Below are 461,373 nucleotides of genomic sequence, written 5' to 3'. Positions count from 1 at the left end.
CGGTGTGTCCTGGCCGCCGTGTGCCCGGCCTGGAATGCCTTCGGCGCCCGTACGGGCAGCCTCGTCGTCGAAGGAGAATTCCGTGCCGAGTACCCGAACGAGAGCCGCCGCGCTGGCCGTGATCGCCGCGGCCACCGCGGCCGTAGCCGCACCGCCCGCGTCGGCCGGTGACCGGTCCGCCCACGTCCTGCTCATCTCCGTGGACGGCCTGCACCAGTCGGATCTCGCCCGCTACACCGCCACCCACCCGGGCTCGGCACTGACCGCGCTGCTCAGCCACGGCACCGAGTACACCCACGCCCGCACGCCGGTGCCCTCGGATTCCTTCCCCGGCCTGCTCGCCCAGGTCACCGGCGGCACCCCGGCGACGACCGGGGTCTACTACGACGCGAGCTACAACCGTGCCCTCCTCCCGCCCGGCACGACCTCCTGCGCCGGCGCACGGCCCGGGACGGCGGTGAACTACACCGAAGACCTCGACCGCGCCAAGGACGCCATCGACGCCGGACAGGGCCTTCCCGGCCTGCCCGACAATGTCCTGGCCATGACCGGGGCACCGCAGACGCTGCTCGACCCGGCCGGGCTGCCCGTGGACCCGCGGACCTGCACGCCCATCTACCCGCACCAGTACCTCAAGGTCAACACCGTGTTCGAGGTCGCCCGGCAGGCCGGCCTGCGCACCGCGTGGGCCGACAAGCATCCCGCGTACGAGATCCTCGACGGGCCGTCCGGGACCGGCGTGCAGGACCTGTTCACCCCGGAGATCAACAGCCTGGTCCCCGGCGGGCCGGGCGACTGGACCGCCGACAACGCCGCGACTCAGCGCTACGACTCCTACAAGGTCCGTGCGGTGCTCAACGAGATCGGCGGCTACGACCACAGCGGTACGCACCGGGTGGGCACGCCGGCCGTTTTCGGGCTCAACTTCCAGTCCGTGTCCACCGCGCAGAAGCTGCCGCGCTCCGGCGGCCGCCCGGGCGGCTACCTGCCCGGCGACGGCGGACCGGGCCCGGTGCTGAGTTCGGCACTGGACTTCGTGGACCAGCAGGTCGCCGCCATCACCACCGAACTGAAACAGCGTCACCTCGACCGGAGCACCACCATCATCCTGTCGGCCAAGCACGGCCAGTCCCCCACCGATCCCGCCGCGCTGACCAGGATCGACGACGGCGCCCTGCTCGACGGCCTCAACGCCACATGGCGGGCGGTTCGTCCCGGAGCGGCCGACCTCGTCGCCCAAGCCACCGACGACGACGCCATGCTGCTGTGGCTGACCGATCGTTCCCCCGCCGCGGCGACGTTCGCCAAGAACTACCTGCTGACGCGCTCCGGGCTCGGCAACGACATCTCCGGAGCGCCGAAGCCGTTCGTCCATTCCGGACTGGATCAGGTCTATTCCGGCGACGATGCCGCCCGGTACTTCCACGCCCGGCCCGGCGACCCGCGCGTGCCCGACCTCGTCGGCATCGCCCACTACGGCGTCGTCTACACGGGTGGTACCAAGAAGATCGCCGAACACGGCGGCGCCGCGCCTGACGACCGCGACGTCCCCCTCGTGATCAGCGGAACCGGCCGTCCCCACACGATCGCCGCGCCGGTCGGGACCACGCAAATCGCCCCGACCATCCTGCACCTGCTCGGCCTGCGGCCGGACGCGCTTCAGGCGGTACGCATCGAGTGCACCCAGATTCTCCCCGGATAGCGTCCCGCCCGGCCGGAGCCTCGCCCCGGCCGGGCGGCCCGCTCAGGGAGTGAGGGCGCCGGTCACCAGCAGACCCAGCAGCCCGACACCGACCACGACCCGGTAGATCACGAACGCCGTGAACGTGTGCCCGGCCACGAACTTCAGCAGCCACGCGATGGACGCGTACGCGACGACGAACGACACCACCGTCCCGACGAGCAACGGCACCACGTCCAGCCCGCCACCGACCGCGTCCTTCAGCTCGTACACACCGGCGCCGGTCAACGCGGGAATGGACAGGAAGAACGACAGCCGTGTCGCCGCGACACGGTCCAGCCCACGCAGCAGCCCTGTCGAAATGGTAGCCCCGGATCGGGAGAAACCCGGGAACAGCAGGGCCAGGATTTGCGACGAGCCGACCAGCATCGCGTCCGGCAGCGTCGTCTCCGGCTCCCCACGCTTTCCCGTCCCGAAGCGGTCCGCGGCCCACATGACGACACTGCCCGCGATCAACGATCCCGCGACCACCCACAGGGAAGCCAGTGGTCCCTTGATCAGCGGCTGGAACAGCAGGCCCGCCACGACGATCGGCACCGTGGCGAAGATGATCCACCACGCGAACTTGTAGTCGTGCTCCTGCCGTGCTTCCGGCCGCGCCAGCCCGCGGCCCCACGCCGCGGCGAACCGGACGATGTCCCGGAAGAAATACACCAAGACCGCCGCGATGGCGCCGACCTGGATCACCGCGGTGAAACCCACCACCGCCTGATCGTCCACCGGAATGCCGAGAAACCCTTCGGTGATCTTCAGGTGCCCGGTCGAAGAGACCGGCAGGAACTCGGTCAACCCTTCGACCACTCCCAGGACCACGGCCTGGCCGATGTCGATCACGGTCAAAGTGATTCCTTCGCTACCGGCGGAAGTGTGCGCGGATCGAACAGTAGCGAACCGGACCCCCGCCAAGGCGCACTGCCCCACCGGTTTGACCGTCCGTTTACCTCCCTCGGCGCCGGACCTGCCGGCTACCGGGGACGGGCGTCAGTTCACGCTCATGCCCGCGCCCCGGTTCGCGCCGTCAGCCGACCTTTTCGATCTTCGCCTTGCGGATCAGCTGCTTGCCAGGCTGGTGAATCTTCGCGAACGCCGCGTTGTTCAGCAGCGCGCAGCTGCCGGACGTCGCGGTCACCGGCACGGTGATGGACTTGGCGTTGTCCAGGTTGGTGACCTTCAGCATGGTGCCGACCGGGAACTGGTTGCTGGCCGCGGCGGGTGCACCCGACTCGCCCGACAGCGTCACTGTCGCTCCCTTGCAAACGACGTCACCCGCGGCCGCGGCGCCGGACTGGTCCGCGGCGCCGGCCGCCGGGGCCAGACCATCATTGGCCGCGGTGGCACAATTGGCATCGGCGGCCGCTTCGCCGGCTGCGGCGTTCGGGTCCTTCGCCGCGGCATTCTTCTTGTCCTTCGCGGCGTCCTTCTTGTTCTGGGCCTTGTTCTCGGCGGCAGCCTTGTCGTCCTTGGCAGCCTTCTTGTCCTTGGCCGCAGCCTTGTCCTTGGCGGCCATGCCGTTCTGGTTCGCCATGCCGTTCTGATCGGCGGCCATCCCGTTGGCCGCGACATTGGGATCAACGGCGGCCGCGTTGGCTTGGCAAGCCTCGAGAGCAGCGCAGTCGGCAGCGTTGACTACGTTGTTGTCGGCGGCCGCACCGTTCTGGTCGGCGGTCGCACCGTTCTGGTCGACCTTGCCGTTGTTGTTGGCCATGCCGTTCTGGTCAGCCATGCCGTTGTTGGCCATGCCGTTGTTGGCCATGCCGTTCTGGTCGGCGGCGGCGCCGTTCTGGTTCGCCATGCCGTTGTTGTCGGCCATGCCGTTCTGATCGGCGGCCATCCCGTTGGCCGCGACATTGGGATCAGCTGCGGCAGCGCTTGCCTGGCAGGCTGCCAGCGCGGCGCAATCGGCTCCGTTGACAGCGGCGTTGTCGCCCGCGGCCGCACCGTTCTGATCGGCGGCCATCCCGTTCTGGTTCGCCATACCTTTGCCGTTGTGAGCCATACCGTTGTTGTTCGCCATGCCCTGCTGACTGGCCATACCGTCGGCAGCGGCGCTGGGGTCGGCCATCGCGCTCTGGCCGGCTGCAGCCACGGCGTCATTGGCCGCGCAGTTCAAGGCGGCCGCGGCCGCCTTGACCGCGGCGGCGCCCTTCGCCGCGCACCCCGCGGCCGTCAGCCTTTGCTGGATCAGATCCGCCACCGCCTGCCGGTTGGTGATCCTCGCGGCGGGCTGTACGTCCGGGTTCGCCTTCTGCCCCGCGATGAAGGTCAGATTGTTCTGTAACGCCGTCTCGAGACCCTGACAGCTCGCCGTCTGGGCCGTGGCGGCGTTGCCGTCCGGGCTGCTCAACGCGAGCACCGTCGCGGTGACTCCCGCAACTCCCAACAGGGCGGCGAGTCCGATCGTCGCCTGTTTGCGGTGTCGGCCGGAACTACGCAAGCGGGGCATGTGGGCCCCTCCTCTCTGGTCGCCACCTCACCTCCGGGACACGGCTGGGCGACACGAGTGGTTCAGACGGATTTCCCGCACTTCGTAACGAAAGTCCACGGCAATGCGACCGTGACGGCACGAAACATGCTCTGCCAACGGTGTTTTCGCGGATCCAACTGACAAGCGCGACAGAAATCCTTTGAGGGAGGAGATTTCACTCCGATGACGCCCACGCGATCCACAATGGACACTCTATCCTGCGGTCCGGGAAATTCACCGGGACGGCACGAGCGACGCTCAGGAGCCACGTGCTGCCTACTACTTCTACACCAATGTAGTAACGATGGCAAGTCGATACCTGTCCTGAGCACCTGGATCAAGGTTATCCGGAGGTTAACGGCACCTACTCGGCACTACGTCCTCGCGAACAACGACAGGAGAAGCGCAAGCCGGTAGTCCGCCGTCAAGGCCAGGACAGCGAAGCCGGCGGCCGCGAACACGGGACGACACGCTCATCACCCCACATCACCACCCCACGAACACGAGGATCCCGATCAAAGCCAGGACGAAGCGGAACGACGCGAGCGGCCACATCAGCCACCCGGCCGGCCTCTGCCGGACGACGGTCACCAGGGTCGAGTGACCGGCGAGCGGCGGCGGAGGCCGGCGACGGTCCTCGGTGCGGCAAGCTCACGACGTTCCCCGGTGAGGCGGCGAGAGCGGCATTCGTGATCGCCGTACTCGCCGTCGCGGCCTCCTACGACGTCTACCGCATCGGCGGCTCCGGGGCACAAGCCAGCCGGCAGGGTCAGTTCAGCGAGTCACCAACGTCACCGCCACCAGGTGGGGCGAACCGGTGACGCGCACCGTGAACGTGCTCGACCGGGTTCGGGTTACGGCTGATCGGTCAGCTGTCACTAGACCGGGGCGTCCGCACCGACGCCCCCGGCAAGACCGTCTGGGCGCTGGTTCTCTTGGACGTTTACCCCGCTAGCCTCTCGCAGACATAACCCGGCATCAACCCCCGCTCGCGAGCCAGTTCGTGTAATCCCATGGTCAGGGGCGCCGGTCGTCCATGACTTGTCTGCGCTCCTGTCATCTGCCCCTGGCAGCTCTTCGCGGTCGGCACCACGGATGTCACGAGACGACGGTGACCTCCACCTGAAATTTTCCGGCAGCCAATCCGTCGGTATCGACGGCGATGTACCAATGCCCGTCAGAGGGGACTTCAATGTCCAGCTGCGGCGTCGTCGCGACGCCTCCCATCATCCGATAGGCGCTCCTACGTCGATAACGCTCAACATTCTGCGCACTCAACAGGCGAACGTTCACGACGGCGTCGACGTGCACGCGCACAGTGGCAGATCGACGGAGCCAACCGAGGTCCAAAACGACCGGTTCCCAAAGCACCACAACCCTCCCGCGATGGTTGTTTACGCGCCAGAGTCCACACGGGAACCATGCAACAGCTTATTCACGAATCGTCGCTTTTCAATATCTTTGTGTTACAAGAGAAGCAGGACGAAATAAACGGACCGAATATTAGCTGCTGGGAACAGATGTCGCGCGCACTTCCGGGCCCCCGCCGCGGACAGCGTCGGCGACGTCCTCGGTCTCGACCTTCACAGTCCGACAGCGGGTTCACCGTCTCGGCCACCGGGTAACCAACCCCGACATCGACTCCTCGAAACAGACGCGGAGCCGCGGATCAGGAAGGGGTCCCGCCCCGATGCCGACCGAACAGCAGACAACGGAGCTGGACGACTCACTGCGCGTGGTCGCTCTCGAGGTCACCGACGACCTCGCCGAGCTGGCAAGGGTGCGCGCCTGGGCCGAGCGGTTGCTGCAGGACCTGCCCGAAGACCAGCGGGTCGACGCACTCATGGTCGTCGACGAGCTGACCTCCAACGCTCTCCGGCACGGGAAGCCACCCCGTCAAGTCCGCCTGCTGCGCAAACGCGACTGGCTCTCCGTCGAAGTCGACGACACCTGCATCGACCCCGCCTGCCCACGGCCACCTTCATCCGACGGCGGGCACGGCCTCAAACTGGTCGCCGCCATGAGCGTGTCCTGGGGACAATGGCAACGCCCCACGGGGAAGACCGTGTGGGCCGAACTCGACCTCACCCGCACCGCCGCACCCGATCACACACCCTGAGCGCGCCACTCAGCTCGCGGCCGCCGGACCGCTCGACTGCGCGCGATCCGGCGGCCGGCGTAGTCATCAGGCGTGGACCAGAACGTGGTCGACTACCCGGCAGTCAGCTGCAGGGGTGACTGATTCCCATCGCAGCCAGTTGCAGATGGCCCGGCTCCCTGGAGGGCGAGGGGTGCAGGTCATCGGCGATGTCGACCTGAGCACCCGCGACATCTGGCAGCGAGCCCTGGAAGCAGCGACCGCCAACGCGGCGCCCGCCCTGCTGGATCTGTCCCACCTGACGTTCATCGACGCCCGCGGCGCTGCCATGCTGGTCGACGCCGCACGCCACCAGCCCGACACGGCACCGCTCACACTCACCCGCCCACCAGCGATCCTGTCCCGGATGCTGACCTTGCTGTACCGGCCGCGGCAGTGAACATCGTGATCGAAGAACTGGAACTGTCATGAGCACGCCCGTCGCCGCACGCGATCACGAGCCGTTCATCCATCCGGCCCGAACTGGCCGCCAACGCCTACCTCCACGGCGGTGGACCGGTCCGAGCCCGCATCACCGCCCTGACCACGCCGTGCCGGGTCGTCGTCGAAGTCGACGACCTCTCACCCACACACCCACTCGCATCGCGATCGGGCTCCCCCGGCGACGTCTCCGAGTGCGGCATGACCGTGATCCACGAACTCGCCGACACCTGGAGCGTCCACGACAACCCGGACTCCGACGGCAAGACAGTCTGGGCCCGGCTCACCTGCGGCAGCCAGGCCCGAGCGCCCTGCCCCTGACAACGATCGGTTCACCCCCAAACGGCCACGGCGCACCGTCGTCTACGGCGCACCGGGCCCTCCGGCATCACGAGAGCGGACGGCGTCGAAGTCGTCGGTGAGGGTGTACCAGGGCTGTCCCAGCCCATCTTGGAACAGTCCCGGCGGCGCCTCCCCGCGCGCTCAACCAGGGGGGGGGCATGGGCGAGTGTTGTCAACGCCGATATCGCCGTAGCGTTAGCCGAGTGGTTTCCTCGATCGGCGGGAGTCTTCGGTGGCACGGGTAGTCCGAGGCTGGTGGTTGGTCACCGCGGCGGCCATGATCACCGCGGCACTCACAGCGGTCGGCAAGATCTACACGGGTGCGATAGTGGCGGGTGTAGTTGCTGCCGCTGGTGCGGTTGTCGCGGTGATCGCCGAACGCGGTAAAACACACATCGCCGAACGCGCCGCCAGCCGCTCGAAGAAGTTGTACGTCGAGCGCGTGGACCGGATCAGCGATCCGATCAGACTGGGTGTGCACCCTGCCGCATGGCTCAAGCATGCGGACGGTCACGCCGACCAGGTCCCGCCGTTCGTGGCGCGGGATCGCATGCCGGATGTCGAGGCTGCACTGAAGGCGGGTGGGTTCGTCCTCGTCGTGGGGGATTCCACGGCCGGCAAATCCCGGCTCGCGTATGAGGCGATGCGGGCTTGTCTGCCCCAGCACGCCTGTGTCCGGCCGATCGACTCGGCTGCGTTGGCAGCGGCAATCGTTGTCGCGAAACAGAAGCGGCGCAGTGTGCTGTGGCTCGACGATCTGGACGAGTACCTGGGTGCGGACGGCTTGACCCGGTCCGACCTGGATGGTCTCGGGGATCGAGTGGTGGTGGTGGCGACCTTGCGGGCACATCTCCGGGACGAGTTCAGCGCCCGCTACGACCCGGGACGACCGGCAAGCGAACGTACGGCAGTACGCGCAGGGCGTGACGTGCTCGATGCGGCGACGGCGGAAGTCCGCCTCGACCGCACATGGTCACCGACCGAGGTGAATGCGGCGCGTGAATCGTCAGACCCGCGTGTCGCGCTGGCGGTCGTCGTTGCGGACAAGCATGGCGTGGCCGAGACGATGGCTGCCGGGCCTGCTCTGCTCCGCGACTGGCACGATGCGTGGTCCGCGACACCTCGCGCGGCCGACCGCATTCATGGAGACGCGCGTGGAGCCGCCTTGGTGTCAGCGGCGGTGGACATCCGGCGCGCGGGGTATCACCGTCCGCTGGAGTTGCCCATGCTGCGGGCCTTGCACGAGGTCTACCTCGCCGATCGCGGTGGCGCGTTACTACACCCCGGCAGTTGGGAGAACGCCGTCGAGTGGGCGACGGCGGCGTTGCACGCCACCAGCAGTTTGATCGACCCGCAGACCTATCAGGCTTTCGACTACCTGGTGAACGAAGCATCACTGGATCCTGCGACTCCGACCATTCCGGAAGCGGTGTGGCGCACGCTGCTGGAACGGCTGGCCCCCGATGATGTGGTCGAAGTCGCCTGGAGAGCGAATTACGCCGGCTACGTACAGCACGTTGAGCCGGCATTTCATCGCGTTCTCGATTCCCGCCACTACCGTGCAGCCGCTGTTCTGGCGGAAATCCTGGACGACGCGGCCCAGAGCCACGCTCCAGACCTGCTCGAGTTGACCATCAGCCGTGCCGAGAGCGAGGAGGGCGTGTCGACCGAGGACCTCCTCGCCATGCGGCACAGCCTGGCGTGGATGCTGGGGGAGCGAATCGGTGGCCATGGCGATCCCGAGCGTGCGCTGGGCATGATCCGGCAGGTCGTGCGGGACGGCGAGTCGGTGCTGGGCCGGACCCATCCCCAAGTCCTGCAAGCCCGGCTCACCCTTGCCCGTCAACTGGGAGCATGTGGCGCGCACCAGGAAGCACTGTCGATCGCCAACGATCTGATCGCCCTTGCCAGTGAAGACAACGGTCCACAAGATCCTCTGACACTGAATGCGCGCTTCGAAGCGGCCGTCTGGACACGGCATCTTCAGGGGGCCGCGGCCGGCGCTGAATTGTTCGGCGAGTTGCTGGAAGACGCCCAAGCGATCGACACGACCTCCTGGTCGTTTGTCCTCGACACAGCATGGAATCTGGGCGGAGCGCTGCTCGACTCCGGAGATGTCGTCGCCGCAGTCTCGATCTTGGATCAGCTCGTCGTCGAAAGCGAGCGTGCCTACGGCCGCAAACACGCGCAGACCCTGCCGTTCCGTCGGACCCATGCCAACGCGATCGGCACGGCAGGAGACCCGGTCAAGGCTCTCGAATTGACGCGCGAGCTGGTGGAGGATGCCACACAGATCCTGGGTGAGACACACCTGACGACACTCCAGACCAAGGCCCAGTTGGCCGGCTGGATCAGTGACACCGGCGACAGGTCGGCGGCAATCGAACTGTTCGACAGCGTCCTCACTGAAGGCACTCGGCTGTTCGGCGAGGACCACTGGCTGATGACCGAAATCCGCGCCGACCTGGCCCAGCTTCATGATAATCGGTGAGCACACCGATCGGAGATCGTAGGGTCACGGTTCAGGTTGCGCTGCTGGTCCACGAATTTCACTCTCTCATCGGCATTTCCAGACGTTCGGTTGCCGCCGTGATCGGTCCGCAACGTGGATCCGGAGCCCTGGGCAGGGCTCGCGCAGCGACGAGGGATCTGCGCCCAACACGCCTCCAAACCGGACGGAGAACTGCACCTACCTGAACCTCACGCAGCTTCAATGACAGGTTCTCGTCCCGGGACATCCGCAGCGATGCGGTGTTCGGGCGTGACGGAGAACCCGCTTCACCAGTGTGGGGCCGCAGGGGCGAGCACTGTTCCTGAAGGCCGGGTACCAGGAATACATGACGGTGAACTGGCCTTATTGACGGTCACTGCAGGCCGTTGAGTCCGTCACGCATGATCGGGTAGACGACTTCTGGCTGGTTGAGGCCGTTCTGGATGGAGTCGAAGATCTCTATCCACAGGTCGTTGCCGATGTTGCGGCCACTGCTGTCGGTGGCTCCGCTGAACAGGGCACGCAGCTGTTCGGACCGCATCCCTGTTCCGTGCAGTGCGCGGTCGACGACGAGGTCTTGGATCATGTGGGTGGTGGCGCCGTGCTCGGGGGAGATGTCGAGCACGGACAGGTCGAGGAAACGGTTTCCCCGCAACACGACGTCGTTGTAGAACGCATCGGGGGAGAAGCTGGTTCCACGCGGCAGAACGACCACGGGGGCACCGGCTCGGCGTGACAACACCATGGCGGCTTGACCGTAACGGGACGCGGCGTCCCGGGGTGCCATGAGGCCGAGCAGGTGCTCTTCCAGCCAGATGTCGGCCAGCGCGTTCGCGATGGCGTCCGGGTCACGCACCGCACGCCATGCTCCCGGCAGCGCCCGGCGGAGTTGGTCGTTGGTGCCGATCCCAGGGTTGGCCGCGAGTTCGCCTTGCAGTTGGTCAAACAGGAGTTGGGCGTTGGGGGAGCCATTGGCGGCGGCGGCGCGCAGGCGGGGCAGGATCGCTTGACGCAGCCGGTCCGCGCCGCGTGCCTCGAAGCCGCCGCCGATCGCGCCCAACGTGGTGCCTGCCGCCGCGCCGACGACGAACCCACGCTCCATCGCCGTCATGATGCCGTTCATGTCCTGTCCCTGGATGGCGGCGTTCAGGCCGGCCTGCAGCGCGCCGATGACCGAGCCGGTGGCACCGCCGGAGATCGCCCGGGTCAGGGCTCGGCGGATGATCAACGACATCAGGCTGGAGTTGGCGGGCCCGAGCGCGGCCCGGACGGCCTGGCTGGCGTAGCTGGCCGCCACCCGCTCGGCCTGTGCGCCGGCGAAGGCCAGGACGCCGTCGACGAAGCCGCGGCGCATCCCTTCCCAGCCTTGCTCTGCGACCTGGCCGAAGTCGAAGTTGTCGGCGGCGTGCTCACTGCCGCGGATGAGGTCGACCACCGCGGCGCTGGCCTGAGCACCCAGCGTGCCCAACGCCTGCCCTGTTCCCTCGATGCCGGCCCCCAACGCGCCCATCCCCACAGCCGTACCGCCGTAGGTGAACGCGGTGAGTGCCGTGCTTCCCGCGCTCAGTCCCAAGGTGCCGGTGCCGAACGTGGTCAACGCACCGGCCACGACCGGCGCGGCAACCACCACAGCCAGCGCCACCGCGGTCGCGAACGACACGTCCCGAACGATCGTGGACACCCTGAGGATGCCCTCGGCGGAGTGGCTGAACCCCGTCAGGTACCGCTGGTACTCGTCGCGGTACTGGCTGGTCAGCTGCGCGGCTTCCTCGAACGTGGCACGCGCGTCCACGCTGGCCTGGCCGGTGTCGTTGATCCCAGCCGTGGTGACTTGTCCGGAGATGGCCGCGTCGAACCCACTGGCCGCCCGGTCCCACATCGGATACACCCGGGCCCAGCGCGTCGGGTCGGTCTCGTGCTCGGAGTTGAACCAGTCGATGACGCTGCCGGTGACACCGAGGTTGGTGTACCAGTTCTGCTCGTCCCGTTGGGTCGACTGGGCGCCTTCCCGCTCGAAGTCCACGAGCCGCCTGTAGTTGCGGTTGCGGATTTGCAGGTCAGCGCCCACGTCAGCGACGGACCGTCCGTCGACCTCCACGTTCGACGAATTCATCCGGGCCTCTTCCGGCCGGCACACCAACGCCTCCGGCGACGGCGCCGGACTGGACAACGGTGCCGGACCGGACGGTGCCGGACTGGACAGCAGCGAGTCCCGTTGGACGACCAGTCGCCCGAACGCGCCGTTGCCGCCGACACCCGCCAGCCATAGCGCACCCACCTGCTGTCGCGGAGCAGGCGCCTCACCGGAACCTTGCTCCGGCTCAGGACCCAACTGCCGGGCATACCGCACGTCTCATCTGTAGCACCGGCGAGCGCCGGTCGTCCAGCCCATCAGGGCAGTGCTTGGTGCCCGGCGCACGCTCAACCACCGCCACGTGTCGATCGACAACGTCAGTGGCTATAGGGGAAATTGTTGTCAGCATGCCTGGCATCATCGGATTCACGCCACCGGAGATCCGGCACCTGCTCACCAGACTGGTCTTGCGTGTCACCGACGCCGCCGAGCACATCTGGGCCCGACCATACCTCCGCCGGCGACGACAATATCAAGCCCGCGCCAGTCACTACGAACGATGGGCCGCCAAATCGCTTAACAGCCGTTACAGTATTAGACCAAATGTGGCATCTGAAGCCGACCTCATTGCGGTGGCCACGCTTCCTGAACGTGGCTGCATCCAAGACGGGACGCGCGGAAGCCTGAGTAGCACCTGACAACCGCTGGCAAGCGGGTCCGGGCAACAACGGACCAACATAGGCGCGACTCCCACATGGCAGTCATGATCGGCCAGCACAGCAGTGAGGGGTCAAGTCCGGGCGCGCAGGCCGGCATCGTCGCGACTGCTCCGCACCGCCATCATCGCGGTTGACACCACGGAGCTCACTGCGCGGCGAGGAGGCCGCGCGAGCGCGCGGCCTCAGTCGGCAACCTCCGCGCGATACCGCGGTGTCCCCGTGCGGCCGCAGTCCAGTGTGGCCGATCGACGCCTTCCTTCCCGCCGCTGGCCACTTCTGGAACTCGGCGACGATCACCGACTTCCCGCATCCGCGCGTCGAAGTCAGGGCCGCGACGCGTTCGGACTGCTACCCCGAGGCGGATTCTCGCCGGGTCTCCTTCTCAGCACTGGCAATGGCCTATTCCGCGAACGTGTCCGATTGCTCTCACCCGTTCAGGCTCTCCTAGCCGGGAGTGCTTTGCCCAGAGACTTGAGCGTATGGCTGTCGTGCGTGTTGGCGTGGAGATTCCGACAGTCAAGGGCAGGCCTGTCCGGTCGGATAGCACGTAGATCTTCGAACCTGGCCTGGCACGACCCACCAGGCTCGGACCGGCGCGGTGGTGGGTGCCCTTGAATTGGGCGCCCGGCCGGAGTAAGCCGTTGAGTGCGGGAAGGACAACTCTTGGGGGGCTGAGACGTGGAGTTCCGGCTGCTCGGAGCCGTGGAGGCGGACATCGGTGGACAGCCCGTGGAGCTGGGCCCGGTCCGTCAACGGTGTCTGTTCGTGACGTTCCTGGTTGAGGCGAACCATATCTTGCCGGTCGACCGATTGGCGGACCGGGTTTGGGAGGGCGCCCAACCGAATCTCGCAACGCTTTACAGCTACGTATCCCGACTCCGTCACGCGCTGGCCACCGCGGAAGGCGTCGCGATCGTCCGTCGCTCCGGTGGCTACGTGCTGACCGTCGATCCTGAGACGGTGGACTTGCACCGGTTCCGCCGGCTGGTGCAGGTCGCCCGTCAGACGCGCGACGCCGACCAGGCTGCAGCCGGTTACAGCGAAGCGCTGGCGCTGTGGCGGGACCGGGCATTCTCCGGACTGGACACGCCGTGGATCAATCAGTTGCGCGCCACCCTGGATGCCGAACGGCACGCCGCCAGGTTGGAGCGCAACGATCTGATGCTGGGATTGGGCCGGCACACCGACGTGCTCGCCGACATCACCGCTCTGGCGGCAGAGCACCCGTTGGACGAACGCCTCGCCTGTCAGCTCGTGCTGGCCCTCTACCGGACCGGACGCCGAGCGGACGCGCTACGCGCTTACCAGGACATCCGCAGCCTTCTGCTGGAGGAACTCGGGCTGGATACCGGACCGGAACTGCGGCAACTGCACCAGCTCGTGTTGAACGACGAGGTCGCCGAGTGGGGCCGAAAACCTGAACGGGTGATTCCGCGTCAACTTCCGGCCGATACGGCCCACTTCACCGGTCGCGCGTTGCACTTGGCGGCGCTACGCGCTGATTGGGAGCAGGCGCGGCTGACCGCGACGGCGGCCGTAGTGGTGATCTGCGGGATGGCAGGCGTTGGGAAGACGAGCTTGGCAGTGCGCTTCGCCCACGAGGTGGTCGAGTGGTTCCCGGATGGGCAGCTGTACCTCGACCTGCGGGGTAGCACTTCACCTCTCGCCCCTGTGGAGGCCCTGGGCCGGCTGTTGCGCGGCTTGGACGCCGAGCATGGTCATATCCCTGCGCATGAGCAGGAGCTGACGGCCGCCTACCGCTCGCTGTTGGCTGGCAGACGTGTGCTGTTCCTGCTCGACGACGCGCGCAATGCGGAGCAGATCAGTCCGCTGCTGCCCGGTACGCCCGGCTGCCTGGTTGTGGTCACCAGCCGCGCGACGCCTTCGACGCTGGAAAACGTCCACCACGTTGACCTGGACGTCCTGACCGATGAGGAAGCACTGACTCTGCTGTCCCGGCTGGTCGGCCGCGAACGGGTGGAGCGAGAGCCGGACACGGCGATGGGCGTGGTCCGGATGTGCGCCGGTCTGCCGCTGGCAGTGCGCATCGCGGGCGCCCGGCTGGTTGCGCGGCCGACGTGGGATGTCGCCACGCTCGCCGACCGGTTCGCCGACGAGCAGAGCAGGCTCGACGAACTGCGGTCGGGCGACCGGGCCGTGCGGGCGGGATTCGCGCTCAGCTACGAGGCGCTGCTGGCCAGTGACAATGCCGTGGACCGCGCCGCGGCACGGGCTTTTCGGTTGCTGGGTGCGCTGGACTGGATCGACTTGGACGTGCCGATCGCCGCCGCGCTGCTGGACGTGGAGGGGGTTGCCGCGCGCGAGGCGCTGGAGCGTTTGGTCGACGACCACCTCCTGGACTCGACCGCCTCCGGCCGCTACGACTGCCACGACCTGTTGCGGTTGTATGGCCGTGACCTCGCCCTGCGCCGGGAGTCCGAACACGACCGCCGCGACGCCTTGCTCCGGGTGCTGCACTGCTACCTCGACGCCGCCGAGCAGGCCAACCTCCTGGTCAACCCGCACACCGCCCACTCGTCGGCGCAGGCCCGAAAGCTGCGCGCCAGATTCTCGCTGACCACTGAGGCCGAGGCGACCACCTGGGTCGACGCCGAGCACGCCAATCTGATGGCTGTCGCGCGCCAGGCGCTTCAAGCGCCCGATCCCACGCCCGCCCACGCCGTACGGCTCACCGCCGTGCTGAATCGGCTGTTCGATCTGAGAGGTTATTGGCGTGAGCTGATCCCCGTGCGTGAAGCCGCCGCCGAAGTCGCCCGCCGACTGGGTGATCGGCGCGGGGAGGCCTTCGCTCTCCAGGACGTGGCGTGGGCCTCCGTCTCGACCGCCGGGCAACCGGAACGGGGCATTGCCTGTGGCCGTGCCGCGCTCGGCTTGTGGAGGGAACTCGACGAGCCTCGCAGCGCGCAAGCCTGCCTGAACATCCTGGGGTACGCGCTGCGGCAAATGGGCCGCCTGGACGAGGCGCTCGAGTGCCTCGAGGAGGCTGCCGGCATCTGCCGCCACATCGGCCACCGCTACGGCCTGGCGGCCACCGAGAACCACCTGGGGTTGGTGCACCAGCACTTGCGGCGGTTCGACGAGGCGATCGATTGCCACGAGCGCGCACTTGCACTCAACCGGGAAGTGGGCGACCGCTCGGGCGAGTCGGTCGCGCTGGCCAACCTCGGCTGGGCCTGGTCCCGCGCGGGCCAACCGGACCAAGCCGTCGGCTGGTTCCAGCGCGGTGCGTCGCAGGCGCATGACACAGGCGACCGCTACCAGGAAGCCGAGGCGCTGTGGGGCCTCGGAGGGGTCCATCACCTGGTGGGCAACCACGGCCAGGCACGCGCCTGCTGGCACCGGTCGATCACGATCCTCCGCGAGATCGGCGCCATCACCGGCGACCACGCCGCCGGATTGCTCCGGCAGCCCGTTCCGGACACGCCGGAGATCATCCTGCGCAACACCTGATCGCGCCCGTGACCTGCCCCGTCAAGCTTTCGCAAGGGCTCTGCCAGCCGCGCCGACTAGCGTCTCGGAAGGTGGGCGTAACGGCCGCCGGAACGGGGAAGCGCCACAGTCAGGCACGAACCTGCCGTGGAGTCCACACGAGGGGAGGTACACGGTTTGTGCCATGGCCGGAGCTGAGCGAAGGCGTAAATCCGCTCGCAGTGCCGACTGGGGTGCCGCGAAACCTTCCACGCACGCAGTCGGCGAAGCGGCTTACCAATTATGCAATACCTTGGCCAGCCGGCCGCGACGACCGATGGAGCCGACACGGAACTCGCCCAATTACGTGTTCGCCAGCGAGTGTCGGCGCCAACGGACGTGGCGGATGCACGCGTAACTTGTCAGCCTCGTCTGGGGGCTCGATGAAGTTTTTGCGGGGCCAATGGTGCTGAACCACGATGTCGACGGGCACTTCTGCAAAGCGTTGCGGGAAGTCGGCAGCGGATGGGGTCACGACTTTCGCCACGTGACGGTTCTTCCGAAACCGCGGCGTCGACGAGTTACACCAGCAATCGGAGTCCGTTGCCATCGGAGTGATGAATTTCTTCGACGGAAACTATTCGGGGGCTAGTACTAACGGCGAAACATCTGGGGAGTCATCGTGCGCTCACCGTCGCGGCCACCGGGCCGCCGGACGACCATCGCTCTGCTCGCCCTCGGCCTGACGTCGGCCATCCTGGTGGCGCCGGCCGGCGGAGCGGCCGCCGCGCCGCCCGGCGGGCCACCAGGTGCGGCCGCGCCGGCTGGCTCCGCCCTCCCGCTCACGGAACGAGCGGAATGGCTCCACAAGATCAGGATCGACGCGAACGGCGAAGGCGACTTCCACAACGGGGACAAGCCCAGCCCGTTCTGCTTCGGGTTCTCCGAAGTGCCTGCCTGAGTCGCGAGTCGTTCCACCCCAACGGGGACGGCACGACCGGGTACGCGATGGTCCTCCGCCGCAAGCTCGACGGAATCGGTTACCCCTGAGTTGTCCCGAAGAAAGGAAAGTCCGATGAAACGTGCCCTGACTGCCGCAGCGGCGCTCACGCTCGGGGCGGCGGCGGTGACCGTCGCCGGTGCGCCACCGGCCACCGCGACCTGTGCCCTGAGCTACTACTGCGGCTACCAAGGAGTCGACTACGGACCCAAGGAATGCGCCTGGGCGGGCAGTGACAGCAACTACAACACACCACGGTCCTGCCTGCAGCTCAACGGAATTCGCAACGGCTCGGCCAACGACATGATCAGCTCCTATCAGAACTGGGGGACCGGTACCTACAACTGTCTCCGGTCCTTCAAGTACGCCAACTATTCCTACGAAACCTGGTTCACGCCGAGCGAATTCGTCTACCCCGGCAACGGGAAGGTCAGTTGGGTCGGCACAGTCGACAACGACGAGGCGTCGAGCCACTACTGGCAGAGCTGCTGAGGAGGACCGCGATGAGCAGAAGAATCCGCATCACCCTGGCGCTGGTCGCGCTCGGCGTTTCCGGCTGCGGCGTCGCCACAGGCGCGCCGACGCCGTCGGGTGAGCCGCCGATCGACACGCTCCCGGCGATCACCGCTTATTCCGCCGTATCGTTCCCATTGGCCGCGTACCGCACGCGACCCGGCGAGCAGCTCACCCTGAGCCTGGCCCACGACCAGGCCGTCCGGAACTGCCTGGGCCGGTACGGGATTGACTACCCGCTCCCCCAGCGCACCGCCACCCCGAACTTCGACCGGCCGATCGGCGTGATCTCGGCCAGCGACGCCGCGCGGTTCGGGTACAAGAGCCCGCACGCCGCCGACATCGCCGCGACGGACCGGGCGAAAGCCGCTGAGAAGGCGCCGGACGCCGTGACGCTGGGGGTGCTGAGCGGCACCGGCAAGAGCACGGTCAACGGCGTGCCGGTTCCGGCCGGCGGCTGCGCGACCCAGGTGCAGCACGAACTGGCGGATCACAACCCGAGCCAGGAGAACCGTGTGATCTCGCTGGCTTCGGAATCCTACGCCCGCGCGGAGGCGGACAGCCGGGTGGTCACCGCGTTTGGCCGCTGGCGCACCTGCATGACGGCGGCGGGCTTCGACTACCGCGACCCGTGGGCCGCCAACAACGATCCGGTCTTCGGCGCCGGTGAACCCACGGCGCAGGAGATCGCGACCGCGCGCGCGGATGTCGCCTGCCGCATCGCGGAGAACGTGACCGGCACGTGGCTGGCGGTCATCATCGCGTACCAGAAGCGGCTGGTTTCCCAGCACCACGCCGAACTGGACCGGTACCGATCGGAGACCGAAACACAGCTGAAGGCAGCGGCGCCGTTGCTGGGCCGGTAGCGCGCCCGCCATCGGAGTCCGGGGCCCGCCGTGCCCGGCGGGCCCCGGACTTCAACGATTAGCCAGTAGCGTGTCGCTGCTTAGTCCTGGCATGCGTGGCTGGGATGCTGTTGTGTGGCAGGTCGTTCCCTGCCGGACAAGGACGATTCTCGCGGCCTCGCAGAAGAAGCGGCCGGTCAGGTTGACCGCGCGGGATCGTGACGAGCTGGTCCGGATGCTTCGCCTGCGTGACCGCTTGGCGGCGCGTGACCACGATCTTGCCGTGGACGTGGCGGCCGGTCACGCAGGCCTGACCTTCGTGGGAGCTGCCTCGGCCACGTTCACCGACATGCTCACGATCAACGCGCCTCATCACCCGCTCGACACACGTTGACGCGCCGGCGCACGTCAACTGTGACGGCATTGCAGCGGGAAACTCTGGAGAGTCGACGGTTTCTTTTTTCGATGAACGCCTGGAGCTCAATAGTCGTTGCCCGAAAACGTTTGCGAAGCGCCGAGATCGGTATCGCGAACGGTGTCGCGGGAGGCCTTGCCAGTCTGAGTCGGTGGCCTCGCGGAGAAGCTGCTCCAACCGCCCGTTACGCTCCCCGACATGAAACCAAGACCGGCGTGGCATGTGTACCGCATGGTGCTGCGGTTGTGCGCCGTGGCACTGCTCGTCGTCGGCGTGCTGGCCTACGGCTTCGGGGTCCTGACCTGGTTGATCGGTGAAACCGATGAAGCCTGCGCTCAAGGCCTCGTGTACGACGGCGCCGATTTCGTGCGGATGCGGACGAGCCTGCTCCCGCTGGAGAACACCTGCCTGTTCGCGGACGGCACCACGCGTTCCGGAATCCCGGACTGGGTGAACCCCCTTTTTTTCACTGGAATCATCGGCGCGGTCGTCTGTGCGTCGGTGTCCGTCTGGCTCAACCGCAACAGCAACGGTCGGCCGACCGACTGAAGCATTCGCACAATTCGGCAAATTCGCGCCTATCACCCGTTCAGCTGTACAGCCCTGCTCGCGACTGGCTTAGTCTTGCAGACTAGGGTTGCTCGGACGTGCCACGTTCGCCGCCGAGCTGGATTCTGTGGGGGAAACCATGACCAATGCTCTCCGCGTCGTGCACTGCCGTTCGCCAAGACGGGGTTGATCCCGTGGCCGACGAGAAGGTGCGCCTGGCGCAGCGATTCATCAACTCGTACAACGTACCCGGCATCCCGAAGCTCGACGAGGACGGGAAGACGAGCTGGTCCGTCATGTACGCGCTCACCCGTGCGCTGCAGTACGAACTCGGGATCACGGCGTTGTCGGATTCCTTCGGCCCGACCACTGTCGCCACGCTGCAGCAACAGTTTCCGGTGATCGACGGCCTGAACACGCACGGCAACGTCAACCGGATCGTGGCGTACGGCTTGTACTGCAAGGGATATCCCGGCGGAGACCTCAAGGGCGTTTACGACGACGAGGTCGCGGAATCGGTGACGCGCCTCAAGCAGGACATGGGCGTCGCGGGCACCTACCCCGGCGACGGGCTCGTCCCGAAGGTGTTCAAGGGCCTGTTGACGATGGACCCGTACGTCGTGGTGAACAACGGCCGCGACCAGGTGCGCGCGGTCCAGCAGTGGCTCAACGGCACCTTCATCACCCGCCGCGACTTCTTCGTCATCCCGTGCGACGGGCACTTCTCACGCGACGTGCAGAAGGCGCTGCTACTGGCGATCCAGTTCCAGCTCGGGATGAGCGACGACGTCGCCAACGGCCGGTTCGGACCCGCCACCAAGGCCGGCATCCGCAGCAACCAGTTGTCTGTCGGCTCGTCGGGGCGCTGGGTGCAGCTGTTCAGCGGCGCCATGATCTTCAACCAACGCGACGGCGTGGCGTTCGCGACTTCGTTCACCAGTGAACTCGCCGCGCGCGTGCGGGAATTCCAGCGGTTCGTTGCCCTTCCTGAGAGCGGTGACGGCGACTTCGCGACCTGGGCGTCGCTGCTGGTTTCGACCGGCGATGATACGCGGCGCGGCACGGCGTGCGACTCGGTGAGCGAGGTGACCACGTTCCGCGCCGCGGCGCTGCGAAGCGCAGGCTATCAGGTAGTCGGACGCTACCTGTGCAACGTAACGGGATCCTCGCTGAACAAGATGATCCAGCCGTTCGAGCTGGACACGATCGTCGCGGCGGGACTGCGAGTGTTCCCGATCTACCAAACCTACGGCGGCGAGGCGGCGTACTTCCGCCGTGAGCAGGGCATGGGCGACGCGTTCGCGGCGATCAGCTGGGCCCGCTACCACGGTTTCCAGGCGGGAACCCGAATCTACTTCGCCGTCGACTTCGACGCCCTCGACTACCAGATCACCGAGAACGTCATCCCGCACTTCACCGGCATCAAGACGATCCTCGACGAGCACGGTGCCGAGTACTCGCTCGGTATCTACGGGGCACGCAACGTGTGCAGCCGCGTCCGGGCGGCGGGGCTCAGCACCGGGAGCTTCGTCTCCGACATGTCGACCGGGTTCTCCGGCAACCTGGGCTTCCCGATGCCTTCCGACTGGGCGTTCGACCAAATCGCCACCGTCCAGGTCGGCTCGGGCACCGGCGCCATCGAGATCGACAACAACATCGCCAACGGCCGTGATCTCGGGCAGAACAGCTTCTCGTCGCAGGTCTACTTCGGACTGGACGTCGGCTTCGACATGAGCTGGCGTGACGCGATGCTGCGGGATGTCCAGGCATATCTGGAGTCGATCAACGTGCCCGAGTCCGGAGGCCCCGGCGGCGAGGCATTGACACTGCACACCACCACGGAGAGCTACAATGCGACGCTCGCGGTCGACGGGCTGATCACCTCGCTGGCGCGGACACTGCGAATGCGCAAGGCGCTGATCCAGTGCCCACTGCTGTGGGAGATCCGCAAGCTGAACATCGCAGACCCACCCGCCGACGACGCAGTGCGCCTCGGGCTGAAAGACGACAGCAGCACCGGGCTGGCGCAGATTTTCGCGGCCACGGCCATCCGTGCCCGTAATCACTGCATTCGCCAGGGCATCATCGGCGGCACCATCATGGACTTCGGCAACGACGACGACCGGCTCTCCGTGTGGCACAAGCTGAACGAGGACAACATCTACAACATCAGCACAGTGCCGCTGGTACTGATCGAAGGCGCGGCCGACGTCGGACTCCGCCGGCCGGACGTGTTCTTCACCGAGGACGAGACCCGCCGAACCCTGGCCCGCTACAATGGAACCGGGGACGCGGCCGAAAACTACGGCCGGCAACTGCTCGGCCTCTATCGAGTGTTCGAGAAGTACCACAAGCCGTTGCGTGAGGCGTCGTGATGACCGCGAACCAGGGAACCAACGTCAGCCGCCGCACCGCATTGCGCGTCGGCGTGAGCTTGGCCGTCGCGGCGACCGTGGCCCCGTTGCCGACCGGTATCGCCGAGGCGCAGCAGCAGCCGGGTCCGGCCGGCCCAGACCGGCTCGCGCAGGTGCGCACCGGCGCCGTCAGCACCAACGGCTGGCCCATCGAGAAGAACGCTGACATCGGTGGCGCCGTCTGGACCCGGGAGATCGACGGCACAGGACTGTCGGTCGCGCTGTCCATCGGCGAGGTGCAAACCGTGCTCGGACATGTCGTACGACGCTACTGCTACGAGATCGACGTAGTGCAGCCGGGCGAGGTGGTCGGCCACATACCTGTCGAACAGCTCCCGCCTTCCACTTCGGACAATCACGCATCGGGCACGGCCGTGGACATCCGTCCGGGCTGGTACCCAGCCGGGACGCGGGGCAACTTCTTCCCCTCGCAGCTGAACTCCGTCCACACGATCTTGGCCGAATGCCACGGAGTCGTCGCCTGGGGTGGCTACCGCACCGTCGCCGACGAGGGGCACTTCGAGATCGCGGTACCTCCCCGTGATCCGCGGCTCGTCGACCTCGCGGCGGAGCTTCGCGAATGGAAGTACTGACACCGCAAAGAGATCATCGAGCATCCCGAAGGAGAGATGATGGGGGCACTAAGCATCCACAGGTAGCCCAACCGCACGTCATGGACGCCATTGCCAAGTACAACACGCAGACGCCTCTCGATGACCTCGAGCCGGCTCGGCTCACCGAGCAACTCGGCCAAGTCGACGAGGGTGTGCACGTCGCTGTCGGCGCTCGGTGCCACCGCCGGCGGCGGGCGGTTCCGGCCGGAAGCCACGATCTTCGCCAACGCCCAGCGCCTCGACAACGGTTCCGGAGCGTCCCGCCCGGCCGCCGCCCGGTCCGGTCCGCCCTGGCCGGGGGCCATCAACGGCGGCTCCCGCAAATACTGCCCGCCGTGCCCGAACGCCCAGGCGTAGTTGACCTTGTCAACGCGGATGAACAGAGCAGCAGACGCTGTCGTGGCCGTGAAGCCAAGATCAATTCCTGTGAGCGATGTGACCGCCGCTGCCCACTCGACCGCCGCCGCAGCTGCGGCTGAGCAGGTCCACAGGCATGCGGAGTGAACGCTTGCTCAGCCCACCTTCAGCTCAAAGGCGTCCAGCCCAGCAGTCGCCGGTCACCACCGCGCCCGCGATCACGGTCTCGGTACGGATCCAGGTCCCACGATCCGTAGCCGCGCCGATCGACCGGCAGTTCCGTACCAGACCCGTCCGGTCCAACTGCTCATCCGGGGGCCTTCTCGACCCGCTCCGCACCTCGGCCCAGGAATGGGACCTCATATTCGACGCAGCAGGGTCGTCGAGGCACGCGCCGACGCCCTGGACCGCGGACGCCCTATGCCTGCCCGGGCTGTAGCGGGATCGGCTCGAACACGCCTCCAGCCAGAACACCGGCCGCAGCGAGGTGAGCGCGTAGCTGGTCGGCGAGGTCGGTGGTGTCGTCGCCCAGGTCGTCGCCGACACACTCGACGGCTGGACGGTGAACGGCCGATACCCGGCCACGGCGGGCAAGTCGAAGTGGTCGAACCGGCCGGACCGCAGGTCCCAGCGCACCAGCCGGCTCCCGCCGCCGCGCTCGCGGGCGGTGCCACTGTTCGAGACCGTTCCGGACGGCTTTCCGCAGGCTCGCCGGCGGTCAGTGCGGCAGCGCGTCGAAGATCTTCCGGGCGGTGCCGGCGAGGTCACCGGCCGACGGGTGGTCGGCGCGGTACTCGAGCAGCACACGGTCGCGGCCGGCGCGGAACAGGATCTGGTGGTGGCCGCCGGTGCCCGGCGAAACACAGCTGTAGTCGCCGATCGGGACCGGCAGGGCCGTCCAGCCCGGCTGGTGCTCGCACAAGAAGCGCGTCTCGGCCACGGCCGCGTCCGCGTCCCGGTAGATCATCTGCGTGACCGCCACGGTCTCCCCGGCCGTCGACGCGCGGGCGCAGCTGATCTTGACGTCCGAGCCGGAGACGGAGAGCACCTCGTGCTGGGCCAGCGTCTCGCTTTCGGTCCCGTCGGTCGGATGACCCGTGAGCGCGCGGAAAAGCTCCGCCGGCAGGGCGTCGCACGGCTTGGCCACCAGGTCGTACGGCGCTGGGTACCGGTACTCCGGCGCCGGCTTCGGCCCTTCGGCGAGCCGGGCCGCGATGCCGTCGATCAGCTTGGCCACAGCGGTTTCGCCGTCGGCGAGCTCGGCGAAGCGGGTCATCTTCAGCCGCGCCGCGGGAAACGTCACCACGGCGTCGGCCGGGCTTTCGCCGGTACCCCGGTCGTACGGCACACCGTGACTCGTCGCGGTGCCGCGGACCTGCTGCTCCCCCACCGTGAGGAGGACGACCGGGGGCACGCTCCCGCTCTGAGGTCCGACCGGGCCACCGCACGAGTTCGTCCCCAGCGGCCTGCCGGGTTCCGGACCGGTCCGCACGATCCCGGAAGGGTACCTCAGGCCGGCCGCGGCGACGACGTCCGGACTCAGCACGGAACAGGCGTCGAACCCGGCGGCGGGACCGGTCCCGGGCACCGTCAGGATGTCCACATCGGCCGGCCTCGGATCCGGTGTGGCCGGGGCAGCGCCCGGCGCACCGACGCCCGAGATCAGCCCGTGCACCAAGGGGAACAGGAAGATCACCAGCAGAACGGCGAGCGCCAGCAGGAACTTCCAGTTCCGCCCGCCACGGGACAGCTCGGTCATCGGCTCCTCCCCCGGTACGATGAACCGCGCCAGCCTACTCCCGGCCGGTTTCCCTTTGCCGCAGCCCTCCGCCTCGGCCCGGACGGCCGGGTCCACTCGGAACCACGCGGCACCGGCTGGCGGGCCATGGCTTCGCTCGCCCTTATCGCGGACGCCCAGGCGGCCGGCACCTGGCGCCGTCTCAAGACGTGCCGCAACCCCCGGTGCGAGGCCGCGTTCCACGACCGCTCGCGCAACAACAGCGGCACCTGGCCCGATCGCCGGCTCCCGGGCGGTCGCGCCGTCCCCGAGCAGGGCCAGGTGTTCGCTGAGCGGCTCCGGGTCGAGGCACGGGCCCGGCGGCATTGCCGGGGTCACATCCGGTCCGGATGCTGATCTGCCGGCCTTCGGTGGCACCGCGCCGAGGACCGCGACTTTGATCTGGACTGCCTTCCGGGGCCTGTCAGGTTTGCCAGCAGGGGACCGGATTTCTAGGATCTCGGCATCACGAGCCGGAGTGCTCGATCGTCTGGGAGTTCGGAGGTTCACCGATGGCGCGTGCCGGCCGGCGAAGAGCCCACAGCAGGCTTGACCGTCGAGGAGGTGCTGCGGAAGGCCTCGGGTGGGCCCATCCGATGGAGACAGTCGAGCTGCCGGTGATCCCCCGGGAGCCGGGGAAAGCGGACGCCGACCCGGACGGACGCCGAGCGCGGCTGGAACGGCAGGCCAGGGAAGCAGCCGACGCGCAGCTGCGCGCGGGGGCGCGGATCCGCTTGGCGGTCGTGGTCGTCGGCGCGGCCGTGGTGGTGGCGGCGAGCATCGTCGCACTGACGACGGTGTCCCGCCCGGCTCCGCCGCCGCGCGAGGCGGCGTTGTCGGCGGAGCCGCTCGAGCCGGCCGCCCCGCTGCCGCTGCCGACGTCGAGCGCCATCCCGGCTCAGTCCGCCGCGCCCACGACCTCGGCCACGCTCCCGGCCACGACGACGCACTCGCCGACCCGGCGGAGCGTCGCCCCACCGCCACCGCCGGCTGCCCCGGTCACCCCCGCCCCGCACTGCCCGACCGCCGAGACGGCGACGCTCAACGACGACGCGAACGGCATCGTCTACAGCGGATCGTGGTACGTCGCCGGCAGGCGCGGCTTGGGCGACTTCCACGACGACGTCCACGCCACGATGGCGAACGGCAGCTCAGTCGGCTACGCCTTCACCGGGACCGGCATCGCGCTCTTCAGCGAGACCTACTCCGACGAGGGCCGGATGGACATCTACCTCGACGAAGTCTTCCAGCGCACCGTCGACACCACGAGCCAGGCCCGGCACGCCCAGCAGAGCGTGTTCAGCGCCTGCGGCCTGTCGCCGGGCCGCCACACCATCCGGGCCGTCAAGCGCAGCGGCACCTACATGCTGCTGGACCGCTTCGACGTCACGCCGTGAGCCGCTGGACTCGCACGATCCACACCGGACAATCGCCAGTGCCGGGCCCACCGCACCGATGCAAACCCACGCGAACGCGGCCACGTCCTTGGCGAGCTCGTCGGCCCCTTTGGGCTGGTCCAGACGGTAGATGCCCTCCTTCACGTCGAGCCAGGCACATTCCCGCTCCCCGAGCAGGGCCTCGGGATCTCCCCGACGCAGAGCCTGCCGTGCGCGTTCCAGACCGGAAGCCGTCATGCCCGTCATCTTCCCGCGCGGCGACGGGTGCCCGGCTCGCCGGGTGCCCGTCTCTCGCCGATTTGTCCCGCTCGAGAGGGGCAACCTTGCGGCCCGACCGGGAGCGGTGGACGCCCCGAAAGCCGCCCGCCGCTCGCGCACTCTCTCCCTCGGACCGTCGCCACACGGCTATCGATTCGCCTTGGCTTCGCGACGGCCGCCGTGACGGTTTCCCTTGCTGTGCTTGTCCGAGGTGGACTTGCTCTTACCCTTCGTTCGTGATCATCAAGCGGCGAAGGCGGCTGGTTTCGTACCCCATCGAACGGGTTCCGCCTACACGGCGGACTCATCGCACCAGGCGGACACCATCAAGCTGCCGGGTGGTACCGCATCAGCGCGGACTCCCGGCAAATGCACACGCGCCGGAGCGGAGGCATGGCGGTGCTGGTCGTCCAGGCGCGTGACGTCGAGGACGGACCGGCCGGTCGTGGTGTGGCATTCCGCGCGGTGCGGGCCTGCCGGGAAGTGACCGACCGCCATTCCGGCAGCGAGAGCACCGTCCTCATGGTCATCGATCTCGTCGACCATGAACAACCAGCATTCGCCCCCTTCGACGAGCTGGAAGGCAGTCTGGGCGTCAAGCGACCGCACAATTTCCGGGCGGGCTTGAAGGCCGTTGTGAACGAGGTAAGTGACGGCACAACAGACAGGCACCGCGTCCGCGTAGGAAGTACGGACCCGGTCATAACCTTTGACCGCCCATCCCCGTTTCGACAGCAATCTCGCTGCCGCCCCCCGGCCCGCCGGATGCGAGCCAGACTCGGCGATGTCGAGCAGGAAAGGGACTGCGGACACCGCCGCTGGATAGAGCTGACCGCTGTGATCGTGACAGATGCCGGAGTTCTGCATCATGGAGTACGCCAGGGAGATGGCTGCCGGATCGGTGGAGCGCGCCAACGTCCGAAGACTGGGTGCCACGACCTTCGGGTCGTACCAATCCGGGCGACCGGGGATGACGTGCCAATCGACGGAGTCGTACTCGTCGGGAGACGACGCCATCAGCAACTCGGGACGCTGTGCCTTCAGACGCTGCGCCTTCGGATGCCGGACCCGAGGTGGCGGACCAAGCCGACGCCACCTCACCCGCAGCGCGTAGAGGCAAATCCCCGCCAGCGCCGCGAGCGGCACAATCGGCGCCGCGGCGCTCAAGGCATGGTTCATCGCCGTACTATGCCGCATTCCGCACGCTGCCTGTACCGAATATCGCCGCCCCGAGACCGACTGTGCCCTATCCGGCAGCGTCAGCGCGACCTCGCCCTGGCGCACTAGGGCGCGTATCGAGTCGTGATCAATCGGCGGTTTTGGCCTGCGTGGCGGATCATGATCCGGTAGATCTTCTCGGTTTGTCGAGCCGTACCTGCCAATCGGCGAGTACGGCCCGCACCCCGAGCGGCTGCGGCAGCAGTTCGAGGGCGTGATCTGGCGGTTCAAGACCGGTCAGCATTGACTCCACCACCGCGCGGGCCCACCACGATACCGCCGGGATGCACTTGTCCGAGGACGTACTCACTGCTCTGGAGAAGACCGCCGCCGAGGAGGAGAAGACCAAGTCAAAGGGGGCGGTCTCGAAGAACAAAGCGGGCAGGACGCCGAAGCCGACCCCGTGCGGGAGGACCGACGACGCGTCCGGCATCGTCGAAAGCTCCGGTTGAAGGCTGCCCTGCTCGGGCGCTCACGAGGCGGCAGACCTCCAAGATCCACCTGGCCGCCGACCGCAGGTGTCGCCCGTTGGCGTTCGTCCTGACTGCGGGTCAGGCAGCCGACAGCCCGCAGTTCATTCCTGTGCTGGAGAAAATCCGCGTTCGCGGGCCCGTGGGACGCCCTCGCACCCGGCCGGACGCGGTCGCCGGGGACAAGGCTTACTCGTCCCGTGGAAACCGCGCCCACCTGCGCAATCGCGATATCAAGGCGGTCATCCCAGAGAAGTTGGACCAGGCTGCCAATCGGAAGAAGAAGGGCTCCCGAGGCGGCCGGCCCGTCGGCCACGACGCCGACCTCTACAAGGAGAGGAACACCGTGGAGCGCCTGATCAACAAGCTCAAGGCATGGCGAGGCATCGCGACCCGGTACGACAAGACCTCGGACAGCTACCTCGCCGGCCTGCACCTGCGCGCCTCGATGATCTGGATCAAAGACCTCACCTGAGGCGCCTCTTGATCACAGCCCTGTCATGCCCTATGGGCGGGCGTAAGGCCGAGTCATGACCTCCATGTTGTGACCGTCCGGGTCATCGAAATAGGCGCCGCGACCACCGAACAGATCGTTGATCCGGCCAGGGTCGGCGTGGCCGGGGTCCGCGTAGTAGGTGATCCCGACCGCCTCCAGACGCGCGATTACGGCGTCGAACTGCTCGTCAGGGACGAGGAAAGCGTAGTGCTGTGACTGGATCGGCCCGTCCCTCTTCTCGCAGTAGTCGAGTGTCACGCCGTTGCCGAGATCGACGGGCAGGAACGGCCCAAACGGGGCGCCGACCGTCAGACCCAGGATCACGGCGAGGAACTCGGCAGACAGGTACCGGTCGCTTGCGTAGACGGCTGTGTGGTTCAGCGCAACACCGGTCGTCGGCAGCTCGGATTCACGTGGGTACTGCTGGGCATAGGACATCAGTGGTATTTCTCCGATCTTGGGATCCGCTGTAGCGGGGCGCCGGATGCGGGCGCCGGGAGCGAAGACACGGAGAAAGGGGCGGGCCTCTCGCCCGCCTTGTGCTCACGCCGAGGCCGGGCGCCTCACTCGTGCGTGGCCCATGGCCGACCCGGTAGTCACCCGGCTGACCTTAGTGACCATCACAGGCGGGGACAACACCGTTTATCGCCCGCGCTCCGGCCGGCGGCGATGGTGCCGACGTAGCGGTATCCACGCCTCTCACAGCGGGTCGGCCAGACTCTACTGATCACAACCCGATACGCGCCCTAGTAGCGTGTCGCGGCTAACTCTTGGGGTATAGGTGGCGGAGTTTGACGCGTGCGTCGTCGGTGGTGAACTGCCAGCGGACCTTGCGTTGCTCGGTGTTGGTGGCGTGTTGCCAGGCGGTGAGTTCGGTGTTGAGGGTGTCGAGGTCGCTGATGCGGCGGTCGCTCGTGATCGACTGCAAGGTCTCGCAGAACGGATGGCGAACGGCGTCACTCCGGGAGATACTCAAGAATAAGTGCTTGCTGCTCCCAAACAAGGGGCTCGACTTCACCACTACCGACTGCAGCGTCTCGTACCCGTACGACGTGAAGTGGAAGGTGCTGAACCGCGGAGACGAAGCCGAGCATCGGAACAAAATCCGCGGGGAGATCATCTCGCCCAACCGTGCCGGCAACGCTCGACACGAGCGAACCAGCTTCCGCGGCGAGCACGTCGCCGAGTGTTACATTATCAAGGACGGGATCGTGGTCGCACGGGATGTCATTGACGTGCCGATCAGCACCCATACGGCCGGCGTGACCACACCGACGGCGACCGCCGCGGTGAGCAGGCTCAACCGAGCCCCTTCTGTGACTCATCAACCCTCCAGTTACCTCACAGCGACACCTCGCCGGTCGCCGTTCTGGCTAGTGATCAGTACGTCACAGAGTGTTGCCCGGTTGCCTACCTCGCGTTCACGGTTGCCGTTTGTGGCTACTTCAGCGCGTACGCCCTGATGATCGTCTGCTTCGCCGTGTGCCCGTCCGCGTCGGTGATGCTCGACCGCAGCGACACGAACTGCGCACCGGCCGGATGGTCGACCGTCGCCTTCCAGCAGTCGCCGTCACGCGCCACCTTCGCCGGTCCCCACGTCTTGCCGTCGTCGTAGGAGACGTCGATGGCAGACATGCCAACCTTGCCGACGGTGTCGGACCCGTTGCGCTGCACGTAGACCGGGATGGTGAACCGCTTCCCGGCCGGCGCGGCGTTGTGGTCGTCGAGGTTCGGCGCGAACCGCACCGCCAGCAACGGAAGGAGAGGGGGGTCGTCCTCGGAGCCGTGCTCCGAGGCGAACGTCCACTCCGCACTGACCTGCGTGGACAGTCGGGCATAGGCGGACCGGTCGGCGGTCGTGCGCAGGGTGTACTCGGCACGCTCCGGCCCGACCGTGAACAAGCCGACGCCCGCACTCTGGTACTCGCCGACGACCTTGCCGTCCCGCAGGAGCGTCGAGACACCCTCGGAGTTGGCGCTACCCGCGCGGCCCGTGCCCTGGTCGGTGAACATCGGCATGACGAACCTGAGGCGGTCACCGATTCGGGCGGCGAAGTACAGCTTCTCGTTCAGACCGTTCGGGAACGCGGGCCCGAACACGCCGACGTTCCAGCGTTCCGTCGTCGTGCGGCCGAGCTTGAAGCTCCTCGGCCGGACCTGGTCGACGACCGACACGAAGTCGAAGGTGGCCGGGTCGACCATCTCGATGAACTGGCTGTCCCACGGCTCGTTCGGCGTGTAGTACTCGGTCAGCGTGCCGGGCAGCGGCACGACGAGGAAGTTCTCCCGGAAGCCGACCACACCGGGCGTGGCCGCGGCGTGCTCCGACCGCACCTTCGCGAGCTGCGAGTCGTGGAAGGTCCAGTGGAGATTACTCGGCACGGCGCCGTTCTCCGTGTGCCGAACGTGGTACAGGTAGGTGCCGCCGTCGAACGACGTGCCGTTCCACTCACCCATGCGGGCCTCGGCGACGAAGGTGAACCTGTCCTTCTTCGACGAGGTGGACGGCTTGAAGAGGAAGTCGTCGAAGTTCTGGATGAACCTCGTGGACGAGTAACTGCCATAGGCCGTCGTCACGGTGGTCTGGAACAGTGCGTCGCCGACCTTGGCGTTCGGCTTGTCCACCGTGAAGCTGACTGGCTTGGCGTCACGTGCGTCGAAGACCAACGACGTGGCGCCCGTGATGGTGACCGACGGTTCCGCGAACTCGGCGTACTTCCACTTGTTCTCGCCGTTCGGTGTCTCGACGAAGGCCGTGAGGTAGAACTCGCCCTTCGGCATCCGAGTGACGACCGTGCCGGACTCGTCGTACGCGTTGTACGCGGCAGGGTGGTTGACGTCCATGAACTGGTAGAAGTACTGGCCGGTCGGCGCACCGTTCAGGTCGACGAACTTCATGGTCACGTCATATCTCTCGACCTCACGGTTCACCGTCAGCGGCGTACGCACCGACTGGCCGCCACCGGTCGCGGTCACCACACCGCTGTAGACACCGTCCGCCCCGTCGACCTTCGTGTCGGTCGTGACGGTCGCGGACGCCTGACCGCCGGCCGGCACCGTGAGCTGCGCCGGCGACACGGTGAACATCCCCTGCGGGGCAGCGGATCCGTTCGGACCCTTGATGTCCGCGGCGAGGTCGAGCGTGACCGGCGCCGTGCCCGTGTTGGTGTAGGTCAAGGTCTTCGTGATCGGCTGGTCGTCGGTGTGCGGCCACTGGACCGTGCCGAGGCTGAAGCTTCCCGCCGACGCGAACACGGTCGACGAGGTGGCCTTGGCGACATCGACGCGGCCGGCGCCTTCCTCGAACAGGTTCGACGTGCCGTTCGGCTTGGCACTGCCCATCAACGCCGGCTTCAGCTGGTCAGTCTTCCAGTCCGGGTGCTCACCAGCGAGAATCGCCGCGGCACCCGCGACATGCGGCGCGGCCATCGACGTGCCGGACAGCTTCACGTAGCCGTCCGCGGCCGGGTCGCCGATGACACCGTTCTTCGCCTTGGCGGCCACGATGTCCACACCGGGCGCGGTGATGTCCGGCTTGATAGCGCCGTCCTCACGGGTGCGGCTCGAGAAGCTCGCGAGCTGGTCGTTCCGGTCGACAGCGCCGACCGTCAACGCCGCGTCCGCAGCACCCGGGCTGCCGATCTGCCCACCGGAGTTGCCGGCCGCGATGACGAATAACGTGCCCGTCTCAGCCGTCATCCGGTTGACCGCCTGCGACATCGGGTCCGTGCCATCGCTCGGGAACGGGCTGCCGAGACTCATGTTCACCACGTCGGCGCCGCTCTGTGCGGCCCACTCCATGCCCGCGATGATCCAGGAGTCCAACCCGCCACCGGAGTCGTTCAACACCTTGCCGTTGAGCAGCTTCGCATCAGGCGCGACACCCTTGTACTTGCCGCCGCTGGCCGCGCCACTGCCGGTGATGACCGACGCGACATGTGTGCCATGCCCGAACCGGTCATCGGTGGTGTCGCTGTCGGTGAAGTTCTTCTCACCCGTCACCGCGTCCGACAGATCCGGGTGCGTCACATCGATACCGGTGTCCAGCACCGCCACCGTCGTGCCGGCGCCGGTGTAGCCAGCCGCCCACGCCTCCGGTGCGCCGATCTGCGGCACGGACTGGTCCAGGCTCGCCCTGACTGGCCCGTCGAGCCAGATGTGATCGGCATTCTTCGCGGTGGACCAGAAATCGGGCGTCCGGTCCACCGACACGGCCGCCGCGCTCATCGCCGGCAGCTCCCGGCTGACCTGCGCACTCGCCATCTTCGGGGTCCTGCCCGGGTAGTCGACGATCAACGGCAGCTTGTCGCGAGAGGCGTCGTCGTAGCCGATCCGGGCCAGCTCGGTGACGTCGAACAGACGTGGGTCCAGCTTTCCCTTGGCCAGCAGGACAGCGGCGTCGGACGGGATGACGTGCGTGTCGCCGTCGAGGTCCTTCTGCGTGAAGAAGCTGACGTTCTCGCGACCTTTCGCCGCGTGCGCGGTCACACCACGCATGCCGCCGATGGTGACCTTGTCCCCGGTCAGCAAGGTGATCGTGGGTCCAGCAGGCGCGACGTCGGGTGTCACGACAGCCCCCGCGACACCCGGCGCCCCCACGGCTGGCGCGACCACGCCCGCGACCAAAGCCGCGGTGAGCAGGCTCAACCGAGCCCGTTTGTGGGTCATCAACCCTCCAGAAAACACGCGACAACTCCTCGCCGGCCGCCGCTAACCATGATCAGCACGTTGTCGGGGCCTGATCTGGTTGCACCGAATCGGCGAGGAGCGTTGTCACCTCAGCGCGTATGCCCGGATGATCGTCTGGCGCTCGGTGTTCCCGTCCGGGTCGGTGACGGTCGACCGCAGCGACGCGAACTTCCCCGCCAGCGCCGCGTTGTGACCGTCGAGGTTCGGCGCGAACCGCAGCGCCAGCAGCGGCAACGCGAACAGGTCCGACCCGTCGTTGTGCTCGGACGCGAACGTCCACTCCACGTCGATCTGGTTGGACAGCCCCGCCCGTGTGTCGACATCGACTTCCCCCTCCTCGATAGCCGGGACGGTAGCCATCTATCGTTGCAGGTTCGGGGCCTCAGCCAGCGCCGCGAGCGCGACGTGGCAGACGACGCTGCTGCTGGCGGGTTGCAGTGGGTGGATTGGTGGTGACGTGCCTGAGCGGGGATCTCCGTGCCACCCTGCATTCGAGCGGCTGCGCCGGGTGACAGGGCAAGGGGGTACCCGGCACGCGGGCCAAGCGTCCGCGCAGAGGGATCTGTTGCGCGACATGCCTCGTGAACGACTGGGACAGTGACCTTGTCGAGCTGATCGGCTCGGGCTACTGGCTCGGGCTACGCACTGTCCAGGTCGTCCTCGTCCTGGTCCTCGTCGTCGGCTGGCAGGCCCAGGATGCGGGCGATCTTGCCCAGCGACTCTTCTTCGAGCCCGGCCAGCACTTTGGCGTATACCTCGTGCAGAACGGCAACCGAGTGCCCCGCCCACATCGCTACCTGCGCTGAGATCCCCCCGCCGGCGAGCCAGGTCGACACACACGCGTGCCGCAAATCGTACGGCCGACGCGCCAGCGGCGATCGGTACTCCTCCGCCGACAGCGCCGCCTTGCGCGCCTTGTCCCACACCCGCGCCAGCGTCGACTCGGCAACATCACCGCCGTCCAAGCTCCTGAACAGCCGGCCGTCGTCGACGACGCCGTACTGCTCGAGGTGCTGCTGCAGCATCGCCGTCAGCGGCGGCGGGCACGGCACCGGCCGCACAAGCGCGGGCCCTGGATGTGTTGACGACGACGCGCGTGTCGATCGCCCGGACCCGCTTCGGCGCCGTCCACTTCACCTCCGGCAACCGGTTCGCCGGCAACAGGTCCCGCTCCACCGCGTACTCCAGCGCATTGAACACCACCGCGCGCTTGCGGAACACCGTCTTCGCCGCAGCGGCCGTCCCGTCCATCTTCAGCGCCAGCTGGTCCAGCACACCCCGCAGCGTCGTCAGATCGCCCAGCCGCGACACGTTCACGGTGTTCGTGCTCAGCCACACCAGCGCGCCCTCGATCGCCGACGGCTTGTCGATCTCGCGCCGGACCGTGTTGAACGCCCAGCCCGTCATGGGGAGGGATCGCAGCGTCGACAGGCGGACTCCCGTGCCGATGTGGATATGGCCACTTCGCGGCCACCAGTCGACGGTGCCGGCGCCCGATCGTACGGGGTAACCAGGGTGTGTTCGCAGCACCTTGGGCAGCAGCCGGACCAGCGGCGGCGACCACAGCCCGGGCGGCCCAGTCCAGGCGAGGTTTCGGGTTGCTTCGGCGCAGCACGGCGACCTCGTGGCGTAACACCAGCAACTCGACGTCCTTGGACGCCGACGAGCGCCCGAGCAACACCAGCAGACCCACAAACCGGAGGAAGATCAGCCAGAGCAAACGCAGCGCCACGGCCGGCGATCATGCCCAGCCCGTTGAACGTGCCCAACGCCGGGTCGGATCCGTGAACCGACTTCTGGAACCCCACAAACCCTGTAGTACTAGTAGTCGAGGTGGTCGCGGATGAGGGGGCAGGTCATGCAGTGGCCGCCACCGCGGCCACGACCGAGTTCGGCTCCGACGATGGTGATGACCTCGATACCTTCCTCGCGTAGCAACGAGTTGGTGTAGGTGTTGCGGTCGTAGGCGACCACCACGCCGGGCTCGACGGCGACGAGGTTGTTGCCGCTGTCCCATTGGCCCCGCTCGGCGGCGTACACGTCGCCACCGGTCTCGACGACGCGCAGCGCATTCAGGTTGAGTGCGCCGGCCACGACGTCGACAAAGGGCAGCTTGTCCTCGGTCACCTCGATCGGGTCGCCCGGCCGGAGGGTGAACGTGTGGATCCCGTCGACGATGTTGGGGTACACGGTCACCAGGTCGCGGTCGGCGAAGGTGAAGATCGTGTCCAGGTGCATGGCAGCGCGCAGCTTGGGCATCCCGGCGATGATCACCCGCTCGGCAGCGCCGGCTTCGAACAGCGCTGCGGCGAGCTGCGTGATCGCCTGCCGGGAAGTGCGCTCGCTCATGCCGACCAGCACAACGCCGTTGCCCACCGGCATCACGTCCCCACCCTCGAGCGTCGCTGTGCCCCAGCCCCGTTCCGGGTCGCCCCACCACACAGTGGAGTCGGCGAAGTCCGGGTGGAACTCGTAGATCGCCTTCATCAGCAGCGTCTCGTCGTGGCGGGCCGGCCAGTACAGCGGGTTGAGCGTCACGCCACCATAGAGCCAGCAGGTGGTGTCGCGGGTGTAGAGCGTGTTCGGCAGCGGCGGCATCAAGTAACACGGCACGCCCGCCGACTCGCGCGCCAGCGCCACGTATCCAGGCCGGAGCTGATCCGGAAGGTCTACTGTGGATAGACCGCCGATCAGGTACTCGGCGAGGCGCTGATACTCGAGGCTCTCCAGGAACGCACGGGTATCGTCAACGAGGCCGAGCCCGACCTCGTTGGCGACGATCTTGCGGTCGAGCAACCAGGCTTTCGCCTCGGGGATCGCCATGGTCTCGGCGAGAACATCGTGCAGTTCGACGACCTCCACGCCGCGCTCGCGCATCTTGGCGACGAAGTCGAAGTGGTCGCGGCGGGCGTTCTGCACCCACATCACGTCGTCGAACAGCAGATCGCCGCTGTTCGTCGGGGTCAGTCGCAAGTGTGCCAGGCCCGGCGCGCAGACCAGCACCTTGCGCAACTTCCCCACCTCGGAGTGCACCCCGTGTGCCGTGCCGGTTTTCTGTGTCGACATTTTTCCTCTTTCGTCGAGTGTGTGGTTCGGGTGCTCCTCGTAGGCATCAGATCGTGAGCGCGCCGGTTGCGAGGGCGGCAACGCCGACCACCGCGCCCACGACGGAAATCGCCAGGATCACGATTTCGGCCGGGGAGAACAGGCGCCTGCCCTGCTCGCGGCGGGCCATCACGAACAGGATCGTCGCCGGGGCGTAGATGACGAACGACAGCAGGATGAACTTCGGGCCCGCCGCGAAGAGCAGGAACACCGTGTAGATCGTGGCGAGCGCGCCCACCACGATCTCTCGGCCGCGGCCGCGCGGATTGCCGGCGTAGGTCTCCCCGGTGAGCGCCAGCTTGAGCGCGTACCCGGCCGCGAACAGGAACGGCAGCAAAGTCAGCGCACTGGTCAGGTCGAGGGTGAAGCCGAAGGCGTCGCCGGAGAACATCGCCACGATCAGCATGACCTGGACGAGGATCGTCGACATCAACAGCGACGCTGTCGGTACGTCGGCCGCGTTGGCCGCCCGTAAGAACCGCGGCATGTCGTCATCCTTGGCGGCCACGAACAACACCTCGGCAGCCATCAGTGTCCACGCCAGGTAGGCGCCGAGCACCGAGACGATGAGACCCACGCTCACGAGGATCTTCCCCCACGGGCCGACCGCCGTTTCGAGCACGCCGGCCATGGACGGTTGCCGCAGGTGCGCGATCTCGCTGTACGGCATGATTCCGTAGGACACGATCGTGACCGAGGCGAACACGGACGCCACGCTGACGAAACCCAGCACGGTCGCGCGTCCGACATGCTCGCGTTGCTGGGCGTGCCGGGAGTAGACGCTGGCGCCCTCGACGCCCAGGAACACGAAGACGGTGACCAGCATCGTCCCCCTTACCTGTTCGAACAACGATCCGACGTCCCCGTCGCCGCCCCAGTTGGCTGCGAACACGTCCGGGTCCAACGCGAACAGCGCCAGCAACACGAAGATCAGGATGGGGACGACCTTGGCGACCGTGACGATCCGGTTCAGGCTCGCCGCTTCCCGCGCTCCACGCCGAATGAGGTAGTAGAACAACCACACGCCGGCCGTGGACAGCATCAGCGCGAGAAACGTGTCACCGTCGCCGAGTGCGGGCCAGATCGCGCCGAGCGTGGACATGACCAGCACCCAGTAGGTCACGTTGCCGACGCAGGCGCTGGCCCAGTAGCCGAACGCGGAGAAGAACCCGATGTACTCCCCGAAACCGGCCTTCGCGTATGCGTAGACCCCGGAGTCCAGGTCCGGCTTGCGGTTCGCCAGTGTCTGGAAGACGAAGGCCAGCATCAACATGCCACCACCGGCGATGGCCCACGCGACGAGGGCTCCGGCGATGCCGGTCTCCTGAGCGAACCTGGCGGGCAGCGAGAAGACGCCGGCGCCCACCATGGACCCGACGACCATCGCGGTCATCGTCCAGAAGGTGAGCTTGGCGGCGGGGGTGGCCGCCGTTTCGGTCGTGCTCATCGGTCTTCGTCCCTTCGGCCCGATCCGGCAGGTTCGATTCGCTCGATCTTGAAACCAGTGCACCCGTAGATGACGCTGAGCAACGGGCTGGCGATGTTGAAGAAGCAGAAAGGCAGGTAGACCAGCGTCGGCACGCCGAGGACGGCGGCCATGAAGGCGCCGCAGGAGTTCCACGGCACCAGCGGTGAGGTGACCGTGCCGCTGTCGGCGGTCAGGCGTGACAGGTTGGTCGGGGCCAGGCCGCGCCGGGCGAACTCGGCGCGGTAGATCTTGGCCGGCAGCACCAGGGCGATGTACTGGTCGCCGGCGACGATGTTGAGCCCGAAGGCGGTCGCGAATACCGTGAGATACAACCGCCCGGTGCTCTTGGCGGCCCGGATCACCGGGTCGATCAGGCGGTTGACGAGGCCGAACTCCTCGAGGATCGTGCCGAACGTGACCGCGCCGATGATCAGCCACAAGGTCAGCAGCATGCTGTCCATGCCGCCGCGGGACAGCAGCCGGTCGATGTCGCCGATCCCGGAGTCCTTCGAGAAGCCGGTGGCCATCGCCTGCCACATGGCCTGGATGGCCGCCCGCAGCGGGCCGGCGCCGGGGTCGGCCAGGAAGTTGCGCACCACGTCGTACTGGGTGAACGGGGCGAGGATCCCGGCGAAGATCGCCGAGGCGGCCAGTGCCAGCGACGCAGGGGTCTTGCGGATGGACAGTCCGACCAGCAGTACCAGCGGCAGCAGGTTGATCGGTGTGATCCAGTAAATGTGGCCGAGTGCGGTGAGTTCCGAGGATGTGTCACCCGCGTGGGTCGGCGCCGGCCCCCAGAACAGGCCGATCAACCCGAACAGCACGAAGGCGATGCCGAACGCCGGCACCGATGTCCAGGCCTGGCGCTTGATGTGCTCGTAGACGTTGGCCTTGACCAGTTGCGCGGTCAGCACGGTCGTCTCCGAGAGCGGGGACAGCTTGTCGCCCAGGTAGGCTCCCGAGATCACCGCCCCGGCCGTGATCCCCGGTGACACGCCCAGCATCGCGGCGATGCCGACCAGCCCGACGCCGATCGTGCCCGCGGTCGTCCACGAGCTGCCGATCGACATCGCGACGATGCCGCAGATCAGCGCGGTCGCCGCGTAGTACCAGGATGGCGACAACACCTGGATTCCGTAGTAGACCAGTGTCGGGATCGTGCCGGACAGGTTCCACGTGCCGATCAGCGCCCCCACCGCGAGCAGGATGAAGATCGCGCTGGTGATCGAGGCGACGGCCCGCTGCGCCGAGACCTGGATGTCCTCCCAGCGGTGGCCGTTCTTGAGCACGACGAGCGCCGCGACCATGGCGCACAACACCAGCGCCACCTGGAGCGGCCCGTCCAGTGCCCCCAACCCGAACAGCGCCAGCGCCCCGCCGATCAGCACCACCAGCGTGACGATCGGGACCACCGCGTCGACCAGTGATGGCCGGCGGACGGCACGGTTTCCCTCGGTAGCAGTCATGTTCCCTCGGTAGCAGTCATGGCACCTACCGAGCCTGTGCGCTACTCACGGCGTCGGCATCACCCGATACTGGTTAGTTCGCTCTGCGGCTACGCGGGCCGCGTTCGGCGAGGACGGCGTTGAGGACCTGGCCGAGTACGACGAGGCGGGCGATGAGGGCCAGCCACACCAGGATGGCCGCAGCGGCGCCGAGGGTGCCGAAGACCTGGGAGGCGCTGGCCAGTTGGCCGGGCAGGTAGAGCACGGACACCAGATGCAGACCCTCGATGCCGAGCGCGATGAGCGCGGCGCCAGGAAGGATGCGGCACCAGCGCGGCGGCCACTCGACGGTGAGCAGGACGGCCCCGGATCCGAAGTAGAGCGCCAGTGACGACACGACGATCACGAGGATCGGCTGGCCGACGGCCGCGCCGACGCCCGGGGCCACGAGGTTGCCGACGACGATCCCCAGCACTGCGGTGTTGTACCGGGCGGCCCGGGCCAGCGCCGGCCACAGCCGGCGGTCCGCGGCGGTCCGCCGGACCCGGGCGTGGATCCCGTCCAGCGCATGGCCAAGCTTGATTCCCGCAACGCCCATGGGTACCAAGCCGATCAGTGCGGTGACGTACCAGCCATGCTCGGCCTGCGCACCGATCTGGCCGATCACGTTGGTGATCAGCGGGCTCATCCCGATCCGCCGGGTGAGCTCCGCCAGCGAGCGGCCCCCGGACGCGGTGAGCCCCAGCAACGCGGTCAGGAGCAGGCCGCACGGCAGCAGCCAGATGAATATCCGGAACGCCAGCGCCGCGGCCACCAACATGCCGTCCACCTCCGCGTCCCGGCGCCACACCCGCAGCGCGACGTCGATCGACCGGTGCCGGTCGGCCATGGACAGCAATCGCCCGTGCAGCCGCCGCGCGTGTTCACCACGACACCTCATGACCCGATACCCGCGACGCCATCCGTCGCGGACGTACGTGATCGGGACGGTGCCGCCCGGGTCGTATCCACGAATGGCGACGCGCAGTTCGTCGACACTACTGCCCGCCCACCACAATGGTTGTGGTGCTCTGCGAGCCATTTCGTACGTAGCCGACCTGGGCGGAGTCGCCCGGGTCGTACCCACGAACGGCGACCAGCATCTGATCGACGCTGGTCACGGTGGCGGTCCCGATTCTGGTGATCACGTCACCGGGGCCGATGCCGGCGCGGCCGGCGCCGAGGCCGGTGACGACCTGTTCGACGAGAGCGCCCCGAGGCAAGCCGGTCGCAGTGGCCATCTCGGCGGTCACGGTGACGGCAAGCACGCCGATGGTCGGGTGGCCGGCCCGGCCGGTCCGAACCAGCTGGTCGGCTACGGAACGGGCGAAGTCCATTGGGATGGCGAAGTTGAGCCCGATGCTGCCACCGCCGCCGGTGCCGGGAGCTTGGGCGCCCGCGGAGTTGACCCCGACCTGACGGCCGGCGCAGTCGGTGAGCGGGCCGCCGCTGTTGCCCGGGTTGATGGCCGCGTCGGTCTGGATGGCGTTGATCAGAGTAGCCGGTGCCTGGCCCTGGCCGACGTCGATGTAGCGGTTGAGGGCGCTCACCGTGCCCGACGTGATCGTGCCGGTCAGGCCGAGCGGGGAGCCCGCGGCGACCACCGGCTGCCCCACCACCAGCGCGGCCGACTCACCGACCGCAATCGGGGTGAGCGTGACCGCGTCCGGCGCCACCCCGATCACCGCCAGGTCGGTCGCCGGGTCCCGCCCGACGATGCGTGCCGGAACCCGTGCGTGTCCCCTGGCGAAGTCGACGGTGATGCCGCCGGCATCGGCCGTCTCGATGACGTGGTCGTTGGTCAGAATGTTGCCCTGCGTATCGAGCACCGACCCGGAGCCCGTCCCGGATCCGCCGGCACCCTGCACGGTGATCGTGACCAGGGACGGGAAAACCTGGGCCGCCACCTCGGTGACGTCACACGGCGTACCGGCCGTGGCCGGGACACCCGACCCGCCCGAGTCCGAGCCAACCAGGAGGCCGACCACAGCACCGGTCCCGCCCACCACCAGAGCCAGCACCACCGCCCCGACCGCGATGCGCCCACGGGATGTCATCGACCCACCATTCCCGATCCTTCGGACAACACGCCAACACGATCGCCCGTCCACACGGTGCCCGTCCTCACCCGTACCGGATCAGAACGTCCGATCCGATCCGTGGGGGGACGGTAAAACGTTCGGGGTAACTCCGATCATGGAAGTGCACCTGATGTCAGGCGTGGAGAACGCTGAGGACTCGAAGCCCGAGAGCGGGCTGGACGGCCTGGACGAGCAGCTCGTCGCGCAGCTGGTGGGCCGCGCTTGGTGGTCGGTTTCGGAAGTTCTTCGGGGGTGGTTGTGGCTGTTATGCCGGATTGCCTAGGCAGAGGCGGCAGGCGCAATCGAGGGCTTCTTCGGGGCTGCCGCTGGGGAATCCGGAGGGCAGGATCTGGTTTTCGTAGCGGTCGCTGCTGGCCAGGTAGAGCCCGAAGCCCCAGTGGCGGGCTGAGCCGCCGTAGCGCAGCCGGATCAACGGCTGTGTCGTGCCGTCGGGCAGGTGCGCCTCGACGTAGACGAATGCACCCCGGTAGCGGAACTCCAGCTCGCCTGTCTGGGGCCAGTGCGCGGCAGCGTGGGCGCGCAACCGTTGCCCGACAGAGATCTTGGTGGACTCTGGTGGGGTAGCCATGACGACATCGTGCCCGATCGGGATCCTGATCGCGGATAAGGAACCGGAATCGGGAGGTTCCCTCGCCGAAGTTCATCAGCAGGTTGCGGGCGGCTCGGGTGGTCCAGGCCACGGCGTCCCGGCCAGTTCGGGTAGGTCCACGGACGATCAGACGGCGATGCCACCGGCAGCGTGCCCGGTGTCACGATGCGGTGCCGACGCAGTTGACGGGGCAGCAGCCGCGTCAGTGCCGACAAGATCGCACGATCCGGCCACAGGACCGATAGCTCATGGCGCAGCACCAGGATAGACAATTTAGGTTACCCGCGACACCTCGCGTGCCACTCAGCGCGCCGGAACCGCCAGCTCGACAAGGTGTTCGAGCAGCGTCACCAGCACTTCTTTGCTGGATTCCCGCTGCCGGACGTCGCACAGCCGGACGGGCACGCCGTCGTCGAGGCCGAGCGCGTCACGCACTTCCCACTCGTCGTAGCTTTCGCCGCCGTCGAAGCAGTTGACCCCCACCACGAAGGGGATTCCACTGCGTTCGAAGAAGTCGATCGCCGGAAAGCAGCCATCCAACCGCCGGGTGTCGGCCAGCACCACCGCTCCCAGCGCGCCGGCGGAGAGCTCCTTCCACATGAACCAGAACCTGTCCTGGCCCGGTGTGCCGAACAGGTAGAGCACGAGCGCCGGGTTGATCGTGATCCGGCCGAAGTCGAGCGCGACCGTGGTGGTCGTCTTGCCTTCCACGCCGCTCAGGTCGTCGACACCGGCGCTGAGCTCGGTGAGCTGTTCCTCGGTACGCAGCGGTTCGATTTCGCTGACCGCGCCGACCATCGTCGTTTTGCCGACGCCGAAACCCCCCGATACGAGGATCTTCGCGGCGTGCACTTGCCCGGCGCCCGGCCGGACGCCGCTGTCAAAGCCTACGGACACCATCAAGCACCGCCTGGAGTAGTTCCGGGTTCGGGGGAACCGGTCGCGCCGGGGACTGCAGGACCAGGGCACCGACGTCGAGGAGATCGCCGACGAGCACCTTCACGGCGGCGAGCAGGAGGTCGAGCCTGGCCGAGATCTCGACCAGCGAGAGCGGCCGCACCACGCACATCAGCAGGATCTCGTTGTGCTCCCACTGCAACCGGTTCCGATGCGCGTCAGGGTGCACCGTCCGGACGAGCGTCAGCATGTCCAAGTCGCCCCGGTTGACGCGGACACGTCCCCTGGTCACGGCGAACGGCCGCACCGACGGCCCGTAGTCATCCTCGTACCAGGACGTGCCGCCATCGATCATCGCGACTGGGAAAGCATCCGCAGTTCTGCCGCGACATCGCGAGGCGCCGCGCTCAGGTAGCGCCCGACCTGCTGGACGATCACGTTCATCTCGTAGGCCACCACGCCCATGTCCGCGTCCAGCGAAGCCAGCAGCGCGAGCCCCGCGCCGTCACCGGCTTCGGTGATCACGAGGAAACCCTCGTCGAGCTCGACGACGGTCTGCTGCACCTGGCCCATCGTGAACTTCCGGCCGACTCCGCGCGCGAGGCTCTGGAAGGCCGACGCCATCGCGGCGAGGTGTTCACCGTCCTCCTTCGTCAACGCGCTGGAGCGGCCCAGCAGCAGACCGTCGCTCGTGAGCACGACCGCCCGCTGCGCATCGGCCAGCCGCCGGACGAAGTCGTCGAGCAGCCAGTCGAGGCGGGCGGCGCTGGATTCGGCCATGAAATATCTTCACCTTTCACTCTGTCTCCGGTCATCGGCTCGTGCCGGAGCCTGCGTCACGGCCTTGCCGGGTGCCGCGTCGCATCGCGGACATCAACGCCTGGGCTTGTTCCGGACTCCGCGCTCCGCGCCGCGGAGCGGGCTGTTCGCCGCTGGTCCCGGCTGCCGCCTCGTTCGCCAGTTCCGCGGCCAGCTGCGGCGCCAGGTTCGCCTGTCGTTCACGGCGCGGCAGCGGACGCTTGCCCGGGCTTCGCTCCGGCCTCGGCACCGGGTCCGCGCCCGGAGGCTTGCCGTTCGCCCGGATGCCCGGTGACTCGCGTGGAGCCACCGGAAGACGGCGTGCGGGCTCTTCCCTCGGCCAGTCGGGCTGCTGCGGCGCGCCACCGGAGGCTTGCGGTACCGGCTCGACGGCCGCATCGTGACCGCCGGGCCGGGCTTCGCGCCGCCTCGGGCGTTCACTCGGCCTGCGACTCGCGGGAACAGCCGCCGCGGCACTTTCCGGCTCCTCCTCGCCCGCGACCAGAGTGCTGGGGATCAGCACGATCGCGGTCACCCCGCCGTAGGCGGACTCGGTCAGTGTCACGCTGATCCCTTGCCGCTGGGAGAGCTGCCCGACGACGAACAGGCCCAGGGTCCGCCGCCGGGTCAGCGCCATGAACTCGAAGTCGGGCGGGTTGCGGAGGTTCTCGTTGTACAACGCCCTGTCTTCGGCGGGAATCCCCAGGCCCTGGTCCTGGATCTCGATGACGACACCCTTGCCGACGACGTTGCCCAGCACTGTCACGTGCGAATCCGGTGGCGAGAACGTCGTGGCGTTGTCCACCAGCTCGGCGATCAGGTGCGTGAGGTCCGCGACCGCGGCCGCGACGACCGACTGCCGGGGCAACCGGTGCGTGTCCACCCGCGCGAAGTCCTCGGTCTCGGACACCGCACTCCGCACGATCTCCCGAAGCGGCACAGGGCTGCGCCAGCGCCGGCCCGGCTGACCGCCGCCGAGGATCACCAGGTTCTCCGCGTTGCGCCGCGCACGGGTCGCGAGGTGGTCGAGCTCGAACAGCAGTTCCAGCTGTTCCGGATCCTGCTGTCCCGCCTCGGCCTGGTCCAGCACCTGCAGCTGGCGACGCACGACGAGCTGGCTGCGGTGGGCGATGTCGAGGAACACGGCGTTGACCCCGTCCCTCGTCTTCGCCTCCGAAGCCGCCGCCTCGAAAGCGACGCGCTGCGCCTTGATGAACGCACCCGCCACTTCGCCGAGTTCGTCCTTGCCCTGGTCGAGCGCGTCGATCTCGGCGTCGATGTCGACGGCCTGGCCGGCGTGCAACCTGCCGACGATGTCGGGCAGCCGGTGGTCGGCCAGCTCCAGCGTTTTCGCCCGCAGGTCGCGCAGGCGGCGCACCAGCGCGTTCGCGAGCCGAACCGCGGCCACGAACGCGGCGACGATGACGACCAGCAGGATGAACCCGCCGACGAGGGAGCGGGTCAGGGCACTCGCGGCCGTAGAAGCGGCGGTCGCCTGCGCCTCGTGGTACTGCGCGCCCCACAGGTCGAGCAAGGAAGACGCCACCTGGTCGGCCGCCGCCTGCCAGTCCTGCTGCCCCACCGGCAGCGATCCGGCGGTGATGAGGGCGCTCTCCACCGCGGTGAGCGTCTGCCAGGCCGGGCTCTGCACAAGCGCGTCGATCCGTACTCGCACGGCAGGCGCGACGTGGTTGTGCAGCGCGGTCAGCTGCACGTGGTAGGAACCGACCAGCTGCGCGTACTGCAGGAGCTGGTCACCACTCAGCTTTCCCCGGTACAGCACCCCGGCGGCGAGCGCGTTGCCCCGGGCCATCGCGTCGGCGACTTGGAAGACGTCCGACGCGGCCGTGTCGCCCTCGGCGGCTCGCGCGTCCGGGGCGGTCGCCACCGTGCCGTCCAGGCCCGTCACGACGACCCCGGTGAACCGTGAGTAGAAGTCGTCCACTCCCGCCACCGTGGCGGTGTGCAGATCCACCTGCTGCCGGATGCCGGGCAGCTGGGCGAGCGAAGCGCCGAAGGCGGCGTTCGCGGCCCCGACCGCATCCGGGTTGAGCTTCTCCAGAGCCGGCCCGATCGGACCGACCGCGGCGAGCGCGCCGTCGGTCTTCTTGCGGGTGGTCTCGACGCGCGCGACGGCGGCCGGATCCCCGGCGAGAGCGAGCTGGCTGTCCCGGCGCTCGTTTTCCAGCGTGCGGACGAAGCCGGTGCCCGGATCGATCGTCAGCAACTGGGTCGCCGCCCAGTCCCGCGCCTCGACACCGGTCCACACCAGGTAGGAGGCGAAGCCGACCCCGACGACCAGCAGCACGACACTCGGGATGAGCACGATCGTCAGCACCCTCGTGCGAATGCTCGTTCTCCCGGGCGACGCCAGTCGCGTCGCCGCTCTTCGTCGCCTGCCGCGGGCGACCACACCGTTGCGCCTCGTCATAGGGCGAGCAGCTTAATCAGATAACTCAATTAACTGAAGGGGTATGACCGATTGAAGTGTCCACCTCACGGACTGTCAGGAACAGCATTTCCGATCTTCCCCGCAGGTTGCTCCGGCTGTGAACCGCTCGGCTACGGCCAGAAGGAGTGTGCGGCGGCCCGCACGCGTGCTTCCTTCGTGACGGATGCCCCGGCAGCAACGGTGGTGCCGGCAGCCTGTGCGTCAGCCGGAACCGATGGGCGCGGTTCATCCCCGCATTCCGACCTCGACGGTGGCAGCACGCCGTTGATCAGGTAGTCGTCGATTTTGGCGGTGACGCAGGGGTTGGTGCCGTCGTGCCCGTGCTTGCCGCTGTCGCGCACGGAAATCAGCTGGTCGCCAAGCGCCGCGGCCATCGCGGGGCCGCCGTCGTACTGGGTCGCGGGGTCGCCGTCGGCCTGGATCACCACGCCGACCGGATAACCCTCGCGCTTCAGCGGGACGAGTTTCTCCGGCGGGGTGAAGGAACGGAACGTGCAGTTGCTCGGTGCGGCCAGTAGCCGGGCCAGTTTTCCGGCCGCCCGCGGGTGAACGGAACCGATCGGGTGGCGAGCTGAGCCGCCAGCGCCTCGGTGGTGGCCGGACTTCCACCGGGGACTTGCCGAGGTGGTAGGTGCGATCCCGCCGGCCTACCCAGGTCGCCCACTGCTCGACGTTGAACCGGTTCGCCACCGACTGCTGTTCGGCCTGCTCCCGCCAGAGCCAGGAGGGATGCACCGAGGAGTCGAGCACACTGCGGTTCAGCCGCCGGGGGAACAGGCTGCCGTACACCGCGCCCAGGTAGGTGCCGTAGGAGTACCCCAGGTAGTTGATCCGCGATTCGCCCAGCGCGGCACGGATGACGTCCATGTCCCGCGCCGTGTTGGCCGTGTTGATGAACGGCCGGATGCCGCCGCCCGCCGGCCGGCAGGCGGCTTCGTGGGCTCGGGCGTACTCGGCGAAGGCGGTGAAGCCCGCATCGGCCGGCCGGGACGTGGCCGGTCTGGTGTCCGGGATCCGTTCGCACTTGAGCGCGCTGGATCGGCCGACCCCGCGGGGGTCGAAGCCGATCACGTCGAAGTGCCTCGCCAGCTCGGATCCGCGAGTCTCGAGCGGCATGGCGAGCCCGCCTCCGCCCGGACCACCTGGGTTGAGCAGCACGACCCCCTGGCGCAGCGCGGGGTCGCTCGCCTTGGTCCGGCTGATCTCGATGCGCAGGTCCACCGCCGCATCGGCAGACCGCTCGTAGACCGTCGTCGGGCTCCCGTCGAAGCCGAACAGCTCCGTCGCCACGGGAGCACCGATGAGCGCCGCCCGGTCGAGGTCCGGCGCGAGCGCGACCGGTTCGAGCATGCCGACAACGGTGAAGTACCGGCCCCCCAGCCAGACCTGCGTCCCGGGTGAGACGACCCCGAGGCGCTCGGCGGCGGCCTGTCCGAGGACCACGGCCGGGAAGCGGGCGGTCGCCGGGTTGAGCCACGTCCCGGTCCGCACGCCGCCGGACACGACGCGCAGGAGCGATTCGTCCGCGACCGTCGTCGTGATCCCGCCCGTCGCGCCGGGCTCCGACAGCGGGCTCCGATACACCGGGACCGGCAGCACACGACGCACAACGGTGCATCAAACGCGCCCTCGAGCGACCGGGCAGCCCGCGACACCGCAGGCCGCCCGGCGCGGGATCACTGCCCCCAGAAAAAGAACAGGTTCTCCAGCAGCAAGGCCTCCCATGGGGTGAGGTGGACGTGCGCGGCCCGGAGCGCCGCCTTCACCTGGTCCATGTCGAGCTGCGGGAACCCCTGCTGGTCGGCCAGTTGCCCAGCGACGACGGCCAGCCGGTGCCAGACCAGCCGTTCGAGCGACTCGACCGGGGTCGCGGCGCTCAGGGCTGGCTGCATGTCCTGAGCGAGCGCGCTCTCGGCGAGCAACTTGTGCTCCCGCTCGAGTTCATGACCAACGGCGGTTGTCCGAGACGACCACGAGGCCCCGTTCGCACTGAGCACGGGGCGCATCGCGCGCAGCCCGCTCAGGTGCTGTTCCAGCAGTGGCTGGAGTTCGGGACCGGTCAGCGGGTGTGCCGCGAGGACGTGGGAGACACGGATCTTCAATGCATACAGGACCGCGAACGGGTCATCCTCCGGCGTGGTCGGGGACAGCGCCTCGGCCACGAAGGAAATGGGCGTCCCCTGCGGCTCGGCGTGTCCGGCCAGGAGGGAAAGCGTGTCATGCACCTGCCCGGTGGTGAAGTACAGAAGGCACTCGCGCAGCACGGCCGCGGGGGTGTCCGAACTGTGCATCAGCGCAAGGATCTTCGAGTAGCTGCCAAGCGAGCCCCGGACGGAGCCGGGTGCCGCGTCGGCCGGCTTCGAGGCGCCTTTCAGGCGCAGCAGCCGCTCGCACGCGTCGCCGTCCGGATGGTGGAGCAGCAGGCCGAGAGAGGTGCCGAGGCCCAGCCCTTTGCGCGTGAGGTACCAGTGCGTTCGCCGGTGGTCGAGGATCTTGGCGCGCAAGCCGTCCTTGTAGAGTTCCTCGATGTCGCTGTCGCGCAGGTCTCTGGTTCGGTGGGCGAGGATGCGGAACCCGGCGATGTGCACCTTGGTCAGGATATCCGTGTGCAGGCCCCGGTGCACGGCGTCGGGCGTGACGATCATGAAGGCCAGCTGGTCGGCGACCGCGGCGAGACCCGCCTTGCCCAGCTCCGCCACTTCAGCCGGGGAGAGTGGGTAGTCTTCGAGTGTCCCGGCTGCGTCGAGCATCTGCTGGTAGGGGTCGGGCATGGGTGTGCTCCTCCTGTCCTCACCGCCGGACGCCGCCGGCGGCGCGGGCGGTGGATCGGTCGCATAGAAGAAGAAAAGGCTCTCCAGCATGGTGCGTTCCAGCGCGGACAACGGGATGCCGAGGGCCTCCAGCGAGAACTCCAGGTTCTCGAAACCCGCCGTGCGGAGGGCAGCCGGCTCGGCCAGCGTGCGTAAACAGGCCAGCGCGGTCCGGACCCCGGCGCGCTCCTCGCCGGCGACCGCCGCCCGGAGCTCCCCGCTTCCCGTGTCCGCCAGGGCTCCGGGATACGGAAGGACCCCGCTGAGCAGCCGGCGCTCCTCCGAAAGAAGCCGGGCCACCGCCGTGGTCTCCGGGACGTGCCCCGGATCGTCGGCAACTACGTCGAGGGCGGCCCGGTAGTTCTCCTCGACCGCTTCGAGCAGCGGGACCGGCAACGCCCCTGCTGCCGCCGCTTCGGCCAGCAGCCTCCGTTTCAGGCGGTAGAGCACGCGGTAGGACTCGATCCTGCGTACGCTCACGCCGCTCTCGTAACCGGTCACGAGGGCCCGGTGTGCGGAGTCCCAGTGCGGCCTGATCAGCAACTGGGCGAGGTCCTCGGGTTCGAAGAGGACGCTCACCTCGTACAGCATGCTCAGCATGTCGTCGGAGCTGTGCAGGAGGCCGAAGGTCTTGTTCGGGGTACGGTATTCCGCGCGGTAGGTGCCCGTCTTCGCGAGTCTCGGGTCGGAGGCGCCCTTCGCCGCCGTCAAGGTCGCCTGGAAGCCGGCGTCCGTCGGGTGTCGCATAAGGAGGACAAGTGCCTCCCCGAGGTCGAAGAGCTTGCTCTTGATCCACCACGACCGGATGTGGCGCTCCGGTGCTTGCGTGACCAGTCCGTCCAGGTAGAGCCGCTCGGCGAGACGCTGGTCCAGGGTGCGGAACCGGAATGCCACCACGTGTTCGCCGTGGTCGTCGAGGAGGCGCCGGTGCACTCCCTGCATCAGCCCGTCCGGGGGGACGACGACCAGCGCCGTACGCGGCAGGAAGTCCAGGCACGGCTCGGGAAGCCGCGCGACGACCGTCTGGTGGAAGGTGGCGAGCTCGGGGTACACCGCGACCAGGTCCGCGAGCTCGGCACGGACACGTTCGGCCGTCCGGTGCGACGATCCGCGGGTCACCTCGATCGCTCCATGACCTGCCGGACAAGCTCATCGACCGAAACGCAGTAGGCGTCGACCATCTCTTCGTGGGTACCCGACGCGTAGCAGAAGCGGTCTTGAACACCCAGCCGGAGCAGCGGTGCGGAGCCGCGGGCCGACAGCACCTCCGCCACCGCCGAACCCAAGCCGCCGATGACGTTGTGCTCCTCGACGGTGACCACCAGGCGAGCCGTTCCGGCGCAGTTCTCGATGAGGTTTTCGTCGATCGGCTTCACCGACGGCAGGTAGGCGATGCCGACGTCGAATCCTCGGGCGCCGAGGCGCCGAGCGGACTCGCGCACCGTCCTCGTCATGCTTCCTGTGAAGACCAGCACCACGTCGGTGCCCTCCTCGAGGAGGATGCCCGCGCCGACGGGCGGGACCGAACCGGTCGGGTCGTCGGGCTCCTGCTCCGGCGGAATCCGGACGTACGCCGGTCCCGGCCGCGCCAGCACCTCGGGGAACGCCGCAGTCAGGTCGCGGAAATCGCGTGGCGCCAGCACGGTCATGCCGGGAATGGCCCGCATCATGGCCAGGTCCTCCGTCGCGTGGTGGGTTGGGCCCGAACGTGACGCGGCCAGGCCGCCTTTGCTCGCGCAGATGGTGACATTCAAGCCCTGGTAGGCGATCGAGGTGCGGATCTGCTCGCAGGCCCGCATCGTGGCGAATGCCGCGAACGTGTGCACGATCGGACGCCGCCCCATGAGCGCCATCCCGGCGGCGACCCCCATGGTGTTCTGCTCGGCGATCCCGGTGTTCACGAAGCGGTCCGGCCACCTGGCAGCCACCGCGGCCGACCCGCTGCTGCGTGAGAGGTCGGCGTCGAGCACCACGACGTCCGCGTCCGTCTCCATCGTGTCGAGCAGCAGCCTCGAGAACCTTTTCATCGTGCTCCGTTCAGTAGAGAGAGGCGAGCGCGTCCGCGAGCTGCTGCCGGGACAGGGTGCCACTGTGCCAGAAGTTGTCGCCCTCCATCGTCGGTACGCTCTTGCCTTTGACGGTCCGGGCGACGATGGCGCGCGGCCGTCCTCTGCGTGGTTCGGCGAGTGCCTTGTTGAGCGCCGCCAAGTCGTGTCCATCGCATTCGACGACGTCCAGGCCCATCGCCTCCAGCCTCGCCGGAAGCGGTTCGAGGCCGACGATGTCCGCGGTGGTGCCGTCGGCCTGCGCACCGTTGCAGTCGATGACGGTGTGCACGGTGTCCAGCCGATGGTGCCCCAGCAGCATCAATGCCTCCCACACCTGCCCGGACTGCATTTCACCGTCGCCCAGCACGGCGTGGACATGCACCTCGCGGCCGGCCATCCGGGCGGCCAGCGCCATGCCGACTGCCATCGACAACCCCATGCCCAGCGACCCGGTCGAAGCGTCCACCGCAGGCGTCGTGGTCCGGCACGGGTGACCCAGCAGCAGCCCGCCCGCCTCCATGATCGTCTCCAGCTCGTCCGGTGGAATGAGCCCCAGATCGGCGAGCACCGCGTACAGCGTGATGCACGCGTGCCCCTTGGACAACACGAACCTGGTGTCGGGAAGCGTCGGCGCGTGACCGTAGAAGATGGACACCAGGATCTCCACACAGGACAGCTGGCCGCCGAGGTGATGCGGCCGTCCCTGCGAAAGCCGCAACGTCTGTTCGCGGATCTCTCTGGCCTTTTCGCCTTGCCGGACCACATCCCAGGCCCCGCGGGCAGCCGTGGTCACCGACCTCACACCGGCCGCCGGTAGACCAAGACGTGCTTGAAGTCGGCGATGTCCCAGCCGGGTTCCACACCGTCGGTCGCGAGGATCTGGCGATCGTCGAACCGCCGGACCGCCACCTTCTCCAGACCGCAGGAGGTGAGGACCGCGTCCCACTCCTCCAGTGAGTAGAGGAAGTGCACCTCACGCATCTCCGATTCCCAGTCGGGGTCGCGGTACTTGGTGAGGAACTCCAGTGCGTCGTCCTCCTGGAGGACGATCGTGTCCGACGTCTTCTGCGTCCAGGGCACCGGACGGATCGAGTAGTCCCGGATGAACCGGGCGAACAGCTCGCGCACCTCCTCGGTGACGATGCGGAGGGCGACCCGGTCCCGGCTGGGGACCGCGTTCTCGTACACCAGCACGTGCCCACCGGGGCGAAGCGCGTCGCGCGCCGCAGTCACGGCCAGCTTCAGCCCGACCTCGCCGAACAAGGAGTACACCTCGTGCAGTGAGCGGTTGAAGACGGCGCTCCCCAGGCTTTCTCCGGGAAACGTCCGGCTTTGCAGATCCGCCGCGACGAGCAGGACGTTGGGGCGGCTCCGCGCGAGATTGCGGTCGAGGATGTCGGTGCTGTGGTCGACCCCGGCGAAGAACAGATCCGGATGCCGCTGCGCCAGGTAAGCGAGCGGGATGCCGTTGCCACAGCCGAAGTCCGCCACCGGCCCGGCGCCGAAGTGCTCCGCCATGTAGTCCACAGCGGGTTTCTGACGTTCGAAACGACGGGTGAGGCCGTCGATGAGGACGTCGTTCTGCTGGGCGGTCCGTTTCATCTGCGCTCCATGGGCTGGCTGGGAAGTGCGGCAAACCAATCCGGGCGCCGTTCGGCTCGGAACACGGTCTCGACGAGTTCTGCTCGGAGGTCGGCTGCGAAGGTGCCGGGGCCGGTGGCCAGCTGCCGTCCGTCGACCTCACTGACCTGCCTGACGAGCTGGGCGGTATTGGTCAGGAAGACCTCGTCGGCCGCGTAGAGGTCCATCGGGTGGAGCCGCTCCTCGGCGACCCGGAACCGGGCGTCGCCGCGCAGTAGCTCCAGGACGGAGTCACGGACCACGCCCGGCAGCACCCCGCTGTCGAGCGAGGGCGTGAGGACCGTCATGGCCCGCCGGTCGACGACGAACACGTTCGCCTCCGCTGCCTCCGCGACCGCGCCGCGACTGTTGAGGAAGATGGCGTTGTCGTAGCCGGCGGCGAGCGCCTCGGTCAGGCCGAGGCGCGCGTTGTAGTAGTTCGCGGTCGCCTTGGCCTGAGCCGGCATGGCATTGTCGTCCATCCGGCGCCACGAGGAGATCCGGCAGCGCAGTCGCGGGCAGTCCCGGAAGAAGGATTCCGGCGTCGTGCGCAGGAATACCGCGACCCTGGGACTGAGCCCACCGAGGTCGACGAGGGAGGAACCGGTGAGCACGGTGTCCCAGAACACCATCACCTTGAGGTAGCAGGCCTGGCCGGCGGCCGAATTCGCGCACACGGTCTCCGCGACCGCGGACAGCAGCTCGTCGGCGGTGAGCGGGAGCCGGGCACCCACCACCGAGAGCGAGCGGACGAGCCTGCGGTAGTGCGCCTCGAAGCGGAACACCGCGGCGCCGCGGCCGGACGCGGGATAGCAGCGCATCGCCTCGAAAAAGGCTGTTCCCAGCGCCGACGTCACGCTGTTGACGTGCAGGGTCACTGATTCCTCGGCGACGATTTCGCCGTCCAGCCACGTATCCACTCAGTGTGTCTCCATCTCGGCCGGCTCGCGGTGCGAGGCGCCGTCCCGGCGCAACAGGTCCTCGACGGGTTGGACGAACTGCCGGACGAGGAGGTCGTCGACCGCATCGCCCCGCAGGGCCGCGGCGGCCGGGAAGTAGCTGTGTTCCGTCAGGCCGACCGTCGCACCGGCGTCGAACACCGACACGTCGCCGTCGTCCGTCACGATGGCGTTCACGTAGAAGCAACCGGTGAGGTCGAACTCCGCCGCCATCGCCCACCCGAGCCTGCCCAGGCTGCCGAGTGCTGCCTGGGGAACGTCGACCGGGGTGAACGCGTACCGCCTGGAGGTCTTGACCGCGTGGTCGAACAGCCGGGCCTCCTTCGTTATGGTGAGCGCCGGGTACATCTCGAACCCCCGGCGCGACACCTCGTAGCCGAGACAGATCTCCAGCCCCGGCACGTATCGCTCCACCAGAACGGTCTGGTCGAGGGTGAACAGCTGCCCGATGTGCTCACGCAGCCCCGGCTGCCACGGGTCCGCGGTGCCGAAGAACCGCACGCCCGCGCTGAGCAGGTCCGCGGTGGCCGGCTTCACCACGATCGGGCCTTCCAGCAGTTTGATGGCGGACCAGCTGGACGGGTGCGCGTGGGCATCCAGCACCACGTGGGCCGGCGTGCCCACCCGGGCTCGCGAGAGGAAGGTCTTCAGCCGCACTTTGTCGTACACCTCCGCTTGCCGCGCTCCGGTCCCGACGAAGCCGAGGCCGGCCGCCGCGGCCAGCGACTCGGCCCTGCCGTAGACGCCGTAGGTGACGTCCTGGAGCAGGCGCATGTCCCCGCGGTCCAGCGCGGCGGTGAACTCCTCGCTGCCGTACCGGAACACGGTGGCGGCGACGCCGGCCGACTCCAGCAACGTCCGGACGCGCCCGGCGACCACTTCGGACGAGCTCCGCAGCACGCCCCGGCCTCCGGCGAGCACGCCGACGGGGCGGTTGTCGTTGGTGGGCAAGACTCCTCCGTTCAGCCGACCGGGACGAGCAGGTCGCGCAGCACCCGTTCGCGCCCCGCGATGTCGTCCCCGCCCTCGGCCGCCACAGTCGTGGGGTCGATCCGGCACAGCGCCCATTCCTCGATGTGCTTGAGGGCGCTGAATTCCGGGTCCCAGACCCCGTACTCCTTTTCGACGTTGCTGCTGCGGAAGACGTCGACGTTGATCGCGTCAGGGTTCGCCAGGCAGACCCGGACGTAGGCCTGCCAGCGCAGTTCGGTGGCCCGGTCGCTGTTCATGGTGACGTGCGTCCAATCGCTGCCGACGTCCTCCCAGTGGATGCCGGCGTCCGGGTCGCTGAGCACCGGCATGGCCCGGTCGCGGATGTTGAAGACGTAGATGCCGTAGAAACCGAAGATGTGCTCGGACATGAACGTCGTGGTCGCGTCGACGGTCTCCTCGGTCTCCCCCGGATAGCCGATGATGAAGTTCGACCACGGTGAGACCCGGTGCTTGCGCAGGTGGGCCAGCGCCGGGTAGGCGTCCTTGAGGCGGGTGCCCTTGTTCATCAGGTCGAGCATGTGCTGGCTGCCGCTCTCGAAGCCGATGGAGAGCCAGCGGTTGTTGGCCCGCTTCAGCTGGATCACCGTCTCTTCGTTGCGCAACGGCGTGACCCTGGAGTAGGCGCCCCAGGGGATGGTCAGGCCGGCCTCGTCGTAGAGGCGGAGGAAGTCCCGCAGACGCTTTGGCGGGATCGTGAACGTCGAGTCCAGCGCGATGATTTCCCTGGCGCCGCTGCGCTCGATGACACGCCAGTCCGCCAGCAGCTTCTCAGCGCTCTTGAACCGCCATTTGGTGGACACCAGCGGATAGGAGCAGAAGGCGCATTTGTACGGACATCCGCGCATCGACTCGTACGGGACGGAAATCCCCGACAGGTCGCCGACGGGCACGGTGACGGGGATGCTGTCCAGCGCGACCATGCGGTCGAAGGTGTACGCCTTGCCGCCGTCCTCGGTCCCGTACCAGAGGTTCGGCACGCCGCTCCAGTCGTCCTCGCCGCGCATGCACCGCAGCAGTGCGGGGATCGATTCTTCCGCGTCGCCGACGACGACGGCGTCCACGCCGCAGTCGAGGATGGTCTCCGGGTTGCGGGTCGCCAGGTAGCCGCCTGCGACGACGTACCCAACCGACAGCTCCCGCAGCTTGCCGACGACCTTCCTCAGATCCGGGAAGTTCGTCACGTAGCTCGTGGACAGCAGGCACACGGCGTCTCGCACGGCGTTCCGCAGGTCCTCCACCGCCCTGCCATCGGAGCGCAGCAGATCGGCCAGCTCGTAGTCTGTGACGTGCACGTCCTCGGGAAGCAGCGACTTGAGGGCCACCGACACCAGGGTCGGTTCCGACTCGGTGTTCGGCCGGAACAGCGGCCGGCCGCCGTCCGTGCCCCTCAGCCCGATGTCGTAGACCGAGGCGGCGCCGGCCAGCGCGGTGATCTCTTCGCGCAGCTCGGGATTGTGGAAGATGTTCAGCCGGCCGACAGCCTTCTTCTCGTCCACCGTGTCATAGGGCCACAAGCCGGAGACGAGCAGGACCCGCTGGCTGTCCACGTTGCTGGGAAGGCGGGGGCGTGACATGTCACTCTCCAAGATCGGTTCGGAGCGGATGGTGACGTCGGGCGCGGCGACCGGCTCGCCTCAGGCGGGGGAGAAGCGCGCGGCCGCCGCGAAAAGCGGTTCGGCGCCGGGCCTCAGCACGAGCGGCCGCCGGCCGCGGAGCCGGTCGCGGAGGCTGCCCTGCCAAACCAGGTGGCCGCCGTCGGTAGCGCCCGCGCTGTGCAGCCAGTCGTCGTCGCAGTATCCGTCGAGCCCCAGCTCGCCGGTGATGGTGCTGTGGTAGACGTCGTCCACGTGGCGGCACACCCAGGCCACAGCGGGCTCCAGGGCGTGCTCCGCCACGACCTTCCTGATGTCGGCCACCCGGTCGCGGCCGAAGCGCTCCCAGAAGCGCCACACGTCGGCACACTGACCGAGCCGGACGTCCTTTTCGCGGATGGTGCGCTCGAACCAGCCCTCGCGGAAGAGATGCAGCACGACGAAGAGAAACCCGTAGGGCGCGTCCAGTGCGGGAAGAGTCACCCGGCCGGACGCCGATCGGCTGTCCACGCCGGCCACCTCGTCCAGCACCTGCGCCATGGGCACCTGCCAGCTGCTGCCATACCACGTCAGGTTGTACGCCACATCGACCATGAAGTACGGCATGCCCTCGTCGTCGGCGGGAATCCGGAAGAAGTGTGGCAGGTGATCCGGGTAGAGCTGGTACATCACCTGCACCGAGCGGGAAATCTCCATCAGCTCGCCCGTCCGGTGGTCGTACTTCTTCGCCCCCGCGTAGCCGAGGCGGTAGAGGACCTCGGCCGCCTTGTCCCGGTGCTCCGGCAGCACCATCAGATCGATGTCGCCGAAATGCCGGATGCCACGGCCGTCGTAGAGGGATGCCTGGCACACGATCCCCTTGGTACAAGCCACCCGGACGCCCTCGCTCCGGAACGCCGTCGTGACGCGCTCCGCCTCGGCCACGTGGCGGCGGGTCTTGAACCTGTTCCAGTGCAACGTGCCCAGGAGGTGCCGCTGGGCGTGGTGGGGGACCAACCGGAGCAGGTCGGCTTGCACCAGGAAGTCCGCCAAAGCCGGGACGAGCGCGTGTCGCGCCGCTTGGGCGAGCAGTTCGTCGGGGTCGTCGACGCGCGGGGCGAGCTGAACGGCTTTCCGGAACGCCTCGTTGCCGGGGTCCGCGATCGAGATGTGTTCCAGGAGTTCCCAGACCTTCTCATCCGCGCGGGATTCGTTGCCGTCCATTCCGCTCTCCTTCGGTTTGCCTGTGTGGTCCCTCCGCCGGAATCCGGCTCTGAAGCCTCCGTCGTACCGAGGCAGGCCAGCGGTCCACGTCGAGTCCGTGCTGCGAGAGGAACGCGTAGGTGAGCCGTTCGAGGCCGAACCCGACACAGGCCGTGTGTGCGGTCGTCCCGTCCGGCAGCGTGATCCGGAAAGCCGAACCGAACTTGTCGCCGTGCAGGTTGAACGAGCCGGCGGCGACCGACCGGCCGCCTTCGACCGGCAGGCACAGTTCGTACTTGAGTTCCATCAGCTGCTGGGCCAGCGCACGTTCAGAGGTGGCTTCGTTGCCGAAGAAGGGGTCGTGGGCTACTTCGGCGTGGCCGGGCAGCGCGAGCTCGTCCATCAGCCGCCAGGTCTCCCGCATGAATTCCGTGCGCTGTCCGGCGACCCGTTCGCCGTCCCCGACGAAGACGATCTCGCGAATGGTGAAGTCCCACAGCCTCTCCACGCCTCGCCGGTAGCGCGACTCGAACCGGAAGGACTTTCCCCGCGCGGTGAACACGGCGGCATCGCCGGGCAGTTTCCGGTGCTCCAGCTGCCGGTACGTGTGGAAGCACATGGTGGGCGGGAGGCAGTGGCCCAGGTGCTCGCCGAACCGGTCGAGGTACGCACCGGTGTCGGGCGCCGACTCCAAACCGGACACGAAGGCACCGTAGCTGTCGATGTCGGCATGGAGCCTGCCGGCCGTGATCAGGAACTGCGGGAAGGCGTCCAGGTAGCCGCCGCGGCGCAGGACATCCGTGGAGATCAAGGTGGGATACCGGTAGGAGATCGCACCGAAGGTCCCGGCGGCGATCTCGGAAAGCATGCCGTCCAGGACGGAAAGCAGGTCGGTGAACAAGCCCCCGGTCGCGTAAAGCCCCTCCCCCATCTCCACGACGGCCGCTGTCCGCTCGAGTCTCGCCCACACGTCACCTTCGGCCTGGTCCGCCGTGTGCGGAGACCGCCAGACGACCACCGGCCGGCGCGTGCGCTGCGGCAGCACGTCGTTGCAGATGAGGAGATCCACCTTGCGGGCGAGTTCGGCCGGATCGGCACCCGGGCCGGTCACGACCTCGACCGCGATGACATCGCCGGCTTCCTCGACCAGGCGGTAGTCCTCGATCGCCGACGACGCATAGAAGATCCGTTGCTCGAGCGCGGCCCGTTTGCCGGCGGGCACCACGTTTCGGAGGGAGATCCGATGGCGGGACATAGCGCCTTTCAAGGAGGGGGTCAGATGAGGCTGACTGAGCGGTCCAGCAGCGTCAGGGCGCCGATGCCGGTCCAGAGCCGGTCGTTCGCGTGGTTGAGGCTCGCCGAGCGCAGGTCGCGGAAGTGCCGCTCGAGCGGCACCGGGGACCGACGGCCGTAGCCCAGCCGCAGGCCGCCGAGTTCCACCATCCGGTCGACCGCGTGGAAGGTGTGCTCGGAAGCGACGACCTTCAGCGCATTGAGCTGCAGCTGGGTCCGTGGCTCCGCCAGCGAGCGACCCTCGGCCCGAGCGAGTTCCACCTGCTCCAGCACCCGGTGCAGGTACGCGCTGACCAGCTCCAGCTCGACCCGGACGTGAGCGAGCCGCTCGTAGAACAGCTCACCCGGGGGCGGCGGGTTACCGCGGAACCAGGCCACCAGGTCCACCAGCGCCCCACGGGCCGCGCCGAGCCAGCAGGCGGACCACCCCAGGTGCGAAAGCGGGATCATGCTGGTCCGAGCAATCTCGGCGAACCCTCCGCGGCCACCGACGAGATTCGACGCCGGCACCTTGCCCGAGAGCTCCAGTCCCCCGCTGGCCGTGCCGCGCATACCCAGGGTGTCCCAGTCGCCGCACTCGTCGACACGCAGATCGCGGCGATCCGCATAGACGAGGGAGACCTCGTGTTCGGACGCATCTTCGGAGGCCCGCATGGTGAGCAGGAACCCGTCCGCATGGGCACCACCGGACACGACCGGCGCCGACCGTTCCACGAGCAGGTCGTCACCCTCGGTCCGCAGGGCTGCCCCGGCGGTGAAGAGGTCGGCCGACCGGCCGCGTTCGCTCGTCACCGAAGCGATGTACACGTCGCCGGCGGCGATCTTCGGCAGGAGCGTGTCCCGAAGGGCCACGGACCCGTGCCGGGCGATCGCGTCCACCTGGAAGCAGTGCATGGCCCACAGATGAGCGGTCGACAGACAGGCGCCGGCGAGTTCCTGAGCCACCGCGACGAAGGTCCGCAGTGACGCGCCACCGCCACCGAACCGCGCCGGCACGGTGAGCCCCAGCAACCCCTCGTCGCGTAGGGATTGCATCGAGACGGCCGGGAAGAAACCCTTGTCGTCCGCTGCCGCGGCCTGCTGCCGCAGCAGCGGGAGCACTCTGCCCAGCAATGCGGCCACCGGTTCCAGCGCGGCCTGGTCGGTCATGACCGCGCCTCCTTCCGTTCGCCGGACAACCCGCGGGACTGCTCCAGGGTCCGCCACAGCCCGGACACGCTCGTGAAGATCCGGTAGTTCAGCTGCTCGTCGGCCACTTGGACACCGCACGCGTTCTCGAGGGCCATCAGCAGCTGCACCATTCCGAGCGAATTGAGGCCGAGGGCGGTGAGGTCGAGGTCAGGCGTCAACGGCGTGTCGGGACTGAGCCCCTTGACGTTGGCCCGTATCGCGGCTTCGAAGCGGCTGTCCCATGTCGAGTCCAACAATGGCGTCCTTAAGTACGTGATCTTTTCAAGGCTCACTGATGGTGCATTACGACCGAGAATCGAAAAGAGGTGCCGCACGAAGATCGGCACCACAAGGCAGGCCCCATTCTTGAGGGGCGATTCTATTGACAGGCCCCAGCGCTGTCAAGGATCGCCCAACCTCTCGGCGACCTGGGCAGCGCCTAACGATTCGGTCGGTTGACACCTCCCGCGCAGTACGCGATGCTCACCGAACTGCTTGTCTTTCTCACTGCGGAAAGCGCAGTCTCAGTCACCGGTAGCCCAGCTCGACAACCGTCAAGAAGTCGCGACGCATTGACCTCCGGTTCAGTATGTCAAATACAGGCACGTCAGCCAGACAACGTCGAAAAGGCCCCTTGAGCCTGCCCGCCTTCCGCCGGTACTTCGCCGCACGCACGATCTCCCTGGCCGGCGACGCCATGCTGCCGGTCGCCCTGACCGTCGCCGTCCTGCACGAGGGTTACGGAGCCACCGGAGTCGGTCTCGTCCTCGCGGCCCCGCTGGTGCCCTGGGTGGCGCTGATGCTCTTCAGCGGCGTCTTGGCCGACCGGATCGGTCCGCTGCCGATGATGCTCGGTGCCGACCTGCTGCGCTTCCTCGGACAGGGTGTACTGGCGTCCGCCCTGCTGCTCGGCCACGCTTCGCTGACCCTCCTCGTCGTCATGCAGGTTCTCTCCGGCATCGGCACGGGCTTCTTCCAGCCCGGGGTGGGCAGCATCGTCCCGGAAATCACCGACGACACACAGGCGGCCATCGGCCTGCTGCGGGCCGCCGAGGCGGCGGTGGCGACACTGGCTCCGGCGCTCGCGGGAGTCGCGTTGACCCTGCTGGACCCGGGCGTCGTGGTCGGCCTCGACGCCGCCTCGTTCGCCGTGAGCGGTGCACTGCTGCTGTTCCTGCGCCTGCCGTCCCGGAAGCGGGTGGAGCGGAAGGACGGCCGCCACCTCAGGTCGGATCTCGTGGTGGGCTGGCGCGAATTCCGGGCACGGCGCTGGCTGTGGACGGTCATCGTCACCTTCGGCCTGTTCGGCCTCCTGGTGTTCGGTCCCTTCTACGTCCTCAGCGCGGCGACGATCACCGCGCACCACGGGAGCCAGACTTACGGCGTGGTGGTCGCCCTCCAAGGAGGGGGCGCCGTGGTGGGAGGGCTCGTGGGCAGCAGGATCCGCCCGCGACGACCGCTGCTGATGGCGGTGTGTGCCCTCTTCCTGACGGTTCCGCAGATCCTGGCGCTGGCCGCAAACGGACCGATACCCTTGCTCGCCGGGACCATCTGCCTGGGTGCCGTGGGGCGCTCGGTGTGGAGTGTCCTGTGGAGCAGCACCGAACAACGGCACGTGCCGAAGGCCGTGCTGAACCGGATCTACGCCTACGACGTGGTCGGCTCGATCGCCCTGCTCCCGGTCGGCCGGGCGGTGGCCGGCCCGCTCGCCGCGATCGTCGGAGACACGGACGTGCTGCTGCTCTCGGCGGCGACGGCGCTTCTGGGCTGCACGGCGATGCTGGCCACCCGCCAGATCCGCACCTTGCCGACGGCTCCCGCCCCGCTCCTGGGCGGAACAGGTGGAGCGGCCCGCGCACCGGCCCCCGGCCACGACGGAGAACCTGCCGAATCCCTCGAACCGTGAGAGGTTTCGTTGACCAGCACATTTCCGCTCAGCGCCGAGCAGCGCAGCATGCTCCACATGGACGGCCTTCTCGGCCCCGGCATCTTGCACAACCTCGTCGGATCGGTCGAACTGCCGCCCGGCACCACGCGCCACGCCGTCGAGCAGGCGCTCGATCGGCTGGGCGAGCGGAACCCCGCGTTGACGGCGACCCTGACCGGTGACCTGCCTGGGAAGAACCAGCGGACTGGGCAGCAGGCGATCGAGGTCCAGACCGCCACGGGGGCGTCACCCGAGGATGCCGGCAGCCTGACCGCCCGGCTGCGGCACCTCCGCCTCGACCGGTCGACCCAGGCGCGGGCCGTCGCCGAGCTGGGCGAGACCGGGGGTGGTGGTCGCCTCGTCCTGGCGGTGGACCACCTGGTGTGCGACGCCGCCGCACGCGAACTGGTGGTGCGCGACCTCACGGCGCTCCTGACGACCGGCGCATTCGCCGCCGACCCACGCCCCCGTCCCCCGGACTACCGGACCTACTGCCTGGAGCAGGCTCGTGCGCTGTCTGAAGAGCGCACCCGGCTACGGGAGATCGAGCGCTGGAAGCGGGCCCTCGACGGCTGCCGGCCGCTGCCCCGCCTCACCACCGGAGGGCCGGACGACGGTCCCCTGGCGGCATGGTGCTGGGAGATCACCGAGGCCGGTCCTGCGCTGCACAGCACGATCCGCGGCCTCGCCCGGACCACCGCGACCAGCCCGTTTGTAGTGGGCGCGGCCCTGTACGCCGTCGCCATCTGGAGCCGGACCGGGATCCGGTCGAGTGCACTGGTCACCCCGGTGTCCACGCGCAGGGCTCCGGAGCACGAGCGGCTGATCTCGAACCTGGTGAACGAGCGACTCGTCCCGTACCGCGTAGTCCCCGAGCGGGACTTCACCGCACTCGCGCAGAGCATCGGAACCAGCTTCCTCTCGGCGTTGCGCAGCTCCTCACTGGCGATTCCCGACCTCGTGGCGGCAGTGGACGGGTACCGGGAGCTCCTCCAAACGCCGGGCTGCGCGTACGTGCAACTACAGGTGTCCGCGAGCGAGGGCACGGAGCCCGTCCCGCCCGCGGGACAACGGACCTGGCCCTGGGGTGTGCCCTACGCGCCGCCGACCGGAATCACCTGCACGGTGTTCCGCGTGAACACCTCCCCGGCGGGCGCCCGGCTGAGCGCCTTCCACGGTGGACCGGCGGGGCAGGGCGCAGCGGTGGCGGCGTTGATGAAGGACGTCGTGCGGCTGGCCACGTCGGTCGCCTGCGATCCGGGAGCGCCGATCGGCCGGCTGGCGGCAGCCCTCTCCTGAGGGAAACCGGGAGGTGCGACGGGACTACCCCGTCGTCGGCGGCGGTGTTCCGCTGACCGGCCGGCCCGCGGCTTCGGGAACCGGCTTCGGTCCGGGCGGCTTTCGGAGGCGCCTCGCGGGTGGCAACTGAGGAATTTCCTCAGTTGCCGTTGCCACGATCCCGGTGTCAGGCCGGCTTGTCGGTCGCCGAGCGCAGACTCCGTTCCCGGACCGCGACCTCCTCCGCAAACCTGTGCCATGTGTCGGCACAGGCCCTCGCCATGGTGACCACCATGTTCATGCTGTGCGGCGGTAGATCGTCCAGCAGCCTTTCCACCGTCGACGCCCAAGCCATCTGGGCGTCGAACGCCCGGATCAGCACGCGGCCGTTCTCGGTGAACCGCAATGACGGGTCGCCACGAAGCACGCGCAGGCAACCGGCGGTGGACATGAGCGGGTCCTGCGGTGGGACATCCGGCGGATGTCCTTCCCGCCGGGGGGCGGGCAGCCGCATGGAACCAACCTCCCGCGGCCGGTGCGTTTCCCGGTGGGCGTCATGCTCGGACGGCAACGAGACGCCGGTGGGTTGCGCTACCTCGGTGAGCGGCTGTTCCGCGTTGTCGCCTCTGCGTTGACCGCCCAGCTCGCGCATCTTCCGCGATTTCACCTGCCGCCGCCGCCCGTCTCGACCGATTCTGCGCTGCGCGGCTTGGTGATCGGCCGAATATTGCCGTCGAAGCGAGCCCACGGTTTTCGGGGACAACCCGGCCTCGGCCGCGATGGCCCGATCCGACCAGTGTGGGTGGATGAGCAGGATTCTGCGTGCGGCGGCCCGGCGATCGGCCAGGGTGAGCGGCAAGCCATGCGCGATGTTTTCCCGGACGCCGAGCACGAACGCCTCGTCCTCGCCGCCGTCGAAGTAACGGACCTCGATCGTCTCGGCGCCCCGCAGCTGCGCGGCGCCGAGACGGTGCATACCGTCGATCACCCGCATGGAGGCTCGGTGCACGAGGATGGGCGGCAGGTGGGCGCCCGACTCCGCCAGGCCGCGAACATGCTCCTGGTTCACACCGCCCAGACGCGGCGAATCCGAAACACGCAGGCTGCTGATCGCCACGCGCATCACCGGTTGACGAGAGCTCGAACCCGAACCAGGAGAGCGTTTCATGCGGCCGGACTCGCCGGACTTGGTGGCTGGATCCCGCCTTCCGGATCCGGTCACGTGAGAAGCTCCCTCGCGGCACCGGGCAAAGCTCCTCGATCGCAAGAAGCCGACTGCTCCGGACAGCCGCCTGCAGCTTCCCCGTGTCCACGTTCCGCCGGCGACGACCGCGCCACGACCGCGCGACGCCCGGCATGGAACCCGCGACCTGCGGCACTATCCATGATTCCACCCCCGTTGCCCGATATTAACCCGCCGGCCAGGCTCCGCGCACCAGCCGATTCAGCTCCGCCACCAGCCCCGGCCTGTCGCGGAAAGCGAACACGCCGAGCCGGAGCAGGCCTCGAACCACGCCAATCGCGACAATCCGTCGAGAAGTACTTTCGTTTCCACCCACGAGCCCAGCGCCGACGGCAGGTCACCTGACGTCCACCTGCACGTTTCCAGCATAACAAGGGATCGTCGCGCCTCACGGCATTGACAATTGTCGTATTTTCGCCCCCGCGGACCGCGAAGGTCAGCCACGACCGCAGCGTCACAACCGTTGACATCCACGACTTTGCCGCACCAAATGAATCACCGACAGTGATATCGGCGACGATCGGATTAGCCAATTCGACACCCGACACCCCCGGGCGGCGTAAACCAAATTACACTGAGTGCGCACACTTTCACGTCCGCAGCGCCGTGACACCGAACTGTTGCATGTCCGGCGCAACGGGGATCCTCGTCGGGCAGGCTCCCGGTCCCGCAGCGGCGGCCCGCACGTCACCTCGACCCACTTCCGGCGGCGCACCACGCGGACGGAGAGGGCTACACAGCACTGCGAGCGGCAGGTTCACCCGGCGCTTGACACGACTACGTACGGTACGGTAACGGTCGACAGTCGGCTGTTGACATCTCGAACCCCGCGTGCATACCCGCGACACCGCGCTGTTTACACTGCCACGCATGGCCTACAGCGAGGCACGACCGACACGCCGCACCCGATCGGCGGCGTCGGCGTCCGCCCCGGCCATGGGAACCACTCCACTGTTCAGCCGACTCGACGCGGCGCGTGCATCCACCACAATTCAAGATTTTCCCATCAATTGACCGGAATGCGAAAGCGGGAATCAGTATGGCCAGATTGAAGCTCGGCATCATTTTCGGCGGCGTTTCCGAAGAACACCCCGTCTCCCTGAAGTCCGCGCGCGAAGTCGCAGCGAGCGTCGATCTGGAGAAGTACGAGCCGTTCTACATCGGGATCGCGGAGAACGGTGAATGGAAGGTCTGCGACGGCCCCGACGAGGACTGGGAGAGCAACAGCCGCCCGGCCATGCTGTCACCGGACCGCGGCATCCACGGACTGGTCGTGCTGGAGGACGGCAAGTACGACACCGTCAGGCTGGACGTCATACTACCCGTGCTGCACGGAAAACTCGGCGAGGACGGCGCGATCCAGGGCCTGTTCGAACTCGCCGGCATCCCCTACGTGGGCTGCGACATCCCGAGCTCCGCCCTCTGCATCGACAAGTCCCTCACCTACCGGGTCGTCAGCAGCGCGGGAATCGCCACGCCGGCCTTCCAGATCGTTACACCAGACGTGAACGTCGATCCTGACGAGCTCCACTACCCCGTCTTCGTGAAGCCGGCCCGTTCGGGTTCGTCCTTCGGCGTCAGCAAGGTGTCCAGCAAGGAAGAACTGTGGAGCGCGCTGGAAACCGCGTGGAAGTACGACTCGAAGGCATTGATCGAAGAGGCGGTCGTCGGCAGCGAGATCGGCTGCTCCATCATGGGCAACGACGGAGACCTGTTCGCCGGTGAGCCGGACCGGGTCGCGCTGACCCACGGCTTCTTCCGGATCCACCAGGAGGCCGCGCCCGAAACCGGATCCGAGAACTCCTCGTTCATCTGCCCCGCGGACATCTCGGCCGAGTCACGCGAACTCGTCCAGAAGACCGCCAAGGCCATCTACCGCATCCTCGGCTGCCGGGGGCTGGCCCGAGTGGACCTGTTCCTCAAGGAGGACGGTAGCGTGGTGCTCAACGAGGTCAACACCCTGCCCGGCCTGACCTCTTACAGCCGGTACCCGCGGATGATGAAGGCCGCCGGCCTGCCGTTCGGCGAGATGATCGACCGGTGGGTGTCGCTGGCACTGGCCGCGAGGTAACGATTCTCCTTCGCGGCCGGTCGGTGTGCAGGATCGCTTTCGAGAACTGCCGCAGCGAAGTGAACCAGGAAAACTTGTCCAGCCGGTGAATTCACATCGGCAAGTGCCGTCCCGCGCACGCGGGGCTGACTCCGTCTCGCCGATGCCGACCGGCGAGAACGCCGGGTCATCCCCGCGCACGCGGAGCCGGTTCCGGAGCCACCCGACCGGCTGACCATCCACACAGGACACGTTCGGCCCGGTGCCCCGGTCGCCCTGGACTCTTCCCCGGCCAGGATCCGACGTCCGGCGGCGCGGAGACCACACCATTCCGGTCATCGTTCACGTGCCCGATGAATCGGCGACCTCGGTGAGAGGCAGAATGCGGCCTTCCGCCGAAGAGACGGCCACCGCGGGTGGCCTCAGCAGTGCCGGCGCCGTCCGCGTCGCCGAGCACCGCGCGCTGACCAGGCTGCGGAACGGGCTGCTGGTGCGGAAACACGCGACCCTCTGACGCTGCGGCGGTCCGCCGCCGATCACCGGAGTGGCTGCGCGGTCGGAACCTCGTCGTTGACGCTCTCCAGGCGGCGGCCGGTGGTGCGCGGGCCGAGCACCGCGATGTCCGCCGCGACCACCACCAGCGCCCCCGCCACGACCAGGAACAGCGCGGCCGGGCCGTGGGAGTTCAGCAGCGGCACCAGCACGAACGGCATCGCGCCGCTGGCCAGCCGCGACAGCGAGTAGGTGCCGCTCGAGGCCGTCGAACGCAGCGCCGTCGGGAAGATCTCGGCCTGGTAGATGTGGAAGGCGTTCGAGAACAGGTTGCTGGTCACCGTGTAGAGGAAACCGAAGACGAGGATCAGCGCCATCGAGCCCGCGTAGCCGAACGCGATGCCGAACACCGCCATCGCCAGCACCGAGCCGACCACCAGGTACTTGCGCTCGACGCGTTCCACGATCGGCAACGACAGGGCCGAGCCGACCGGGTAGCCGAGGTAGGTCAGGGCGGCGAACAGCAGCGACTGCGAAACGGCGTAGCCCTTGGCCGCCAGCACGAGCGGCACCAGCGTGCCGAAGCCGTAGTAGCCGAGAGTCTGCAGGACGTGGAAGACGACCATCATCCAGGTGCGGCGGCGCACTCCTCGACCGAACAGTTCGCGCACCGGCGCCGCGGCGCGCTTGCGGGTGGTGCCGCGCGGCGGGGCAAGGTTCTTGTTGACGCCGCCCCGAGCCTCGGCTTCCAGACCGGTCACCAGGTGCTCGGCCTCTTCTGTGCGGCCGACGGACTCCAGCCACCGCGGCGACTCGGGCAGTCCGCGCCGGAGCAGGAACACCGCGCCGGCGCCCAGCGCGCCGATCACGAACAGCCAGCGCCAGCCCGCGATGCCGAAGATCTCGTGCTCGGTGAGCCCGCGGGCGAGGAAGCCGACGACCGGGAAGCCGCAGAAGGCGAGCGTGTACGCCCAGGCGATGAACCGGCCGCGGTTGCGGGCCGGGAGCAGGTCGGTGAGGTAGGTGTCGGCCAGCGGCGGCTCCGCGCCGAGGCCGATGCCCGCGAAGAACCGCGTCGCCAGCAGCATCAGCGCGCTGCCGCTGAACGCGCCGAGCAGCGAGAAGAGCGAGTAGATGCCGAGGTTGAGCAGGAAGGCGCCGCGGCGGCCGAACCGGTCGGCGAGGCGGCCGAGCAGCAGGGCGCCGAAGAACATGCCGACGAACGTCGACGCCAGCAGCGGCGGCAGGTCCGCCTTGGTCAGCTTGAACTCCTCGACGAGCACGGAGCTGAGCACGCCGGTCAGGAAGATCTCGTAGAAGTCGAAGAACAGGCCGAGCCCGACGGCGACGGTGGCCCGGCGGTGCGTGCGCGTGATGGGCAGCTGGTCGAGCCGGCCCGCGATCGTGCCGGGGTCCGGCACGGCGGCGTCGGGGATGTTCGCCATCCGTCGTCTCCTTGGGCTTCGCCGCCATGTGGTTCGCTGACCGTTTACGAGCCGACGTCCCGTCGGTTCGCGATGACGGCTCGTCGGGTTGTTTCACCCACTCCGCAGGCGAGATTGCCGGCTTGACCTGCGGAAGCGGCGACACTGGCGGAGTGGGTGGCAGGGCATCGCGCCAGCCACCGCACCCGTGACGCAACGCTGTGGAGGTCGGCGGGGACATGGTGGTGTGACGACAATTGCAGATCAGGAGCGGGGGCGACGGATGCGGCCCGACCGCAGCGCGGACGAAGAGCCCTCTCCCACCGGCAGTGACCGGGCGTTATGGGAACACGCTGCCCAGGGCAGCACCGCAGCGTTCGGGGAGCTGTTCGGCCGGCATGCCGGTGCGGTGTGGAACTACGCCTACCGGCTGACCGGGTCGTGGTCGGTTGCCGAAGACCTGACCTCCTCGGTTTTCCTGACGGCGTGGCGGCGTCTCGGTGACGTGACGTTGGTGAATGACAGTGCGCGGCCGTGGCTGTACACCGTGACCAGCAACCTGGCCCGCCGTGAACAACGCAGGCTGGGCCGGTTCGCCAGTGCGTTGTCGCGCCTGCCACGGGGTGGCGTCGTACGTGATCACGCCGAGGACGTGGCCGGCCAGGTCGACGCGGACCGCAGGTTGCGGGCGGTTCTGGACGCGGTCGCCGCGCTGCCCCGCGCCGAGCGGCGGGCCGTCGAACTGTGCCTGATAGGCGGTCTGTCCACCGCGGAAGCCTCCGCTGTGCTCGGGATCGCCGACGCGAGCGTGCGCGCGCGTATTTCCCGGGCCCGCGGCCGCCTGCGTGGCCTTCTGCGGAACACCACCCATGACGTACTGGCCACCGAGGAGCTGCGATGACCGACGACTCCGACCTGCCGCGGGACCGTCCGATGCCCGATCACCTGCGCTACGCCCTGTGGGCTCGGCTCGAGCCGGAACTGGCGGCCTCACGGGACGGCGAGCGCCGCAGGAAGCCAGGCAAGCCGTGGGTGGCCGCCGCCGCGGTCGGTGTCCTCGCGGTCGCCGCCGCGGCGGTGTTCGGGCCGGCGCCCGACGCGGGTCCAAGCACCACTGCGGTACCGGTCGGCGCGGGATCCGGGTCTCTTGCCCTGGGCAAGCCGGCGACGCCCACCCCCGCCCCAGGGGAGATGAAGCTGGTCAGGGACTGCGTGAACGCCACCCTCGCAGAGGGGATAGCGGTGCCCGATCGGGAAAGCTGGCGACCGGCCGCCAGCGTCGATACGGACACCCCGCACGGGTTTCTGGTCATCCGCAATGACAAGGCCGCTGCGGTCTGCATCATCGACGGCGGCAAAGCCATCGGCATGATGGGCGCCGACGTCAACGACATGACCGGCAGGCGCGGCGGCTACGCCAAGCTCACCGCCGAGCGCCCCTTCGACCCCTTCACCGGCCTCAGCGGTCTGCACGAACCGGAGTTCTTCTTCGGGATCGTGACGGACGACGTGACCGCGGTTTCGCTGATAGAACCGGACAACTCGGTGACCCCCGCCTCCCTGCGCGATGGCACGGTCGCTGTGAAAGGCAGCGAGCGACCGTTCTCATCGGGCGAGACAGATCATTTCACGTTTCACTTCCGGGTGACCCTGAAGAACGGGAATGTTCTCGATCTCCCGGAGACTGTCCGGAGCCGCTGATAACCGCGTTCCTCATCCGTGGTTGCGCGCCCGGCTACCGAATGTGTGCGCAGGTGGTCAATGTTCGAGATATCTGATGTGCAAGGAACAGAGCGATAATGGCGACAGGGTTGCTGACGCGTCGGTCGAGCAACGAGTCCTCGGTGCTCGACCGGTCGCGGGTCTTGTTCGCTTCGGCGGGTGGGCTGCCGACCGGGGTGGCCGTGGCGTCGGCAGTGGTTTTTCTGCTGGTGCGTGTCCATCTGATCGACGACACCTACATCACGTTGAGCTATGCCCGCAATCTCGCGTTCCACGGGCATTGGGGGTTGCTGGCCGAGGGCACCACCAACACCGCGACCTCGCCACTGAACGTGCTCTGCCTGGCGGTGTTGACATTCGTGGTGCGGGACGCGGTGTTCGCCGCGGGCGTGTTGTATGTGGTGTGCCAGGTGCTACTGGTGCTCGCCCTGCGCCGGCTCGGTGCGGCCACCGGCCTGCCGGGCTGGTTTCCGGTTCTCACGATCACCGCGCTGACGGTGAACCCGCTGTTGGTGTCCTCGATCGGGATGGAGGTCGAACTGGGCGCCGCGGGACTCGCGTGGCTGCTCACTTTCTCGGTGGAGGGGCGTCCGTTCGCGTTCGGTCTGGTCGCGGGGATGGTGGCGTTGGTCCGCGTCGATCTCCTGATCTTCGCTGTGTTGATCTTCGTGGCCCGGCGACGACCCTGGGTCGATGCCCGGCGCAGCGTGCGTGCCGCCGTGCTGGTCGCGGCGCCGTGGTTCGTGTTCAGCTGGGTGGTATTGGGTGCGGCGGTGCCGGACACTGTGGTCATCAAGACCTTGCAGGGCGCGCGACGGGCCTGGGGTCAGTGGGAGTTCGGCAATGGCCCCGGGCTGTACTGGCAGGGGATGCCCGGGCAGACCGTCCTGGCGTTTCTGCCCGTCGGGCTGGCGGTGCCGGCTGGGCTGTACTGGCTGATCCTAGTGGTGCGACGAAACTCGGCCGGTCGCCGGCTGCTCCCGTTCGCCTTGCTCGGCGCAGCGGGAGCGGTATACAGCCTGGCGTACGTTCAGTTGCGGGTGCCGCCGTACCACTGGTACTTCGGACCTGGCATTGTCGCTGCGACAGTGTTCGTCTGCGCCGCCACCGCCGGATTCGTACGCCGGGCAGAACGGGGACTGAGCCTGCTCCTCGTGGCAGCTTTGGTCCTGGCCAGCGTGGCGGGATACGCCCGCGCCGGCCTGCCCCGTGACTTCGCTCCGTTGACCTCGAACTACACCTCCAGCGAACAGTATGCTCAAATCGGGCGCGATGTCGCCCGGCTGGCCGGTGGCAAGACTGTGGCCAGCGCCGACGAGATCGGCGTGCTGGCCTACACCTGCGGCTGCGCGATCATCGACGTGTTCTCCGACCGCGGACTGATGCCCCACGCGATCACCGAGCTCGAAGCGCGTACCGGACGCTTGACCCGCGGCCTGCTCAGAGTCAACTTCGCTTTCTTCGACGACACCGTACGGCCACGCCCACTCGACCTCGCTCTGCGGCGGATCAACGGCACCCCGCCATCGAACTACCTGGCGACCTGGACCATCTCCGCACCCCTGTCCGGCACAGCGCAGCTCTATCTGGTCCCCGCGCCCTGAATCGGAACCCGGCCGAGCATGGCACCTTCGGGCGTGTCGATTCGTTGCCCGCCAAGCGTTACGCGGCAGTCCTGGCCGATAGGCTGCTCGCCATGAACCTCCGGAACACCCAGCTTCTCGACGAATTCCGAGCCTTGGCCCTCACCAGGGACATCCCGGCCGCGGATGTGGAGAAGTGGCTGGAACTCGTCCGCCCGTTCGCATCCCTGACAGCGGACGGCGACGGCCCGGTCGTCGGCCGATTCGGTGGACCGATCATGCTTCCCGCCGACGCGTCCGAACCCTGGTGCCCGCTGATCGCCACCATCGACTGCGCGGCCGTGCCGAAGGAAGCGACGGACCTCCCCTTGCCACCCGACGGCAAGCTGCTGCTCTTCGGATACCCGGATCACGAGGTCGGCGGCAGCGCTGCGTACGTTCCGGCAGGCATCGCGGTCGAAGAGCACCACCCACCGAGTTGGATCGGCGACGAGGCGGACGAGGAAACCCTTGAGATCCTCCGAGAATTTCCCCTGGGCGACATCCACCTGTCCCTGGGGGGTTGCCTTCCCAGCGACGGACTGGTCCCGGCCCCGCCGCCTGTGTACGTCGCACCGATGCCGGGATATCCCCACAGCGAGGTACTGGCCGAGATGTGGAAAGACCTGTGGGAATACCCGACCTTGATGCTGGGGGGATATGGAAGGAGCCATGACTTCGACCCGGTCCGCGACGCCGCGGGCCAAGCCTCGTTCCTGGCATCGGAAGAACTCGGACTTCCGCACGACCCCGACGCGGTGCCGTCCGGAATGGAGGACTGGGTCCTGCTGGCCCAGTGCTGCATCTACCGGGCGCCGGGCGCCGACATCTTCTGGATGATCCGGCGCGGGGACCTGGCCGAGCGCCGCTTCGACCAGGTCCAAGTTCTCGTGGACTACAACCCCTGAACACCGGCGATCTGAACCCGCGAGACGGCACGGCTTCAGCTTTCACCCGGCGCGTGTGCCATTCCCGGCGTTGCGTATCCCTGGCTGGGACAGGTAACGCGCTCAGAGCCAGGGCATACTCGGATCCATGAGCGAAACTGCGGGGCTGGGCGACTTCCTCAAGACTCGGCGCTCGCAGCTCAGCCCGGACGCCGTCGGCGTGCCGAGCTACGGTGAGCGGCGACGTGTGCCGGGTCTACGACGGGAGGAACTGGCACGACTGGCCGGTGTGAGCGTCTCCTACTACACGAGGCTCGAACAAGGGCACTCGTCCAACGCCTCGCCCGAAGTGCTGGACGCGCTCGCCACCGCCCTGCGGCTCGACGAAGCCGAACGCCGGCACCTGCACGTCCTGGCAAGGCCGGCGAGGCACCATCGCCGGACTCGCCGGCCGGCGCCCGAGCGCCTCTCGGAAGCGACCGGTCAGTTGCTCGACGCGCTGGTCGCCGTTCCCGCGATCGTCCTCGGCCGCCGCGGTGACGTAGTGGCCTGGAACAGCCTCGGACACGCGTTGTTCGCGGGTCACCTCGACGTCGACCTGGCGGAGGTGTCCCGCCGTCCGAACATGGCACAACTGGTCTTTCTCGACCCACACACTCGCGAGCTGTACGCAGACTGGCCGAGCAAGGCCAAAGCGGTCGTGGGGAACCTGCGCCTGGTAGCAGGGCAGTATCCGGACGATGCCGCACTGTACGAACTGGTGGGACAACTGAGCGCGAAGAGCACCGAATTCGCCTCGATGTGGGCTGACCACCGCGTCAAACCCTGTGCCACGGCTGATTACGAGATGAGGCACCCGCTGATCGGTCCGCTGACCGTCACACAGCAAACCCTGAACACCGGAACAGGGCCGAGCATCGTGGTCGCCACCGCACCACACGGCTCGCCGTCGCACACCGCGCTGGCCCTGCTCGCCCAAGCCACAGCGTCGACTACCCCGTATTCGCCGGCGAACCGGGTCAGCACCACCTGATCCGGTTCACCGCGACCCCACGGCCACTGACGGCCGTTGTTCCCATCGTCCTGCGCGAAGCACGCCCAGGCGGTGGTCACCCCCGAAAGACGCGGCACTGCCGCACGCCCGGAAACAGTGAGGAAAACATGTCCGCAAAACCTGTCAAGCACGGACTCGTAGCCGCGGTTCTGGCCACGAGTTCCCTGTTCGCACTCGGCGCCGCTCCCGCGTCGGCAGCGACTTTCCCCCTGTGCTCGACTCGCATTGTCCAGCACTTCGACCTGGACAAGGGACAGACGCCCGAGAGCATCGTGCTGGCTCCGAACGGCACTGCCTATGTGGCCTTCGCCAAAGCACGACAGATCGCCGAGATCTCGCCCAGCGGCGCGATCCGGATCCTGGCCACACTGCCTGCCCCCGCGGACGGCGGAGTCAACACCCCCGCTCTGGGGTTCCCGCTGACGGTCGGCATCGACCGCGCTACCGACGGCACCCTGTACTTCCTGTACGCCACCGGGACCGCCGACCTCACCGGCGTGTGGCGCCTGCGTCCCGGCGGCACACCCCAGCGCATCGCGCCCTTACCCGCGACCAGCCTGCCGAACGGCCTCGCACTCGACCAGAGCACCCGCAGTCTCTACGTCGCCGATTCCACCGGAGTCGTCTGGCGAGTGCCCACCCAGGACGGGACCGCGACGGTCTGGTCGTCCGACGAGGAGCTCGCACCGGCCGGGTTCCTCGGCGCGAACGGGATCAAGCTCCGCGACGGAGCCGCGTGGGTGACCAACCTCGACCGGGGCACCATCGTGCGCATTCCCCTGCGCGCAAACGGAAATGCCGGTTCCGCACAGGTTTCAGTCACCGGCCTGCCCGGAATCGACGACTTCGCCTTCACCGGTAGCGGCAACGAGATCATCGCTGCCCTGGACACCACCAACCAGGTGACGCTCGTCAAGCCCGACGGCACGCACACCGTGGTGCTGACCGCCGCCGACGGACTCCAGGGGCCGACCGCGATCGCCCTGCGCGGCCGCACCGTCTACGTGCCGAGCGCCGCCTACCTCACCGCCGAAGACCCGAACCTGCTGCAGGCCCACCTGGGTCGCTGACAGCCGCATTATCGGTGTTCGACCTAGCGGAGGCGTTGACATCCTGGTGGCCGCGGCAGGCCGGCGGCAAGGTCGTCGTGTCCTCCATCGGGAATCTCCAGCACTCCGATCGTTGAGCGCGAGCGATGCAGTCCTGGGCGGTGGCCAACCGCAGCTCCGGCGCCGACGCCCTATCATCAACGCCCGGCCGCGGTGATTGAAGACGACATCAATCCGGGTACGGGGAATGCGGTGGCGGTTCCTCACCGCGGCCGGCGGCTAGGAGAACCGGCCGTGCCTCAGCCGCGCCGTGCCGGGCTTCGCCGCCACTTCGTCGAGTTTCGCCGTGTTCACCACGACGATCCGCGGGCCTGTCACCCTGATCGCCCGCAGCAGCAGCGCCACCGGCCACACCACGAGGAGCAGCGCCAACTCGACCAGGGCGAGCGCCAGCAAGATCAGCGCGAGCGCGAAGAACGGGATGGCGATGACAGGCGAGACAGGGTCGTTGCCCAGCCCGCCCGGCATCACCTCCACCGCCCACATCGCCCTGCTCTTCCGCCGCCAAGCGCCGACCTGCCGGACGATCGTCCACTTGCCACCCGCAGGATCGGTGATCTTCACCCGGCCACGATCGCACCATGCCGCCCGCCGCTACTTCGGCCGACGGTCGCGCCCGGCACCGGCCGGTGGTGAATACTCTGCGGGGCACCCCGGCACTGAGGAGGACGGCGTGGAACCCGACTACGCGTCGCAAGGCATCGACCTGGACCGGCCCAACGCCGCCCGCACCTACGACTGGGCGCTCGGCGGCACCGCGAACTGGGCCATCGACCGGGAGTACGGCGTGCAGGCGCTCAAGGCGTACCCACTGCTGCGTGAGGCGACCCACGCGAACCGGGCGTTCCTCGGCCGCGCGGTGCGGCACTGCCTGGCCGAGGGCATCACGCAGTTCCTCGACCTCGGCTCCGGCGTCCCGACCATGCGCAACGTGCACGAGGTCGCCGACGAGGTCAACCCCGACAGCCGGTGTGTGTACGTCGACATCGAGCCGGTCGCCGTCGCGCACGCGCGGCTGCTGCTGGCGAAGAACGGCGACCCGGACCGGCACGCCGTGCTGCACGCGAACCTGTGCCACGCTGAGGAGGTCTGGGACGCCGCGTTCGACACCGGCGTGTTGGATCCCGGCAAGCCGATCGGCCTGCTGACCGTCGCGGTGCTGCACTTCCTCCCGGACTCGACCGGCGTGCGCGAGGCGATGCAGGCCTATCGCGAACTGCTGCCGTCCGGTTCCCGGTACGTGCTGTCGCACATCAGCCCGGCCGACGTCGACGAGATCGAGCAGGACCAGCTGAAGAACCTCGAAAAGGTCAGCAAGCAGAGCAGCACCCCGGGCGTGCTGCGCAACCGCGACGAACTGATGGCGTTCTTCGGCACCCTCGAGCTCCTCGACCCGGGGCTGGTCCCGGTCGAGCAGTGGCAACCCGACCCGACAGACGACCCGGACGTCGCTGTCCGGGCCGCGCTCGGCGGCGTCGCGCTGAAGCGGTAGCTGCCCCGGACGGCGCCTCCGCCCGAGCTTCTTCCCTGACTTATGCGTCGTCCCAGATCTTCATCGCCTCCGGCTCCGGTGCGAAGTGGTTCCGGATGTCCTTTGTGGCCAGTATCGGCAGCAAACTGAGCAGCACGAGTCCCTGCACGCCCTGGATGACGCGGTACCAGACCGGGAACTGGGAGATGACGATCAGATAGGCCAGCGCACCCGCGCCGACGATCGCCACGGCCAGCAGCCGGTAGTAAGTGCGTCGCAGGCCGAGTTTCAGCCGCGCGACAAAACGGACGTAAACGACCGACACGACCAGGATCGACAGCGGCCGGATCCAGAGCGTGCCCTCCAGCACACCACGCGTGGCCGCCTCCCGGCCCGGTACGACCTTCCCCGCCTCGACCATGTGCTGGACCTGGTAATCGAGTACGGAACTCTTGAACACGAAGGTCAGCACCGTGAGCAAAACGCTAATCCCCACGTTGACGTACAGCAGGACCACGATCGGCCTGAGCGTGCGCTCAACAGCAGCCATGGAACTCCCCCTCTCTCTCGTTCTCCGAGAGGATATCGATTATCGCAGCCGATTCCGGTGCCACGCTCGCGAACCGGGCGAAGCGGCGCTACATAGTCGCGTTATGCCCGTTTTATTCATGAAAGGTCGAGTCGGAGGGTCTCGGGGGTCCTGGTGGCGCCCAGGCGATCTGGCTATGGCCGTCAAGGGCGCTTCAGGCGCATCCTGTGAAGTGCGCGGAGTGGGCGAGCGTGGTCGGGTGCTGGGTTCTGGCCGGCGGGGAGGAATGCATGGAAAGCGCGCCGAGCAGGACGGCGATGTTCGCGGCCGTGTCGCGTGGATTGTTTCGCCTGGAGACGGCGTCGCCGTGGGTACTCGACGATGTGCTGGCCCTGGTGCTTGTCGGCCCGGTGTGGCAGCAGCTGCGAGACCGGTTCGATCCGCTGTTCCCCGGCCCGGTCCGTCGCGAATCCCGCGCGGCTGTCTGCACCCGCAGCCGGTACGCCGAGGACCGGCTGGCTGCCGGCGCCTTCACGCAGTACGTGATTCTCGGCGCGGGGCTTGACTCGTTCGCGTGGCGGCGGCCGGATCTGCTCGGCTCGCTGACGGTGTTCGAGGTTGATCACCCTGCCTCCCAGGCCTGGAAGCTCGAGCGGGTCAAGGAGCTCGGCCTGCCGCTCAGCGACTCGCAGGTATTCGTGCCGGCTGATTTCGAGGCCGGACCGGTTCAGGACGCTCTGGGCCCGGCCGGGTTCGACTGGGCGCAGCCGGCGATGTTCTGCTGGACGGGCGTCGCCCCCTATCTGACGGCACCGGCGATCGAGTCGACGTTGCGCACGATCGCGGCGGCTGCTCCCGGGTCTGAGGTGGTGTTCTCCTACCGGACCGAGGACGCTGCGCTCGACGACGCGGGGACGGAATTCGCCCGTATCTACACACCGATCGCTGCTTCTGTCGGCGAGCCTCTTCAGCCTGGCTGGCCGGTATCCGAGATCGAGAGGCTGATCAGCCGGTGCGGGCTGAAGGTCGTGGACCATCCCGCACGTGCAGACCTCCAGCAGCGGTACTTCGCCGGCCGTACCGATGTCCTGCGGCCCTATACCTTCGAGACCCTGGTGGCCGCACGGGTCACCTGAGCGAGCGCAGGCCACGTCCGGCACCTTCACCCCTCTGCGAGGGCCGATTCCGCGGATCCGGCACCCATGCCAGGTACTCCGCGAGGCCTGGGCACTGGCCCGACAGCAGCGCGTGCCTGCGCCACATCCCGGTGAGCGAACCAGACACCCGGCCCCCAATCCTCAGCCGGGGTTCGTCTGCCAGGCGGTGATCCGGGCGCTGATCATGATGACCAGCACAGCGGCGGCGACCTGGGCCACGGCCGCCACGGTGTCGACGTCGCGCACGACCACCGCGTCCTCGGTGAGGCGGCCGCTGATCGTGGACAGCACCTCGTTCGTGAGGAACGCGGCCCACCACCAGGAGACCAGCTCGGCGCCCGGCGTCGGGGACAGCCGCCCCGCACCACGCGGCCGCTCGGGGTTGCTGGCGTTCCAGACGTCCCGGACGACCATCTGCGGGAACCAGAAGCTCACGATCGGCACGATCCAGCCGAGCACCGCCCACATCGGCGAGTGCCGGTGCCGGGCGGGTTCGATCGCCTCGGCATTGGTGCGGGCGAGCCACAGCCACCGCATGACGACGATCCCGGTGACGGCCTGGATCCCGAGGTAGATCCAGTCCACGGCCAACCAGACGGAATCGGGAAAGGCACCCCACTCCCCCGCGACGTCGGCGACGCCGACCGCGGTGGTCACGATGATCAGGATCGCGGACGCGCTTTGCCATCCGGCGAGCGGCCGAACCCGCGGCATCGGTCTTTGCGGAACGGGCACGGAGAAGTGTGGCTGCATAGGTCCCCCAGTCCAATGTGTGAATCGTGAGAAAAGCAAGCGCGGCGAGGCGTGTCAAGCGACTTCACCTGTGCCGCACGCCCGCGGCTCCGCGGCGCCCCAAGTCGTGACCGCGTGGGCGTTGTCGGTGGGGAGCCCGGCTGGGTGGTGCCTTCGAACGGCGCCTGATCGGCCGCCGCGGGGTTCACGGGGTACGAGCGCCGCGGACGCAGGTGGACGTGGGTCCGCGCCACCGCCGTGCATGGCGGACTTGCTGGGCGCGGCCAGGTCCACATCCTGCGTGCCTAGGGCCTCTATTGAGGGCTGACCTGCGATGATGTAGCCCTGGTCCGGACCCGAAGTGCACGAGACGCAAGGTGACGAAGGCAAGGGACTTCGACATCGCACACGTCGCCTGACCAGCGATGTTCGTCATGGGGTGACATAACCTGAACGCTTTGGGCGCGCGTTGGCAAAGACGGGGTGTCAGGGCGAAGCGAAACCCAAGGAGCTTCATGTCGTCAGACGCGGAACTGATCGGTAGGTCGCTGCGCGGAGACACCGATGCCTTCGTGGAAGTGATCGGCCGGCACGAGACCGCGCTCGGTAACTATCTGGCGCGCAGAGTGGGGCGGCAGGCCGCCGAGGACCTGCTCGGCGATGTGTGGGTGGCGGCTTACGAGTCCCGTGCGAACTATGACCGTTCGTATCCCGAAGCCAGGCCCTGGTTGTACGGCGTCGCGCTGAACAGGCTGCGCCGGCACTGGCGGTCCGCACCGGCCGAGGAGCCGGCGTCGGACCTGACCGGCGTGGCTAGTGACTGGGATCCCTGGCCGGCGGTGGATGCCCGCGTGGACACGCAGGCGCTGCTGGGCAGGGCACTGGCCCGGCTCAAACCGGAAGAGCGGGAAGTGCTGGGCCTGGTCGCCTGGGAGGACCTGACCGTCGCCGAGGCCGGGCGGGTGCTCGACATCCCGGCCGGCACGGCCCGCCGCCTGTTGCACCAGGCGCGTAAGGCATTGCGTGAAGCCCCCGAAGTGGTCGCGCTGCTGCAAGTCCCGACAACCTGAAAGACAACCCATGGATGAAATGGATCTCATGAAGAATCTGCGTGACGTGCCGTCCCCCAGTCCCGAGGCCTATGACCGTGCCCGCACGGCACTGCAGACGGCGATGGCGGAACCCGTGGCCACGGTCGTGCGACCGAAGCGCTGGTTCTCCTGGCCCAAGGTCGGCGTCGCCGCCGTGGGCGCGGCAGCCGTCGCGGCGGCTGTGGTGATGGGTACGTCCGGCGGCAGCGTCCCGGCCGGCCCGTCCGACGCGGCGCCGCGGGCGGTCGAGGCACCGCTGGTGAAGCTGGCCTCCGCGGTCCAGGCGGGCGGCACGCAGCCAGGAGACGCGTCGCTGATCATCAACACGAAGTTCGGGCTGGACAACAAACCGGACCTCTACTACACCCTCTACACCGACCAGGGCCGGCAGTTCACGGGCGACTCGGCGAAGACCCTGGTGGACGCAGTCGCCAAGGGTGACGCCCAGCCTGCTACGCCGTACGACGGGAAGGTGATGGCGGCGGCCCGTCTCGCCGCGAACGGCGACGTCGACAAGGCCAGGATCGCGATGATCACCGCGGCCGGCAATGCCCTGGGCATCGGCCTGAGCCCGGCCGAGGCCGAAAAGGCCTGGGCGGCCGCCCAAGCGGAGACCGCGGAGATGTTCCGCAAGATCGGCAAGCCGGTTCCGGCCCCCAAACCGCGTCCGACGGGCAAGGACCTGGACAACCTGATCAACAACCACCTGTGGAGCAGCGCCCAACACGCGCTGTTCGCCAACGCCGCCAACGCGGAGGTCCGCGCGGGCGTGCTGAAGCTGTACGCGACCATCCCGGACATGATCGTCGGCAAGACCAACGTCGACGGCCAGGCCGCGCTGACCCTCACCGCGCCCCCCGCCATCCTGGGCGGCAGCACGGACGTCCTCATCATCAACGCCGACAACGGCCTGCCGATCCGGGAGGAGATCACCTCGGCGGAATCGTCCAAGCGCTACGTGGTGAACTACAAGGCCTTCCGCGTGACCCTCGCCGACGTGGCCGCGGGCAAGATCTGATCCTCGTACCGAACTGTCCTGGGAGGGCCGAGATCATCTCGGCCCTCCCAGGACAGTTCTGTCTGTGCCCCGATCCGCGGTTCCGCAGGCGCGAGCGTGCCGCGGTGAACCCAGTTCGCACTTTGTCGACCTTCACCGGGCCCGATACCGTCACCGCTTGTCTGGTGGCGTCATGGGGTGGGTCGGAATCCGCACGTGCAGCGTCAGACCGCCTCCTTCTCGCGGATCGGCCCGCACGGTGCCGAGGTGGGCGCGCACCACGGCCCGGACGATGGACAACCCCAGTCCGGAACCGCGGGGCCGGCGGGTGCGGTCGTAGCGCAGCCTGCGGAACGGTTCGAACAGTGATTCCACCTCGGTCGCCTCGACGACAGGTCCGGAGTTGGTCACGGAAATCGCCGCCGTGCCGTCCGGTTCCAATCCACTGTGGATGGTGACCCGGCCGCGGTGGCGAACGTTGTAGCGGATCGCGTTGTCCACCAGGTTGTGCACCACCCGGCCCAACAAGACCGGGTCCGCGTACAGCGGGGCCGGGGACAGCGCGGTGCGGAGTTCGATCCCCGCGTCACGCGCCTTGTCCCCGTACGCGTGTACCGCCGCGGCTGCCAGTTCGGCGAGGTCGACCCTGGTGTCCCTGTCGAGGGTGGTCTCGCTGTACGCGAGCGCGAGCAGCCCGTCGAGCAGCCGTTCCTGCCCGGCGATGACCGTGAGCAGCTTGCCGCCCAACCGGTGGACATCCTCGGAGCTGGTCGAGGCGGCGACCGCGACCTCGACCAGGGCCTTGGCCGTGGTGAGCGGGGTGCGCAACTCGTGCGAGGCGTTGGCGATGAACCGGTGCTGGCCGTCGAGCTGGGCGTGGGCGGGACGAGCCTGGCCGCCCCGCTGTTCGCCGCGGTGCAGGCGCTCGTCCAGCAGGCGCGCGGCGGCAAGCCGCTCGGCTTTGCCAACCCGGTGCTCTACCAGCGCGCGGGCGGTCCGGCCATCCGCGACGTCGACAAGTACACGTTGCCGGACCACACGGCACCGGTCGCGGTCAGGATGCGCGGTTTCACCAACGACGCCCCGGTGCTGTACAGCATGTTCGGCCAGATGTCCGTGACGCCGCCGAGCCCCCTGACGCCGTCGACCGGGCCGGGATTCGACACCGTCACCGGTGTCGGGGTACCGACCGGCGCCTATCCGCTGTCGTTCGCCGGCACCTGATCAGCGGGTTGCACCGCGATCGGTCGCCCCTCCCCGTTTCCTGGACCGGGGCGACCGATCAACTACCGCGCAAGACCGGGCATCGTGCGTAGGGCGGCGAAATGGGTCACGAGAAGTGCCCCGGAAGCGCCGGGCGCCGGCGGTGAGCCGGCTGCCCAGCGCGTGCGAAGTGCGGGGTGTCAGTAGGGGAACCCGCTGATTCCGATCGCGGATCCCTGGAACGTGGCGCCGCCTTCATACCCGGCGAGGGGCCGGAAGCCCTGCCAGGTGCCGGAGGTGTACCGGATGTCGTGGTAAACCGTCCCGTTCGGCGCCTCGGCCAGTACCTGGGCGGAGCCGTCGGCGATGGCGGCGATGGAGACCTCCTTGGCGACGAAGCCCGGGGCAGACCAGCCCTGCCAGGTGCCGTCCGCGCGGCGGATGTTGTGCCAGACCTTGCCGTCGGTGCCAACCGCGACGAACTGCGCGGAGCCGCCCGCCGGCATACCGGCCACACCCACCGAGCCGGCGGCTAAGCCCACCGGGGACCAGCCTTGCCAGGTGCCGTTCGAGCGGCGGATGTTGTGGTAGGTCATACCGTCGTTGCCGACCGCGATGAACTGCGCGGAGCCGTCGGGCATGCCCGCCACGGCGGCGGAGCCGGCCTGGAACGTGGCGGCCGAACCGAAGCCCGCGAGCGCCCGGAAGCCCTGCCAGCTGCCGGAGGGCGTGTAGCGGACGTTGTGGTACAGCGTGCCGTCCGGCGCCTCGGCCAGGACCTGGGAACTCCCGTCGGGCATCGCGGCGATGGAGACCCGCTTGGCCGTGAAGTTCAGCGGGGACCAGCCGGTCCAGGTGCCGTCGGTGCGGCGGATCGTGTGGTACACCTTCCCGTCGTTGCCCACGGCCACGACCTGGGCGGATCCTCCGGGCATCCCGGCCACGGCCACGGACGGCGCCGAGAACGTGGCGGCCCCGGCGTAGCCGGGCAGCGGCTGGAAACCGCTCCAGGTGCCGTTCGGATTGCGGATCTCGTGGTAGATGTGGCCGTCGTTGCCGACCGCGGTCAGCTGCGCCGAGGTGTTGGCCACGGGGGCGGTGTCCAAGTTCTTGGAGCGCAGCAGCTCGAAGCTGCTCTTGGCGTAGCCGTCGATGACGGGGTCGGAGAGGTCGGCGCTGTGTTCGCCGGTTCTGACGCTCGGGTTGTCCTCGGCGATGTAGGTGAAGGAGGTGTGGGCGCTGTTGGTCCACCCGGCGAAAAGGTTGATGTGCTCGCCGGCGACCGCCAGGGCATCGCCGGGCTGCAGCTGCGACCAGCTGCTGAGCTTGGTGCTGTAGGTGGCGGAGTCGATACCGGGGGCCGGGGTGGTGACCACCGGGCTGGCGGGCAGCTGCCAGGCCATGTCGACCAGGCCGCCGCAGTCCGTGCGGTAGGGGCCACCGACCTCGGCGTCGGAGAACGACTGGCTCTGGTTGTAGGTGACCTGGTGGGCGACCCAGTCGCGGGCCCGGGCGACCATCTGCTCACCGGTGAGCGGATTCCCGACCCCGGTTCCGAGCAGGCCGGTCGAGACAGGGGTCAGGCTGCCGCTGTTGTAGTACGTGCCGGAATCGGCCGAGGCCGGCCCGGCCGTCACGATCCCCGCGGCCAAGGCGATGGTCGCCAGGGCCGTGGTCCGGGCACCGGCCCGGGAATGCCGGCTGTTGCTGTGCTTCTTCGTCTGACAGGTCATGCCGATGGTGCTCCGTTCGCGTAGGCCCGCGTGAACACGCGGAGACAGCAGCGGGCCTCGAGAAGCTGTTGCCCGGTGCTGCTTCGTCATCGTTTCCGTTGCGCCCCGGACACCGGTAGCTTTTGTCACGCGCGCACAAAAGCGCTGCTGGGGGCGTCAAGAGCACCGGGGGGACACCTTGATCCGCATTCACCTGGGGTCCGAAGGGCTGGGCAACGTCGGGATCTGCGCGCATCCCGACTTCGGCGCCGAACTGACGGCGGCCGGGTTCGCCCATGCCCACGGTGGGCTGCGCCAAGACCCGCTGGCGCAGCTCTACTCGCGCAGCACTTCACCGGATCTCGCCGAGGGCGTCACCCCCGGATACCTGTCACATCTGTTCGCCCGCCGGTTGCCCACACCATTCACCAAAGCCCTCGCCGAGGGCGACGATCAGGCCCACCGCGTCCTGGACAAGGCCGTTGACCACCTGCGCAGCACCACCGTCGAGCCCGGCTCCCCGGGCATCGGCTCCGCGGTCGCGGCCCGCGCGGCCGGGTGGTCGCACCTCTACGCCACCAGCGGCGCAGCGGCGCTGCTCCACCAGCTCGGACACGGCATCAGGCTCCGTCGCGGCGTCCTGGAGGTGCCCACGACCTTCGACGCCGACCTCGAGCTCGGCGAGCGTCCGCTACGGATCCAGCCCGTAGCCCTGAGCCGGCGGGTGACCCTGGGCGAGCCCACCGGTGATCACCTCACCGTCCGGGTCCCCGCCGGCCCGCCGCCGCGGACCGAGCCGGGCCAGCGGGGCGCGCTGAGGTCCCTGCTGGGCGCCGGCCGAGCGGAAACGCTCGAGGCGATCGTCAGGTCCGGCGGGGTCACCGGACGGCAACTGGCCGCGACGCTCGGCGTGTCGGACGCCGCAGCCAGCCGGCATGCCGCGGCACTACGGCGTGCCGGTCTGATTCGGAGCCTGCGCATGGGGCAAGCCGTCAAGCACGTCGCAACTTCGCTGGGCTATCGCTTGACACAGCCGGAAGGTACGCGCCGGATGGCGTCCTGGTCCTGAACTGACGCACACATCGAAAACGCTGGTCAGGGCCTCTGAGATGACTGCAGGCCCGACCGAACGACGGCGGAGGCCCCCGGCGGGGGGAGGTACCGGGGGTTCCGCAGCCGCACCCCCACACCACAGGAACGCTCGGCGAAGCTGCACGATCAGCTGCTCGTCGTCGGCGTACGACGACTCGGTGCCTTGAGGTAGCCACACCTCGGCAACCGCTCGATCGCCGTCGCGATACGTGAGCGCCACACCCTCGTACGTCAGAGCCTCCGGGCCGAGCCGGATGACCCGATCCCTGCGCGCCAGCGCCGCCCAACGACCGTTCACCCAGGTTAAGTCGCCAAACCGAGCGGTCTGTTACGCGCCGACGAGGAGGTAGCTCAGGTGGCGATGCGGACGGGCCGGGTAGTCCGTGAGCGGGATCGCCGCTTACCCGGCACGCGGCGGGCGCCGATCATGTCCGGCGGCCGGTCCTAGCCTCGGATCGGTGCCAATCGCCGTTCGAACCAGAGGTGGGCGACCACCACCAGTGCCATGCAGACCACCAATGTCCGACCGCTGACGTTGGTGGCGAGCAGGCCGAGCAGGAGCGGAACCGCGACGCCGGTGATGATTCGCGAGACCGTCCTCTGCAGATCGGAACTGCGGCTGGCCACACCGGTGACCACGCCGAGGGCGAAGTAGGCCGCGAGCGCGCCGCACAGCAGCCATCGTCCTGGACCGGGCAGCGGATCGGAGCCGTGCTCGACCACCGACGAGAGCGACACGGCCACCGTGGCGATGACGCCGGTGATCAGGCAGTGCAGGCCAAGGGCGGCGCGCGCGGGGATGCGGCCGCCTCGGAGGTGCGGCAAGCCTGCGTACCCGAAGACGACGGACAAACCGAACATGCCTGCCAGCAACACGAAAGATGCGACTCCGGTGGCCAGCAGGCCGAGGTCGTAGTGTGCTTCGGCTGCGGCGCCGATGACCTGCACCACCGATTCGCCGAGCACGATGATCACGAAGAGCCCGAGCCGCTCGGAGAAGTGCGCCGGGTCGACGGACACCCCGTGGATCACCGGCACGGCCCCGTTGTGGTGAACATCGGGCCGCGGCCGGCGTCGAGTGGTGGCTCGCGCGGTGAACCTCGACTGGAGCTGCTCGAGGATCTTGGCGCCGGACACGACCAGGACCAGCAGCAGGTCGATGCCGATCCCCGCCGCCCAGAGCACGAGCTTCCACTGCCCGTCGACCCAGATCGACGCGGCCCAGGGCAGCAGACCTGTCGAGACTTGCGCCACCGGGAAGTCCAGCAGCACTTCGCCTTTGCGCCACGACTGGGACCCGTAAACGCGCGTGGCGATGTAGGCGATGGCGAAGACGGTCAGCGGGCGCGTGTCCCCCTCGTGCCCGAGCACCGAGTGCGCCACGCCGGGCACGGACGCGATCATCATCCCGAGGCCGAACATCCCGATCATCAGCCGTACGACCCGGGTCTTCCCGGCCGCGACGTTGCCGTACAGCATGAAAGTCGTCCACGAAAGCCAGAAGGCCAGGAACAGCAGTGCGTAGAGGCCGAGCGCCGCGAGGTCCAGTTCGGATCCGAGCACGTGCGCCAGAGCTGCCACGCCTGCCACGACCACCAGGTCGAAGAAGAGTTCGGCCCAACTGGCGTGCCGTTCGATCCTGGTGTCCTCGGGTTCGTCGACGATGTTCGGGTCGCTCACGGACCTCGCAGCTCCTGTCGGGAAGGGTTGTGGAACAGAGTGATCGCCGATCGACCCGGTGGTCCCGCGATCGGGGCGTCGAGAAGGGAGTGGAGGTGGTTGCCCGGAGGGCGTCACCGCTGGGGCAGGCTGTCAACGGCACGTCACCGACGTCGGCGGATCACCGAGGTTCGTCCAAGGACCGCAGGCCGTGGTCGATGAAGTCAACCATCCAGGCGAAGCTGTCCTCGACGTCGGCGTCGATCCGGAAGCCGTTGGCGACCTCCAGTGTCGCGAACCCGTGGAGCATGGTGCGCACCATCCGCAGAACGTGGATCTTCTGGCCCGGATCGATCCCGTACCCGCGCACCATCGCCGCCCAGGAGGCGAGCACCCGGTCGAGCGCCGCGATGAGCGGGTCATCGGGCCCGGTCGGGCGGGCTGCGTTGCCCGCCGCGTACCGACCGGGGTGCTTCCTCACATACATCCGCATCGCCTGCGCACCGGCGGTGAAGGCGTCACCGCCTGCCCGGCCCTGGGTCGCGTCGCGGATGGCGTCGGCGAGCTCGTTCGCGGCCTGGACGGCGATGCGGTGAACGAGATCGGCCTGGCTGGCGACGTGCTTGTAGAGCGAGGGGGTCCTGACTCCGAGCCGCTCGGCGACCAGGCCGATGCTGAGCTGGGCGAACCCGACCTCGTCGGCCACTGCGGCACCGGCCTCGGTGACCATTGCCGGAGTGAGCCCGGCCCTAGGCACGATCCAGCGTCCTCTCCAGGAACGGCAGGGTGAGTGCGACGACCTGATCGGGCATCTGGACGTGCGGGTAGTGCCCGGCGCCCGTGATGACCGCCAGTTCGCCAAGGTCCCGCGGCAGGTCGGCGATGATCTTCTCGCCCTCGACGCGGGGATCTGCCCAGTCGGGGTCGGCGCTGCCCTCGATGATCAGGACCGGGCACTTGACGTTGGCCAGCTGCTCACCGGCATCGGCCGGGCTGGTCTTGCACATGGCCTGCAGGACCTCCATCCGGCCGGGCTCGCTCAACTTCGCCTCGATACGGGCCAATTCATTGCCCCAATCGGCGGGCTTGGCCGGCAGCGCCACGTCCAGGTACTTCGTCCAGTTCTTCAGCTTTCCGCGCATGATGACCAGCGCCATCTGGGTGTAACCGGCCCGGAAGCGCTTGACCCGCACCAGTCCGCCGAGGTCGAACGGCTGCGCGCGGGTGAACGGCGCCAGTTCGACGATGCCGGCGATCACGTCCGGCGCGGTGGCGGCCGCGATCGTCGCAGCACCTCCGCTGATCGACTGGCCGATGATCACGGCAGGCCCGCCGAGGTGGCGGACGAGGGCGACCAGGTCGCCGGCGATGTCGGTGCGGCTGTAGCCATCCCAGCCAAGGCTCGAATCACCGCAACCGCGGATGTCAACGTTGGCGACCCGGTAGCCCTTCGCGGCCAGGGCCGGGGCGAGGAACCGGTAGGAGTGGCGGCTGTCGCCGATGCCGTGCGCCAGCACGACGAGGGGCCCCTGCCCGGCCACGTCGTAGGCGATGGTGTTGCCGGCGATGGTCAGGTGCTCGGTCATGGCGCTCTCCATCAGGTTGGCTAACGTGAATAGCCTTAAGCTAGTGTCGTTAGCCAGCGATGTCAAAGGCGCTGCTCACGGCAGGGCCGACGATCGCTCTTGGGATCACTACCAGAGTCGGCCAAACCACGCCGACCCGACGGCCGCAACGCCTTCCCGTCGAACGCCACCCTGACACGGGGAGGCTCTGACCCCGAACCGTCCCTGAGCCATCCCGCGCGAACTCGTGCGCGAGGCGACGTTCACGAGGGCAGCCTGGGGTCGGGGCGCGACATAGGTGCACCGGTGTCGCGGACGCCGTCCGGGATGCACTCGCCCGGGAGCGGTTCCCGGCGCCAGCCGTGGAGAAACCAGTCGACGCCGAAGCTGCGGGAACGTACCACCATGACCAGCAGCAACCCAAGGTAGCTGAGGAAGCCCAGACGGCGCCGGCGTCGACACGCTCACCTTCAAGTCCCCTGCGCAGGAGTCGCTGGTGTTCGACAGCTCTCAGGGTCAGTCCGCAGACCTCGAACCGAGCGGCCTCGGCGCCGGCGTCTGTTCGTAAGGGCGAACACGGCGGCCGATGGCAATGACAGCGTGCGCAGGATGCTTGCGGCGAACCCAGAGTACGGACCGCGAGCCGGATCAACCGGCGCCGACCGCCGCCAGCTCGCGCAGGGTCGCGCCGATCCGGTCGGCCAGGTCGGGGTCGGCGAGCACTGCCTCCGCCAGCAGCGCTTCAGCGGTGGCGGCGAAGGCGCGGTGGAGCTCGGCTGAGTCCAGCGACCGGACGAGCGTTCCGGAAAACGAGGCCGTGACCTCGGCAGGCAGGTCGTCCGTACCCCGAGCCTGCACCGCGGGCAGCTCGTACCGCAGGCACGCGAGGGCGAAAGCCTGCTCACGCATGCCGTTGATCATGTAGCCGGCTTGCCACACCCGGCCCCGGGCGATGCTCGACCGCGCGTGCAGGGCGTAGAGCCAGCCCATGCCGATCAACCACTCCGCCGCGGGCGGCCGCACCTGCTCCTGTTCCTCCGCAGCCCCGAACAGCAGCCGGAACTTCGGCCCGGTCGCGCCGAACTCGGCCTCCGGCCAGAACGAGAGGTCGACCTGCAAGGTGTTCCGCAGCAGGAATACCCGAAACAGCGCGTCACCCAGCGGCATGTCCAGGTGCGTGACCACGTCGTGGCCGGTCATCCGGTCAGTCCAGTCGGCGACTACCTGCTGGTAGTCCGCGTCCCGGGCCACCGACAACGCCAGATCGATGTCGGACCATTCGTCCTGACGTCCGAGCGCCGCCGATCCGGTCAAGGCCGCGGCCACGATCCGCGTGTCCTGCCGTGCCGCCGAGATGAGGCTGTCACGCAACTGTTCTCGCTGCTCCGGAGTGAACACGATGATCGACACTACCAGGGGCAGCCCCGCTTCTCCGATGCTCGACGTCGACGAAAGCCGCAACGGCAGGACTCTTCCCCCGGCGCCGGTCGAGCGGGGCGCGAACATCGGCTTCGACTCCTGAGACGGCCCTCGACAAGCCCGCTCTGTGATCTACTTCTGCAGCACAGTGACGCGGAGCAGAACTATTGCGGACCGATCGGAAGGCATTTTGGTGATGGTCAGCATTGCCCACCGGTCCTCATGAGTCCGCAGACACACCCTTGATCCTGGCCTGAGAAGTTCGAGCGGTGCGTTGCCGCCGCCGTGGGTTGCCAAGCTCCGGCAGGTTGTGATCGGGTCGTCGTTGTTGACCTGCTGGATCACGTTGAATTCGTTGGTGTTGCCGAGGTCGACGCCGCTGAGCTGGTCTCGGGGTGCTTTGGCGCTGGTCCGATAGAGGTCAAGGTAGCTGTAGTCGGGCGATCTCGGGTTATTGGTCGAGTGCCAGTCCGTGGGCCGGCCGGGCGGTATGTCGAGGTCGTAGCCCATGCCCGGCCGCACGGCCAGGTCGAACTCATTGAAGATCGCCGATGCTGGGGGCTGGGAAGGCGATGGTGTGCCGGGAGTGTGGCCGGTGTCGGACCAGTTCCGCAGAACCACGATGCAGGCCATCGCAACGAAGACCAATGTCAGCGCTGCGGCGGTCACAGCACGGTGACCGATACGCCGCCTTGATTTCGTATCGTTTGCCGGCTTGTACGGCTTCTCCGCCGGTGTCCGGGCCTGATCCTGCCGTGCTTGGTGGAGCGCGGGGGCTTGGCGCAGCACCTGCTGATGCAACTCCTGCAGAGAGACATGGGGATCGACACCGAGTTCGTCGCTCAGTCGTTCACGGGTCGCCTTGTACGCGGCGAGCGACTCGCTCTGCCGCCCACATCGGTACAGGGCGAGCATCAGATGACCAACGAGGGATTCGCGGACGGGGTGCCGGCGGACCAGTTCGGCCAGCTCGTCGACGACTTCTTCGTGGCGGCCGAGTTCGAGGTCGGACTGGACGCGAAGCTCGATCGCGTCCAGACGCAGCTGCTCCAGCCGGATCGCCTCCTGGGCGGCCGTGGCGAACTCGTGGAGCCCGACGAAGGCAGCCCCGCGCCACATTGCGAGTCCGGACCGCAGCAGTTCTCTTGCGTTCTCCGATCTGCTTTCCCGCAGCGCTTGACGTCCCTGCTCAAGCAATTGTTCGAAAACGGCGCTGTCGACGTCGCCCGGTTGGATGTCAAGCTGGTAGCCGCCGGGAACGGTGCGCAGGATCTGGCATTCCCACCCTGAACGGCGGTCCGGTTCGAGCATGTCCCGCAGCTGCCGGATGTAGGTCTGCACCGTGTTGTTCGGTGTAGCCGGTGGCTGGTCGCGCCACAGCTCGTTGACGAGCGCGGTGGTGGTGACCGGCTTTCCCCGATTGATCAACAGATACGCCAGCACCGCTCGCGGCTTGGTGCCGTTGATCGCAATCGGCTGACGCTCACGAGAGATGGTCAGTTGGCCAAGTACCCGGAAACCCGGTCTTTCACCCACCATGAACTCTCCCGCGCCGCCGGCTCGTGGTTCGAGTGCTTCGACCGGGCCCGCACAAGACACGTTCGCCCGGTCATCGCGCAGCGTACCGAGGACGACCGGCACATGCAGCATGTTTCAGACTTCCTTGTCCGGGATTCAGATCAATTCCAGCTCGTCAGGCCACGATGATCGGCACAGTCCCGTCGAATTGCAGAACAACGTTCAGGGAGAAACCTCGTGACAAGTAGACGACGAACGTGGGTTCGGCCGGGCGCGTGCGTTCCGTCCCGGCTCGCGGTGGCATGGGCCGCCGCCGTGCTGACGGTGAGCTTGGTGCCGGCAGCCGCCAGTGCGGCCGCGCCGGCGCCGGCAGCGCACAGTGACACGAGCGCCTCTTCGGTGTTGCGTCCGGACGGTGACATCGCACGCGCTTGGCTCGGTGGCACACCGGGCTCGGCCGCGGCTGCCCTCGATGATGACGTCACCCAACCGGCACCGGTACCCGCCGGTGACTACATCTACGCCCGCGATCCCGGTCGCAGCAGCGAGGTGAGCTTGTCGAGCACCGACCTCAAAGGTGGCTTCGCCCAGGTCACCTCGTGGTACTTCGCGAACACCGGGCCAGGGACCACGTTGCGGGTGGAGGTCGTCCAAGCAACTACCGTGCTCGCCACATCGACAGTCCCGCCGGGCTCGGGCTTCCAATGGCGGTCCTTGACCGGACCGCCGCTCTCGGGCCTGAACCAGGCCGCGGTCGAGGACCTGCGGCTGCGCTTCACGTCGGTCAACGGTGGAGATACCAACGTCCGTGTTGCGTACGCGGTCATCACCCATGAGGCATGCGCACCCGCTTTCGGTGGTTTCGGGCCCGGGGCCTGGCCGCCCGCGTGTTGGCGACCGTACGGCTCGACGAGTCCCCTGAACCGTAAGCTGCCGGCCAACCCACGCCCGGTCCATGACAGCGAGACCTCGTCAGCCGCTATCGTCGCTCGAGTATTGGGTGACATCTCCCGAGACAACCATCCGGGAAACCTTTCCGCCGGGCCCGCCGGAACCGGTGGTGAACCCACTTATTACCCGCGGATCACCGACCGGCCGGTCACACTGCACTGCGTGTGGCAGCCGTGCGCCATCGAGGGGCACCAGATCCGGATACCGGCGACGGCGGCACCCGAAGGTGGATGGGCGGCACCTGTGGCGGCGGATCGCCACTTGACCGTCGTGGACCAGGCGACTGGATGGGAGTACGACCTGTGGCAGGTTCAGGGTTCCACGGTACCGCCGGCCGGAGGGACGTTGACCTTCACCTACGGGGGCCGCACCCGGGTCACCGGCGACTGCGATGGCCTGGCCGCCGACGGCCGCAACTGCGAGCCGACCACGCCGGGGAACGGCACCGCGGCGCACCTGGGCGGACTGGCTGGACGCGTCCGGGTCGAAGAGCTCCAGGCAGGCCGGATCGAGCACGCACTGACCATCGTCGTCGACTGCGATAGCGGCACAGCCGTGTATCCGGCCAAACGCAGCGGCCGGAGCTGCGCCACGATCGGCAAACCGACGGTTGACGCACCGCCGATGGGTGCCCTGTTCCAGCTGGATCTGACGCCGACGCAGATCGATGCCCTGCCGGTTCTCCCATGGCACAAGGTGTTCCTGCGAGCCATGGCCGAGTACGGTATGTATCTGGGCGACACCGGAGCCGGCGGACTGTTCTCGATCGAGGCCGAGGCCGGCAATCAGTACACGTCGCTCGGCCAGTCGGATCCTTGGCTCGCGTACGGGCAGACCAACTGGGAGCTGTGGAGCCACGACGGCACCTACGACTACGTCGGCAAGTTCTTCAACCCCCATGACCCCGACCCGGACCAGTGGTGGCTGGCCCACGTGTGGAGCCATCTCCGGGTCCTCGACCCTTGCGTGGCACAAGCTACGTGCTGAGCACGAACACGGCTTGCCAAGCGAGGAATCAGTCCGCAGTTCACGGCGAGATATCTGTAGCGATACCGTTGACGGACAGGCCAACGGCGATGAGGAGACAAGTATGAATTTTGTCGATTCCGTCGAGAATGCGGGTGATTCGGACGACGCGATGGTGCGGGATATCGTCCTTGTGGAATACAAGGCATTGCGCGATGAGATAGCGAAGAAGATGGACCATCGCGTCACTTTTCGAATATCAGCGCTGACTCTTACCCTCGCGGCGACCGCCGTGGGAGTTGAACGCAAAAGTGGGGTACTGCTCCTGCTCGCGCCGATAGTCAGTATCATGTTCAGCAATATCGCCACCTACATCAGTTCGCAGATTGACCGCATCGTCGGCTATCTGCGGGAAGTGGTGGAACCGAAACTGAACCATCTGGCACCCGACTCCGCCTGTTGGCATACGTTCGAGGGCAGCAGGTCCTCGCGTTTCAAACAGACATTCATGCCGTACCACATCCCGATGCTCGTTCTTGTGGTTGTACCGACCTTCGTTGCCATCGGACTCGGATGGACCTACGCAAACTCTGTGCCGATATCGATAATCATCACGGTTGCGGATGTCGCGCTTTTTGCCTTGTTCATGTGGAACTACTTCAGACTGGAGGCGCCACGACTCGGCCATGCCCTGAATATCGGGCTGCGGGACCGGCGTCCGGGCAGGGGCACTCCGTGACGGCTCGTTCATGGAAGTTCCGGAGGGATGCTCATGTATGCGACTGTCTCTTTTTTCATCTCGGTCACAGCGTTAGCCGTATCCGTGTTCGCCACGTTCAGGCAACTCCGGAGCACGCGATCCGCAAGTGAGCTGAAGATGGTTCTCGAGGTGGCAATGCACAATATCAGGGATAAAGAGTTCCAGAATGATCAAAGGTATGTACTGACCCAACTTGCACTGGATCACGGACCGGATCAGGGGATCGACAGCCTGCCGGAGCCCGCTCGCTCTTCGGTGCGCAATGTTGCATTCACTTACGATTATATCAGGATGATCTCCACTCTCAAATTAGTGGCCCCCCGTATTGTCATAGCAGTCTTTCATTTTCGAACTCGACGCGCGTGGGAAGCATTAGAACCCTACATACGAAGAGAAAGGGTTCTTCGTCATGCGCCGGTTTGTCCATTCTTTGAGAATCTCGTTTCGCAGATAGACAACCAGCCGGCAGGAGAGGCCCTCCGGTCACTGAAGGTGTGCTATTCGTCCGACGGGGACACACCATGAACAGGGCCCGGTGAGGAACGGCCGGACCCCATCGCGCAGCTGTACGAACTGGCCCGCGACGAGGCCGCGGAACTGGGCGTCACGCTGCGGGAATGTTCGGTCGGCGGCGTGAGCGACGGCAACTTCGTGGCCGCGCTGGGCCACCCCGGTGCTGGACGGCTTCGGCGGGGTTTGGCGCCGGTCGTTCCGGGGTACTACCGCTCTCGTAACGCAACCAGTTTCGAGGTGAGAGCGGTGAAGGAAGCCCGGTCGCGGTGTCCGATCAACCTGTCGCTGGAGATCTTCGGCGACCGGTGGACGCTGCTCGTCCTGCGTGACGTCGTTTTCGGCGGGGCGCGGCACTTCCGGGAGCTGCTCGGCGGTGCGGAACGGATCTCGTCGAACGTGCTGGCCGACCGGCTGGCCGACCGGCTGGCCGCGCTCGTCGAACACGGGCTGCTCACCCGGGCCGGGGACGCGTCGCACAAGCAGAAGGTCACCTACAGCCTGACCGAACGCGCGGTCGACCTCGTCCCGGTGCTCGTGCAGCTCAGCGCCTGGGGAGTGCGGCACCTGCCCGTCGCCGACGCCTACGCGGCCCGCGCGGAAGTGCTCACCGCCGGCGGTCCCCCGCTGTGGGAAGCCTTCATGGACGAACTGCGCGAGACTCACCTCGGCACCCGCCGCGGACAGGTCTTCGGCGACCGCATGATGGCTGGACGCGGCCGATCGCGGCCAGGCGCCGTCGCCGAGGAAGTGATCCGCAAGTCGAACGACGCCTTCGTCGACCTCATCCACGACCTGTCGGACAACGAAGAGTTCCGCCGCTCAGGACTCGGCCCCGCGCCGCGACACCTGGCGCTGATCATCTCGGGCGGTCTCAACGAGCTGACGGCCGACCTGGTCGAGAGCGGTGGCGACCTCCGGCGCGGCGCCGAGATCGCCACCGCCACCACAACCGCTTTGCTGGCAACGGACTTCGCCAGCCGCGGCAACCCACGGCGCTAGTCTCCGGCCGGCACGTCAGCCCGCGGATGCGCCGAGTTCGCTCATCAGCGGATGCCGCGCAAGCTGTTTCCGCACCGGCGCGCACTCCGGCGCTGGAGGCTGCCCGGTCTCGGCGTGGAACCGGCGGACGAGCATCCTGCCGGGATGCTCTGGCCCCGAACAGCTCAGACGCGGGCGCGCCCGCGGGACGGCCGGGTGACGGCCGATCCGGAGGCGGTGCGCCAAGCTGCGCGGTCGGTGGTCACCAGGCCCACGGCGATCACGCACCACAGCACGCCGGTGAGCCAGCCCATCCGGTCGGCGTCGGCACCGGTGAAGCCGAGGGCGGCGGAGCTGACCGCGCCCTGCGTCACGTGGAAGACCACGGCCATCAGCGCGCTGCCGCCGGTGCGGTTGACCAGCCACACGTAGACCAGCGTGATCGCGAAGGTGACGGCGAGACCGAACGGTGCGAGCATGCCCGAGGTGACCAGCGGCAGGTGCCACAGCGCCACCACCACGCCGAGGGTGGCGCCGGCGCGGAGCGGGGACCACTTCGCCTGCAGGCGCGGCAGGGCGTAGGCCCGCCAGCCCGGCTCTTCGCCGATCGGCCCGTCGAGCGGGTTGACGAACCGCAACGCGGCGAACAGCCCGATGTCGGCCCAGGCGAGACTGCCGAAGTCAGGGGCGGGAGCCTGCCAAATCGTCACGTTCGCCACCACCGCGACGGCCAGCACGGCCAGGGGGCCGGCGACGGCGACGGCCCACCAGGTCCAGCCGACCCGCCAGTGGGTCAGCCGCGCGAACAGGTCGCGGTAGCCGGCCCGGCCGTCGGCGACGGCGATGACGGCGATCGCCGCGAGCACGGGTCCGCAGGCGAAGAACGGCGTCGGAGCGATGCCGGCGACGTAGAACGGCCAAGCCCACCAGGAAACGGCGAAGGCGAGACCGAAGAACACGGTGAGGCGGTGGCGGCGGGTCCACGCGGAGATTGACATCGGTGCCTCCTGGAGTCGGCCGTGCGGTCCCGTCGACGATGCGCCGGCCGGTGTCCGGGCGGTAGCGGGCGGCCCCCGGCGACCGGCGAGGGTTTTCCCCGTGACCGCCAGGGTTTTCCCGCTGCCGACGCGGTGGGCGCGGCGGCCACAGTGGCATCTCGGCAACGCCACGAGGAGGAACTCATGATCGAAACCCGCGGACTCACCAAGCGCTACGGCCCGACGCTCGCCGTCGACGACCTGTCCTTCACCGTCCAGCCCGGCCGGGTCACCGGCTTCCTCGGCCCGAACGGCGCCGGCAAGTCGACGACCATGCGGATGATCCTCGGGCTGGACCGGCCGACGTCGGGGCACGCCCTGATCGGGGGCAGACCGTACGAGGACCTGCCGCACCCGCTGCGGGAGGTCGGTGCGCTGCTCGACGCGAAGTGGGTGCACCCCCACCGGTCGGCCCGCGCCCACCTGCGCTGGCTCGCCCGGTCGAACCGGTTGCCGGCCGCCCGGGTGGACGAGGTGCTCGACCAGGTCGGGCTGACCGCGGTCGCCGACCGCCGGGCCGGCACGTTCTCGCTGGGTATGTCCCAGCGGCTCGGCATCGCCGGTGCACTGCTCGGCGATCCGGGGGTCCTGCTGTTCGACGAGCCGGTCAACGGACTGGACCCGGAGGGCATCGTCTGGATCCGCCGGTTCATGCGGGACCTCGCCGCCGAAGGACGCAGCGTGCTGGTGTCCAGCCACCTGCTCCCCGAGATGGCCCTCACCGCGACCGACCTGGTCGTCATCGGGCGGGGCAGGTTGATCGCCGAGAGCTCGACCGCCGAGTTCGTCGAGGGCGCCGTCACCTCGACCGTGCGGGTGCGCAGCCCCCAGCTGCTGGAGCTGGCGGAAGTGCTGATGCGCCAAGGAATCGACGTGCGAGCCGAGCCCGGCGACGACGCGTCGCTGGTCGTCACCGGCACCGGCATCGCCCGGATCGGCGAGCTGGCCGCGGGCGCCGGGGTGGTGCTGCACGAGCTGGCCCTGCAGCGCGGCTCGCTCGAAGAGGCGTTCATGCACATCACCGGGCACGACGTCGAGTACAGCGCCGGCGGATCCGCCGTCGACCGGAACGACTCCGCGGTGCTCGCCGCGGCGGGAAGGTGACCACCATGTCCCTCATCGCAGCCGAACGGATCAAGCTGACGTCGATCAGGTCGCCGTGGTGGTGCGCCGCGTTCGGCGTCGTCGCCACCATCGGCGTGGACTCGATTTCCATGGCGGGCAACCAGGAAACCGGGTTCTCCGGCGTTCCCTCGACCCAGCTCGGCTACGGCCTGGGCTTGGCCGTGGTCATGGTGATGGCGACACTCGCGGTGACCACCGAGTACTCCGTCGGCATGATCAGGACGACGTTCCTGGCCGCGCCGGCCCGCGGCGCGGTGCTGCTGGCCAAGACGCTGGTCGTCGGGCTCGCCGCCGGGCTGGTCGGTCTGCTCGCCGCCTTCGGCAGCTGGGCGCTGGGCCTGGTCCTGATGCCGGGCAGCGACCTCGCGTTGCACGGGCCTGCCGAATGGCGTCAGGTCGGCGGGGTCGGCCTGGTCTACCTGGTGGCCGCGGTGTTCGCCGTCGCGGTGGGCATCCTGGTCCGGCACACCGCGGGCGCGGTGGCGCTGGTGCTGACCTGGGCGATGATGGTCGAGTCGCTGCTCGCCATGATCCCCGGGTTCGAATCGGCGGCCCGCTGGCTGCCGTTCCAGGCCGCCAAGCAGTTCCTGCTCAGCGGCCGTCCCGCGGACGGCGCGGCGCTGACCGAACAGCCGTGGGTGGCGATGGGCTACTTCGCGGCGGTCAGCGGTGTCCTGATCGCGATCGCAATCGCGGTGGCCAAGCGCCGGGACGCCTGAGCCGGGGCAACGCCGTGAAGGCCACCTTGAGGAACTTGAACTTCCTCAAGGTGGCCTTCACGTCCGGCTTCGGTCAGCCGCGCAAGTAGGTGAGCACCGCGAGGACCCGCCGGTTGTCGTCCGCGCCCTGGTGCAGCCCGAGCTTGGTGAACACCGAGCGCACGTAGGCCTCCACGGTTTTCTGGCTCAGGTAGAGCCGCTGGCAGATGGCCTGGTTGGAGCGTCCTTCGGCCATCACCTTCAGCACATCCCGCTCGCGGTCGGTCAGCTCGTCGAGCGGGCTGCGGGTGCGTTGGCGCCCGACCAGCTGCGCGACCACGGACGGGTCGATGACCAGCCCGCCGGCCGCGACCCGGCGGACGGCGTCGGTCAGCTCGTCGAGGTCGGCGACGCGTTCCTTGAGCAGGTAACCGGTGCCGCGCGCGCCGGATTCGATCAGCTGCAGCGCGTAGTGCGGTTCGACGTGGGCCGACAGCACCAGCACGCCGACCGACGGGTGCCGCTCCTGCAGGTCCCTGGCCGCGTCCAGGCCCTCGGTGGTGTGGGTCGGCGGCATCCGGATGTCGACGACGACGGCGTCCGGTGGATCCTCGCGCACCCGGTGGAGCAAGGACGCGGCGTCGCCGACCTGCGCCACGACGTCGAACCCGGCTTCGGCGAGCACCCGCGCCACGCCTTCGCGGAAGAGGACCGCGTCGTCCGCGATCATCACCCGCATGGCACGTCGGCCCGCACTCGAGTGCCGCCGCCGCGGGGGCTCTCCACCCGAAGCCGGCCCCCGTGGGCGGCCACGCGGTCGGCCAGCCCGCTCAGGCCCGGCCCGCCCGGGTCGGCGCCCCCGGCACCGTCGTCGCTCACTTCGACGCTCACCTGACCTCCTTGCTCGCGGACCACGACCTCGGCCCGGGTGGCGGACGAGTGCCCGGCCACGTTCTTCAACGCTTCGAACACCACGAAATAGCAGGTCCGTTCCACCGTCGGAGGGAGCCGCCCGCCGGGCACGGCCGAGACCACGGCAGGCACCGGGCACCGGTCGGTGAGCGAGGCGAGCGCCGGCCCCAAACCGGCTTCGGCCAGCAGCACCGGGTAGATGTCGCGGGCCAGTTCCCGCAACTCTGCCATGGCCAGGCCCAGTTCTTCCCTCGCTTCGGCGACGAGTACGGCCGCGTCACCGGTGAGCGTCCGGCCGGCCAGGCCCAAGGCCAGCACGGCGGAAGCGAGGCGCTGCTGGGCGCCGTCGTGCAACTGCCGTTCGAGCCCGCGCCGGAATTCGTCCGCGGCGTCGACGATCCGGGCGCATTCCGGCTTGGACGTCGTCACCTGCCGGGCTCCAGGAGCCGCCGGACGAGGTCGCCGCTCAACGCGGACTTCGCGATGAACCCGACGGCGCTGCTGGCGTCGACGAGCGACCCGTAGTCGTCCCGGGAGCGGCTGGACACCAGGACCACGGCGGGCGCTTCGTCCTGCGCGTCCAGCGCCGCGGCGACGGCGAAGCCGTCCATGTCGGGCAGGCCCACGTCCAGCAGGACCACGTCGGGACGCAGCCGGGGCGCGGCCGCGATCGCCGCCGCGCCGTCGGCCGCCTCGCCGACCACGACCAGCCCGTCGGCCACCAGGACACGGTGGGCGAACGACCGGAACGCGGCGTGGTCGTCCACGATCAGGACCCGGGGAACCATCCCGCCATGGTCGCAGCGCCGCCGCCCCCGCAGCTACAGGGACAACCCTGCGGAGCGGCGGCGGTTCAGCGGTACCGGCCGGGGCGGTCCTGCATTACCGTGCGGGCTGCCAGGGGACCCGTCGACCGCAGCAGGACACGTCATGGCTTCGGAAACGGCGTTCGCCGGCGGGCAGGCCCGCACCACCCACCGGTTCGCCCGCTCCGGGCACGGGCCGGGCTTCTGGCTGCTGCTCTGGGGTGTGGCACTCGCGGCCGAGTTCGGCGCGCTGGTCCCGGTGCTGTTCCCGAGCGGGGCACCGGTCGCGGCGATCGACGTCGCGTTCCGGCTGATCGGCGGCTCCTTCGCCGCCTGCGGGTTGATCGCCTGGCGCCGCCGGCCCGACAACCACAGCGGGCTGCTGATGACCATCACCGGCTTCGCCTTCTTCGTCAGCCCCTTGGTGAGCCAGCTCGCGTGGCCGCCCGCACAGGTCGTCGGCCTGTGGCTGCCGGACCTGTGGGTCCTGTTCTTCGTCCTGCTCGTGCTGACTTTCCTCACCGGTGGACGGGTGCGCACCGCGGCGGACCGGGTGCTCGCCGGTGCGGTCCTGCTGGAACTGGCCGTCCTGGCCCCGTTGTTCCTGCTGTTCTCCGGGGTGCCGGGCAACTCGATCGCGATCTGGCCGCACGAGGGGCTCGCGGAGATCGTCGACGTCGCCCAGCGCGGCACGCTGCTGGCCGCCGTGACCGGTACCGCCGTCGTCGTCGCGGTGCGCTGGCGCTCGGCGTCCACGCCCGGCAGGCGGGCGCTGGCGCCGGGTGTCGCCGGGGCCGCCTGCCTGCTGCTGTTCGGGTGGCTGCTCGTGGCGCAGTTCCTGACGGGCGAGAAGTCGATGCTGCTGCTCTGGATCGGCGTGTGTTCGCTGCTCACGGTGCCCGTCGCGTTCCTGATCGGACTGCTGCGTTCGCGGCTGGCCAGAGGCGGGCTGGCCGACCTGTTCCGTGGGATGGGCACCCTGCGGCCCGACGACCTGCGCGGCGCGTTGGCGAAGGCACTCGGCGACCCGGATCTGGAGGTCGGCTACGCCACCGCGTCGGGCACCTACGCCGATCTGGACGGCAACTCGATCACCCTGCCCGGCGCCGGTACGTCCCGGTCGGTGGCCGGTGTCGAGCGCGACGGCAGCCGGGTCGCCGTTCTCGTCTACGACCGGTCCCTCGACGACGACCCCGAGCTGGTCGAAGCGGTCACCGCCGCGGCGACCATCGCACTGGAGAACCAGCACCTGCACACCGAGGCACGGCGGCGCCTCGCCGAGGTCGAGCACTCCCGCGAGCGGATCATCGCCGCCGGGGACGCCGAACGCCGTCGCATCGAACGCAACCTGCACGACGGCGCCCAGCAGGGCCTGGTGACGCTCGCGATGCAGCTTTCGCTGATCCAGCGGCAGATCCGGCGCGACCCCACGGACGCCGAACAGCTCGTCACCTCGGCCAGCGATCAACTGGCCCGCTCACTGGCCGAACTGCGCGAGCTCGCCCGCGGCATCCACCCGGCCGCGCTCGATCAGGGCTTGGACGTCGCCCTCGAGGCGCTCGCCACCCGCTCGCCGGTGCCCACGACGGTGGAGTACGCCACGGGTCCGCGGCTGCCCCAGCCGGTCGAGTTCGCCGCGTACTTCGTCGCGTCCGAGGCGCTGGCCAACGTCGCCAAGCACGCGCGGGCCGGCGTCGTCACCGTGCGAGTCCGGCGCGACGGTCCCACGGCGGTCGTCGAAATCGCCGACGACGGCATCGGCGGGGTGGACCCCACCGCGGGCTCGGGGCTGCGGGGCCTCACCGACCGCGTCGAGGCGCTCCGCGGCCACCTGACCGTGGTGAGCCCGGCAGGAGGCGGAACCGTGGTCCGGGCGGAGTTACCGGTGCGGCCCGCGGAGGCCACGCCATAACCTTCGCCAGGGTTAACCCTGGCGCCGACCGGGGCTGACCTGGTACCCGGCCGGGAACATCCGGCGCACGCTGGGATCCCCAGCGACTCACCAGGAGACAGCGATGAGCAGCTCGCTCACCACCACCGAGGCAGTGACCGCCCCGCCGGCCCCGGCTTCGCGCGTCCACGCACTGGCCACGGTGCTGCGCCGGCGGCTGCCGTTCACGACCGGCGTGCTGGTCGCGATCATCGTCACCGGCATCGCGACCGGAACGCTGTGGGACGCCGCGGAAGACCGGACGTGGTTCGACCACATCGGCTACGGCCTGCCCGCGCTGGCCGACGGCCGGTGGTGGACACCGGTGACCGGCTCGTTCCTCGCTCTCACCCCGCTCTTCTACCTCCCGGTGCTGCTCTCGTTCGCCGTCTTCGCCGGCAGTGCGGAATGGCGGCTGGGCACCGGGCGGACCGCGGCGATCTGCGGGCTCGGCCAGCTGGCCGGCGTGCTCGGTGCCGCGCTGACGCTGCTGGCTTTCCGCGACACCGGGTGGCCGTGGGCGCACCAGCTCGCCACCCACCTCGACGTGGGTTTCTCCGCGGGCGCGCTCGCGTGCGCGGCAGCGGTGTCGGCGACGGTGCGTTCGCCGTGGCGGCTGCGGCTGCGCGCCGGGCTGTGGGTCTACGTCGGCGTGTCCTTCCTGTTCCTCGGCGGGCTCGCCGACCTCGAGCACCTGTGGGCCGTCGCGATCGCCCTTCCCCTGAGCCGCCGCCTGGCCGGTGGCCACCGCGTCGGCCCGCCGGGACGGGTGCGGGCCGGGCGCCGCGAATGGCGCCTGTTCGCCGCCACCGGCCTCGCCCTGATCGCCGTCGCCGAACTGGTGCTCTGGCTGTTCCCCGCGGACAGCCCGCTGGGCACCACCGGCGGCGAGGACACCGGCTGGGGCATCGCCGTCAACATCGCCCTCGTCGCGCTGCTGGCCAACGGACTGCGCAACGGTCGGCGCGTGGCGTGGTGGGGAGCGACGACGCTCGCCTCGATCAACGTGCTCGCCGGTGCGCTGGCCGTGCCCGGGTTCGCCTTCGGCCAGGAAACCACGGCGGAGAAGGCGCTCACCATGACCGGCTCCGTGCTGTGGACGGCCGAGCTGGCGCTGCTCGTCCTGACCCGCTGGGCGTTCCGGGCCCCCCTGCGACGCGGATTCGGGGTGGCCGCGGGAATCGGCGGGGCCGACGCGGCTGTCACCAGGGACCTGCTCCGCCGGCACGGCGGCGGCACGCTGTCCTGGATGGCCACCTGGCCCGACAACGCGCACTTCCGCACCCCGGACGGGCAGTCCGTCCTCGCCTACCGGCGGCACGCCGGGGTGGCCGTCGGCCTCGGCGACCCGATCGGACCGGCCGGATCCCCGGCCGGCGCGGTCCGCGCGTTCACCGCGGCCTGCGAGCACGCCGGCGTCGTGCCGTGCCTGTTCTCCGTCACCCGGCCGGTCGCCGACGCCGCCGCGCAGCTGGGCTGGAGCCGGGTGCAGATCGCCGAGGACACGCTGGTCGACCTGGAGGGACTCGAGCTGCGGGGCCGGAAGTGGCAGAACGTGCGCTCGGCGCTCAACCGCGCCACGAAGGAAGGGATGAGCTACCGCCACGTCGTGCTGGCCGACGAGCCGTGGGGCGTCCGCAGCCAGGTCCGCGCCATCTGCGACGAATGGGTCGGCGACAAGGGCATGCCGGAAATGGGCTTCACGCTCGGCGGCATGGAGGAGGCGCTGGACCCGGCGACCCGGGTCGGCCTGGCCGTCGACGCCGACGGCAGCGTGCACGGGGTCACCTCGTGGCTGCCGGTGCACGGCCCGGATGGCGAGGTCCACGGCTGGACCCTGGATCTCATGCGCCGCCGCAGCGAAGGGTTCCGGCCCGCCATGGAGTTCTTGATCGGCTCCGCCATCCTGGCCTTCCAAGCGGACGGGATGCGGTTCGTGTCGCTGTCGGGTGCACCACTGGCCCGGTCCGGATCGGACACCGAAGCGGCGCCGGTCGAGCGGCTGCTGGACGTGCTGAGCCGGGAACTGGAGCCCGTGTACGGGTTCCGGTCACTGCACTCGTTCAAGGCGAAGTTCAACCCGCGCCACGAGCCGATGTACCTGGCCTACCGCGACGAAGGCGACCTCCCGCGGATCGGCATGGCGCTCACCCGCGCGTACCTGCCGGACACGAACCTGCACACCTTGCTGAAACTGGCCACCACCCACACGGACCGCCCAGGTGGCCGGTGAACTGTCGGACAATCCCTGGTACAGCAGTCGAGGACAGGGTCGGGGCCGCCCAGAGGCGGGCGGCCCCTACTGCCACTGGATGGTTCGCTGCTCCACCGGGGGCGTCATCCCATTGATTCGACGCCGGTGTCGAGCAGTGTCGCTCCGAAAACGGCACAGTTTCCGGTGATGTAGTACAGGCCGACCGGGTGCCACCCGCTGTAGTACGTCTGGTTGTTGGAACACTTGATCCACACCCGGACGGCTCCCGAAAAGACCCGGCAGTCCCACGTGACAAGGTACCTGGTGCGGAAGTTGACGCTGCAGATGTAACTGGCTTGGATTTCCGCTGACGCGGTGGCCTTTTCCTGCCGGACGACTGTCTTCACCGCTTGCGTGGCGGTCTCGGCCGCCGACGCCACAGCCGGAGTGGCCGCCATCGAGCCCGCGAAGAGTCCCAGCCCGAGTACGAACATGCCCATTCTCGTCATGCTTGCTTTCCAGATATTCATCGCAGCTCATTTCGTATGTCATGTGCTTCCGACATCGCAACAGCGTCAATTGTGACGCCGTATCAAAAAAGAGTACCCATGGCAGCCTGATCTCGAAGGTGCGCCACGCGGGAGGCGCGTACGTTGCGACCGGCCCGACGTTGTTCGCCGCAGCCGCCATGCCGCCGATCTCCACACTGGCAGGAAGTTCCGCACCACGGCTGGGCACGGCTTTGGCCTTGCCCGGCGTTATCGCCATGATCAAAGCCAGGGCTGCCGCGAACAGCGTTCAGGCTCCCCTCTTCGCATGATGGCTTCCTTTCCCCGATGAGCAACCCGTCGAACGACGGCTGATCGACCATATTGGCGAAGAGTCCGCCTCGTCTTCGTAACAAAGCGAAAGAAGCCGGGGGAATCAGCTGCGGCCGTTGTCACCTCGCGTAGTAGCGTCCGGGCGGCCTGGCGATGAGACGAGCCCCGCCAGCTTCGAAGACGCCTCGATCTGCGCCAGGTGATTCATGGGACAGGTTTTTGTTCGGGGCGCAGGACGAAGTCGTAGGTGAGCGCGCGGTACGGCCGGTCCATGCCTCGGGCGTGGTGGTCTTCGTGGCGGGTGGTCGTCTTCACCGCCTCGGCGGGAACAGCGCCTTCGATGGTGCTCTCGACGAGCGGGTCGCCGTCGAAGTAGATCTGGGTGGTCAACGGCAGGCACCCCTCGGCGCTGACGATCGAGTGGATGTGCAGGGGACGGAGGCCTTCGAGCTGCAAGGCCTGCGTCAACGCCCCGAGCGGGCTCTCCGTGGCGAGACCGAAGGTCTCGACTCCGGGCATGACCGTGCGGAACTCGTAACGGCCGTCGCTGTCGGCGATGATCCTCGCACGGAGGTTGTCGGCGGGAATGCCGGTGGAGTCGTTCGGGATGTTCAGCGGTCCGAAATCGCTGGTGTCCATGCCGGAATAGACGTTGTCGGCGTCGATCTGCCAGATCTCGAGAGCCGCGCCGGGCAGCGGGTCCCCCGTGGTGGTGCGCACCGTCCCGGACACGATGAGCGGCTCGCCGGGCTCGTCGGGCCGCATGGGCAGCACGGCGGGGCTGTGCAGGACGGGCGCTCCGGGCCGGTGGGCGGGGCCTTCCATTTCCCAGTGACTCGCGCCGTCCTTTTCCGGGTGGGCGTAGGTCGCGCCCGCGGTTGCTTTGAGGACGGTCTTGTAGAACAGAATGCTCGCCGACGGCAGCTCACCGGCGTCCGCGACCTGCCGCAGCCAGTCGATGGCGCCGAGCAGTTCGTCGAGCGTGACCTGGTGCTTGAGGATGACGTCGTCGACAGCGCGGCGCAGATCGGCGAACACGACCTGGAGCCGTCTCTGAGGCTCGTTCACGTGAGGGTCCCTTTCAGCGCCGCCGGATACCGGCGACGAGCTTCTCCCAGTTCCGGTACGCGATGAGCTCGCGTTCGGCATCGCCGATGGGCGCACCGTCCACAAAGGCCCGCGCGGACCCGGCACGCTCTCGGTTGAACGGGTGGTCGGAGGCGTACATGATCCGCTCCGCCCCCACCGTTTCCATGCTCCACCGCAGGTACTTGTGGCTGGAGATCCCGCCGGGAGTGATGAAGATGTTGGTGCGGAAGTACTCCGCGATCGGGCGCCGGAGGCCGGTGAGGTCGTCCATGGCGGCTACGCGGTCGAGGTAGAACAACACGACTTCACCCCAGTGCCCCAGGATGACCTGCAGGCCGGGGAACCGGTCGAAGACACCCGCGATGATCATCCGCAGGACGGTCAGGCCGGCGTCGTAGTGCCAGCCGAACGTGCCGGTGGCCAGCATGCTGTCCACCGGCTCGCCGAACCCACGGTAGTACGCATCGGTGACGCTGGGCACCGGCGCGCGAGGATGCAGGTAGACCGGAGCACGCAGGTCCTCAGCGGCTTCGTAGATGTCCCAGAATTCGGCCGCGTCCAGGGCACGGCCGCCGGAGTGCGCGTTCACCAGCGTTCCGGTGAACCCGAGTTCGGTGACCGCGCGCCGCAGTTCGCCGGCCGCGGCTGCCGGCGCCGGGGTGGCCAGCGTCGCGAACCCTTGCAAGCGTCCGGGATGGCGGCGGACCGCTGCCGCGAGGCCGTCGTTGACGGCCACCTGCAGCGCGACCGCCTCGGCGGCGGGCAGGTTCTGCAGGCCGGGAGTCGTCAGGGACAACACCGCCGTATCGATCCCGGCATCATCCATGGCAGCGATCCGGCCATCACCGACGTCGAGCAGCGCGGGAGCGACTTCCTCCGAGAGAGCGCGCTTCATCATCGGCTCGGCCAGCCGCGGATCGTGCCGCCTCCAGGCCTCCGCCACCTCGGCGGTGAGGAAGTGCTCCTCCAGTCCGTACAGCCGCATCGCGAGGTCAGCTCCGGACGGTCTTGAGCGCGCCGGCCCAGGCTTCGAGCTGGTCGAACAGGACCGTGGCCGCCTGGTCGTGCACGGCCGCGGGTGTGAAGGTGGAGAAACCCCGGAAGTCGTCGAACAAGGAGAAGGACAGCTGCTGACGAACGTGGGCGATCTGCAGTTCACTGCAGATCGCGCGCAGGTGCTCGATCGCCCGGGCGCCGCCGAGTGAACCGTAGGAGACGAAGGCGGCGGCCTTGTTGTTCCACTCGCCGTAGAGGTAGTCGATGGCATTCTTCAGCACCGCGGAGGTGGAGTGGTTGTACTCGGGGGTGACGAAGACGAAGCCGTCGAACTTGGCGATGGTGGCAGCCCAGGCCTTGGTGTGCTCGCCGGTGTACTTGCCGGCACTGGCCGGGATGGGCTCGTCGAGAGGGGGCAGGGGGTGGTCGAGCAGGTCGATCAGTTCGTAGTCGGCGCCGGTGCGTTCCTTGGCCCTGGTCAGGACCCAGTCGGCCACGGCTTCGCCGTTGCGGCCGGGCCGGGTGCTGCCGAGGATGATCGCGAGCTTCAGGTCGCTCATGGTGTTCCTCCGAATCTGCGGGACTTGAATCTTCAAGTTAACCTACACTGGTTCACTTGAACTTTCAAGCGTGGCGTCCCGGCTATTACACTCCCCCCATGCCTGCTCCGAAGGACCCCGACGTGGACGAGCCGCGCTGGCTCACCGACGACCAGCTGGCGGCGTGGCGCGGGTTCATGAAACTTCTGCAGCGGCTGCCCGCGGCACTGGAAGCACAGCTTCACCAAGACTCAAAGCTCAGCCTGCTCGAGTACCACGTCCTGGCGCACCTGTCCGACCAACCCGGACGCCGCATGCGGCTGAGTGAGCTCGCCACCCTGGCCACCACGGAGCTGTCCCGCCTCTCCCACCTGATCGGCCGGCTGGAAAGCCGCGGCTTCGCCCACCGCGAGCCGGACCCCGAAAACGGGCGCTACACGCTGGCCGTGCTGACCGAGGCGGGCTACGCCCACCTCGCCGGCGCGGCACCCGCACACGTGGAGCGGGTACTCACCCTGTTCGTCGACGTTCTCACCCCGCACGAGCTGCGGACCCTGCACCGGATCTCCGGGAAAGTGCTCGACCGCATCGACAGCGGGCCGGCTTGCCTGCGAGTTCGCCCGCAAGACGGATGACCTTCCTCATCGCGGAGCGAGTCAGCTCTCGGTGGGTTCGAGCAGCTCAAAACGAGAGTGCCGCCCGGCGGGAAGAGCCGGGCGGCACTCAAAACTCGCGTGCTGGTCAATTACGGCAGGCTGTACTGGATCACGGTGCGCCCGCGCTGGTCGCCGACGCCGTCCAACGCGATCATGTACGTGGTGCCCGCGACCGCCGGGAACGTCACCCTGGCCTGCCGGCCACTAGGGGTGTTGTCATTCTCGGTCACCAGGTTCAGCGCCGCCACGTTGTCACCGGTGTACACGGCAAGCTGAGTGTCATACTTGTCCAAGGTGGATTCGAAGGTGGCCATGCCGGTGCGCGGCGCCTGCCACGCGAACCAGACCGAGTGCGTCGCCGGGTCGCCGGCGTGAGCCCGCTCCTGGATCTCATGCGTGGCGCCCTCGTTGCTCAAGCCGACGATCGAATTGCTGCCTGGCAGCGGACCGCTCAGCGGCTGGGCGCCGTGGAAGTCGTCGTTGCCCGTCCACGTCAGCGTGACGCCTCCGGTGTTGGTCGAGTTGTAGCTGTCCACGGCGATGAGGTACTCCTGGCCCTGGCTCGCGACGAACGACACCTGGCTCTGCAGGCTGTGGCCTTCGGCGAAATCGGTGTCGTCGTTCGAACCCATTTGGACCAGCCCGGAGAAGCCCGAACCGAACTGCTGGTACACAGCGAGTACAGTGTCGAACTTGCTGCCCTGAGAACGGAAGACGGCCTCGGCGGTGGCGTGCGCCGTCCACTTGAACCACACCGAGTGGTTCGCGGGTCTGACAATCTGGCCGTTGACGTAGTGCGCGGGCTCGCCGGGCTCAGCCGACGCGCTGCTGTTGTTCAGCGAGGGCGCGTACTGGCCGCTGACGCCGACCAGGCTCGCCGCGTTCGCCACGTCGTCGTTGGACGGGCCGAGAGCATACGCCGGGCCGGCGAACATGTACGCGCCGCCGCCGCCGGCGGCGGTGGCGACCAGTGCGCTCGTGACGACCAGTCGCCGAAGGAAATTGAACATGATACGTGGGTTTCCTCTCGTTGTGATGTAGCCGGGCCGACCGCTGGGACCACCATCCGGCTTGGCGCTGTACCGGGTTCTGGGTGGCCGTTTCCCGACACGGGAGTCGGTGCGCGGCACGTGATAGTCAGCCTGCAGGGCAGGCCTGCTGGGGGTCACTAGGGCAGACCCCAGACATCACACCCCAGGGTCCGTGAAGGGCCGACCGAGCATGATCGCCGTGCCACGCTGGGGTGTTGTGCCGGGCGACGCGGGCGCCGGATGCCGGCTCCCGGCGGCGGATCTCCTGGAACGCGCCGGGGCGCTAAGCGCGGTAGCCGGGCTGGTGGCCGACGCAGGTGCGGGCAGGGGTGGTTGCTGCTGCTGGTGGCTGGGGCCGCGGGGCTGGGCAAGTCGACGTTTCTCGAGCATGCTGCTGCGGCAGCTCGCGATGACGGGTTCCTGGTGTTGCCGGCCTGCGACCATCAACCGGAACGAGCTTTGCCTGGGGTGTGGCGCGGACCTTATTCGAGGGACACACGCCGGCCCTGCCGGAGGCTAAGTGGTTGCCGTCGAGACCCCCGGAGAACTTCCGACGGTGATCACTAAGCGCGACGAGCTATGGCCGGTCCGGCGGCTGCGGCTCGGATGGTGCTCGGCACCGCTGCAGAGCTGGGCGACGTCGCGGCCTCAGACGCGGCGTTCGCGATCCTGCGCGGTCTGTACTGGTTGGCGGAGCGGACGCCGCTGCTGATCGTGGTCGACGATCCCAGTGCGCCGACGGGCCGTCGCTGCGCTGGCTGGTGTTCCTGGTCGAGCAGCCGATCGGTGTGCCGGCCGCCACCCGCAGCGACGAGCGGGCACCGGATGCCGGCCAAGACCGGAACGAACTGCGGGCTGTCACCACGCTGCCCACCGGTCAACACGATCGACGAGCATATGGGCGAAGCGGAGGTCGGCGGCCAGTGTGACCAGCCCGCCCGGCCAAGTCAGGTGCGCCAGTGCCCGGGCTGACGCACGCTGGGCGGCCACCTCGCCCGGATCGAGGTGGCCGCTCAGCTCCGGGCTACCGCTCAGTCGACAGCTGGAACTCGACGCCGCCGAGGTCCTCGTCGCCGGTGGACTGGGAGACGCGGAAGACGAAGTCCGTGCCCGCCGCCGCGTCCGACGCCGTGAACGTCACCGCCGTCTCCAGGCGTTCCTTCGGCTGGATCAGCAGGCCCTGCAAGACCGCCTGCTGGCCACCGGTGATCTCGACCTGCGTCTCCCCCACCTGACGCACGCCGACGCCCTTCTGGCCGCTCTGGCGCCAGCGCTCGGCCAGCACCTTGCCGAGGTCGACGACCACCTTGCCGGGACCGCCCGCGAACGGCTTGCCGGGCTGGGTGAAGAGCAGGTCGGTCGGGGTGGGCCGGTCCGCGGCCGGGTTGCCGAGGGTGAACGGGTGCGTCACCGGCGTGCCGGGCTTCAGCTTGACCGTGTCCACGTTGTGCCACGCGATGTTGTTGTTGTTCCGCGTGTTGACCAGCGTGTTCGAGCCGGTCAGCTCGGGGAAGGTCATCGGGTCGGTCGCCGAGATCCACCGGGCGAGCAGGCAGAAGTGGCCCGGTCCGGGCACCGAGGTCCACGGGATCGCCACCTGGGTGGTGCCCGCCGGCACGGTCACCATCGTCGAGGACCCGACCGGGATCCAGTCCATCGGCCACAGCGCCGCCCCGCCCTGCGCGGTGTAGGAGACCTCGACGTGGCCGGTCGACGCGCCGGACCCGCCCGGGCCCGGGTTGTTCAGCGTCACGACCACGTAGTTCGTCGGGCCGATGACCGGGTTGGTCCCCACGCACGGCGGCAGCGTCGTGCACACCTTGATGTCCGGGCTCGTCCAGATCGGGTTCAGGCCGTGCGGCGCGACCCCGGTGTCGCCCGGCGCGTCCTTGATGAACACGTCGGTCTTCCGGCAGTTCTTGAGCGCGTCGAGGATCGCCGCACCCGCGCCAGCGCCGTTGGCCGGTGTCGCCGAGTACGTGCCGCCGGTGGTGGTGGCGTAGTCCTGCATGATCGTCGAGATGCCGGGTAGCGCGTTCGTCTGGGCGTAGACCGTGGAGACCTTGATGCCCTTGTTCGCCGCCTGCACCGCCCGCAGGTGGGCGTTGGCCTGGTCGGCCGCGGTGAAGGTGTCGTCGAAGCCGCCCGGGTGGGCGTCGGTCACCAGGATGACCATCTTCGTCGCGTTGGACCGCCAGGTCCCGGAGAAGTCGCCGGTCTGCGGGCGCCCGGTGGCGGCCAGGTTGTTGACGGCGGTGTTGACCGCTTCGTCGGACGCTTCGGGCTCATTGGCGCCGTTCGTCGCGGTCAGCGCGGTGATCTGCGGGGTGACCGCGGCCAGGTTGAGCGGCGCGAGGTCGGTCCGGACCGTCACGTCGTCCTTGAACGTGACGAGGCCGAGCTGGTAGTCGTTGCCGGAATTGGCTTGCACGGCCGTGGCGACGTTGCCCAGCTCGCTCTTGATGTTGGTCAGCGCCGGGCCCATGCTGGCGGTGTCGTCGATGACGAACGCGACGTCGAGCGGCCCGCACGGCGACGTGGGCTGCGGCGCGACGGCCGGGGCCGCCGCCGCGGGGACCACGGGCAGAAACGCGGCCGCGGCGGCGAACGCGAGCGCGGCGGTGAACGGTCTGCGGCGCCGGGGCCGCGATCTGGTGCTCATCCGGTTTTCCTCACACGAGTCGGAACAGGAACTCCGAACCGAGCGTCACCGCGACCGGTTGTGAACCGGTTGTCGATCCCCGCGCGGATCGGCTGGTTGGCTGTTTTCGCCCTCCTTCGCGCTGGTTACGCTCGCTGAGCGGTGGTTCCGCGCGGGAAGGAGCGGGGGTGTCCCAACCCGGGGAGCTGCGTGTGCTGGGGCCGGTCGAAGCGGTCGGCCCGGCCGGGCCCGCGACCCTGCACGGGACGCGGCAGCGGGTCGTGCTCGGGGTGCTGGCGCTGCACGCGGGCACCGTGCTGCCGATCCCGCGGCTGGTCGACGTCCTGTGGGGCGAAGACCCGCCGCGCACCGCGGTCAAGACGCTGCACAGCCACGTCGCGCGGCTGCGCCAGGCGCTGGAGAGCTGCGGGTTCCCGGGCGTCCTGGTCACCCGGGAGCCGGGCTACCTGCTGACCGTCCCGCCGGTGACGGTCGACGCGTACCGCTTCGAGCAGCAGGTCCGCGCGGGCGCGGCCGACCTCGCGGCCGGCGCCGTCGAGCGGGCGGCCACCACCCTGCGCGCGGCGGTCACACTCTGGCGCGGGGACGCCTTCGCCGACGCGGCGCCGTCCGGCTGGGGCCGGCGCGAGGTCGAGCGGCTGCACGAACTGCGGCTGGGCGCGATGGAAGATCTCTGGGACGCCGAACTGCGGCTGGGCCACCACGAACAGGCCGTCCACGAGCTGCCCCGGCTGCTCGCCGACGCCCCGACCCGGGAACGGCTGACCGGGCTGCACATGCTCGCGCTCTACCGCTGCGGGCGGCACACCGACGCGCTCGACGCCTTCCAGCGGCTGCGGCGGCGGCTCGCCGACGAGCTCGGCGTCGACCCCGGCCCGGAACTGCTGGCCCGGCACACGGCGATCCTGCGGCGGGACGCCGCTCTGGACCTCCGCCCGGCCACGACCGGGCCGTCGCAGCTGCCCGCGGGCGTCGGGCACTTCACCGGACGCGAAGCCGAGCTCGCGGCGCTCGACGCCGTGCTCGACGAGCCCGAACGGCCGGTGGTGGTGCTCTCCGGCGCGGCGGGCATGGGCAAGACCGCGCTGGCGCTGCACTGGGCGCACCGGGTCGCGGCCCGCTTCCCGGACGGCCGGCTGTTCCTCGACCTGCGCGGCGAGGACCCGGACGAGCCGCTGCCGGGTGCGTGGGCGCTGACGCACCTGCTGCGCAGCCTCGACGTGCCCGAAGAGAACATCCCGGGCGACCAGGCCGGGCGCGCCGCGCTGTACCGGTCGCTGCTGCACGGGCGCCGGTTCCTGGTCGTGGTGGACAACGTCGCCGGCCTCGAGGACGTCCTGCCGCTGATCCCGGGCACCGGCCCGGCCCTGCTGGTCGTCACCAGCCGGCAGCACCTCGCCGCGCTGGGCACCCGCCACGCCGTGCGCCCGATCGCCCTGGACGCCTTCGGGCACGCCGAGTCCGTCGCGCTGCTGGACCGGGTGCTGGGCGCCGAGCGGGTGCGGCGCGAGCGGGGACCGGCCGCGCGGGTGGCGCGGCTGTGCGGCGGGATGCCGCTGGCGCTGCGCATCGCGGCCGCCCGGCTGGTGGGTGCGCCGAAGCGGCCGATCGCCGAGCTCGCCGCCGAGCTGGCCGGGGCCGGGCGGCTGGAAACCCTGGCCGTGGAAGGGGATTCCCGCACGGTCCGGACGGTGCTCGCCACGGCCTACCGTCCGCTGGCCGCCGCGCAGGCCCGGTTCTTCCGCCGGGCCGCCCTCGGCCCCGGGGCCACGTTCAGCACCGCGCTCGGGGCTTCTCTCTGCGAGGTGCCGAGCGCCGACGGCGACCGCGCCGCGGCCGGGCTCGCCGCCGCGCACCTCGTCACGGCCGCCGGCGCGGGCCGGTTCCGGTTCCACGACCTGATCCGCGAGTTCGCGCGGCAATGCGCGCGGGCCGACGAGCCTCCGGCCGCCCGTGCGGAGATCGCCGACCGGCTCGTCGACTGGTACCTGGTGGCCGCGGCCGCGGCGAACCGGGCCATCGACCCGAATCGAGACCTGGTCAAGCCGTCACCGCGGTTCGCCGCGCCGGACGTGCCGGTCGGCGCCGACCGGCACGCCGCGCTGACCTTCCTCACCGCCGAGCGCGACAACCTGCTGCCCGTCGTGCGGTTCGCCCGCGAGCACGGCCGCGCCGAAGCCGCGTGGCAGCTGACGTACCTGCTGACCAGCTTCTACGACACGGCCGGGCACTGGCACACCCGCGTCGAGCTGTGCCGCGAGGGCGCCGCCGCCGCGACCGGGCTCGGCGACCCCTTGGCCGAGGCGGAGATGCTGCGAGCGCTGGGTGTCGCGTACTTCATGACCCGGCGGCTGCCGGAGGCGCTGGAGACCAACGCGGCCGCGCTGCGGACGGCTCAGGCCGCCGGGGACGTCCAGGGCGAAGGGCACATCCACAACAACACCGCCAACGCCTACGCCGAACTGCGCCGCTTCGACGAAGCCATCGCCGCGCACCGGCTCGCGGTCGCCCGCAACGCCGCGGCCGGCAACGACCTCGGGCACGCGCTGTCCCAGCGCAACCTCGGCCACACCTACGTCCGGATGGGCCGCGCCCCGGAAAGCTTGGAACCGCTGACGGCGGCGCTGTCGACGTTCCGCGCGCTGGGCAACGCACGGCTGGAAGCCGCCACACTCGACACACTGGGCGAGGCGCACCTGCAGCGCGGGGACCACCGGGCGGCGCTGGCGCACCTCGGTGAGGCGCTCGCGGTCAGCCGGGTGCTCGGCGACCGCTGGCTGGAGTGGGAGTCGCTGCTCGACACCGGCCGGGTCCACCTGGGCCGAAGCGACTTCGCCACCGCGTCGGACCTTTTCGGGCAGGCCCTCGACCTCAGCCGCGACGTCGGCGACCGGCACGGCGAGGCGGCCGCGCTGGAGCACCTCGGGCGGGCCCGGCTCGAGGCCGGCGACCTGGCCGCCGCGCGCGAGCACCTGGAACGCGGGCTGGCCGTGCGGGCCACGGTGCCCGACGGCTACGAGCAGGCGCACCTGCACCGCGACCTCGGTGACCTGGAGGCGCGGCTCGGCCGGCCCGCCGACGCGGCCCGGCAGTGGGCCACGGCCGCCGCGTTGTACTCCCAGGCCAACGCGACGGCCGAGGCCCGCGAGGTGGCTAACCGCCGGGCTTGATCGTCACCTCCGTCCGCGCGTTCCCCAGCGTGCCGGCCGACGGGGCGAACAGCTCCAGCACGAACCGGGATTCGGTCTGGCCGGGATTGCCGTCCAGCAGTTTGACCACGGCACTGCCGCCGGACGCGCCGGGCGGGATCGTCACCATCGCGTCCTTGACCGGCACGTACGCCGGTTCGCCGGTGCCGAGGGCCAAGGTCCGGTAGTGCACGGTGACCGGCGCCTTGGCCGGGCCGCCGCCGAGCTGCACCCCGACCGTGCAGACGTGCCAGCAGATCTTGCCGCCGTCGGTGGAGACCATGATCGGGAGCCCGACGCCGCCGTCGTCGTCGAGGATCCCGCCCGCGGCCAGGTCGTCGGCCAGGACCAGGCCGACCGGATCGGACAGGCGCAGCAGGAACGGCTCGTTCGGCTCCGCGGCGGCGTCCTTCACGACCTGGACGGCGATGGTGCGCGAACTGGAGTCACCGGTCCAGCTCAGCCGTCCCTCGGCGGGAACGTAGTCGTCCGGGGTGGTCGCGCCGGGTGAGCCGTCCTCGGTCTTGTAGGCGACCGAGCCGGTCGGCGCGCACCCCGCGGCCGCCGTGACGGACACGGTGAACTCGAAGGTGGTGTAGGCCGGGCTGCGCTCCCCGGCGGCCGGGGTGCCCTCGTAGAGCGTCCGGTCGGCGACCGCCACCGACGCGGGCCCACAGCCAGGGGCCACCGCGCCCGTGGGCACCGCCGTTCCTGGGCCGAGCAAGAGCACGACCGCTGCGAGCACCGCTGTTCTCATCGGAGTCCCCCTTGCGTCCGGGCCCGCGGTGGAGCGCGCCACCCGGCATGCGTACCGCACCCCGGTTGCAGCCGGGTTGTGACCGCGCGGCGGACGTCGCCGGATCAGGTGATCTCGACACACAATCCACACAGAGTCATCACCGCGGTACCGATCGCAACCGCCGCCGAGCCGGCCACCGCCCGGTCCCCCGTCTGCTCCGTCGAGGCCCGCTACCTGCGCCGTGCCGATCCGAACACCTTGATCAACGCGTCGACGATCAGGGCACCGGGCGGCTGTGGCGCTGGGAGTCATGGCCGGACCGTCCACAGGGGACGCCGATCGGCTGATCGGGAGCCGCACTGCGCGAGAAGCCAGTCGCTCCGGGACGAAGCTACCGTGGAGTCCACGCGGAGCCCGGCCCGGGCACCGCCGGAGTCCGGGCCGGGCTCCGCGTGGGGAGCTGGGGTGACTGGCCGGCGCGCGACGGTGGTCGCCGCGCCCGGCCGGGGTTGGAGACCATTGTGCCGTATTCGCGTTCGCTGCTCGGCTGCCTGGCCGACTTCGCCCGCACCCGGCCGGAGTCGGCCGCACTGGTGCTGGGCGATGTCCGGGTGTCCTACGCCGAAGTGTGCGCCATGACCATGTCGGCCTATGAGGGCCTCTCGGCGATGCGGCTGCCGGCCGATGCCCGCGTCGCGGTGCACGCCGCGAAGACCCCGCGCACGGTCGCGCTCATCGTGGCCTGCCTGCTGGCGCGTCGTCAGTTCATGCTGCCCTCCACCGAGCTCGGCGCCACGGCGCTGGAAGCGCTGCTGGAGAAGGCCGGCTGCACCGACGTGCTGACCGCCGAACCCGTCGCCGGCGTCGGCGGCCGGCGGATCCACAAGATCGACACCACCGCGGTCCCGCCGGACGGCGACCTCGCCGGGCTCGACGGCATCACCGGCCCGGACGTCAGCCCGGACGCCACCTCGTTCATCTTCACCACCTCCGGCTCCACCGGCCTGCCCAAGGTGGTGCCGCTGAGCTTCCAGGCCGTCGAGCGCTTCACCGAGTGGGCGGTGACGAAGTTCCGGCTGCGCCCCGGCACGGTGGTGCTCAACTACGCGCCGTTCAACTTCGACCTGTGCCTGCTCGACATCCGCGCCACGTTCAAGGCCGGCGGCACGGCGGTGCTGGTCGAGCCGGAAAAGGCCACCCATGGCAAGCACCTCGCCGAAGTGATCCGCTCCGAGGGCGTCGAGGTCGTCCAGTCGGTCCCGATGCTCTACCGGCTGCTCGCCGACGTCCACGACGGCCGGCCGTTCGAGTCCGTCAAGCACGTGATCGTCACCGGCGACAAGATGCCGGCGAAGCTGCTGCCCGAGCTCCCGCGGCTGTTCCCGAACGCGCGCTTCCACAACATCTACGGCGCCACCGAGACCAACGACAGTTTCATCCACGAGATCACCGCGGCCGACCTCCGGGGAGACGGCCCGCTCCCGATCGGCCGCCCGCTGCCCGGCGTCGACGCGCTCGTGCTCGACGCCGCCGGCGAGGTCGCCGACGGCCCGGCCACCGGCGAGCTGCTCGTGTCGACGCCGTTCCAGACGGCCGGGTACGCGGTCGGCGGCGAGGCGGGCAAGTTCGTGGAACGCGGCGGCGGCCGCGTCTACTTCCGGTCCGGTGACCTCGTCGAGCGTGCCGCAGACGGCGTGTTCACCCTCGTCGGGCGCACCGACTCCCAGGTCAAGGTCCGCGGCGTACGGGTGAACCTCGAGGAGATCGAGCAGGTTCTGCTCGGCCACGAGCGGATCGCCGGCGCGGCCGTGGTCGCGGTGCCCGACGACGTGGCCGGGCTGGCCATCCACGCGGTCGTCCGCCGCGACACGACCGAACCGCTCGGCGTGCTCGGGCTGCGCCAGTTCTGCCGCGAGCGCCTGGCGCGGGCGGCGCTGCCCACCACGATCCGCGTCGTGGACGACCCGCTGCCGACGACGTCGACGGGCAAGACCGACCGCAAAGCCGTCATCCGAAACCTGTTGAACGGGAGCTGACATGAGTTGTTCCGAGCAGATCAAGCAATACGTCCTCGAGGAGTTCCTGCCGGGCGTCGGCCCGGAGGAGCTCGAGGCCGACTACGACCTGCGCGCCAACGGCGTCATCGACAGCCTCGGCCTGCTGCGCGTGGTCACCTGGCTCGAGGCCACGTTCGAGATCCCGATGGAGGAGGTCGAGATCGTCGAGCAGGACTTCACCTCCATCACCTCGATCTCCCGGTTCGTCGAGACGCACTCGGCGTCGAGCTCGTCCGATGTGGCCTACCTGGGAAAGCCGGCCTGACACCGTGATCATCCGCAAACTTTCGGAGACCGCGGGCGTCGAATGGGGCAACGGCCTGAGCCACCGCTTCCTGACCCTCAAGGACGGCATGGGCTACACGGTCACGCACACGATCGTCCGCGCCGGCACCGACTCGGCGCTGGAGTACCGGAACCACCTCGAGGCGTGCTACTGCATCGCCGGCAGCGGCAAGGTCATCGACTCCGCGGGCGACGAGCACGTGATCGAGGCCGGCACGCTCTATGCCCTCGACAAGCACGACCCGCACCACCTGATCGCGTCGCCGGACCAGGACATGGTGCTGGTTTGCATGTTCACGCCCGCGCTCATCGGCGACGAGTCGCACAACCTCGACGACGAATACTCCTACTACGACTGAGCCGGAGTTCCCCCGATGCAGCAGTGGACCGACAAGCAGCAGGCGCTGCGGGACGGCTACACCGAAGCCTTCCGGGCCTGGGGCGCCGACCACCTCCGCCGGGACCGCGAAGCGGAGTTCCCGGGCGGGCTCTGGCCGGAGATCGGCGCGACGGGCCTGTTCGGCCTGCCGTTCGGCACCGGGTACGGCGGCGGTGGGCACGACCTGCCGACGACCATGCACGTGCTGGAGGGTCTCGGGTACCACTGCCGTGACGGCGGGCTCAGCTTCTCGATCTCGACGCAGCTCGTCAGCACCGGCGTGCCGATCCACCGGTATGGCACCGAGGAGCTGAAGCACCGGCTGCTCCCCCGGGTCTGCGACGGCTCGGTGATCTGCGCGCACGCGATCACTGAGCCGCACGGCGGTTCCGACGCGGCCGCCATGCAGACCACCGCCGAACGCCGGGGCGACGACTACGTCCTCAACGGCCGGAAGTTCTTCATCACCAACGGCCCGGTGGCCGACGTCGTCCTGGTCTACGCCCGGACGTCACCGGGCACCGGCCCGCTCGGCATCAGCGTGTTCGCCGTCGAGAAGGGCACACCCGGCTTCGAAGCCGGGCCGCCGATCGACAAGATGGGCCTGCGCACGTCGCCGCTGGGAAACCTGACGTTCACCGGCTGCGTGGTGCCCGCGGCGAACATGGTCGGCCGCCGGGGCAAGGGCTTCCTGCTGCTCGACTACGTGATGAAGTGGGAGGTGCTCCTCTCCTTCGCGATCAGCCTCGGCGCCATGGCGTACCGCCTGGAGCAGAGCATCGAATACGCGAAGAGCCGCAAGCAGTTCGGGGCGCCGATAGCGTCGTGCCAGCTGATCGCGGAAAAGATCGTCGAGATGAAGATCGACCTGGAGACCACCCGCAACTGGTTCTACGACACCGCGAAGCGGTTCGCAGCCGGCGAGGACGTGATGGTCGACGTGGCCATGGCGAAGGTCCTGGCCAGCGAGGCGAACGTCCGATCCGCCACCAACGCCGTGCAGATCTTCGGCGGCCGGGGCTATCTCAGCGAGTTCGGGATCGAGAAGGAACTGCGCGACGCCACCGGCGGCACGATCTACTCCGGAACGTCGGAGGTCCAGCGGGACAAGGTCGCCAGAATGCTCGGAGTGCGCTGACAGGCGCCGGAAACCGGAAGAAGGACGAAATGGTGGCCGACACGCCTCCCCAGGACCTGCTCGGGGTCACCCCGTTCCTCGATCACGACCACCCGGTCGTGCGGGAGTTCGCCGGGCAGGTGCTCGACGGCACGGAAACCACGCCGACCGAGAAGGCGGTCGCGCTGTACTACGCGGTCCGCGACAAGCTGCACTACGAGGTCTACGGCGCGGCGCTGAGCCGCACCGGCCTCAAAGCCAGTTCGATCATCGAGCGCGGCCGCGGGTTCTGCGTGCACAAGTCCATCGTGTACGCCGCGGTGTGCCGCGCGGCGGGCGTGCCGAGCCGGATCGCGCTCACCGACGTCCGCAACCACCTCGCGTCGCCGCGGCTGCGCGAGCTGGTCGGCGGCGACGTGTTCCGCTTCCACGCGCTGAACTCGGTGTACCTGGACGGCAGGTGGGTCCGCGCGACGCCGGTGTTCAACAAGCTGCTGTGCCGGCTCTACGGCATCACGCCGCTCGAGTTCGACGGCACCGCCGACAGCATGTCGCACCCGTACGACAGCAAGGGCCGCCGGTACATGGAGTTCCTCCACGACTACGGCGACTTCGACGACTTCCCGTACGAGCTCGTCGTCGGGGGCATCCGGTCGGCACACCCGGCGTTGTTCGCCGGCCGTTACGAAACGGCCCAGGGTTCGCTGATCGCGGAGGCGGCCGACGAGACCGGCGACGCGCTCGGCAAGGCCGCGTAACCGGCCGGGCACTGCGGGAGATGCGGTCCGCGGCCGCCCGGGAGGATGGTGGACCGCGGCCGCGGCGGCGGATCGGAAAGGGGCAGTGATGGTGGACCTGGCGCCCGGATTCGTCCGGGAGCGGTGGCAGCGGTCGGTGCTGGGCCGGTTCCCGGGCCTGGGCAAGCTCACCATGAGCAGCCTGCTGTCGGAAACGGCCGACGAGTTCGCCTCCGTCGCCCTGATCTGGATCGTGCTGGTGGAGACCGGGTCGCCCGCACTCGCCGGCTTGGCGGTGCTGTTCCGCCGGGCCCCCGAGATCGTGTCGGGCCCGCTGCTCGGCGCGTGGTTCGACCGCTGGTCGCCGGTGCGGCTGACCGCGATCGGCTTCGCCGTCCGCGGGATCGCGATCGGCGGGATCGCGCTGCTGTCGGTCGTCGGCACGTTCAGCATCCCGGTGGTGCTGGGGCTGTGCCTGGTCATGGGCGTCACGAACCCGCTGGCCAAGGTCGGCACCCGCGTCATCACGCCGCTGCTCATCCCGCGCCGCGAGCTGCAGGTGGCGAACGGCGTCCTGACCATCGGCGACCAGTTCCCCTACCTCGTCGGCCCGATCCTCGGCGGTTCGCTCGCCGGCTTCATCGGGATCTGGTCGCTGTTCATCCCGGCGATCATGTGCCTGGTCGCGACGGCGCTGGTGCTCGGCGTGCGGGTGAACCCGGCCGTGGCCCCGCCGGTGCCCTCGGGACCGCCGAAGAAGGCCAAGAACAGCTTCGTCGCCGGATTCGGTCCGCTGATCACCGTGCCGGTGGTCCGCGCGATGATGATCCTGACGGTCATCTACTTCCTGTCCTACGGCCCGCTGCTGACCGCGATCCCGGTGTTCTCCCAGCAGAACCTCGGCGCCGGTGGCGCGGGCTACGGCGCGATGTGGTCGGCGATGGGCGTCGGCGCACTGCTCGGCCTGGTGATGGTGCCGCGGCTGGCCCGCTTCCGCCCGGCGGTGGTCAACGCGGTCGGCGCCGCGGTGTGGGGGCTCATCCTGCTGCCGCTGGTGTTCGTGCACACGCTCCCACTCGCGCTGGTGATCATGTTCGTCGGCGGGTTCGTCTGGGCGCCGTACGCGTCCACGGAGATCAGCGTCATCCAGAACGCGGTGACGGCCGAGCAGTACGGCGCGGTGTTCGGCGCCCGGCGCTCGGTGATCGTCGCGTCCTCGCCGACCGGCGCGGCGCTCGGCGGCCTGCTGCTGGAGCACTTCGGCGCGTCGCAGGTGGTCGCGCTGTCGGGCCTGGCCTGCGTCGCCGGCGGCGTGCTGTGCCTTTGCCTGCCGTCGGTCCGCGCCACGAAGCCGGAGCCCGCGGAACCCGAACCGGTGCGGCCCGAACCCGAACCCGAGCCCGTCTGAGCGTTCAGGAGTGACCGGCGAAATGGCACCACGCATCCTGCTGATCGGCGGGAACCCCAAGCACTTCCAGGCGGCGAAGGCGGCCGGCCTCGAAGTCGTCTACTGCCAGAACCCGGGCGAGTTCAAGCCGGAATACGGCCCGCAGGTGGTGGGCGCGATCCTGGCCGACTACACGGACTGGGCGACGTTCCGCCCGCTCGTGCGGGCAGCGCACCGGGCGTGGGGGTTCACGACGGTCGTTTCGCTGACCGAGCCGGGCCTCGACCCGGCCGGGCGGGTCCGGGACCTGCTCGGCCTCGGCGGCCCGTCGTACGAGGTGAGCCACCGGTTCACCGACAAGAACGTGATGCGCCGCCGGATCGCGGAGGTGGCGTCCCCGGACGTCCCGGTGATCGGCGCGGCGGTCCTCGCCGGCCGCGACAGCCTGACGGAGTTCGGCGCACGTCACGGCTACCCGTTCATCGTGAAGCCGGGCGCGGGCACCGCGAGTTTCGGCGTCCACCGCGTCGACGGCCCGGACGACGTCGATCCGGTCTTCGAGGCGGTCTCGTGTGAGCGCGACGTGCCGGAGCATCCGTTCCTCGGCCAGTACGACCTGGACGAGTACGTGCTGGAGGAGTACGTCGACGGAACGCTGTACAGCGCGGAGGCGTTCTCGTTCGCCGGCCGCCACACGGTGCTGGCGATCACCGAAGCGGTCACGCTCGAGGGAACGGTCGTCCACGCGGGCCACGCGATCCCGGCCCGCCTGTCCGCCGCGGACGTGGCCGCGGTGGAGCGGATGATCCCGGCGTTCCTGGACGCGTTGGAGTACACGGACGGCCCGAGCCACACGGAGTTCAAGCTGAGCCCCCGCGGCCCGGTCGTGATCGAGTCCCAGAACCGCATCGGCGGCGCGCTGATCAACGAGATGGTCCACGAGGTACACGGCATCGACATGCACGAGCTGACGATGAAATGGCCCCATGGTTCGGTGGCCCCGGTGGTGGCGGCCCTGCCGGCCCGGGGAGCGGCGGCGAGCTGGCTGGCGGTGGCGGAGCCGGGCGAGATCCTGGAGATCGCCGGCGTGGAGGCCGTGGCGGCGGACCCGGCAACGCTGGCGGTGGACCTGGGGGGAGCGGCCCCGGGCGACGTGGTGAGGTCACTGGACGGCTCCTGGGACGGCCTGGGCCACGTGGCGGTCCGGGCAGCCGGCACCACAGCGGCGATCGAGTTCAGCCGGGCCCGGGTAGGCGACATCAAGGTCCGGACGCGGCCCGTCGAGTCCTGAGGTCATGGCCGGCCCCCGGTGTCGCTTCGGCGGCACCGGGGGGCCTTCGCACGGACGACGGTCTGCCGGCTGGGCTGCCGCCTTCGCTTGGCGGGCAGCGCTTTCGTGCGCCCGGCGTGAACGGCACGCCGAGGGACAACCTTCCCCCGGATCACCCAGACCTTCCCCGCAACCCCGATACGAAGCCGAAACACGGACGGCAGTACCGGGTCAAGGCACGCTTTCCCGCCTTGACCCGGTACTGCCGTCCGTAGTCACAATTCCGGCTTCGGGGTGGCAGGCTCCCGGGCGCGGGTCACGGCACCCCGACGACTCCGGTGCAGTAGTCCTCGATATACGCGCGCTTGGCGGCGTCGTCGCGGTCCGTGCGCAGGAAGCGGGCCCAGGCACGGCGCTCGTGGGCCGTCGCGTCCAGCTCGACCACGTTCTGCGTCGCGCGGAACGCGCCCGGCTTGGCCGGGTAGCGCTTGAACTCGTCGCCGTCCAAGAAGAAGATGCCCGTCCAGAGTTCGTCCTTGCGCCACAGGCCGACGATCAGGTAATAGCCGCCGTCGTGGTGGAGCATCGCGTAGCCGAGCTCGTTCCGGAACTCCAGCTCGCCCGCCTCCGCCTGGTCGCGCAGGTACTGCCGGGCCTGCTCGCTGATCGCCGGCGCGGCCGGCTCGCCGACCTCGCGGATGTCGTACCACTTCAGGTACGCACCCGGCAGCCGAAGGTCATCGCCCGGGTGGATGCGCTTCTCGACGTGCACCCACTCCGCCGGGATGTCCGCCAGCTCGCTGAGTTCCGTGATCGCCTTGGTCACCTGGTCACACCGCCTCATCTGTGTAGAGCCCGTTCAGTTCGTACTCGCGCAGCTGCTTGTAGTCCGACTCCACCTGCTCCGGGTCGGCCGAATCCAAGTAGACGTAGCCCACCGACGTGGCGAGGTCGACCGTCCGCCCGACCGGTCGCCCGGCCGGCGTGGTCAGCACCAGATCCACGAACGACGGCAGCGCCCGCACCACGGCGAACCCGGCTTCGTCCGGCACCACGCCGTCGCCGGGGCTGATCAACGTGACGTAGCGGAGGAACGACCGGGGCCGGTAGGTCGGCAGCCGCCGTTCGGTGACCTCTTCGGGCCGCGCGACCGCCAGCGCCAGGCACTCGACCTGGTTGGTCCCGATGCACCGCGACACCACCGACGGCTGGTGCGATCCGCCCATCCGCGCCCCGGACTCGACGAGCACCGGGCCGGCCGCGGTGAGCATCACCTCGGTGTGCCCGGCGCCGTTGCGGAGTTCGAGCGCGTTCAGGACGTCCAGCGTGTAGCCGGCCAGGTCCGACAGGCGCGGCTCGTCCAGCGGCACCGGCTGCTCGTAGTCGTACATCCAATGGCCGCCGTCGAGAGCGCGCTTGTGGTAGCGCCACACCTCGACGACGTGGTGTGCCCCGTCCCGGCTCACCGTGTTCACGAAGTACTCGTCGCCGTGCAGGTACTCCTGCGCCAGCACGGTTTCGTTGCGTGAGCCGTAGCGCGTGGTGGCGGCCAGGATCGCGGCGTGCCCGGCGCGCACCTCGTCCACCGATCCGCAGATCCGGACGTTGTCGCTGCCCGCGCTGGCCGGCGGCTTCAGCACGACAGGCCAGGTGCCCAGCGCGACCGCCCACGCGACGACCTCGTCCGCGGACGGCGAAGCGAACGACGCGGCGGTGGCCAGGCCGGCCTCGCGCACCGCTGTCACCATCTCGAACTTGTCCCGCCGTGCCCGTGGCCGGGTCATCCCGTTGCCCGGCGTGCCCAGCGCCGCCGACAGCTCGTCGGCGAGCAGCACGCCGGACTCGGTCCCGGCGAGCACGAACCCGACGTCGCGGCGCCGCAACGCGTCCGCGGTCACGGCGACGTCGCCGCGGTGCCGGACGTCGGCCGCCGCGGACCCGGTCAGGTGCACGTCCGGCGACTCGGACCGGACACGCACCGTTTCCAGGCCGTGCGCGGCCAGCGCCGCCGGCAGGTGCGCCGCTATGCCGTCGGCGTCGACGACCGCCACTCTCACGACGTGGCTCCGGCCGGCTTCGGGATCGACGCGGCGGCGATGTCGAGCTGCTCCTCGTTGACGACGTCGTCCTCGAGCGTGCCGGCGAAGTACTTGTCGTAGGCGACGAGGTCGAAGTGCCCGTGCCCGGACAGTCCGAAAAGGATGGTCCGGCCGACGCCTTCGGCCCGGCAGCGCAGAGCCTCGTCGATGGCACTGCGGATCGCGTGTGTCGACTCCGGCGCGGGCAGGATCCCTTCGGTGCGGGCGAACTGCACGCCCGCCTCGAAGCACCCGGTCTGCCCGACCGCGATCGGCTCGATCAGCTTGTCCTCGACCGCACGGCTGACCAGCGGGCCGATGCCGTGCGCGCGCAGGCCGCCGGCGTGCACGGGCGGCGGCATGAACTCGTGGCCCAGCGTGTGCATCCGGAACAGCGGCCCGAGCCGTCCGGTGTCGGCGTAGTCGTAAGCGATCGTCCCGCGGGTCAGTGTGGGGCAGGCGGCCGGCTCGACGGCCAGCACGCGTACGGCCGGCCCACCGCGCAACTGCGCGCCGATGAACGGGAACGTCAGCCCGGCGAGGTTGCTGCCACCACCGGAGCAGCCGACGATGACGTCCGGGTAGTCCCCGGCGAGTTCCATCTGCAGCAGGGCTTCCTGCCCGATGACGGTCTGGTGCAGCAGCACGTGGTTCGCGGCGCTGCCGAGCACGTAGCCGAGCGACGGGTCGGTGGCCGCGGTCTCGAGTGCTTCCGAGGTGGCGATGCCGAGGCTGCCGGGAGAGTCGGGGTTCTTGGCCAGGATCGCCCGGCCCACCGCGGTTTCCGGGCTCGGGCTGGGGATGCAGGTCGCGCCGTATGACTCCATCAGGGCCCGGCGGTAGGGCTTCTGCTGGAAACTCACCTTGACCATGAACACCTTGGCGGTCAGCCCGAAGAGCGCGGCCGACAGGGCGGTCGCGCTGCCCCACTGCCCGGCGCCGGTCTCGGTGATCAGGCCGGTCTTGCCGGCTTGCTTGTTGTAGTAGGCCTGCGGGATCCCGGTGTTCGGCTTGTGGCTCCCGGACGGCGCGACACCCTCGTACTTGTAGTAGATGCGAGCCGGGGTGCCGAGGGCCTGCTCGAGCCGCCGCGCGCGGTAGAGCGGGCTGGGCCGCCACTGCGTGTAGAGCTGCCGCACCGCCTCGGGGATCTCGATGTCCCGTTCGGTGCTCAGCTCCTGGTCGATGATGGGCTCCGGCATCGTCGCGCCCATTTCGTCGCGAGTCAGCGGTTTCCCGGTCGCGGGGTTGAGCGCGGGTGCCATCGGCGCGCCGGGCAGGTCGGCGGCGATGTTGTACCAGGTGCTCGGAATCTGGGACTCGTCGAGCTGGAACTTCGTTCTCTCCATCGCGGACCTCTCGTCGCTGTGCAGTGCCGGATCCGACGTACGGCGCTACCCGCCGGCACGTCCCGATGCTGCCGCCCCGGCCCGTCGGCGCACGTCTCCCGGAGTGCGCGCTCTGGCCCACCGGTGCCCGGGGCGCGCTGGTTTCCTCGGTTCAGCCACGAAACGCGACGGAGGGAGTTCCCGTGGGACACGGACGATCGACGGCCCGGTCGGTCCGGCCGGCAGAGTCGTCTTGAGTGCCGGCAGCTCGGTGTGTTCGGAGAGGAACAGCGGCGTCCGAGCGCCTCGATGAACGCGGTGGAGGTGGTCGCGCCGGTGTTACTGACGATCGGCCAACAGGTCGACGAGGTGACCATTCCGGGGCCTCGACGTAGCACGAGCGTGCGACGACATGATCCGTCAGCCGGTATTCGACACTACTCGAGCCAACGCAAACTCACGATGCCTTCCCTCCGGCGAAGAAGCGCTCGAACGGCCGGATCACACGGGAAAAAACGATCATGCCACGAAAGAACGCCACGAGCTTTCGCGGCGGCCCATCGACGAACATGGTGTCCAGACCCTTCTGCGAGGACGCAGCCGCCTTCGCGCCACGGGGAAACATCTTCTTTTCGTAAGCAGCCAAGGCGGAGCCGAGGTCAGGTTCCTCGATGATCGCGCGAGCGAGGTCGGCACCGTCGATCATCGCCATATTGGCACCCTCACCGGCGAATGGTGACATCAAGTGCGCGGCGTCGCCGATGAGCGTCACACCGGGCACGCGCTTCCACGTGTGACCGGTCGGCAGCGCGTAGAGCGGGCGCACCCAGAACGTGTCGTCGCTGTCGCGGATCAGATTCGTCAGCGTGGGTGCCCAATCACGAAACTCCCGCAGCAGAGCCGCCCGGGCGACGGCGGGTTCGTCCCAGTCGGTGCCGCCGGCGGTGGCCCAGTCCTCGGGTACGCGGATGGCGCAGCCGAGCTGGATGTGCTCGCCGCCGTGACCGCCTATGTACTTGTTGTCAGAAAGCGCGAAAAGCATTCCCGGACCCGTGACCGCAAGCGCATCAGGATGTTTTGCAGCCGCATCGGACAGGTGCAATTCAACCAAGGTGATCCCGACGTATTCCGGCGTGACGGTGGTCAGCAACGATCGCACCTTCGACCACGCCCCATCGGCGCCGACCACCAGGTCCGCGCGCACGATTCCGCCGTCGGAAAACTCGAGCTCGTGTCCTCCCCCGGCAGGGCGAGCCGCGACAACCTTGCGACCCCAGGCGATCGTGCCGGCTTCGAGTGAGTCGACGAAGAGCCGGCGCAGCACCTTCCGATCGATCTCCGGCCTGCCATTACCCCCTTTCGGTTCCTTCCGATCGATGTACACCTTCGCGTTCTTGTCCAGCACCCGGATCGACTCGCCCTCCGGGTGCGTTCTCGTCAGGAACTCCTCGTACAGGTTGGCTTCTTTGAGCGCGACCTGGCCGGCGTCGGTGTGGATGTCAAGTGAGCCGCCCTGCCGGCGGGCGGTCGGAGAGTCGTCCTTTTCGTACACGGTGACCGGAATCCCGTTCACCTGCAGGATGCGAGCGCAGACCAGGCCGGCCAATCCCGCTCCGACGATGGCGATGGTCCGTCGTGACATGGTCGATTTGCCCCCTGGCTCGATGGGCGGGTTCACCGCCTACGGTACACGACCATGGTCGTGACGACCATGGTCGTAGCGTGACATGCCGGCACAGCCGACGAAGGACAGACTTGGCCACCGCCGCGATTCGGGTCCCCGCCCGGACACGGCAGGGGAGAAATCCTCCGCCGACCTACGCGACCGCCCCGAGGTCGTCTGATACGCGACGACCGCTACCGGCGGGACGAAGCGATTACCGTGACTGTCCGGTTCGCGCGCGGGAGCCGGCGGCAAGGATGCCGTCGAGCAGAACGTCGACGGCCCAGCCGAAGCGGGACCGGCCGTCGCCGGAGATGAGCTCGTCGCCGAGCCGGACGATGTGGGGTGAACGGCCGGGATCCGCCGCCGCGATGGCGGCGGCCATGGCCGCGAGGTCACCAGTCGCGTGTTTCGACGGCTTCGGCGCGGTACGTTCGACAGCGCTCGCGGTCGGGAACAGCAGGAGCAGGTCGACACCCCAGGCCGCCGCCCGATCGGTTGCGCCGCCCTCGTGCAGCAGCGCCAGGATCGCCTCGACCAACGCCAGGTAGTTCGGGCCGCTCGGCTGGGTCGACAAAGCCATCCGGGCGATCTCCGGCCGCGCCACGAGAACCTGGCCGTAGCCGTCCATCAGCGCCTTCAACCGGCTCCGCCACGTCCCGGCGACCGGCGCCGCGTCGACGACCGGAGCGAGCAGGGCATCGAGGATCTGCGCGTGCAGATCCTCGACGTCGCGAACGTACACGTACAGCGACGCATGCCCCGTGTCGAGCGCGGCGGCGATGCGCCGCATCGTCACCTTGCTCAACCCCTCCTCATTCAGGATCGCGAGCGCGGCGGCGATGATTCCCTGCCTGGTCAACGCCGGTTTTGCCGGACGCTCACGTCGGCTGCGGACCACTTCACCGGCGTCGCTCGAGCCCATGGCCCGAACGCTAACACGACCATGGTCGTGCGGGCACAGACGCTTACGCGTCCATCGCCTTCACCGGCTGCCGCGTGACGTGCCCGCGCGGATGGCTACGCCGCAAGGCACCTCGGTAGACTTCACGAATCCATGATCGATCGAGCGTCCGGTCTTGCGAGGAGGGACCGGGAAGCCCGGAGTTCGTCCTCCAGCAAGGAAAACACCGTGTCAGAGCCTATCTCGCGCGAACGACTCGCCCAGGTCACCGGCCGAACCGACGTCGGCGAGAAACCCAGTCCCGCCCGCGTCTACAGCTGCGCCCTGGGCGGGGAGCACTACTACGCCGTGGACAAGAATTTTGTGGAGAAACAGGTCGCCGCCAACCCCGACTACCTGCACATCCTCCGGTCCAACCGGGGTGCGGTGGGGCGGGTCGTCGAGTACGCCAACCGCGAGCACGGGATCACCCAGTTCGTCGACATCGGCTCCGGCCTGCCCACGGAAGGCAGCGTGCACGAGGTCTCGGACGAGATCGCACCCGGGCAGTGTGCCGTGGCCTACGTCGACAACGAGCAAATCGCCGTCGCCCACTCCGAAATCCTGCTTTCCCAGAGCGCCGACCCGAGCCGGCACCACGCGGTGTACGCCAACTTCCTCGAAACCGAACAGCTGTGGGACCAGATCATGGCGAAGGAGATCATCCAGCCGGACCGGCCGATCTGCCTCATGCTCATGGCGTTGGTGCACTTCATCCCGGACGAGGCCAATCCCGAAGCCGCCCTTGCCTTCTACCGCGATGTTCTCCCGCGCGGCTCGCTGCTGGCGATCTCCCACATCACCTTCGAAGAGCCCGCAAATCCCGACGAGGACGACAAGGAAGTCCTCGCCAGGTGGCGGGAGACCGTTCAGGCGTACACCAAAACCACCACCGCGGCGCACTTCCGCTCGCGCGAGCGGATCAGGGGATTCCTCGGAGACTTCGAGGTCGTCGAGGAACCCGACTGGACCTCCCACTGGCGCATCCCTGATCCCAGCGTGCTGCCCGAGGAGTACCGCACGAAACCTTGGCGATCGCAGGTCCTCGTCGAAGTCGGGAAGAAGCCGTAACCCACCGCACGGGAGCGAGGCGAACCGGCGCGGGTGATCGTCGGGCGGCGCGTTTCCGCGACGTGCCGGCCGAGCCGGGTGCCATGACCCGGAGCACAGACTTCCTCGAAATCCACGGTGAAGGGCATTTGCGGGCTTCGTAACGTGGCTGCCACGGTTCAGCAACGTGGGCCACGGAGGCTGTCGGTATGAGCCGGCCGGTTCCCACCGCGACGCACTGCCCGTACTGCTCGCTTCAGTGCGGGATCCGGGTGGTGGCCGGCGACCGTCCTGCGGTGCTCACCCCGTGGGAGGACTTCCCCACGAACCGGGGCGGGCTGTGCGGGAAAGGCTGGCGTGCCGCGGAACTGCTCGACCACCCCGAACGGATCACGGAGCCGCTGGTGCGGTCGCACCGGGATGCCCCGCTGCGGCCGGCATCCTGGGACGACGCACTGGACCGCATCGTGGTCGCGGTGCGGCGCAGTCAGCTGCGGCACGGCCCGGACAGCGTGGGGTGCTTCGGCGGCGGCGGTCTGACCAACGAGAAGGCCTACCAGCTCGGCAAGTTCGCCCGGGTGGCGTTGCGGACGGCGTCGATCGACTACAACGGGCGGTTCTGCATGTCCTCGGCGGCCGCAGCCGCCAACAAGGCGTTCGGGATCGATCGCGGCATGCCGTTCCCGGTGCAGGACATCGCCAAGGCCGAGGTGATCCTGCTCGTGGGGAGCAACCCGGCCGAGACCATGCCACCGGTCATGCAGTGGTTCGACGAGGGGCGCGCGGCCGGCGCCCGCCACATCGTCGTCGATCCGCGGGCCACGCCGACCGCCCTCGGTTCCGCACTGCACCTGCAACCGGTGCCGGGCACCGATCTCGCGCTGGCCAACGGGCTGCTGCACCTGGCCATCCGGGAGGGCTTCGTCGACGAGGAGTACGTCGCGGCGCGCACCGCCGGCTTCGACGCGGTCCGCAGGGCGGTGCGGGCGTACTGGCCGGACCGGGTGGAGCGCATCACCGGGGTGCCGACCGCCGCGATGCGGGAGGCGGTGCGGTTGCTGGGCGAGGCGTCCTCGGCGATGGTGCTGACCGCCCGCGGCGCCGAGCAGCACAGCAACGGCACCGACACCGTGCTCGCGTTCGTCAACCTCGCACTGGCCCTCGGTCTGCCCGGCCGTCCGCACTCCGGGTACGCCACGGTCACCGGTCAGGGCAACGGCCAAGGTGGCCGCGAGCACGGGCAGAAGGCCGACCAGCTGCCCGGGTACCGCGGCCTCGACGACCCGGCCGCGCGCGCCCACGTGGCCGCGGTGTGGGGTGTCGACCCCGGCGAACTGCCCCGGCCCGGTCGCTCGGCGTACGAGATGCTCGACCGGCTCGGCGTGGACGTGCGGGTGCTGCTGGTCATGGCGTCCAACATCGTCGTGTCCGCACCGCGCAGCGACCACGTCGGAGATCGCCTGGGGGCACTGGACTTTCTCGTCGTGTCCGACTTCTTCCTGTCCGAGACCGCGGCACGCGCCGACGTGGTGCTGCCGACCGCGCAGTGGGCCGAGGAGGACGGCACGGTCACCAACTTCGAGGGCCGGGTGCTGCGGCGGCGTCGCGCGTTGCCGCCACCGGAAGGAGTGTGGACCGATCTGGAGATCCTGCGTGCCCTCGCCGACCGGCTCGGCCGTGGCCGGTACTTCGCCGACGATCCACGCACGGTCTTCGACGAGCTGCGCCGGGCCAGCGCCGGCGGTCCCGCGGACTACGCCGGCATCACCTACGAGCGCATCGACGCCGAACAGGGCGTCTTCTGGCCGTGCCCGGCGCAGGACCATCCGGGGACGCCTCGGCTGTTCACCGAGCGGTTCGCGACACCGGACGGCCTGGCCCGCTTCCACCCGGTCGAGCACCAGGAGCCGGGGGAAGTGCCCGACAAGGAGTTCCCCTACCGGCTGACCACCGGCCGGTCGATCAGGCACTACCAGTCGGGCACGCAAACCCGGCGGGTGCCCGCGCTGATGGCGATCGAACCGGACCCCTACGTGGAGCTGCACCCGGCCATCGCGCACCGGCTCGGCGTCACCCGGAACGAGCTGGTGCGGCTGCGCACCCGCCGCGGCTCGGCGGTGTTCCGGGCGCGGATCACCGAAAACATCCGGCCGGACACCGTTTTCGTGCCGTTCCACTGGGCGGGTGCCAACGCACTGACCAACCCCGTGCTCGACCGGCACTCACGAATGCCGGAGTTCAAGGCCTGCGCGGTCTCGGTGTCCCGAATCGACTGAGAGGAGCACGCCAAGTGCAAACCACGCCACGTTTCCTGCAGGGTGTCTACGCCTTCGAGGGTCAGGGGCTGGAGAAACCGTTCCTGCTGGATCCGGCGCTGACCTACGTGGTCCCGCTCGGGAACACCGCGCAGCCGCTGTACTTCCGGGGCGGGAACAGCACCGGCGAGCTGGTGTGCGTGGTGCTCATGCGCGACGGGCAGCCCATGCGCTACTTCCCCATCGGGGCAAGGGAGTCCACGCACGTCGCGCTGCGGGTCGTCGAGGATCTGCTCAGCGACACCCGGGTCGAGCTCCAGGTGGCCGCGCCCGAAGGTCTGTCCGGAACACTGGTCGTCGATTTCGGCATGGTCGAGATCTGAGGAGGAAGCCGTGACACACACGCAGCGGCTGGTGGTCGTGGGCAACGGCATGGCCGGCGCCAGGGCGGTGGAGGAGATCCTCAACCGCGGCGGTGACCGGATGTTCTCGATCACCATGTTCGGGGACGAACCGTACGGCAACTACAACCGCATCCTGCTGTCCGGCCTGCTCGCCGGCACCGACGACGCGGCGGAGATCTACCTCAATCCCGTGCAGTGGTACCGGGACAACGGGATCACGTTGCACGCCGGGGTCCGCGTCGTGCGGATCGACCGGTTCGCCAAGCTGGTCCTCGCCGACGACGGCTCGATCACGCCGTACGACAAGCTGGTCATCGCGACCGGAAGCCGGCCGTTCTACCCGCCCGTCGAGGGCATGTGGCGCGACGACAAGACACTCACGCCAGGGGTGTTCGGCTTCCGCACACTCGACGACTGCGCCGCGATGGTTCGCCATGCCCGCGAGCACCGGCGAGCCGTGGTGATCGGCGGCGGTCTGCTCGGCCTGGAGGCAGCACACGGCCTGCGCGCGAACGGACTCGAGGTGCACGTCGTCCAGTCGGCCCCGCTGCTGATGAACCAGCAACTCGACACCCAGGCCGGATACGTGCTCCGCCGCTCGGTGGACAAGCTCGGCATCACCGTCCACACCGGAGTGCGGCTGACCGCCATCCGGCACGATGACATCGTGACGGGAGTGGCCTTCGCCGACGGGTCCACGATCGACTGCGACATGGTCGTCGTCACCGCGGGAATCCGCCCCAACGTCGGACTCGCCGTCGTCTCCGGGCTCACGGTGGAACGGGGAATCGTCGTCGACGACCAGCTGCGCTCGGTCGACGACGACGACATCTACGCGGTCGGGGAGTGCACGCAACACCGCGGCGAGGTCTACGGCCTGGTCGCGCCGCTGTGGGAGCAGGCCGTGGTGCTCGCCGAGCACGTCACCGGCCACAACCCGCACTCGGCCTACCACGGCTCACGGACGGCGACGAAGCTCAAGGTCGCCGGGATCGACGTGGCGACCATGGGTCTCAAGCAGCCGGAGCGGGAGGACGACGAGTTCGTGCAGTTCTCCGAGCCGAGGCACGGCGTATACAAGACCGTGATCATCCGCGACGACCGGCTCGTCGGGGCGACCCTGATGGGTGACGTGAGCAAGGTCGCCTTCCTCATGCAGGCCTTCGACCGCGGGCTGCCCCTGCCGGCGGAACGCATCCAGCTCCTGTTCGACATCGGCACACCGGCTCCGTCGGTCGGCGCGGCCGAACTGGCCGACGACGCCCAGGTCTGCAACTGCAACGGAGTGAGCAAGGCCGATCTCGTCACCCGCGTGCAGGCGGGGGAACGCACGCTGTCCGGGGTCATGAACACGACCCGGGCGGGAAAGGGCTGCGGCTCGTGCAAGGGCCTGGTCGCCGACATCGTCGAATGGGCCGCGGGCGGGAAGATCGAGGAGGATCCCGCGGCGAACTGGTACGTGCCGTGCATCCCGATGGACAAGCCGGAACTCATGGCCGAGATCCGGTCGCGGGGGCTGCGGTCGGTCTCCGCGGTCTTCGCCGGACTCGCCCGCGACGGGCGGCCGGACGCCGCGAGCAAGATGCCGCTGACCTCGTTGCTGCGCATGATGTGGGGCGCGGAGTTCGTCGACGAGCGGGACGCCCGCTTCGTCAACGACCGGGTGCACGCGAACATCCAGAAGGACGGCACGTTCTCCGTCGTCCCGCAGATGAAGGGCGGGGTGACCACCCCGGCGGAGCTGCGCCGGATCGCCGAGGTCGCCGAGCGCTACGACGTGCCGCTGGTGAAGGTCACCGGTGGACAGCGCATCGACCTGCTCGGCGTGCGCAAGGAGGACCTGCCCCGGGTGTGGGCCGAGCTCGGCATGCCGTCCGGCCACGCCTACGGCAAGAGCTTCCGCACCGTGAAGACCTGTGTCGGCTCCGACTTCTGCCGGTACGGTCTCGGTGACTCCACCGCGCTGGGGATCGCCATCGAGGAACGCTTCAAGGGTCTGGAGAGCCCGGGCAAGCTGAAGCTGGCCGTCGCCGGCTGTCCACGCAACTGCTCGGAGGCACTGGTCAAGGACCTGGGCGTGGTCGCCGTCGAGGGCGGACGCTGGGAGATCTACGTCGGCGGCGCGGCGGGCGCGCACGTCCGCAAGGGCGACCTTCTGACCACAGTGGACAGTCCGGCCGAGGTCATGGCCATCACCGGGCGGTTCCTGCAGTACTACCGGGAAAACGCCCGGTGGCTGGAGCGGACCTACGCCTTCGTCCCCCGCATCGGCATCGACCGCGTCCGCGCCGTCGTGGTGTCGGACAGCGAAGGCATCGCCGCCCGGCTGGACGCGGCGGTACAGGCCTCCGTGGCGGCCTACCGGGATCCCTGGCGGGAAGGGGAGGAACCCGTCACCCCCGGTCAGTTCCGCACCGCGCTCCCGCTGATCGTCCTGCCCCAGGTGCCGGTGCGATGAGCGCGGAGCACCCGGTGGCCCGGGCGGACGACATCCCGGTGGGCGAAGGCCGCGCGCACGTCGTCGCCGGTCAGCAGATCGCCGTGTTCCGGCTGCGGGACGGCCGGATCCACTCCGTCCAGGCCACCTGCCCCCACGCGGGCGGGCCCCTGGCCGACGGCCTGATCGACGACACCGTCGTCATCTGCCCACTGCACAACCACACCTTCGACCTCGCGACGGGCTGCTCGACCACCGGCCAGCCGGCGCTCCGCACGTACCCCACACACGTCGACGACAACGGCGACATCATCGTGTCCGTGCCACCACGGGGCTGCCCAGACTTCGGTTGACACCGGGTTGACTGTTTCTCAGGCCGCTGCCGCGGTCGTGTGGACGGTCCCCAACTCAAGTACAGCTCGCCCTCACCGGTGGGATGCACCGGCGCTGCTCCGCACGGGCGGTTGTCCCTCGGGCGAGCTACCGGATCTGCTCACTCCAGGGTGACTTTTCCGCGGTCCTGCTCCCGATACCTTCGGCGCCGTCGATGCGGCCGGCGGACCGGAAAGGCCGCCGGCGCCGGAAAACGGAGGGCAAGCACGAATGATCACCACAGGCAGGTCCGGGTTACCCGGTCACCGATTCGCCACGGCTCTGGCGGTCACCACGCTGACCGTTCTCGGGGTGACCGCCTGCGACGGCGCGGACGGCGAAGACGCCCCGGCGGCCGCGGCCCTCGCCTGGGGACCGTGCCCGGCCGCGGCGCCGGGCACGCCGCGGGATCCCCGGCTCACCTGCGCGAAGGTGAAGGTCCCGCTCGACTACGGCCACACCGGCGGAACGTCGATCGAGGTCGCCGTCTCCCGGCTGGCCGGCACCGACACCACGAAGCGTCACGGTGTCCTGCTGCTGAACCCCGGCGGCCCGGCGCTGGCCGGTCTCGACACGCCCAGTGCGATGGCGCCGTCGCTGCCGAAGTCCGTCCTGGACGGCTACGACCTGATCGGCTTCGACCCGCGCGGCGTCGGCACCAGCACCCCGCAGAGCTGCGGCCTCCCGAATCCGAGCGTGGCCGGGCTCTTCCCCTATCCCGCCGCCGACGGCTCGATCGACTCGAACGTCCAAGCCGCCCGCGCCACCGCCCAGCAGTGTGCCGCCAAGGCCGGGGAGAACCTGCGGTACTTCACCACCGCCAACACGGCTCGCGACCTCGACCGCATCCGCGAAGCACTCGGCGAGGCGAAGATCTCCTACTGGGGCCAGTCCTACGGCACCTACCTCGGGACCGTCTACAGCTCGCTGTACCCCGACCGGACCGACCACATGATCCTCGAAGGCAACGTCGACCCCGCGCACGTCTGGGCCGGGGAAGCCGAGCGCTGGAGCAAGGGCATGGCCGAACGCTTCCCCGACGCGGCCGCCGTCGCCGCCGGGCAGGACGCCGTCCTCGGACTCGGCGCCACTCCCGACGCGGTCACCCGGACCTACCTCGCGCTCGCCGACCGGCTCGACCACCGGCCGGCGCCGGTCCCTGGCTCCCCACAGGCGTTGAGCGGGGCGATGCTGCGCGGCGTCACCTACGCGCTGCTCATCCACAACAACACGCTGCCGGTGCTCGCGCAGGTCTGGAAGGCCGCGGCCGACCTGGCCGACGGTCACGTCACCGACGCCGACGGCAAGGTGCTGCAGCAGGTGTTCGCCGATACGCCGGCCACCCCGGGCGTTCCCGCGGACAACCAGGCGACCATGTTCCTGGCCCTCACCTGCGGTGACGCCGAGTGGTCCCGCACCACCGACGACTACGCTCGCCGAAGCGCCGCCGACCGCAAGGCCTGGCCCCTGACCGCCGGCATGCCGGCGAACATCTGGCCGTGCGCGTTCTGGCCGCAGCCGATCGAAAAGCCCGTCACCGTAACCGATCAGGGCGCACGCAACACGCTGATCCTGCAGAACCGCCGCGACCACGCCACACCGTGGGACGCCGGCATCGGGCTGCGCCACGTGCTGGGCAACCGCGCCGCCTTCGTCGGCGTCGACAACGGCGGGCACTACGTCTACCACGAAGGCTCGGCGTGCGCCGACAACGCGACCGCCGGTTTCCTGGAATCCGGCCGGCTGCCGGAAAAGGACATCGACTGCACCGATGTCACAAAGCACTGACCGCGGTTGACCGGATCGGTGCGGGCGGCCTTCTTCGTCGGAAGGCCGCCCGCACTCTTGTTTCCGCCGGGGCGCCCAGGACCAGCCCGGTCTCGCTAGGCTCCCCGCCATGCCGAAGCTGCGACGTCTCCGGGACCGATGGGCGGGCGTCACCGCGAAGGCCCGCGACGGGGCACTCGCGGCGGCCGTCACCGTCGCCGCGTTCGTGCCGGGACTCGACATGATCGGGGCCCGGTTCGGTGACCTGCCGAGGCACGACGGCGGTGTGCTCGCGGTCCTGCTGGTACTCGGGCAGACGCTCCCGCTGGCGGCGCGCAGCCGGTGGCCGGCGGCGACCCTGGCGGTCATCGCGACCTGTTTCGCGGCGCACGAGGTACTCGCGTACGCCCCGACGATCGGCAGTCTCGCGCTGTACTTCGCGCTCTATTCGGCCGGAGCGCGCGAGGAGCGGTTCCGCCGGGCGCTGCCCGCGGTGGTATCAGCGGAGTACGTGGCCTTCTCGGTTCTGGTCACGTTGCGCGGATCCCCATCGGGCCCGCTGGTCTTCGTCCTCTACTACGCGGTCCTGGTCCTGTTCTGGATGCTGGGCGCCCTGGTGCGGCAACGACGGCGTCAAGAGGCCGAGCGGCGGCGGCTCACCGCCCGGGCCGCGGCGGCGGACGAGCGGGCGCGGCTCGCCCGCGAGCTGCACGATGTCGTCACCCACCACGTGACAGCCATGGTGGTCCAGGCCGACGCCGCCCAGTACCTCCCGTCCGACCGCGTTCCCGAGGTGCTCGCCGCCATCACCGGCTCGGGTCGCGACGCCCTCACCGAACTGCGGTTCCTGCTCGGCGTCCTCGAAGCGACCGGCGCGCGCACGCCGGGTCTGAGCGCACTGCGCGGCCTCGTCGAGCAGCCGGGCCGGGCCGTCGAGCTGGTCGAAGAAGGCGAACGCCCGGCGTTGCCACCCGAAACCGAGCTCACCGCGTACCGGATCGTGCAGGAAGCGCTGACCAACGCGGCCAAGTACGCCGCCGGCCACCCCGCGACGGTGCGCGTCGGCTACGGCACGGAGCTCCTCGAAATCGAGGTGACCACCGAAGGGCCGGCGACCGCGCCCGGCGCTCTCGGCTCCGGCGGACGCGGGCTGACCGGGCTGCGCGACCGGGTCGACGCACTCGGCGGCCGGTTCACCGCCGGACCGTCGGCGGACGGGTTCCGCGTCAGCGCCGAGTTCCCCACGGCCGAAGTCCCCGCTGCCGCGGCTCGGCCGAGGAGCGACCGATGACCGACGGCCCGATCCGGGTGCTGATCTGCGAGGACCAGCAGCTCATCCGCGCGGGGTACGTGGCCGTGCTCGGCGCCCAGCAGGACATGGAAGTGGTGGGCCAGGCCACGAACGGCCGCGAGGCGCTCACCGAAATCGGCCGGCTACGCCCGGACGTCGTCGTGATGGACATCCAGATGCCGTTGCTGGACGGGATCGAGGTGACCCGCCGGGTCGCCGGCCCCGGCGCGGCGACACCGGCGAAGGTCCTGGTGGTCACGACGTTCAACGTCGGCCAGTACGTCTACGACGCGCTGCGGGCCGGGGCGAGCGGGTTCCTGCTCAAGGACGCGCCGCTGGACGAGCTCGCCGCGGGCGTGCGCACGGTCGCGCGCGGCGAGTCGCTGCTCTCCCCCGCCGTGACCCGGACGCTGATCGGCCGCTACGCCGACCGGCTCCAGCCGGCGGCGCCCGCCGGTGGTCCTCTCGACCGGCTCGCGCCACGGGAGCTGGAGGTGCTGAAACTGATCGCCGGCGGCCTGTCGAACGCCGAGATCGCGGCCGAGCTGGTGCTGGGCGTGGAGACGGTGAAGACCTACGTCTCGCGGATCCTCACCAAACTGGATCTACGGGACCGGGTCCAAGCCGTGGTGCTGGCCTACCGGACCGGGCTCGTCAGCGCCGCGGGATGAGCTTCGCGCGGCGGAGCAGCAGCGTCGTCACCCTCATCCCAGCCTGCACCGGCTTGTCCCCGCCACCGGCTTCGCGGAAGGCGCGTGTCGCTGAAGCTGTCCCAGGGGGCGAAACCCGGCATCGGCGGCGTGCTGCCCGGCGGCAAGGTGAACGCGGAGATCGCCCGCGTCCGCGACGTCCCCCAAGGCAAGAGCGTCATCTCCCCGCCCTACCACCGGGTGTTCTCCATACCGTTCGCGACGTCGTCGCCGTCTATGCTCGGCGGGTGGCGATCGACTCCCCCGCTCTGAAGACCCGCCGGGCGGCGCCCCGGGACTGGATGCCGCGGTGGTCGCCGACCGCCGCCCTGCGCGCCGTCCGCGCCACCCTGGTGGTCCCCGTCCTCTTCGCGTTCAGCGTCACGGTGATCGGCGACCTGCAGGTGGCGACGTTCGCCGCCTTCGGCGGGTTCGCCACGTTGGTCATGGCGTCGTTCGGCGGTGGTCGGCGGGACAAGCTGCGCGCCCACTTCGGACTTGCTGTCGTGGGCAGCGTCCTGCTGGTCATCGGCACCGCCGCCAGCGCGTCGCTGCCACTGGCGGCGGTCGTCACGCTCGTCGTCACCTTCCTGGTGCTCTTCGGCGGGGTGGCGGGACCGAACGCGGCCGCCGGGGGCGTCGCCGCGCTGCTCGCCTACGTCCTCCCGGCCGCCTCCCCCGGCACGATGAGCATGGTGCCGGCCCGCCTCGGCGGCTGGTGGCTGGCCTCGGTGGTCGGCACGGCCGCCGTCCTGCTGCTGTCGCCCCGGTCCCCCGCCACGGCCCTGCGGGACGCGGCGTCGCGGGCGGCCGCCGCGCGGGCCGACCACCTGGACGCGGCACTGCGCGGCGACGCCGGCGCGGACACGGCACACGAGGCGGCGGTCGAAGCCAAGCACCACCTGATCGACGAATTCACCGCGACGCCCTACCGCCCGACCGGGCTGGCCGCCGAAGACCAGGCCCTCGACACCCTGGTGGGCCTGCTCGAATGGTGTGCTTCGGTCATCGCCGACACCATGAGTGAGTACCCGGACCTGAGCGGAGCACCCGAGGTCGAACGGGAGCTCCTCACCGAGACCAGTGCCGGCCTGCGCGAGGTTTCCCGGCTCATGGCCGGGCAGCCCGGCTCCTTCGACGCCGGCGAACTGGACCGCCGGATCCAGGCGAGCGTGGAACGGCTGCGCGCGTTGGGATCCGGCGATCCCGGCTACGTCGACGCGGTGCACCTTTCCTTCCACGCCCGCACCGGCGCTTTCGCCGTCCGTGAGGCGGTGACCGAAGCCCGCGCCGCGGTGCCCGGTGCCCGTCGAACGCGCTTTCCCGGCGGGCTCTCCATGCCCTCGCTGGCCCGGATCGCTTCTCCGCACACGAGCCTGCGGTCGGTGTGGTTCGTCAACAGCCTCCGCGGCGCGGTGGCCCTGACCGCGGCGGTCGTCGTCGCCGGGGCGAGCGGGGTCGAGCACGGGTTCTGGGTGGTGCTGGGCACGTTGTCCGTCCTGCGCGGCAACGCCGCGGCGACCGGGTCGACCGCGCTGCGGGCGTTGATCGGCACCGCGCTCGGCGTCGTCGTCGGTGCGTTGCTGCTGCTGGTCATCGGCACCAGCGCGCCCGCACTGTGGATCGCCCTCCCGATCGCGGTGCTGGTCGCCGGCTACGCGCCGGGCGCGCTGCCCTTCACCGCCGGCCAGGCGGCCTTCACCGTGACGGTCTCAGTGCTGTTCAACCTGCTCGCGCCGGCCGGCTGGCAGATCGGTGTCGTCCGGATCGAGGACGTCGCGATCGGCTGCGCGGTGTGCCTGGTGGTGGGCGCGCTGTTCTGGCCCCGCGGCGCCAGGGCCGTGGTCGCCGACGACCTCGCCGACGCGTTCCGCGCCGGCGGCGCGTACCTGTCGGCGGCCGCGAACTGGGCGCTCGGCCTCCGGCACGACCCGCCCGCCCCCGAGGCGGCGAGCGCGGCCGGCATACGCCTCGACGACGCACTCCGCGGGTTCCTCAGCGAGCAGGGCACCAAGCACGTCCCCAAGCCCGACCTGTGGCGGCTGGTCATGGGGACCATCCGCTCGCGGCTCACGGCGCACTCACTGGCCGGGCTCCCGAACCCCCACGTCGAGCCGGACCCGTTCCGCCGGCTCCTCGGGGACCAGGCGGGCCAGCTCGCCGCCTGGTACGACCATCTGGCATCCCGCCTGGACCGCACCGACCACGGCGACGTCCCCATGCTCGCCCCGCCCGCCTTCCCGGACCTCCTCCAGCAGCCGGGCGCCTCGGTGCAGGACCTCGCCTGCGCGCTGTGGGTCCACGAGCACATCAAGCACATCTCCGCCCGGCTCGCCGAACTCGTCGAGCCGGCCGGCGTGGTGGCGGCCCAGCGCCATCGTCCTTGGTGGCAGTAGGAACGCGTCCGAGCGGCCGGCGCCGAAGTGACGCCGGCCCACTCATCCGGGTCCAAGGATCAGTCGCCGCAGATACCTTGCACCACCGTCGGTCCCCAGTTGGCGGTGGTCGGCGTCGCCTCGACCGCCGCCGACTCCAGCTGGCTGCCCGGGAACACCACCTGCAGGCCGGTGCCGGGCAGCGGACTGTTGATCGCGGCACCGATACCCAGCGTCTTGCTGCCGGTCCCGTTGCCACAGCGGGAAAACGCGACCTGCACCGGATTGGAGTTCGGCGTCGGGGGCGACGAAATCCCGAAACTGGTCCCGTAATTACCGGGGAAGGGAGCACAGACCGCGAACACGTCGAGCTCCCAGATGCCGTTGAACCCGTCGGCGTCTTCCAGCGCCTTCGCCTGTGCCACCCGGAAGGTCTCGACGAACTCGTAGACCAGCGTGGCCTGCCCGTCGGCCCCCAGGATCTGCGACCCGAGGCCGAGCACCGCCTCGTTGTTCGACCCGCAGTCCGCCCTGGCGATCTGCGTCGGGTCCGACGAGATCGACCGGCCCACCACCAGGTGCATCCCCGCGATCGGTGGCGCGCAGATCGCGAACGCCTGCACCGACCAGTCGGCGGTCGTTCCCGGCGACAGTTCGAACGCGCCCGCCTCGTAGCTGTCCCGGCCACCGGTCGTCGAGGGCGCCGGCCGCATCTCGGACAACACCACCCGCTCCGACTCCGGAGTCCTTGCCTGCACCTGCGCCCAGCCACCCCCACCGAGAACCTTGGTATCGGCCGGACACACCGCCGACGGCGCGAACTTCGGCGACTGCGAGTTGCTCACCGACAGCGGCCCCACGATCACCTGCACCGTACCCACCGCTGCTGCGGGCGCGGCGGTCGCGACCTGCAGCCCCGCACACGTTCCCGCGGCTACCGCCAGACTCACGACCACACGCAGGCCGCGCGATCTCCTTCGTAGCGCTCTCATTCTCGGACTCCCAACCGGCTGCCGCCGATGTCGATCGACCGGAACACCGGCCGAAGTGACCGGGGAGCGTGAGCCGATCCCGGCAACGCCGGTTCTTTCCACCCGGCCACGCCACACCCCAGCCGTTCCCTCCCGGAACAGGAAGCCCACCGTGACATGACCTGTCCACAATCCGTCGACAGTGACCGCGCCAAGCCTTGTCGGCACGGCGCGGCCACGCCGATCCTCGAGCGCTACCTACTCGCCACCGCCGGAGCTGCCGCCGTCACCTCCGGACGAGGACGAGCCACCCTCGCCCCCGGACGAGGACGAGCCGTCGCTGCTGGAGTCGCTGCCGCCGTAACCGGTGCTGCCACCACCATCGCTGCCGGAGTCGCCGGAGTCGCCACCGCCGGCGGAATCATCGCCGGCGGAGTCGGAGCCTTCGGCTGCGGTTCCGGTCCCTCCGGCGTCGGAGTCGACGGAGCTTTCACTCTCGGACGAGGACTTCGATGCGCCGGGGTCGGTGTCCGGACTGGTGTCCGTACCGTTCTGGTTGTCGACACTCGACGTGCTCTCGACGCCGGGATCGGTCTGGCTGTCGTCCCCGGGTGTGTCGTCGGCCTGGTTGGGCTCGGTCTCCGTGACCGGGCCCTGGTTGACGGCACCTGTCGGGTCATCCTGGCCATTGCCGCCAACCGGCCCCGGATCGGTGTCCGGAGCCCCCGTGTTCACCCCACCACCGTCCATCACACCCGGCGCCAACGCGTTCTCCCGCGCCGCAGCCAACGCCTTGGCCGGGTCACCACCAACCGGCCCCGGATCGGTATCCGGAGCCCCCGTGTTCACCCCACCACCATCCATCACACCCGGCGCCAACGCGTTCTCCCGCGCCGCAGCCAGCGCCTCCTGCTGCTCCCTCGCCTCCAGTGCGGCCCTGGCCTCCCGGAGGTTCTCGGGAGCCGGCTCGGGCAGCCCGGGGTCGAGGTTTCGCGGAACCTGCCGGCCCTCCTCTCCGAAGAGGTCGTTGTCGTCGCGGTAGGTCAGCTCCGCGCGGTTGAAATCGTCCTTCAGCGAGTTGAACTGGTCGATCAGGGCATTCCGCTCGTCCTGGGTCTCGGCTTGGTTGATCCTGGACAGGACGTCGTTCAGCGCGACCTGGTACTTGTTCCGTGTATCCGCAGGAAGCCGGCTCGCCCGCAACTGGTCCCCCAGCCACTGCCGGTCCCCCGCGAGCCGGTCCGCGGCTTCCTTGGCCGGACCGATGGCCCGCCACGTGTCGTACGGGTTCAGGTAGCCCACCGGTTCGGTGACGCCGTCCTTCGCGAGCTGCCTGTTGGTCGCCTGCCGTTGCTCACTGGGGAGAAGCGACGGCCCCTCGTTCCGGGGACCCGGCGGGACCGACTCGAAGAACTCCGCCTCCGGGAAGGACCGGACGATCGGCCGGTCCATCAGCTGCTGCCGGAGCCTCGCCAGCGCCAGCGCGGCGTCCTGCTGCTCCTGAGTGAATTCCTTGTAGTTGTTGACGTCCTCCGCGGCCCGGAGCAGTTCTTCCGCTCCTGGGGTGAGCTGGATCAGCCCTTCGGGTGGCGGCGGCCCGACTTCCGGTGCACGGACACGACCGGGCCGCGCCGGCTGTGCGGGGTCGAACGGCGACTGCTGCTCCGGAGGTATCGGCGCCGGGCCCGGTCGGGGAACCGGGCGCGCGAATCCCCCGCTTTGCGCGACCTGAACACCTTCTCGCTGGGGGCCCGCCTGTGGCTGGTTGCCGGAGGATGGATCCGGGAGCGCGGCGTGGGCCGGTGCGGCGGTCATTCCCGCGGCCAGGGTCACGGCGGCCGCCGCGGCGGCACCGCGGCGGATACGGCCGCGGTGGAGTCCCCGAAGCGCGTGGAACCATTCCTTGAGGGCGCCGTTCATGGCCTTCACCAGGCTCCTGGTAGGGCGGTCGTTCATGGGGTCATCCCTTCGGCTCGGGTGATTCCGCGGCCGCGCGTTGCCGGACGAGCAGGCCGTGAAGTCGTGGAGTGTCCTGGGCGGCACCGGAAAGCTCCGGTGTCATCCGGGTGCCGGCGTCGGCCGGATCCGGTTTCCGTTCGGAGGTCTCCGCACCGGTGACCCGCTCGTCCGGCACCGGCGGTGTCACGTGGTTCTCCCGTTTCGGCGGCACCGCGGTCAGGGTGAAGGCGGCCGGAGTCGTGTCGCCCGGTCGCGGCTTCTTGGTTCTGTACGCGAAGAATTCGCGACGGGGCGCCACCGAGCCGTTGCCGTGCTCCGAGGCCGTCGGAGCGGGCGCCGCGGGGTGTTCCGTCACCCCGGGGTCCGCAGGTCGTCGATCGGAGTCCGCCTGTTGGTGGGTCGAGACCGGGGCAGCGCCCTGTGCGTGCTGGTCGCGACCTTGCCCCGGCAGCACGCCCTTCACCGGATGGTGGCCGACGTTCGAGGGCCTCGCGTTCGACGCCTTGTGCGGCGAGGGCGCATCGTGCCTGGTGCCGGGCTTGGGTTTGGGGGCGTCCACAGAGCGGGCCGGGTCGTCGGGCCGCTGGTCCCTGGAGTCGGGAACCCGGTCGCCGTCCCGGTCGGACGCTCCATTGTGGACAGCGATGTTCGACGGGACGGTCAGCTTCCCGTCGCCGGGCTTCGGTGGGGTGATCCAGAGCAGTCGCGCGAGGCCGGCGGCGATCGGGTCGGCGATCAGGGACGCGCCCTTCTGGTTGGGCCGGAACTGCTCCTGGGACGACTGCGGGCCGGACTGCTCGTTGAACGCCGAGTCGGCGGTGTAGGCCTCGTGGCCGGCGACTGCCGCGGAGAGGTCGACCAGGGACGCGCAGTGGCAGATCTGCGCGGCCCGCTCGATCGCCTTGTTCAGGTCGTAGCCGAACTTCCGGACGCTGGTCAGGTCGCTTTCGCCGGCCACGCTCGTGGCGTGCGTGTTCCGTGGGTCCGTGGCCAGCGGGTAGTTCGTGAGCACGATCGTGGCGTGCGGTGCCCGGCTGCGAATTCCGGTCATCACCTGCAGTATCCGTGCGACCAGTGTCGGCGCCCGGCCGGGCGCCGAAGATGTGGCCTGGGCGAGGTACTCCTGGTCCGTCGAGGTCCAGTCCAGGAGCGAGCCGAGGTCCCTGATCTGCTTGTCCAGTGCGACGTTCAGTCCGTTCGCGGCGCGCTGGACGTCGGCGAGCACGGTGGCCAGGTGCGCGTCGTCGCCGCCGAAGCCCACGATGACGAGCTGGGCGCCGGGACGGATCTGGTCGCGCTGCGGCGGGTTGACGACGGTGTTGCCCGGTCCCTTCTGCGCTTCGAAGAAGTCCGTGGTCTGCGCGCCGGAAGCCGCGACGACGTTCGCGTCCACCAGCAGCCCGGCGTTGTCGCTCTGCAGCCGGGACAGCGCCTGCAACGCCGGTGCCGCAAGGGATCGGTGGCGCGGGTCGGCCGGATCGAGGTAGGTGTCGCGGACCCCCTCGCCGGCCGTGTACGAGTCGCCGATGATGTCGACCGCCACGCTCACCCGCTGGGCGGGCGGCGGATCGGCGGACGCCGCCGGCGTCAGGCCGAACGCGGCACCCAGGGAGACGGCGCCGACCGTCGCGATGGACAGCAGTCGCGGCATTCTCGTGCACGCCTCGGCGGGACCGCGCGCTTTGCGCGCAGGAATGAACATCGCTTCTCCTCCTGTGACCAAGAATGCGCAGGGAACCATCAGGGTGACCGTGGCACCGGTCACGACCGTTCAGGCCGGTCACCCATGGCGGGGTGCCGGGCACCGATCTTGGCGCGACCCGTCCGGACCGGTCCATGCCGCACAGGTGCGGCATGGACGCGCCGCCGGCGAGGTGCCAAGGTGGATCGGGTGCGTATCCAGTCGAGCGGGACCGGGAGATGCTGAGGAGTGTCGTCGACGCAGCCGGCGGTGGCCGAGGCTGAGGTCGCGGGTGCGGCGGGTCTGGATCGGCAGGTCCGGGGGATCGTGGCCGCGGTCGTCGTGCTGTCCCGGCTGGCCACGCTGGCCATGGTCGCGCTGAGCGTCGCCGGCGGCGTGCAGAGCCACGCCTACACACGGGTTCCGCTGGCCATCGTCGTGTACGGGGTTCTGGCAGGGTGGAGCGCGGTGCTGATCACGCTGGTGCTGCGCCGCGCGGCGGTGCCCGGTGCGGTGCTGGTCGCGGACGTCACGATCACCGTCGCCGCCATGATCGTGCTGCCGCTGGCGGTGGACAGCCCGATTTTCTCGAACGTGTCCAATTCCTACCTGGAGCCGATCACGGTGAGTGTCGCGGTGGCCGTCGCGCTCATCAGCGGTTCGGCCCGGGGCACCGCGGCCGGCTGCACCGCGCTCGCCGTCGCCTACGTCGTCGGACAGCCACCGTTGTCCGACGGCGGCGGGGACGTCACCTCGCTGGTCAGCACGATCGGCTGGCAGGTCGGCACCGCCACCTGCTGCCTGGTGTTCATCCAGCGGTTGTGGCGGGCGGTGCACCACGTGGACATCGCCACCACGCAGGTGATCACGGCACGGGAACGGCTCGCCGCCCAGCGCGCGTACACCGAGGAACGCACCCGGCACTTTCGCGAGCAGGTCCGCCGCTACCGCGCCCTGCACGACGGGCCGCTGCGCGTCCTGACGATGATCGCCGGCCCCGGACCCGCCGCCCACCCCGACCCCACGGTGCGCCGGCAGTGCGCGGTCAGCGTCACCACCCTGCGCGGCGCCGCCCCCGATGAAACCGGCGGCACCCTCACCGACCTCTCCCTGGCGTTGATGAAAGCCGGCGGCGACAGCGCCGCACTGGGGCTGCGGGTGGAGTACCACTTCGCCAACCTGCCCGACGACCTCCCCACCGCGGTCGTCACCGCTCTGTGCCTGGCCAGCGCGGAAGCGTTGAGCAATGCCGCCGCGCACGCCGGCACCGCCCGCGTCCGCCTCACCGCCATGGCCAGTGGGGACGGCGGGGCCGGCGGGCCGGTGGTGACCGTGGCGATTGTCGATCAAGGCAAGGGGTTCGACCCCGCGACCACCGATCTCGGCTACGGTATCCGGCACTCGATCATCGAGCGGATGACCGAGATCGGCGCGGCGGCCACAGTGGACAGCCACCCCGGTGAAGGCACCCGCATCGACCTGCGATGGCCGGCATGATCCGGATCGCCGTCATCGACAATGACAAACTCGTCCCCGCCGGTCTGCGCGCCCTGCTCGCCGACACCACCGACATCACCCTCGTGCACACCGCCACCACCGTCGCCGGCTACCTCGCCGCTCAGGCCGCCGGCCCCGATGTCGTCCTGCTCGACCTGCAGCTGGAGGACGGCACCCACCCCGACGCCAACGTCATCGCCCTGCGCGCCACCGGCGCCGCCGTCCTGGTCATCTCCGTACACGGCGACCGCCGCCACGTCCGCGCCACCATCCGCGCCGGCGCCTCCGGCTACCTCATCAAAGACGACGATGCCGACAAGCTCATCGACGCCATCCGCACCGTCCACACCGGACACTTGGCGCTGACCACCGAACTCATGACCCTCATCAACGACGACCCACCCGAACTGTCCCCGCAGGAACTCCAGGTCCTCTACCTCTACGGCACCGGCAGCACCCTGGCCGCCACCGCCCGCCGCCTCGGCATCGCCATCCCCACCGTCCGCTCCTACCTCGACCGCATCCGCGCCAAATGGGCCGCGACCGACGAACCCGTCCAGGACATCCGTGCCCTCATCCACGAATACCCCCTCCCCGACCCACCGGCCTAGTGCTTCATCAAGCAACGTCGAGTAGGTTGTCGGGGCGGTGGATCTTGGAGTTGACGGCGAAGTGGCGTTTGGGGTGGCAGTGGCGGTTGCGCCGGCGGAGGTAGCCGGCGATGGCGGCTACCTGAGCGGCGTGGCTGGGGTAGTCGCTGCCGTCTAGTGTGAAGTAGCGGACGGCGGTGAATTCGCACTCGATCCAGTTCAGCCACAACGCGTTGGCAGGTGTGTAGACCAGCTCGATGTCGTGGGCCGCGCACCAGGTCCTGATCGGCGGCCTGATCCTCGCCGCGGGCACCGGCCCGGCCACCTCTTCCCCGACGACAACGCCTACACCACCGCGGCGCTGGTCGGCATCGGCGCCATGGCGATCATTACGCTGACAAGCCTCGCTCTCGCCCGCCGATGCTCGTCCGAGACCAACCCGTAAGTCAGATGTGCTCATCCCCACACTGGAGGTTCCATGCCCAAGGGCTACTGGGTCAGCGTCTACCCCACCATCACAGACCCTGAGAAGCTGGCTGCTTACAACGAGCTGGCCCGTCCGGCCGTCAAGGCCGCAGGCGGGCGGACGTTCGCCCGCGGTGGCAGCCGGGTCGTCGCACACGAAGCCGGAATCGCCGAGCGCGTCGTCCTGATCGAGTTCGACAGCTTCGAACAGGCGGTCGCCGCATACGAGAGTGCGGCCTACCAGGAGGCGCTGGCCGCACTCCCCGACGGCTTCGAGCGCGACTTCCGCATCGTCGAAGGCATCGACTGACCGAGGTCCAGCCGGATCTTCACCGAAGCGTGGTCGTCTTCGAAGCTTGATCGGATCGACGCTTCGCCGAAGTCTCACGAGACCGGATCAAGCAGTGGCCGGACCGTCCGCGGGGACGGTCCGGCCACTTCCGCGCGCTGTGCGGAGCTTTGATCTCCACGTCGTAGAGCGTTAATCCAAACGGATGAATGCTTCGGCGTAGCGACACAGGTTCGCCTCGGCTTCCGACTCAACAATCAACCGGCAAGCGTCCGTGAGGTCGACGGCACCCCGGTTCGATTCGCGGCGTCGTCGAGAGAGGAAAACGTCATGGCCGTAAACCCGGAGAAACCACCTCTCGCCGAGGATCACGTCGCCCTGGGTGTCACATCCGAAACCGCCGGTGCGCGTGCCGGTGTCGCCGTTCACCGAGCCGGCTTCCAGAGCGCGTCCGAACACGACGCGCTCGGAATCGAGGCGTCGGCTGTGCGCCGAGCGTCGTACAAGCTGCCCGTTTCCGGCGCCGGTGAGGAAAAATAGGATGCTCAGGTTCTGCAACAGTCACAACGAAGACGTATGGGTCGCCTACATGTTCCACAGTCCCGGTGCCTGCGGCGGCGAGGGCAAGGACTGGCAGACGATCGGCTGGTTCCACATCGTTCCCGGGTCCTGTGTCACGGTTTACGCCAACGACCTCGACGATGTTCACAACCGGTTCTGGTACTTCTACGCCGAGAACGCTTCGCGGTCGTTCGTCTGGGCCGGCCCGGTCAATGTCTATGTGACCGACGAGGCGTTCAACCACTGCCTCGGCATCGGGACATCAGCGTCCAGGGTTGTCGGGTTCCGCGCTTTCGACGTCGGCGACCACGACGACTTCACCATGACCCTGACCGGCTGAGGTGAACGACGGAGGAATGAAATGCTCATCAGACAAGTCGCGTTGGTCTCGGATGACGCCGGCGTGCCGACGCCGGAGATCCTTCGGGTCGCCTCAGCGCTCCAGAAGCAGGTAACGCGCGATTTCGCTCCGATCTGGAAAGTGCGCGCGACGGTCGACGGGTTCGACAGCCTGGAAGCGGTGCCCCTCGGGTACTGGCCCGTCATCGTCGTCGCGGATGTCAAAGACGCCGCGGGTTTCCACACCGACCAGAACGGCCAGCCGTTCGCCCTCGTCGAGGCGGGTTCGAGCTGGTCGCTGACCGCGAGTCACGAGACCCTCGAGATGCTCGCCGATCCGTTCGGCAATCGCCTGATGGCCGATCCGTCACCGAAGCCCGGACAGGGACGCGTCGAGTTTCTCGTCGAGGTCTGTGATCCCTCGGAAGACGATGCTTTCGCCTACACCGTCAACGACGTCCTGGTGTCCGACTTCTACACGCCGCGCTACTTCGACCCGGTGCGGCACGACGGCGTCCGGTACAGCTTCAACGGCCGGCTCACCGAGCCGCGGCAGGTACTTCCCGGCGGATACCTCAGCTGGCACGATCCGGTGAGCGACCACTGGTTCCAGGAGACGTTCTTCGGGACCGAGCCGAAGTTCCCGGACTTGGGCGTGCTGGCCCGGGCGAACCGCAGCCTGCGCGAGATGATCGACGCAGCCAGGCCGGAAACGCGGCGGCTGTCCACCCTCGAGCCGGAGAACTCCCGCCTCACCAGGGCGATCACGGCGGCCGGCTCGTCGGAGGAGGCGTCCTCCGCGCGTGCGCAATCGCTGCGTGCCCACATCGAAGGGCTCCGCGAGGATCGGCAGTCCTAGGCTGGCTCGTATGCATGAGCCCACCGAAGACGATCGCCGGCGACAGCGGGCCGACGAGCTTCGTGCCCGGATCGAGGACTTGAGGCGGGGAGGATCCGACTCGGAGCGACCCCAATCGCCTCGCGAATTCACCGATCAGGCGGCCGGTGAGGCGGCCGGCCGCGACGACCCCGCCCACGACGAAGAGGACGATGCCCCCTGACGTCCCGCCGTACCGGCAGGCGTCAGGGCGGCACGACGACGAACGAGCCGAAACCTCTAGAACACGCGACGGTCGTCGCTCCTGTGGTCGTCCTGGACGAAGTGCGGGTCGTAGACGCCCGAGCGTGCTGTGCGCCGGCACAGTCGTGCGAAGTTCCGGGGACCGCTGTCGAGATCGACGATCGTCATCGACGGCTTCCCGTCCTCGATGCAGCGAGCGACCCATCGCCCTGCGGGGGAGATCACGCCGGACGGTGCGCCGGAGACCGCGTCCTGCGCAGGACCGGCATAGCTGACCCAGTAGCTGTTGGTGGCTGCGTGTGCCTGCGCCTGGGTGGCGAAGGACCCGTCGTCGGTTTGCCGGCCCGGCCCGGCTGTCGAGAACAGGACGCAATCGACGTCGAGCCGTTCGTACTCGATGAACAGCTCGGGAAAGTGGACCTCCATGCCGAGCAGGAGCCCGAACCGCAGCCCGTCGATGCCGAAGGTCACGGGAGCCGATCCCGGCGTGTACATGTGGGTCACCTTCGTGTTCGACAACATGCGCTCGTCGTAACGCGTGACCACCTCGCCCCGGTCGGAGATCACGTACAAGCTGTTGTGCGGGCGGTGCGGGGGTGTCAGGCGATGCACCGAGCCCAGAACAGTCCAGAGCCTGAGTTCTCGGGCCGCTTCCGCAATCGCGGCCAACTCCTGGCGCAGCACATTCCACTCGAACCGGTTCCAGTCCGCCGGCCCGACCTTGTCCGGGCCCTCGACGGACATGACCCGCTTGTGGGGAGAACAGGTCACGCCTTCGGGGAAGTGCACGAGTGCCGCGCCCGCCTCGTGGGCCTCGCGCATCAGCCGGCGTATGTCGCGCCCGCTGTCCCGCAGCCCCGCGCTGTCGCGGGGATCTTCGCGCAGGATGGTCTGTGCCACGGCCAATCGCAGCTGTTTCGGCTCCGCCATGAGGTCTCCCGCCGGAGCCTGCCGGAAGTGCCGGAGAGCAGTCGTGTAGGACTGGCCGGTCTTGGCCGCACGGGCGCGAACCCGGCGTTTGAAGTTCTTGTTCGCTGTCATCAAGGCCCTTCCGCGGCTCGAACGGAGGTCCCCCAGCGATCACTACGTCCGAGACGGACGGACAAGGACAGCGACCCGAGACGAAAGTCCCTTTGCCTCCGTTCAAGACTGTGCTGGGGACAGTCGATGGAGGTCCGGCGTGAGCCACGCCGGAGATCACGTTAGCACGGCACATCACGATCAGGGTGACGCTCGCTCGACGGCCAACGGGCGTCCGAAGCCGTGGTGATCGGTAGTGTTGGCTGATGGGGTTCACCGAGCGGGCGCGCAGGGTGCGTGACCGGCGGCTGGCGCACGGCCGGCGGGTCGCGGCGTTGTGTTCGTGTGTGCGCTTGTACCACCCGACCGGCCACCGGGCGACACTGAGCTTTCTCGGTGAGCTGGCCGGTCCGTATCAGCAGCACGAATCGGCTCTGTTGCGGGCGCTGGAGGCGTTGGAGGCCAGCCGTGCTGTGTGGCGCGCGGAGGCCGTTTCGTACGTCAGCTCGCGCGTGCGGCAGAAGCGGCTCGGTCGGCGGGTGCCCTCACCCGGCGAGCCGCCACCGAGCAGGATGGGTGGGCACTGGTACGCGTCAACCCCGAACGTGTCGCGCCGCGCGGCCATGCACGCGCTGAAGCTGTGGGAGCGGGACCTTCACCCGGGATCCGCCAACGACGAGGTGATGTCCGTCGTGCGCGGCTGTATCGCCACCGGCGGACGGTTGACCGACGGGCAGCTGGACATTCTTTCGCGCCTCCGCAAAGGGGACGAGCCCGAGGAGGTTCGCTGGCCGGTCACGCTCGTGGGGTCCGCCACCGGTGCGGTCCGGGCGTGACTCGCGCGGCGGTGCCGGGCAGCCGACCCGAGCACCGCAGCAGCCGGCGCGGTCGGGGCCCAGCCGCTTTCTCCTTCGTGCTCAGAGTTGTAGCGCCTGAGTGCCCAGGACGACGGCGAGGGCCAGGCGGTCGGCGTCCTCGGTGCCGGGCTCGGCGGTGTAAACGCTTATGCGCAGGTCGTCCAGGACGACGAACAGCGTGTCGCAGTCGAGGGTGATCGGGCCGGCCTCCGGGTGGTCGATGGTCTTGCGCCGGGACGGGTCGGCCGGGGGCGGTGGGGCCTCGCCGTCCCAGAGTTCGGCGAAGCGCGGACTGCCGGAGACCAGGTCGGTGATCAAGCGTCGCAGGGTGCGGTCGGCGGGGTAGCGCGAGGCCGTCAGGCGCAGGTCGGCCACGAGCCGAGCTTCGTGCTCGGCCCGCTCCTGCGGGGTGTGCACGACCCTGGAGGGCAGGCGGGCGACGTTGCGCCAGACAGCGTTGCGTTCCAGGCCGCGCCAGGCGGTCGTGTCGCCCATGAGCGCGTCGTAGGGCGCGTTGGCCAGCACGAGTGTCCAACTCGCGTCATACACGACCACCGGGGTGTGCGAGAGCCGGTCGAGCAGCCGTTGCACGCTCGAAGGGACCCGCGACGGCACGATATCCGGGCCGGGCGCGGCGTGCCCGGCCAGCCGGTAGAGCAGGTCGCGTTCGGTGTCGGACAGCCGCAGCGCTCGGGCCAGCGACTCCGCCACCTGCGCCGACGGTGCGGTCGCGCGCCCCTGCTCGAGGCGGGTCAGGTAGTCGGCCGAGATGCCGGCGAGCGCGGCCAGTTCCTCGCGGCGCAACCCGGTGGCCCGGCGCCGCCGGCCGACCGGCACGCCAACGACCTCGGGTGCCGTCCGGTCGCGCCAGCGGCGTACCGTCCGGCCGAACTCCCACGTTTCCACGGGCTCCAGTGTGCGCCGGTCCGGACCGGGTTGTCGTGGCCCTGGCAGTCCTACGAAAACCGGACGACTGGTTGCCGCCGAGACGTTCCCGCAGGCTGGCGCCATGACCGAACCCGGAACCGTTCTGATCGCCGGCCCGACCCGCAACCTGGGCCGCCACGCCGTGCTGGCCATGGCCGACCGCCCCAGGGAACAGCGACCTGACCTGCTCTTGGCCGGCCGTGCGGGGCGGGACCTGACCGCAGTCGCCGACGAGGCCCGTGCCCTCGGCGCGCGCGTCCACGAGATCGGCTGTGACCTGGCGAGCCTGGCCGGCGTCCGTGCCGCCGCGGCCACCGCGCGCGGCCTGCTCACCGACGGTGTCGTCCGACCGCTGCGCGCGCTGGTCGCCAACGCCGGCACCATGTCCGCCGACACCCGTCAGGCCTCGTCGGACGGCTACGAGCTGACTTTCGCCGTCAACTACCTGGCGCACGCCCAGCTGATCGGCGACCTGCTCGGCTCGTTCACCGCCCCGGCGCGGGTCGTGCTGCTCGGCTCGAACACCTATCACGCCAACTTCTGGCGCAAGCTGCTGGGCGTGGCCGAGGCCGAGTGGGCCGACCCCGTCGAGCTCGCCCGCCCGGCTACCGGTGAGCAGGCCCCGGGCATGGCTGTCTCCGGCACCGCCTACTCCAACGCCAAGCTGGCGATCCTGTACTACGCCCACGAGCTGCAGCGTCGCGCCGGCGCCGGGATCAGCGTGTCGGTGTTCGAACCGGGCTGGATGCCCGGCACCGCGCTGGGCCGCGGCGCTCCCGCGGCGTTCCAGGCGATCAGCCGCGCGTTGGGCCGGATTCCGGGCGTATCGACGCCGCGGCGCTCGGGGCCGCTGCTGGCCGCGATGGCCCTCGACGACAAGTGGGCACACCTGCGCGACGGCGCGTTCGTAGTGAAGACCAAGCTGACCGAGGTACAGCCGCTCGCCCACGACGGCGAACGCGAGCGGCGCCTGTGGGAGGCGACCGCCGAGCTGGTGGAACGTGCGGGCGCGTCGCGTTAGTACACACCTCCCGGGCCGCGCCGCGCGTGCGTTCTGGCCGCGCGGCGTGGTTCAGCCGAGATCTTGGGGATGCAGCACGATGCGCCCGTGGACCTTGCGATCGGCCAAGGCCTGATAGGCGTCGCGCACGGCAGTGAGTGGATACGTTGCGGCGATGGGGATGCGCAGGTCACCGGCAGCGGCGAGGGTGGCCAGCTCAGCCAGCGCCGGGAGACCGCCGGCGTCGGTCGTTCCGAGAGATTTGACGCCCTTCTCTTTCGCTCCGCGATAGTCGACGACGGTGTCGATGCGGTCTGCCGGAACGCCGAGGTTGATGGCGAGGTCGATGTAGCCGCCCCCGACAGCGTCGATGAAGGCATCGACTCGATCAGTCGTGGCGAGGATCCGTTCCTGTTCGCCGTCGCCGTATCGGACAGGCTCGATGCCATGGTGCCGGAGCAGGTCGAAATGTGCGTCGCTGGTCAGGCCGATCACCGTCGCTCCGGCGCGAAGTGCGAGCTGGGCGGCGGTGAACCCGACGCCGCCCGATGCGCCCGAGATCACGATGGTGTCGCCGGGCCGGGGTTCCACCGCCCGGATGGCACCGAGGCCCGCCATCGGTGTGGTGTAGAGCGAGCCTGCCACGTCCCAGGAGAGGGCTTGAGGCTTGCTCACCAGCTGGTCCGCGGGGATGGCGACGAACTGGGCGTGGGCGTCCCAGCTCTGCAGGCGGCCCAGCACTGCGTCACCGGCGGTGAAGCCGGGCACGTCGGCACCGGCCGTCACGACTTCACCGGCGAGATCGCGGCCCGGCGTGTACGAACTGCCGTGCAGCGCCGGTAGCGCTCCAGGGTTGAGCGCACCGGCTTCGACCCGCACGACCACTTCGCCCGGGCCGGCCACGGGCTCGGGGACGTCCGCGAGGTAGATCCCGTCGATGCCGGAAAATCGGTCGTAACGTACTGCTTTCATCGTGCCTCCTGGTTTGCCGGTGATTCGAATCGGCCGGATCGCGGGTGAGGACGCTCAGGTACGGCGCAGGAGCGGCAAGAGGATGTCGTCGACGAGATGCTCGACGAAGGCGGCGTCGCACGGCTCGCCCACGACCACGACGCGATGCACGATCAGCGCCGGAGCGACCTCGGCAAAGAGCGTTGCCGCCCCGGGTGCCAGCCGCTCGGCCGCTTGCTGAACAAGGCTGTCCGTCATCGCGTTCTCGTCCCGCCGCAGGATTCGCCGCATCGCCTGGGCGAGCTGCGCGTCGTTGCGCATGCCGGTGAACAGGGCCCCGAGCAGACCCACGTCCTGTTCGGAGATGCTCCGCGCGAGCCATGCCGTCAGGGAATGCACGACCTCCCGGAGACTCTCTCCCGCAGGTTGTGGCGGCTTCGCGGGCGCGCGGCGCTCGACCGCTGCGGCGACCAGCGTCGCCTTGCCGGGGTACCGGCGGTAGATCGTCGTCTTCGCCGCCCCGGAACGCCCGGCCACCGCCTCCATCGAGAGCTGCTCGTATCCCACCTCGGTCAACAGTGCCAGCGTCGCGTCGAGAATGGCCAGGTCACGGCCTGAATCCCGCGGCCGTCCCAGCACCGAGGGCCGAGTCATGCCGCCGGACTCCGAAGTACCCACTCCACACCCCACTTCCGCTACGCTACCGTTTCGTATCGAAAGTAGCTCGATTCGCCCCACCCGGCAAGCTGCGGTTTCCGCGCCGGCACACAAACCAAGCCGAGTTGACCGCCCTGCGCGATCACCAGGCCGGCCCCGGGGATCGCGACGAGCACCTCGGCCGAGCCGGCGTCCACCCCGGTGTCCGGGTCCGCGTAACGCGCTGGTCGACCACCCGCCCGAACAGGGAGCGTGTTGCCGGCCGAACGCGGACACTCCCGTAACGCGTGCGCAACGGCCTTAGACCGTGTCTCATTTGGCTGTGTTGCCTGGTAGGCGATATCGTTGATCAACGATGAGCGATGTGGAGAAGTGGTGCCCGGAGCCGTTGTGGCTGCTGGCGTACCCGCTGGTGCCCGATGCGCCGCAACGCCACCAGGGCGGAGGTCGGCGCCGGTTGGACGACCGTGCGGTGCTGGCGGCGATCCTGTTCGTGCTGCAGACCGGTTGTGCCTGGTCAGCGCTGCCTGCCTCGTTCGGGGTCAGTGCTGCGACCGCGCATCGCCGGTTCACCGAGTGGGTCGAGGCGGACGTGTTCGCCCGGCTGCACCAGATGATGCTGGATCTGCTCGGTTCTGCCGGAGCGATCGACTGGTCACGCGCGTCGGTGGACGCCATGCAGGTCAGGGCGGTAAAAGGGGGGACCTGACCGGCCCCAGCCCGGTCGACCGGGGCAAGCCGGGCTCGAAGATTCACGCGATGAGCGAGCGCGGTGGCATCCCGCTGTCGATCGTCATCTCTGCAGCCAACCGCAATGACCACCTGACGTTCGAGGCGGTGGTTGATGAGGTCGCACCGGTCGCTGGGCCGCTCGGACGGCCTCGGCGCCGGCCGCACAAGCTGCACGCGGACAAGGGCACGACTACCCGGCCTGCCGGAAGGCGCTGCGTCGGCGAGGCATCATTGCCCGGATCGCCCGCCGGGGTATCGAGTCGGCCAAGCGGCTGGGACGCCACCGGTACGTCATCGAACGGACCCTGGAGTGGGTTTCCCGGTTCCGTCGGCTGGCGCGTCGCTACGAGCGCAAGGCCGCCCATTTCCTGGGTTTCGCCCAGTTGGCCTGCGCGGTGATCTGCTACCGCCGAGCCGTCAAGCTGGATCTTCTGACCCACAACAACCCCAAATGAGATGTGGTCTTAGCTGCCGGCAGTTCGCCGCACTGGTGGTGCCGCCAGCAGGACGGTGATGCCGTCGACCAGGATTTCGCCCGTCTCGGCCCAGCCCGGGATGCCGGACCGGTTCCCGGCTTCGGCCAGTTCGGCTTCTCGTTCGGCGCAGGTGTGGATGATCGCGTGCCGGGCCATCGCCGACCGGGTCAGGATCGTGGGGCCGGCCGCATCGCCGGCGTGGGCGGCCACCGCCAGCAGCGCCCGCTGCATCACGGGCGTCGACGTGGTGACCGACAGCGCCGTCGCGCGCAGGGCCGGATCGCTGACGACGTGGGCGGCGAAGCGGGCGTAGTAGCTGGGCACACCCAGCTCCGCGAGGTGCAGGGTCGTGGGCAGCACCAGTGCGGCCACGTGGTCGCGCAGCTCGGTCGAGCCCTCGGCCGCGTCCACCATCCCGGCGCGGATGCGGTCCATCGCCTCGCCGTGCTGACGCAGCACGGCGAGGATCACCTCCTCCATCGTGCCGACGTGGTAGGCGACCGCCGAGTTGTTGGCCTGCCCGGCTTCCTGCCCGAGCCGCCGGCTCGACACCTGGGCCACGCCGTCCTCGGCGATCAGCCGCTCCGCCGTCGCCAGCAGCCGGGCCCGGGTCGCCGCCGACCTCCCGCCCGGCTGCGGTCGCGGCATGGTCACCACCGCACCAGCACCCGGTCGATGCCGCCGACGATCAGTCCCTGCCGGGCCCGCAGGTCCGCGGCGTCCCCGACGAGCTCCAGGGTGGGGAGGCGGCGCAGCAGCACCTCGAGGACGGTCTGCAGTTCGACCCGCGCGAGCTGCTGGCCCACGCACGAATGCGGTCCGACGCCGAAGGCCAGGTGCGGGTTGGGCCGGCGGGCGAGGTCCATGTCGCCGGCGCCGTCGAACGCGTCGAGGTCGCGGTTGCCGGCGGCCATGCTGCACACCACGGTCGTGCCGCGCGGCACGGTCGTGCCGCCGACCACTGTCTCTTCCGAGATGTAGCGCGGCATCCCGAATCCGGGGTTGGCGTCGAACCGCAGCGCCTCTTCGACGGCGGAGGGCACCAGCGACGGGTCGGCGAGCAGGCGTTCCCAGCGGTGCTCGCGGTCCGCGAGCAGCATCGCGACCATCTTGCCGATCATGTTGGCGGTGGTCTCGTGGCCGGCGATGAGCAGTCCCTGCCCGGTCATGACCAGCTCGATCGCGCTCATGTCGGCGGCGAGGTCGCTCAGCAGGTCGTCACCGGGCGCGGACCGCTTGGCGGCGACCAGTTCCGTCATGTACTCGGAGAACTCGCGGCCCGACCGGTCGATCTCGTCCTGGGTGAACCGGGTCATGTTGAGCATCGTGTCGGACCAGCGCGCGAACCGGTCCCGATCGTCCCGCGGCACCCCGAGCAGGTCGCAGATCACGAACACCGGCAGCGGGAACCCCAATGCCGGGCCGATGTCGGCGGGTGCGCCGGCCTCGACCATCTCCGTGATCAGCTGTTCGGCCAGCTGCTCCATCCCCGGGCGCAACGCCTGTACCCGCTTGACGGTGAACGCTTTCCCAACCAGCTGCCGCCAACGCCGGTGCCCGGGACCGCCGAGCATCGACGCGACCGGTTCATCCGTGTCCGCCGCCTCGCCCGCCGCCGCGGAGGGCCTGCTGAACACCCCGCCATCTTCGCTGTCGGAGACCCGGGAGGCGTCGTCGGCGTCGAGCTGGCGGCTGAACCGGGGGTCCGACAGCATCGCCCGGACGTCGTCGTAGCGGGTCAGCAGCAGCGCTTCGTCGCCACTGGCCAGCTCGATGCGAGCCACCGGGCACTGCGACCGCAGCCGTTCCCACTCCGGCGGTGGCTCCAGCGCCGTGGGATTCGGAAACGGGTACGGCGGCAATCCCTCCAGCGCCAACGCCGCGGCCGGGGTGTCGCTTGCGTGCGCTCTGTCGTCGGGCATCACCGCAGCCTAGGTAAGACAGGTGACTCAATCAAGACGCCTGACTTGATTCGCCCGGTCTCCGCTCCGGATCAGGGCGCGCCGGCGCCCGCCGCACGGTCGCCGGGACAGCCCTCCCGGCTCGGCTTGCCGGACTCACCGGCCCTGGCCGGCGTCCTCGAACTGCTCGTGGCCCAGCACGCCCAGCAGCTGCAGCTTCTCGAACGCCTCCGTGCGTGGCGGCGCGGTCAGCACCAGCAACGCCTGCGACTGGTCCTCGGTGAACAGCACCTGGCAGTCCACCTCGATCTCCCCCAGGTGCGGGTGCACGAGCACCTTGTGGTCCTCGAACCGCTTCGCCACCTCGTGCCGTTCCCACAACCGTGAGAATTCCTCACTCTCCCGGCGCAACGCCCGCACCAGCTCACCGGCCCGTGAATGCGGACCCATCGACCCGTGCGCGGCCCGCAGGTTCGCCACCAGCGCGCGGCTCTGCCGGTCGCGGTCGTGCTCCGGGTAGATCAGGCGCTGGCCGGGGTCGGTGAACCAGCGGTAGATCTCGCTGCGCGCGAGACCGGTGTGGTGGGAATTTCCGCCGTAGAGCGCTTCGGCGAGGCGGTTCTGCACCAGGACCTCGCCGAGGTTCGACATGATCAGCGCGGGCGTGTCCGACAACCGGTCCAGCACCCGCAGCAAAGCGGGCGCGACGTGCGCGGCGGTCGCCGCGGACGACGGGGCGTTGCGGCCGGCCACCACGAACAGGTAGTTCCGCTCGTCGTCGCTCAGCCGCAGCGCGCGGGCGAGCGCCGCCAGCATCTGCTCGCTCGGCTGCGGACCGCGTTTCTGCTCCAGGCGCGTGTAATAGTCCGTCGACATCGCGGCCAGCGACGCGACCTCCTCCCGCCGCAGCCCGGTCGTCCGGCGGCGGGCTCCCGGCAGGAGACCGACGTCCTCAGGCTGCAACTGCTCCCGGCGCCGACGCAGGAAGGCCGCCAGGTCCGCTCGATCCATGACCCCAGTATCCCGCGCCGCCGGGCGCGAACCAGGGACAGCCGATCCCCCGATGAGCGCTCTCTGCCGCCACGCGGCCGGGACGCCGAGACTCGGGGCATGGACATCACCGGAAACACCGTCTTCATCCCCGGCGCCACCAGCGGCATCGGCCTGGCCCTCGCGCTCGCCCTCCGAGAGCGGGGCAACACCGTGATCGTCGGCGGACGCCGCGTCGAACTACTGGAGAGGATCGCCGCCGAACACCCCGGTGTCGACACGGTCCGGATCGACATCACCGACGCCGCGAGCGTTCAGGCTGCGGCGAAGGAGGTACTCGGCCGCCACCCCGGGCTGAACGTGCTTGTCACCATGGCCGGTGTCATGCGCGTCGAGGACTGGCACCAGCCCGAAACGTTCCTCGAATCGGCCGAAAGCGTTGTGACGACCAACGTGCTCGGTCCGATCCGCCTGATCGCCGCCTTCGTCGAGCACCTGCGGACCCGGCCGGACGCCACCATCGTGACCGTCTCCTCGGGACTGGCCTTCACCCCGCTCAAGGTGACTCCGAGCTACAACGCGTCCAAGGCGGCGATCCACATGCTCAGCGAGTCGCTGCGGCTGCAGCTGGCCGACACCTCGGTGAGCGTCCTGGAGCTGGAGCCGCCGTCGGTGCAGACGGACCTGCTGCCGGGCCAGGCCGAGAACGACCAGGCTTTGCCGCTCGGCGAGTTCGTCGCCGAGGTGATGGGCATCCTCGAGACGCAGCCGGAGGCGAAGGAGATCCAGGTCGAGCGCGTCAAGTTCCTCCGCTACGGCGAGGCCCGCGGCGACTACGACCAGGTCGTCGCGGCACTCAACGGCACCGACCCGCATCAGGGCTGACGATGCGGAAGAGCTGCCTGATTCGGTCAAGGTCGACATCCGCCGCCAGGTGGGCCTCCTCCGGCATCTCGTCCACCAACGGGTCGATCCCGAACAGCAGACGTGGGAGCGCCGGGTGGATGACGAGGCCGATCAGCTCGTCCGCCGCCGCCGCCGCCCAGCCCAAAGCCGTCGCCGGCCGGCTCATTCCGAGCGCAGCGTGTCCAATCGGGTCACTTGCCGCAGCAACGGCATCGTCAGCCCGGTCACCAGCAGGACCGCCGCCACCGTGGCGCCCGCCAGTGCGAGCAGCACCGGGACGTCGATGATCATCGGCCGGTCCGCCAGCCGCAGGATCGGCGCGGTCAGCCCCAGTCCCGCCGCGACCGCCAGCACCACGCCGACCACCACCGGGACCGCGGTCTGCCACAGCGATCCGCGGGCCAGTACCCCGATCGGCACCCCGGCCGCGGACAGCGCCGCGAGGGGCCGCCGCCGTTCGCTGATCTGCTCGATCGACAGCATCAGCAGGCTCATCGCGGCCACCGCGAGCACGAACAGCGACGCGGTGAGCAGCACCGCACGGAAGCTCTCCATCATCTGCTGGTCGCGGGCACGGTAATCGTCGAGGTAGTCGCTGTTGCCGACCTCGGCGTTCCAGGCGAGCGGGTTGACCGCCCTCGCGACGTTGTCGGTCAGCGCCCGCGGGTCGCCGGTGCCCGACACGTAGACCACGACCGTCGAGTCCGGGAGTGCGAGCCCGCCGAGCGCGCCCGGCGTGACCAGCAGGCTGTCGCCCGCTGCCTTGTCACCCGACTGCACGGCCCGGACGTTGCCGGGTACCGTCCACTCCGGACCGCTCGTTTCCCGGCCGTGGGAATAGCCCTGCAGCTGCAGCTCGCCGGTCGGCGCCGCGCCGCCTCCTGCCGGCACCAGGTAGAACACGTCTCCGTCGGCGCAGTCGCCGATGTTCGCCTGCGTCTTGAGCGCCACGCAATCGCCGACCACGCCGTAGCCCCGCTTCTCCCCGGACCGGAACGCCACGGTCCTGGCCGGGTGCGTGCCCGTCACCCCGCGCGCGGCCGACACCAGCCTGGCGACCTCGGCCTCGTGCGCGGCGGTGGTTCGCACTCGCACCGGGGCGGCGGCCACGCCGTCCGGCGAGGCGTACTGCTTGATGTCGCCGCCGAGCGACGTGATCACGCCCTGGATCAGGATCGTGCCGGCCAGCACGACGACCAGGCCCGACACCACGCGGCTGGCGGTGCCGCTGTCCAGCTGCAGCCGCCGGATCGCGAGCTGCCACGACGGCGAACCGCCGTGCAGCCGCTCCACGAGCCGCTCGACCAGCCACGGAAGCAGGGCCGCGACGCCCACCAGCAGGAACACACTGCCCGCCGCGAGCGCCACCCCGCCGGCGGTGTCGCCTTCGCCGCGGTCGAGAGCCAGAGTGGCGGCCAGGAGCAGCACGCCGATCAGGGTGAGCGCCCAGCGCCACCACACCCGCCGGCGCACCGGCTTGCCCTGACGGACCACGCCGAGCGGTTCCACGATCGTGCGGCGCAGCCCGAACAGCGCCGAACCGACCGCGAGCCCGGGCACCAGCAGCACGATCACCACGACGAGCGGCCAGGCCGGGACGAAGTCCTCCGGGAAGATCCGCAGGCCGAACGGCAGGTTGCCGGCGACGAACGTGCGCAGCAGGGCGAAGAACCCGATCCCGGCCACGAGCCCGATCACGGCCCCGACCAGCGATTCGGCCGCCGCGACCCGTTTGACCTGCCGGGAGTCCAGGCCGATCAGCCGCAGCGCGGCGAGCCGGCGTTCCCGTTGCGCCGCGCCCATCCGCGACGCGGTGGTCACGAAGATCAGCAACGGCAGCAGCAGCACCGCCGCGATGGGCAGGATGGCGCCCAGCATGATCGCCGACAGACCGAGCCCGGTGTAGGGCTTGCCGAACGCGTAGATCTTCCTGCCTTCGGCGCCCGCAGCCTCGATCTGCGCGGCCGGCACCCCGTAGAACGCGGTCAGATCGCCCGCGCCGGAGACGCCTTCCCGCGAGATCCGGCCGACCACGTGCCCCGGCAGCCGCGCCTTCAGCGAGCCGCCGTCGGGCGAGGCCAGCTTCGCGGCGAGCTCCGGCGACACGACGAGCTCTCCCGGCGCGGGCAGCCGGCTGAGCCCCGGCGGCACCGGCGAGTTCGCCCCGGTCGCCGCAACCGCGGTGATCCCCACGAAGTCGTCGCCGACCGACGACAGATACCAGTTGTAGGCCAGCAGCGGGGCGACGCCCGCTCGCGGCTCGGTGACCTGCGCGATCGCCGCTTTGCGCTCCGCCTGCGCGCCGGTCAGGTGGTGGACCGCCGCGGCGGGCAGCAGCACGGCGACCGCGAGCGCGATCCCGAACGCGGTCATCGCGAGGCGCAGCAGCGCCGCGCCGGACATCCGGCCGCCCCCGACGGCCAGCCGGAGTCCCAGCGCCAGATCCCGCATCATGCGACCAGCTCCCGGTCGACCGTGTGCCCGTCGACCACCATGATTTCCCGGTCCGAATAAGCCGCGACCCGCGGCTCGTGGGTCACCAGCACCACCGCGGCGTGCGTTTCCCGTGCCGCCTCGGTGAGCATCCGCATGACCTTTTCGCCGTTGAGCGAGTCGAGCGCGCCGGTCGGCTCGTCCGCGAAGACCACCTTCGGCCCCGTCACCAGCGCCCGCGCCACCGCCACCCGCTGCGCCTGCCCGCCGGACACGTCGCCGGGACGGCGCTTCGCCAGCCCGTCGACCTCCAGCCGGGCGAGCCATTCGGTCGCTTTGGCCTCGGCCTGCTTCCGCTTGGTCCCGATCAGCCGCAGCGGAAGCGCGACGTTCTCGAGGCAGGACAGCTCGGGTACGAGCTGGCCGAACTGGAACACGAAACCGAAGTCGGTGCGCCGCAACGCACTCCGCCCCTTGTCGTCCATCCCGACGAGGTCGGCGCCGCCGTAGCTGATCGTGCCGGAGTCCGGCCGGAGGATGCCGGCGAGACAGTGCAGCAGCGTCGATTTGCCCGAACCGGACGAACCCATGATCGCGAGCACTTCCCCCGCCGAGACGGACAGCGCCGCCCCGTCGAGCGCCGGCGTCCGGCCGAACGACTTGTGCAGTCCGTTGCCGACGAGCAACGGAGTTCCCGGCCTGGTCATCAGCGCACCGCCTTTTCGAGTTCGCCGAGACGCGCGGCGGTGAGCTCCAGCCACCGCAGGTCCGCCTCGAGGTGGAAGAGCGCGTGGTCGCAGATCAGCTGATCGGCGAGGTCGCCCCCGTTCTTGCGTTTGGTGAGCGAACGCATCGCGTTCAGGTGCTCGCCGCGCTGGACGTGGAGCACGTCGGAGGCGCTGCGCCCGGACAGCAGCGCGAGCACCACCTTCGTGTAGAGCGTGTTCTGCAGATACGGCTGCGGGTTCTCCGGAGTGCGCAGCCACGTCTCGACGTCGGTGATCCCCGCGTCGGTGATCGTGTAGCGCTTCCGCTCCGGCCCTTCGCCGCTCTCGACGCCCGCCACCTCGACCATGCCGTTGCGCAGCAGTCGTGACAACGTCGAATAGACCTGGCCGTACGCCAGCGGGCGGTCCTGGCCGAACTGCTCGTCGTACGCCCGTTTCAGGTCGTAGCCATGCCGCGGGCCCGATTCGAGCAGCGCGAGCAGGGTATGCGAAACCGACATTCTCCCGTCCCCTCCTTGACCCGGGATCCGGGCGTGACGATCACTATACCGGAGTTGTATACCTCGTGTGTATACCACCCTGATGTTGTCCGTCTCCGCAGGTCAGCGGGGTGTATCCGGCCGTGGATGGCAGCGCGGAGGCGGCGCGACCGGGTTGGCTCCGGGATGCGGCGGGCCAAGGAGCCGCAGTGGACCACCGGGACCGGCAACATCGATGGATTCAGGCTCGGCCCGTCCCCTCACGGGCGAAGTTCGGTTCCGCCGCTTCCAGCCGTGGTACCGAGATGCCCAGCCGTCGTGCTTCGGCGAGAGTGTCCCGGCAGATCTCACGCGGCTCCTCGGCGTCGGGGTCGGAGTGCGCCTCGATACTCACGCGCGCCAGCGCGACGTGAGCAGTCAGCCAGGCTAGCGCGGGGGCCGTCAGCCAGGTGGGCGCCCGGAACAGCAGCGCACCGCCCCGGTGACGTCGCAGGTCGATGCCGCGCGCCGTGAGGAGCGGCAACAGCTCGCGGCCGGCCAGCAACGCCTCGCGGAAGTCGCTCGCCGACCCGGCCAGCTCGGACAGGGAACCCAGCCGCAGGCCCTGCGAGAGCAGACCGGCATCCGACACGAAATGGACCCACAGCCAGCCTCGGAAGTCGGGCTGCTCCTTGAGCCGGAGCCCGGCCTCGCGAAACGCCTGGCGCACGGCCCGCTCCCGGTCGGCCGGGGGCCGGCCGAGGGTGCCGAAGATGACCGACGGCAGGAGCGCCCCACGGAGCACGCCGTCCGCACCGAAACCGCCACCGGCCTGGGGAAAGCCCCAGGCGACCCGGTCGAGCGGGAGAGCGCCGATCGCGGCCGGCGGCTCGGTCCAGAGGTTGCCGAAGACCAGCACCGTGGCCTGGCCGACACGCGAGGCCAGGAAGGCCGTCGCCTCCGGGAGGCGGTGGTGCGGCACGCTGAGCACGATCAGGTCGAAGTCGTGGTCCGGCTCCAGCGCCTCGCGGTAGTGCACCGGCCACTTCTCGACGACGCGTTGCCCCCACACCCGGCGTCGCGTATCGAGCAGGTCGAGGTCCACCACGTCTCCGTACGCCGCGGCGCGGCCCGGCCGGACGTAGAACTCGACGTCATGTCCGGCCTGGTGCAGGGTCCACCCGTAGATCGTGGCGATCACGCCTCGGCCGAACATCAGGATCTTCACGCTGCACCTCGTGGGGTACGATTGATCTGGAGACCATCTCCACTTTTCAAAATATGGAGATCATCTCCATTTGTCAACGCGAGGGAGCGCATGACCGTCGACAAGCCGCTGCGGGCCGACGCCCAGCGCAAGCGCGAGGCCCTGCTCGCCACGGCACGGGAGGTCTTCGACGCCGGAGGCTTCTTCGACCTGCGCTTCGATGATTTCGCCCGCCTGGCCGGGGTGGGCACCGGCACGCTGTACCGCCACTTCCCCACCCGGGAGGCGCTGGCCGAGGCGGTCTACCACGGGGAAGTCGCCACCCTGTGCGACCGCGCCCGCCGGCTGCAAGCCACACTGCCCGCGGCGGAGGCGTTGGCGACCTTCCTCCGCGGCATGGTCGACCACATAGCCGCCCACGAGGGCCTCGCCCGGACACTGGCAACACTGTGGGCCGATCGCTCGGGTGCGCTCGCCGAGGGCAGCCGGGCGCTGGAGCAGGCTGTCACCGATCTGGTGGCCGCCGCCGTGCGGGACGGCGCCGTTCGCGACGACGTGGACGCCGGTGCCGTCATGATGACGCTGCACGGCATCGGCGCGGCCCACGACCGCCCCCGGTGGCGGGCCGAGGCCGACGACGTCATCACCCTCGTGCTGGACGGACTGCGCCGACCGCACTCGGACGGATAGCTCGCGCGATTCGCCGGCCGGCCGCCGCCAAGCGGCATCGCCGAAGAACCTCGGTGGATGACCGGGAGGCAATGCTCGATACCCGCCCTGCCCGACGAAGTGGCGCACAACATCCTCGTTGAACACGGCGACATATCCACGAGTGGCCTGGCCGGCCAGGGCTTTTCCTGTCGTGCCGCACTCAGTAACCTCGGGTGACAGCTGGTTCGGTCCTGCCACGACAACACGGCGACAGAACTTGGGGGAATCATGGATGTAATCAGCACTGCGAAGGTATCAAAAGGGGAACGGTTCGATTTCTGGCGCGAGTTGAATTCGAAGCTTTGGGGCATCCATGATTTACGCTGTGATCCCCGGTGGGAAGGTGCGTTTCGGGCGAAGGTTGGTATTTGCGAGTTCGGTTCAGTGCAGGCGACGCTGATGACCACGACGCCACACTCCGTCTACCAGGCGCCCAAGCTCACTCGCCAGGCAGATCCCGAAGTGTTCAAGCTGAGCTGCTTCGTGCGTGGCAGTGGCGTGGTCACGCAGGACGGTCAGTGTGCGGAGTACCGAGTGGGAGATCTGCGGCTGTATGATACCTCGCGTTCTTTTGCGGGCGAGTTCGCGCCGGATATTCCCATGAGCCAGTTGCTGCACCTGCGATTTCCGCGCTCGTTGCTTCCGTTGCCCGTTGGGGAACTGCGGAAATTGGGCGCGATTCGGCTCGAGGGTGCCGAGGGCGTCGGTGCGTTGTCATCGCAGTTCCTGCTGCATCTCGCCCGGCACATGCATGAACTCAGTCCGTCCGACGCCGAACGGTTGTCGGCCCTGACGGTCGATGTGCTGACTGTGGCGTTGGCCCATGCGCTGGATGTCCAGGGCGTCGTGCCACCTCATGCACGACGGCGAGCGCTGATGGCCCAGATCCACGCCTTCATCCGGGAGAACCTGGGCGACGCGCACCTGGCTCCGGACATGATCGCCGCAGCCCACCACATCTCCCTGCGGTATCTCCATGGCCTGTTCCACCAGGACGGGCACACCGTCGCCGGCTGGATCCGCCAGTGCCGCCTGGAGCAATGTCGCCGTGAACTCGCCGAATCTCGCCTGAGCCGGCGTCCGATCAATGCGATCGCGGCCCGGTGGGGGTTCAGCAGCCCCGCGCATTTCAGCCAGGTCTTCCGCAATGTTTACGGTCTGTCGCCGCGTGATTTCCGCCGGCAGTGCGCGGCAGCAAGCGCGGAATAAGGACGCGGATGCCCGCCGAGTTGCCGGTGTCCGAACGTGCCCGGTTGCGCAACTCGAGCGGGAAACCGGGAATTCAATAGGCCGACTTCCCGATCAGCAAGATGTGGGCATGGCTGGGCGTGTCGGCCTCGGGCCACTGCGAGTGGTGAGGCCCGGCGACGGGAAAGCGGATTCCGGGCCTCCTTCGGCAGCAGCACGGTGTTCCGCACCGCGCTGCCTTTCCCGCAAGTCGATCACCTCTTCGGCTCCAGCGCTTCGATGGCCGTGGCCAGGATCGCCCGGCTTCGCCGCCGGTTCACGAGGCCGGCGACGATCTGCGTCGCCACCGCGAGGGCCGTCGTCCACGCTGCTTCCACCACCATCGAACCTCCCCCGGTCCCGCCGTAGACGCGGAACGCCCCGGACAGGTTGCCTGTCCGGGGTGTTCCGTTGCGAGCTTTGTCCTGCTACAGGTACTGCGACCCGCGCGTCACCGCCGCGTAGGCACCGACCGCGCCGTGGCCGTGGCCGTGGCCGTGGCCGTGGAAACCCTTGAACGACGGGTCACCCCTCGCAGGTCGCCGTGAACGTCGCGTCCCGGCTCTCCTTCAGGACCGGGCAGGCGATCTTCGCCCTGTTCGGCAAGCACCTCCCCCGGCTGACAGATGACCTCAGGCGCCGTTCACCAGACCATCGGCGACCACAGGCATCGACAACGCTGCCGATGGATGCCGCCGAGATGCCCGGCAGCCGGCGGAATCAGGCCCGGTAGGGACGGAAGAAGGCGCGCAGTTCCGCCGCGTAGAACTCGGGCTCTTCGAGCGGCGCGAAGTGCCCTCCGCGCGGGGCCTGTGTGAACCGGACGAGGTTGGTGGTGCGCTCCAGCCACGTCCGCGGCGCCCGGCTGATGTTGCCGGGGAACAGCGTGAAGCCGGAGGGGACCTCGACTCGGCGGGCTTGCTGTGCGGGCGGGATCTCGCCGTTCGCGCGATACATCCGCATCGACGAGCCGATGGTCTCGGTGAGCCAGTAGATCGTGACGTTGGTGAGAATTTCGTCCATCGTGAAGGACCGCGAGATGTCGCCGTCGGAGTCGCTCCACGCCCGAAGCTTCTCGACGATCCACGCGGCCAGCCCCGCCGGGGAGTCGGTGAGCCCCACCGCCGCGGTCTGCGGCTTGGTGCGATGCATCGCCATGTATGCGCCCTCGGCCGCGCCCCAAGCCGCCATATCCGCCATCCAGGCACGCTCCTCGGGCGTCAGGTCGGCGGGGTCTCCCGAGTAGACCGGCACCCCCGCGTCCATGCGGTGGACGGCTGTAACTCGTTCGGGGTGGTTCAGCGCGAGGTAGTTGCTCACGCCGGCGCCGATGTCCCCGCCGACGGCGCCGAACCGCTGGTAGCCCAGGCCGTCCAGCAGCCGTGCCCACAGGTCCGCGACGGCGATCGCGTCGAGCGGCGGACCGGGCGGGCGGTCGGAGTACCCGTAGCCGGGCATGTCGGGCACGACCACGTCGAACGCGTCGGCGGGGTCGCCGCCGTGCGCGCCGGGGTCGGTCAGCAGCGGGATGACCTTCGTGTAGCGCCAGAACGAGTCCGGCCAGCCGTGGCAGAGCACCAGCGGCAGCACCGGACCAACCGGGTTGACGGCCCGGGCGTGCACGTAGTGGATGCCGAGCCCGTCGAGCCGGGTCCGGAAGCGCGGGAACGCGGACAGTGCCTTCTCCTGCGCCGTCCAGTCGAAGCCGTCGGCCCAGTAGGCGACCAGATCGCGGAGGTAGGCGAGGTCCGTGCCGAGAGACCAGCCGGCATCCTCGGGTGCATCCGGCCAGCGGGTGGCCCGCAGCCGTGCGCGAAGGTCCGCGAGCGCCTCGGGGGCGGCCTGGCTGGTGAACGGCTCGGGATGAAACTCGGATTCCGGCACAACTACCTCGCTACCTCTGGCGTGCGGCACTTCGTGGTCGCGAGTTCCGTCGCTCGAACCGAAGCCGCGTTAGTCTATCCATGAGTTAGTATATACCAGAGCATGCACAGGAGTAGTCGTGACGCGATATGCCGTCGAAGGCCAAGCTCTGCGCTTCGGCGTGACCACCGAACTCGACCTGTTTTCGTTCCCGCACAAGATGGCAGAGGTTCGTCGCGCCGCCACCGCTGCCTACCGGCTCAGTGGGTGGTGCAATGCGTCGAGTAGCGCGGTCAGGTCGCCGACGAGGTGCAATGGGGTGTATTGGCTCGGGTCTGCCGGTGCCGAACTGCGCCCATAGCCACGCATGTCGACGGCGATGGCGTGGTAGCCGACCGCGGCGACGGCAGCCATCTGTCGCCGCCAGGTGCGTGCTGTGTCGGGAAAACCGTGTACGAACAGCACTGGCGCGCCGCGTCCTTGCTGCGCGACGTGCAGGGTGATGCCGTTGACCGACACCGCGGACTCTGGGATGCGATGCGCGCCGACAGAGTGGCTCGGGGTCGCCGCTTCGGCCGGTGCCGGCGGGGACAGGAACCGTTGAGGGGCGCCGACGGCAGCGGCGACGATACCGCCGAGTGTGCCCGCGATCATCGATCGTCTGTGCATGAGCCGACTTCCTTCATGTGGCCGAAGTCCTCTATCGATGTCCTCATGGCGGGCAGGACTGGGTCCCGGCGACCTCGCGACGGTGTTCATCTCCATCGTGGCCGCCGGTTCGCCGCAACTCAGCTACTTATCATCACTGTGCGAATGGTCGTCACTATGCATCGGTGCGACACAGTCCGTCAAGTCGCATCCGGTTCGGGACGCTGACCGACGCGATGACCAACCCGGTGATCAATAGTGGTCCCCGCACCCACGATGTGCGGCGTGTCCGAGTGCGCTCGGCGTGCCGGTCGCCGGCACCGCGCCGGTGCCGCGCCACCCGAGGTGACCGTCTGGACGGATCAGGATGCGCTCGCCGGGAATCGGCTCGTAGGTCCGACGCAAGTGGCCGTCGACGTCGAGGGCGTCGGCGTCGAGCACCTGGGCACCGTCGACGGGTTCCGTGATCCCGTCGAAGGCCAGGACCGTCCAGTCGGCTTGCCGGCGCAGCAGGAACAGTGTGGTGTCGCCGAGCGGGGCGTCCGGAGCGCGATCGCCTGGTCGCAGGCCGGACGCGCCGGGATCGGTGCGGTAGCTGATGTCGAGCTGCAGTCCTTGGCGGGCCAGGGCTGCCGGGCGATCGGCGTAGCCGCCGGCACCGGAGCCGAGTACGCGGCGAGAGAGTTCAGTGGAGAGCCCGAGAATTGCCGCGGCGACCGGTTTGCGCTCGGCCTCGTAGGTGTCCAACAGGGCGTCCTCGGCTCCGTCGAACACCGCGGCGAGCTTCCAGCCCAGATTGATGGCGTCCTGGATCCCGGTGTTGAGGCCTTGGCCGCCGGCCGGTGAGTGCACGTGCGCGGCGTCGCCGGCCAGGAACACCCGATCGACGCGAAAGCGGTCCGCCATCCGCACGTTGAGCCGCCAGGTCGAGGACCACCCGATCCGGCGCAGGCGCACCCGCGGGCGGATGCCGTCGACCACGGTGTGCAGCGTCGCCTCGTCGGCCCGGATGTCCGGGTCGGGCGAGCGCAGCCCCAGCGCCCAGGTCGGGCTCGCCGGCATCGGGCACAGGGAGAGAAACCCGGCACCGCCGGCGCCGACGAGGTCGAACGTATGCCAATGGTCGCGGTCGAGCCCGTCCAGTTCGACCTCGGCCAGCAGCATCCGGACCTCGTCGTGGGTCTCGCCGAGGAAGCCGACCCCGAGCGCGTTCCGGACCGTGCTCGATCCACCGTCGGCGCCGACGAGATAGCGCGAGCGCAGGCGCCGCCGATCGTCGAGGACGGCGGTGACCCCCTCCTGGTCCTGCTCCACGGCAACCACGCGAGCGTTCTGATCGACCGTGACACCGAACTCGGCGAGCCGCTCACGCAGCACCTGCGTTGTCCGCCACTGCGGAATGATCAACGGCCGCGCGAACGGCTGGCCGGGCGTCGGCTCGAGCCCGGGATGCCGGTCTCGCTCCCGCACGGTGCCGTCGATCGCATACTGCCGGAACGGCAGCCTGAACGTACCCAATGCCACGAGCCGGTCGGTGACCCCGAGGGGGTCGAGCACCTCCAAGGTCCGCGGCTGGATGCCGTTGCCACGCGGACCGGGGAACGGTGCCGGCGCGCTGTCCAGCACCGTCACCCGGTGACCCCGCCGAGCGAGCTCGCCCGCCGCCACCAAGCCCGTCGGGCCCGCCCCCACGACCGTGACATCTGTGTCCGTATCCATGGCCGACACGCTACCAGGAAAATAGGACTGAGTCGCAAATAAGACTCAGTCCTGTTTGGTAGGCATGTGTCAGACTCGGTAGGTGGACTCCCTGCGCGAACGCAAAAAGGCGCGCACCCGCGCCGAGTTGCAGCGCCACGCGCTGCGCCTGTTCGCCGAGCGCGGCTACGAGGCAACGACCGTCGAAGACATCGCCGGCGCGGCAGAGGTCGCCCGCAGCACGTTCTTCCGCTACTTCGCCACCAAGGAGGACGTCGTCCTGTTCGACGATGTCGACCCGCTGTTCGAGGAGACCCTCGCTTCGATCCCGGTGGGCACCCCGCTGCTGGTCGCGCTGATCGAGGCGATACGCGCCACCTTCGCCGAGCTCGACGAGCAGAAGCGTGCCCACGAGGAGCTGCGGATGCGGCTCGTGCGCACCGTGCCCGAGATCGCCGCGGCACTGCGGGCCCGCGGCGCGTGGGACGTCGAGCAGACCGCACGCCTCGTGGCCTCCGCGCTCGGCCGCACCCCCGAGGACATCGAAATCGTGACCCTCGCCGGAGCGCTGACCGGCGCCCGCTTCGCCGCGCAGGCCCTCGTCGCGCGCGAGCCCCACCGAAGCTACGTCGACACCACCCTGGAAGTCCTCGAACGCCTCCGCAGCGGCATCCTGCTGTTCGACGAGCCCATCGTCAGCTCCTCGTGACCGCGTCGGCTCCGGTTCGAGCCATGTCTTCGAACACCCGCACCTGCGCATCGAGGCCCACCCATCGCGATGGGCGCACCGTCCGGGCACATGTCCACCATGGACGAAGAGAGACCAGTCACCATCAACTTTGTTCCGGAAGGTTCAACGCGGCCCTCAGCGCCGCGTCGAGGTGCGGGTACGCGTAGACATAGCCGCCGCCGAGGGCCCGGCGGGGAACAGCGCGCTGGCCCGTGGTCACCATGTCCGCCATCTCGCCGAGGGCGATCCTCAGCGCGAATCCGGGCATCGGCACGATGGCGGGGCGGTGCAGTGCGCGGCCCAGCGCCTTGGAGAACTCCCGCTGGGTGACCGGTTCGGGTGCCGTGCCGTTGTAGGCGCCGCTCCACGAGGCGTCGTCGATCGCCTTGATGTACAGCCCGGCGATGTCGTCGACGTGGATCCACGGCACGGCGAACGCGCCGCCCGCGATCGGTCCGCCCAGCCCGGCGCGGTAGGTCGCGAGCAGCGACTTCAGCGTGCCGCCCGAAGCGTCGAGGACGACACCGGTGCGCATACGCACGACGCGGACACCGAACTCGGCCGCCTCGGCTGCTTCGTTCTCCCACTCCACGGAGACCGTGGCGAGGAACGTGTCGCCCGGCGGGGTTTCCTCGGTGACTTCTTCGTCGCCGTGCGGCCCGTAGTAGGCGACGCCCGAACTGGAGACGAGGACCCCGGGCCGCTCCGCTTCGGGGGTGGCGCGCAGGCCATCGACCAGGTTGCGGGTGCCGGACACGCGCGACCGTCGGACGCGGTCCTTGACCTCGTCGGTGAGGCGCTGGCCGAGGGGCTCGCCCGCCAGGTGCACCACGGCATCCCGGCCGGCGAGCGCCTCGATGGGGGCAGGCCCGGACAGCGGGTCCCACCGCGCCACAGACGGGTCGGTGCTCGCGGAACGGGAAAGCACGGTCACCTCGTCGCCACGCTCCCGGAGGCGGGCGACGAGCTTACCGCCGATGAGACCGGACGCGCCGGAGATGGTGATCTTCATGTTACCGGATTCCTTGCAGGTGAAGGGAAAGGTCAGCCAGTCATGACCAACTCCCGAACATTGCGCGACCCTCAGTCGCCTTGTTAATGGCCGTAACTATGCATCGCCATGTCATACCGCGTCAACCCATAGTGTGAAATGAGGTGCCTCCCGATGCCTGAGCAGGAGCCGACCCGGCGCGAGCGATACCGGCGCCAGATCGTGACCGAGATCAAGGCCGCCGCCATGGACCAGCTGCGCGAAGGCGGCGCGGAGACGGTGTCGCTGAACGCGATCGCACGCAGCATGGCGATGTCCGCACCGGATCGGTACCGGCGCTCAACCCGCGGCGCTCAGGATGGCCTCGGCCACCACATCGGGGTGCACCAACGGGACGGCGTGGGAGGAGTCGACCTCGACAACGGTGGAGCCGGCCCGCTCGGCCATCCACCGCTGCGCCTCGGTGGGAATGGATTTGTCCTGCGTGGACACCACAGCCCACGACGGCAAGGCGTGCCAGCTCGCGGCGCTCGCGAAGCTGCCCTCCAGGGTTGCCGGATCAAAGGGCTTCTGGGCGGCGGCGAGGACCTTTTGGTCACGCGCACCGGCGTCGCCGGCGTAGACATCGCCGAACTTGTCCGGCCGAAGGTAGATCTCCGCCCCACCGGGATACTCGCGCACGACAAGATTCTCCGGGACGAGCAGGCTGCCCGGGAATTTCCCGTTGAGCGCACCGGCCGTCTCACCCGCGTCCTGCTGGAAGGCGGTGACGAACACGAGGGAGCGGACGTCTTCGGTCAAGGCGCCGGGAGCCGAGATGACGGACCCCGCATAGGAGTGCGCGGCGACCACGAGTGGCCCGGTGAGCGTGCCGAGGAACTGCTTGAGGTAGGCGACATCGCCGTCGAAGTCGCGCATGGGCAAGGACGGCGCGATGACGGGATAGCCCGCCTCCTGCAGGCGCACAGAGACCCGGCGCCACACCGAGGCATCGGTCAGGGCGCCGTGGACGAGGACCAAGGTCGGCTGGTTCATGGATTCGATCTCCTGAAGTTGAATCGGCATGACACCGAGTCTCGCCTCAGGAGACCTTCGCGGACAGTGGCAGTACTGCCGACTATCGAAACTTTCCCGCCATGCTCACCGGGCGGGTCAGGCGCGATCGAAGGTGAAGGACTTCCGATGTTCCCGTGGCGAAACGCCTGTCACGCCCCGGAACTGCACCCGCAGGTTGGCCGCCGTGCCGAATCCGGCCCGGCGCGCGATGTCCTGAATGGACAGTTCCGAGTTCTCCAGGAGTTCTTTGGCCCGGGCGATGCGCTGATCGCGCAGCCAGGTCAACGGCGGGACGCCGGTCTTCTCACGGAAGCGCCGGTGGAAGGTCCGTTCCGACATGGTGAACCGGCCGGCGACCTCCTTCACCGAGAGGTTCCGTTCGAGCGACACGAGCATCCATTGCTGCGCCCGCGCGATGACGTCGTCGCCGGGAGGGACGACTGCTTTCTCCACGAACTGCTGCTGGCCGTGCATCGGACGCGGCGCCATGACGATCCGCCGTGCGACGTGCCGCGCGGCCGCTGCTCCGAGATCGACGTTCAACAGGTGCAGGCAAAGATCCACCCCCGCGGTGACCCCGCCCGAGGTGAGGACCGACTCGGTGCCGGCCACGAGCACCGACTGGTCGACCGTGACCGCGGGGAAGCGCTCGGCGAGCTCCGCGCACAACGACCAATGGGTGGTCACGGTCAGTCCGTCGAGGACACCGGCCCGCGCCAGGGCGAACGCCCCGGAGCAGATGGACACCAACCGGACGCCTCGCCCGTGCGCGTCCGCCAGGGATCGCATCAACGACCCGGGCAGCTCACGCTCCACGGCGTCGGCGTAGCCCGGCACGACGATCGTGTCCGCCCGGCGCAGCAGTTCCAGCCCGCCGTCCGGTACCACCGTGGTCCCCCCGGCCACGGGCACCGCGCTGCCACCGACGGACACGGTCACGAGGTCGTACGCCTCCGACGCCTCCCGTCCGAACACGTGAACCGGGATCGCGTAGTCGAGGGGCAAGACGTCGTCGAGCAGGACGACGACCATCCGGTGCCGGGTCATGGCGGTATTCTATCGATGCGTGGTCATACTGCCAGTACCAGCCGGCCCAACGTCTCGTGCCGCTGAGCGGTCCCCGGTCGTTCACTCGATGTCCGGCTCGTGCCGTCGCGCACAGAGTTGGTGAGCCACGCCAAGTCCGATGGGGCGACGCGCCGGGTCCGACGAACGGCGTGGGCCGATCGAGGTACCCAGCGCGTTGCTCGATCACTGCTCTTGACAAGGTGCCGGAAAAGCACATACATGGACAATGGTTCAAACCACTCGTCAGGAGTTGATCTACCGTGGTCAAGCTTGGCCGGATCACCGCGTTGCTGGCAGGCGCCGCCCTCTTGGCGGGCATGATGACAGGTACGAGTGCGGCTGGTACGTCCGCCGCGCCACGCAAGACCGGGCCGATCACCGTGGCCTACGTCGAGGTGAACAACAACAGCATGCTGAACGTGGGCAAGTACGCGCTCGCCCAAAGCGGCGGCAACGTGTTCGACATCGGCGTCATCTTCGCCGCCAACATCAACTACGACACCGCGACGAAGTCGGCATACCTGTACTTCAACCCGAACGTGCAGAACGTCCTCGACAACGTGAGCACCCAGATCCGCCCGCTGCAAGCCAAGGGCATCAAGGTCATGTTGTCGATCCTCGGCAACCACCAGGGCGCCGGGTTCGCCAACTTCCCATCCCAGCAAGCGGCCGCGGCCTTCGCCAAACAGCTGTCCGATACCGTGACCACGTACGGACTCGACGGCATCGACTTCGACGACGAATACACCGAGTACGGCAACAACGGCACCGGCCAGCCCAACGCCAGCTCCTTCGTCTACCTCGTCACGGCCCTGCGCGCGGCGATGCCCACCAAGCTGATCTCGCTGTACAACATCGGCCCGGCGGCATCGCGGTTGTCCTACGGCGGCACCGACATCACCTCGAAGTTCACCTACGCCTGGAATCCCTACTACGGCACCTGGGGCGTACCGAACATCGCCCTCGCCAAATCCGGGCTCTCCCCCGCGGCAGTCCAGATCGCAGCGACATCCACCAGCACCGCCGCCAGCCTCGCCCAGCGAACCGTGAGCGAAGGCTATGGCGTGTACCTGACCTATAACCTCGGCGCCGCCGACTCACACACCTACATCTCCAGCTTCACCAAGCCCCTGTACGGCAAGGACGCTGTGTACAGGCCCTAGTAGGTTGTCGCTGCTAGATCTTGGGGTATAGGTGGCGGAGTTTGATGCGTGCGTCGTCGGTGGTGAACTGCCAGCGGACTTGGCGTTGGTCGGTGTTGGTGGCGTGTTGCCAGGCGGTGAGTTCGGTGTTGAGGGTGTCGAGGTTGTCGATGCGGCGGTCGAGGCATTGCCGGGCCAGTGCGGAGAGTTCGATTTCGGCGATGTTGAGCCAGGACCCGTGTTTGGGGGTGTGGTGGATCTCCAGGCGCTGAGCCAGCGCGAAGGCTTCGCTGGGTTCGAAGGCCTCGTAGAGCGAGGCGATGCTGTGGGTGTTGAGGTTGTCCATGACCAGCACCACGGTCTCGGCGTCGGGATAGTCCACGGTCAGCAGTTGTTTGACCTGCCCGGCCCAGTCGATCCTGGTCCGCCGGGGCAGGGCGTGCACGCGGCGCCAGCCGCGCAGGGGCTCGACCCACACGAAAATCGAGCAGGTGCCGCACCGGATGTATTCGCTGTCTTCGCGGAGGTCCTGGCCGGGCTTGGCAGGCAGCGGTTCGCGGACATGGCCGAGTAGCTGAAAGGGCTTTTCGTCCATGCACACCACCGGTCTGGCGGGATCGTAGGGCCGGGCGTAGACCGCGAGGACGTCTTCCATCGCCGCGGCGAAGGCCGCGTTCGCCTTCGGCGGGATGGTCCAGCATTTCTTCAGATGAGGACGAAGTTCCGTTTTTTTAGGACCCGGCCGATGGTGGAGTGATCCAGGTCGGGGATGTCCTCGATGAGCGCGACGTGCTTCTCCAACAGCCGCAGCGACCACCGGGCATGCCCCGCCGGCGGGGCCGAGCACGCCAGGGCGATCAGCCGGGCCTCGACCTCACCGGTCACCGGCGAGGGCACCGGCGGATGCTCGCGCTGTTTGCGCTCGATCGTGGCCCAGATGTCACCGCCGGTCTCGGCGAAGCGCTTGGCGACCAGCCTCAGCGTCTCACCCGAGACCCCGACCTGGGCCGCGATCGCCTCTTTCGCGTCTACCTCACCGGCCGAGGTGTCCAGTGCGAGCAGCACCCGCGCCCGCATGATCATCGACGCCGGGTGGACACCCGTTGTGGTCACCCGGAGCAGGTCGTCACGATCCCGTGCGGTCAACCTGACCGGCCGCTTTTTCTGCGAGGGCACGAGAACCGTCCTTGTCCGGCAGGGGAATGACCTGCCACACAACAGCATCCCAGCCAAGCAGGCCAGAACTAAGCAGCGACACGCTACTAGTAGATTGTCGCGGCTACTCTGGCCAGTCGGCTGCGGTCATGCCGTCGGTGTGGCCCGCCGGCCACTGGACGAGCTCGATCCGGCGATCGTCCGGGTCGGCGATGAACGCCGTCATCAGCCCGTCATCCCTTTCCTGCCCGGGAGCGACCGGCTCGATCCCGTGGCCGGCAAGCACGTCGAGCGTGTCGGCCATCGACCCGACCTGCACGACAAGGTGGCTCACGTCGGTGCCACGGTCGACCGGCCTGCCGTCGTGAACCAGTTCGAGAGTGACGAACTCGTCGTCGGGGAGCTTGAGCATGGTCAGCTGCCCGATCGGCGTCTCGGGCACCCTGCCGACGACCTCGAAGCCGACGGCGGCGTAGAACGCCAGCGACCGATCGAGATCGGTCACCCGCAGTCCGACGTGCAGGGTCCTCATTCGCAGTACCTCCATCGCGTGCGCTGACTTGGGGTGTTCGGACGGCCCGGTGCAAGGCCGCTCTCACCCGTACGTCGATCGCGCGGCGCCGGATTCGACAACCTGTGGGACGCCATGCGCACCGGCATGGGCACCCGCGCTCAGCCGATGATGATCGCCGGCACCACCGCGGGCGACGACCCGGCCGGCTTCGCCCGCTCCGAGCACGACGAGTGCGCGACGCTGTGGTCGAGCGGGCTGCCCATCGCCATGGCCCGGACGCGGTGCGGGAACAGGCTCGCATACGCCTGGCCGGGTCCGGTGTAGCCGTAGAAGAAGCTGACCTTCTGCTCGCCCAACGCGGCCCGGACCGCGTCGAGGTCCTTGGCCTGGGTGAGCTAGCCGCGAGCAAAGCGGCGAGTACCGCGATCCGCCCTCGTATACTTCCCCCGAAAAGATGTTCTTTTTCTAAGAGTCTTACCACGACGTACGACCCGCTGTCGGCCGGCGGGCTGTTCGTATACCTCGTTCAGGGGCGCTGGAGGGCGGTGCGGACGAGGTCGAGTGTCTGGTCTGCGGTGAGGCCGAGGTGGCGGCACGCGGTGGTGAAGTCGCGTGCGAGCTGGTCGGTGCGGGCGCGCAGGGAGTTGCCCGCGTCGGTGATGATCGCTCCGCGGCCTCGGCGTAGTTCGACCAGCCCCTCGTCGCGTAGTTGCTGGTATCCGCGCAGGATGGTGTGCAGGCCGACACCGAGGGCCGCGGCGGCTTCCCGGGCAGGGGGCAACCGGTCCCCCGGCCGGATCGAGCCGTCGGCGATTCCCGCGCGTACCGACTGGGCGACCTGGTCGGCGAGCTGCACCGGGGAGGACGGGTCGACGGAGATCAGCATCGGCGGGTCAGGCTCCCGTCGCCGTACCGGTGGACCGTTCGCGGGCCAGCCGGCCGTTGATCAGCGCGACGGCGGCCACCGGGTCGCGGAGACTGACGACGAAGGGCCGGTCGCCCGTCAGTCGCAGGATCATCGCCGGCCCACGCCCGGTGACGTATCCACGGCACCGCTTGTTCTCGGTAAGCCCCCAGCCCGCGGCCGGGGCACGCTCAGCGATCTCGGCCTGGCGCACGTGCTCGTAGGGCACGCGGCGTCGCGCGCGGCCGAGCAGGGGCAGGGTCACCAGCACGCCGTCGCCGTCGATCCGGATTCTTGCCTTGGCCTGCAACACCATGAACAGTCCCAGCGCCGGCAGCATCACGGCGGTGCCGGCGTCGTACCGCGTCAGCAGCTCCACTGGCGCGCACACCAGGAGCACGAGACCGGCCACCCGGGCCTTGACCGACCACACCACTTCGCTGAACATCGCCCGTTCCGCCCGGCCCAGGCGCCTGGCGGGCAGATTCGGCGCAGGAACCTCGGCCGCTTCCGGCAACGCCGGCGCGGGGCCGGCCAGGAACCATCCCACGGCGCCACCGAGCAGCCCGACCACCGGTGGCAGCGCGTCGTACCACCATGACATCGGCTGGTGGGGATAACTGTGCACGTCGAGCACGGACAGCACGCTACAGACCGCGTCGACGGCGGCCGTCGTGCCGGCCGCCCCACCGCCCGCGGCCAACACCCGTTGCAGGTGCGGCCACTGCCGGACCCGCCAGAACACCGCTCCGAAGAGGGCTGCCCACAGCAGGCCGTACAGCCATCCGGCACTCCACGACGACCACGTGGGGGCGAGGTGGGCGTATTCCGGCCCCACCCGTGACCAGCCGTCCACATACGCGCGATCCGGCAGGCGATCCCCGTAGGCCGCCACCAGCAGCCACGGCACCGCCGCCGCACACGCCATCGGAGCCACGGTCAGCACCAGCCGGCGAAGCCGGCCACTCCCCGACCCGTCTCGGACGTCCACCATCACCCACTCCGTTTGTTACTAAAGTAGCGTAACAAGTGCCACCATTAGGCGACAGGCTCGCGGGGTTGTCAAGGGCGGCACCGAAGAACGCCGTCCTGGTGGGAGAGGTTGATGAGGTCGCGCCGGCAAGGTTGACCCGTTCGGGTCGACCACGTTACGACATCGGGCTGATTTTCCCCGGGAATCAGCGTCTTCCTGTCTCCGAGCGCCGCACCTCCTACTCTCAGTGGTGTGGACGGCATCGACAGTCTCCGGCACGCCATCGAAACGATCCCCATCCCCGGCGCCCCGCCCCGGCTGTCCCGGGAAGGCGCGGCCGTCGGGCTGGCGCTCCTGGACACCTCGTTGCGGCTCAACCACGTGCGCCGGCTGACCGAACGGCTGACCGTGGTCGAGCACGGCACGGCACGGCGGAGCACCGAGGTCGACGTCAGCCTCAAGCTGCTCGACGAGGGGCAGCGCCAGGCCACCGCCCAGCTGCAGGACCTCATCGGCCAGGAACACGGCGAGCGGGCCGCCTCGAGGCCGGCGCGGCAACGGTCCCTGTGGGTGCCGCTGGCCCGCCTGCCACGCCGCGACGTCTCCCCCATCGACGTGTTCGACAGCGCGGGCCAGAAACTGCCGCGGCTCACCCAGCACGAAGCGTCCCGGCTGGTCGCTGCCGGGCTCTACCGGCTGCTGCGCGGGATCCTCGCCGGCGACGAGAACGCGCACACCGCCAAGCACGAGCTGAACACCTTCCTGTTCCAGGTGCACGAACCACGCTGGCTCATCCAGCAGGCGCTGCTGACACTGCTCACCGAGCGGAACCACCCGGAGGCGGAGTTCGCGCTGGCCCCCACCGGCGGCACGGTTCCCGGCTACGGCAGGCAATGCCGGGAAATGGCGCTGGACGTCCTCAGTGGCTGTTCCGAGCTGCTGGTCGAATACGCGTACCTGCTGAACGTCGCGGTCCGCGACTACATGCTGGTGGTGGCGCTGGACGACTCGGTGGAGGAACACCGGCTCAGCTACGAAACCCCGCTGCACGTCGACGCGCGGCAACCCGTCGCGAAAGAGCAGTGGCGCCGGCTGGCCTCGAGCCGCCGCGGTTACGTCGTGAGCTACGAGACCATGATCCCGGCCACGCTGAAGTCCTACCACCTGGTGGCCAGGGCCGCGCCGGAGGCCGAGATCTCCCGGATGTACCTGTCGACCGACGCCGACCAGTACCAGGTGGACGGCCTGGCCGAAGACCTCGTCTCGCTGGCCGAACGGCAGGACGCCGCCCCGCTGCAGGAAGCCGACGGCGCCCGGCACAAGATCCTGGAGCTGCAGGCCCAGAGCGTGTTGCGCCGGCTGGCGGACCTGGTGCGCCGGCGCAAGTGGGAGGCGGGCCAGTCCGGGGTGGAGCTGTCACCGCGCAGCCTGCCCGCCTGTCACCGGCTCGCCGCCGCGGCCACGACGGGCGAGGCGGTGCGGACCGACTCGGGCGAGCTGGACAACTCGCTGCGGCGGCACCCCGAGTTCACGGCCGCGAACCTCCGCGAGGCCGCGCGCGAGCTGACCGAGCGGGAGTTCGGGCAGGACCTCGTCCTGGTCAACGGCGTCATCGACAACGAGGCTCGGGCGTACTGGCGCCGGTCCGGCCGCGACTCGCGCGGCGACCACGTCCGGGTGCGGGCGACGCTCGTGCTCAAGGACTCCACGAAGTCCGGTCCGCTCAACGTGACGTTCTACGCGCTGGCCGTCGCGACGGTCTCGTTCGTGCTCGGCTGGCTGCTGGTCGGCAGCCCGTGGCCGTACGGCCGGGCCGCCACCGAGGCGCTCGGCCACATCGGCGACGGCCAGTCCGTGATCACCTTGCTGCTGCTGTTGCCGGGCTTCCTCTACAGCCGCCTGTCGCTGCCGCCGCGCCGGACCGTGCTCGGCTACCTCGGCACGCTGCCGCAGGCCCTCGTCCAGCTGAGCATCGCGGCCATCGCCGCGTTCGCCGCGACCGTCGCGACGCAAGCCAGGGGCGAGGTCGTGCAGGCCGCGCTCACGGTCGCCGTCGCGCTGCCGGTGCTCGCCGCGCTGGTGCTGTTCGGCCAGGCGTCGTGGCGCGAATCGGCGATCCCGTTGTCCCGCATCGGGGCGCCGCGGTGGGCGGGCGCCGGTGCCTGGGACCGGCGAAAGCCGCTGGACGCCGACGTGCGGTTCGACTCGTCCGGGGGGTGGTGAGGATGCGCAGCCGGCGGATCTCCGTGCGGAACGTGGCCGACCTGGCCAGAGCAGGCTTCGAGATCGCCCGGCAGCCGGTGACCAAAGTGGACTTCGAGGTGCACCACGCGATGGCCCGCCACGGCTACCTGCGCGAGCTCGTGTCCAGGAACTCCGACAGCGCGGTCTTCCTGGAGACGCTGTGCTCGGCCACGAACGGCGCCGGCGTCGTGATCGGCACCCGCACCCGCAAGCCCTTGGACGGCACCGAAGTGGTCGAGCGGGTCGACGGCCAGCAGCCGGCGGAACGCCCGCAGCAGAGCGCGGGCGGCTGGGTGTTCCACCAGACGACCTCGCCCAACCCGACGTTCATCTACGAGTCCGCGCAGACCTTCGAGGGCCTGATCGCGATCGACCCGGCGGCGCGCGAGGTGTGCGACTGGCACGGCCTGGCCATCCGCGACCTGGTACGGGAGATCTCCGACGCCGCGGCCGCCCTCATCGACGCGCCGCTGCTGTCGCTGCAGTGCCCGGCCCAGCTGCCGACGATCGTGAAGACCCGCAACCACGATCTCCGCACCCGCAAGGAGGTCGCGCCGCCGTGCGCGTCGCTGGCGGTCCGGTTCGCGATCGCGTTGCGGGACGTGTCCGCGGCCGCGCGGTTCGAGCTGGCCGACCGGTTCCGGGAGCTGTGCGAGAAACACGGGTACAGCTTTTGGCTCGCCGACACGCGTCCGGGGCACCGGCAGGGGAATTGGTTCGAGGTCTACCACGCCGACGGCGAGTTCTCGCCGCTGTACAAGGGCGACCTCCGGTCCCGCCAGCGGATCGGCACGTGCCTGCCGCTGACCTTCGTCGGGCCGGCGCGGATCGGCTCCACGCACGCGATCGCCACCTTCCTGCAGCGCTATCCCCAGGTGGGTGTGGTCGGCTGCGCGGGCACGACGTTGTCGGACGTCGCGTTCGTCCACCTGCAGCTGTCGATCCAGGGCGTGGCCGCCGACCGGCTGAACCGCATCCTGACCAAGCTGCTCGGCGAGTCCTCGACCGCCGCCCGGCCGCACAAGCTGCTGCGCGAGCTGTTCAAGCGGCTCGGCCTGCCGCCCGACCCCGACGGGCCGGGTTCGGCCGGGCCGGATCCGACCAGCGACTACCAGACCTTCGCCGGTCCGGCGTTCGCCTACCGGCCGTACCAGATGCCCGACTGCATGGCCGTGTGGGTGTCGTGGGAGATCGCCCGCCAGCACCAGGGCCTCGCCGCTCCCCTGGACTCCCTGTACCGCGCGCTGGCGCAGGTCGCGCCGCAGGTGCCGATGCCGGCGCACCCGACGGAGTCCATGGCCTCGGCGGGCGACCTGGCCACCGTCGAGTACCTCATCTGCCGCGCCACCGAGCAGTCGGTGATCCGGGGCAAGGCGAAGCTGGCCGTCCCCAAGTCGGTCCTGCGCCAGTTCTCTTCGGGCGGCGTCGAACTGCCCGCGTCCAAGCTGTGCGCGTCGCTGGAGGAGGCGTGGAAGGCTCACGTCGACCAGTCCGGTGTGGACGGAGTGAGCGAGCTGACGGTGGCGTGGCGGGAGTCCTGGCTCGGCCACTGGACCTACTCATAACCCCCTCGCGGCCGTTCCCTCCCGTCGTCGACATCCACAACGGACACTTCACGTCGGGCGCCGCCCCTGCTCCTGATGGTTGCGCACCAGCGGCAGGAAGAGTTCGTCGACGATCGACTCGATGCGCGCGGGCTTCAGGGGCTCGAGGTCCATGAGCAGGTCGTGGCGCACCAGGTCGAACGGCAGGTCGAGGCCCGCGGCGGGGCCGTGGCCCGTCATGGCCCGAGCGTCATGGGCATGCTCGCGAGGACGACCGTCTCCGTCGTCGGAGCGCGACCGCTGAGGCGACGCTCGAGCAGTGTCGTTCCGGTCGCCACCGCCCGGAGCTGGTCGCCGATCGGCCCTGGGCAGTGGGTGTCCGCTTCGACGGCGAGACACAGCGCTGCCACCCTGATCGCGGTTGCGGCCACCGGCGTGAGCCGGGTACGGCGTTCGAACACCGGCAAAGCGTTGTCGGCGAGCTTGCGGCAGACTGCGTTCGCCCACGGCGTCGGAGTCGCCTTCGTGACGGCTGCGCCGCCGTCGCGGACGTGGTCGGCGAGATCGTCGAGGGACACCACACCCCCGCACTCGGCCACGCGGGCGACCCGGGTGAACTCGGTCCGGAAAACCTGGTGCCAGTTCGCTGGTCTCGGGCTGCGGAAGGCGGCTGTCAGCGGTTCGGAAAGTGCTCGCGCGGGTGCGTCGCCGCTGACCAGGTTGGCGGGCAGGCCTTCGATGAGGCGCATCACCTCGGATTGGGACGACTCCTGCTCGGCGTATTCCTCCCGCATCTTGCCGCGGTCCCAGAACTCGGGGTCGTAGTTGACGAACGTGGAGTTCCGGTCGATGCGCGCGGTATGGGACAACTGGGTGGCGAAAGAACTCAGCACCGGCAGCACGTCGTCGATCTCCGGGCCGAGGATCTTGTCGAGCCCGAGATCGCGGGCGACCGCGGAGTCTTCGTCGCGCGGCGCCTCGGCCCGGTGGTCCGCCCCCAGGAGTTCCTGCACCAAGGCGGCATAAGCGCTGAGACGCTCGTTCCGCTCGACGGGCCGGACATCACGAAGCGCGAAGTGGTTCACCTCCTTGCCGGCGTCCCGGATTGCGGGCACGAGCCGGGCCGCCAGCATCCTGGCGAGCCCCGGCGTCAGCCGCTCGAGGTCGTCGTCGAGATGACCGCCGAACGTCTCGGCGTCGATGAGGTTCGGGTGCGCCGAACCCGGTGGCGTCCACAGCACGATCGCGGGGCCGCGCGTCACCCAGGGCCGTACGCCCGCCACGGTGGTCAGCATGCGTTCGACGCCGGGGTCGGCCAGCTCTTGCTCGGTCGGCAGGCGGTACCCGGGGGTTTCGGGGAGTGCGTTGGCCCAGCGGACGAACGCACTCGCGTCGCTCGCGCGCACGCCGGACACCGGCTCGGCGGGGCGCCCGTCCGGCGGGCGGGTACCGGTCGCGTCCCGGAACAGCTCGTACACCGCGGACGACACCGGATTGGCGCAGATCCGTCCCCCGTCCGCGGTGTGGATGACGTCACCGAAGTGCCCGACGACAGCTACGGCCGCCCGCCGTTCGTCGGCCGTCGACCCGGTCTGGTCGTCGAGCCGGGCACGAAGCTCCGGGGCCAGGTCCCCGCTCAGATCGGCACAAGCCGTAGCCAGGGACAGCGCGGTGACGGTGCCGCTGGCGAGGCAGGCGGCCACGACCGGGTCGGCGTCGGACTGGGCGGCGTACAGCAAGGTCGTCTCCCGCCACCACGGGTCGTCGACGGCCCCGGTGAGCACGTCGACGAGGTTCTTCGCGCGGATGTGGCCGGCCGCGAGGGATTCCTGGAACGTCAGGTGGGCGAACGCGTACATCCCGCTTTCGCGCTCGATCACCAGTCCGTACGCGCTCGCCTCATCGAGAAACCGGTTCTCGTCGACCGAGGTCGACATCCTGCGCAGAACCGCGCGGAACTCCGCCAGCACGTCGGCACGGGCCAGGTCGCGGACCCGGCGTTGCATCATCGCGAAGGCGAGCCCCCGGAGCAGCAGTTCCTTCTTGTCCCCGCTCAGCTCGCTCGGCAGCCGCTTCGCTTCCTGACGGCGCCACAGCATCACCTGGCAGATCTCGCCGTACAGGTCGGCCCTGCTGCCTGGCAGCGCACCGCGGTAATGGTGCACGTTGGCGATCATGGTCAGCAGCAACGGGTTCACGGTGAGCGCGGACAGGCCCGGGGAGCGATCGAGCCGGCGCAGCAGGTCGCCGGCGGCGTCCTCAGGCACCGACGTGCGCTTGGCCACCGCCCGGTACCAGCCCCGGATGAACGTCGTCACCTGCTCGTCGGTGAAGCTGCGCACCTGCAGCACCGACGCGCCCGCGACCGTCGCGGCGCGGTAGCCCTGCGGCCGGGAAGTGAGCACGAAGTCGTTCGCGGGGTACTGCTCTGTCGCGCGTTCCACCCAGTCCGCGACGCGCCGGCGGTCCTCCTGGCGGGCCACCTCGTCGAGCCCGTCGAGCAGCACGACGCACTCCCCGCTCTTGAGCCGTTGCTCGAACCAGCCGGGCGGCTCGTCCCCGGCGTACCGGCCGAGCACCCCCCGCACGAGGGTGGGCAGGTCGACCGCCGGGCTGCGCACGATCTCCTCGACGTGGTCACGCAAGTACAGCAAGATCGGCACCGTCCGACGCCGGTTCCCGCGTTCACGGCAGGCCGCCCGCGCCGTGTGCCGCAGCAGAGTGGTCTTCCCGCCGCCGGGGCCGCCGATCACGGCGAGCACCGCGGGCTGCTCCCGGTCGAGGAAGTCGCCGATCGAGTGCCGCCCATCGGTGTCGACCGGCAGGTGGTCGAGCAGGCCGTCCGGCACCTGGTGCGGCGCCCGGTAACCGAGGCTTACATCGACGAACACCTCGTCCAGCTCGGGGGTGTGGAACCCGACCGTCGCGAGGCCCTTCAGGTCCACGAACCGCAGGCCACTCACGACGAACTCGCGGTAGCGCCGGCCGAACCGGGACACGCGGCGCCGCAGCCCGCGATCCAGACGCTCGACCAGGCGCTCCCGCCAGCGCCCCCACAGCGCCCGCGGGACGAACAGCACGGAAGCACCGAGCGAGAGCACCCCCGTGACCAACCACCCTGAGATCCCCATGACGTGCAGTATCGCAGCAGCCACGGGCGGTCAGATCGTCCGGCTGATGTGGCCGGAGTGCGCGGAGATCTCCGGTACCACCGCGGCCGCGCAGCTCGTTGCCGGTGTGATCCGTGTTACAGCACGATCACCCCATGGCGGCCATTTGGCCCAGTTTCGGACGTAAAGGTTCATCTGCGGATAACCGGCGCAGTCGCGAAGTTCCCTATCTTCGGAGACTTGACGACGATGACTTCGGGTGACGCGCGCAAACTGCCGGCCGAGGCGCTGGAAGTCTTGCGTCGACGAGCCGTGGCAGCCGTGGAGGCAGGCGCTTCCCGGGTCGAGGTGGCGCGCATGTTCGGGGTGTCGCGCAAGACGGTCGGGGCCTGGGTGCAGGCGTACCGCACCGCCGGGGACCCCGCCCTCCGGCCGAAACCCCGTGGCCGCCGCCCAGGCGAACAACTGGTGCTTTCCCCGCCACACCAGGCGGCGACGATCAAGGCCATCATCGCCGGGTCCCCGGAGACGCACGGCCTGCCCCACCGGCTGTGGAACCGCCAGGCGGTGGCCGAGTTCGTCAACCACCGGTACCGGATCCTGCTCAGCGCCACGACGGTGACGCACTACCTCGGCCGGTGGGGGCTGATCGAGGAAGCCGCCCTCACGCCGGATCCGGCGCGGCGCCCGATCCCGGTGTTCGTCCCCGTCCAACGGCCCGCCGCGGGTGCCGGCACGTGGCTGCCGGACGGCGAGCCGCTGTGGCTCGCCTGGACCCGGCCGCACACCCCGCCGGACACCGGCCGCGGCCCGGTCGCGGCCGGGCACAACCTGCTGACCGGCTTTCGCACCCACTTCGGCGACGTGCACGTACTGGTCGCCGTCACCAACCGCGGGGTGCTCCACTTCCAGGCCCGGCTGGGACCGTTCGACGCCGGGGACGTCACCGCGTTCCTGCGTGAGCTGGCCGCGCAGGCCGGCCGGGGACTCAACGTCGTCGTCGGCCGGTGGCCCGCCGGCGCGCACGAGGTCCTGCGGTCGGTGCCGGCCGGCTTTCCGGCCCGGTTCATCCTGCCGCCCGGTTGACGACCCGTTCGGTCTCCGCGCGCGGGTCGGGCGACGGCCGCGCCGGGTAGCGCCGGCTCACCGCGGCGATCGATTCGGTGGTGCCCCAGCACAGATTCGGCATTCCAGAAGCATAAAGCACCGAAAGCACAGAGTCGGCGAAACAATACGACACAGATACTTCACCGCGTGCGTTCCGCCCGAGCGGGCATCTCGTAACGCGCCATTAATGAACCGGCCGACGGATTTCCCGCGAACTGTGCCATCCTCCGTTCCATGCGTTCCTCCCGGGGCGGCCGCTGCGCCGCGATCACGTTCGCCGCCGGCCTGCTCGCCACCGCGTGCAGCACCTCGGGTGCTCCGGCCGCCCCGGCGACGACCACCGCGTCCGTGCCGCCGATGCCGCCACCCGCGGCCAAAAAGGACGCTCAGGGGGCGACGTCGTTCGCCACGCACTGGCTGGACCTGGTCGACTACGGCTACCGGTCACTCGACGCCGGCCCGCTCCGCGGCCTGGCCGCGCCGACCTGCGAGGCCTGTACCCAGCTGGCCGCGCAGCTCGACCGGGACAAGGCCGCGGGTGCCACCTACCAGGGCGGCCGCGTCCATTTCCGCAGCGCCGTTCCCGGCGGGTCACCGGAAAAACCGACCGTGACCGTGCTTTTCGACCAGGACGAATTGAAGGTGCTCGACCGCGCGGGCGCCACGACCGAAACCGTGCCCGCGAACCGCACCATTTTCGTGTTCGAACTGGACTGGTCGGGCACGGCGTGGCGCACGGCGGCGATCAAACTGGGTGTCGAGAAATCCTAATGCGCGAACCGCACGGTGATCCGCGGGTCCGGGGCACCGGGCCAGGTCCGCACCAGGCCGGTCTGCCCGGCAGGCCAGCGGCGCACGACGACGCCGATCGGCCGGTCGAGCTGGTCGGCCAGCCGGCGCAGGAAGTCCGTCACCGCGGCGGCTTCGAAGGGCGCTGTCCGGACGTCGAAGTACAGCGAACCCCGGTAGCACGCCGCGAGCAGGACGTCGAGCCCCGCCGGGGTCCGATGCCACGTCAGCCAGACGCCCTCGGCCGAGCGGTGCCCCGCCGGCCCGCTGCCGCGCAGCGCCTCCAGCACGTTCGCCGGCGCGGGCAGCAGCCCCCAGCGCGCCAGGTAGCCGCTGACGGTCTTCAGGCTCAGCGTGATCCGGAACTCGCGGTTGACCAGCTCCGCGACCGCCTGCCGCGTCCACACCCGGTACGGCAGCTCGAGTTCCTCGGGGATCCGCCCGGTCACGGCCTCGAGGACGGCGGCCTGCTGGCCGGGCGCGAGCGCCAGCTGCTCACCGGGACGCCTGCCGCGGGTCCGGGGCCGGAACGCGTCCTCGCCGAGGTCCCGGTACGCCGTCACCCAGTTCCCGACCGTCTTGCGGGAGACGCCGAACAAGCGGGCCACGTCGCTGCGCGAACGGCCGGACTCGACGGCGGCGACCGCGCGGCGGCGCAGGTCTTCCAGCGCGGCTTCGGGCAGCCGCCGTGCGTCGCGCCGGACCATCTCTTCCCCTGACAACACGGCGTTCACCGGATCCCGAGCGGAATGCGGATCGTCGCCTGGTCCACTTCGGACGTCCGGACGACCACGGTGAGCTCCCACTGCCCCGGCATGGCGATCGAAGCCCCGGCGACGTAGTGGCCCAGCCCGGCGTACTCCACGCGGACCGGCAACGGCCCCACGGCGCGGTCGGGCAGCCGCAGCTCGGCCCGCAGTTCCGCCACCTCGCGCGGCCGCGACTGCGCGTCGAGCGCGGTCAGGTGCATTTCGTTCGGCCCGATCCGCCCCGGCGAGATGTCGACCGCCAGCTGCCCGCGCCCGGCCGTGCCGCCCGCGTCGAACGGCAGCACGGTGTTCACCGGACCGGTGTAGGCGGGGATCTTCGGCGCGGCCGCCTCCCGGGCCACCTGCGCCTGCGCCGGTTCCACACTGACCAGAGCGGCGGTGAACCCGAGCACGAAGACGGCGACGGCGGCCTCGAAACCGATCGCGCGCCGGAAGCGCCGCACCTCCGGCTCGGCCGGTCCGCGCCGGGCCCGCTTGCGCTGCGCCACCGTGGTCACCGGCTCGGCGTAGGTACGGCGCACCCACCGGCGCGCCACCCCGCCCAGTGCGACGAGCACCGCGACCAAGGCCAGTTTGATGACCAGGATCGTGCCGTACGTCGTCCCGGCCAGTGCCGACGGCGTACCGACCTGGCGCCAGGCTTCGAAAGTACCGGTGACCACCAGGACGGCCACGCACACCGCGGCGACCTGCGAAAACCGCGGGACCGCGTGCCGCAGCCCGCCCACGTCGTCCACTCTCCTGAGCAGCACCAGCAAAGCGACCAGCCCCCCGATCCAGACGCTCATCGCGGTCAGGTGCACGGTGTCGGCGACGACCGCGAACCCGGTGTGCTCGCCGGCCGCACTGTGATTCGCCAGGCTCCACGTCGTCGCGAGCGCGACCCCGGCCCCGAGCACGGCACCGCCGTGCCACCACGGGTTTCGCGGCACGCGCGGCCACCAGGCGAGCCACCCCGCCACCGCCGCCAGCAGCGCCAGCCGCACGGCGAGTACCAGTCCCATCCGGCTGCCGAGCGTCGAGCCGAGCAACGCGAAGTCACCCGACGCCGAGAGCGGGCGGCCGGCGGCATACGGCCCGTAGGCCAGGAACCCGAGCACGGTCGCCGAAGCCAGCGCCGTCCAGCCGAGCCACATCAGCCGCCGGTCGCCGGTCCGGGGCTCGCCACCCGGCCGCCGCAGCGCGGCCAAGAACGCCGCGCCGATCAGGACGGCGAGCCCCGCGTAGCCGGTCCAGCGCACCACGCCGTACGCCGCCGTGGTGAGGCCGTCTCCCCCGTCGGCCGCCGGCGCGGCGGCTGCGTCCGAGGTCGGGGTGGGCTGCCCGACGCTGAAACTGAACGCCCCCCGCACCGGGTGGGAGTCCGCGGACACCACCCGGTAGGTCACGGTGTGCGTGCCGGTCGCGAGCGTGCTGGGCACGGCCACCGAGACCAGCTCGCGCTGCCCACCGGGGTGCACCGGGCGGGGCAGGCCCTCGATGGCGTCGCCGCGCGGGCCCAGCAACCCGATCTCCGCCAGCCCGACGTCCACGGGTTCGTTGAACCGCAACGAGATCTCGTGCGGCGACGCGTCGACGACCTGCCAGTTGCCCGGGGTCGTGGCCAGCAGCACGGCGTGCGCCGACGCGGTACCCGGGACCAGCACGAGCACGAGGAGCGCGAGGATCAAAGCCGCGGCCACCGGCCGGCGGGACGTTGCTGCGAGCACGGGGTTCCTTTCGCGGGCGGAGGGGACGGGCGGGAAGGCGGTGGCACGGCCGAGGACCGGTCGGCCGCGCCACCGCCCGCTTCAGACCCCGATCTTCGGCTTGCGCGCCACCGGGGAAGGCCGGGTGGGCTCCTGCTTCGCCCGCCGCCGCGACTGCCACGCCCAGCCGCACGCGGCGATCGCGAAGGCGAGCCCACCGCCGCCGAGCGCCCGCGCGGTCGAGTCGGTCGTGGCGGCCGCCGGCCCGGCGGCGGCCGGCGCGGGCGCGGCGGTCAGCGACAGCGTCGGCGCGGGGTGTTCCGGCTCGGCACCGCTGCCGTCCGGCACGTCGATCCAGCGCACCACCGATCCGTCCGAATAGGACTGAACGGCCTTGAACACCAGCTTGTCGGTGTCCGTCGGGAGCGGCCCCAGCGAGACCAGGAACTGCTGGAACTGGCCGGGCTGCACCTGCCCGCCCTGCCACACGATCGAGGTGACGGCCTCGGTCACCGGGCCGTCGTCGGTCTGCACCGGCTGGGGCAGCTTGGACCGCTGCGGGGTCACCGTCCAGCCCGGCACCGGCTGCACCGAGACCGAGGCGAGCGGGTGGTCGGGCGGCAGCACCACTTCGAGCTTCACGGTCGAAGCGCCCGGCTTTTCGTTGGGGACGGTGAAGGCCACCCGGGCGTAGCCGCCGGGCGCGGCGGGGTTCGCCGGGGTGACCGTGACGTGCGCGAAGGCGGCGGGCTGCACGAGGAACACACCGGCCACGCCGAGCACGGAAACGGCGGCGGCCCGCCGGGCGGTGGTGCGGGAAACGGACATGTCGGCTCCAGGGCTCAGTTGTGCTGCGACGGGGACTCGGTGACACCCGGCAGACCGGGCAGCCCGATGGTGGCGGGGTGGACGTCGGCGATGGTGACCATGCCGGTCATCCCCGTCGACACCTCGGAGTGGGAGAAGACGTGGCAGTGGATCATCCACTTCCCGGTCCGGACCGGGACCCAGATCAGGTCGAACGTCTGCCCGATCCCGAGGGTCACGGTGTCCATCTCCTGCGGGACCGCGAGCGGGCGGCCGTCCTGGGCCACGACGGTGAAGTACCCGCCGTGGATGTGGATGGCGTGGAACATCTCCGGTCCGGTGCCGATCAGCCGGATGTGCACCCGCTCACCGACCTTCGCGGCGATCGACGTCGTCGCCGGGTAGCTCTTGCCGTTGAAGACGAACCCGAGCGGGCCGTCGCCGGTCATGATCCGGACGTCGCGCTCGGCCGGGATGTCGCCGAGCGTCGGCACGACCTCGAGCGCGCCGTAGAGGCCGCGGCCTTCCTGGTCGCCGTCCTCGTGCGAGTGGTACCAGTGGGTGCCGGTCGACACCGCCGTCCACTCGTAGGTGAAGCTCTGGCCCGGCTCGATGTCCGGCTGGGTCAGCATCGGCACGCCGTCCTGGTCGTTCGGCAGCTCCATGCCGTGCCAGTGCACCGCGGTCGGCTTCGCCATGTCGTTCTTGACCACGATCCGGACCTTGTCGCCCTGGTTGACCCGGATGACCGGCCCCGGAACGTGCCCGTTGAACGCCAGCGCCTGCTTGGTGCGGCCGGGCTCGGTCTCCCAGGTCAGCGGCGCGGCGGTCAGGTGGAACTCCTTGACCCCGTTCTTGAGCTCCCAGGCCGCGAGCGTGGTGCCGTCGCCGAGGTCGGCCTCGGCCTGCGACTGCTGGCCGAACGCCGTCCCCAGCGGACGTTGCAGCAGCTGCGTGACCGCGGCCTGCTCGACGTTCACCGGTTCCGCGGCGCTCACCGCGGACCGCACCGGGCCGACGGCCGCGGCCGCGGTCAGCCCGACGACCGAGCCGAGCACGACGAACCGCAGGACCCGGCTGTGCGGCGCCCGGAGTCTCCGGGCGATGGCCGCGCCCGGCCGTTGTGGAAAAGGCATCGAATTCCCTTCTGCGTGGGAAGAAACGGGCGAGGAAGGGCCGGGGACGACGCGGTGCGCCGCCCCCGGACCTCTTCGGGTGTCCTGCTACTTGCACACGGTCGCGAAGGCGACCGGGTTACGCTGCCGGCAGGTCAACTGGTCGTTGACCGCGTTGCCCGGCGCCTGCTGCACCCAGCCCTCGTAGGCGAGCGGGATCGGAAGCACACCCATGCCGCCCATGCCCGCGTATCCGGTGACCTTGTCGTCGGTCGCGGTGTTCGGACCGGCGGTCAGCACCATCCGCCCGACCACGGCGGCGTCGGCCGGGTTGCCGTCGCCGTTCGGGTCGGGGTCCACCACGGACATCGCGTTCGAGAACTTGCTGGAGACGTAGGCGTAGTAGCCTCCGCCCTTCTTCGCCCCGTAGTTGATGCCATGACAGCCGGAGTCACAGGGCAGCCACTTGACGATCTTGTCCGTCTTCGGGTCGATCACCGTGATGTTGTTGGTCAGCGTGTTCGCCACCAGCACCGCGGAGTTGTCCGGCGCCACGGGGATCTGGATGTCCAGACCACCCCAGTCCCCGGACGGGCCCTTGACGGGATCGTAGTTGGCCCACAGGTCGATCTTCTTGTAGTGCTGCTTCGCCCCCGCGTCACTGACACAGGCGTCGGCCTTCAGCGAGATGCACGAAACCGTGGCACCGGAGAAGTCGGCCTCGTACGCCTTCGAGCCGTCCGGTGTCATGCCCGAGGCGATCGGCAGTTCGCCGGTCTGCTCGTGCCGGATCTGCCCGCTCGGGATGTCGACGACCGTGGCGTTGTACAGGTTGACGTTGGGCGTGATCATCGTCGACCCGTCCCCGGTCATCCAGTGCGCGTGCGGATGGGCGATCTTCTCCCCCGGTAGCTGGACCGGGATGCGCCGGTCGATCTTCGTGGCGTCCGGCGACAGCTCCATCACCGCCCCGCCGCCGTTGAGCGCGACGTGCAGCTGCCCGGTGTCGGTCCGGCTCATCACGTGTGACGGGTCGGGGCCGACTTCGATCTGCCTGATGAACGCACCACTGGCCCGGTCGAAGACGTCCAGCTTGTTGCTGAACCATTCGGTCTGGTAGATGACCTTCTCGTCCTTGTCGGTCCACATGTTGTGCGGGTTGTTCATGTTGACCTGGGGCAGCGCGACCTTCCGTTCGACGTCCCAGTTCTGCACGTTCACCCGCGTCGCGGTCCCCGGCTTGGTCTTGCCCGCCGTGGTCTCCATCTCGGTGTCGACCCAGACCTCGCCGACGCCGGGCACCGCCGGTTTCTTGTTGGCGGCCGCGAGTTTCTTCGGCACGCCCTGGTGTTCCTTGAGGTACAGGCTGAGCAGTGGGATGAGCTGCGGGTTGCCCGCCTCGTCGTAGGTCAGGATGGGCGCCGGCGGGTAGTCCGACGGGTTCCACTCCGTTTCCTGCGTGGCACTGTAGTTCTGCCAGTTGCCCGGCGCGGTGATGTTGAAGAACTTCGTCACCAGCTGCGTGATGATGTCCGCGTTGGACGGCACCAGCAGGTTGCGGCTGTTGACGTGCAGCTTCTTGCCGAAGTCCAGGCCCGGGGTGAGCGGGTCGTCGACCACGACGGCGCCGAGCATGTACGGGTGGATCTTGCACTGGAAGGCGTACAGGCCGGGCTCGGTGAGCTGGACGGTCTGGTTGCCGACGAAGGCGCCACCCTGGTCGTACGGGAAGCCCTTCGCCCCGTCCGGCCAGATCAGGCTGGTCGCGGTGTGCGCGGACGCCGCGGAGGGCTGGCCCACCCCGAAGTTGACCGTGACCGGCAGCGTGATGTCGTTGCTGGCCCACTTCTTCAGCTCGTCGAGCAGGTTCATCAGGTCCACCCCGACCGGCAGCTTGTCCAGCGACACCGGCGCGTTCGCCGGTTGCGCCGCGACCTGCTGCTGGAACTGGTCGAGCAGGCTGTTCGCCCGCGCGGCCCGTGCGTCGCCGGACGGCAGGATCTGCCCGACCGCACTGCGCAACGCACCGATGTTGAGCAGCTGGGCCGGGTCGACGCCGAGGTTGCCGACGTCGGGCGTGGAGCTGCCGCTCGGCAGCAGCTTGCTCAGCTGCGAGACGGCCCCGCCGAGCAGGTTGTTCGCACTCGTCCCATCCAGCGCGCCGTTGCCCAGCAACGGCAGTTTGGACAGATCGAGCGACGGCAGGAGGCCGAGCACCTTGCCCAGGTTGAGCCGGGGCAGCTCCGCCACGGCCAGGGACTTGGTGCCGAACAGGTTCAGGTTCGTGTTGTACCAGGACCCGTTGTCGTCGGTGAGCCGGAAGCTGACCGGCAGCGGACCGACACCGATCGGCGACCCGCCGGGGCCGGTGGTCGTCGTCGGCGCGGGGGTTCCGCTCGACGGCGGCACCGTCGTGCCCGGTGGCGCTGTCGTGGTGGGCGGGACCGTGGTGGTCGGCGGGGCGGTCGTCGTCGGCGGGGCCGTCGTGGTGGGCGGCGCCGTGGTCGTCGGCGGTGCGGTCGTGGTCGGCGGCGTGCCGTTGCCGACGTGCACCGACATGAACATGTCGGGGTGGAACCGGCAGGTGATGTTCACCGTGCCGGGGCTGCCGAAGGTGTGCGAGAACGAGGCTCCCGGCGGCATGTCCGGCGAGTTGATCTCGCCGCCGCCGGACTGCACCACGCTGTGCGTGGTGCCGTCGGTTTCGGTGTTGGTCCAGGTGACGGTGTCGCCGACGGCGATGGAGATGTCGGCGGGGTCGAAGCTGAGGTTCTTCTGCTGGACGTTGGTCGTGGCCGCCGACGCCGGAGCCGGCCCGGTGAACACGACACCGAGGGTGCTCAGGACCACGGTCGTCGCCAGGACCATGGCCCGTGAGGCTCGGCGGCGACGCCGGAGCCCGCCGGAGGAGAACCTGCGCAACGGATGCGATGGACGCATCGTTTTCCCTTCTCTTCGCAGGGGCAGCGCCGGCCACCCGGGGTTCCCGATCGGGGCGGGGATCCTTGGTGGCTTCGGTGCTGCACTGTTCTTGGGCTTGGGGGGAATTGGACTGGCCGCGCGAATACCGCACCCGGGTCCGGCCACCCGGATGAGAGGAGTCGCGGAGCACGGGCTACTTCGGCGGAGCCCGGCCGCGAATGGGCCTTTCCGGTGTTCCCCGTCCGCGTGGCTGCTGCGCCATCTGGTCCTCACCGATCGACCGAACGCCGTGGACGTGGAGCCACAATTAGGGCTGCGGCGTGTGTACAACGCTTCTCGGCACTGTTAACTGTGGATTACCAAGAGCCGTTCACAACTTGTTTCCGCAGTGAAAGACGTAATTTTCCGAGTAGGCAGAAGAATGACCGGCAATGCAAATAGGTGCCACGGCCCGAAGTGACGATCGAGCCGCGCGGAACGCGGTCCACGCTGATCATGACATTTCTGTCGGCCGACCGGGCACGCGGCGGCCTGGCACCTATTTGACCCGGAAGCGAATTACCGCCCACCCCACAACGGCTCCGCGAAGTAGCCCACCCGGCCGAGCGTCGCGCTACCCCGAACAGGCCTCTGAGCAGCGAAAATCTCTCGCCATTTCGCTGCGCGGCAGTCGTTTCCGGCAGGTTAACGCCGAGGTCCCGGCCACGCTGAGCCCATTCGGCGGACACTGGCCAGAACAACCGGCGGCGTGTCACTATGTCGCCATCGAGGCGCCAGGAAGCCCGCGCCTTTCGTCTTCCGACCTTCCCATATCACCGTGCCGAGCACCTGAGAAGACGCCAAGAAAGTGAGAGCCATCCATGATCGTTTCCGCCTGCCGAAGGAGCCGGCCATGACCACGGGAACGGCGAAACCGAAACCGGACGGAAAACCGTCCCCGGTGCCGCGGAGCAGGACGTTCCGGCTGGCGCAGCGCACGTGGTGGCTGCCCTGGGTACTCGGCGCGGCCACGGTGGCGGTCGCCGTGGTCATCGCGACCGAGGTGTTCACCCCGGCCGAACCGGCCGGGTGGGACCAGGTCAAGCTGCCCACGACCGAGCACCAGGTCGTCTACACCGTGACCGGTTCCGGCAAATCTCCGGAGATCAAGTACGTGATCGACGGCGTGAACGGCACCGAGACCGTCGTGAACGGGGATCTGCCGTGGCGCAAGGAGTTCACGCTCAAGGTCGGTCCCGGGCTCGGCGTCGTCCAGGTGCTGGCCGCCAACAACGAGAACGCGGATTCGATCGGCTGCACGGTCAGCGTCGACGGCAACGTGGTGCACCAGGCCTCGTCGCACGGGCCGGGCACCCAGGTCTCCTGTTCCTCCGTGATCCGCCCGTCCTCGAGGTAGCCGTGATGGAATTCCCCAGTGTGCGGCGCGTTCTCGCGGCCACGGCGGTGTCGGCGGCGCTGGCCACCGCCACCGCGTCTCCGTCCGCGGCGGCACAGCCGGTGGTGCTCGACAGCTGCGCGGTGACCGTGCAGGGTGAGCCGGGCCAGCTCGTGTCGCTCAAACCCGCGGCCGTGGCCCCCCAGCTCCTCGCGGCGCTGGCCCCGCTGGACCCGCTCAACGTCCTCCGGCCGGCCTTCACCGGGATCTGGCAGGCGCTGCCGCCGATCACGCTCGGCTCGATCGGCGCGGCCGACGGCCTGATCCCGGGCAGCGCCGTGGCCGACGCCGTGCTGGGCGAGCTGCGCCGGATCTCGCTCCTGGCTCCTGTTGTCGACGCGCTTTCCCCGACGGTGCGCGCGATGCTGGGCGCGAACTGCGGGGTCAGGACGAAACCCGGCACGCCCGTGCCCGCCCCGGCGCCTCCGTCGTCCCCGCCGTCCGGCGGCCACCGGCCACCGGCCACCGGCGGCACCCCGCCGGCGACGGCGCCGGCCGCCCCGGCGGCGACCGGCCCGACGGTCACCAGCCCGGGCCTGCCCGAAGCGGTGCTCGGGGCACAGTTCCCCGGCGCCGTCGGACCGGGCGGGATCCCCGGACCCGGCATCCCGCCGGACCGGGTCGCCTACGACTACGGGCCCGCGGCGGTGCCCCAGGTGCCCGCGGTCGACGCGAGGATGCAGGGGCTCGGCGGCCAGGCAACCGGCTCCGCGCAAGCTCTGCCGGCCGCTTCCCACGGCGGTATCGGCCGTTCGACGCTGCTCGCGGGTCTGCTCGTGACCCTCGTCGGGACACAGCTTTTCCGCCGATGGGCGTTGAGACGCGCCGCCAAGACAGACTAGGAGGAGCGGATGGGACTCACCCGGATCGCGACGGCCGCGGCGCACTTCGGCCGCGACCTCACGTTCGACCTCAGCCGTGTCGCCGCGCTGGCCGAAGAAGCCCGCGGGGCGGGCGCCGCGGTGCTGGTGCTGCCGGACGGCACGCTCGGCGGCTCCTTCGCCGACTTCGGCCGGGCGGATCCCGAGCACCTGCCGCCGGCACTCGCCCCGGACGGCCCGGAGGTGCGTGAAGTCGCGAACCTGGCCGCGGAACTGGTGGTGTGCTTCGGCTACACCGAAGCGGGCGAGGGCGGCGAGCGGTATTCGGCAGCGGCGTGCGTGACCGGCGACGGCTTGCTCGGCCGGCACCGCAAGGTGTACCTGTCCGCGGCCGAGGCGCTCCTCCAGGAGCCGGGCAGCGAATTCACCGCGTTCGACACCCCGGCCGGCCGGCTGGGCATGCTGCTCGACTACGAGAAGGCGGTCCCCGAACCCGCCCGCGGCCTCGCCCTCGACGGCGCGAGCATCATCGCGTGCCTGTGTTCGTGGGCGACGAGCAGCCGGGCGCCGACGCTCACGCGGGACCGCCAGGCCCGGCTGTTCGATGTGTACGACTGCGTGCGGGCGGTGGAGAACCAGGTGGTGCTCGCTTCGGCGAACCAGGCCGGTGTCATGCACGGAACACGCTTCCTCGGCCTGGCGAAGGTGGTCGGCCCGGACGGCACCACCCGCGCCCGGACCGGATCGCGGCCCGCCCTCGTCGTCGCCGAAGTGGACGTCGATGCGGAGATCACCACCGCCCGGCGGGCTCGCGACCATCTCGGGGAACGACGACCGGAGGCCTATTCCGCACGGCGGCCGAAGCGGTTCAGTCCGCTGTAAGCGCTGCAGGAACGCCGCGGCCGCCGTGCCGAGGTTCTTGAGCGCCGCGGTGCCGTCGGGGCGAGTGGGTTGTGCTGGATGTAGTCCGGTCGCACGAACCGGTCGACGACCGCCGTGGAGCGGTCCTACCAGACCACCCGGCTCGCCGGACTACGCCGCGCGATTCGGGTACTCCGTCAAGACCCTCAGCCGCGCCTGCCTCGCCGCCACCGGCCGGCCCGTCAAACGCGTCATCGACGGCCGGGTCGTTCTGGAGGCCCCGCCACACCGGTACCACCCCTGGACGGTTCCGCCAGGCCCACGGTGGCGTACACGAGACATGAACACCAGCTGGGTCGTCGTCGCGTACGCGACCGGGCCGGTCAGGCCGCGGCCGCCGACCACGGCCTGAGCCGGACGTCGATTCTCCGCGTGTTCGACGTCACCATCAATCCGGTTACCGCAGCTTCGCCACCCCACCTTGGTGACACTCCAGCCCAATTAAGTCACTTACGAAACGATCTTGAGCCGACCTTGCCCGCGTTACGTCAAAATCGCTGGTCAAACGCTCAACATCCTCCCAGTTACGCCATTCGCACCCGCCGGACACCCCCTGAAACAACGTGAAAAAACGCCAAAACGTGCTTGTCAATCGTCCGAACGGTGAACAACCCAAGTGCTCGAAGCGCACAGTTTACCCGCCGATACCGCTCGTTTGTTCGGCATAGACTTCCCGTTCTGGCCGATCACTTGACCTCCCCTGAGGCTGTCGCTACATTTGCTGTGAGTCATGGTCGAGATGCGCAAAAGCGACTCGCGGTGACACAAGACCTGCGTGCCGGTCATCGGATCGCCGCCGCAGGCCATGAGAATTAGGGCCCGGTTTGGGTTCACGAACATGTGCGACCAGGAAGCCGAATACACCCCTGGCACCGAGGAGCACTAGTTGCCCGTCTTGAAACGTTTTATTTCGCCCGAAGGACAGATCTGGGAGTACGACGAAATCGTGGCCCGCGTATTCGCCGCCACAGAACTCCTCGCCCGAAGCGGTATCGAACCCGGTTCGCGGGTACTGCTGAGCGGGGGCAATTCCCCTGAATGGGTTGTCGATTTACTGGCGCTCATTCACCTCGACGCGTCGGTGGTCCTGGCCGATCACCGGGCCTCCCCGGCACAACGCTCGCTGATCCGCGCCCAGGCGCGCACGATCCTCGAAATCAGCAGCGGAACGGGCGATACCGCGGCGCCACCGCCCGCGTCGATTGCGGCGGCCGAGCCCGATTTCACGGCCTGGACACGGCGCCGGGATGCCGCGATTTCGTGGTCGTCGGGCACCACCGGCACCCCCAAGGGCATCGTCCGCTCCGGTCGTTCGATCCTGCGCAACCTCACCCTCAGCGCGGAACGCATGGGCTACCGGCCCGACGACGTCTTCCTGCCCCTCCTGCCGTACTCCCACCAGTACGGTCTGTCGCTGGTGCTCTGCTGGTGGCTGGGTGGCGGCACGCTGGTGGTCCACGGGCCGGCCACGCGCCTGGACCGGGCGCTCTCGCTGGGCGTGGACCACGGCCTCTCCGTCGTCGACGCGGCCCCGTCGACCTACTACAGCCTGCTCAACCTGCTCGACCGCCGGCCCGCGCTCGGTGACGCGCTGAAGCGGGTCCGGGCCTGGTGCGTGGGCGGCGCGCCGCTGGGGCGCACCCTGGCGGCCCGGTTCCACGCCCGCACCGGCCGGCACCTGCTCGACGGGTACGGCGCGACCGAGGTGGGGAACATCGCGCTGGCGCCCCTTTCCGACCCGGTCGGGTGTGGGCCGCCGCTGCCCGGCGTGGTCGTCGAAGTCCACGACGAGCACGGCCGGCCGCTTCCCCCCGGCCGGCTCGGCGAACTCGTCGTCCGCAGTGACGGCCTGATGACCGGTCATCTGGGCGATGACGGCGAGGTCGTTCCCGCTCCGGGTCCCGTGCACCGCACCGGCGACATCGGCCTGCTCGACGACGCCGGCCGCGTGTTCCCGATCGGGCGCAGGCACGCCGTGCACCGCAACGGCCACACCCTCTACCCCGACCACCTCGCCGAGCAGGCGGAGTCGGGCGGCGCGCAGGCGGAAGTCGTCGCCGTCCCCGACGAGCGGCTGGGCACCCGGCTGGTGTTCGTGATCGCGGACCCCGACGAACACGAGCCCGCGCACTGGAAACGGGTCCTGCGCTCCGTGCTCGCCCACCACGAGCAACCCGATCACATCGTCGTGCTTCCCGCGTTGCCCCTCACGAACTCGGGAAAGCCCGACCTGGCCGTTCTGGAAAAGATTGCCATGTCCTCGTTGCCCTCGTCGCTCACCACCATCGAGTCCGGCTCGGCCGTCAGCGCGGCCGAATACCGCATCCCCTTCGCCGACCGCGTGGACGCGCTCCGCGCGGTGCGCCGGTACGTGGCCGGCAACGAGGGCGCGGTGCTGGAAATCCTCCGCGAAATCTCCCCCCACCACACGGCCGCGGCGGAGATTCGTTCGTTCCTGGCCACCCTCGACGGCGCGGAAGAGGAGATGCGCCGGGTCCGGCCCGGCCAGGTGCCCAGAGCCGCGGTGTTCATGCCTTCCAACATCCCGCTCTATTCGTACGCGCTTTACCTGCTGGTGACGTCGCTGTACACCGACCGGATCGTCTTCCGGCCGTCCAGCCAGATCAAAAGCCAGCTGGGGCGCCTGCACGCGCTGCTGGCGCCGGTGCACGGCCTGCCCATCGAGCTTTCCGACCTCAGTCAGCGCAAGTTCGTGACGGGGCCGGTGCGCGAGGCGGACCTCATCGCCTTCACCGGCAACTACACCAATGCCGAGACGGTCCGTGAAGGGCTGGCCGAGGACCAGCTTTTCCTCTTCTTCGGGCACGGCATCAACCCCTTCGTGATCGCTCCCGACGCCGACCTCACGCGCGCGGCACACGATGTCGCGAGGATCCGGCTGTACAATTCCGGTCAAGACTGTTTCGGTCCCGATGTGGTGTTCGTGCCCCAGCGGCGCACCGGGGAATTCGTCGACCTGCTGACCACCGAACTGGCCTCGTTGCGGTTCGGGCAGAACAGCGACCCCGCCGCCGGCTACGGTCCGATCTACTACGACTCGGCGCTGGTGGACTGCTCGGACTACCTGGTACGCCACGTGCGCCGCATCCGGCACGGCGGGCACATCGATCTGCGGTCCCGCCGGGTCGAGCCGACCGTGCTGCTGTGGGACTTCGACGACAAGATTCCGCTGGACGAGATGTTCGCCCCGATCTTCAACGTCGTGTCCTATCCCGGCGCGAGACGTCTGCGCGAACGGTTGGCCGGCCCGTACTTCAGCGAGCGCGCGCTGGGAGCGATGGTCTACGGCAATGATCCGGAGACTGTGAAAGCGCTCTCCAAGTATCACCGGACCTGCGTCAACCACACGCTGCTCGACGCCGAGGACGGCAACCGCCCGTTCGGCGGCTTCGGGATGATGGCGAACTACCGCTCCTACGGCGGTGAGCGGCACGCCGAACCCCTGCTCATGTCGCAGGCCGCGGCGCGGAGTCTCCGGACGGTCGAGCCGGTCGCGGCGGGTGGGCGGTGAGCCGGACGGGCAAGCGGTACGCCGGCGCGTGGTCCGCGATCGTCGACCTGCTGGTGGCGAACGAGGTCGGCACCTGCTTCGGGCTGCCCGGCGACGACCTGGAGCTGCTGTGCGCGCTCGACGCCGCCGGCCTGGACGTCGTGCCGTGCCGCGACCAGCGCAACGCGATGTACATGGCGACGGGCTACGCGCTGCAGTCAGGCCGGCTCGCCGTCTGCGCGCTGGGCAAAGGGCCGGCCGTCACGCACGCGGCCACGGGGCTGGTCGAGGCGCGTGAGTCCGGGGCACCGGTCCTCGTCCTCGCCGCCGGCACACCCGAACGGCGCCGGGGCAGCGGCGGATTCCAGGAACTCGACCAGGTCGCCGTGGCGGCGCCCCTCGTGCGGTGGGCGCACCGGGTGGGACACCCCGCCCGGGTCGTTCCCGCGACGGTGACGGCGATGACCCGGGCCGCCGGGCCGCCGGCCGGACCCGTGTACCTGGAGATCCCCGATGACGTCCGCACCGCGGAAATCGTTGTCCCGGAAGCACTGCCGGGGCGGCCGGAATCCCTGGTCCTCGAACCCGGTCCCGTGCCGCCGGGACCGGCACTGGCCGCGCTCCGCGGCAGCCGGCGCCCGGTCGTGCTGGTGGGCGGTGGCCTGCGGCACCACAACGACGACGGTGTGGTCGAGCGGTTCGCCGAACGCCTCGGCGCGGCGCTGTTCACCACCGCGTCCGGCCGCGGTGCCGTCGATGAGGGCCACCCGCTGTTCTGCGGCGTGGCCGGCCTTTACGCCGCGGCTCCCGCCCGCGAGCTGTGGTCGGCTTGCGACCTGGTGGTGTCGCTCGCCGGGCGGCTCGAGGAGACCGCCGTCGAAGGCGGCACGCCGTGGCCCCCGGTCCCGGTGGTCCAGGTCAACATCGATCCGGGCGGGCTGTCGGCCGAGTTCCCCGGCCCCCGCGTGCTCGGCGACGCCCGGCACGCGGTGCTCGGCTGGTCGCGAGCGCTGGCGGAGGACCGCAACGCCGAGGCGACGACGGCGTGGGCGAACGAGATCGCGCTCGCCCGCAAGGCCATGGCCGTCGAGGTGGAGGCGGAACTGGCCCGCGCGGCGGCGCTGCCGGGCATCCGCATCGCCGAGCTGCTCGCCGCGCTCGACGCCACCGGCGGCGAGCGCCGCGTGCTGGTCCAGGAGAACGGGCTGCAGGACATGTGGTCCTACTGCTTCCCCTTCCACGCCGGCGGGGGATCGATCGTCCCGTCGGAGCAAACCCCCCTGGGCTTCGGCGCGGCCGCGGCCGTCGGGGTCAAGCTGGCCGCCCCGGACCACGAAGTCACCGCGTTCGTCGGGGACGGGGCGTTCGTCGCGGCCCGCGCGGACATCACCGCCGCCGCCGCGGCCCACGGCGGCGTGCTGTACGTGGTGCTGTGCAACGGCGGCTACGGCTGGCTGGACGCCCAGCGCGCCCGGCTCGGCCTCGACGCCGGACGCCACCCCTTCATCAGCCCGGGCGCGCCGCCGCCGGTGGTCGACGGCACGGACATGCACTACCACGTGCTGCGCGACAAGGCCGCGCTGACCGAGGAAATCCTGGCCGCCCGGCGGCTCTGCGCGCAGGGACGCACAGCCGTGCTCATGGTGCCGGTCGACCCCGGCGACATCGCCCCGCCCGTCCGCGACGCCGAGGTGGTTCCCCAATGACGGACGCAAGAACGCGCAGTGACGGCAGGCGGCGGGTGCTGGTCACCGGGTACGGGGCGGTGACGCCGCTGGGCCACAGCGCCGGCGAGACCTGGACGGCGATGCTGGCCGGCCGCAGCGGCGTCGATACCGTGGACGTGATCGACGTGACCGATCTCGACGTCCGGATCGGCGGCCAGGTCCGCGGGTTCACCCCCGGCCGGTACATGCCCCCGATGGTCAGCCGCCGCGCCGACCCGTACGCCCAGTTCGCGCTCGCCGCGGCGCTGGAGGCCTGCGAACACGCCGGGCTCGTCGTCGACGACCGCCTGGCGCCGAGGGTCGCCGTCGTCATCGGCAGCGGCTACGGCCCGGTGGGGTCGATCTACCGCGCCGCGGACCGGCTCCGCGCCAAGGGGCCGCGGGCGATCGGCCCGTTCACCCAGATCACGACCGCCATGGACAGCGCGGCCGGCGAAATCAGCATGCGGCTCGGCACCCAGGGGCCCAGCCGTGCCCAGAGCACCGCGTGCGCCAGCGGCGCCGACGCGGTGGGCGCGGCGATGCGCATGATCAGTACCGGAGAGGCCGACATCGTCCTCGCCGGCGGCGCCGACGCCTGCGTCACCACCATCGACCTCGCGGGCAGCGGCAACGCCCGCGCGTTGTCCAAACGCAACGACGACCCGGCCGCGGCGTGCCGGCCGTTCGACGCGCACCGCGACGGGTTCGTGATGAGCGAGGGAGCCGCCGTGGTGGTGCTGGAGGCCGCCGAGGTGGCCGAACGGCGCGGGGCGAGCGCCTTGGCCGAACTCACCGGTTACGGGGCGAGTTCCGACGCCCACCACTGGACCGCCCCGCATCCGGAGGGCCGGGGCGCCCGCCTCGCCGTCGAAGCGGCACTGCGCGACGCGGGAATCACCGGGGCGGACGTGGACTACGTCAACGCGCACGGCACCGGAACGCTGCTCAACGACGCCACCGAGGCGGCCGTCCTGCGCAAGGTGCTGGGGTCCCGGGTCACCCGGATCCCGGTGAGTTCCACCAAGTCGATGACCGGGCACATGATCGGTGCCGCCGGGGCGGTCGAGCTCGTGGCTTCGATCCAGGCCCTCCGCACGGGTGATGTCCCGCCGACGATCAACTGCCACGACCCGATCGACCCCGGCATCAACTTCGTGCCGCACAAGACCCAGCACCACGAGGGGATGCGGATCGCGCTCAGCAACTCGTTCGGCTTCGGCGGCCACAACGCCGCCCTCGTGGTCCGAGCGGTGTGAGGGTGATGAACGCGCCCCCGGCCACCGTCACCCGCAGCGGACCGCTGAACTGGGTCCAGCAGTGGCACTGGTACGAGCACACCATTCCCGCACCGCGGCGGGTGAACCCGACGCCGCTCGCCGACCACTGCCACATCCCGCCCCCGGCGACCGTCGCCGACGTGCACGAGGCACTCGCCGCCCTCACCGCCCGCCACGAGGCGCTGCGCAGCACCATCGACCCGCTTCGCCCGGTGCAGCACGTCCACCACGCGGACTGGGCCCCGCTGCCGGTCGACTGCGTCGACGTCCCCGTCGCCGACGCCGTCACCCTGGAGGCGGCCACCGCGGCGCTGGCCGCCTGCCCGATCGACCCCGAGCGGAACCCGCCCTGGCGCGCCAGGGTGCTGCTCGAGGCGGGAAAGCCGTGCGCGGTCCTGGTGGCAGCCCACCACGTCATGGTCGACGGCTGGGGGCTGGCGGCGCTGATCGGCCAGTTGCACGATCTCCTGCGCGGGGCCGGCGGACCGGCGGACGCGGCCGTGCACCCGCTCGACACGGTCGCCGTCCAGGACCCGGACCGTGCCCGCGCGGCCGAACGCGAGTGGCTCACGCGGCTCGCGGGCAATCCGGCCGGGGTGCTGGCCCCGTTCGGCGGGCGCGGCGACGGCACCGGGCGCCACCGCCTCCAGCACCGCTCAGTCGAGGCGTATGACGATCTCGACCGCGTCGCCCGGCGGTACCGGGTCAGCCCGGAGGTCGTCGTGCTCGCGGCACTGGCCCACGAGGTCGCCGCGCACACCGGCGAACACCGGTTCCTCGCGTCGGTGGTGGTCTCCAACCGGGCCAGGGCCGCGCTGCGCACCAGCGTCGGCGTCTGGGCGCTGACGGTTCCGGTGCAGATCGAGCTCCGCCCGGGCGCGGCGTTCGGCGAGGTGGCCGCCTCGGTCGCCGCCGCCTCCGCGGCGGCCTACCGGCACGGCCGGCACCACCCAGCGGAGCTGGTCGCCGCCCTGGCCCGGCAGGACCGTCGCCGCGGGGTCGTTGCCGTGCCCACCATCGAGTACAACTGCTACTCGTGGCCACGCGACTACCTGGTTCCCGCGGCGGCCACGCCGCCGGACGGGCCGGCCACCTGGATCCGCAGCGCCCCTGACGAACCCTGCGAGACGCTCTTCGTCGACTTCAGCCGGGACACGGGGTTCGTCACCCTCGACGTCACCGTCGGCGACCACCTGTTCGACGCCGGGCAGGCAACGGCGTTGCCCGCCCGGTTGTGCGGTCTCCTGCGCCGGCTGGCCCGCGGTGCCGACTGCCCGGTCCCGGCACGCTCCCGCACCCCGGCCGCGGCCGGCTGGTGGCGCGCACCGCAGGGATGGGCGTGCTTGACGACGGTCGAAGACGTACTCCGCGGCCATGCCGGCGTGCTCGACGTGACGGTGACACCCGGCGAGCACCCCGTGGGGGACGACGAACCGCAGCTCGTCGCGCACGTCCGCGTCGACGGCGAGGTCACCGCCGAGGACCTGCACCGGCACGTCCTCGACCACCTCGGCGAAGTGCCCGGTCTCGTGGCCCCGGGCCGCTATCTCCTGTCCCCGGCCGGTCCCGAAGCCGACGCGGCCACGCTGCGGATTCCGTTCCGCCCGCCCACGACGGCCGCCGAACGGGCGCTGGCCGCCGCCGTGGCCGAGGTGAGCCCCGGCGACGGCGCCGTCGACATGAACCGCTGCCTCGCCGGCCACGGAGTCACCCTGGTCGCCGTCCCGCGGGTGCTGGAGTTGCTGCAGCGGTCCGGCTTCACCGGGATCGCGCCGGACGAGCTGGCCGGACCGGCCTCGCTCGGCCACCTCGCCGCGGCCCTGGAGCCCGCACCGCCCCGCGCCCCTCGTGGAGGAGAAACCCCGTCATGACCACATCCCCCAGTTCCGCACCGTCCGTGGACCGCCTGGCCCCGTGGGGCTTCGCCGAGTTCGTCGAGGCGAACACCCACGACACGGCCTACCGCCCGCCGGTGGTGGACGGGCCGATCGGGCCGACCATCGTCCGCAACGGCCGCGAGCTGGTGAACTTCGCCAGCATCAGCTTTCTCGAGCTGGAGCGCCACGTCTCGGTGCGCCGGCACTTCGCCGAAGGGGCGCTCGCCCACGGCCTGAGCACCAGCGGATCCCGGATGACCCAGGGAATCTGCCGCCCGCACCAGGTGCTGGAGGAGACGATCGCCCGCCACACGGGCAAGGAGCGGGCCATCAGCTTCGCCACCGGGCTGCTGGCCAACATCGGGTTCGTCCACGCCATGAGCAGCTCCGCGCACTTCGACGCCGGGATCGAGGTGCGCAACCGCGACACCGTCTTCGTCGTCGACCGGGACGTCCACTGGAGCATCTGGAAAGGCCTCGAGGGACTCGGCTACGGCCGCAACGTCCACGCCTTCCGGCACAACGACGTCGCCGACCTGGCCGGTATCCTCGACCGCGTCCGGAGCCGCAAGACGGTGGTGATCGCCGAGAGCATCTATTCGGCCGACGGCACCATGGGGCCGATCGTGGAGATCCTCGACGAGTGCGACCGGCACGGCGCGATCAGCATGATCGACGACGCGAACGGCTTCATGGTCTACGGGCCCGAAAACCGGCCGTACGCCCGGGAGGCGGCCGCGATCCGGGAGCGGGCCGACTTCGTCATGGTGTCCCTGTCGAAAGCCATCGGCCTGGAAGGCGGCGCGATCGCCGGACCGGCGGCGGCCATCGACGCGTTCGAACTGCTCTCCGGAACCTCGATGTTCACCGCCGCCATCCAGCCACCCACCGCGTACGCCGCCGAGCGCACGATCGAAGTCCTCGCCGGCAACCCGAAGATCGTCGACGACTACCTGGCGCACGCCGCCCGCCTGCGCCGGCAGATGCACGAGATCGGCACACCGACGACGCCGACCGAGTCGTACATGCTCTCGGTGCCGATCGGGAACGACGCCGCCGCCCTGCAGATGCGCGAGTGGTTCGTCGAGGACGGCTACCTGGTGCCCGTTTTCTCCTACCCGGCCGTCTCCCGCAACCAGGCGCTGCTGCGCCTGTTCCCGCACGCGGGCCACACCGAGGAGCAGATGGACGGCTTCCTGCGCACCCTCCTCGCCTACCGGTGGCGTCTCGGGCTCTGACCTCCCGGCCAAGCAAGCTCCCAGCCCAGCAAGAAGGAGAAACCCCATGGTGGACAACACCGACATTCTCGACGGTCTCGCCGAGATCGTCGAACTGGTCACCGGCCTCGACTCCGCCCAGGTGACCGCCGAGAAGTCGTTCGCCGACGATCTCGACATCGACTCCCTGTCGATGGTGGAGATCACCGTCCAGGTCGAAGACCGGTTCGCGCTGCGGATCCCCGACGACCAGGTCGCGGAGCTGCGGACCGTCGGCGACGCGGTGAACTACGTCGCCGGCCACCGGTGACCGCGCCGGGCGTCCTCGATCGCTTCCGGCTCGACGGCCGGGTCGCCGTGGTCACCGGCGCTTCTTCGGGGCTGGGCATCGCGTTCGCCACCGCGCTGGCCGAGGCCGGCGCCGACGTCGTGCTCGGGGCACGGCGCGCCGGCAAGCTGGAGGTCACCCGCGCGGCCGTCGAGAAGCTCGGCCGCCGGGCCGTCACCGCGCGGACCGACATCGCCGACCCGGCGGACTGCCGTGCGCTGATCGGCGCGGCCATGCACGCGTTCGGGCGGGTGGACATCCTCGTCAACAACGCCGGGATCAGCGGGGAACACCCCGCGACCGAGGAGACCCCGGAGCAGTTCCGCGAGGTCGTCGACGTCAATCTCAACGGCTCCTACTGGATGGCCCAGGCCGCGGGCGCGGTGATGCTTCCCGGCAGCGCCATCGTCAACGTCTCGAGCATCCTCGCGCTGGTGACCGGCGGTCTGCCGCAGGCCGCCTACTCGGCCTCGAAGGCCGGGCTGCTCGGCCTCACCCGGGATCTCGCCCAGCAGTGGACCCCCGGCAAGGGCATTCGCGTGAACGCCCTCGCGCCGGGTTTCTTCACCTCCGCGATGACCGGCGGCTACGCCGAGGGCTACCTCGAGGCGATGCTGCCGCGGGTGCTTTCGGGCCGCGTCGGCCGGCCGGACGAGCTGGCCGCGGCGCTGGTCTTCCTCGTCTCCGACGCGGCGTCGTACATCACCGGCACCACTCTGACGATCGACGGCGGCGCGCACATCGCGTAGTCCCGCCGGCGATCCGGAACCCACGAGCGGAAGAATTCATGCTGTCGATCAGTGCACGAGGTGGCCGGGGGAACCGGCGATGACGAGGGGAACGGCCGCCCGGTCGCGGCCGCGCGAGCCGCTCGGCGATCCGCACCTGCGCCGCCTGGTCGTGGGCCAAGGACTCGCGGCGGTGGTCGATGCGCTGTTCCTGGTCTGGCTCACGCTCTACGTGCTCCGCCTGTCGGAACCCGGGCTCACCACGGGGTTCGTCCTGCTGGCCGTGGCCCTGCCGCGAGCCGCGCTCCTGCTGCCCGCGGGAGTGCTGGTCGACCGCCTCGACCCCGCCCGGGTCGTGGTCGGCGCGTCGTGGCTGCGGGTCGCCGTCCTGCTCGCCCTCGGCGCCCTGGTCACGTTCACTTCGCCGTCGGTGCCGGCCGTCGCGCTGCTGGCCGGCCTGCTCGGGATGGCCGACGCCGCGTATTTCCCGGCGGCCCTGGCCTTGCTCCCGGCCCTCACGCCGCCCGAGAAGCTCTCCCGGGTCAACGCAGTGGTGCAGGGGGCGGAGTCGACCGGCGATCTGGTCGGCCCGGCGGTGGCCGCCGGGGTCGTCGCCGCGGCGGGCTTCGTTGTGACGCTCGGGGGGATCGCCGCGATCGCCGCACTCGCCGCGATCGCGCTCAGCACGCTCGTCCGCGTGGCCGGGCGGGGTCGCAGTGCCGGCGATGGCGAGCGGCCCGGCAGTGCGCGTGCCCTTGGTGCGGGCTTGGGCTATGCCTGGCGCGAACCGGTTGTGCGCGGGATGCTGGCGGCCATCGCCGTGATCAACATCGCGGTCGTGGGCCCCGTGCTCGTGGGCGGCGCGGTGCTCGCCGAACAACGCCTCGGTGGGGCGGGATCACTGGGCGTCGTGCTCTCCGGTTTCGGTGCCGGCTCACTCGCCGGCGCACTGATCGCCGGCTGGCGCCCGCCCGCGCGGCGCGGCTGGACCGTGGCCGGCGGGGTCGCGGCGATCGGCGCGGGCACCGCCGGGCTCGCCGTCGTCACCACGGTCGCCGCCGCGACGGCGGTCGTCACCCTCGTCGGCCTGGGGTCCGCGTTCCTCGGCGTGGTCGTGGTGGCCACCCTGCAGGAGCGCGTGCCCCAGCACCTGCTGGGCCGGGTGATGAGCCTCGTCGTCCTGGCCACGGTGGCGTTCGACCCGTTCTCCTACGTGATCGCCGGCGTCCTGCTGCCGTACGGCACGACGACGCTGTTCCTGGCCTGCGGCGGCGTCGTACTGGCGGGTGCCGGCCTGGTCGCCGCGAGCCCGGTGCTCCGCTCTCTGCGTTGACCGGTTCTCTGCGTTGACCGGCGATGTTTCCCCGAACAAGACTTGGGAGGACCCGTGCCCGGACTGCTCGCAGGCAAGCGCCTGCTGATCACCGGCATCATCACCGACGCGTCACTTGCCTTCCACACGGCCAAGATCGCGCAGCAGGAGGGCGCGCAGGTGGTGCTCACCGGCTTCGGCCGCGTGTCACTGGTCAAGACCATCGCCAAGCGGCTCCCGGAACCCGCGCCGGTCCTCGAGCTGGACGTGACGAACACCGAGCACCTGGACTCCTTGGCCGGCCGCGTCCGCGAGCACGTCGACGGTCTCGACGGCGTGCTGCACTCGATCGGCTTCGCCCCGCCGAGCTGCCTGGGCGCGCCGTTCCTGGACGCCCCGGCCGAGGACGTGAAGACCGCCGTCGACGTCTCGGCGTACTCGTTCATGTCGCTGGCGAAGGCGTGCCTGCCGCTGCTGAACCGGGGCTCGTCGATCGTGGGCATGGACTTCGACGCGCGGGTCGCGTGGCCGGTCTACAACTGGATGGGCGTCGCGAAGGCCGCGCTGGAGTCGGTCAACCGGTACCTGGCCAAGGAACTGGGCCCGCGGGGCATCCGCGTCAACCTGGTCAGCGCCGGCCCGGTGAAGACCATGGCCGCCAAGGCCATGCCAGGCGCCTCGGCCTTCGAAGACGGCTGGGCCGGCCGCGCCCCGCTCGGCTGGGACAGCACGGACCCGGCCCCGGTGGCGAAGAGCGTCTGCGCGGTCCTGTCGGACTGGCTCCCGGCCACGACCGGCTCGATGATCATGGTCGACGGCGGGGTCCACGCCCTCGGCTGATCACCACGCGCCGGGTTGCTGTCGCACCGTCCGGAACATCCCGACCTTCGACGGGGCCGGTCGCAGGCAAGGCGTGGCGACGCGGTTCAACGCCAGGCACGGCGGGTAGAAGGTGAACCGCTGTCAGACCTCGTCCCGCGCCGGGCAGGTCAGTCGTCCCCGCCGCCACTGCCGACGCAGGAGATTCCCCGTGCCCTCTTCCCAGCCCCGCACCAGCCGATGGGCGATCGTCGTACTCACCGCGCTGGCCGTCACCAGCTGCCATGTGCCCAACACAGCGGCCCCGGCACCCAGCACAGCTCCCGGCGACCTGCCGGTCGGGACCTCCTCGGCGGCGATGCCCAAGCCGGACACCTGCAAGCTGGGCACCCGCGACGGCCAGCCGCTGCCCGACCCGCACTGCACCCCCGGCGCCGTGAACCCCGCGGTACGGCAGGACACCATCAAGGACACGATCTGCAAAACCGGGTGGACCAAGACCGTCCGTCCACCGACATCCAAAACGAACACGATGAAGGCCGCCTCCGCCCGCTCCTACGACCTGGCACCCGGCGACAAGGGCGAGTACGACCACCTGGTCAGCCTCGAACTCGGCGGCGCCCCGGACGATCCCCGCAACCTGTGGGTCGAACCCGGCACGATCCCGAACCCGAAAGACGCGGTGGAGAACAAGCTCCACGCGGCCGTGTGCTCCGGCCTGATCCAGCTCGCCCCCGCCCAGAAGGCGATCGCCGGCAACTGGGTCACCGCGTTCGACACCGTCGGCCTGCGCGTCGCGGGCGGAAAAGTGTGCCTGCGCGACAAACCCACCAGCTGCGTGAACGGGCACCGCGGTGACGAGGACGGCAACTGATCTCGCGCTGGTCGCGCCGAAGCTGCCGCCGTTCCCGGTCCCGTGGTGTCCGCCGCGCCCACCCGTCCGATTCGGAGGGCCAAGGGCTGCGCTTCACCGGGTGAGCGGCAGGGCAGCCATCCCGCGCAGCGCCGGGTTCTGGCGGCGCTGCACCTCACCCCCGATCCGCAACGCCGGAAAGCGTTTCCCCAGCTGTTCGAGCAGCACTGTCATCTCAAGGCGCGCCAAGGCCGCGCCGAGGCACAGGTGCAGGCCGTGCCCGAAGAACAGGCCCCGGCCGGTGTCGCGGGTGATGTCGAACCGGTCCGGGTCCGCGAAGCGCGCGGGGTCCCGGTTCGCCGCTCCGGTGAGCACGACGATCGCGTCCCCCGCCGGGATTTCCACCTCGTCGAGCACCGCCGGCCGGACCGCCGCGCGCTGGCTCATCTGCGCGGCCCCGTCCCACCGCAACATCTCCTCGGCCGCCCCGGTCGCCAGCCCGGGATCACCCGCGAGCAGCGCGAACTGCTCCGGATGGGTCAGCAGCGCGAAGATCCCGTTGCCCAGCGCACCCGCGGTCGTCTCGTAGCCGCCGCCGAACAACACGACAAGCGAATTGAGCACGTCCTCCTCCGACATCAGCTCCACGTCGGCGGTAGGCCGGGCCAGCAGGGCGGACGTCAGGTCGTCACGAGGTTCCGCACGCCGCCGCGCGATCAAGTCCGCGAAGTAGGCACGGAATTCGACGGCGGCCGCGTCGACCTCGGCGCGCAGGTCCGCCGACATCGCCGGGTCGACCTGCTTGCCGATCAGGTCGGTGACGCGGCGGAGCCGGTCGTGGTCGGCTTCGGGCACCCCGACCAGGTCGCCGATCACCGCCATCCCGAGCGGGTAGAGCACCGTGCCGACGAACTCCGCCGCGGTCCCGTCCACCGTCGCGTCGGCGAAGCGATCCAGCACCCGGTCGACCGCCCGGCGGACCGCCGGCTCCAGCCCCTGGACGCGCCGGACGGTGAAATCCCGCATGAGCAGCCGGCGCTCGCGCGTGTGTTCCGGCGGGTTCTTCCACGGCAGAAGACCGGCCAGCAGCACCATCGCCGGGTTGTCGCGCCAGCCCGGCCTGTACCGGTCGCGCCACTGCGCGTCCAGCACCAGGAAGGTCTCGCCGTCGGCGAGCACCCGCTGGCAGTCGGCGAACCGGCTGAGCACCCAGCCGCCGAAGACCTCGCTGCGGAAGATCGGCGTCTCTTCGCGGAGCTTCGCGTAGACCGGGTACGGATCGGCCAGCCCCGCCGGGGTCGACAAGGACAGCAGGGCTTCGTCGGCGGCTGCGGACATGATGCTCCCTCCAGTGGCGAAACGGTTCCCGCAGTCTTCTCCGAAGCGCCCGCACCGAGGCAGGGCCCGGGCCCGGCTTCACCCGGATGGCAGGCGGCGCCAATGAGTCGAACGTCCGGCGCCCCGCAATCGTCCAGAACCTCACGCGCTGCCGTACGTGACATGGTCAGGGACGCCGGGCGCGGCGGACGCAGGCGATGGTGACCGCCGCGCAGGTGAGCGTGGAGACCGCGTGGATCCGCCGCAGCCGGGGCACCGACCGCCAGTCCGCGGGGCCGCCGGCGACCCGGTTGAGGATGAGGCCGGTCAGCGGGCGTCCAATGAGGACGGTCGGCACGCTCGGCGGGGCTCGCCGCCCCCGGTTGGTCGAGTACGGCGGCGGACTCGTCGACCTGCGACGGTCACCGGGCTCGCCGCCGGTCTGCGCGACCGGCTGCGCCCGGCCTGACCCCGGGAACCGCGCCGGGGATCAGCGCAATCCGAGGCTCCGCACATGGTCAGCCGGGATACCCGGACCGGGGACACCCGGGCACGACGTTCGCCCGGTCGTTGGTTGTGCCGACCGGCTCGGACGGATAGGTATATCTGCGGCGAATCGAGTCGGGTGGTGGCTTCGGTGGGGGGCTCGTGTGACGGTGGAATTCCGCTTGCTCGGCGAAGTCGAGGCCGCCGTCGACGGCACTCCGGTCACCATCGGCTTCGCCCAGCTGCGCGGTCTGCTGGGGGTGCTGCTGGTCGAGGCCAACCACGTCGTGTCGGTCGATCAGCTGCTCGATCGGGCCTGGCGCCCGCATCGCCTGCCCCGGCACCCGCGCGGCGCGGTCCACCAGCGCATTGCCCTGGTGCGCAAGGCACTCGCCGCCGTGCCCGGCGTCGCCGTCACGACACACCCGGCCGGTTACCGGCTCGTCGTCGATCCGCAACTCGTCGACCTGCACCGGTTCCGGGCTCTCTGCGAGCAGGCCCGCGCCGGCCGGCAGGACGACCGCGCCGTCGACTCGTTCACCCGGGCGCTCGGGCTGTGGCGGGGAGATCCTCTCGCGGGTGTGACGGACACGGACTGGGTCGGTTCGGTGCGCACCACGCTCCTGCAGCAGCGCCACGCGGTCGAGCTCGATCTCACCGACATCCGGCTGCGCCTGGGGCAGCACGCCGGCTTGCTCGCCGAGCTGGCCGACCGCGTGGAGCGTCATCCGCTGGACGAACGCCTGGCCGGCCAGTACCTGCTCGCGCTCTACCGCGGCGGCCGCCAAGCCGACGCGCTGGCACGGTACGAGCAGCTCCGCCGCGATCTCGCCGACGAACTCGGCGTGTCCCCGAGCCCACCACTGCGGCAGCTGTACCAGCGCATCCTCCACGCCGCTCCCGACCTGGCCGGGCCGGCGGCGCGCACCGAGCCGCCGGCCACGCCGGTGCCGCGGCAGCTGCCTGCCCCACCCCGGCTGTTCACCGGCCGCGCCGCCGAACTGGCCCGGCTGGACGCCATCCTGACCGAACAGCCGGACACGGGCGGCACGGTGATGATCTCCGCGATCGGCGGCACCGGCGGGATCGGCAAGACCTGGCTGGCGCTGCACTGGGCCCACACCCGCCTCCACCGGTTCCCGGACGGGCAGCTGCACGTCGACCTGCGCGGCTTCGACCCCGCCGGGCAACCGGTTCCCCTGGTCACGGCGGTGCGCGGCTTCCTGGACAGCCTCGGCGTTGACCCGGCCACGATCCCGGTCGACCCGGACGCCCAAGTGCGGCTGTACCGCAGCCTGGTGGCCGGCAAGCGCATGGTGATCGTGCTGGACAACGCCCGCGACACGGACCAGGTCAGCCCGCTGTTGCCGGGCAGTCCCACCTGCACGGTGCTGGTCACCAGCCGTCGCCACCTCGGCGGGCTCGTCACCGCCCACGGCGCGCACTGCGTCGACCTCGACGTCGTCTCCGAGCGCGAGGCCCGTGACCTGCTCACCCGCCACCTCGGCCACGACCGGGTCGCCGCCGAACCCGAGGCGGTCGACGAGCTGGTGGCCTGCTGTGCGGGCCTGCCGTTGGCGCTGGGCATCGTGGCCGCCCGCGCCACCCGCCACCCCGGCTTTCCCTTGGCCGTCCTCGCGGACGAGCTGCGCGACCGGTCCGGTCGCCTGGACGCCCTGGACCCGGGCGATCCGCGGGTCACCCTGCGCACCGTCCTGTCCTGGTCCCACCACGCGTTGTCCGACGCGGCCGGGGTCGCGTTCGGCCTGCTGAGCCTGGCACCGGGCCCCGACATCGGCCTGCCCGCCGCCGCCGGCTTGCTGGGCCGGCCGTCCGGCGCGACCCGGGCGCTGCTCAACGAGCTGGAGAACGCGTGCCTGCTCCAGCAGCACACACCGGGCCGGTACCGGATGCACGACCTGGTCCGCCTGTACGCCACCGAATACGCCACCCAGCGGCACGACCCGGCCGAACGGGAAACGGCGCTGCGGCGCGTGCTCGATTTCTACCTCCACACCGCCCACGCGGCCGACCGGCTGGTGGATTCCCGTCGCCCGGCTGTCCTGCTCGAGGCACGTGCCCCCGACGCGAACCCTCACGAACTGCCGGACATGGCGGCGGCGATGTCCTGGTTCGAGACCGAGCACGCCAACCTGGTGGCCGCCCAGCGAGCCGCCCTCGACCACGGCTGGGACGCCCGGGTCTGGCAGCTGGCCTGGGTCCTGACCACCTTCCACGCCCGGCGCGGACACCGTCAGGACGATCTTTCCGCGTGGCGGGCCGCGGTGGACGTCGCCGCGCACCTGCCCGACCTCGCCGCCGCCCGCGCGCACCGCTACCTCGGACGCGCCCAGGGCGAACTGGACCGTCACGAAGACGCGAGCCGGCACCTGCACCAGTCCCTCGCCTTGGCGGAGCGCGACCGCGACACCGCCGAGCAGGCTCTCGCCCACCACCAGCTCGCCCGGGCCTGGGAGCGGCGGGAGGACAACAGCCGGGCCCTGGAGCACGCCACCCGTGCGCTGGAACTGTGCCGCGCCCTCGACCGGCCGGCCTGGGAAGCCAACGCGCTCAACGGGGTGGGCTGGCACGCCTCCCGGCTCGGTGACTACGACACCGCCCGCGCGCACTGCCAGGCCGCGCTGACCCTGCACCGCCGGCACGACAACCCCAGCGGCGAGGCGGACACGCTGGACAGTCTCGGCTACATCGACCACCACACCGGCCACCACGACCGGGCCATCGACCACTACCGGCAGGCGCTCACGCTCTTCCGCCGGCTGGGCAACACGTACGAGTCCGCCGCGACCCTCGACCGGCTCGGCCACCCGTACGTCGCCCTCGGCCGGCACGAACTGGCCCGGGTGGTCTGGCGGGAAGCGGCGGAGCTGTACGAGGCGCACGGACGCGACTCCGACGCCGCCCAGGTCCAGCGGCGGCTGGAAAGCCTCGACGAGCACGCCGGTGAGGGTTCCCGGTAAACCCCGGTCCGGAACGAGGATCCCGCGCCGTCCGTGGTGGACCACGTACGCTCGCGAGATCCTCGCCTCACGCGTCGACCGGATCCCCGGTGCGGAACGCTAGCTGTACGGGCGCCACATGAACTCGCCGCTCTGCGCGCAGGTCCACTGGATGACCCAGGCACCGTAGTTCGTCCGGGCGCCGCCGACCGCCACGCACTTGCCGCTGTTGACGTTCACGAACTGGTAGGCACCCGCGAACGCCGGCGAGGTCGCCGGTACGAGGGTGAAGATCTCCGCGGGGGTGTCGACGCAGGCGTAGATGCCGACCTGGGCGTTGTCGCCGGTGTCGCCGCGCCAGATGGACAGGCACTGGCCGTTGTGCTCGTTGATGAGCCGGTAGTTGTCGCCGCCGACGTTCACGGCGTCCCAGTAGATGGTGTAGTCACTGCCGTCGCAGCCCTCCTGGCGGTTCGCGCCCCGCTTGTCCACGGCGTAGGCCAGGCACAGCCCGCTGTTGGCGTTGGCCCACCGGTAGGTGCCGTTGGCGACGGCACCGGCCGGCGAGACTCTCCCGGAAGTCGCCGCTGTCGCCGGAACCACGAAACCGACAGCCGCGGCAACGGCCATGGTGACAGCGGTGACGGCACGAATCAGACCGCGTTTCATGCTCTCCCCTTTCTGGATGCCAACCGCATCACCCGGTTGGCTCGTCGGCGCTGCCCAGCGACAGCGGCCCGCGAGAAAGGTGGCCGGTTGAGCCGTAGGAAGTCTTTAGTGGCGCTTTAGTGCCCAGGTCACGGCTACCGCTCCCCTTTGATCAAGGGGCAACGTGGTCGCGGGCGGACCGGGCCGCGGGCACGATCGCGATGAGGATTCCGGCGACGGCGATGGTCAGGGTCGCGCGCGTACCCACTGACTCGGCGAAGACTCCCGCGGCCAGCGCGCCGAGTGGCATGGTTCCCCAGATGAGCACGCGCATGCTCGTGTGGACGCGGCCGCGCAGTGCGTCCGGTGTCAGGTGCTGGCGGCGGGTCATCACGATCACGTTGTAGGTCGTACCGCCGGCGGCGTGGATGACGATTCCCGTTGCCGCCAGGACCAATCCGATCGGGCCCGGCTGGGCGAGCGGGAGCAGCAGGTGGGGTGGCCACGTCAGCACCGGCACCAGCCAGTTGGCGCGAGCCGCCCCGAGGCGGCGGGTCCAGCGGCCGGTCGTCGCGGCGCCGATGACGCTGCCCACGCCCGACAGGGCCAGCAGCACGCCCGCGCCCGCCGCGTCCAGGTGCAGGTCGTGCGTGAAGAACAGGACTTCCATGGACATGAAGCCCGCGGTGAAGAAGGCGGCGACGGAACTCGCGACGGCCAGGAGGCGGAGCTGGCGGTGGCCGGCGATGTAGCGGAGACCCTCGGCGATCTCGGTGCGTAGCCGCACCTCCCGCGGCCGCGGTGGTATCGGCGGCACGACGGCCCGGACGCGCGACAGGAGCGCGGCCGAAGCCAGGTAGCCCGCCCCGGTGAGCAGCAGCCCGGAGGCGGCACCGATCACGCGAGTGAGCACGCCACCGATGCCGGGCCCGGCGGCCGCGGCGACCGACAGGGTGATCTGCAGGCGCGCGTAGCCGGTTTCCAGGTTCTCCAGCCCGATCACCACCGGCAGGTACGCCTGGTAGGCGGCGTCGAAGAACACGGTCGCGACGCCGACGAGAACCGCCGTGACGAGCAGCTGCCCGAAGTCCAGCACACCGGTCCAGCCCGCGACCGGAAGCCCGAAGAACAGCAGAGCCCGGACGAGGTCGGCGCCGACGAGTACCGCGCGGCGGCGGCGGGTCCGGTCGATCCAGGCACCGGCGGGCAGGCCGATGACCAGTAACGCCACGGTCTCCGCCGCCGTGAGCAGTCCCATCTGCAGCGGAGTGGCGCCGAGGGTGGTCGCGGCGAGCAGGGGCACCAGCGCGGTCGCGGCGGCGGTACCCAGCTGCGAGGCGGCGTCCGCGGTCCACAGGAACCGGAACGCGCGATGCCCGCGCAGCCCGGCCGACGTCGAGGCTTCCGGCGAGGCGCCGGTCATAGGCTCGGCTTCACCGACGGGACCACCCGGCCGGGTGGCGGACGCCGATCCGCGTGGTACGGCAACATGACGGCGTACCGGTCGTCCAACCGCAGGGCGAGCTGGTGAGCCGCCAGCTGGTCGAGGAGATCCGCCGCGGGCCCGTCGGCCGGCGGCCGGTCCGTGCCGGCCAGGGTCCGGAACGTGTCGACCCAGCCGGCTTCGACGTGGACGCGGTTGATCGGCCCGCCCGGGCGGGTGTCGTGGATGAGGACGAACCCCGGACCGTACCGGTAGGTGCAGAGGCCCACGTCGTGGGCTTCACGCCAGCGGCGACCGGGTTCCCCGTCGTCCCGTGGTGGCGGCAGATGGCACAGGGCGCGTTCGGGAATGGGGCCCGGCAATGGCTCCCGTAAGGTCCAGTCCACCGGAACGAACGCCGCCGCGGCGGCCGCGAGCAAGCGCACCATCGTCGCGTCGCGGTGCGCGAATTCGCCGAAGGCGAACGGCTCCGGCAGCCGCAACCGCTGCGCACGCCCGGCCAGTCCGGCCACGACACGCAGTGCGGTGCCGGGATCGGCGTCGATCCGGCCGAAGTCGAGTTCGACCGTTTCGGGCCACGCCGGGTGCGGAGCGGCCAGGGTACGCATGTGGCTCCTTCTCAGGCGGACGGCGTGAGAACCGGCAACGGCAAGGGGGTCTTCCGCGCCACGGTGGGCGAGGTGGCCAGGGTGATCCACAAATTGCCGTCGGTGAAGACCAGGCCGGCCTCCTCGAGCCGGCGAAGCCAGTGGCCGAAGTCGTCCGGGTCCCATTCGTGGTTCTGTTCGGCGAGTACCCGGAGCGGGGCGCGGCCGGTTTCCAGTGCTCGCCAGGCCGCGATTTCACGCGGGTGCTCGAGTACGTGGTCGACCGGCGCCCAGCCGTGGCGCCGGTCCCGGATCACCACGAGGTCGTCGATCGTGCGGGCGATCAGCGCACTCCCCGCATAGCCCGCGGTCCACGAGGCCAGCGCGTCGACCAGCGGCGTGACCTCTTCGGCCGTGAGTCCTTGGTCCGGGGTGTCGAAGGAGTAGACGAGCTCGGCGAGCCGCTCCGGGTCGTCGATGTCGTGGACGAGGCGCGACCCCGCCGCCGGGCGACGCTCGGTGAAGCCCTGCCGCGGGTCGTCGAAGTTCGGCGAAAACCGTTGCAGGGCGATACGTGCCGCACCACTGGGCGGTTGCAGGTGCACCAGGGCGGGCAGCTGGGCCACGACCGCGGCGTAGTCCGCCACGCGTTCGCCCGGAAACCCGTACAACCAGTTCCAGGCGATGGTGAGCCCGGCCGAAGCACCGTCGCGCAGCATCCGCACGTTGTGTGCCCCGCGGACGCCCTTGCGCATCCGGTGCAGCACGTCGTCGACCAGGCTCTCGATGCCGGGCTGGACGTCCCACACCCCGGCCGCCCGCAGCGCGGCCACGTCCCCGATCTGCGCGTTGGCCTTGATTTCGTAGTGGATGCGCAGGTCGTGGCCGGCGCCGGCCAGCTCCGGCAGCGCCGACCGGTAGTACTCGTTCGGCAGGATGTTGTCGATCGTGGTGACGTCGAGGATCCGGTGCCGGCGCACCAGCCCGAGCACCTCGTCCACAAAGGACTCGGCGGGCTTGGCCCGGTAGGTCATCGCGGTGCCGTTGAGTCCGCAGAAGACGCAGTGGTGTTTCGCGCCCCACCAGCAGCCGCGGGAGGACTCCACGACCAACTCGGGTTCGACGCGGGCCGCGACGGAAGCGGGAACGGCGGCGAACCAGTCGTCGTAGTCCGGTGTCGTGATCGACGTCGGCGAGACCAACCGGGACGGGCACGGACTGACCCGGGTGGCGCCGTCGTCGTCACGCCGGCACAGCTGGGGCACGTCGTCGAGGCCGTCACGGGTTCCGGTCGCGTGGCATTCGGCGAGGGCCAGCAGCAGTTTCGGAAAAGTCACGTCGGCGTCGCCGCGCAGGACGTAGTCGACGAACGGGTACTCCCGGTGCAGCGCCACGCCCATCGGGCCGTCGGTCGAGTAGCCGCCGAGGAGGATCTGCACGCCCGGTCGCCGGTCCTTGATGCGCCTGGCCACCGCGAGGCTGGCGATGGTCTGGCTGAAGGTCGCGCTGAAGCCGACCAGTTCCGGCTCGTGGGCGAGAATCGCCTCGGCGGCCTGATCGGTGAATTCATCCGCGAGCTCACGAACCGCCGCGGCGATGCGGAAGGGCAGGCCGGCACGGCGGGCCAGGTCCCGCATGCCCGCATAACCGAAATCGGGTCCGTTGAGCGCACCCGCGAAGATCCATTCGCCGAGCGAATGGTGGAACCCGGTGTCCGCCATTTCCGCGTAGTCGCCCACGGTCAGACCCGCCCGCAGCATCATGTCGGCGAAGGCGAGACTGCCGTGGTAGGAAACCGGGACCGGAAGCCCCTCCCGTGCGCACGCAGCGCGCAGTACGCCGAGCGCGAGGGAGGGGCGGTGCAGCGAGTGCCACGGCATCGAAACCAGGCAGGTGCGGGGAACGCGCCCGCGGGGCATCGAACCGCCTGCTTCGCCGGTCAGCGCGGTTCCGCGGCGGCCGAACCGGGGTCGGCCTTTCCGGCTTCGTTGTACATGGTCACGCCGCGGCCGGTGCCACTGTGTTCGTCACGCTCGGCCAGTGGCGTCACGGTGAGCGCGGACGCCGGAGCGGCGAATACCCGAACGCCGCGGCCGGCATCGGAACGATCGCCGGATTCCGCGAGGTTCGTCACCGTGAGCGCGGCAGTGGGCGTGGATTTCATCTTTTCCCCCTCGTTTCGATACGAATTCCGAACAGTGGGTGACGCACCGATGAAGTCATCCGCCGGCCGCCCTGCAGCTACAGGGTAATTCTCGCATGCCTCGCCGGTAAAGCGCTTCCTGAGCGGCAGCAGCTGCGCCGACGGTCGCTCGCCGCCTGGATCTTGCTCGGTATCAGTGGGCTCCGTCGTAGGCGGCAAATTGGGCCAGAAGGCTCTGTGGCGCGTTGTCGTCGAAACACAGCACGAGATTGTCCGCGGCTTCCTGCGCAGCTTCCGCGCTGCGTGGGAACAGGTCATTCTCGTATGCGGCCAGGGCGGCCTCGACGTCGTCGGGGTGTGCGGCGATCGCCTTGCCGAGCTCGGCGCCGTCGAACATGGCCAGGTTGGCGCCCTCACCGGCGAACGGCGACATCAGGTGCGCGGCGTCGCCCAGCAGCGTCACTCCCGGTACCCGCTCCCATCGGTGTCCGACCGGCAGTGCGTTGATGGTCCGCGGGATCAGCGCGCCGTCCGCGTCGGTGATCAGGGCCCGCAGTTCGGGCGCCCAGTCGGCGAAGTGCTCTGCCACGACGGCCTTGGCCTTGACCGGGTCGGTGAAGTCGACACTGCCGATCCAGTCCGGCGAGACCTCGAGCGCGACGTAGACGTGCAGGCTGCCGTCCGGTTCGCGGTGCGCTAGGAAGCCCTTGCCCGGCGCCGGCGCGAACAGCATGCCCGCGCCGACGACAGCGGCGGAAACAGGGTGCCGTGTGTCGGCGTCGCACAGTTCGGCTTCGACGAACGACATCCCGGCGTACGCGGGCTGGGCGTCCGACAGCAGGGGGCGTATCCGGGACCACGCGCCGTCCGCGCCGATCAGCACCTCGGTTGTGGTGTGCCGGCCGTCGGCGAAGGTCAGTTCGTGCCGGCCGCCGCCGAGCGGGCGGGCTCCGGTGACCTTGCTGCCCCACCGGATGGTGCTCGCGGGCAGCGAGTCGAGCAGGATCCGCCGCAGCCGGCCGCGATCGACCTCGGGACGGCGGCCGTCACCGTCGTCCGGGTCCTCTCGCAGGAGGTTGTTGTGCTTGTCCAAGATGCGCGTGCACTCGCCGCCGGTGTGAACGGCGGCCAGGAATTCCTCGAACAGGTCGGCATCACGAAGCGCGACCTGCCCGTTGAAGTCATGGATGTCGAGCATGCCGCCCTGGGTGCGCGTGTCAGGAGACTCCTCCAACTCGTAGATCGTGGCGGAGATACCGCGGACCTGCAGGACTCGCGCGAGCATCAGCCCGCCCAGCCCGGCGCCCACGATGCCGATCGTCGGTGTGCTCACGATTCCTCCTGAACTCGAAGTGACTCTGAAAGTATAGCGACTCTGGATTCAGATGTCTTCTGCTTTCTGAGGTACCGTGAGCCCATGGCCACGACGATGGGGCGCCGGGAGCGCCGGAAGGTCCAGACGCGCCAGGCGCTGGCCGCGGCGGCGTTGCGCTTGTTCCTCGAGCGTGGCTACGACGGCGTGACGGTGGCCCAGATCGCGGAGGAGGCCGACGTCTCGCTGGCCACACTGTTCAAGCACGTTCCCGACGGCAAGGAAGCAGTGATCTTCGACGATGGTGTCGAACGACGCGAGGCACTCGCCGCGACCGTCCGCGACCGGCCCGCCGGCCAGTCGGTGCTGGCGGCGCTGCGCGGGTTCATGCTGAGCCGCGGACCGTTCGCGACGGACATGTCGGCCGAGCGGCGTGAGATGCTCGACCTGATCCTGCGCACCCCGGCGTTGCGCGCGTACCAGCGCAAACTGTGGACCTCCGCGGAAGGCGTCCTGGCCGCGGCGATCGCCGCGGCCACCGGCCGTGAGACCACCGACCCCGCCCTGCACGCCCTCGCCCGGTTCGTCCTCGAGGTTCCCGGTCTCGCCGGGCTCGACCCGCACCCGCGCGAGTCCGTGCATGCCATCTTCGACCTGCTCGAGAACGGCTGGAGCGATCAGAGAAATGGTTCCGCCGAAGGGACCGCCGCCAACCCGCTGGACCTACTCCCCGACGAGCCTCCGGCCTGACGGCGGTGGGCCTCGGTGGCGGACGGCCAGCCGTGCTCCAGGATCTCGAAGGCCACGTCGATCATCCGGGTCGTGTCGGCGGACTGCGTGGCCAGCGTGAAGGCTTCCAGGGTGAAGTGGGCCAGAGCCCGGCACCGCAGGTCTCCTTCGGCCCGCGCGAATTCCTGAGCCAGCACGCGGCTGAGTGCCTCTTCGTGGCGTAGCCACATCTTGCGCCAGTAGTCGCTCAGCGCCGGTGTCGTCACCACGAGCTTCATGAACTGGGAATCGTGCGGGCCCGAGACCGCGCGCTCGACGCGCGCCCGCATGTAGCGCCGCAAGGCCTCTGGCACGGAGGTGTCCGGCGGACGTTCGGCCACCGCCGCGACGAGCGAGCGCTCGATGTCCTCGTCCAGATCGAACACCAAGGCTTCCTTGGACGGGAAGTAGTTCATCAACGTCGTCGCCGACACGTCCGCCGCCTCGGCGATCTCCCGGACGGTGACGTCGTCGAAGCCGCGCTCGAAGAAAAGCCGCATGGCGGTGTCGCTGAGCGTGCGGCGAGTTGCCGCCTTCTTTCGTTCCCGGCGCCCGGGTTCGGAGTCGAGGGAGGTCACCACCGGAGCCTAGCACCCCAGTGAAATGGTACCAAACTTTGTACCGTTGCAAATTTGTAGTTATGCCAGACATGGTTGGCATGGTTCGGCGCCGGACTGAGGGGTGAACCGGGGCGTCATCCGGATAGTCCCGCGCGTACCAGCGCGGCGCGCAGGGTGGCCGGCTCGCCTTGCCAGGCCACGTGCGCGTCCGGGCGGACCAGGGTCCACGGCACTGCCGCGTCGGCCGGCGGGGCGAGCACGACCCGGTCCTCCCGGCCGGCGATCGCGGGCCTGGCCGCTTCCGGCGCCACGAGCACGAACTTGCCGTCGCGCAGCACCTCGTACAACCGGCGGGAGTCCCGCAACGCGATGTCCCGCACCCGGGGCGCCTGGGGATAGTCGATGCCGATGCCGGAGATGGTGCCGGCGGCTTTGCGCGCCACCGGTGGGAGACGCAGCGCGGCGCCGCCCACGACGGTGCGGGCCAGGCGTCCGGCCCGCGACTTGATCATCGCCAGCCGGATGATGGCGCCGCTGCTGCGCAGGACCAGACGGCCGACCGGGTGCCGCTCGTCCTCGTAGGTGTCGAGGAGCCCCTCGGGCGCCCAGCCCCGCGCCGCCGCCGCGAGCTTCCAGCCGAGGTTGGCCGCGTCCTGCAGCCCGGTGTTCATGCCCTGGCCGCCCGCCGGCGAGTGGACGTGCGCGGCGTCGCCGGCCAGGAACACCCGTCCCACCCGGTAGTGCGGCGCCTGGCGTTCGTCGCTGTGGAACCGGGACATCCACCGGGCCTCGCGCACCCCGAAGTCGGTGCCCAGCGCGCGGCGGGTCACGGCGCGGATCTCGTCGAGGGTCACCGGTGCGGTGTCGGGCAGCTGGTGGCGGCGGTCCCACGCGAAGATCCGGTACCAGCCGTCGCCGAACGGAGCGACGAACGCGAACGCGTCACCGACGGCGTTGACCGCGAGCACGTCCTCCGGAGCGTCGGTCAGCCGTACGTCGGCGAGCATGATCGAGGTCAGCACCGACTGGCCGGGGAACGGCAGGCCGAGTGCCTCGCGGACGGCGCTGTGCACGCCGTCGGCGCCGACCGCGTAGTCACTTCGGATCACCGCGCCGCCGACGGTGAGCTCGACGCCGTCGGAGTCCTGCCGCAGCGCTGTCACCTCGGCGTCGCGCACGATGCGCGCACCGGCGGTGATCGCGCGCTTCCCGAGCACCTGTTCCACGTTGTACTGCGGGGTGATCAGCAGGTACGGGAACCTCGTCGGCAGTGTCCCCAGGTCGATCCGCAGGTGGTCGAAGAGGCGCAGGTGCCGGACCGGCGCACCGCCGGCGACGACCTCGTCGGCCAGCCCGCGGGCATCCAGGTGCTCCAGCGTGCGGGCGTGGACGCCGAACGCCCGGGTCAGGTTGGACTCGGTGCCGCGCCGCTCCAGCACGGTCACGTCGACGCCGGCCCGGGCCAGGTCTCCGGCGAGCAACAGCCCGGCGGGGCCGGCACCGACGATCGCGACAGTGGTCTGCTCGATCATGACGTACTCCTGTCTTGTTTTCCTGCAACGGGTTTGCGCACCGCGGCGAGGGCGAACGCCTCGACGGTGACGAGCAGGGGCACGATCGCCGTCCAGCCCAGGACGGCGAAGGGGACGGTCCCGGCGACGACGAGTGCCCAGAGCCCCCACCGGGGTCGGGGGTCCACCCAGGCGGCGGCGAGAAGAGCGATGCCGCCGAGGGCGCCGAGCACCATCGGCGCGGGCGCCGCGGTGGCCGACATCAGCAGCTGGCAGCAACCGAGAGCGCCGAGCAGGACGCGCCACCGGCCGGTGGCCACCGCGGCGGCCGTGTCGCGCCAGGATTCGATCGTCAAAGCCCCTGCCACGATCAGCAGCACGGCCGGCAGGTACCAGAGCCTGCCCACCGTGGTGAGGCACAGCAGGCCCGGGCCGGCCAGCCCCAGAGCGCACGCGGCTCGCTGCCCGGCGGTGAGCCCGGTCCGGTGCTGCCGAACCGCTGCGAGCACGGCGACCAACGACAGCGCGACGGTGAGCAGCCCCAGCGCGGCGGGGGTCTGCTTGTCCCCGCTCCACTGCGGGATCCGGTCGCCCGCGATCGCCTGCGTCAGCCCGGCGGCGACGCCGATCAGCCCGCCGGCCAGGCCGAGACCGCCGGCAAGCCGACGCGCGCTCATCGGACGACCTGCGCGGCCGCGCGGCGCGGGCTGGGGGCCGCCGCGCGCACGGGATAGCCGACGCGGAAGGTCAGCAGCGGCTGCTCCCCGCGCGGCAGCAGCTCGGCGAACCGCGGCCCGAACGCCGGCGCGGCCCCGGTACTGCGTTCACGATCGATCCGCTCGGTGACCTGGTTCATGTGGTGCAGGGCGATGCCCCGGCCGGTCGCGGCGAGGTGGATGCGCTCGAGCAGCCGCCCGGCGGTGAGCTGGGTGGCCCGGTCGTCGGGCGTGCGGGACGTGAGCACGCCGTAAGCCGCGGCGGTCGCCGTGTGCACCGTCGTCGTCTGCTTGAGCCAGAACTGATCGCCGTCGGCGCGTGACGACGCCGGCAGCAGCTTGGCGATCGCGAGCATCAGCGGGCCGAACCCCTGGCCGCCCAAGGTCAGTCCGTCCCGGTAGCGCTGGATGTCGTCGTTGGTGCCGCGGAACCACGCGAAGTTGTCCCGCGACTGCTGGTCGTCGTCGCACAGGGCCGCCGCGGCGTCGATCAGGAGCCGGCTCATCGCCGCCCGGGGTGCCGGATCGGCGATCCAGCGCACTTCGACGTCGTCCGCCCCGGTCCGGTCGGCCAGTTCGTTCAGCGTTTCGGGCTCGATCGCGGTGGCCTCGAAGGGTCCGCGGTTGGTGTGCCGGTCGCCGATCGCGTCGTACAGAGGGCTGGGCGCCGGCGGCCCGGGCCGGACGGCGACCTCGGCGATCCGCGGACCGGCCGGGCCGTCGGGCAGCAGCGTCACCGTCGGGAGCAGTCCCCGCGCCCGGCACGCCAGCACGAGGTTCTCGAGCGCGCAGCCGATGCCGACGTGCTGCTCGCGGTGAAAGGGATCGACCGTGCCGGTGTCGCGGGCCGCGTCGACATACACGTCCACGCCGTCGGCGCGGATCCCGAAGCCCCACGGCTGGGTGTTGTGCGGGCTCGGTGCCAGTACCGCCGCCCCCACCGCACCGAGCAAGCCCGGCGTCTCCCGCCAGTGCTGCCACGGGTCGTAGGCGTCGCCACGCCCCGGGCCGAGCGCGGCGGTGTCGTAGACCCGGTAGCTCAAGGCGCCGGTGCCCGCGACGACCACGGTGGCACCGCCGGCGCCGAGCAGTTTCAGCAGGCGCCGGCGGCTGAATCCGCCGGCCGGCCGCGGTGCCGCGACCGGGTCGTTCGAGACGGTCTGCATGGTGAGCCTCCAGTCCGGAATCACGGGGTGACGGAGCGAACGACGTGGCCGGTGTCCCAGAGCAGGGTCAGCAGGGCTCGCTGGGCCGCCTGGTCCACCCCGGCCACCACGAGCTCGGTGCCGTCGTCGCCGGGCCGGACGGACTCGAGGTCGAAACGCGCGCGGAGTGTCGCGAGAACGCCCTCGGCCACGGGACCGGCCACGGTGACCCGGTAGCGGGAGGCGTCGGTGTTCATGGGGCGAGCGTGCCGCCGGCCCGGGTGCCGGCGCACCACCCCGGTGGGAGTTCTACCCGGGGTGGGTTCAGATGAGGCCGAGGTCGCGAGCGGCGGCCACCGCGTCGGCGCGGGAGCCGACGCCGAGCTTGCGGTACAGGCTCTTCGTGTAGGCCTTGACCGTGTTGATCGAGAGGTAGAGCGCGGCCGCGATCTCGCGCTGCGACACCGATCCGGGCATGACCCGCAGGATCGACAGCTCGCGGTCGGTGAGCGGCTCGGCGAGCCGGCCCGCGCGGGTGGCCGTCCGGACCGACGCCCGTCCGATCCGTTGTTCGGCCCGCTCCAGCCACTCCGCCGCGGTCGGCGTCACCGGTGCGTTGTCGTCGGCGAACTCTCTCGCGCGGGCGAGGGCCGTGCGGGCGGCGGGGGCGTGGCCGCAGCCCAGCTCGGCGTCGGCCAGGAAGACCAGGGCGCCGATGACGGTCAGGTGCCGGGCGTCGGCCTCGGCGTTCGCGATCGCCCGCTCGAGGAGGTCGCGAGCCACCCGGACGTCGCCGCGCAGGTACGCGTGCCGCCCCTGGACGACGCGCAGCGCGGCGACGACCGGGATGGCGGCGGCGCCCCAGTCCTGCTCGACGCGGTCGGCGAGCGGCACGGCCTGGCGCAGCAGCCGGTCGACGTCGTCGCCGCGGTCGAGCGCGAGGAGCGTGAGGCCGAGCAAGCCGCCGATCTGCACGGAGAGACCCACGGTCCAGCCGGCGGTTTCCCGCTGCCGCCAGGAATCCAGCAGCATCGGTGCCGCGGTGGCGAACCGGCCGCTGCGAGCGTATGCACTGCCCAAGGCGGCTCGCGCCGCGGGAGAAGGCCCGGCATCGGCGGCGTCCTCGAGCGCCACCGCCCGCTCGGCCAGCTCGATGGCGACCTCCGGTTCCGACTCCGGAACGCTGACCGCGCGCATGGTCAGCAGTGCGGCGCGGGCGTCGTGCCAGCCGAAGACGGAGTGCTCCGGACCGGTCCCGCGCTCGGCCAGGTCCAGCCAGTGCGCGACGCGCCCGTCCCCGGAGCCGGGCCGGGCGGCGTAGGCGAGCGCCAACGCGAGCTGCGGCGACACAGCGTCCTCGGGCAGCCGTTCGCCGAGGGACAGGAAAGTGGTGGCGAGCCCCCGATCGAGGAACCAGCCGGACCCGTCCCGCAGCACCTCGGCGGCGGCGGTGGGGTCGCCCGCGAGCAGGTGGTGGTGCACGGCGTCGTCCAGGCGGCCCTGCCCGGCGTACCAGGCGGCCGCCCGGGCGAGAACGTCACGCCCGTCCGGTGATTCGCGCAGCAGGGCGTCACGCAGCAGCGGGTGGCAGCGGTACCACTCGCCGGCGGCGTCCATCGACGTGACGAAGAGGTCGGCGCGGTCGAGCGCGTCCAGGATCCCGGCCGAGCCGGTGGTGCCCAGTGCCGCGTCGCACAAGGCGCCGGAGAGTCGTTCGAGTCGCGCGGTCGCGACGAGCAGGTCCCGGCCGGCCGGGTCGAGAGAGGGCAGTACTTCGGACGCGAGGTAGTCCAGCACGTGCCGGTCCCCCGCCGCGCCGTCGGCGCCGTTGCGCAGCGCCAGCCCGACGAGCTGCAGGCCGGCGGCCCAGCCCTCGGTCCGCCGCCACGCCGCCAGCACGTCACCGGCCGCCGGCGTCCGGCCGGAAACCGCGCCGACGAGGCCGGCCGCCTCGGTGGGGGTGAAACGCAGGTCGTCGGCGCGCAGCTCGGTCAGCTCACCGCGGGCCCGCAGCCGGGCCAGCGGGAGCGGCGGGTCGGCCCGCCCGGCGACGACGATCCGCACCGTGGGCGGCAGGTATCCGATGAGGTACTCGAGGCTCTCGTGGATGCGTGCGTCGGCGAGCACGTGGTAGTCGTCGAGCACCAGCACGTGCCGCCGAGAGGACGCGGCCAGCTCGTTGAGCAGGATCGGCAGGGCGAGATCGATCGGCTCCGCACCCGGCGCGACCACGGCTTCGAGCGCGGCCGATCCGACCGCGCCCGCCTCGTGGAGCGCGGTCAGCACATAGCGCCAGAACCGCACCGGATCGTCGTCGCCCTCGTCCAGCGACACCCACGCCACGGTGACCTCCGGCCCCGGGTCCGCGGCCCACCGGCCGAGCAGGCTGGTCTTGCCCCAGCCGGCAGGTGCCGCGACGAGGATCAGGCGGCTGTCGGCGTCACGGAGCACCTGCTCCAGTTCGGCGCGCTCGACAGTCCCCCGCCGCACCGGCGGGACCGTGTGCTTGACCGCCAGCAGCGGTCCGGCGGGGCGACTGGTGGTCATGACACTCCTGTGGCGTGGTCCCTGCCGTGACAGATCCCGGAACGGCGGACGAGGCCGTCATCGGCCGTTTGACGGACCTCAACCGAGTTCTCCCGCCTGGTGAGCCGCCCAGTCGACGCTCCACGCCTTGACCGCGTCCAGTACCGGCCCCAGTCGCGAGCCGATGCCCGTAAGCGTGTAGCGAACCTCGATCGGTCGGGCGACCGTCACCACCCGCTCCACGACTCCGGCCAGCTCAAGCTCCTTGAGCCGCTGGGAAAGCATCGCGTCGGTGATGCGCGGGATGCGTTCACGCAACTCGTTGAACCGCAACGCGCCGGAAAACAGCTGAACCAAGATCACGCCGGTCCACCGGCGGCCGATCAGCTCGATGGCCGTGTGGAAGTCAGGGCACCCGTTCTCGGGCTCCGGCTCGTCTTTCCCCTTCATGGCGCGGCAACTTTACCAACTCTAACTTTCCTTGCCAACTATGTTTTCAATAGTGTACTTTCAAAATTGAAGCGACTTGAGAGGAACACCATGACATCCGATCCGACCGGGACCGGCGCACCGGTTCCGCACAAGCGCCTGCGCGAGCTGGACTTCTTCGTGGGCAGCTGGGACGCTCCCGGCGTCTTCCACGAGACCCCGTTCGGCCCGCGCAAGCCGATCCGGATGCGGATCGACGGCGCCCGTGAGCAGCGCGGCTTCTGGATCACGTTGGGCACGGCCGAACTGCCGACACCGGAGAACCCGGCCCCGCTGAGTGCCCGCTACGTGTGGGGCTACGACCCGGCCACCGGCGAATTCGTCGCCGACTGGTACGACAGCAACGGCGGACGCGCGGTGCAGCGCTCCGCGGGCTGGGTGGGCGACCGGTTGCGGTTCCAGGGAACCATCACGATGAACGGCGCCACCGTGCCACTGCGGGACACGTTCACGCGACGAGGCGCCGACGCGTACCACCACGTGGGCGAAATCGACCTCGGCGAGGGCTGGATCCCGGTCGACGAAGAGGAAGCGGTTCGCGCGTGAGCCGGCGGGTCGATATCGGGATCGCGTCGCTGGCCGACGTACAACCGTTCACAGTGGACGGTTCTCGTCGCACGCCCTCGGGCCGCGTCGAACAGATCGTGTCGCTCGCCGTGCTGGCCGATGAGCTCGGGCTGGACCACTTCGGGCTGGGCGAGCACCACAACACCGACTTCGCGGTGTCCTCGCCGGCCGTCGTGCTGGCCGCGATCGCGTCGAGGACGACTCGGTTGCGGCTGACCAGTTCCGTCACCACTCTGGGCGCACTCGATCCGGTCCGGGTCTACCAGGACTTCGCCACGCTCGACCTGCTGAGCGCGGGCCGCGCCGAGATCACCGCGGGCCGCAGCGCCTACCCCGAGCCGTTCGGGCTCTTCGGCTTGCCCCTCAGTCACTACGACGACGCGTTCGAGGAGAAACTCGAGCTGCTGCTGAAGATCCGGGCACAACCGGCCGTCACCTGGCAGGGCCGGTTCCGTGCTCCGCTCGATGACGCGGCGATCGTGCCCAGGGCCGCGCAGGAGCCCCTGCCGGTCTGGCTGGGCGTCGGTGGCACCCCGGCCAGTGCGGCTCGTGCCGGAAGACTGGGACTGCCGATGATCCTGGGATACATCGGCGGGACACCCACGCGGCTGCGGCAGCTGGCGGACGTCTACCGCGAGGCCGGCGACCGGTCCGGGCACGCGAACGACCTGCGGCTGGGAGTCGCGCTGCACTACTTCGGCGCGTCGAGCACGCGGGAGGCCACGTCGACCTATCCCTACTACCGGGACTTCCTGCGCCCCAAGCACCCTGGTGGCGGTGGCTTCCTGGTCGCTTCCGAGGAGTTCGAGCTGGGGATGCGGGCCGGACGGCACCTGATGATCGGGACCTCCGAGCACGTCTCGGCCAAACTCGCGGAGCTGCACGACGAGCTGCGGTTCGACCGGGTACAAGCGTTGGCCGACTGGGGCGGGTTGCCGTCCGAGGCGGTGGAGGAATCGCTGCACCGGCTGAGCGAGGAGATTGCACCAGCACTACGCCGGCACGTCGGCGAACGCACCACAGCGCAGGCCAAGTGACCGGCTCGGTGCGGCGGTCCCCCGCCGCACCGATCGTTGCCGCTGAGCCGTGCTCTTCAGGCGTGTTCGACCGCCGCGGCTGTGCCGAGACCGAGGAGCTCGATCGCCGTGGCGCGCATTTCGACCTTGCGCACCTTGCCGCTGACGGTCATCGGGAAGTCGTCGACGAGGTGGACGTAGCGGGGGATCTTGTAGTGCGCGAGTTTCCCGCCGGCGAACGACCGGATGGTCTCGGCGCTGAGTCCGGCGGCGCCGGGACGCGGTTTGATCCAGGCCATGATCTCCTCGCCGTACCGTTCGTCGGGGACGCCGATGACGTGGACGTCGTGGATGTCGGGGTGGGTGTGGAGGAACTCCTCGATCTCCCGGGGATAGACGTTCTCCCCACCCCGGATCACCATGTCCTTGATCCGGCCGGTGATGTTGAGGTAGCCGTCGTCGTCCATCGTGGCGAGGTCGCCGGTGTGCATCCAGCCGGCGGTGTCGATCGCCTCGGCGGTCTTGTCCGGCTGGTCCCAGTAGCCGAGCATCACCGAATAGCCGCGGGTGCACAGCTCGCCGGGCTCGCCGCGGGGCACGGTCCGGCCGGTCTCCGGGTCGATGATCTTGATCTCGACGTGCGGGTGCACTCTGCCCACAGTGGACACCCGGCGGTCGATCGGGTCGTCGACGCGGGTCTGGGTGGACACCGGCGAGGTCTCGGTCATGCCGTAGATGATCGTCACCTCCGTCATGCCCATCCGCGCCACGACCTGCTTCATCACCTCGATCGGGCACGGCGAGCCGCCCATGGCGCCGGTGCGCAGGCTGGACAGGTCGAAGCCTTCGAATCCGGGCACGGCCAGTTCGGCGATGAACATCGTCGGCACTCCGTAGAGGACCGTGCACCGGTGCTCGGCGATCGCGGCGAGGGTGGCCGCGGGGTCGAACCCCGTTGCGGGGTAGATCATGCACGCGCCGTGCGTGGTGGCGCCGAGGTTGCCGATCACCATGCCGAAGGTGTGGAAGAGCGGGACGGGAATGCAGATCCGGTCGGCTTCGGTGATTTCGCAGACCTCGGCGGTCAGGAACGCGTTGTTGAGGATGTTGTGGTGGGTCAGGGTGGCGCCCTTGGGGTGGCCGGTGGTCCCCGAGGTGTACTGGATGTTGATCGCGTCGTGCGGGGACAGTGCGGCCTGCCGCCGCGCCAGCACGTGCGGATCGCCATCGCGGTCGGGAAGCGCGTTCCACTCCGGGCTGCCGATCACCACGACGTCGTGCAGGTCCGGGCAGTCCGACCGCACCTCGTCGATCATCGCGGCGTAGTCGGCGCCCTTGAAGCCTGATGCAGCGACGAGCGTGCGGATCCCGGCCTGGTCGAGCACATAGGACAGTTCGTGTGTCCGGTACGCGGGGTTGACGCACACCAGGATCGCGCCGACCTTGGCGGTGGCGAACTGCAGGAGTGTCCATTCGGGACAGTTGGGTGCCCAGATGCCGACCCGGTCGCCCGTCTCGACGCCCAGCCGGATCAGGCCGTGCGCGAGCGCGTCGACGTCGGCCCGGAGCTGGGTGTAGGTCCAGCGCCGGCCGGTCGCGTGCTCGATGAGAGCGTCGCGGTCGCCGTGAAGGGCGACGGTGCGGTCGAAGTTGTCCCCGATCGTCTCCTCCAGCAGCGGGAGATCGGTCGCGCCGCGGGTGCAGGACAGGGTTGTCATCGTGTTCCTCCGGTTGATGCGGGCAGGTACTTGAGGTAGGCGAGCGCCGCCCAGGGGCGGCAGGCGTCGAGGCCGTAGTAGGCGTTCATGTCGCGGTCGAACTCCGGCGCGCGGCGGTAGCCGAGGCGCGCGTAGAGCGCCAGCGCCGCGGTCATGAAGCCGGAGGTGTGGAAGGCGAAGACGGGGGCGCCCGACTCGCGGGCCCGGTGTTCCAGCGCGGCCATCAGCGCGTCGGCCACGCCCTGGCCGCGGAAGTCCGGATGCACGCCCATGCCCCGGCCGCCGGCCCAGCCGCCCGGCCAGCCCAGGTTCTGCACGGTGGCGTCCGGGTAGAACGCCGCGTAGCCGGCGACCTTCCCCTTGACCTCCGCGACCAGCAGCTGCCCGTGGCGGGCGTGCCGGTCGAGGTCGAGCAGGTCGGCGCGGTAGGCGTCCCACACCTCGGGGGAGACGTCGCCCGCGTACTGGGCGTAGGCGACACCGAGCACCTCGCGGATCGCCGCGTGGTCGCGGGGTCCGGCCGCCCGCACCAGCGGAACGCCGTTGGCGCGCGGCAGTGCGAGCGCGGCCAGTACGCCGGCACCGGCGAGCGCCGCGCCGAGCCACAGTGCCGGCACGACGCCGGCGACGAGCCGGGCGGGTGAACCGAGATCACCGTGGGCGGCGAAGACCGAGGCGAGCACCGCGACCCCGAGGACCACGGCGATCTCCCGCACGGCGGTCGCCGCGCCGGAAGCCTGCCCCTGCTCACGCGGCGCCACCGCGCCGAGGACGGTGGCGGCCGCCGGCGCGAAGAACAGCGCCGATCCCGTACCCAGCATGATCAATCCCGGGACCAGCGCGCCGTAGGCCACGCCCGGCGCGGTCACGGCCGCGAGCCAGCCCAGCCCGGCCGCGACCAGCGCCACCCCGAGCGCCATCAACGGACGCGTGCCCCACCGGTCGGACAGGGCGCCGGCCACCGGCGCCAGCAGCATCGGCATCACGACCATCGGCAGCATGCGCAACCCCGCCTGAAGCGGCGAGGCGCTCAACCCGGTCTGGAGCAGTTGGGTGACCAGGAACAGCGCGCCGAACAGCGCCGCGTACATCAGCAGCGCGGTGAGGTTGGCCGCGGCGAAGGCCCGGTGACGGAAGAAGCGCATCGGCAGCATCGGCGCCGGCGCCCGCGTCTGCCAGACCACGAACAGCGCCAGTGCCAGGACGCCGAACACCAGCGCCACCAGCACATCCGGGCGTGCCCAGCCGTCACCGCCCGCCCGGATCACCGCCCACACCACGCCGGACACCCCGGCGCCGCTGAGCGCGACGCCGCGCAGGTCGAGCCGCCCGTGTGGCCCGTGGCTCTCCTCCAGGTGCCGCCATGCCAGCGGCACCAGCACCAGGCCGAGGGGGACGTTCAGCCAGAAGATCCACTGCCAGCCGGCGAAACTCGTGAGGGCACCGCCCAGCAGCGGCCCGGCGGTCACCCCCAGGCCGCCGACCCCGCCCCACGCGCCGAGCACCGCCCCGCGGCGGGCCGCCGGGACCGCCGCGCTGAGCAGGGTCATGGACAGCGGCGCGAAGATCGCCCCGCCGACGCCCTGGACCGCGCGGGCCGCCACCAGAGTCCCGACGTCCGGCGCGAGCGCCGCCGCGGCCGACCCGGCGGTGAAGACCGCCAGACCGATCGCGAACAGGCGACGACGACCGAAGCGGTCGCCGAGCGCCGCCCCGGCCAGCAGCAGCACGGCAAAGGACAGGGTGTAGGCGTTGACGGTCCACTCGGCGCCCGCGAGGCCGGCGCCGAGGTCGGTCCTGATCACCGGCAGGGCGGTGGTGACCGCCAGGCGGTCCAGTGCGAAGAGGAACCACGCCGACGAGGTGATGGCGAAGGTCCGGACGAACAAGCTCATGGCAGGCAGCGTGCGCGCCGGTCACCCCCGTGGGCACTGGGGCGGAACCCCAGGCACGACCCCAGGTTCACGAGGTGTACCCCAGGGCGGTCACCGTGCCAGAATTCGGGATTGTGTTACCCGAACAGGACACCGGGCCACGGCAGGCGGAACTCCTGGAGCGTGCCGGCGAGCTGACCGCGGTGGCCGCGCTGGTGGCCGCCGCCGACGCGGGCCGCGGCGGTTTGCTGCTGGTCGAGGCCGCCGCGGGGCTGGGGAAGTCGACGCTGCTCGACCACGCCGCCGCGCTGGCTCGCGACCAGGGGCACGTGGTGCTCCGAGCGCGCGGCCACGAGCTGGAACGGGCCTTCGCCTGGGGCGTCACGCGGACCCTCTTCGAACGGTGGGCGGGCGGCGGTGCGCAAGCGGAGCTGCTGACCGGCCCGGCGACCGCTGCCCGGCTGGTGCTCGGCGCCGCCGAGGAGCCGGGCGACCTGCCGGCGTCCGATGCGGCGTTCGCGATCCTGCACGGGCTCTACTGGCTGGCGGTGCGGCTGGCCGAGCGGACGCCGCTGCTGATCACGGTCGACGACGCCCAGTGGGCGGACGGTCCGTCGCTGCGCTGGCTGACGTTCCTGCTCGGCCGCCTGACCGACCTGCCGATCGCCGTTCTGGTCGCCACCCGGCCGGGGACCCGGGGCGAGGACAGGGTGCTCGCGCGGCTGGCCGGCGATCCTGACGTGCAGGAGCGCCGGCTCGAGCCGCTCGGACCGGACGCGGTCGCCGAGCTCGTCCGCCGTCGCCGCCCGGACGCCGACGACGGCTTCTGCCGCCGCTGCCTGGAATTGACCGGCGGCAACCCACTGCACCTCCGGGAGCTGCTGGCGGCCATCGAGGTGCACCCCGGTGGCACCGACGCGGAGATCTTGGCCGGGAGTGTGGCGCTCGCCTCGCGTTCGCTGGCCCGCTCGGTGCGGCGCCGGCTGGCAGCCCTGTCGCCGGCCGCGTACCGGCTGGCCCGGGCGGTCGCCGTGTTCGAGAACGACGCCCCGCTGACGATGGCCGCGGAGCTGGCAGAGGTCGACACCTCGGAGGCGGCGCACGCCGCGGACGAGCTGACCCGCGCGGACCTGCTCAGGCCGGGTGACCCGCTGGAGTTCATCCATCCGCTGGTGCGTACCGCCGTTTACCACGAGCTTCTGCCGCGCAGACGCGCCCAGCTGCACCGCCAGGCCGCCGTGTTGCTGGTCGGGGACGGTGCGGCGGACGAGTGCGTCGCCGCCCACCTGCTGGAGTCGCCGCCGGGGGAGGACGACGAGGTGGTCACCACGCTGCGCGTGACGGCTCGCCGGGCCTTCGCTCGCGGCGCGCCCGCATCCGCGGTGCGGTATCTGGACAGGGCGCTGCGGGAACCGCCCTCGGCGGCGGCCCGGCCGGAAGTGCTCGCCGAGCTGGGCCGCGCCGAAGGTGCCACCGGCGGGCAGGAGGCCATCGAGCATCTGACGGAGGCCGTCGAACTGGCCGGCGACGCCCGTACCCGCGCGACGCTGCTGCTCGAGCTGAGCCGGCTCCTGCACGACCGGGGGCGGCTTGACGAGGCGTGCGAGGCATGCCTGCGCGGGCGGGCGGAGCTCGAGGGCGACGGCGACGGGCAGACCGACGAGCTCGCCGCCGGTCTGGACGCGGCCTACCTGACCTCGGCGATGCTGAGCCCGAACCAGGCGGCCGACGCCCACCGGCGGGTGCGGGCGATCCTCGACCGGCCGACCCGGCTGGACAGCCCGGCCGATCGGGCACTGACCAGCAAGGCGATGATCATGCGGATGGGCGCGGGCGGGAACCGCGACGAACTGCTGACCGTCGCGAGGGACCTGTTCGCCGGGGGACGCCTGGCCACCGAGGGCGGCGCCGACTCCCAGGCGCTGTGGCACACCATGGGCGCGCTGAGCTACTGCGACGACTACGCGACGGCCGAGCACGCCTTCCAGCTCGCCTTGGCGGACGCGCGGCGGCGCGGGTCGACGATCGCCCTCGCCGGCGCGTCGGTGTTCCGTGCCCGGCAGATCCTGTGGACCGGGCCGGTCGCCGAGGCCGAGCACGACGCCCGCACCGCGTTCGACGTCTGGCGCGGGGTGGGGCACATGTACGTCTCGGCGGCCGGTCTTTGCCTGGTCACCGCGCTCCTCGAGCAGGACGACACCGACCAGGCCGAGACGGTGCTCGCGGCGGTCGAAGAGCATGCCACGCCCTTCGGGCTCTTCGCGGCCTGGCGGCTCGCGGCGGCCGGCCGGGTCGCCGCCCGGCGCGGTCAGGACGCCGAGGCGCTGCGGGCGTTCACCGCCTGCGGACAGCATCTCGTCGAGATCGTCCAGCTCAACCCGGTGATGCTGTCCTGGCGCTCGGAGGCCGGGCTGGCCGCGCTGCGCCTCGGCCGGCGCGATGCCGCCGAGCCGCTCATCAACGAGGAACTCGCCCTCGCCGAACGCTTCGGCGCCCCGCGCGCCATCGGCGTCGCCCGCCGCGCCGCCGGCCTGCTCGCTCGCGGCGCGCAGGGGATCGAACTACTCCGCTCCGCCGCCGACCTCCACCACAGCTGTGCGGCACACCTCGAGCACGCCACCACGCTCGTCGAACTCGGCGCCGCCATCCGCCGCGCCGGCCGCCCGGCCGAAGCCCGCGACACCCTGCGCGACGCCCTCGCCCTCGCCGAAACGCTGGGTGCGACGCACCTCGCGCGCCGGGCACGCACGGAAGTCCACCTCGCCGGCGGCCGAGCGCCGTCCCGCCGCGACACCACCGCCGAGCTGACGCCCAGCGAAAGCCGGGTAGCCCGGCTCGCCGCCGACGGCCACACGAACCGCCAGATCGCGAATTCCTTGTTCATCACCGTGAAAGCCGTCGAATGGCACCTCAGCAACACCTACCGCAAACTCCGCATCCGCGGCCGCGACGAAATCGCCGGCGCACTGGCCGTTCCCAGTGACACCACCTGACCCGGGTGGGCCGTCGGGCGGAAGTGCGGGACTTCCCCGGTCACAGTGCGGCTCCTTCGATGGTGCCGGCCGCGTCGGCGGCGGTGCGCCCGTGGACGGCGGGACGTCCACCGTAGGGGTCGTGCTCGGTCCACAGTGCCGTCGGCGCCGCCGCGCGCACCACCGGGCGGTTACCGCGCTGCGGCGGCCAGTGCCGCGCGGATGGCGTCCTCGCCGGCCGGCCGGCCCTTCTCGTTCGAGTACGGCCCGTACGGGGTGCCCCACACCGGTGTGCCCGTCGCCTGCCGCCAGCTCTCGGTCAGCGGTCCCGCGTCCACGACGCCGTACCCGATGGAGTCGATGAACTCGGTCACCGCAGCCTTTGCCGGTGCGGAATCCCCGGCGATCGGCAGGAACGAGCGGTCGGCCGCCCCAGCCGGGCGGGCGAGTGACAGCAGGTGCTTGAAGAAGATGCTGTTGAACGCTTTCACGAGCAGGGCGTCCGGGAGGTAGCGCAGCAGCAGTTCGCTCGAGGTGAGCGCGTTGCTGTCGAGTTCGGGGATGTGCCCGTCACGCTCGGGGCCGTAGTTGCACGTGTCGACGACCGGTTTGCCGGCCAGTGGCGCGGCGGGCAGGTGGGGAAAAGCCTTGACCGGCACCGTGATCACGACGATGTCACTGGCCGCCGCGGCCTGTTCGCTCGTCGCCGCGGACGCTCGCGGCCCCAGCTTCGCGGCCGTGTCCGCGAGCGTTTCGGGACCGCGCGAGTTGCTGAGCACGACCTGGTGGCCGGCCTCGGCGGCGAGCCGCGCGACGGTGAGGCCGATGTTCCCGCTTCCGATGAGTCCCACTGTTGTCATGGGGGTTCCTGTCCTCAGCCGGCGGGGAAGTAGTGACCGTTGTCCAAACCGGCGAGCAGGCCGGGCTGGGCGGGTTCCCAGCCGAGCGCCTGGCGGGTGATGAGGTTGGAGGCCGGGTAGCTCCGCGTGACGACGTTGGCGAGGAACCCGAAGTATCCGGGCACCATCAGCTCATCGGCGGGGATGCTCACGACGGGCAGGCCCAGCCGGCTGCCGATGGCCTCGGCGATGTCGCGGAGCGGGATGGCTCCGTCCCCGACCGCGTGCCAATAGCTGCCTGCCGGGCCCTTTTCCAGCGCCAAGCGGAAGACGGAGGCGAGATCGCGGGCGTGCACGGCGTTCCACTGGTTGGCGCCGTCTCCGGGATAGCCGACGACGCCTTTCTCCTTGGCGAGTGCGATCAGCCGCATGAGGAAGCCGGCTTGGTCGGTCGTGCTGTGCGCGATGTTGGCGATCCGCACGATCGAGGACCGCACTCCTTGCCCGGCCAGGCCGATGACGGTGGTCTCCACGATGTTGCGAACCCGCAGAGTGCCCGTGTGCTCGTCGCCGCCGGGCAGGGCCGGGTCCTCTTCGGTGGCCGGCCGGCCCAGGTTGCCTGGCGAGCCGATGCTGCCCGCCGCGACCAGCGGCTTGCCGGTCCCCGCAAGCGCTTCGCCGTAGGCGAGCATGATCGGGACCTCGGCGGCGGCCACGGCGTCGAGCCCGCCGGAGGGAAGCAGGTCTTGCCGGTGCGCGACGTGGATGACGCCGTCGGAATCCGCGGCCGCCTCCTTGAGCCCGTCGAGATCCTCGAGGTCGCCGCGACGCACTTTCGCGCCGAGCGCGGACAGCGCCGTCGCAGCCGTGTCCGAGCGCGCCAGGCCGGTGACCTCGTGCCCGGCGGCGATGAGCTCGGGAATGATGTAGGAACCGGAATGGCCGGTCCCGCCAGTGACGAAAACGCGCACGACTTTTCCTTGCGAGAGTGGGGGAAGGCTGCTTTGGTGCGGATGTGCTCAGCCGGCGGGGTTGACGCCGAGGGAGAAATCGAAGTTCCCCACGCCGTGGCGGCCCAGGCTGATCATCAGCAGGCCCGTCCCTTCCAGCCAGCGCGCCACCTCCAGGCCGCCGGCATCCAGCGGGCGCAGCCCGAGGGTCTCGATCAACGCCGAGACGCTCGCCTTGGCCTGCGCGTCGTCGCCGGCGAGAAGCACGTCCAGCGGGCCGCCCTGCGCCAGGATGTGGCCGAAGACGGTGTTGAACGCCTTCACGACGTGCGCGCTCGCCGGGGCGGCCTCGGCGATCTCCTGGGCACCGGAGGTGCCGTCGGGGGTGACCAGCCCGGTGGCGTCGGGGTTGGCGGTGTTGGTGATGTCGATGACGACCTTGCCGGCGAGCGCGTCTCCGTACTGGGCGACGATCGGCACGGCGCCGGCATAGGGCACGGCGAGGATGACGAGGTCGCCGGCCGGGGTGGTGCCGAATGTCCCGGCCGTGGTGCCGCTGCCGAGCTCGGCGGCCAGATCTTTCGCCTTGACCGCGTCGCGGCCGATGACCTCGACGGCGTTGCCGCCCTCGATCGCGCGGGTGGCTATGGCGCGGGTCATGGTCCCCAGGCCGATGATGCTGATACCGCTCATGGTGTGCTGCTTTCCGAAGTGGGATGGAACGCCCTCGATTTCCATGGTTGCCGTCGCCCCGAGTTGCTGTCCAAGACCTCTTTCGGCCGTTGCGATACCCTCGAGGCATCGCCGGACCGGGAGGCACCGTGGATCTGGACCTGCGCAAGCTGCGTTACTTCGTCGCCGTCGCCGAGACGCTCCATTTCGGCCACGCCGCCGAGAAGCTGCACATCGCGCAGCCGGTACTCAGCCGGCAGATCCGCGCGCTGGAAAAGGATCTCGGCGCCTCGCTGTTCACCAGGGACAGCCACGGCGTAGCGCTGACCGACGCGGGCCGGCAACTGCTGGACGACGCCGGTCCGCTGCTCGCCTCCGCGCACGCGGTCCGCCGCCGGGTGACCATGGCCGCCCGCGGCAGCCGGCGGCTGGTGGTCGGCTTTCGGGCCGGCATCCCGGTCATCCCGGCGACGCGGGCGTTCGAGGCCCGGCATCCGGACGTGGTCGTGGACGTGCAGCGGATGGAAGGCGACGACCAGGCCCCGATGCTGCTCGACGGCCGCGTCGACGTCGGCTACGTGCGACTGCCCATCGACGAGGCCGGCCTGCGCGTCGCCCCGCTCTACACCGAGCCGCGGGTGGCGGTGCTGCCCGTCGGCCACCGGTTGGCAGGCAAGGAAGAAGTCACCGAGGCCGACCTGGCCGGCGAGCCGCTGGTCTGGGTGGCCGACACGAGCACGCAGCCCACCAGGCGCCCGCACCCCAACGCCGGATACCTGGTGCGCGGGGTGGACGAAACGCTCGAGCACGTCGCGGCCGGCCGGGGCATCTCGTTCCTGGCCCGTTCGGCGACGGTGTTCTACTCACGCCCGGATGTCGTTTACGTGCCCGTCCCGGATCTGGCGCCCGATCAGGTGTGCCTCGCGATGGCGGCATCGCAGCTCTCGCCGGTGGCCGAAGACTTCTTCGCCGCGGCTCAAGCGGCGGCCGAGATCACGGCGGAATGCGGGAACTACGAGATGTGGCAACTGGGCGGCGATGCCCATTCGAGCACCCGCTCGAGCACTTCGTAGGCTCGCGGGTGAGCGGCTGTCCCGTTAGTCCCGCCCAGAGGGACGACTGGCCCGCTTCATCGGCAGAGGCCGGCCGGCACCGCAGAAGTCCGGTCCTCGACGAACTGCCACGCCGACGAGCCGGTCTCGCCCGTCGCGGGTGACCCGGCCGGACTCCACCTGGAACACGATGAGGCAACCCGTCGAGGCGAGTCCCGGGAGGCCGACAGCCATGACCACCACCAACCGACCGAGCCGGTCCCCGCAATCCGCGGGGCCGCCACCCGCCGGCGGGAGCAGACGGGCTCGGCCGCCGGCCGCCGCGTGGATCTCCTGGGTCGCCCTCGCGCTCATGACGACCGGTTCGGTCGCGAGCCTGCGCCCCTCGCCGACGATGGCCGTGTACGGCCTGGCTGCCGTTTTCCTCTACGTAGTCCCGGCGATCGTGTTCCTGCTGCCGACCTCGCTGGTCTCCGCCGAGCTGGCTTCCGGCTGGCCCGGCGGGGTCTACAACTGGGTGGCGCTCGGGATCTCCAAGCCGGCGGGCTTCCTGGCCGTCTGGTGCCAGTTCGCGATGACGATCTTCTACTACCCGAGCCTGCTCGGGTACGTCGCCAGCACACTCGCGTACGTGTTCGACCCGGATCTGGCGACCAGCGGGTGGTGGACGGCCGCGGTGATCGTCGTCGCGTACTGGTCGGGGGTCTGGATCTCCTCCCGGGGCACCAAGGGCGTGGCCGGGCTCGCCGGCGGCGGGCTCGTCATCGGGACGCTCATCCCCGGTGCGCTGCTGGTGGTCCTCGGCCTCGTGTTCCTCGGGCGGGGCCACCCGTCCGCGGCGCCGATGTCGGCGAGCCACCTGCTGCCCGCGTGGGCCGGGCTGGCGAGCCTCGTGCTGATCGTGAACAACTTCCTGTCCTACTCGGGCATGGAGATGAACGCGGTGCACGTGTCGTCGCTGCGCAAACCGGGCAAGGAGTTCCCCCGCGCCATGTTCCTCGCGATGGGGCTCGTGCTGCTCATCTTCATCCTGCCCGCCCTCGCGATCAGCTGGGTGGTCCCGTCCGACCAGCTTTCGCTCACGGCCGGGGTGATGCAGGCCTTCGACGCCGTCTTCGCCGGCTTCGGCATCCAGTGGCTGACCCCGGTGATCGGCATCCTGCTCGTGCTGGCCTCACTCGGCGGGATGCTGACGTGGCTGGCCGGCCCGTCGAAGGGGTTGCTGCTGATCGCCCGGCAGGAGGGGTACCTGCCGCCGTTCCTCCAGCGGCTCAACGGCCGGGGCGTGCAGCAGAACATCCTCGTCGCCCAGGGCGCGGTCACCACGCTGATCGCGCTGCTCTACGCGTTCATCCCGGACGTGTCGAGCGCGTACTGGATCTTCTCGGTCATCACCACCCAGGTGTACCTGATCATGTACCTGCTGATGTTCGTCGCGGCCGTGCGACTGCGGCGCAAGTTCCCGGACCACCCGCGCGGCTTCCGCGCGCCGATGCTCGTCGGCCTGTGCGGCATCGGGTTCTGCGCGTCGCTCGCCGCGCTGTTCGTGGGATTCGTCCCGCCTTCGCAGTTCGGGTCGGGCAGCCCGTGGGTGTACCTGGGGATCGTCGCGGGCGGCGCGCTCGGGCTCGGCCTGCTGGTGCCGTTCCTGTTCTACCGCCTGCGCAAACCGTCGTGGCGGCAACCGGAGGTGAGCTCGTCATGACCACTGTGGACGAACGGTCGACCCGGACGCAGCGGATGCTCGTCTACTTGGCCGTGGGTATCGTGTTGGGCGCGCTGCTCGCGGCCGGCTACTTCGTCTCCCGGTCCGCGCGGGCGTCCGCCGAAGCGGAAGCGAAAGCCGACCGCCTCGCGGTCCGGCTCACCCAGGAGGGGGCGCGGGTGCCGTCGCGCGACCAGCTCGTCCGGTTGCTCGGCACGGACGGCGGCTCGATCTGCGCCGACCCGGAAGCGGCGCTCGCCCGGGCGAGCGGCCCCGCGGCGCTCCCCGCCCTCCCGCCGGAGACGCTGGTCCGCGTACGGCAGCTCGTCATCGACGTCTACTGTCCCGAGAAGGCCGGGTGAGCGCGATGGATCTCCGCAGCCGGGTCGAGGAACTGATGCCGCGGGCTCGCGACGAACTCGCGGACCTCGTCGCCCTGCGCTCGGTCGCGGACCCCCGGCAGTTCCCGCCCGAGGAATGCCACCGCGCCGCGATCTGGGTGGCCGACGCGTTCACCGAGGCCGGGTTCGCCACCGACCTCGCCGACACCCCGGACGGCAGCCAGGCCGTGGTCGGTTCCCGGCCGTGCGGCCGGGAGGGTGCCCCGACCGTGCTTCTCTACGCGCATTACGACGTCCAGCCGCCCTTGGCGGACGACGAGTGGCGGACACCGCCGTTCCGGCTGACCGAAGTGGACGGACGCTGGTACGGCCGCGGCGCGGCCGACTGCAAGGGCAACATCCTCATGCACCTCACCGCGCTGCGGGCCCTCGGCGACGACGTGCCGGTCGACCTCAAGCTGGTCGTCGAGGGTTCCGAGGAACAGGGCACCGGCGGGCTCGAGGCATTCGTTCCCGAGCACGCCGAGCTGCTGCGCGCCGACGCGATCCTGGTGGGCGACACCGGGAACGTCGCCGTCGGGTACCCCGCCGTGACGGTCAGCCTCCGCGGCATGGTCAACGTCGTCGTCCACGTCGAAGCACTGCCGTCCGAACTGCACTCCGGCATGTTCGGCGGCCCCGCCCCGGACGCGCTCGCCGCGCTGGTGACGGTGCTGGCCACCCTGCGCGACGACGACGGCGACACGACCGTCCACGGCCTGCCCGGCGACGGCCGCTGGTCCGGTGCCCCGTACCCGGCGGCGCAGTTCCGGGCCGACGCGGGCCTGTCCCCCGGCACCGTCCTGCTCGGCAGCGGCGAAGTGGCGGACACGCTGTGGGCGCGTCCGGCGGTGACGGTGCTCGGCATCGACTGCCCGCCGGTCGTCGGCTCCACCGCGGCGCTCGTCCCCCGCGCCCGGGCCCGGCTGAACCTGCGCATCCCGCCCGGCGTCGACCCGTACCACGCGGCGTGCGCGCTGAGCGAGCACCTGATGGCCGCCGCGCCGTGGGGCGTGGACGTCTCGGTGGAGACCGAGGCGATCGGCGAGCCGTTCCGCGCCGCCACCGGCGGCCCCGCCCACCAGGCGATGGGCCAGGCCATGGAGACCGCGTACGGCCGCCCGGCGAGCCAACTCGGCCAAGGGGGATCGATCCCGCTGTGCACCGTCCTCGCCGAAACCTACCCCGACGCCGAGATCCTGCTCATCGGCGTCGAGGAACCGCAGGCACGCATCCACGCGCCGAACGAAAGCGTCGCACCGCGGGAGATCGCGCACATGGCGCTGGCCGAGGCATTGTTCCTGCGGGACTACGGCACCGGCTCCGGCTGATGAGGTGAGGGAGGATGCCGTCCCTGCTCGTCGCGCACCACCGGCCGGGGTTCTCCCTGCGCGTCATCACCGAGGGCCAGGTCCAGGCCGGCGACCGGATCGTGCGCACCCGGGCCGGCCGCTCTGCTGCGCCCGGCCGGGAGAGGACGTCGTCCTGGACCTCTGAAGGTCATAGACCGCGCGGTGTCACCGCTCGAGGCGGGGCTGGATCACCGCTGCCGTGGTGGCCCGCGGCCCGGCCAGGCGGCGCTGGAGGTCGAGGACAGCCTTGGCCCTCGCGAATTCCACCGGCGTGAACGGCAGCGGCGGCCGGGTCACCACCACGACGCCGCCGTCGACGTCCACCAGCCGCAGCATCGTTCCGTCGATGCCTTCACCGGCCCCTTTCCCCCGGCGTCCGGCGGGTTTGCGTTCGATGCCGCACTCGCCCAGTACCGCCCGCAGCAACTGGACCAGGTCCGTTTCCTCCGCGGCCGCCATGGTCAGCACGCGGGTCGGCAGGTCGACGAACTCGTGCACGTCCGCCGGGACGACCCGCACGTCCCGGCCACCGCCCAGTTCGGTGACCGTGGCGATGTCCGCCGCGGTCGCGCCGTCCGGCGCGCGGACGAGGAACTCGTCCACCACGCCGTCCGGCACCGCGAGCACCTGCAACGAGACGATGTCGTAGCGGTGCGCCGCCAACGCGGCCGTCACCCCGGCCAAGCTCCCGGGCACGTCACGCACCGTGGCGCGCACCCGCCACGCCACCCCGGTCCGCGGCGGGTGTTCGGCCGCGGTGCCGCGCGCCCGGTTCGGTCGCGCACGGTGGGTCCACCACCGGCGCCCCGCGGCGGTGGCGACCAGGAGCCCACCCAGCGCGAACAGCATGACCGGCCCGACCCGGTTGTGGGACAACGTGCTGACGAACAGATCGGCGACCCCGGTGGCGATGAACAGCGCCGCGAGCTCGATCAGCTCACGGCTGATCGAGGTCCTCGCTCGCTTCCCGGTCTTCGGCGGTACCTCGGCTTCGGTCATGCGGCCAGCATCCGTGCCCTCGTTTACCCCCGCCCTCGCCGACCTGTCACGATTCAGTTAACCGCACACGCCGATCCGGCCCGCCCGGGCAAACCGGCTGTTACCCGCCACGTCGGGAGTTCGCCATCGCCGCACTGCGCCGGCCCCGGCGCTCAGCCACGTCTTGTGCCTGTGCCGCAGGAACGCGGGCGGCGTGACACAAAGGCCCAGGAACCGCCCGAACCGGACTTCGAGGCCGCCGTCGCACCAGGCTTGATCCGCGTGTCGGCTCGGTCCTACTCTTCAGCGTCGATGCTTGCCGAGGAGGACCCATGCGAGGCGCCGATCGTAGCCGTGGCCGCTTGGTGGTCATCTCCTGCGCACTGTCCGCCGGTCTGCTGGCCGCGACGAGCCCGGCAGCGGAGGCGGCGCCGGCATCGCCGTACTCCCCCGGTGCGCCCGGCGCCGGGGATCCGTACTTCCCCGACATGGGCAACGGCGGCTACGACGTCAGCCACTACGACATCCGGCTGGCGTTCAGCCCCGAAACCCACGCAATCGACGCGACCACGACGATTCTCGCCACGGCCACCCAGAATCTCTCCCGCTTCGACCTGGATTTCCAGGGACCGCTGACGATCAGCAGACTCTCGGTGAACGGCCTGAACGCCGGCTTCACCCGCAGCGGTGCCCAGGAACTGGTGATCACCCCGCCGTACGGCCTGCGGAAGGGCAGCCCGTTCGTCGTCTCGGTGACCTACGCCGGCGTCCCGCAGGAGATCGACGACCCCGCGCTGGGCCTCTCCGGCTGGGTCGCCACCAAGGACGGCGCGGTCGCACTCAACCAGCCGATCGGCGCGGCGACCTACTACCCGGTGAACGACACCCCCGACGACAAAGCGACCTACACCCAGACCATCACCGTCCCAACCGGACTCACTGTGCTGGCCAACGGCGAACCCGGGCCCACCACCACGCGCGATCACCAGACCACCTTCCGCTGGTCGATGAACCGGCCGCTGGCCAGTGAGCTGGCCATGCTCGCGATCGGCGACTACGACGTCACCCGCGGCGTGACGGCCGGCGGCCTGCCGAACATCACCGCGATTGGCCAGTCGATCGACACCAAACCCGGTCAGGGCAAGGTGTTCAACCAGACCACGGCGCAGATCACCCACTGGGAATCCTCGGTGTACGGGCAGTACCCGTTCGACTCGACCGGCGGCATCCTCGCCGACGTCGGCGTCGGCTATGCCCTCGAGACACAGAGCCGGCCGGTCTACGACCAGCGCACCAGCGATGTCGACGGCGACCTGCTCGCCCACGAACTCGGCCACCAGTGGTTCGGCGACAGCCTCACTCCGGTGCACTGGTCGGACATCTGGCTCAACGAAGGCTTCGCGACCTACACGGAGTGGCTCTACCAAGAGAAGTTCAACAACGTCCCCGTGCAACAGACCTTCGCGAAGACCTACGCCGACGAGAAGGACTGGAGCGGCGAAGTCGCCGACCCCGGACGTGACAACATCTTCAACGACCTGGTCTACAACCGCGGCGCGATGACCCTGCAGGCGCTACGCATGAAGATCGGCGACCGCGCCTTCTTCGCAGTGCTCACACTGTGGCCGACAGTTCACCGATACGGCAATGTGTCGACGCGGCAATTCATCCAGTTCGTCGAGCGGCTGACCAACCGCGACCTCGGCTCGTTCTTCCACACCTGGCTCTACCAGCCGGGCAAGCCGGCACTCTGACCACGCCGGACAGTGCGGACATCGTGGTCCGTCAGCGGAAGTCGCCGGCGTGGTCCACGGTCCACTGTGCGAAGGTCCGCGCGGGCCGGCCGGTGACGTCCTCGACGGTCGTGGAAACCTGCGCGGGGGTGCCGTCGCGGGCCGCCCACTGGCGCAAGAAGGTCTCCACGCCGATCGCCGGGATCGTCTTGCCCAGTTCCGCTCGCGCTTCGACCACAGAGATCACCTCGAAGCGGATCGTCCGGCCGAGGGCGTCGCCGAGGTGCTCGACCTGCCGCCGCAGCGTGAGCGACTGCGGCCCGTAGACGGTATAGGCCTGTCGCCGGTGACCCGGCCGGGTCAGCGCGGTCACCGCCAGCGCGGCCATGTCCTTCTCGTGGACCGGAGCGGTCTGCGCATCCGGATACGGGTTCCGCACGACACCCTCGTCCCGGATCGGCCGCTGCCACCACCACAGCGTGTTGGTGGCGAACATCCCCGGGCGGACGAACGTCCAGTCGATGCCGGACCGCTCGATGGCCGATTCGACGGTCCGGTGCTGCCGGGCGATCGGATTGCGTTCCGCGTCCGGGACCACGACCGCCGCCGACGACAGCAGTACGACGTGCCGGACGCCCGCGTCCGCGGCGGCGTCGACGAAACCCTCGACACCGTCGGGTTTGGCGTAGAGGAACACCTTCTCGGCACCCTCCAGCGCGGCGCGCAGGGTTTCGGGACGCTCAAGATCGGCCGCGACGACCTCCACACCCGGCGGCAGGCCCGCAGCATCGGGTGTCCGGCTGGTCGCCCGGACCTTCTCGCCCGCCGCGAGCAGACCACTGACGACGTGACGACCCACGTTCCCCCTGGCCCCGAAGACGACCGCGACCATGTCCGGCTCCTCCCTCAATCCCCGGCTGCGCCGAGCAGCTTGATCAGTTGGTCGTGCAGCCAACGCCGGACCGCCGGAGACAACGGATCGTCGCCCAGCAGACCCCTGACGAACTGCGGCAGGGCGATCGGCGAGAAGACCACCGCATAGGTGACCAGCAGCGCGAACCGCGGGTCGATGTCACCGGTGACCTCGCCGGCGTCCCGGCGCTCACGGATCCGCTGCACGCCCTTCGCCAGCCTGTCCCGCTGGGCCTGCGCGTAGCGTTCGCCCTCCTCGGCGTCGGCGAAGGGGCAGTCGCCCAGCGCCTGCCAGACCACCAACCGGGCCCAGTCGGGGCGGTCGAGCGTCGCGTCGAGATGGGCGGCGACCGAAGCGCCGAACGAGGCATCGGGGGCGGCGACGGACGCCTCGATCTCCTGCCAACGGCGGCGGAGCTCCTCCAGCAGGCCCTGCTTGCCGCCGAAGTAGTACGAGATGAGCTGCGGGTTCACGCCCGCGCGCGCGGCGATTCCGGCGGTGCGCGCGCCGGCGTAGCCCTTTGCTCCGAACTCGGCCATGGCGGCGTCGAGAATCCGCTCCCGGGTCTGCTCCGCCGCCCGGCCGCGATCTTCCGGCCGTGGCGCCCTCCGTGCCGACATGACCGTCACTGTAGTCAGTCAATCAGTTGGATGACAAGCGTCAATCACACGGTTGACGCCTCGGGAACTGATGATGAGCTGCCCGGTGACCGCTCAGTCGTCACCGCCGCTTTCGGCTTCCTCGGCGCGTTCGCGGTTGCGCTGCTGCCGCTCCCGCTCGCGGCGGCTGTAGGTCGCCGGCGGACGCGTTCCTCGTCTTCGAGGCTCGAGCCCACCGCCCCGGCGACGATGCCCACCGAAGTCGCGAGCCACACCAGCTTGAGGTACGGGGCCGGGCCCGCCGGATGACCGAGGACCTGCGCGAAGTAGGTGCCTTCGATCAGCACGATCGACGCCAGCAGTGCCAGCCCGAAAAGGATGGCAGGAGCAGCCGCAGCCGGCCACGCACGCCCACCAAGGCCAGGTGCTCATCGGCGGCGCCGCGGCCGCGGATGTGCCGCGTCGGCGCCACCAGCTCCCGCAGCCGGTCGCGGAACCGCCGCGGCGGATCGGCCGCCTTCGCCGAGCGGTGCGCCACCAGGTGCCGGACCAGGTGCACGATCAGCCGGGACACCCGGCCACGCAGCCGCAGCGCACCCAGCGCCGGCAGCGACACCATCGCCACACCGTGGCCGACGTTGTAGTCCGACGCGATCGGGACCGTGCCGGCCCGCCGCGGGAGGTCGGTGATCAGCACCAGGAGGTCCCATTCGTGCTCCGCCCGGCGCTCCTGCGCCAGGTCCAGCATCGGGATGTTGCCGTCCTCGTCCAGCGGCAGCGACCGCGTCTCGTGCTCGACCTGCCAGGTCGTCCCATCACCGAGGTCGCGGGCCAGGTGCCCGGGCAGGCCGTCCACGATTCTCCCGGCGAGCTGCCGAGGGAATCCCTCATCGGTCACCAAGCCCACCACGAGGGCCTCCGGCACGCGCTGAGCAGTCATGCTCGGGCCTTTCCCCTGATCTCGAGGGTCAAGATCTCCGGGTGCCCGATGCGTCCACGGGCAAACGGCCGGGTGGCCACTCATTCCGATCCGCGTGTCCCCGTAGCCGCCGCGCTCCGCACTCCGTAGGTTCGATAGTGACGAGGAGGTCCGGGATGAGTCACCTGGTGCGATTCGCCGACGGAACCGGCACCATCCGGGTCGGCGTGCTCACCGATGAACAGCTGCGGCCGCTCGCGGTGGCGTCGATGAGTGACCTGCTACGCCGCCCCGTGGCGGAGATCCGCGAGCTGGCCGAGGCCGCCGGGGAGCCCGTGTCCGCGGCCGGGGTCCGCCTGCTGCCGCCGCTGGACGGGCGGATGGAGGTGTGGGCCGCCGGGGTGACGTACCTGCGGTCCGAGGAGGCCCGCCGGGAGGAGAGCGCCGACGAGGACGTCTACGCGCGGGTGTACCGCGCGGATCGACCGGAGCTGTTCTTCAAGTCGTCCGCGTGGCGTGTGGTCACCGACGGCGAGCCGATCGCCATCCGCGCCGATTCCGCCAACAACGTGCCGGAGCCGGAACTCGGCCTGCTGCTGACCGGTGCCGGGGAGATCGCCGGGTACGTGGTGGTCGACGACGTCAGCTCCCGCAGCATCGAAGGCGAGAACCCGCTGTACCTCCCGCAGGCCAAGATCTACACCGGTTCGTGCGCGGTGTCGGCGCGGGTGCGGCCGGCGTGGGAGGTGCCGGACCGGCTGTCGCTCGATCTCCGCATGCGCATCCTGCGCGACGGTCACGAGGTGTTCGCCGGCGAAGCCAGTACCGCCCAGCTGAACCGCGAACCGGCCGAACTGGTCGAATACCTGTGGCGGGACAACGACTTCCCCGACGGCGCCGTGCTCTCCACGGGCACGTCCATCGTGCCGGGACTCGACCTCGGGCTGCGGCCGGGAGACGTCGTCGAGATCGAGATCGGCGAGGTCGGATCACTGCACTCCCCCGTGGTACTGGGCGCGGACGAGGTACGCCGGGTGCTCGCCGCGCGCTGAGGGTCCTTGGCGCCCGGGGTCGGCGTGTTGTCGGCGCGCCGGGATTTGATCTGGGCGGCCAGGACGGTGGCTTCCTCTGGCGGGCCACGGCCGAACTGACCAATGTGGACACGGAAGTGACGAGGTGAAAGCCAACGCACTGCCAAGCCGCAGCGAGGAAATTCGGGTACAGCAGGCCTGGCCGGCTCAGTACGATCGCGGCACCGCGGCAAGGGAGCCCCACCCCACCTCCACGGCCGCGTCATCGGGATCACCCGCATCGGCCAGGACATCTGCGTCATCATCTTCACCGCACTCGCCGGCACCACCGCCACCCTGATCGGAGAACGGGCGGCCGGGCACTTCTCATGCCATCTTGATGACAACCTTGCCCGCACTGTGACCGTTCTCGACGGTGGCGAGGGCGGCCGGGGCGTCGGAGAGCGGATGGACCGCGGTGATCACGGGTGCGAGGACTCCGTCGAGCGCCAGCCGGGCGGCCCGTTCCAGGTTCGCGCGGTCGAGGCGACGCTCGACGAGACGCCCACCGAGATCGGGCACGGACATATCACCCACCGAGATGATGGTGCGGGGCTCCTTGGCCAGCGGAGCGACCGTCCGCAGCGAGGTGCCGCCGGCCAGGTCGACGATCCCGGCGAAGCCGTCCGGAACCAGCTCGCGTGCCGCGGCGACGACGTCCTCGGCGGTGTAGTCGATGAACCGCACTCCGATGGCTTCGGCGTGCTCGCGCTTGGCGGTACTCCCGGTGCCGATCACCCGCAGCTCGCGCGCGGCGGCCAGCCGGGCGACGGCGAGGCCGACCCCGCCCCCGACCCCGTTGACCAGGATCGTGGCACCGGCCGGGAGGCCGAGCTGGTCGAGCGCGTCCACCGCGGTCGTCCCGGCCACCGGCAGCGTTGCCGCCACGGTCGCGGACAGGCCCGCCGGGATGCGCGCGGTGTTGGGCGCGGACAGCACCGTCGTCTCGGCGTAGGTGCCGTCACCGGTGAGCGCGAAGCCGAAGACCGCGTCACCCACCTCGAGCCCGTCGACGTCCTCGCCCAGGGCGAGAACGGTTCCCGCTGCCTCCATGCCCAGCACGCGGGGAAACGGCCGCCCGCCGTCGAGCCCGGGGACCGGACCCGAGCGCAGGACGTGATCGAGGGGGTTCACGCCGGCGACGGCGACCCGGATCAGCACCTCGCCGCGACCGGGGACGGGATCGGGACGATCGAAGAACTCCTGCACCTCGGGCCCGCCGTGCTTCCCGAAACCCCACGCCTGTCCCATTCTCTGCCGCCTTCCGGATGACCGGCCCGGTGCTTCCGGGCGCTGTCGCCATCCTCACCGCTCACATCGATGTCAGGGGCAAGCGGCTGAGGCGCAGGTCACAGCATCAGGCCGACCGCGCCACCGGTTCCGGTGTCGTGGACAGCTTCGCCTGGTGCCGGCGGTTGGCCTTGATCAGCACGTCGAGCGCATCCCGGGTCTCGATCAGGTGCGCGATGCCGGCGTCGATCCGGTCGCGCTCGCGCGTCATCGCCGTGAACGTCTCCTCGGCGATGCCCAGGTCGCCGGGGACGTCCACGCACGGCAGCACCGTCGCGATCACCCGGCTGGACATACCGGCGTCGAACAGCTGCCGGATGAGCGAGACGCGCTGGACCTCGGCGTCGGAATAGTGACGCTGCCCCGCGTCGGAGCGTGAGCTGGTCAGCAGGCCCTGCTCTTCGTAGTACCGCAGTGAGCGCGGACTCACGCCCGTGCGCTTGGACAGCTCGCCTATCCGCATCCTGGCGAGCCTACGCCCGCGTGGTCCAGGTTCAGCCCGCCGATCAGGTTTTCGCGCCGCGCCCGTCTGTACGTCTGAGAGCGACTCACGAGAGGCTGGCACGATGCGGAAACTGATCTTCGGCATGAACGTGACCCTGGACGGCTACATCGCCGCGCCCGGCGACGACATCGGCTGGGGCGGGCCTCCGAGCGACGAGCTGTTCCAGTGGTGGCTCGACCGGGAGCGGGCGAGCGAGCTGACGCTGTACGGGCGCAAGCTGTGGGAGACGATGAGCTCCTACTGGCCGACCGGCGACCAGCAGCCCGACGTCACCCCGGCGCAGATCGAGTTCGCGCGGAACTGGCGGGACACGCCGAAGGTGGTGTTCTCCTCGACGATCGACAAGGTCGGCTGGAACACGCGCCTGGTCACCGGCGACGCGGTCGCCGAGATCACCCGGCTCAAGGCCGGGGACGGCGGCCCGATGGGCATCGGCGGCGCGACGCTCGCCGGGGCGGCCATGCGGGCCGGGCTGATCGACGAGTACGCCCTGGCCACCTACCCGGTCCTGGTGGGCGGTGGCACGCCGTTCTTCACGGCGCTGGACGGCTGGGTGAACCTGAACCTCGTCGAGACGCGGACGTTTCCCGGCGGCGTGGTGCTGACCCGATACGAGACGAGGCGATGAGCACGGGTGATCACAGTGTCAGGGGCAGGTCCAGCCAGGGTTTGCCGGTGGCGTCGAATCCGGTGAGCTCGGCTATCTTCCCGTCGACGATGTGCAGGACCGCGATGGCGAACAGCCGGTACTGCGGGTCGTCGGGAGTGCGGAGGTACAGCACGGCGGCGGGCATGCGGTTGACGGTCGTGGTGATACCGCGCCAGTCGTCGTGGCCGTGCTGGAAGAGCCCACCGGAGAGCCAGCCGTCCACCGCCTCCTCGGCCGTCGTGGTCACGGTGCCCGGATCGGGCAGCATCGCGAAGCGCAGGTCGTCGCGCAGCAGGGACATCAGCCCGTCGAGGTCGTTGCGCTCATGGGCGTCGATGTACGACCTCACCGCGCCGCGCTCGTCGCTCGACAGCTCGTGAGTGGCGGAGCTCCGCCAGTCGAGGCGGCGGCCGGGCAGCTGCTCGCGCATCGTCACGCGCGCCCGCTGCAGTGCGCTGGTCACCGACGCGACGGTCAGCTCGAGGGCGTCGGCGGCCTTCGACGCCGGCCAGCCGAGGACGTCGCGCAGGATGAAGACCGCCCGCTGCCGCGGCGGCAGGTGCTGGACGGCGACGATGAACGCCAGCTCGATCGTCTCCCGCGCCACCACCGATTCCTGCGGGTCCTCCGGGAGCATCCGGTCGGGGTACGGCTGCAGGTAGCTCAGTTCCGAGCCCGCCCCCGGCAGCTCGGCAGGCACGGGTGTGCGGTCGTTGCGCTTGTCCAGGAAGTCGAGGCAGACGTTCGTCGCGATCCGGTACAGCCAGGTCCGCAGCGCGGCGCGGCCCTCGAACGACTCCCGCTTGTGCCACGCCCGCAGGAACGTCTCCTGCGTCATGTCCTGGGCGTCCTCGTAGTTCGCGAGCATCCGGTAGCAGTGCACCTGCAGCTCACGCCGGTAACGCTCCGTGATGAGTGCGAACCGCGCTGTATCGCCTGAGCGGACCACCGTGATGAACGTGGCCTCGTCGGCGCCCAGCGGTCTGGCGTCGGTCATGGTCGTCAATCCTTCCACCGGTGCGAGGGGGTACCAGAACTGACGACGTGGCGGAGGATTTCTGATCGGTGAAGCCGCTGACACCTCGATACGCGCGATGGGTCGTTCACCGGTGTTCCTCGGCCCACGGCACCAGCTTCCGCTCGAGGTACGCGAGCCCGTAGAACAACGCGATGCTCATGATCGCCAGCAGGGTCATCGCGGCGAAGGCCAGCGACGTGTCGGCACTGGCGCCGGACTGCACGATGACGAAACCGAGCCCGGCGTCGGCGCCGACGAACTCCGCGATCACCGCGCCGATGACCGCCAGGGAGATCGCCACCTTGAGCCCGACGAAGATCTGCGGCAGGGCGTGGCGGAACCGCAGCTTGAAGAACTCCTGCCGGCGGGAGGCGTCCCACGAGCGGAGCAGCTCGACGAGCTCGTGCGGCGTGGACTTCATCCCGGACGCGGTCGAGATGACCACCGGGAAGACGCACACCAGCACGACCAGGACCACCTTCGGTCCCTGGCCGAAGCCGAACCACACCACCAGGATCGGGGCGACGGCGATCTTGGGCACCGCGTTCATGGCGAGCAGGATCGGGTAGAACGTCCGTTCCAGGAGCGGGGACCGGACGATCAGCATCGCGAGCGGAATACCGACCACAATGGACAGTGAGAAACCCTCGATGGTCTCGGCCAGGGTGACCAGGCTCTGGCCGAGCAGGTACCCCGGCAGCTCGAGGAACGACGCGACCACGTCGGCCGGGCTGGGGACGAGGAACTTCTCGATCGAGAAGACGATCGTCGCCAGCCACCAGAGGCCGATGAGCGCCAGCACCCCCACGACGGGCAACACGGCACCCCGCGCCTTCATGTCGCCTCCTCGCCGAACGGTGCGGTGAGCAGGTCGCGCAGCTCACGACCCGCCTGATCGACGTCGGGGCGCCCGGGCACGCGTGGCCGGGGAAGGGCGAGGTCGACGGTCTTGCGGAGCCTGCCGGGCCGCGGGGTGAGCACCGCCACCCGGTCGGCGAGCACGACGGCCTCCTCGATGGAGTGCGTCACGAACACGACCGTCCTGGGCTGCTCCAGCTGGATACGTTGCAGTTCCCCGGAAAGCTCCGTCCGGGTCAAAGCGTCCAATGCGGAGAACGGTTCGTCCATGAGCATGACCGCCGGTGCGTGGATCAACGACCGGCACAGCGACACCCGCTGCTGCATCCCGCCGGAAAGCTCGTGGGGCAACCGCTTCTCGAAGCCACGCAAGCCGACCAGCTCCAGCAGCTCGTGCGCCCGGTCCCGGTAGGACTTCCGCTCCAGGCCGAAGATCTCGATCGGCAGCATGACGTTCGCCAGCACCGACCGCCACGGCAGCAGCGCCGGGCGCTGGAACATGACCGAGACGTCGCGACGCGGCCTGGTCACCGGCTCGCCGCCGACGAAGATCCGTCCCCGGGTCGGGGGCAGCAGCCCGGCGATGAGCCGCAGCAACGTCGACTTGCCGCACCCGGACCGCCCGATGATCGCGACGAACTCGTTCTCGCCCACCTCGAAGTCGATTCCGGCGAGCGCCTGGACCGGCCCCGCCCGGCCGTCGAAGACCTGCGCCACGCCGTCCAGGACGATCACGACCGGGGCACCAGTCCGAAAGAGACGACGTCGGCGGGGGTGAGCGCACCGGCCGGGATGGCGCCGGCGTCCGTGAGGGTGCCGATGATCTTCCCGACCCGCGCCTCGGCGACCTGGCCGAGCGGGCCGGTGAAGCCGGCGGGCCGGACATAGGACGCCATCAGCCCGATCTCGGCGGCCGCCACCCCCGCGTCCTGGGCCGGCTGGTACTTCTTGAGGATCGCGCCGAGCTCGTCGGGGTGCTCGATCGCGTAGCCGAGCCCCTTGAGCAGCGCCGCGGTGAACCGCCGCACCAGCGCGGGATTCCGGGCGGCGAGATCCTTCGACGTGACGACCACGTTGCCGTACAGGTCGGGCACCAGATCGCCGTAGGGCAGCACGACCGCCTTCTTGCCCCGCGCCGCCGCTTCGATGAGCGGCCGGCCGACGACGAACTGCCCGATCCCGTCCACCTGCCGGGAGGCCAGCAGTTGCGGCAGGGCGGGCGGAGCGGCCGGCACGAACCGCACCGAGGCCGGGTCGAGGCCGGCGGCCTTGGCGTAGACGGGGAACATCACCTGGTTCGTCGAGCCGGCCTGATCGGCGATCTTCTTCCCGGCCAGGTCCGCCGGCCTGGTGATGCCGTTGCCCTCGAGCGAGATGATCGCGGCGAGGGACCGCTGGTGCACCGCCGCGACGGCGGTCACCGGCAGCTTCTCCTTCGCCACCGTGATCGCGGTGGCGGTGAAGTCCGCCGTGCCGACGTCCGCCCGGCCCCCGGCGACCAGCTTGAGCACGTCCACCGTGCCACTGCCCGGCGTGATCGTGACATCGAGCCCGGCTTCGGTGAAGAAGCCTTTCTCCTGGGCCACGTAGGCGTAGGCGTCACGGCCGAAGGTGCCGAACGACGTCAGATAGCCGACTTTGTCCCGGCCGGCGGAAGGTGTGCCGCCGGACCCGCCGCACGCCGTGGCGACCAGCGCGACCGCGAGCAAGACAGCCAGACCAGGCCTCATGACGCCCCTCCCCGACGAAAGTGATGATCTCGTCCCGGTAGCTTCGACCTTCGTCGCGACCACGGACAACCGCTACTCGCATGAACAGACGGCGGTCGAGCGGGGCCATCACACCGAGGTTCCCGGGCGCGACGAGGTTGCCGAACGCTCCCGCCAGCTGCGCGGCCGTCGTCAGTCCCCACGGCAGGCGCACCGGCGCGACCGCCCGCAGAGCCGGCACGTTGCCCAGCAACGGCACGAGGAAGACCGTCACCGCGGCGAAAACCCATACCGGCTCGGCATTCCCGAAGACAGCGCCGAGGTCGGCGGTGCCGGCGTTGCGGACGAAAGCCACCAACGCCACCACGGCGACCACCGCCGCCGCGCAGGGGATCAGCGTGTTCGCCGCGGTCCGGCGTTTCGCGGACGGGCGGCCGTCGCTCGCCGGAGGTCTTGAATGACTCATTCAGGACCTCCGAAGACCTGAATGAGTCATTCAAGACACCGCGGCACCTGCCGTTCAATCGCTCAGCAGCAGCTGGTCGGCCATGAGGTGTCCCCACGCGCCGGTCGCCTGGTCGATGACCTGCACTTCGGCGCGCTGCCCCTGCAGGGCGCCGACGTCCCAGTCGATCGGCTTGAGCACGCCGGTGTCGTCTCCGGTAGCCGTGCGCACGACTTGGCCGTTCACCAGCAGGTTGATCGAGGTCTGACCTGGGTGGTTGCCGCCGGCGAGGAGAAAGTGCAGGTGGTTGCGGTCGAGGGTGAACGGCGGTGAAGTGATCGTGCCGGTGGCCGGGTCGCCGCCGCCGGCGAAGGTGTCCAGGACCGCGTTGCCGACCATGCCCGGCAGGTATTCGAAGGATGGGCCGGTGCCGGTGAAGCTGCCGGTGGTGGTCCAGCCGGGATCGTAGGAGCCACCCTCGAACCCGGAGACCACATGCGCCGGGCGCTGGGACAGGTCGGCGAATTCGGTGATGGTCGTGTTGGCGAAGGTGGCGCTGCCGCCGGTGGCGTAGAGGTTGATGCCGGTGTCGGCGGGGTCGGCGAACACCTCGCTGGAGTGCACGTACCGGCCGTCGTCGACGAACATCTCGATCGTCGTCCGGTCGACCAGGATGCGCAGGTGCGCGCTGGTCTTCGCCGGGTTCCACGGCGCGTGGCTCTCCCCTCGCGTGCCGGTGGTGTCGGGTTCCCCCGTCTGGCGGCGGTTGAGGTAGCTGTAGTCGTGGTAGATCCCGGCGTCCGCGTGCCGGGTCCCGTCGGCCGACGTCCGCAGCTGCAGCCCGATGTTGTCCAGCTGGGTCCAGCTGACGTCGGTGTCGAGCTGGTAGGCCGTCCCGTGGTAGGCCAGCGGCACGAGGCCGTCGTTGACCTGGATGGTGCCGAGGTTGGTCACCGCGCTGGCGTGGGACGCCAGCGCGGGGGTCGGCTGCGAGGCCAGGGCATAGCCGTCCGCGTAGTGCTTCAGCGTGATCTGGCGGACGATCGAGTCAGTCCCGTTGAAGCCGTCCGAAGCCCGGGTCGGCGTGGTGTCGGCATAGGCCCAGTTGTTCATCCAGGCCAGGCCGAACCGCCGGTCCGCCGGCGCGGCGGGATCTTCCCAGGTGACTCCGGCGTACCAGTCGAAGCCGTGATCGAGCCACTGCGGGGTGGCCGCGTCGGCGGTGAACGCCGCGCCGTCGAAGGCTCCGGTCCAGTAGGCGTAGGTACCCGGGACACCACCGGCGCTGACGCCCAGCACCCAGTGCGTGGTGCCGTCGTCGGCGCGGATCGGGTACAGGTCGGGGCATTCGAGGGTGCCGTAGGTGCTGACGAAGTCCGACTGCCACGTCCAGGTCTTCAGGTCCGGTGAGGTGAAGAACCCGATCCGGTCGCCTTCGGTGATCGCCGCGACCCACCGGCCGCGCGCGGCGTCCCAGATCACCTTGGGGTCCCGGAAGTCGCGGCGGCCGCCGTTCGGGATCACCGGCGTGTCGCCGTAGGGCCGGAACGTCCGGCCGCCGTCGATCGAGTACCACAGGAACTGTGCCTGCGGCCCGGAGGCGTTGACCGGGTGGTCCATCTGCGTGACCAGCTGGACCACCGCGCCGGCGCCGAAGCCGGCCGTGTTCGCGGTGTCGACGACCGCGGAACCGGACCACAGGTCGTAGTTCGCGTTGGTTTTCTTCGGCGCGGCGATGCCTTGGTCCGCGAAGGCGACGCCGTCGGTGGTGGTGGCCAGCCGCCAGGCGGTGCCGACTTCGGTCGGGTAGTCGGCGTTGTAGAGGTAGTAGTAGTTGAACTTGCCGTTGACGTACACCGGCCGCTGGGGGTCGTTCTTCCAGTGGTCGGGCACCGTGAAGTGGTACTGCGCGCGGTAGGTGGTCGCCGCCGACGCGGGAGGGGCGTCGGACAGGCCTACCGCCGCCGCCGTCGCCGCCACGAGGACGGCGGCGGACAGCAGGCGAAGGACGCTCGTCGTTGAGCGCATGGAACCTCCAGGAATTCAGGAATCGACAATGCCGAGACGTTTGCCGTCCCACGCCACCGGCATGGGATCGCTGATGGCACCGACGAAGCCGTGTTCGCCGCGGTGCTGGAACGCGAGCAGCACCCAGCGGTCGTCTGCCCGGCGGCGGAGGAGGCGGCCGCTGTAGAAGCGGTCGTCGGTGACGGGTTCGGCGGCCGCGATGTCGAACGGCCCGAGCAAGCCGCCGGCGGGCGCGGCCCAGATCCCGCCGGTCGTGCCGGTGGCCCGGCGGTCGGCCGAGGCGTGTTCGGCCAGGCAGGAGAACAGCAGCACCGGGCGGCCGTCCACCACCTCGGCCTGCAGCACCTCGAGCTGCCCGAACCCGCGCGGCCCGGGCGCGGTCAGCGGCGGGCGCAGCTCCCAGTGCCGCAGGTCCGCGGAGACGGCGTGGCCAACGACGCCGCGTTCGAACGGCTCACCGCCGGCGGCGCGAGCGGTGACGAGCATGTGCCAGCCGTCCCCGCCGGGGTCGGCGAACACCCACGGGTCGCGGAACGCCTCGTCGTGCCAGCCCTCGTCCAGTGTCTCGTACCAGCGAGGATCGGCGGCCAAGATGGGGTTTTCCGGAAACCTTTGCCACGTAAGAAGGTCCGGTGAGGTGGCGTAGCCGATCCGTTGGACGTTCTTGCCGCCGGGGGCGCGGGTGGCGCCGGTGTAGAACAGGAACCAGGTGCCCTCCGGGTGCCGCACGACCGAACCGGTCCAGGTCGCCAGGTCGTCGAACGCCGGGGCGTCCGCGCGGACCAGTGCGTCCTCGATCCGGGTCCAGTGCACCAGGTCGGCCGAGACGGCGTGGCCGATCGAGGCGCGGTAGTGGCGGGCTTCGGGGTCGTGCAGGGCGCGGGAGGCGTAGAGGAAGAACAGGTGGTAGCGGTCGCCGTCGTCGGCGAACCAGAAGTCCCAGACCCAGGAGTCGGGCAGCGAAAACATACGAGCCTTTCGAAGAGTGTCATTCTTTGACGCCGCTGGCCGCGACGCTGCTGACGAACGCGCGCTGGAAGGCGAGGAACACCACGAGCACCGGGAAGGTGATCATCGAGGTGTAGGCCATGACCTCGCCCCAGGCCGTGTTGTCCTGGAAGAAGTACTGCATGCCGACCATGACCGGCCGCAGCTTCTCGTCCTGGACGACCATGCTCGGCCACAGGTACTGGTTCCAAGCCGGCAGGAACGTCAGGATCGCGACGGTGGCGAACGCCGGCCCCGACAGCGGCACGGCGATCTTGCGGTAGATGGTGAACCAGCCCGCGCCGTCGATCCGGGCCGCCTCGTCGAGCGCGGCGGGGATGGTCGAAAAGTATTGCGTGAACAGGAAGATCGAGAAGCCGTTGGCGATGAACGGGATGATCTGCACCTGGTAGGTGTCCAGCCAGCCGAAGTCGTACACGATCTGTCCATTTTGGAACAGCAGGGTCGGCAGCTGCGAGACCCAGTAGACCATCGGCACCGCGATGGTCTCGAACGGCACGATCAGCGTGGCGATGATGACGCTGAGCACGACGCCGCGGCCGGTCCAGCGCAGCCGGGAGATCGCGAACCCGGCCATCGAGTTCACCACCAGCCCGGCGGCCACGATCACCACCGTGACGAGGACCGAGTTGAACAGGAACCGCCCGACCGGCACCCGGTCGAACACCGCGGAATAGTTGTCGAAGCTGATGTCGCCCAGCGGCAGGAACGCCCGCCAGCCGCCGACGTCGGACAGGATCTGGCCGTCGGGTTTCAGGCTGGAGACGACCATGAACACGAGCGGGAACAGGAAGAAGACGGCGAGTCCGAGCAGGACCAGGTAGATCCAGACCCGCCGGCGGCGGCGCAGCACCCGCTCGTCCGAGCCGGTGTGTCCCTTGTGGATGGTCATGGGTCAGTCCTTGTCCCGGGTCAGGAAGCGCTGGACCAGCGCGACGATGAGCACCAGCACGAAGAACACCAGGGACAGGGCCGAGCCGTAGCCGATCTGCTGCTGGTGGTAGCCCATCCGGACGGCGTGGTAGACCAGCGTCGAGGTGGAGTCCACCGGGCCACCCTGGGTCATGACGTCGATCTGCACGAACAACCCGAGCGCGGCGATGGTGATGGTGATCAGCACGAATACCCGGGTCGGGCGCAGGCAGGGCCAGGTGACGTTGCGGAACTGCTGCCAGGTGCTCGCACCGTCGATCCGCGCCGCCTCGTACAGCTCCTGCGGGATGGTCTGCAGGCCGGACAGCCAGATCAGCATGTGGAAGCCGACCGCCTGCCAGATGGACAGCACGATGATCGCGGCGAGGGCGGTGCTCGGGTTGTTCAGCCACGCGGTGCCCTGCCAGGCGCCGAAGGTGATCGAATCGATGAAGGAGTTGATGAGCCCGTCCGGCTGGTACATGAACTTCCACAGGATCGAGACCACGACGATCGAGGTCACGACCGGGATGAAGAAGATGACCCGGAACGCCACCGCGCCGCGGATCTTCTGGTTCACCAGGATGGCCAGCAGCAGCCCGAACCCGGCCTGCACCGGCACGACGACGGCGGCGAAGCAGACCGTGTTCACCAGCGAGCGGAAGAACGTGGGATCGGCGGTGAAGGCCCGGACGAAGTTGTCGAGGCCGGTGAAGGTGGTCGGCTCGGGCGAGACGAGCCGGGCGTTGGTGAACGAAAGGACGAATCCGAGGATCACCGGGACGATCAGGAACGCCAGCAGCAGCACCACGGCCGGGGCGGCCATGGCCCAGCCGGCGCGACGCGCGGAGCGTCGTTCGTGATGGCCCTTCGGGCGGGAGACGGGTTTCGGGACCGCGCTCGCGGCGCGGGTGTCCGGCGAGACGGTCGCCGTCATGGGAGGTGCCTTCCCTCTCGGCCCGCCCGGCGTTGCCCGCCGGGCGGGGAGCGGCGAGCTAGAAGCCGTAGCCGTTCTGGGACTTGATGTCGGTGTCGATCGCCTGCACGGCGGTGTCCAGCGCCGGCTTCACGTCGGCGCCGCTCATGATGTCCTTGGCCGCCTTCTCGAAGGTCGAGGAGATCACCGGGTAGCCGGGGGTGGCCGGCCGGGCCAGGGCGAACTTCTGCGACAGCACGGCGAACGGGTGCAGCGGAGCGGTGTCGCCGAAGTACTTCGACGCGGCCGCGGCCGCCGTGGTGCTCGGGATGACCACCTGGCTGTCGGCGAAGGCGGTGAGGTACTTGTCCTGGAAGCTGAACTTCAGGTACGCGCGGGCGCCGTCGGTGTTCTTGCAGCCGGCGGAAATGCCCCACTGCCAGGAACCGCCACCGATCTTCGGGCCCTTCCCGAAGTCCACCGGCGGCAGGATCAGCAGGTCGTTGCCGACACTTTCGAGCGCGTCCTTGGCGTTCCACACGCCGGTGTAGCTGAGGGCGACCTTGTTGTCGACGAAACGCTGGTTGCCGACCGGGCCGGCATTGTCCGCCCAGCCGTTCTTGAACGCCTGCTGGAACCAGGTGAAGAACTTCACCGCGTCCGGACCGTTCAGCGCGCCGTCGGCGGACTTCATGGTGGCCCGGTTGATCAGGTCACCACCGGTGCTCTGAAGCATCGGCGAATACGCGTACGACCACCACTCCCCCTTGTCGGCGGCGCCCAGGTCCAGTGGCGTGGCATAGCCGTTCGCCTTCAGCTTGGTGACGACCGCGTCGAACTCCTCGAGCGTCCACGGCTTCTCGGCGGTCGGAATCCTGATCTGGTTCTTGTCCAGCACCGACTTCCGCGCGAAGATCGACAACGCGGCGTCCCAGTAGCCCGCCGAATAGACGGTGTCCTTGTAGCGGCCGACGGTCGTGGGCAGCAGCGTCTTGATCAGGTCGTCCGGCAGTCCCAGCGGCTGCAGGTAGCCGGCCCAGGCCCAGTTCGGCATCACCGGGCCGTCCATGTCCAGCAGGCAGGACAGCTTCCGCGACGCGGCGGCCGCGGTGATCGCGTCGTTGTAGGAACCCTGCGGAAAGTTCTGCTGGACGATCTTGTACTGGGTCTGGGACGCGTTGAAGTCGGAGATGATCCGCTGGTAGACAGCCAGCTCGCCGGGATTGCCCGCCGAGTGCGTCCACATGCTGATCTCACTGGGTCCACCGGAGGACGAAGAATCCTGGCTCGCGCGGGCGCAGCCGCCCAGCGCGAGCACCGCGGTCAGGCCTGCCGCTACCATGATGGGGAGGGATTTGCGTTTCACCGTGGAATCTCTTTCTCTGTTGCGGAGCGCGACCGGCCGTCGCCTCCGTGCCGGATGGCAGCGCCAACTGCCATGTGGAATGCAGTGAGAGTGCGGTCCGCCGTCAGTCGCCGAACGCGGCCGGCGGCGGGCCCACCGAAGCCCGGCGGATGACCGGGCACGGCATGAGGTACGGGGTGGCCCGGTCCGCCTGACGCAGCCCGAGCGCGACCTCCATCGCCCACCGGCCCATTTCGTAGTGCGGGAGCGCGATCGTCGTCAACGGCGGATCGAGCTCCGCCGCGACCAGTTGCTGGTCGTCGTAGCCGACGACGGAGAGATCCCCGGGAACCGAAAGGCCCCGGCGGTGTGCGGCCGCGTAGGCGCCCATCGCCATGCGGTCGTTGAAGCAGAACATCGCGGTGGGCGCTCGCCCGGCCGGCAGGTCCAGCAGCCGCTGAGCCGCTTCCCGTCCGCCGCCGGCCACCGGTTCGGCACGGGCGTGCAGGGCGGGATCCGGCTCGATCCCGGCCTCCGCCAGGACCTGGAGATACCCCTCGTGCCGCAGGGGCGACGCGACGAGCTCGAACCGCTCCTCGGCGTCCAGGAACGCGATCCGGCGATGCCCGGCGGTCACCAGCTCCCGCACCGCGGCCATGCCACCCGCCTGTTCGTCCGGGACGACCGCGGCCCGGCCTCCCGCGGCCGGGGCGCAGTCGAGCAGGACGGCGTCCTCGGGCAGGCCGTCGGGCACCTCGACCACGCGATGCCACATGCTCGCGTAGATCATCGCGTCGACCTGCTGGCCGCTCAAGGCGTTGAGCGCCTGGCGCTCGGCATCGGGATCCTGCTCGGTGTCGACCAGGATCACCAGATGCCCGTGCTCGCGCGCCACGTCGTTGGCCCCGGCCAGCATCCGCCCGGCGAACGGCGTGCTGGCGATCGTGTCCGAGATCAGGCCGACCATGCGGGTCTGCTGCGTCCGCAGGCTCCGCGCCACGGAGTTCGGCTTGTAGCCGACCGCCTCGGCCGCCTCGCGCACCCGCTGCTGGGTCTGCGGCGACACGCGTGTCGAGCCCACCCCGTTGAGCACCATCGAGACGGTCGCCGTGGACACCCCGGCCCGGGCGGCCACGTCGGACATCCGGACTCGGGCCATCGGCGCACCCTCCTTCCCAGCTCCTCGACGTTAATCGATTAACGTGAGGTTACGAGAGTATGCAGAACGGTCGTCCCCTCGTCAAGAGGCGTGCGACCGGTACCCGTGCGGACAGCGAAAACCGGCCCGGAGGTCGCTGTCAGCGCAACCTCCGGGCCGGTCGTGGTGAGCCGGCTTCCTACTCCACCGGTGCGGTTTGCGGTGCCGCGCCTTCGCCCACGGTGTGCTCGTCGCCGGACGGCAGCGCCGGGGTGGGCTCCCGCCAGGCGAAGGTGCGGTCGCGGTCCTGCCACAGCCGGCGCAGCAGGAAGAGCGGGATGCAGACGAACAGGAGCACCAGCGAGATGAGGGTCTCCTTGAGCCCGCCGCGGCCGGCCAGGTCGGGGTTGGTGATCCCGACCGCGGCGACGACGAGGTCGAAGATGCCCAGCGCGATCGCGACCGCGCCCCACTTGCGGGACAGGCGGTACGGGCGCGGCCACTCCGGCCGGTCGCGGCGCAGCAGCACGTACGCCCAGCACGCCAGGCCGCAGCAGATGAAGTACCCGAGGTTGCTCGCCGCGACGATCGCGACGGTGTTCCCGACGAGGAACAGGATGAGCAGGTTGACGACGAGGTCGACGCCCAGCGCGCGGCCGGGCATGCCGTAACTGTTCAATGTGGACAGTTGTTTGACGGTCAGGTCGCTGCGGGAAATCCCGAGCAGCGCCCGCCCGGCCTGCGCGCTGGTGCCGACCAGGGTGACCCACAGCCCGATCGCGACGACCGCGACCACCAGCGAAGAACTGCCGGGCCACAACAGGTTCATGACGTCGACGGCGTAACCGTTCGGGTTGTCGCCGATGACCTTCTCGCCGAGCGTGCCGGAGACGACGAACGGGACGATCGTGAACACGCCGATCATCAGCATCGCGCACACCCGGATCGCCTTGGGGGTGTCCGAGCCCGGGCTGCGGTACTCGGGCGCGAACAGCGACGGTCCCTCCACCGCGTAGGTCGTCCAGCCCGCGAGGTACAGCAGCACCAGGGCCAGCTTGGGATCGTCGAGCCGCCAGGTCAGGCCGGCGCCCGACCACTTGCCTTCGATGAACGGCAGAATGACCATGACCGCGACGAAGACCGTGAAGATGATGACGCCCCACGAGGTGACCCGCGCGGCGGGCCGGATGCCGAAGATGTTGAGCAGGAAGACACTCACCAGCGCCACCGCTCCCAGGACGTGCGGCAGGCCGATGTGGACCCCGAGGACGTCGACGCCCCAGGTCTGCGCCGGGAACCACTGCGCCTGCACCACCTGACCGAAGATCAGCGCGATGGCCGCCTGCACCAGGGAGTACCCCAGCCAGTAGCCCCACGACACGATCGGCCCGACGAACACCGTGTAGCGGCGGAGCCCTTCGTTGGCGTAGGCGGCGACTCCGCCGGCCATGTTCGGGAACATCGTCGCCATCTCGGCGTAGAGGAACGCCTGAGCTGTCGCGACCAGCATCGAAACGGCCCAGATCGCGATCACGGCCCACGCGCCGACCAGTCCGATCATGTAACCGACGGTGGTGAAGACACCCAGAATTGTCGTCAGTCCCAGAAAGGCGCCGGACTTCCAGGTCAAGACTCGGGGAAGACGATGGGTAGGGACGGTCATGCGACAACTCCCTGCTGACTGGCAAATTGCCGGTGAACGATAATCGAACGTCGAGTGCGCGTTGCGTACACAGCATGCGGCGGGTATCACGGCATGTCAATAGGGTCGACACGCGCGATCCGAATGATCATCGAGGCCACGAAACAGAAAAGCCGGTTGTTGTTTCGTGAGCACGAAACAACAACCGGCGTTCGGCCGAACATTTTCCGTTCAGGCCGCGATGGCACGAATTCCCGACGTCATCAGGAATTTACTAATCCGGCCAAAAGTAGGCCGACCCCCCACGCGGCACGTAACCGTTGCTACGAAGCCATTCGGCCGTGACTGTGGTCGGATTAGTAACGATCGGCACCGTACAGGACACGCTCGCGCAGCGTCCTCGCCGCGCGCATCGCGCTTTCGATCGCGCCGTCGATGAAACTGCACCAGCCGTGGGCGTAGTCGGCACCCGCGAAGGTGACGCGGCCGGGCATCGTCGCGAGCGCCTGGACCCCTTCGAGCTGGTTCGGCCGCAGCATCGCCCACGTCTGCCGGGCGTACGGGTCCCCGACCCAGTCATGGCTGGCGAAGTCCGTGACCTCGATCCCGGGCACCAGCCGGCCCACGTACTGGTTGACCGTTTCGAGGTCGGTGACCGGAAACTTCCGGGCATCGGTGCCGAAGGAGAACGCGGTGAAGTCGCCGCCGTCGCCGAACGCGTGTTCCCACTGGATGAGTGCGAGGGGCTCGTCGCTCGGGGCCATCGCGATGAACGGCCCGTCGACCCCCCGCGCGCGAACCCACAGCTTGAACCCCTGCGAACTCTGCCCGTCGGCCGCGACCTGCTGGGCCTCGCGCGGCAGGGCCGAAGTGAACTCGATGCTTCCGAGAACGCCGATCGGGGCGGTGACCACGCACGCCCGGGCCGAGATCTCGCGCCCGTCGGCGGTCGTCACCACGACGCCGTCGGGCCGCTCGTCGATGCGTGCCACGTGGACGCCGAGCTGGATGTCGCCGGTTACGTCCGCTTTGATGGCGTTCGCGAGGGACACCGTGCCGTCGCGGAACCTCCAGTGGGAGCAGATGTCGAGGAGCAGCTGCCAGTCGCCGTTGCTCACCGCACCCCACCGCAACGCCTGCGTGAGCGCTCCGGTGGCGGCCGGCGCGTTGAAGTTCTGGCTCCACATCGCGTCGCACAGCGCGTACGCCTCGTCATCGAGGTCGAGCTCCGCGAGCCGGTCGGTGACGGACAGCCGGTCGAGGTCCCGCCAGCCGTCGCCGGCGGTCGGTTCGTACGGGCGGTTGAACACCTCCATGCAGTCCTCGATGGACCGGCGCATGCCGTCGTTCATCCGCTCCAGAAGCTCGGCCGCGCTGCCGCTGCGCCGGTCGCCGCCCACCAGCCAGTGCGCCGTGTCCGGCCACGGCGTTTCGGCGACGGGCAGCTTGTAGCGGGTCACCTCCGACCACACGTGACCCTGCATCCAGTGGATCCACCCGCCGCCCATCTCGAGCTGCTCGCCCATCCGCGTGTCGGTCCACGTGCGGCCGCCGATCCGGTCCCTGCCCTCGAGCACGGCCACCCGCGCGCCCATCCACCCGAGTTCCCGGGCGACGGTCAGCCCGGCGAACCCGGCCCCGACAACGACGACGTCAACGTCATGGTTCACGGTCCGCTCACTTCCCGTCCGGCGCGGTCACCGCGTCCGGCATGCTCGAGGCTTCGACCCGCACGTCCTCGAGCAGTTCGGCCATCGCGAGGAATTCCGGGATGTCACCGGCCCCCGCGTTGGCGCGTTCCGCGGCCGCGGCGGTCCGGTAGATCCAGACATCGGTCCACGAGCCGTCGGCGTGCTCGGCGAGCACCGGCGCGCCGATGAGGTCCGGATGCGCCTCGCGGACCGCCGGGATGGCCGCGGACCGGCGTTCGAGGAAGACCGGCAGCTGTCCCTCCTTGACTCGGAACTTGACGAACTCGACACACTTCGGCATCCGGGGCTCCTTCGACTGCAGTGGATTATGGACGGTCACCGCTGGGGCTGCACCTGCGCGGACGGTTCGAGCGCCGCGGCGTTCACCACCTCGCGCCACGCGTCGAAGCCGTGCTGGAAGGCGACGACGCCGGCCTCGGGGAGGGCGATCTCGATGGCTTCGAGGATCTCCTGGGGTTCGACGCCCAGGCCGAGGGCGACCCTGATGTGGCTTTGGATGTGCGCCTTGTCCGCGCGCAGGACGGTCAGGCTCAGGACGAACAGGAGCTCCTTGGTCCGGCGGTCCAGCCGGCGCTGCGAGAGGTACGCCGCGTCGACGAGGTTGTCGGCGGCCTGCAGCACCGGGAAGTCGTTGGCCGCCATGACTTTGTGGTAATCGAGCACATACCCGCGCTTCGCGACCATTTCGTCGAGGTAGCGCTGGGCCGGGGTACTGGTCATGAGCTGCCTTCCGGGAGCACGGCCGGGACGAGGATGCGGTTGACCTGGGAGACGAGCAGGGAGCGGACCTCACCGCGGAAGACGGCGAAGCCGGGATCCTCGGCGAGTGCGGCCCGCCGGTTCGCCCGGTCGGCGTGGTCGGCGAAACCCCAGAGGTAGACCAGGGTGTTCAGGTCGCCGACCTCGACCGTGTAGACCCCGAGCGGGACACCGAGGTGCGCCACCTGCGGGCCGCGGCCGAGCCGGTGCCACGCGTCGAGGTACCGGCGTGTTCCACCGGGGACGAGCAGGTAGTTGCGCTCTTCGACGATCAATTCCGGCTCCCGGCGGTGCGGGCCAGCAGCAGCCGTTCGGCTTCGCCGGGGTCGGTTTGTCCGATGTGGACGAGTCCGCCGCGCCACCGGTGATCGGTCATCCCCGGGTTGTGCGTCGTCGATCCGTCCGGCCAGAAGAGCTGCGGGCTCCCCTGGATCGGGAGACCGCCACTGACCCGGAAGTCTTCGGCGACGTCCGCGCGCGGATTCGTGCGCAGCCAGGCGTCCTCGACCTTCGCCGGGACCACGCCGGCGTTGAGCCCGCCCGCGATCACCAGCGCGTCGGCCAGACCGGCCCGGATGCTGACGTCGACGCCGTCGCGGAAGAACGCCAGGCGCAGCGCGAAGTCGACGTCTTCGGCCGCGCGGACGCCGTAGAGCCGCCGGGTCGCGGCGACGAGCTCGAACGCGGGGAGGAAGGTGGACGGCCAGGACTCGCCGGTGTAGGCGGTGAACAGGTCCGGTTCGTGACTGGCCAGGGCCGCCGTCTCGGTCGTGACGATGTCGCGCGGAGTCCCATGGCGGTTGACCCATTCCAGCGGCCACGCGCGGGGCGCGAACACCACGTCGAGACCGTGGGCTTCCCGGGCGACGCGCAGGCGGTGCACGGCGACGTACGCCCACGGGCAGTGGATGTCCGACCAGACGTCGACTTCGATGGTCATGGCACGGGTGTCAGGCCGGTGCGCCCGACCGCACCGCGGTCAGTACCTCGGCGAAGCGGGCGAGACGCCCGCCCTGGTAGCGGGCGCATTCCAGGGTTTCGTCGTCGGGCATGACGGAGGGGAACCCGGCCGGCCAGGACGTGCCGTACGGGTTTCCGCCTGCCGCGTAGACGATGTCGTCGGTGTAGCCCAGCGGGAGGATGACGCAGCCCCAGTGGTAGAAGACGTTGTTGAGGGACAGGATCGTGGCTTCCTGCCCGCCGTGCCGCTCGGCCGAGGAGACGAACGTGGTGACCGGCTTGTCGGCCAGCTTCCCCTCCTGCCACAGGCCGCCCGCGCTGTCGATGAACTGCTTCAGCTGCGCGGCCGGCGCGCCGTAGCGGGTGGGCGTGCCGAACGCGTAGCCGTCGGCCCACTCCAGGTCGTCGAGGCCGGCCTCGTCGACCTCGTCGTCGGTCTCCGTCTTGTGCTGCGCCCAGGCGGCGTTCGAGGCGATCGCTTCGGGCGGCGCGAGTTCGGCGACCCGGCGCAGCCGGACCTCGGCCCCGGCGGCCGCCGCCCCGTCCTCGACGGCCTTGGCGAGGCGGTGCACGGAACCGGTGGCGCTGTAATAGGTGACGAGAATACGGGTGCCCATGCGGCACTCCTTCCTTGTGTGGCAGCAAGTCAGAGGACGACGGTGATCGTCTTCAGTTCGGTGTTCGCTTCGATCCCCGCCCAGCCCAGCTCCCGGCCCAGCCCGCTGAGCTTCGAGCCGCCCCACGGCAGGCGGGCGTCGAGCGGCGACCAGCCGTTGACCGCGACGGCACCGGCACGGACTCGCGCGGCGACGGTGTGGGCCCGGCTCAGGTCGGTCGTCCACAGGGTCGCGGCGAGCGCGTAGCTGCTGTCGTTGGCGATGGACACCGCCTGGTCATCGTCGTCGAAAGCGATGATCGTGCCCACCGGCCCGAAGATCTCCTCGCGGGCGATGGTCATCCCGGGCGAGGCGCCGGCGAACAGGGTCGGCTCCACGAAGTAGCCGCGACGCTCCGGGCGCCCGCCACCGGTGACCAGCCTCGCCCCTTCGTGACGGCCGATCCGGATGTAGTCCAGGACGCGGTCGCGCTGCTTGGCGTTGACCAGCGCCCCCATCGTGGTGCCGTCGTCGAACGGATCCCCGAGGACCACCTTGGCGGCGTGGGCGGCGAGGCGGTCCACGAACTCGTCGTGGATGGCGCGAGCGACGAGGATCCGGCTGCCGGCCGCGCAGACCTCCCCCTGGTTGGCGAAGATCCCGAGCGCGACACCGGCGGCGGCCGCGTCCAGGTCGGCGTCGGCAAAGACGATCTGGGGGCTCTTGCCCCCCAGTTCCAGCGTCGTGGGCCGGAAGGTCCGGGCGGCCGCGGCCGCGACGATCCGGCCGGTTTCGGGGCTTCCGGTGAACGAGATCTTGTCGACCCCGGGATGCTCGACGAGTGTCTTGCCCGTGGTGGCGCCGCGGCCGGAGACGACGTTGAACGCGCCGGGCGGAAAGCCCGCTTCCCCGGCCAGCTGCGCCAGCAGCAGCGACGTCAGCGGCGCGTCCTCCGGCGGCTTGAGGACCACGGCGCAGCCGGCGGCCAGCGCCGGCGCGATCTTCCAGGACCCGATCATCGTCGGCGAGTTCCACGGCGTGATCGCCGCCACGACGCCGACGGGCTGCCGGACGGTGTAGCTGAGGGTGCGCCGCCCCTGGTAGCCCGGCGTGGGGATCGACTGGCCGGTCAGCTTGTCGGCCCAGCCGGCGTAGTACCGGAAGGTGCCCACCGTCTGCGGAAGATCGATCACCCGGACCTCGATGCCCGGCTTGCCCACGTCGAGGGATTCGAGATCGGCGAAGTCCTCGGCGTGGTCCTCGATCAGCTGCGCGAAGGCGAGCAGCAGCGAGCCACGGGCGGCGCCGTCCAGCCGGGCCCATTCGCCGTCGTCGAGCGCGTCGCGCGCGGAGGTGACGGCCTTGTCCACGGTCGCGGCGTCCGCCTCGGTCACCGTGACCAGCGGGCGCTCGGTGACCGGATCGACGACGTCGAACGTGTGTTGCGGGGAATCGGGCTGCCAGTGCCCGGCCACGTAGGGGGTGGTGGGGAGGCTGCGTGCGAGGTCTTCGGCAGTGGAACGTCGAGACATGTTCGATTACCGTCCTTGCTGATCGATATTCGTACTATACGATCCACGTCGACGCCGGTCAATCACACGGGCATCCGGCCCGCTGTGCTAAACCATCTGCAGCACCCAGCCGCCAACGGAGGACCCTGACGATGAACTCGCCGAGCGGGGAGACCTCCCAGACCCTCGACCGGGGGCTCACCGTGCTGAGCTTGCTGGCCACCCACGGCGACGGGCTGACCGCGGCGGAGCTGGCCGAGAAACTTTCCACGGCCCGGGCGGTCGTCTACCGGCTGCTGCGCACGCTCGAGGTCCACCGCCTCGTCGGCCGCCTCGACACCCGCTACGTGCTCGGGATCGGCATCGCCGAACTCGCCAGCAAGCTGCGTCCCCAGCTGCAGGCCACCGTGCTCCCGATCCTGCGCCGGCTCAGCGAGGAAACGAACAGCACCACCTTGCTGAGCATCGCGGACGGCGACCAGGCGCTGATCCTGCTCACCGAAGAGCCCACGCGCGGCCTGTTCCACCTCGCCCTGAGGCAAGGGGCCCGGCACCCCCTCGCCGTCGGCGCCGACGGCCTCGCCATCCTCGCCGGCCGACCGCCGGCCCCGGAGGACGGCGACGACGTCAAGCTCGCGCGCAGCCGCGGGTACGCACTCACGGCCGGAGCCCTCCAGAGCGGAGCGGTCGGCGTCGCGGCACCGATCAGGACCTCCGACTGGGCGACGGCCAGCATCGGCGTCGTCCAGCTCGGCGTCGAGGTTTCGGACCCGCACATCCCGGAGCTCGTCACCGCGGCGGCCGCCGAGGCGGCCCGGCGGCTGTCCGGCGACTTCACCCCGGAGACAGCCGCGCAGTCCTAGTCACCAAGAGCCTCGTGAGTGTTGAGGGCGATCAGAGGGGACACTCATTTAGTGACCCACTTGCGACCCGGGGATCTCTGGGCAAATCTCAGATGGCTGCCCATGACCAGGGTCGGGGTAGGTCGCCACGGATGCACGCGATGCGGTGCCGTGCTTGGTCGGCAGCCTCGGGGCGGGCATCAGATTTGCTTAGCGCGAAGCAGACCCATCGAAGCTCTTGGATGTCCGCGAGGGTCCGGTAGCTGGGCACGGTGGTGACGTCGTAGCCGCCGTATGCGGCGACGAATGAGCGGTAGTCGTCGGTGGTGATCCGGGCGAAGTCGGTGTAGTCGACGGCGAGTTGGATCAAGTCCCACTCTCGGCGGCCGAGGGAGACCATCTCCAGGTCAAGCAGGATCGGCGGACCAGAGTCGGGAACGGCGATGTTGCCTTGCCAGGCATCACCGTGGATCACCCGGTCTGGTCCGTTGACTGTGAGGTGTTGGTAGCGCTGGCGAAGTTGCGAAAGGTGTCCACGCAACCATGCGCGGTCGCCATCGTCGAGGCCGGAAGCGTCCGCGATGCGGGGGTCGAGGTTGGCGAACGGGTCATGCGCGGGCAGGTTCGGCACCTTCGGCACGGGCAAAGCATGGAAGGTGCGCAGGACGGCGCCGAGCTCTGCGGGCGTTGCGGGGCGATGTGGAGGCAGCAAAGCCCACCACGTGACAGGTCGATCGTTCACCATGGCGGGCTGCGGCAGATCCGGCAGCGCTTGAACAACCGGTAGGCCGGACTCAATGAGCCACTGGGATACCAGCACCTCACGCCTGGCGGTGTCCCGCGATCCGGGGCGGCCGATCCGGGCGACCACGCCACCAGGCAGGCGGTACATCGCGTTGGAGCCGTCGCGGATCAGGTCGGCCCCGGCGGCGTCGAGGCCGACGATCCGCGCGGAGGCCGAAAGCACGCTGTCAGCGTCTGTGAGGTTCACTGTCACGTGATCGATCGTCTCAGGTTCCGGGCAGCGCTAGCGAGGCGATGTCGTGTCGTAGCTCGGCGACGTCGCCGATTCGCTCGTGCTGCTCGGAGATGTGAGCCAGCCCGTTGAGTTCCTTGACGATTCGCTGAGATCGCAAAGGCGCGGCTTCGGTGACCGCCTGCCGACCGATGGTGACGGCTTCGCGGGGGTCACCTGTCGACATCATCAGAGAAGCGAGCCGGGTCCGGGAGAAGGTACGCGACCTGGGGTAGTTCGCCCCCTGCAACCGGATGGCCGTTTCCAAGCGGGGCGCTGCCAGTTCGATCAGGTTCCGTTCGCGAGCGACGGGAATTAGCGCCTTGCCTGTGCTTCCTTGGTGCTCAGCTTCGTCGTAGTAACACAACCACGGAGGATCGGCCGCCAGGTCGCGATCCGCGAAATGCGTATCGGCCCGATCTACGTCCTCGATCGCCTCCTCGGCTCGACCAGTCAAGGCCAGCAAGCGCGCACGGATAGTCCAGAGCATCGCCCGGCCGGTGGCAGACACGCGGTCCGAGCGGACCTGGGCAAACTCGATGAGCGACAGCGCGTCGTCAAGATTGCCCAGATACGCGGCCTTACGCGACATTTCAGCAAGTGTGTTCGCTCGGAGTGCCCAGGAATTTCCTTGGTCGGCACACCAAAGGGCGAATTGGAAGCAACGATCGGCGGCCTGATAGTTCGCGATATCGAACGCCGAGTAGGCAACGACTCCACTGAGATTGCCAACCGCCTCAAACATGGCGTTGCGGACGTCATCGGTCGCTTGGGCTTCGATCAGTCGCCCTGCCCAGCGGAGTTGTCCGGTGGCGGCCTCGCAGGACAGGCCACCTCCGAAGAGGTTCTCTGACATCGCCACGGCACGCGTGGTCACTCGTACGTGCTCGACATCTGTCCAGCCGATCCGCTGCGGGACGGGTGTCTCCACCGAGGTACGCGCGAGAAATTCAGACGGGCTGACGCCGAGTTCAACCTGTCCGTACAGATCAGGGGTCACGACTGGCAGTGTCACCAGAGCGCGATCTGTGCTGGCACCCCGTCTGGTAGGGCGGAATCCCAGATCTGCGTCTGTGGCGACACCGAGCACGGTTCGCAACCCTGTTCTATATGCCTCGCCAGGCCAGCCGACCTTGCCGCTTTCATAGCGCTTGATGGTGTCGGCGTCCAGGGTGTATTGCTGTTCCCGGGTTTCCCAGAGGAACGCGTTCACAGCATCGGCGAGTTCCGCATGGGTCATGCCCTCGCCAGCCTTCGCGCGCGAAGGTGCCGCTTCGCGAATAGCGCGTAGCTTGGCGTTCGGCGTGGCCACTCCGATGCCCTCCCTAGTGGTGCGGCTTCCGAGTGTACCCCGGTGACCAGCGGGAACGGCGGCCAGATTGCCTCCGGGTGTCGGCCGATGCCCCCCAGAATGCCCTCTTGGCAATGCGCCAATTGATCGACGCTATATGCATGACGACGACAACGGGCGCCCGGATGCACATCACGTGGGTGACGTCGGCAGCAGCGCCGGTGGATCACGCGGTAACCGACGACGCCATGGGTACAGGAATGGCGGCGCGCGGGGAGTTCGTGGCGGTGTGTGGTGCCCAGTTCTTCTCGGCGCCGATGACCGCCTCGCCGGGGCCGGTCTGCTCGAGTTGCCGTCGATTCGTGGTGGCTCGGGCGTCGTTGCGGTCTGTTGAGCAGCGGATGGCGGGGCGGCGTGATCGTCGGTATGGTCTGCCGGGCGCGCTGGCCCGTCTGCTCGCGGCGGTGTGCGGGTCTGAGTCTCCGGTCGTCCCGGTACCAAGAGCGGCGGCGGGGCGCGATGGCCGCTGCGTTGACCGCGACGGTGACGCGTGCGGGTGCGGGCGATGAGGTGCTCGACGTGCGGGTTGGGGTGGATGCGGCCGGGCGCCCGGTGGCGGAGCTGCTGATCACGGTGAGCGGGGTGCGTCGGATGGCTGCGCTGTGGCGTTGTCATCCCCCACCACGCCAGAACGCGGCCTGACATCCCGGGCGGCACACCCGTGTGTGCCGCCCGGGATGTCAATTGCTGCAAGGAAAAGGGTGCCCCGCACGCGATCGGTGTGCGGGTGGATCGGGCTCCGGTGGACCGGCCGGTAGCCCTGGTGTGGGAAGGGAAGAACCGCGATGACGAGTGCAGTGCAAGAGATGGTGACCGAGCCGGAGTTGACCAGACTGGAACTGGCCGGGCGGGACTTGGTGTCGGCGGAATTGTTCGACCGGCTGGTGACCCGGATCGCGCGGGAGCAGGCGGAGGTGACGCGCGGGCTGGCGGCGCGGATCATGGATCAGGCGCTGGCGTTCCTGGCCGCGTGCGGCGCGGATCGGGGTGCGTCGCTGTCGCCGTCGGAGTTGGTGGACATTGGCTGGCACACATTCCTGATGTACACCAAGGAATACAGGAAGTTCTGCGACCGGGTCACCCATGGGTTCATCCATCACGTCCCGAACGACGATGGGCAGGAGACCGGTGCGGAGGTCGGCGACCGGGTCGAGATCGCGCGGACTATGGATGCGGTCGCGGCGGCGGGGTTCGCGGTCGATCCGCAGGTGTGGTTGGCTCGCGCGGCCAAGTGCAACAGCGGGGATGACGGGTGCCGTAGCTCGGGTGAGGACGGCAACGAGAACACCGAGACCAACGGCAGCGGCCGGTAGCGACCGGCGAGAGGCGGTCAGGGTAATGATGTCGACGCGGTACAGCTGGAGTGAGTTGCCGGATGCGGTGCGTGCGGCCGTGCAGGCCCATACCGGGCCAATCGGCCGGACCGTCGCCGCCGGGGCGGGGCAGAGCTGCGATGCGGCGCTGACCCTGTGCCGGGACGGGATGGCGCCGGTCTTCTGCAAGGCGGTAAAAGGGATCTCGCGGGAGATGCGGTGGCTGCGGACCGAAGTCGAGTCGGCAGGACTCGTGGGCGGGCTCGCCCCGGCGGTGCTGTTCAGCGCGGATCTTGTCGCCGACGGCGAGGATTGGTTCGTGGTCGGGTTCGAGCATGTTGCCGGGCGTCCGGCGAACCTGGCCCCAGGCTCGCCGGACCTGCCGGTGCTCGCCTCGCTGCTGGACCGGATCGGCGCGGTGTCCGCGCCGCACCTGCGGTCCCTCGGTGACCGCTGGGGCGCGCCCTGGTGGGACCGGCTTGCCAGGGATCGCCCGGGAATCGTGTCCGGGTGGGACCTGGCGGAAGTGTCGGCGTGGGAACAGAAGGCCCCGGGTCTGGTGCGCGGGGACCGGCTGGTGCACACCGATCTGCACGCCGACCAGTTCGTCATCGGCGCCGGAGCCGACGCCGGCGGGGCGGTGCGGGTGCTGGACTGGGCCTGGCCGGCGTCCGGGGCCGCCTGGGTGGATCCGGCGTTCCTGGTGATCCGGCTGATCGGCGCGGGCCACACCCCGGCGCAGGCCGAGGCGTGGGCGCGGGCGCACACCCACTTCGCGGACGCGCCCCAGGAGGCAGTCACCGCGTTCGCGGTGTACGTCGCGGGCTTGTGGACCGCGAAGGCTGCCACTACCGACGCCCTGGCACGGCTGGCCCGTGAGTACGCGCGGTGGCGCCTACGCGAACGAGCGTGACGGGCCGTTCATGAACGGTGGCCCCTTCCCGCATGGGAAGGGGCCACCGCCGTCTCGGGACATCCCGCCCGTGGGTTCGAGACGTCCTAGCGTCCCTGTCAGCACCCATAACGATCACAGTAGGTCGGCAAATAAGAGTCCGCTAGAACCGCCCTGAACACTCACGAGGCTTTGCTGCGTCACCACGAGCTCCTACGCAATCTCGTCCGGCGACGGGCTTCCCCATCGCCGTGCTTGCGGCTACCCTTACCGATAAGCGTACAGCTTGTACGATAATAGGACGGGAGAAGCTGTGGCTGACGACGTCACCGGAGCCGAAGCGCTCGTACGTGCCGCGGCGCACTCTGGCGCCGAAGTGTGCTTCGCGAACCCCGGCACCACAGAGATGCCCCTGGTCGCCGCCCTGGACCGCGTCCCCGGGGTGCGTGCCGTGCTCGGGCTGCACGAGAACGTGTGCACCGGGGCGGCCGACGGGTACGCCCGCATCACCGGGACAGCCGCGCTGACGCTGCTGCACCTGGGCCCCGGCCTGGCGAACGGCCTCGCGAACCTGCACAACGCGCGCCGGGCGAACACTCCGGTCGTCAACATCGTCGGCGACCACACGAGCTGGCACCTGCCCTACGAGGCCCCGCTGACGTCGGACATCGCGGCCCTCGCCGCGACGGTGGGGACGGTCCACACCGTCACCGGCCGCGCGAGCATCGGCGAGGCGACCCGGACGGCGATCGACGATGCCCACCGGCTGCTGGGTGTCTCGACGGTGATCGTGCCCGCCGATCACCAGCAGCACCGCGCACCCGAACAGCCGGCCAAGCCCGCGTCGGCGCCGTCGCGCGCACCGGTCGGCGGCGATACCGTCAAGAACGCCGCGGCGCGGCTGCGGACCGCCGGATCGCGCGGCGTGCTGCTGCTCGGCGGGAACGCCTTGAGCCGCGAAGGACAAGTGGCGGCAGGCCGCATCGCGGCGAAGACCGGGCTCACGCTGTACAGCGAGACGTTCCCGGCACGCGCGGAACGCGGTGGCGGCCTGCCGGCCATCGACCGGCTCCCCTACTTTCCCGAAACGGCCGCGGCGGTGTTGCGGGAAGCACCGGCCGTGGTGGTCGCGGGTGCCGAGGACCCGGTCGCGTACTTCGGCTACGAAGGCGTTCCGAGCATGCTCACCCGGCCGGGCACGCTGGTCCGGCTGGCGCGGCCGCACGAGGACGCGGAAGAAGCCTTGCTGGAACTCGCCGATCTGCTGGGCGCTGTCGCCCCGGCCGGGCCCGGACCGGCGTTCGAACCGCCCGGCCCGGACGAACCGTTGTCCGGCCGCACCGTCGGCCAGGTCGTGGCGAGCTGTCTGCCCGAGCACGCCATCGTGTCCGTCGAGGGCGGGACGAGCGGCTATCCGTTCTACACCGCGTCGGCGTCGTCCGTCGGCCACACAGTGTTGACCAACACCGGTGGCGCCATCGGGCAAGGCCTGCCCTGCGCGCTGGGCGCGGCCATCGCGGCACCCGACCGGCCGGTCGTCGCGCTGCAGTCCGACGGCAGCGGCCTCTACACCGCGCAGGCGCTGTGGACCATGGCCCGGGAGCAGACCGACGTCACCGTGCTGGTGGCCGCCAACCACACCTACCAGGTGCTGCGCACCGAACTGAGCCGGCACGGCAACGACGACTTCGGTGCCCAGGCCGCGGCCTTGACCAGCCTGGCCGACCCGCGCGTGGACTGGGTCGCGCTGGCCGGCGCCTTCGGAGTACCGGCCTTCCGCGCCACCTGCGTCGCCGAACTGCGACACACCTTCACCGACGCCGTCACCTCCGGCGGCCCGCACCTGATCGAAATGGCGCTATGACCACAGTGGACACTCCGCCGGCAGTCACTTCGTTCCTGGCCCGCGAACACGGCCTGTTCATCGGGGGCGGCTGGCGCCCGGGCGAAACCGGCCAGCGGCTGGTTTCCACCAACCCCGCCACCGGCGAGCCGCTGGCCACCTTGGCTCGCGGCGGTCCGGGCGACGTCGACGCCGCCGTCACGGCGGCCCGCGCGGCACTCGCCGATCCCGGCTGGCGTGACCTCACCCCGCTGCAGCGCGGCGAGCTGCTGCACCGGCTGGCCGAACTCGTCGAAGCGCACGCCGACGAACTCGCGCTCATCGAGTCCCTCGACAACGGCAAGCCGGTCTCGGTCGCCCGCGCGGTCGACGTCACCACCACGGCCAAGCTCTTCCGCTACTTCTCCGGCTGGCCGAGCAAGTTCGAGGGCTCGACCATCCCGCTGTCGCCGCGGGGCGGGCGGCGGATCCTCAACTACACCGTGCACGAGCCGATCGGTGTCGTCGGAGCGATCGTGCCGTGGAACTTCCCGATGTCGATGGCGTCCTGGAAACTGGCACCGGCGCTGGCGATGGGCAACGCGGTGGTGCTCAAGCCGGCGGAAGAGACGTCGCTGTCCACGCTGCGGCTCGCCGAACTGTTCTCCGAGGCCGGTTTCCCGCCCGGCGTGCTGAACGTCGTGACCGGGCAGGGCAGTGTCGTAGGAGCGGCGCTCGCGGCGCACCCCGGCGTGGACAAGGTGGCGTTCACCGGCTCGACGGAAGTCGGGCGCCTGGTCACGATCGCGGCCACGGGCAACATGAAGAAGGTTTCCCTCGAGCTCGGCGGCAAGTCCCCGCACATCGTCCTGCCCGACGCGGACCCGAAGGCGGTCGCCGCCGCGGCGGCCGACGGGATCTTCTTCAACCAGGGGCAGACCTGCACCGCGGGTTCACGGCTGTACGTCCACTCCGCCATCTACGACGACGTGATGTCGGCGCTCGTCGAAGAGGCGAACCGGATCGTGGTCGGCCCCGGGCACGACCCGGCCAGCCAGATGGGCCCGCTGGTCTCGGCCCGGCAGCTGGACACCGTCAAGTCCTATGTGGAGTCCGGACTGGACGAAGGAGCCACCCTCGAAGCCGGCGGGTCGCGCCCGGCGGGTCTCGACGGCGACTACGCCGGCGGCTACTTCCTCGAACCGACCGTGCTCACCGAAACCACGCACGCCATGCGCGTGGTCCAGGAAGAGATCTTCGGGCCGGTCCTCGTCGCCATGCGCTGGACCGACGTCGACGACCTGATCGACAAGGCCAACGACACACCGTACGGCCTGGCCGCCGGCCTGTGGACGAACGACCTGACCCAGGCCCACCGCATCGCCGCCGCGATCAAGGCCGGAACCGTGTGGATCAACTGCTACAACCTCACCGACCCGGCTTCGCCGTTCGGTGGCTACAAACAATCCGGTTGGGGCCGGGAAATGGGCCGCGGTGTGCTCGAGCAGTACACCGAAACCAAGAGCGTCTGGGTGAACCTCTCATGACCACAATGGAACTCGACGGGCAGGTCGCCATCGTGACCGGCGGTGGCCTCGGCATCGGGAAAGCCGTCACCCGCGCACTCGTGCGGCGGGGCGCGCAGGTCGTCATCGCCGCGCGCCGCCTGCCGATCCTGCAGGAGGCCGCCGACGAGATCATGGCCGAACTCGGCGGCACCGTCGTTCCGGTCGCCGCCGACACCACCGACACCGAGTCGGTCCTCGCGCTCGCCGAGAGCGCCGCGAAGGCCGGCCGGGTCTCGATTCTCGTCAACGGCGCCGCCGCGCCCGCCGGCCTCGTCCGCGACGACGTCGCGAGCGCCGATCCCGAAGCGCTGCTCGCCGACCTGAACACCAAGGTGGTGGGCTACTTCCGGTGTGTCAAAGCGGTCGTGCCCCTGATGCGCGCGCACGGTTACGGCCGGATCGTGAACATCGGCGGGCTGACCGGCCGGTCGAGCCACGCCCTCTCGGGCATGCGGAACCTCGCCATCGTGCACATGACCAAGGTGCTGTCCGACCAGCTCGGCCCGGACGGCATCACGATCAACACGCTGCACCCCGGTGTCGTGGAAACCGAGCACATCCACGAGCTGTACGCCCGCAACGCCGCCGCGCAGGGCATCACCGCGGCCCAGGTCGAGCAGAACTTCATCGACCGCACCCCGATCCGGCGCGTGCTCACCGCCGACGAGGTCGCCGACGCGATCAGTTTCTTCGCCGCACCCACCGCGGGCGGGATCACCGGCGAATCGCTGGGCATCGACGGCGGCCTGACCCGGGGCATTTTCCTCTGACCACGTAAAGGAGAGCACCGATGCAAGGAACCATTCTGGTCGCCACCGCCGGACAAGGTGTGTTGCGCAGCAACGACGACGGCACGACCTGGAACCGCATCCCCCTGGATCAGGGGCTCGAGTTCGACTCCGTGGTGCGCGCGCTGGCCGTCCACCCCACCCGGCCCGAAGTGATCTTCGCCGGCGCCGAGGTCGGGCTCGGCCGCAGCGACGACGGCGGCACCCGCTGGACCCGGGTCGCCTCGCCGTTCGACGACACCCAGGTGTGGTCGATCGCCATCGACCCGAACGACCCCGACAGCATGCTGATCGGCACCGGCGCACCATCCCGTGCCGCCATGTACCGCACCGCCGACGGCGGACGCACCTGGGACCGGCTCTCCCCCGAACTGCCGGAACGCTGCGCCGGCGTCAGCAAGCCGCGGATCCTCACCGCCGTCTACGACCACGTCGACGGCAAGTCCGCCTGGTTCGGCGTCGAGGAAGGCGGCCTCTGGCTGACCCGCGACCGCGGCGACACCTGGGATCGCGTCGACAGCCCCGACGGCGTGGCGCCGTCCGACATCCACTGCGTCGTCGTGCTCGACGGGCCGCCCAAGACGATCCTCTGCCTCGTCGTCAACGCCGTCTTCGTCAGCCAGGACGACGGCGCGACCTGGACGCGCACCGGCACGAAGTCGACGTGGGGCATCTATTACACCCGCCTGGTCGCCCGCATCCCGGGCAGCGACTCGGTGCTGCTCGGCATCGGCGACGGCACGCCGGGCACCAAGACCCGCGTCTTCCGGTCCGACGACCTCACCCAGACCTGGCAGGAGTCCACATTCGACACCCCGGCCAACTCGACTGTCTGGGCGTTCGGCACCCACGCTGGCGACCCGGACCTCGTCTTCGCCGGCACCAAGTACGGCCACCTGTTCCGCTCCACCGACGGCGGCCGCACCTTCGCCAAGGAATGGCGGGAATTCCCCGAGATCACCGACGTGGCCTGGACCCCGGCCGTCGCCGCCGACGCCCCCGCCGCCACCCATTGAAGGAGCACACCGTGATCAAACCCGTGGTCGTCCGCACGCACCTTTCCCTGTTCGTGCGCGACCCCGAGACGTCGGCGGCGTGGTACGCCGACGTGCTCGGCCTGGAAGTCACCGCTCGCGGCCCCCAGTGGGTTTTCCTTTCCTTCGGCCGCAAACACCACGACATCGCGCTCATCCAGGCCGAGGACGGCGCCGCCCACGGTGGCCTGGGCCTGCAGCACTACGGCCTGGAGATCCAGGGCGACGTCGACGATCTGCGCCGGCTCTACGGAATGCTGCTCTCCAAGGGCGTCAAGGTGGTCAAGACGACCGACCACAAGGTGGGGATCGGCCTCTACTTCGAGGACCCCGACGGCAACCGGTTCGAGCTGTTCGCCGAAACCGTCACCGACGACGACGAGGGCCGGCGCATCCTCGGCGAGCACAACGCTCCGAGCGAGCCGGTCGAGCTCGAGCCGCTTTACTAATCCGGCCAAAAGTAGGCCGCCCCCCGAGCGGTAAGCAACCGTTGCCACGAAAGCCATTCGGCCGTGGCTGTGGTCGGATTGGTAAATGGCGGCACAGTCCCTGATCACCCGACAACCACGAGGTCGAACTCATGCCAGTCGCGAACTTCGGGCCCTATCACGTCCGGAAATGGTTCACGCACGTCGAGGACGTGCTCGCCAACGAGACCGGGCAGGCCGCCGACGGATCGGCGGTGCGCCGCATCGTCGTGGCCGCGGCCGTGCACAACCCCTATGCCGGCCGCTTCAGCGAGGACTTGAGCGACATCGTCGCGAAGTCGGCCGAGCTGGGGCACGAAGTGGGCCGCCGCGCGGTCGAGGCCTCCGGCGGCGAGCCGATCCAGAGCTACGGCAAGGCGTGCGTCGTCGGCACCCTCGGCGAATACGAGCACGGCAACGCGTTCCTCACCCAGGTGTTCGCGGACCCGGTGCGCGAGGCCGTGGGCGGCGGGAAGTCGTGGGTGCCGTCGACGGGCAAGGTCGGCGCCGCCGGAGCCGTCATCGACATTCCGTTGGCCCACAAGGACGCGCTCTACGTGCGCTCGAACTACGACACGATCTCGATCGGCTTCGGCGACGCGCCTCGCCCGGACGAAGTCGTCATCGCCTTCGCGTTCGCGTCCCGCGGCCGGCTGCACGCCCGCCTCGGCGGCCTCTCCGCCGCCGAAGTGCGTGGCGAGGACGGGCTGCGCTAGCCCGATGACCGAGCCGACGAGTCACGAGGTCCTCATCAACGGCCTGACCTGCCATTTCCTGCGGTGGGGCGACGACAGTCGCCCGGCTGTCCTCCTGCTCCACGGACTGCGCAGCTACGCCCACACCTGGGAACAGGTCGCGCGCGCGGTGAGCAGCACCCACGCGGTGGTCGCCCCGGACTTCCGCGGCCGCGGCGACAGCTCGTGGGACCCCGGTCGTGACTACTTCACCAACGCCTACGTCGAGGACATCGAGAAGCTCGTCGCGTCGCTCGGGCTCACCCGCTTCGGCATCATCGGCCACTCCATGGGCGGCACGGTCGGCTACGCCTTCGCCGCGAGGCACCCGGACCAGGTCACCGCCCTGGTCGTCGAAGACATCGGGCCGGGTTCGTCGACGGACACCGCGGGCGCGGACCGGATCCTGCGCGAGCTGCGTGGCACTCCGCGCAGCTTCGATTCGCTCGGGGCCGTGCGTGCCTACTGGCGGGACCTCCGCCCGGGCATCACCGACGAGGCGCTCAGGTCCCGGATCGAACACACCGTCCGCCCCGGCGGCGACGGCCGGTGGGAATGGAAACTCGACATGGCGGGCATCGCCGCCGCCCGGTGCGGCGGTGACCCCGCCGGGCCGGTCGACCTGTGGGCCTGTGTGGACGCGCTGCGCTGTCCCACCCTCGTCCTCCGCGGCGCCCGCTCGGACTTCCTCCCGGTCTCCGTCTGCCGGGAGATGGCCGACCGGCAGCCGCTGCTTCGCTGGGCGGAGATTCCCGAAGCCGGGCATTACGCGCACGACGACAACCCCGCCGAATTCCTCCGGCTGGTGACCGGCTTCCTGGCGGGAGTCTCGCGGTGACCGACCGCGTCCAGGTCGCGATCGTGGGCGCCGGGCCGGTCGGGGCGACCGCGGCCAACCTGCTCGGCACCTACGGCGTCACCACGCTGATCATCGACCGGGAACCGGACGTCGTCGGGTACCCGCGCGCGATCGGGGTGGACGACGAATCACTGCGCACCTTCCAGACCATCGGCCTCGCCGGCGAAGTGCTGCGCAGCGCCATCCAGAACGTGCCGCTGAAGTTCTTCGACGCCTCCGGTCACTGCCTGGCCGACATCCGGCCCACCGCCCAGGATTTCGGCTGGTACAAGCGCAACATCTTCCTGCAGCCCGAAGCGGAGGCCGTGCTGCGGCGCGGCTTGCGACGGTTTCCCCACGTGCAGGTGATGCTCGGCACCGAGCTGCGGCAGATCCGGCAGGACGCGGACGGCGTGACGCTGTCCTTCGTCGGCGAAGACGGTGCCCGCGAAGTGCGCGCTGACTACGTGATCGCGGCCGACGGTGGCCGCAGTACCGTGCGCGGCCTGCTCGGCATCCCCTTGGAAGGCTCGACCCACCCGCGCAAGTGGGTGGTCATCGACTGCGCCAACGACCCGCTGGAAGCCCCGTACACGGCGTTGCACTGCGACCCGCGCCGCCCGTACGTCTGCGCCCACCTGCCGGACGACCGCCGCCGCTGGGAGTTCATGCTCTTCCCGGGCGAGGACGCCGGCGAGATGCTCGCCCCGGACCGGGTCGCCGGCCTCCTCCGCCACCACCTCGCCGACCCGGGCGTGGTCGACGTCATCCGCGCCCGGGTGTACACCCACCACTCCCGCATCGCGGCCCGGTTCGCCGACGGCCGCATCGCGCTGGCCGGGGACGCCGCGCACCTGATGCCGCCGTGGGCCGGGCAGGGAATGAACACCGGCATCCGCGACGTCACCAACCTCTGCTGGAAGCTCACGGCGATCGTGCGCGACCAGGCCGATCACTCGCTTTTCCTTACCTACGAACAGGAACGCCGGCCGCACGCGAAGGCGATGATCGACCTGTCGACCACGCTCGGCCGGATCCTCAGCCCGACGCGGCGGTCCCTGGCGCACGCCCGCAACTGGTTTCTCCGCGCCGCTTCCCTCGCGCCGGCGGTCAAACGGTGGGTCCTCGAGATGCGGTTCAAGCCGGTCCCCCGCTACCAGGCCGGTTTCGTGGCGCCCGGTCCGCATCTTCCTGGCGTGGGCCGGATGTTCGTGCAACCGCGGGTGGAGACCGGCGAGGGTACGCATCCCCGTCTCGACGACGTCCTCGGGCCGTGGTTCGCCGTGATCGGGTTCGAATGCGACCCCCTGGCCAAGCTCGGCGACGCGGAACTCGCCGCGGTGAAGGTGTTCAGGCCGCGCATCGTCAAGATCGTCGAATCACGAGCCGGCGAACGGCACCACCGGCAGCACTGTGCCGATCAGGACACCATCGTCGTCGAAGACGTTCACAACGAGTTGCGCCCGTGGTTCCAGGCACGTGCCCGCGACGTCGTGGTGGTCCGTCCCGACCGCTACGTCGCCGCGATGACGACGGCAGACGAGCTCGGCCCCGTGGTCACCAACCTGGCCGGGCAGTTGTACTGACCGGCCAGATCGGACGGCCGTCACATCCGCCCGGCGAGCTCGCGGGCGACGTCGACGGCGATCTCCCGCGTCCGGATGGCAAGCGGGGATTCGGTCCGCCCGGCCGGCCAGTGCAGGGACAGCTCGCGGGTGGGCGGCGGCTTCAGCCGGTGGATGGCGAGCTGGTCGTCGGACCAGGCGTCGTGGGTGTGCAGGGCGAGCCAGGGCAGCACCGCCCAGCCGATGCCGGCCCGCACCATCGACAGGATCGTTTCGTGGCCCGTCGTGCGGAACACGAACCGCGGCTGCGCGCCGGCGCGGGCGAACGTCCGCTCCAGCCACCGCTGGTGATGGGTCGGCGGCCAGGCGACCATCGGGACATCGTCGAGCAGCTTCACCGGGACCGGGCCGCCGTCGACCGCGCCCGCGCCCGTCACCAGCAGGTACGGCTCGTCGAACAGCTTGACGCGTTCGGCGTCGCCGTCGACCGGGCCGTCGTGGAACAGCAGGTCGAGCTCGCCGAGCCGCGGGTCCTCCGGCGTCACGTCGGACAGCCTGATGTCGCAGCCGGGGTGCTCGTCCAGCAGCCGGCGGATGACGGCCGGCAGGATCAGGTTCGACACGCTCTGGAAGGTGCCGATGTCGATCCGGCCGTGGCCCGCGCGGAACCGGTCGACGGCGTCGGTCAGCGCCGCCGCCTTCGTCAGGAGCTCGCGGCCGTGGGCCAGCACGACCTCGCCGAGCGGCGTGATCCGGACGGGCTTCGGCCCGCCGGGCCGGTCGAAGACCGGGCCGCCGACGGCCTTCTCCAGCGCGGCGATCTGCTGGCTCACCGACGACTGGGTGTAGCCGAGCCGGGCCGCCGCCTGCCCGAACGTTCCTTCCTCGGCGATGGCGGCCATGGTCCTCAGGTGGCGCAGCTCGAAGTCGGCCATAGCGCCTTAACATAGCCGATGGCGATTGATTCGATCGGAAATCATCGCTTTTCGTGATGCTTCTGCGGACCTAGCGTTGTCGCCATGACCACCACGAGCACGATCGATCCGGCCCACCGGCCGCACCTGGGGCTGCCCAAGCTCGTCTGGGCCTTGGCGGCCACACACTTCGTCGGCCGCGCCGGCGGCGTGGTGCGGTCGTTCCTGGTGCTGTACCTGACGCAGGCGCAGCACCTCTCCCCCGCCACCGCGGGCGCGGTGGTCGCGGCCGTCGGCCTGGGAGACATCGGATCCCAGCTGCTCGGCGGCTGGCTGGGCGACCGGATCGGCCGGCGCAACACGATGCTGGCAGGGTTCCTGGGTGGCGCCGCGGCCCTCACCGCGCTCGGCTCGGCGGACTCGCTGCCCGGGATCTGGGTGGCCGCCGTCGGGGCCGGGCTGACGCTCGAGCTGTTCCGCCCGGCCGGGTCGGCCGCCGTCGCCGATCTGCCCGCGCCGCAACGGATCCGCGCGTTCGGGCTGCTCTACTGGGCGGCCAACCTCGGCTTCTCCGTCGCCGGGGTCACAGCCGGGGTGCTGGCCAAGCACGGATACGGGCTCCTGTTCTGGATCAACGTGCTGGCCTCGCTGGCCGCGGCCCTGATCGTCTGGCGCCGGGTCCCGGAAACGCGTCCGGCCGGATCGGCTCGGATGCGGCAGGCGCTGCTGCCCGTGGTGCGACGTGACCGGTTGATGATCGCGATGATGGCGGTGCACGTCGGCTACTTCACGCTGTTCCTGCAGACGTTCACGACGTTGCCGCTGCTGATGACGGCCGGCGGCCTCGGGCCCGCGACGTACGGCGCGGTGCTGACGCTGAACGGGATCGCCGTCGTGGCCCTCCAGCCCGTGGCGGTCCGGCTGCTCGCCGGCCGGAACGCCCACGCGGTGTCGGCCGTCTCGATGCTCCTGGTCGGGCTCGGCGCCGCGCTCGGCGCCGTGAGTCACGGAACCGCCGGCTTCGCCGGTTCGGTCCTGATCTGGACGCTCGGCCAGATCGGGATCGCCGTCCGGTTCGGCGACACCTTCGCCGGCCTCGCCCCGGCCGAACTGCGTGGCGGGTACCTGGGCCTCGCCTCGGCCACCTGGAGCATCGGCGCGGTGCTCGGCCCGCTGGCCGGGACCGCACTGCTCGAACTCGCCGGCGCGACCGGCCTCGGAGTGGCGTGCGCGATCGGCGGGATCGTCCTGTTCGCCGCGCAGCGGGCGCTCGGACCGGCCCTGCGCCGCCGGACCGCCGCCCACGACTGACCGATTCCCGTTGACCACAACCGAAAGGCAGTGCCCCATGAGTACGTATGTGCTGATCCACGGTGGCGGAGACGGCGGCTGGTCCTGGCACCTGGTCGCCGCGGAGCTGCGGGCGCGGGGGCACGAGGTGGTGGCTCCGGACCTGCCCGGTGACGACGCGTCGGCCACGCTCACCGACTACGCCGACGCGGTGGTCGAAGCCGTCGGCGACCGGACGGACCTCGTCGTGGTCGGCCACTCGTTCGGCGGGTTCACCGCACCGCTGGTCGCCGACCGGCTCGCCGCCGGGCTGCTGGTCATGGTGGCCGCGATGATCCCCGCGCCCGGCGAATCCCCCGGCGACTGGGGATCGAACACCGGCTGCGGCGAAGCCGTGCGGGCGCAGGCGGCGCGCGACGGTGGCCGCACCGGCCACGCCGACCCGTTCGTCGGCTTTTACCACGACGTGCCCCGCCCGCTCGCGGAAAAGGCGCTGAGCAAGGAGCGGGCGCACCCGTCGCCCGCCGCGATGCGGGAGCCGTGGCCACTGGACGCGTGGCCGGACATCCCGACCAGGTTCGTGCTGTGCCGCGAAGACCGCTGCTTCCCCCCGGACTTCCTCCGCGGGCTGGCGGCCGAACGGCTCGGCCTCGTCCCGGACGAGATCGCCGCCGGCCACTGCGTCGCGCTCAGCCGCCCCACGGAACTGGCCGATCTCCTCGAGAGCTACCGATGACGCTGTGGACCGCCGGCGGGCACCGTGCTAGAAAGTAGAACGTGTTTCACTTCCGACCGCCGAAGCTGGGAGGTGCCGGGTGAGCGTCCCGACGGTGACCGAACTCCTGCTGGCCCGGGCCGGGGACGAGCGTCCCGGCCTGCGGTTCGAGGACGAGACGTATTCGTGGGCCGAGCACGTCCACGCTTCGGCACGCCGCGCGGGCGACCTCCGGGCGACGCTGGAGTGGGACAAACCGCCGCACGTCGGCATCCTGGCCGACAACATCCCGGCGTTCTCCGTCCTCTTGGGCGCCTGCGCGTTCGCCGGGGCGGTGCTGGTCGGGCTCAACCCGACCCGGCGCGGCGAAGCCCTCGCGCGGGACATCCGGCTCGCCGACTGCCAGTTCGTGCTCGCCGAGCGGAAGTACCAGCCGCTGCTGGAGGGACTGGACCTCGGCGGGATCGGCGTGCGGGACCTGGAATCGTGGCCGTCGGCGAGCGCGCCGATCGACCCCGTCCCCGCGTCGGCCGACGACCTGCTCATGCTCATCTTCACCTCCGGCACCAGCGGCGACCCGAAGGCCGTGCGCTGCACCCACGGCAAGATCGCGTTTCCCGGCGCGATGCTCGCCGAGCGCTTCCGGCTGTCCACATCGGACACGGTCTACGTCACGATGCCGATGTTCCACTCCAACGCCATCATGGCCGGCTGGGCGGTCGGGCTCGCGGCCGGCGCGGGCATCGCCCTGCGCCGCCGGTTCTCCGCTTCCGGCTTCCTCCCCGACGTGCGGAAGTTCGGCGCGACCTACGCCAACTACGTCGGCAAACCCCTGTCCTACGTAGTCGCCACTCCGCCGCGTCCGGACGACGCGGACAACCCCCTGCGCCTGGTCTACGGGAACGAAGGAGCGAGCGCCGACCTGACCGCGTTCGAGGAACGGTTCGGCTGCAAGGTCATCGACGCGTTCGGCTCCACCGAAGGCGGAGTGGGGTTCGCCCGCACCGACGACACCCCACCCGGCTCGCTCGGCAGGCCGGCCGGCGACGTGGCGATCCTGCACCCGCACACCGGCCGTCCGTGCCCGCCGGCCGTGTTCGATTCCGACGGCCGGCTGGCCAACGCCGAGGAGGCCGTCGGCGAACTGGTCAACACCGCGGGCGCCGGCTGGTTCGCCGGGTACTACCGGGACCCCGAAGCCGACTCGGAACGGCTCCGCGGCGGCCAGTTCCACACCGGCGATCTCGCCTACGCCGACGCCGCGGGATTCTGCTACTTCGCCGGGCGGCTCGGCGACTGGCTCCGCGTCGACGGGGAGAACCTCGGCACCGCGCCGATCGAGCGCATCCTGCTGCGGCACCCCGCGATCGCCGACGCCGCCGTCTACGCGGTGCCCGACCCGGTGACCGGAGACCAGGTGATGGCGGCGATCGTCACCGCCGGCACTCCCCTGGACCCCGCCGAGTTCGGCCGTTTCCTCGCCGATCAGCCCGATCTCGGGCCGAAACAGGTACCCAGGTATGTGCGCACGGTCCGGGAACTCCCGCGGACATCGACGTTCAAGGTCGTCAAGCGGCGGCTTTCCGCCGAAGGCCTGAACTGCCCCGGCGTCATCTGGGAGCGCGCGGGGCAGGACCTCGCCTACACCACGCTGTCCTCGTCCAGCTGAGAGACCGGCGCTCGGCTTCGGCGAGCGGCGTACGCGGGGCCGGCTCAGCCGATCACGTCGGCGAGCCGGTCGACCTGGTCGGTGTCGGGTGACCAGCAGTAGCACACCACCTCGTCGGCGCCGAGCGTGGTGAACTCCGCGACCGCGTCGCGGATGGCCACCGGGGTGGTCAGCAGACGTTCCGCCGTGTCGGCGGCGAGGTCGGCGTCGAACGCGTAGTAGCCGAAGATCTGCTCCCGTGCTTCCTCCACAGTGGACTCCGGGCCGAGCGCGACGGTCACCTGCCCGACCACCCGTGGCCGTCCCGCCCGCCCGGCGCGGGCCCAGGACGCTTCGACGTGCTCGACCTGCCGCCCCGCGAGGGAAAGCGGTGCCGCGCAGAGGAATCCGTCGCCGAAGCGGGCCACGCGGTCGAGGGCCGGTCGCGCGAAGCCGCCGATCAGCACCTCGGGGCCGCCGTCGCGGGCGGAGGCCGGGCCGATCGGGCCGCCGGACCAGATGTCCTTCATGATCTTCAGCTGCTCGTCGAATCGGCGCCCGCGGGTGCGCGGGTCCACGCCGACGAGGTCGAACTCGTCCGCGCGGCCGCCCACGCCGAGGCCGAGCGTGAACCGCCCGCCGGAAAGCCGGTCGAGGGTGGCGGCCTGCTTCGCGAGCAACGCGGGTTCGCGCAGCGGTGCGAGCAGAACCTCGGTCTGCAGCCGGATCCGGCGGGTCGCGCCGGCGAGCGCGGCGAGGGTGACCAGCGGCTCGGGGTTGTCCCAGATGAGCCGGTCGGCCAGGCCCAGGCTGGTGAACGGGCCGTCGTCAGCGCGCTGGGCCCAGTCGAGCAGCGCTTCGGGGCGGGCGACGGGCAGGCCGATGCCTACGGGCATGAGAACTTTCCTTTCGGGCGGGAACCAGTGGTCCCACTGTCACCGCGTCGGCGCGGCCAACCCCAGGAAAGTCGTGATCTTCGGCGTTATTTTCCATCCCTGACCGGAAGGGCGGCGATTTTCGCCTGCTTGGCCGTCCGCATCAGCGGCGCGGTCTCCACCGCGGACACCCCGGGCAGTGTGGCCAGCGGTCCCGTCAGGTAGGTGTAGAGCGCGTGCGGGTTGCGGCACTGGACGGTGACGTACAGGTTGGACGGCCCGGTCGTCGCCGCGGCGAAACTGACCTCGGCGTGCCCGGCGAGGGCCGCGCCGGCGGCCGCGAGGTGGCGGGGAGCCACCGACAGCCAGAGCGACGCGGTGGTGCGCATCCCCAGCAGTGCTGGTTCGTAGTCGACGTCGAAGTACAGGACACCCGCCCGGCGCAGTTCGGCGAGCCGTCGCCGGACCGTCGTCTGCGACCAGCCCGTGGCCGCGGCCAGCTCGCGGAAGCCGGTCCGGCCGTCGCGGCCCAGCTCCGCCAGCAGTGCCCGGTCGCCGTCGGTCAGCGCGACCGGCTCGTCGGTCGACGCCGTGGCGGCCTCCGCCGGCCGGAGCCGCCCGGCCTGTTCCGCCGTGAGCGGACCGGTCTTGGTCAGCGGGCTGGCCGGCCCGCCGAAGAAGACGTGCACGACGCAGTGCGCGCTGACGCGGGTCACCGGCGACGTGCGAGGCAGGCGTGTCAGCACCGACGAGGTGGCCGCCTCCGCCGGGGTGCGCACCATGCAGCCGATCTCCGCGCCGCCGGAAGCGACGTGCACCCACGACGTCTCGGGCCGACCGGCCAGTGTCTGCGCCAGCCGGTCGGCCGTGCCCGGCGCGCACCCGACCCGGACGAGCCAGGTCTCCTCCCCGACGGCCTCCGGCAGGGTCACCCCCACGACGTGCACGGCGCCGGCGGCACGCAGGGCCTGGTACCGGCGGGCCACGGTCTGGTCCGACACCCCGAGCACCTCGGCGACCAGGCTGAACGCCACCCGCCCGTCGATCTGCAACGCCTGCAGCAGCCCCAGCTCCACGGAGTCCACCCGGCAACGGTAACGGCCGCGACGGCAAGCACCCGGCGACCCGCGGGGGCGCCCCCCGTTTTCCACGCTACCGGCAGGCACCGACAATTCCGGTCGGCCGAAAGCCGTGAAGGCCACCTTGAGGAACATAGAGTTCCTGAAGGTGGCCTTCACGGCTTTCGCGCGTGCGGCTCGATGACGCTCTTGCGATAGCCGGCCTCCTTGATCCGGATGCCGCCGATGTACTGGTGCATCCAGTCGGCGACCGCGCCGTAGGCGTAGTGGTTGAACGAGTTCATGTCCACCGGCCCGAAGGTGCCGTCGGGCTGGATGGAGTTCCAGCGTTCCCAGACGGTGGTCGCACCCTTGCCGATCTCGTAGCCCCAGGACGGGTAGTCCTTTTTGGACAACAGTGTGTAGGCGAGGTCGTCGCGGCCGATGTTCGTCAGGGCCGGCAGCAGCCACGGCGTCCCGATGAACCCCGTCTCGAGGTGGGTTGTCGCTCTGGGCTTCGCCACGTACTTCTCCCCCGCCTTGGCCTTCAACGCCGGATCGGTGACGAGGTCCATGCCGAGGGCGAGCGCGTACCCGGTCTGCGAGTTGCCCAGCACCGTCCCGTCCGCTGCCACGTAGGCCGCGGTGAACGCCGCGCGGACGTCGCCGTCGAGCTTGGTGTTCTCGGCCGCTTCGGCGGTCCGGCCGACCGCCGCGGCCATCTCCGCCATCATCCGGACGTCCTGCGCCCAGATGGCGGTCCCGAGGACACCCTGGTTCGACAGGTCGTCCAGGTTCAGCCAGTCGTTCGTGAAGAACGTCAGCCGCCCGGTCTCCAGGTTGTCCGCTCCGGCGCTCGCCCGGGCGTAGGCGAAGAAACGGCTCATCGCGTCGTAGTTGTCGCGCAGCACCTGGGCATCCCCATAGGCGTGCCACAACGAGTACGGCACGGTGATGAGCGCGTCTTCCCAGCCGACGCCGCTCTCGTCGAACGCGCCGTTGGTCGACGGGACGACGGCCGGGATGGACCCGCTGCTCTTCTGCTCGTCGCGGACGTCGGTCAGCCACTTCCCGAGGAACGCGCGAGTGTCGCTGAGATAGCCGGCGGTCGGCGCGAAGATGTTGATGTCGCCCGTCCACCCCAGCCGCTCGTCCCGCGCGGGAGTGTCGGTCGGGATCGAGAGGAAGTTGCCCCGCGCGCCCCACGCGACGTTGCTCAGCAGCTGGTTCAGCATGCCGTCGGACGTCCCGAGCGTGCCGGTGCGGCGCAGGTCGGAACCCCACACGACGCCCTTCACGTCCGCGGCGGCCGGCGGGGCCGCGAGCCCGGTGATCTCGACGTACCGGAAGCCGTGCTGGGTGAACGTCGGCTGGTAGGTGATCGTGCCGTCCCGGTCGAACCGGTAGTAGTCGGTGGCGGTCGCGGCCCGCAGGTTCGCCACGTACATCGTGCCGTCCGGGTTGAGCACCTCCGCGTGCCGGAGCCGGACCGTCTCGCGCCCTCGCTGTGGCCGACGACGAGCATCGCGAGCTGCCGTACTTGTCGAACCGGAACGTCATGACGCCGTCGCGGCCCAACGCGTCCGCCATGAGCGCCAACGTGCCGGGGTGGATACCGGCCTGGTTGCCGTTCCGGTCGGTGGGACCGCTGCCGGGCAGCAACAGTGCGGCGGCGAGCCGGTCGCCGGGCCGGTGCGCGGGGACGTGCAGAGTGCCGTGGTCGGCGACGCCGCCGGACGCGAAAGTGATCTCCCTATCGGTGGCCGGGACGCCGTTGACCGGTGCGACAGTCGCGGCGACCAGGGCCGCGACAGCAGGCTGTGCATGGGAATTCCCTTCTCAGCGCAGGAGGTAGGGCAGGAAGATGCCGAGCAGGACGAGCGCGGCGGTCAGCCCGAGGCAGGTCACGAGCGCGGTGCGGTTGCCGACGTTGACGGTCCAGCCGACGCCGAACCGGCGGGCCACGAACCACGACGGGTCGGCGGGGTTGCGGTAGAGGACGCCACCGATCCAGTTATCGTCGTCGTCCCGGTGGGACAGTCCGGTGTGCTCGCCGGGCTCGCGGTCCCGGTGACGCCCCACCACGATCGCCACGAGGATCGCCACGCCGACGGCGATCGGCCCGAGGGTCAGCGGCAGCAAGAACCCGGCGTCCGGCTCGGCGTCCCACGTCGCCCAGGCGGCGGCGAACAGGCCGGCGTCGAACAGCGTGGCCAGCCCGATGAGCGCCTTTCCCAGCCGGGCCACGAACTTCCGGTGCGCCTGGGCGGAGGCGGCGGGCCGCGCCGGGTCCACATCGGCCGGGCCGCGGAACACCAGGACGCCGACGACGCAGAGGAGCACCGTCAGCACGGCCTGGATGAACACGACCTGGAAAGCGCTTCCCACGGACTTCGGCGCGAACCGGTCCGCGGTGCCGCCGGAGAAGTGCACCGGCAGGGCGTCCGGCAGGTCCGGATAGCGGAGCACGCCGGCGACGACCGTCGCGGCCACGACGAGCAACGGCAGCAGCAGCCACGCCCACGGGAACCGGGGCGGGTCGCTGCGCAGCGAGGTGTCGGCGGTGACGCCCTGGCGGACACCCTCGTACCAGTTCTGCTCGCGTTTGGCGGCCGTGATCACCCGGTTGGCCCGGACGTACAGCAGGTACCAGACGATCACCATCGCCAGCACGGCCGCGGGGAGCAGCGCGATCCCGGCCGTCAGGATCAGGCCCACGCCGGCCAGGGCGATGACCACACCGGCGACCAGCACCGTGGTGCGGAACCGGGCGGTTTCCCGCCGCACCAGCGGATCCTCGATCCGGTCGTCCGGAACCCGCACGCCGAATCGCACGCTCCGGGCGGACAGCACCGGCGTCAGCCAGGCCAGGTAGCTCAGCAGCGCCATCAGCACCACGTTCGCCACAACACCGGTCGTGGTCACGATGACTCATCCCCTTGCTTCTCGAAGTCTCCGAGCAGGGCGCGGCACGTCGCCAGCACCTCGGCCGCGGGCAGCCCCTTGGCGACCGCCTCGGCGAGCACTGTGCGCGCCCGCCCCGACCAGCCGGCCGCGAACGCGTCGTCCGCGGGGGTGGGGCCGACCACGGCCCCGGACTTCCGGTTCAGTCGCACGAAACCCTGCTGCCGCAACAGGTCGTACGCCTTGTTCACGGTGTGGAAGTTGATGCCGAAGTCCGCCGCGAGCTGTCGCGTGGACGGCAGCGACTCGCCGTCGGCCAGGGTGCCCGCCGCGATGCCCTCCACGATGCGGTCCCGCAGCTGCTGGTAGATCGGCACATCGCCGGACAGGTCGAGACTGATGAGCACGTGACCTCCCTCCGTTGGCCATCTGTTCTAGTAGTTATAGAACAACTCAACGAGGTTGGCAAGGGGCCGCGATCCCGCCCGGCCGGCGACGCCGATCCCGCCCGAATGTCATGAGGGGCACCCTCATGGACTTGACGTCCACGAGGGTGCCCCTCATGACAAAGGATCTACAGTGGACAGGTGCTGCGGTACACCGAGATACCCGTGACGTCCGCCAAAGCCGGGCAGAGGAACCTCTCGTAGCGCGTGTCCTTGTCGAGGGCCAGCTTGAGCCACGGGATCAGCGTGCGCATCTCGACCGTGTTCGGCCGGGTGGCGAACAAGTGATCCACGCCGGTGATCTGCACGTAGGCCTTCTTCAACGCCGCCGGCATGGTGGCGTACAGCTTGTCGAGGTACGCCGGGGTGACGACCGGGTCCCGCTGCCCGGCGATGAACATCGTCGGCACCTGGTCGCCCGCCAGGTCGAGGTTGCCCACCGGGGAGCCGGGTGCCAGCCCGACCGCCGACTTCAGCGACGGCCGCCGCAGCGCCGCGAGCAGCGCGCCCGCGCCGCCCGCCGAATGACCGATCACGCCCAGCCTGCTCGCGTCCACCCGGGTGCGCACCGGGCTCTTCTGCGTCAGGTAGTCGAGCGCGGCGAGCAACTCGGTGCCGCGGGCGTCGGCGCTGTCGGTCCGGCTATTGGTCTCGATGCCGATCACGACGAACCCGAAGGACGCCAGCCGCGGGCCCATCCACGCCTCTTCGTTGGCGAACAGGGCGGAATAGCCGGGCACGATCGCGACCGCACCCCACGTGCCCAGGCTGGTGTCCGTCGGGTAATAGACGTACCCGCCGTTGAACCCGTTGCCGGGTGGCACTTTCGCCTGCGCCGTCGCGAACGGCCCGTATGATGCCGCCACGCTCGCGAGCGTGGGATCCGGTCCCCGCTGGTACGGGCCGGCCGCGGCGGACGCCGTCGGGGCGACCAGGCTCAGGGCCGCCGCGGCCGTGGCCACGGCTCGGAAAAGAACGCGTCGCATTGCCTTACCTCCTCGGGTGATCGCGACAGGCCGAAGCCGGTCGCGCCGCCCGAGGGTCCTGCCCCCGGCGCGAGCGCCACAACCCACCCGATCTCCGGTCGCGTCGATCCCGTCGAAGCAGCCAGGTCAGCCCCGGTTCGCGAGGGCGGCCGGAGCTGAAAGTTACAGACGCGCGGGCTTGACAAGACCCACCCCCAGCCTCCATGGTTCGTTACATGAGTAATGAACCGACGAACCGCAGGGCGCGGTGGTCGGCGTGAAGGACGACGGGCGGCCGCTGTTCCTCCGGATCGCCGAGCAGATCGAGAACTCGATCGTCGACGGGAGCCTGGCCGCGGACACGCAGGTGCCCTCCACCAACGAGCTCGCGGCCTTCCACCGGATCAACCCGGCGACCGCGGCCAAGGGCATCAACCAGCTCGTCGCCGACGGGATCCTCTACAAGAGACGAGGCATCGGCATGTTCGTCGCCACGGATGCCCGCGCGCAGCTGCTCGAACAGCGGCGGCGGGACTTCACGCGGCAGTTCCTCGCCCCGCTGATGGCGGAGGCGGCCAAGCTCGGCATGGACGCCGAGGAGATCAAGAAGCTGATCGACGTCTGGGAGCCGCAGCGATGAACGTGGTACGCACGACCGGGGTGACCAAACGCTTCGGCGCCGTCGCCGCCCTCGACGGGGTGAGTGTCGAACTCGCCGAGAACACCATTCACGGCCTGCTGGGCCGCAACGGCGCCGGCAAGACCACGCTGATGAAGATCCTCACCGCGCAGGACTTCGCCACCAGCGGCACGGTGGCGGTGTTCGGGCAGCACCCGTACGAGAACGCCGACGTGCTTTCGCGGGTCTGCTTCGTCAAGGAAAGCCAGCACTACCCGGAGAAGTTCCGGGTGAAGCACGCGCTGCGCGCCGCGCGGCTGCTCTACCCGAACTGGGACGACGCCTACGCCGCGACCCTGCTGGCGGACTTCGCCGTGCCACCGGACCAGTTGCTCGGCAAGCTCTCGCGCGGCCAGCTCTCGGCGGCCGGGGTGATCATCGGGCTGGCCGCGCGGGCGCCGCTGACCCTGTTCGACGAGCCCTACCTCGGCCTCGACGCCGTCGCGCGCCAGCTGTTCTACGACCGGCTGCTCGCCGACTACGCCGAACACCCGCGCACGATCGTGCTTTCCACGCACCTGATCGACGAGGTCAGCGCCCTGATCGACCACGTCGTCCTGCTCGATCACGGCAAGGTGCTCATCGACGCGGACGCCGAATCGCTCCGGGGCGAGGCCGTCGCGGTCACCGGGCCCGCCGACGCCGTCGAGCGCTTCGCCGCCGGATACCGGGAGCTGCACCGCGAACGGATCGGCGGCTCCCTGCGCGTCACCCTCAGCGGCGTTCCCCGGCGGCCCGCGCCGGGCTTGGACTTCGAGCCGGTTTCGCTGCAGCAGCTGATCATCCGGACCACCCAGCACCACGGCGCAGCGCTGATGGCCGCCGGAAAGGAATCACGATGACCCGCGTGCTCGACGTCGCCCGGATCCAGCTCGTCCACTGGCCCACCCTGCTCGCCTACCCGTTCATCCTGCTCGCCGCGATGCCGCTGCTGGGCTGGGGAATCGACATCTCCAACGGGGAAACCGGGCTGAGCGGCCACGAGATCTTCCTGCTGCCGGCACTGTGGGGCCTGACCGCCCCCGCGCACCTGCAGACGATGACCCAGGTGTTCCCGTTCACGCTGGGGCTCGGCGTCACGCGCCGGACGTTCGCCGCGGCCACCGCACTGGTCGTTCTCGGGCAGGCCCTGCTCGTCGGCCTCGGACTGCTGGCCTTCGCCGCCGTCGAGCGGCTGACCGGCGGCTGGGGACGGCAGGCGCGGATCTTCGATCTGGACGCGTTCGGGCACGGCAACCCGCTCACGCAGTGGCTTGTCTACAGTGGACCACTGCTCGCGGTGTCCGCGCTCAGCGTGCTGGCCGGCATGGTGTTCCAGCGCTGGCGGCAGACCGGGATCTACCTGGCGGTCCTCGGCAGTGCCGCACTGCTGGGCGGGGCCGCGAAGCTGGCCACGGCACGGCACTGGTGGCCCTCGATCGGGAAGTTCCTCGGCGGCCAGCCGCTGACGCTGTTCACGGCATACCCGCTGGTGGTCGCGCTGGCTCTCGGCGGCGCGGCTTGGCTGGTGCTCCGCCGCGCGACGACGTGACCTCCGCGCGTGAAAGTTTCACACGCTTGCTGGACTCGGGAGAACAGTGACGTAAGAATCTCCTTGAGCCGCCAGCGAAGGAGAGGCACGTGCGTCCTGCCCATTCCGAGCGCCGCGTCCTCGGGCGCCACAGCCGTGCCCGGCGGCTGATCGGCGTCGTCCGTGCCGTCCTGCTTTCCGCAGTACTCACGCTTTCGGCGGTCGTCCTGCCCGGCACCGCCGAGGCCGCCGGGACGATCTGCTCGAGCCAGACCGGCACCAGCAACGGTTACTACTACTCGTTCTGGACCGCCGGTGGCGGATCGGCCTGCCTGACTTTCGGTTCCGGCGGCAACTACAGCACCTCGTGGAGCAACGTCGAGAACTTCGTCGGCGGCACCGGCTGGGCCAACGGCAGCCGCATGACGGTGAACTACTCCGGCTCCTTCAACCCCTCCGGCAACGCCTATCTGTCGCTCTACGGCTGGACGTCCAACCCGCTCGTCGAGTACTACATCGTCGACAACTGGGGCAGCTACCGGCCGACCGGGACGTACAAGGGCACCGTGACCAGCGACGGCGGCACCTACGACATCTACCAGACGACCCGCTACAACGCGCCGTCCGTCGAGGGGAACAAGACCTTCAACCAGTACTGGAGCGTCCGGCAGCAGCGGCGGACCGGCGGCAGCATCACCACCGGCAACCACTTCGACGCGTGGGCCCGCGCCGGGATGCCGCTCGGCAGCTTCACCTACTACATGATCCTCGCGACCGAGGGCTACCAGAGCAGCGGCAACTCGAACATCGTCCTCGGCGGATCCGGCGACAACAACGGCACGACGGGCGCCTTGCGCGCGCAAGGCGCGGGCAAGTGCCTGGACGTGCCGAACTCCTCGACGACGCCCGGCGCGCAACTGCAGATCTACTCCTGCTGGGGCGGCGCCAACCAGACGTGGACCCGGACCTCGTCGGGCCAGCTGACCGCCACCATGAACGGCACCACTCTCTGCCTGGACGCCTACAACAAGCAGACCAGTCCCGGCACCAAGGTCGAGACGTGGTCCTGCAACGGCGGAACCAACCAGCAGTGGACCGTCAACTCGAACGGCACGGTCACCGGAGTCCCATCAGGGCTGTGCCTCGAGGTGACCGGTGGATCCACGGCCGACGGCGCGCTCGTCGACCTCGGGACCTGCAACGGACAGAGCAACCAGCGTTGGACCCTCGGGTAACACCGGCCGGCACCACCGACACCACGGAGATCCGATGTCCTTGCTCCTCCGGCGGCGGGCCCGCCTGACCGCCGCCGCCCTGCTCGCCGCGACGACGACCGCGGCCACGCTCGTCCCGGCCGCGTGGGCGGCCCCACCGCCCTCGGCCGCGCTGCCGGTCTATCGCGACACCCACTACAGCTTCGCCGAGCGGGCCGCGGACCTCGTCTCACGCATGACGCTCGGCGAGAAAGTGCTGCAGCTGCACACCAACAGCGCGCCGGCCATCCCGCGGCTGGGCGTGCAGCAGTACACGTACTGGAGCGAGGGCCAGCACGGGCTCAACACGCTCGGCGCGAACACCAACGACGGCACGGCGACCGGCGGGGTGCACGCCACCAGTTTCCCGACCAACCTGGCCGGCACGATGTCCTGGGATCCGGAGCTGATCCACCAGGAGACCACGGCGATCTCCGACGAGGCCCGCGGCATGCTGGACAAGTCGCTGTGGGGCGTGGCGCAGAACAACATCGGCCCGGACAAGAACGGCTACGGCTCCCTGACCTACTGGGCCCCGACGGTGAACCTGAACCGCGACCCCCGGTGGGGCCGCACCGACGAGGGGTTCGGCGAGGACCCCTTCCTGGTCGCGAAGATGGCCGGCGCGTTCGTGAACGGCTACCAGGGTCAGAGCCTGTCGGGCCGGCAGCTGACGCCCTACCTCAAGGTCGCGGCCACGGCCAAGCACTACGCGCTCAACAACGTGGAGAACGACCGGCACGCGGACTCCTCGGACGCGACCGAGGCCAACATCCGCGACTACTACACCGCGCAGTTCCGGCACCTGATCCAGGACGCGCACGTGTCCGGCCTGATGACGTCGTACAACGCGATCAACGGCACACCGGCGCCGGCCGACACGTACACGGCGAACGCGCTCGCCCAGCGCACCTACGGCTTCGACGGCTACACGACGTCCGACTGCGGCGCGGTCGGCGACATCTACGCGCCGGGCAGCCACAACTGGGCGCCGCCGGGCTGGACCACGACCACCTCCGGCGCGGCGACGCAGTGGACGAACACCGCGACCGGGCAGAAGGTCTCCGGCGCCGCCGGCGGCCAGGCATACGCGCTGCGCGCGGGCACGCAGCTCAACTGCACCGGCTCCGAAGCCACCGTCGCCAACATCCAAGAAGCCATCAAGGCCGGGGTGTTTTCGGAGGGCGTCCTCGACAACGCGCTGGTGCACGTGTTCACCACGCGGATGCAGACGGGCGAGTTCGACCCGCCGGACCGCGTGGCCTACACGAAGATCACCAAGGACGCGATCCAGAGCCCCGAGCACCAGGCGCTGGCCGAAAAGGTCGCCGCGAACTCACTGGTCCTGCTGAAGAACGACCCGGTCCCCGGCACCGAGGCGCCGCTGCTGCCCGCCGACCCGGCGAAGCTCGGCAGCGTGGTCGTCGTCGGCGATCTCGCGGGCAAGGTCACCCTCGGCGGCTACTCCGGCGAACCCGCCGTCCAGGTCAACGCGGTGCAGGGCATCACGTCCGCGGTCAAGGCCGCCCGCCCGGACGCCACGATCACGTTCGACGCGTGCGGCACCTCCACCGGCACCACCACGGCGGCGAGCTGCTCGGCGGAGACCCTGGCCGCGATGAAGACGGCCGATCTGGTCGTGGTGTTCGCCGGGACCGACGGGAACGTGGCCACCGAGGGCCGGGACCGCACGAGCATCGCCATGCCGGGCAACTACGACTCCCTGATCGACCAGGTCAAGGCGGCCGGCAACCCGCGGACCGCGCTGGCCGTCCAGGCGGGCGGCGCCGTTTCCCTCGGCCACGCCCAGGGGATCCCGGGCATCGTGTTCAGCGCGTACAACGGCGAAAGCCAGGGCACCGCGCTGGCCGACGTGCTGTTCGGCAAGCAGAACCCCAGCGGCCACCTGAACTTCACCTGGTACGCCGACGACACGCAGCTGCCCGACATGAAGAACTACGGCCTGACGCCGTCGCAGACCGGGGGCCTCGGCCGCACCTACCAGTACTTCACCGGCACACCGGCGTACCCGTTCGGGTACGGCCTTTCCTACACCAAGTTCGCCTATTCGCACGTGCGCGCCGACGCCAGGAGCGTCGACGCCGACGGGCAGGTGACCGTGCACGTGGACGTCACCAACACCGGCAGCACGCCCGGCGCCACCGTCGCCCAGCTGTACGCCGCCACGGCGTTCGGCGTGCCCGGCGTGGAGCTGCCGCGGCAGCGCCTGGCCGGCTTCAAGAAGACGAACGTGCTGGCACCCGGCCAGACCCAGCACGTCGCGATCCCGGTGCGGATCAGTGATCTGGCGTTCTGGGACGAGGCGAAGCACCGGCAAGTCGTGCACGACGGTCGCTACCGGTTCGGCGTGGGCGCCGACGCCGGCCACCTCGCGGGCGCGGCCACGGTGGCCGTCACCGGGCGCATCACGCCGAAGACGCAGTACGTGACCGTGCAGCCCGATCAGGTCGTGTTCGCGCCGGGAGATGGCCTCGATCTGACCGCCAAGAACCCGTGGATCGCCGACGACACCGCCCAGGCCGCGCAGCACGTGCCGGCCGACCACGTCGTCGAGGCCGTGCACAACGACCAGTCCTTTGTGGACCTTTCCCGCAAGCGGATCGGCTACCGCAGCAGCGACCCGCGTGTCGCCCAGGTGAGCCGGACCGGCAAGGTGACCATGATGGCGCCCGGGGTCGCGACCATCAGCGTCACGGTCGACGGCGTCACCGGCTCCACGCCGGTCGTGGTCAAGCAGCCGTTCACGCTCACCGCGCCCGGGCAGGTGCAGCCGGGCGGCACCTACGCCGTCACCACCACGCTGCCGAACCCGGCGGGTGCCCGGCCGCTGCGCGACGTGACCTTGACGCTGACCGTGCCCGACGGCTGGACCGCGACGGCCACCTCACCGTCCACCTTCCCCACCGTGCCCGCCGGGCAGACCGTCACCACCACCTGGCTGGTCGGCGTGCCGGCCTCGGCGCAGCCCGGCAAGTTCGCCGTGTCGGCGCGGGCCACGTTCACCTCCGCCAACGGGCCGGGGGTCTCGGAGGACGCGACCACCGTCGTGCTGCCGCACCCGCCGTACGCGTCGTTGCCCGCGGCGTACAACAACGCGGGCATCAGCGACGACGCCAACCCCGGCGGCAGCAATTTCGACGGCGGCAACGCCAGCTTCTCCGCCCAGGCACTGGCCGCCGCGACGCCCAGTCTCACGCCGGGAGCGACGTTCACCCACGACGGGCTGACGTTCACCTGGCCGGACGCGCAGCCCGGCAGCCCGGACAACGTGGTCGCCGGCGGCGTGGCCGGCGGGCAGACCATCGCGATCTCCGGTTCCGGGCAGACCCTCGGCCTGATCGGCGCCGGCGACTACGGCAGCCCGAGCGGAACCGCGACGGTGACGTACACCGACGGCACCACCGAGTCCCACTCGGTCAGTTTCGCGGACTGGTGGGCCAACGCGGCGACCGGCGGCGACATCCTCACGACGGTCCCGTACCTCAACAACAGCAACGGCCGGCTGGACCAGCGGGTGAGCCTGTACTACGCACCGATACCGCTGCAGGCCGGCAAGACGGTGAAGTACGTGACACTGCCGGACGTCAGCGACGGCGCCCCGATGGGCACGGCGGCGATGCACATCTTCACCATGGCCATCGGCTGACCGCACAGCCGGGTAAGCCGTGAATGGCACATTGAGGGACTCTAAGTCCCTCAATGTGCCATTCACGGCTTTGGGCCTGGCGGCAGGTCAGCGGCCGTCGCCGAGGCGGTACTCCGCGTTCACCAGTTCGAGGAGCTCGGCCACCGAGGTGTCCGCGGCCCGCCGGTCGAAGGTGATTTCCCCGTGCTGCACCAGGTTCACCCGGTCGCAGACGTCGATCACCTGGCCGTAGTTGTGGGCGATGAGGATGATCGCGATGTCCCCGCGCTGCTTCAGTTCCTGCAGCAGGCGCAGGATCACCGCGCTTTCCTTGGCGCCCATCGCGGCGAGCGGCTCGTCGAGCAGCAGCAGCTTCGCCTTCGAATACACCGACCGGGCCACCGCGATCGCCTGGCGCTGGCCGCCGGACAGCATGCCCACTTCGGCGGTCACCGACGGGATCGCGATGCCGATCGAGTCCAGCGCCTCGCGGGCGAGGCGCTTCATTTCGCGGCGCCGCAGGAACGGCAGCGGGCGGTGGGTCAGTTCGCGGTTGAGGTGCAGGTTCAGGTAGACGGGCAGGTCGTCGACCATCGCCAGGTCCTGGAACACCGTCTCGATGCCCAGCGACCTCGCGTGCACCACCGATTTCAGCGTGACCGGCTCGCCCTCGAACAGGATGTGTCCGGCGTCCGGCTGGTGGTAGCCGGTGAGGATCTTGATCAGCGTCGACTTGCCGGCGCCGTTGTCCCCGATGAGCCCGAGGACCTCACCGCGCCGGACGTGCAGATTGACGTCGGTGAGGGCGTTGACCGGGCCGAAGCTCTTGCCGATGCCCTCGACCCGGATCACGTCGGTGCCGGGATCGGTGCCGGGGTCGGGCTCGGTGCCGGGCTCGGTCATGTCAGCTCCCGGGATCCGACGCGTTTGCGTACCACGATCAGCGTCACGTTCAGCACCATCGCGACCAGGATGGCGGCGCCGAGCACCACGTTGAACGCGTTCGCGCTGACCCCGGTCAGGTTGAACCCGTCGAACACGATGCCGAGCAGCAACGCTCCGAGGAACGCGCCGACCACCGTGCCGGACCCGCCGAGCAACGCCGTGCCGCCGATCACGGCCGACGCCACCGCGAAGAACATCGTGGTGAACCCGCCGTTGGTCGGGTCGTACGAGCCGACCCGGGTGCCCTGCAGGATGCCGGCGAGCCCGGCCAGGGTGCTGGTGATCGCGAAGTTGACCACCTTCACCCGGTTGACCGGGATGCCGGACTCCGCGGCGCCGACCGGGTTTCCGCCGGTGGCCTGCGTGTGGATGCCGAACCTGGTCGCCGAGAGCACCACCTGCATGACGACGACCACGGCGGCGGCCCACAGGAACTCGGTCCAGCGCGTCCCGCCGAACACGTCGACCACCCAGCTGTCCTTCGGCGCACCGACCGGGCGGGCGTTCGAGATGATCAGGACCACGCCCTGCAACAGGAACGCCATCCCCAGCGTGGTGATGAACGACGGGATCGTCAGCACCGTCCGGATCAGCCCGTTCACCACCCCCACCAGGGTGCTCACCGCGATCGCGCCGAGCAGCGCGAGCCACAGCGGCCAGCCGTTGACGAAGAACTGCATCAGCATGAACGGGGCGAGGGTGAACACGAAACCGGCGGAGAGGTCGATCTCCCCGCAGATCAGCAGCATCACCTGGCCCGCGGCGATGATCGCCCACGGGGCGACGTACTGGGTGATCGTCTGGTAGTTGTCCACGGAGTTGAACGCGCCACCGGCCACCGTGAAGTAGATCCCGGCGGCGATGGTGACCAGCAGGATGCTCAGTTCCTTGACCCGCATCACGGCGAGCAGCAACGATCTCACCGGCATCCCCGCTACCGGCTCAGCACCGACGCCGGCGGCAACGGGATCGCACCGGGCATCCCGATCACGCTCTTGTTGTCGCCGCCTTCGAACCTGCTGTGGGCCGTCGCGTACGGCTCGACGTTCTCCTTGGTGACGAAGGTGAGGCCGGTGTCGGTGGCCGGCGGCGCGACCAGCGTGCCGGACAGCCGGAACAGGTACAGGTAGAGCACCGACAGGAAACCCTGCAGGTACGGCGACTGGTCGATGGTGAAGTCGAGCGCGCCGGCCTTCACCCCGGCGACCGTGTCGTCGAGCAGGTCGAACCCGCCGGCGCCGATCTTGCCGGACAGGCCGCGATCGGCGATCAGCTTCGCGCAGGCGGCGGTGCTGCCGGCGTCGACCGCGTAGATCCCTTTCGCCCCGGCGTTCCCGGTGTAGGCGGCGGTCATCGCGTTCAGCTCGCCGGCCTGTTCGGCGCCGGTGTTCACCGACTGGACGCGCACGCCGGGCGCGGCCTGCTTCAGCGCGTCGGTGATGCCGTCCAGCCGCGGCTGCACGTTGTTGCCGCCCGGCTGGGAGATGCCCACCAGGATGTCGCCGGAGGTGATCTTCTGCGCGATGCGCTGTCCCATCCGGAACCCGGACAGGTACAGATCCTGGCCGACGTAGGTGAGCGGGTAGTTGCCGGCGGCGCTCGCGTTGTAGGCGACCACCGGAATGCCCTGGCCCAGCGCCCGCTTCGTGAGGTCGACGAACGCGTTGTTGTCGGTCAAGGCAACGGCGATCCCGTCGACCTTGCCGTTGATCGCGGTCTCCATCGCACTCGCCATCTGCGCGACGTTGCCGTTTTCGGAACCGGTCCACTGTGGCTCCGGCACCCCGAGCAGCGCCGCGGCGTCGGCGAGCCCGGACCGGGTCGGCACGAAGAACGAGTTCGTGGTGACGTGGTTGACGAAGACGAACCGCCACCCCGGCGTGCCCGGGAACGGGCCGGAGCCGGCCCCGTTCTGGCCGTTCTGGGCATTCTGGACGCTGGTGCACGCGGACAGCAAGGTGCCGGCAGCCACCGCGCCACCACCCGCGCCCAGGTACCGCAACGCTGTTCTCCTGGCAATGCCGGTTTCAGCTCTCATCGTGTGATCCCCCGCGTTCGGCTCAGCGTTGGCACAGGAATTCTTCGTAAGATTCTATGCCCGGCGAACCGGCTGATGTTCCCGCGTTCGGCGGGCGGCCATTCGGGGGCCATTCATGAAATTTTCACGAATCGGCCCGCCCGGAAATCGAATACGTCGAATCAGCGCGTCACCGGTCTCGAACGGCCGGTGGCCGCCACCGCCGTACTCGTCGAACGGCGGCGGACCCGGCGGAGCCCCGGGCCGGACCTCCGGCGGTGGTCGCTGAGAGCGACCCCACACGCGCGGTAGCCACGGTGGCGGCCACGGCTTCGTCTATGATCGGCTGCGGTCACTGTCCACTGAGTACCGCCCGGACCTCCGGAAACGAGTCTTTCGAGCGCATGAACGCCCTGTTTCTCGTGATCGCCGCCGCCCTCATCGTCCGCTCGCTGGCGGCCGCCCGCCTGGACCGGTGGAACCTCGGCGCTCCGGTGGTCCTCGTGCTCGCGGGCGCCGTCGTCGGCGTGCTCAACGAGAACTCGATCAACGCCGTGCTCAACACCCAGGCGGTGCAGCAGGTCGCGGAGATCATCCTCGCCGTGCTGCTGTTCACCGACGCCACCGAGGTGCGCGGCGGCCGGCTCTGGGGCAGCGCGCCGTGGTCGGTCGCGCGGGTGCTGCTGCTGGCCCTCCCGCTGAGCCTCGCGCTCGCGATGGCGCTCGGCTGGGTCCTGTTCCCCGGCTTTTCCTGGCCGGTGCTGCTCCTCATCGCCGGCGTCGTCATGCCGATCGACTTCGCCCCGGCCGAACGGCTGGTCCGCGACCGCGGAGTGCCCCTGCACGTCCGCAACGTGCTCAACGTCGAGAGCGGCTACAACGACGGAATCGTCTCACCGCTGTTCCTCTTCGCCCTGATCCTCGCGGGCGATCACGACCAGCAGCGCACCCCGCTGGAGGCACTGGGCACCGTGGTGCCCTTCGCGCTCAAGGCCCTCGTCGCCGGCGTGGTGCTCGGGACGCTGCTGGCGGTGCTCATGGACCAGGCCAACCGGTTCGGCTGGATGACCGACCAGGCCGCGCGCGTCGTCGTCATGCTGGCCCCGCTGCTGACCTACACGGCGACCGTCGCCGTCGACGGCAACGGGTTCGTCGCCTCGTTCGTCTGCGGGACCGCCTTCCGGTACGTCCACCGGCAGGCCAAGGCCCGCCGGCTCCGCCGCGCTCCGGCCGGCCGGAGCGCGGACAGCGCCCACTCCCTCACCAAGGACTTCCAGCTGCTGGAGGACCTCACCTCGGTGCTGACCATGACCATGTGGTTCATGGTGGGCGTCGCGGCGGTGCTCATGGTCGTCCTCGGCGTCTCCTGGCAGGTCGTGCTGTTCTGCGCGGCCGCGCTCACCGTGCTCCGGCTCGCGCCGGTGTTCCTCTCGCTCGCCGGTTCGAAGTTCCCCGCGCGGGAGCGCCTGCTCCTCGGCGTGCTCGGGCCGCGGGGGACGACGACGATCGTGTTCGGGCTGCTGGCGTTCAACCGGCTCCCCGACGGCGGCACCGCCGACACGATCCTGACCATCACCGTCGTGTGCGTTCTCGGCAGCGTGCTGCTGCACGGCGTCGGCGCCCGGCCGGTGACCCGGCTCCTGCTGCGCCGAGGCGAGCCCGCCCCCGCCGATCGGCCGGCGTCATAGCCCCTTCTGCTCCGGACTCGGTGCGGCCGGGAGCCTGGCCACCAGGTACCGGGTCAGCTCGGCCACGGTGGGGTGGTCGAAGACGACCGTCGCGGGCAGGTCGATCCCGGCCGCCCCGGCCAGGCGGGTGCGCAGCTCCAGCGCGGTGAGCGAATCGAACCCGAGCTCGGTGAACGGGCGGTCGTCGGCGATGACGGCGGCGTCGGGGTGGCCCAGCACCGCGGCGACCTCCGCGCGCAGCAGCTCGCGCACCTCGGGCTCGGCCGGGTCCGCCGGCCAGCCACGCCGTGGCGGAGCCGGGCGCCCGACCGGCCCTCCGGCCGGGAGCGCCATCGGTGCCCCCGGGCCGAACCGGGCCGGCACCAGCACCGGTTCGGCCGACCCGAGCGCCGCGTCGAACAGCGCCATGCCCTGCTCGGCGGTGAGCCCCTCGACGCCGGAGGCGTGGATCCGCCGCCGGGCGGTCGCCGAGATCCGGTCGCCGAGGCCGGTGCCGAGCTCCCACAGGCCCCACGCCAGCGACAGCGCGGGGAGTCCCGCCGCACGGCGCCGCCACGCCAAGGCGTCCAGCACGCGGTTGGCGGCCGCGTAGTTGGCTTGCCCGGCCTTGCCGAACACGCCGGCGATCGAGGAGAACAGGACGAACGCGGTCAGCGGCAGGTGCCGGGTCGCCTCGTCGAGCAGCAGCGCCGCGTCCGCTTTGGGCCGCAGCACGGTGTCCAGCCGGTCCGGCGTCTGGGCCGCCAGGACGCCGTCGTCGACCACGGCCGCGCTGTGCACGACCGCCGTCAACGGCGGTTCGCAGCGGCCGACCAGCCGCTCCACGGTGGCCCGGTCGGCGATGTCGGCCGCGACGATCCGCACGTGTGCGCCCAGTTCGCGCAGCGCCGCCCGCAGCTCCTCGGCGCCGGGGGCCGCCGGTCCGCGCCTGCTCACCAGCAGGAGGTGCCGGACGCCGTGGTCCGTGACGAGGTGCCGGGCCAGCACGGCGCCGAGCGCCCCCGTTCCCCCGGTGATCAGCACCGTCCCGGCCGGGCCGATCGGCGACGCCTTCGCCGGCGCCGCCCGCGTGATCCGCAGGACGTGCGGTGCCCCGGCGCGGATGGCGATCTGTGGCTCCTCGCTGCCGCCGGCGAGGGCGGCCACCCGGGTCACCGGGAATCCCGGCTCGAGATCGACCACGCCGATCCGGCCGGGGTGTTCCGCCGCGGCCGCGCAGCCCAGCCCCCAGGCCGCCGCGGCGGCCAGGTCCGGGACGGGACCGGTCGCGTTCCGGGTGACGAGGACCAGCCGGCCACCCCGGTCCTGCCAGTCGTGCACCGCGGCGAGCGCCCGCCCGGCCGCCGTCCGGACGTCGTCGCCACCGATTTCGCCACCGATTTCGACTACGCGGACCGGTTCCGCGGCCGGCGCCGCCGGCACCGCGATCCACTGTGGACGGTAGAGCATCGTGTCGGGTGCCGCCATCGGCCGCGTCGTCAAGGATTCGACCAGCGCCACCGGGTCGCCCTGGCCGTCGAACAGCGCGACCCGGACGGCGCCGGTCCCGAGGCGGCGGCCGTGCACCCGCACCCGCCGGGCCCCGGGCACGTAGACCTCGACGCCGCTCCAGAGGAACGGCACCCGGAGCTCGGCCGCCGGCCCCTCGGCCAGCGCGGTCGCGTGCACGGCCGCGTCCAGCAGGACCGGGTGCAGCTCGAACTTCCCGCCGGCGTCCGGCGGCAGCTCCGCCTCGGCGAAGAACTCCTCGTCGCGCAGCCACAACCGTTGCACGGCGCGGAAAGCGGGGCCGTAGGAGTGTGCGCGGTAGGCCTCGGCGACGTCGGCTTCCGTGGCGCCGGCCGGCGGCCATTCGCCGCTCCAGCCGGGCGGGAGCGCCCCCGGCGGGCGCAGCCGTCCCCCGGCGTGCTTCCGCCACTGCTTCTCGTCGGGGTGCCGGGCGTAGACGTCGATCCGCGGCTCGTCCACGACGACCTGGACGTGGACGTCCGCTCCCCCGTCCAGGCGCAGCGGCGCTTCGATCGTGAGCTCCTCGACCGCCACCCCACCGGCGTGCAGGGCCAGGTCGACGAACGCCGATCCGGGCGCCAGGACCGAACCGCCGACGACGTGGTCGGCGAGCCACCGGTGCCGCCGGATGCCGAGCGAGCCACCGTGCACGACCCGCGACGAGTCGGGCGCCGCCAGCGCCGGGCCGAGCACGGCGTGGTCCCCGCTCACCGGCTCCGGGGACGGCTGGTCCAGCCAGTACCGGGTGCGCTTGAACGGGTACGTGGGCAACGGCGTGATCCGGGCGCCGCTGCCGTCGAACACCGCGGGCCAGCCGACCCGGATCCCGGCCGTGTGCACCGCGCCCGCCGCGGCCAGCACCCCGGTGGCCGACATCGTGGCCGGCACCGTCGGCACGGTGCCGGCCGCCGCCCGGCCGAGCACCGGCGCCGGGCCGATCTCGAGCCCGGTCACCGGGCCCGCGGCGGCGGCCGTGGCCAGCGCGTCGGCGAACCGCACGGTTTCGCGGGCGTGCCGCCGCCAGTGGCCGGGCTCGATCTCCTCGACGAGCTTCCCGGTCACGCACGAGACGAGCGGGAGGGCCGGGCGGTGGTGCCGCAGCCCGGCGGCGATCTCGTGGAACTCGTCGAGCATCGGCTCCAGCAACGGCGAATGGAACGCGTGGCTGACGCGCAGGCGCGTGCCGCCGCCGAACCGCGCGGCGAGCGCCGTCGTCGCGGCCGCCGCACCGGAGAGCACCACCGAACGCGGCCCGTTGACCGCGGCGATCGCGACGCCGTCGCCCGTCCACGGAGCCACGTCCGCTTCGGTGGCTTCGACGGCGATCATCACCCCGCCGCCGGGCAAGGCGGCCATGAGCCGGCCGCGCGCGGCCACGAGCGTGGCCGCGTCCGCCAGCGACAGCACCCCGGCGACGTGCGCCGCGGTGATCTCGCCGACCGAGTGTCCGATCAGGACGTCCGGGCGCAGGCCCCACGACTCGAACAGCCGGTACTGCGCCACTCCGAAGGCGAACAGCGCGGCCTGCGCGTGGTCGGTGCGGTCGAGGGTGTCCCCGCCGGCGAAGGCGACGTCGCGCACGGCGACGCCCAGTGCCTCGCACGTCTCGTCGAAGGCACCGGCGAAGACCGGGAACCGCTCGGCGAGCTCCCGTCCCATCCCGACGCGCTGCGCGCCCTGTCCGCCGAACAGCAGCGCCAGCCGCGTTTCCCCGCGCACGGTCCGGCCGTGCACGCGGCCTTCGGCGACGGCCCGCAGGGCCTCCCGGTTCCCCGCGGGCACCAGGACGCGGTGGGCCAGCGGCGTCCGCCGGGCGAGGGTGAAGGCGACGTCGGCCGTGTCGGGGGCCTCGGCGAGGCCGGCCGCGACAAGCCGCAACGACTCCGCGTCGGCGGCGCTGAGCAACCACGGCACCGACGGGAACTCCGGTCGTGGCGGGATCTCCGGCGCCGGGGCTTCCTCGACGATCACGTGCGCGTTCGTCCCGCCGATCCCGAAGGCTGACACCCCGGCCCGGCGGACCCGCTCGGTGCGCGGCCACGGCCGGGCCTCCGCCAGCAGCGCCACCCCGCCGGAGGACCAGTCCACGTGCGGGCTCGGCTCGTCCGCGTACCGCGACGGCGGCAGCTGCCCGTGCTGCAGGGCCAGCACGACCTTGAGCACGCCAGCGATCCCGGCGGCCGCCTGGGTGTGGCCGATGTTCGACTTCACCGAGCCGAGCCGGAGCGGCGTCTCCCGCGCCTGACCGTACGCCGCGATCAGGGCCTCCGCCTCGATCGGATCACCCAGCGGCGTTCCCGTCCCGTGCCCTTCGACGGCGTCGACGTCGTCCGCGGTCAGCCGGGCGTCCGCGAGGGCCGTCGCGATCAGGGCCTGCTGGGCGCGGCCGCTCGGCGCGGTCAGCCCGTTGGACGCGCCGTCGGAGTTCACCGCCGTGCCGCTGACGAGAGCCAGCACCGGGTGGCCGTTCCGGCGCGCGTCGGACAGCCGCTCCAGGAGGATCACCCCGGCGCCTTCCGACCAGGCCGTGCCGTCCGCTCCGGCGGCGTAGGACCGGCACCGCCCGTCCGGGGACAGGCCGCGCTGACGGCTGAAGGCGACGAAGGTCCGCGGGGTGGCCATCACCGTGGCCCCGCCGGCGATCGCGAGCGAACATTCCCCGGCCCGCAGGGCCTTCACCGCCAGGTGCAGCGCGACGAGCGAGGACGAGCAGGCCGTGTCGACGGTGAGGGCCGGGCCGGTGAGCCCGAAGGTGTAGGAGATCCGGCCCGAGGCCACCGCGTGCGAGGACCCGATGCCCAGCCACGCTTCGAGTTCGTGGTGGGTGAACCGGCTCGCGTAGTCCTCGTGCATCACCCCGGCGAACACGCCGGTGTCGCTGCCGCGCAAGGTCGTGACGTCGATGCCGGCCCGTTCGAACGCCTCCCACGCCGTCTCCAGCAGCAGCCGCTGCTGCGGGTCGGTCGCCAGCGCCTCGCGCGGGGAGATGCCGAACATCCCGGCGTCGAACTCCGCGAAGCCGTCGAGGAAACCGCCGCGCCGGGTCACCGAGTGGCCGAGCCGGTCCGGGTCGGGGTCGTACAGCTCGTCCGCGTCCCAGCCACGGTCGGCGGGGAACTCGCTCGTCGCGTCGACCTGATCCGCCACGAGCCGCCACAGGTCCTCCGGCGAGCGCACCCCGCCGGGGAACCGGCAGGCCATCGCCACGATGGCGATGGGCTCCCCGGCCGGCGCCGGACTCGGTGACGGCGGCGCTTCCGGGCTCGCCGTGCCGCGCCGGTGCAGCTCGGCGATCACCGCGCCCGGCGTCGGGAAGTCGTAGATCAGCGAGTGCGGGACGGGGATGCCGGTCAGCGCCGCGATCCGGTGCCGGAACTGCACGCCGGCCAGCGAAGACAGCCCGAGATCGGTGAACGGCCGGTCCCGCCACCCGTCACCGCCGTCGTGTCCACAGAGGACAGTCAGTTCGGCCCGCACGAGCGCGGCGAGATCGGGCTGTGCGGCGGCCAGGGCCTTCCGCCGCGGCTTGCCCGACGCCGTCCGCGGGATCGCGTCGACCGCGAGGTAGGCCACCGGGACCTTGTACAGCGAAAGCCGGTCTAGACACCGGCCACGCAGCTCCTCGGCGTCGAAGCCGCCGGGCCCGGCGACCACGAACGCCACCGGCACCTCGCCCAGGACGTCGTCGGGACGGCCGAGCACGAGGACGTCCCGCACCGAAGGCGACTCTTCGAGCACCGCCTCGATTTCGGCAGGGTGGACGTTCTGGCCACCGCAGACGATCACGTCGTCCACGCGGCCCTCGAGCACGAGCCGGCCGCCCTCGAACCGGCCGGCGTCGCCCGTGCGGTACCAGCCGTCCCGCAGCGGTGATTCGGTTCGCCCGTGGTAGCCCAGCATCAGCCCGGGACCGCGGACGAGCACCTCCCCCGCGTCGATCCGGATCTCCAAGCCGGGCACCGGGACCAGGCCCGCTTCACCGGGAAGCTCGGCGGCGACCTTCCCGCCCGTCTCGGTGCTCCCGTAGCCGTCGGCCACCGGGAGCCCGAACAGGTCCCGGACCGCGGCCCGGGTCGCCGGCGTGCACGGCGCGCCGCCGCTCAGGCACAGCCGCGGCGCGGCGAGGGGACCGCCGGACTCCTGGCGGAGCCGGAGGTAGAGCGCGGGAACACCGGCGAGCACACTGCCGGGGTACCGGGCGAGCAGGTCCGGCGTGCACCCGTCGGCCAGCCGGGTGTGCGCCCCCAGCGCGATCGTGGTGACGAACGCCAGCGACAGGGCGTACGCGTGGTGCGTCGGCAACGGCCACAGCACGGTGTCTTCGGCGTCGAGCCCGAGCATGGGGACGTAGTACGCGGCCGTCGACCACAGCATCGCGCGCTGCGAGAGCAGGACGCCCTTGGGCCGGCCGGTGGTGCCGGAGGTGTAGAGCAGCCAAGCCGGCTCGTCCAGTCCGAGGTCGTCGCGCGGCTCGCCCACCCGCGCGGGCGGCGGATCGTCGACGAAGAGAACCCGCAGACCGGGCCGGTCGCGGCGCAGCCGTTCGGCCGCGGCGGCGTGCCGCGCCTCCGTGACCAGGAGCGTCGCCCCCGAATCGGCCGCCAGGTGGGCGAGTTCGGCGTCGGTCGAGCGCACGCTCACCGGGACTCCCACGGCCGCCGCCCGCAGCACCGCCAGCAGGGCGACGGCGAACTCGACCCGGCTGCCGACGTGCACCAGCACGCGGTCGCCCCGGGCCACCCCGAGCCCGGCGGCGAGCTCCGCGGCGGCGTGGGCCAGCCCGCCGTAGGTCAGCGTTCGCCGGTCGTCGGAGTAGGCGGGGCGGTCCGCGGCGTGCGCGGACAACGATGTCAGCAGCGGTCGGATGAACTCTGTCCGGATTTCCTCCACCGGTTCGGGTATACCCCATCCGGGGGATCCGTGTCGGTGCCGGCCGCCGTCAGGGCCAAGTCCGTGAATGGCACATCGAGGGACTCTATGTCCGGCAATGTGCCATTCACGGACTTGCTCAGCTTGCTTGCTTGCCGAGCTTTCGCCGGGCCGCGGCCGCCGCGGCGAGGCCGTGGAGGACCGTCCGGGTGGTGGGGACGTCGATGCAGGCGTCGGTGATGGACTGGCCGTATGCCGGCGGACGGCCCGGCTGGAGGTCCTGGCGGCCGGCGCGGAGGTTGGACTCGAGCATCACCCCGACGATGCCGTTCCGCCCGTTCTCGACCTGGCCCGCGATCTCGGCCGCGACGAGGGGCTGGCGGTGGTGGTCCTTGCCGCTGTTGTCGTGGCTGGCGTCGATCACCACCCGGCCGGGCAGGCCCGCGGCCTCCAGCGCGGTCAGTGTCTTGTGGACGGACGCGGAGTCGTGGTTGGGCGCGCCGTCACCACCGCGCAGGACGACGTGGCAGTCCGGGTTGCCCGCCGTGTGCAGGATGGCGGGCAACCCGCCGGGGTCGACGCCGGGGACCACGTGGCGGACCGCGGCGGCCCGGATCGCGTCGATGGCGACGGTGATGTCGCCGTCGCGGCGGTTCTTGAAGCCGACGGGCATGGACAGGCCGCTGGCGAGCATGCGGTGGTTCTGGCTTTCCACGGTGCGGGCGCCGATGGCGCCCCACGAGACCGTGTCCGCGAAGTACGCGGGAATGGTGGTGTCCAGCCATTCGCACGCGGCGGGCAGGCCGCGTTCGGCGAGCTCCAGCAGGAGGTGCCGGGCCGTGCGCAGCCCGTGGTTGACGTCGCCGGTGCCGTCGAGGTGGGGGTCGTTGATGAGCCCCTTCCAGCCGCCGATCGTCCGGGGTTTCTCGAAGTACACGCGCATGACGACGAGCAGGTCGCCGGCGACCTCGCCGGCGATGGCGGCGAGGTGGCCGGCGTAGTCGAGCGCCGCGGCGGGGTCGTGGATGGAGCACGGCCCGGTGATCACGAGCAGCCGGTCGTCCGTGCCGTCGAGGACGCGGACGACGCTCTCGCGGCCCTTTCGCACCGTCTCGGCCGCGGTGGCGCTGAGCGGCAGTTCGTGATGCAGCAGGGCGGGGGTGACCAGGGGGACGATCCGCTCGATGCGCTGGTTGTCGAGGTCGGTCGTGGCGACGGTGTGGGTCATCGCGGCCACACCCGGTGCCCCGGCCCGGCCGCGACCGGTCCCCTTCGCGCCGTCACAGCGAATTCCGTCACCGACATCTCCGCACCATCCTCACTCGAAACCACCGAACAGCCTGGTCAACCCGGCCGGTATTCCCCGGTCCAGACCGGATCCCGTTTCGCGGCGAAGGCCCGGGGACCCTCGATCGCGTCTTCGCTCCGCCGACGGCGCTCTTCCCAGGTGTAGGAAGCGGTGAACGCCTCCTCCAGGGGGAGGTCGAGCGACCGTAGCGCGGCCTCCTTGATCGCGCGAACCGAAAGCGGAGCGGCGCGCACGAGGCTGTCCGTCCATTCGGCGACGCACCGGTCCAGTTCCTCCGGTGGCACGACCTCGTTGACCAATCCGTACCGCAGCGCCGTCGCCGCGTCCATCCGGCGGCCGGTCAGCAGGTAGCCCATCGCCACCTTCTGCGGCAGCTGCCGCGGCAGCCGGAACACCCCGCCCGCCCCGGGGATCAGGCCGAGGCGGACCTCCGGCAGGGCGAACACCGAATCGTCGGAGGCGATGACGATGTCGCAGGCGAGCACCAGCTCGAAGCCACCGCCCAGCGCGTAGCCGTGCACCCGGGCGACCACCGGCTTGGACAGGGTGAACCGGTCGGTCAGCCGGGGATGCCCCGGCTGGCCCCGGCTGCCGAACGTCGTGGCCCGCGCACCCGCTTCGTTCAGCCGGGCGCGTTCCTTGAGGTCCTGGCCGACGGAGAACGCGCGGTTCCCGGCGCCGGTCAGCACCACCACCCGGACTTCGTCGTCGGCCTCGGCGTCGTCCCAGATTCCGGCGAGCTCCTCGTGCGTCCGCCGGTCCATGGCGTTCAGCACGCCGGGCCGGTCCAGCGTCACGTAGGCGACGTGGTCCTTCTTCTCGTACCGCACCCGGTCGCCGCTCACGACGAGCCCGCCGCGAACCGGCCGACCTTGCCGATCACGTCTTCGCCGTAGATCCGCAGCGCCTGCTGCAGGGCGAACTCGGCCATGTACCGGCGGAATTCGTCCGGCGGTTCCTCGGCCAGGTTCAGCATGCGCCGGTTGGCCAGCACCGCCTCCCCGTCCAGGCGGGCCAGCGCGGCGTCGATCGCCGCGTCCAGCTCCGCCGGCGGGACGACCTCGTCGACGAGCAGTCGGGCATCCGGCTCGTCCGCCCGGATCCGGCGGCCGCCGAGGATCACCTGCCGGGCCACGCGGGGCCCGGCGAACCGGGAGAGCCGGAAGTTCGACGCGCCGGGGATGATCCCCTCCTTCGCCGCGGGCAGGCTGAAGTAGGCGTCGGACGCGGCCAGCACGTGGTCGAAGACGAGGAGCAGCTGGGCCCCGCCGCCGATGGCGAAGGAGTCGACGGCCGCGATCCACGGCTTGTCGGTCAGCCGCGAATGCCACGAACCTTCGGTGACCACGCCGCGCACGATCTTGTGGATGTACCCCAGCTCCCGCCGCAGCAGGAAATCGACCAGCGGGATGCCGCCCGAGCTCAGCTTCTTGAGGTTGATGCCGGCGCAGAACACGCGGCGCCCCCGGTAGCGGGGATGGCTCATCTCCCCGCCGCGCAGCAGCCCCACCCGGACGGCCGGGTCGAGCAGCGCCAGGTCGACCGCGGTCTCCATGTCGTCGACCTGCTGGGCGTCCTCGGCGTTGAGGCAGTCGTCCCGGCACAGGGTCAGGTACGCGACGCCGTCCCGGCGTTCCAGCCGGACCGCCTCCATCTGCACGACACCGGACTCGGTGAATCCCGGGAGCAGCTTCAGCGCCCTCGGGGTGGGCTGGAGCATGGCGTCGAGCAGGTGCGGGCCGGCCCGCTCCGCCCGCAGGATCCCGCGCAGGAAGATGCCCTGGTCGATCTCCCGCCCGTCCTTCTCCGCCTGCGGCCGCGCGCGCTCGGCCGCCATCTGCTCGTCCGTGGGCACCAGGCCGGGAAAGGCCCGGGCGGCGGCCCGGACGAGCTCGTCGATGCGCAGGGACCGGGACCGGCCGTCGGTGAGTTCGTCGTAGATCGCTTCGGCGTGCGCCCCGACGTAGTCCGCGCGCATCGCCCGGATCCCGTCCAGCGCCGAAGACGCGGCCTCGCGTTGCCCGGGGGTCCGGGCGGACGGCGGCGGCAGTTCGGCGAGCAGGTCGTCGACGCGGCCGGCTGCCTCCGCCAGGGCCGGGCGGTCGAGCCGCGGCCCCGGCGGAGACGTCGGGGGTGCGGCCGTCACGACGCGGTTTCCCTGCGCAGGGCCCGGTCCGCCGCGGCCAGGTGGGCGCCGAGTGCGTCCTCGAAGGCGGTCGAGCCGGCTTCGAAGACCAGCTGACGGCGGATCGCCAGCTCCTTGCCGTCCACGGCACCGGCCGTCCCGGCGAGCTCCGCCAGCGCGGCCGCCGGGTCCTCCGAGACCTCGTCGACCAGGTTCAGGGCCAGCGCGCGACCGGCCTCGATCGGGGCGCCGAGCAGCACCGCCCGCCGGATGCCGGCCGCCCCGGCCTGCCGGGTGAGCCGGTGCACGGTCATCCCGGGCCACGGCGCGCCGCCGGCCCGGGCGAGCAGCAGCCGGGTGCCCGGCGCGGCGATCCGGACGTCGGCCGCGAGGAGGACGTCCAGTGCCGTTCCGGCGCAGTCACCCGCCGCCACGGCGATGGTGAGCCTGCCGAGCCGCTCGAACCGGCGCACCACCCGTTCCCACTTGGAGACCAGGCCGACCGTCACCTCCGCCGTCCAGCCGGCGGCCGGGACACCCGTGACGTGGACGGTGACCGGGCCGGGTTCCCGGTGGTCTTCCGCGCGATCGCAGAGGGCGTCCAGTTCCTCGACCGACGCGGCCGACAGGGGCCGGGTGCCGTCGAGCCGGAGCACCAGTTCACCGTTCACCATTGGATCAGCGCCATTTCGATTGTGGAGCCAGGCCCCATGGTCATGAGTACGCCGTAGTCTCCGGGCCGGGTGACGCCTTCTTCGGCGAGCCGCTCGTAGGAGAAGAGGAAGGAGCCGCTGGAAAGGTTCCCGTAGTCACGGAGAACTCCGGTGGTGTGGCGGACGTCGTGGCGGCTCAGGCCGAGGTTGACGACGACGGAGTCGATCACCTTCTTGCCGCCGGAATGCACCAGCCAGTGCCCGATGTCGCTGCGCCGCAGGCCCGTGCCGGACAGCAGCCGGTCGGCGACGATCTCCGCGTGCGCCCCGACCACGTACGGAATCTGCGGGTCGAGGAAGAAGCTGAACCGGTCCTGGTCACGGTCCCAGTCGTAGCGCATGGCGTCCAGCGCGTCGGTGATGATGTAGCTCGCGAACTTGAGGACCCGAGGGCCGGGCACGCGGCCGTCACCGGAAATCACGGCGAGTGCGGCGGATCCGTCGCCGAAGAGGCTGTTGACCACCGCGGTCCGCATGGTGCCGTCCAGGGCGTAGGCCGCGGAACACGCCTCGCTGCACAGGACGACGCCGAGTTCACCCGGGTGCGCCGCGGACCAGCCGGCGACGACGTTGAGCGCGTTCAGGCCGGCGTTGCACCCCATGCCCACGATGTCCGAGCGGCTGCAGTGCGGGTCGATCCCCAGTTCGCGGATGATCAGTGCGCTGAGGCCGGGGGTCAGGAACCCGGTCGAGGTGACGCAGCACAGGTGACGCAGGTCCGAAAGCGTCGCTCCCGCCGACTTCAGGCAGGCCTCGAGGGCCCGGCACCCCATGTCGACCGCGAGCTCCTTGTGCTTGTCCAGGAGGTCGCCCTGCGGTTCGGACACGCGGCCCCCACCGGGACTCTCCGGCGGCAGGGTGAGAAAACGCCGGTCGATGGCGCTGTTCAGGAAGACCGAGCGGATTTTGGGGTCCTCGACGTCGAGGATGTCGAGGACCTCGGACTGCGAATAGGACGACGCGGAAACCGCTGTTCCCACGCCGGCGAATCGAGTGATCTCGGTCAGGCCGGAGAGGACCGAAAGGTCTTCGGCGGGTTCGATGCTGGTCGTCATCGATACATCCACCCCCACGTTCTCAACTTGCTTCGAAGCAGCTGCTTGACCTGCGCAGCGGGCATGGATCTCACCTTTCGCGAAAGAGCGGACCGGACATTCCGAAAGTAGGCTCGGCCGAACTCGGCGGTCAATGTCGTCCAAGGCGCGGAGTTCGTGATTGGTTTCCGTCGAAGGCGTCCTTCACCGCGTTCGGACGTGGTGAAGGACGCCTTCGGCCCGATCGGTCGTGAGGTCAGGCGGAAAGGGAGACTTCGGACAGCTGCCGGTCGAGCTCCAGGCAGGTGGCGTAGTCCGGCAGCAACCCCTGCCGTCCCGCCTCGGCGAGCGTGACGGCCACCTGGTCCCGTTCGGACAGGATCGGGTCGACGTCGGCGTCGATGGGCAGGCCCAGCGCGGGATCCAGGACCGAGAGGGCGAGCTCGTTCCGCGCCACGTAGGCCGTGGAGAGCAGGTACCACATGGCGGTGTCGTCCTCGAGGGCCACGAACGCGTGGCCGACCCCCACCGGGAAGTACATCGCCCGGTGGTCCCGCTGGTCCAGCAGGACCGCGTCCCACCGGCCGAACGTCGGCGAGCCGACCCGGATGTCGACCACGATGTCCAACGCCTTGCCGCGGGCACAGTAGACGTACTTGGCCGTGCCCGGTGGCGTCATCGTGTAGTGGATGCCACGCACCACGCCGCGCTTGGACATGCTGTGGTTCGTCTGCGCCACCCGGAACAGCGGGCCGCCGCGGGCCTCGGCGAAGGCCTCTTCCTGGAACGGCGAGACGAACAGGCCCCGGTCGTCGGGGAAGACCCGGGGGGTGAACTCGATCGCGCCGTCGACGGCGAGTTTGCGTGCTTGCACGGCTACTCCTGTTGGTGGAGTGGTCAGAGGGTGGACACCACCTCGCGCACCGCATGGATGACCTTGTCCTGCAGGTCGGCGGAAAGCGCGGGGTACATCGGCAGCGAGAAGATCTCGCCGGCCAGTTTTTCGGTGACCGGGAACGCGCCGGTCGCGTAGCCGAGGTGGGCGAAACCGGTCATGGTGTGCACCGGCCACGGATAGCTGATGTTCAAGTGGATGTCGTACGCCTTGAGGCGCTCGATGATGTCGTCACGTCGCGGGTGGCGCACGACGTACACGTAGTACACGTGCTCGTTGCCGGGGACGGTCCGCGGCAGCTTCAGCTCCGTGTCGCCCAGTCCGTCGACGTAGCGCTGGGCGATGGCCTGGCGGGCGGCGACGTAGGTGTCGAGCCGCTTGAGCTTGCGCCGCAGGATCTCGGCCTGGACCTCGTCCAGCCGGCTGTTGTGGGCCGGCGTTTCCAGCGTGTAGTACTGCTTGTCCATGCCGTAGTAGCGCAGCCGCCGCAGCCGCCGGTCCACGGATTCGTCGGAGGTGATGGTCGCGCCGCCGTCGCCGTACGCCCCGAGCACCTTGGTCGGGTAGAAGGAGAACGCGGCCGCGTCACCGGTCGAGCCCGCGACCGTTCCGTTCTGCCGGGCCCCGTGCGCCTGGGCACAGTCCTCCAAAATGGACAGTCCATGCTTCGCGGCGAGGTCCTTCAGCGGAGCCATGTCCACGCACTGTCCGTATAGGTGCACGGGCAGCAGGCACTTGGTGCGCTCGGTGATCGCGGCCGCGACCTGGCCGGTGTCCATCAGGAAGTCGTCCTCGCGGACGTCGACGAAGACCGGCGTGGCGCCGGTGCCGTCGATGGCGACCACGGTCGGGGCGGCGGTGTTGGACACCGTGATCACCTCGTCGCCCGGCCCGACACCCAGCGCCTGCAGGCCGAGCTTGATCGCGTTCGTCCCGTTGTCGAGGCCAACGCAGTGCCCGACCCCGTGGTACGCGGCGAATTCCGCCTCGAAGCCACGCACGCTCGCCCCGAGCACGAGCTGCCCCGAGTCGAAGACCGTCTCGACCGCGTCCAGCAGGTCGAGCCGCTCGTTCCGGTATTCGGCCTGGTAGTCCCATACACGCGTGGTCATGTGCGAACCTTTCCCTGATCTGATGACGGCAAAGCGGCGACAGTGCGGCGCACTCCCTCGGGCCGCGACATCTCCGGGCGCCGGCCGGTGATCGACCGGAACGGCGTGGAACCGACCGTGACGCTCCGGAAATCCGTCTCGGGCGCGTGCGACGGGGGTGCCACGCAGGGCACGTCCACCGGGCCGCGTCCGGTGTGCCCGGCGACCTCCCGTGCCACGAGCCGGAAGACTTCGCCCAGCCGGTGGACGGCCGAGCCGGCGAAACCCGAGGCGCCGAGGACGGTGACCGTCTTCATGTCAGGCACCGCCTCGAGGCTGGGCCGTCGCGGCGTTGAGGCAGGCGAGCAGCGTGCGGGCCTCGACGTTGACGTAGTGCCCGTGCCGGGTGAGCGCGGTGAGCTGGGCCGGCGTGACCCAGGTGTAGCCGGGAGGGGGCTCGACCGTGTCGTCCGCTTCGATCGCGAGGTAGCGCGCCCGGACGTTGAGGAAGCGCCCGCCCTCTTCGGAATGTATTGCCTCGTAACGAATGCGCGACTCCGGAGCGTTGAGGACGACGTCGAGGAAGGGCGGGCGGTTCTCCGCGGGCAGGTGCGCGTAGTTTTGGGGAGTGCACTGGACGGTCGGTGCCAGCTCGACCGTGTCCAGGAAACCACCGTCGGCGCGGGCGTGCACCAGAACGTGGGGCACACCGCCGATCTCGCGCACGAGGAACGCGACGACACCCAGGTCGACGGATTCGAGCAGCGGCTGGGTCCAGCTGATCCGCTCGCGGTTGCTCCCCCGCACGGCGACCGCGAGGACCCGGAAATAACGGCCGTCCTCGTGCTCGATCGCTTCGTCGCCCTGCTTCCAGCCGCACACGTCCGCGAGCGGGATGCGGCGGGCACGCACGTCGTGCCGCGAACGCTCGTTCGTGAACCACGACAGGAGCTGGACGTCGGAGAACCGCGCGCCGGGAGCCGCGTCGTGGTAAGGCAGGCACGACAACACGCTCCTGGCGTTCATGTTGATCGTCTCGTCCTCGTGCATCAGCTCCGCGATCTGGCCGAGGGTGAGCCAGCAGAAGTCGTCCCACAGCGGCACGTCGTCGACGGTCTCGACGATCATGTTGCGATTGGACTTGCGGAAGAACCACGAGCCTTGCTCGGCCTGGAGAACGTCGACGATGACGTGCTCGGGGTCGGGCGGGGCGAAGTACTCGATCAGCTTGACGTTCGTGCCGCCGTGCGCCTTGGTGTAGTTGCTGCGGGTGGCCTGCACGGTCGGCGAGAGCTGCACCAGATTGGGGTTCCCCGGCTCCATCTTGGCCTGCATCAGGAAGTGCAGGACGCCGCCGAACTCCTTGCCCAGGATGCCGAGGATGCCGACTTCGGGCTGCTTGATGACCGGTTGCTGCCACTCGCGGTAGGGGCCGTCGCCGTTCGGGCCGTCGTGCTCGATCACGTGCAGGCCCTCGATGGTGAAGAACCGTCCGCTGTGGTGCACGAGGTTGCCGGTCACCTCCTCGAACGACCACTGGTCGAGGTCCCGGAACGGGACGCGTTCGACGTGGAAGTCGTTGGCCTCACGGCGTTCGGCGATCCAGGCGCGGACGTCCTCGGTCCGCATGTGCACCCCGTCGGTGGTCGCCGCCGACAACGCGATGCGGTCCGCGTGGTCGCGGCCGTCGCGGGGGCGCACCACGACCGGGGGAACGAGGTCAGGCAGCATCGGACGACTCCTTGTCATGACCGTCGTGCGAAGGCTGCGTCATCGCTGCTCCGGAACCGGCGTCGGGTCAGGCCGAAGACGCTGTCGAGGAAGTCTTTTCGTTCCTCGTGCCGCCAAGATAGCGGCAGGCACCGCACTGTTCCACGCCGTGGATTGGTCAACGGCCGCCGTGGCACGAGAAAGCGATTTCCCGTCCGACCGGCGAATTCCGCGGTTGGACACCCGCGGTTCGTCCCGTCGCCCCGAGCAGTACCGGCCTGCGCCTAGAGACTTTGCTCCTGCGGGTTCGCCGCCGGGTGCGTGTTCCACGCCCGGTGTTCGTTCTCGCGAACCTGTTCTTCGGCGGTCTGCTCCACTCTGGACATCGCGAACCGCAGGATCGGCGACGCCATCAGGGAAGTGACGATCGCGACGAGGATGATGATCGTGTAGACCTCCACGCTGAGGATACCCAGCCGCAGGCCGACCATGGCCACCACGACCTGGATGACTCCCCGCGCGTTCAGCCCGGCGCCGAGCGCCAGCCCTTCCCACTTGTTCAACCCGCTCAGCCGCGCGCCGGCGAACGCGCCGGCGAACTTGCCGGCGATGGCCAGGGCGAGCACCACCAGACCGGTGAGCAGGACCACCGGGTGGGTCAGCGCGGTGAGGTCCATCCGCAACCCGGCCGTGGCGAAGAAGAGGGGGGCGAGTCCCGACAGGACGACCGTGCGCAGGGGGGCGAGCTTGGCCGGATCCACCTTGCCCGCCGTCCCGAGCAGGATGCCGCAGAGGAAGGCGCCGAAGACCGCCTCCAGGCCGAGCGCCTGCGTACCGGCCGCGGCGAGGAAGATCAGGACGACGACGGTGGCGACGGTGAGCCCGGGACCGTCGGACTTGGCCGCGACGCGGAGCACACCCCGGGCCAGCGGACGGCCGAGGGTGAAACAGAAGGCGAGGATGGCGACCAGGTAGGCCAGCGAAGTGAGCACGGTGCCGGCGGAGACCGCGTTGACCGCCATCGCGCTGACGACGGACAGCATGAACCAGCCGAACACGTCGTCGACCATGCCGGCGGTGAGCGTGAGCTGCCCGATGTTGCGGTGCAGCAGTTTCATGTCGATGAGGGTCTTGGCGATGACCGGGATGGCGCTGACGCACAGGGCCACGCCGAGGAACATCGCGAAGACGGTGACGTCGGTGCCCTCCGGAACGAGCACCTTCGGCAGCAGGTAACCCGCGCCGATCCCCAGGCCGAGCGGAAGGACCAGGCCGCCGATGCTGACCCCGGCCGCGGTGAGGCCGCGCTTGCGGGCCAGCCCCATGTCCATCTGCACGCCGGTGAGGCCGACCAGCAGCAGGACGCCGACCTGGCCGACGGCGTCGAGCAGGTGGTACTGCTCGGCGACGGCCGGGAACAGCCAGCTGTGCAGGCCCGGCGCCGCCCAGCCCAGCAGCGACGGACCGAGGATCACCCCGACGAACAGCTCACCGACGACCGCGGGCATCCCGAACCGGCCGGCCAGCCGGCCGAGCACGACGGCGAGCAGGAGCAGCAAGCCGATCTGCAGCAGGAAGACCAGGAGACTGTGCGCGGCGATCGGTGCGACCGGCGCGACCGCCGCGGCAAAGGTGTGCAGCATTTTTCTCCTCCGGGAAAGGCCCCGCTCCAGTCGAGCCCGGCACGCGCGGGCGGATCGGGTTCACGTCGAAATCGGGCGTGGGGCGGGGAATCAGCCGTAGCGGGGGACCCTCGTGCCCAGCCGGCCGGCCGCGCTCACCGAGTCACAGCCCGCCAGGCCCAGCGCGTTCCGGAGTTCGGCGGCGAGCAGTTCGAACACCTGCCGGACGCCCTCCTGGCCCGCCGCGGCCAGCCCCCACATCACGGGCCGCCCGACCAGCACGCCCGACGCGCCCAGCGCGGCCGCCTTGAGGATGTCCCCGCCGGTCCGGATTCCGCCGTCCAGCAGCACTTCGCAGCGGCCGGAGACCTCGGCGGCGATCTCGCCCAGCACCTCGATCCCGGGCACCGCGCCGTCCAACTGACGACCTCCGTGGTTGGACACCACGATCCCGTCGGCCCCGGCCTCGACGGCACGGCGGGCGTCCTCGGCGGCGAGGATGCCCTTGAGCACCACCGGCAGGTCCGTGTGCGCGCGGACCGTCGCCACCGACTCCCAGGTGGCGGGGGCGAACTCGCGCGCGGTGTGGTCGGCCACGGCCGAGGCCCCGCGCGTGCGGCGGTGCGCGGCCGATCCGGCGTCGAAGTTGGCCGCTGTCACCGATTCCGGCAACGCGAAGCCGTTGCGCATGTCCCGCCACCGCCGTCCCATCCACGGCACGTCCACGGTGAACACGATCGCTTCGCACCCGGCGTCTTCCGCGCGGCGCACGAGCTCCAGCGACCGCTTCTCGTCACGCAGCCAGTACAGCTGGAACCACGGCCGGCCGCCGACGGCCGCGACCTCCTCGAGCGGGACGCTGCTCAAGGTGCAGATGGTGTACGGCACGCCGGCGTCGCGAGCCGCGCGAGCGGCCGCCAGCTCGCCCTCGGGGTGGAACAACCGCTGGTACGCGACCGGCGCGACCGCCATCGGGAGCGCGGCGCGCCGGCCCAGGAGCTCGGCCTCGGTGGTGCTGCCGGTCAGGTCGCACAGCATCCGGGGAACCACGAAAACCCGGTCGAGCGCGGTGCGGTTGGCCGTCAGCGATGCCTCGGCGCCGCTCCCCCCGGCGAGGAAGTCCCAGATCTCGCCGGGGAGGACGTCGCGAGCGGCACGTTCGAGGTCGCCCAGGGAAACGTACGTCATCGCCGGGCGGCGCCGAACTCGCTCTGCCCGGTCCGCTCCAGCTCCACGGCCTCGTACAGGGCCTTGATGTTGGAGCTGCCGAAGGTTCCCGCGCCCTGCCGCTCGATGATCTCGAAGAAGATGGTGTGACGCGGGTGGGTGGAAGCGGCGAAGATCTGGAACAGCTGGCCGCCGTGGTCCTCGTCGGCGAGCACGTTCGTCGACCGCAGGTCGTCCAGCGTGTGCGTCTCCAGCGTGATCCGCTCGCCGAGCATGTCGTAATAGGTCCCCGGAGTCTTCAGGAACTCCACCCCGCGGCCGGACAGCGCCCGGACCGCGCGGACCGCGTCGTCGGCGTTGAAGGCGATGTGCTGGACGCCGGCTCCCTGGTGGGCCTTGAGGAACTCGTCGATCTGGCCGGGGTCGGCGTTGCTGTCGGGCTCGATCAGGGTGAGGGTGACCTCCCCCGACGCGCTCTGCACCACGGTGGAGTTCATCGCCTGCCTGCCGACCACGATGTGCTCCTCGAAGATCTGCCGGAACCCGAAGGCCCGCTCGTAGAACGCCACCGTGGGACCGAGGTCACCCGAGTTCAGGCAGACCGCGAAGTGGTCGAGCCCGAGCAGGTTCACGTCTCCCCCGCCCTGGCCGGTGGTCTCCGGCGCGGCCGCGGTGGCTTCGCCGCTCTGGATCAGGGTGTGCACGACGTCGCCGAACCCGCCGATGGTGGCCGTGACGATCGGCCCGCCGGCGAGCCGCACCGGTTCGCGCACGGCGGCGGCCCCGCCCCGCACCGCGGCTTCGAAAGCGGCGGTCACGTCCGGCGTGCGCAGCGCGATGTCGGCCACGCCGTCGCCGTGCGACTGGAGGTAGGCGGCCGCCGGGTGCCGGTCCGACGTCGGTTCGGTGAGGACCAGCTTGATCGGGCCCTGCCGCAGCGTGACGCTCCGGTGGTCCGCCGACCGGTCGGTACCGGCGACGGCGAAAGCATACTTGTCGACCCAGGTGAACGTGGCCGCCTCGAGGTTTTCCACATACATTTCGACGTAGTCGATCTCGAAATTCTGGACAGTCGAATCGGAAGTCAAGACATTCCTCCGTCAAATAGGTGTAACGCTCATTCCCCAGGATGGCTCCAAGCCAATTCCGCATCAACGGTGTCAGCTTGACACCCGCCGCGGCGGGCGCCGGAGTCCACAGTGGACAAAATGGGCGCGGGGCAGCCGCACCCTCACCGGGGCACCGCGCGCGGGTCAGCGCCCGGTGAACCGCACCGGGAGTTCCCGGTACCCCTGCACGACGATCGCCCGCAACCAGGCCGGCTCCCGTTCCAGGTCCACCCGGGACACCCGCTCGGCCAGCACCCGCAGCACGACCGACAGCTCGATCCGCGCGAGCGCGGACCCGAGGCAGTGGTGCATGCCGTGGCCGAAGGTGATGTGCCGGTTGGGTTTCCGCCCGGGCAGGAAGGTGTCCGGGTCGTCGAACTCGGCGGGGTCCCGGTTCGCCGCGGGCAGCCACGCCACCACCGGGGTGCCGGACGGCAGGTCGCGGCCGTTGATCGTGACGTCGGCGGTCGTCACCCGGAGCACGTGCATCGCGGGCGAGGTCCAGCGCAGCACCTCTTCCACGACGGTGTCGACGTCCGCGCTCCCGTCCCGCAGCGCCGTCAGCAGGCCGGGCACCGTCGCCAGCGCGTGCACCGCGCCGGTGATCGCGTGCCGCGTGGTCTCGTTGCCGCCGATGAGCACGTTGTCGCAGTTGAGCAGCACGTCGTCGATCGTGAGGTCGTCGTCGGTCACCAGCGTGCTGACGAGGTCGTCGCCGGGTTCCTTGCGGCGCGCGGTGATCAGTTCGTCGAAGTAGACGAGGATCTCGGTGTGCGCCTGCCGCGGGGTCATCCCGTCGAACAGCTCGTCCTCGCCGCCGAAGGCGTGGTTGGTCAGGTCGATGAGCATGTCTTCGTCCTCGGCGGGCACGCCGAGGATCTCGCACACGACCGCGGCGGGGATGCGGGGGCCGATCGCCGTGGCCGCGTCGCAGACCTCGCCGTCGAGGACCCGGCCGAGCACGTCGCCGACCTCGATCCGCACCCGCTCGGCCAGCTTGCGCGCGGCCGCCCGGGACAGCAGCGGCCCGACGAGCTTGCGCAGCTTGCGGTGCTGCTCGTGTTCGGAGACCACCATCATCCGGCCGCCGGAGTTGTCCGGGTGGTCGCGGTCGAACCCGATCATCATCCCGTATTCGGAGGTGAGCGGCGCCGACGGCGCGAGGACCGCGGCGCACGCCCGGTGCGAGAACACCGACCAGAAGCCGGAGGGGGAACTGCCCGGGTCACTCCACACCATCGCGTCTTCCGCCGCGAGCTCGCGCCAGCGGGCGTGCCGTTCCAGGGTCGTGTACAGGTCGGGGTTGCCGAGGTCGACGGCGTTCGTCGTCTGCATCAGGGTCTCCAGGTCACGTCAGGGCGGCGTCGAGCACCTTGGCGAGTTCGGCCACGGTCGGCGCGTCGAAGAAGGCCTGCACCCGCAGCCGGACCCGCAGGCTTTCGCGGATGCGGGAAACCAGCCGGGTGGCGAGCAGCGAGTGGCCGCCGACCTCGAAGAAGCTGTCCTCCACGCCGACGCTGCTGACACCGAGCACTTCCGCGAACAAGGCGGCCAGGTGGATTTCCGTGGGCGTGCTCGGCGCCCGCCCGGAGATCGCGCGCCCGGTGTCCTCCGCCTCGGGCGCGGGCAGCGCGGCCCGGTCGACCTTGCCGTTCGGGGTGGTCGGCAGGTGCGGCAGGCCGACGACCACGTCGGGGACCAGGTAGGCGGGCAGCTGCTTCCTCAGCGGCGGCAGGAGGTCTTCGGCGGGCACCCGCGCGCCCCCGGCGCCGACCACGTACGCCACGAGCCGGTTGTCGTGTTCGGTCACCACCGCCTGGGCCACCCCGTCCACCGCGAGCAGCGCGGATTCGACCTCCGCCGGCTCGATCCGGTGACCACGCACCTTCAGCTGGTCGTCGGCCCGGCCGACGAAGACGAGCTGACCGTCCGGGCGCGCCCGCACCCGGTCACCCGTGCGGTACATGCGCTGCCCCGGACCGCCGAACGGGTCCGGCAGGAACCGTTCCGCGGTCGCGGCCGGCCGGTGCAGGTAACCGCGGGCGAGGCCCGGGCCGGTCATGTACAGCTCCCCCACGGTCCCGTCCGGGACGGGGACCAGCCGGTCGTCCAGGACGTAGGTGTGGACACCGGTGATCGGCCTGCCGATCGGCGGCGTGTCTTCGCCGGTCAGCGGGTCGCTCGCGGTCACCGCGACCGTGGCTTCGGTGGGGCCGTACGCGTTGATCATGACGCGGCCGGCGGCCCAGCGCTTCGCGACCGGAGCCGGGCACGCCTCGCCGGCGACCAGGAGGGTCAGCCCCGGCGGCAGGCCGCCGGCTTCCTCCAGCGGGGCCAGCGCGGACGGCGGCAGCGTCACGTGGGTGATGTGCCGGTCCCGGACCAGCCGGGCGAGCGGCTCCCCGGGGATCAGGTCCGGCGCGGGCGCCAGCACCAGGCAGGCACCGGCCAGCCAGATCGGCCAGAACTCGGCGACGGCGGCGTCGAAGCTGGGGGACGCGAAAGCCAGCAACCGGCTGTCGGGCAGCAGGTTCTGGCGGTGCACGTAGTCGGCGGCCAGGTTCGGGATTCCCCGGTGCGTGACCACGACGCCCTTCGGCTGCCCGGTCGAGCCCGAGGTGAAGATGACGTACGCGGGGTGGCTGGGCAGCAGCGGGGCGAGCCGGTCGGAGTCGTCCAGGTCCGGCTCGGGACGGCCCGGCTCCGCCAGCGCCACGCTCAGCACGACCGGAGCGCCGGCGACGTCCTGCCCGGGCAGGCACAGCAGGCACTGCGCCGCCGCACCGGCCAGCATGTGCTGCCGGCGTTCCGCGGGATAGTCCGGGTCGATCGGCACGTACGCACCGCCGGCCTTGTGCACGGCCAGCATCGCGACGGCGAACTCGATCGACCGCGGCATCGCCAGTGCGACCAGCCGTTCCGGGCCCACGCCGTGCGCCACGAGCCGGCGCGCGAGCCGGTTGGCCTGGGTATTCAGCTCGGCGTAGGTCAGCGTGGTGGTCCCCATCGCCACGGCCGGCCGGTCCGGCACCGCGGCGGCGGCCGCCTCGAACAGGGCGGGTGCCGTGGACGGGGGCACGATCGCGCCGGTCATGCGGTCTCCTCCAGGTTTCGGGGGTCCGGGTGGCGGAGCCCCCGGCCCGGGGCGAGCCCCGGCTGTCACAGTTCTTCGGGGGTCCGGGGCGAAGCCCCGGATGTCACAGCCACGCCGGATTCCGTGCGGAGGAACCGGAGCAGCTCGCGGTTCACCGCTTCCGGCTTCTCCAGGTAGCCGAAGTGCCCGCACCCCGGGATCGTGCGGTGCGTGGCGCCGGGGATCACGGCGGCCAGCTCCTGCCCGGCGGACGGCGGCGCCACGAGGTCGTGCTCGAACGAAACGACGTGGCAGGGCACCTTGATCGCCCGGTAGGCCTCGCGACGGTCGGGCAACGCGCTCAGCAGCAGCTGCGCCCGGACGCCCGGCCCCCAGTTCTCCGACGCCGCGAACAGGTCGAGCCAGTCGGCAGCGAGGTCGTCGTCGGCGAGCGTCGCGGGCCCCAGGTTGTGCATCGCGCGAACGGCGGCGCGGTACCCCGGCGGCAGCTCGGTCCCCCGTCCGATCAGGTCCGCCTCGGCCTCCGCGAGCACGCGCTGGACGAGACTGCTCCGGCCGCAGGCCGCCATCAGCACGACGGCGTCCACCAGTTCCGGGCGGGCCAGCGCCAGCTCCTGCGCGATGTACGAGCCCATCGACGTGCCGACGACGCGGCACGGCGACGCGTCGAGGTGGTCGAGCAGCGCGGCCACGTCCGCGACGAGGTCGTCGACGGTGAACCCGTCCGCGCCGTCGTCGCTGGGCGGGATCCCGCGGTTGTCCATGGTGATCACCCGGAACCCGGCGGCGCGGAGCGCGGGCACCTGGTGCAGGTCCCACACCGAGCTCGGCGCCCCGGTGCCGGTCAGCAGCAGAACCGGCGCACCACGGCCCTGGTCGTGGTACGACAGCCGGATCCCGTGCTCAGTCGTCATCAGCATGAAGGTCCTCCCCTGCCCGCCGCCCATCCGCGGCGCGCGGCGACACGTGTGACCGTACCTTCGAAGATCGAGTGTCCGGAAAAGCGAGAAATGGACATCGACAGTCTCGGACGGCTTTTGTTCCGCGCGCGGTACCGAGCCGGGAAATCGTCGGGAATCGCCACGCGATCGCGTCCACCGCCGCCGCTTGACACCTCGGCGGCGTATGGAAATCCTAGTATTTATGGATTCCTTCGGTCTGTCCACCCCATTGAGCGTGGAAACCCTGCACGGATCGCTCACCGATCCGGCCATCTCGTCGATGAACTTGCTCAACGAGCTGATCGACGAATACCCGGTGGCTATTTCCATGGCGGCAGGCCGCCCGTACGAAGAATTCTTCGACATCCGCCTCATCCACGAGTACATCGACGCCTACTGCGACCACCTCCGCCGCGACCGGAAGCTCGACGAAGCGGGGGTCACCCGCACGCTCTTCCAGTACGGCACCACGAAAGGCGTCATCGCCGACCTCATCGCCCGCAACCTCGCCGAGGACGAGAACATCGACGCCGCCCCGGAATCCGTGGTGGTCACCGTGGGCGCCCAGGAGGCGATGTTCCTGGTGCTTCGCACGCTGCGGGCGACCGAACACGACGTGCTGCTCGCCCCCGCCCCCACCTACGTCGGCCTGACGGGGGCGGCGCTGCTCACCGACACGCCCGTCTGGCCGGTGCAGTCGACCGAGAACGGCATCGACCCGGACGACCTGGTCCTGCAGCTGAAGCGGGCCGACGAACAGGGCAAGCGGGTCCGGGCCTGTTACGTGACACCGAACTTCGCCAACCCGACCGGGACCAGCATGGACCTGGCCGCCCGGCACCGGCTCCTCGAGGTCGCCGAGGCCAACGGCATCCTGCTCCTGGAGGACAACGCGTACGGGCTCTTCGGCGCCGAACGCCTCCCCACCCTGAAAGCCCTCGACCGGTCGGGGACCGTGGTCTACATCGGCTCCTTCGCCAAGACCGGCATGCCCGGTGCCCGGGTCGGCTTCACCGTGGCGGACCAGCGAATGGCCGGGGGCGGCCTGCTCGCCGACCAGCTCTCCAAGCTCAAGGGCATGCTCACGGTGAACACGTCCCCGATAGCCCAGTCGGTGATCGCCGGGAAGCTGCTCCTCAACGACTTCAGCCTGACCAAGGCCAACGCGCGCGAGATCGCGGTCTACCAGCGCAACCTGCGGCTCGTGCTGGGCGAGCTCGAGCGACGGCTCGGCGGGCGCGCCGGGGTCCGCTGGAACACGCCGACCGGTGGGTTCTTCGTCACCGTCACCGTCCCCTTCACCGTCGACGACGACCTGCTCGCCCTCGCCGCCCGCGACCACGGCGTGCTGTTCACCCCGATGCACCACTTCTACGGCGGCAAGGGCGGGTTCAACCAGCTGCGGCTGTCGATCAGCCTGCTCACCCCGGAACTGATCGAAGAGGGCGTCGCCCGGCTCGCCGCGCTCATCACCGCGCGGCTGGGATAGCGCCCTCCTGCTTCACCGCTTCCACCAGCAACATGTCTTCATGGCCCGCCCGGCCGGACGCACCGGACGCGAACGGCGTCCGCGCGATCACGTCGAAGCCGGCCCGAAGAAGTTCCCGCACTATCCGGTCCGCCGGGACGAGCCGGCGGCGATGCGTGCAGACGACGAAGGGATCCGCTGTTTCGTCGGCGGGGTAGATCGTGATGTCCTGGGTCTCCTCCGCCGGCTGCACACTCACGTGCAACACGTACAGCCGGCCGCTCTGGCCTGGCAACTCTTGCCGGCGCTCCGGCGGCTGTGACTCGGCGACCTCCGACAAGGCCAGGCTGAGCAGGAACTTCCCGCCGGGCTCGAGGTGCTCGCGAACCGACGCGTACAGGCCCTGCCGGCCGGCTTCGTCCAGTTCGTTGACCGAACCCGAGCTGATGACCGCTGCCCCGAAGCGCCGGTCCACCGAGAAAGCGCTCATGTCCGCCTGAACCACTGTGCAGCGGTCCCGCAGGTCCGCCGGTGCTTCCGCCAGCCGCATCCGGAAGCCGTCGACCACCGGGGCCGACAGTTCCAGGGCGGTCACCTCCCAGCCGAGCTCCAGGAACGGGAAGGTCAGCCGGCCCGTGCCGGCCGCGAGCTCCAGCACGGGTCCGGGCACCGGGCCGACGCGAGTGGCGAACTCCCGCGCTTCCGGGGTACCGTCCGCGTCCTGGATCAGGTCCCGATAGGTGTTCGAGCCCTCCTCGTCGTAGAAGTCGCACAGAACGCCTCGCTCACCCACCGAGGCCAGCAGGACGTCGGCGTGCGTGGTCCGCACCGGACCACGCTCGAGTTGACCGCTCACAATGACAACCTCCCTGGGTTCAGCCCTGGATTCAGCCGTTGTCTTCGCGAGAGACAACCGGCCAGGTCGTTTCGCCGTATCCACCACCCGGTGCACTCTTCCGGGCATGCCCGTCCAGCTGAGCGAAGAAATCCTTTTCCGGCCCGTGCAGCATCAGCATCTGCGACGAGTAGAGCCGCAGCGCTTCGAATTTCCGCGCCCGTGCCTCCGGTTCGACGGAACCGAAATCGGGCGGCCCCAGCCGGAATCCGTCCGGCAGTTCGGCGGCGCCCTCCGCGAACATCGCGTGCGGAAGGTCTTCCCACAGCCGAACCCGGATGCCCTTCTCGTACGCGACGAACAGCGCGGCATCCCGCGCGATCTCGTTGTCGACATGACCGTTGCCTGCCGCGCAGGTCAGGATCAGCGCCGGGGCGTACTCTTCGACGATCGACTCGATGTCCGCCCGGACCGCGGAGAACAGCTCCGGATCGCCCTGCGGCGATTGCCGTCCGATGGCCAGCTTCTGGCGGCCCGGCACGTTGTCGGCCAGCCATCGGCCGTCCGGCAGCTTGCGGTAGATGGCGTCGAGGAACCGGCCGTGCCGGTAGTCGACGCCCAGGTGGTCGAGCGCGGCGATGTCTTCGTCCCGGCGGCGGAGCGACGCGTCTTGATCCGGTGAGAGCTCCCAGATCGCGTGCAGCCGCTCCGCCGCCGGCGAATAAGGGGGCGCCGCGGTCCCGGCGAACACCGTGTGAACGGTCACCTTCGCGCCGGCCTGCGCCGCACGGGCGAGGCCGGCACCGAAGGAAAGAACCGCGTCGTCCAAATGCGGGGATATCGCCAGAATCCGGTCCGCGTCGAGGTCTTGAGGCATGGCAATCACGGTGCCGACAGCGCTGCCACAAGACAACTGGTGAACCCTGGACAGTGCCCGCCGAAAGGGCTCGACGCGAGGATTCGCATGGCCGGTCAGCTCACGTGCACGTTCGGCACGTAAAGGATCCACTGACCGCCGGCGTCACGAAAGGCCTGTTCCACGTTCATGATCTCGTCGGCGTGGTTCCAGGCGAACAGCAGGGCGTAGTCCGGGTGGTTGCCGGCGAATTCCCCGTACTCGCGGACCGGGATGTGCTGTCCCGGGCTGAGCTTGCCCTGCTTGGCCGGTGTCGTGTCCGAGATGAACTCGACCAGGTCCGGGGTGATGCCGCAGAAGTTGGTCACCGTGGCACTCTTGGCCGTCGCGCCGTAGCCGACGACGCGCTTGCCTTCGGCACGGAGCTTGGTCAGCAGCGCGATCAGGTCTTCCTTGATCTTCTTCACGTCGGTGGCGAAACGTTCCAGCGTGGCGTACTCCGCCAGCTTGCGCTCCGCCTCCCAGGCCAGGAGCTCCGCCACGGCCTCGGACGGCTTGCGAGCGCCGGCCAGGGCCAGGGTGTAGCGGACCTCGCCGCCGTGCACCGGAATGCGCTCGACGTCCACGAGCTCGAGGCCGTTGCGCCGGGCCATCTCCTGGACCGAGCGCGCCGTGAAGAGGAAGAAATGCTCGTCGTAGATCTGGTCGAACGACGTGCGCTCCACGATGTCGCCGAGGTACGGGTCCTCGAAGACGAACACGCCGTTCGGGCCGAGCAGCTTGGTGACGCCCTTCAGGATCGAGTCCATGTAAGGGATGTGGCACAGTGTGTTGGCCGCGTAGATCACGTCCGCGGGGCCGTCGTTCTCGCGGATGTCGGCGGCCGTCGCCTCTTCGAAGAAGTCCTTGCGGACGCGGATCCCCTTGGCTGCCGCCAGATCCGCGACACTGCCGGAGGGTTCGACGCCGAGCTGGCGCACCCCCGCGTCGGCCACGGCCTTGAGCATGATGCCGTCGTTGCAGCCGAGCTCGACGATGAACGGGTCCTCGCCGGTCAGCTCCGTGGCCAGCAGGTGCTTGGCCAGCTCGTGGAAGTGCGTGCGCATGACGGCCGAACCCGACGACAGGTAGGGGTAGGCCTCGTGGAACATCAGGTCCCGCGGGACTTCCTCCATCAGCTGCACCATCGTGCAGGAATCGCAGATGCCGGTGGCAAGGCGGAAGAAGAACTCACCCTTTTCCGCGCCGGGAGCCACGAACGCGTCCGAGAGCGGCTGGCGTCCGAAGTCGATGAACTCGTGGACAGTGCCGTCACAGATACGGCACTGGGACGTGGTCGACATGCAGTCTCCTCTTTGCTTTGTCTTCGAAGAAATTCACGCGGGAACGGTCAGTTTGCCCTGTTCGGCCGCCTGGAAGAGCAGCTCCGCGGCCATCGTCGTCCCGTCGGTGCGGACCGTGCCCGCCACCTCCGCCGCTCGCGCACGGGTTTCCGGGGCCAGGGCCGTCGCGAGCGCCGCCGACATCGCCGCGAAGGACGGGACCGGACCTTCGAGTGCCACACCGACCCCCAGCTCGGCCACCCGGCCGGCGTAGTACGCCTGATCCGTGTGCCGGGGTATCGCGATCTGGGGGACGCCGGCCCGCGTGGCCAGGTGCTCGGTGCCCGCGCTGCCGTGGTGGACGACGGCGGCCGACTGCTCGAACAGCACCTGGAGATTCGCCTCGTCGACGGCGAAGCAGTCCTCCCGGTCGTCGGGCAGGACCAGATCGGCCCAGCCGCGGGAAAGGATCGCCCGGCGGCCGAGGGCCCGGATCGCCTCGATGGCCACCTTCGCGGCGTCCTCGATTCCCGGCCCGGACGCGCTGCCGAAACCCACGTACACCGGCGGTGACCCGGCAGCGAGAAACGCCGCCAGCTCAGGGGAAAGCGGCCGATCGTCACGCAGGATCCACGCGCCGGTCTGCACCGCGTCGAGATCCGGATCCAGCGGGGCCAGGACCGGGTCCGCCGCCAGCCAGGGCTGCTCGGTGTAGCCGTAGCCGAAGACGTCCGCCACCGGGGGCAGGCCGATCGCCGCCCGTCTGCTGTTGAGCGTTTCCCCGTACCGCTTGGCGAAACGCTCGGCACGCTCGGCCCACAGCACCCCGTTGTCGGTCACGCCCGGGGTGGTCCGCTCGTCGTCGGGCGGCGGATAGTGCGGCGACGCCAGGTAGTTCGGGCTGTATGCGCCGTAGAAGTACGGGATGCCCAGCTTCTCGGCCACCGACCGCACGGCGGCCGCGGCGGCCAGCTCTCCGGTCGCCACGACCGCGGCACACCCTTCGGCGGCCGCGGGGACCGCGTCGAACTGCATGTCGATCGCCATGGCCGCGAGTCTGCGCTCGTCCTCGGCCGACGGCGGCGGCATTCCTTCCTGCAACAACATGCCGTCCAGCTGCAGGCCGACCGGCACGTGCGGCACCCCGACCTCGGCCAGCCGCTCCGCGGAAGCAGGCGACGCGCACATCAGCACCTCCGCGCCGAGTCCCTGCAACCGGACCGCCAAGGCCAGCAACGGTTCGACGTCTCCACGGCTTCCCGCCGTCGACAGCAACACACGCATCCCGCACCCCAATTTGATCGGTTCTGTCCCCCTGCGATAATGAGGCGGAATGCTATCCGAGCGCATTTATGTCCGGAACGGTCAAAGAATGGACAGGACCCGGGTCACCGCATGCGCCACTTTCCGGCGGCGCCGACCCGGTGTGGTTTACGCGGGAACAGCCGGCTTTTCCCGGCTGACCGCGTCGAGCAGCAGTTTCGCGGCCACCGCCGCCCCGTCGGCACCGGCCGTGCGCGCCACGGCCTCCGCTCGTGCGCGGGTTTCCGGGGCCAGCGCCGTGACGAGCGCGGCCGACAGCGAGTCGAAGGTCGGGACCGGACCGTCGTGGGCCACCCCGATCCCCAGCTCGGCCACCCGGCCGGCGTAGTACGGCTGGTCCGCCATCTGGGGCACCAGGACCTGGGGTGCCCCGGCCTGCATGGCCACGTGCGTCGTGCCCGCGCCGCCGTGGTGGATGACGGCGGCCACCCGGCCGAACAGCACCTGCTGGTTCACCTCGCCGGTGGCGAAGCAGTCTTCCCGGTCGTCGGGCAGGACCAGGTCGGCCCAGCCCCGGGAAAGGATTACCCGGCGGCCTTGGGCCCGGATCGCGTCGATGGACACCCGGACGGCGTCGGCCGGGGCGCGCAGGCTGCCGAACCCGAGGTACACCGGCGGGGTGCCGGTGTCCAGGAAAGCTTCCAGCTCCGGGGAAAGCGGCCGTTCGTCGGGCAGGATCCACGCGCCGGTCTGCACGGCACCGAGGTCGGTCGGCTGCATCGGGGCCAGGACCGAATCCGCCGCCACCCACGGGTGATCGGTGTAGCCGAAGGTGAAGATGTCCTCCACCGGAGGCAGGCCGATCGCGGCCCGGTGGCTGTTGAGCGGACCCCCGTACCGCTGGTAAGCGCTCCGGTTGTTCCGCTCCCACAGCGCCCGGATGTCGGTCACGTCCTCGGCGGGCGGCTCGCCGAGGGGCGGTGGCGGCGGATAGTACGGTGACGGCACGTAGCTCGGGCAGTGGAAGGCGTAGAAGTAGGGGATGCCCAGCTTCTCGGCCACCGACCGCACGCCGATCGCGGCGGCCAGCAGCCCGGTCGTCACCACTGCGGCACACCCCTCGGCGGCCGCCGGTATCCGGTCGAACGGCATGGCGATCGCTTCGGCCATGAGCCGGCGCATGTCCTCGGGCGTCAACGGCTTCTCCCGATGGATCGGCGCGCGCGCCGACGGGCCGACGGGCACGTGCGGCACGCCGACCTCTTCCAGCCGGTCCGCGCAGTCCGGCGGTGCGCACATCAGCGGCTCCGCGCCGAGGTCGCGCAGCCGGACCGCCAAGGCCACCAGTGGTTCGACGTCTCCGCGGCTTCCGAGCGTCGACAACAGCACACGCTTCACGTATTTCCCCGTTTCCTGGGTTCTGGCCCGCCGGCCGGTTCCCGGCACGCCGGCTCGGTGCGGGTCATGCGGGAACGGCGGGCTTTTCCCGGCTGACCGCGGCGAACAGCAGTTCCGCGGCCACCGTCGTCCCGTCGGTGCGGACCGTGCCCGCCACCTCCGCCGCTCGCGCGCGGGTTTCCGGTGCCAGCGCCGTCTCGAGCGCGTCCGACATGGCCTCGGAGGCCGGGATCGGACCTTCGAGTGCCACACCGACCCCCAGTTCGGCCACCCGGTCGGCGTGGTACGCCTGCTCCACCACGTTGTCTATCACGCGGCGGACGACGATCTGGGGGGTGCCTGCCCGGATGGCCAGGAGTGTCGTGCCCGCGCTGTCGTGGTGGACGGCGGCGGCCACCCGGCGGAACAGCACCTGGAGGTTCACTTCGCCGACGGTGAAGCAGTCGGCCGAGTCGTCGGGCGCGGCCAGGTCGGCCCAGCCGCGGGAGAGGACGACCCGGTGGCCCCGGGCGCGGATCGCCTCGATGGCCGCCTTGGCGGCGCCGGCGGTCCGGGGTCCGGACGAGCTGCCGAAACCCACGTACACGGGCGGCGACCCGGCCGCGAGGAACGTCTCCAGCTCCGCGGGAAGGGGCCGTTCGTCGGGCAGGATCCACGCACCGGTCTGCACGGTGTCCAAGTCTCCCGGTGGCGGCGGGGCGAGGATCTGGTCCGCCCCCAGCCAGGGCTGTTCGGTGTAGCCGTAGGTGAAGAGGTTCGCCACCGGCGGCAGGCCGATCGCGGCCCGCCCGCTGGTGACCACCGCACCGAACAGCCGGTCGGCGCCCTGGTCGTATTCGTCGCGCTCCGCCTGGCTGAGCACCGACGGCAGGTGGTCCGGCGACAGCACGGTGTAGAGGTAAGGGATGCCCAGCTTCTCGGCGACCGACCGCACGACGACCGCGGCGGGCAGCAAGCCGGTCGCCACCACCACGTCACACCCTTCGGCGGCCGCCGGCACCTTGTCGAACCAGTCCGCGACCACCTCGGACACGATTTCGGGTGCTCCCGGCGGCGGTTCTCCCGGCCCGCGTGCCCCGGCGCGCATCGCCGGGCCGACCGCCACCATCGACACCCCGACCTCGGCGCACCGCTCCACGTAGTCCGGCGGCAGGCACATCCGGACGTCTACACCGAGTTCCCGCAACCGGACCGCCAAGGCGATCAGCGGTTCGGTGTCCCCGCGCGATCCGCACCCCGAGATCAACACGCGCATTTCGCACCCTCTGTTCCGTAGGTTTTTCCATAGGTTGTTCCGCAGGTCCCGGCCACCCGCGAACGGCCGGCGCGCACAGGCTTCACGCAGGGTGGTGAGGCAGCCACTTCATCCCGTCGGGCGAGGTCACCAGGCCACCGGGGAACAGGGGCAGCTCGGGTTCGGCGTCCTCGCCGAGCAGCGCCTTCATCTGCACCTGGCCCGCTTCCTGCATCGCCTGCTGGACCACCGTCGACTTGAACATCGGCACCATGTTGTCGCCGTCCCCGCCCGCCATCTCGTCCACCGCCGCGGCGAACTCGGCACTGCGCGCGGCGATGCGGTCGGCGGCCGTCAGCGCGGTCTCCCCGGACGACACTCCGCCGATCAGCTCGACGAACGACTCGACGTCGGTGCTCTGGTTCTGCGTGACCTTCTTGGCCTGCCAGAAGTACGACTCCTCGTTCACGTTCATCTGGTAGAAGGACACGAGGAACTCGTAGAACACGCCGTACTCACGGCGATACCGCAGCTCGAACTCGTTCAGCGCGGTCTTCTCGTCCAGGTCGCCGGCGAGGACGCTGTTGATCGACCGGGCCGCGAGCAGCGCGCTGTAGGTCGCCAGGTGCACACCGGAGGAGAACACCGGGTCCACGAAACACGCGGCGTCGCCGACCAGGATCATGCCCGGCCGCCAGTAGGTCTCCTGCTGGTAGGAGTAGTCCTTGCGGACGCGCAGTTCCCCGTACCGGCCGGTCGTCACCCGGGTCGCGTCCGCGAGGTATTCCGAGATCAGCGGGCACTCGGCGATCAGCGTGTTGAGGGCCTTCTCCCGGTCACCCTGGATCTTCTCGGCGTCCTCCCGGCGCACCACCGCGCCGACGCTGGTCAGCGTGTCGCTCAGCGGGATGTACCAGAACCAGCCGCTGTCGAAGGCCACACTCAGGATGTTCCCGGAGACCGGCTCGGGCAGCCGCTTGCCACCCTCGAAGTAACCGAACAGCGCGAGGCTGCGGAAGAACTCCGAATAGTTCCGCGAACCGCCGACCTTGGTGTAGAGCCGGCTCTTGTTGCCCGACGCGTCGATCACGAACCGCGCCGACACTTCCCGCTCGGTGCCGTCGGGATCGGTGTACCGCGCACCGGTGACCCGCTCGCCGTCTTCCACCACATCGGTGACCGCGCACCCCTCCCGCACGACCACGCCCTTGCGCTTGGCGTTGTTCAGCAGCATCTCGTCGAACCGCGCCCGCTCGACCTGGTAGGCGTGCGACGTCGAGCCGGCCATCTTGGCCGAGATGCCGAAGTGGAACGTCCACGGCTCCGGCCGGGCGCCCCAGCGGAACGTGCCGCCGCGCTTGATCGGGAACCCGGCATTGGCCAGCTCGTCGGAGATGCCGAGCATCCGGCACACGCCGTGCACCGTGGCGGGCAGCAGCGACTCACCGATCTGATACCGCGGGAAAACCTCTTTCTCCAGCAGCAGCACCCGGTGTCCCTGCATGGCCACCAGCGTGGCCACCGTCGAACCACCCGGCCCGCCGCCCGCCACCACCACGTCGAAGTCTTCGACCGACATCTCCCACCATTCCTCTGTCGAGTGTCAAATTGCCGAGGCTGGTTTTCAACCCGGATTGCGCTACCAGGTGACCGGAACCCGATCAGGGCAGTCGACGAACGCGCTTCGGTACTTCACTTCCGCGATGGGCACGGCCAGCCGGAGCCCGGGGAATCGCTGCCACAGGGCCTGGTACGCCATCCGCAGCATCGACCTGGCCAGCGCCGCGCCCACGCAGTAGTGGATGCCGTGCCCGAAACCGACGTCCGATACCGCGGCGCGATTCGCGTCGAAGACGTTGGGGTTCGGCGTCAGCGCTTCGTCCCGGTTGGCCATGAGGACCGAGCACAGGACATAATCTCCCGCTTTGATCAGCTGTCCGTCGATGATCACATCCTTGACGGCGAGGCGGGGATTCGGCGCCTGCACCGGAGACAGGTAACGCAGCAGCTCGTTGACCACGCGGTCGGCCTGCTCGGGGCCCGCGAACAGCAACGGCACCTGGCCGGGGTTCTCGAGCAGGGCGAGCACCCCGAAGCCGATCATCCCGGCGACGGTCTCGACGCCGCCGAGGATCAGCGCCGTGCACAGGCCCTTCAGCTCCTCGTCCGTGACGGTGTCCCCGTGCTCTCGCACGATCATGCCGAGGAACCCGTCGTCGGCGTCCCGGCGCTGCCGGGCGATGAGGTTGTCCAGGTACCGGTTGAACGCCGCGCTGTCCGCCGCCCGCGCCTTGAGCCCGCGGCTCAGATCGGTGTTCCGCCTGATCCGCCGGACGAACTCGCGCTGGTCGTCTCGGGGGATGCCGAGCAGTTCGCACAGAGCGAGCGCGCCGACCGGGTCGGCGAACAGCGCCTGGAGGTCGGCGGGCGGTCCCTCGGCCGCCACCCGGTCGAGCCGATCGTCGACGAGGGCTTGGATCGCGGGCTCCATCCGGCGGATCCGCCGGACCGTGAACTCCGGCGTGAGCATCTTCCGCAGCCGGGTGTGCTCGGGTGGGTCGTAGGTCGATATCTGCCCGACGAACTGGGCCTCGACGTGCGCCCCGGATTTCGCTTGGGTGAATTGCGGCCGCGTCGTGAAATTCTCGTGGTCGCCCAATATCCGGCGCACGACGTCGTAGCCGTGGGCCTGCCAGACATATTCCCTGCCCAGCTGAGCGGAGGAGTCCCCGGCTATCCGGACCAGCGGGCCGTGCGCCCTCAGGTCGAAGTTGTCCGCATGCGGATCGCAGTTCGTCCTCAGCTGGAAGTTCGCCGGCTCCGGCAAGAGCGGCGCGAGCTGACCGATATCGTGCCCCATCCGCGTGGAAACTCCTTGGTCGACCGGGAAGAAATGTCCCTCTGTCTTGGTCGTTCGGTTTTTTCGGCCCGAACCCGCCGACGGTCCCAATTCCACCCGGAATCAGGCAGGACGTCCAGCGGCCTCGCGTGGACGTCGCGGGCCCCCGGTCACCAGGCGACCATCAGCTCGGTCAGCCCGTAAGCGGGGGTGGTGAGGCGGAACTTGGTCTCCTGGGCGGGATCCGCGAGCCGCAGGTCGGGAAACCGCCGCCACAGCGCGGTGAAGACCGTGCGCAGTTCGAGGCGGGCCAGTGCGGCTCCCAGGCAGTGGTGGATCCCGTGCCCGAACGCGACGTGCGGGACGGGGTCGCGCGTGACATCGAGCCGGTCCGCGTCCGGCACGAGGGCGGGGTCGCGGTTGGCCGCCGGGAGCGAGCAGATGACGCTCTCGCCCGCCTTGATCACCTGGTCCCCGACGGTGACGTCCTGCTTCGCGATGCGGGGTGTCGGGCCGTAGGGCACGGTCAGGTACCGGATCAGCTCGTCGACGGCTCGTTGCGCCGGCTGTTCGCCGCCGCGCAACGCGTCGATCTGCTCGGGGTGCCGCAGCAGCGCCAGCACGCCGAGCCCGATCATGCCGGAGATGTTGTCGTCGCCAGCCAGCATCACCTGCACGCAGAAGCCGCGCAGCTCCTCGTCCGTGGCTTCGTCGCCGTATTCGGCGACGACCGCTCCGATGAGCCCCTCGCCCGGGTCCTTGCGTTCCCTGGCGATCATCGCCAGCAGGTAGCGGGAGAACGCCTCTCCCGCCGCCGCCCGCCGTTTCTGGCTTCGCGAGGCGTCGAGATGCGCGTGGCACAGCTGCATGAACGTGGCCCGGTCGTCCCTCGGCACGCCGATCAGCTCGCACAGCACGGCGCCGGGCACCTTGTCGGCGACGAACGCGACCAGATCCGCGGGCGATCCCGCCCGCGCCATCTCGTCGAGTCGCTCGTTGACGATCTGTTCGATGTACGGCTGCAGCCGCTGCATCTTGCGCAGCGTGAACCCGGGGGTCAGCTTCTGGCGCAGCCGCGTGTGCTCGGGCGGGTCGTAGTCCATCAGGTTGCCGACCAGTTCACGCGGCCGGAAGGTGCCCGTCCCGCCGATCTCGTCCCGCGGGTCCCAGCGGCGCCGGGTGCTGAACCGCTGGTGGTCGCCCATCACCTGCCGGACGAGGGCGTGCGCGGTGGCCATCCAATGGGTCTCGGCATCCGCTCCGGATCCGATGGTGACCCTCGTCAGCGATCCGGCGGCGAGCAGCTCGTCCGCCGGGTCCAGGCCCTGCCGGCGAATGTGCAGCGGCCGCGGGTCGTCATCATTCAACGGGAAAACCCCCTCTTTTGCTCCCGACGATTTCGTGTCCGGCCCGGCGTCACCACTCCAGCAGCAGGGCTTCCACGTCGAACGGCGGCGGCCCCAGCTTGATCTCGCGGTCCGGCTCGGCCAGCCTCAGCTTGGGAAAGCGTTGTGCCAGCGCCGGAATCGCCGCCCGGAACACCATCTCGGCCAGTGGCCTGCCGAGGCAGTGGTGGATGCCGTGGCCGAACGTGACGTGCACCGGCCGTTCCCGGGTGATGTCGAACTCGTCCTCCGGGGCGGGGAACTTCCTGCGGTTCGCCGCCAGCAGCGAGCAGGTGACGGCATCGCCGGCCTTGACGAGCTGATCACCGATGCGCACGTCCTCCTGCGCGATGCGCGGAGTGGTCTTCTCGTCGCTGGTGAGGTACCGCTCCACCTCGTTCAGCCAGTCCGGGACGGTGTCCGGCTTTTCCCGCAGCAGCGCGAACTGATCGGGGTGCTCGACCATCAGCCACGCGCCCGCCGCGAGAAACCGGGCCACCTGGTCCCCGCCCGCGCCCATGACGAACGCGGCCACGCCCAGCAGTTCCGCGTCGGTGATCGCGTCGCCGTGGTCGCGCACCACCGCGCCGAACATGTCGTCACCGGGATCGCGGCGCGCGCGGGCCGCGATCTCGGTCATGTACGTCCAGTACTTGTTCCCCGCCGCCACCCGCCGCTTGCCCGACCGTTCGGACCGGCTGGCGTGCAGGGCGCGCGACAAGTCCGCCTGATCGTCACGCGGGATGCCGAGGAAGTCGCACGTCACCGTCGTCGCCACGGACCAGGCGAACCGGGGGACGAAGTCCACCGGGCCACCGGCGGCCTCGATGGCGTCCAGGCTCGCCTGGACGATCTGCTCGATCCGCGGCCGGAAGTCCTGCATCCGCCGGACGGTGAACGCCGACGTCACCATCCGGCGCAGGCGCGTGTGCTCCGGGGGGTCGTACTGGTTGAGGAAGCCCGGCCAGATGCGGCCGGCCACGGTCCCGCCGTAGAGCAGCTTGGCGCTGAACTTGTCCGAGCCGAGGACCTGCCGGACCTCGTCGTGCCCGGTGGCCAGCCACCCGGTCCGCCCGCCGGGGGAATCCGGGGGCTGCAGGATGGACATGGTGCCCTCGCCCATCAGGGAGCGCAGTTCCGGCCCCGGAGCGAACCGGTCTCTCCGGTGTATTTCCGTGCCCCGGAGGGCGTTGCTCTCCTCGAACACTGCACAAGGTCCTTTCGCCTCATCCAGCCGGTGGACTCAAGCGGAAGCCGCCCGGAGCCGGTCGGACGAGCGCCGGGCTCGTCCAACCGTCCGCGTTGAGCGGCTGGACACTCAGGCGCTCGCTTCCCGGATGAGGCTCTTCGGCCGGAGGTCCGTCCAGTTCTCCTCGACGTAGGCGAGGCACTCCTGACGGCCCGCTTCGCCGTGCACGCGGGTCCAGCCGGCGGGCACCTCCGCGAAGGTCGGCCAGAGGGAGTGCTGGCCCTCGTCGTTGACCAGCACGAAAAAGGAGCCGTCTTCGTTGTCGAACGGATTGCTCATCGTTGTGTCCTTTCACCCTCCGGCCGGGACCGGAGTTTCTCGGCGACGATGGCACCAATCTGGCCCAGCGCCGCGGATTGCACCATGTCGTAGTGGTTGGACGGGATTTCGTGGGCCTCTACCGCCCCACTGGTGAATTCCTTCCAGCTGGCCTTCGCCACTGGGACGGGCAAATGCGCGGGACGGTCCACAGTGGCCACGAAAAGCAGGACGTCGCCGGCGAAGGGCGAAGCCGTGTGCCGTGGCCCGACCTTCCAGAGGTTGCGCATGACCGCCTCGAGGCGCGACCGGGCGGCCACACCCTTGACCAGTTGCCCCGCGAGGTCCAGATCCTGCTGGTTCCGCTGTTCGAGAGCCGCTTCTTCGCTCGCGGCGCCGGTCGTCTTGCGTCCCATGTAGACGGGATAGGCGTCGAGCAGGGCGAGCAGGCCGAGCCGCTCCCCGTCCGCCTCGAGCAACCTGGCCATCGCCTGCGCGATCCGGCCGCCGAGGGACCAGCCGAGGAGGTGGTACGGCCCGGCCGGCTGCACGGCACGGATCTGCTCGAGGTAGTCGGCCGCCATCTCCTCGACGCTGCCCGGCAGCGGTTCGGTCCGGGCCAGGCCGCGAGCCTGCACGCCGTAGACCGGCTGGTTCGGCGGGAGGTACCGCAGCAACGGCTCGTAGTTCCAGCTCAGGCCACCGCTCGCGTGGACGCAGAACAGGGGCGGGCGGTCACCGCCGGCGCGCAGCGGCAGCAGGATCTCGAAGTCACCCGTCTTCACCGAAGCGCTCGACCGCCTCCGCTCGCCCACGACGACCAGGGTCTTGGCGGGCGTTTTGCGGGCGAGCAGGCCCGTGTGCAGCATCCGGTGCCCCTCGTCCCCGAACGGGCAGGGCACGGTCGCCAGGGTGGCCGTTCCCGCGTCCACGGCCGGGCCGGTGACGTACAGATCGCCGACGGCTCCGGGAGCGACCGGGCGCAGCTGCTCGTCGAGCAGGAGCGCGCCGAGCGGGCCGTCCCCGGCCAGTTCGGCGACCACCGGGGGCACGGCCCCGGCCCACCGCGCCGGAGCGATGGGCGGACGGCCGCGTTCGAAGTCGTCCAGGAAGACATCCAGGTCGCTGATCCGCCGCCCGGGATCCTCCGCCACCTGCTCGAGGACGCGGACCAGCCGCCGGGCCACCGACTCCGCCGTGGCCTCGTCGAACAGGTCGGTGGCGTAGTGCAGCGCGCCCTCGAGGCCGCCGGCGTTGTCGTCGTCGTCGAAGCGCTCGGTGAGCTTGACCGCGAGGTCCAGCTCCATGGCCGCGGTCCCGCCGGGTTCGACGGCGGTGCGCAGGGCGGGCAGTTCCGCCGCGGCCCATCCGTCGATGTCCTCCTCGTCCACCTGAAGTCCCACCTGGAACACGGGGTGGCGGGCGAGCGAGGCCGGCAGATCGAGCAGCTCGACGATCCGTTCGAAGGGCAGGTCCAGGTGCTCGCCCGTGGCTTGGCCCGCCTCCTGCACCCTGGCGACGACCTCGAGGAAGGTCGGATCGCCCGAGACGTCGGTGCGCAGGGCGAGCGGCCGGGTGAACGGCCCGATCATCGGCTCGAGGTCGAAGAGCTCCTCGTCCCGCGGCAGCGCCGTGCCGATCACCACGTCGTGGCCCGCTCCGAGCTTGGCCAGCAGCATCGCGAGCGCGGCGTGCACCATCTCGAGCGTGTCCGCGCCCGCCGGCTCCGCCGCCTCCGTCAACCGGGCGTGCGGGCCGGCCTCCAGCCGCAGCGCGACCGTTCCGGCGCGCCGCGACGGGACGGCCGGGCGCGGGCGGTCGAACGGCAGCACCGTCTCCCCGTCGAGGCCGGCCAGGTTGTCCCGCCAGAAGGCCACCTGCTCGTTGATCAGGCTGCCCGGCTCGTTCTCGTCCGTGAGCAGGCGCTGCTCCCAGAGCGCGTAGTCGGCGAACTGCAACGCCAGGGGCGCGCGCTCCGGGACCCGGCCTTCGCGGCGCGCACCATAGGCGGCCGCCAGGTCGCGGAAGAACACGTCGAGCGAGTCGTCGTCGGCGAGGATCCGGTGGACCTGCAGGTGCAGCACGTGCTCGTTGTCCGAGAGCGCGAAGAGGTCACACCGCCACGGCACGTCCCTGGTGAGGTCGAAGAGCAGGTCACGCCGCTCGGCGAGCAGCCCCGGGAGGTCTTCCTCGGTGACTCCGACCGGAGTCAGCTCGACCGCCAAGGCGTCGTGGACGTGCTGGTGAACGCTCTGCGCGTCACCCGGGAAGGTCGTGCGGAGGATCTCGTGCCGGGCCGCGACGTCGCCGAGCGCCGCCGCCAGCGCGGGCACGTCCACCCGGCCGTGCAGGCGCAGGGCGACGGAGGTGTGCAGGCCGGCCGTCTCCCCGCCGGGATCGGCCAGCAGCCAGGCACGCAGCTGCCGGGCGGTGACGGGCACCCGGTCCGGCCGCTGGGCGGCTTCCAGCGCGGGGCGTGACTTCGCGGCCAGCGCCCTGGCCAGGCCCGCGGGGGTCGGCGAGGAGAACAGCTGCCGGATGGGCAGGTCCGCGCCGAGCTCCTCACGGATCCGCGCGACGAGCCGCATGGCCAGCGCCGAACTGCCGCCGAGGTCGTGGAAGGTGTCGTCGACCCCCACCTGGTCGATGCTGAGGATCTCGGCGAACAGCGCGCACAGCACCTTCTCGGTCTCGTTCTCGGGTGCCTTCTCCGGCGAGTGTCCCGCGAGATCCGGGGCGGGCAGGGCCCGGCGATCGACCTTGCCGTTGGGGGTGACGGGCAGGCCGGGCAGGGCGACCACGGCGATGGGGACCAGGTAGTCGGGCAGCACCAGGGCCAGCTGCCGCCGGATCTCCACCGGCCCCGCGTCGCCGCCGTCGGAGACGAAGTAGCCGACCAGGCGCTTCTCGCCGGGCTGGTCCTCCCGCGCCGTGACGACGGCCTCGACCACGCCCGGCTGGGCCGCCAGCGCAGCCTCCACTTCGCCGAGCTCGACCCGGTAGCCGCGGATCTTCACCTGGTCGTCGGCGCGGCCGAGGAACACCACCTCGCCGTCGCGGGTCCAGCGCGCCCGGTCGCCGGTGCGGTACATGCGTTCACCGGCGGCGAACGGGCAGGCCACGAACCGGCCGGCCGTCAGGCCGGGGCTCTTCAGGTACCCGTGGGCCAGGCCCGTGCCCGCGATGTACAGCTCGCCGGCCACGCCCGGCGGAACCGGGCGCAGGAAGGCGTCGAGGAGGTAGATCCGGCGGTTGGTCATCGGATGGCCGATCGGCAGCTCCCGGCCGAGCACCTCACCGGGCTCGATCGGCAGCCACGTCGCGCACAGGGTGGTCTCGGTCGGCCCGTAGGTGTTGCGCACCCGCAGGCCGGGCTGGGCCCGCCGCAGGTTCTCCACCGACTGCAGCGGAACCACGTCGCCGCCGGTCCCGATCTCGACCAGGCCTTCGAAGCACTCCGGTGCCGTCTCCGCCAGCGCGCGGAAGGTGCCGGCGGTGAGGTGGACGAAGGTCGCGCCCCGGTGCACGGCCTGCCGTACCCCGGCCGCGTCCAGCACCCCCGGCTCGGTGAGCAGGACCCGGGCGCCCGAGACGAGCGGCACCCACATCGCGTAGAGCGAAGGGTCGAAGACGTGCGTCGCGTGCATCAGCACGCCGTCGCCGGGACCGATCTGCCAGCCCGCGTCGCCCGCCAGGCCGGCCACGGCCCCGTGCGGGATGGCCACGCCCTTCGGCAGGCCGGTGGAGCCGGAGGTGTACATGACGTACGCCAGGTCGTCCGCGTGCGGCCGGATTTCCGGCGCGGCGCAGTCCCGCACGGCCACGCGTGTTTCGGGCGCGTCGAGCACGATCGCGTTGCCCGGCGCGACCGCGCTGGTGGCCAGGGTGCACAGGACGGTCGAGACGCCGGAGTCGTCGAAGACGAACGAGATCCGCTCGGCCGGGTACTCGACGTCCACCGGAACGTAGGCGGCACCCGCCTTCCAGATCGCCAGGAACGCGATCAGCAGATCCGGCGACCGTTCCATGGCCACCCCGACGCGGTCGCCACGGCCCACGCCCCGGACGGCGAGGTAGCCCGCCAGCCGGTTCGACGCCTGGTCGACCTCGGCGTAGGTCAGGTTCGCGCCGGCGGCGCCGGTGATCGCCACCGCGTCCGGCGCGGCGGCCACCCGCCGGGCGAACAGCTCGAGGACGGACTCCCCCGGCACCGGGCCCGCGGTGGCGTTGAAGCCCTCCACCACCAGCGCGCGTTCGGCCTCGCTCGCGAGCGTCAGCCTGCCGACGAGGACGTCGGGCTCGGCGACCAGCCGCTCCAGCACCCTGGCCAGCGCGCCGACGACCGATTCGGCGGCCGCGGGGTCGAACAGGCCCCGGTCGTAGTCGAGGATCAGCGGCATCCGCTCGCCGGGTCCGGTGATCAGCGTGAACGGGTAGTGCGAGGAGTTCCGCCCGCGCTTCACCGGGACCAGGCTCAGGCCACCGCCCGGTGCCCGGCCGAGTCCCTTGCGGGGGAAGTTCTCGTAGATGACGAGCGTGTCGAAGACCGCTCCGGGTCCGACGACGGCCTGCACGTCCTGCAGGCCGAGGTGCTGGTGGGCCATGAGTGCCGACTGGTCGCGCTGCAGCCGGGCGAACAGCTCGGCCGCGCGGCGCCCGCCGTCGAGCCGGACCCGCACCGGCAGGGTGTTGAGCAGCTGGCCGACCATCGCCTCCACCCCGGGCAGGTCCGCGGGCCGCCCGGAGGCGGTCGCGCCGAACACGACGTCGTCGCGGCCCGCGAGCTGGGCCAGCACGACGGCCCACGCGCCCTGCACGACGGTGTTCAGCGTGAGGTCGTGGCCACGCGCGAACTGCGCCAAGCCGTCCGTCAGCTCCGCCGGCAGCTCGACCACCGCCGTGTGGATGTCCGGGACGCGGGCCGGATCGGGCGCGGCGACCGTGGTCGGCGTGTCCAGCCCGGCGAGCTCGGCCCGCCAGGCCGCCCGCGCCACCTCCTTGTCCTGCCGGCCCAGCCAGGCGAGGTAGTCCCGGTAGGAGACGGTGGGCGGGAGGCCGGACGCGTCCCCGCCCGCCGCGTAGATCGCGGCGAGCTCCCGGTGCAGGATCGGCATCGACCAGCCGTCCACCAGCACGTGGTGCAGCGTGTGCACGAGCCGGTGGCGGTCCGGGCCGAGCCGGATCAGGTGCAGCTTCATCAGCGGCGCGGCCTCGATGCGCAGCCGCTCGGCCACCTCGTCCGCCGCCAGCCGGTCAACCTCGCCCTCGGCGATGTCGTCCGGCAGCCCGGAAAGGTCCGTCTCGCGCCAGGGAACCTCGGCCTCCCGCGCGATGACCTGCACCATCTGCGCCCCGGAGACGTACCGGAAACAGGCCCGCAGCGCGGCGTGCCGGTCCACGAGCGCCTGCCACGACGCCCGCAAGAGCCCCGGGTCCAGCGGGCCGTCGATGCCGTAGACGGTCTGCACCGTGTAGGTGTCCGGCCCGTCGTCGTCGAGGGCGGTGTGATAGAGCATTCCCTCCTGCAGCGGCGAAAGAGGCCAGACGTCCTCGACGCTGGAGCGGCGCTTCGCGCGAGTGTCGTCAACGGTCACAATCTGCTCCTTATGGCGGTCATTCGCCGGCCAGCCCGGCCTCGAGTAGGTCCATCTGGTCAGGTGAGAGAGCGACGAGCGTGCCCTCGCCGGGCTCCGGCGCCGGGGTGGTCCCGCCCTCGGCCGCGAGTTCCTGGACGATCACCGCCAGCCGTTCCGGCGTCTTCTCGTCGAACACCTGCCACGGGGTCAGTTCCAGCCCCGTCCGCCGAGCCCGGGCCGACAGCTGCATCGAGGTGATCGAGTCGCCGCCGAGTTCGAAGAAGCTGTCGTCGGGCCCCACCTGGTCAAGGCCGAGCACGTCCGCGAAGAGCGCGCACAGCCTCGCCTCCATGGGCGTGCGGGGGGCCCGCTTCGAGGACATCCCGGCGAAGTCGGGGGCTTGCAGCGCCCGGTGGTCGAGCTTGCCGTTCGGGGTGAGCGGCATCTGCTCCAGCGACACGAACGCCGCGGGCATCATGTACTCCGGCAGGCGTTCGGCCGCCAGCTCGCGCAGTGCCGAGGCCAGCGTGCCGTTCTCGGCGGCCGCGTCGGCCGACGGCACGACGTAAGCCACCAGCTGCTTGTCGCCCGGGCCGTCCCGGCGGACGGACACCGCCACCTGGCCGACCCACGGGTGCTCCGCGAGCACGGCCTCGATCTCGGCGGGCTCGACCCGGTACCCCCGCACCTTGACCTGCGCGTCGACACGGCCCGCGAAGAGCAGCTGGCCTTCCCGGGTCCAGCGGAACAGGTCGCCCGAGCGGTACATCCGCTCGCCGGGGGCGAACGGGCTGGCCACGAACCGTTCCGCGGTCAGGCCGGGACGCCCGAGGTAGCCGCGCGCCAGCCCGACACCCGTGATGTAGAGCTCGCCGACCACGCCGGGCGGCACCGGCTGCAGGAACGCGTCGAGCACGTAGTGCCGCACGTTGTGGATCGGGCCGCCGAGCGGGACCTGGTCGTGCCCCGGGGACAGCGGGGCACTCATCGTCGAGCAGATGGTCGTCTCGGTCGGCCCGTAGGCCTGGATCACCCGGCGGCCCGGTGACCAGCGGTCCACCAGCGCGGGCGGCAGTGCCTCGCCGCCCGTCAGCACGGTCCGCAGCGTGTCCGGCAGGTCGTCCTCGCTCGCCAGCACACTCGGCGACACGGTCAGGTGCGTGATGCCCGCCCGCCGGATCGCCTCGCCCAGCGTCACCCGGGGCGGCATGCTCGCCGCGTCCGGCAGCACCAGGGTCGCGCCGGCCAGCAAGGCCATGTAGAGCTCGGACACGATGGCGTCGAAGCCGGTCGCGGACAACTGCAGGACCCGCGAGGACGACGTCACCGCCATCCGCTCGATGTGCGCGTACCCCAGATTGGCGAGCCCGGAGTGGGTCACCAGGACGCCCTTGGGCACCCCCGTCGACCCGGACGTGTAGATCACGTACGCCGCGTCTTCCGGTGCCACCGGCGGCAGCTCGACGTCCGGGTCCGCGGCGGGCAGCTCGTCCAGCACCAGCACGGTGCCCGCGAACTCCGCGGGCACGGCCGCCCGGGTCGTCTTCGTGCACACCATGACCCCGGGTGCCGAGTTCGCCAGCATGAACTCGACGCGCTCACGGGGATAGTCGGGGTCGACCGGCACGAACACCCCGCCGGCGAACGACACGGCCATCATGGTCACCGCCAGCTCGGCCGAGCGCTCGACCAGGACGCCCACCCGGTGCTCGCGCCGCACGCCCGCCCCCACGAGCAGCCGGGCCAGCGCTTCCACCTCGCCGAGCAGCCCACCGAACGTCAGGCTCCGCGCCCCGTCCTCGACGGCCACCGCATCCGGTGACCGCTCCGCCTGCCTGCGGAACAACACCGGCAGCGTCTCCGCCGCCAGCGGCACGTCGGTCCGGTTCCACTCGTCCACGACCAGACGGCGCTGCTCCGGGCCGATCAGGCCGACCTGGCCCACCGGCGTCCACGGCTCGGCCACCACCTGCTCGAGCGCGCGGAGGATCGCCGCGACCATCTCCCCGGCCTCGGTCCGGTCGACCACGTCCGGCCGGTAGATGAACTCACCGCGGACGGGGCCCGCCGCCACGGACGCGCGCATGGACAGCGGGTAGTGCCCGGTGTCGTTCGGGATCCCCACCGGGCGGATGACGAGCGCGTCGGGGTCGTCGGACCTCGGCGGCGCGGGCGGGTAGTTCTCGAACACCACGATCGTGTCGAACGCCGCCCCCGGCCCGGTGAGCTGCTTGATCTCGGGCAGCCCGATGTGCTGGTGCGCCATCATCGCGACCTGCCGCTCCTGCAGGTCCTTCAGCATGTCGACGACCGGCTCGGCACCGGTGAGGCGCGCCCGGACCGGCAGCATGTTCATGAACAGGCCGACCGCGGACTCGACGCCGGGGATCTCCGGCGGGCGCCCCGCGACCGCGGCACCGAAGACCACGTCGTTCCGCCCGGCCAGCCGGGCCAGGTGCAGTGCCCAGACCCCCTGGAAGAGCGTGTTCGCCGTGACGCCGTGCCGCCGGGTGAACTCGACCAGCCGCTTGCTCGTCTCGTCGTCGAGTTCGAACGCGACGCGTTCGGGCTCCAGGGGCGTGATGATCGAGCCCGGCGGCACGACGTGGGTCGCCTCGTCGAGCCCCGCGAGCTCGGTCCGCCACGCCTGCCCGGCCGCCCCCTTGTCCTGGCGGTCGACCCAGGCGAGGAAGTCACGGTACGACGTCGCGGCCGGCAGCGTCCGGCCGTCACCGCCTGCCTCGTACGCCGTCAGCACGTCGACCAGGATGAGCGGCAGGGACCAGCCGTCGGCCACGATGTGGTGCGACGTGAAGATCAGCCGGTACCTGCGGTCACCGAGGCGCACCAGGTGCAGGCGCAGCTGCGGAGCCTTGGTCAGGTCGAACCGCTCGGCGTGCATCCGCGCCGCGAGGCGGTCGAACTCCGCGAGCGCTTCGCTCTCGGGCAGCCCGGACAGGTCGGTCTCCCGCCAGTCCGGCGGCACGTCCCGGGCGATCACCTGCACGGCCTCGCCGGATTCCAGCTGGTGGAAACTCGCCCGCAGGGCGGGATGCCGGTCGAGCAGGACCGTCCAGGACGCCCGGAACCGGGCGACGTCCAGCGGGCCGTCGATGGCGAGGGTGCGCATGCTCGCGTAGACGTCCGGGCCGCGGTCGTCGGCGGCGTGGAACAACAGGCCTTCCTGCAGCGGGGAAAGCGGCCAGATGTCGAGCAGGCCCGGCACGGCGGCCTCGAACTCCGCCACCTCCCGCTGCGTCAGCGCGGTGAGCGGGAAGTCGGACGGCGTGTGCCCCCCGGGGCCACCGGCGGCCACGTGGGCGGCCAGGCCGGCCAGCATGTCCAGCCACGCCTGCGCGAGCGACTCCGCCTCGGCGTCGCCGAGCATCCGCCCGGCCCAGGTCACGGTCAGGGTGAATTCGGGTCCGTCCGGGCCGTCCACCACGACGGCGTCGATCTCCACGACGTGCCGCAAGGGCGTGTCCTGCTCCGCCGCACCGCCGACGATTCCCGTGATCTGCCAGGGTTGTGCCTCGCCGCCGGACCCCGCCGAGAAGCGGCCGAGGTAGTTGAACCCGATCTCCGCCTTCGGCAGCGCGGCGAGGACCGGCCCCGTCTCGGCGTTGAGGTACCGCAGCATCCCGTAGCCGAGCCCGCCGTCGGGCACGGCTCGCACGTTCTCCTTGACCTGCTTCAGCAACCGGCCCGCCGCGTCGCCGCCGGCGACCGCCTCGGCCGGGTCGACCCCGGTGACGTCCAGCCGGAGCGGGTGGACGTCGGTGAACCAGCCGAGTGTCCGCGACAGGTCCAGTTCCCCGAGGGGCTGACGGCCGTGGCCTTCGACGTCCACCACGACGGCCGTGCCGCCGCGCCAGCCCGCCACGGCGCCCGCCAGGGTGGCCAGCAGCACCTCGTGGACACCACAGTGGAAGGCCGAGGTGACCTGTTCCACGAGCACGCCCGCGTGTTCCCGGGGCACGGTCCAGGACCGGCGTCCCGCGGTGGACACGGTGTCGCGCCGCGGATCGAGCTCGCCCAGCCGGGACTGCGCCCCGTCGAGGATCTCCGTCCACACCGCCAGTTCGCCGGTCCGGATCGCCGCCTCGCCGTCCAGCGTCCGCGACCAGCGCCGGAACGAGACGTCCGGCGGATCGAGCGCCGGCTGCCCGCCCGCGACCACGGCTTCACAGGCCGCCTGCAGGTCCGGCAGGAGGGTTCGCCACGACACGACGTCGACCACGAGGTGGTGCGCGGCCACCACGAGCCGTCCGGCGCGGCCCGGTCCGGCGTCCACCCAGACGGCCCGGACCAGCACGCCGGCCACGGGATCCAGGCGTGCGGCCGTGTCGTGGGCGCACCGGTCCGCGATCTCGGCGAGATCACCGTCGCCGGCCTCGACCCGTTCGACCAGCGCCGCCGCGTCCACCGTGCCCCGCCCGGCCACGACCAGCCGGGGTTCCACGCCCTCGCTCTCGACGATCCGGCTCCGCAGCATGTCGTGCGTGTCGATCACCGCGCCCAGCCCGGCGACCAGCGCGGTCACCGAAAGGTCGCGGGGCGCTGCCACGCTGACCCACTGCGCCATGGCACCGCGGGTCAGCCCGGCGGGATCGCGTTCGAGCAGTGCCCGCACCACCGGCGTCCACGGAACCTCGCCGACGCCGTCGGCGACGCCGGCCGGGCGGCTCTGCCCGCCACGCTCGGCGACCGCCGCGATCCCCGCGGGCGTCTTCTGCTCGAAGACCTGCTTCGCGCCGAAGACGAAGTTCTCGCGACGCGCGCGGGCGGCCAGCCGCATCGAGAGGATCGAGTCGCCGCCCAGCTCGAAGAAGCCGTCGTCGGCGCCGACCCGCTCCAGCCCGAGGATCTCGGCGAACAGGCCGCACAGCACCCGCTCGGCCTCCGTGCGCGGTTCGCGCCCGGCCGCCTTCCCGGCGAACTCGGGGGCGGGCAGGGCCGCGCGGTCGATCTTCCCGTTGAGCGTCAACGGGAAGCTCTCCAGCACCACCACCACCGACGGCACCATGAACTCCGGCAGCCGCGTCGCGAGGTGCGCGCGGACCGCGGCGGATTCCAGTGCCGATCCCGCTTCCGCGGTCACGTACGCGATCAGGCGCTTCTCGCCGGGCTGGCCTTCCCGCGCCACCACGACCGCCTGCGCGACGTGGGGCACCTCGGTCAGCGCCACCTCGACCTCACCCGGCTCGACGCGGTAGCCGCGGATCTTCACCTGGGAGTCGGCGCGGCCGGCGAACACCAGCTCGCCCTGGTCGGTCCAGCGAGCCAGGTCGCCGGTGCGGTACATCCGGCCGCCGCCGGAGAACGGGTTGGCGACGAACCGCTCCGAGGTCGCCGCGGTGTTGCCCAGGTAACCGTGCGCCAGGCCAGCGCCGGCGAGGTAGAGCTCGCCGGTCACGTTCGGCGCCACGGGCTGCAGGAACGCGTCGAGCACGTAGGCCTGCCGGCCGGCCAGCGGCCTGCCGATCGGCAGGACGTCGCCCGTCGCGGCCCCCGGCTCGAGGACGAGCCAGGTGGCGCAGAGGGTGATCTCGGTGGGGCCGTACAGCTGCCGGACCCGGACGTCCGGGCAGGCCTGGCGCATCCGCACGACGGACGCGAGCGGCACCGCGTCCCCACCGGTCAGGATCTCGCGCAGCCCGATGAAGGAGTCCGGCGATTCCTCGGCCACCGCACGGAAGGCACCGGCCGTCAGGTGGACGGTGGTCACGCCGCGGGAGACCGCTTCGCGCAGCCGTTCCGCGTCGACCGTGCCCGGTTCCGCAACCAGCACGCGGGCTCCGCTGACCAGCGGCACCCAGATCTCGACCAGCGACGCGTCGAACGCGTGCGACGCGTGCAGCAGCACGCAATCGCCGGGGCCCTGCGACCAGCCCGGGTCGCTCGCCAGCGCCGCCACGCTCCCGTGCGGCACCGCGACGGCCTTCGGCACGCCGGTCGAGCCGGACGTGTACATCACGTAGGCCACGTCGTGCGCTCCGACCGTGACCGGTGGCGCCTCGGGCCGTACTCCGCCGATCACCGGCAGGTCCACGACCACCGGCTCGACCCCGTCCGGCACCGCCTTGCGGGTCGCTTCCACGCAGACCGCGACCGACGCGCCGACGTCGGCCAGCATCCGCTCGATCCGTTCCGCGGGGTAGTCCACGTTCACCGGTACCTGCGCGGCGCCTGCCTTCCAGACCCCGAGCAGGGCGACGAACAGGTCCGCGCCGCGTGTCATCACCACGCCGACGCGGTCACCACGCCCCACGCCGATCCCGGCCAGGTGCCCGGCCAGCCGGTCGGACTCGCGGTCGAGGTCGGCGTAGGACAGGGTGCGTTCCCCCGCCACGACCGCCACCGCGTCCGGCGAGGCACCTGCCTGCCGCCGGAACAGCTCCAGCACGGACGTCTCGGCGGCCGCTTCGCCCGTCGAGTTCCAGCGTTCCACCACCGCCGCGCGCGTCGGTTCGCTCGTCACGCCGAGGCGGCCCACCGGCAGCGAAGGCTCGGCCACCACCCGTTCCAGGACCCGCACGACCTGCCTGGCGACCTCGGCGGCCGTCGCGTCGTCGATCCGGTCGGGCCGGTAGGACACGGTGATGCGCAGGCGGTCCCCGAGGCTGACGTTCATGGTCAGCGGATAGCTGGTGCCGGTCCGGGTGACGACCGAGCTGATCGCCACCCCGCCGTCGCCGCCGAGACCGGCGGCGTCGTGCGGGTAGTTCTCGACCATCACGATCGTGTCGAAGATCGCGCCGGTCCCCGCCACCTTCTGGATCTCCGGCAGCCCCAGGTACTGGTGCTCGGTCAACGCCGCCTGGCGCGCCTGCAGGTCTTCGAGCATCTCCAGCACCGGCCGGCGGCCGTCGAGCCGCACCCGGGCCGGGACGGTGTTGATGAACATGCCCACCATGCGCTCGACATCCGGCACGTCCGCCGGACGCCCCGACACCACCGAGCCGAACACCACGTCGGTCCGGCCGGCCAGCCGCGCCAGCACCAGCGCCCACGCGCCCAGCACGATCGTGCTCACCGTCAGCCCGTGGCCACGGGCGAAGCCGGCGAGTGCCCGCGTCGCCGGCTCGGGCAGCCATTCGGCGTGCTCGTCCGGCATCACGAGCGTCTTGCCCGCGTCGGCGTCGACCAAGGTCGGTTCGTCCGCGCCGGCGAGCTCGGCCCGCCACGCCGATCGGGTCGCCTCCGCGTCCTGACGGCTCAGCCACGCCAGGTAGTCCTGGTAGGACGGCGGCTTCGAGGAGCTGCGGCCGCCCGCGTAGCCGTCCGACATCTCCCCCACGACGAGCGGGGTCGACCAGCCGTCGAGGAGTACGTGGTGCGAGGTCACGACGAGTCGGTGCTCGTCCGCACCGAGCCGGATCAGCAGCAGCCGCAGCAGCGGCGGCCGGGTCACGTCGAACCGCCGGCCCTGGTCCTCGGCGAGCAGCCGCTCGACCTCCGCGGCCGCCTCCGCCGCATCGAGGTGCGACAGATCCGCCACCCGCCACGGGATGTCGGCCTCGCGCACGACGACCTGCACCGTGGCGCCGGACCCCAGCTGGTGGAAGCCGGTCCGCAGCGAGGCGTGCCGGGCGAGGACCTGGTTCCAGGCCGCGCGCAGCCGGGGTTCGTCGAGCGGCCCGTCGAGGTCCAGGATCCGCTGCGTCTGGTAGACGTCGACGCCGTCCTCGTCGAAGGCCCGTTCGAAGAGCATGCCTTCCTGCAGCGGCGACAACGGCCAGATGTCCGTCAGCCCGGGCGCCGCGGCCTCCAGCTCCGCCACGTCCCGCTGCGTCAGGTCGACCAGAGCGAAGTCGGCGGGCGTGTGCCCGCCCGCGCCGGGATCCGCGGCCACCGCCGCGAGACCGGTCAGCATCTCCAGCCAGGCCTCGCCGAGCCGCTCCACCGTGGCGAGGTCGAAATCCCGCGTGTCGATGGCCAGCCCGAGCCGGGGGCCGGCCGGCGTGTCCTGGAGTTCCGCGCTGACCTCCACGGCGTGCGCGAGGACCATGTCCGGACCGCCGCCGAGCGGCCCTCCGCCGTTGGGCTGCCACGCGGTGTCCTCGGGAGCGAGGACAGTCCGGCCGAGGTAGTTGAAGCCGATCTGCGCGGACGGCAACTCGGCCAGCCTCGCCCCGGTGCCCGGGTTGAGGTGGCGCAGCAGCCCGTAGCCGGATCCGTCGCCGGGCACGGCCCGGATCTGCTCCTTCACGGCCTTCAGCAACTGCCCGGCAGGCCGCTCGCCGTCCGCCGCGCCCGCGAGGTCCACATCGGACAGTTCGAGACGGACCGGGTGAACGCTGGTGAACCAGCCGACGGTGCGCAACAGGTCCTCGCCGTCGGCGGCTTCGCGACCGTGCCCTTCCACGTCGACCAGCAGCGCGGCGCCGGAACCGCGCACACGCGCCACCGCACCCGCGAGCCCCGCCAGCAGAACGTCCTGGATCCCGCAGTGGAACGCGCCCGGCAAGACAGTGACCAGGTCTCGCACCTCGGTGCCGGACAGGCTCGTGGACCACGAGTGCGACTGCCCGGTGTGCTGCCCGGTGTCCTGGGGCAGTGCCGGTTCCGCGCCTTCCACGACGGCAGCCCATTTTTCGAGTTCGGCCACGGTGCTTTCGCTGAGCGCCCGCGCGGTCAGCCGGCGCGCCCACTGCCGATACGACGTCACCGGGGGTTCGAGGGCCGGGGTCCCGCCGGAGATCACCTCGTCGTAGGCCGCTCGCAGATCCGGCAGCAGGATCCCCCAGGAGACCGCGTCGACCGAGAGGTGGTGCGCCACGAAGGCCAACCGGCCCGGCTCGGCGTCCCCGGCGTCGATCCACACGACCCGCGCCATGATTCCCGCCGACGGGTCCAGCGTGCCCGTCGCCGTCCTGACCTCGCGCTCGGCGATCTCGTCGAGGCCGCCGGTCCCGGCGGCCACCCGCGTGAGCAGGCCGGCCGCGGCCACCGCGCCGCGCTCGGGCACGATCAGCCGTCCGTCCGGCTCCACCCGGGCCCGCAGCAGGTCGTGCGCGTCCAGCACCGCCTGCAGGGCGCTCACGAGCGCGTCCGGGTTCACCCCCGCCGGGGTGACGACGACTCTCACCTGCGCGAAGCCGGGGCGCATCGCGTCGTCCCCGAGGGCACGCATCACCGGCGTCCACGGGATCTCGCCCACGCCCGTGACGACCTCGGCGCGTGGCGTCGCGCCTGCCTCCTGCGCCAGTGCCGCGAGGCGTTCCGGCGTCCGGTGCTCGAACACCAGCCGCGGGGTCAGCGAGATCCCTTCGCGACGCGCACGCGCGGCGACCTGCATCGACGAGATCGAGTCGCCGCCCAGCTCGAAGAAGCTGTCGTCGACGCCGACGTGGTCGAGGCCGAGGACGTCGGCAAACACTCCACAAAGGACTCGTTCGGCCTCGGTGACCGGCTCCCGGCCCGCCGACTTCGCCGCGAAGTCCGGTTCGGGCAGTGCCCGCCGGTCCACCTTCCCGTTGACCGTCAACGGCAACTCGTCCAGCACCAGCACCGCGGCCGGCACCATGAACTCGGGCAGCGTCCCGGCGAGCTGCTCGCGCAGCCGCACCGGGTCGGCGTCGTGGCCCGCTTCGGCGACCACATAGCCGATCAGGTGCTCACCCCGCGGGGTCACCACGGCCTGGCCGACGCCGGGCAGGCCGGCGAGGACCACCTCGATCTCGCCGGGCTCCACGCGGTACCCGCGGATCTTCACCTGGTCGTCGGCCCGCCCGGCGAACGCCAGCGCACCCTGCTCCGTCCAGTACGCCAGGTCCCCGGTGCGGTACATCCGCGCACCGGAACCGGAGGGATCGGCGACGAACCGCTCGGCCGTCAGCGCCGGGCGGCTCGAATAGCCCTGCGCCACACCGGCTCCGGCGACATACAGCTCGCCCGCCACGCCCGGCGGCACGGGCCGCAGGAACGCGTCGAGGACGTGGACGCGCCGCCCGGCGAGCGGACGTCCGATCGGCAGCACCGATCCCGTCTCGTCGCCGGGTTCGAGCAGCCACCACGTCGCGCACAGCGTGGCCTCGGTCGGGCCGTAGAGGTGCCGCACCCGCACGTCCGGACACGTCCGCCGCACCCGCTCGACCGCCGCCAGCGGCACCGCGTCCCCACCGGTCAGCACCTCGCGCAGCCCGGCGACCGCCTCCGGCGACTCGTCGGCCAGCACCCGGAAGGCCCCCGCGGTCAGGTGGGCGGCCGTGACGCCACCGGCCACGTAGGCCGCCAGCGCCGCGCCGTCCACCGCGCCCGGTCCGGCCAGCACCACCCGGGCACCCGACAGCAGCGGCACCCACATTTCGAACAACGAGATGTCGAAGGCGTGCGAGGCGTGCAGCAGCACGGCGTCACCGGGGCCCACCCGCCAGCCCGGCTCCCCGGCCAGCGCCGCGACGTTGCCGTGCGACACCGCGACGCCCTTCGGCGTCCCGGTCGATCCGGACGTGTACATCACGTAGGCGAGGTCGTCGGCGCTCGTGCCTGCCGACAGGCGAGGGCTCTCCGCCACCGCCTGCCGCGTCCGGGGATCGTCCAGGACGATCGGCTCGGGGCAGGTGTCCGGCACGGCGGCCCGGTACGCTTCCGCGCACACCACCGCCGCGGGCCCGGAGTCCGCCAGCATGAACTTCCTGCGTTCCACCGGGTAGGCGGGGTCCACCGGAACGTACGCCGCGCCCGCCTTCCACACCGCGAGCAGCGTCGCGATCAGGTCGGGTGACCGGTCGAGCACCACGGCCACCCGGTCTCCGCGCCGGACTCCCCGGCCGTTCAGGTAGCCGGCGAGCCGCTCAGCGCGCTCGGCGAGTTCTCCGTACGACACCGTCCGATCGCCGTCGACGACCGCCGGCTCGTCGCGGCGGTGCGCCACCTGGTGCCCGAACAGATCCAGCGCCGGCAGGCTCGGCGGCGCCGAGGTCGAGGCACCCCATTCCCCGGCCACCAGGGCCCGCTCGGCCGCGGTCGTCACCTCGACGCCGGCCACCGTGAGCTCGCCCGCGCCGGTCAGCTGCCGCAGCACCCCGGTGAACCGCTCGAGGATGGCGAACGCGGTTTCCCGGTCGAAGAGCTCCGTCAGGTAGTCGAGCTTGAGGTACATCGACTCGCCGGGGACGGCGACCAGCGTCAGCGGGTAGTGGGCCGCCACCCGGCCCTGGTTCACGTGAATGCGGAAGGTTCCCGCGGAGTCCGATCCGGCGGGCCCGTGGTGGAACTTCTCGAAGACGAGCAGCGTGTCGAAAACCGCGGCGGGACCCGCCGCCTGCTGGATGTCCGCCAGCCCGACGAACTGGTCGGGAATGAGCGCCGACTGCCGTTTCTGCAACTCCGCCAGCAGCTCGACGACCGGCGTCGAGCCGCGCAACCGCACGCGCACGGGAACGGTGTTGAGGAACAGCCCCACCATCCCCTCCACACCGGGCAGGTCCGGCGGGCGCGCCGACACCGCCGCCCCGAACACCACGTCCGGCCGGCCGGCCAGCTGCGCCAGCACCAGCGCCCAGGCGCCCTGCACCACGGTGTTCAACGTCAACCCGTGGCGACGGGCCAGCTCGGCCAGCGAGCGCGTGAGGTGCTCCGGCAGGTGGGCCTCGACGCTCTCCGGCTCGGCGGGTGCCCGCCCCGGATCGGCGGGCACCACCAGCGTCGGTTCCTCGGCGCCGCTGAGCTCCGCGGTCCACGCCGACAGCGCGCGTTCCTTGTCCTGCCGGCTCAGCCACGCGAGGTATTCCCGGTAGGACGGCACGTCCGGCAGCGCCGACGCGTCACCGCCCGCCGGGTACAGCACCGACAGCTCGTCGATCACGATGGGCAGCGACCAGCCGTCCATGATCGTGTGGTGGCAGGTCACCACCAGGCGGTGCGCGTCGGCGCCGAGCCGGATCAGGGTCAGCCGCAGCAACGGCGCCTGCGCGAGGTCGAACCTCGTCGTCCGGTCCTGCTCGGCCAGCTCGCGAACGGCCTCCTCGGGGTCGTCGAGGTGGGAAAGGTCGACCTCCCGCCACGGCAGTTCCACCTGCCTGGCGATGATCTGCACCGTCTCGCCCGACTTGCGCTGCCGGAAACACGCCCGGAGCGGGGCGTGCCGGGCCAGCAGCGTCTCCCACGCCGCACGCAGCCCGGCCGCGTCCACCGGTCCGGCCAGGTCGAGAATCCAGTGACCGATGTAGACGTCGGGCCCTTCGCCGTCGTAAACCGCGTGGAAGAGCAAACCGGCCTGCAGTGGCGACAGCGGCCAGATTTCCTCGATCCGCGACTGGCTCATCAATATCTCCCTGGATCAGCAAAGGGCTGGGAATCGTCGTCGAACTCAGCCTTGAATTCCTCGATCTCGTGGTGATCCCGGTCGAGGAGGGCGACGTCGGCTGCGGCATATCCCCCGAAGAGGATCATCCGCCTGACCGGCCGGACCCGACAACATGTCCAGCCACGTTCACCGGCCGCTTTCGAATTCGGACTCGAATTCGTCGAGCTCGCCTTGGTCCAGGTCGAGAAGGGCGACATCGGACACGGCGTGTACCGCCGCGACAGGACGATCGCCCGCAACCCGTTCCACGATCGCCGCGATCCCCGCGGGCGTGCGCTGCTCGAACACCTCGCGCGCACCGAAGGACATTCCCTCGCGGTGGGCCCGGGCCGCCAGCCGCATCGAAAGGATGGAATCCCCACCCAGCTCGAAGAAACTGTCGTCCGCACCGGCGCGCTCCAGGCCGAGCACCTCGGCGAAGAGCGCACACAGCAGCCGCTCGGCCTCCGTGACCGGCTCCCGGCCCCCGGCACGGGCGCCGAAGTCGGGATCCGGCAGCGCCGCCCGGTCCACCTTTCCGTTCGCCGTCAACGGCAGCGCGCCGAGTACCACCAGCGCCGCCGGCACCATGTACTGCGGCAACCGGGCCGCCACTCCCTCGCGCACCGCGGCTTCGTCCACACCGGACTCCCCCGCGGCGGTCACGTACCCGATCAGCCGGGTGCCGATCTCGCTGTCACGGGCCACCACCACCGCCTGGCCCACTGACTCCTGCGCCACCAGGGCGGCCTCGATCTCACCGGGCTCGATCCGGAAGCCCCGCACCTTCACCTGGTCGTCGACCCGGCCGGCGAACACCAGCTGTCCGTCCGGGTTCCACTGCACCAGGTCCCCGGTCCGGTACATCCGCTCGCCGGAGCCGAACGGATCGGCCACGAACCGCGTCGCCGTCAGCCCTGCCCGGCCCAGGTATCCCCGCGCCAGGCCCGCACCGGCCACGTACAACTCGCCCACCGCACCCGGCGGCACCAGCCGCAGCCACGAATCCAGCACGAACGCCCGCATGTTCGCCAGCGGGGTGCCGATCGGCACCACACCGCCCGGCGGGCATTCCTGCCCCGGTTCGAGCCGGTATTCGACGCACCCGACGGTCGCCTCGGTCGGCCCGTATTCATTGACCACCACGATGTTCGGATACTTCCGGCGCCATTGGACGACCGTGTCGGCCGGCAATTGTTCGCCGCCGAGCAGGAGGTCACCCGAACCGGCACTGCCCCGGGAAGCGGTGTCCAAGGTCAGCAGATGGCTCGGCGTGGCCTTGAGGAAGATCGACGGTGCGGCCTCCACCACCCCGATCAGGTCTTCCAGGGCACCGACGTGAATCTCTCCCCCCACGATGAGCGGGGTGAACGTCGCGGTGACCGTCAGATCGAAGGCGATCGACGAATGCAGCACCGACCGCCCCCGCAGACCCGGGTACATCCGTCCACAGTGGAGCAGGTAGTTCGTCAGGTTCCGATGGGTGACGACCACGGCCTTGGGGCGACCGGTGGAGCCCGAGGTGTAGATGAGGTACGCCGGGTGGCGCGGATCCAGCGCTCGAGCGCGGTCGGTGTCGGTGACCGGCGCGCGGTCCCGCCCCGCCAGCTGGCCCGCGGCCGCGGGCTCGTCGAGCACCACCGTCCTCGAGCGGGCGGCCAGCACGTCACCGATCGGCGATGCCGACAGCACCGCGGTGGTGATCACCAGCGCCGGTCCGGCGTCGTCGAGCATGAAGGCGATGCGGTCGGCCGGATAGCCCGGATCGATCGGCAGCCACGCGCCGCCGGTCTTGGTGACCGCCAGCAACGCGACGACCAGTTCCAGCGACCGGGGCAGCAGCACCGCGACCAGGCCTTCCGGCCCGGCACCCTGGTCGATGAGCCAGCGCGCCAGCTGGTTGGCGCGCGCGTCGAGCTCGGCGTAGGTCAGCGACCGGTCCTCGAAGACCACCGCGGTCGCCTCCGGGGTGGCGGCGGCCTGCGCGGCGAACAGCTCCGGCAACGTCCGGTCCGGCACCGGCAGCGCGGTGTCGTTGCCCGCCTGCAGCTGTCGCCGTTCGGCATCGGACAGGATCGGCACCACCGCGAGCGGCAGCCGCGGATCGGCGACGACGGCTTCGAGCACCAGCGTGAACCGCTCGAGCACGGCGCCGGCCTGCTCGGCGGTGAACAGCGCGGGCTGGTGCTCCAGCCGCAGCCGCAGGTCGGTGCCCGGCACGACCGCCAGCGCCAGCGGGTAGTGGGTGGCATCGGCGGCGGTCAGTCCCTGCACCCGGACCCGATCGGCATCGGCGGATTCGTCGCCGATCTCGGCCGGTCTCGGGTAGTTCTCGTAGACGATGATGGTGTCGAACAGCCGCCCCAGCCCCGCGGCCTGCTGGATGTCGGTGAGACCCACGTGGTGGTGGGCCAGCAGCGCCACCTGCTCGTTCTGCAGTCCCCGCACCAGTTCGGCGAAGGTGTCCTGCGGCCGCATCCGGACCCGGACCGGGACGGTGTTGATGAACAACCCGACCATGGTCTCGATCCCCGGCAGCTCGGCCGGGCGCCCGGACACCACCGACCCGAACACCACGTCGTCGCGTCCGGTGAGCGCCGCCAGCACCATGCCCCACACCGCCTGCAGCACGGTGCTGACCGTGACACCGCACTCGCGTGCCCGCGCCCCCAGCGCCTGGGCGAACGTCTCGTCCAGGGTGGTCCAGATCTGCTCGGGCACCTCGACCGGGACCGGCCGGTCCGCCGCCACCAGGGTCGGCTCGGGCAAGCCGGCCAGGGCGTCGCGCCAGGCTTCGGTAGCCGCCTCCCGGTCGGTTTCGCGCACCCAGGCCAGGTAGTCCCGATACGGGGTGACCGGCGCCAGCGCGGCCGGAGCGGCTCCGTTGCGGTAAAGCGTGAGCAGTTCGTCCAGCAGCAGCGGCGTCGACCAGCCGTCGAGCAGGATGTGGTGGTTGGTCAGCACCAGCCGGTGCCGGTCCGGGCCGAGCACCACCACCATGACCCGCAGCAGCGGGGGCCGGGCCAGCTCGAACGGCCGCGCCCGTTCGGCCGCGGCCACCGCCGCCGCCTCGGCCGCCGGATCCGCCGATTCCGTCACGTCCACCAGGGTCACCGGCACCGCCACGGCGCCGGGGACCACCTGGTAGGCGGTCCCGTCGGCGCCGTGCCGGAAGCCGGCACGCAGATTCGCGTGCCTGTCCAGCAGCGCGCGCACCGACTTCCGCAGCAGCGGCACGTCCAGCGGGCCGGCCAGCTCCAGCACCGCCTGCGCGGTGTAGACGTCGACGCCGTCGCCGGCGTAACCGGCGTGGAAGGCCAGCCCGTGCTGCAGCGGCGACAGCGGCAGCACCTCGGCCAGTCCGCCGGCGGCCGCGAATTCGGCCTCGAGGGCCTCGATCTCCGCCTGGTCCAGGGTGACGAGGTCGAAGTCGGACGCGGTGTGCCCGCCCGCGGCGGGATCAGCCGCCTGGCGGGCCACCCCGGACAGCATGTCCAGCCAGGCCCGGCCCAGCCGGTCGATCTCGTCCTCGCCGAGCAGGCCGTCCTGCCATTCCAGCATGAGCGTCAGCTCGGGACCGTCCGGCAGGTCCTGGACGATCGCGTTGACCTCGAGCGCGTGCGGCAGGCCCATACCGGGTTCCAGCGAACTGCCGATGTCACCGACCGGCTGCCACGCCCGCACCCCGCTCTTCTCGCCGGCGGCGAACCGGCCCATGTAGTTGAACCCGATCTGCGGCGACGGCAGGTCCGCCAGCACCGGCCCCGTCGTGCCGTTGAGGTACCGCAGCAAGCCGTATCCGAGCCCGTCGCCGGGCACGGCCCGTGACTGCTCCTTGACGGCCTTCAGCAAACGCCCGGCCGCCGGACCGCCGGCGAGCACGTCCGCCAGATCGGTGCCGGCCACGTCCAGCCGTACCGGATGTGCGCTGGTGAACCAGCCCACCGTCCGGGACAGGTCCGTCCCGTCCACCGGGTGGCGGCCATGGCTTTCCACGTCCACCAGCACGGCGTCCCCGCCGCGCCACCGCGCGACCGCGCCCGCCAGCCCGGCGAGCAGGACCTCGTTCACCCCGCAGTGGAACGCCACCGGAGCCCGGCCTGCCAACGCCGCCGTCTCCACCTTCGGCACGACCCACGACCGCGAGCGCACGGCACCTTCCGCGGCCCGGCTCGTGGCCTGCGCACCGGCCGGCCGGTCCCCCGGTCCGAGAATCGCCTTCCACGCGGCCAGCTCACCGGCCCGCTCCGCGGAAACCGCCCACTCGGCCAGCAAGCCCGCCCACCGCTTGAACGACGCACCGACCGGCTCCAGCACCGGCTCCCGCCCCGCGACCGCGGCTTCGCAGGCCGCCTGCAGATCCGACAGCAGAATCCGCCACGACACGCCATCGACCGACAGGTGGTGCGCCACCACCACCAGCCGCCCCACCTGGTCCGGTCCGGCGTCGACCCACACCGCCTGGGCCATCACGCCCGCCGACGGGTCCAACCGGGTCACGGCCGCGCGCGCCGCGTCCGCCACGGCTTCGTCCAGCGAGCGGCCATCGGCGCGGATGCGGGTGACCGCCCCGGCGACATCCACCGACCCACGCTCACCCACCACCAGGCGCCGGCCGCCCTCGTCGGCGACGACCCGCGCCCGCAGCATGTCGTGCGTATCCACCACGGCCGCAAAGCCCGCCGCCAGCGCCTTCTCCGTCAGGTCCGAAGGCGTCCCGACCACCATCCACTGCGCGAACGCCGGTCCCGCGACGCCGTCTCCCAGCATCCACATCACCGGCGTCCACGCGACGTCACCGACGCCATCGGGTTTCGGGGAACGACCGGGCTCCGGCACCGACGACTCCGCCGCCAGCTGCGCGATCCGCTCGGGCGTCTTCCCGTCGAAGACGTCCGCCGCGGTGAACGTCAGCCCCGACCGCCGCGCCCGCGCCGCCAGCTGCATCGAGAGGATGGAGTCCCCGCCGAGCTCGAAGAAGCTGTCGTCCACCCCGACCCGCGCCAGGCCGAGCACGCCGGCGAACAACTCGCACAGCACCCGCTCGGTCTCGGTGGCCGGCTCCCTGGCCTGCTTCCCGGCGGTGAAGTCGGGGTCGGGCAGTGCGCGCCGATCGATCTTCCCGTGCGCCGTCAGCGGCAGGGCGTCCAGCGCCACCACCGCCGCGGGGACCATGTACTGGGGCATCCGGGACGCGAGGTGCGCCCGCACCGCCTGCGTGTCGATGTCGCCTGGTGTCACGTAGGCGACCAGGCGGTCGTCGCGGACGGCGACCGCGGCCTGGGTGACCCGGGGGTAGCCGGACAAGGCGAACTCGATCTCGCGGGGTTCGACACGGAAGCCGCGGATCTTGACCTGGTCGTCGGCGCGCCCGGCGGACACCAGCTCGCCCTGTTCGGTCCAGTACGCCAGGTCCCCGGTCCGGTACATCCGCTCACCGGGCACGAACGGATCGGCGACGAACCGCTCGGCCGTCAGCGCCGAACGGCCGAGGTAGCCGCGGGCCACGCCGATCCCGGCCAGGTAGAGCTCACCGGTGACCCCGGGCGGCAACGGGCGCAGGAACGAGTCCAGCAGATATCCGCGCACCCCCGGCACCGGCTTGCCGAACGGGATCGGGTGCTGGCCGGGCGACAACGGCATGCTCATCGTCGCGCAGATCGTGGTTTCGGTCGGCCCGTAGGCGTTGATCATCCGCCGGTCCGCGGACAGCCGGTCCACCAGGCCCGGCGGGCAGAGCTCGCCCGCCGCCACCACCGTCTCCACCGTCGACGGCAACACGTCGGCCGTGCCCAGCACCGACGGCGGCGCCTTCACGTGCGTGATGTCCCACCGTTCCAGGGCGTCGGTGAACGACGCCCGCGGCGGCAGGTCCCGCTCCGGCGGCACCACCAGCGTCGCTCCCGAGAGCAACGCCATCATCACCTCGGAGACGATGGTGTCGAACCCGAGCGCCGCGAACTGCAGCACCCGTGACGACGGGGACACCCCGAACCGGTCGATGTGCGCCAGCGCCAGGTTTCCCAGCCCGGCATGGGTGACGACGACCCCCTTCGGGGTTCCCGTCGACCCCGACGTGTAGATCACGTACGCGGCACTGCGCGGATCCACCCGCGGCAGGTCCCCCGCCGAGCCCGCGGCCGGATCGACCTCGTCGATCACCACCAGCCGGTCCGCGAACTCCGCGGGCACCGCCCCCCGTGTCGCGCCCGCGCACACCACCAGCATCGGGTTCGCGCTCCGGAAGATCCATTCCTTGCGCTCGGCCGGATAGGCCGGGTCCACCGGCACGAACGTGCCGCCCGCCAGCAGGACGCCCAGCATGCCGACCGTCCACCAGGCCGAGCGCCCCACCACCAGGCCGACCCGGTCCTCGGACCGGACTCCGTGGGCCCGCAGGACGGCCGCGAACTTCAGCGACCGCTCCCACAAGTCCGCATAGGACAGCGCACCGTCGCCGTCCACGACCGCCACGTTGTCCGGCCGCCGCGCCGCCATCCGCCCCACCAGGGCCGGCAGCGGCTCCCCCGCCTGCAGCGGCGGGTCCCAGCGGCGCACGTCGGCCGCGCCCATCCCGATCCGCCCCACCAGGCCGGCGGGATCGGCGACCAGCGCGCCGATGGCGCCGACGAACCACTCCAGCAGCGACTCGGCGACGGTGTCCGGGACCTGGCCCGGCCAGTAGCCGAGCTGGATCTTGAACCGGTCGCCCGGGGTGATGCCCAGGGTCACCGGGTAGTGGGTCCCCTCGATCGTGCGCAGATGCGTGTACCGGCGGGCGTACTCCCGCGGGTAGTTCTCGACCACCAGCATCGTGTCGAACGTCGCGCCCGGTCCCGCCGCCTTCTGGATCTCCGGCAGCCCCAGGTACTGGTGTCGTTTGAGGGCCGTCTGCCTGCTGTGCAGGTCGGTGAGCATGTCCAGGACCGATTGCCCGCCGTCCAGCGGCACCCGGACCGGCACCGCGGTCATCAGCAGGCCCGGCATCGACTCGATCCCCGCCAGTTCCGGGGGACGGGTCGCGACCATGGTGCCGAACACGACGTCGGTCCGCCGCGTGAGCCGCGCCAGCACCATCGCCCAGGCGGCGTGCACCACCGTGCTCGGCGTCAGCCCGTGCTCGCGGGCGAACCCCAGCAGCCTGGTGTGCAGGGCCGGCGTCAGGTGCGTGGCGCGGTAGTCGTACTCCGTCTCGACGCCCGAAGTCGCGATCAGCGCGGGCTCGTCGAGACCGGCCAGCTCCGCCCGCCAGGCCGCCCGGGCCGCGTCGTCGTCCTGCCGGTCCAGCCAGGCCAGGTAGTCCCGGAAGGTGGCGCCGCCCCGCTGTTCCGGCACCGGCTCGCCGGCTTCGTACGCCTCGGAGACGTCGTTGAGGATGACCGCCACCGACCAGCCGTCGACGAGGATGTGGTGGATGACGAACAGCAGGCGGTACCGGTCCGCCGCGATCCGGACCAGCACCAGCCGGACCAGCGGCGCCGTGGCGAGTTCGAACCGCTGCTGCTGTTCCTCGGCGACGAGGGCCGCGACGGCCGCGTCGACGTCGCCGGCACCCGTCAGGTCCACCACCCGCCACGGCGGGGTGACGTCCCCGTGGACGGCCTGCACCGTCTTGCCCGAGGCGAGGCGGTGGAAGCTCAGCCGGAGCTCGGGGTGCCGCCGGACGACCGCGTCCCACGCGGCCCGCAGCCGGGGCGCGTCCACCGGCCCGTTCAGCTCCAGGATCACCTGCACCTGGTAGATGTCGGAGCCCTGGTCGTCGAGGATCGATTCGAAGAGCAGCCCCTCCTGCAACGGGGCCAGCGGCCAGATCTCCTCGGCGCCCGGAGCGGCGAGCGCCAGCTCCGCCTCCTCGGCCGCGGTCAGGGTGAGCAGGGGGCCGTCGACGGGCCCGCCGGCCGGGACCGGCCGCGCCACGGCGGCCAGCCGGGCGGGGGTCGGCTCCTCGAAGATCTGGGCGGGCGTCACCAGCAGGCCCGCCTTGGCGGCCCGGGCCGCCAGCCGCATCGCGCCGATCGAATCCCCGCCCAGCTCGAAGAAACCGTCGTCGACGCCGGCTCGTGCCACGCCGAGCACCTCGGCGAAGAGTCCACAGAGGACACGTTCCGCATCGGTGCTCGGTGCCCGCCCGGCGGCACTCGCCGCGAACTCGGGCGCCGGCAGCGCGGACCGGTCCACCTTGCCGTTGCCGGTCAGCGGCAGTGCGTCCAGTGCGAGCACGGCGGCCGGGACCAGGTGCTCCGGCAGCACCGCACCGAGGCGTTCGCGGATGACCCGGGGATCGGCGTCCCCCTCGGTCACCACATACCCGATCAGCCGTCCGTCGACCGCCGCCACGACGGCGTCGTGCACGTCCGGCTGAGCGATCAGCGCGGCCTCGATCTCGCCGGGCTCGATCCGGAACCCGCGGATCTTCACCTGGTCGTCGGCCCGGCCCGCGAACACCAGCTCACCGTCCGCGGTCCACTGGGCGAGGTCCCCGGTCCAGTACATCCGCTGCCCCGGTGCGGACGGATCCGCCACGAACCGCTCCGCCGTCAGCGCCGCCCGGTTGAAGTAGCCCTCCGCCAGCGCCCCGGAGAGGTACAGGTCGCCGACCACACCCGGCCCCACGGGCCGCAGCGACGCGTCGAGCACCTGCACCCGGCGGCCGGTCAGCGGACGGCCGATCGGCACGACCGGGCCCACCACGTCACCCGGCTGCAGCAGGTGCCACGTCGCGCACATCGTCGCTTCCGTCGGGCCGTACATGTTCCGGAACCGCGCCCGGGGTGCGGCCGTCCGCACCCGCTCCACCGCGTGCGCGGGTACCACGTCACCGCCGGTCAGCACCTCACGGAACTCCGCGAACGATTCCGGCGCCTCCTCCGCCACCGCGCGCAGGCTCCCCGCGGTGAGGTACACCCTCGTCACCCCGGCCGCGGCCGCTTCCCGCAGCCGCCGGGCGTCCACCGAACCCGGTTCGGCGAGCACCACCCGGACCCCCGACGCCAGCGGCATCCAGAGTTCGAACAGTGACGCGTCGAAGGCGTGCGGCGAATGCATGAGCACCGCCTCGCCGGGCTCCATCGCCCACCCGGCGTCCATCGTCAGCTCCGCGACGCAGCCCTGCGAAATGGTCACGCCCTTCGGTGTGCCCGTCGAGCCGGACGTGTACATCACGTACGCCGGATCCCCCGGTCGCACCGTGGCCGCCGGCGCGTCGGACGCGCCCTCCTCGGCGGCGGCGGCCGGCTCGAGCGACTCGACCCCGGCCGGTACGGCGCCGCGCGACGCGGCCGAGCACACCACGAGCTTGGCCGCCGAGTCCGCCACCATGAAGGCCACTCGCGGCGCGGGGTAGCCGGCGTCCACCGGCACGTACGCCGCCCCCGCCTTCCACACGGCGAGCAGCGCCACCACCAGGTCCGCCGAACGGTCCATCACCACCGCGACGCGGTCGCCACGGCGAATGCCGCGACTCGCCAGCCGCCCCGCCAACCGGCCCGCGCGCTCGTCGAGCTGCCGGTACGTCAGAACCCCGTCACCGCCGGCCACGGCCACCGCGTCAGGTGTCCGGTCCACGTGCGAAGCGAACAGATCCAGCATCGTCGGCGTGGTCCGCGCTGCGGAATTCATCGTCATCCTCCGTAGCCCATGTGTTGGATCACCGGCTCGGGCTCGATGTCGTCGAGCTCGTCCTCGATCTCCGGCTTGGGGTCGTTGGCGGCCGGGTTGGCGAACTGCGTGTGGTAGAGCTCCGCGTACAGGCCGCCCTGGGCCAGCAGCTCGTCGTGTGTCCCGCGCTCCCGCACCCTGCCGCCGTCGATCACGAGGATCTGGTCGGCCTCGCGGATCGTGGACAACCGGTGGGCGATCACCAGCGAGGTCCGGCCGTGCAGGGCCGTCTTGAGCGCCCGCTGGACGGCGGCCTCCGACTCGGAGTCCAGGTGGGCGGTGGCTTCGTCGAGGACGACGATCGACGGCTCCTTCAGCAGCAGCCGGGCGATGGCCAGTCGTTGCTTCTCCCCGCCCGACATGCGGTAGCCGCGATCGCCCGTGACGGTGTCCAGCCCGAGCGGGAGGGAGTCGATCAGGTCCCGGATCTGGGCCCCCTTGCACGCCTCCATCAGCTCGTCCTCGGTGGCGGTCGGGCGGGCGTAGAGGAGGTTCTCCCGGATCGTGTCGTGGAAGAGGTAGGCGTCCTGGCTGACCACCCCGACCGCTTCGCGGAGCGATTCGAAGGTGAGATCGCGCAGATCGTGGCCGCCGAGGCGGACGGTCCCGCCGTTCGGGTCGTACAGCCGGGAGACCAGGTGGGTGATGGTGCTCTTCCCCGCGCCGGACGGGCCGACGAGCGCGGTGAGGGTTCCGGCCTGCGCGTGGAAGCTCACGTCGCGCAGGACATCCGGCGTCACTTCGCTGCGCTCCCGCTCGGCCCGCAGGTGCTCCAGCGACGCCAGCGAGACCTCGTCCGCGGTGGGGTAGCGGAACGACACGTGCTCGAACTCGACGTCCGGCACCACCTTCTTCTTCAGCGCGATCGCGTCGGGGCGTTCCTGGATCAGTGGCTTGAGGTCGAGCAGCTCGAAGACCCGGGAAAAGCTCACCACGACCGTCTGCGCGAGCTCCTGCATCCCGGACAGCTGGGTGATCGGCCCGAACAGCCGCTGGAGCAGGGTGGCGATGGCGACCAGCGTGCCGAGCTCGAACGCACCGGCGAGCACGAGCCCGCCCCCGATCCCGTAGACGAGGGCCGTGGCGAGCGAGGCCATCAGCGCCATCATGACGAAGGCCATCCGGCCCCACACGGAAAGGCTCACGCCGATCTTGCGGATCTCCCCGGCACGCTCCTCGTACTCGGCCATTTCCTCGGCGGGACGGCCGAAGAGCTTGGAGAGCATGGCCCCCTGGACGTTGAACCGCTCCTGGAGAAGCCCGCCGAGGCCGGTATTCGCGTCCATGAGCCGGATACTGCGCCGCTGGATCGCCCGCCCCACGCGAATCCAGGGCACGAGGAATATCGGAATCAGCACCAGCGAGACGATGGCGACGATCCACGAAAGGTAGATCAGCTCGGCCAGCACCACCACGACCATGACCACGCTGGTGGCCGCCATGAGCAAGCCGGTGAAATGCTGCTGCGCCATGATCAGTTCCGTGTGCAGCCTGCCGACCAGCACCCCCGTCTGGGTACGGGTGAAGAACGCGATCGGCAGCCGCCGGACGTGGCCGAGCGCCTGGACCCGGAGATCGTAGGTGATCCCCTCCCCGATCCGCCCGGAGATGTAGCCGGACACCATCGTCAGCCCGGCGCCCAGCACGGCGAGCACCGCGGTGAGGCCGGCCATCAGGATCACGACCCCGAGATCGTTCTTGACGATGCCGTTGTCGATGAGTTCCTTCAACAGCAACGGAGTTGCCACGACGATGAGCGACTCCAGCACGGCGACGAGACAGAAGAGCGCCACCTTCCCGACGTGCGGGCGGAAGTAGGCGAGCACGCGGCGCAGCGTCCCCTTGCGGACCTTGGTCACCCAGGGGTCGGGGTCGTCAGGGCTCTTGTCCACCCCCTCGAAACGCAACACCATGTCCATCCGGTCACCTCTCTCACACGCCAAAGTCGGCGATCTCAATCGTGCTGAATCGAGTCGATGTCCACGAGTGGGTCCAAGCAAGCGCTTTCGGCACTTGGACGCATTTTTTTGCCGACGCCCCCGTGCCGCGCCGCACGGATAACCGTACAATCACGACGGACGTTCCGGCCACCTTCGGCAATCGTTTTTGCGGCCGGCCTAACGCCCCGGGGAACCCGCCGGGTTGCGGCCGGGAAGGGATCCGCCGCGCTGACCAGGGATCCGGCCGTGACCGTCCACGCCGCGCCGCAGCAGATCCGTCACCTCGTCCAGGTCGCCGGACCGCAACGCCGAGGCCGCCGCGGCGAGGTCGGCCGCGATCCGTTCGAGCACCCCGGCCACCGGCCGGGTGTTCCCGGAGAGAATCCTCCGCCACAGCAAGGGATCCCCGGCTGCGATGCGCGTCACATCACGGAGTCCCTGCCCCGCCAGGCCCAGCGCGACGTCGTCGCCGCTCGCCAGGCTGGCCGCCACCGCCGACGCCACCACGTGCGGGGCGTGCGACACCAGCGCCACGGCCGAGTCGTGCTCGCCCGCACCCACGACGACGGCCGTCGCCCCGCACAGGGACACCAGCTCCCGCACCCGTCGCAGGGCTTCCGCGTCCGTCTCGGGGCCGGGGCACAGTGCCCACGGCCGGCCCGAGAACAGCTCGGCGCGGGCGGCGGCCGGGCCCGAGCGTTCCCGGCCGGCAAGCGGGTGGCCCGGCACATAGGAGGCCAGGTCACACCCGAGCCGCTCCGCGTCGGCGATCGGATCGGCCTTCACACTGGCCACGTCGGTGTACACCCGGGCCGCACCTTGCTTCTGCAGGTCGGCCAGCCGGTCCCCCACCAGGTGCGGCGGCACGGCGATCACCGCCAGATCCACACCTTCTCCCGCCCACTCCCGCCCGGCGCCGAGTACCTGCGCCAGCCGGGCGGCCTCGGTGTCGACGTCGGAGAGGAAGACCGCGACGCCCTTCTCCCGGAGGGCCAGCGCCACCGAGGTGCCGATCAGCCCGGTACCGACGACAAGCGCTTTCTCGATGGTCACCGTTCCTTCTTAAAACGGCTCACCGGACGAAGTCCAGCCGCGGGACTTGGGCGGACGGCGACGCCGGTTCCGGTGCGGCGGCCCGCACCGGAACCGGCGACGCCACTGGGCTCCGCCGTGGTCACGCGATCATCCCGCGGCCAGCTCGGTCGCCCGGCTCTCCAGGTGGTCGGCGAACTCCGCCCAGACCCGGGCGTGGTCCCGGGCGAACCCGGCGATCACGCCGTGCAGGTGTGGTGGAACACCCTGCAGGATCCGTTCCCACTCCTGCCCGTCCATGGAGTGCATGGTGAGCATGCGCAGCAGGATCCGGCCGACCTCGTTCAGCCGCAGTGCCGGGTCGCTCTTGAGCCTTTCCAGCAGCGCGAGCCGATCCTGGTCCACGGCACGGCCGAAGTCGGGCTCCGACAACCGCAGCGGGTGCGGCTTGGCCGGCAATCTCCTTGTCCCGTCCGGAGTCGGGCTCTCCCCGCGCTCCAGCCGGCCCCGCACGTCACGCACCGTCTCCGGGGAGATGCCGACCTGCTTGGCGACCTGCCGCAGAGACAGACCCGGATCGCTGCGGATGAGCTCGGCGGCGAGTCTTCTCCGCTCCGAACCGTCGGACGGGCGGACACGCCCGTCCCGCCCGATCCGGGCCTCGGTCCCGTCCTCTCCCGCGCGCCTGCGCAGGTCGGCCACCGTGCCCGCGGAGATCCCGGTCGCCGAGGCCACCCGCCGATCGGACCACTGCGGATGCGTCCCGATGATCTGGACGGCCGCACGCTTGCGATCGGCGAGGGACAGCGGCAGACCGTGCCGGATGTTCGCCTCGACCGCCAGGACGAACGCATCCGATTCGGTGGCGTCGACCAGTCTGGCCAGGATTTTCGTGTCACCCCGGACTCGCGCCACCTTCAACCGGTGCAGGCCGTCGAGCACCTGCATCGTCGGACGGTGAACGAGAATGGGCGGAAGTTCTCCCTCTGCCGACAACAGCGTCTCGACGTGCTCCGGATCCTCACCCGATGTTCGCGGTGAGCTCGCGGAAGACAGCCGGGACAGCTCGATTTCGACGGCAGGGAGAGCGAATATGTCAACTCTCGTCGGATCCACCTAGCCCCCATTTGGATCTACTTCGTCAACTTTGCGGCACGGCAGAGAACCGCACCGTCCAACTGCTCAGCCTCGGTGGTTGGACACACGACCGGTGTCCGGGCCGGCCTCGGCCGCGGCGGATGTCCTCGACGCTGATGGATCCCCATGAACGCCGCGGACAGGCCTGTGCGCGAACGATCCGCGATTCCCCGGACGGCAGGCAGCAGCCCGCGTTCCGGCCATCGGCCGGAACTCGATGCAGCTTGCAATCCCCCCGGGCGATGATCGCCGCGGAACTACCGGTCGGTGGCTTGTACCCGGCCGAGACCGACGACCGTCAGCCCGACCAAGGCCGGCGGTCGGGTAACGCGAGGCCACAGGGCATGTTCGACAACGAATTCCCAGTACATGCCGGGCGCGGCTCAGCGGTTCGACCCGATGGAACCCCGATTGCCTCGTGGTCCCCGGTCACCGCCGCGCCCTCCCTTGATCCCCAGTGAGTGCACACGACGTCAGCATGGCATGACCGATCGTTGTCGGCAATTGACGAACAATCGTGATGTCCAAGGCGCAGGCCATCGGCCGGGATCGAGGAGCGACTCTTTCACTAATGTTGTATTGACGCGATCGTCAACCATTAGTATGATGCGCCGCGCCGGACACATTGAGCCGGAATGTCACCGGCTGGACTCCTCAGTGGATCACATTGGGCCGATTGCGAGCCTTGATTGTCCGCGAGAAATGATTATAGTGTCCACCGCTCGCATTCCGTCCGCGAGCCGGGCTCACCCGACTGCCCCTTGACCGCCATATCCATGGATGGTAGGGGCAAATTTCCGGGCCGTCTGCGGAGCACGCCGGGCGACCCTGGTCACCGGCGCAGCCGCGGGTCGTGACTCGGGTCGGCATACAGGGGCGGGCAGCCGTGCTCGATCGCTTCGGGACGCAATTCGAAGTGCCAGGGTTCGTTGCGGTAGACGCGGCACAACCCGTAATCGGCGCCGTGCTCGGACAACCACGACGCGGACGCGGGTGGCCCGATGTCGACCGCCTTCCCCGCCACGTGGATCGACGTCTCCGGGGTGGCCACCCACCGGGCGGCCGCCGCCGCCGACCCGTATTTCGCCACCGCCTCGCGAAGAAGCCGGCTCTGGTATTCCGGAGACCGCCAGCCGCTGTTCACGCACAGTTCGACCCCGCCGTCGGCGGCCGCGGTCGCGGCCCGGCGCAGTGCACTCAGAAGCGCCGGGTCGAGGCGAGTCACAGCCGGGACGTCGTCGTCGAAGACCGTCACCCCGGCGGGGACGGCACCGTGGGTCTTGCCGAGGCCGGCACGGTCCTGGGGGCGGACCGGGCGACCGGGCGACCGGGCAATCCTCGTGCCGACGGCGCGCAGGCCGGCGAGAAGGACCCCGCGAATCCGGCGGGCCACCGGCACGACGGCGCCGGGAATCCGGCGGGTCGTCGTCCGGGCCGACTCGCGGTAGGTCATGTGTCCATTCAAGTCGGCGATGTGTTGCCGGCACGTATGCGATTTTCCATATGCCGACGATATGTAGTGGCCTCTCGTACCATCGGGGCATGCGCGTGCTGATCGTCGAGGACGAGCCCTATCTGGCCGAAGCCATCCGCGACGGCCTGCGTTTGGAAGCGATCGCGGCGGACACCGCGGGCAACGGCGACACCGCTCTCGAACTGCTGAGCCTCAACACCTACGACATCGCCGTCCTCGACCGGGATATTCCCGGACCCAGCGGGGACGAGATCGCCAAACGGATCGTCGCTTCCGGCAGCGGCCTGCCGATCCTCATGCTCACCGCCGCCGACCGGCTCGACGACAAGATCACCGGGTTCGAGCTCGGTGCCGACGACTACCTCACGAAGCCGTTCGAACTGCGGGAGCTCGTGCTCAGGCTGCGGGCGCTCGATCGCCGGCGTGCCCACAACCGGCCGCCGGTACTGGAAATCGCCGGCCTGCGGCTGAACCCGTTCCGCCGCGAGGTCTACCGCGACGACCGCTACATCGCGCTGACCAGGAAGCAGTTCGCCGTGCTCGAAGTCCTCGTTTCCGCCGACGGCGGTGTCGTCAGCGCCGAAGAGCTGCTGGAACGGGCCTGGGACAAGAACGCCGACCCGTTCACCAACGCTGTGCGCATCACGGTTTCGGCTCTGCGCAAGCGGCTCGGCGAGCCCTGGATCATCACCACGGTGGCCGGCGTCGGGTACCGCATCGGCGCGGCGCCCGGCGCCGGGCGCTAGGGAGCAGGCGGTGGACAGAGCGGCCGGGATGAGCGTCCGCCTCAAACTCACCCTCAGCTACGCCTGCTTCCTCGTGCTCGCCGGTGTACTGCTGCTCGCTTCCGTGTGGCTGTTCCTGCTGCGTGATGTCCCCGACGTGCTGGCCAAACCGCCCCCCGGCGGGGTGCTGGAGCGGTCCGTCCTGGTGCGCAACTTCCTGCCGGCCGCGGGCTCAGTGCTGTTCTTCCTGCTGCTGTTCGGCCTGCTGGGCGGCTGGATCCTCGCCGGCCGCATGCTCGCCCCGCTGACCCGGATCACCGACGCCGCGCGCATGGCCGCGAACGGGTCGCTCTCCCACCGGATCCGGCTGGAAGGCACCGAAGACGAGTTCCGCGAACTCGCCGATGCCTTCGACGCCATGCTCGCCCGGCTCGAAGCCCACGTCGCCGCGCAGCGGAGGTTCGCCGCGAACGCCTCGCACGAGCTGCGCACCCCGCTGGCGATCACGCAGGCGCTTCTCGAAGTGGCCCGCAACGATCCGGCGAAAGACCCGCTGCTGGTCTTCGACCGCCTCCACGCGGTGAACGCCCGGGCGATCGACCTCACCGAGGCGCTGCTGGTGCTCAGCCGCGCCGATCAGCGCGCGTTCACCCGGGAACCGGTCGACCTGTCCCTGCTTGTGGAAGAGGCCATCGAAACGCTGCTCCCGATCGCCGAGAAACGCCGTGTCGTCATCATCGCCTCCGGTCACATCAGCCGGGTGGTGGGGTCGGCGACGCTGCTGCTGCAGATGACGACGAACCTCGTGCACAACGCCATCGTGCACAGCCTGCCGGAGCGTGGCCCGGTGTGGGTCAACACCGGCATCCACGCCGAAACCGTGGTGCTCACGGTCGAAAACCACGGGGAGAAGCTGTCCCCGCACCTGGTCTCGACCCTCGCCGAACCGTTTCAGCGGGGCACCCAGCGCCTGCGCAACGACCACGCGGGCGTCGGTCTCGGCCTGGCCATCGTCAAGAGCATCGCCCAGGCCCACGACGGATCCCTCACGATCACCCCGCGCCCGGCGGGCGGTCTCCGCGTCACCGTCGCACTGCCCACGCCGCCGGACCCCGCGATCCTCGCCCCGGACCAGCGCCGAGGGGTGTCACCGCTGGGCCCCCGCCCGCGGTGACCGGCCGGGTCACCTCACCAGCGGCCGGAGGGCTTCCGCTGAGAAACGCTGGAGTCGCGCAGCGGTGGCTGCCAGACCCGGCGTTCCGGGACTTCACCCTCGTCGCCCGGCTGGTCGAGCGGGTCGACGCCGTTCTGCCACCGGGCCCAGTGCGCCGCGCACATCCTCCGCCAGAGGGCCGGCTCGTCGCACTGGTACCGGCGGCAGACCCGCACCCGTTCCCGCTGATCGCTCACGTACTTGCTCCACTCGCCACGGCTTCGAAACGTTTCGCGTTCAACTACCATAGCGGTCACGGCCGTGTCGATACCCGGAGTACCACCGGGGACGGCTCGTCCGTCTCGCACGGTTAACCCTCCGCTAACCGGGAAAGCACCCTGGACCCGCCGGTCCCCGGCGGGTGCCACCCCGGACGACGGAGGAAAAGACGTGTTCCGTCACACGAAGCTGCTGCAGTTCGAAGCCAAACCCGAAAAGCCGGACCCCGTCTACGCGCACAAGCTCCAAGAGCTGATCGGCGGCGCCTACGGCGAAATGACCGTGACGATGCAGTACCTCTTCCAAGGCTGGAACTGCCGCATCGAAGGCAAGTACAAAGACCTGATCATGGACACCGCGACCGAGGAAATCGGCCACGTCGAAATGCTCGCCACCATGGTCGCCCGGCTCCTCGAGGGCGCACCCTCGACCGTCACGGCCGAAGCCGTCAAGGACCCGGTGATGGCGGCCATGATCGGCGGGATGGACGTCCAGCAGGCGATCGTCGCCGGCGGCGGCGCCCTGCCCGCCGACAGCAACGGCTACCCCTGGAACGGCAGGTACATCGTCGCCTCCGGCAACCTGCTGGCCGACTTCCAGGCCAACGCGGCCGCCGAAGCCCAGGGCCGCCTGCAGACCGCCCGCCTCTACAACATGACCGACGACCCCGGCGTCAAGGCCATGCTCAGGTTCAACCTCGCCCGCGACACCGTCCACCAGAAACAGTGGCTCGCCGCCATCGAAGAGCTCAAGGCCGACGGCCTCGAAGGCGACATCGCGCCCAGCGCGCTGTTCGACGAAGAAGACCAGACCCACAACAAGACCATCTGGCACCTCTCCGACGGCCCCGACGGCGCCAAGGGCACCAGCTGGACCACCGACGCCGGCCTCGAGTACCTGATGGACCCCGAACCCCTCGGCGGTCCCGGCACCGCCCCGAAGCCCGACCCGGCCCTGTACGGCACCTACGCGCCGCTGCAGGACGCCAAAGGCACGGCGAAGGGCAAAGCCAAGGAAGTCAAGAACAAGCTGACCTGACCGACGGGATCGGTGCGGGGCCGCCGTGCGCGGCGGCCCCGCACCGATGTTCCCCGAGGAGCAAGGCACCAACGCCTACGACCGTCCGGAAACACGCGATGGCCGCGTGTATCAGCGACCGGGCCCGGGTACGCGCGGCGCGACCAGCCCGGCGGCACCAGGTGGGAGCCCGATGACCGAAACTCACTTGCGCCCCGCTCCGATCCCCCACCGGCCGGTGTGGCGGGGCAAGCGCGGCGAGACGATCCTCAAGACCATCCGCACCACCGACCACAAGACGATCGGCGTGCTGTACCTGACGACGTCGTTCGGGTTCTTCCTGATCGGCGGCCTCACCGCGCTGCTGATGCGGGGCGAGCTGGCCCGGCCGGGCCTGCAGTTCCTCTCCCCGGAGCAGTACAACCAGCTGTTCACCATGCACGGCACGATCATGCTGCTGCTCTACGCCACCCCGAACCTGTTCGGGTTCGCCAACTTCGTCCTGCCGCTGCAGATCGGCTCACCGGACGTGGCGTTCCCCCGGCTCAACGCGTTCTCGTACTGGCTATACCTGTTCGGCGGCACGATCGTCCTCTCCGCCTACGCCACCCCCGGCGGGCCACCCGACTTCGGCTGGACCGCCTACACGCCGTTGTCCAACGCCATCCACAGTCCCGGGGTCGGCGGGGACCTGTGGATCTCGGGGCTGATCGTCACCGGTCTCGGCACCATCCTCGGCGCGGTCAACATGATCACGACCGTGGTGTGCCTGCGCTGTCCCGGGATGCTCATGTGGCGCATGCCGATCTTCACGTGGAACATCCTGTTCACGTCGATCCTGATCCTGCTGGCGTTCCCGATCCTCACCGCGGCGCTGTTCGCGCTCCTGGCCGACCGGCACCTCGGCGCGCACGTGTTCGACCCCGAGAACGGCGGCGCGATCCTGTGGCAGCACCTGTTCTGGTTCTTCGGCCATCCCGAGGTCTACGTGGTCGCGCTGCCGTACTTCGGGATCGTCACCGAGATCGTGCCGGTGTTCAGCCGGAAGCCGCTGTTCGGCTACAAGCTCATGGTGTTCGCGACCATCGGGATCACCGGGCTGTCGGCGGTGGTGTGGGCGCACCACATGTTCGCCACCGGCGCCGTGCTGCTGCCGTTCTTCTCGATCATGACGTTCCTGATCGCGGTGCCGACCGGGATCAAGTTCTTCAACTGGATCGGCACCATGTGGAAGGGGCAGCTGACGTTCGAGTCGCCGATGCTGTGGTCGACCGGGTTCCTCGTCACCTTCCTGCTCGGCGGCCTGACCGGGATCATCCTCGCGTCGCCGCCTCTGGACTTCCACGTCCACGACAGCTACTTCGTCGTCGCCCACTTCCACTACGTGCTGTTCGGCACGATCGTCTTCGCGACCTTCGCCGGCATCTACTTCTGGTTCCCCAAGATCACCGGCCGGATGCTCGACGAAGGACTGGCGAAGTGGCACTTCTGGACGACGTTCGTCGGCTTCCACACGACGTTCCTCGTCCAGCACTGGCTCGGTGACGCGGGCATGCCGCGCCGCTACGCCGACTACCTCTCGAGCGACAACTTCACCTGGATGCACACGGTTTCCACGATCGGCGCGTTCGTGCTGGGGCTGTCGGTGCTGCCGTTCGTCTGGAACGTCTTCAAGAGCTACCGCTACGGCGAACCCGTCGAGGTCGACGACCCGTGGGGCTTCGGCAACTCGCTGGAATGGGCCACCACCAGCCCGCCGCCCCGGCACAACTTCCTCGAGCTGCCCCGGATCCGCTCGGAGCGTCCCGCGTTCGAGCTGCACTACCCGGACATGGTGGACCGGATGCGCGACGAAGCACACCTCACGCGCGGGCACCCCCGCGGCGCGGCGGACCCGGCCGAGCTGGCGGCCGCCGCCACCCAGCCCGACGAGCAGGGCGAAAGCGACGATCCCCGCGGCCGCTGACCCCGGCCCGAACGCCGTCGCCGGCCACCTGCACTCCTGAGGCTCAAAGCCGTGAATGGCACATTGAGGGACTTGAAGTCCCTCAATGTGCCATTCACGGACTTCGGGCGTTCCGCCGCGGCCCGCTCAGAGGATCGGCGCGCCCCCGGTCACCGCGACCCGCGCCCCGGACACGTAACTGCCGTCGTCGGACGCCAGCAGCACGTACACCGGCGCGAGTTCGGCCGGCTGGCCGGCGCGGCCGAGCGGCACCTGCTCGCCGAAGGACTTCACCTGGTCTTCCGGCATGGTCGACGGGATCAGCGGCGTCCAGATCGGGCCCGGCGCGACGCTGTTGGCCCGGATTCCCTTCGGCCCGAGCAGCTGCGCCAGCGCCGCCGTCATGTTCGCGATGCCCGCCTTCGTGACGTCGTAGGGCAGCAGCTGCGGGGTCGGGCTGTCGGAGTTCACCGACGAGCTGCCGATGATCGACGCCCCGGGTTTCATGTGCGGCACCGCGGCCTTGGCGAGGTGGAAGAACGCGCTGAGGTTGGTGGCGAGCGTGTGGTCCCACTCCTCGTCGGGGATTTCCTCGAGCGAGTCGTGGCTCATCTGGAAGGCGGCGTTGTTCACCAGGACGTCGAGGCGGCCGAACTCCTCGACCGCGCGGGCGACCAGGCCCCGGCAGTGCGCCGGGTCGGCGACGTCACCGGGCACGACGACGGCCTTGCGCCCGGCTTCTTCGACCCAGCGCCGGGTCTCTTCGGCGTCCTCGTGCTCGTCGAGGTAGGAGATGAGGACGTCGGCGCCTTCCCGGGCGTAGGCGATCGCCACGGCGCGGCCGATGCCGCTGTCGGCCCCGGTGATGAGCGCCGCCTTGCCGGTCAGCTTGCCGGAGCCGCGGTAGGTGTGCTCGCCGTGGTCGGGCCGCGGGGTCATCGCGGCGGTCGTCCCGGGCGGGGTCTGCTGCTGGGCGGGCTGCTCGGACACGGGTGGCTCCTCGGATACGGGGATGGATCTCCGCTCCCCCGGGTTCCCGCCGGCCCCGGGTTCACACGCCACCGGAGATGTCGTCTTTTTGACGACTTCCTTCTTGTCATCGTTTGGATGACATGCTAGAACAGAGGTGCGTGTTGACACGAACCGAACCGAAGTGAGGAGGAACCCGATGTTGATGCGCACCGACCCGTTCCGTGAGCTGGACCGCCTCACCCAGCAGGTCTTCGGCACGCCCGGAACCTGGTCCAAGCCGACCGCGATGCCCATGGACGCCTACCGCGCCGGCGACGAGTTCGTGGTCTGCTTCGACCTGCCCGGTGTCTCCCCGGACGCCATCGAGCTGGACATCGAACGCAACGTCCTGACCGTCAAGGCCGAACGCCGTCCGCTCCCCGGCGGTGACGACGTGCAGATGCAGGTCTCCGAACGGCCCCTCGGCGTCTTCTCCCGGCAGCTGTTCCTCGGCGAGACCCTCGACACCGACCACATCGCCGCCGGCTACGAGGCCGGCGTGCTGACGCTGCGCATCCCGGTCGCCGAGAAGGCCAAGCCGCGGCGCATCGAGATCGGCGGCGCGCAGTCCGACCGGAAGGAGATCAAGGCCTGACCACCGGCATCCGACGGCCCGGCGAGTTCACCTCGCCGGGCCGTCGGGTGCCCGACGTCGTCCCGGACGCCGACGACACGGTCGTCACAGGCCGCGCGCCCCCGGTGGGTTAGCCGCGACGGGCCCGGGTATGCCGACGGCCCGTCGGAAGGAGGCGCTGTGCGTGCGATGGTGTACCGCGGCCCGTACAAGATCCGCGTCGAAGAGAAGGACGTCCCCGCGATCGAACACCCCGGTGACGCGATCGTCCGGGTGACACTGGCCGCGATCTGCGGGTCGGACCTGCACCTGTACCACGGGATGATGCCGGACACGCGCGTCGGCACGACGTTCGGGCACGAGTTCGTCGGCGTGGTCGAAGAAGTCGGCTCGGGGGTGCGGAACCTCAAGCGCGGCGACCGCGTCATGGTGCCCTTCACCATCTTCTGCGGTACGTGCTGGTTCTGTGCCCGTGGGCTGTATTCCAACTGCCACAACGTGAACCCGAACGCCACCGCGGTCGGCGGCATCTACGGCTACTCGCACACCTGTGGCGGCTACGACGGCGGCCAGGCCGAGTTCGTCCGGGTGCCGTTCGCCGACGTGGGACCGGCCGTGATCCCGGACTGGCTGGCCGAAGAAGACGCCGTCCTGCTCACCGACGCGCTCGCCACGGGCTACTTCGGGGCGCAGCTCGGCGGAATCACCGAGGGCGACGTCGTCGTGGTCTTCGGTGCGGGGCCGGTGGGGCTGTTCGCCGCGAAGTCGGCCTGGCTGATGGGCGCGGGCCGCGTCATCGTGATCGACCACCTGGCGAACCGCCTGGCGAAGGCCCGGACCTTCGCCCACGCCGAGACTTACAACTTCACCGAGTACGACGACATCATCGTGCACCTGAAGAAGCTCACCGGCCACCTCGGCGCCGACGTCGCGATCGACGCAGTGGGCGCTGAGGCCGACGGCAACCTCACCCAGCACGTCACCTCGGCCAAGCTGAAGCTGCAGGGCGGCTCGCCGGTGGCGCTCAACTGGTGCATCGACGCCGTCCGCAAGGGCGGCACCGTTTCGGTGATGGGCGCCTACGGCCCGATGTTCAGCGCCGTCAAGTTCGGCGACGCGATGAACAAGGGGCTCACGCTGCGGATGAACCAGTGCCCCGTGAAGCGGCAGTGGCCGCGGCTGTTCGAGCACATCCGCAACGGCTACCTCAAGCCGAGCGACGTCGTCACCCACCGCATCCCGCTCGAGCACATCGCCGAGGGCTACCACATCTTCTCCGCCAAGCTGGACGGCTGCATCAAGCCGCTGATCGTGCCGGACGCCGGCTGAGGAAGGAACGACCATGACGTACACGTCGGAACGGCCGCCGATCGCCGAGTCGAGCGCCAGCCTGCGCGCGCGGATCCCGGGCTGGGGCGCGGACCTGGACCCGAAGGACCGGCCGTCGGTACCGAAGCTGCGGTGGCAGGACGACCGGAGCGGCGCCCACTGGGAGTTTCCCGAGCGGCAGCCGGAAAAGTGGCCGCGGGAACGCTCGATCGAGCACGAGTTCCTGACCCCGGTCTTCGGGACGTCGTGCCCGCCGAAGGGCCTTTCCGGTGTGCTGCGGCGGTTTTCCTACCGGAAGTACAGCGAAGGGCGGGCCGCCCACTGGCTGCTCCTGCTGGCCGCCGACCGGGTGGACGCCTGGGAGAGCCACCTGCGCTCGTTCGCCACGCTCCGCCCGGACAACCCGGTCACCGAGACCGGCGTGCTGAGCGAGTTCACCCGGCACGGTTTTTCCTCGCGGGTGGGCAAGAACCGCGCGGACGTCAAGCACCACCTGGCGGACCCGATCATCGTCGCGGGCCCGTGGGTGCTGGCGGCGGGGCTCGCGTATTCGGCGGCCCGGAAGGTCCTGCGGTGGGGCCGCCGCTGACCGGCGTTCGCCGGCTCGCCGAGGACGGCCGGGTGACCACCCCGGTGGGCCGGCTCCGCGCTCACTGAGGCCCGTTGGTCAGCGAAAGGTTGAACGTGTACCGGGACGCCCGGTACACGTGCCACCCGTATTCGACCACCCGGCCGGAGTCGTCATACGTCGTGCGCTGCATGGTGAGCAACGCCGCCCCCGGCTCCTCGTGGAGCAGTTCCGCGTCCTCCTCGGTGGCGAGCCGGGCGCCGATGTTCTGCTCGGCCGCGTGCAGCCGCACCCCCGCCGACCGCAGGAGCTGGTAAAGCCCGCGCTCGCGCAGTTCGTCGTCGCCGGGGTCGATGACGCCGACGGGCAGGTAGTTGTTCATCAGGGCGAGCGGCTCGCCGTCGGTCGAGCGGAGCCGCTTCAGCCGCCGCACGTGCGTCAGCCCCGGTGCCTCCAGCAGCTCGGCCACTTCGGCGCCGGCCTCTTCGACCCGGTTGACGAGCACCGCCGACTCCGGTTTGCCGCCCAGCCCGGCGAGGTCGTCGAACAGGCTGCTCAGCCGCAGCGGCCGGGCCACCTTCGTGCGGACGACCTGCGTGCCGACCCCGCGCCGCCGCACGAGCAGGCCCTGGTTGACCAGCGTCTGGATCGCCTGGCGGACCGTCGGCCGCGACAGGCGCAGGCTCGCGGCGAGGTCGACCTCGTTGCCCAGCCGCGATCCCGCCGGCAGCCTGCCGTCCTCGATCGCCGCGTGCAGCTGCCGGGACACCTGGAAGTACAGCGGCTCGGGACTGCCCGGGTCCACGAGGATCTCCCGGCCCGCGTCCCAGGCCGGGAAGTTGACGTCCGGGTTGCTCATCCGCGAAGCCTACCGCCTCCGCGCCACCTGTTGGGATGACGTGTTGTCCATATGTCTTGACAAAGTTTCCGGCCGCTGGAATCGTCGATGGCACGGGCACGAACGACGTGCTCCGAAGACCAATCCGAAGACCAAGCTGGGAGCGGAGCCGTGACCGACGTGCTGCGGCGCATCGTCGCCAAACGCGTGCACGACCCGGAAGCGATCGCCGAGGCGGCCGCGAACCGGGTGCGGGCCAAGTCGCCCTTCAACGACAAGGGCCGGACGATGATCATCGCGGCGGACCACCCCGCCCGCGGCGCCAACACCGTCGGCGGCGACCCCTCGGCGATGGCCGACCGCGGCGAGCTGCTGGAACGGCTGTGCCTGGCCCTGGAACGCCCCGGTGTCACGGGTGTCCTGGCGACCGCGGACATCGTCGACGACCTGCTGCTGCTCGGCGTGCTGGACGGCAAGACGGTGATCGGGTCGATGAACCGCACCGGACTGGCCGGGTCCAGCTTCGAAATCGACGACCGCTTCGCCTGCTACGACGCGGAAGCGATCGAGCGGATGCGCTTCGACGGCGGCAAGACCCTGACCCGGATCTGCCTCGACGACCCGGCCACCCCGAGCGTCCTGGAAAACACCGCGAAGGCGGTCAACGAGCTGGCCGGCCGCAAGCTGATCGCCATGGTCGAGCCGTTCCTGTCGACCTGGACCGAGGGGCGCCTCAAGAACGACCTCTCCCCCGACGCGGTCATCAAGTCGATCACGATCGCCTCCGCGCTCGGCCGCTCCTCGGCCTACACCTGGCTGAAACTCCCAGTAGTCGACGACATGGACCGCGTCCTGGCGTCTTCGACCCTGCCGGCCGTCCTGCTCGGCGGCGAAGTCACCGACCCGGACGCGGCCTTCGCGGCCTGGCAGCGCGCCCTCACCCAGCCGACCGTGCAGGGCCTGGTGGTGGGGCGGTCGCTGCTGTACCCGCACGACGGAGACGTCGCCAAGGCCGTCGACACCGCGGTGGGGCTGCTGTGAACCCGCACCCCCGCCCCAGCGCCACTACCCGGAGGAACACCGTGAACACCATCGAGCACTGGATCAACGGCACCGCCACCCCGGCGGGCTCGGCCCGCACGGCCCCCGTCTACGACCCGGCCACCGGACGGCCGCAGGCCGAGGTCCTGCTGGCGGAAGCGTCCGATGTGGACACCGCCGTCGCGGCCGCGGCCAAGGCCTTCGAGTCGTGGGGCAACTCTTCGCTGTCCCAGCGCACCAAGGTGATGTTCGCCTTCCGCGAGCTGCTCGTGCGGCACGAAGACGAACTCGCCCGGATCATCTCAGCCGAGCACGGCAAGGTGATCGAGGACGCCCGCGGCGAGATCGTGCGCGGCCGCGAGGTCGTCGAGTACGCCTGCGGCATCGCCGACGCCCTCAAGGGCAGCTTCTCCGACCAGGTCTCCCGCGACGTCGACGTGCACGACTTCCGCCAGCCCCTCGGCGTGGTCGCCGGGATCACGCCGTTCAACTTCCCGATCATGGTGCCCCTCTGGATGCACCCGATCGCCATCGCCACCGGCAACACGTTCGTCCTCAAACCCAGCGAGCGCGACCCCTCGGCCTCGAACTTCGTGGCACAGCTGTACGCCGAAGCCGGGCTGCCCGACGGCGTCTTCAACGTCGTCCACGGCGACAAGACCGCGGTCGACGCGATCCTCGACCACCCCGACATCGCGGCGGTGTCGTTCGTCGGCTCCACCCCGATCGCCAAGTACGTCCACGAACGCGGCACCGCGGCCGGCAAACGCGTCCAGGCCCTCGGCGGCGCGAAGAACCACGCCGTCGTCCTGCCCGACGCCGACCTCGAATTCGCCGCCGACCACCTCACCGCCGCCGCGTTCGGCTCGGCCGGCCAGCGCTGCATGGCCATCTCCGTCGGCGTCGCCGTCGGCTCGGCCGGCGGCAAGCTGGTGGAGATCCTCGAACGCAAGGCCCGCGAAGTGAAGGTCGGCCCCGGCACCGACCCGGCCAGCGACATGGGACCGGTTGTCACCGAGGCCGCCCGCGAGCGCGTCCTGCACTCCGTCGCCCGCGGCGCCGAGCAAGGCGCGAAGGTCGTCGTCGACGGCCGCGGCCTCACCGTCGAAGGCCACGAGGAAGGCTTCTTCGTCGGCCCGTCCCTGCTGGACGAGGTGACCCCGGACATGGACGCCTACCGCGAGGAGATCTTCGGCCCGGTGCTGGCGATCGTCCGCGCCCGGACGCTCGACGAAGCCATCGCCGTCATCAACGCCAACCCCTACGGCAACGGCACCGCGATCTTCACCGGCAGCGGCGAGGCGGCCCGCAAGTTCCAGCGCGAGGTCAAGGTCGGCATGATCGGCGTCAACGTCCCGATCCCGGTCCCGATGGCGTACTACTCCTTCGGCGGCTGGAAGGACTCCCTCATCGGCGACAGCCCGATCCACGGCCCCGCGGGCGTCCGCTTCTACACCCGAGCCAAGGTCGTCACCACCCGCTGGCCCCGCTCCGAGGCCGCCTTCACCTTCCCTACGTCCAACTGAGACCACAACCGGAGCAGCTATCTCCATTTTCCGGTAGCCTGGCCGCAGCACCGACGAAGGAGGCTGCCGTGAGCCGTCGAGACTCGCTCCCGAAGAACGCCGTCGCCCGGTTCAACACCTGGGTGGGCGCGCTCCGGACATCGCCACGCTGGGGACCACTGGTCCGTCGCCATCTCACCGAGATCACCTACACCGGCCGCCGATCGGGGCACAGTTTCAGCACCCCGGTCGGCTACCGGCGGGCGGGCGACGTCGTCACCATCCGCGTGATGATGCCCGACGCGAAGTCGTGGTGGCGCAACTTCACCGGCGACGGCGCCCCGCTCACCCTCGAACTCGACGCCACCGGCCGCACCGGCCACGCGGTGGCGCGCCGGGACGAGAAAGGCCGGGTCACCGTGACCGTCCACCTCGACGGCGACGCCTAACCGGGCTGCGCGGCCATCCCGTACCAGAGCAGGTCGGCGAGGCTCGCCGCGTCGCGCCGCCAGTCCTCGTTCGGGTCGAGCCACAGCAGGCCGCCGAACGCCCGCATGACCAGCATCGGCGTCAGGCCCGGCCGGACCGTCCCGGCCGCCACGTTGGCTTCGAGCATCGTCGCCACCGCGCCGAGCATGTCTTCGAAGGCGTCGCCCGGCAGCTCACCTCGGGACGCCGTCGCGGTCCGCAGCGCGTCGGCCAGCCCCTTCTTCGTCATCATGTAGTGCGCGAGATGGTCGGTCACCCACACCCGGACCGCTTTGTCCGGGGGGTGCTTCTCGAGCAGCGCCGGCACGACGTCCACGATGTGCCGGACCTCGCGCCGGTAGACCGCCAGGATCAGCGCCTCCGAGGTCGGGAAGTGCCGGTAGACCGTGCCGACGCCGACTTCGGCCTGCTTCGCGATCGCGTTGAACGAGACCTCGCCCGTTTCGGCCAGCGACGCCGCGGCCGCCGCGAGGATGCGCTCGTGGTTGCGCCGGGTGTCCGCGCGGCGGGGACTGACCGATCCCGTCGTCATCGTGCCTCCCGGCGAGTGTCCGGTAATACGAGTGTCCAGTGATAGTTGCGCTCTCACCGAATCTAGCCCAGACCTGGAGCAACTCCAGCCTTGCACACTTCGTTGCGAAGCGGATTGTAATCCGCTAGCCTCGCGACGGGGTGAAGCGGATGACTATCCGGTACGCCCGTTCCCCACCACACGAGGCTCGACCGATCCGCGGAAAGAGACCAGTGGACATCTCACTCGAAGTCAATGGCACCACCGAACACCTGGACGTCGATCCCGGCGTGACCCTCCTGGACGCGCTACGGGAACGCCTCGCCGTGACCGGTCCGAAGAAGGGCTGCGACCGCGGGCAGTGCGGCGCCTGCACGGTCCACGTCGGCGGACGGCCCGTGTTGTCTTGCCTTACCCTGGCCGTCACCGTCAAGCAGCCGGTGACCACCGTCGAAGGACTGTCCACAGAGGACGGCATGCACCCGGTGCAGCAGGCGTTCGTCGACCAGGACGCCCTGCAGTGCGGGTTCTGCACCGCCGGGCAGATCATGTCGGCGGTCGCCGCCGTCGAGCAGGACGTCGACGACGTCCGGGAGTTCATGTCCGGCAACCTCTGCCGGTGCTCGGCCTACCCGAACATCGTCAAGGCCGTCGAGCAGGCGAGGCGGGCCGATGCGACCCTTTGAGCTGACCGCGCCCACCACCGTCGAAGCGGCCCTCGCGACGCCCGGCACGTTCCTCGCCGGCGGCACGACGCTCGTCGACCTCATGAAGCTCGACGTCCTGACGCCGGAGCACGTCCTCGACATCAACGCGGTGCCACTGCGCGGCATCGACACCACCGACGGCCTGCGCATCGGCGCGCTGGAGCGGATGAGCGACATCGCCGCCCACCCCGGCGTCCCTCCGGCGATCTCGCGCGCCCTGCTGCTGAGCGCGTCCCAGCAGCTGCGGAACATGGCCAGCATCGGCGGCAACCTGCTGCAGCGCACGCGCTGCTCGTACTTCCGCGACGTCGCGATGCCGTGCAACAAGCGCGTGCCCGGCAGCGGCTGCTCCGCGATCGAAGGTGCCAACCGGATGCACGCGATCCTCGGCACCAGCGGCTCGTGCGTGGCCACGCACGCCAGTGACGTCGCCGTCGCCCTGGTCGCGCTCGACGCCCGGCTGCGGCTGGCGGACGCCACCGGCACCCGCGAGGTCGCGCTCGGCGAGTTCTACCACCTGCCAGGCGACACCCCCGCCCTGGAAAACGACCTGCGGCCGGGCGAGCTGATCACCGAGGTGCTCGTCCCCCGGCTGGACTGGGCGGCGAACTCCACCTACGTCAAGGTGCGCGACCGGCAGTCCTACGAGTTCGCGCTGTGCTCCGCCGCCGTCGCACTGGACGTCCGGGACGGCGTCGTCGCGGACGCGCGGATCGCGGCAGGCGGTGTCGGGACGGTGCCGTGGCGGCTGGCGGGCGTCGAGGCTGCCCTGCGAGGCGCCCCGGCGACCCAAGCCGCCTTCGAAGAAGCCGCGGCCGTCGCGGCGGATGGCGCCGAACCCTTGTCCCACAACGGGTTCAAGGTGCCACTGCTCAAGCGGACCATCGTCCGCGCCCTGCTCGAACTGACCGAGGAGAGCTCCCGATGATCACCCGGCTGGAGGCGCCGCTGAAGGTCACCGGCCAGGCGAAGTACGGCGCCGACCACAACTTCCCCGGCATGGCCTATGGCTACGTCGTGCTCAGCACGATCGCCCACGGCGAGATCGAAGCCATGGACTTCACCGCGGTGCGGGAAGCGCCCGGCGTGCTCGGTGTGTACTCGCCGTTCGACCCGCTGACCCTGTGCGCGCCGACCACGATGTTCGGCGAGGCGTGGGTTCCGTTGCAGGACAAGGAGGTCACCTACTACGGCCAGCCGATCGGCTTCGTGGTCGCGGAGACCTTCGAACAGGCCCGCGACGCGGCGGCGCTCGTGACGGTCGCCTACCGCGCGCTCCCAGCCCGGACGTCGCTGGCCGAAGGCCTGGCGGACGCCGAAGACGCACCGCCGGCCCGCGACGGCGCTCCGCCGACGCTGGAGGTCCTCGAAGACGGCGTCGAAACCTTCGAAGAAGCGCTGGCCGCGAGCCCGGTGGTCGTCGAAGCGACCTACTCCACCGCGACCCAGAACCACGCCGCGATGGAGCCGCATTCCGCGGTCGCGGTGTGGGACGACGGCAAGCTGACCCTCTACAGCGGGAACCAGGCCTCGAACCTGCAGGCGGAGTACATGGCCATGGCCCTGGACCTGCCGGCCGAAGCCGTCCACTCGGTGAACCCGTTCGTCGGCGGCGCGTTCGGCGGCAAGGCGATGGTGTCGACGCCGTCGTTCCTGGCCGCGGCGGCCGCCCGGGACCTCGGCCGCCCGGTGAAGGCCGCGCTCGCCCGCGAACAGGTCTTCACCGCGACCGCCGGCCGGGCCGCGACGGTCCAGAAGATGACGCTCGGCGCTGAGCGCGACGGCACGCTCGTCGCGCTCGGCCACGACTCGTGGTGCAGCACCGACGCCGCCCGCTCGTTCGTCGAGCCGACGTCGCACGGCACTTCGCGCGAGTGGTACGCCACGCGGAACCTGGCGATCAGCCAGAAGATCGTGCCGCTGAACATCCCGCCGACGACGTTCATGCGGGCCCCCGGCGAGGCACCCGGCTCGTTCGCGCTGGAAAGCGCGATGGACGAGCTCGCCGTCGCGCTCGGCATGGACCCGGTCGAGCTGCGGATCAAGAACAACTCCATCGCCCCGCCCGGCAAGGACCTGCAGTGGGCGAGCAAGCACCTCGACGAGTGCTTCCGCGTCGGCGCGCAGCGCTTCGGCTGGGCGCACCGCCCACCCGGCACGCGCACCGAAGGCGACTGGCTCGTCGGCACGGGCGTGGCCACCGCGATGTTCCCCGCCCTGCGGTTCCCGGCGACGGTCGGCATCACGTTGAACGCCGACGACACCGCCGTCGTCGCGACCAGCGGCGCGGACCCGGGCACCGGCCTGCTGACCGTGCTTTCCCTGGTCGGCGCGGAGTCGCTGGACATCCCGGCGGACCGGATCACGCCGAAGCTCGGCGACTCGGCCCTCCCGCCGGGCGGCCTGTCGGGCGGCTCGACGGCGACGGCGAGCGCGGGCACGGCGATCATGCTCGCCGCGACCAACGCGATCGACGAACTGGTGGCGCTCGCGTCGGACGCCGGGGCGCCGTTCGAAGGCCGCGAAGTCACCTACGCCGACGGCCGCGTCTTCGCCGACGGCGAGAACATGACGTTCGGCGAGCTGCTGCGCGCGCTGGGCCGCGAGACGCTCGAGGTCACCGGGTCGTCGGCACCCGGCGAGGAGCTGACCAAGCACTCGTTCAGCTCGTGGGGTGCCCAGTTCGTCGAGGTCCGCGTGCACAAGTGGACGCGCGAGGCCCGGATGTCGCGGATGCTCGGCGTCTTCGACGCCGGCCGGATCATCAACGACAAGGCCGCCCGCAGCCAGCTCATGGGCGGCATGATCTGGGGCGTGTCGGCCGCGCTGCACGAAGGCCTGGAGATCGAAGCGAGCGGCCGGCTCGCCAACGGCGACTTCGCGAGCTACCTGCTCCCGGTCAACGCGGACATCCCGGAGGTCGAGGTCCACTTCGTCGAGTACCCGGACACCCTGCACAACGCCGTCGGCGCGCGGGGCCTCGGCGAGATCGGCACGGTCGGCATGGCGGCGGCGGTGGCCAACGCCGTGTACAACGCCACCGGCATCCGGGTCCGGCACCTCCCGATCACCATCGAGGACCTCCTGGCGGAGTGAGCGGCGGAGGTCGTGAGCGGGGAACAGGGTGGCCGGGAAGGCCGTTCCCCGCTCACGACCGCGGAGGGCCGTTACCCATCCGCGACAACGAGGGGACGATCAGGCCATGACGGCGGGCGGCCACGGTCCTAGGCTTGCGGGAACTCCCCCAGGTCTTCCCACGAAAGGGCCACCCGCATGACCGACCCCGTCGTCCCCACCACCTCCGGCGCGGTCCGCGGTCAGGTCACCCCTGCCGGTGTCGTGCGCTTCCGCGGCATCCCGTACGCCGCGGCGCCCGAAGGTGAGCTGCGCTTCGCCGAACCCGTCCCCGCTCCGCCGTGGGAGGGGGTCCGCGATACGCAGAGACCCGGGCCGACCGCGCCACAACGCCGTCACGACGTCCCCGGGCTCGATCTGACCCCGCTCGCCGGGACCGGCTGGCGGCCGGGACCCGAATACCTGACCGTGGACGTCTGGACCCCGCAGCCGGGCGCCGCCTCGCTGCCGGTGCTGGTGTTCGTGCACGGCGGCGCGTTCCTCGGCGGCACCGGGTCGGCCGCGGCCTACGACGGCACGGCGTTCGCCCGCGCGGGCGCGGTGCTGGTGACCGTGCAGTACCGGCTCGGCATCGACGGCTTCCTGCCCCTCGACGGCGGCACCACCAACGTCGGGCTGCGCGACCAGCTCGCCGCGCTGCACTGGGTGCGGGAAAACATCGCCGGGTTCGGCGGCGACCCGGCGAACGTGACCCTCTTCGGCGCGGCTTCCGGAGCCGTGAGCGTCGCCTGCCTGCTCGGTTCGCCGCTGTCGCCGGGGCTCTTCCACCGCGCGATTGTCCAAAGTGGACACCCGGACATGGTGCGCGGCGTCGTCGAGGCGCGGCGGCTGGCCAAGGTCGTCGCCGACGAACTGAAGGTCGAGCCGACCGCCGAGGCGTTCCGGAAGGTGTCGACCGAGCAGCTGCTCGACGCGCAGGACGCCGTCCTGCGCCCGGGTGGCGCGCCCGACCTGCGCGACGCGCTGGGCTACGACCGCGGGTACGGGCTGAGCCCGTTCCTGCCGATGGTCGGCGACGACGTCCTGCCGCAGCACCCGGGCAAGGCGATCCGGGCGGGCGCGGGCGGCGACGTCGATCTGATCGCCGGCAGCTGCAGTGAGGAGATGCGGCTCTACCTCGTGCCGACCGGCGCGCTCGAAGCGGTCACCGACGACCAGGCCGTGGCCTCGCTGGCGGTGTCGCACCCGGACCCGGCCGGGGTGCTGTACGCCTACGGCCTCGGCGCCGGCCGCTCGGCGGGCGAGGTCCTCGTCGAGGCGCTGACCGACCTGGTCTTCCGCGACGGCGTGCGCGACCTCGCCGAGCACCACACCGGCCGGACGTTCCGCTACGAGTTCGAGTGGGGCTCACCGCTGCTGGAAGGCAGGCTGGGCGCCTGCCACGGGCTCGAACTGCCGTTCGTGTTCGACGCGCCGGCCGCGTTGTCCGGGCCGCGTGGCCTGCTCGGCGAAAACCCGCCGGCCGAGCTGGCCGGCGACCTCAACGGCGCCTGGTACCGCTTCGCCGCCACGGGCTCGCCGGGCTGGGCGGAGTACGCGGGCGAAGATACGATGTATCACGCGTACTGACCCCCCTTTGCTCCACCGGGCTGGCTCCGCGCCCGGACGGTTGACGAGCACCCCGCCGCGCTGCCACGCTCGGTGTGCCCGGACGTCCGATGAATGGGGACCACCGATGCCCGAGGCGGGCTCTGCCGCTCCGCCAGGCGCCCTAGTCCGCACGCTGCTGCGCAGTGGCACACCCGCGGAACCCACCGAAGCCGACGACGGCGACCTCGCCGCCGTCGGGGACGCGACGCTCGCCCGCGCTTCGCGCTACTGGGTCGTCGTGCCGCTGGCGTACCGGATCGCGGCGTTCGTCAAGGTCTTCATCGGCTTCACCGCGGCGAACGGCAGCCTTGGGCTCGGCCCGGTGCTGGGAGCGACCGTGTTCGCCGTCGTGGCCGACACCGCCGCGACGATCTGGGTGCTGCGCTCCGGCGGGTTGCGGGCGCGCCTCACCACCCGGGCCCTCGGCCTGGACCTGGCGGTCGGTGTGGTGCTCAACTTCGTCGTGGCGACGACGGCGCCGACGTCGGTGCAGCCCTTCGCCGTCGACGTGTCCTGGACCTGGCTGGTCGGCACGGTCGCCATGTGGGCGGGCACGTGCGGCCTGCCGGCGGCGCTGTGGCTGTTCGCGGCGGCCGTCCCGCTCCGCGCGGCGCTGACGCTGGCCGGCGGTCTCCCGCTGAGCCACCAGCTCGCGCTGACGCGGTCGATCGGCTGCCTGGTCGCACTGGCGGTGGCGATCGTGATCGCCGTGGCGATCCTCATCCTGCTCGGCGTCGGCACGCGGTTCGCGGTGGACATCGGGCTCCGGCGCGGGCGCGAGGCCGAGCGCCGCCGGACCCGGCGCATCATGCACGACAACGTGCTGCAGACGCTCGAAGCACTGGCCATCGCGGCACCGGGCGACGACGCCCAGGCCGCCACGCGGCTGTCGGAACTGCGTTCGGTCGCCAAAGCGCAGGCAGCCGAGCTGCGCCAGCGGATCACCGAGCCGGTGCCGACCGGGGCGACGCGCGGGTTCGCCGTCGAACTCGCCGACGTCGCCACCGAGATGGCGCGCGACGGCCTGCGCACGCAGCTCGTCGCCGCCGACTTCGCCGACGACCGCAAGGTGTCGCAGGACCGGCGCACCGCGCTGGTCGAGGCGGTCCGGGAAGCGTTGCGCAACACCGTGAAGCACTCCGGGACGAACCAGGTCGTGCTGCGCGTGGAGGAGCGCGACGGCGGGATCGCGGTGGTGGCCCGGGACCAGGGCCAGGGCTTCGACGTCCGCGACCGGCCACCGGGCTTCGGCATCAGCCAGTCGATCGTGGCCCGGCTGGCCGAGGTCGGCGGGCGCGGCACGGTGGACTCACAGCCGGGCCGCGGCACCCGCGTGACGATGTGGGTGCCCGGCTAGACCCGGGATTCGTCGAACGTCGTGAACGACTCGTTCCTGTCGTCGGACGTCATGAACGAGTCGTTCACGACACCGCGGTCGCACGCTGGGCCCGGCTCAAGCTGCCCGCCGGGCGGCGCGCTCGGCGGCCAGGCTCGCCCGGCAGGCCGCGGTCAGCCGGGCGGTGGCCGCGCTGCCGCCACGTCCGCAGCGCGGGCAGGTCATCGACACGGCCAGGGAGAGCTCGTCGACCGCGACGGCCAGCTCGCTGCGGCAGCCGCGGCACCAGCGGTGCCGGGTCACCGGGCTGACGTGGGCCGGTGAGGCGACGCACTGGTGGATCCACCGGCCGTGCACGTGGCAGGTCAGGCGGTCGTCGGGCGCCAGCAGGCCCATGTCCTCGGCGTCGTCCTCGGTGGCGAGCAGGACCGGCAGGCTCCGGACCCGGGCCGGCGTGCTGATCGTGGCGGTCATCGTGCTCCCCTTTCGCTCTTACCCGTACGTCGAACCGGGGATGCCGGAATCGACATCCGGTTCGCGCGGGAAAGTCTCGGCACCACGGCAGTGATGAGCCCGAGTGCGCAGACGATCGCCGCGATCAGGAACGGCACGGCCCCCGAGTCACCGGCGTCGTGGTGGGTCACGGTCACGCTGGAAACCGCGGCCGCGATCGTGGCACCGACCTGGCGGGTGGCGTTGAGGATGCCGCCGACCGAGCCGGCCGCCGCGGTGCCTGCCTGGTTGACCGCGAACCCGACCAGCGCGGGCAGGGTCCAGGAGACGCCGAAGCCACACAGCAGCAGCCCGAGGCCCAGCACGAACGGCTGGTCACCAGTCGTTGTCGCGACGGCGATGAGAGCCAGGCCGATCGGGAACGCGACGAAGCCCATCCGGATGGGCCGCAACGGCCCGTATGCCCCGACGAGACGGCCGGTGATCAGCGGATTCAGCGCGACCAGCAGGGTCATCGGCAGCAGCGACGCGCCCGCTCCGGCCGCGGTCGTGTGAAGCACGAGCGGGATCGAGAAGATCACGGTGGTCAGCGCGTAGTTGACCGCCGCGCCCCACCCGAACGCACGCCACACAGCCCCGTTACGACGCAATTCCGCCGGGACGATCGGCGCGGGCGAGGCCCGGTCGATCAGCGTGGTGCCGTACCCGAGCCCGAAGGCGGCGAGTCCACACAGGACAGCCGGTACCCAGCGTTGCTGGCCGGCCTGCGTGACGGCGAGGGTGGCGATGGCCAGCGTCGCCGCGAGCCCGAGATGGGGAAGCCACGAGAGCGTGCGGGCTCGCCGCGCAATCGCGATCGGGGTCCGGCACAGGAGAAGAGCCACCAGCGCGATCGGGACATTGATGACGAAGACGGCACGCCAGTCGTCGACGGCGATGAGCCACCCGCCGAGTACGGGGCCTGCCGCCATGGCCACACCGCTGATGGCCGCCCAGGCACTGATGGCACGTCCGCGGGATCCGGGCTCCGGATACAGACCGGCGATCAAGGCCAGCGAACTCGGGATGATCGCGGCGGCGAAGAGGCCGAGCACGGCCCGGAAGACGAGCAGGAGCGCGATGGTGGGCGCGAAGGCGCACGCCAGTGAGGCTGCACCGAACCCGGTCACCCCGGCGAGGAAGACCCGGTAGGCACCCAGACGGTCGGCGAGGCTGCCCGCGAACACCAGGGCAGCGGCCAGCGCCATCGTGTAGACGGTGGTGGTCCAGCCGACGCCGACGACGCCCGTGTGGAGGGAGGTCATGATGCTGGGTTCGGCCACCGCGAGGACGGTCGTGTCCAGCAGCACCATGAAGTAGGCCAGCGAGATCCCCACCAGCCGGGTGGCCGGCCGATGGTGCTGCCGGGTTCGGTTCCGTTGAGCATCGGCAGGCGATGTCGCGGACATGAATCTCCTTGGTTCAGGGAGGAGGGACGGTCCGCAATGGTGCGTCTTCACCGAGCTCGGTTCGACCGGTGCGACCGCACCGGCATTCGGAATATCCGAACACCTGCCTAGAGTGGTTACGTGGACCTGGACCAGCTCAGAACCGCCATCGCGTTGCTGCAGCATCGGACGGTCAACAAGACGGCAGCGGCCCAAGGCCTCGCGCCGTCCTCGATCTCCGATCGAGTACGCCGCCTCGAGGCCGAACTCGGGGCACCGCTGTTCCTCCGCGACCGCGCCGGCATGCACCCGACCGCGGCCGGCCGCTCCTATCTCGTCACCGCGGCCGCGGCGCTGGAAGCGCTCGACGATGCCGCCGAACAGTTCCGCGCCGGACCAGGCCTCAGCGTCGGAGCACAAGCATCGATCGCCGGCGAGCTACTGCCGGCTGTCCTGGACGAGCTCCGGCAAGCGCGTCCGGAACTCCAGGTCCAGCTACGCCCTGACCCTGACCGCGATCGGCTCCTCACCGCGCTCGGCCACGGCGAGATCGACGTAGCCGTGCTCCTCGACGCCGGTGCGCACATCGGCGACCTCGGCTTCTCCGGCTCGGCTTCGGACCTGGAGTACCTGGATGTGCGTGAGGTCGCCATGACGGTCGTCGCCCCGCCGGACCATCCGCTTCTCGGGCGCCCGGTGACCATGGCGGAGATCCAGCGCACCGGCGGCCTGGTCGGCCGGGAGCCGCGCTGTTCCTTCTGGATGGCCACCCGGCGCTGGCTCGGTTCCGATGTCGGCCTCACCGCCGTCGGCGGTCTGGCGCAGGTCCGCGAATGGGTCGCCAGTGGTCGCGGGGTCGCCCTGCTGCCCGAGTTCGCGGTGCGCGCCGATCTGGATTCCGGCCGTCTCGAGGCCGTCGATGTCCAGGCACCACCCCTGCGGCTGCGCCTCATCTGGCGTGAAGATCATCCCGGCGTCAGCGAGCTTCGCCCCCTGCTGTACGCGCTCACCCAGGCCTGATCGCGCCGCGGTGCCCCGCACCGTCGACTGGCCGGATTCCGGCGGTTCCTGGCGTTCCGGCCACTCCCCGGCGCACGCCAAGATCGCTAGCTTCGGTGCGTGTCGAAAATCCTCCTTTCGGTCCACGTCCTGGCGGCGATCCTCGCCGTGGGCCCGGTCGCGGTCGCGGCCAGCATGTTCCCCGCCGCGGTCCGCCGAGGCGACGTCAAGTCGGCGACCCTGCTGCACCGGATCTGCCGCGTGTACGCCTACGCGGCCATCGCGGTTCCGGTGTTCGGTTTCGGCGTGGCGGGCACCATGCACGTCATGGGCGATCCGTGGCTGCTCGTGTCGATCGGCCTGACGGCGGTTGCGGCGGCGGTGCTCGCGGTGCTGGTCCTGCCGCGCCAGAAGCGGCTCCTGGCCGAGGAGCCCGCTTCGGACGCGCTCGGCAGGCTGGCCATGCTGACCGGCGTGTTCAACCTGCTGTGGGCGGTGGTGACGGTGCTGATGATCGTCCGGCCCGGGTCGTCGACCGGTGCCTAGGCCGCGACCGCGAGCGGCACGCGGACCGCCACGAAGTCCGGCCGGTACCGCAGGACGAACCCCAGCGACAGGTACAGGCCGACGGCGGATGTGTTCGCCGCCGCCGCGTGCATCATCGGCGTCTCGCCGCGCTCGCGGATGCCCGCCGCCACCGCGAGGACGAGCCGCGTCGCGAGCCCCTGCCCGCGGTACGCCGGGTCCGTGCAGACCGCGCTGATCTCCGTGTAGCCCGGCGGGTGCAGCCGCTCGCCGGCCATCGCGACGAGCGCGCCGCCCCGGCGGATGCCGAGGTAGGTGCCGAGCTCGACGGTCCGCTTCAGGAACGGCCCCGGCCGCGTCCGCTCGACGAGGTCCAGCATCTCCGGCACGTCCGCCGGCCCCAGCCGCACGGCTTCCGGGTCCGGCGCGGCCGCGATGCCGTCGTCCACCAGCTGCACGCCGGAGATCTCGTCGAGCACCTCCCAGCGGGACGGCGGCCGCGTGGTGGCCGCGGCGATCACGACGGTCGCTCCCGGCCCGGCGAGCCCGGCGACGTCGAGCCAGTCCTGCTCGTCCGGGTCGTCGGGAAGGGCCAGGAACGGCGTGACGTCCTCCGGGTAGCGCAGCACGCGCCCGCGCCGTTCCGCGAAGTGCGCGTGCGGACCGGTCAGTGACGCCCAGGTCGGGTTGTCCAGCGGTGAAGCCATGGCTCCAGCATGCGCGAAACGGGGTCCGGGCCCGGCCGCATTCCCACATCCTGAGCGCTCACCCGGCAGCGCTCACCCGACAGCGCTCACCCGACAGCGCTCAGCCGACCGTGGTCAGCTCCTCGTCCGAGAGCACCTCGGACCCGGCCGACACGACCAGCTTGCCGCCACCGACCTTGTAGGTGTAGTCGCCGTTCTCCGCGACGAAGCCGTCCCCCTCGGCCTGGGCCGGCAGCACTATGTGGGTGTCGCCGGAGGCCGCCTGCCCGCGGGCCTGGCCGTCGTAGAAGATCCGGCCGTCGGGCGTCCGGCAGACCGTGACGAGGGACTTCGCGGTCTGCGCCACGAGCAGCGCGGTCCCCTCGCCGCCGGGCAGGTACCGCGCGGCGTCGCCCGGGCAGGGCTTCCCGTCCGGCGTGGCCGAAGTGGACGTCGACGGCGTGACGGGCGGGGTGGCGGCGGCGGTCGTGACCACTGTCTTCGTGGTCGGCAGCACCGGCGTCGTGTACTCCGGGAAGGACCCCGACGCTGACGGCGAAGGCCGGGAGCGCCCGGTGAACAGCAGGACGCCGCCCACTGCGACGCCGGCGACCAGCATCAGGGTCAGCAGGACCCACAGCGCCCGCGCGCGAGCCCGGCCCGGTGCCAGGCTCCCGCAGGTGCCGCACCGACCGGCACCCGGGTCGTTGACCGCGCCACACTGCGCACACGTCCAGGGAAAACCCGCCATCGGGCCTCCTTCGGCCCGGCGCCACGCCACGCCGGTCCCCCCATCGTCACCGACGAGGGCACCGGCTGCAACGGCTCGTGGCTAGCCGTGGACGACGTTGACCATCCAGGGAATGCCGAACCGGTCGACGCAGGCGCCGAATTCGTCGCCCCACATCTGCTTTTCGAACGGAACCGTCACGGTGCCGCCGTCGCTGAGCTTTTCCCAATAACCGCGCAGGTCGTCGGCGTCGTCCCCGCTGAGGCTCACCGAGATGTTCGTGCCGGGGCGGTGCTCCATCCCGGCCGGGGTGTCCGACGCCATCAACGTGAAGCCGTTCTCGGCCTCCAGCTGGGAGTGCATGATCTTGTCCGCGTCCGCCCCTTCGGGTGAACCGAATTCCCCGAACGTGTTCACCGTCAGCGTGCCACCGAAGACGCTCTTGTAGAACTCCATGGCCTGCCGCGCGTCGTCGCGGAAGCTCAGGTAGGGGTTGAGACGAGAAGCCACGGCCATCTCCTTCGATCGGACGAGAGCAGCATCTTCGCAGAACGCCCGCCCTGCGCCAATCGGCGGATTTTCAGGGCCGTCCTCAGAGCACGAACCGCCGCTGCGCGACGGGTTCGAGCGGTAACGCGCCGTGCAGCGCGGCCCGGGCCCGCAGCTCCAGCGCCCGGTCCAGGGGCAAGCTCCCCGGCGCCGAGGCGTGGAACGTGCCGCGGTCGAACAGGTACACCAGCGCGAGCTTCCCCTGCCGGCGTCCGGACGGCTCGGCGAACTCGACGGTCGCCGACCGCAGGCAGCCGCCGTAGCCCGCCCGGCTCAGCCGGTCCGCGACGTCGACCAGGTCGCCGGTCAGCACGCGCAGGTCGCGGTTGCGGCGCCAGCACCGGACCGTCGAGCGGCCGTGGAAGTCCTGCGTCACCAGCGGGTGCACCGGCAGCCGCGCCGACGTCGCGGCGATCAGCTCCGCCTCGGTGCGGGCCAGCGCGTCCCCGTCCACTTTGAAGCCGACCGTGCCGCCGCCGGTGGGCACGAGGCCGAGGGCGGCGCGCACCCGCGGGGCGGCCGCGGCGAGGGCGTAGAGGGACTGCAGGTGCGGGCGAGACGTCCAGCAGCGGACGAGCTTGCTGTCCAGCAGGGTCACGAACGTTCCTATCTTCGGGCGAGAAGACCGCCGGACCGGGCGCACTGGCAATGTCCACAGTGGACGTCAGGCGCGGGGACGCGGGGCCGGAAAGGACAGCATGCGCCCGCGCTGCCCATTCCGCCCGGAACGCCGTCGCCCGCGCGGCGAACGGCACCGGCCCGCCGCCGAACGGTCAGCGGTGAAACAGTTCAGCCGATCAGCGGTATCTCCCCTCGTCTCACGCGGTGGTGATCACGACCTTCCCGAAGTTCTCCTGGCTCTCGAAGCGCCGGAACGCCGCCCCGGCGTCCTCGAACGAGTGAACGCTGTCGATGACCGGCTCGATCGGCCACACGGCGAGCCACCGGAGGAGGTCCTCGGTGTCCTCTCGGCTGCCGACCCAGATCTTCCGCACGGTCGCGCCGCTGCGGAACAGGTCCATGAAGTCGACCGGGGGCCCGCTCCGGCCGACGAACCCGACGAGCGCGATCTCGGCGTGGTGCGTCCCGGCCGCGACCAGCGACTGCGTGAACGTGCCGGGCCCGCCGACCTCGACGATCCGGTCCGCGCCCCGCCCGCCGGTGGAGTCGAGCACCGCCTTGCCCCATTCCGGCGTCGCGACGTAGTCGATCACCGTGTCGGCGCCGAGTTCGGTCAGCTTCGCCGCCTTGGCCGCGCTCGACGTCGTCGCGACGACCCGTGCCCCACGCGCCTTCGCCAGCTGCACGGCGAACAGGGAGACGCCGCCGGTGCCGAGGGTCAGCACGACATCGCCCGGGCGCACGCCGTCGAGCGACGTCCACGCCGTGACAGCGGCACACGGCAAGGTCGCGCCCTGCTCGAAGGTCAGCGAATCCGCCAGTGCGACGAGTGCGTGCTCCGGGACGGCGCGGTATTCGGCGAGCCAGCCGTCCCGGCCGTTGCCGTACCCCATCGCGGTGTCCGGCATCCGGCCGGCGATCCAGTCCGGGTGGAAGACGTTGATCACCCGGTCTCCCCCGGCGAAGCGCGTGACCCCCTCGCCGACCGCGACGACCTCGCCCGCGGCGTCCGAGACGGGGATCAGACCACCGGACCCGGTGGCGAAGTGGTCGCCGTTCAGGATGAGCAGGTCGCGGTAGTTCAACGACACCGCCCGGACGCGGACGAGCACCTCGCCCCGTCGCGGCTCGGGCGTCGGCTCTTCACGCTGGACCAGGCGGCCGGACTGGGGACGGTAAACGCGCACCGGAACTCCTCATGTTAACCAACTGACTAACATCGACCATGGCACAGCGTCCGCCGCCCGGGCAACCGGGGATACTCGGGCCATGGCCAGCCGCACCGCGACCCCCCTGGACCACCCGGCCCTCGAAGACGTCACCTTCGCCGCAGCCCTGGAAGCCCTGCGCGACCCGTACCGGCTGGCCATGGTCGCCGCCCTCGCCCGCGAACCCGGCCAATCGTGCGGCGCGATCATGCCGCCGGTCAGCAAGCCCGCCGCGTCCCGGCACTTCAAGATCCTCCGCGCGGCCGGGCTGCTCCGGCAGTGGGACAGCGGCACGCAGCGGCTGAACGCGCTGCGCCGCGAGGAGTTCGACGCCCGCTTCCCCGGCCTGCTCGACTTGGCCCTCGCCGAAGCCGCGCGCCGCTGACTTTTCCCTTTCCGCACCAACCAGACATTTAGCGTTGCTAATAGATCTGAGTCAGAGCTACTTTTAGGGGCATGACCGAAGTCGCCGAACGGCTCCTGGGTGCCGTCCACGGGATCCGCCGGGTGCTGCGCCGCCGGGTCCGGGCCGGCGTGCCGGGTTTCCCGCTGCCCGGCGCCCAGGTCGAAGTCCTGCGCGTGGTGGCCGACCAGCCCGGCATCGGCGTCGCCGCCGCCGCGCGCGAGCTGCACCTGGCGAACAACTCGGTCAGCACGCTGGTGAACCAGCTCGTCGACGCCGGGCTGCTGCGCCGCGAGGCCGACCCCGCCGACCGCCGCGCGGCCCGGCTGGAGATCACCGGCGCGGCCGCCGACCGGATGGCGGCCTGGCGACGCGCCCGGGCCGGGCTCGTCGCCGACGCCCTCGCCGGACTGTCCGAAGAGGACACAGCGGCGATCGAACAGGCGTTGCCCGCCCTGGAAAAACTCATGGGCATCCTGAAGGAGCAGCCATGACCGAACCCGCCGCGGTGCGCTGCACCGGCCGGATCCGCACACTGGGCACACCCGCCGAGCTGGAGGCCGACCTCGGCCCGGAGTCCACTTTGGACGACGTGTTCCGGGCGGTGACCGGGAACCGCCTCGGCAACGAAGAAGGAGGGATCCGCGGTGTCCGTGCCACTCACCGTACCGCCCGCCGTCTCGGCTGACCCGGGCCCGCTGCGCCGGTCAACCCGCTGAGCTACCAGGTCGACGCGCTGCGGGGCCTGCTGATCGGCACGCCCGCGCACCTCGGGACCGGCTTCGCCGTGCTGGCCGCGGCGACCGCGGTGGCCATTTCGGTCGCTTCGGCACTGCTCGGCAGGTTGGCCCGGTGAGGCACATGTCTCACCGAACGGAAGCTTTATCGCCCGCTGCCTAATCTCGAATTCGTGAATCGTCATCGGGGCGTGGTCGGATTTGTCGGTTTTTGTGTGCTCGCCGGAATCCTGGCGGCCGGGACGATGGCGCCCGCCGCCATCGGCGCGGGCCTGCTGTCGAATCAGGTCAGCGATTCGGTGGACGCCATTTCGGCCCAGCTCGCCGCCGCCGATCCGCCGCTGACCACCACGGTCACCGACCGCGACGGCACCTCGATCGCGACGCTCTACGCGCAGTACCGCCTGCCGGTCACCGCGGCCGGGATCGCGACGACGATGAAGGCCGCGATCATCGCGGTCGAGGACCGCCGGTTCTCCACCGAAGGCGGCGTTGACATGCAGGGAATGCTCCGCGCGGCGGTGAACGACAGCACCGGCGGCGCGCTGCAGGGCGCGTCGACGATCACGCAGCAGGACGTCAAGAACTACCTGATCAACGTCGTCGACCGGACCGACCCCGCGGCCCAGCAGGCCGACCGCGAGGACTCGCTCGCCCGCAAGCTGCGGGAGGCGAAAATGGCCGTCCAGCTGAACGAAACGAAGAGCAAGGACGACATTCTCGCCGATTACCTCAACGTGGTGGAATTCAGCGGAACCGTGTACGGGGTCGGTGCCGCGGCAAAAGCGTACTTCGGGACGACAGCGGACAAACTGACCGTGCCGCAGGCGGCGCTGCTCGCCGGAATGGTGAACAACCCCAGCGTCTACAACCCGTACGCCCACCCGGACAAGGCGCTGCAGCGCCGCAACCTCGTCATCGACGACATGGTCACCAACGGCTCGATCCCGGCCTCCTACGCGGCGACGGCGAAGGCCGCCCCGCTCGGGCTGCTGCCGAACGGGCCCGTCACACCGTCCGGCTCCTGCCTGGGCGCGGCGCCGGACGCGGGTTTCTTCTGCGCCTACGCGGAAAGCTACCTCGAGCGCGCCGGGTTCACCGCCGACCAGCTGGCCACCGGCGGGTACACGATCAAGACCACGCTCGACCCGCGCGTGTCCCAGGTGACGAAGGACGCCGTCGACGCGAACGTGCCGACCACCCAGGACGGCGTGGCCAACACCTTCGCCGTCGTCCAGCCGGGCCAGAACGGCCACCAGGTGCTCGCCATGGTCGCCAACCGGAACTACGGCACGGACCCGAACCAGGGCGAGACGTCGACCGACCTCGTCGCCGACGCGAGCAACAAGTTCGGCTCGGGTTCGTCGTTCAAGATCTTCACGTCCGCGGCGGCGCTCGTCACCGGCAAGGCGGGCCTGGACACGCCGCTGCCCAACCCGGACAGCCAGTGCTTCACGCCGCCGGACGCCGACGCGCACACGCCGTGCTACACCGTCCACAACGACGGCCACTACGCGGACCCGATCACCCTCGAAGACGGGCTGGCGACGTCACCGAACGTCGCGTTCGTCGGGCTCGAGTCGCAGGTGGGGATGCCCGCCGTGCTGGACATGGCGTACAAGCTGGGGCTGCGGAACACCCTCGCGACCAACGACGCCGGCCGCACGCCGGACCCGAAGTCGGGCAACCCGCAGTACCGCGAGCCGCAGTCGCAGTACTTCCGCGACCTGCTGTCGTTCACCCTCGGCAACAGCCCGGTCAGCCCGCTGGAGATGGCGAACGTCTCGGCGACGCTGATGAGCGGCGGCGTCTGGTGCCCGCCGAACCCGATCCTGTCGGTGACCGACTGGAAGGGGAACGCCGTGCCGGTGCCGCAGCAGGGGTGCGAGCAGGTCATCCCCACGAGCGTGGCGAACACGCTGGAGGCGGGCCTGAGCAAGGACACCACCAGCGGCACGTCGGCCGAAGCCGCCCGTGCCGCCGGCTGGACCCGCCCGGACATCGGCAAGACCGGCACGACCCAGCAGAGCGAGTCCGTGGCGTTCGTCGGCGGTGTCGACGGCTACGCGGTGTCGTCCATGGTCTTCGCCGACGGCCCGCACCCGCGGGAGATCTGCCCGGGCACCCCGGTGCACCTCGGCGACTGCGGCCACGGCGCGTTCGGCGGCACGGTCGCCGCGCCGCCGTACTTCCACGCCATGAGCCAGTTGCTGGCCGGGGTCCCGGACCAGCCGATCCCCGGCCCCGACCCGGCGTACCTGACCGCCCGGAGCTAGCGCGGTTCGAGGAAGACGAGCGGGATCTCCCGCTCGGTCTTCGTCTGGTACTGCGCGTAGTTCTTGAAGTCGGCGGTGATCTTCGGCCACAGGCGCGCGCGCTCGCCGGCGTCGGCGACCCGGGCGCTCATCGGCCGCTTCGGCCCGCCCTTGAGGGAGACCTCGACCTCGGGGTTGTCACGCAGGTTGAGGAACCACGCGGGGTGCGTGTCATCGCCGCCACGGGAGGCCACGACGACCCAGGTGTCACCTTCCTGGTGCGGCGAGGTCAGCAGCACCGACCGCGGCTGCCCGCTCTTGCGGCCGGTCGTGGTGAGCTCGAGGACGGGCATGGCGACCTGCCAGCCCACCCGCCCCCCGGTGAGCTTGATCAGGCCGCGGTGCACGGCGTTCATGGTCTTCAGGGCGAAGTCGCTCGGCATGATCCCAATCTAGCGCCCGAGTTCTCGCGAACCGCCACGCGGCTGCGTACCCGTGTGCGAGGCTGCGCGGCGACCCAAGACGGAAAGAGAGAAGACCGATGTTGATCTGGGGCTGGCGTACGCGGATCTACGTGCTGGCGATGACGACCTTCCTGTGCGGCCGCTGCGGCAACCCCGCTTCGCACGCGGTCCGCAAGGCAGTCACGAAGTTCACCCTGTTCTTCATCCCGCTGTTCCCGATCAGCGTCAAGTACACGGCCCAGTGCACGTTCTGCGGGATCGAGAACAGGATCCCGAAGGAGGACGCCGTCCGGCTGCAGGCGCAGGAGGAGCAGAGTCGGCAGCAGGCCGCACCGGGCTATCCGGCGCAGCCTCAGGGGCTTTCCCAGCAGGGCTTCCAGCACCCTTCGGGTCAGCAGTACCCTTCGCAGCCGCAGGGGTTCCCGCAGCCGGGTCAGCCCCCTCAGCAGGGTCAGTAGCCGTAGCTCTCCTGGCCCCGGCGCTTCCCGGGGCCAGGCCGCTACGCGCCGCCGCGAGCCGGCCGTGGATCACCACGAGCAACGCAAGATCAACCGGGGCACCGGCCCCGCGCGTCCGCGACCTCCCGTGCAAGACCACCCATCCGAGTGAGATCCGCGGCGGCGACCACCACCTTCACCTCCGCCTCCCCACCCGTCCGGGTGCCGGCCTCTCGTCGCCCCGCCCGGAATTGTCGGTCCCCCGTGCTCTCCTCGACGGCGAGAGCGGTGCACCCGCACCCGGAGGAGAAGGAGGAGACCGATGGCAGGCGAAACGACGATCACCGTGGTCGGCAACCTGACGAGCGACCCCGAACTGCGGTTCACCCCGGCCGGCGCGGCGGTCGCGAACTTCACGGTCGCCTCGACGCCGCGGACGCTGGACCGGCAGTCCGGCGAGTGGAAGGACGGCGAGGCGCTGTTCCTGCGCTGCAGCCTGTGGCGCCAGGCCGCGGAAAACGCGGCAGAGAGCCTCACGCGTGGATCGAGGGTCCTCGTCACCGGCCGGCTGGTGCAGCGGTCGTTCGAAACCAAGGAAGGCGAGAAGCGCACCGTGGTCGAGCTGCAGGTGGACGAGATCGGCCCGTCGCTGCGGTATGCGACCGCAACGGTCACCAAGGTCAGCCGCAACGGCAGCGGGCCGAACACCCCGGACGGCAGCGGGTGGGGAGCCGCGCCGGTGCCGGCGGGCGTCGGCGCCGACAGCGAGCCGCCCTTCTAGTTCTGTGGTCTCGTCGGCGGTGTAACGCCTGCGCTGCGTTGCGCCTCTGAAAGGGACCAAAGCTCAGCTGACCCCATCCGTTCACGGTCGGCGGCCGAACACCCGTTGACGGGAACTCGACCCGTGCTCGACCGCCCCCGGTGACGATGAGGGGACGCTCCGGCCGGACCTGCTGTCGAAATCCCGCCCCCTGGTTCGACGCAGGGGTAGAGGAGGCCGAACCACGAGCGGGAGGGACCGAGATGAACGGGAACGAGAAGACCGGCTCACCGGCGGCGGCGCGAACCGTGGTCAACCACCGGATGCGGGCGATGTTGCGAGCGGTCGGCGCGGGCCGGGGCCGGGTGTCCTGCAGCAGCGAACCGGACCTGTTCATCGACGGCCTGTCGTGCGGCGACCAGTTCGCCGCCCACGGGCTGGCCCACCTGGGCCTGATCCGGCCGGCCCACCCCGGCCGGCCGGGCGAGCAGGTCCCGGCGGTCCTGACGGCCGCCGGCCAGGCCATCGTCAGAACGGACCACCAGTCGGCCGCCTGACCGGCGACCGGCGCGACGTTTGACAACTCCACAAGAGCAACGGCCGCTCGGACGGCAACACTCGGCCGCCGCTCCGGTCCGCGGGTAGCACGGAGTGCTCCCCTGCCCGCCCGGCGAGCCGATCCCGGCCCCCGGGAAACCCCGGCCGGACAACCCACCACCGGCGAACCGATCCGCTCGGACCCGCTGTCCGGCCGCAACCAGCCACCACCGACGTCCCGGCCTCGGCCACCCCACGCCATCCCGCGGATCGCGACTACCGTGGCGGGCATGAGCAACACCGAGGCCGCCCCCGCCGAGCTCGCCTGTGGCGACCGGCCGTCGGCCGCCGACCCCGACCGGCCGGCCGTCGAGGTCCTCACCCCGCGCGAGGTGCCGCTGGGCGGACCGCGGGCGATGCGGGTCCGCCGGACGCTCCCCCAGCGGTCGCGGTCGCTCATCGGCGCGTGGTGCTTCGCCGACCACTACGGCCCGGACGAGGTCACCGGCCCCGGCGCGATGGACGTCGCCCCGCATCCGCACACCGGGCTGCAAACCGTGAGCTGGCTGTTCGACGGCGAGATCGAGCACCGCGACAGCCTGGGCACGCACGCGATGGTCCGGCCCGGCGAGCTGAACCTGATGACCGGCGGGCACGGCATCTGCCATTCGGAAGTCTCGACCGCGGCCACGAAGACGCTGCACGGCGTCCAGCTCTGGGTGGCGCTGCCCGAACGGCACCGCCACACCGCCCGGGCCTTCGACCACTACGTCCCGTCGGTCAACCGGATCGAAGGCGCGGAGATCCGGGTGTTCCTCGGGTCGCTGGCCGGGCGCACGTCCCCGATCCCGACGTTCACCCCGCTGCTGGGCGCGGAGGTCGTCCTGGGCCCGGACGCGCACATGTCCCTCGGCGTGGCTCCCGGTTTCGAGCACGGCGTCCTGGTGGACACCGGCGAGGTCGTCGTGGCCGGCACCCGCGTCCGCGCGGCGGAGCTCGGTTACCTCGGTACCGGGGTGCGCTCCTTGACGCTCAGCAACCGCGGCACCGAGCCGGCCCGGTTCCTCCTGCTCGGCGGCACCCCGTTCGACGAGGAAATCCTGATGTGGTGGAACTTCGTCGGGCGCACGCACGAGGAGATCGCCGCGTTCCGCGAAGCATGGCAGGCGGAGTCCGACCAGTTCGGCAACGTCACGGGCTACGCGGGCACGCCTCAGCGCCTGCCGGCACCGGCCCTGCCGGCGGTCCGCATCAAGCCGCGCCGCAACCCGGGGTCCGGCCACAGCTGACGTCCATCACGCCACGCGCCACACCACAGCCGTCCCGCGAAACCGGATATGGTCGGGCCGACGGAACAGGAGGCCGCGCCGATGCCGAGTTCCCCGCCCGCTCCCACCGCGGCCGACCTGATCGTCGACGGGCTGCGCGCGCACGGCGTCGACACCGTCTTCGGCCTGCCCGGCGTGCAGACCTACGACCTGTTCGACAGCCTCGCCCGCGCGAACGGCGAAATCCGGGTGATCGGCGCGCGGCACGAGCAGACCGCGGCCTACATGGCGTTCGGCTACGCCCAGGCGACCGGCCGCACCGGCGTCTACACCGTCGTGCCCGGCCCCGGCGTCCTCAACTCCTCCGCCGCGCTGCTTTCGGCGTACGGGGCGAGCGCGCCGGTGCTGTGCCTCACGAGCGAGATCCCGCGCGCGTACCTCGGCCGCGGGCTGGGGCACCTGCACGAGATGCCCGACCAGCTGGCGACCCTACGCACCCTCACCAAGTGGTCGGCGCTGGTGGAGCACCCGGCCGAGGTCCCGGACGCGCTGGCGACCGCGTTCCGGGAAGCGGCGGGCGGCCGGCCTCGGCCGGTTTCGCTGGCGGTGCCGTGGGACGTGCTGGGGCTGCGCGCCCCGGCGGAGGCCGTCGGACCGCTGCCGCTGCCCCGCCCGGCCGTCGACCCGGTCACCCTGGCGGAAGCCGCCGGGCTCCTGGCCGGCGCGAAGCACCCGATGATCATGGTGGGCGGCGGCGCCCGGCACGCGGCCGCCGAGGTCCGGGCACTGGCCGAGCGGCTGCAGGCGCCGGTGGTGCCGTTCCGCGGCGGGCGCGGCATCGTGGGCGACGACCACCCGCTCGGCTTCACCTGTGTCTCCGGCTTCGAGCGGTGGGCCGAGACCGACGTGGTGATCGGCATCGGGTCACGGATGGAGCTGTCGTGGTTCCGCTGGCCGGACAAGCCCGCGGGGCTGAAGACGATCCTGCTCGACATCGACCCGCGGCAGGCGACGCGGCTCGAAGCGGACGTCGCGATCGTCGCCGACGCCGCCGACGCCGCGGCCGCGCTCACCACCGTCGTCGGTCCACAAAGGATGGATCGGACGGCGGAGTTCTCCGCGCTGAAGGAAACCGTGGCGGAGCGCGTCACCGATGTCGGGCCGGAACTGGAGTTCCTGCGAGCGATCAGGGACGTCCTGCCCCGCGACGGCTTCTTCGTCGAAGAGATCTGCCAGGCCGGGTTCGCGTCCTACTTCGGATTCGAGGTCTACGCCCCGCGCACCTTCGTCACCTGCGGCCACCAGGGCACGCTCGGCTTCGGCTACCCGACCGCGCTGGGCGTGCAGGCGGCCTTCCCCGGCCGTCCGGTGGTTTCGGTGACCGGGGACGGCGGCTTCCTGTTCGCCGCGCAGGAACTGGCCACCGCCGTCCAATATGGACTGAACGTGGTGGCGGTCGTGTTCGACAACGGCTACTACGGCAACGTCCACCTCGACCAGGAGCGGCTGTTCGAGGGCCGCGTACTGGGCGGCAAGCTGCGGAACCCGGACTTCGCCCGGCTCGCCGAAACGTTCGGCGCGCTCGGCCTGACCGCCCGCACCCCGGACGAGCTGCGCGGCGCGCTGGGCAAGGCGTTCGCCGCCGGCCGGCCCTCGCTGGTGCACGTCCCGTGCGAGCTGGGCGTGGGCGCCTCGCCGTGGAAGTACCTCATGCCGAAATCGGACCCGAAATCGGACCCGAAATCGGACCACTGCTAGCCGCCGGCCACCCGCTCCAGCGCGGCGAAGATCCGGTCGACGTCGGCCGGGGTCGTCCGCCAGTTGCTGAAGGCGGCACGCAACGCCGGGCGGCCGTCGTACACCGTCGGGGTCAGGAACGTGGTCCCGTCTTCGGCAATGGCTTGGACGAGCGCGTCGATCCGCTCCTGGGTGGCCTCGCCGGCCGGGGTGAAGCAGACGACGTTGAGCCGCACCGGGGCGAGCAGGTGCCAGCGCGGTGAGCCGTCGATCCGCGCGCCGAGGTCGCGGGCCAGCGCGACACAGCGCTCGACGATCTCGCGGTGCCCGGCGCGGCCGTACGCCACGAGCGAGAACCAGGCCGGCAGGGCGCGCAGCCGCCGGGAGTTCTCCGGCGTGAGGTGCAGGAAGTCCGGGGTCGCGCCGATTTCGCCGAGGTAGGCGGCGTTGTTGGCGAACACGCGCAGCTGCAGATCGCGGCGGCGGGTGAACTGGACGGCCGAGTCGTAGGGCACGTTGAGCCACTTGTGCAGGTCGACGACCACCGAGTCGGCCTGGTCGAGACCCGCGGTCGGCGCCGCGTGCTCCGGGGTCAGCGCGGCGAATCCGCCGAACGCGGCGTCGACGTGCAGCCAGAAGTCGTACCGCTGCTTGAGCGCGGCGATCGCGCGCAGGTCGTCGAAGTCGACCGTGTTCACGGTCCCCGCGTTCGCGACGACGACAGCCGGGCCGTCGAGCGTCTCGAGCACTTCGGCCAGTCGCTCGACATCGACCGCTTCACGGCCCGGGAGCACCGGCACCTTCAGCAACGCGGACCGGCCCATCCCGAGGAACGACAACGCCTTCAGGACACTGGAGTGCGGGGAGCCGGACAGCACGGTGACGGGCCCGAGCGCGGCGGCGCCTTCTTCGGAGACGTTCACGCCTGCCTGCTCGCCGAGCCATTCGCGGGCGATGGCCAGGCCGGTCACGGTCGACATCGTGGCTCCGGTGACGAACGCGCCGGAGAACTCCGGGCCCAGCGCGAACAGTTCGGCCAGCCAGCCGACGGTCTCGCGTTCCAGGTCTTGCGCGGAGGAGTCCATCCCGCTCGCCGGGTTCTGGTCGTAGGCGGCGGTGAGCCAGTCCCCGGCCAGCGCCGCCGGCGTGGCGCCACCGGTCACGAAGCCGAGGTAGCGGGGGCCTGCGCCGGCCGCGAAGCCGGCTTCCCAGCGCTGCGAGAACTCCTCCAGCGCACCCCGCGCCCCGGCGCCTTCGGCGGGCAGGGCGGCCGGGGCGACGGCGACGGGCGGGACGGCAGCCGCCCGTTCGGCCAGCCCGGCGAGCGCCTCACTCGCGACTTTGCTGGTGACGTCGAGCAGATCGGCCAGCGAGTTCAGGTCTTCGGCAAGCTTCGGATGCACCCGGCCGACGCTAGGCGCCCCAGCCACAGCTGTCGCGGTCCAATCCCCCGAAACTGGCCCTCCCATCACACGTGATGGCCCTCCCATCACGCATGATGGCCCTCCAATCACGCGTGATGCCTCTGCAATCACACGAACCGAGCCTCCGGATACGCGCGGGAGTCGGATCAGCGGCGCCGGAGGCGGCGAACCCGGCCCTCGGCCGGGTCGAACGCGACCCGGCGCAACGGCGCGGCGACCAGCAGCACGATCACCATCGCCGACAGCGCGGCCAGCACCATCGCGGCGACGAACTGGGCGTCGCCGGACGTCGCCGTGGCGAGGACCGCGAACCCGGCGAGCACCAGGACCGGTGGCGCGAACAAACCGGCCAGCACCGGCACCGGTGGCACCCGGTCACCGTCGGGGCGGCGGCCGGACACCACCGCCGCCCCGGCGCAGGTGACCGCGGCGACCAGCAAGCAGCCGCCGACGGTGTCGCTCAACCGGTGCCAGCCCAGCGCCACGGCCGCGGCCGAAACCCAGGCGACGCCGAACCCGCCTGCCACCAGGGCCGTCCGGCGGAACCGGCGGGGCAGGACGATCGCGAGCGCCACCAGCACGGCCATCGCCGCGCTGACGTGCCCGCTCGGGAAGCTGTTGTGGCTCGCGACGCCGAGCCGGTCGTCGGTGCTCGGGCGGTCCAGGACGTACAGCTTGAGCAGCTGCGCCACCACCAGGGGCGCGGCGAGCAGGACCAGGGCCGTGACGCCGAGGGCGAACCGCCGCCGCACCAGCGAGATCACCACGAGCAGCACCGCGACGCCGCCGAGCACCACCACCAGGTCGGCCTGCCGCAGCGGCGCCGCCCAGTCCACCGTCGTCCCCGTGGACTGGGCACTGCGGACGACTCCGTTCTCGACACCCCGGCCGGCCTGGGTGCGGACGAACAGCAAGTAGGCCGCGACGAAGGCCAGGGCGAACCCGGCCGCGCTCGCGGCCAGCACCGCCGTGCGGGACACGGACCGGGTCGCGAACGCGTGGCGGCCGGTCGGCGGGGCCGCGGGCCGGACGTCGGTGATGATCACTGCCATGTGTTCGAGTCTGGAGCGGGCGTTTCGGGATCCCGTCAGCGCGATGTCATGGTTTTGCTACAAGATCCGGCCGGGTCGCCACGTCGTGCGCTTTTCCGAATAATGGCGCCGTGGCCGAGGTACTGGTGGTAGAAGACGACGCGGCGGTGCGGGAAGGACTGCAGCTGGCCCTGCGCCGGCAGGGACACGTGGTGCGCACCGCGGAATCGGGCGAGCTCGGCATCGAGGCGCTCGTGCACCACCGGCCCGACATCGTCGTGCTCGACCTGATGCTGCCCGGCATGGACGGCTTCGAGACCTGCCGCCGGATGCGGTCGGCCGGCGCGATCCCGATCATCATGCTCACCGCGCGCAGCGACGACTTCGACATCGTCGCCGGGCTCGAAGCGGGCGCGGACGACTACGTCGCCAAGCCGGTCGAGCCGCGGGTCCTGGACGCGCGGATCCGGGCGGTGCTGCGGCGGACGGCCGTCGAGCGCCCGGGTGAGCCGCCGGAGCCCGCGGAGCGGCACGGCGACCTGGTGATCGACCGGGCCGCGCTCGAGGTGACCAAACGCGGCGCGCCGGTGCCGCTGACCCCGACCGAGCTGAAGCTGCTGCTGGAGCTCTCGCGCACGCCCGGTCAGGTGTACAGCCGCCGGCAGATCCTCTCGGCGGTGTGGGACCACGACTACCTCGGGGACTCCCGGCTCGTCGACGCCTGCGTCCAGCGGCTGCGCGCGAAGATCGAGGACGTGCCGGCGAAGCCGGAACACGTGCAGACCGTCCGGGGGTTCGGCTACCGGTTCGGCCGGTCGTGAACCAGCGGATCCGGTCGTGGCTCGCCGGGCTGCGGCCCCGGCTGGTCGCCGCGTTCGCGGTGATCATGATCGTCGGCGCCACCGCCGCGGCGGGCGCGAGCTACGTCTCCGCGCGCCGGGCCATCCTCGAAGGCATCCAGGACCAGACGATGCTGAAGCTGCGCGACCAGATCGCCGCGTACCTGCCGACCGTTTCGCTGCCGCCGACCGCGGGCACGATCGACGCGTTCGCGGCGGCGCTCAAGCCCAGCAACGTGCTCGTCGTCTACCGCGACCTGCACTCGGCGTCGGGCTTGGCGCTCGACGCCGTGCCGGCCGAGTTGCGCCACGTGGTGGCCACCAGCACCCGTATCCAGTTCCAGCGCGTCGACGCGCACGGCATCCCGCTCTTCTTCGTGGGCGTCCCGGTGCAGAGCGCCGCCGGCGACCCGAGCGGCCTCGAAATCTACGCGATGGTCGTCCTGACCGACCAGCAGGAGGCGATCGACGCGCTGGCCAGGACGGCTTGGCAGACCGCGGCGCTCGCCCTGCCGTTCGCGGTCGCCGTGGCGCTGCTGGCGGCCCGGCAGGTGCTGCGGCCGGTGCGCGCGCTCAACACCGCGGCGAGCCAGCTCGGCCGCGGACGGCTGGACGTACGGCTGCGCGTAAAAGGCTCCGACGAACTCGCGCAGCTGGTCACGACGTTCAACAACACCGCCGCGGAGCTGGAACGCACGGTCGGCACGCTCCGGACGATGGAGGCCGACGCGCGGCGGTTCGTCGCCGACGTCTCGCACGAGCTGCGGACCCCCCTTGCCGCGATGAACGCCGTCACCGACGTCCTCGACGAGGACGCCGAACAGCTGCCGCCGGACACCGCGGTCGCGGCGCGGCTGGTGTCGGCCGAAACTCGGCGGCTGACCCGGCTCGTGCAGGACCTGATCGAGATCTCCCGGTTCGACGCCGGGCGGGCGGAGCTGCGGCGGGAGGAGCTGGACGTCGCCACGGCGATCACCGACAGTCTCGCCGCGCGGGGCTGGGAGCCCGGCGCCAAGCTGGTCGCCGACCTGCCGCCCGGGATCGGCGCGCGGCTCGACCGGCGGCGGCTCGACATCGTCGTGGCGAACCTGGTCGGCAACGCGCTGCGGCACGGCGCGCCCCCGGTCGAGGTGGTGCTGCGGGAGGCGGGCGGTGCCGTCGTGCTCACCGTCACCGACCACGGGCCGGGCATCCCGGACGCCGTGCTGCCGCGCGTCTTCGACCGCTTCACCAAGGCCGACACCGCACGCGCGCGGTCCGAGGGCAGCGGCCTCGGGCTGTCCATCGCGCGGGAGAACGCGCGGCTGCACGGCGGCGACATCGTCGCGGCCAACACCGGCACCGGCGCCCGGTTCGAGCTGCGCCTGCCGCGGGAGGTGCCGTGAGGAAACTGCTCGTCCTGGCGGTGGTGCTCCTGGTGAGCGGGTGCGGGATCAAACCGACGCCGGTGGTGCCGGCCGGCCCGGCGCCGACGCTGCGCAGCCCGGCGGGCAACGGGCGCGGCACCGACGTGATCCTCTACTTCGTCGTCGACGGCCGGGTGGCGCCGGTGGCGCGGCCGGCCGACGGGCCGGTGACCGTCGAGGCGGCGCTGACGATGCTGCTGGACGGACCGAGCCTCGGCGAAAAGGCCGACGGGTACACGACGGTGCTCTCGCGGCGGACCGGTCCCATCGCCGTGTCCCCCGGACAGCCCGCGACGATCAGCTTTCCGTTCCCGCTGCGGCCGATCACCGGCGCCGGGATCAACCAGCTGGTCTGCACCGCGTTCGCGGCGCTGGCGGCCCAGGGCGGATACGCCGTCGACGGCACCGTCGCCCTCTCCGGGCCGGACGTCCAGCTGCCGTACCAGACGTGCCAGGCGTGACCCGGCTTTCATGTCGACATGTCCACCCCGGAGCCGGACCGTCCATTCCGGACTGGCGGCGGTGCCGCCACCCGGGTCGGACTTCAAGCTCACTTGAAGTCTGACGCACGGCTGTGGTTGGGTTTCGACCATGGTGAACGCCACGGCCCGGCAGCTACCCGACCTGACGGTCGGCGAACTCTCCCGGCGCAGCGGAGTGCCCGCGTCGGCCCTGCGGTTCTACGAAGACGAAGGTCTCATCCACAGCCGCCGCACCGCGGGCAACCAGCGGCGCTACTGCCGGGACACACTGCGGCGGGTGACGTTCGTCCGGATGTCCCAGCGGGTCGGCATGCCGCTGTCGAAGATCCGGGAAGTGCTCGCCCTGCTGCCCGACGACCGCACGCCCACCCGCGCCGACTGGGCCCGGATCTCCCAGTGCTGGCAGGAAGACCTGAACACGCGGATCCGCCGGCTGGAACAGCTGCGCGACCAGCTGGACGACTGCGTCGGCTGCGGCTGCATGTCGCTGGCCAAGTGCCGGCTCGCCAACCCGGGCGACCGGCTCGGCGCCGACGGCCCGGGTCCGCGGCGGCTCGCCGACCACCGCGGCGAAGGCTACGAAGACTGCTGAACTAGCGGCTTTCCAGCAGGCCGCGGACGTACCTCGCCTGGCCCGCGTGCTGGATGTCGTCGTCGAGGACGCTGATCAGGCGCACGCCCAGCGACACCGGCGGGTCCCAGGCCTCGTCGACGATCCGGTCGAGCGCGTCGGCGTCGAGGCCCGCGACGAACCGGAGGGTCTGCTCGTGCACGGCGTCGTAGTAGCCGGTGAGCAGGTCCGGCTTGTCGACGCGGACCGCCTCGACGTCGGCCGGACGGTGGCCGTAGCCGGTGTCGCCCGCCGGGAACGGGAGGCCGAACCGCGAAAGCCAGTCCTGCCCGGTCCACACCTGCTCGGTGCCCGCCACGTCGGCGACGTGGTCGTCCTGGACCCGGGTCAGGTGCCAGACCAGCCAGGCGATCGAGTTGGCGTCGCCGCCCGGCCGGGTCCGGAGCTGCTCGGCGGTGAGTCCTTCCACCGCCGCGTGCACTGTGCCCTGGACCCGGCCGAACCCGTCGGCGAGCAGATCGGCCACGTTCATTCGGCTGCCTCCCGTTGCTGACGCCGTCCCCCGGCGTGCCACCCGATCATGCCCGCCGGCGAACGGTGCCCGCTAGCGCGGCAGCAGCTGGTCGAAGAAGGAGCGGTAGCGGCGGAGCGCGATCCGCAGCTCCTCGGTGGCCGGTTCACCTTGCCGCCACTGGCCTTCCAGTTCGCTCTTGTGCTCGGCGAACGTGGTGGCCAGCGCGCTGATCACGGCGGCGACCAGTTCGTCGGCCTGCTGGACGGCCTGCTTCGGGTCGTCGACGAAGCCGGTCTGGACGTTCTGCCAGCGGTCGCGGAAGCCGGTGACCTTCTCTTCGTCGATCAGCGCCGGCGTTTCCTCGTCGCCGCCCGATCGGGCGGGAGTCTCCACGTCACCGCCCGAAGCGGCAGGGGTTTCCACGTCGCCGCCCGAAGCGGCGGGAGTTTCCACATCCCCACCCGATTCGGCGGGCGTCTCGACGTCCCCGCCGGACTCGGTGGTGTCGTGGTGTCCGGCCGAAGCCAGGTCGGCGGTGCTCAGGTTCTGGTCGGCGTCGCGGTCCTGGGCGGGGTCTTCGGCGTTGTCGTAGTCGTGGAAGCCGTCGGACTCCCGCATGTCCTCACGCCCGGTGACGTCCTCGTCGTTCTCGGTGCCGTGGCGCGTCAAGTGGTCGGTCATGGTCAGCGTCCTCCATTCCATTCGGTCCGCGGACGCGCGGACGCCGGGCGCTCGTCGGTCTCACCACGGGCGGTCTCGCCACGGGCGGTCTCATCGCGGGTGATGTCGGTGCGATTGGTGTCGGTGCGATTGGTGTCGGTGCGGTCGGCCTCGACGCGGTCGGTGTCGCGCCGCTCGGCCCGGTCGTGGTCGTGGCCGTCGTTGTGGTCGTGACCGTTGCTGTGGTCGTGGCCGTTGCGGCGGTCGTGGTGGTCGTCGTGGCGCTGCTCGTCGGCGCCATCGGTCAGCAGATCCTCGAAGACGGTGCGGTAGCGCACCATCGCGTCGCGGAGGTCCTCAGTGGACGCTCCGTCGCGCTTCTGCTGCGTCGCGTGCGCGGCGCGGTAGTGCTCGAGGGTCTTGGCGTGCCGCACGGAAAGGTCCGCCACCTGCTGCTCGTAGCCTTCGGTCGGGTATCCGCGTTCGGCCATCAGCGAGACCAGGACGTGGTCGGCTTCGGCGACCGCGTCGGAGGGCTGGTCGACGAACGTCTCCTGCACCTGCGCCCACTGCTGGGTGTAGCGCTCACGCGCCGACGCCGAGAGCGGACGGATGTCGAGTTCCTTGTGGCGACGTTCCCGCTCGGCGAGTTCGCGTTGCGCAGCACGGGGACTGTCCTTCTCCGCGACCGTGCGGTCGTACTCCGGACCGAACCGCTGCTGCAGCCGTTTTCGTTGCATCTCCTGTGTCACCAGCCAGATCACGGCGCCGAGCACCGCGACGGCCACGACGACGATCAAGACGATCAGCCATGTGGGCATCGCTCAACTCCTTCAAGGATGTCGGGCCCCCGGTGCGTCCGGTGTTCCCGGATTCCACGTTCCGAAAACGCCGATACCGCCCTGAACTCGCGATTCGGCCGACCGGCGGCGTCGATACCGCCGGATGCCGTGCCCCGAGAAGGAGAGGTAACGCCGGTAACCACTGGACGCTATCGCCGGTAACAACCTTGTGCTATCGTCGATACAGAAAGAACGAAGCGTCGATACGTATCTCCGCCTGACCGGAAGAAGGAAACCGATGAGTACCACCACCCGTGTCGCGATCGTCACCGGCGGCTCCCGCGGCATCGGCCGCCAGGTCGCCGAGCGCCTGGCCGCCGACGGCATGGCGGTCGTCGTCAACTACGCCGGCAACGAGAAGGAGGCCGACGCCGCCGTCGAGGCCATCACGGCGCGCGGGGGCCGGGCGATCGCCGTCCGCGCCGACGTGGCCGACCCGGCCGCGGTCGCGGAGCTGTTCGACACCGCGGAGCGCACCTACGGCGGCGTGGACGTCGTCGCCCACCTGGCCGGCGTGATGAACTCGCCGACGCCGATCGCCGACACCGACTTCGACGTCTTGGACCGCGTGCACCGCACCAACATCCGCGGCACCTTCGCGGTGGCCCAGCAGGCCGCGCGGCGGGTGCGCGAGGGCGGCGCCGTGATCACGACGTCGACGTCGGTCATCGGGCTGAACCTGCCCGGCTACGGCATCTACAACGCGACCAAGGGCGCGGTCGAGGCGATCACCATGATCCTGGCGCGCGAGCTGCGCGGCCGCGACATCACCGTGAACACCGTCGCGCCCGGCCCGACCGCGACCGCGCTGTTCCTCGACGGCAAGGACGAGGAGACCATCACCCGGATGGCCAAGCAGCCGCCGCTCGAGCGGCTCGGCAAGCCCGAGGACATCGCCGAGGTCGTCGCGTTCCTCGCCGGCCCGGCCCGCTGGGTGAACGGTCAGGTGCTGCGCGCCAACGGCGGCATCGTCTGAGCGAGCCAGGCGCTCGCCCAGCCCCCGCGCGGCTCGCTAGCCCGGCCCCAAGGTCTTGAATGACTCATTCAGGACCTCCGAAGACCTGAATGAGTCATTCAAGACGTTCGCCCGCGACATCAGCGGGTGAACCGGCTGACGATGACGTGGTCCTTCGCCGGTCCGCGCACCGCCCACTCCTGCCGCCAGCGCGCGGCGCCGGTCACGCGATACTCGCCGCGGTAGTGGTCGGCGCGGCAGGGGTGGTCCGCCGTCCAGTGGCCTTCGCGCAGGTCGAGGTCGTGGAAGAAGCCGCCGTGGTCGAAGTGCACCGACGCGCGGCCGGGGCCGGCCGGGCGGTAGTGCAGGGTCCGGGTGACCGGCCCGGTGTGGCCGCCGAGCCGCAGCTCGCCCTCCTCGTGGTAGACGAGGACTCCCCCGGTCTCGGTGAAGGTGGCCGTCGCGGTCACCTCGCCCGCCGGATCGCCGTCCGCGGTGCGGATTTCCCGGTCCAAGTGCCATTCGCCGCCGAAATACGCGACGAGATCGGGAACCGGCCAGTACTCCACCCGGCCATTCTGCCGCATAGTCTGGCATCCCGCGGCGGGCCGGACCGGAACTGTCGGACCCCCGCTCTATAGTCGGGCGGGTGGCAGAGACCGACCTCGCACCCGTGTCCGACGCGCTGGAAACCCTCCGGCGCGTGTTCGGCTACGACAGCTTCCGCGGCGACCAGGCGGCGATCGTCGAGCACGTGATCACCGGCGGTGACGCGCTCGTGCTGATGCCCACCGGCGGCGGGAAGTCGTTGTGCTACCAGATTCCCGCGCTGGTGCGGCCCGGCGTCGGCGTGGTGGTGTCGCCGCTGATCGCCCTGATGCAGGACCAGGTCGACGCGCTGCGCAACGCCGGCGTCCGCGCCGGGTTCCTCAACTCCACCCAGGACTACGCGGCGCGGCAGGAGGTCGAGTCGGCGTTCCTGAGCGGCGAGCTCGATCTGCTCTACCTGGCACCGGAACGGCTTTCGGTCGAATCCACCGTGCGGCTGCTCGACCGCGGCAAGATTTCGCTGTTCGCGATCGACGAAGCGCACTGCGTCGCCCAGTGGGGCCACGACTTCCGGCCCGACTACCTCCAGCTCTCGGCCCTGCACGAGCGGTGGCCGGACGTGCCGCGGATCGCGCTGACCGCCACCGCGACCGAGGCCACGCACAAGGAGATCGCCGCCCGGCTGAACCTCGGCGAGGCCCGGCACTTCGTCGCGAGCTTCGACCGGCCGAACATCCAGTACCGGATCGTCGGCAAGAACTCGCCGCAGCGACAGCTGCTGGAGCTGCTGCGCACCGAGCACCAGGGTGACGCGGGGATCGTCTACTGCCTGTCCCGGAACTCCGTCGAGAAGACCGCGGACTTCCTGGTGCAGAACGGGATTCCGGCGGTGCCGTACCACGCGGGGCTCGACGCGCGCACGCGCGCGAAGCACCAGTCGCGGTTCCTGCGCGAGGACGGGCTGATCGTCGTCGCGACGATCGCCTTCGGGATGGGCATCGACAAGCCGGACGTCCGGTTCGTCGCGCACCTCGACCTGCCGAAGTCGGTCGAGGGCTACTACCAGGAGACCGGCCGGGCGGGCCGCGACGGCCTGCCGTCGACCGCCTGGCTGGCGTACGGGCTGCAGGACGTGGTCCAGCAGCGCAAGATGATCGACACGTCCGAGGGCGACGAGGCACACCGGCGGCGGCTGGGCGCGCACCTGAACGCGATGCTCGCGCTGTGCGAGACGGTCGAATGCCGCCGGGTGCAGATCCTCAACTACTTCGGCCAGAAGGCCGAGCCGTGCGGCAACTGCGACACGTGCCTGAGCCCGCCGGAGAAGTGGGACGGCACGATCCCGGCGCAGAAGCTGCTGTCGACGGTCGTGCGGCTGCGCAACGAACGGCGGCAGAAGTTCGGCGCCGGGCAGATCACCGACATCCTGCTCGGCAAGTCCACGCCCAAGGTCACGCAGTTCCACCACGACACGCTCAAGACGTTCGGCATCGGCACCGAGCTGGGCGAGCCGGAATGGCGGGCGGTGGCGCGGCAACTGCTCGCCCAGGGCCTGCTCGCGGTCGAAGGCGACTACGGCTCGCTCGTGCTCACCGAAGGCAGCGCGGAAGTGCTGAGCGGCGACCGCCAGGTGATGCTGCGCCGCGAGCCCGAGCGGGCGCCCGCCGCGAAGGTCCGCAGCGCCAAGCGAGCCGCCGCCGCGGTCGAAATGCCCGCGGAAGCGGCCCCGCTGTTCGAACGTCTGCGTGCCTGGCGGGCCGGTGTCGCGAAGGAACAGGGCGTGCCCGCGTACGTCATCTTCCACGACGCGACCCTGCGCCAGATCGCCACGCAACGGCCGTCGTCGCTGGCGGATCTGGGTACGGTCAGCGGCGTCGGCGAGAACAAGCTCGCCAAGTACGGTGAGGGGGTCCTCGAGGTGCTGGCCGCCGAGTGAGCTACCGGCCGGCCGCCGGTCCCGCGGGCCCCGGCCGGCCCGGCTCCCCGGTCACCGAGTTGACCTTGCGGACCGCACCGGCGATCTGCTCGTGGTACTTGCCCTTGGTCTTGTCGTCGACGAACTTCGCGGCCTTGCCGACCACCTGGTTCACCTTTTCGGGGTTCTTCTTGGCGTAGGCACGGGCCGCCCCGGCGGCGCCGGCCAGCACGGTCAGCTTCTTCAGCAAAGCCACGGTGGTCCTCCCTCATCGGTTCCGGTCATCCTGACAACGCGGACGAACCACCCGGAGGTTCCCCGTGTGACGAGTCCCAAAACCCGGCGCGGAGCGTCCCGGCCCGGAAACAGGCCGTGACCGGCCCCGAAACCCGGTGATCAGAGCCGGATCTCGCGTGATCAGGACCGTATCTCGCGTGATCGGAGCCGGAACTCGCCGGATCCGGGTCCAATCACGCGAGTTCCGGCTTCAATCACGCCGGATCGGGGCTTGGTCACGAGGCGTGGGGCGCGCGTGGCCGGAATTGGCGCGCGGAGCCGCGCCGCACGGCTCTAGGCTCGCGATCATGCGCGACCTGGCCGCCCTGCCGAAGGCCCACCTGCACGTCCACCTGGAGAGCACCGTCCGCCCAGGCACACTCCGCGAGCTGGGCGAAGCCAACGGCGTCGACGTCCCCGGCGAACCCCCGGTGTTCGACGGCTTCCGCGCCTTCGCCGACTACAACGCGCTCATCCGGTCCTGCCTCCAGCGGCCCGAGGACTTCGAACGCATCGCGCGCGAGTACTGCGAGGACGAAGCCGCCCAAGGTACGCGCTACGCGGAAGTCACCTTCACCGCGGCCTCGCACGGCGAACGCCTGGGCGACCTCGAGATGCCGCTCGCGTCCGTCCTCAAAGGACTGTCGCACAGCACGGACCTCGAGTGGCGGCTGCTGCTCGATCACTCCCGGCGCCGATCCGTCGAACGCGCCGAACGCACCCTCGACCTGGCGTTGAAGTACGACGAAGTCTTCGCGATCGGCATGGCAGGCGAAGAAAACCACTCGCTCAGGCCATTCGCGACGGTCTTCGAGAAGGCCCGCGCCGGCGGGCTGCACCTGCTGCACCACACCGGCGAGGACGCCGGGCCGGACAGCATCCGCGAGGCGCTCGAGGTGGGCCGCACCGAACGCCTCGGGCACGGCATCCGCGTCCTCGACGACCCCGCGCTCGTCGCCGAGGTCCGCGACCGGGGCCTCGCGCTGGAGGTGTGCCCGTCGTCCAACGTGACGCTCGGGCTGGTGCCTTCCCTGCCCGAGCACCCGCTCCGCCGCCTGCGCGACGCCGGGCTGACCGTCACGCTCAACACCGACGTCCCCTCGGTCACCGGCGCGAACCTCACCGAGGAGTACGCCCGCGTGCAAGAAGCTTTCGGCTACGACGACGCCACGATGACGGACTTCGCCCGCGCGAGCGTCACGGCGTCCTTCGCTCCCGAAGCGACCAAGAAAGCCATGCTGCGAGACATCGACGCGTGGCTCACACCGGCAGCAGCCGGGTGACCAGCGTGCCGAGCTGGTGCACCGTGCGGCACTCGTGCATCTCGACGACCTCGGCGTACTCCAGCGCCGCCGAGTCCCCGGTGGACCACAGCGACCGGCGCTCGGGGTTCAGCCAGTAGACGTGCCGGGCGCGGGCCTTGATCTCGCGGACCGCGTCGAGGTTCGGGTCGCCGCCGTTGGTACGGGCGTCGCCGAGGATCAGCACCGACGTCCGCGGGCCGACTGCGTCCAGCCAGTTCTCGGTGAACTGGCGCAGCGAGCCGCCGTAGTCGCTGTGGCCGTCCCAGCGCACCAGCGCCGCTTCGGACAGCATGCGCGCGCCGAGGTGCTCGGGGTCGGCCGTGCTGGTGGTCACCAGGTGGGTGACCTCGTCGGCGCTGTCGACGAAGGCGAACACGCGGATCTTGCTGAACTGGTCCCGCAGCGCCTGCACCAGCAGCATGGTGAAGTTCGCGAACCCCGCCACGGACCCGGAAAGGTCGCACAGCAGCACGATCTCCGGCCGCCCGGGACGGCGGTGGCGGTAGGCCGGCCGCATCGGCACCCCGCCGGTGGACAGCGACCGCCGCAGCGTGCGGCGCAGGTCGATCTGTCCCCGCGTCCTCCGGCGGCGCCGCGCGGCCAGCCGCGTCGCCAGCTTCCGGGACAACGGCTGGATCGTGCGCCGCAGCTCGGCGAGCTGGTTCCGGCTCGCGATGAGGAAGTCGACGCGGTCCGGAGCGGGCGCGATGGCGTGCTTGGCGACGCGCTCGCGGCCGCGAACCTCGGCCGCTCGGCGGCGCGCCTCGGTGCGGACCTGCCCGCGGAACCCTTCGACGCGGCGGCGGATCTCGTCGCGGTCGAGCCGGTCGGTGAACTCCCCGCGCGCGCCGCCGCCGCGGACGGCGGCCAGCACCCGCGCGATCAGGGTCTGCGGCTGGAGCCGTTCGAGGGTCTGGTGGGCGGAGAAGCCACCGCCCGGTCCGGACGCCGAGCCGTACTGCCCCAGCATGTCGACGGCCAGCCCGGCGAGCTGGGACAACGCCTGCCGGTCGCCGTCGGCCAGCGCGGCGGCCAGCTCTTCCCGCAGCTCCTCCAGCGTCGACGGCCGGTCCTCGCGCGCTCGCTCGGGCGCGCCGATCCCCGCCGGGAAGTACAGGTCGAACGCGGCGTCGAACACCGCGCGCTGCCCGCCGCGGCGGACCAGGGCCGCGGCCAGCCCCTCACGGACGAGTGAGCGGTCGTCGAGACCGAGCACCTCCAGCGCCGCGGCGGCGTCGACCGTTTCGGCCGGACCCGCCGGGATGCCCTGGTCCCGCAGCGCCTTGACGAACGCCGCGAGCCGCTCGGGCACGCCGCCGGTCACGACGCGCCCGAAACCTGATCAAGCCGCGGCCCGCAGCCCGCCTTGGCGATGCCGACCCGCCACCCCCGCACGCCGCCGGTCACGACGCGTCCAGGACCTGTTCGAGCTTCAGGCCGGCGCCGGCCTTGGCGATGTCGTCCTGGTGCTTGAGCACGACGCCGAGGCTCTCCCGCACGACCCGCTCGTCCAGTGTCGACGCCCCGAGCGCGAGCAGGGTGCGCGCCCAGTCGATAGTCTCGGCGACCGACGGCAGCTTGCGCAGGTCCATCGCGCGCAGGGCGGCGATCACCCGGACCACGGAGTCGGCGAGGGCGGCGTCGATGCCGGGCACCTTGAGCCGGACGATGTCGCGCTCGAGGTCCTCGTCGGGGAAGTCGATGTGCAGGAACAGGCACCGGCGGCGCAGCGCCTCGGACAGCTCGCGCGTCGCGTTGGAGGTCAGCACGGCGAACGGCGCGCGCGTGGCGGTGATCGTGCCGAGCTCCGGGACGGTGACCTGGAAGTCGCCGAGCACCTCCAGCAGGAGGCCCTCGACCTCCATGTCGGCCTTGTCGGTCTCGTCGATGAGCAGCACGGTGGGCTCGTCCGACGAGATCGCCGTCAGCAGCGGGCGGCGGAGCAGGAACTCCTCGCCGAAGATGTCGGTGCGGGCCTGCTCCCACGTCTCGTCGCGGCCGGCGGTGATCCGCAGCAGCTGCTTCGCGTGGTTCCACTCGTAGAGCGCGCGCGCTTCGTCGATGCCCTCGTAGCACTGCAGGCGCACCAAGCGCGAGCCGCTGACCTGGGCGACGGCCTTGGCGAGCTCGGTCTTGCCGACGCCGGCGGGCCCTTCGACGAGCAACGGCTTGCCGAGCCGGTCGGCGAGGAACACCGTGGTCGCCACCGCCGTGGACGCCAGGTAGCCGGCCTCGGCCAGTTTCGCCGACACGTCGTCGACGGAGGTGAAGAATCCGGTGCCCACCCTGGCCTCCTAAGCGGTCGCTCACCCGGAGCGTACCCGAAGAGCGGGCTAGCATCGGCCGCGTGACCTACGTTGCCGCTTCCGGCCGATACGACTCGATCCCCTACCGGCGCTGCGGGCGTTCCGGGCTCAAGCTGCCGGCGATCTCGCTCGGGCTGTGGCACAACTTCGGCCACGACCGCCCGCTGGAAACCCAGCGCGCCATCACCCGCCGTGCCTTCGACCTCGGCATCACCCACTTCGACCTGGCCAACAACTACGGCCCGCCCTACGGCTCGGCGGAGGAGAACTTCGGGCGGCTGCTGGCCGGCGACTTCAAGCCGTACCGCGACGAGCTGGTGATCTCCACCAAGGCGGGCTACGACATGTGGCCCGGCCCGTACGGCGAGTGGGGCTCCCGCAAGTACCTGCTGTCCTCCCTGGACCAGTCGCTCGGCCGGCTGGGCCTGGACTACGTCGACATCTTCTACTCGCACCGCTTCGACCCCGAGACGCCGCTGGAAGAGACCGTCGGGGCGCTCGACAGCGCCGTCCGCGCCGGGAAGGCGCTCTACGTCGGGATTTCCTCGTACAACTCGGAACGGACCGCCGAGGCGGCCCGGCTCCTGCGGGAGCTCGGCACGCCGCTGCTGATCCACCAGCCGTCGTACTCGATGCTGAACCGCTGGATCGAGGAGGACGGGCTGCTCGACACGCTCGAGACGGCGGGCGCGGGCTGCATCGCGTTCTCGCCGCTGGCGCAGGGCCTGCTGACGGACAAGTACCTGAAGGGCGTCCCGGCGGACTCCCGCGCCGCGCAGGGCAAGTCCCTCGACCCGGACACCCTCGACGAGAACCGGCTGGGCCGGGTTCGCGCGCTCGACGAGATCGCCGGCCGCCGCGGGCAGTCGCTGGCGCAGCTGGCCCTGGCCTGGGCGTTGCGCGATCACCGCGTGACGTCGGTGCTGATCGGCGCGAGCAGCGTGAAGCAGCTGGAGGACAACGTCGGCGCGCTCGGCAACCTGGAGTTCTCGTCCGAGGAGCTGACCGAGATCGACGGCCACGCGACCGACGCGGGCATCAACCTCTGGAAGCGTTCGTCGGACGCCTGAGCCCGGCGGGCCGCGGGGGCGCCCCCCCCCCCGTTTTCCACGCTACCGGTGGGCACCGACAATTTCGGCGAGACGGCCGGGGGCACCTGCCCCCGGCCGTCTTCTCGGCCAACGTTTGACCAGATTTCGTATTTGGTCATATGATGGCACAGTGCCCCCTGCCGAAGACCGCGCCGAACGCGCCGAACGGATCCTCGACGCCGCGGCGGAACTGCTTTCGCGGGTCGGCTACCGCCGCACGACGATCGAGGACGTCGCCGAGCGTGCCCTCGTCGGCAAGGGCACCGTCTACCTGCACTGGAAGAACCGCGAGGAACTGTTCGTCGCCGCGCTGCTCCGGGAATCGGTGCGCAACATCGAAGACCTCGTGACGGCGATGGCAGCCGACCCCCTCCTCGTGCGGCTGTCGCGGATGACCGAGGTCTTCTACGCGAAAACGCTGGGGCGTCCGCTGCTGCACTCCGTGTACACCGACGACACCGACACGCTCGGCAAGCTGCTGCCGAAACTGCACGAGAAACTGGACCCGCGCCACCACGAGGCGTTCGTCGAATACCTCGAACTGCTGGCGGCGAACGACCTGCTCCGCACCGACCGGCCCGCCCGCGAACTCGCCGTCGCCTTCGGAGCGGTGCTGCACGGCTTCCTCGTCGGCACACCCCCACCGGAGCCGGCGCTGATCGCCGACACCGTCGCGCACGCCTTCGAACCGCTCGCCCTCTCGACCAGGCAACTGCGCGCGGTGGCACCGCGAGCCGTCGAGCTGTTCACCGAAGCCGCCTCGCTCGACCGGAAACAACTCGAACGCGCGTACTGAAACCCCTGGGAGGGCCCATGCGCACCGGAATCATGATCGACGAACTCGGCGTCGGCTTCGACGCCATGACCGCACAAGCCCGCGAAGCGGCGAAGCTCGGCTACGGCACGCTCTGGCTCGCCCAGCGCGGCGGCTGGGACGCACTCACCGCGCTGCCCGCGCTCAACGCCGCCGCACCCGGGCTCGAACTGGGCACGTGCGTCGTGCCGACGTACTCGCGGCACCCGATCACCATGGCCGGGCAGGCACTGACCGTCCAGGCCGCGACCGGGGTACCCGTCCACCTCGGCGTCGGGCTGAGCCACCGGTTCATCGTCGAGCAGCAATTCGGCTACTCCTACGACCGCCCGATCCGGCACCTCCGCGAGTACCTCCAGGCCCTGGACCCGTTGCTGCGTGGCGAAAAGGCGGACTTCCACGGCGAGTCGCTGACCGCCGCGGCCGGACTGGACACTCCCGGCGCGAAGCGGCCCGCCGTGCTGATCGGCTCGGTGAGCCCGCAATCGACGCGCCTGGCCGGAGAATTCGCCGACGGCGTGATCACGACGTGGGCGGGCCCGCGGGCCACCGGCGAGTTCGTGGTGCCTGCCCTGGGCACCGCGTCCCGGATCGTCTCGGGACAGCTGATCTGCGTGACGTCCGAAGTGGACGAAGCCAGGCGGTGGGTCGACGAGACCTACGGCGGAGTGGCGAACATCCCCGCCTACCGTTCCAGCCTGGACCGCGACGGCCACGAACGCGTCTCGGACAGCGCGATCGTCGGCGACGAGGAAACCGTACGGCGCCAGGTGAAATCCCTCGAGGACGCGGGCGCGACGGAACTGCTGGTGATGCCCTTCGGGTCGCCGGAGGAGCAGGCCCGCACGCGCGAACTGCTGGCCGGGTGAACCGGCTCTGGGTGGACGACCTGCGGCCGGCCCCGGACGGCTGGACGTGGGCGAAGTCGAGCGCGGAAGCGATCGCCTGTCTCCAAGCAGGCGAGTTCGCCGCGATCTCCCTCGACCACGACCTCGGCGGCGACGACACGACCCGCCCGGTGGTGCGCTGGCTGTGCGAGCACGACCGCTGGCCGCCCGAGGTGCGCGTCCACACCGCCAACCCGGTCGGCCGCGAGTGGCTGACCGGGATGGCGCGGCGGTACGGGCCCGGAGCCCGCTAGCACGGCGCCGGGAGCTGGGCCGCCTCCGGGAAGAGGTTCAGCGCCCGCAGCGCCGCGCCCAGCCCGGGGATGTCCGCCGAGTCGGTCAGCGAGCCGCCGAATGTGTGCGCCGCCACAGTGCCGGACGGCCCCACGGGCTGCTTCAGCCGGCGTCAGAGCCGCGTTCGCGGCGAGCTTCGAGCAGGTCCTCGCCGCGACGACGAGCGCCCGGCGAAGCGGCGAAGGCTCCCGAACGCGCGAAGGTAGGTCTCCTGCGTCAGATCATCGGCCGCCGGCGGCGTCGGTGAGGTGCGCGAGGAAGCGCCAGACGTCGGCCTGCGTGGCGCGGACCCACTCGTCGAGGGCACGCCGGTCATCGCGGCCGGCGGACAGGGCCAGAGCCGTGACGCGGTCGTCGTCCTTACCGTGGGTCATGATCCGTGAACATACAGCCGCGTGACCGGCCGGTCACGCGGCTCCGAGCCACACCGTATAGGTCGTTATACGCGGATCAGGCGAACTTCGTCTTCGGGCGCTCCTGCCGGACGTCGTCGAGGTAGACGTCCACCTTTTCGTCGAGGAAGGCCACCAGGCCGGCCACGCGGGTGCTCTCCGGCAGCGGCGTCGGGTAGCTCCAGGCGAGGTCGTCGTGCCCGGCGACGTCGAAGTGCTCGGCGGCACCCTTGTACGGGCAGTGGGTGACCGTGCCGATCTTCGCAAGCAGGTCCATCCGGACGTCCACGCGGGGCAGGTAGTAGCGGGTCGGCAGGCCCGTCTCGAACAGCAGGTGCGGGCGCACCGAGTCGGCGACGGTGACGCCGCCGACCTCGATCCGCACGTGGCGGGAGCTCGGCAGGATGTCGACGCGGACGCCGGGGTCGCGCGGGTGCGTGAAGATCTGTTCGTCCTCTTCGAACCAGTCGAACGCGGCGAACTCGAACCGGACGTGGTCCCGGAGCTGTTCGATCGGCGAATCGGGGTACTCCAGCGCGCCGTCCACCGCCTCGGCTCCGCCACCCTTTATCGTCGACAGAACAGCTTCCCCGCGGCTGGGCGAGTGCGACGTCCGGCCGGAAGGGGTGAGTACGCCGCTCACGACGTCCGCGCGCGGGATGTAGTACGTGGGGTAGTACGGAACTTCCCACACCAGGAGGGGGTGCACCGTGTCCGCGACGACCTGCCCGCCGAGGAACACGCGTACCCGTTTCGCGCCTTGTGCCACGCGGACCCGGCCGCGTACCGGAATGCTCATGTCCCGGTCAACAGGGTCCGGAGCAGGGGTATTCCGGCGGAAACCGGGCCGGGGCGGCTAGCGTGGCAGGCAGGACGAGGACGACAGGAGGCGGGCACGGGTGGCCGGCGTAGAAATCCCCACGGTCGGTACCCCCGCCGGGATGCGCAAGATCAACCAGCGGGCGGTGCTCGACCTGCTGCGCCGCAGCGGGCCGGCGACGCGGCCGCAGGTGGCGAAGGACACCGGGCTGTCGAAGCCGACGGTCAGCCAGGCCCTCCTGGCACTCGAGGCCGCGGGGCTGGCGCGCCCGACCGGGCAGACGTCCACCGGCACCGGGCGGTCGGCGGTGCTGTACGAGGCCGACCCCACCGCGGGGTACGTGCTGGGCGTCGACATCGGCCGCGAGCACCTCCGCGTCGCCGTGTCGGACCTGGGTCGCACGCTGGTGGCGCGCCGCGACGAGCGCAACACCGCGCGGTCCGGCGCGGCGCTGGTGACCGCGGTCGGGAAGATCGCGGCCGCGGCGGTCGCCGAGGCCGGTCTTTCGGCGGGCGACATCGTCGTCCGCGTGGTCGGCTCCCCCGGCGTCGCCGATCCGGACAAGCGGTGTTTCCGGCACGCGCCGAACCTGCCGGGCTGGGGCCGGGCCGGGCTGATCGACGACCTCGAAGCCGCGCTGGGCCCGGACCTGATGGTGGAGAACGACGCGAACCTCACCGCCGTCGGCGAGTGGGAGAGCGGGGCCGCGCGCGGCGCGTCGGTGTTCGGCTGCATCACGATCGGCACCGGCGTCGGCATGGGCATGATGGTCGACGGCCGGGTGTTCCGCGGCGCGACGGGCGCGGCGGGCGAGATCGGCTACCTGCCCTACGGCCGCACGCGCGCGGCCGACGAGCCGGGCACGCCGCCCGCCCGCGGTCACCTCGAAGAGGCGACCGCGGCCCAGTCGGTCGTCCAGGGCGCCCGCGAACTCGGCCTGGGCACGGCGAAATCGGCCCGCGAGGTGTTCCGCCTGGCCCGCGAAGGCGACGAGCTCGCCCGGCGCGCGGTGCAGACGGAAGCCGACCGGCTCGCGTACACGGTGGCCTCGGTGGCGGCGGTGATCGACCCGGAGCTGATCGTCCTGGGCGGCGGCATGGGCACGGCGGCGGACCTGCTGCTGGAGCCGATCGACCGCGCGTTGCGGGCGTTCACGCCCCTGGTCCCGAAGGTGGTCCAGGGCGAACTGGGCGAGGACGCGGTGCTGACCGGCGCGATCAGCGTGGGGCTGCGGGCCGCGGAAGGCCTGGTCTTCGACCGCCGGGTGGGCGCCGCCTAAGCCGCTCGCCAGGCTTCGCCGCCCGTCGACAACCGCCACGGGGTAAGGCGCAGCACCGTGATCTTCGGGTCGCGGTGGTCCTCGCCGCCGAGGATCTTCGGATCGAAGCCCAGTGGTTCGGGCGCGGCCGCGAAGAGGTCCCACAGGTACTTGCGCGTCTCCTCGTCGTCCTCGAACTCCGCGCGGCACTCCGCCACCGCGACCTCGTGCTGCGGGTCCCAGTACGAGCACGACACGTACGGCGACGCCGCCAGGTGCGCGAGCTTCACCGGCGTCGGCCGGGTGAACAGCCGGCCGACCAGGCCGTCCGGGGTGTGCTCCCAGATCGGGTGGACGCGCGGACGAAGCTGCTGCACCTGACCGAGCACGCGCTGGCCGCCGTCGAAGCGACGCGGGCGCTGCGCCGGGAACTTCAGGAGGAACTGGAGGGCGAATACGGCACGGAACGCGTCGAAGACGCGCGCGCACTCCTGGCGGCGGTCATCGGCCGTCACGGTGGCGACGACGCGATCCGCGCCCGGCGGGTCCGGCCACCGCGGTGACCCCCGGACGCGACCGCACTAGCGCGTGATCACGCAGGTCCCCGACGCCGTCGCCAGCAGCTTCCCCTCGGCGTCGCGAATCTCCCCCTCCGCGAACGCGATCCGCGAGCCCTCCTTCACGACCCGGCCGGTGGCCCGGATCTCGCCGCGGCCCGCGTGGATCGCCCGCAGGTAGCTGACCTTCAGCTCGACCGACGCGTAGCCGACGCCGGCCGGCAGCGTCGTGTGCACCGCGCAGCCGACCACCGAGTCCAGCAGCGTGGCCGCGACGCCGCCGTGCACCATGCCGATCGGGTTGTACAGCGACTCGTCCGGCTCGATGACCGCGACGACCTCGCCGGCTTCGACGCGCTCCCAGCGCATGCCGAAGTGCGCGGCGATCGGCGCGGGCGGGACGCGCCCTTCGGCGATCGCCGTCATGTACTCGAGGCCGGACATCGTGGCGCCGAGCCGGGCGGTCTCCAGGGGGTCCTGCCAGGTGATGGTCTTCGAACGGACCTGCGCTTCGACGTCGGTCATCTCGGCTCCTCGGACTATGACAGCTGTCTTAATCCGCAGACTCGCCCCTGGGCACCGGCGGCGTCAAGCGGGCGTGACCCAGGCCACCGGCGGTGTGGAATCATCCGAGGGTGAGCACCGACCGCAAGCTGATCGACCCCGAACGCGTCGCGGCGGCGGTCGACGGGCTGGGCGACCGCGCCGTCATCGACGAGTGGGCCCAGCGGTTTTCCGTGGTCGCCGACCCGTCCCGGCTCGCGCTCCTGGTTTCGATCCACTACGCCAGGGAGATCAGCGTCACCGACCTCGCCGCGGCCACCGGCATGACCGACACGGCGGTGTCGCAGGCCCTGCGGCTGCTGCGGGCCCACGGGCTGGTCACGCCCCAGCGCACCGGCCGGGTGGTGCGGTACCGGCTCGCCGACGCGACCGTGCACGAACTCATCCATCGGGTGCGCCCGCATGCCAAACAACCCGCGAACGACACCTAGGACCGGTAGCGTGCGGGCATGACGGGATTGCCCGAGACCATCACGGCCTGCCTGTTCGACCTCGACGGAGTACTGACCGGCACGGCGGTCCTCCACCGCGAGGCCTGGAAGCGGACGTTCGACGAGTTTCTCCGCACGCGCGACGGCGCCGGCTTCGCCGAGTTCACCGACCATGACTACGCGGCCTATGTGGACGGCCGCCCCCGCGCCGACGGCGTGCGCGAGTTCCTGCGGTCACGGGAGATCGTGCTGCCGGAGGGCGAACCGGACGACCCGGTGGACGACCCGACCGTCAACGGCGTCGGCAACCGCAAGAACGAGCTCGTCTTGAAGATCATCGACGAGCGCGGCGTCAATCCTTACCCCGGTTCGGTCCGCTACCTCGAAGCGGTCAAGGCCGCCGGCCTGCGGATCGCCGTGGTGACGTCGTCCGCGAACGGCGCGAAGGTGCTGGACGGCGGCGACCTCAGCAAGTTCGTCGAAGCCCGGATCGACGGCATCGTCATCCGCGAGCAGCACCTCAACGGCAAGCCGGCGCCGGACTCGTTCCTGGCCGGCGCCGCCGCGCTCGGCGTCGAACCCGCGCACGCGGCCGTCTTCGAGGATGCCCAGTCCGGCGTCCAGGCGGGCAAAGCCGGCGGCTTCGGGTACGTCGTAGGCGTGAACCGGGCCGACCAGGCCGCCGAACTGCGGGCCCACGGGGCCGACATCGTCGTCGACGACCTCGCCGACCTCCTGGAGGACCGATGAGCGAAGAGGTACACGGCTACGAGTGCTCGCCGTGGGAACTGCGGTGGCGCGGCATGGACGTCGACGCCCTGCAGCGCACCGAATCGGCGTTCGCGGTGTCCAACGGCCACATCGGCCTGCGCGGCACCCTCGAGGAGGCCGAGCCGCGCGGGCTGCCCGGCACCTACCTCAACGGGTTCTACGAGCAGCACGAACTCCCCTACGCCGAAGCGGGCTACGGCTACCCCGAAGAGGGCCAGACCGTCGTCAACGTGACCGACGGCAAGATCATCCGGCTGCTCGTCGAGGACGAACCGCTCGACATGCGCTACGGCGCCGCCACCAAGCACGACCGCGTGCTCGACTTCCGCAAGGGCACGCTGTGCCGCAGCACCGAGTGGTCGTCGCCGACCGGACGGCGGGTCCGCGTGCGCACCGAGCGGCTGGTGTCGTTCACCCAGCGCGCGATCGCCGCGATCCGGTACGAGGTCGAGCCGCTCGACGAGGACCTGCAGCTGGTCGTGCAGTCCGACCTGCTCGCCAACGAGCCGATCGAGTCCGACACCAGCGACCCGCGGGTGGCCGCCGCGCTGGAGGCACCGCTGGTGAGCGAGTTCCACCGCGCGTCGGAGTACAACGCCGTGCTGGTGCACCAGACCCGCCGGTCCGGGCTGCGGATGGCCGCGGCGATGGACCACAAGATCGAGGTGGACGACGGGATCCGTGCCCGCATCCACGCCGAGGAGGACCTCGCGCGGCTGACGGTCGCGGTCGACGTCCCCCAGGGCAGCCGGCTGCGGATCACCAAGTTCCTCGCCTACGGCTGGTCCGCGCAGCGCTCGGTACCCGCGCTGCGCTCGCAGGTCGAGGCCGCGCTGGCCGGCGCCCGCCAGACGGGCTGGAAGGGCCTGCTCACCGAGCAGCGCGAGTTCCTCGACGACTACTGGGCGACGTCGGACGTCGAGATCGACGGCGATCCCGAGCTGCAGCAGGCCGTCCGCTTCGCGCTGTTCCACATCCTCCAGGCCGGGGCCCGCGGCGAGAGCCGCGCGATCGCCGGCAAGGGACTGACCGGGCCCGGCTACGACGGGCATGCCTTCTGGGACACCGAATCCTTCGTCCTGCCGGTGCTCACCTACACCATCCCGGACGCGGCGCGCGACGCCCTCCGCTGGCGGCACTCCACAATGGACAAAGCGCGGGAACGCGCGCACCAGCTGGGGTTGCGCGGCGCGGCCTTCCCGTGGCGCTCCATCAACGGCGCCGAGTGCTCGGCGTACTGGCCGGCGGGCACGGCGGCGTTCCACGTCAGCGCGGACATCGCCGACGCCGTCCTGCGCTACCTCAACGCCACCGGCGACGAGGAGTTCGAGCGCGACTACGGCACCGAGCTGCTGCTGGAAACCGCGCGGCTGTGGGCGTCGCTGGGCCACCACGACCGGCACGGCGCGTTCCGCATCGACGGCGTCACCGGGCCGGACGAGTACTCGGCGGTGGCGGACAACAACGTCTACACGAACCTGATGGCGCGGCGGAACCTCCTGGCCGCGGCGGACTCGTGCGAGCGGCAGCCGGACGTGGCCGCGCGGTTCGCGGTCGACACCGTCGAGCTGGACTCGTGGCGCGCGGCCGCCGCGGCGATGTTCCTGCCCTACGACGAAGAACTCGGCGTGCACCCCCAGTCGGAGGGGTTCCTCGACCACGACGAGTGGGACTACGAGGGCACCGACCCCGCCTACTACCCGCTGCTGCTGCACTTCCCGTACTTCGACCTCTACCGCAAGCAGGTCGTGAAGCAGGCGGACCTGGTGCTGGCGCTGCACCTGTGCGGTGACTCGTTCAGCCCGCGGGAGAAGGCCCGCGACTTCGCCTACTACGAGGCGAGGACCGTGCGCGACTCCTCGCTGTCGGCGGGGACGCAGGCGGTCATCGCCGCCGAGGTGGGTCACCTCGAGCTGGCCTACGACTACCTCGCCGAGGCCGCGCTGACCGACCTGCACGACGTGCACAACAACGTCCGCAACGGCCTGCACATGGCGTCGCTGGCCGGGGCGTGGCAGGGCGCGGTGGCCGGGTTCGGCGGCCTGCGCGACCACGGCGGGACGCTCTCGTTCGCGCCGCGGCTGCCGCCGCAGCTGGACCGGATCACCTTCCGGCTGATGTTCCGCGGCACCCGGTTCCAGGTCGAGATCGACCGTGACCAGGCCACCTACCACGTGGTGGCCGGTGCTCCCCTGGAAGTGCTGCACCACGACGAGCGCATCACGATCACCGGCGAGCCGCAGCGGTTCGCGATCCCGAAGATCGACGCGGGAGAACCGCCGAAGCAGCCGCCGGGCCGCGCCCCGATGCGGCGCGACTCGGAAATGGTGCGTCAGTACGCGGAGCCGACCAACCCTGTCACTGAGGAAGGTCGCTGACGACGTCGCGCGCGGGTGGGGCCGGAACCTCTTCGGTCCCACCCGGGCTGACGTCCGGATCGGGCGCGGTGGGCACGTCGTGGGTCAGCTGGCCGGGCTTCGGCAGCTTCGGGAGTTCGTCGTCTTCGTCGTCGTGGGCGTGGATGCGCTGCTGCTCGCTCATGTGTTCCGGAATACCCGGTTTTCCGGGCCACGGCCAGCTGATCAGGCCGCCCGTTTCGCCGCCGCGGCTCTCGCCTTGTCCTGCAGGGTGAGGAGCAGGCCGTCACGGGTGGACCAGGGGCAGATCGCCACCTTGCCGCCCGCGACCGTCAGCAGCGCTTCCGCCACGATCGCGCCCGCGAGGGCCTGGTGGGCACGGCTGCGGGAGATGCCGGGCAGCTTCGCCCGCCTCGACGGCGGCAGCGCGGCGAGCCGCGGGATCCACGCCCGCAGGTCGTCGAGCCGCAGTTCACGGCACTTCCCCGGGCGGGCGCCCGCCAGCCGCGCGAGCTGCTGCAGCACCTTCGAACAGCCGACGACGCACGGGTCCTCGACGTCCGCGGCCCGCAGCGCGGTGCCCACGACGTCGAGCGCGTGCGCTCGCAAGGCCTTGACCTGCTTGTTCGACACGCGCTCGGACGGCAGCCAGTCCCGCGTCATCGACCGGGCGCCCAACGGCAGCGAGCGCGCGAACGTCGCCTTCTCACCACATCCGGCGGCCAGCTCGACGGTCCCGCCGCCGATGTCGAGCACCAGCATCGGGCAGGCGTCCGCGTCGTACCAGCGGCGGGCGGCCAGGTAGGTCAGCTCGGCCTCGTAGCGGCCGGAGAGGAATCGCAGCTCGACGCCGGTTTCCCCGGCCACGTGCCGGACGATTTCCGCCGCGTTGGCCGCGTCGCGGATCGAAGACGTCGCGAGCGGGTAGACACCGGTGACCCCGTGGCGGTACGCCGTGGTCATCCCGGCGGCGACGGCCGCCGTGACGGCCGAGATGCCCCGGTCGGTGAGCCGGCCGCGGCCGTCGAGCTCGCGGTCCAGGCGAAGCCGGGTCTGGTGGTTCAGCACCGGCTCCTGCGGCGAGCCGTCCACCGGCACCACGACCAGCCGGGCGCTGAACGAACCGACGTCCAGCACGCCCACCGCGGCCTCTTCGATTTTTCGCACAGCTCGGCGCACCTCACTTCCGCCTCGATGAATATCCCCAGTTCGAAGGCTTCAAACCAGCAATGATGTCCGATGTCACGCCGTTCCGCCGGATATCGACGCCATTGGCCCCCTCCGGACGTGTCTTTCTGATGCGAAGGTCACAGTGGGATAACCCGATTGAGTGAATCCCTGTAGCGGTGGACACGTTTCGGTAACGCCCGCGGCCACGATGCGATTCACCGGACATCAGCAGTGGCGGGAGCAGCGAAAAGTGAGCGAACGGCCCGAGCGGCGATCCGAGCTCGCGCGGCCGGCCGCGGTCGTGCTCGCGGTCGTGGCCGGGCTCGGCTGCGTCCTGCTCGGCGTCGCCGCGGTGCTCGCCCCGGCCACGACGGTGACCTCCGGCGCGGCGTCCACGGACCCGTCCGCGCCGGCCGGCGCCCGGCCGGCGGCGCTCATGGTCCCCGAACTCGGCCTGGCGCTGAACCACGTGGTCGGCCTCGGCCACGTCGGAGGCCGCCGGGAGCAGCCCGGCACGGCCCTCGGCGTCGGCTGGTTCGCCGACGGCCCGGTCCCCGGCGCCCCCGGCGTCGCGGTGTTTTCCGGGCACTCCGGCTTCGGCTATTCCGCCGGCGCGTTCGCCCGCCTGGACACGCTGAAGCCGGGCGACACGATCCTCGTCCGCGACGAACGCGGCCGCGAGGCCCGCTTCACGGTCCGCACGACGGCCCTGTTCCCCGCCGCCGAGCCGGACAGCACGCTGATCGCCCCCGAAGGAACGGGCCCGGAGCTGCGGCTGATCACCAGCGACGGCACCCACGACGACCCCGCCCTCAGCGGCCCCCGGGTCGCGATCTACGCGGCCCCGGCCTGACCGGGCGCGGCAAAGTACGTGATGGCCACCTTGAGGAACTTGAAGTTCCTCAAGGTGGCCATCACGTACTTTGCCGCTCAGCCGATCAGCTCGCGCAGCTGCGACACTCCCGCCACGCGCGCCTCGCGGCCCGGCTGCAGCGGGCTCACCACCAGCGTCGTCACGCCGGCGTCGGCGAAGGCCGCCAGCCGCTCCTTCACGTAGGCCGCCGGGCCGACCAGGGAGATCGCGCGCAGCAGCTCCGCCGGGACGGCGGCCGCGGCTTCCTCCTTCTTGCCGTCGAGGTAGAGGTCCTGGATCAGCTTCGCCTCGGCCTCGTAGCCGTAGCGGCAGGCCAGGTCGTTGTAGAAGTTCTTGCCCCGCGCGCCCATCCCGCCGACGTACAGCGCCACCATCGGGCGGACGTGGTCGAGCAGCGGCTCGACGTCGTCGCCGATCGCCAGGGCCACGGTGACGAACGTGTCCAGCTCGCCCAGCGCCGGGTCGCGCTTCGCCTTGCCCGCGGCGAGGGACTCGCCCCAGACGTCGGCGGCCTTCTCCGGGTGGAAGAAGATCGGCTGCCAGCCCTCGGCGATCTCGGCGGTGAGCGCGACGTTCTTCGGGCCGAGCGAGGCCAGCAGCACCGGGATCCGCTCGCGCACCGGGTGGTTGATCAGCTTCAGCGGCTTGCCCAGCCCGGTGCCCTGCTCGGGCGGCAGCGGGATCGTGTAGTGCTTGCCCTCGTGCACGACGCGTTCGCGGCGCCACACCTGGCGGCAGATCTCGACGATCTCGCGGGTGCGGGCCAGCGGCGCGTCGTACTTCACGCCGTGGAAGCCTTCGATGACCTGCGGGCCGGACGCGCCGAGCCCGAGGATGAACCGCCCGTCGGAGACGAAGTCGAGCCCGGCGGCGGTCATCGCGGTCAGCGTCGGCGTGCGGGTGAAGATCTGGAAGATGCCCGACGCGAGCTGGACGCGCTCGGTCTTCGCGGCCAGGTAGCCGAGCTGGCTGACGGCGTCGAACGAGTACGCCTCCGGCACGAAGACGACGTCGAGGCCGGCCTTCTCCAGTTCGACGATGTCGGCGACGCTTTCGCCGAAACCTCCGGCGTAGCTGATCGCGGTCCCGATCCTCATGAGCATCCTCCCGGACTAAGCGTGCGCTTAGCCTAGCCCGGGACCACCGTCCCGCGCACCTCCCCCATGCCGATCCGCGCGCCACCCGGCCCGGGGGCCGTCGCGCTGATCACCACCTCGTCCCCGTCTTCGAGGAACGTGCGGGTTTCCCCGCCCGGCAGCTCGAACGGCTCCCGCCCGCCCCACGACAGTTCCAGGAACGAGCCGCGCTGCTCGCGTTCCGGACCGGTCACCGTGCCCGACGCGAACAGGTCGCCGGTGCGCAGGCTCGCCCCGTTGACCGTCATGTGCGCCAGCTGCTGCGGGGCCGTCCAGTACTGGGTCGCGAACGGCGGGCTCGACACCAGGTGGCCGTTGAGCCGGACCTCCAGCACCAGGTCCAGCCCCCACTTCCCGGCCGTCCGCAGGTACTCGAAGGGTTCCGGGTCCTGCGGCGGGCCGTCGACGCGGGCGTGCTCCAGCGCGGCGAGCGGGACGACCCACGGCGACACCGACGTCGCGAACGACTTGCCGAGGAACGGGCCCAGCGGCTGGTACTCCCAGGCCTGGATATCCCGCGCCGACCAGTCGTTGACGAGGCAGACGCCGAACACGTGGTCCGCGAAGTCCGCGGTGGACACGCGGGTGCCCACAGTGGACGGAACGCCGACGACGAACCCGACCTCCGCCTCGATGTCCAGCCGCTGCGAAGGCCCGAACGACGGCGCCTCGGCGGCGCGGGGCTTGCGCTGCCCGTGCGGCCGGACGACCGGCGTGCCGGAGGCCACCACCGTGCCGGCCCGGCCGTGGTAGCCGATCGGCAGGTGCTTCCAGTTCGGCGGCAGCTCGGTGGCGTCGGGCCGGAAGATCTTGCCGGCGTTGAGGGCGTGCTGCTCGCTGGAGTAGAAGTCGACGTAGTCGGCGACCTCGAACGCCAGGTGTGTGGTCACCTCGGTCGAGGAGACCAGATGCGGCCGGAGCCGGTCGGCGTACCGGGGTTCGGTCAGCCATTCCCGGACGCTTGCGCGGACGTCCCGCCAGGTGCCGGGCCCGGCGGCCAGCAGCGGGTTGAGCACCCCGGCGGTGAGCAGCGGGGCGAACGCGGCCGCCGTCTCGGCGGCCGCGGCGGTCAGATCGAGCACCCGGTCACCGACCGGAACACCGATCCGCCGCGCGGGCGCCCCGGCGACCGAGAAGACGCCGTAGGGAAGGTTGTCCAGACCGAACGGCGTGTCATCGGCGAGCTCGAGCCAGGTCACGGTCACTCCTCGTCTCGGGCGGCTCGCGCCGCCACCCAGTCGGCCACCACGTCCGCCAGCACCGGGAGCGGCAGGGTTCCGCTGCCGAGCACCGTGTCGTGGAACTCGCGGATGTCGAACCGCTCGCCCAGCGTCCGCTCGGCCTCGGCCCGCAGCCGCTCGATCTCCAGGCGCCCCACCATGTAGCCGAGCGCCTGGCCGGGGTGGCCGGCGTAGCGGTCGATCTCCGCCTCGATCTCGATCTGCGCCATCGGGGTGTTGTCGCGCAGGTAGTCGACGGCGCGTTGCCGGTTCCAGCCCAGCGCGTGCAGGCCGGTGTCCACCACCAGCCGCGCCGCTCGCATCGAGTCCTGCGTCAGCAGCCCGAGCCGGGCGACGTCGTCCGAGTACAGCCCCATCTCGTCCGCGAGCCGCTCGGCGTAGAGCCCCCAGCCCTCGGCGTAGGCGTTGAACATGCCGACCCGCCGCAGCAACGGCACGCCGGTCAGCTGCTGGGCGAGCGCCAGCTGGAAGTGGTGCCCCGGCACGGCCTCGTGGAACGCGACCGATTCGCCGAGCGTCCGCTGCCGCTGGTCCGCCTCGTGGGTGTTCGCGTAGTAGGTGCCCGGCCGCGAACCGTCCAGCGACGGCTCGATGTAGTACGCGATCGACCCGCTTGCCGCCTCCGCGGCCGGCACCGGCGCGACCTCGCAACGCCCCTCCGGAATACGCGAGAACCATTGGGGCGCCACGGTTTCCGCCCGTGCGATGGTTTCCCGGGCGGCTTGCAGCAGTTCGTCCCCGTCCCGCCAGCGCAACGCCGGGTCCGTGCGGATCCGGTCGAAGATCTCGGCCAGCTCGGTGGTACCGAACACCTTCGCCCCCAGCTCGCGGTACTCCCCCGCCAGCCGCTCGATGATCGCCAGACCGGTCTCGTGCAGGTCCTGCGCCGTGCGCTCGGTCGTCGTCTCCGCGCGGATCAGCGCCGCGTACCGTTCCGGCCCACCCGGCAGGTCGCCGATGCCCGGTGACGTCTCCGGCCGCGAGACCGGGACGACCTCCTCGGCCAGGAAGTCGCGGTACCGCGCATACGCGGGCCGCACCACTTCGGCCAGCAGGCGGTCGCGCTCGGCCTCGAGCCCGCGGACCGGGACCTTCAGCGGGTCGTTCGCCGGGTCGCCGAGGTAGCGCTCGACGTAGCCGACGCCGATGCGCGCCAGGAACTCCGGCGGCGTCAGCCCCTCGGCGAGCGCGGCCCGCTGCCGCTCGATCAGCTGGTCCAGGTACGTGCCGATCGCGGCGAGCCGGCTCAGGTAGCCGCGGGCCTTGGCCTCGTCGTCGAGCACCGTCTGCGGCAGCTCCGTCAGCAGTTCGAGGGCCGGCGCCGCCAGCCCGTCGCTGACCGCGATGTCGGCCCGGCCGGAGTCCAGCACGTCGATCTGCGTGCGCGCCTGCCAGATCACGACGTCACGGGTGACGCGCCCGGCCGGCGTCAGTGCCGCCGCGTCGAGCGCCTCCGCCCGGGCGATGATCCGCGTGAGCCCGGCGCGGTACCGGGCGGCCGCTTCGGCGGTCTGGTCGGCGAGCTTGTCGTGCGTGCCCGGCAAGCCGTACACCGACGGGTAGAGCGGCTGCGCCTCGAACATCAGCTCCAGGCACTCGTCGGCGAGCCGGTCGGGCGTGTCGCGGTGGCCCGCCACCCAGTCGGCGACCACCCCGGACAGCACCGGCAGCGGCAGCGTCCCGCTGCCGAGCACGACATCGTGGAACTCGCGGATGTCGAACCGGTCGTCCAGTTCCCGCTCGGCTTCGGCGCGCAGCCGCTGGATCTCCAGGCGCCCCACCATGTAGCCCAGCGCCTGCCCCGGGTTGGCGACGTACCGGTCGATCTCCGCCTCGATCTCCAGCCGCGCCATCGGCGTGTGCCCGGCCAGGAAGTCGACGGCCTGCTGCCGGCTCCACCCGAGCGCGTGCAGGCCCGTGTCGACCACCAGGCGGCCGGCGCGCATCGAGTCCTGGGTCAGCATGCCCAGCCGCGCGACGTCATCGGAGTACAGGCCCATCTCGTCCGCGAGCCGCTCGGCGTACAGGCCCCACCCTTCGCCATAGGCGTTGACGTGCGCGATCCGGCGCAGCAGCGGCAGGCCGGTCAGGTCCTGCGCGAGGCACAGCTGGAAGTGGTGGCCCGGCACGGCTTCGTGGAACGCGACGGCCTCGCTGGTGAACCGTGGCCGCTTGGCCGCCTCGTAGGTGTTGGCGTAGTAGACGCCCGGCCGCGTCCCGTCCAGCGACGGCCGCAGGTAGTACGCGATCGTGCCGCTGGCGGCTTCGGCCGCGGGCACCGGCGCGACCTCGCACTTCTGCTCCGGCACGCGGGAGAACCACTGCGGGGCGACGGCTTCCGCCCGGGTGATGGCGGCGCGGGCCCCGGCCAGCAGTTCCTCCCCGTCGCGCCAGCGCAAGACGGGGTCGGTGCGCAGCCGCTCGAAGATCTCGGCGAGATCGGTGGTGCCGAACAGCTTCGCCCCCAGCTCCCGGTACTCCTCCGCGAGCTTTGCGATCAGCGCCAGGCCGGTCTCGTGCAGGTCCTGTGCCGTGCGCTCGGTCGTCGTCTCGACGCGGATCAGGGCGGCGTACCGCTCCTGCCCACCCGGAAGGTGCCCGATGCCCGGCGACGTTTCGGGCCGGGCCACCGGCGCGACCTCGTCGGCCAGGAAAGCGCGATACCGCGCGTACGCCGGCCGGACGACCTCCTCGAGGAGGCGGTCTCGTTCGGCCTCGAAGCCTTCGAGCGCATACGGCGGTGTCACCCGCAGCGGGTCGCTCCCGGGCGCGCCGAGGTAGCGGTCGACGTAACCGATGCCGGTGCGGACCAGGAAGTCCGGCGGCACGAGCCCCTCGGCCACCGCGGCCCGCTGCCGGGCGATCCACGCGTCGAGGTAGCCGCCGATGCCGGCCAGCCGGGCCAGGTAGCCGCGGACCTTCGGCTCGTCGTCCAGCACCGTCTGCGGCAGGTAGAGCAGCGGCTGCAGCGCGGGCGCGCCGAGCCCGTCGCTGACCGCGAGGTCGGCCCGGCGCGAGTCGATCTCGTCGATCTCGGTCTTGGCCTGGGACAGCACCACTTCCCGGGTGACGCGCTCCGCCGCCGTCAGCCCCGCGGGGTCGAGCGCCTCGGCCCGCGCGACGATCGCGGCGTAGCCGTCGCGGAACCGCGCTTCGGCTCCCGGGTCGGGCAGCTTGTCGTGGTCGCCCGGCAGGCCGAACACCGACGGGTAGACGGGCTGCCGGGCGAAGTTCAGCTCGACCAGGTCGTCGGCCAGCTTGTCCGGGGTGTCGCCCCGGCTCGCCACCCAGTCCGTGACCACCTTGGCCAGCGCGGACAGCGGGAGCATGCCGTGGCCGAGCACGACCTCGTGGAAGTCGCGGATGTCGAACCGCTCGCCCAGCGCCTGCTCGGCTTCGGCGCGCAGCCGCTCGATCTCCAGGCGCCCCACCATGTAGCCCAGCGCCTGCCCCGGCCAGCCGACGTACCGGTCGATTTCGGCCTCGATCTCCAGCTGTGCCATCGGCGTGTGCCCGGCCAGGAAGTCGACGGCCTGCTGCCGGCTCCACCCGAGCGCGTGCAGGCCGGTGTCGACGACCAACCGGCCCGCCCGCATGGAATCCTGCGTGAGCATGCCGAAGCGCGCGACGTCGTCGGAGTACAGGCCCATCTCGTCCGCGAGCCGCTCGGCGTAGAGCCCCCAGCCCTCGGCGTAGGCGTTGAACATGCCGACTCGCCGCAGCAGCGGCAGGTCCCGCAGCTCCTGGGCCAGGCTGAGCTGGAAGTGGTGGCCCGGCACGGCTTCGTGGAACGCGATCGCCTCGCTGGTGAACCGCGGCCGCTTGGCCGCCTCGTACGTGTTGGCGTAGTAGGTGCCCGGCCGCGAACCGTCGAGCGACGGCTCGAGGTAGTAGGCGATCGTGCCGCTCGCCGCGTCGGCTTCGGGCACCGGCGCGACCTCGCACTTCTCCACCGGGATCCGCGAGAACCACTGCGGCGCCACGGCTTCGGCCCGCGCGATGGCGTCTCGGGCCGCGGACAGCAGCTCGTCGCCGTCGCGCCACCGCAGGGCCGGGTCGGTGCGCAGCCGGTCGAAGATCTCGGCCAGATCGCTGGTGCCGAACACCTTCGCGCCCAGCTCGCGGTACTCCCCCGCCAGCTTCTCGATGATCGCCAGACCGGTGTCGTGCAGGTCCTGCGCCGTGCGCTCGGTCGTCGTCTCCGCGCGGATCAGCGCCGCGTACCGCTCCGCCCCGCCCGGCAGGTCGCCGATGCCCGGCGCGGTGTCCGGCCGGCCGGCCGGTGCCACCTCGGTGCGAAGGAAGTCGCGATACCGCGCGTACGCCGGGTGGACGACCTCCGCGAGGAGGCGATCGCGCTCGGCTTCGAAGCCCTCGACGGCCGCGGTCGTGCCGGCCTTCAGCGGATCGGTGTCCGGCGCGGCGAGGTAGCGGTCGATGTACTCGGCGCCGGCACGGGCGAGGTAGGCCGGCGGGACGAGCCCCTCGCCGAGGCTTTGACGCTGCCGCTCGGTGAGCGTGGCGAGGAACGGCTCGATCGCGGCGAGCCGGGTGAGGTAGCCGCGCGCCTTCTTCTCGTTGTCCAGCTTGTAGTAGGGCAGGTACGTGAGCAGCCCCAGTGCGGGGGCGGTGAGCCCGTCGCTGACGGAGATGTCGGCCGTCCGCGAGGCCAGCCGGTCGGCCTCGACCTCGGCGGCGGCGATCACGACCTCCCGCGTCACGGCCTCTTCCGGTGTCAGGCTGCCGGTGGCCAGTGCCCGCGCACGGGCAGCGAGAGCCGTGTACGCCGCGTGGAAACGCTCCCGCGCTTCGCGCGACTGGTCGGCGAGCCGGTCGTGGCCGCCGGGCAGACCGAGGATCGACGGCTCCAGCGGCTCCTGTTCGAACGTCAGCTCGACGAGCTCGCTCGCCAGGCCGTCGGCGGTGTCGCCGTGCCCGGCCACCCACTCGTCGACGACGGACGCCAGCGCGGGCAGCGGCAGCGAGCCGCCGGCCAGCACGAGGTCGTGGAACGCCCGGACGTCGAACCGCGAGCCGAGCCGCTCCTCGGCGCCGGTGCGGATCCGCTGGATTTCCAGACGCCCCACCATGTACGCCAGCGCCTGGCCCGGCCACGCGATGTAACGGTCCACTTCGGACTCGATCTCGACGCGCGCCTCCGGCGTGTGCTCGAGGAAGTAGTCCACGGCCTGCTGCCGGCTCCAGCCCAGCGCGTGCAGCCCGGTGTCGATGACGAGCCGGGCCGCCCGCACGGAGTCGGCGGTCAGCATGCCGAGCCGCGCGACGTCGTCGGAGTAGAGGCCCATTTCGTCGGCCAGGCGCTCGCTGTAGAGGCCCCAGCCCTCGGTGTAGGCGGTGAAGTTGCCGATGCGGCGCAGCAGCGGCAGTTCGGTGAGGCCCTGGGCGAGGCTGAGCTGGAAGTGGTGCCCGGGCACGGCTTCGTGGAAGGCGGTCGCCTCGGCCGTGTGCCGGAACCGCTCGGTGGCTTCGTGGGTGTTCGCGAAGTAGATGCCGGGCCGCGAGCCGTCGGCGGCCGGCCGCAGGTAGTACGCCGAGGGCGCGCCGGGCGCGACCTCCGCCGGCACCGCCTCGACCGAGCACTGCTCCGCCGGGACGCGGCCGAACCACTTCGGGGCCTCGGCGGCCGCCCGGGCGACGGCCGTACGGGCGGTGTCCAGCAGCTCGTCACCATTGCGCCAGCGCAGCGCGGGGTCGGCACGCAGGCGCTCGAAGATCTCGGCCAGGTCGTCGGTGCCGAATACCTTCAGCCCCAGCTCGCGGTACTCGACGGCGAGCGAAGCGATGACGTCGAGACCGATCCGGTGCAGTTCCTGCGGAGTGAGCTCGGTGGTCGTGTGCATCCGCACGAGCCCGGCGTACGCCGCGTCGCCGCCGGGCAGCCACGACAGACCGGGCCGGTCCGCGGGCCGCCCGTGCGGCTTCACCTCGTCAACGAGGAACCGGCGGTACTCGGCGAAGGCCGGGCGGACGACGTCGGCGAGCAGTTCGTCGCGCCGCCGCTCGAACTCCTCGTCCGGCGCCGGCTGGCGGCGCAGCGGGTCGGCCGCCGGCTCGGCGAGGTAGCGGTCGAGGTGCGCGACGGCGGCGTCGACCACATGGGCCACCGGGAGCAGGCCGTCGGCGAGGCCCTCGGCGTGCCGCCGCGCGGCCTGGCGCAGGAACTCCGGGACGGCGGCCAGCCGCCCGAGCTGGGCCTCCGCGGCCGCGCCCGCCGTCACCGTCGTCATCGGCAGGGCGGTGAGCAGCGAAGCCGCGGGCGCGACGAAGAGGTTCGTGACGGTGAACTCCACCATGCGGGAGTCGATGGCCGCGATACGGGACTCGGCCGAGCTGATCAGGACCTCGCGGGTCATCCTGTCCTCGGCGGACAGGCCGCCGGTTTCCAGCGCGCGGGCCCGCTCGAGGAACGTCTCGAGCCGGGCCCGGAACGCCTGCTCGGCTTCGGCGGACAGGTCCGGCAGGCCGGGCTCCGCCGGGCGGACGCCCAGCAGAGCCGGCGTCAGCGGATCGGCGTCGAACAGCGCTTCGACGAACTCGTCGGCGAGTTCGATGACCGCGGTCATGGCAGGCCCCCCAGCTTCGGCTGATGTACTCCCGGCCGACCCTAACGGAGATCACCGACAAGAACGGCGGACCGTTCGCCGGGGGCGGACGGCCTTCGGCACGAGCGCGCCGGCGAGGCGGTAGCGTTCCCCGAGTGGCCGTGACCGATCCCGTGGATACCCGTCTGCTCGCCGCGCTCGCCGACCTCGGCAAGGCCGCGGTACACGAGCTGGCGGCGAAGGTCGGCATGGATCCCCGCGAGGTCGCCTACCGGCTGGTCGCCCTCTCCGGCAGCGGGCTCCCCCTGCTCGTCGGCGTCGAGAGCGACCCCCAGGGGCTGCGGGCGGCGATCGCCGGCGCCCCGCCGTCGTGGGCGAACCGGCCCCCGCAGCAGGTCCCGGCCCCGCCGTCGCAGCCGGTGCCGCAGCAGCCGGTCCCGCCGGTCCAGGGCGTGCCGTCGGGTCCCTACAACGTCCAGGGCGCGCCTTCTGGGCCCTACACCGTCCAAGGCGCGCCATCGGGGCCGTACAACGTCCAGGGCGCGCCTTCTGGGCCCTACACCGTGCAGGGCACGCCGTCGGGGCGGTTCCCCGGCCCGCCGCCGCGGCCGCAGCCGCCGCGGTTCACCCCGCCGCCGGTGCCGCTCGACCCGGCCGTGAGCACGTGGGGCCTGCCGCAGACGGCGTCGTGGGCCCGCGGCGACGACCCCGCCCGCCCGGGTGCGCCCGCGACCGGCAAGCGGGGCAGGCTCGGCGAGGTCATGGAGACCCTCGGTCTCGAGGGCGAGCAGCTGTCGGTGCAGCTGCTGGAAGTCCAGGACCCCGCGGACTACCTCTTCGGCGCGGCCGGGTACCGCCTGGAAGAGGGCGAACGCGCGGTGGTCGTGCACACCGAGATCACCAACCGCGGGGCGATCCCGTTCGCGTCGCTGCCGGACAACTACCTCGAGCTGCTCGCCGCCGACGGCAAGGCGATCGGCAAGGCCCCGGTGTCGCTGACGTCGCGGCCGCCGCACAAGATCGGCGTCAAGCCGGGCGAAACGCTCGGCGGCCACACGGTGTACGTCCTCCCGGACGCCACCCGCGTGGTCTCGGTCCGCTGGAGCCCGCGGCCGGAGCCCGACGAGCGCACGCTGACCTGGTCGATCGAGGACTAGTAGCTCTCGTCGCGCAGGGTTTCCAGGGCCTTCGCCAGGTCGTCCGGGTACTCCGACTCGAACTGGACCCACCGGCCGTCCGCCGGGTGCGCGAATCCCAGAGTCTTCGCGTGCAGCCACTGCCTGTTCAGGCCGAGGTGCCGGGCCAGGACCGGGTCGGCGCCGTAGGTCAGGTCACCGACGCAGGGGTGCCGCAGCGCCGAAAAGTGAACGCGGATCTGGTGCGTCCGCCCGGTTTCGAGCTTGATGTGCGTCAGCGACGCCGCCCGGAACGCCTCGACGACCTCGTAGTGCGTGACGCTCGGGCGGCCGCCCTGGACGACCGCGAACTTGTAGTCGTGGCGCGGGTGCCGGTCGATGGGCGCGTCGATCGTGCCGCGCATCGGGTCCGGGTGGCCCTGGACGATCGCGTGGTAGCCCTTGTCGACCGTGCGTTCCTTGAACGCGCGCTTCAGCACCGTGTAGGCGTGCTCGCTCTTGGCCACCACCATCACGCCGGTGGTGCCCGCGTCGAGCCGGTGCACGACGCCCTGGCGCTCGGCCGCGCCCGACGTCGCGATGCGCAGGCCCGCCGCGGCGAGGCCGCCGACGACGGTCGGGCCGGTCCAGCCCGGGCTCGGGTGCACCGCGACCCCGACCGGCTTGGAGATCACGACGATGTCGTCGTCGTCGTGGAGGATCTGCATGCCCGCGACCGGCTCGGCGACGATCTCGACCGGGTTCGCCGGCTCCGGGAGGGTGATCTCCAGCAGGCCACCCCCGGAGAGGCGGTCGGACTTGCCCGCGGGACGGCCGTCGAGCAGCACGTCCCCGGATTCGGCCAGTTCCGCGACGACGGTGCGCGAAAGGCCGAGCAGCTTGGCGAGGCCGGCGTCGACCCGCATCCCGTCGAGCCCGTCGGGCACCGGGAGCATCCGCGAGCTCACGCCTGCTCCTCCTGAGTCTTCTCGATCTTCTTCTTGTCCTTGGTCGACGTGCCGTCGTAGTCCTTGCCCAGCAGCGACAGCAGCACGATCAGAGCGCCGCCGACGCAGATCGCCGAGTCGGCGATGTTGAAGATCGCGAAGCCCTTGCCGTTGGGGGCGAACGCCGAGATGAAGTCGACGACGTGGCCCTGCAGCCCGCCGGGCGCGCGGAAGATGCGGTCGGTCAGGTTGCCGGTGGCGCCGGCGAGCACGAGGCCGAGGCCGATCGCCCAGCCGATCGACCGCAGCCGCCGCGACAGCCAGATGATGGCGATGACGACGGCCAGCGCGACCAGCGCGAGCACCCACGTCATGCCGGTGGCCATCGAGAACGCGGCACCCGGGTTGCGGATGACCTGCAGGTAGATCAGCCCGCCGAGGACCTTGACCGGCTCCTTGCCCTCCAGGTTGGCGACGACCAGGTTCTTCGTCACCAGGTCGATCGCCCAGAACACGGCGGCGACCGCGAACACCCAGCCGACCCGCCGCTTCGGCAGCAACGGCTTCGCCGGGACCTCCGGGTTCTCGGGCGCGTCGGCCTCGAGATCGGGCACGGCCTCGGGATCGGGCCCGGCCTCGGCGGGCGCGGCGGTGTCGGGTTCGGAGTGGCTGGGCTCGGTGCTCACCGGTCCATTGTCCACGGCGCTGGTCACGGCGTGTCGGCGGCGGTGTCGTGGCGGCGTCGCAGCAGGGCGGTGAAGGCCGCGGCGAGCAGCACGATCGCCGAGGCCAGCACCCCCACGAGGTCCGCCGAGAGCACCACGGCGACCAGGGCGAACGCGGCCGCCGTGAGCAGGACGAACCGGCTGCGCTCGTACGCGGCGAGCACGAGCAGGCCGAGCGTGGCCAGCAGTGGGCCGCGCAGGCCGTCGTCGAGCCGGAACTGCCAGGACCCGGCCAGGTCGAGCAGCGGGACGGCGAGCAGCGCGGCGACCGCGCCGAGGACGAACCGCCCGGTGCGGACCGGCCGGTGGGCGAACGCGTACCAGACGGCCGTGCCGGCGACCACCACGCCGAGCGTGACCAGCCACGCGGGCCCTTCGGGGAGGCCACGCGGCGACGAGTGGAAATAGTCCAGGGGCATCCGGTACGCCTCGCTGTACACCGTCGCGCCGTCCGGGACGGCCGGTCCGAGCAGGAGGTTCGCGGCCTCGCTCTCGGCTCGGCTACGGCGTGCCGCCAGCTGCACCGCGGCCAACCCGATCTGGGCGAACCCCAGCAGTGCCAGCGGAAACCAGAAACGCGGCCCTCTCCCCATCGGGCCAGGCTAGCGCTCAGCAGAACGGCGGCAGCTCCCGCGGGTCGCCCACCGGCGCCCAGCGGCCGTCCACCTTCGCGTACTCCCAGCGGGCTCCGCGCGCCACGATCTGCCGCAGCGCCAGGACCACGCGGTCGACGTGCTCCTCGGTGCTGCCGAGGCCGAGGCTGACGCGCACTGCCTGCCGCCCGTCGCCGCCGGTGACGCCGATCAGGCGCTGGGCCGCGATGTGGGCGCAGAAGGCGCCGTCGCGGACGCCGATGCCGTATTCGGCCGACAGCACCGCGGCGAGCCAGCCCGGGTCGAAGCCGTCGACGACGAAGCTGACCGTGCCGACCCGGTCGACCGGCGCGTCGAACAGCCGCAGTTCGGCGCAGCCCGGGATGCCCTCGAGGCCCTTGCGCAGCCGGGTGAGCAGGGCCTGCTCGTGCGCCACGACGGCGTCCCAGTCGCGGCTCAGGGTTTCGCACGCGACACCGAGCGCGTACACGCCGACGGTGTTGGGCGAGCCGGCTTCGTGCCGCTCCGGCCCGGTGTTCCAGACGACGGCGTCCTCGGTGACGAGCTTCGTCGCGCCGCCGCCGGCGAGGTACGGGCGGGCCGCGCGCAGCCAGTCGGCGCGGCCGATCAGCGCGCCCGCGCCGAAGGGCGCATACAGCTTGTGACCGGACAGCGCGACGTAGTCGACGTCCAGTTCCCTGATCGAGATCCGGCGGTGCGGGGCGAGCTGGGCGGCGTCGAGCGCGACGCGGGCGCCATGCCTGCGCGCCACCGCGGCGATCTCCGCCACCGGCAGCAGCTCACCGGTCACATTGGACGCTCCGGTGACGACGACCAGCCGCGGTCCTTCCGGGGCGTCCGCGAGCGCTTCGTCCACAGCGGACACCGCGGCGAGGCGGGTGCGCGGGGTCGGCAGCCGCCGGACGTTCGGCCCCTGCCACGGCAGGAGAGCGGCGTGGTGCTCGGTGTCGAACACGATCACCGTGGTGTGCCGGGGCAAGCTGCGGGCGAGCAGGTTGAAGGAGTCGGTGGTGTTGCGGGTGAACACGACGGTGTCGGTCCGCCGCGCGTCGACGAACCGGCGCAGGACGTCGCGGGTGCGCTCGTAGAGCCTGGTCGACACCTGCGACGCGAAGCCCGCGCCGCGGTGGACGCTGGCGTACCACGGCAGGAACTCGTCGACGGCGCTGCGGACGGCGTCGAGACAAGGGGCGCTCGCCGCGTGGTCGAGGTTGGCGTACCCGATGTCCCCACCGGTCACCAGCGGCACCCGCAGCGACGCACCGGCGACGGCGGGGATGTCCTGGGGGACAGTATTTTCGGGAGCGGCAGTATTTTCGAGCTGCGTGCGATCGATGGCGAGAGTCATCGGTGCCTCCTCGGCAGTCCGGGGGACCCCCGGCGAGGGGCCCGCGCTTGCCTGTCGCACGACGCGACCGGCCCGGTCTTCACCCGGGGCACCCCACCGCGGTAGGAGGGTTGCCGGCCAGCAAGCCGGGGCTTCGCGCTGGCACTCATGACCTGAGGCAAAAGGTAACCGAGAACGCGCCCCGCGGCCAACCCCCGCCTCACATTCTGAGACGGCGGTCACAGAGCGTGCTCAGCGGCCGGACTCGCCCTTCCAGCGGGCCAGGCGCCCGGCCCGGTCGACGGCGCGGAGCCGGCGTTCGGCGGCGTCGCGGACGTCACTCGTCGTGACGACCAGCAGCTGGTCGTTCTCCTGCAGCCGGCTGGTCTTCTGCGGCGTGAAACCCGTGCCGTCCCGCACGACCAGGCTGACCGTCGCCCCGATCGGCAGCCGCAGCTCGGACAGGTACACGCCGTGCATCTTCGAGCCGGGCTGGATCCGGACCTGCAGCAGCTCGGCCCCCAGCTCGTCCAGCGGCGCGGAGTCGACCTCGATCTCGTGCGCCTCGGACTTCTTGGCCAGCCCGAGCTTGCGCGCGAGCGGCCCGAGCGTCGCCCCCTGCAGCAGCGTCAGCACGATGACCAGCACGAACACCGCGTCGACCAGCCGCTGCGCGCCCGGCAGGCCCTCCGACAACGGGATCATGGCGAGCACGATCGGCACCGCGCCGCGCAGCCCGGCCCACGACAGGAACGCCTGCTCCCGCCACGGCAGCCGGAACGGCAGCATCGCCAGCACGACGGAGATCGGCCGCGCCAGCAGCAGCACGACGGCGGCCGCGACCAGGCCCGGCACGATCGCGTCGAGCAGCCGGCCCGGCGAGGCGAACAGGCCGAGCAGGACGAACAGCCCGATCTGCGCCAGCCAGCCCAGCCCCTCGGCGAACGACAGCGTGTCCGACCGGTGCGGCAGCCGCGAGTTGCCGAGCACCAGCGCGGCGACATAGGTGGCGAGCAGCCCGGACGCGTGCAGCAGCTGCCCGGACGAGTAGGCCACGACGCACACCGCGACCGTCGCGAGCGGGTAGAGGCCGGTGGCCGGCAGCGCGGCCCGGCGCAGCGCGAACCCGCCGAGCCAGCCGAACGCGAGCCCGATCACCAGGCCCGTCGTCAGCTCGTAGACCGCCAGCAGCGGCAACGTCCAGTCCACAGTGGAGCCCTCGGCCAGCACCACGACGGCGATGTAGGCCGGCGCGTCGTTGATGCCCGACTCGAGCTCGAGCGCCCCGGTGAGCCGTTTGCCGATCCCCGCCGTGCGCAGCACCGAAAACACCGCGGCCGCGTCGGTGGAGGCGAGCACCGCGCCCCACAGCAGGGCCAGCCGCCAGTCGAGGCCGAGCAGCCAGTGCAGGGCCGCGCCGGTGACCGCGATGCTCACCACGACAGCCACTGTGGACAGTGCGATCCCGCTGCCCAGCGCGGGTTTCACCGCCGACCAGCGCGTGGTCAGCCCGCCTTCGGCGAGGATCATGACGAGGGCGGCGAGGCCGAGCGACTGGGTCAGGCCCGGGTTGTCGAACCGGACTCCGAAGCCGGCTTCGCCCAGCACGACGCCGATCGCGAGGTAGAGCAGCAGCGAAGGCAGGCCGAGCCGGATCGACACGCGCACGGCGAGCACGGAGGCCAGCAGCACGACGCCGCCGACGCCGAGCAACACGGGGAGCTGGTCCATGCCGCCTCCTCCCGAGTGCCGTGGGCACTCAGAATAGTGAAGCGGCCGGGTTAACTCGTTCGTGTACCGCTGCCCCGCGGCGGCCCCCCGGTGTGTTAAGGCCTACCCAGCGCGTCGAGATCGACACCGAGTGCCGCGAAGGGCTGTGCCGCGCCCGGCAGGACCTTGACCGCGCGGTGCCCGTCCCGGGCGACCCAGCCGGCACCGACAGCGCGGTCCAACAGCGCCGCCGGCAGCGCCCCGGCGAGGTGGTCCCGGCGCTCCGTCCAATCCAGACAGTCACGCAGCAGCGGCCGCCGCCCGGCGGCGACCGGCACGCCCAGGCCCGCCAGCACCTCGCGGCCGCGGCCGGTCAGCGCCAGCCCCGCCGCCGCGTCGACCAGGCCGGTGGCCAGCATGCCGTCGCGGAGGGCGACCCCGAGCACACCGGCGAGGTGGTCGTAACACGTCCGGGCGAACCCGAGCCGCCGCACGCGCAACGACGACTTCAGCCCGGTCGCCGGCCGGTGCCCGGCAGTTTTTCGGGGGCTCCGGGTGGCGGAGCCCCCCGCCCGGGGCGGAGCCCCGGACGTCACTGCGTGCTGGGCGAGGTGCTCGATCAGCTCGGCGACGCGCGGATCGGCGATCCGGACGTAGCTGGCCCGGCCCTGCTTGGCCCGGGCGACGAACCCCGCGTCGGCCAGCCGGGTGACGTGCTCGCTGGCCGTCGAAAGCGCGATCCCGGCCGCCTTCGCCAGCTCACCGACCGTCCAGGCCCGCCCGTCCAGCAGGACGAGGCACATGGTGGCGCGGCTCGGGTCGGCCAGCACCGCGGCCACCTCGGCCAGCGCGATCGTCTCCATGCCCCCACGCTACGGCCCGCGAACTTCGGCCACGGCCGAACCGATGCGGCACTTTCCGGTGAAAGTGCCGCTCAGGCCGGGGTCAGAGGGCCTTGAGGAACTTGGTTGCCAGGCTGACCGCGGGGCCGGAGTCGTTCGACTTCTCCAGGACCACGGCGAACGCGATGTGGTCGCGGTAGCCGACGAACCAGCCCGTGGCGGCCGAACCGTCGCCGAACTGGGCGGTGCCGGTCTTGCCGAAGACGTTCCCCGCGCCCGCGGCACCGCGGGCGGTCCCGCTCGTGACCACCGCGCGCATCATCTTCCGCACCTCGCCGAGCACCGAGGACGGCGGCGGCGAGTAGCCCTTGACGACCGTGGTCTCGATGTCGTGCCACAGCTTCGGCGTGATCGCCTTGCCGGACGCGACGGTGGCGGCCATGACGGCGCCACCGAGCGCGCTGATCTGGATCCGGCCCTGGCCGAACCCGTCCTCGACCTGCTCGTCCTTGCTCGCCGCGGGCTCGACCTGCCCCAGCTCGGTGGACAGCCCGGGGATCTCGTAGTCGGCGTTCAGGCCCAGTTCGTCGGCCGCCTTCTTCAGCCCGTCCGCGGGCAGGCCGAGCGCGAGCTGCCCGAACGTGGTGTTGCAGGACCTCGCGAACGCCGTCTGCAGCGTCGTCGCGCCCAGCTCGAACCCCTCGTTCTTGACCGTCCGCGTGCCGATCGTCGCGACGCCGGGACAGTCGACCGGAGAGCCCGCGTTCAAGCCGCTCTGCTGGACGGCGGCGACCGAAGTGGCGATCTTGAACGCCGAACCGGGCTCGTACAGGCCGTTGAGCGCCTTCAGCGCGTCCCCGGCGGCGGCGTTCTGCGCCACGGCGAGGATGTCGCCCGACGCCGTGTCGAGGGCGACGAGCATCGCCGACCCCTGGTAGCCGTCCACCACGGCCTGGGCGGCGTTCTGCGCGGCCAGGCTCAGGCTCGACACGAGCGGCTTCGCCCCGTCCGACGCCTTGCCGAACAGCGTCTCGACGCTCTTG

Annotated in this window: 393 protein-coding genes, 9 pseudogenes and 1 riboswitch (1 of these 403 only partly in view); of the genes and pseudogenes, 169 read left to right on the top strand and 233 right to left on the bottom strand. The window is 70.5% G+C overall.

The window, feature by feature from the left end; genetic code table 11:
* Positions 1-118: 118 nt before the first annotated feature.
* The gene (locus A3CE_RS0144115; protein WP_020646522.1) at positions 119-1,702 is read left to right on the top strand and encodes an alkaline phosphatase family protein; all 1,584 of its coding nucleotides are present in this window, start codon (positions 119-121) and stop codon (positions 1,700-1,702) included.
* Between the two features lie 42 nt (positions 1,703-1,744).
* Here the strand turns inward: A3CE_RS0144115 and A3CE_RS0144110 are convergent, their stop codons facing one another.
* The 3 genes from A3CE_RS0144110 to A3CE_RS0144090 all read right to left on the bottom strand — a co-directional run bounded on the left by A3CE_RS0144110 (position 1,745) and on the right by A3CE_RS0144090 (position 5,576).
* A complete protein-coding gene (locus A3CE_RS0144110) occupies positions 1,745-2,575 on the bottom strand; it encodes an undecaprenyl-diphosphate phosphatase (RefSeq protein WP_245589842.1) in 831 nt (276 codons plus the stop codon).
* A gap of 184 nt (positions 2,576-2,759) precedes the next feature.
* Positions 2,760-4,184 carry an RlpA-like double-psi beta-barrel domain-containing protein gene (locus tag A3CE_RS0144105; RefSeq protein ID WP_026469446.1) on the bottom strand — a complete coding sequence of 475 codons (1,425 nt, stop codon included), beginning with the start codon at positions 4,182-4,184 and terminating at the stop codon, positions 2,760-2,762.
* A 1,119-nt stretch (positions 4,185-5,303) separates the two neighbouring features.
* Positions 5,304-5,576, bottom strand: coding sequence for a DUF1883 domain-containing protein (locus tag A3CE_RS0144090; RefSeq protein ID WP_260473795.1), 273 nt, complete (start codon positions 5,574-5,576; stop codon positions 5,304-5,306).
* Between the two features lie 319 nt (positions 5,577-5,895).
* Here A3CE_RS0144090 and A3CE_RS0144085 point away from each other — a divergent pair, with 319 nt between their 5' ends.
* From A3CE_RS0144085 to A3CE_RS57040, 3 genes are all read left to right on the top strand, one after another.
* Positions 5,896-6,324 (top strand): ATP-binding protein, encoded by a 429-nt coding sequence (locus A3CE_RS0144085; protein ID WP_020646517.1) that lies wholly within the window; start codon positions 5,896-5,898, stop codon positions 6,322-6,324.
* Positions 6,325-6,496: 172 nt separating this feature from the next.
* Positions 6,497-6,742, top strand: coding sequence for an STAS domain-containing protein (locus tag A3CE_RS0144080; protein WP_020646516.1), 246 nt, complete (start codon positions 6,497-6,499; stop codon positions 6,740-6,742).
* A 660-nt stretch (positions 6,743-7,402) separates the two neighbouring features.
* Positions 7,403-9,616 (top strand): tetratricopeptide repeat protein, encoded by a 2,214-nt coding sequence (locus A3CE_RS57040; protein WP_125592169.1) that lies wholly within the window; start codon positions 7,403-7,405, stop codon positions 9,614-9,616.
* A gap of 373 nt (positions 9,617-9,989) precedes the next feature.
* On the opposite strand, the gene A3CE_RS0144060 is transcribed toward A3CE_RS57040, so the two are convergent.
* Both A3CE_RS0144060 and A3CE_RS59045 read right to left on the bottom strand, forming a co-directional pair.
* Entirely contained in the window at positions 9,990-11,966 is a 1,977-nt protein-coding gene (locus A3CE_RS0144060) for a hypothetical protein (RefSeq protein WP_125592167.1), read from the bottom strand.
* Positions 11,967-12,855: 889 nt separating this feature from the next.
* A pseudogene (locus tag A3CE_RS59045) lies at positions 12,856-13,004 on the bottom strand (IS5/IS1182 family transposase); the annotation flags it as partial.
* Between the two features lie 83 nt (positions 13,005-13,087).
* Here A3CE_RS59045 and A3CE_RS52705 point away from each other — a divergent pair.
* The 9 genes from A3CE_RS52705 to A3CE_RS0144015 all read left to right on the top strand — a co-directional run bounded on the left by A3CE_RS52705 (position 13,088) and on the right by A3CE_RS0144015 (position 22,545).
* Positions 13,088-15,880, top strand: coding sequence for an AfsR/SARP family transcriptional regulator (locus A3CE_RS52705; protein ID WP_020646512.1), 2,793 nt, complete (start codon positions 13,088-13,090; stop codon positions 15,878-15,880).
* Between the two features lie 640 nt (positions 15,881-16,520).
* A complete protein-coding gene (locus tag A3CE_RS0144050) occupies positions 16,521-16,799 on the top strand; it encodes a hypothetical protein (protein ID WP_020646511.1) in 279 nt (92 codons plus the stop codon).
* A gap of 114 nt (positions 16,800-16,913) precedes the next feature.
* A complete protein-coding gene (locus tag A3CE_RS0144045; protein ID WP_020646510.1) occupies positions 16,914-17,330 on the top strand; it encodes a hypothetical protein in 417 nt (138 codons plus the stop codon).
* Positions 17,331-17,341: 11 nt separating this feature from the next.
* A complete protein-coding gene (locus tag A3CE_RS53800) occupies positions 17,342-18,217 on the top strand; it encodes a hypothetical protein (protein WP_020646509.1) in 876 nt (291 codons plus the stop codon).
* 91 nt (positions 18,218-18,308) lie between these two features.
* Positions 18,309-18,590: a hypothetical protein gene (locus tag A3CE_RS0144035; protein WP_020646508.1), complete on the top strand. Its 282-nt coding sequence runs from the start codon at positions 18,309-18,311 to the stop codon at positions 18,588-18,590.
* 252 nt (positions 18,591-18,842) lie between these two features.
* Positions 18,843-19,160, top strand: a complete 318-nt coding sequence (locus tag A3CE_RS0144030) for a hypothetical protein (RefSeq protein WP_185839859.1) — start codon at positions 18,843-18,845, stop codon at positions 19,158-19,160.
* Positions 19,161-19,354: 194 nt separating this feature from the next.
* Positions 19,355-21,535 (top strand): glycoside hydrolase domain-containing protein, encoded by a 2,181-nt coding sequence (locus A3CE_RS0144025; RefSeq protein WP_020646506.1) that lies wholly within the window; start codon positions 19,355-19,357, stop codon positions 21,533-21,535.
* Positions 21,535-22,167: a M15 family metallopeptidase gene (locus tag A3CE_RS0144020; protein WP_020646505.1), complete on the top strand. Its 633-nt coding sequence runs from the start codon at positions 21,535-21,537 to the stop codon at positions 22,165-22,167. The genes A3CE_RS0144025 and A3CE_RS0144020 overlap by 1 nt, the downstream gene beginning before the upstream one ends.
* 120 nt (positions 22,168-22,287) lie before the next feature.
* Complete coding sequence (locus A3CE_RS0144015) at positions 22,288-22,545, top strand: hypothetical protein (RefSeq protein WP_020646504.1); 258 nt, start codon at positions 22,288-22,290, stop codon at positions 22,543-22,545.
* Between the two features lie 171 nt (positions 22,546-22,716).
* On the opposite strand, the gene A3CE_RS58170 is transcribed toward A3CE_RS0144015, so the two are convergent.
* Both A3CE_RS58170 and A3CE_RS58165 read right to left on the bottom strand, forming a co-directional pair.
* Complete coding sequence (locus tag A3CE_RS58170; protein WP_020646503.1) at positions 22,717-23,181, bottom strand: hypothetical protein; 465 nt, start codon at positions 23,179-23,181, stop codon at positions 22,717-22,719.
* 82 nt (positions 23,182-23,263) lie between these two features.
* Positions 23,264-24,304 carry a hypothetical protein gene (locus A3CE_RS58165; RefSeq protein WP_020646502.1) on the bottom strand — a complete coding sequence of 347 codons (1,041 nt, stop codon included), beginning with the start codon at positions 24,302-24,304 and terminating at the stop codon, positions 23,264-23,266.
* A 126-nt stretch (positions 24,305-24,430) separates the two neighbouring features.
* On the opposite strand from A3CE_RS58165, the gene A3CE_RS58160 reads away from it, so the two are divergent.
* Together A3CE_RS58160 and A3CE_RS0144000 are read left to right on the top strand one after the other, a co-directional pair.
* Complete coding sequence (locus tag A3CE_RS58160; RefSeq protein ID WP_084641985.1) at positions 24,431-24,679, top strand: CGNR zinc finger domain-containing protein; 249 nt, start codon at positions 24,431-24,433, stop codon at positions 24,677-24,679.
* Between the two features lie 239 nt (positions 24,680-24,918).
* Positions 24,919-25,719, top strand: a complete 801-nt coding sequence (locus A3CE_RS0144000; RefSeq protein WP_026469443.1) for a hypothetical protein — start codon at positions 24,919-24,921, stop codon at positions 25,717-25,719.
* 549 nt (positions 25,720-26,268) lie between these two features.
* Here the strand turns inward: A3CE_RS0144000 and A3CE_RS0143995 are convergent.
* Positions 26,269-27,156 (bottom strand): hypothetical protein, encoded by an 888-nt coding sequence (locus A3CE_RS0143995; protein ID WP_020646501.1) that lies wholly within the window; start codon positions 27,154-27,156, stop codon positions 26,269-26,271.
* Between the two features lie 196 nt (positions 27,157-27,352).
* On the opposite strand from A3CE_RS0143995, the pseudogene A3CE_RS55690 reads away from it, so the two are divergent.
* A pseudogene (locus A3CE_RS55690) lies at positions 27,353-28,140 on the top strand (IS5 family transposase).
* Between the two features lie 30 nt (positions 28,141-28,170).
* Here the strand turns inward: A3CE_RS55690 and A3CE_RS0143980 are convergent.
* Together A3CE_RS0143980 and A3CE_RS57035 are read right to left on the bottom strand one after the other, a co-directional pair.
* Positions 28,171-28,599, bottom strand: coding sequence for a VOC family protein (locus A3CE_RS0143980; RefSeq protein ID WP_020646498.1), 429 nt, complete (start codon positions 28,597-28,599; stop codon positions 28,171-28,173).
* Positions 28,600-28,924: 325 nt separating this feature from the next.
* On the bottom strand, positions 28,925-29,137 hold the full coding sequence (locus A3CE_RS57035) for a hypothetical protein (protein ID WP_211231940.1): 213 nt from the start codon (positions 29,135-29,137) through the stop codon (positions 28,925-28,927).
* On the opposite strand from A3CE_RS57035, the gene A3CE_RS60015 reads away from it, so the two are divergent.
* Positions 29,061-29,624, top strand: a complete 564-nt coding sequence (locus A3CE_RS60015) for a nucleotide-binding domain-containing protein (RefSeq protein ID WP_169524069.1) — start codon at positions 29,061-29,063, stop codon at positions 29,622-29,624. The two genes, A3CE_RS57035 and A3CE_RS60015, sit on opposite strands and share 77 nt — an antisense overlap.
* On the opposite strand, the gene A3CE_RS0143965 is transcribed toward A3CE_RS60015, so the two are convergent.
* The 27 genes and pseudogenes from A3CE_RS0143965 to A3CE_RS52660 form a co-directional block, all read right to left on the bottom strand.
* Positions 29,602-32,829, bottom strand: a complete 3,228-nt coding sequence (locus A3CE_RS0143965) for a S8 family serine peptidase (protein WP_026469441.1) — start codon at positions 32,827-32,829, stop codon at positions 29,602-29,604. The two genes, A3CE_RS60015 and A3CE_RS0143965, sit on opposite strands and share 23 nt — an antisense overlap.
* Before the next feature lie 105 nt (positions 32,830-32,934).
* Positions 32,935-33,210 (bottom strand): hypothetical protein, encoded by a 276-nt coding sequence (locus A3CE_RS0143960; protein WP_020646494.1) that lies wholly within the window; start codon positions 33,208-33,210, stop codon positions 32,935-32,937.
* 278 nt (positions 33,211-33,488) lie between these two features.
* Positions 33,489-33,875: a site-specific integrase gene (locus tag A3CE_RS59690; protein ID WP_020646493.1), complete on the bottom strand. Its 387-nt coding sequence runs from the start codon at positions 33,873-33,875 to the stop codon at positions 33,489-33,491.
* Positions 33,802-34,257, bottom strand: a complete 456-nt coding sequence (locus A3CE_RS59685) for a hypothetical protein (protein ID WP_125591365.1) — start codon at positions 34,255-34,257, stop codon at positions 33,802-33,804. Before A3CE_RS59685 ends, A3CE_RS59690 begins: the two co-directional genes overlap by 74 nt.
* 414 nt (positions 34,258-34,671) lie before the next feature.
* Entirely contained in the window at positions 34,672-35,916 is a 1,245-nt protein-coding gene (locus A3CE_RS0143945; protein WP_020646491.1) for an arginine deiminase, read from the bottom strand.
* Positions 35,917-35,962: 46 nt separating this feature from the next.
* Complete coding sequence (locus A3CE_RS0143940; protein ID WP_020646490.1) at positions 35,963-37,402, bottom strand: basic amino acid/polyamine antiporter; 1,440 nt, start codon at positions 37,400-37,402, stop codon at positions 35,963-35,965.
* Positions 37,399-38,889: a Na+/H+ antiporter NhaC gene (nhaC, locus tag A3CE_RS52680; RefSeq protein ID WP_043791428.1), complete on the bottom strand. Its 1,491-nt coding sequence runs from the start codon at positions 38,887-38,889 to the stop codon at positions 37,399-37,401. The genes A3CE_RS0143940 and nhaC overlap by 4 nt, the downstream gene beginning before the upstream one ends.
* Before the next feature lie 73 nt (positions 38,890-38,962).
* Positions 38,963-39,808 carry a YhjD/YihY/BrkB family envelope integrity protein gene (locus tag A3CE_RS0143930; RefSeq protein ID WP_051183836.1) on the bottom strand — a complete coding sequence of 282 codons (846 nt, stop codon included), beginning with the start codon at positions 39,806-39,808 and terminating at the stop codon, positions 38,963-38,965.
* Between the two features lie 97 nt (positions 39,809-39,905).
* Positions 39,906-40,964 carry a S1C family serine protease gene (locus A3CE_RS52675; protein WP_020646487.1) on the bottom strand — a complete coding sequence of 353 codons (1,059 nt, stop codon included), beginning with the start codon at positions 40,962-40,964 and terminating at the stop codon, positions 39,906-39,908.
* 289 nt (positions 40,965-41,253) lie between these two features.
* A complete protein-coding gene (locus A3CE_RS0143915; RefSeq protein ID WP_020646485.1) occupies positions 41,254-41,577 on the bottom strand; it encodes a hypothetical protein in 324 nt (107 codons plus the stop codon).
* Positions 41,578-41,901: 324 nt separating this feature from the next.
* Entirely contained in the window at positions 41,902-42,498 is a 597-nt protein-coding gene (locus A3CE_RS0143910) for a GTP-binding protein (RefSeq protein ID WP_051183835.1), read from the bottom strand.
* A complete protein-coding gene (locus A3CE_RS0143905; protein ID WP_020646483.1) occupies positions 42,479-42,850 on the bottom strand; it encodes a DUF742 domain-containing protein in 372 nt (123 codons plus the stop codon). Before A3CE_RS0143905 ends, A3CE_RS0143910 begins: the two co-directional genes overlap by 20 nt.
* Positions 42,847-43,275, bottom strand: coding sequence for a roadblock/LC7 domain-containing protein (locus A3CE_RS0143900; protein ID WP_020646482.1), 429 nt, complete (start codon positions 43,273-43,275; stop codon positions 42,847-42,849). The genes A3CE_RS0143905 and A3CE_RS0143900 overlap by 4 nt, the downstream gene beginning before the upstream one ends.
* 31 nt (positions 43,276-43,306) lie before the next feature.
* Positions 43,307-45,619 (bottom strand): sensor histidine kinase, encoded by a 2,313-nt coding sequence (locus A3CE_RS0143895; protein WP_169524067.1) that lies wholly within the window; start codon positions 45,617-45,619, stop codon positions 43,307-43,309.
* 236 nt (positions 45,620-45,855) lie between these two features.
* On the bottom strand, positions 45,856-46,200 hold the full coding sequence (locus tag A3CE_RS60010) for an alpha/beta hydrolase (protein WP_376741590.1): 345 nt from the start codon (positions 46,198-46,200) through the stop codon (positions 45,856-45,858).
* 295 nt (positions 46,201-46,495) lie between these two features.
* Positions 46,496-46,861, bottom strand: a pseudogene (locus A3CE_RS60005) (alpha/beta fold hydrolase); the annotation flags it as partial.
* Positions 46,862-47,421: 560 nt separating this feature from the next.
* On the bottom strand, positions 47,422-49,674 hold the full coding sequence (locus A3CE_RS0143885; RefSeq protein WP_020646480.1) for a nucleoside-diphosphate kinase: 2,253 nt from the start codon (positions 49,672-49,674) through the stop codon (positions 47,422-47,424).
* On the bottom strand, positions 49,671-50,582 hold the full coding sequence (locus A3CE_RS0143880) for a transketolase family protein (protein WP_020646479.1): 912 nt from the start codon (positions 50,580-50,582) through the stop codon (positions 49,671-49,673). Before A3CE_RS0143880 ends, A3CE_RS0143885 begins: the two co-directional genes overlap by 4 nt.
* A 10-nt stretch (positions 50,583-50,592) precedes the next feature.
* Positions 50,593-51,396: a transketolase gene (locus tag A3CE_RS0143875; protein ID WP_169524065.1), complete on the bottom strand. Its 804-nt coding sequence runs from the start codon at positions 51,394-51,396 to the stop codon at positions 50,593-50,595.
* Positions 51,397-51,401: 5 nt separating this feature from the next.
* Positions 51,402-52,205 carry a methyltransferase domain-containing protein gene (locus A3CE_RS0143870; RefSeq protein WP_020646477.1) on the bottom strand — a complete coding sequence of 268 codons (804 nt, stop codon included), beginning with the start codon at positions 52,203-52,205 and terminating at the stop codon, positions 51,402-51,404.
* Positions 52,202-53,143 carry an aminotransferase class IV gene (locus tag A3CE_RS0143865; RefSeq protein WP_020646476.1) on the bottom strand — a complete coding sequence of 314 codons (942 nt, stop codon included), beginning with the start codon at positions 53,141-53,143 and terminating at the stop codon, positions 52,202-52,204. The genes A3CE_RS0143870 and A3CE_RS0143865 overlap by 4 nt, the downstream gene beginning before the upstream one ends.
* Positions 53,144-54,133: a D-alanine--D-alanine ligase family protein gene (locus A3CE_RS0143860; RefSeq protein WP_020646475.1), complete on the bottom strand. Its 990-nt coding sequence runs from the start codon at positions 54,131-54,133 to the stop codon at positions 53,144-53,146.
* An 11-nt stretch (positions 54,134-54,144) separates the two neighbouring features.
* The gene (locus A3CE_RS0143855; protein ID WP_084641980.1) at positions 54,145-55,749 is read right to left on the bottom strand and encodes a B12-binding domain-containing radical SAM protein; all 1,605 of its coding nucleotides are present in this window, start codon (positions 55,747-55,749) and stop codon (positions 54,145-54,147) included.
* Positions 55,750-55,809: 60 nt separating this feature from the next.
* The gene (locus A3CE_RS0143850) at positions 55,810-56,970 is read right to left on the bottom strand and encodes a nucleotidyltransferase family protein (RefSeq protein WP_020646473.1); all 1,161 of its coding nucleotides are present in this window, start codon (positions 56,968-56,970) and stop codon (positions 55,810-55,812) included.
* Positions 56,942-58,204, bottom strand: coding sequence for a class-II aminoacyl-tRNA synthetase family protein (locus tag A3CE_RS53790; RefSeq protein ID WP_020646472.1), 1,263 nt, complete (start codon positions 58,202-58,204; stop codon positions 56,942-56,944). Before A3CE_RS53790 ends, A3CE_RS0143850 begins: the two co-directional genes overlap by 29 nt.
* 20 nt (positions 58,205-58,224) lie before the next feature.
* Positions 58,225-59,391, bottom strand: coding sequence for an acyl-CoA dehydrogenase family protein (locus tag A3CE_RS0143840; protein ID WP_020646471.1), 1,167 nt, complete (start codon positions 59,389-59,391; stop codon positions 58,225-58,227).
* The gene (locus A3CE_RS52660) at positions 59,388-59,666 is read right to left on the bottom strand and encodes a phosphopantetheine-binding protein (protein ID WP_020646470.1); all 279 of its coding nucleotides are present in this window, start codon (positions 59,664-59,666) and stop codon (positions 59,388-59,390) included. Before A3CE_RS52660 ends, A3CE_RS0143840 begins: the two co-directional genes overlap by 4 nt.
* 380 nt (positions 59,667-60,046) lie before the next feature.
* Between A3CE_RS52660 and A3CE_RS52655 the strand changes: the two genes are divergently transcribed.
* Both A3CE_RS52655 and A3CE_RS0143825 read left to right on the top strand, forming a co-directional pair.
* Positions 60,047-61,318, top strand: a complete 1,272-nt coding sequence (locus A3CE_RS52655; RefSeq protein WP_020646469.1) for an MFS transporter — start codon at positions 60,047-60,049, stop codon at positions 61,316-61,318.
* Positions 61,319-61,327: 9 nt separating this feature from the next.
* A complete protein-coding gene (locus A3CE_RS0143825; protein WP_125591362.1) occupies positions 61,328-62,638 on the top strand; it encodes a condensation domain-containing protein in 1,311 nt (436 codons plus the stop codon).
* A 166-nt stretch (positions 62,639-62,804) separates the two neighbouring features.
* Here the strand turns inward: A3CE_RS0143825 and A3CE_RS0143820 are convergent, their stop codons facing one another.
* Positions 62,805-63,734 (bottom strand): ParB/RepB/Spo0J family partition protein, encoded by a 930-nt coding sequence (locus tag A3CE_RS0143820; RefSeq protein ID WP_169524060.1) that lies wholly within the window; start codon positions 63,732-63,734, stop codon positions 62,805-62,807.
* Positions 63,735-64,899: 1,165 nt separating this feature from the next.
* Between A3CE_RS0143820 and vanA the strand changes: the two genes are divergently transcribed.
* Both vanA and A3CE_RS57025 read left to right on the top strand, forming a co-directional pair.
* Positions 64,900-65,931: a D-alanine--(R)-lactate ligase gene (gene vanA / locus A3CE_RS0143810; protein WP_026469434.1), complete on the top strand. Its 1,032-nt coding sequence runs from the start codon at positions 64,900-64,902 to the stop codon at positions 65,929-65,931.
* A 370-nt stretch (positions 65,932-66,301) separates the two neighbouring features.
* Positions 66,302-66,424: pseudogene (locus tag A3CE_RS57025) on the top strand (sigma-70 family RNA polymerase sigma factor); the annotation flags it as partial.
* Between the two features lie 22 nt (positions 66,425-66,446).
* Here A3CE_RS57025 and A3CE_RS0143800 read toward each other — a convergent pair.
* Positions 66,447-67,847, bottom strand: a complete 1,401-nt coding sequence (locus A3CE_RS0143800) for an MFS transporter (RefSeq protein ID WP_020646463.1) — start codon at positions 67,845-67,847, stop codon at positions 66,447-66,449.
* Between the two features lie 262 nt (positions 67,848-68,109).
* On the opposite strand from A3CE_RS0143800, the gene A3CE_RS0143795 reads away from it, so the two are divergent.
* From A3CE_RS0143795 to A3CE_RS0143770, 6 genes are all read left to right on the top strand, one after another.
* On the top strand, positions 68,110-68,727 hold the full coding sequence (locus tag A3CE_RS0143795; protein WP_020646462.1) for an RNA polymerase sigma factor: 618 nt from the start codon (positions 68,110-68,112) through the stop codon (positions 68,725-68,727).
* The gene (locus A3CE_RS0143790) at positions 68,724-69,527 is read left to right on the top strand and encodes a hypothetical protein (RefSeq protein ID WP_020646461.1); all 804 of its coding nucleotides are present in this window, start codon (positions 68,724-68,726) and stop codon (positions 69,525-69,527) included. Before A3CE_RS0143795 ends, A3CE_RS0143790 begins: the two co-directional genes overlap by 4 nt.
* A 143-nt stretch (positions 69,528-69,670) precedes the next feature.
* Positions 69,671-71,152: a hypothetical protein gene (locus tag A3CE_RS52650; protein WP_245589695.1), complete on the top strand. Its 1,482-nt coding sequence runs from the start codon at positions 69,671-69,673 to the stop codon at positions 71,150-71,152.
* A 167-nt stretch (positions 71,153-71,319) separates the two neighbouring features.
* Positions 71,320-72,078, top strand: coding sequence for a hypothetical protein (locus A3CE_RS0143780; RefSeq protein ID WP_211231874.1), 759 nt, complete (start codon positions 71,320-71,322; stop codon positions 72,076-72,078).
* A 127-nt stretch (positions 72,079-72,205) separates the two neighbouring features.
* Positions 72,206-73,090, top strand: a complete 885-nt coding sequence (locus tag A3CE_RS0143775; RefSeq protein ID WP_026469432.1) for a helix-turn-helix domain-containing protein — start codon at positions 72,206-72,208, stop codon at positions 73,088-73,090.
* A 128-nt stretch (positions 73,091-73,218) separates the two neighbouring features.
* Positions 73,219-74,181, top strand: a complete 963-nt coding sequence (locus A3CE_RS0143770) for an SMP-30/gluconolactonase/LRE family protein (RefSeq protein WP_020646457.1) — start codon at positions 73,219-73,221, stop codon at positions 74,179-74,181.
* A 258-nt stretch (positions 74,182-74,439) separates the two neighbouring features.
* Here the strand turns inward: A3CE_RS0143770 and A3CE_RS0143765 are convergent, their stop codons facing one another.
* Positions 74,440-74,784: a hypothetical protein gene (locus A3CE_RS0143765; protein ID WP_020646456.1), complete on the bottom strand. Its 345-nt coding sequence runs from the start codon at positions 74,782-74,784 to the stop codon at positions 74,440-74,442.
* Positions 74,785-74,893: 109 nt separating this feature from the next.
* Here A3CE_RS0143765 and A3CE_RS0143760 point away from each other — a divergent pair, with 109 nt between their 5' ends.
* Positions 74,894-75,712, top strand: a complete 819-nt coding sequence (locus tag A3CE_RS0143760) for an SAM-dependent methyltransferase (protein ID WP_020646455.1) — start codon at positions 74,894-74,896, stop codon at positions 75,710-75,712.
* A 40-nt stretch (positions 75,713-75,752) separates the two neighbouring features.
* On the opposite strand, the gene A3CE_RS0143755 is transcribed toward A3CE_RS0143760, so the two are convergent.
* Positions 75,753-76,241, bottom strand: coding sequence for a hypothetical protein (locus A3CE_RS0143755; protein WP_026469431.1), 489 nt, complete (start codon positions 76,239-76,241; stop codon positions 75,753-75,755).
* Between the two features lie 269 nt (positions 76,242-76,510).
* Between A3CE_RS0143755 and A3CE_RS0143750 the strand changes: the two genes are divergently transcribed.
* On the top strand, positions 76,511-77,356 hold the full coding sequence (locus A3CE_RS0143750) for a class I SAM-dependent methyltransferase (protein ID WP_020646453.1): 846 nt from the start codon (positions 76,511-76,513) through the stop codon (positions 77,354-77,356).
* A gap of 162 nt (positions 77,357-77,518) precedes the next feature.
* Here the strand turns inward: A3CE_RS0143750 and A3CE_RS0143745 are convergent, their stop codons facing one another.
* Positions 77,519-78,034, bottom strand: coding sequence for a DUF4328 domain-containing protein (locus A3CE_RS0143745; protein WP_169524058.1), 516 nt, complete (start codon positions 78,032-78,034; stop codon positions 77,519-77,521).
* Positions 78,035-78,624: 590 nt separating this feature from the next.
* Here A3CE_RS0143745 and A3CE_RS0143740 point away from each other — a divergent pair.
* Together A3CE_RS0143740 and A3CE_RS0143735 are read left to right on the top strand one after the other, a co-directional pair.
* A complete protein-coding gene (locus A3CE_RS0143740) occupies positions 78,625-79,179 on the top strand; it encodes an RNA polymerase sigma factor (protein WP_020646451.1) in 555 nt (184 codons plus the stop codon).
* Positions 79,180-79,207: 28 nt separating this feature from the next.
* Positions 79,208-80,218, top strand: coding sequence for a hypothetical protein (locus tag A3CE_RS0143735; protein ID WP_245589694.1), 1,011 nt, complete (start codon positions 79,208-79,210; stop codon positions 80,216-80,218).
* A gap of 150 nt (positions 80,219-80,368) precedes the next feature.
* On the opposite strand, the gene A3CE_RS52645 is transcribed toward A3CE_RS0143735, so the two are convergent.
* Entirely contained in the window at positions 80,369-81,025 is a 657-nt protein-coding gene (locus tag A3CE_RS52645) for a sensor histidine kinase (protein ID WP_020646449.1), read from the bottom strand.
* A gap of 3 nt (positions 81,026-81,028) precedes the next feature.
* Here A3CE_RS52645 and A3CE_RS57570 point away from each other — a divergent pair, with 3 nt between their 5' ends.
* Entirely contained in the window at positions 81,029-81,421 is a 393-nt protein-coding gene (locus A3CE_RS57570) for a S8/S53 family peptidase (RefSeq protein ID WP_169523888.1), read from the top strand.
* A gap of 179 nt (positions 81,422-81,600) precedes the next feature.
* On the opposite strand, the gene A3CE_RS0143720 is transcribed toward A3CE_RS57570, so the two are convergent.
* Positions 81,601-83,133, bottom strand: coding sequence for a DUF8189 domain-containing protein (locus tag A3CE_RS0143720; protein ID WP_020646447.1), 1,533 nt, complete (start codon positions 83,131-83,133; stop codon positions 81,601-81,603).
* Positions 83,134-83,311: 178 nt separating this feature from the next.
* Here A3CE_RS0143720 and A3CE_RS0143715 point away from each other — a divergent pair, with 178 nt between their 5' ends.
* On the top strand, positions 83,312-84,181 hold the full coding sequence (locus A3CE_RS0143715; RefSeq protein ID WP_020646446.1) for a MarR family transcriptional regulator: 870 nt from the start codon (positions 83,312-83,314) through the stop codon (positions 84,179-84,181).
* A gap of 467 nt (positions 84,182-84,648) precedes the next feature.
* Here the strand turns inward: A3CE_RS0143715 and A3CE_RS0143710 are convergent, their stop codons facing one another.
* The 5 genes from A3CE_RS0143710 to A3CE_RS55670 form a co-directional block, all read right to left on the bottom strand.
* Positions 84,649-85,884, bottom strand: coding sequence for a low temperature requirement protein A (locus A3CE_RS0143710; protein WP_020646445.1), 1,236 nt, complete (start codon positions 85,882-85,884; stop codon positions 84,649-84,651).
* Between the two features lie 160 nt (positions 85,885-86,044).
* Positions 86,045-86,593: a TetR/AcrR family transcriptional regulator gene (locus tag A3CE_RS0143705; protein ID WP_020646444.1), complete on the bottom strand. Its 549-nt coding sequence runs from the start codon at positions 86,591-86,593 to the stop codon at positions 86,045-86,047.
* Between the two features lie 19 nt (positions 86,594-86,612).
* Positions 86,613-87,449, bottom strand: a complete 837-nt coding sequence (locus A3CE_RS0143700) for an alpha/beta fold hydrolase (RefSeq protein WP_020646443.1) — start codon at positions 87,447-87,449, stop codon at positions 86,613-86,615.
* 627 nt (positions 87,450-88,076) lie between these two features.
* On the bottom strand, positions 88,077-88,934 hold the full coding sequence (locus A3CE_RS0143695) for a nucleotidyltransferase domain-containing protein (RefSeq protein WP_245589693.1): 858 nt from the start codon (positions 88,932-88,934) through the stop codon (positions 88,077-88,079).
* A 45-nt stretch (positions 88,935-88,979) separates the two neighbouring features.
* Complete coding sequence (locus A3CE_RS55670) at positions 88,980-90,497, bottom strand: AfsR/SARP family transcriptional regulator (protein WP_084641975.1); 1,518 nt, start codon at positions 90,495-90,497, stop codon at positions 88,980-88,982.
* Between the two features lie 183 nt (positions 90,498-90,680).
* Between A3CE_RS55670 and A3CE_RS57020 the strand changes: the two genes are divergently transcribed.
* The 3 genes from A3CE_RS57020 (at position 90,681) to A3CE_RS59680 (ending at position 94,554) form a co-directional block, all read left to right on the top strand.
* Positions 90,681-92,303, top strand: a complete 1,623-nt coding sequence (locus tag A3CE_RS57020) for a hypothetical protein (RefSeq protein ID WP_125591359.1) — start codon at positions 90,681-90,683, stop codon at positions 92,301-92,303.
* A gap of 103 nt (positions 92,304-92,406) precedes the next feature.
* On the top strand, positions 92,407-93,021 hold the full coding sequence (locus A3CE_RS0143670; RefSeq protein ID WP_020646437.1) for a hypothetical protein: 615 nt from the start codon (positions 92,407-92,409) through the stop codon (positions 93,019-93,021).
* 780 nt (positions 93,022-93,801) lie between these two features.
* Positions 93,802-94,554 carry a winged helix-turn-helix transcriptional regulator gene (locus tag A3CE_RS59680; protein ID WP_020646436.1) on the top strand — a complete coding sequence of 251 codons (753 nt, stop codon included), beginning with the start codon at positions 93,802-93,804 and terminating at the stop codon, positions 94,552-94,554.
* A gap of 164 nt (positions 94,555-94,718) precedes the next feature.
* Here A3CE_RS59680 and A3CE_RS53780 read toward each other — a convergent pair whose 3' ends face one another.
* Positions 94,719-95,531 carry a CPBP family intramembrane glutamic endopeptidase gene (locus A3CE_RS53780; RefSeq protein WP_020646435.1) on the bottom strand — a complete coding sequence of 271 codons (813 nt, stop codon included), beginning with the start codon at positions 95,529-95,531 and terminating at the stop codon, positions 94,719-94,721.
* A gap of 183 nt (positions 95,532-95,714) precedes the next feature.
* Between A3CE_RS53780 and A3CE_RS0143655 the strand changes: the two genes are divergently transcribed.
* Complete coding sequence (locus tag A3CE_RS0143655; RefSeq protein WP_020646434.1) at positions 95,715-96,674, top strand: ATP-binding cassette domain-containing protein; 960 nt, start codon at positions 95,715-95,717, stop codon at positions 96,672-96,674.
* A 5-nt stretch (positions 96,675-96,679) separates the two neighbouring features.
* Entirely contained in the window at positions 96,680-97,414 is a 735-nt protein-coding gene (locus tag A3CE_RS0143650) for a membrane protein (RefSeq protein ID WP_026469428.1), read from the top strand.
* 73 nt (positions 97,415-97,487) lie between these two features.
* On the opposite strand, the gene A3CE_RS0143645 is transcribed toward A3CE_RS0143650, so the two are convergent.
* Genes A3CE_RS0143645 through A3CE_RS0143635 form a run of 3 tightly spaced genes read right to left on the bottom strand, consistent with a single transcriptional unit; the run spans position 97,488 to position 99,093 of the window.
* The gene (locus A3CE_RS0143645; protein WP_020646432.1) at positions 97,488-98,132 is read right to left on the bottom strand and encodes a response regulator transcription factor; all 645 of its coding nucleotides are present in this window, start codon (positions 98,130-98,132) and stop codon (positions 97,488-97,490) included.
* The gene (locus tag A3CE_RS52630) at positions 98,123-98,734 is read right to left on the bottom strand and encodes a sensor histidine kinase (RefSeq protein WP_020646431.1); all 612 of its coding nucleotides are present in this window, start codon (positions 98,732-98,734) and stop codon (positions 98,123-98,125) included. The genes A3CE_RS0143645 and A3CE_RS52630 overlap by 10 nt, the downstream gene beginning before the upstream one ends.
* Positions 98,731-99,093, bottom strand: a complete 363-nt coding sequence (locus tag A3CE_RS0143635) for a response regulator (protein WP_020646430.1) — start codon at positions 99,091-99,093, stop codon at positions 98,731-98,733. The genes A3CE_RS52630 and A3CE_RS0143635 overlap by 4 nt, the downstream gene beginning before the upstream one ends.
* 142 nt (positions 99,094-99,235) lie before the next feature.
* On the opposite strand from A3CE_RS0143635, the gene A3CE_RS52625 reads away from it, so the two are divergent.
* Positions 99,236-101,023, top strand: a complete 1,788-nt coding sequence (locus A3CE_RS52625; RefSeq protein ID WP_020646429.1) for a sensor histidine kinase — start codon at positions 99,236-99,238, stop codon at positions 101,021-101,023.
* Positions 101,024-101,126: 103 nt separating this feature from the next.
* Positions 101,127-103,274, top strand: a complete 2,148-nt coding sequence (locus A3CE_RS0143625) for a bifunctional lysylphosphatidylglycerol flippase/synthetase MprF (protein ID WP_020646428.1) — start codon at positions 101,127-101,129, stop codon at positions 103,272-103,274.
* A gap of 104 nt (positions 103,275-103,378) precedes the next feature.
* On the opposite strand, the gene A3CE_RS0143620 is transcribed toward A3CE_RS0143625, so the two are convergent.
* The 4 genes from A3CE_RS0143620 to A3CE_RS0143605 all read right to left on the bottom strand — a co-directional run bounded on the left by A3CE_RS0143620 (position 103,379) and on the right by A3CE_RS0143605 (position 106,701).
* Complete coding sequence (locus A3CE_RS0143620) at positions 103,379-103,765, bottom strand: hypothetical protein (RefSeq protein WP_125591358.1); 387 nt, start codon at positions 103,763-103,765, stop codon at positions 103,379-103,381.
* A gap of 495 nt (positions 103,766-104,260) precedes the next feature.
* Positions 104,261-105,124 carry a dioxygenase family protein gene (locus tag A3CE_RS0143615; protein WP_026469426.1) on the bottom strand — a complete coding sequence of 288 codons (864 nt, stop codon included), beginning with the start codon at positions 105,122-105,124 and terminating at the stop codon, positions 104,261-104,263.
* A 13-nt stretch (positions 105,125-105,137) separates the two neighbouring features.
* A complete protein-coding gene (locus A3CE_RS0143610; RefSeq protein WP_020646425.1) occupies positions 105,138-106,130 on the bottom strand; it encodes an amidohydrolase family protein in 993 nt (330 codons plus the stop codon).
* A 7-nt stretch (positions 106,131-106,137) separates the two neighbouring features.
* Entirely contained in the window at positions 106,138-106,701 is a 564-nt protein-coding gene (locus A3CE_RS0143605; RefSeq protein WP_020646424.1) for an NADPH-dependent FMN reductase, read from the bottom strand.
* 98 nt (positions 106,702-106,799) lie between these two features.
* Between A3CE_RS0143605 and A3CE_RS0143600 the strand changes: the two genes are divergently transcribed.
* Positions 106,800-107,315 (top strand): MarR family winged helix-turn-helix transcriptional regulator, encoded by a 516-nt coding sequence (locus A3CE_RS0143600; RefSeq protein WP_051183834.1) that lies wholly within the window; start codon positions 106,800-106,802, stop codon positions 107,313-107,315.
* Positions 107,316-107,425: 110 nt separating this feature from the next.
* Here A3CE_RS0143600 and A3CE_RS0143595 read toward each other — a convergent pair whose 3' ends face one another.
* A complete protein-coding gene (locus A3CE_RS0143595; protein ID WP_020646422.1) occupies positions 107,426-108,346 on the bottom strand; it encodes a hypothetical protein in 921 nt (306 codons plus the stop codon).
* Between the two features lie 627 nt (positions 108,347-108,973).
* Between A3CE_RS0143595 and A3CE_RS0143590 the strand changes: the two genes are divergently transcribed.
* Positions 108,974-109,339 (top strand): hypothetical protein, encoded by a 366-nt coding sequence (locus A3CE_RS0143590; protein ID WP_020646421.1) that lies wholly within the window; start codon positions 108,974-108,976, stop codon positions 109,337-109,339.
* 52 nt (positions 109,340-109,391) lie between these two features.
* On the opposite strand, the gene A3CE_RS0143585 is transcribed toward A3CE_RS0143590, so the two are convergent.
* A complete protein-coding gene (locus A3CE_RS0143585) occupies positions 109,392-111,029 on the bottom strand; it encodes a vWA domain-containing protein (RefSeq protein WP_051183833.1) in 1,638 nt (545 codons plus the stop codon).
* 167 nt (positions 111,030-111,196) lie between these two features.
* Here A3CE_RS0143585 and A3CE_RS0143580 point away from each other — a divergent pair, with 167 nt between their 5' ends.
* Positions 111,197-114,199 carry an AfsR/SARP family transcriptional regulator gene (locus A3CE_RS0143580; protein WP_245589692.1) on the top strand — a complete coding sequence of 1,001 codons (3,003 nt, stop codon included), beginning with the start codon at positions 111,197-111,199 and terminating at the stop codon, positions 114,197-114,199.
* On the opposite strand, the gene A3CE_RS0143575 is transcribed toward A3CE_RS0143580, so the two are convergent.
* Entirely contained in the window at positions 114,183-114,974 is a 792-nt protein-coding gene (locus A3CE_RS0143575) for a Calx-beta domain-containing protein (RefSeq protein ID WP_084641973.1), read from the bottom strand. The genes A3CE_RS0143580 and A3CE_RS0143575 overlap by 17 nt on opposite strands.
* Positions 114,975-115,477: 503 nt before the next feature.
* On the opposite strand from A3CE_RS0143575, the gene A3CE_RS0143570 reads away from it, so the two are divergent.
* The 7 genes from A3CE_RS0143570 (at position 115,478) to A3CE_RS0143540 (ending at position 122,209) form a co-directional block, all read left to right on the top strand.
* Entirely contained in the window at positions 115,478-116,992 is a 1,515-nt protein-coding gene (locus tag A3CE_RS0143570) for an AMP-binding protein (RefSeq protein WP_020646416.1), read from the top strand.
* Between the two features lies 1 nt (position 116,993).
* Positions 116,994-117,278: an acyl carrier protein gene (locus A3CE_RS0143565; RefSeq protein ID WP_020646415.1), complete on the top strand. Its 285-nt coding sequence runs from the start codon at positions 116,994-116,996 to the stop codon at positions 117,276-117,278.
* A gap of 4 nt (positions 117,279-117,282) precedes the next feature.
* Positions 117,283-117,657, top strand: coding sequence for an ectoine synthase (locus tag A3CE_RS0143560; protein WP_020646414.1), 375 nt, complete (start codon positions 117,283-117,285; stop codon positions 117,655-117,657).
* A 15-nt stretch (positions 117,658-117,672) separates the two neighbouring features.
* A complete protein-coding gene (locus tag A3CE_RS0143555; RefSeq protein WP_020646413.1) occupies positions 117,673-118,815 on the top strand; it encodes an acyl-CoA dehydrogenase family protein in 1,143 nt (380 codons plus the stop codon).
* A gap of 29 nt (positions 118,816-118,844) precedes the next feature.
* The gene (locus A3CE_RS0143550; RefSeq protein WP_020646412.1) at positions 118,845-119,552 is read left to right on the top strand and encodes a transglutaminase-like domain-containing protein; all 708 of its coding nucleotides are present in this window, start codon (positions 118,845-118,847) and stop codon (positions 119,550-119,552) included.
* Between the two features lie 88 nt (positions 119,553-119,640).
* Positions 119,641-120,939 carry an MFS transporter gene (locus A3CE_RS0143545; protein WP_020646411.1) on the top strand — a complete coding sequence of 433 codons (1,299 nt, stop codon included), beginning with the start codon at positions 119,641-119,643 and terminating at the stop codon, positions 120,937-120,939.
* A gap of 22 nt (positions 120,940-120,961) precedes the next feature.
* Positions 120,962-122,209 (top strand): ATP-grasp domain-containing protein, encoded by a 1,248-nt coding sequence (locus A3CE_RS0143540; protein ID WP_020646410.1) that lies wholly within the window; start codon positions 120,962-120,964, stop codon positions 122,207-122,209.
* A 295-nt stretch (positions 122,210-122,504) separates the two neighbouring features.
* Here the strand turns inward: A3CE_RS0143540 and A3CE_RS0143535 are convergent, their stop codons facing one another.
* From A3CE_RS0143535 to A3CE_RS0143515, 5 genes are all read right to left on the bottom strand, one after another.
* Positions 122,505-123,014, bottom strand: a complete 510-nt coding sequence (locus tag A3CE_RS0143535; protein ID WP_020646409.1) for a hypothetical protein — start codon at positions 123,012-123,014, stop codon at positions 122,505-122,507.
* Positions 123,015-123,018: 4 nt separating this feature from the next.
* Positions 123,019-124,245 carry an ATP-grasp domain-containing protein gene (locus A3CE_RS0143530; RefSeq protein ID WP_026469423.1) on the bottom strand — a complete coding sequence of 409 codons (1,227 nt, stop codon included), beginning with the start codon at positions 124,243-124,245 and terminating at the stop codon, positions 123,019-123,021.
* The gene (locus A3CE_RS0143525) at positions 124,242-125,615 is read right to left on the bottom strand and encodes a TrpB-like pyridoxal phosphate-dependent enzyme (RefSeq protein WP_020646407.1); all 1,374 of its coding nucleotides are present in this window, start codon (positions 125,613-125,615) and stop codon (positions 124,242-124,244) included. Before A3CE_RS0143525 ends, A3CE_RS0143530 begins: the two co-directional genes overlap by 4 nt.
* A gap of 436 nt (positions 125,616-126,051) precedes the next feature.
* Positions 126,052-127,272, bottom strand: coding sequence for an FAD-dependent oxidoreductase (locus A3CE_RS52615; RefSeq protein ID WP_245589691.1), 1,221 nt, complete (start codon positions 127,270-127,272; stop codon positions 126,052-126,054).
* Positions 127,273-127,471: 199 nt separating this feature from the next.
* Complete coding sequence (locus A3CE_RS0143515; RefSeq protein WP_020646405.1) at positions 127,472-128,182, bottom strand: TetR/AcrR family transcriptional regulator; 711 nt, start codon at positions 128,180-128,182, stop codon at positions 127,472-127,474.
* Positions 128,183-128,389: 207 nt separating this feature from the next.
* Here A3CE_RS0143515 and A3CE_RS0143510 point away from each other — a divergent pair, with 207 nt between their 5' ends.
* From A3CE_RS0143510 to A3CE_RS0143465, 10 genes are all read left to right on the top strand, one after another.
* Positions 128,390-129,271: an SAM-dependent methyltransferase gene (locus A3CE_RS0143510; protein ID WP_020646404.1), complete on the top strand. Its 882-nt coding sequence runs from the start codon at positions 128,390-128,392 to the stop codon at positions 129,269-129,271.
* 188 nt (positions 129,272-129,459) lie between these two features.
* Positions 129,460-131,526: a molybdopterin oxidoreductase family protein gene (locus A3CE_RS0143505; protein WP_020646403.1), complete on the top strand. Its 2,067-nt coding sequence runs from the start codon at positions 129,460-129,462 to the stop codon at positions 131,524-131,526.
* 14 nt (positions 131,527-131,540) lie between these two features.
* Positions 131,541-131,888: a hypothetical protein gene (locus A3CE_RS58155; RefSeq protein WP_020646402.1), complete on the top strand. Its 348-nt coding sequence runs from the start codon at positions 131,541-131,543 to the stop codon at positions 131,886-131,888.
* A 10-nt stretch (positions 131,889-131,898) separates the two neighbouring features.
* Complete coding sequence (nirB, locus tag A3CE_RS0143495; protein ID WP_020646401.1) at positions 131,899-134,367, top strand: nitrite reductase large subunit NirB; 2,469 nt, start codon at positions 131,899-131,901, stop codon at positions 134,365-134,367.
* Positions 134,364-134,699, top strand: coding sequence for a Rieske (2Fe-2S) protein (locus tag A3CE_RS0143490; RefSeq protein ID WP_020646400.1), 336 nt, complete (start codon positions 134,364-134,366; stop codon positions 134,697-134,699). Before nirB ends, A3CE_RS0143490 begins: the two co-directional genes overlap by 4 nt.
* Before the next feature lie 331 nt (positions 134,700-135,030).
* Positions 135,031-136,506, top strand: a complete 1,476-nt coding sequence (locus tag A3CE_RS0143485; RefSeq protein ID WP_245589690.1) for an alpha/beta fold hydrolase — start codon at positions 135,031-135,033, stop codon at positions 136,504-136,506.
* Between the two features lie 109 nt (positions 136,507-136,615).
* A complete protein-coding gene (locus A3CE_RS52610; RefSeq protein ID WP_020646398.1) occupies positions 136,616-137,776 on the top strand; it encodes a sensor histidine kinase in 1,161 nt (386 codons plus the stop codon).
* The gene (locus A3CE_RS0143475) at positions 137,773-138,447 is read left to right on the top strand and encodes a response regulator (protein WP_020646397.1); all 675 of its coding nucleotides are present in this window, start codon (positions 137,773-137,775) and stop codon (positions 138,445-138,447) included. Before A3CE_RS52610 ends, A3CE_RS0143475 begins: the two co-directional genes overlap by 4 nt.
* A gap of 84 nt (positions 138,448-138,531) precedes the next feature.
* Entirely contained in the window at positions 138,532-138,738 is a 207-nt protein-coding gene (locus A3CE_RS52605) for a glutamate synthase-related protein (RefSeq protein WP_020646396.1), read from the top strand.
* Positions 138,714-140,861, top strand: a complete 2,148-nt coding sequence (locus tag A3CE_RS0143465) for an FUSC family protein (protein WP_020646395.1) — start codon at positions 138,714-138,716, stop codon at positions 140,859-140,861. Before A3CE_RS52605 ends, A3CE_RS0143465 begins: the two co-directional genes overlap by 25 nt.
* A gap of 59 nt (positions 140,862-140,920) precedes the next feature.
* On the opposite strand, the gene A3CE_RS57015 is transcribed toward A3CE_RS0143465, so the two are convergent.
* From A3CE_RS57015 to A3CE_RS0143450, 3 genes are all read right to left on the bottom strand, one after another.
* Positions 140,921-141,790: a hypothetical protein gene (locus tag A3CE_RS57015; protein WP_125591357.1), complete on the bottom strand. Its 870-nt coding sequence runs from the start codon at positions 141,788-141,790 to the stop codon at positions 140,921-140,923.
* Positions 141,791-142,069: 279 nt separating this feature from the next.
* Positions 142,070-143,767 carry a hypothetical protein gene (locus tag A3CE_RS0143455; protein ID WP_125591356.1) on the bottom strand — a complete coding sequence of 566 codons (1,698 nt, stop codon included), beginning with the start codon at positions 143,765-143,767 and terminating at the stop codon, positions 142,070-142,072.
* A 4-nt stretch (positions 143,768-143,771) separates the two neighbouring features.
* Positions 143,772-145,472, bottom strand: coding sequence for a GDSL-type esterase/lipase family protein (locus A3CE_RS0143450; protein WP_169524055.1), 1,701 nt, complete (start codon positions 145,470-145,472; stop codon positions 143,772-143,774).
* A gap of 228 nt (positions 145,473-145,700) precedes the next feature.
* On the opposite strand from A3CE_RS0143450, the gene A3CE_RS0143445 reads away from it, so the two are divergent.
* Positions 145,701-146,948: a sensor histidine kinase gene (locus tag A3CE_RS0143445; protein ID WP_020646392.1), complete on the top strand. Its 1,248-nt coding sequence runs from the start codon at positions 145,701-145,703 to the stop codon at positions 146,946-146,948.
* Positions 146,945-147,559, top strand: a complete 615-nt coding sequence (locus A3CE_RS52600) for a response regulator transcription factor (protein WP_169524053.1) — start codon at positions 146,945-146,947, stop codon at positions 147,557-147,559. Before A3CE_RS0143445 ends, A3CE_RS52600 begins: the two co-directional genes overlap by 4 nt.
* A gap of 7 nt (positions 147,560-147,566) precedes the next feature.
* Here A3CE_RS52600 and A3CE_RS58150 read toward each other — a convergent pair whose 3' ends face one another.
* Positions 147,567-147,998, bottom strand: a complete 432-nt coding sequence (locus A3CE_RS58150; protein WP_211231873.1) for a hypothetical protein — start codon at positions 147,996-147,998, stop codon at positions 147,567-147,569.
* A gap of 18 nt (positions 147,999-148,016) precedes the next feature.
* On the opposite strand from A3CE_RS58150, the gene A3CE_RS0143430 reads away from it, so the two are divergent.
* Positions 148,017-148,313 carry a DUF1330 domain-containing protein gene (locus tag A3CE_RS0143430; RefSeq protein WP_020646389.1) on the top strand — a complete coding sequence of 99 codons (297 nt, stop codon included), beginning with the start codon at positions 148,017-148,019 and terminating at the stop codon, positions 148,311-148,313.
* 171 nt (positions 148,314-148,484) lie between these two features.
* Here A3CE_RS0143430 and A3CE_RS57005 read toward each other — a convergent pair whose 3' ends face one another.
* The gene (locus A3CE_RS57005; protein WP_125591354.1) at positions 148,485-148,850 is read right to left on the bottom strand and encodes a hypothetical protein; all 366 of its coding nucleotides are present in this window, start codon (positions 148,848-148,850) and stop codon (positions 148,485-148,487) included.
* Here A3CE_RS57005 and A3CE_RS52590 point away from each other — a divergent pair.
* Positions 148,834-149,193: a DUF1036 domain-containing protein gene (locus tag A3CE_RS52590; protein ID WP_020646387.1), complete on the top strand. Its 360-nt coding sequence runs from the start codon at positions 148,834-148,836 to the stop codon at positions 149,191-149,193. The two genes, A3CE_RS57005 and A3CE_RS52590, sit on opposite strands and share 17 nt — an antisense overlap.
* 141 nt (positions 149,194-149,334) lie before the next feature.
* A complete protein-coding gene (locus A3CE_RS0143415) occupies positions 149,335-150,051 on the top strand; it encodes a hypothetical protein (RefSeq protein WP_125591353.1) in 717 nt (238 codons plus the stop codon).
* A gap of 258 nt (positions 150,052-150,309) precedes the next feature.
* Here A3CE_RS0143415 and A3CE_RS0143405 read toward each other — a convergent pair whose 3' ends face one another.
* The gene (locus A3CE_RS0143405; protein ID WP_245589689.1) at positions 150,310-151,203 is read right to left on the bottom strand and encodes a carbon-nitrogen hydrolase family protein; all 894 of its coding nucleotides are present in this window, start codon (positions 151,201-151,203) and stop codon (positions 150,310-150,312) included.
* A 356-nt stretch (positions 151,204-151,559) separates the two neighbouring features.
* Here A3CE_RS0143405 and A3CE_RS0143400 point away from each other — a divergent pair, with 356 nt between their 5' ends.
* Positions 151,560-152,129 carry a hypothetical protein gene (locus tag A3CE_RS0143400; protein WP_245589688.1) on the top strand — a complete coding sequence of 190 codons (570 nt, stop codon included), beginning with the start codon at positions 151,560-151,562 and terminating at the stop codon, positions 152,127-152,129.
* An 81-nt stretch (positions 152,130-152,210) separates the two neighbouring features.
* On the opposite strand, the gene A3CE_RS55655 is transcribed toward A3CE_RS0143400, so the two are convergent.
* Positions 152,211-153,056, bottom strand: a complete 846-nt coding sequence (locus A3CE_RS55655) for a helix-turn-helix transcriptional regulator (RefSeq protein ID WP_020646383.1) — start codon at positions 153,054-153,056, stop codon at positions 152,211-152,213.
* Between the two features lie 103 nt (positions 153,057-153,159).
* Here A3CE_RS55655 and A3CE_RS0143390 point away from each other — a divergent pair, with 103 nt between their 5' ends.
* Complete coding sequence (locus tag A3CE_RS0143390) at positions 153,160-154,098, top strand: SDR family NAD(P)-dependent oxidoreductase (protein WP_020646382.1); 939 nt, start codon at positions 153,160-153,162, stop codon at positions 154,096-154,098.
* A gap of 51 nt (positions 154,099-154,149) precedes the next feature.
* Here A3CE_RS0143390 and A3CE_RS0143385 read toward each other — a convergent pair whose 3' ends face one another.
* Both A3CE_RS0143385 and A3CE_RS0143380 read right to left on the bottom strand, forming a co-directional pair.
* Positions 154,150-155,049, bottom strand: coding sequence for an NADP-dependent oxidoreductase (locus tag A3CE_RS0143385; protein ID WP_020646381.1), 900 nt, complete (start codon positions 155,047-155,049; stop codon positions 154,150-154,152).
* 54 nt (positions 155,050-155,103) lie between these two features.
* Positions 155,104-155,682: a TetR/AcrR family transcriptional regulator gene (locus A3CE_RS0143380; RefSeq protein ID WP_245589687.1), complete on the bottom strand. Its 579-nt coding sequence runs from the start codon at positions 155,680-155,682 to the stop codon at positions 155,104-155,106.
* A 358-nt stretch (positions 155,683-156,040) separates the two neighbouring features.
* Here A3CE_RS0143380 and A3CE_RS57000 point away from each other — a divergent pair.
* Positions 156,041-156,872: pseudogene (locus A3CE_RS57000) on the top strand (IS5 family transposase).
* Positions 156,873-156,881: 9 nt separating this feature from the next.
* On the opposite strand, the gene A3CE_RS0143360 reads toward A3CE_RS57000, so the two are convergent.
* From A3CE_RS0143360 to A3CE_RS0143350, 3 genes are all read right to left on the bottom strand, one after another.
* The gene (locus A3CE_RS0143360; protein ID WP_043791408.1) at positions 156,882-157,541 is read right to left on the bottom strand and encodes a TetR/AcrR family transcriptional regulator; all 660 of its coding nucleotides are present in this window, start codon (positions 157,539-157,541) and stop codon (positions 156,882-156,884) included.
* Positions 157,542-157,543: 2 nt separating this feature from the next.
* Positions 157,544-158,815 (bottom strand): cytochrome P450, encoded by a 1,272-nt coding sequence (locus A3CE_RS0143355; protein ID WP_020646376.1) that lies wholly within the window; start codon positions 158,813-158,815, stop codon positions 157,544-157,546.
* A gap of 135 nt (positions 158,816-158,950) precedes the next feature.
* Positions 158,951-159,805 (bottom strand): helix-turn-helix transcriptional regulator, encoded by an 855-nt coding sequence (locus A3CE_RS0143350; protein WP_020646375.1) that lies wholly within the window; start codon positions 159,803-159,805, stop codon positions 158,951-158,953.
* 99 nt (positions 159,806-159,904) lie between these two features.
* Between A3CE_RS0143350 and A3CE_RS0143345 the strand changes: the two genes are divergently transcribed.
* Positions 159,905-160,669 carry an SDR family oxidoreductase gene (locus tag A3CE_RS0143345; RefSeq protein WP_020646374.1) on the top strand — a complete coding sequence of 255 codons (765 nt, stop codon included), beginning with the start codon at positions 159,905-159,907 and terminating at the stop codon, positions 160,667-160,669.
* Here the strand turns inward: A3CE_RS0143345 and A3CE_RS0143340 are convergent.
* From A3CE_RS0143340 to A3CE_RS0143320, 5 genes are all read right to left on the bottom strand, one after another.
* Positions 160,641-160,856, bottom strand: a complete 216-nt coding sequence (locus tag A3CE_RS0143340; protein WP_020646373.1) for a hypothetical protein — start codon at positions 160,854-160,856, stop codon at positions 160,641-160,643. The two genes, A3CE_RS0143345 and A3CE_RS0143340, sit on opposite strands and share 29 nt — an antisense overlap.
* Positions 160,853-163,144, bottom strand: a complete 2,292-nt coding sequence (locus tag A3CE_RS0143335; RefSeq protein WP_026469419.1) for an FtsX-like permease family protein — start codon at positions 163,142-163,144, stop codon at positions 160,853-160,855. The genes A3CE_RS0143340 and A3CE_RS0143335 overlap by 4 nt, the downstream gene beginning before the upstream one ends.
* Positions 163,141-163,830 carry an ABC transporter ATP-binding protein gene (locus A3CE_RS0143330; protein WP_026469418.1) on the bottom strand — a complete coding sequence of 230 codons (690 nt, stop codon included), beginning with the start codon at positions 163,828-163,830 and terminating at the stop codon, positions 163,141-163,143. Before A3CE_RS0143330 ends, A3CE_RS0143335 begins: the two co-directional genes overlap by 4 nt.
* Positions 163,830-164,351, bottom strand: a complete 522-nt coding sequence (locus A3CE_RS0143325) for a PadR family transcriptional regulator (protein WP_020646370.1) — start codon at positions 164,349-164,351, stop codon at positions 163,830-163,832. Before A3CE_RS0143325 ends, A3CE_RS0143330 begins: the two co-directional genes overlap by 1 nt.
* A 220-nt stretch (positions 164,352-164,571) precedes the next feature.
* Positions 164,572-165,537 (bottom strand): ketopantoate reductase family protein, encoded by a 966-nt coding sequence (locus tag A3CE_RS0143320; RefSeq protein ID WP_020646369.1) that lies wholly within the window; start codon positions 165,535-165,537, stop codon positions 164,572-164,574.
* A 90-nt stretch (positions 165,538-165,627) separates the two neighbouring features.
* On the opposite strand from A3CE_RS0143320, the gene A3CE_RS0143315 reads away from it, so the two are divergent.
* Both A3CE_RS0143315 and A3CE_RS0143310 read left to right on the top strand, forming a co-directional pair.
* Positions 165,628-166,206, top strand: a complete 579-nt coding sequence (locus A3CE_RS0143315; protein ID WP_020646368.1) for a TetR/AcrR family transcriptional regulator — start codon at positions 165,628-165,630, stop codon at positions 166,204-166,206.
* Between the two features lie 249 nt (positions 166,207-166,455).
* The gene (locus tag A3CE_RS0143310; RefSeq protein ID WP_043791407.1) at positions 166,456-167,436 is read left to right on the top strand and encodes a helix-turn-helix domain-containing protein; all 981 of its coding nucleotides are present in this window, start codon (positions 166,456-166,458) and stop codon (positions 167,434-167,436) included.
* Between the two features lie 233 nt (positions 167,437-167,669).
* Here the strand turns inward: A3CE_RS0143310 and A3CE_RS59460 are convergent, their stop codons facing one another.
* From A3CE_RS59460 to A3CE_RS52570, 4 genes are all read right to left on the bottom strand, one after another.
* Complete coding sequence (locus A3CE_RS59460) at positions 167,670-167,798, bottom strand: hypothetical protein (RefSeq protein WP_020646366.1); 129 nt, start codon at positions 167,796-167,798, stop codon at positions 167,670-167,672.
* 376 nt (positions 167,799-168,174) lie between these two features.
* Positions 168,175-169,338 (bottom strand): epoxide hydrolase family protein, encoded by a 1,164-nt coding sequence (locus A3CE_RS0143300; protein ID WP_020646365.1) that lies wholly within the window; start codon positions 169,336-169,338, stop codon positions 168,175-168,177.
* A 231-nt stretch (positions 169,339-169,569) separates the two neighbouring features.
* A complete protein-coding gene (locus A3CE_RS0143295; protein WP_245589686.1) occupies positions 169,570-169,986 on the bottom strand; it encodes an alpha/beta fold hydrolase in 417 nt (138 codons plus the stop codon).
* A gap of 231 nt (positions 169,987-170,217) precedes the next feature.
* Positions 170,218-171,684 (bottom strand): FAD-dependent monooxygenase, encoded by a 1,467-nt coding sequence (locus A3CE_RS52570; protein ID WP_051183831.1) that lies wholly within the window; start codon positions 171,682-171,684, stop codon positions 170,218-170,220.
* A gap of 82 nt (positions 171,685-171,766) precedes the next feature.
* Between A3CE_RS52570 and A3CE_RS0143285 the strand changes: the two genes are divergently transcribed.
* Positions 171,767-172,372 carry a TetR family transcriptional regulator gene (locus A3CE_RS0143285; RefSeq protein ID WP_020646362.1) on the top strand — a complete coding sequence of 202 codons (606 nt, stop codon included), beginning with the start codon at positions 171,767-171,769 and terminating at the stop codon, positions 172,370-172,372.
* A 124-nt stretch (positions 172,373-172,496) separates the two neighbouring features.
* Here the strand turns inward: A3CE_RS0143285 and A3CE_RS0143280 are convergent, their stop codons facing one another.
* The 3 genes from A3CE_RS0143280 to A3CE_RS0143265 all read right to left on the bottom strand — a co-directional run bounded on the left by A3CE_RS0143280 (position 172,497) and on the right by A3CE_RS0143265 (position 175,487).
* The gene (locus A3CE_RS0143280; RefSeq protein WP_020646361.1) at positions 172,497-173,405 is read right to left on the bottom strand and encodes a TIGR01777 family oxidoreductase; all 909 of its coding nucleotides are present in this window, start codon (positions 173,403-173,405) and stop codon (positions 172,497-172,499) included.
* Positions 173,406-173,723: 318 nt separating this feature from the next.
* Positions 173,724-174,449, bottom strand: coding sequence for an alpha/beta fold hydrolase (locus A3CE_RS0143270; RefSeq protein WP_020646359.1), 726 nt, complete (start codon positions 174,447-174,449; stop codon positions 173,724-173,726).
* Between the two features lie 87 nt (positions 174,450-174,536).
* The gene (locus tag A3CE_RS0143265) at positions 174,537-175,487 is read right to left on the bottom strand and encodes a GlxA family transcriptional regulator (protein WP_020646358.1); all 951 of its coding nucleotides are present in this window, start codon (positions 175,485-175,487) and stop codon (positions 174,537-174,539) included.
* Between the two features lie 281 nt (positions 175,488-175,768).
* Here A3CE_RS0143265 and A3CE_RS0143260 point away from each other — a divergent pair, with 281 nt between their 5' ends.
* The gene (locus A3CE_RS0143260) at positions 175,769-176,671 is read left to right on the top strand and encodes an endo-beta-N-acetylglucosaminidase H (RefSeq protein ID WP_020646357.1); all 903 of its coding nucleotides are present in this window, start codon (positions 175,769-175,771) and stop codon (positions 176,669-176,671) included.
* Positions 176,672-176,684: 13 nt separating this feature from the next.
* Here the strand turns inward: A3CE_RS0143260 and A3CE_RS56995 are convergent, their stop codons facing one another.
* The 6 genes from A3CE_RS56995 to A3CE_RS0143230 all read right to left on the bottom strand — a co-directional run bounded on the left by A3CE_RS56995 (position 176,685) and on the right by A3CE_RS0143230 (position 180,217).
* The gene (locus A3CE_RS56995) at positions 176,685-177,467 is read right to left on the bottom strand and encodes an IS630 family transposase (RefSeq protein ID WP_211231871.1); all 783 of its coding nucleotides are present in this window, start codon (positions 177,465-177,467) and stop codon (positions 176,685-176,687) included.
* Positions 177,356-177,826, bottom strand: coding sequence for a helix-turn-helix domain-containing protein (locus tag A3CE_RS58145; protein ID WP_020646355.1), 471 nt, complete (start codon positions 177,824-177,826; stop codon positions 177,356-177,358). Before A3CE_RS58145 ends, A3CE_RS56995 begins: the two co-directional genes overlap by 112 nt.
* 103 nt (positions 177,827-177,929) lie before the next feature.
* Positions 177,930-178,337 carry a VOC family protein gene (locus A3CE_RS0143245; protein WP_020646354.1) on the bottom strand — a complete coding sequence of 136 codons (408 nt, stop codon included), beginning with the start codon at positions 178,335-178,337 and terminating at the stop codon, positions 177,930-177,932.
* A 140-nt stretch (positions 178,338-178,477) separates the two neighbouring features.
* The gene (locus A3CE_RS56990; RefSeq protein ID WP_020646353.1) at positions 178,478-178,675 is read right to left on the bottom strand and encodes a hypothetical protein; all 198 of its coding nucleotides are present in this window, start codon (positions 178,673-178,675) and stop codon (positions 178,478-178,480) included.
* A 170-nt stretch (positions 178,676-178,845) separates the two neighbouring features.
* Entirely contained in the window at positions 178,846-179,205 is a 360-nt protein-coding gene (locus tag A3CE_RS0143235; RefSeq protein WP_020646352.1) for a GntR family transcriptional regulator, read from the bottom strand.
* A gap of 7 nt (positions 179,206-179,212) precedes the next feature.
* On the bottom strand, positions 179,213-180,217 hold the full coding sequence (locus A3CE_RS0143230; protein ID WP_020646351.1) for a hypothetical protein: 1,005 nt from the start codon (positions 180,215-180,217) through the stop codon (positions 179,213-179,215).
* A gap of 231 nt (positions 180,218-180,448) precedes the next feature.
* Between A3CE_RS0143230 and A3CE_RS0143225 the strand changes: the two genes are divergently transcribed.
* Together A3CE_RS0143225 and A3CE_RS0143220 are read left to right on the top strand one after the other, a co-directional pair.
* A complete protein-coding gene (locus tag A3CE_RS0143225) occupies positions 180,449-182,419 on the top strand; it encodes a hypothetical protein (protein WP_020646350.1) in 1,971 nt (656 codons plus the stop codon).
* A 2-nt stretch (positions 182,420-182,421) separates the two neighbouring features.
* Complete coding sequence (locus A3CE_RS0143220) at positions 182,422-184,005, top strand: hypothetical protein (RefSeq protein ID WP_020646349.1); 1,584 nt, start codon at positions 182,422-182,424, stop codon at positions 184,003-184,005.
* 48 nt (positions 184,006-184,053) lie between these two features.
* Here the strand turns inward: A3CE_RS0143220 and A3CE_RS56985 are convergent, their stop codons facing one another.
* Both A3CE_RS56985 and A3CE_RS52565 read right to left on the bottom strand, forming a co-directional pair.
* Positions 184,054-184,224: a hypothetical protein gene (locus A3CE_RS56985; RefSeq protein ID WP_020646348.1), complete on the bottom strand. Its 171-nt coding sequence runs from the start codon at positions 184,222-184,224 to the stop codon at positions 184,054-184,056.
* Positions 184,221-187,115, bottom strand: a complete 2,895-nt coding sequence (locus A3CE_RS52565) for an NACHT domain-containing protein (protein ID WP_020646347.1) — start codon at positions 187,113-187,115, stop codon at positions 184,221-184,223. The genes A3CE_RS56985 and A3CE_RS52565 overlap by 4 nt, the downstream gene beginning before the upstream one ends.
* Before the next feature lie 228 nt (positions 187,116-187,343).
* Here A3CE_RS52565 and A3CE_RS0143205 point away from each other — a divergent pair, with 228 nt between their 5' ends.
* Positions 187,344-188,180 carry a helix-turn-helix domain-containing protein gene (locus tag A3CE_RS0143205; RefSeq protein WP_063714223.1) on the top strand — a complete coding sequence of 279 codons (837 nt, stop codon included), beginning with the start codon at positions 187,344-187,346 and terminating at the stop codon, positions 188,178-188,180.
* On the opposite strand, the gene A3CE_RS59455 is transcribed toward A3CE_RS0143205, so the two are convergent.
* Positions 188,161-188,283, bottom strand: coding sequence for a hypothetical protein (locus A3CE_RS59455; protein ID WP_020646345.1), 123 nt, complete (start codon positions 188,281-188,283; stop codon positions 188,161-188,163). The genes A3CE_RS0143205 and A3CE_RS59455 overlap by 20 nt on opposite strands.
* Positions 188,284-188,435: 152 nt before the next feature.
* Here A3CE_RS59455 and A3CE_RS0143195 point away from each other — a divergent pair, with 152 nt between their 5' ends.
* Positions 188,436-188,972 (top strand): DUF6318 family protein, encoded by a 537-nt coding sequence (locus tag A3CE_RS0143195; protein WP_020646344.1) that lies wholly within the window; start codon positions 188,436-188,438, stop codon positions 188,970-188,972.
* On the opposite strand, the gene A3CE_RS52560 is transcribed toward A3CE_RS0143195, so the two are convergent.
* The 5 genes from A3CE_RS52560 to A3CE_RS0143170 all read right to left on the bottom strand — a co-directional run bounded on the left by A3CE_RS52560 (position 188,969) and on the right by A3CE_RS0143170 (position 196,238).
* Complete coding sequence (locus A3CE_RS52560; RefSeq protein ID WP_020646343.1) at positions 188,969-189,697, bottom strand: helix-turn-helix domain-containing protein; 729 nt, start codon at positions 189,695-189,697, stop codon at positions 188,969-188,971. The genes A3CE_RS0143195 and A3CE_RS52560 overlap by 4 nt on opposite strands.
* Before the next feature lie 23 nt (positions 189,698-189,720).
* Positions 189,721-191,469: a copper resistance CopC/CopD family protein gene (locus tag A3CE_RS0143185; protein WP_125591352.1), complete on the bottom strand. Its 1,749-nt coding sequence runs from the start codon at positions 191,467-191,469 to the stop codon at positions 189,721-189,723.
* Between the two features lie 81 nt (positions 191,470-191,550).
* Complete coding sequence (locus tag A3CE_RS52555) at positions 191,551-192,276, bottom strand: YcnI family copper-binding membrane protein (RefSeq protein ID WP_020646341.1); 726 nt, start codon at positions 192,274-192,276, stop codon at positions 191,551-191,553.
* A 14-nt stretch (positions 192,277-192,290) separates the two neighbouring features.
* Entirely contained in the window at positions 192,291-193,391 is a 1,101-nt protein-coding gene (locus A3CE_RS0143175; RefSeq protein WP_020646340.1) for a multicopper oxidase family protein, read from the bottom strand.
* Positions 193,392-193,478: 87 nt separating this feature from the next.
* Positions 193,479-196,238, bottom strand: coding sequence for a plastocyanin/azurin family copper-binding protein (locus A3CE_RS0143170; protein ID WP_020646339.1), 2,760 nt, complete (start codon positions 196,236-196,238; stop codon positions 193,479-193,481).
* Between the two features lie 946 nt (positions 196,239-197,184).
* On the opposite strand from A3CE_RS0143170, the gene A3CE_RS0143165 reads away from it, so the two are divergent.
* The 13 genes from A3CE_RS0143165 to A3CE_RS0143100 all read left to right on the top strand — a co-directional run bounded on the left by A3CE_RS0143165 (position 197,185) and on the right by A3CE_RS0143100 (position 213,121).
* Positions 197,185-197,688: an MmpS family transport accessory protein gene (locus tag A3CE_RS0143165; protein ID WP_020646338.1), complete on the top strand. Its 504-nt coding sequence runs from the start codon at positions 197,185-197,187 to the stop codon at positions 197,686-197,688.
* Positions 197,689-197,693: 5 nt separating this feature from the next.
* Complete coding sequence (locus A3CE_RS0143160) at positions 197,694-198,569, top strand: hypothetical protein (RefSeq protein WP_026469413.1); 876 nt, start codon at positions 197,694-197,696, stop codon at positions 198,567-198,569.
* A gap of 9 nt (positions 198,570-198,578) precedes the next feature.
* A complete protein-coding gene (locus A3CE_RS0143155; protein WP_020646337.1) occupies positions 198,579-199,430 on the top strand; it encodes a carbon-nitrogen hydrolase family protein in 852 nt (283 codons plus the stop codon).
* Between the two features lie 925 nt (positions 199,431-200,355).
* A complete protein-coding gene (locus tag A3CE_RS55640) occupies positions 200,356-203,001 on the top strand; it encodes an aldehyde dehydrogenase family protein (protein WP_026469411.1) in 2,646 nt (881 codons plus the stop codon).
* Positions 202,998-204,686, top strand: a complete 1,689-nt coding sequence (locus tag A3CE_RS0143140; protein WP_020646335.1) for a thiamine pyrophosphate-binding protein — start codon at positions 202,998-203,000, stop codon at positions 204,684-204,686. Before A3CE_RS55640 ends, A3CE_RS0143140 begins: the two co-directional genes overlap by 4 nt.
* Entirely contained in the window at positions 204,683-205,945 is a 1,263-nt protein-coding gene (fabF, locus tag A3CE_RS0143135; RefSeq protein ID WP_051183830.1) for a beta-ketoacyl-ACP synthase II, read from the top strand. Before A3CE_RS0143140 ends, fabF begins: the two co-directional genes overlap by 4 nt.
* A gap of 5 nt (positions 205,946-205,950) precedes the next feature.
* Positions 205,951-207,837, top strand: a complete 1,887-nt coding sequence (locus A3CE_RS0143130) for a condensation domain-containing protein (RefSeq protein ID WP_020646333.1) — start codon at positions 205,951-205,953, stop codon at positions 207,835-207,837.
* Positions 207,834-209,081, top strand: coding sequence for an aminotransferase class I/II-fold pyridoxal phosphate-dependent enzyme (locus A3CE_RS0143125; RefSeq protein WP_020646332.1), 1,248 nt, complete (start codon positions 207,834-207,836; stop codon positions 209,079-209,081). Before A3CE_RS0143130 ends, A3CE_RS0143125 begins: the two co-directional genes overlap by 4 nt.
* Before the next feature lie 46 nt (positions 209,082-209,127).
* Positions 209,128-209,370 (top strand): acyl carrier protein, encoded by a 243-nt coding sequence (locus A3CE_RS0143120; protein WP_020646331.1) that lies wholly within the window; start codon positions 209,128-209,130, stop codon positions 209,368-209,370.
* Complete coding sequence (locus A3CE_RS0143115; protein WP_020646330.1) at positions 209,367-210,137, top strand: SDR family NAD(P)-dependent oxidoreductase; 771 nt, start codon at positions 209,367-209,369, stop codon at positions 210,135-210,137. Before A3CE_RS0143120 ends, A3CE_RS0143115 begins: the two co-directional genes overlap by 4 nt.
* A 79-nt stretch (positions 210,138-210,216) precedes the next feature.
* Complete coding sequence (locus tag A3CE_RS53775; protein ID WP_020646329.1) at positions 210,217-211,449, top strand: MFS transporter; 1,233 nt, start codon at positions 210,217-210,219, stop codon at positions 211,447-211,449.
* Positions 211,450-211,503: 54 nt separating this feature from the next.
* On the top strand, positions 211,504-212,268 hold the full coding sequence (gene fabI, locus A3CE_RS0143105) for an enoyl-ACP reductase FabI (RefSeq protein ID WP_020646328.1): 765 nt from the start codon (positions 211,504-211,506) through the stop codon (positions 212,266-212,268).
* 190 nt (positions 212,269-212,458) lie between these two features.
* Entirely contained in the window at positions 212,459-213,121 is a 663-nt protein-coding gene (locus tag A3CE_RS0143100; protein WP_020646327.1) for a hypothetical protein, read from the top strand.
* A gap of 93 nt (positions 213,122-213,214) precedes the next feature.
* On the opposite strand, the gene A3CE_RS0143095 is transcribed toward A3CE_RS0143100, so the two are convergent.
* The gene (locus A3CE_RS0143095; RefSeq protein WP_020646326.1) at positions 213,215-214,438 is read right to left on the bottom strand and encodes a cytochrome P450; all 1,224 of its coding nucleotides are present in this window, start codon (positions 214,436-214,438) and stop codon (positions 213,215-213,217) included.
* Between the two features lie 166 nt (positions 214,439-214,604).
* Positions 214,605-214,775 carry a DUF3159 domain-containing protein gene (locus A3CE_RS56980; RefSeq protein ID WP_020646325.1) on the bottom strand — a complete coding sequence of 57 codons (171 nt, stop codon included), beginning with the start codon at positions 214,773-214,775 and terminating at the stop codon, positions 214,605-214,607.
* Positions 214,776-215,067: 292 nt separating this feature from the next.
* Here A3CE_RS56980 and A3CE_RS0143085 point away from each other — a divergent pair, with 292 nt between their 5' ends.
* Positions 215,068-217,884 carry an AfsR/SARP family transcriptional regulator gene (locus A3CE_RS0143085; RefSeq protein WP_020646324.1) on the top strand — a complete coding sequence of 939 codons (2,817 nt, stop codon included), beginning with the start codon at positions 215,068-215,070 and terminating at the stop codon, positions 217,882-217,884.
* 99 nt (positions 217,885-217,983) lie between these two features.
* Here A3CE_RS0143085 and A3CE_RS0143080 read toward each other — a convergent pair whose 3' ends face one another.
* The 6 genes from A3CE_RS0143080 to A3CE_RS0143055 form a co-directional block, all read right to left on the bottom strand.
* Positions 217,984-218,532 carry an RICIN domain-containing protein gene (locus A3CE_RS0143080; RefSeq protein WP_043791400.1) on the bottom strand — a complete coding sequence of 183 codons (549 nt, stop codon included), beginning with the start codon at positions 218,530-218,532 and terminating at the stop codon, positions 217,984-217,986.
* 151 nt (positions 218,533-218,683) lie between these two features.
* Positions 218,684-219,934: an MFS transporter gene (locus A3CE_RS52540; RefSeq protein ID WP_020646322.1), complete on the bottom strand. Its 1,251-nt coding sequence runs from the start codon at positions 219,932-219,934 to the stop codon at positions 218,684-218,686.
* Positions 219,931-220,563, bottom strand: a complete 633-nt coding sequence (locus tag A3CE_RS53770; protein WP_020646321.1) for a DUF5825 family protein — start codon at positions 220,561-220,563, stop codon at positions 219,931-219,933. The genes A3CE_RS52540 and A3CE_RS53770 overlap by 4 nt, the downstream gene beginning before the upstream one ends.
* 11 nt (positions 220,564-220,574) lie before the next feature.
* Positions 220,575-222,461 carry a RiPP maturation radical SAM C-methyltransferase gene (locus tag A3CE_RS52530; protein WP_020646320.1) on the bottom strand — a complete coding sequence of 629 codons (1,887 nt, stop codon included), beginning with the start codon at positions 222,459-222,461 and terminating at the stop codon, positions 220,575-220,577.
* Positions 222,462-222,481: 20 nt separating this feature from the next.
* Complete coding sequence (locus A3CE_RS0143060; RefSeq protein ID WP_020646319.1) at positions 222,482-222,706, bottom strand: hypothetical protein; 225 nt, start codon at positions 222,704-222,706, stop codon at positions 222,482-222,484.
* Between the two features lie 172 nt (positions 222,707-222,878).
* Positions 222,879-224,018, bottom strand: coding sequence for an FAD-dependent oxidoreductase (locus A3CE_RS0143055; RefSeq protein ID WP_020646318.1), 1,140 nt, complete (start codon positions 224,016-224,018; stop codon positions 222,879-222,881).
* A gap of 84 nt (positions 224,019-224,102) precedes the next feature.
* Between A3CE_RS0143055 and A3CE_RS0143050 the strand changes: the two genes are divergently transcribed.
* Positions 224,103-224,747, top strand: a complete 645-nt coding sequence (locus A3CE_RS0143050; protein WP_020646317.1) for a TetR/AcrR family transcriptional regulator — start codon at positions 224,103-224,105, stop codon at positions 224,745-224,747.
* Here A3CE_RS0143050 and A3CE_RS0143045 read toward each other — a convergent pair.
* The 7 genes from A3CE_RS0143045 to A3CE_RS52520 all read right to left on the bottom strand — a co-directional run bounded on the left by A3CE_RS0143045 (position 224,675) and on the right by A3CE_RS52520 (position 231,673).
* Positions 224,675-225,343, bottom strand: coding sequence for a TetR family transcriptional regulator (locus A3CE_RS0143045; protein ID WP_245589685.1), 669 nt, complete (start codon positions 225,341-225,343; stop codon positions 224,675-224,677). The genes A3CE_RS0143050 and A3CE_RS0143045 overlap by 73 nt on opposite strands.
* Before the next feature lie 116 nt (positions 225,344-225,459).
* The gene (locus A3CE_RS0143040; RefSeq protein WP_020646315.1) at positions 225,460-226,857 is read right to left on the bottom strand and encodes an FAD-dependent monooxygenase; all 1,398 of its coding nucleotides are present in this window, start codon (positions 226,855-226,857) and stop codon (positions 225,460-225,462) included.
* Entirely contained in the window at positions 226,854-227,513 is a 660-nt protein-coding gene (locus A3CE_RS0143035; protein ID WP_020646314.1) for a hypothetical protein, read from the bottom strand. The genes A3CE_RS0143040 and A3CE_RS0143035 overlap by 4 nt, the downstream gene beginning before the upstream one ends.
* Positions 227,510-228,718 (bottom strand): Acg family FMN-binding oxidoreductase, encoded by a 1,209-nt coding sequence (locus A3CE_RS53765; RefSeq protein WP_020646313.1) that lies wholly within the window; start codon positions 228,716-228,718, stop codon positions 227,510-227,512. Before A3CE_RS53765 ends, A3CE_RS0143035 begins: the two co-directional genes overlap by 4 nt.
* Before the next feature lie 20 nt (positions 228,719-228,738).
* Positions 228,739-228,954 carry a hypothetical protein gene (locus A3CE_RS0143025; RefSeq protein ID WP_020646312.1) on the bottom strand — a complete coding sequence of 72 codons (216 nt, stop codon included), beginning with the start codon at positions 228,952-228,954 and terminating at the stop codon, positions 228,739-228,741.
* Positions 228,955-229,021: 67 nt separating this feature from the next.
* Entirely contained in the window at positions 229,022-231,244 is a 2,223-nt protein-coding gene (locus A3CE_RS0143020) for a LuxR family transcriptional regulator (protein ID WP_020646311.1), read from the bottom strand.
* Positions 231,245-231,322: 78 nt separating this feature from the next.
* Positions 231,323-231,673, bottom strand: coding sequence for a winged helix-turn-helix transcriptional regulator (locus tag A3CE_RS52520; protein WP_020646310.1), 351 nt, complete (start codon positions 231,671-231,673; stop codon positions 231,323-231,325).
* A gap of 90 nt (positions 231,674-231,763) precedes the next feature.
* On the opposite strand from A3CE_RS52520, the gene A3CE_RS0143010 reads away from it, so the two are divergent.
* Both A3CE_RS0143010 and A3CE_RS0143005 read left to right on the top strand, forming a co-directional pair.
* Positions 231,764-232,258 (top strand): DUF1579 family protein, encoded by a 495-nt coding sequence (locus A3CE_RS0143010; protein WP_020646309.1) that lies wholly within the window; start codon positions 231,764-231,766, stop codon positions 232,256-232,258.
* A complete protein-coding gene (locus A3CE_RS0143005; RefSeq protein WP_020646308.1) occupies positions 232,255-233,316 on the top strand; it encodes an LLM class flavin-dependent oxidoreductase in 1,062 nt (353 codons plus the stop codon). Before A3CE_RS0143010 ends, A3CE_RS0143005 begins: the two co-directional genes overlap by 4 nt.
* Positions 233,317-233,372: 56 nt before the next feature.
* Here A3CE_RS0143005 and A3CE_RS0143000 read toward each other — a convergent pair whose 3' ends face one another.
* Positions 233,373-235,013, bottom strand: a complete 1,641-nt coding sequence (locus A3CE_RS0143000) for an AMP-binding protein (protein WP_020646307.1) — start codon at positions 235,011-235,013, stop codon at positions 233,373-233,375.
* On the bottom strand, positions 235,010-236,908 hold the full coding sequence (locus A3CE_RS52515) for a DHA2 family efflux MFS transporter permease subunit (RefSeq protein ID WP_020646306.1): 1,899 nt from the start codon (positions 236,906-236,908) through the stop codon (positions 235,010-235,012). Before A3CE_RS52515 ends, A3CE_RS0143000 begins: the two co-directional genes overlap by 4 nt.
* Positions 236,909-237,021: 113 nt before the next feature.
* Between A3CE_RS52515 and A3CE_RS0142990 the strand changes: the two genes are divergently transcribed.
* Positions 237,022-239,880 (top strand): helix-turn-helix transcriptional regulator, encoded by a 2,859-nt coding sequence (locus tag A3CE_RS0142990; protein WP_020646305.1) that lies wholly within the window; start codon positions 237,022-237,024, stop codon positions 239,878-239,880.
* A gap of 40 nt (positions 239,881-239,920) precedes the next feature.
* Here A3CE_RS0142990 and A3CE_RS59450 read toward each other — a convergent pair whose 3' ends face one another.
* Genes A3CE_RS59450 through A3CE_RS0142970 form a run of 4 tightly spaced genes read right to left on the bottom strand, consistent with a single transcriptional unit; the run spans position 239,921 to position 242,341 of the window.
* Complete coding sequence (locus tag A3CE_RS59450) at positions 239,921-240,043, bottom strand: hypothetical protein (RefSeq protein WP_020646304.1); 123 nt, start codon at positions 240,041-240,043, stop codon at positions 239,921-239,923.
* 7 nt (positions 240,044-240,050) lie between these two features.
* Positions 240,051-240,719 carry an NADPH-dependent F420 reductase gene (locus A3CE_RS0142980; RefSeq protein ID WP_185839758.1) on the bottom strand — a complete coding sequence of 223 codons (669 nt, stop codon included), beginning with the start codon at positions 240,717-240,719 and terminating at the stop codon, positions 240,051-240,053.
* Positions 240,720-240,733: 14 nt separating this feature from the next.
* The gene (locus tag A3CE_RS0142975; protein ID WP_020646302.1) at positions 240,734-241,669 is read right to left on the bottom strand and encodes an SDR family oxidoreductase; all 936 of its coding nucleotides are present in this window, start codon (positions 241,667-241,669) and stop codon (positions 240,734-240,736) included.
* Positions 241,670-241,717: 48 nt separating this feature from the next.
* Positions 241,718-242,341 carry an NADPH-dependent F420 reductase gene (locus A3CE_RS0142970; protein ID WP_026469409.1) on the bottom strand — a complete coding sequence of 208 codons (624 nt, stop codon included), beginning with the start codon at positions 242,339-242,341 and terminating at the stop codon, positions 241,718-241,720.
* A gap of 128 nt (positions 242,342-242,469) precedes the next feature.
* Between A3CE_RS0142970 and A3CE_RS0142965 the strand changes: the two genes are divergently transcribed.
* The 4 genes from A3CE_RS0142965 to A3CE_RS0142950 all read left to right on the top strand — a co-directional run bounded on the left by A3CE_RS0142965 (position 242,470) and on the right by A3CE_RS0142950 (position 246,788).
* Positions 242,470-243,393, top strand: coding sequence for a LysR family transcriptional regulator (locus A3CE_RS0142965; RefSeq protein ID WP_020646300.1), 924 nt, complete (start codon positions 242,470-242,472; stop codon positions 243,391-243,393).
* Between the two features lie 169 nt (positions 243,394-243,562).
* Positions 243,563-245,077, top strand: a complete 1,515-nt coding sequence (gene gadC / locus A3CE_RS0142960; RefSeq protein WP_312024820.1) for a glutamate/gamma-aminobutyrate antiporter GadC — start codon at positions 243,563-243,565, stop codon at positions 245,075-245,077.
* Complete coding sequence (locus tag A3CE_RS0142955) at positions 245,074-245,439, top strand: hypothetical protein (RefSeq protein WP_020646297.1); 366 nt, start codon at positions 245,074-245,076, stop codon at positions 245,437-245,439. The genes gadC and A3CE_RS0142955 overlap by 4 nt, the downstream gene beginning before the upstream one ends.
* A 5-nt stretch (positions 245,440-245,444) precedes the next feature.
* Positions 245,445-246,788, top strand: a complete 1,344-nt coding sequence (locus tag A3CE_RS0142950; protein WP_043793070.1) for a dipeptidase — start codon at positions 245,445-245,447, stop codon at positions 246,786-246,788.
* Positions 246,789-246,974: 186 nt separating this feature from the next.
* Here A3CE_RS0142950 and A3CE_RS0142945 read toward each other — a convergent pair whose 3' ends face one another.
* On the bottom strand, positions 246,975-247,808 hold the full coding sequence (locus A3CE_RS0142945; protein ID WP_020646295.1) for an ACT domain-containing protein: 834 nt from the start codon (positions 247,806-247,808) through the stop codon (positions 246,975-246,977).
* 311 nt (positions 247,809-248,119) lie between these two features.
* Here A3CE_RS0142945 and A3CE_RS0142940 point away from each other — a divergent pair, with 311 nt between their 5' ends.
* Complete coding sequence (locus A3CE_RS0142940; protein ID WP_245589684.1) at positions 248,120-249,541, top strand: M1 family metallopeptidase; 1,422 nt, start codon at positions 248,120-248,122, stop codon at positions 249,539-249,541.
* Between the two features lie 31 nt (positions 249,542-249,572).
* Here the strand turns inward: A3CE_RS0142940 and A3CE_RS0142935 are convergent, their stop codons facing one another.
* The 4 genes from A3CE_RS0142935 to A3CE_RS52510 are packed head-to-tail and all read right to left on the bottom strand — an operon-like array spanning position 249,573 to position 251,972.
* Positions 249,573-250,412, bottom strand: a complete 840-nt coding sequence (locus A3CE_RS0142935; RefSeq protein ID WP_020646293.1) for an NAD(P)H-binding protein — start codon at positions 250,410-250,412, stop codon at positions 249,573-249,575.
* Positions 250,413-250,426: 14 nt separating this feature from the next.
* A complete protein-coding gene (locus A3CE_RS0142930) occupies positions 250,427-251,053 on the bottom strand; it encodes a TetR/AcrR family transcriptional regulator (protein WP_026469406.1) in 627 nt (208 codons plus the stop codon).
* Positions 251,054-251,097: 44 nt separating this feature from the next.
* The gene (locus A3CE_RS59040; protein WP_245589683.1) at positions 251,098-251,379 is read right to left on the bottom strand and encodes a hypothetical protein; all 282 of its coding nucleotides are present in this window, start codon (positions 251,377-251,379) and stop codon (positions 251,098-251,100) included.
* Entirely contained in the window at positions 251,373-251,972 is a 600-nt protein-coding gene (locus tag A3CE_RS52510; RefSeq protein WP_245589682.1) for a hypothetical protein, read from the bottom strand. The genes A3CE_RS59040 and A3CE_RS52510 overlap by 7 nt, the downstream gene beginning before the upstream one ends.
* Positions 251,973-252,127: 155 nt before the next feature.
* Between A3CE_RS52510 and A3CE_RS0142920 the strand changes: the two genes are divergently transcribed.
* Positions 252,128-253,003 carry a fumarylacetoacetate hydrolase family protein gene (locus A3CE_RS0142920; protein WP_020646291.1) on the top strand — a complete coding sequence of 292 codons (876 nt, stop codon included), beginning with the start codon at positions 252,128-252,130 and terminating at the stop codon, positions 253,001-253,003.
* Between the two features lie 345 nt (positions 253,004-253,348).
* Here A3CE_RS0142920 and A3CE_RS0142915 read toward each other — a convergent pair whose 3' ends face one another.
* The gene (locus A3CE_RS0142915) at positions 253,349-254,272 is read right to left on the bottom strand and encodes an NADP-dependent oxidoreductase (protein WP_020646290.1); all 924 of its coding nucleotides are present in this window, start codon (positions 254,270-254,272) and stop codon (positions 253,349-253,351) included.
* A gap of 106 nt (positions 254,273-254,378) precedes the next feature.
* Positions 254,379-254,774 carry a MerR family transcriptional regulator gene (locus A3CE_RS0142910; RefSeq protein ID WP_026469405.1) on the bottom strand — a complete coding sequence of 132 codons (396 nt, stop codon included), beginning with the start codon at positions 254,772-254,774 and terminating at the stop codon, positions 254,379-254,381.
* 103 nt (positions 254,775-254,877) lie between these two features.
* On the opposite strand from A3CE_RS0142910, the gene A3CE_RS0142905 reads away from it, so the two are divergent.
* Positions 254,878-255,444 carry a dihydrofolate reductase family protein gene (locus tag A3CE_RS0142905; RefSeq protein WP_020646288.1) on the top strand — a complete coding sequence of 189 codons (567 nt, stop codon included), beginning with the start codon at positions 254,878-254,880 and terminating at the stop codon, positions 255,442-255,444.
* Between the two features lie 10 nt (positions 255,445-255,454).
* Here A3CE_RS0142905 and A3CE_RS0142900 read toward each other — a convergent pair whose 3' ends face one another.
* From A3CE_RS0142900 to A3CE_RS0142885, 4 genes are all read right to left on the bottom strand, one after another.
* Positions 255,455-256,462 (bottom strand): RNA polymerase subunit sigma-70, encoded by a 1,008-nt coding sequence (locus A3CE_RS0142900; RefSeq protein WP_020646287.1) that lies wholly within the window; start codon positions 256,460-256,462, stop codon positions 255,455-255,457.
* A 106-nt stretch (positions 256,463-256,568) separates the two neighbouring features.
* Positions 256,569-257,321 carry an ABC transporter permease gene (locus A3CE_RS0142895; protein ID WP_020646286.1) on the bottom strand — a complete coding sequence of 251 codons (753 nt, stop codon included), beginning with the start codon at positions 257,319-257,321 and terminating at the stop codon, positions 256,569-256,571.
* Complete coding sequence (locus A3CE_RS0142890; protein ID WP_020646285.1) at positions 257,318-258,076, bottom strand: ABC transporter ATP-binding protein; 759 nt, start codon at positions 258,074-258,076, stop codon at positions 257,318-257,320. The genes A3CE_RS0142895 and A3CE_RS0142890 overlap by 4 nt, the downstream gene beginning before the upstream one ends.
* Positions 258,073-259,071, bottom strand: a complete 999-nt coding sequence (locus tag A3CE_RS0142885) for an ABC transporter substrate-binding protein (protein WP_026469404.1) — start codon at positions 259,069-259,071, stop codon at positions 258,073-258,075. Before A3CE_RS0142885 ends, A3CE_RS0142890 begins: the two co-directional genes overlap by 4 nt.
* Between A3CE_RS0142885 and A3CE_RS56970 the strand changes: the two genes are divergently transcribed.
* The gene (locus tag A3CE_RS56970; RefSeq protein ID WP_125591351.1) at positions 259,070-259,507 is read left to right on the top strand and encodes a hypothetical protein; all 438 of its coding nucleotides are present in this window, start codon (positions 259,070-259,072) and stop codon (positions 259,505-259,507) included. The two genes, A3CE_RS0142885 and A3CE_RS56970, sit on opposite strands and share 2 nt — an antisense overlap.
* Before the next feature lie 63 nt (positions 259,508-259,570).
* Here the strand turns inward: A3CE_RS56970 and A3CE_RS52505 are convergent, their stop codons facing one another.
* The 14 genes from A3CE_RS52505 to A3CE_RS0142810 form a co-directional block, all read right to left on the bottom strand.
* A complete protein-coding gene (locus tag A3CE_RS52505) occupies positions 259,571-261,523 on the bottom strand; it encodes a glycoside hydrolase family 32 protein (RefSeq protein ID WP_020646282.1) in 1,953 nt (650 codons plus the stop codon).
* Between the two features lie 15 nt (positions 261,524-261,538).
* Positions 261,539-262,492 carry a glycoside hydrolase family protein gene (locus A3CE_RS0142870; RefSeq protein ID WP_020646281.1) on the bottom strand — a complete coding sequence of 318 codons (954 nt, stop codon included), beginning with the start codon at positions 262,490-262,492 and terminating at the stop codon, positions 261,539-261,541.
* 19 nt (positions 262,493-262,511) lie between these two features.
* Entirely contained in the window at positions 262,512-263,423 is a 912-nt protein-coding gene (locus A3CE_RS0142865; protein WP_020646280.1) for a carbohydrate ABC transporter permease, read from the bottom strand.
* A 3-nt stretch (positions 263,424-263,426) separates the two neighbouring features.
* Complete coding sequence (locus tag A3CE_RS0142860) at positions 263,427-264,380, bottom strand: carbohydrate ABC transporter permease (protein ID WP_020646279.1); 954 nt, start codon at positions 264,378-264,380, stop codon at positions 263,427-263,429.
* 58 nt (positions 264,381-264,438) lie between these two features.
* Positions 264,439-265,701, bottom strand: coding sequence for an ABC transporter substrate-binding protein (locus A3CE_RS0142855; RefSeq protein ID WP_051183829.1), 1,263 nt, complete (start codon positions 265,699-265,701; stop codon positions 264,439-264,441).
* Between the two features lie 127 nt (positions 265,702-265,828).
* Positions 265,829-266,863 carry a LacI family DNA-binding transcriptional regulator gene (locus A3CE_RS0142850; protein ID WP_026469401.1) on the bottom strand — a complete coding sequence of 345 codons (1,035 nt, stop codon included), beginning with the start codon at positions 266,861-266,863 and terminating at the stop codon, positions 265,829-265,831.
* 178 nt (positions 266,864-267,041) lie between these two features.
* The gene (locus A3CE_RS0142845) at positions 267,042-268,505 is read right to left on the bottom strand and encodes an APC family permease (protein WP_084641966.1); all 1,464 of its coding nucleotides are present in this window, start codon (positions 268,503-268,505) and stop codon (positions 267,042-267,044) included.
* A 335-nt stretch (positions 268,506-268,840) separates the two neighbouring features.
* On the bottom strand, positions 268,841-270,154 hold the full coding sequence (locus A3CE_RS52500) for a flavin monoamine oxidase family protein (RefSeq protein WP_020646275.1): 1,314 nt from the start codon (positions 270,152-270,154) through the stop codon (positions 268,841-268,843).
* A 7-nt stretch (positions 270,155-270,161) separates the two neighbouring features.
* Positions 270,162-270,476 carry a hypothetical protein gene (locus A3CE_RS0142835; protein WP_020646274.1) on the bottom strand — a complete coding sequence of 105 codons (315 nt, stop codon included), beginning with the start codon at positions 270,474-270,476 and terminating at the stop codon, positions 270,162-270,164.
* A gap of 35 nt (positions 270,477-270,511) precedes the next feature.
* Positions 270,512-270,916 carry a carboxymuconolactone decarboxylase family protein gene (locus A3CE_RS0142830; RefSeq protein ID WP_020646273.1) on the bottom strand — a complete coding sequence of 135 codons (405 nt, stop codon included), beginning with the start codon at positions 270,914-270,916 and terminating at the stop codon, positions 270,512-270,514.
* Positions 270,913-271,230 (bottom strand): NIPSNAP family protein, encoded by a 318-nt coding sequence (locus A3CE_RS0142825; protein ID WP_020646272.1) that lies wholly within the window; start codon positions 271,228-271,230, stop codon positions 270,913-270,915. The genes A3CE_RS0142830 and A3CE_RS0142825 overlap by 4 nt, the downstream gene beginning before the upstream one ends.
* Positions 271,227-271,895 (bottom strand): DsbA family oxidoreductase, encoded by a 669-nt coding sequence (locus A3CE_RS0142820; protein WP_020646271.1) that lies wholly within the window; start codon positions 271,893-271,895, stop codon positions 271,227-271,229. The genes A3CE_RS0142825 and A3CE_RS0142820 overlap by 4 nt, the downstream gene beginning before the upstream one ends.
* A 10-nt stretch (positions 271,896-271,905) precedes the next feature.
* Positions 271,906-272,532 carry an NAD(P)H:quinone oxidoreductase gene (wrbA, locus tag A3CE_RS0142815; protein WP_020646270.1) on the bottom strand — a complete coding sequence of 209 codons (627 nt, stop codon included), beginning with the start codon at positions 272,530-272,532 and terminating at the stop codon, positions 271,906-271,908.
* Positions 272,533-272,561: 29 nt separating this feature from the next.
* Positions 272,562-274,043 carry an aldehyde dehydrogenase family protein gene (locus A3CE_RS0142810; protein ID WP_026469400.1) on the bottom strand — a complete coding sequence of 494 codons (1,482 nt, stop codon included), beginning with the start codon at positions 274,041-274,043 and terminating at the stop codon, positions 272,562-272,564.
* A gap of 131 nt (positions 274,044-274,174) precedes the next feature.
* Between A3CE_RS0142810 and A3CE_RS52495 the strand changes: the two genes are divergently transcribed.
* A complete protein-coding gene (locus A3CE_RS52495; protein ID WP_020646268.1) occupies positions 274,175-274,885 on the top strand; it encodes an IclR family transcriptional regulator in 711 nt (236 codons plus the stop codon).
* Between the two features lie 88 nt (positions 274,886-274,973).
* On the opposite strand, the gene A3CE_RS0142800 is transcribed toward A3CE_RS52495, so the two are convergent.
* Together A3CE_RS0142800 and A3CE_RS0142795 are read right to left on the bottom strand one after the other, a co-directional pair.
* Positions 274,974-275,861, bottom strand: a complete 888-nt coding sequence (locus A3CE_RS0142800) for a phosphotransferase (protein ID WP_020646267.1) — start codon at positions 275,859-275,861, stop codon at positions 274,974-274,976.
* A gap of 13 nt (positions 275,862-275,874) precedes the next feature.
* Positions 275,875-277,191: an NsdA family TPR-like regulatory protein gene (locus A3CE_RS0142795; RefSeq protein ID WP_245589681.1), complete on the bottom strand. Its 1,317-nt coding sequence runs from the start codon at positions 277,189-277,191 to the stop codon at positions 275,875-275,877.
* An 845-nt stretch (positions 277,192-278,036) separates the two neighbouring features.
* Between A3CE_RS0142795 and A3CE_RS0142790 the strand changes: the two genes are divergently transcribed.
* From A3CE_RS0142790 to A3CE_RS52490, 10 genes are all read left to right on the top strand, one after another.
* Positions 278,037-278,543 carry a glycine-rich domain-containing protein gene (locus tag A3CE_RS0142790; protein WP_125591350.1) on the top strand — a complete coding sequence of 169 codons (507 nt, stop codon included), beginning with the start codon at positions 278,037-278,039 and terminating at the stop codon, positions 278,541-278,543.
* A gap of 79 nt (positions 278,544-278,622) precedes the next feature.
* A complete protein-coding gene (locus A3CE_RS0142785; RefSeq protein WP_245589680.1) occupies positions 278,623-279,456 on the top strand; it encodes a hypothetical protein in 834 nt (277 codons plus the stop codon).
* A gap of 292 nt (positions 279,457-279,748) precedes the next feature.
* A complete protein-coding gene (locus A3CE_RS0142780; RefSeq protein ID WP_020646263.1) occupies positions 279,749-281,299 on the top strand; it encodes an acetolactate synthase large subunit in 1,551 nt (516 codons plus the stop codon).
* The gene (locus A3CE_RS0142775; protein ID WP_020646262.1) at positions 281,296-282,804 is read left to right on the top strand and encodes an aldehyde dehydrogenase family protein; all 1,509 of its coding nucleotides are present in this window, start codon (positions 281,296-281,298) and stop codon (positions 282,802-282,804) included. Before A3CE_RS0142780 ends, A3CE_RS0142775 begins: the two co-directional genes overlap by 4 nt.
* Positions 282,801-283,595: an SDR family NAD(P)-dependent oxidoreductase gene (locus A3CE_RS0142770; RefSeq protein WP_211231870.1), complete on the top strand. Its 795-nt coding sequence runs from the start codon at positions 282,801-282,803 to the stop codon at positions 283,593-283,595. Before A3CE_RS0142775 ends, A3CE_RS0142770 begins: the two co-directional genes overlap by 4 nt.
* Positions 283,596-283,615: 20 nt before the next feature.
* Complete coding sequence (locus A3CE_RS0142765) at positions 283,616-284,629, top strand: WD40/YVTN/BNR-like repeat-containing protein (protein ID WP_026469397.1); 1,014 nt, start codon at positions 283,616-283,618, stop codon at positions 284,627-284,629.
* Positions 284,630-284,640: 11 nt separating this feature from the next.
* Positions 284,641-285,096 carry a VOC family protein gene (locus tag A3CE_RS0142760; protein WP_020646259.1) on the top strand — a complete coding sequence of 152 codons (456 nt, stop codon included), beginning with the start codon at positions 284,641-284,643 and terminating at the stop codon, positions 285,094-285,096.
* 131 nt (positions 285,097-285,227) lie between these two features.
* Positions 285,228-285,830 (top strand): amino acid synthesis family protein, encoded by a 603-nt coding sequence (locus A3CE_RS0142755; RefSeq protein WP_020646258.1) that lies wholly within the window; start codon positions 285,228-285,230, stop codon positions 285,828-285,830.
* A 4-nt stretch (positions 285,831-285,834) separates the two neighbouring features.
* On the top strand, positions 285,835-286,686 hold the full coding sequence (locus A3CE_RS0142750) for an alpha/beta fold hydrolase (protein WP_020646257.1): 852 nt from the start codon (positions 285,835-285,837) through the stop codon (positions 286,684-286,686).
* The gene (locus A3CE_RS52490) at positions 286,683-288,272 is read left to right on the top strand and encodes a bifunctional 3-(3-hydroxy-phenyl)propionate/3-hydroxycinnamic acid hydroxylase (protein WP_020646256.1); all 1,590 of its coding nucleotides are present in this window, start codon (positions 286,683-286,685) and stop codon (positions 288,270-288,272) included. Before A3CE_RS0142750 ends, A3CE_RS52490 begins: the two co-directional genes overlap by 4 nt.
* 20 nt (positions 288,273-288,292) lie before the next feature.
* Here A3CE_RS52490 and A3CE_RS0142740 read toward each other — a convergent pair whose 3' ends face one another.
* A complete protein-coding gene (locus A3CE_RS0142740) occupies positions 288,293-289,186 on the bottom strand; it encodes a LysR family transcriptional regulator (protein WP_020646255.1) in 894 nt (297 codons plus the stop codon).
* Positions 289,187-289,270: 84 nt separating this feature from the next.
* Here A3CE_RS0142740 and A3CE_RS0142735 point away from each other — a divergent pair, with 84 nt between their 5' ends.
* From A3CE_RS0142735 to A3CE_RS0142725, 3 genes are all read left to right on the top strand, one after another.
* Positions 289,271-290,476: an MFS transporter gene (locus tag A3CE_RS0142735; RefSeq protein ID WP_020646254.1), complete on the top strand. Its 1,206-nt coding sequence runs from the start codon at positions 289,271-289,273 to the stop codon at positions 290,474-290,476.
* A gap of 37 nt (positions 290,477-290,513) precedes the next feature.
* Positions 290,514-291,191, top strand: coding sequence for an alpha/beta fold hydrolase (locus tag A3CE_RS0142730; protein WP_026469396.1), 678 nt, complete (start codon positions 290,514-290,516; stop codon positions 291,189-291,191).
* Positions 291,192-291,270: 79 nt separating this feature from the next.
* Entirely contained in the window at positions 291,271-292,839 is a 1,569-nt protein-coding gene (locus tag A3CE_RS0142725) for a long-chain-fatty-acid--CoA ligase (protein WP_020646252.1), read from the top strand.
* A 44-nt stretch (positions 292,840-292,883) separates the two neighbouring features.
* On the opposite strand, the gene A3CE_RS0142720 is transcribed toward A3CE_RS0142725, so the two are convergent.
* The 7 genes and pseudogenes from A3CE_RS0142720 to A3CE_RS52475 form a co-directional block, all read right to left on the bottom strand.
* Positions 292,884-293,714, bottom strand: coding sequence for an LLM class flavin-dependent oxidoreductase (locus A3CE_RS0142720; protein ID WP_020646251.1), 831 nt, complete (start codon positions 293,712-293,714; stop codon positions 292,884-292,886).
* A gap of 86 nt (positions 293,715-293,800) precedes the next feature.
* The gene (locus A3CE_RS52485; protein ID WP_020646250.1) at positions 293,801-294,778 is read right to left on the bottom strand and encodes an Lrp/AsnC family transcriptional regulator; all 978 of its coding nucleotides are present in this window, start codon (positions 294,776-294,778) and stop codon (positions 293,801-293,803) included.
* Positions 294,779-294,927: 149 nt separating this feature from the next.
* Positions 294,928-296,037, bottom strand: a complete 1,110-nt coding sequence (locus A3CE_RS52480) for an alpha-L-rhamnosidase-related protein (protein WP_376741589.1) — start codon at positions 296,035-296,037, stop codon at positions 294,928-294,930.
* Positions 296,038-296,046: 9 nt separating this feature from the next.
* Positions 296,047-296,247: pseudogene (locus tag A3CE_RS60000) on the bottom strand (family 78 glycoside hydrolase catalytic domain); the annotation flags it as partial.
* A gap of 343 nt (positions 296,248-296,590) precedes the next feature.
* Complete coding sequence (locus A3CE_RS0142705; protein WP_020646248.1) at positions 296,591-297,676, bottom strand: DUF1648 domain-containing protein; 1,086 nt, start codon at positions 297,674-297,676, stop codon at positions 296,591-296,593.
* Complete coding sequence (locus A3CE_RS0142700; protein ID WP_020646247.1) at positions 297,673-298,062, bottom strand: GntR family transcriptional regulator; 390 nt, start codon at positions 298,060-298,062, stop codon at positions 297,673-297,675. Before A3CE_RS0142700 ends, A3CE_RS0142705 begins: the two co-directional genes overlap by 4 nt.
* 167 nt (positions 298,063-298,229) lie before the next feature.
* A complete protein-coding gene (locus tag A3CE_RS52475; protein ID WP_043791386.1) occupies positions 298,230-299,087 on the bottom strand; it encodes a dienelactone hydrolase family protein in 858 nt (285 codons plus the stop codon).
* 247 nt (positions 299,088-299,334) lie between these two features.
* On the opposite strand from A3CE_RS52475, the gene A3CE_RS0142690 reads away from it, so the two are divergent.
* From A3CE_RS0142690 to A3CE_RS0142670, 5 genes are all read left to right on the top strand, one after another.
* Positions 299,335-299,706, top strand: coding sequence for a GntR family transcriptional regulator (locus A3CE_RS0142690; RefSeq protein ID WP_020646245.1), 372 nt, complete (start codon positions 299,335-299,337; stop codon positions 299,704-299,706).
* Positions 299,703-300,587 carry an ABC transporter ATP-binding protein gene (locus A3CE_RS0142685; protein WP_020646244.1) on the top strand — a complete coding sequence of 295 codons (885 nt, stop codon included), beginning with the start codon at positions 299,703-299,705 and terminating at the stop codon, positions 300,585-300,587. The genes A3CE_RS0142690 and A3CE_RS0142685 overlap by 4 nt, the downstream gene beginning before the upstream one ends.
* Positions 300,584-301,276: a hypothetical protein gene (locus A3CE_RS0142680; RefSeq protein WP_020646243.1), complete on the top strand. Its 693-nt coding sequence runs from the start codon at positions 300,584-300,586 to the stop codon at positions 301,274-301,276. Before A3CE_RS0142685 ends, A3CE_RS0142680 begins: the two co-directional genes overlap by 4 nt.
* Positions 301,277-301,365: 89 nt before the next feature.
* The gene (locus tag A3CE_RS59445) at positions 301,366-302,490 is read left to right on the top strand and encodes a glycoside hydrolase family 11 protein (protein WP_020646242.1); all 1,125 of its coding nucleotides are present in this window, start codon (positions 301,366-301,368) and stop codon (positions 302,488-302,490) included.
* Between the two features lie 34 nt (positions 302,491-302,524).
* Entirely contained in the window at positions 302,525-306,175 is a 3,651-nt protein-coding gene (locus A3CE_RS0142670) for a glycoside hydrolase family 3 C-terminal domain-containing protein (RefSeq protein WP_020646241.1), read from the top strand.
* Positions 306,176-306,262: 87 nt separating this feature from the next.
* Here the strand turns inward: A3CE_RS0142670 and A3CE_RS0142665 are convergent, their stop codons facing one another.
* The 3 genes from A3CE_RS0142665 to A3CE_RS0142655 are packed head-to-tail and all read right to left on the bottom strand — an operon-like array spanning position 306,263 to position 309,137.
* Complete coding sequence (locus A3CE_RS0142665) at positions 306,263-307,057, bottom strand: ATP-binding cassette domain-containing protein (RefSeq protein ID WP_020646240.1); 795 nt, start codon at positions 307,055-307,057, stop codon at positions 306,263-306,265.
* Positions 307,054-308,028: an ABC transporter permease gene (locus A3CE_RS0142660; protein WP_020646239.1), complete on the bottom strand. Its 975-nt coding sequence runs from the start codon at positions 308,026-308,028 to the stop codon at positions 307,054-307,056. The genes A3CE_RS0142665 and A3CE_RS0142660 overlap by 4 nt, the downstream gene beginning before the upstream one ends.
* A gap of 5 nt (positions 308,029-308,033) precedes the next feature.
* Positions 308,034-309,137, bottom strand: coding sequence for a sugar ABC transporter substrate-binding protein (locus A3CE_RS0142655; RefSeq protein WP_051183827.1), 1,104 nt, complete (start codon positions 309,135-309,137; stop codon positions 308,034-308,036).
* 383 nt (positions 309,138-309,520) lie between these two features.
* Here A3CE_RS0142655 and A3CE_RS0142650 point away from each other — a divergent pair, with 383 nt between their 5' ends.
* Complete coding sequence (locus A3CE_RS0142650) at positions 309,521-310,804, top strand: cation:proton antiporter domain-containing protein (RefSeq protein ID WP_020646237.1); 1,284 nt, start codon at positions 309,521-309,523, stop codon at positions 310,802-310,804.
* Here the strand turns inward: A3CE_RS0142650 and A3CE_RS52470 are convergent.
* From A3CE_RS52470 to A3CE_RS0142570, 16 genes and pseudogenes are all read right to left on the bottom strand, one after another.
* A complete protein-coding gene (locus A3CE_RS52470; RefSeq protein ID WP_051183826.1) occupies positions 310,799-317,203 on the bottom strand; it encodes an SDR family NAD(P)-dependent oxidoreductase in 6,405 nt (2,134 codons plus the stop codon). The genes A3CE_RS0142650 and A3CE_RS52470 overlap by 6 nt on opposite strands.
* A gap of 118 nt (positions 317,204-317,321) precedes the next feature.
* Entirely contained in the window at positions 317,322-318,410 is a 1,089-nt protein-coding gene (locus A3CE_RS0142640; protein ID WP_026469394.1) for a 3-deoxy-7-phosphoheptulonate synthase, read from the bottom strand.
* Positions 318,411-318,526: 116 nt separating this feature from the next.
* Positions 318,527-319,336, bottom strand: a complete 810-nt coding sequence (gene dpgD, locus A3CE_RS0142635; protein WP_020646235.1) for an enoyl-CoA-hydratase DpgD — start codon at positions 319,334-319,336, stop codon at positions 318,527-318,529.
* Positions 319,333-320,637: a (3,5-dihydroxyphenyl)acetyl-CoA 1,2-dioxygenase DpgC gene (gene dpgC / locus A3CE_RS0142630; RefSeq protein WP_020646234.1), complete on the bottom strand. Its 1,305-nt coding sequence runs from the start codon at positions 320,635-320,637 to the stop codon at positions 319,333-319,335. Before dpgC ends, dpgD begins: the two co-directional genes overlap by 4 nt.
* Positions 320,634-321,290 carry an enoyl-CoA-hydratase DpgB gene (gene dpgB / locus A3CE_RS0142625; protein WP_020646233.1) on the bottom strand — a complete coding sequence of 219 codons (657 nt, stop codon included), beginning with the start codon at positions 321,288-321,290 and terminating at the stop codon, positions 320,634-320,636. The genes dpgC and dpgB overlap by 4 nt, the downstream gene beginning before the upstream one ends.
* Positions 321,284-322,384: a 3,5-dihydroxyphenylacetyl-CoA synthase DpgA gene (gene dpgA, locus A3CE_RS0142620; RefSeq protein WP_020646232.1), complete on the bottom strand. Its 1,101-nt coding sequence runs from the start codon at positions 322,382-322,384 to the stop codon at positions 321,284-321,286. The genes dpgB and dpgA overlap by 7 nt, the downstream gene beginning before the upstream one ends.
* Positions 322,385-322,619: 235 nt before the next feature.
* A complete protein-coding gene (locus A3CE_RS0142615; protein ID WP_020646231.1) occupies positions 322,620-323,237 on the bottom strand; it encodes a dTDP-4-dehydrorhamnose 3,5-epimerase family protein in 618 nt (205 codons plus the stop codon).
* A 23-nt stretch (positions 323,238-323,260) separates the two neighbouring features.
* Positions 323,261-324,370, bottom strand: a complete 1,110-nt coding sequence (locus A3CE_RS0142610; protein ID WP_020646230.1) for a DegT/DnrJ/EryC1/StrS family aminotransferase — start codon at positions 324,368-324,370, stop codon at positions 323,261-323,263.
* A complete protein-coding gene (locus A3CE_RS0142605; RefSeq protein ID WP_020646229.1) occupies positions 324,367-324,666 on the bottom strand; it encodes a hypothetical protein in 300 nt (99 codons plus the stop codon). Before A3CE_RS0142605 ends, A3CE_RS0142610 begins: the two co-directional genes overlap by 4 nt.
* 1 nt (position 324,667) lies before the next feature.
* Positions 324,668-326,080 (bottom strand): NDP-hexose 2,3-dehydratase family protein, encoded by a 1,413-nt coding sequence (locus tag A3CE_RS0142600; protein WP_020646228.1) that lies wholly within the window; start codon positions 326,078-326,080, stop codon positions 324,668-324,670.
* Between the two features lie 263 nt (positions 326,081-326,343).
* The gene (locus A3CE_RS0142595; protein WP_020646227.1) at positions 326,344-327,702 is read right to left on the bottom strand and encodes a cation:proton antiporter; all 1,359 of its coding nucleotides are present in this window, start codon (positions 327,700-327,702) and stop codon (positions 326,344-326,346) included.
* 90 nt (positions 327,703-327,792) lie between these two features.
* Positions 327,793-328,869: an alpha-hydroxy acid oxidase gene (locus tag A3CE_RS0142590; protein WP_020646226.1), complete on the bottom strand. Its 1,077-nt coding sequence runs from the start codon at positions 328,867-328,869 to the stop codon at positions 327,793-327,795.
* Positions 328,866-329,936, bottom strand: coding sequence for a 4-hydroxyphenylpyruvate dioxygenase (gene hppD / locus A3CE_RS0142585; protein ID WP_020646225.1), 1,071 nt, complete (start codon positions 329,934-329,936; stop codon positions 328,866-328,868). Before hppD ends, A3CE_RS0142590 begins: the two co-directional genes overlap by 4 nt.
* Positions 329,937-330,101: 165 nt before the next feature.
* Complete coding sequence (locus A3CE_RS0142580; RefSeq protein WP_020646224.1) at positions 330,102-331,292, bottom strand: cytochrome P450; 1,191 nt, start codon at positions 331,290-331,292, stop codon at positions 330,102-330,104.
* A 13-nt stretch (positions 331,293-331,305) separates the two neighbouring features.
* Positions 331,306-333,024 (bottom strand): annotated as a pseudogene (locus A3CE_RS0142575) (amino acid adenylation domain-containing protein); the annotation flags it as partial.
* Positions 333,025-333,116: 92 nt separating this feature from the next.
* Complete coding sequence (locus A3CE_RS0142570; RefSeq protein WP_051183978.1) at positions 333,117-333,971, bottom strand: alpha/beta fold hydrolase; 855 nt, start codon at positions 333,969-333,971, stop codon at positions 333,117-333,119.
* A gap of 223 nt (positions 333,972-334,194) precedes the next feature.
* Here A3CE_RS0142570 and A3CE_RS0142565 point away from each other — a divergent pair, with 223 nt between their 5' ends.
* The gene (locus A3CE_RS0142565) at positions 334,195-335,481 is read left to right on the top strand and encodes an aminotransferase-like domain-containing protein (protein ID WP_026469392.1); all 1,287 of its coding nucleotides are present in this window, start codon (positions 334,195-334,197) and stop codon (positions 335,479-335,481) included.
* On the opposite strand, the gene mpaM is transcribed toward A3CE_RS0142565, so the two are convergent.
* The 18 genes from mpaM to A3CE_RS52460 form a co-directional block, all read right to left on the bottom strand.
* A complete protein-coding gene (gene mpaM / locus A3CE_RS0142560; protein ID WP_026469391.1) occupies positions 335,462-336,316 on the bottom strand; it encodes a daptide-type RiPP biosynthesis methyltransferase in 855 nt (284 codons plus the stop codon). The genes A3CE_RS0142565 and mpaM overlap by 20 nt on opposite strands.
* 31 nt (positions 336,317-336,347) lie before the next feature.
* On the bottom strand, positions 336,348-337,172 hold the full coding sequence (locus A3CE_RS0142555) for a PIG-L deacetylase family protein (protein WP_043791382.1): 825 nt from the start codon (positions 337,170-337,172) through the stop codon (positions 336,348-336,350).
* Positions 337,173-337,267: 95 nt separating this feature from the next.
* Positions 337,268-338,494 carry a class I SAM-dependent methyltransferase gene (locus tag A3CE_RS0142550; protein WP_020646218.1) on the bottom strand — a complete coding sequence of 409 codons (1,227 nt, stop codon included), beginning with the start codon at positions 338,492-338,494 and terminating at the stop codon, positions 337,268-337,270.
* Between the two features lie 33 nt (positions 338,495-338,527).
* On the bottom strand, positions 338,528-339,757 hold the full coding sequence (locus tag A3CE_RS0142545) for a glycosyltransferase (protein ID WP_020646217.1): 1,230 nt from the start codon (positions 339,755-339,757) through the stop codon (positions 338,528-338,530).
* A gap of 147 nt (positions 339,758-339,904) precedes the next feature.
* Positions 339,905-341,134, bottom strand: a complete 1,230-nt coding sequence (locus A3CE_RS0142540; RefSeq protein WP_020646216.1) for a glycosyltransferase — start codon at positions 341,132-341,134, stop codon at positions 339,905-339,907.
* A gap of 64 nt (positions 341,135-341,198) precedes the next feature.
* Positions 341,199-342,389, bottom strand: coding sequence for a glycosyltransferase (locus tag A3CE_RS0142535; RefSeq protein WP_020646215.1), 1,191 nt, complete (start codon positions 342,387-342,389; stop codon positions 341,199-341,201).
* Between the two features lie 82 nt (positions 342,390-342,471).
* Positions 342,472-343,947 (bottom strand): tryptophan 7-halogenase, encoded by a 1,476-nt coding sequence (locus A3CE_RS0142530; RefSeq protein WP_020646214.1) that lies wholly within the window; start codon positions 343,945-343,947, stop codon positions 342,472-342,474.
* Between the two features lie 60 nt (positions 343,948-344,007).
* Positions 344,008-345,228: a cytochrome P450 gene (locus tag A3CE_RS0142525; RefSeq protein WP_020646213.1), complete on the bottom strand. Its 1,221-nt coding sequence runs from the start codon at positions 345,226-345,228 to the stop codon at positions 344,008-344,010.
* 149 nt (positions 345,229-345,377) lie between these two features.
* Positions 345,378-346,574 (bottom strand): cytochrome P450, encoded by a 1,197-nt coding sequence (locus A3CE_RS0142520; protein ID WP_020646212.1) that lies wholly within the window; start codon positions 346,572-346,574, stop codon positions 345,378-345,380.
* Between the two features lie 49 nt (positions 346,575-346,623).
* Positions 346,624-347,799 carry a cytochrome P450 gene (locus A3CE_RS0142515; protein ID WP_020646211.1) on the bottom strand — a complete coding sequence of 392 codons (1,176 nt, stop codon included), beginning with the start codon at positions 347,797-347,799 and terminating at the stop codon, positions 346,624-346,626.
* A gap of 111 nt (positions 347,800-347,910) precedes the next feature.
* Complete coding sequence (locus A3CE_RS0142510) at positions 347,911-348,120, bottom strand: MbtH family protein (protein WP_020646210.1); 210 nt, start codon at positions 348,118-348,120, stop codon at positions 347,911-347,913.
* The gene (locus tag A3CE_RS0142505) at positions 348,117-353,693 is read right to left on the bottom strand and encodes a non-ribosomal peptide synthetase (protein ID WP_020646209.1); all 5,577 of its coding nucleotides are present in this window, start codon (positions 353,691-353,693) and stop codon (positions 348,117-348,119) included. The genes A3CE_RS0142510 and A3CE_RS0142505 overlap by 4 nt, the downstream gene beginning before the upstream one ends.
* Before the next feature lie 19 nt (positions 353,694-353,712).
* Positions 353,713-365,946, bottom strand: a complete 12,234-nt coding sequence (locus A3CE_RS0142500) for a non-ribosomal peptide synthetase (RefSeq protein WP_020646208.1) — start codon at positions 365,944-365,946, stop codon at positions 353,713-353,715.
* Positions 365,947-366,114: 168 nt separating this feature from the next.
* On the bottom strand, positions 366,115-375,585 hold the full coding sequence (locus A3CE_RS0142490) for a non-ribosomal peptide synthetase (RefSeq protein ID WP_026469389.1): 9,471 nt from the start codon (positions 375,583-375,585) through the stop codon (positions 366,115-366,117).
* Between the two features lie 2 nt (positions 375,586-375,587).
* Positions 375,588-377,543 carry an ABC transporter ATP-binding protein gene (locus A3CE_RS0142485; protein WP_020646205.1) on the bottom strand — a complete coding sequence of 652 codons (1,956 nt, stop codon included), beginning with the start codon at positions 377,541-377,543 and terminating at the stop codon, positions 375,588-375,590.
* Positions 377,544-377,741: 198 nt separating this feature from the next.
* On the bottom strand, positions 377,742-378,617 hold the full coding sequence (locus tag A3CE_RS52465; protein WP_020646204.1) for a prephenate dehydrogenase: 876 nt from the start codon (positions 378,615-378,617) through the stop codon (positions 377,742-377,744).
* 129 nt (positions 378,618-378,746) lie between these two features.
* Positions 378,747-379,544 (bottom strand): winged helix-turn-helix transcriptional regulator, encoded by a 798-nt coding sequence (locus A3CE_RS0142475; RefSeq protein ID WP_020646203.1) that lies wholly within the window; start codon positions 379,542-379,544, stop codon positions 378,747-378,749.
* Positions 379,545-380,565: 1,021 nt separating this feature from the next.
* Positions 380,566-381,186 (bottom strand): M15 family metallopeptidase, encoded by a 621-nt coding sequence (locus A3CE_RS52460; RefSeq protein ID WP_020646202.1) that lies wholly within the window; start codon positions 381,184-381,186, stop codon positions 380,566-380,568.
* A gap of 89 nt (positions 381,187-381,275) precedes the next feature.
* Between A3CE_RS52460 and A3CE_RS0142465 the strand changes: the two genes are divergently transcribed.
* Both A3CE_RS0142465 and A3CE_RS0142460 read left to right on the top strand, forming a co-directional pair.
* Complete coding sequence (locus tag A3CE_RS0142465) at positions 381,276-381,953, top strand: response regulator transcription factor (protein ID WP_020646201.1); 678 nt, start codon at positions 381,276-381,278, stop codon at positions 381,951-381,953.
* A gap of 28 nt (positions 381,954-381,981) precedes the next feature.
* Positions 381,982-383,106 (top strand): sensor histidine kinase, encoded by a 1,125-nt coding sequence (locus tag A3CE_RS0142460; RefSeq protein WP_020646200.1) that lies wholly within the window; start codon positions 381,982-381,984, stop codon positions 383,104-383,106.
* A gap of 14 nt (positions 383,107-383,120) precedes the next feature.
* On the opposite strand, the gene A3CE_RS0142455 is transcribed toward A3CE_RS0142460, so the two are convergent.
* On the bottom strand, positions 383,121-383,342 hold the full coding sequence (locus A3CE_RS0142455; protein ID WP_020646199.1) for a hypothetical protein: 222 nt from the start codon (positions 383,340-383,342) through the stop codon (positions 383,121-383,123).
* A gap of 193 nt (positions 383,343-383,535) precedes the next feature.
* On the opposite strand from A3CE_RS0142455, the gene A3CE_RS0142450 reads away from it, so the two are divergent.
* Complete coding sequence (locus tag A3CE_RS0142450) at positions 383,536-384,402, top strand: manganese catalase (RefSeq protein ID WP_020646198.1); 867 nt, start codon at positions 383,536-383,538, stop codon at positions 384,400-384,402.
* Between the two features lie 172 nt (positions 384,403-384,574).
* The gene (gene ctaD, locus A3CE_RS0142445) at positions 384,575-386,347 is read left to right on the top strand and encodes an aa3-type cytochrome oxidase subunit I (RefSeq protein WP_020646197.1); all 1,773 of its coding nucleotides are present in this window, start codon (positions 384,575-384,577) and stop codon (positions 386,345-386,347) included.
* 126 nt (positions 386,348-386,473) lie between these two features.
* On the opposite strand, the gene A3CE_RS0142440 is transcribed toward ctaD, so the two are convergent.
* Positions 386,474-387,316, bottom strand: a complete 843-nt coding sequence (locus A3CE_RS0142440) for an SDR family oxidoreductase (protein ID WP_020646196.1) — start codon at positions 387,314-387,316, stop codon at positions 386,474-386,476.
* A gap of 178 nt (positions 387,317-387,494) precedes the next feature.
* Between A3CE_RS0142440 and A3CE_RS0142435 the strand changes: the two genes are divergently transcribed.
* From A3CE_RS0142435 to A3CE_RS0142425, 3 genes are all read left to right on the top strand, one after another.
* Positions 387,495-387,932 carry an Hsp20/alpha crystallin family protein gene (locus A3CE_RS0142435; protein ID WP_020646195.1) on the top strand — a complete coding sequence of 146 codons (438 nt, stop codon included), beginning with the start codon at positions 387,495-387,497 and terminating at the stop codon, positions 387,930-387,932.
* A gap of 168 nt (positions 387,933-388,100) precedes the next feature.
* Positions 388,101-389,240, top strand: coding sequence for a zinc-dependent alcohol dehydrogenase (locus tag A3CE_RS0142430; RefSeq protein WP_020646194.1), 1,140 nt, complete (start codon positions 388,101-388,103; stop codon positions 389,238-389,240).
* Positions 389,241-389,253: 13 nt separating this feature from the next.
* Positions 389,254-389,829, top strand: a complete 576-nt coding sequence (locus A3CE_RS0142425; protein WP_020646193.1) for a hypothetical protein — start codon at positions 389,254-389,256, stop codon at positions 389,827-389,829.
* 61 nt (positions 389,830-389,890) lie between these two features.
* Here A3CE_RS0142425 and A3CE_RS0142415 read toward each other — a convergent pair whose 3' ends face one another.
* On the bottom strand, positions 389,891-390,667 hold the full coding sequence (locus A3CE_RS0142415; RefSeq protein WP_020646192.1) for a GntR family transcriptional regulator: 777 nt from the start codon (positions 390,665-390,667) through the stop codon (positions 389,891-389,893).
* 150 nt (positions 390,668-390,817) lie between these two features.
* Between A3CE_RS0142415 and A3CE_RS0142410 the strand changes: the two genes are divergently transcribed.
* The 3 genes from A3CE_RS0142410 to A3CE_RS0142400 all read left to right on the top strand — a co-directional run bounded on the left by A3CE_RS0142410 (position 390,818) and on the right by A3CE_RS0142400 (position 393,641).
* Complete coding sequence (locus tag A3CE_RS0142410; RefSeq protein ID WP_020646191.1) at positions 390,818-391,687, top strand: Cgl0159 family (beta/alpha)8-fold protein; 870 nt, start codon at positions 390,818-390,820, stop codon at positions 391,685-391,687.
* Positions 391,688-391,728: 41 nt separating this feature from the next.
* Positions 391,729-393,213 carry a CoA-acylating methylmalonate-semialdehyde dehydrogenase gene (locus A3CE_RS0142405; protein WP_020646190.1) on the top strand — a complete coding sequence of 495 codons (1,485 nt, stop codon included), beginning with the start codon at positions 391,729-391,731 and terminating at the stop codon, positions 393,211-393,213.
* Positions 393,214-393,281: 68 nt separating this feature from the next.
* Complete coding sequence (locus A3CE_RS0142400) at positions 393,282-393,641, top strand: hypothetical protein (RefSeq protein WP_020646189.1); 360 nt, start codon at positions 393,282-393,284, stop codon at positions 393,639-393,641.
* Here A3CE_RS0142400 and A3CE_RS0142395 read toward each other — a convergent pair.
* The gene (locus A3CE_RS0142395) at positions 393,638-394,213 is read right to left on the bottom strand and encodes a TetR/AcrR family transcriptional regulator (RefSeq protein ID WP_020646188.1); all 576 of its coding nucleotides are present in this window, start codon (positions 394,211-394,213) and stop codon (positions 393,638-393,640) included. The genes A3CE_RS0142400 and A3CE_RS0142395 overlap by 4 nt on opposite strands.
* 212 nt (positions 394,214-394,425) lie before the next feature.
* On the opposite strand from A3CE_RS0142395, the gene A3CE_RS0142390 reads away from it, so the two are divergent.
* The 5 genes from A3CE_RS0142390 to A3CE_RS0142370 all read left to right on the top strand — a co-directional run bounded on the left by A3CE_RS0142390 (position 394,426) and on the right by A3CE_RS0142370 (position 400,981).
* Positions 394,426-394,878 (top strand): (2Fe-2S)-binding protein, encoded by a 453-nt coding sequence (locus tag A3CE_RS0142390; protein ID WP_020646187.1) that lies wholly within the window; start codon positions 394,426-394,428, stop codon positions 394,876-394,878.
* Positions 394,865-395,827, top strand: coding sequence for an FAD binding domain-containing protein (locus A3CE_RS0142385; protein ID WP_020646186.1), 963 nt, complete (start codon positions 394,865-394,867; stop codon positions 395,825-395,827). Before A3CE_RS0142390 ends, A3CE_RS0142385 begins: the two co-directional genes overlap by 14 nt.
* Positions 395,824-397,995: a xanthine dehydrogenase family protein molybdopterin-binding subunit gene (locus A3CE_RS0142380; protein WP_020646185.1), complete on the top strand. Its 2,172-nt coding sequence runs from the start codon at positions 395,824-395,826 to the stop codon at positions 397,993-397,995. Before A3CE_RS0142385 ends, A3CE_RS0142380 begins: the two co-directional genes overlap by 4 nt.
* 177 nt (positions 397,996-398,172) lie before the next feature.
* Positions 398,173-399,603 carry a carboxylesterase/lipase family protein gene (locus A3CE_RS0142375; protein WP_020646184.1) on the top strand — a complete coding sequence of 477 codons (1,431 nt, stop codon included), beginning with the start codon at positions 398,173-398,175 and terminating at the stop codon, positions 399,601-399,603.
* A 106-nt stretch (positions 399,604-399,709) separates the two neighbouring features.
* Complete coding sequence (locus tag A3CE_RS0142370; RefSeq protein ID WP_020646183.1) at positions 399,710-400,981, top strand: sensor histidine kinase; 1,272 nt, start codon at positions 399,710-399,712, stop codon at positions 400,979-400,981.
* Positions 400,982-401,077: 96 nt separating this feature from the next.
* Here A3CE_RS0142370 and A3CE_RS0142365 read toward each other — a convergent pair whose 3' ends face one another.
* Positions 401,078-401,434 carry a hypothetical protein gene (locus A3CE_RS0142365; RefSeq protein WP_020646182.1) on the bottom strand — a complete coding sequence of 119 codons (357 nt, stop codon included), beginning with the start codon at positions 401,432-401,434 and terminating at the stop codon, positions 401,078-401,080.
* Positions 401,431-402,861, bottom strand: a complete 1,431-nt coding sequence (locus A3CE_RS52455) for an MFS transporter (protein WP_125591342.1) — start codon at positions 402,859-402,861, stop codon at positions 401,431-401,433. The genes A3CE_RS0142365 and A3CE_RS52455 overlap by 4 nt, the downstream gene beginning before the upstream one ends.
* Positions 402,862-402,981: 120 nt before the next feature.
* On the opposite strand from A3CE_RS52455, the gene A3CE_RS0142355 reads away from it, so the two are divergent.
* Together A3CE_RS0142355 and A3CE_RS0142350 are read left to right on the top strand one after the other, a co-directional pair.
* Positions 402,982-403,860 (top strand): LysR family transcriptional regulator, encoded by an 879-nt coding sequence (locus A3CE_RS0142355; RefSeq protein ID WP_020646180.1) that lies wholly within the window; start codon positions 402,982-402,984, stop codon positions 403,858-403,860.
* Positions 403,861-403,959: 99 nt separating this feature from the next.
* Positions 403,960-404,385, top strand: coding sequence for a hypothetical protein (locus tag A3CE_RS0142350; protein ID WP_020646179.1), 426 nt, complete (start codon positions 403,960-403,962; stop codon positions 404,383-404,385).
* Here A3CE_RS0142350 and A3CE_RS0142345 read toward each other — a convergent pair.
* The 5 genes from A3CE_RS0142345 to A3CE_RS0142325 all read right to left on the bottom strand — a co-directional run bounded on the left by A3CE_RS0142345 (position 404,382) and on the right by A3CE_RS0142325 (position 408,137).
* Positions 404,382-405,071 (bottom strand): GNAT family N-acetyltransferase, encoded by a 690-nt coding sequence (locus A3CE_RS0142345; protein WP_020646178.1) that lies wholly within the window; start codon positions 405,069-405,071, stop codon positions 404,382-404,384. The two genes, A3CE_RS0142350 and A3CE_RS0142345, sit on opposite strands and share 4 nt — an antisense overlap.
* Before the next feature lie 100 nt (positions 405,072-405,171).
* Entirely contained in the window at positions 405,172-405,801 is a 630-nt protein-coding gene (locus A3CE_RS52450) for a hypothetical protein (RefSeq protein WP_020646177.1), read from the bottom strand.
* An 81-nt stretch (positions 405,802-405,882) separates the two neighbouring features.
* Positions 405,883-406,290, bottom strand: a complete 408-nt coding sequence (locus A3CE_RS0142335) for a VOC family protein (protein ID WP_026469386.1) — start codon at positions 406,288-406,290, stop codon at positions 405,883-405,885.
* An 82-nt stretch (positions 406,291-406,372) separates the two neighbouring features.
* Positions 406,373-406,927, bottom strand: coding sequence for a PspA-associated protein PspAB (pspAB, locus tag A3CE_RS0142330; RefSeq protein WP_020646175.1), 555 nt, complete (start codon positions 406,925-406,927; stop codon positions 406,373-406,375).
* A 220-nt stretch (positions 406,928-407,147) separates the two neighbouring features.
* Positions 407,148-408,137 carry a zinc-dependent alcohol dehydrogenase family protein gene (locus A3CE_RS0142325; protein ID WP_020646174.1) on the bottom strand — a complete coding sequence of 330 codons (990 nt, stop codon included), beginning with the start codon at positions 408,135-408,137 and terminating at the stop codon, positions 407,148-407,150.
* Positions 408,138-408,219: 82 nt separating this feature from the next.
* On the opposite strand from A3CE_RS0142325, the gene A3CE_RS0142320 reads away from it, so the two are divergent.
* From A3CE_RS0142320 to A3CE_RS0142300, 5 genes and pseudogenes are all read left to right on the top strand, one after another.
* A complete protein-coding gene (locus tag A3CE_RS0142320; protein ID WP_020646173.1) occupies positions 408,220-408,543 on the top strand; it encodes an ArsR/SmtB family transcription factor in 324 nt (107 codons plus the stop codon).
* Positions 408,544-408,614: 71 nt separating this feature from the next.
* Positions 408,615-409,055: a MarR family winged helix-turn-helix transcriptional regulator gene (locus A3CE_RS0142315; RefSeq protein WP_020646172.1), complete on the top strand. Its 441-nt coding sequence runs from the start codon at positions 408,615-408,617 to the stop codon at positions 409,053-409,055.
* Entirely contained in the window at positions 409,052-409,249 is a 198-nt protein-coding gene (locus A3CE_RS0142310) for a hypothetical protein (protein WP_020646171.1), read from the top strand. Before A3CE_RS0142315 ends, A3CE_RS0142310 begins: the two co-directional genes overlap by 4 nt.
* Positions 409,250-409,267: 18 nt before the next feature.
* A pseudogene (locus tag A3CE_RS59030) lies at positions 409,268-409,417 on the top strand (ABC transporter permease); the annotation flags it as partial.
* A gap of 126 nt (positions 409,418-409,543) precedes the next feature.
* Positions 409,544-411,574 carry a transglycosylase domain-containing protein gene (locus tag A3CE_RS0142300; RefSeq protein WP_157376810.1) on the top strand — a complete coding sequence of 677 codons (2,031 nt, stop codon included), beginning with the start codon at positions 409,544-409,546 and terminating at the stop codon, positions 411,572-411,574.
* On the opposite strand, the gene A3CE_RS0142295 is transcribed toward A3CE_RS0142300, so the two are convergent.
* Positions 411,571-411,996, bottom strand: a complete 426-nt coding sequence (locus tag A3CE_RS0142295) for a nitroreductase/quinone reductase family protein (RefSeq protein WP_020646168.1) — start codon at positions 411,994-411,996, stop codon at positions 411,571-411,573. The genes A3CE_RS0142300 and A3CE_RS0142295 overlap by 4 nt on opposite strands.
* Positions 411,997-412,094: 98 nt before the next feature.
* Here A3CE_RS0142295 and A3CE_RS0142290 point away from each other — a divergent pair, with 98 nt between their 5' ends.
* The 5 genes from A3CE_RS0142290 (at position 412,095) to A3CE_RS0142270 (ending at position 416,777) form a co-directional block, all read left to right on the top strand.
* A complete protein-coding gene (locus A3CE_RS0142290) occupies positions 412,095-412,475 on the top strand; it encodes a zinc ribbon domain-containing protein (protein WP_020646167.1) in 381 nt (126 codons plus the stop codon).
* Between the two features lie 301 nt (positions 412,476-412,776).
* Positions 412,777-413,235: a single-stranded DNA-binding protein gene (locus tag A3CE_RS0142285; RefSeq protein WP_020646166.1), complete on the top strand. Its 459-nt coding sequence runs from the start codon at positions 412,777-412,779 to the stop codon at positions 413,233-413,235.
* Between the two features lie 242 nt (positions 413,236-413,477).
* Positions 413,478-413,771, top strand: a complete 294-nt coding sequence (locus A3CE_RS0142280) for a hypothetical protein (RefSeq protein WP_020646165.1) — start codon at positions 413,478-413,480, stop codon at positions 413,769-413,771.
* Between the two features lie 270 nt (positions 413,772-414,041).
* Entirely contained in the window at positions 414,042-415,040 is a 999-nt protein-coding gene (locus A3CE_RS0142275; protein WP_020646164.1) for a pirin family protein, read from the top strand.
* Between the two features lie 81 nt (positions 415,041-415,121).
* Positions 415,122-416,777 (top strand): thiamine pyrophosphate-dependent enzyme, encoded by a 1,656-nt coding sequence (locus A3CE_RS0142270; RefSeq protein ID WP_026469385.1) that lies wholly within the window; start codon positions 415,122-415,124, stop codon positions 416,775-416,777.
* On the opposite strand, the gene A3CE_RS0142265 is transcribed toward A3CE_RS0142270, so the two are convergent.
* Entirely contained in the window at positions 416,774-418,159 is a 1,386-nt protein-coding gene (locus A3CE_RS0142265) for a pyridoxal phosphate-dependent decarboxylase family protein (protein ID WP_020646162.1), read from the bottom strand. The two genes, A3CE_RS0142270 and A3CE_RS0142265, sit on opposite strands and share 4 nt — an antisense overlap.
* A 167-nt stretch (positions 418,160-418,326) precedes the next feature.
* Positions 418,327-419,232 carry a phosphatase PAP2 family protein gene (locus A3CE_RS0142260; protein WP_026469384.1) on the bottom strand — a complete coding sequence of 302 codons (906 nt, stop codon included), beginning with the start codon at positions 419,230-419,232 and terminating at the stop codon, positions 418,327-418,329.
* Positions 419,233-419,342: 110 nt separating this feature from the next.
* On the opposite strand from A3CE_RS0142260, the gene A3CE_RS0142255 reads away from it, so the two are divergent.
* From A3CE_RS0142255 to soxR, 4 genes are all read left to right on the top strand, one after another.
* Positions 419,343-420,032, top strand: a complete 690-nt coding sequence (locus A3CE_RS0142255) for a response regulator transcription factor (RefSeq protein ID WP_020646160.1) — start codon at positions 419,343-419,345, stop codon at positions 420,030-420,032.
* Positions 420,033-420,097: 65 nt separating this feature from the next.
* Entirely contained in the window at positions 420,098-421,435 is a 1,338-nt protein-coding gene (locus tag A3CE_RS0142250; protein ID WP_084642179.1) for a sensor histidine kinase, read from the top strand.
* On the top strand, positions 421,432-421,917 hold the full coding sequence (locus A3CE_RS0142245) for a hypothetical protein (protein ID WP_020646158.1): 486 nt from the start codon (positions 421,432-421,434) through the stop codon (positions 421,915-421,917). The genes A3CE_RS0142250 and A3CE_RS0142245 overlap by 4 nt, the downstream gene beginning before the upstream one ends.
* A 130-nt stretch (positions 421,918-422,047) precedes the next feature.
* Entirely contained in the window at positions 422,048-422,530 is a 483-nt protein-coding gene (gene soxR / locus A3CE_RS0142240; protein ID WP_020646157.1) for a redox-sensitive transcriptional activator SoxR, read from the top strand.
* Between the two features lies 1 nt (position 422,531).
* On the opposite strand, the gene A3CE_RS0142235 is transcribed toward soxR, so the two are convergent.
* From A3CE_RS0142235 to A3CE_RS0142225, 3 genes are all read right to left on the bottom strand, one after another.
* Positions 422,532-423,041 (bottom strand): mycothiol transferase, encoded by a 510-nt coding sequence (locus A3CE_RS0142235; protein ID WP_020646156.1) that lies wholly within the window; start codon positions 423,039-423,041, stop codon positions 422,532-422,534.
* Between the two features lie 72 nt (positions 423,042-423,113).
* Positions 423,114-423,704 (bottom strand): hypothetical protein, encoded by a 591-nt coding sequence (locus A3CE_RS0142230; RefSeq protein WP_020646155.1) that lies wholly within the window; start codon positions 423,702-423,704, stop codon positions 423,114-423,116.
* 2 nt (positions 423,705-423,706) lie between these two features.
* The gene (locus A3CE_RS0142225) at positions 423,707-424,504 is read right to left on the bottom strand and encodes a hypothetical protein (protein ID WP_020646154.1); all 798 of its coding nucleotides are present in this window, start codon (positions 424,502-424,504) and stop codon (positions 423,707-423,709) included.
* A gap of 259 nt (positions 424,505-424,763) precedes the next feature.
* Between A3CE_RS0142225 and A3CE_RS0142220 the strand changes: the two genes are divergently transcribed.
* Positions 424,764-425,501, top strand: a complete 738-nt coding sequence (locus tag A3CE_RS0142220; protein ID WP_020646153.1) for an SDR family oxidoreductase — start codon at positions 424,764-424,766, stop codon at positions 425,499-425,501.
* A gap of 119 nt (positions 425,502-425,620) precedes the next feature.
* Here the strand turns inward: A3CE_RS0142220 and A3CE_RS0142215 are convergent, their stop codons facing one another.
* Positions 425,621-426,049, bottom strand: a complete 429-nt coding sequence (locus A3CE_RS0142215; RefSeq protein ID WP_020646152.1) for a DUF6314 family protein — start codon at positions 426,047-426,049, stop codon at positions 425,621-425,623.
* 80 nt (positions 426,050-426,129) lie between these two features.
* On the opposite strand from A3CE_RS0142215, the gene recQ reads away from it, so the two are divergent.
* The gene (gene recQ / locus A3CE_RS0142210; protein ID WP_020646151.1) at positions 426,130-427,965 is read left to right on the top strand and encodes a DNA helicase RecQ; all 1,836 of its coding nucleotides are present in this window, start codon (positions 426,130-426,132) and stop codon (positions 427,963-427,965) included.
* Position 427,966: 1 nt separating this feature from the next.
* Here the strand turns inward: recQ and A3CE_RS0142205 are convergent, their stop codons facing one another.
* The gene (locus A3CE_RS0142205) at positions 427,967-428,200 is read right to left on the bottom strand and encodes an antitoxin (RefSeq protein WP_026469383.1); all 234 of its coding nucleotides are present in this window, start codon (positions 428,198-428,200) and stop codon (positions 427,967-427,969) included.
* A gap of 328 nt (positions 428,201-428,528) precedes the next feature.
* Here A3CE_RS0142205 and add point away from each other — a divergent pair, with 328 nt between their 5' ends.
* Positions 428,529-429,503: an adenosine deaminase gene (add, locus tag A3CE_RS0142200; RefSeq protein ID WP_020646149.1), complete on the top strand. Its 975-nt coding sequence runs from the start codon at positions 428,529-428,531 to the stop codon at positions 429,501-429,503.
* On the opposite strand, the gene A3CE_RS0142195 is transcribed toward add, so the two are convergent.
* Positions 429,481-430,848, bottom strand: coding sequence for a vWA domain-containing protein (locus A3CE_RS0142195; RefSeq protein ID WP_020646148.1), 1,368 nt, complete (start codon positions 430,846-430,848; stop codon positions 429,481-429,483). The two genes, add and A3CE_RS0142195, sit on opposite strands and share 23 nt — an antisense overlap.
* 79 nt (positions 430,849-430,927) lie before the next feature.
* A complete protein-coding gene (locus A3CE_RS0142190) occupies positions 430,928-431,809 on the bottom strand; it encodes an AAA family ATPase (RefSeq protein ID WP_020646147.1) in 882 nt (293 codons plus the stop codon).
* A 62-nt stretch (positions 431,810-431,871) separates the two neighbouring features.
* Here A3CE_RS0142190 and mgrA point away from each other — a divergent pair, with 62 nt between their 5' ends.
* The 4 genes from mgrA to A3CE_RS0142170 all read left to right on the top strand — a co-directional run bounded on the left by mgrA (position 431,872) and on the right by A3CE_RS0142170 (position 434,876).
* Complete coding sequence (gene mgrA, locus A3CE_RS0142185) at positions 431,872-432,900, top strand: L-glyceraldehyde 3-phosphate reductase (RefSeq protein ID WP_020646146.1); 1,029 nt, start codon at positions 431,872-431,874, stop codon at positions 432,898-432,900.
* 151 nt (positions 432,901-433,051) lie between these two features.
* A complete protein-coding gene (locus A3CE_RS0142180; RefSeq protein ID WP_020646145.1) occupies positions 433,052-433,717 on the top strand; it encodes a TetR/AcrR family transcriptional regulator in 666 nt (221 codons plus the stop codon).
* A 17-nt stretch (positions 433,718-433,734) separates the two neighbouring features.
* Positions 433,735-434,604, top strand: coding sequence for a TIGR03564 family F420-dependent LLM class oxidoreductase (locus A3CE_RS0142175; protein ID WP_020646144.1), 870 nt, complete (start codon positions 433,735-433,737; stop codon positions 434,602-434,604).
* Positions 434,601-434,876 (top strand): cyclic-phosphate processing receiver domain-containing protein, encoded by a 276-nt coding sequence (locus A3CE_RS0142170; RefSeq protein WP_020646143.1) that lies wholly within the window; start codon positions 434,601-434,603, stop codon positions 434,874-434,876. Before A3CE_RS0142175 ends, A3CE_RS0142170 begins: the two co-directional genes overlap by 4 nt.
* Positions 434,877-435,067: 191 nt before the next feature.
* Here the strand turns inward: A3CE_RS0142170 and A3CE_RS52445 are convergent.
* Positions 435,068-435,290 (bottom strand): annotated as a pseudogene (locus tag A3CE_RS52445) (sigma factor); the annotation flags it as partial.
* Between the two features lie 76 nt (positions 435,291-435,366).
* The gene (locus A3CE_RS0142155; RefSeq protein WP_051183824.1) at positions 435,367-436,107 is read right to left on the bottom strand and encodes a DUF427 domain-containing protein; all 741 of its coding nucleotides are present in this window, start codon (positions 436,105-436,107) and stop codon (positions 435,367-435,369) included.
* A 100-nt stretch (positions 436,108-436,207) separates the two neighbouring features.
* Between A3CE_RS0142155 and A3CE_RS0142150 the strand changes: the two genes are divergently transcribed.
* Complete coding sequence (locus A3CE_RS0142150; RefSeq protein WP_020646139.1) at positions 436,208-437,407, top strand: ROK family protein; 1,200 nt, start codon at positions 436,208-436,210, stop codon at positions 437,405-437,407.
* On the opposite strand, the gene A3CE_RS52440 is transcribed toward A3CE_RS0142150, so the two are convergent.
* Complete coding sequence (locus A3CE_RS52440; RefSeq protein WP_020646138.1) at positions 437,404-437,763, bottom strand: pyridoxamine 5'-phosphate oxidase family protein; 360 nt, start codon at positions 437,761-437,763, stop codon at positions 437,404-437,406. The two genes, A3CE_RS0142150 and A3CE_RS52440, sit on opposite strands and share 4 nt — an antisense overlap.
* Between A3CE_RS52440 and A3CE_RS52435 the strand changes: the two genes are divergently transcribed.
* A complete protein-coding gene (locus A3CE_RS52435) occupies positions 437,737-437,949 on the top strand; it encodes a hypothetical protein (protein WP_020646137.1) in 213 nt (70 codons plus the stop codon). The two genes, A3CE_RS52440 and A3CE_RS52435, sit on opposite strands and share 27 nt — an antisense overlap.
* Positions 437,950-437,967: 18 nt before the next feature.
* Here A3CE_RS52435 and A3CE_RS0142135 read toward each other — a convergent pair whose 3' ends face one another.
* On the bottom strand, positions 437,968-438,468 hold the full coding sequence (locus tag A3CE_RS0142135; protein ID WP_020646136.1) for a PaaI family thioesterase: 501 nt from the start codon (positions 438,466-438,468) through the stop codon (positions 437,968-437,970).
* A 110-nt stretch (positions 438,469-438,578) separates the two neighbouring features.
* On the opposite strand from A3CE_RS0142135, the gene A3CE_RS0142130 reads away from it, so the two are divergent.
* Genes A3CE_RS0142130 through A3CE_RS0142120 form a run of 3 tightly spaced genes read left to right on the top strand, consistent with a single transcriptional unit; the run spans position 438,579 to position 442,087 of the window.
* A complete protein-coding gene (locus tag A3CE_RS0142130) occupies positions 438,579-438,938 on the top strand; it encodes an ArsR/SmtB family transcription factor (RefSeq protein ID WP_020646135.1) in 360 nt (119 codons plus the stop codon).
* 18 nt (positions 438,939-438,956) lie between these two features.
* Positions 438,957-439,688, top strand: coding sequence for an HAD family hydrolase (locus A3CE_RS0142125; protein ID WP_020646134.1), 732 nt, complete (start codon positions 438,957-438,959; stop codon positions 439,686-439,688).
* A complete protein-coding gene (locus tag A3CE_RS0142120; protein WP_020646133.1) occupies positions 439,685-442,087 on the top strand; it encodes a glycoside hydrolase family 65 protein in 2,403 nt (800 codons plus the stop codon). Before A3CE_RS0142125 ends, A3CE_RS0142120 begins: the two co-directional genes overlap by 4 nt.
* On the opposite strand, the gene A3CE_RS0142115 is transcribed toward A3CE_RS0142120, so the two are convergent.
* Both A3CE_RS0142115 and A3CE_RS0142110 read right to left on the bottom strand, forming a co-directional pair.
* Complete coding sequence (locus A3CE_RS0142115) at positions 442,068-442,250, bottom strand: hypothetical protein (protein WP_020646132.1); 183 nt, start codon at positions 442,248-442,250, stop codon at positions 442,068-442,070. The two genes, A3CE_RS0142120 and A3CE_RS0142115, sit on opposite strands and share 20 nt — an antisense overlap.
* A 41-nt stretch (positions 442,251-442,291) precedes the next feature.
* Positions 442,292-443,233: a Ppx/GppA phosphatase family protein gene (locus A3CE_RS0142110; RefSeq protein ID WP_020646131.1), complete on the bottom strand. Its 942-nt coding sequence runs from the start codon at positions 443,231-443,233 to the stop codon at positions 442,292-442,294.
* Positions 443,234-443,486: 253 nt separating this feature from the next.
* Here A3CE_RS0142110 and A3CE_RS0142105 point away from each other — a divergent pair, with 253 nt between their 5' ends.
* Positions 443,487-444,089: a class F sortase gene (locus A3CE_RS0142105; protein ID WP_020646130.1), complete on the top strand. Its 603-nt coding sequence runs from the start codon at positions 443,487-443,489 to the stop codon at positions 444,087-444,089.
* A 77-nt stretch (positions 444,090-444,166) separates the two neighbouring features.
* On the opposite strand, the gene A3CE_RS0142095 is transcribed toward A3CE_RS0142105, so the two are convergent.
* From A3CE_RS0142095 to A3CE_RS0142085, 3 genes are read right to left on the bottom strand one after another with little or no spacing between them, the layout of a single operon-like run.
* Positions 444,167-445,207, bottom strand: coding sequence for an LLM class F420-dependent oxidoreductase (locus A3CE_RS0142095; RefSeq protein WP_020646129.1), 1,041 nt, complete (start codon positions 445,205-445,207; stop codon positions 444,167-444,169).
* 32 nt (positions 445,208-445,239) lie between these two features.
* Positions 445,240-446,451 carry a fumarylacetoacetase gene (gene fahA / locus A3CE_RS0142090; RefSeq protein ID WP_020646128.1) on the bottom strand — a complete coding sequence of 404 codons (1,212 nt, stop codon included), beginning with the start codon at positions 446,449-446,451 and terminating at the stop codon, positions 445,240-445,242.
* Positions 446,448-453,071 (bottom strand): DUF885 domain-containing protein, encoded by a 6,624-nt coding sequence (locus A3CE_RS0142085; protein ID WP_020646127.1) that lies wholly within the window; start codon positions 453,069-453,071, stop codon positions 446,448-446,450. The genes fahA and A3CE_RS0142085 overlap by 4 nt, the downstream gene beginning before the upstream one ends.
* A gap of 134 nt (positions 453,072-453,205) precedes the next feature.
* On the opposite strand from A3CE_RS0142085, the gene A3CE_RS0142080 reads away from it, so the two are divergent.
* A complete protein-coding gene (locus tag A3CE_RS0142080) occupies positions 453,206-454,207 on the top strand; it encodes an AsnC family protein (RefSeq protein ID WP_020646126.1) in 1,002 nt (333 codons plus the stop codon).
* Here the strand turns inward: A3CE_RS0142080 and A3CE_RS0142075 are convergent.
* The 7 genes from A3CE_RS0142075 to A3CE_RS0142045 all read right to left on the bottom strand — a co-directional run.
* Positions 454,204-455,133 (bottom strand): RluA family pseudouridine synthase, encoded by a 930-nt coding sequence (locus A3CE_RS0142075; protein WP_020646125.1) that lies wholly within the window; start codon positions 455,131-455,133, stop codon positions 454,204-454,206. The genes A3CE_RS0142080 and A3CE_RS0142075 overlap by 4 nt on opposite strands.
* Positions 455,130-455,798: a signal peptidase II gene (gene lspA / locus A3CE_RS0142070; RefSeq protein ID WP_376741705.1), complete on the bottom strand. Its 669-nt coding sequence runs from the start codon at positions 455,796-455,798 to the stop codon at positions 455,130-455,132. Before lspA ends, A3CE_RS0142075 begins: the two co-directional genes overlap by 4 nt.
* A gap of 23 nt (positions 455,799-455,821) precedes the next feature.
* A complete protein-coding gene (locus A3CE_RS58130; RefSeq protein WP_020646123.1) occupies positions 455,822-456,430 on the bottom strand; it encodes a hypothetical protein in 609 nt (202 codons plus the stop codon).
* Positions 456,431-456,446: 16 nt separating this feature from the next.
* Positions 456,447-457,799 carry an aminotransferase class V-fold PLP-dependent enzyme gene (locus A3CE_RS0142060; protein WP_020646122.1) on the bottom strand — a complete coding sequence of 451 codons (1,353 nt, stop codon included), beginning with the start codon at positions 457,797-457,799 and terminating at the stop codon, positions 456,447-456,449.
* Positions 457,800-457,837: 38 nt separating this feature from the next.
* Positions 457,838-457,952: riboswitch (SAM riboswitch) on the bottom strand.
* 78 nt (positions 457,953-458,030) lie between these two features.
* Positions 458,031-459,509, bottom strand: coding sequence for a potassium/proton antiporter (locus tag A3CE_RS0142055; RefSeq protein ID WP_020646121.1), 1,479 nt, complete (start codon positions 459,507-459,509; stop codon positions 458,031-458,033).
* A gap of 95 nt (positions 459,510-459,604) precedes the next feature.
* Positions 459,605-460,351 (bottom strand): ArsR/SmtB family transcription factor, encoded by a 747-nt coding sequence (locus A3CE_RS0142050; protein WP_020646120.1) that lies wholly within the window; start codon positions 460,349-460,351, stop codon positions 459,605-459,607.
* A gap of 82 nt (positions 460,352-460,433) precedes the next feature.
* Positions 460,434-461,373: the 3' portion of a penicillin-binding transpeptidase domain-containing protein gene (locus A3CE_RS0142045; RefSeq protein WP_020646119.1), read on the bottom strand. Its footprint extends 683 nt past the window's final position; the window shows 940 of its 1,623 coding nt (coding positions 684-1,623); its start codon lies off the right edge, out of view; its stop codon occupies positions 460,434-460,436.

Origin of the sequence: Amycolatopsis balhimycina FH 1894, from assembly GCF_000384295.1 — a bacterium.
Lineage (GTDB): Bacteria > Actinomycetota > Actinomycetes > Mycobacteriales > Pseudonocardiaceae > Amycolatopsis > Amycolatopsis balhimycina.
This window is presented reverse-complemented; position numbering and strand designations above follow the sequence as displayed.

What these genes read in the sequence shown, in the direction of transcription:
- A3CE_RS0144105 (WP_026469446.1), bottom strand. Translation starts at nt 4,184, where the DNA reads ATGCCCCGCTTGCGTAGTTCCGGCCGACACCGCAAACAGGCGACGATC.
- A3CE_RS0144085 (WP_020646517.1), top strand. Translation starts at nt 5,896, where the DNA reads ATGCCGACCGAACAGCAGACAACGGAGCTGGACGACTCACTGCGCGTG.
- A3CE_RS57040 (WP_125592169.1), top strand. Translation starts at nt 7,403, where the DNA reads ATGATCACCGCGGCACTCACAGCGGTCGGCAAGATCTACACGGGTGCG.
- A3CE_RS0144045 (WP_020646510.1), top strand. Translation starts at nt 16,914, where the DNA reads ATGAAACGTGCCCTGACTGCCGCAGCGGCGCTCACGCTCGGGGCGGCG.
- A3CE_RS53800 (WP_020646509.1), top strand. Translation starts at nt 17,342, where the DNA reads ATGAGCAGAAGAATCCGCATCACCCTGGCGCTGGTCGCGCTCGGCGTT.
- A3CE_RS0144035 (WP_020646508.1), top strand. Translation starts at nt 18,309, where the DNA reads ATGCGTGGCTGGGATGCTGTTGTGTGGCAGGTCGTTCCCTGCCGGACA.
- A3CE_RS0144030 (WP_185839859.1), top strand. Translation starts at nt 18,843, where the DNA reads ATGGTGCTGCGGTTGTGCGCCGTGGCACTGCTCGTCGTCGGCGTGCTG.
- A3CE_RS0144020 (WP_020646505.1), top strand. Translation starts at nt 21,535, where the DNA reads ATGACCGCGAACCAGGGAACCAACGTCAGCCGCCGCACCGCATTGCGC.
- A3CE_RS0144015 (WP_020646504.1), top strand. Translation starts at nt 22,288, where the DNA reads ATGACCTCGAGCCGGCTCGGCTCACCGAGCAACTCGGCCAAGTCGACG.
- A3CE_RS58165 (WP_020646502.1), bottom strand. Translation starts at nt 24,304, where the DNA reads ATGACCGAGCTGTCCCGTGGCGGGCGGAACTGGAAGTTCCTGCTGGCG.
- A3CE_RS58160 (WP_084641985.1), top strand. Translation starts at nt 24,431, where the DNA reads ATGGCTTCGCTCGCCCTTATCGCGGACGCCCAGGCGGCCGGCACCTGG.
- A3CE_RS0144000 (WP_026469443.1), top strand. Translation starts at nt 24,919, where the DNA reads ATGGAGACAGTCGAGCTGCCGGTGATCCCCCGGGAGCCGGGGAAAGCG.
- A3CE_RS0143995 (WP_020646501.1), bottom strand. Translation starts at nt 27,156, where the DNA reads ATGAACCATGCCTTGAGCGCCGCGGCGCCGATTGTGCCGCTCGCGGCG.
- A3CE_RS0143980 (WP_020646498.1), bottom strand. Translation starts at nt 28,599, where the DNA reads ATGTCCTATGCCCAGCAGTACCCACGTGAATCCGAGCTGCCGACGACC.
- A3CE_RS60015 (WP_169524069.1), top strand. Translation starts at nt 29,061, where the DNA reads ATGCGGCGGTCGCTCGTGATCGACTGCAAGGTCTCGCAGAACGGATGG.
- A3CE_RS0143965 (WP_026469441.1), bottom strand. Translation starts at nt 32,829, where the DNA reads ATGACCCACAAACGGGCTCGGTTGAGCCTGCTCACCGCGGCTTTGGTC.
- A3CE_RS0143960 (WP_020646494.1), bottom strand. Translation starts at nt 33,210, where the DNA reads ATGGCTACCGTCCCGGCTATCGAGGAGGGGGAAGTCGATGTCGACACA.
- A3CE_RS59690 (WP_020646493.1), bottom strand. Translation starts at nt 33,875, where the DNA reads ATGCTGCAGCAGCACCTCGAGCAGTACGGCGTCGTCGACGACGGCCGG.
- A3CE_RS59685 (WP_125591365.1), bottom strand. Translation starts at nt 34,257, where the DNA reads ATGACGGGCTGGGCGTTCAACACGGTCCGGCGCGAGATCGACAAGCCG.
- A3CE_RS0143945 (WP_020646491.1), bottom strand. Translation starts at nt 35,916, where the DNA reads ATGTCGACACAGAAAACCGGCACGGCACACGGGGTGCACTCCGAGGTG.
- A3CE_RS0143940 (WP_020646490.1), bottom strand. Translation starts at nt 37,402, where the DNA reads ATGAGCACGACCGAAACGGCGGCCACCCCCGCCGCCAAGCTCACCTTC.
- nhaC (WP_043791428.1), bottom strand. Translation starts at nt 38,889, where the DNA reads ATGACTGCTACCGAGGGAAACCGTGCCGTCCGCCGGCCATCACTGGTC.
- A3CE_RS0143930 (WP_051183836.1), bottom strand. Translation starts at nt 39,808, where the DNA reads ATGAGGTGTCGTGGTGAACACGCGCGGCGGCTGCACGGGCGATTGCTG.
- A3CE_RS52675 (WP_020646487.1), bottom strand. Translation starts at nt 40,964, where the DNA reads ATGACATCCCGTGGGCGCATCGCGGTCGGGGCGGTGGTGCTGGCTCTG.
- A3CE_RS0143915 (WP_020646485.1), bottom strand. Translation starts at nt 41,577, where the DNA reads ATGGCTACCCCACCAGAGTCCACCAAGATCTCTGTCGGGCAACGGTTG.
- A3CE_RS0143910 (WP_051183835.1), bottom strand. Translation starts at nt 42,498, where the DNA reads ATGGTGTCCGTAGGCTTTGACAGCGGCGTCCGGCCGGGCGCCGGGCAA.
- A3CE_RS0143905 (WP_020646483.1), bottom strand. Translation starts at nt 42,850, where the DNA reads ATGATCGATGGCGGCACGTCCTGGTACGAGGATGACTACGGGCCGTCG.
- A3CE_RS0143900 (WP_020646482.1), bottom strand. Translation starts at nt 43,275, where the DNA reads ATGGCCGAATCCAGCGCCGCCCGCCTCGACTGGCTGCTCGACGACTTC.
- A3CE_RS0143880 (WP_020646479.1), bottom strand. Translation starts at nt 50,582, where the DNA reads ATGAAAAGGTTCTCGAGGCTGCTGCTCGACACGATGGAGACGGACGCG.
- A3CE_RS0143870 (WP_020646477.1), bottom strand. Translation starts at nt 52,205, where the DNA reads ATGAAACGGACCGCCCAGCAGAACGACGTCCTCATCGACGGCCTCACC.
- A3CE_RS0143855 (WP_084641980.1), bottom strand. Translation starts at nt 55,749, where the DNA reads ATGTCACGCCCCCGCCTTCCCAGCAACGTGGACAGCCAGCGGGTCCTG.
- A3CE_RS0143850 (WP_020646473.1), bottom strand. Translation starts at nt 56,970, where the DNA reads ATGGACGGCAACGAATCCCGCGCGGATGAGAAGGTCTGGGAACTCCTG.
- A3CE_RS53790 (WP_020646472.1), bottom strand. Translation starts at nt 58,204, where the DNA reads ATGTCCCGCCATCGGATCTCCCTCCGAAACGTGGTGCCCGCCGGCAAA.
- A3CE_RS0143840 (WP_020646471.1), bottom strand. Translation starts at nt 59,391, where the DNA reads ATGACCGACCAGGCCGCGCTGGAACCGGTGGCCGCATTGCTGGGCAGA.
- vanA (WP_026469434.1), top strand. Translation starts at nt 64,900, where the DNA reads ATGGCCAGATTGAAGCTCGGCATCATTTTCGGCGGCGTTTCCGAAGAA.
- A3CE_RS0143800 (WP_020646463.1), bottom strand. Translation starts at nt 67,847, where the DNA reads ATGGCGAACATCCCCGACGCCGCCGTGCCGGACCCCGGCACGATCGCG.
- A3CE_RS0143795 (WP_020646462.1), top strand. Translation starts at nt 68,110, where the DNA reads ATGCGGCCCGACCGCAGCGCGGACGAAGAGCCCTCTCCCACCGGCAGT.
- A3CE_RS0143790 (WP_020646461.1), top strand. Translation starts at nt 68,724, where the DNA reads ATGACCGACGACTCCGACCTGCCGCGGGACCGTCCGATGCCCGATCAC.
- A3CE_RS0143775 (WP_026469432.1), top strand. Translation starts at nt 72,206, where the DNA reads ATGAGCGAAACTGCGGGGCTGGGCGACTTCCTCAAGACTCGGCGCTCG.
- A3CE_RS0143770 (WP_020646457.1), top strand. Translation starts at nt 73,219, where the DNA reads ATGTCCGCAAAACCTGTCAAGCACGGACTCGTAGCCGCGGTTCTGGCC.
- A3CE_RS0143755 (WP_026469431.1), bottom strand. Translation starts at nt 76,241, where the DNA reads ATGGCTGCTGTTGAGCGCACGCTCAGGCCGATCGTGGTCCTGCTGTAC.
- A3CE_RS0143750 (WP_020646453.1), top strand. Translation starts at nt 76,511, where the DNA reads ATGGAAAGCGCGCCGAGCAGGACGGCGATGTTCGCGGCCGTGTCGCGT.
- A3CE_RS0143740 (WP_020646451.1), top strand. Translation starts at nt 78,625, where the DNA reads ATGTCGTCAGACGCGGAACTGATCGGTAGGTCGCTGCGCGGAGACACC.
- A3CE_RS0143735 (WP_245589694.1), top strand. Translation starts at nt 79,208, where the DNA reads ATGAAGAATCTGCGTGACGTGCCGTCCCCCAGTCCCGAGGCCTATGAC.
- A3CE_RS0143720 (WP_020646447.1), bottom strand. Translation starts at nt 83,133, where the DNA reads ATGACCTGTCAGACGAAGAAGCACAGCAACAGCCGGCATTCCCGGGCC.
- A3CE_RS0143705 (WP_020646444.1), bottom strand. Translation starts at nt 86,593, where the DNA reads ATGGTCACCGAGGCCGGTGCCGCAGTGGCCGACGAGGTCGGGTTCGCC.
- A3CE_RS0143700 (WP_020646443.1), bottom strand. Translation starts at nt 87,449, where the DNA reads ATGACCGAGCACCTGACCATCGCCGGCAACACCATCGCCTACGACGTG.
- A3CE_RS0143695 (WP_245589693.1), bottom strand. Translation starts at nt 88,934, where the DNA reads ATGTTCGCGCCCCGCTCGACCGGCGCCGGGGGAAGAGTCCTGCCGTTG.
- A3CE_RS55670 (WP_084641975.1), bottom strand. Translation starts at nt 90,497, where the DNA reads ATGCTGCATGTGCCGGTCGTCCTCGGTACGCTGCGCGATGACCGGGCG.
- A3CE_RS0143670 (WP_020646437.1), top strand. Translation starts at nt 92,407, where the DNA reads ATGAATTTTGTCGATTCCGTCGAGAATGCGGGTGATTCGGACGACGCG.
- A3CE_RS53780 (WP_020646435.1), bottom strand. Translation starts at nt 95,531, where the DNA reads ATGTCAATCTCCGCGTGGACCCGCCGCCACCGCCTCACCGTGTTCTTC.
- A3CE_RS0143655 (WP_020646434.1), top strand. Translation starts at nt 95,715, where the DNA reads ATGATCGAAACCCGCGGACTCACCAAGCGCTACGGCCCGACGCTCGCC.
- A3CE_RS0143650 (WP_026469428.1), top strand. Translation starts at nt 96,680, where the DNA reads ATGTCCCTCATCGCAGCCGAACGGATCAAGCTGACGTCGATCAGGTCG.
- A3CE_RS0143645 (WP_020646432.1), bottom strand. Translation starts at nt 98,132, where the DNA reads ATGCGGGTGATGATCGCGGACGACGCGGTCCTCTTCCGCGAAGGCGTG.
- A3CE_RS0143635 (WP_020646430.1), bottom strand. Translation starts at nt 99,093, where the DNA reads ATGGTTCCCCGGGTCCTGATCGTGGACGACCACGCCGCGTTCCGGTCG.
- A3CE_RS52625 (WP_020646429.1), top strand. Translation starts at nt 99,236, where the DNA reads ATGGCTTCGGAAACGGCGTTCGCCGGCGGGCAGGCCCGCACCACCCAC.
- A3CE_RS0143625 (WP_020646428.1), top strand. Translation starts at nt 101,127, where the DNA reads ATGAGCAGCTCGCTCACCACCACCGAGGCAGTGACCGCCCCGCCGGCC.
- A3CE_RS0143620 (WP_125591358.1), bottom strand. Translation starts at nt 103,765, where the DNA reads ATGAATATCTGGAAAGCAAGCATGACGAGAATGGGCATGTTCGTACTC.
- A3CE_RS0143610 (WP_020646425.1), bottom strand. Translation starts at nt 106,130, where the DNA reads ATGCGGCTGTACGGACTGGAGGAGCACTTCCTCACCGCCGAGGTGGCG.
- A3CE_RS0143605 (WP_020646424.1), bottom strand. Translation starts at nt 106,701, where the DNA reads ATGAGCGACCTGAAGCTCGCGATCATCCTCGGCAGCACCCGGCCCGGC.
- A3CE_RS0143600 (WP_051183834.1), top strand. Translation starts at nt 106,800, where the DNA reads ATGCCTGCTCCGAAGGACCCCGACGTGGACGAGCCGCGCTGGCTCACC.
- A3CE_RS0143595 (WP_020646422.1), bottom strand. Translation starts at nt 108,346, where the DNA reads ATGTTCAATTTCCTTCGGCGACTGGTCGTCACGAGCGCACTGGTCGCC.
- A3CE_RS0143590 (WP_020646421.1), top strand. Translation starts at nt 108,974, where the DNA reads ATGGTGCTCGGCACCGCTGCAGAGCTGGGCGACGTCGCGGCCTCAGAC.
- A3CE_RS0143585 (WP_051183833.1), bottom strand. Translation starts at nt 111,029, where the DNA reads ATGAGCACCAGATCGCGGCCCCGGCGCCGCAGACCGTTCACCGCCGCG.
- A3CE_RS0143575 (WP_084641973.1), bottom strand. Translation starts at nt 114,974, where the DNA reads ATGAGAACAGCGGTGCTCGCAGCGGTCGTGCTCTTGCTCGGCCCAGGA.
- A3CE_RS0143565 (WP_020646415.1), top strand. Translation starts at nt 116,994, where the DNA reads ATGAGTTGTTCCGAGCAGATCAAGCAATACGTCCTCGAGGAGTTCCTG.
- A3CE_RS0143555 (WP_020646413.1), top strand. Translation starts at nt 117,673, where the DNA reads ATGCAGCAGTGGACCGACAAGCAGCAGGCGCTGCGGGACGGCTACACC.
- A3CE_RS0143550 (WP_020646412.1), top strand. Translation starts at nt 118,845, where the DNA reads ATGGTGGCCGACACGCCTCCCCAGGACCTGCTCGGGGTCACCCCGTTC.
- A3CE_RS0143545 (WP_020646411.1), top strand. Translation starts at nt 119,641, where the DNA reads ATGGTGGACCTGGCGCCCGGATTCGTCCGGGAGCGGTGGCAGCGGTCG.
- A3CE_RS0143540 (WP_020646410.1), top strand. Translation starts at nt 120,962, where the DNA reads ATGGCACCACGCATCCTGCTGATCGGCGGGAACCCCAAGCACTTCCAG.
- A3CE_RS0143525 (WP_020646407.1), bottom strand. Translation starts at nt 125,615, where the DNA reads ATGGAGAGAACGAAGTTCCAGCTCGACGAGTCCCAGATTCCGAGCACC.
- A3CE_RS0143515 (WP_020646405.1), bottom strand. Translation starts at nt 128,182, where the DNA reads ATGGGCTCGAGCGACGCCGGTGAAGTGGTCCGCAGCCGACGTGAGCGT.
- A3CE_RS0143505 (WP_020646403.1), top strand. Translation starts at nt 129,460, where the DNA reads ATGAGCCGGCCGGTTCCCACCGCGACGCACTGCCCGTACTGCTCGCTT.
- A3CE_RS0143490 (WP_020646400.1), top strand. Translation starts at nt 134,364, where the DNA reads ATGAGCGCGGAGCACCCGGTGGCCCGGGCGGACGACATCCCGGTGGGC.
- A3CE_RS52610 (WP_020646398.1), top strand. Translation starts at nt 136,616, where the DNA reads ATGCCGAAGCTGCGACGTCTCCGGGACCGATGGGCGGGCGTCACCGCG.
- A3CE_RS0143475 (WP_020646397.1), top strand. Translation starts at nt 137,773, where the DNA reads ATGACCGACGGCCCGATCCGGGTGCTGATCTGCGAGGACCAGCAGCTC.
- A3CE_RS0143455 (WP_125591356.1), bottom strand. Translation starts at nt 143,767, where the DNA reads ATGAACGACCGCCCTACCAGGAGCCTGGTGAAGGCCATGAACGGCGCC.
- A3CE_RS0143450 (WP_169524055.1), bottom strand. Translation starts at nt 145,472, where the DNA reads ATGTTCATTCCTGCGCGCAAAGCGCGCGGTCCCGCCGAGGCGTGCACG.
- A3CE_RS52600 (WP_169524053.1), top strand. Translation starts at nt 146,945, where the DNA reads ATGATCCGGATCGCCGTCATCGACAATGACAAACTCGTCCCCGCCGGT.
- A3CE_RS58150 (WP_211231873.1), bottom strand. Translation starts at nt 147,998, where the DNA reads ATGAGCACATCTGACTTACGGGTTGGTCTCGGACGAGCATCGGCGGGC.
- A3CE_RS0143430 (WP_020646389.1), top strand. Translation starts at nt 148,017, where the DNA reads ATGCCCAAGGGCTACTGGGTCAGCGTCTACCCCACCATCACAGACCCT.
- A3CE_RS52590 (WP_020646387.1), top strand. Translation starts at nt 148,834, where the DNA reads ATGCTCAGGTTCTGCAACAGTCACAACGAAGACGTATGGGTCGCCTAC.
- A3CE_RS0143405 (WP_245589689.1), bottom strand. Translation starts at nt 151,203, where the DNA reads ATGGCGGAGCCGAAACAGCTGCGATTGGCCGTGGCACAGACCATCCTG.
- A3CE_RS0143400 (WP_245589688.1), top strand. Translation starts at nt 151,560, where the DNA reads ATGGGGTTCACCGAGCGGGCGCGCAGGGTGCGTGACCGGCGGCTGGCG.
- A3CE_RS0143390 (WP_020646382.1), top strand. Translation starts at nt 153,160, where the DNA reads ATGACCGAACCCGGAACCGTTCTGATCGCCGGCCCGACCCGCAACCTG.
- A3CE_RS0143385 (WP_020646381.1), bottom strand. Translation starts at nt 155,049, where the DNA reads ATGAAAGCAGTACGTTACGACCGATTTTCCGGCATCGACGGGATCTAC.
- A3CE_RS0143380 (WP_245589687.1), bottom strand. Translation starts at nt 155,682, where the DNA reads ATGACTCGGCCCTCGGTGCTGGGACGGCCGCGGGATTCAGGCCGTGAC.
- A3CE_RS0143360 (WP_043791408.1), bottom strand. Translation starts at nt 157,541, where the DNA reads ATGCCGCGACCGCAGCCGGGCGGGAGGTCGGCGGCGACCCGGGCCCGG.
- A3CE_RS0143355 (WP_020646376.1), bottom strand. Translation starts at nt 158,815, where the DNA reads ATGCCCGACGACAGAGCGCACGCAAGCGACACCCCGGCCGCGGCGTTG.
- A3CE_RS0143350 (WP_020646375.1), bottom strand. Translation starts at nt 159,805, where the DNA reads ATGGATCGAGCGGACCTGGCGGCCTTCCTGCGTCGGCGCCGGGAGCAG.
- A3CE_RS0143345 (WP_020646374.1), top strand. Translation starts at nt 159,905, where the DNA reads ATGGACATCACCGGAAACACCGTCTTCATCCCCGGCGCCACCAGCGGC.
- A3CE_RS0143340 (WP_020646373.1), bottom strand. Translation starts at nt 160,856, where the DNA reads ATGAGCCGGCCGGCGACGGCTTTGGGCTGGGCGGCGGCGGCGGCGGAC.
- A3CE_RS0143335 (WP_026469419.1), bottom strand. Translation starts at nt 163,144, where the DNA reads ATGATGCGGGATCTGGCGCTGGGACTCCGGCTGGCCGTCGGGGGCGGC.
- A3CE_RS0143330 (WP_026469418.1), bottom strand. Translation starts at nt 163,830, where the DNA reads ATGACCAGGCCGGGAACTCCGTTGCTCGTCGGCAACGGACTGCACAAG.
- A3CE_RS0143325 (WP_020646370.1), bottom strand. Translation starts at nt 164,351, where the DNA reads ATGTCGGTTTCGCATACCCTGCTCGCGCTGCTCGAATCGGGCCCGCGG.
- A3CE_RS0143315 (WP_020646368.1), top strand. Translation starts at nt 165,628, where the DNA reads ATGACCGTCGACAAGCCGCTGCGGGCCGACGCCCAGCGCAAGCGCGAG.
- A3CE_RS0143310 (WP_043791407.1), top strand. Translation starts at nt 166,456, where the DNA reads ATGGATGTAATCAGCACTGCGAAGGTATCAAAAGGGGAACGGTTCGAT.
- A3CE_RS59460 (WP_020646366.1), bottom strand. Translation starts at nt 167,798, where the DNA reads ATGGTGGTGGAAGCAGCGTGGACGACGGCCCTCGCGGTGGCGACGCAG.
- A3CE_RS0143295 (WP_245589686.1), bottom strand. Translation starts at nt 169,986, where the DNA reads ATGCACAGACGATCGATGATCGCGGGCACACTCGGCGGTATCGTCGCC.
- A3CE_RS52570 (WP_051183831.1), bottom strand. Translation starts at nt 171,684, where the DNA reads ATGGATACGGACACAGATGTCACGGTCGTGGGGGCGGGCCCGACGGGC.
- A3CE_RS0143280 (WP_020646361.1), bottom strand. Translation starts at nt 173,405, where the DNA reads ATGAAGATCACCATCTCCGGCGCGTCCGGTCTCATCGGCGGTAAGCTC.
- A3CE_RS0143270 (WP_020646359.1), bottom strand. Translation starts at nt 174,449, where the DNA reads ATGCCGATTCAACTTCAGGAGATCGAATCCATGAACCAGCCGACCTTG.
- A3CE_RS0143265 (WP_020646358.1), bottom strand. Translation starts at nt 175,487, where the DNA reads ATGACCCGGCACCGGATGGTCGTCGTCCTGCTCGACGACGTCTTGCCC.
- A3CE_RS0143245 (WP_020646354.1), bottom strand. Translation starts at nt 178,337, where the DNA reads ATGAGGACCCTGCACGTCGGACTGCGGGTGACCGATCTCGATCGGTCG.
- A3CE_RS0143235 (WP_020646352.1), bottom strand. Translation starts at nt 179,205, where the DNA reads ATGCTGATCTCCGTCGACCCGTCCTCCCCGGTGCAGCTCGCCGACCAG.
- A3CE_RS0143230 (WP_020646351.1), bottom strand. Translation starts at nt 180,217, where the DNA reads ATGGTGGACGTCCGAGACGGGTCGGGGAGTGGCCGGCTTCGCCGGCTG.
- A3CE_RS0143220 (WP_020646349.1), top strand. Translation starts at nt 182,422, where the DNA reads ATGCGCAGCCGGCGGATCTCCGTGCGGAACGTGGCCGACCTGGCCAGA.
- A3CE_RS56985 (WP_020646348.1), bottom strand. Translation starts at nt 184,224, where the DNA reads ATGACGGGCCACGGCCCCGCCGCGGGCCTCGACCTGCCGTTCGACCTG.
- A3CE_RS52565 (WP_020646347.1), bottom strand. Translation starts at nt 187,115, where the DNA reads ATGGGGATCTCAGGGTGGTTGGTCACGGGGGTGCTCTCGCTCGGTGCT.
- A3CE_RS0143205 (WP_063714223.1), top strand. Translation starts at nt 187,344, where the DNA reads ATGACTTCGGGTGACGCGCGCAAACTGCCGGCCGAGGCGCTGGAAGTC.
- A3CE_RS59455 (WP_020646345.1), bottom strand. Translation starts at nt 188,283, where the DNA reads ATGCCGAATCTGTGCTGGGGCACCACCGAATCGATCGCCGCGGTGAGC.
- A3CE_RS0143195 (WP_020646344.1), top strand. Translation starts at nt 188,436, where the DNA reads ATGCGTTCCTCCCGGGGCGGCCGCTGCGCCGCGATCACGTTCGCCGCC.
- A3CE_RS52560 (WP_020646343.1), bottom strand. Translation starts at nt 189,697, where the DNA reads ATGGTCCGGCGCGACGCACGGCGGCTGCCCGAAGCCGCGCTGGAAGAC.
- A3CE_RS52555 (WP_020646341.1), bottom strand. Translation starts at nt 192,276, where the DNA reads ATGTCCGTTTCCCGCACCACCGCCCGGCGGGCCGCCGCCGTTTCCGTG.
- A3CE_RS0143175 (WP_020646340.1), bottom strand. Translation starts at nt 193,391, where the DNA reads ATGCCTTTTCCACAACGGCCGGGCGCGGCCATCGCCCGGAGACTCCGG.
- A3CE_RS0143170 (WP_020646339.1), bottom strand. Translation starts at nt 196,238, where the DNA reads ATGGTCCTGGCGACGACCGTGGTCCTGAGCACCCTCGGTGTCGTGTTC.
- A3CE_RS0143165 (WP_020646338.1), top strand. Translation starts at nt 197,185, where the DNA reads ATGACCACGGGAACGGCGAAACCGAAACCGGACGGAAAACCGTCCCCG.
- A3CE_RS0143160 (WP_026469413.1), top strand. Translation starts at nt 197,694, where the DNA reads ATGGAATTCCCCAGTGTGCGGCGCGTTCTCGCGGCCACGGCGGTGTCG.
- A3CE_RS0143155 (WP_020646337.1), top strand. Translation starts at nt 198,579, where the DNA reads ATGGGACTCACCCGGATCGCGACGGCCGCGGCGCACTTCGGCCGCGAC.
- fabF (WP_051183830.1), top strand. Translation starts at nt 204,683, where the DNA reads ATGACGGACGCAAGAACGCGCAGTGACGGCAGGCGGCGGGTGCTGGTC.
- A3CE_RS0143130 (WP_020646333.1), top strand. Translation starts at nt 205,951, where the DNA reads ATGAACGCGCCCCCGGCCACCGTCACCCGCAGCGGACCGCTGAACTGG.
- A3CE_RS0143125 (WP_020646332.1), top strand. Translation starts at nt 207,834, where the DNA reads ATGACCACATCCCCCAGTTCCGCACCGTCCGTGGACCGCCTGGCCCCG.
- A3CE_RS0143120 (WP_020646331.1), top strand. Translation starts at nt 209,128, where the DNA reads ATGGTGGACAACACCGACATTCTCGACGGTCTCGCCGAGATCGTCGAA.
- A3CE_RS53775 (WP_020646329.1), top strand. Translation starts at nt 210,217, where the DNA reads ATGACGAGGGGAACGGCCGCCCGGTCGCGGCCGCGCGAGCCGCTCGGC.
- A3CE_RS0143095 (WP_020646326.1), bottom strand. Translation starts at nt 214,438, where the DNA reads ATGTCCGCAGCCGCCGACGAAGCCCTGCTGTCCTTGTCGACCCCGGCG.
- A3CE_RS0143080 (WP_043791400.1), bottom strand. Translation starts at nt 218,532, where the DNA reads ATGAAACGCGGTCTGATTCGTGCCGTCACCGCTGTCACCATGGCCGTT.
- A3CE_RS52540 (WP_020646322.1), bottom strand. Translation starts at nt 219,934, where the DNA reads ATGACCGGCGCCTCGCCGGAAGCCTCGACGTCGGCCGGGCTGCGCGGG.
- A3CE_RS53770 (WP_020646321.1), bottom strand. Translation starts at nt 220,563, where the DNA reads ATGCGTACCCTGGCCGCTCCGCACCCGGCGTGGCCCGAAACGGTCGAA.
- A3CE_RS52530 (WP_020646320.1), bottom strand. Translation starts at nt 222,461, where the DNA reads ATGCCCCGCGGGCGCGTTCCCCGCACCTGCCTGGTTTCGATGCCGTGG.
- A3CE_RS0143060 (WP_020646319.1), bottom strand. Translation starts at nt 222,706, where the DNA reads ATGAAATCCACGCCCACTGCCGCGCTCACGGTGACGAACCTCGCGGAA.
- A3CE_RS0143050 (WP_020646317.1), top strand. Translation starts at nt 224,103, where the DNA reads ATGGCCACGACGATGGGGCGCCGGGAGCGCCGGAAGGTCCAGACGCGC.
- A3CE_RS0143040 (WP_020646315.1), bottom strand. Translation starts at nt 226,857, where the DNA reads ATGATCGAGCAGACCACTGTCGCGATCGTCGGTGCCGGCCCCGCCGGG.
- A3CE_RS0143035 (WP_020646314.1), bottom strand. Translation starts at nt 227,513, where the DNA reads ATGAGCGCGCGTCGGCTTGCCGGCGGTCTCGGCCTGGCCGGCGGGCTG.
- A3CE_RS53765 (WP_020646313.1), bottom strand. Translation starts at nt 228,718, where the DNA reads ATGCAGACCGTCTCGAACGACCCGGTCGCGGCACCGCGGCCGGCCGGC.
- A3CE_RS0143025 (WP_020646312.1), bottom strand. Translation starts at nt 228,954, where the DNA reads ATGAACACCGACGCCTCCCGCTACCGGGTCACCGTGGCCGGTCCCGTG.
- A3CE_RS0143020 (WP_020646311.1), bottom strand. Translation starts at nt 231,244, where the DNA reads ATGACCACCAGTCGCCCCGCCGGACCGCTGCTGGCGGTCAAGCACACG.
- A3CE_RS52520 (WP_020646310.1), bottom strand. Translation starts at nt 231,673, where the DNA reads ATGAAGGGGAAAGACGAGCCGGAGCCCGAGAACGGGTGCCCTGACTTC.
- A3CE_RS0143010 (WP_020646309.1), top strand. Translation starts at nt 231,764, where the DNA reads ATGACATCCGATCCGACCGGGACCGGCGCACCGGTTCCGCACAAGCGC.
- A3CE_RS0143000 (WP_020646307.1), bottom strand. Translation starts at nt 235,013, where the DNA reads ATGACAACCCTGTCCTGCACCCGCGGCGCGACCGATCTCCCGCTGCTG.
- A3CE_RS52515 (WP_020646306.1), bottom strand. Translation starts at nt 236,908, where the DNA reads ATGAGCTTGTTCGTCCGGACCTTCGCCATCACCTCGTCGGCGTGGTTC.
- A3CE_RS0142980 (WP_185839758.1), bottom strand. Translation starts at nt 240,719, where the DNA reads ATGACAACAGTGGGACTCATCGGAAGCGGGAACATCGGCCTCACCGTC.
- A3CE_RS0142970 (WP_026469409.1), bottom strand. Translation starts at nt 242,341, where the DNA reads ATGAGCGGTATCAGCATCATCGGCCTGGGGACCATGACCCGCGCCATA.
- gadC (WP_312024820.1), top strand. Translation starts at nt 243,563, where the DNA reads ATGAGGCAACCCGTCGAGGCGAGTCCCGGGAGGCCGACAGCCATGACC.
- A3CE_RS0142955 (WP_020646297.1), top strand. Translation starts at nt 245,074, where the DNA reads ATGACCACTGTGGACGAACGGTCGACCCGGACGCAGCGGATGCTCGTC.
- A3CE_RS0142950 (WP_043793070.1), top strand. Translation starts at nt 245,445, where the DNA reads ATGGATCTCCGCAGCCGGGTCGAGGAACTGATGCCGCGGGCTCGCGAC.
- A3CE_RS0142945 (WP_020646295.1), bottom strand. Translation starts at nt 247,808, where the DNA reads ATGACCGAAGCCGAGGTACCGCCGAAGACCGGGAAGCGAGCGAGGACC.
- A3CE_RS0142940 (WP_245589684.1), top strand. Translation starts at nt 248,120, where the DNA reads ATGCGAGGCGCCGATCGTAGCCGTGGCCGCTTGGTGGTCATCTCCTGC.
- A3CE_RS0142935 (WP_020646293.1), bottom strand. Translation starts at nt 250,412, where the DNA reads ATGGTCGCGGTCGTCTTCGGGGCCAGGGGGAACGTGGGTCGTCACGTC.
- A3CE_RS0142930 (WP_026469406.1), bottom strand. Translation starts at nt 251,053, where the DNA reads ATGTCGGCACGGAGGGCGCCACGGCCGGAAGATCGCGGCCGGGCGGCG.
- A3CE_RS52510 (WP_245589682.1), bottom strand. Translation starts at nt 251,972, where the DNA reads ATGACTGCTCAGCGCGTGCCGGAGGCCCTCGTGGTGGGCTTGGTGACC.
- A3CE_RS0142920 (WP_020646291.1), top strand. Translation starts at nt 252,128, where the DNA reads ATGAGTCACCTGGTGCGATTCGCCGACGGAACCGGCACCATCCGGGTC.
- A3CE_RS0142915 (WP_020646290.1), bottom strand. Translation starts at nt 254,272, where the DNA reads ATGGGACAGGCGTGGGGTTTCGGGAAGCACGGCGGGCCCGAGGTGCAG.
- A3CE_RS0142910 (WP_026469405.1), bottom strand. Translation starts at nt 254,774, where the DNA reads ATGCGGATAGGCGAGCTGTCCAAGCGCACGGGCGTGAGTCCGCGCTCA.
- A3CE_RS0142905 (WP_020646288.1), top strand. Translation starts at nt 254,878, where the DNA reads ATGCGGAAACTGATCTTCGGCATGAACGTGACCCTGGACGGCTACATC.
- A3CE_RS0142900 (WP_020646287.1), bottom strand. Translation starts at nt 256,462, where the DNA reads ATGACCGACGCCAGACCGCTGGGCGCCGACGAGGCCACGTTCATCACG.
- A3CE_RS0142895 (WP_020646286.1), bottom strand. Translation starts at nt 257,321, where the DNA reads ATGAAGGCGCGGGGTGCCGTGTTGCCCGTCGTGGGGGTGCTGGCGCTC.
- A3CE_RS56970 (WP_125591351.1), top strand. Translation starts at nt 259,070, where the DNA reads ATGACGCCCCTCCCCGACGAAAGTGATGATCTCGTCCCGGTAGCTTCG.
- A3CE_RS0142885 (WP_026469404.1), bottom strand. Translation starts at nt 259,071, where the DNA reads ATGAGGCCTGGTCTGGCTGTCTTGCTCGCGGTCGCGCTGGTCGCCACG.
- A3CE_RS52505 (WP_020646282.1), bottom strand. Translation starts at nt 261,523, where the DNA reads ATGCGCTCAACGACGAGCGTCCTTCGCCTGCTGTCCGCCGCCGTCCTC.
- A3CE_RS0142870 (WP_020646281.1), bottom strand. Translation starts at nt 262,492, where the DNA reads ATGTTTTCGCTGCCCGACTCCTGGGTCTGGGACTTCTGGTTCGCCGAC.
- A3CE_RS0142865 (WP_020646280.1), bottom strand. Translation starts at nt 263,423, where the DNA reads ATGACCATCCACAAGGGACACACCGGCTCGGACGAGCGGGTGCTGCGC.
- A3CE_RS0142860 (WP_020646279.1), bottom strand. Translation starts at nt 264,380, where the DNA reads ATGACGGCGACCGTCTCGCCGGACACCCGCGCCGCGAGCGCGGTCCCG.
- A3CE_RS0142855 (WP_051183829.1), bottom strand. Translation starts at nt 265,701, where the DNA reads ATGGTAGCGGCAGGCCTGACCGCGGTGCTCGCGCTGGGCGGCTGCGCC.
- A3CE_RS0142850 (WP_026469401.1), bottom strand. Translation starts at nt 266,863, where the DNA reads ATGGCCCGAGTCCGGATGTCCGACGTGGCCGCCCGGGCCGGGGTGTCC.
- A3CE_RS0142845 (WP_084641966.1), bottom strand. Translation starts at nt 268,505, where the DNA reads ATGACCGTCCCTACCCATCGTCTTCCCCGAGTCTTGACCTGGAAGTCC.
- A3CE_RS0142835 (WP_020646274.1), bottom strand. Translation starts at nt 270,476, where the DNA reads ATGCCGAAGTGTGTCGAGTTCGTCAAGTTCCGAGTCAAGGAGGGACAG.
- A3CE_RS0142830 (WP_020646273.1), bottom strand. Translation starts at nt 270,916, where the DNA reads ATGACCAGTACCCCGGCCCAGCGCTACCTCGACGAAATGGTCGCGAAG.
- A3CE_RS0142820 (WP_020646271.1), bottom strand. Translation starts at nt 271,895, where the DNA reads ATGACCATCGAAGTCGACGTCTGGTCGGACATCCACTGCCCGTGGGCG.
- wrbA (WP_020646270.1), bottom strand. Translation starts at nt 272,532, where the DNA reads ATGGGCACCCGTATTCTCGTCACCTATTACAGCGCCACCGGTTCCGTG.
- A3CE_RS0142810 (WP_026469400.1), bottom strand. Translation starts at nt 274,043, where the DNA reads ATGTCTCGACGTTCCACTGCCGAAGACCTCGCACGCAGCCTCCCCACC.
- A3CE_RS52495 (WP_020646268.1), top strand. Translation starts at nt 274,175, where the DNA reads ATGAACTCGCCGAGCGGGGAGACCTCCCAGACCCTCGACCGGGGGCTC.
- A3CE_RS0142790 (WP_125591350.1), top strand. Translation starts at nt 278,037, where the DNA reads ATGGTGACCGAGCCGGAGTTGACCAGACTGGAACTGGCCGGGCGGGAC.
- A3CE_RS0142775 (WP_020646262.1), top strand. Translation starts at nt 281,296, where the DNA reads ATGACCACAGTGGACACTCCGCCGGCAGTCACTTCGTTCCTGGCCCGC.
- A3CE_RS0142770 (WP_211231870.1), top strand. Translation starts at nt 282,801, where the DNA reads ATGACCACAATGGAACTCGACGGGCAGGTCGCCATCGTGACCGGCGGT.
- A3CE_RS0142765 (WP_026469397.1), top strand. Translation starts at nt 283,616, where the DNA reads ATGCAAGGAACCATTCTGGTCGCCACCGCCGGACAAGGTGTGTTGCGC.
- A3CE_RS0142755 (WP_020646258.1), top strand. Translation starts at nt 285,228, where the DNA reads ATGCCAGTCGCGAACTTCGGGCCCTATCACGTCCGGAAATGGTTCACG.
- A3CE_RS0142750 (WP_020646257.1), top strand. Translation starts at nt 285,835, where the DNA reads ATGACCGAGCCGACGAGTCACGAGGTCCTCATCAACGGCCTGACCTGC.
- A3CE_RS0142740 (WP_020646255.1), bottom strand. Translation starts at nt 289,186, where the DNA reads ATGGCCGACTTCGAGCTGCGCCACCTGAGGACCATGGCCGCCATCGCC.
- A3CE_RS0142735 (WP_020646254.1), top strand. Translation starts at nt 289,271, where the DNA reads ATGACCACCACGAGCACGATCGATCCGGCCCACCGGCCGCACCTGGGG.
- A3CE_RS0142730 (WP_026469396.1), top strand. Translation starts at nt 290,514, where the DNA reads ATGAGTACGTATGTGCTGATCCACGGTGGCGGAGACGGCGGCTGGTCC.
- A3CE_RS0142720 (WP_020646251.1), bottom strand. Translation starts at nt 293,714, where the DNA reads ATGCCCGTAGGCATCGGCCTGCCCGTCGCCCGCCCCGAAGCGCTGCTC.
- A3CE_RS52475 (WP_043791386.1), bottom strand. Translation starts at nt 299,087, where the DNA reads ATGCGACGCGTTCTTTTCCGAGCCGTGGCCACGGCCGCGGCGGCCCTG.
- A3CE_RS0142685 (WP_020646244.1), top strand. Translation starts at nt 299,703, where the DNA reads ATGAACGTGGTACGCACGACCGGGGTGACCAAACGCTTCGGCGCCGTC.
- A3CE_RS0142680 (WP_020646243.1), top strand. Translation starts at nt 300,584, where the DNA reads ATGACCCGCGTGCTCGACGTCGCCCGGATCCAGCTCGTCCACTGGCCC.
- A3CE_RS0142670 (WP_020646241.1), top strand. Translation starts at nt 302,525, where the DNA reads ATGTCCTTGCTCCTCCGGCGGCGGGCCCGCCTGACCGCCGCCGCCCTG.
- A3CE_RS0142665 (WP_020646240.1), bottom strand. Translation starts at nt 307,057, where the DNA reads ATGACCGAGCCCGGCACCGAGCCCGACCCCGGCACCGATCCCGGCACC.
- A3CE_RS0142660 (WP_020646239.1), bottom strand. Translation starts at nt 308,028, where the DNA reads ATGCCGGTGAGATCGTTGCTGCTCGCCGTGATGCGGGTCAAGGAACTG.
- A3CE_RS0142655 (WP_051183827.1), bottom strand. Translation starts at nt 309,137, where the DNA reads ATGAGAGCTGAAACCGGCATTGCCAGGAGAACAGCGTTGCGGTACCTG.
- A3CE_RS0142650 (WP_020646237.1), top strand. Translation starts at nt 309,521, where the DNA reads ATGAACGCCCTGTTTCTCGTGATCGCCGCCGCCCTCATCGTCCGCTCG.
- A3CE_RS0142640 (WP_026469394.1), bottom strand. Translation starts at nt 318,410, where the DNA reads ATGACCCACACCGTCGCCACGACCGACCTCGACAACCAGCGCATCGAG.
- dpgB (WP_020646233.1), bottom strand. Translation starts at nt 321,290, where the DNA reads ATGGTGAACGGTGAACTGGTGCTCCGGCTCGACGGCACCCGGCCCCTG.
- dpgA (WP_020646232.1), bottom strand. Translation starts at nt 322,384, where the DNA reads ATGACGACCAGCATCGAACCCGCCGAAGACCTTTCGGTCCTCTCCGGC.
- A3CE_RS0142610 (WP_020646230.1), bottom strand. Translation starts at nt 324,370, where the DNA reads ATGACCACGCGTGTATGGGACTACCAGGCCGAATACCGGAACGAGCGG.
- A3CE_RS0142605 (WP_020646229.1), bottom strand. Translation starts at nt 324,666, where the DNA reads ATGAAGACGGTCACCGTCCTCGGCGCCTCGGGTTTCGCCGGCTCGGCC.
- A3CE_RS0142600 (WP_020646228.1), bottom strand. Translation starts at nt 326,080, where the DNA reads ATGCTGCCTGACCTCGTTCCCCCGGTCGTGGTGCGCCCCCGCGACGGC.
- A3CE_RS0142595 (WP_020646227.1), bottom strand. Translation starts at nt 327,702, where the DNA reads ATGCTGCACACCTTTGCCGCGGCGGTCGCGCCGGTCGCACCGATCGCC.
- A3CE_RS0142590 (WP_020646226.1), bottom strand. Translation starts at nt 328,869, where the DNA reads ATGACGTACGTTTCCCTGGGCGACCTCGAACGTGCCGCTCGCGACGTC.
- A3CE_RS0142580 (WP_020646224.1), bottom strand. Translation starts at nt 331,292, where the DNA reads ATGCAGACGACGAACGCCGTCGACCTCGGCAACCCCGACCTGTACACG.
- A3CE_RS0142570 (WP_051183978.1), bottom strand. Translation starts at nt 333,971, where the DNA reads ATGCTGATGACGACTGAGCACGGGATCCGGCTGTCGTACCACGACCAG.
- A3CE_RS0142565 (WP_026469392.1), top strand. Translation starts at nt 334,195, where the DNA reads ATGGATTCCTTCGGTCTGTCCACCCCATTGAGCGTGGAAACCCTGCAC.
- A3CE_RS0142555 (WP_043791382.1), bottom strand. Translation starts at nt 337,172, where the DNA reads ATGCCTCAAGACCTCGACGCGGACCGGATTCTGGCGATATCCCCGCAT.
- A3CE_RS0142550 (WP_020646218.1), bottom strand. Translation starts at nt 338,494, where the DNA reads ATGTCGACCACGTCCCAGTGCCGTATCTGTGACGGCACTGTCCACGAG.
- A3CE_RS0142545 (WP_020646217.1), bottom strand. Translation starts at nt 339,757, where the DNA reads ATGCGTGTGTTGCTGTCGACGGCGGGAAGCCGTGGAGACGTCGAACCG.
- A3CE_RS0142535 (WP_020646215.1), bottom strand. Translation starts at nt 342,389, where the DNA reads ATGCGCGTGTTGATCTCGGGGTGCGGATCGCGCGGGGACACCGAACCG.
- A3CE_RS0142530 (WP_020646214.1), bottom strand. Translation starts at nt 343,947, where the DNA reads ATGTCGGTCGAAGACTTCGACGTGGTGGTGGCGGGCGGCGGGCCGGGT.
- A3CE_RS0142525 (WP_020646213.1), bottom strand. Translation starts at nt 345,228, where the DNA reads ATGGGGCACGATATCGGTCAGCTCGCGCCGCTCTTGCCGGAGCCGGCG.
- A3CE_RS0142510 (WP_020646210.1), bottom strand. Translation starts at nt 348,120, where the DNA reads ATGAGCAATCCGTTCGACAACGAAGACGGCTCCTTTTTCGTGCTGGTC.
- A3CE_RS0142500 (WP_020646208.1), bottom strand. Translation starts at nt 365,946, where the DNA reads ATGAGCCAGTCGCGGATCGAGGAAATCTGGCCGCTGTCGCCACTGCAG.
- A3CE_RS0142490 (WP_026469389.1), bottom strand. Translation starts at nt 375,585, where the DNA reads ATGAATTCCGCAGCGCGGACCACGCCGACGATGCTGGATCTGTTCGCT.
- A3CE_RS0142485 (WP_020646205.1), bottom strand. Translation starts at nt 377,543, where the DNA reads ATGGACATGGTGTTGCGTTTCGAGGGGGTGGACAAGAGCCCTGACGAC.
- A3CE_RS0142475 (WP_020646203.1), bottom strand. Translation starts at nt 379,544, where the DNA reads ATGCAGGTGCTCGACGGCCTGCACCGGTTGAAGGTGGCGCGAGTCCGG.
- A3CE_RS52460 (WP_020646202.1), bottom strand. Translation starts at nt 381,186, where the DNA reads ATGACCTACCGCGAGTCGGCCCGGACGACGACCCGCCGGATTCCCGGC.
- A3CE_RS0142465 (WP_020646201.1), top strand. Translation starts at nt 381,276, where the DNA reads ATGCGCGTGCTGATCGTCGAGGACGAGCCCTATCTGGCCGAAGCCATC.
- A3CE_RS0142460 (WP_020646200.1), top strand. Translation starts at nt 381,982, where the DNA reads ATGAGCGTCCGCCTCAAACTCACCCTCAGCTACGCCTGCTTCCTCGTG.
- ctaD (WP_020646197.1), top strand. Translation starts at nt 384,575, where the DNA reads ATGACCGAAACTCACTTGCGCCCCGCTCCGATCCCCCACCGGCCGGTG.
- A3CE_RS0142435 (WP_020646195.1), top strand. Translation starts at nt 387,495, where the DNA reads ATGTTGATGCGCACCGACCCGTTCCGTGAGCTGGACCGCCTCACCCAG.
- A3CE_RS0142430 (WP_020646194.1), top strand. Translation starts at nt 388,101, where the DNA reads ATGGTGTACCGCGGCCCGTACAAGATCCGCGTCGAAGAGAAGGACGTC.
- A3CE_RS0142425 (WP_020646193.1), top strand. Translation starts at nt 389,254, where the DNA reads ATGACGTACACGTCGGAACGGCCGCCGATCGCCGAGTCGAGCGCCAGC.
- A3CE_RS0142415 (WP_020646192.1), bottom strand. Translation starts at nt 390,667, where the DNA reads ATGAGCAACCCGGACGTCAACTTCCCGGCCTGGGACGCGGGCCGGGAG.
- A3CE_RS0142395 (WP_020646188.1), bottom strand. Translation starts at nt 394,213, where the DNA reads ATGACGACGGGATCGGTCAGTCCCCGCCGCGCGGACACCCGGCGCAAC.
- A3CE_RS0142385 (WP_020646186.1), top strand. Translation starts at nt 394,865, where the DNA reads ATGCGACCCTTTGAGCTGACCGCGCCCACCACCGTCGAAGCGGCCCTC.
- A3CE_RS0142380 (WP_020646185.1), top strand. Translation starts at nt 395,824, where the DNA reads ATGATCACCCGGCTGGAGGCGCCGCTGAAGGTCACCGGCCAGGCGAAG.
- A3CE_RS0142375 (WP_020646184.1), top strand. Translation starts at nt 398,173, where the DNA reads ATGACCGACCCCGTCGTCCCCACCACCTCCGGCGCGGTCCGCGGTCAG.
- A3CE_RS0142370 (WP_020646183.1), top strand. Translation starts at nt 399,710, where the DNA reads ATGCCCGAGGCGGGCTCTGCCGCTCCGCCAGGCGCCCTAGTCCGCACG.
- A3CE_RS0142365 (WP_020646182.1), bottom strand. Translation starts at nt 401,434, where the DNA reads ATGACCGCCACGATCAGCACGCCGGCCCGGGTCCGGAGCCTGCCGGTC.
- A3CE_RS52455 (WP_125591342.1), bottom strand. Translation starts at nt 402,861, where the DNA reads ATGTCCGCGACATCGCCTGCCGATGCTCAACGGAACCGAACCCGGCAG.
- A3CE_RS0142345 (WP_020646178.1), bottom strand. Translation starts at nt 405,071, where the DNA reads ATGGCTTCACCGCTGGACAACCCGACCTGGGCGTCACTGACCGGTCCG.
- A3CE_RS52450 (WP_020646177.1), bottom strand. Translation starts at nt 405,801, where the DNA reads ATGGCGGGTTTTCCCTGGACGTGTGCGCAGTGTGGCGCGGTCAACGAC.
- A3CE_RS0142320 (WP_020646173.1), top strand. Translation starts at nt 408,220, where the DNA reads ATGGCCAGCCGCACCGCGACCCCCCTGGACCACCCGGCCCTCGAAGAC.
- A3CE_RS0142315 (WP_020646172.1), top strand. Translation starts at nt 408,615, where the DNA reads ATGACCGAAGTCGCCGAACGGCTCCTGGGTGCCGTCCACGGGATCCGC.
- A3CE_RS0142310 (WP_020646171.1), top strand. Translation starts at nt 409,052, where the DNA reads ATGACCGAACCCGCCGCGGTGCGCTGCACCGGCCGGATCCGCACACTG.
- A3CE_RS0142300 (WP_157376810.1), top strand. Translation starts at nt 409,544, where the DNA reads ATGGCGCCCGCCGCCATCGGCGCGGGCCTGCTGTCGAATCAGGTCAGC.
- A3CE_RS0142295 (WP_020646168.1), bottom strand. Translation starts at nt 411,996, where the DNA reads ATGCCGAGCGACTTCGCCCTGAAGACCATGAACGCCGTGCACCGCGGC.
- A3CE_RS0142290 (WP_020646167.1), top strand. Translation starts at nt 412,095, where the DNA reads ATGTTGATCTGGGGCTGGCGTACGCGGATCTACGTGCTGGCGATGACG.
- A3CE_RS0142285 (WP_020646166.1), top strand. Translation starts at nt 412,777, where the DNA reads ATGGCAGGCGAAACGACGATCACCGTGGTCGGCAACCTGACGAGCGAC.
- A3CE_RS0142280 (WP_020646165.1), top strand. Translation starts at nt 413,478, where the DNA reads ATGAACGGGAACGAGAAGACCGGCTCACCGGCGGCGGCGCGAACCGTG.
- A3CE_RS0142275 (WP_020646164.1), top strand. Translation starts at nt 414,042, where the DNA reads ATGAGCAACACCGAGGCCGCCCCCGCCGAGCTCGCCTGTGGCGACCGG.
- A3CE_RS0142270 (WP_026469385.1), top strand. Translation starts at nt 415,122, where the DNA reads ATGCCGAGTTCCCCGCCCGCTCCCACCGCGGCCGACCTGATCGTCGAC.
- A3CE_RS0142260 (WP_026469384.1), bottom strand. Translation starts at nt 419,232, where the DNA reads ATGGCAGTGATCATCACCGACGTCCGGCCCGCGGCCCCGCCGACCGGC.
- A3CE_RS0142250 (WP_084642179.1), top strand. Translation starts at nt 420,098, where the DNA reads ATGATCGTCGGCGCCACCGCCGCGGCGGGCGCGAGCTACGTCTCCGCG.
- soxR (WP_020646157.1), top strand. Translation starts at nt 422,048, where the DNA reads ATGGTGAACGCCACGGCCCGGCAGCTACCCGACCTGACGGTCGGCGAA.
- A3CE_RS0142235 (WP_020646156.1), bottom strand. Translation starts at nt 423,041, where the DNA reads ATGAACGTGGCCGATCTGCTCGCCGACGGGTTCGGCCGGGTCCAGGGC.
- A3CE_RS0142230 (WP_020646155.1), bottom strand. Translation starts at nt 423,704, where the DNA reads ATGACCGACCACTTGACGCGCCACGGCACCGAGAACGACGAGGACGTC.
- A3CE_RS0142225 (WP_020646154.1), bottom strand. Translation starts at nt 424,504, where the DNA reads ATGCCCACATGGCTGATCGTCTTGATCGTCGTCGTGGCCGTCGCGGTG.
- A3CE_RS0142220 (WP_020646153.1), top strand. Translation starts at nt 424,764, where the DNA reads ATGAGTACCACCACCCGTGTCGCGATCGTCACCGGCGGCTCCCGCGGC.
- add (WP_020646149.1), top strand. Translation starts at nt 428,529, where the DNA reads ATGCGCGACCTGGCCGCCCTGCCGAAGGCCCACCTGCACGTCCACCTG.
- A3CE_RS0142175 (WP_020646144.1), top strand. Translation starts at nt 433,735, where the DNA reads ATGCGCACCGGAATCATGATCGACGAACTCGGCGTCGGCTTCGACGCC.
- A3CE_RS0142155 (WP_051183824.1), bottom strand. Translation starts at nt 436,107, where the DNA reads ATGAGCATTCCGGTACGCGGCCGGGTCCGCGTGGCACAAGGCGCGAAA.
- A3CE_RS0142135 (WP_020646136.1), bottom strand. Translation starts at nt 438,468, where the DNA reads ATGACCGACGTCGAAGCGCAGGTCCGTTCGAAGACCATCACCTGGCAG.
- A3CE_RS0142125 (WP_020646134.1), top strand. Translation starts at nt 438,957, where the DNA reads ATGACGGGATTGCCCGAGACCATCACGGCCTGCCTGTTCGACCTCGAC.
- A3CE_RS0142120 (WP_020646133.1), top strand. Translation starts at nt 439,685, where the DNA reads ATGAGCGAAGAGGTACACGGCTACGAGTGCTCGCCGTGGGAACTGCGG.
- A3CE_RS0142115 (WP_020646132.1), bottom strand. Translation starts at nt 442,250, where the DNA reads ATGAGCGAGCAGCAGCGCATCCACGCCCACGACGACGAAGACGACGAA.
- A3CE_RS0142095 (WP_020646129.1), bottom strand. Translation starts at nt 445,207, where the DNA reads ATGAGGATCGGGACCGCGATCAGCTACGCCGGAGGTTTCGGCGAAAGC.
- A3CE_RS0142085 (WP_020646127.1), bottom strand. Translation starts at nt 453,071, where the DNA reads ATGACCGCGGTCATCGAACTCGCCGACGAGTTCGTCGAAGCGCTGTTC.
- A3CE_RS58130 (WP_020646123.1), bottom strand. Translation starts at nt 456,430, where the DNA reads ATGGGGAGAGGGCCGCGTTTCTGGTTTCCGCTGGCACTGCTGGGGTTC.
- A3CE_RS0142060 (WP_020646122.1), bottom strand. Translation starts at nt 457,799, where the DNA reads ATGACTCTCGCCATCGATCGCACGCAGCTCGAAAATACTGCCGCTCCC.
- A3CE_RS0142055 (WP_020646121.1), bottom strand. Translation starts at nt 459,509, where the DNA reads ATGGACCAGCTCCCCGTGTTGCTCGGCGTCGGCGGCGTCGTGCTGCTG.
- A3CE_RS0142050 (WP_020646120.1), bottom strand. Translation starts at nt 460,351, where the DNA reads ATGGAGACGATCGCGCTGGCCGAGGTGGCCGCGGTGCTGGCCGACCCG.